This is a genomic window from Paenibacillus sp. FSL R7-0273 (assembly GCF_000758625.1).
Lineage (GTDB): Bacteria > Bacillota > Bacilli > Paenibacillales > Paenibacillaceae > Paenibacillus_AQ.
The window spans coordinates 1,795,953-2,257,325 of record NZ_CP009283.1 but is presented as its reverse complement, the minus strand read 5'-3'; the positions used below and the strand labels follow the sequence as shown (position 1 = coordinate 2,257,325).

Genomic DNA, 461,373 nt, shown 5'->3' with positions numbered 1-461,373 from the left:
ATGAAGAGTCATCCACCATCAGCGTTTATCACGTCGATGAGAAACAGGTATACACCTTTAAAATCTATGAAATTGATGAATTTATGTAAGGGCATTCTTTACAGAAAAACCAACCTGTACCTTTCCCGCTTCAATGCACGGGCAGGTACAGGTTGGTTTTTTGGTGTTACTGCTTGCGGAAGAAAGCTTCAACAGCCAGGCAAATCCAGCCTGCGATAAAGCAGACACCGCCAAGCGGGGTAATAGCCCCCAGCATGCTGATGCCGGAAATGCTGAGCACGTACAGGCTCCCGGAGAACAGAACTATGCCCGCAATGAGCAGCCAGCCTGCCCAGCGCAGTCTGGTGCTCTCTCCCCATTGCCCGATAAGCAATGCTATGACCAGCAGGCCAAGCGCATGCACCATGTGGTAATGAACCCCTGTTTCGTACACAGCCAAATGCTCGCTGCTGATTACATCCTCCAGCATATGAGCCCCGAAGGCGCCGATCATTACTGACAGCATCGCCAGCAAAGCTCCCCAGGCCATAAATTTTCGCTGCACTAAGGTCACAACTCCTCTTCATTAAGCTTTCCTTATCTTAACTTATCGGGGCCTCCGTTTTCCAGCTAGAGAGGACCGGCAGTATTTTTGCGTTATATCTTGCTTTTACAGCTGTCTTATGAAAAAGTGGAAGGTATAAGTCTTCATCCCCATTACGAGGAGTGCTGAATATGGATCAACATTACCCGCCCAAAACCGACCTCCCGGGCAGCCCGCCGGAGTCCCCCCTGTCAGGGGCAGGCATGCAGCCGGAAACAAGCCCGGGATACGGGTATGAGGAGAACAAACGCGATTACAAACATTCCGGCCCGGGGATTGCTTCTTTCGTGATTGCCCTGGTTACCGTAATCGGCTATGCCATTGCCTTTGTCTACGCAGGCATGCAGGCGACTACTATCCTTAGCAGCAGCAACGATGTAATCAATGATTCATCGCAAGCCATCATGATGCTGGGTCTGGCCGTCATCATTCTTGTAGCGGTTAATATAGCCGGTGCTGTTGTCGGGATTATCGGCCTTACCCTCCGCAGGCGCAAAAAAGTGTTCGCCATCATCGGTACCATCATTAACGCTATCATTCTGCTTCTGTTCATGCTGATGATTGCAACGGTACTGGTAAATGCCGGAGCCTGATTCTGGAGGCTCTATGGTTTAGACAGAAGCAGGGCCGCTCCGGTCTAATCCGGAGCGGCCCTGCTTCCGTTAAGCTCAGCGGCTGACGATGGAATCCAGCGAAGCATATACATGCGGCCCAAACCCTTCCGAGGCTTCCCGCTGCGGAATATTCATGCGGATGATGTAGCCTTGGCCGTCAATCTCTTTAACGATATACTGGCTCGTGACGCCGGAGCCCATCGCCGTCAGGTACAGCCTCACCCCTGACATACGCCGCTCCCGCTCCTCCTGGCTCAGCCTGGTAACCTCTCCCGTGTCCGATAGGGCTTCGCGCCCTTCTGCTTCCAGCGCATCGAGATTGAAATCGGAGGGCAGCCTGGTAATATCAGCATAATAGCCGGGGTCCACCTTCATGGCGAGTCTGCCGGCAGTTCTGTCAAAGGTGAATATATCAAATACATACAGCGAATAGCCATCTCCCTCGGCCAAATCCGCCGTTTTCTCCTCCTCCATGCCCTCAAGGGTCAGCTTAAAGGTCTTTGTAGGCGGCAGAGCTTCAGCTGAAGACGCCTCTCCGCCGGCTTCCGCCTTTTCCAGTCTGGACAGAATCCGCTGGACTACGGCAGGATCGCCCTCCACTGCTTTTTCCACATATTCAATAATTACAATATCATTCATCTCAAGCGCTGCAGGGGCATCCTCTGTGCCCGCTCCCAGCTCAAAAGCGGTCGGCCCCTCTTCCGTTTCGATCTCCACGGAGTGGTTGTCTATCTGGCCGATATAGGTTCCTGTACCCTGGATAACCTGGGCTGCTTCCTCTGTAGGCGCGGGCGAAGGTGAAGCCGGTGCAGCGTTCTCTGTCTGTGAAGGGGTAACGGTTGCCGAGGGTTCGCCGGGTGCTTCTGCCGGGCTCTGTCCCCCGCAAGCGGTAAGGGCCAGCATTAATACAGCAACAGCAGCTGCAGCCGGTAATGAACGTTGCGGTCTCACTGATCTCATGTTGACGGCCTCCTTGTGTGTGCAGAGTGTGGTAAGAGTCTACCCTTAATAACGTTTAACCCGTTGCCCGGGTTGCATAAACTTGCTCTGCAGCACATCAGGTATACAGTTCCCCCCAGCAGGCCTGTTTAATCTGCGCTGTACGCCACCGCACCGTTAACCACCGTCATCCGCACCTTAACGTTCAGCATCTCCTCAGCATCTGCCGTAATATCACGGTCTGTAACGGTAAAATCTGCGCGGAAGCCAGGTGCGATACGCCCCCGTTCCCGCTGCTCACCGGCCGCTGAGGCGCTGCCCTCTGTGAACAGACGAAGCGCTTCAGCCGGATTCAGCCTTTCCTCCGGCAGATAGCCCTCATGACGCTCCCCGGGCCTGCACCGTGTAACCGCGGCATGCATGCCCAGGAACGGGCTAAGCGGCTCGATCGGGGCGTCGCTGCCACCGGCGCAGGGAATGCCTGCGGCCAGCAGCTTCTTCCAGGCATAGAGATAGCCTGCCCGCTCCGGGCCGACCCGGTCCAGCACCCACGGAAAGTCGCTGGCCACAAACCGCGGCTGGATATCCGCGATCAGCCGCATGGAGGCCATCTGCTCCACCAGGCCGCGGTTCAGCACCTGGGCGTGGATGAACCGGTCCGGCAGCGCCGCATCCGGCCGGAGCGGCTGATGCTGCATCGCGGCCAGCGTCATCCGCGCCGCAGCATCGCCGATGGCATGCACCGCCACCGGATACCCGAGCCTGCGGGCGGCGCTGACGATATCATTCAGCCCCTCCTGGGTATGAATCGCTATCCCTGAGGTTTCTGGCGCATCGCTGTACGGCTGCTCCAGCAGGGCTGTCCGCCCGCCGATCGCCCCGTCGGCGAACAGCTTGACTGCACCAAGCCGCAGCCATTCATCCCCGCTGCCCGCTGCGAGCCCGAGCTGCTCCGCCTCCTGCAGATAGGCGTAGTAGAGCAGCTGATGGGTGCGGAAAAGCATGCCCTCCTCCCGCAGCTCACGGTGGATCCGCAGCATGGTCTCCACGCTGCCCAGGAGCCGCAGGTCCTCCGTGTGGACCGCGGTCAGCCCGAGGGAGAGCGCGTCTGCAATGCCGCGGCGCACCGCCTGTTTCAGCGCGGCGTAATCCGGCGCCGGCTGCACCTCATTGAACGGCTGGACGGCATCCTCGTAAATCCAGCCGTTCAGTCCTCCGCCGCTGTCGCGGCCGTAAGCGCCGGAGGCGAAGTCAGGCGTGGAAGCCGTGACGCCTGCCCGCCGGAACGCCTCGCTGTTGCCGAGGAATGCGTGGAAGCAGGTCCGGGTCAGGAATACCGGATGCTGCTGTGTCACTGCGTCAAGCTCTGAGAGGTGCGGAGCGGCGGCAGGCCTGAACTCATTCTCGTTCCAGTTGAGGCCGAGAATCCATTCTCCCGGAGGCGTAAGTGCCGCCCGCTCCCTGATCGCCTGCAGCATCTCCTCTTTGGAGGTCATGCCGGTGAAATCCAGCATGTCCAGCTTCATGCCGTGCATACCCAGATGCACATGGGCATCTGTAAGTCCGGGCAGGACGTGCCCGCCGTCCCAGTCAACGACAGCCGCCCGGCGTCCGGCCAGCTGCAGGGAGAGCTCGCTCCCATTTCCAATAGCCCTGATGAGGCCGTCCTCTACCAGCACAGCATCATCGCCGGGGTGTCCGGCTGCTGAAAGATTTCCATTTTTAAATAAGGTTAACGTCATTGTCAGGTGCTCCTTTAGTATTGAAGTCTCGAATTTATCTAAAAAAGCTGAGAATACTCCACCCTCGATAGGGTGGGGATGAATTCTGCGGTATTTGGACCTAAACCCGAACGTATGTGCTATAATGTAAATAATATTACCAAAAATGAGGTGTCGCACATGCTGATACATCAAGCCTATAAATACCGGATCTACCCCACACCGGAACAACAGCAACTCATAAGGCGTATGTTCGGCTGCTGCCGCTTTGTGTTCAATACCTTTTTGGACACTTGGAATCAAAGCTATGCGGAAACGGGAAAAGGCTTGTCCTATCACGCTTGTGCGACAAAACTCCCTGTACTAAAAGCGCAATACAACTGGCTGAAAGAAGTCGATAGCATCGCTTTGCAGTCGGCTGCCCGTCATGTGGCGGATAGCTTTGATCGCTTTTTCAAAAAGCAAAATCAAGCGCCACGCTTTAAGAGCCGGAAGCATCCGGTTCAAAGTTACACGACCAAATTCACGAACGGGAATATCGCCATTGAGGGGAGTCGCTTGAAGCTCCCAAAACTCGGCTGGATGCGTTTTGCAAACTCCCGGAAGCTGGAAGGCCGGATATTGTCTGCTACCGTGCGCCAAAACGCCAGCGGGAAATTTTTCGTTTCGCTTAGCTGCGAAGTTGAAAAGAACCCACTGCCGCAAGTGGACGCACATATCGGAATCGATCTGGGTTTGAAAGAGTATGCTGTAAGCTCAAATGGTGAACGGTATGCCAATCCCCGCTTTTACCGCCAATATGAGAAAAAGCTGGCGCTTTGGCAGCGGCGGATGGCTCGGCGTACTCCGGGCGGCTCCAATTGGAAGAAAGCGAAGCAGCATGTCGCTCGCATTCACGAACGTATTGCGAATAAACGAAATGATTTTCTCCACCAACTGACAACGAAACTGATCCGTGAAAACCAAACGATTAGTATCGAACATCTGCGTGTCGCGAATATGATTCAGAATCCCAAGCTTTCAAAATCCATCGCGGATGCGTCTTAGGGGGAGTGGGTACGGCAACTGACGTACAAAGCCCTTTGGTATGGACGAACCCTTCGGATCGCCGATACGTTCGAACCGACCAGTCAGCGGTGTCACGTGTGTGGCACAATCCACTCGGAAGTTAAGAATCTTGCGGTTCGGGAATGGACGTGCAACGCTTGCGGTACGCTTCATGACCGTGATGAAAACGCCGCTCATAATATTGCACAAGTAGCGGTTTAACCGCCACCTATCCAAATGATAGAACTGCGGGAACGCTGGAATCGCTTGCTAAATAAGAAGAGGTTACGCTTCTGTTCGCAAGAATCCGCCACTTCAAGCGTTAGCTAAGTGGGGGAGAATTCAATAATAGAAAGAAAAACGCAGCGGCACGGTTTCTTTCCCGGCCCATAGGCATCTACCGGAAGCAGGAGCCGCCGGTGCTAATACTATAGTGAAGAGCCTTATTTTATCCCCCGAAGGAGTGGTTTCCTTGAAAATCGATATCGGCTGCGGTTCCGCCAAAGAATCAGGTTATCTGGGAATCGACCGGACTGCATACCCCGGAGTGGATATAGTCTGTAACATTAATGAAGAAATACCGCTTCCGGACAACACCGCCGAGTTCGTCATGGCCAGCCGGGTGCTGCCTTACGTGGACAATCTGATGACTGTGCTGGCGGAAATATACCGGATCAGCTGCCATAAGGCCGTTGTCTGCATTCTGGCTCCATACGCGCACAGCTATCCGCACAGCTCCAATCCTTTTTTCAAGCAGAAGTTCGACGAATACACCCCCCGCTATTTAACAGGAAGCTTCTTTCAGCCGCCCTCCAGCCCGCTTTCACCGGCAGTCCCTGATTATCCGGTTCCCGTGCCTCCGTTTGACTACAGGCTGCTCCGGATGGAGCTGTTCTACCAGTATCCGTTTGACCAGTCGCTGTATGAGACGGAGGAGCTTGATATCCTGAAGACGCTTCAGGCCAATGTCGTCCACGAGATCATGTACCATTTCGTTGTGGTCAAAAAGGACATTTCCCATGCCGAGCTTGAAGCCATGAGCCGTAATCCCCAACCTGAGCCGCGCGTACTGCTGGAGCGCAGACGGCTAAGCCGGCTGAGAGAAGACCTTTTCTGAGCGCTGCTGCCGCATCGCTGGGACTTCCCTCTATTTTCTCAAAAAAGTTGCGGCTGGACAAACAAGTAACTCTTTCCTCCATCATAGGCTAAATATATCACAAGAAAGATGGCACATCGTCCTCAGCAGGAGACGGTTTGCTTTTTTTCGATGTAGAGCATACACAGCATTCCTATGAAGGAGGTGAAAATTATTCCTCTAGTCGTTCGGTCTACTATTAATGCAACCGGAGCAATTACATTTACTGGTAACACACTCGGCTTAAGCCGTTCCGATACTATAGGCGTGCCCGGCACACAGGACAGTATAGGCGCCTTCAGCACAGTCAATACAGCCTCTACCTTCGGGACCTATCCTGCCGGAACAACCAGTCTTTATCAGAATAACAGCTCTGCGGCCATTCTGACGATCCCCGCCGGAAGTACGGTGCTGTATGCCGAGCTGATCTGGGGCGGCTCTTATATTAACGGGGCCGTTAATCTTAGCGCGTTCATCAACAATCCCGTGTCAATTACGACACCGGCCGGTAATACAGTCAGTGTATCTCCAGACCCCGCTACTAATAACACGGTGGATCTGGGAGGCGGGGCTGCAGCGTATGTGCGTTCCAACAATGTAACGAGCATCATTCAGGCAGGCGGAGCGGGCACTTATATCGTCGGCGGGGTAGTCGGCACCATCGTAATCTCCGGTGATTCGACAGCCAACCACGCAGGCTGGACGCTCGGTGTCATCTATCAGAATCCGGCTCTCCCGTTCCGCAATATGTCCCTCCGTGCCGGGGCTGTGCTGGTCCAGTCCACCTCAGCCCCTGTCGTTACTACGATTACCGGCTTTGCCACCCCTGTTTCCGGGGCACTTGGCGGCCGCATCCTGTTCAGCGCGCAGGAAGGCGATGCCAACCGTTCCGGTGACCAGGCGCTGTTCGGCCCGACCTCTGCCACCCAGGTGGCGCTATCGGGACCCAACAACTTTGCCAACAATTTTTTTGCCTCACAGATCAATAATGATGCCGGAGCACTGAATACCACCGGTACCTTCGGCAACCGCAACCAGACCAACGGCAGTCCGGGCAGCAATATAGTCGGCGGACGCCAAGGCTGGGATATTACCAATGTCAGTGTATCGGCAAGACTGGTCAACAACCAGACCTCTGCCCTGCTCACACTAACTACTTCCGGCGATGCTTATGTCGTAAATGCTAATGCGCTGCAGATCGATATTAACGCGCCGACCATCAGCCTTACCAAGGGTGCCAATGTAACAGGGACACTAGTCGGGGACACGGTAAACTACACTGTAACCGTCAGCAATACCGGTACAGCAAGCGCCGCCAGCGTGGTGCTGTCGGATACTCTGCCGGCCGGGCTGACCTTTGTGGCCGGGAGTGTCGTTGTCGCTGGAGTATCCAGACCTACTTTCGATATTACTGCGGGTATTCCCTTGGGTTCGCTTGCTCTCGGCACCTCTGTGACCGTTACATACCAGGCAAGGGTCACATCACTGCCTAACCCGCAGTTCGTACCCAATACAGCCACTGCCGCATTTACATTTCAAAGTGTTGCCGGCGGTCCCATTGTCTCAGGGGTTATCCCGTCCAATACGAGTACAATTCCGGTATATTCACCGGTGCTCGGGCTTGTCAAAAGCGCCAATACCACCAACGCTACCGTCGGAGACCAGATTATCTATACGATTCAGGTGTCCAACACCGGCAACATCGGCGCCACCACCACACTAACCGACAACATTCCGGCAGGCAGTACTTATGTACCCGGCAGCTTTACCGTCAACGGTACACCAATAGCGGGCAACCCTGCCACCGGCATTCCGATCGGCACCATTGCCGCCGGGGGTAGCTCCACCGTGCAGTTCCGTGTTGTGGTCAACAGCCTGCCTTCTCCGCCCCAGCTTGTTGACCAGGCCACCGCCGCCTACACCTTCCTGGTGCCGGACGGCCGCACGGTTTCCGGCTCCGCTGCCTCAAACATCCTGACTATACCTGTCACACTGCCGAACGTAGCGGTTGCCAAAAGCGCCAGCCTGCCCGATGTTGCCGTAGGTGATACCCTGCTGTACACCTCCGTTATCAGCAACAACGGCATCGCTGCCGTTACAAATGTCGTCCTGTCCGATCCGATCCCTGCCGGCAGCACCTTTGTGCCGGGCAGTGTCGTTGTGGCCGGTACCTCACGGCCTACAGCTGATCCTGCCTCAGGGATTACGGTCGGAACCATTGCCCCCGGTGCGAGTGTCACGGTCACCTTCCAGGTGAGCATCACCTCTGTACCGGCAGGCGGCCAGCTCTCCAACCGCTCATCAGCGTCCTACAGCTCAGGAGCGTTCACTGCCATTACACAGTCCAATATTGTTCCTACACCTGTGTTCCAGCCGGTAATCGGGATCTCCAAAAGCGCCAGCCCGACCAGCGCCACCGTAGGCGGCAATGTCCTGTACACCCTGCAGGTGCAGAATTCTGGGAATATTGCGGCAACCGTTACCCTGACAGATAACATACCGGCCGGTTCAAGCTTTGTTTCAGGCAGTGTCATTGTAAACAATGTCGTCCGTCCCTCTGATTCTCCGCTAACCGGAATTCCGCTGGGGTCTGTAGCTCCCGGTGCTGCCTTCACGGTGACCTTCCTAACCTCAGTGACGTCACTGCCCTCACCGGCTGTATTAACAGATCAGGGCAGCGGCAGCTATACGTATCAGCTGCCCAGCGGCCGTTCGCTGGCCGGCTCCAGCGTATCCAATACAGTTAGCATTCCGGTATCAGCACCGAATATCACAATTCTGAAAAACGCCAGCCTCAATGCCATTGCCGTCGGGGAATATATCACCTACACCGTCTCTGTCTCCAATCCCAGCGGCGTCGCTGTCAGCAATGTCGTCCTATCCGATCCGATCCCGGCCGGAGGCGCATTTGTAGCCGGCAGTGTTACGATCAACGGTGCTTCCTCGCCGTCTGCAAATCCCGGGGCCGGCATTAATCTCGGTACTATCGCTTCAGGTGCGACCGTAGTTATCACTTTTCAGGTTAATGCCATCTCCGTGCCGCCTTCCGGGCAGCTGAGCAACCGGGCCAGCGCCTCCTTTACTGCCGGCACATTCAGCGGAACTGCGCTGTCAGGCACGGTTAACACGCCGGTCTTCATACCGGTAATCAGCCTGGCGAAAAGCGCCAATGCCGCCCAGGCTTCAGTAGGCAGCTCCTTGTCCTTTTCAATTCTTGCCCGGAACACCGGCAACATCGCCGCCACACTGAACCTGACCGACAGCCTGCCGCCTCAGGTCACCTTTGAGCCGAATAGCGTTATTGTCGGCGGAACCCCGCTGCCCGGCTATGATCTGGTGAGCGGGGTTCCGGTTGGGCCGCTTGCCCCCGGTGACAGTGTCACAGTAAGCTTTCTTGTCACCGTCACAGCCCTGCCGCCCAACCAGCAGCTGCTGAATTCCGCCGCTGCCTCGTACACCTTTACTCTGCCGGATGGACGGCAGCTTGGAGGCAATACCGTCTCCAATACGCTCGCTGTTCCTGTCTCTGCACCAAATATCAATGTCGTAAAAAGTGTAAATGCCATTGACGCCGTCACAGGCGACATCCTGACCTTTACCTCCGTGCTGACAAACACTGGTATTGCTGCTGTCAACAACATCATTCTCAGCGATCCGCTGCCTGAGAATGCGGCCTTCATTCCCGGAACCGTAATTGTGGGCGGCGTGTCCCAGCCGCTATCAGTTCCGTCCACCGGCATTCCAATCGGCAGTCTGGCCCCCGGGGCCTCAATTGCCGTAACATTCGAGGTGAGGATTACAATGCCGATTCCTTCACAGATTAACAACCAGTCAACCGTCAGCTTTACCTCCGGGGTTTTTTCGGGCTCATCGAGCTCCAATGTGACGACCACCCCGGTCATTCAGCCGCAGATTTCGCTGGTCAAAAGCGCAAACGACCTTAGCGCAACAGTCGGCGATACGATTATTTATACCATTGTCGTCAGCAACACCGGTAATCTGGCTGCCAATGTAACCCTGACCGACAATATCCCGGCAGGCACAACCTTTGATCCGAACAGCGTCATTGTCGGCGGCTTCCCGCAGCCGGGCTCCGCTCCGGATACCGGAATCGCTGTCGGTACCGTCGCACCCGGAGCCAGTATCACAGTCAGCTTCACGGTGTTCATCGTTTCCCTGCCGAGTCCGCAGCAACTCGTCAATCAGGCCAGCTCGACCTTTACCTTCACTCCGCCGGACGGCCGCCTGCTGACCGGAACAGCAGTATCAAATACAGTAACCATTGCTGTATCTGCCCCGAACCTGGCTGTAGTCAAAAGCACGACCTTCACCGCTGCCGCACTTGGAGATACAATTCCTTATACAGTAACTATTACCAACAACGGGATCGACCCCGTCAATAATGTGCTGCTTAATGATCCGACACCGGACGGCACCACCTTTGTCACCGGCAGCGTGGCTGTCAACGGCGTACCGTTCCCGAATGCCAATCCGGCCACTGGGGTGGCCATAGGCACACTGGCAGCCGGGTTTGTGGCGGTTGTCACCTATAATGTCCTGGTAACCTCCGTGCCGGCCGATGCCTCCATTGACAACCAGGCGACAGTAACCTACACCTCAGGGGTGTTCTCAGGCTCCACCTGGTCCAATCCGGTGGCCGTTCCTGTCTTTCAGCCAAATATTGCATTGGTCAAAGGTGCCAGCACCGTTAATGCCACTGTTGGCGATACGGTAACCTACTCTCTGACAGCAACCAATACCGGGAACTACCCGGCCACACTGACTGTGACCGATAATATCCCTGCAGGCACAACCTTTGTGCCTAACAGTGTATTGGTTAACAGCCTGCCGCTGCCGCAGGCGGATCCGTCAGCAGGCATTGCTGCCGGAACCATCCCGGCGGGCGGAACCGTGGTGGTACAGTTCTCGGTCGTTATTACCTCCCTTCCGTCACCGCAGCTTCTTGTCAATCAGGGAACGGCGTCTTACACCTTCACCCTGCCGGACGGCCGGACACTGAGCGGCTCAGCCTTATCGAACACCTTCACCATTCCGGTGTCGAATCCGAACCTGGGCGTAGTCAAGAGCACCACTACTACCGCTACAACTGTCGGAGATTCCATTACTTATACCGTCGTTCTGACCAATAACGGCATTGCCACCGTCAATAATGTCGTCTTTACTGACGCACTTCCTGCAGGCACCGCATTTGTAGCCGGCAGTATCCTTGTGGATGGCGTTCCCCGTCCGGGTGCTTCCCCTGCAACCGGAGTTACCATCGGCAGCATTGCTCCCGGGGCTTCCGTTACTGTTGCCTTTACTGTAACAGTAACCTCGCTTCCGGCCACCGGACTGCTCAATAACCAGTCCTCGGTCAGCTTTACTTCCGGAGCCATTGCCAATGTCGCCTTCTCCAATATCGTCACAACGCCTGTCTTCCAGCCGATTGTCGCAGCCGTCAAATCCTCCAACGTTACCAATGCAACTGTCGGCGATACGATAACCTATACGGTTACTGTCAATAATTCAGGGAATTATCCGGCTACAGCTACCCTGACTGATACGATACCGGCAGGCACCGTGCTTGTAGCCAACAGCGTGCTGGTCGGCGGCCAGCCGGTTCCGGGCAGTGATCCGGCCACCGGTGTTCCGCTCGGCACGATTGCTGCCGGAGCCGCACTCACCGTTACGTTCTCTGTGCTGATTGATACCCTGCCGCCAAGCCAGCAGCTCAGCAACCAGGCAATCATCTCCTTGGCCTATACGCTGCCTGACGGCCGTACCTTTAACCAGACAGCGCCTTCCAACATCAATTTGATTTCGGTATCCTCTCCTAATGTGGCCGTAGTCAAAAGCACTACTGTTATTGATGCCGTCATCGGGGACACCGTACCTTACACAATCGTCGTTACGAATAACGGGATTGCGCCGATTAACAATATTGTGCTCAGTGACCCGATACCGGCAGGCGCCTCCTTTGTCACCGGCAGCGTAGTTGTAGACGGCACTCCGGTGCCTGGAGCCAATCCGGCCAATGGCATTGCAGCCGGCACCATAGCACCGGGAGCCTCTGCCACCATCACATTCAATATCCTGGTCAACGCCCTGCCTGCCAGCACTGTACTGAACAATCAGGCTTCAGTCAGCTTTACCTCCGGCGCGTTCTCCGGTGCATCCTATTCCAACAACCTGATTACACCGGTGTACCAGCCGTTCATCAATGTCGTTAAGAGCGCGGATACCGCCAATGCTACGGTCGGCGATACCGTCACTTACTTCCTGAGTGTGAACAACACAGGCAACCTGCCGGCTAATGTCACCGTAACAGACGCTATTCCGCCGGGTGCCGTATTCGTGCCGAACAGCGTATTGATCAATGGTGTGCCGCAGCCGGGAGCAGATCCTACGGCAGGTGTTGCCATAGGTACGGTTGCGCCGGGAGCGACGGTTACCGTAACGGTTACTCTCCAGGTTACTGTAGCTTCACTGCCTTCACCTCAGCAGCTGGTCAATCAGGCCTCAGCCAGCTTTACCTTCAGTCCGCCGGACGGACGCCTGCTCTCCGGCAGCTCACTGTCCAATGTGCTCGTTATACCGGTATCCTCGCCTGACGTTACAGCAGTCAAGAGCACGCCTTCCATCGATGCGGTTGTCGGCGATCTCATAACGTATACAATCGTGGTTACTAACAACGGTATTGTCGCTGTCAACAACGTTGTACTGGTTGACCCGATCCCTGCAGGCAGCCAGTTCGTAATAGGCAGTGTAGCCGTTGATGGTGTACAGCGGCCAAATGCCAATCCGGCAGCCGGTATCGTAATCGGTACGATTGCTGCAGGAGCTTCAGTGACCGTCACCTTCCAGGTACAGGTAATTGAGGTATGACCCCCGGCCCGAATCTGCAGCCTGTCGTGACGAATCAATCCATGGTGCTGTTCAGCTCAGCGGCGGGTATTGACGGAATCACTTTTTCCAACACCGTCAACACCCAGGTTGTAGGTCCTGTTCTCTCCCTGTCCAAAAGCGCAGACAAAACCAGTGTTTCCCTCGGGGAAACACTGGTTTATACCATCACAGCAACCAACAGCGGAAATCTCCCGGCACTGGTTACAATCCTTGACGCGCTTCCCCAGGGTGTCTCTTTTATTGCCAACAGCGTTCTGAGGGACGGTGTGCCCCTGCCCGGAGCATCGCCTGCAGCCGGAATTCCGCTTGATGCTGTTGCACCACAGAGTCAGGTCACAGTAGCGTTCCAGGTTATCGTCGTTTCGCTGCCGCCGTCACTTGAGCTGCGGAATGCCGCAACCGGACAATATTCATTCTCTACAACAGGCGGAAGAAGGGTTGCGGGGGAAGTCAGTTCCAATACAGTAACCGTATCCCTGCTGGCTTACCAGCTCTCCATCCTGCTTACTGCAAGCACCCCGACCTCCTTTGTCGGGGATGTTATAACTTATACGCTGCTGCTGAGGAACGAGGGAACCAGGCCGCTTGGCAGCATCTCTGCAATCATCCCTGTGCCGGAGGGCTCCGTCTTTATTCCCGGAAGTGTAGTTGCAGGCGGAGTCTACTCTCCTGAGGCAGATCCCGCGGACGGAATCCCGCTGGGGACACTGGACATAGGTGCCGCTGCAGAAATTTCCTTCCGGGTACGGGTCACTGCGGTTCCGCCTGAGGCTGCACTTGTTACCCGCGCAACACTCTCCTACATTGCTAATGAGGATGCCGAGCAGGTGGAGAGCAACACAGTAACCGTTACAATTGTGCAGGCAGGCATCAATGTCAGCTTGAAGGTAGACCGGCATAGCGCAACTCCGGGCGACAATCTCCGCTATGAATTTACGGTCCGGAACAGCGGCAATCTGGCAGTGGAAGCTGTGCTTACTGACGTGATCCCCCCTGGCACACTGTTTATCTGGGACAGCATCCAGGTGAACGGAGTGCCCCGTCCGGGTGTGAGGCCGGGAGATGGCATCCCGCTCGGCACGGTAAGACCGGAAGCTGCCGTTCATGTAGCATTCCTTGTAGCTGTACCTGCTGCTACCGACGTCCGGGAGCTGCCAGCCATCCGGAATCAGGGAAATACCGCGTATACCTACACTCTTCCGGACGGGCGGAGCGTCAGGCAGAATGCCCGGTCCAATCTGGTCATCACACTGCTCTATGCTCCAATCATTTCGATTCAAATGAGCGGAGAGCCGCCGGTTGTCGAGCATGGAGGCATTGCCGAATTCAGAGTCCATGTTACGAACAGCGGCAATTACCCTGCAGATGTAACCGTAATCCGAATCGTTCCGCAAGGCACCGTCATCGACCCGGATATTGTAACGGTCAGCGCAGTTACAGTGCCCGGCACACCTTACAGCGGCACAGTGCCGCTAGGGATTCTCGAGCCCGGACAGACGGTTCATCTGGCCTACATGGTCAAAATCAATATCGATTATATGGGCAATACCCTTCAGGGCAATTCAACGGCACTGTATGTGTATACCATTGAAGACCGCCGTTATTCAGGCGAAGCCAGATCCAACAGCTACCGTCTCATTATTGAAGAGATCAGCGAGTAAAGACAGTTCACATATCCCCCATCCCCATGAATATACTTTAGTTACAACCCTTTCAGCGGACTAAGGCTTGTGCATCGACTGATTTATATTTCATGGGAGGTGGTCATCCTGCCGCAATCACCGGAGCCGTATGCGTTTGTTGTCTCGAAAGAAGACTGGTCCCTTCACCGTAAAGGCCATCAGGATCAGGAACGTCACCAGCAGAAGGTCAGGGAAGCCATTAAGGATAATCTGCCTGACCTGGTTACCGAAGAGAACATTATCATGTCCGACGGCAAGCAGATTGTAAAAGTACCGATCCGCAGTCTGGATGAATACCGGATTATCTATAACTTCCGTAAGCAAAAGCATGTCGGCCAGGGGGACGGAGACAGCCAGGTGGGCGATGTGCTCGGCCGTGACTCCCAGTCTGCCCAGCCGGGCAAAGGGGAAAAGGCCGGTGATCAGCCGGGTCAGGACACCATTGAAGCGGAGGTTAATCTGGAGGATCTGGAGGACATTCTGTTCCAGGACCTGGAGCTGCCTCATCTGGCCCCCAAGGATAAGGAAGAGATTGAGGTCAAGTCGATTGTCTTCAACGATATCCGCAAAAAGGGCATGATGTCGAATATCGACAAGAAGCGTACCCTGCTGGAGAACCTGCGTCGTAACGCCAGCAGCGGCCGGCCGGGTATCCACAGCATCAGCCCGGATGACCTTCGCTACAAAACCTGGGATGATATTACGATCCCCCACTCCAACGCCGTTATTATTGCAATGATGGATACGTCGGGCTCCATGGGTACCTTTGAGAAATACTGCGCCCGCAGCTTCTTCTTCTGGATGACCCGCTTCCTCCGCCGCCAGTATGAGAAGGTCGATATCGTCTTTCTGGCCCATCATACGGAGGCCAAGGAAGTCAGCGAGCATGATTTCTTCACCCGGGGCGAGAGCGGCGGCACCATTTGTTCATCAGCCTACCAAAAGGCGATTGAGATCATCGACAGCCGTTACCCGCCGGCCAAATATAACATCTACCCGTTCCACTTCTCAGACGGGGATAACCTGACCTCTGATAATGAGCGTTGCGTCAAGCTGATCGGCGAGCTGCTGAAGCGCAGCAACATGTTCGGCTACGGTGAGGTGAACCAGTATAACCGCAGCAGCACGCTGATGTCCGCCTACCGGCATCTCAAGCAGGAGCAGTTCATGCACTATGTCATCAAGGACAAAAAGGAAGTATATCAGGCACTTAAGACCTTTTTCGGCAAAAGAAGCCCGGTTAAGTAAGCTCAGGCTCACTAGAAACCTCCTCCCTCTGCGGATGAGGTTTTTTTGTGTGCTAATGCCTGTTGACATCTATATCGGCAGACGATATAGTTATTATATCGGTAACCGATATAGCGATGGACGGTATAGAAGAAAGGAGTGATCCGGAGTTGCCGGACAATAAGGATTACGGGGCTTTAACAGAAGGTGTGTATTACATTCTTTTATCCTTGCTCACCCCTATGCACGGCTACGGTATTATGCAGAACGTGAAGCTGCTGAGCAATGAGCGGGTCGAGCTGGGAGCCGGCACCTTATACGGTGCGCTGAGCACACTGGTCGAGCGGGGCTGGATCGAGCTGCTGCAGGGGGAGCAGGATTCACGCAAGAAGGAGTACCGGATCACGGAGGCCGGCCGGACAGCTGTCCGGACTGAAATGGCAAGACTTGACGAGCTGCTGGCAAACGGCAAAAAGCTTATGGGAGGCGAACCGGAATGAGTCTCGTAAAACACAGGTTTTTCAGTGATTTTGAGAAGGAGGAGGAATGGCTGAATGAGATGGCTGCCCAAGGATACGCGCTTAGCGAATACTCCTGGTCAAGGTACACCTTTGAGGAAAGCGGCAAAGGGGAGTATATCTACCGTATTGAGCTGCTGAAAGAGAATCCGCAAGGACCCGAGGCTGCCGAATATCTGCAGTTTATGAAAGAAACAGGGGCAGAGCTTGTGCCGACGGGCAAATGGTTATGGGGCATGCTTAAGTACAGCAACCTGCGCTGGGTGATCTTCAGAAGAAAGGCAGCCGAGGGTGCGTTCAGCATCTATTCCGACATCGATTCCAAGCTCAGGCATTATAAAAGAATTAACACGCTGTGGATGTCCCTGGCGTTGATGGAGCTGATCATTGGCCTGCTTAACATCTCCCTGACGTTTGTGAATAACCCCTCTGCCCTCAACAGGATTAATCTGGTCATGGGCCTGCTCCTTGTCGTTCTGAGCCTGTTCTTTGTTTCCATTAGCAGGCCTATCCGCAAAAAGATTGCGAAGCTGCAAAATGACCAGCTGATCCGGGAGTGAGACCTTCACATTGACATCACTCACCTTTATACAAAAGCAGGCCGGAAGCAGACAGTCGCTGCGCCGGCCCTTTTCTTTTTACTGCACCTTCTCCCGGTCCTTGCCCTTGTCGGATTCACCGGCATTTTTGTTGGCGGCATCGCGGTCCTGCTGCATCTCCTCCACTGTCTTCACTTTAAGGCGTGCAGCTCCCTCATTATCTGTACGGGTAGGAATCAGGTTCCCGGAAGCCAGACGCTCCTTCGCTGCGGCAATCGCCGTTTTATATTGCGGCAGCCACTCTTCCCCGGCCACTAGCATCTCATCAACCATCTGCCAGATTTCCTTCGGATTGCAGACTGCCCCGACCAGCGGGTCCATCATGAACGCCTGACGCAGCAGCTGGTCGTCCCCGTGCACCGCTGCCTCAACCGCCAGTCGCTGTACCGAGATGCTGACGTTGCAGACAGCAGCCGGACCGAGCGGCAGCTCGCCGACTAGCGGCATCGAGATCCCGTTGTGATCCGCATATCCCGGGGCTTCGATAACAGCATCAGCGGGCAGGTTGGCGATTACGCCATTGTTCACAACATTGAAGTGGCCCCGGTACACCCGGCCGGTCTCAAGCCCTTCAATAATATAGGAGCCGTGCTCCTCCCCGCGGTTCTCCGGTGTATACTCCAGTGCCGGGTCCTTCATCCAGTTGGGAAAATCAGTCTCGAACCAGTTGCGTCCCTCTGTGCACACCCGCAGGTAGCCTCCGGTTTCGCCGTTAATCCAGCTGCCCAGATCAATCCAGTCCATGATTTCACCGCTGCGTTTGCGGTACCATGGAACATATTCGCTAAGGTGGCCGTTGGATTCCGTGCTGTAGTAGCCGAACTGGCGCAGCATATCAATCCGCACCTTCTCTGTCCGGCTGAACTCCGGATGACGCTCGAACGCCTCCAGCAGGCCTGCTGTCAGATCCTTGCCCTTATGCTTCGCTGAGATATACCAGGTCTGGTGGTTGATGCCCGCACAGATGATATCCACTTCAGATTTCTCCAGCCCGTAGACCTCCGCGATCTGGTGATGTCCGTGCTGCACGCCGTGGCAGAGGCCGATCGTCCGGACACCGCCGTATTTATTGCAGGCCCAGGTCAGCATGGCCATCGGGTTAGAATAATTGAGCAGCAGCACATCAGGTGAGGCCACCTCACGGATATCACGGCAGATTTCCAGCATTTCTGCAATCCCCCGCTGTCCGTACATAATGCCTCCGGCACATAGCGTATCGCCCACACATTGATCCACCCCGTACTTCAGCGGGATATCCACATCGGTGGCAAAAGCCTCCAGCCCGCCCATGCGGATTGTACAAAATACGTACTTGGCGTCCTTAAGCGCTTCTCTGCGGTCAGTGGTGGGCTTGATCTGAATCGACAGTCCGTTCTCTGTAATATCCCGCTGGCACAGCTCGGTAACCATCTGCAGATTGTGGTCGTTAATATCCATAAATGAGACTTCAATATTGCGGAATTCCGCTACAGTCAAAAGGTCGCGCAGCAGTCCTCGGGTAAACCCGATGCTGCCTGCCCCGATAAAGGTTACTTTAAAAGACATGGTTATCATCCTCCGTTATAGGTTGTTCTACCTGTCCATTGTAGCAAGACGGCATACGGAAGCGTAACCAATATCATGACCAGTTTACTGTCAGTCTGTCAACAATCCTCACCTTTCATCGGAGAACAGGCTGTTATCGCTCCAGGAATAGCGTTCGATGGAGTTCCGGTACTCCACCGGAGTGACTCCGGCATACTTTTTGAACAGCAGGTGAAAATACTGCCTGCTGCTGATTCCGACATAATCGGCAATCTCCGCTACCGGGATCTCACTCTGTCCAAGCAGCATCTTGGCCTTCTCCATCCGCAGCAGGTTCAGATAATCCGTCAGGGTTCTGCCTGTCTGCGCCTTGAAAATACGGTGCAGGTACCCGGGATGCACACTCACGGCCGCCGCAATCTCACTGGCCTGAATGCTGCGGTCATAATTCTGATGCAGGAATTCGACAGCCCGCCGAACATAGAGCTGTGAAGGCTGCTGGCTGGCAATAAGCCGCTCCCTGTGCAGCCTGGAGAGCCTGAGCAGCAGCTCGGCAAAGAGCAGCTGCACGAGGCTGCCGCCTTCTTTGCCATATTGGTCCAGCTCCAGCACCAGCGCCTTCAGTACATGAAAGACCTCCTCCGGATCAGACAGCATTAGGCTGCTGAAGGGCTTTTGCAGGAAATCTGCCAGCTCCCCCTCCTCCCGGGCCAGCCTGCTGAGTGACGGCGCGACGCCTCTGTGCTCCGCAAAGCCGAACTCCACATTCAGCATGCGGCAGGCGCTGCCCTGCTCCACGATCAGCCGGTGCGGGACATTGGCATCAAGGATAATCAGTTCACTGCGCTTAAGCCTGAACCGTTCCTCGCGGCCCGCATCGCTGCGCACCTCAACTGTACAGCTCCCGGAGATAACATACATAATTTCCGTCGAGTTGTGCTGATGGTACGGCATCGTATAATGCTCCCACTGCTTATAATAGTAGGCAAAAAAACGGGGACTGTATTCTTTTTCAAGCAGAGACTGCTGAAACAGGCTTCCGCTCAGCTCACTCATGCTGTTCACTCCCTTTCCTCCTGCAGAAGATACTTTGTAGGTATGCCGCTAAGCTTAGCTGTACCCTGTACAATACAATATCCCTTGGTCAGCAAACAAGCCTCTGTTGCCGTAATTGTTACGGTAACAGAGGCTTGTTTTTAACTGGCAGATCCATCTGCAGCCGGTGCTGCGCTCCCGGCCATACTATATTCAGCCTTCAAAAGAAACCAGCGACTGCTTCAGATTCTCCGCCAGCTCCTCCAGCTTCGCTGAGAGCGCAACCAGCTCCTCGCTTACAATAAATTGCTGTGACGACATTGAGGCTACCTCCTGGGTGGAGGCGCTGGTCTGCTGGACCACGGAGGTGACGCTGGCCATCGATTCTCCAAGCTGGCGCTGGAACAGGTCAAGCTCGGTAACGGAGGCTGACGACTGGCTGATCAGCGCCAGGAAGGCTTCCATTTCAGCCCGCACACTCGCGAATATAATGGAAGATTCCCGCACCGAAGTTATCTGCTCCCGGAACAGCGGACCAGCCTCGCTCACAACCTTTACTGTATTTTCAATATGATTGCTGATCTCCTCTGTAATTCGGGACACAGACTGAATCGACTCGTTGGACTGGTTCGCCAGGCCTCTGATCTCATCAGCAATGACAATAAATCCTTTACCGGCAGCTCCTGCACGGACTGCTTCAATTGAGGCGTTCAGCGCCAGAATGTTAGTCTGCTTGTTAACGGCAATCATCGGGCTCAGAATGCTGCGGATCAGATGGTTGCTCTCCTGCAGTAATGCGGAATTCTCCTGGATCAGCTTCATCATCTGCACCGTTGACTCACTCTGCGTCACCAGCGTCCGCATCAGCTCCGCCCCCTGGTCGCTTACCGCCAATACCCGCTCCGCCGTGCTGTCCATGATGGCATTAATGCCGGCTACCTCCTGCATCTTGGTTGCCATCAGCTCCACATTCCGGTTGCTGGCTTCCGCTTCAGCCGCCAGGCTGGCTGCGCCCTGCGCAATCTCCCCGGTCGCTTCAGCCACCTCCCGTGCATGGGCCGAGGTAGCGCCGGAGGCCTTAACCAGCTGCTCCGAGGTCGCCAGCACCTCTGCCGCCGACCTGCTGCTCTGGCTGGCCAGAAGGGAAATCTGCTCCATCATTTTGTTGAAGCTATGACCCAGACGCCCGATTTCATCCTGGCCCTTGAAGTTTGTACGAACCTGCAGATTGCCCTGCTCGCCCTCTTCCATCAGCCGGGCCAGCTTGCCAAGCGGGCGGCCGATTAAGCGTATCAATACATAACCGATCAATAGCGCAATCAAGGCTGCTGCCAGCACTACTGCAAAGGTAATGTAGAGCAGCTTGTCCGCAGATTTGGTGAAATCACTGACCGGGGCATACCCGAGCAAAGTCCAGCCTCCCGTAGCCAGCGGCTGGTAGACCACCAGCTGGGCTTCGCCTTGTTCATCCTTGGCTGTAAAAGACTGTTCTTGCCCGGCCTGCTCCGCTCCGGCGGCTTGTATGTATGAGGCCTGTCCAAGCAGCGCATTGTCCGCTCCATATACAATGCTGGCCTGCGGGTCCAGAATACGAATCTCTCCGGACTGGCCGATATGGAGGTTGGACAGCACATCCGTCAAGGCGCTTCCCTTAATCTCAATGAGCATATAGTATTCAGCAGCCGGGTTCTGGATATTGCGCAGCAGCCGGCCCATCGTCATGGATGACTCACTGTACATCTCAAAGAACCCTTTATCCAGTACCGGGAACCAGACCGGCTGGCCTTTACCATCGTCGATCTTTTTAATTCTTGCCTGAATCCCCTCACCGTCCCGGACTGCACTGACTCCGGCCGACTTATAGGATTCCGCATCCACCAGGCTTCTGGATACAAGCCGTATGGCGATCAGGCGGTCGTCCGACCCTTTTACCGAATCGAGCTTCCGGCGGATGCGGTCCTCGGCTGCTACCTTGGCTACCGTTCCGGCCGCCGGATCATTTACGAGCTCCATGTCAGCTTTAAGTGTTGAATCCACTGCAAACTGTCTTGATAGCGCTTCATATTCTGCAAACAGGAAATCCAGCTTGTCCGCTGCCTGAACGATCGACTGCGAGGAGGCTGCTGCTACTTCATCCGTAATTATGCCTTTGGCTGCATAGTAAGAGGTGATTCCAAGCACGGTGGACAGCAGGACAATGGTACCGAAGAGAATAACAAACAATTTGACGCCTACCGATTTCAATTGCACATTTCGCGGCCGTTTCATCAGGCTCTCGCTCCTCATGACAGAAATAAACAGGGTACCCCCTTACTAAACTGCATAAAGGTGTACCCTGTTTTCATGGAAATTTGAAGCTGTGTTGTTTTACCCTTTGCTGGCACCTGCGGTCAGACCGTCAACCAGCAGACGCTGCAGGAATCCGAACAGAATCATAATTGGAACGGAGATCATAACCGCACCTGCAGCGAACAGTGTAAAGTTCGAGTTCTGCTGGCTGTTGACCATATCCCACATCCCGACTGCAACCGTCCAGTTCTCCTTGGTCCGCAGAACCAGCTTGGCGAAGATGAAGTCCACCCACGGGCCGACAAACTGGGTCAGCGCCATATAGGTAATCATCGGACGGGACAGCGGAAGGATAATCCGGGTAAAAATCCCGAAGTTGCTCGCGCCGTCAATCCGTGCCGCTTCATCCAGTGAACGCGGTATGGTATCGAGGAAGCCTTTGGCAATCAAGGTTCCTCCCAGAGGCGCTCCCGCTGCATACACAATGATCAGTGCCAGATGCGTATCAAGCAGGTCGAATTGCTTCAGCAGCAGGTAGATGGCAATCATACTCATGAAGCCCGGGAACATCCCGAGAATCAGCAGGGTTGACATCGTAGTCTTGCGGCTTTTGAACCGGAATCTTGACAGGGCGTAGCTTGTTAGAAGTGTTAACAAAACGCCGATCAGCATGGAAAATACGGCAATCTTCAGCGTGTTGGTGTACCAGGTGCCGAACATGTACACGTCTGAAGTAAACAGCTCTTTGTAATGGGAAAGAGTGAACTGCTCCGGAATAAGTGTCTTACTGTACAGGGATTTCCCCGGACGGAAAGAGGCCAGAAGAATCCACAGAGCCGGATACAGCGCTCCAACCGCCAAAACAATCAGAATAATATAGCTTGCAGCCAGGCGTACGAAATTCGCGAATTTGCGTCCGATCATTGGATCATATCCTCCTCTTTAAATGACTTGGTCCGGCGGTAATTGTACAGGGAGAATCCGGCCACAATGATAAAGATGATAATCCCGATTGCGGAAGCCATATTATTTTTGTTCTGGTCAGATGTCAATTTGTACAGCCAGGTGACCAGCAAGTCGGTTGAGCCGGCGTATTGATAGTTACCGTTAACCGGTGCACCGCCTGTCAGCAGGTAAATGGCGTTAAAGTTATTGATGTTGCCGGCAAACTGCATGATCAGTGTAGGTGCGGTTGAGAACAGAATCATCGGAAGTGTAATGATCCGGAATTTCTGATAGTTTGTAGCACCGTCTACTTCAGCAGCTTCATACATATCACGCGGGATAGTAGTCAGTACACCCATTACCAGCAGCATGGATACCGGTATCCCTACCCACATATTAACGAGGATAACCGTTACCTTTGCCCAGAACGGATCGGTCAGCCATGGCAGTCCGCCTAGCCCGAAATAGCCCAGATACTGGTTGATCGGACCGAATTGCCCGTTGAACAGGTTGCGCATGAGCAGCAGCGAGATCATCTGCGGAACGGCATACGGAACAATCAGAATAATTCTCCAGAAGCCTTTAAAGCGGATTCCCTTCTGGTTCACCAGCAGCGCCACAAGCACGCCGCCGAAGTATGTAGTAACCGTCGAGAGCACCGCCCAGATGATCGTCCACGTTAATACGCCATAGAAGGTTTCGCTCCATGTTTTCAGGAACAGCAAATTGCGGAAGGTTTCAAAGCCGACCCAGTCGACCAGCTTGGCAGGCGGAATATGATCCGGTGCAGCAAAGTTGGTGAAGGCAAGCATGATCATAAAGATAATCGGCATGATCGTAAAGAATAAAATGCCTATGCTGGGAAGAATCAGAAACGTCTGGGCAAATTTATAATCCAGAATATATCTGACCGTCTGCTTGAATGTATTGGACTCAAGACCGGCATCACGTGCCGCTCCGATCTTATAAGCATCTCTAATGTTTATATACCAGGCACCCAGTATAATGACAAAAAACAGGAGAGTAATCAGACTCTCAATCATAATGAAGATAGAGTGGTCACCTGCGACCATTTTGGCAATGCCGTTTACTTTTTCAAGACGGTTTGGAGTATCGCCCAGCGTTGTAATGCCCCAAATGGCTCTTCCAAGGTTGTTGATAAAATAAATAAGGCCTAACGCCTCTACTGCTAAGAAGATAATACCCTTGATGAATTGGCGGTTATATATTTGTCCCAATCCCATAAATACGGTCGACAGTATTGCGGCTCTCGTACGGTGTCGCTGCATTTCCCTTCCGTTCTCCTCTCCGCGCGGAATTCAGGAAACTGCCCGCCGGTGAAGCTTCGGCGGGCGATTCATTCCACAGTTTGCTATTGGTTGTTACTGCTAAGCGTTCAGGCTATTACTGGGCACCGTTGTTAAGATCCTTGATCTGCTGAACTGCTTTGTCCATTGCTGCTTTTGGATCAGCGTTGTTATCCCAGATTTCCGGAAGCGCCGCATTTACAGGAGCCCATACGTTACCCATTTCAGGGATGGAAGGCATTGGCTGCGAGCTCTTGGCCTGTTCAGCAAAGGCGGATACATAAGGGTCGCCAGTGATTTGAGCATCTGCAAGTGCTTCATTGTTAGTTGGAATGGAACCAACCAGCTTGTTCAGGGTCAGCTGTGAATCCTTGCTGGAAGCAAAGTGTGCATACAGCTTAGCTGCGTTCGGATATTGCGTATAAGCGTTAACCCCGAAAATTTTGATACCGGAGAAAGTAATCGCCTGTTTGCCGTTAATAGTCGGAACCGGAGCAACACCCAGGTTGTCGCCAAGTGCTTCTTTATAAGCTGCCAGCTCCCAAGGGCCTGTGATGTCCATCGCTACGTCGCCGCTGGTGAACAGGGCGCGCTTAATGTCGGCGCTGATGTCACCGCTCTTGATTGGCAGTGCTTCCTTAACTTTGGCGAATGCAGTCAGACCTTCGATAGCACCCTCGTTGTTCAGGCCGATATCGTCCTTGTCAGTGCCGTCTTTACCGAACAGGTAGCCGCCGGTAGTAGCAATGAAGGTATAGCCGTAGTACATGTTGCCGACTTCCCACATGATGCCGTATTTGTTCTGATCTTTGTTAGTGAAGGTTTTGCTGAAGGCCAGAACGTCATCAAAGGTTTTTGGTGCTTCAGGCAGCAGTGTCTTATTGTAGTAGAGTGCATAAGTTTCAGCCGCTCTAGGGTATCCGTACAGTTCGCCGTCATAGGAGGAACCTACGATCGAAGCTTCGGTATTCTCAGCCTTGGTCTGCTCTCCAAAAATATCATTTGGCAGCAGCAGGCTCGCGCTTGCAGCTTTACCAAGGTTATCATGCGGAATCAGAATAACGTCTGCTGCCAGTCCGGATGGTCCGTCCTGTGTCAGCTTGCCCACCTGGTCCGGCGGCGGAATTTCTTCAATCTTAACCGGGACGTTGTATTTCTCGGTAAATTGCTTAGCGATTTCTTCAGCAAATTTTCTCTCTTCTTTACTTTCCCAGACAACCAGCGATGCGCCTTCTTCAGGTAGAACCTCATCAGTTACAGCCTCACCGCTGTTTGTAGCAGGTGCGTTAGTGGCTGTAGTATCCGCAGGAGCATTAGTTGCCGCTGCATTTCCCCCGTTATTATTGTTGCCGGAGCCGCATGCTGTAATGGACGCTGCCATTGAGACTGTTGCGGTGATCACCATGAGTTTTTTCAACTTCATTCCTTTAACCCCTCCCGATTTGTATATCGCCTTTTGTGCTTGAGATGATGCTGCAGAACATGCGCAAACGATTTCAGAAGATTCAAAAAAAATGTGTGTGTCTGTCAACCATCCTTCTGAATACGCTTCAACAAGTTCTAGAAAGCGCTTCATTCATAAATTCATAATACAACAGTAATGTTAATTGTTAAAACGTTTGCACAGTGTATATTTGCCTATTTAGGGCGATTACAGTAAAAATAGGCCGATTTATCTCCCCCGTTCACACGATTTCTCTTATTTACTCTATAATACAGCATGCACAGCATGAAGTTAAGCCGAATTTCATATTTCCAACAGTAAAATGCAACGATAAGTGTGCCCTGCTCCTCATTTCCACTGCAAAAAAGCAGTCTCGCACGTGAAAAATAGTGCAATGGTTTGAACAAGAGTATTGTACGGCCAATTATTCCATGCTATAATCCAAACCATTATGAGCAGCCAGCCCTGCCAGCGGCAGTGGAAGCATGCGCCCTTGTTCTTACAACAACTAAAAGGCAATGTTACTTATCAGGGACAACCTCGGACAAGTTTAGGCTGGAGTTGTGCCTTTTTGCTATGGGCAATTTTCCTTATAATGTGTGCAACTCTGGCATTAGCATAGTGCCATACAGGCACAACACTATTGCCCGCATTCATTAAGCCTCTTTTATAACGAGAATCTCTGGAAGCGCAGCTCACAAAACTTTTAGGAGGAATTATCATGTTGCTTGAAGCTGTATATCACCGCCCGCGGTTAAACTGGTCCTACGCCTATGACTTTGAAACCATCCATCTGCGCCTGCGTGCCAAAAAAGGGGACCTTACAGAAGTATTTGCCTGGGCCGGGGATAAATATGCATGGGACACTACCAAAGAGCTGATCCCGATGAAACTGTTCACCAGCGATGCAATGTTCGATTACTGGGAGTGTGAATCCGTTCCCCTGTACCGCCGTTTGAAATACGGTTTCTTGCTGCAAAAGGGGCATGAGCGGATCTGGATGACCGAAAGCGATTTCCAGACAGAGCGCCCGGCAAATCCCAACCGGCTGTTTGAATTTCCTTACATAAACCGCGGTGATGTATTTACACCTCCGGCCTGGGTTAAGGATGCCGTGTTCTATCAGATCTTCCCGGAGCGTTTTGCCAACGGTGACCCTAGCCTGAACCCGGAGAATGTTCAGCCCTGGGGCGGGACACCTACTCCTGAAAACTTCTTCGGCGGTGACCTTCAGGGCGTAATCGACCATCTTGATCATTTGACTGAGCTGGGGATTACAGGCATTTATTTCACGCCGATCTTCGCCGGAACCACCAACCATAAATACGATACCGAAGACTATATGAAGGTTGATCCGCATTTCGGCGATGTTGAAACGCTCAAGAAGCTGGTTAATGCCTGCCATGAACGCGGAATCCGCATTCTGCTGGACGCCGTATTCAACCATTCAGGCAGAACCTTCGCTCCGTTTGTAGATGTACTGGAGCACGGTGAGAACTCCCGTTATAAGGACTGGTTCCATGTACGCGAATTCCCGCTTCAGGTCGTGGACAATGTCCCGAACTATGATGCCTTCTCATTTGAACCGCATATGCCTAAGCTCAATACAGAAAACCCTGAAGTAAAGGAATATCTGCTCAAGGTAGCAGAGTACTGGATTAAAGAGGTCGGCATCGACGGCTGGCGCCTGGATGTGGCCAACGAAGTGGATCACGGCTTCTGGCGTGAATTCCGCAAGGTGGTTAAAGCTGCGAATCCTGAGGCGTACATTCTCGGAGAAATCTGGCATGAATCTGCTCCATGGCTGGAGGGGGACAAGTTCGATGCGGTTATGAACTATCCGTTTACGGATGCCGTGCTCGATTTCTTCATTGGCGGATCACTTGATGCTGAAGCCTTTGCCAATGCGATCGGCAAACAGCTGTCCCGTTATCCGCTGCAGGCCAGCGAGGTTGCCTTCAATCTGCTGGACAGCCATGATACCGCACGCCTCCTTACGCTTGCCGGCGGCGACAAGAAAAAGTTCAAACTGGCAGCACTGTTCCAGTTCACCTTCATGGGTACGCCTTGCATCTACTACGGCGATGAATTCGGCATGGACGGCGACAATGATCCGGGCTGCCGGAAATGCATGGAATGGGATCCGGCCAAGCAGGACCGTGATCTGTTCAGCTTCTACCAGCAGCTGATTTCAATCCGCGGCAGTAATCCTGCCCTTCGCGGCGGCTCCTTCAGATTCCTGGAGGCCGGCCGGGGCGGAAGCAAAATCGCCTATGAACGCAGCCTGGGCGACGAAATCATCATCGTCCTGATGAACACTGAGGAAACCGCCCAGACCTTCCGGCTTAACGTTGAAGAGCGCAGCTGGGAAAACCTGTTCACCGGTGACTCCCTGCGCGCAGAGCGCGGCACCCTGTCCGTTAAGCTCCCTGCTTACGGGTACACGGCAATTAAGGCCGTTTTGTAGTCTGCGGATTGTTTCTGAGGGCAGGCCGTTAAACTAGCTGGACTTTCGCCAACGAATACCAGGCAAACAGCCCTTTTCCGCAATCGGAGAGGGCTGTTTGGTGCGTCGGTATAGGTACACTCAATTATATCAAACGATGGGGATAGACCGTATAATCGCATTTATCGGCAGCCCGGTATCCGGTATCCGGAATAAATCAAGCTTATCAAGCCGGAGCAACATAACACAAAGCAGCGGTCCCCATTAAATGAGGATCGCTGCTTTCGTGTGTTCATATAACCGGCTATAAATCTTATTTAGCCAGTAATTTGTAGATAACCTGGGCGCTTTCTGCACGGGTCATATTAGCTTTAGGCGCAAACTGGTTGCCTTCTCTGCCCTGCACCAGCCCAAGACCGGCGGCTGTATTCACGTATACAGCTGCCCATGTGCTGATGCTGTCTGCATCCGCAAAGCCTGCGGAGGAAGAGCCCGGAGTTACCTTCTGCCCCTGCAGCACTTCAAGCGCACGGATAACCATAGCTGCCATTTCTTCACGGCTGATTGCCGCATCCGGTGCGAATAGCTCAGAGCTGCGTCCTGAAACAATGCCCTGGCTGACAGCCGCAGCTACATAAGGAGCATACCAGACATCTGCCTGAACATCACTGAAGCGGGTCTGGCCGGCTGCTTCAATGCCCAGCGCGCGGATCAGCAGTGCGGCAAATTCAGCACGCGTAACATTAGCATTCGGATTGAACTTCGACTCCGACACGCCCGTTACAATCTGCTTGGCGCTAAGCGATTTAACAGCCTGTGAAGCCCAGTGCGAAGCGGATACGTCTGCAAACGATTTGTTCAGCTCAAGCAGCGCATATTTACTGAAATGCGTCACCTGTGCAGTAATCCGGTTACCGCTGAGCACACTGCGGACATACTCCGGACTGTTATTCTCACCTATGAAGAACACACCTGTCAGCTCTTTATCTGTGCTGCCGCTGATGGTAAAGGATAGCTCAACCGGTGCTGTGAAAGAAGATACCGGAATGCTTGTGCCGTCCTTTTTAACTACTGACAGTGAGAATTCATAGATTTTTGAAGCTGCACTTACGCTTGTAAAAGCATCGCTCAGCCCGTTCACCAGCTGGCCGGCTGCACTTTCCTGAAGCGGGCTGACGCTGAACTTAATCTGAGCCCCTTCCGCATCCGGCCCGCTGACTGATTTCTGCAGCTCAAGCAAAGCTGCGTTTGGCAGAGTCACACTTAGACCGCCCATCTGCAGTTCAAGAGCGTTTGTGCCCAGCAGAGCTGCAGCCTGGACAGGCAGCAGGACAGACGTTGCTGCTGCAGGAATTTCAAGGCTTACTTTGCCGTCCTTGGCATTTTTCAGACTGTCTGCACTGATTACCTGGACACCGGCATCCGGTGTAGGTGCAGGAGTTGCTCCCGGAATCGATCCGGGAAGGACCACTGGAGACGGTGTTGGTGATGTCTCTGGTGTTGGCGTCGGCGTTACTTCAGCCGCCGCTGCCAGAATAACCGTTCCCCCGTCAGCTCTGCCCGGCAGATCCAGTGTCACTTTCCGGTCAGCAGATACGGTATACGCTGTGCCGCTGTATTTATCCGTTACCTTTGCTCCTGCGGCAAACTGCACAGGGATGCTTACAGACATTGCCTCTGTCTTCGTATTGATTACTGTTACAACGTTTTCTTCGCCATACTGCTTGTTAAAGGCCAGGTATCCCAGCTCATCCGAGCCGGCAAGTGTTGTACGAATCCCCTTGGAGAACACCTTGGAGTATTCGGCACGGATATTCAGCAGCTTCTGGTAATGGCCGTGAAGCCCCTTCTCCGCGGTCAGCTGATCCCACGGCATATCGCTGCGGTTCTCGCTGAACTGCCCTTGCGACATATCACCGGCATTGCTGCCGGAACGGCCAAGCTCTTCACCATAATAGATTACCGGCTGGCCCTTTGCCGTAATCTGCAGTGCTGCTGCGATCATCAGCTTGCCTTTATCTCCGCCTACATAATCGGAGAGGAAGCCGTTCTCGTCATGGCTGCTCAAGAACTGGGCCATAGTCTTCGTATTGTCCAGCTTGGACTCACGGTCCTGCAGATAAGCATCCACCTCGGAAATTTTGCCGTCGGTGAAGCTTTTCGCTGCGCCCTTGAAGCCGAAGTCAAGCAGACTGTCCATCTGGCCGGACTGCAGATTTCCGCCGTCACTGTCGATGGTTCCGCCGAAGTATTCACCGACCAGCTTGAATTCAGGATCGATGGCAGTCAGAGCATTTTTGAATGCCTTCCACGTTGTAGTCTCTACGTGCTTAACAGTGTCCACACGGAAATAATCGATCGTATCCCCGCGCTCCGTACGCGCATTGTCAAGCCAGCCGGTCTGCCAGTCAATGATCTGCTGGCGCACCGCAGGATCTTCTGTCTTGAAGTCCGGCAGTCCGGCCAGTTCACCCTTGACCGGATCGGTATCCGAGGATACACCGTCTGTGCGGAGCATGCCCTCGAAGCGCGCCTTATCTTCAGCCGTTACGCCTTCTTCATTGTCGCTCTCCTTCAGGCCATAGCCTGCATGGTTAAGGACAACGTCGACCATAATCTTGATGCCTCTGTCATGCGCCTGTTCAATTAATGCCTTGAAGGTGTCCATATCACCGAGATGCTCATCGAGCTGGGTGAAATCCTTGGCCCAGTAGCCGTGGTAGCCGTACTGGGTACCGCCGAATCCGACACCTTTATTGAAATCGATGTTATCGACAATCGGCGTAATCCAGAGTGTATTGATGCCGAGCTCCTCTAGATAATCGAGGTGATCAATCATACCCTGGAAATCGCCGCCGTGGTAGGCCTCCAGATGGCTTTTGTCCACATTCACATTGTTGGAAGGGTCGCCGTCCGCGAAGCGGTCAGTCAGCGCAAAATAGATCCGCGCCTCATCCCAGTCAAAGTCAAGCTTATCCCCGCTGTAGGTTCTGGCCTTAACTTCAAGCGTGGCTGAGCCTTTATGCGTGTTGCCGTACTCGTCAACAAGTGTAACCGGAATGGTTTTAATACCCGCCGCCACTTGATCTTCTACTGCAACCGTCTGCTTCATCAGGCTGGTATCAATCTGAACCTTGGCCGGTCCGCCAAGCGCAGTCAGATCCATATACCCGTCTTTATAGGAGACTTCCTCAGCGGAAACGGCTGTAATGGTAACTACAGCATTTTCATTAGAGTTAACCGCCTGCGGTGCTGCTGTCGCTGTAACGGTAACCTCCGGCTTGTGATAGGTTACTGAGGATACGCCGCCGGCTGTATTCTTAGGATCAGTCAGCTCTTCGGTAACCCCGTCTTTTATGATCAGGAAGGTGTACTTGTAGGTTCCTGTCTCTACGCCTGTCAGCTGATAGCTGAACCACTCGTTGGCGGCGTCGTAAGTCATTGGATATTCAGCACCGTTTACCTTAACAGCAGCTGCCTCAATAGCCTGCTGATTGCCGCTGCGGAACAGCGCCTCATCACGGTACATGAAGGTAATGGTTCCGTCCTTGATCACCGGACCGCTGATAAACGGCTTGATATCCAGCCCCTTCACCATGCTGCTTACAATGACCTTGGTATAGCTCTCACCAGCCGTCAGCGGAATAACCCGGTCATCCGGATAATCCTGTTTACCTGTATTCCAGTCAGTGCCCTTGCGCAGAACAAAGCCTACGCTGGTAGCATTCTGGGCAACTTCAATCAATACACTGGCTTTACCATCCTTGAAGGTGGTGAAATCAATCTGGTCATTCTTCGCGCCAGTATTCCAGACCCAGATATTCCAGTCGGTATAATCCTCGTCTGCACGTACATAGGTAAATTCAACATAACGTTTGTTGTCCACTGTCTCAGTGACTACTTTAACGGTTACCACTGTCGACTTACCGCCGTAGGTAATCGTTATATTAGCCGTCCCGGCTTTGAGTCCGGTCACAATCCCCTGAGCTGAAACACTGGCTACTTCCGGTTTGTCAGAAGTATAGACCGCAGTTTTTGTAATATTGCGTTTGCTTCCGTCGTCATATTTGGCATATGCAGCGGTCTGATGGCTGGTGCCCGCCTGTAGTGAATACGCTGCACTGTCTGCCTCTACCGAAGTAAATACCGCTGCCGCTGCATCCATACGGATGATCACTGCAGTAAGCGGCTGCAGCTGAATCGATGCTCCGGTAAGCGCGAACCCGGTCTGCTCTTCAGCCGGAATTGCCGTCACTCCTGCCTGGTCATCATCAGCAAGCACTATACCTTTAGTGAGATCTTCTGACAACGTAAGCGTTCTTGCTTCATCATCAGCGTTAACGAACACATAGTAGATACCTGTTCCGTCTGTTGCTTTATTCTTGTAGCCGATTACGAGATCGGTTGCCTTCATCTCCGGTGACTGAATCAATGTAACATTGGAATCCACCAGGCTCTTATCACCCAGGCGGAAGGCATCGGAGGACTTTCTAAGCTGAATAAGACCTGCCGTGTAATCCTTGGTCGTATTCTGTACCGGATAATTCACTTCATCCGTTACTTTAGACCAGTCAAACATGTTGACTGCGTCCGAGGAATCATAAGAATCATGGATAAAATAGCCAAAGAACTGGCCGTCCGCATCCTTCATCTCGGTATACTTTTGTTCAGGTACGCCTGTACCGTGCCACTGCTTGGTACGCCCGTATTCCTGGCCGGCCTGCATAAAGGCCGTTCCCTGTGAAGTCAGCTCCAGTGTATTGCCAATACGGATCCGCTGCTGAATTTCCAGCTCATTAGCCGGAATTGCCGGGTCTTTCTTGATGGACTGGGCAATGACATCATGCAGGGTGAGATTGTCATGCGCCTCGATATAAGGCACCACATCACCCGGATCATCCGCCGGAATGTTGGACGGCTGGGCTTTGATATTATTCAGGATGGTCGCAATGGAGCGTGCTCCGCCTGTAATAAATCTCGGCTCACCTTCCGATCCGAAGCCTGATTTCAGCTCATTGCGGAACTCATCGGAGAAGACGCCGACGCTGTCGGTTTTGTCCATCCACTGCTGGTCGGCACCCTGGCCGGCAAGTGACGGATCAGAAGCCGCGCCGCCGAACGTTACCCAGCCTTCGCCGATAAACAGCGCCTGCGGATTGATTGCCTGCGCGGCATCATAGGCCGCCTGCACCGCATCCTGCGTAGCATCGCCCATCATATCCCAGCGCATGCCGTCGATTTTGTACTCGCTGAACCAATATTTAACGGAATCAATCATCAGCTTCTCGGCCATTTTGTGATTAGTGGCCAGGTTATTGCCGAAGCCGCCGATAAAGTTGCCATTTGCATCCTGGAACGCATAGTAATTTGGCACAATGTCGTCGAGGAAGTCTTTTTTGGCCATATGTGTATACACAACATCCAGAATGACACCCATTCCGGCTTCATGCACCGCATCGATCAGGCCCTTCAGCTCCTTGATCCGTTCTTCGGGATCAGCAGGATTTTCTGAATAGGCGCCATCCGGGGAGAAGTAGCTGTGCGGATCATAACCCCAGTTGTACTCGTTATTTTGTGCGGAATAGGCTGTTTCTCTTTCCCCCATCTTCGTTTCATCCCCGTAATACCAGGCCATTACTGGGAGCAGCTGAATGTGGGTTACACCCATTGACTTGATATAATCCAGCTTGGTAGCAAAAGCGTCATAAGAGCCCCAGCGTTCGCCGTTCAGACTGCTCTCAATCGAGACATCCGAGGTGAAATCGCGGATATGGACCTCGTAGATAACGGCATCCTCACGCTTTTCATAGCCCTCAATATTTGCCGGATGAACTTCTTCAGGATTCGTCTGGCTCAGATCAACGATGGCCGCTTTGCCGACTATATCCCCGTCGGGACCAGCTGCACCGCTGGAATCAACCGTGAATACAGCCATTGATTTGGCGTAAGGATCAAGCACCGGCTTCGTAACACCGTGGTTGGTCACTTCATACTGATAGTAGTAGCCGCGGACATCCTTTTCACCGCTGACTCCGGTGATATCGGCTGCTGTCAGGACTGTAGACCAGACGCCCTGCTCACCCCGGGTAAGGGCAGCATTGCCGACATGCTTGGTGGCATCCGTCTTGCTGTACACATTGACTGTAACCGAGCTGGCCACAGGTGCCCACAGCTTCAATGTTGCCGATTGGTCGGCGGCATGATAAGTCGCTCCCAGATCATCTCCGGTGTAATGGTACATCTCATCAAGCATTCTCCAGCCGCTGGATGCGGACACTGTTTTACCTGAATAGGTGACACTCAGCGGTGTCTTCTCCAGGTCAAAAGCCTCTGTGTCCACTTCGATTGAAGACGTTCCGGTAATCTTCACTGCAGCGATGCTGACGGGAGCACCGTCCTTGTCCTTTACAGTGATTGCACTCTTCAGCGCTGCAGCATCAAGTCCGTCGGTAAGTGTAAATCCGAGCAGCAGCCTGCTGGCGGACAGCACTTCAGCCGATACAAGCCCTATAGGCTGCTCGCCGAACGGAGAGACATAAACCGTATTGTCGCCCTCTTTGATCCACAGCTGATTGTAGCGGTCAAGCAGACTGAACGCTTTATCTCCGCCGTCTTTCGCTTCGTTTGAAGGATTGACTACAAGGAAGCCCAGTTTTTTTGCATTTTCTTTTAGCGGAATATCCACATATGCACCGAAACGGTCTGTATTCTCAGCCGGGAACATAACTGCATCCGTCGGCCATTTAGCCGGAGCCTGTGCTACGTCCTCCCAGGTCCACAAACCGAAATCACTTTGCTTGTGATCCGCTCTGATATAGTGAACCCGGACAGTATTTGCAGGCAGACTCACCGGTTCGTAAGGCGTTACTTGATCGCTGCCCTGCTTAATCCAGATTTCATTCGTTTGCGGAGTGTTGATCAGGAAGGTTTTATCCCCGCTGTCTTTAGCCTCATTGGTGCGGTTAACGACGAGGAAAGAGATTTTTTTGGCGCCTTCTTTTAACGGAATATCTACATAAGCACCGTAGGCATCCACCTGACCTTCAGGAAAAGCAGTTGCCCCGGATGGCCAGCCATCTGAGCCGGAAGCCACATCGTCCCACAGCCACAGGCCCTGATCGGCATAATCGCCAGCCGGACGGTTGTAGTGAATTCGCATGCTTCCTTCCGCAACAGGTGTTACAGTGCCCGGATTTACCGGAGCCGTAAATTTGGCGCCCGCCTCATGCGTCAGCGCATTGTAACGGAAGGTGACCGGAAGATCGGCCGGAAGATCAAGGCTCTGCTCAGCCGCAGGATAAAGCTTATCCTCGTCCGCAGACGCTCCCGGTACAAAAATCTGATACACATAACCGCCCTGAGGCAGATTCACCGTCTGCTCGTAAACGCTGTCAAAATTAGTATCCGTCAGCAAGGTGCGGGCATCTGCCGCCGAATGGTCATTTGCATCACCAAGCTCAGTCTGCAGAGAGCCTGTAAGCCTTGGCAGTTTGTTCTGATCAAGTCGTGTGTAATACGTAGAATCAGCTATTTTCTTAGTAACATCGTTGTAATAAAAGGTCACCGCAGCATCCGCAGCCAGCGTAAGAACAATATTGCCTTCTTTGTCTACGCCCTGAGGATTGGTATAGCTGCTGTAGCCATAGCTTTCATCCCACGTGCCGTTTAGCGCTACCTTATATTCATAAGTGCCCGCCGGCAGTGTTCCTGTAAACATATAAGTGCCGTTGTCCAAATAAGTCATTTCAGTAACCGTAGTATCCGGATTCCAGTCGCCAGTCTGGTTGGTCTCCGTAGACAGCTCGGATTGAAGCGAGCCTACCAGTACTGCCCTCGTTGCTGCCGCCTGTACCGTAGATGCCGGAAAACTAAAATAGGAGCACACCAGAACGACGATCATACTGATAGCGAACATCTTTTTGCTCCATGAAGCCAGTTTCATTCCAAAAAGCCCCCCTAAATGTAAGATTGATTCCGCTGAACGCGGGATAGCACCATGCCGTGAATGGGTTCACTTTTCCGTAGCGGCTGCTTAAACCGATGTAAGCCTGCATCCTCCTTTTTGAAATAGCAGCAGTATACATTCCTGTCATTGAAGATTAGCGCAAACGTTTGCAATAAAGCATAAAAGAAGCTGCAGCATCTAAATTGCCGGTTTTACAGCATATGCTGCAGAAAAAACGTTGTTGTAAGCGCTTTTAAGTTCTGTTTACCATATTAATCCTAGATTTAAAGCGTTGTCAACACGGTTATCTTATTTTTTATAAAAAATTTATGCTTCGGTATTTTAGATAATCTCATTGCCCTTTTGCACAAAATTGCACAAAATCATGTACCACACACCGAAAACAGGTACGTTTCTCAGCGAAAATCGTTTGCACATACCATTTCTGCTGATTTTATAATATAGCGGCCCGAGTTCTCTTATCTAACGGTTTTTTCCGCATATTTATCTGATCCTGTTGTAAAATCATACAAAAACAACACACAAATCCTTAGGATTATTCAAAAAACGCTGCAAAACAGCGTGTCCAAGGACTTTTTCTATTTACAATTATCAGCACTTCGATTAATATTACTGTGTAAAGCAAACGGTTCCATGAAGGAGGTTTCTATGACAGTTACCATCAAGGATGTGGCTAAGAAAGCGGGAGTTTCTCCCTCCACGGTATCCCGGGTGTTGTCAGGTCATCCCAGAATCAGCCTAGAAACTTCCCGTAAAGTGAAAACGATCATGGAGGAAATGGGCTATACTCCGAACATGATGGCAAAGAGCCTGGTTTCGAAAACGACCAACAGCATTTGCATCATCCTGCCAAAGCCGGCTGAGGAGCTTTTCTCCAATCTGTTCTTTATGGAATTGATCCGCGGGATAGTCACCCAGTCAAGCCGTTCAGGCTATGATGTGCTGATCAGCTCCGGCGCGAACGAGAAGGAAGAGCTTGAAGCTGTTTCCCGGCTGCTCAAGGGACGCCGTGTTGACGGCGTTATTCTGCTGTATTCACGTAAAGATGATGCGGTTATTGATTTTCTCGAATCCGGCGGTTATCCGTTTGTCCTGGTTGGACGAAGCGACCGCTATGAGGATATATTATCCGTGGATAACGACAATGTCATGGCAGCCTTTGACGCCGTGAATCATCTGATTTCCATGGGTCATGAGCGTATCGGCTTTGTCAGCGGACCGCCTAACCTGATCGTTTCCCGCGACCGTCTTGAAGGATACCGCAAGGCTATGCAGAGCAGCGGCCTGGAGATGCGGCCCGAATGGATTGTGGAAGGCGAGTTTCTGCAGGACAGCGGCTACCGGGCGATGTCATTCTTCATGAATCTCCCGAACCGCCCGACCGCGCTGGTCGCAGTCGATGATATGGTATCCTTCGGTGTGCTGCGCGGACTGAATGAGCTGAAATACAAGGTTCCCGAGGATCTGGCGATTGTCAGCTTTAACAATATTCCGCTCTCGGAATTGTCCAGCCCGCCAATCAGCAGTATAGACATCGGTATTTATCATCTGGGATATACGGCTTCACAGGTGCTGATTCAGACCATTCAGAAGCCGGATAATGATCCTGGATATACGAACCGTTTTGTCATTCCCCACCGTCTGATCGTGAGAGAGTCATCCATGTATGCTCCAGGGAAGAAATGATTCATGATTCAAGAGTAAATGAAGCAGTCCGTTGCTTCATTTATTTTTTCGAATATTGTACAAACGTTTGCGCTAAATTTCGGTGACAGCTATACAAAACCGGCACCATCTTACCGAAGCTAGTTCTATAGACAAAAACTGATGTAAGCAAGCGCTAACAATAGCTATGCTTCTAAAGCGGGTTTGTACGAAGGATTTCAAGAAGCACAGCTCACAAAACTTAGTCCATGCTTTCGAAGCGAGTTTTGTACGAAGGATTTCGGGAAGCAACGCTCACAAAACTTAGCCCATGCTTTCGAAGCGAGTTTTGTACGAAGGATTTCAGGAAGTAACGCTCACAAAACTTTTAGGAGGTTCAACATGTCAGAAATCAAAGCCTGCCTGTTCGATCTGGACGGCGTACTCGTAGACACCGCCAAATATCATTTTATCGCCTGGAGAGAATTGGCCGACGGGCTTGGCTTTATATTCACCGAGCAGGACAATGAGCGGCTCAAGGGTGTCAGCCGGGCAGCCTCGCTGGATATTCTGCTGGAGATCGGCGGACTAACGTTCAGTGAAGAAGACAAAGCGCGTTATGCCGAGCAGAAAAACAACCGTTATGTCGAATACATCTCCAAAATGGACAGCTCCGAAATTCTGCCCGGCGCCCTCTCCTTCCTGCAGGAATGCCGCGAGGCCGGAATCAAGGTTGCCCTGGGATCTGCCAGCAAAAATGCGATGGCTATCCTGAACAACACCGGCCTGACTCCCTACTTCGATGCAATCATCGACGGGACACACACCAGCGCCGCCAAGCCGGACCCTGAAGTATTCCTGCTGGGCGCACAGGCGGTTGGCATTGCCCCTGAGCATTGTGTCGTGTTCGAGGATGCCGAAGCCGGAATCCTTGCCGCAACCCGTGCCGGGATGCGCAGCATCGGCATCGGCTCACCGGAAACCCTGTCCGGTGCGAATGCTGTAGTCCCTTCCCTCGCCCAGGTCAGCGTATCCAAGCTGGGAGAATGGTTTGCAGCGGTTTGATGAATATTAACTGGTAATTGTGATACGAGTCCGTTTCTGCCCTACTCTTTTATAAAATGAATTAAAAATACGTTATTGGGATTATGGTGTCGGAGCTGCGGAGCAGAAGTTTGGAACTGTAGGAGCGCTAGCGTCCGCTATGTTTAAGATTTCAACCGCTGCAATTAAACTGGAAAATAACCAATAAAGGAAAAGGGGCGGAGGAGAAGTTTGGAACTGTAGGAGCGTTAGCGTCCGCCTGAAAGCTTTTCGCAGAAAAGCTCGCTACGGAAGCATACGCTTGTCTTCAGATTTCTACCGCTAAATAGCGGAATAGATCCTGAAATCTGAAGACAACAGCGGCCGGAAGTCCAAACATTCTCTGGAGTCACGACTAATCCAATATTGAAAATTAATAGTTTAATCTATAAATCGGTAGAAATCTGTCAAGACGGCCGGAAGTCCAAACATTCTGCGCAGTAGCGCGACTGTCACCGTAATGCTAATACAAATTCTTTGATTCATTCTTATATCTTCATCCCTCATTTAAAAGGAGCCAAAAAACAATGAAACAATATCTCAAAATTGATGAATGGTCCATCATTGAAGAATCCTTTGATCCGCATACCCAGGAAATTTCCGAAAGTATTTTCAGCATCGGTAACGGCTACATGGGCGGCAGAGCCAACTTTGAAGAGCAGTACAGCGGCCACAGCCTGCAGGGCAGCTACATGGCAGGCGTGTACTATCCGGATAAAACCCGGGTCGGCTGGTGGAAAAACGGCTATCCGGAGTATTTTGCCAAGGTACTGAACAGCACCAACTGGATCGGAATCAACATTGATATCGACGGGACAGCGCTTGATCTGGCAGCCAGCACCGTGACCCAGTTCCGCCGTGTACTTAATATGAAGGAAGGCACACTGTTCCGCAGCTTTACTGCTGAGCTGGAGGACGGCAAGCAGGTACAGGTGGAGAGCATCCGCATCGTCAGCATGGCCCGTCATGAGATCGGCGCAATCCGTTATGCGGTTACTCCGCTGAATTTCGCCGGAACGCTTACGGTTACTCCTTACCTCGACGGAGACATTAAGAACAAGGACTCCAACTATGACGAAAAATTCTGGAATGAAGTAGAGAAGAAAAGCGGTACGGAAGGCGGCTATCTGACGCTCAAAACGAAAAAGCTCGATTTCCATGTGACTTCGGCCTTCGCTTTTGACATTATGGTTAACGGTGAAAAGGTTACAGCGGGCGCTGAAGCGCTGGAGCAGGAGAAATATGTCGGAAGTAAAGTAGCGCTTTCTGTGCAGTCCGGCGACCAGGTGGTTATTTATAAGTATGCCGCCAATGTAACCTCCCGCAATTACGGCCTGGGTCAGCTTGTTGAAGCCGCCCACAGCGCCTTGTCGGGTGCGCGTGAAGCCGGTTTTGTTACCCTGCTCAATGAGCAGGCTGCTGTCTGGGGCGACAAATGGAAGGAAAGCGACATTATTATTGAAGGAGACGTGTCGGCGCAGCAGGCGATCCGCTTCAACATTTTCCAGCTGAATCAGACCTATACCGGTGAGGATGACCGTCTGAACATCGGGCCTAAGGGCTTTACGGGTGAAAAATACGGCGGCAGCACCTACTGGGATACCGAAGCTTATTGCGTGCCGTTCTATCTGAGTACTGCGGATTCCAGTATCTCGCGCAACCTGCTGATCTACCGCTACAAGCATCTGGAGAAGGCTAAAGAAAACGCGCGCAAGCTCGGCTTCAAAAAAGGTGCCCTCTACCCGATGGTGACCATGAACGGTGAGGAATGCCACAACGAGTGGGAAATTACCTTTGAAGAGATTCACCGCAACGGGGCGATTGCCCATGCCATCTACAACTATGTGAACTACACCGGCGACAAGGCTTACCTCGGCCAGTACGGGCTTGAAGTACTGGTGGAAATCTCCCGCTTCTGGGAGGAACGCGTGCATTATGTGCCGCGCAAGGACCAGTACGTAATGCTGGGCGTTACCGGCCCGAACGAATACGAGAACAACGTCAACAACAACTGGTACACGAACCGGATCGCAGCCTGGACGATGGAGTATACGCTCGAAGCGCTGAAGTACCTGCAGGAGAACGAAGCTGCGCGTTACGCAGAGCTGGTTGATAAGCTGGAGCTGCAGGACAGCGAGCCCTCCAAGTGGACTGAAATGATCAGCAAAATGTACTATCCGTCGGACGAGGAGCTCGGCATCTTCCTGCAGCAGGACGGCTTCCTTGATAAGGAAATCATTCCGGTGAAGGAAGTGGCTCCGGAGAATCTGCCGCTCAACCAGAAATGGTCCTGGGACCGCATCCTTCGCTCCTGCTACATCAAGCAGGCCGATGTCCTTCAGGGGCTCTACTTCCTGGGTGACCGTTATGATCTGGATACGAAAAAACGTAATTTCGACTTCTACGAGCCGATTACCGTCCACGAGTCCTCCCTGTCCCCTTGCATTCATGCCATTCTGGCCTGCGAGCTTGGCTACAAGGAAAAAGCCTATGAAATGTACCTGCGTACTTCCCGGCTGGATCTCGACAACTATAACAACGATACGGAAGACGGCTGCCACACCACCAGTATGGCGGGTACGTGGATGTCGGTAGTACACGGCTTCGGCGGATTGCGCGTTCTGGCAGACCGGCTGATCCTGAACCCGTCCAACCCGGGCCACTGGACCTCGTATTCGTTCAAAATCATGTTCCGCGGCTCACGGCTCAAGGTTAACGTTACCGATGCACAGATTACGGTAACCAATGAAACCGATGTACCGGCGGCACTTACGATTCATGGCAAAGAGTATACTGTGAACGGGCTCGGCAGCGTTACGGCTGAAGGTTCCTCGGTAACGGCATAATTTTTGGCGGCCCCGGGGCTTATGTCCGCGGGGCTTTTTATGTGGGTACACAAATTAGCATATAAAAGGAGTCGTTAAAATGAACAGAGCCTTTTGGAAAGAAGCAGTAGTCTACCAGATCTACCCGCGAAGCTACCAGGACAGCAATGGAGACGGCATCGGCGATCTGCGCGGGATCATCTCGCGGCTGGATTATCTGAAGAAGCTTGGCGTCGATGTAGTCTGGCTGTCTCCGGTTTATAAGTCGCCGAACGACGACAACGGTTATGACATCAGCGATTATGAGGATATTATGGATGAATTCGGCACACTGCAGGACTGGGAAGAGCTGCTGGCCGGGCTGCATGAACGCGGCATCAAGCTGATGATGGACCTTGTCATCAACCACTCCTCCGATGAGCATGCCTGGTTCGTGGAATCGCGTTCCTCTAAGGATAACCCGTACCGCGATTACTATATCTGGCGTCCGGGCGGCCCGGAGGGTGAGCTGCCGAACAACTGGAGCTCAATCTTCAGCGGCCCGGCGTGGGAGCTTGATGAAAAGACCGGCGAATACTATCTGCATCTGTTCTCGCGCAAGCAGCCGGATCTCAACTGGGAGAACCCCAAGCTGCGGGAGGCATTATACAAGATGATGACCTTCTGGCTGGACAAGGGTGTGGACGGCCTGCGGATGGATGTCATCAACATGATCTCCAAGGTGGACGGCCTGCCATCAGTCAAGGGCGACGGTGCGGAGCCGGCCAGGCTTGCCGGCGGCGGTGAATATTATATGAACGGCCCGCGGGTTCATGAATATCTGCAGGAGATGAACCGTGAGGTGCTCTCCAAATATGATGTGATGACTGTCGGGGAAACACCGGGTGCCAGTGTCGAGGATGCAATTCTGTATACGGCAGAGGACCGCAAGGAGCTGCAGATGGTGTTCCAGTTCGAGCATATGGACATCGATTCAGGTCCCGGCGGCAAATGGGAGGTTACACCGTGGAGCCTCAAGGGCCTGCGCGATATTTTGCATAAATGGCAGGTCGGCCTTGCTGAACAGGGCTGGAACAGCCTGTACCTGAACAACCACGACCAGCCCCGGATGGTATCGCGCTTTGGTCATGATGGTGAATACCGCGTGCAGTCAGCCAAAATGCTCGCTACCCTGCTGCATACACTGAAGGGCACCCCTTATATCTATCAGGGTGAAGAAATCGGTATGACCAATGTGAAGTTCCCCGTGCTGGAGGACTATAAGGATATCGAAATTCTTAATATGTACCGGGAAAAGGTTACAGAGGGCGGCGGGGATCATGATACGATTCTGAACGCCATCCATGCCAAGGGCCGTGACAATGCCCGTACACCGATGCAGTGGGATGACACGGCAAACGCCGGCTTCACGGAGGGCACGCCATGGCTGAAGGTGAATCCGAACTACAAGGATATCAATGTGGAGCAGGCTTTGGCGGATTCCGATTCCATCTTTTATTACTACCAGCAGCTGATTGCCCTGCGCAAAGAGAATCTCATTATGTCTTATGGTGAATATGAGCTGCTGCTGCCGGAGCATGAATATATTTATGCCTACACCCGGACGCTGGACGACGAAAAATGGCTGGTGCTGCTCAATTTCAGTGATGTGCCGCAGCTGGTAGAGCTGCCGCAGGAGCTTGCCTCTGTGACCGGAACGGTAATCAGCAATTACCCGGACGAGCCAGCAGCAAATGTGCGTGAAACGCTGCGTCCTTATGAAGCCAGAGTATACCGTCTCGGGAACTGACAGCGGTGCCCGTTATACGTTATACTTTGAAGAAACCTGTCATTAATGAGCAGAGAATAACAGGACTGGTTCCTCAGGCCATGATAGGATGAACTCAAAGGGAGATGGCGAACACTTGGAATGGCTGATCCGGATGAAGGAAGCTATGGATTATATGGAGAGTAAGATGACTGAACCACTGAGAATCGAGGATGTGGCAGGTATAGCACACGTATCTCCTTTTCATTTTCAGCGGATGTTCAGTATGCTGACCGGCTTTACGGTGGCAGACTATATCCGCAAGCGCAGGCTGACACTGGCCGCCCAGGAGCTGGCAAGCTCCAGAGTCAGGGTGCTGGATGTAGCGCTGAAATACGGCTATGACTCACCGGAATCCTTCGCCAAGGCGTTCCGCAAGGCCCACGGTCTCACACCTTCGGCTGCGCGTGAACCAGGGGTTCAGCTCAAAGCGTTCCCCCGCCTCTCTTTCCACCTATCCTTGAAGGGAGATCAGGAAATGGAATACAAAATCGTGGATAAGCCTGCTTTTAATGTAATCGGCAAATCAATTCAGGTTACCTGTAAGGACGGAGAGAACTTCCGCAGAATCCCCCAGTTTTGGGACGAATGCAACGAGGACGGCACCTCGGATGAGCTGATCGGGCTTGCTTCAGAGGAGGCCTGGCTCGGAATCTGTATGAGCATGGACATGGAAAAGGATCTGCTGTCGTACTGGGTCGGAGTTAAGGCGGATGAAGCTGCGGATTCGCATGGTTATGAGAAAGGTAGCGTTCCGGCTGCCAGCTGGGCGGTATTTACCTCCAAAGGGCCATTACCGGGTACGCTCCAGGCGGTCTGGCAGCGGATCTATCAGGAATGGTTCCCGGGAACAGGCTACCAGCATGCCGGCGGACCGGAAATTGAGCTGTACCCTCCAGGGGATACATCAGCGGAGGATTATGTCTGTGAGGTTTGGATTCCGGTTGTAAAAAAATAACCGGTATCTCTTTCATACTGCGTAAAGTATACAACAGCTAAGACTGTCTCTTGCGGACGGTCTTTTTTTCTATTAAATTGTGATTTTTATTTTGAGATTCGGCATGGGCTTGGTATAATAGACAGATTATATGGTATTTCTGCAACTTATAATTGTGATCCGAAGCTCAGATTCGGTGAAGGAGAATTTAATGTCTATTGTAAAAATCTTTTCAGACAGCACTTCCGATTTGCCGCAAGGCTGGAAGCAAACGTATGATATCGGCATTGTTCCGCTGTACGTAGTATTTCAGGAAGGTACATACAAGGATGGTGTAGACATTACACCCGAGGAGGTGTACCGCAGAGTAGCGGCTAACGGAGCTTTACCGAAGACTGCTGCCCCGTCACCGGCTGACTTCATCGCTGCCTTTGAGCCGGTTATCGCAAGCGGCGGAGATGTAGTCTATATCAGCCTGTCTTCTGCACTATCCTCTACATATCAGAATGCCCTGCTGGCTGCAGGCGAATTCCCGGAAGGACGTGTACGGGTCGTTGATTCCGAAACCCTGTGCGGCGGGATTGCCCTGCTCGTCATGAAGGCTGCCCGTGCAGCCGCCAAAGGACACAGCAGTGCGGAAATTGCCACCATGCTGGAGCAGTGCCGCAGCCGGGTGGAGACCGAATTTGTTGTTGATACCCTTGACTACTTATATATGGGCGGCCGCTGTTCGGGAATGCAGAACTTTATCGGCAGCCTGCTGAAGATCCGGCCGGTCCTCCGGTTAATCGACGGCGCAATCGTGCCTGTCAGTAAAGTCCGCGGCAAGAAGGAAAAGGCTGTGGAGCAAATGCTGCAGAACGCGCTCGCTAACGTCGACGAGATCGACCAGGAGCTGCTGATTATTGCGCATACTCTTGCTGAAGAAGATGCAGCGTTCCTGGAGCAGGCACTGCGCGGGCAGACCAAGGTTAAGGAAATTGCCGTAATCAACGCCGGCTGTGTTATCGGCAGCCACTGCGGACCGGCTACCGTCGGCCTGATGTATATGCGTTAAGAGTGGCGGGCCGCCCTTCTGATATTTGCCGGTTCAGGCTAAATTAAGGAGCAGGCTGGCAAAAACCGTTCAAATTAAGAGTGTCATCTTAATTTAGTTGGATTTTCGCCACCTAAATCCTTCTTATTTCACCTTTTACGATGATTAGTTGAAAAAACACCATTTATTATGTGTCCAATAGCCCACCAGCGACGAAATCCCTGAAATTAAGTAGCATTTTTCCAACTAATGTTCTAAAGCTGGTGTTCTGGCGAGAATTAGGTGGCGAATTTCTACTTAATCTAAGTAACCCGCTGCAGCTTGACTGCAATCAGCAAATAAGCCAGCCTGACCCCGGATCTATGGGGCGGGCTGGCTTTTGTATTAGTTATATTAGAACAACTTCTCTGAATTTGCCGATCGCCTTAGCCTCCTGTTACGCCTCCACCGTTTCCTTCACGAACGGAAGCATGAAACGGAAGATGGAGCCGCGGCCTTCCTCGCTCTCCACAAAAATCGTTCCGCCCATCAGCTCCACCAGCTGCTTGCAGATCGCAAGACCCAGGCCGGTGCCGCCATACTTGCGGTTAATGAACGGATGCAGCTGTGAGAAGGATTGGAACAGCAGGTTAAGCTTGCTGTCGGCAATACCGACGCCTGTGTCCCTCACAGAGAATTCCAGCAGATACTCCGGCGAGCCCGGCAGCGGAATATTCTTCACCGACAAGGTTACACTGCCGCGTTCAGTGAATTTGAGCGCATTGCCGACCAGATTGACGATAATCTGCCGCAGCCGGCTGGGATCAGTGGTGACCACGTCCGGAACACTGGTATCTGCCCACCAGCGTAAGGACAGCTGCCGTTCCTCCGCCTTCGGGGTGAACAGATCAATTACACTCTCAATCATCTCGCGCAGGTCAACGGTCTCGGACTGCAGCTGCATTTTGCCGGCTTCCATCTTGCTGAAATCAAGAATATCATTCAGGATCTGCAGCAGGCTGTAGCTGCTGCTGCGCAGAATCTCGGCATAGCTGCGCTGCTCTTCTTCAAGCTCTGTTTCCAGAAGCAGATCCGCCATGCCGATCATCCCGTTCATCGGCGTGCGGATTTCATGGCTCATCATCGCCAGGAAATCCGATTTGGCCTGGGCAGCCTGTTCAGCCGATTCCTTCGCCCGCCGGATTTCCCGTTCGTTAGTAATATCGGCAAAGGAGACTACCACTCCGCAGATGAACCCTTTATCAAGCAGCGGCGCAATCCGGTAGGTTACAAAAAAGCTGGTGCCATCCTTACGCCAGAAGATCTCATCCGAGCTGCTGCGGATAGCCCCGTCATCCAGCGTATGGCGGACCGGGCACTCCAGCGGAGCATAGGAGCTTGTGCTGCCATGGGTCTGGTTAATCAGGTCCATCAGATGGACCCCGGCCAGCTCAGACGGATGATAGCCCAGCATGTCCGCTCCTTCACGGTTAATAAATATCGCCCTGCCTTCAGTATCAAGGCCAAAAATCCCTGCGGATACCGAGTTCAGGATTAGGCTGAGCCGCTTATCCTCAGCCATCTCACGCATTAGCGCCGGCAGCTCTGTCTCCTGCCCGCCCGGCTCTGCCTCCGTCCCGGCTGCCGATAGCCGGCTGAACCATTCCATCAGCGGTGCAGGAAGCAGCGCATTCGCGTCATGACGAATAATCGCAAATACACCGGCGATCCCCTCGTTTGCCTTCACCGGCGCATAGGTTATAACCGGAGGGGTCGACGTCCCGGTGCTGTCATCATCCGCAAGCTCAAAGCTTGCGGTCAGTCCTTCCAGGGCTGCAGCAAAATGTGCTTCGCCCGGAATCTGTGTCACCTCCGTGCCTGCAGGTACTTGTGCCGGAGCACACGGAACGGCAGAGCCGAAAGCACGGTTGCTGTCCACGTATCTCCCCTGCCTGTCGAGCACAATGATCAAGTCCGGATGATAATCATATAACGATTTAAAAGCGCCCTCCTCGGAAAGCACCCTGCCCAGAATGGCAGCCCAGTTTTTAAGCATTGCCCACCTCCTCCGCTGCTCTAAACCTGCTATTATGATCCGCAATTGCGGAAATACTCTGTTTATGTAGAAAATCCTGAATTAAATTCTATTATAGCAAAAAAACCGCCTGCGGTCGCCAGAAAAACAGCGGCGTCAAGCGGTTTTATCACCTTTTTTTATGCACCCGCACTCTTAATCAGGCTACATCCTGAGTCTCTATATTACGAATGGAGAGATAGGCAACGGCTATGCCGATCAGGCTGAGAATTAAGGACACGCCAACCTGATTATCCAGCTTGAAGCCGCTGAAGTTGGATGACAGGACGCCTGCGATCAGTACACCGGAAACAATCGTGGCCGGAACAGATTTTTTTCGCATCCCGAAGAATAACGGTATCAGCCCAATCCCTGCCGAGTATACTGCATCCACAGCGGATATCGTAAGCTGTTCACCGATCTGCCCGGTCGTCAGTTCACCGGAGATCGCATGAACAAAGTAATGATTAAACCCGACCATGGCCGCACCCACCACCACATTGGATACAAAAATCGTAACCAGCATAAACAAGGAGACAATCAGCAGCTTGGCTGCCATCAGCTTTTTACGGGGAATCGGGTACATGAAGAGCAGGTCAATGGTGTTATTTTTATACTCATCAATGACCAGCTTGCTGATCAGGACGGACCCGAAGACCAGAAACACTACTTTTACGAAGATATGCACACCGTCAAAAACATCGGCATAGGTGGCAAAGTCACCCGGATCATCTATTTCTGTGAATACGACCAGCAGCATAAACAATATAATAGCCAAACCTGCTATTAGAGATCCCTTAAACAAACTGATTCTGTTCTTGCGTAATTCCAGTCTGATCAGCTTAAGCAACGACTTCACCCCCCATCATTTCTACAAAATAATCTTCCAGCGAATGCTGCTTCCGGTTCAGGCTTTCCAGCTCTACCTCTGCCGCGGCCAATGCTTTGCCCAGCTCAAGCTGTGAGACCTGTTCATAAATCCGGATTGTCCGTGCCCCGATCACCTTAAAGTTATTTATTCCAAGCGTATGTGTCAGCGTATAGACAGCTTTACTGCTGTTATCTGTTACCAGCTCGATATAGTCTGTATCCCGGCCGCGGATTTCCTCCATGGCGACCTCCTCCAGCAGCACGCCGTCCCGGATCACGCCGATCGTGTCAGCAATCTGCTCCACCTCACCAAGGATATGGCTGGAGATCAGCAGCGTCATCCCGTATTCACGGCTCAGCATGCGGAACACCTCGCGCAGCTCCTTGATGCCCAGCGGGTCCAGCCCGTTAATCGGCTCATCCAGGATCAGCAGCTCCGGCTTGGTCATTACGGCTCTGGCAATGCCAAGACGCTGCTTCATGCCCATCGAAAACTGCTTGACCGGTTTCTTGTCTGTCCCGGTGAGGTTCACCAGCTCCAGCGCCTCCTTCAGCGCTTTCGGATCATAGTAGCCCATATACTCCCCGTGCAGCTCCAGATTCTCTCTGGCGGTCAGCTTGTCATAAAACACCGGATACTCGATAATGCAGCCCATGCGCTTGAGCATTTCATAGGAGCGGGAGGTCATCTTTTCACCAAAAAATTCGATCTCGCCGGCAGTCGGCTTCACCAGGTTGGTGATCATTTTCATCACAGTCGTCTTGCCGGCCCCGTTAGGCCCCAGAAAACCGTAAATCTCACCCTGCTTAATATTCATGTTCACGTTATTCACGGCTTCTTTGCCCTGATAGACCTTGGTTAAGTTCCACGTCCGCAGTATGGTTGTCATTTCCGTTATCCCCTTTGGCTTCGTTGTCTTCCTTGATTTATATATTACAGGGGGGAATTTTCTTTTTTATTACCTGTTTCTTACGAAAATCTTAAGCTTCATATAGATTAAACCTAAGACTTAAATTATTTGGGCTTCGCCGTGGCTCCAGAGAATATTTGGGCTTCCGGCCGCTGTTAAGGTTGGTTTTCCTGATTAGGTCGCTGTGCAGCGGTCGAAATCCAACCTTAAAGGCGGACGCTCCGCTCCTCCAGCTCCAAAATTCTCCTCCGCCACTTTTCCCGTTAATTATTTTCCCTAAAATTCCAGCCTGCGGAAGGACAAAGTGAACGCCGTCTTAACGTAGGGCTTACTGGTCAAAGTGATGCTGCCGTTCATCTGCCCGGTCAGTCTTTTGGTGATAGTCAGGCCGAGGCCGCTGCCCTGGTAATCACGGTTACGCGAATCCTCCAGGGTGTATAGTCGCTCAAAAATTTTATCCTGGTGCCCTTCGGCTATGCCCTTGCCTTTGTCCCATACCTCAATACATACCTTGTCTTCCTTCAAAAACAGCCTGAGCCCTAGTACACCCCCGTCACCGCCATAGGTGATTGCATTGGACAAAAGGTTGCCCAGCACCCGGTCCAGCGCCTCCTCATTACCCATAATGTACAGCGGCTCATCCGGGATCTCGATCTGCACATCACTGCCCCCGGCGCTGAGAAGCTCATAGTAGGACAGAATATTGCGGCGGCACAGCTCCCCCAGCTCAACCCGCGTAAGCGGGATTTCTTTATCTCCCGACTCCAGCTTGGCGAGATCAAAGAACCGGTTCATCAGCACTATGACCTCCTGCGCTTTGACATGAATCATCCGCAGCATCGCTTCCCGCTCTCCGGCAGGCAGATCGTGATCCTGGAGCAGTGTCTCGATATAGCCGAGCACAACGGTCAGCGGTGTTTTCAGGTCATGGGAAATGTTGGCCAGCATATGACGCATCGACTTTTCCAGCTTGGCCCGTTCCACCGCCCCTCTGTGATTGATATTAAGCAGGTCATTAAGGGTGCCCAGCAGCTTCTGCAGCGCCGGGTCACTGTTGAACAGCAGCAGCCGTTCATGCGAGCCGCTCTCCATAATGCCCGTAAGCTTGGTCCGGATGTACTGCAGCTGGCGCCCGTGCTCCCGGAGCCTTAAGGCTTGCCACAGGATGATGAGCAGCAGGATCACAATCATACCGCCGAGAAAAGTAATCATGGCAGCACATCCCCCAGCTTGTAGCCGATGCCCCAAAGTGTTTTTATGTATTCTGGATGGGAGGGATCATCCTCAATCTTCTCGCGCAGCCGGCGCATATGTACATTAATGACATTCTCATCGCCGTAGTAATCATCTTCCCAGACCAGGCTGTAAATCTGCGCCTTGGTGTACACCCTGCCTGGGCTCGAGGCGAACAGCTTTAGAATCTGAAATTCCTTGGCCGTCAGCTTAACCTCTTCACCCTGCTTTTGGGCAGAAAAGGTGTCCAGATTCACTGTGAGCCCCCGCAGCCGGATAACCTTGACCTGCTGCGCTTCAGCAGAGTGAGGCTCCTCTCTGCCTGGAGCACCGGCAGCGGCATAGCCTGCCCGGCGGATCGCCGCCTTTACTCTGGCCGCCAGCTCAATCATCGAGAACGGCTTGGTGATGTAATCATCTGCGCCAAAGCCGAGTCCAAGCGCTTTATCCACATCACTGTCCTTAGCGGACATAATCAGCACCGGCACCAGGCTTGCCGAACGGATACTCTGCAGCACATCCATTCCGCTGCGCTTCGGCAGCATCAGGTCCAGCAGCACCAGATCATAAGAATGACCAGTGCCTACCTTTCCCTCAGCAGCTTCTCCGTCAAACACCTGCTCGACCTCGTAGCCTTCTTTTGTCAGATACGAGCTTACCATTCTGCTAATATCTTCATCATCTTCGATCAGCAGTACACGCTGTTGCATAAGTTGGACCTCCGTGAATTTCAATAGTTATTAATGCTTACATAAAAGATTTGCTGATTGGGATTAGCCGTGACTCCATGGAATGTTTGGACTTCCGGCCACTGTTGTCTTCAGATTTCCTGATTTCAACCGCTGTTCGCGGTAGAAATCTGAAGACAAAGGCGGACGCATTCGCTCCTACAGTTCCAAAATTCCCCTCCGACACTTTTCCCTTCCTTCTTTTACAAGTACAGTTCAAAAAAACGTGACCGGCCTTTATTCATAATACCCTTTCGTCTCCGGCAGCGCCTGATATAATTCGCTTTCCTGCACCTCGCTGATAATGCTCTGTGCCAGTGCAGTCATAACCTTACCATCCGCGCTTTGATCGCATTCACTCCAGTCAAAATTCCACTCACTTCCGTTCATCTTTACCAGCAGCCTGTAAGTCACAGCCGGCTTCATATTGCACGCCTCAGTCAAGGTCTTTTCCTGCATATAGCCGGCCAGCACCAGCTCACGGTAGATGCTCTGCAGCTTCGCGTGCGGCAGCCTGAAATCTGAGGCTTCGACGGTTCTGCCGTCCTGGAGATCCTTAACCAGCCTTTGTTCCAGTGTGTTAATCTCGTTTCTCCGGTTCACCCCGTATTGTAGCAGGAAGCCGAAGTCAGCCTGCTCTGACAGACCGTAATGGACCCGCAGCAGTTCAGCTTCCGGATATTCTCCTTCACAGCCTGTGAGAGTATATTTCAGCTCTGTGCTTCCCTCATTTCTCTCAAGCTCTGAACAGGTATACATGCTTATTTCTTTAGAGCCAAAAGCGTCTTCTGTGTTGTCATAAGTAATGCTCAGCTTATCCCCTTCATACTCCAGTTCCATGAAGAGCGGGTCACCCTCAATCGTATATTGGATAATCCGCTGGCTGCCCGCTTTCCGCTCCAGGAATTCATCCAGCTTGTTCAGGTTAAGCAGGCCTGTCCCGTTGTAATACACGACATCCTGCTGCTCATTAATCTTATGGCTAAGCTTACCCTTTACATTCTCCGTCAGGAAGCAGCCCGCCAGAAGCATCGCAGCCAACAGCCACGCTAGCATCACCATCCCATAGCGAAGCGCCCTTTCTTTTGCAGATTCCGGCATGTTCTGCCTCCTTATCCACTCTGGAAAAGTTTGTCTATCGTTTGAGTATACCAAGCCGCTGCTGCTCTTACTACCCAATTATCCCCATTCATCATTTCAGGTTCATTAAAGGTACGGTGCGTATGATCCAACTTAAGAACTTACACACCCGAGGTGATGCTGAAATGGCACAGATAGACAAAAAGAAAGCCCTGAGCTTCAAGCAAAAAATAGCAATCGTGATTCTGGTCGTAGTCCTGTTAATCGGCGGAGTGGTGTATAAGCTGGCTGACCGTTATTTGATCGAGCATGTTGAGGTCGTTGTGGCAGAGGAAGCTGCAGGAACGTCCGCCAGTAATGGCACTGGAACTACCGCAAGCGCTGAGACAGCTTCTTCTTCAGCAGAGGTTAATGCAACAGCCGACGACTGGAGCTACAGCAGTGATAATATTCAGATCCAGATTAACCAGGTGGAGACCGGGTCCGGTTCGGACAAGATCACGTATTATGTGGCTGACGTTGTGCTGAAGGATGCCGGCAGCCTAAAGTCCGCTTTTGCCGATAACAGCTTTGGTACGAATATTACTGAGGTGACTTCGGAGATTGCTTCGGGCAATGAGGCGATTTTTGCGGTTAACGGCGACTACTACGGCTTCCGCGATGACGGGGTGATTATCCGCAACGGTACGGTGTACCGCGATGACCCGGTCCGTGATGCCATGGCGCTGTTTGAGGATGGCACCATGCAGACCTACAACGAGGAAGAGGTTTCCTCTGACGAGCTGCTGGCACAAGGGGTTACTAATACCCTATCCTTCGGACCGATTCTGATTCAGGACGGGCAGATCACCAGTGATTTCAGCAGTGTCAAAATCGACTCCAATTTCGGCAACCGTTCGATCCAGAACGCCAATCCGCGTACGGCCATCGGCATGATTGCCCCGAACCATTATGTGTTCGTTGTCGTTGACGGGCGTAATGAAGGCTACAGCCGGGGCATGACACTGGCGGAGCTTGCGGACGTGATGCAGGAGCTCGGGGCGACAGAAGCCTATAATCTCGACGGCGGCGGCTCCTCGACCATGTATTTCATGGGCCGGGTGGTCAACAACCCGCAGGGTAAAAACCAGGAGCGCGGCGTCAGCGACATACTTTACATTAAGGAGTGAGCACGGATATGACTATACTAATTCCCGCCTATGAGCCTGACGACCGGCTGCTGGACCTGATCATCAAGCTGCAGGATTACGGGCTTGGCCCGATTCTGATTGTGGACGACGGCAGCGGCCCCGCTTACCGCGGACTGTTCCAGACGGCCGAGGCCTTCGGCTGCACTGTACTGACCCATCCCGTCAATTACGGGAAGGGCAGGGCGCTCAAGACCGGATTCCGCTACATTCAGGAACATGGGCTGCCAGGATACGTAGTCTGTGCAGACAGCGACGGGCAGCATCTGCCCCATGACATCAAGCGGGTTGTGGAGCTGCTGCACAGCCAGAGCAAGCCCGGAATCGTGCTGGGCAGCCGCCGTTTCAGCGGTAAGGTCCCGCTGCGCAGCCGCTTCGGCAACTATGTCACCCGGGGAGTATTCGCCCTTACTACAGGCAGCACAATCTACGATACCCAGACCGGGCTGCGCGGCTTCCCGCCGTCCATGCTGGACTGGCTGGGCCTTATTCCCGGTGACCGGTTCGAATATGAAATGAACATGCTGCTGTCCGCCCGCAAGGAGGGCTACGACATTACCGAGGCGTTCATTGACACTGTATATCTGGACCACAACAAATCATCGCACTTCCGCCCGCTTGCTGACTCCTTCCGGATCTACCTGCCGATCCTGATGTTCAGCACCTCATCGCTGCTGTCGTCGCTGATGGACTTCGTGCTGCTGTTCCTGTTCCAGCGCCTGACTCACAATCTGTTCCTGTCCGTCGTCGCCGCGAGACTGTGCAGCTCGATCTTTAATTATTCCGTGAACCGGAGATATGTCTTTACCGGCGGCAAGCGGTCGCGCCTCCAGTCACTGCCGAAATACTTCTCACTCGTTGTCCTGGTGCTGCTGTTCAATTACGGACTGCTCTACTTCTACAGCGAGCAGCTGATCCTCCCGCTGGCTGCGGCCAAGATTTTGACAGAGGTATCGGTCTTTGTGTTCAGTTACTGGGCTCAGCGGCGGTTTGTGTATTGAGCCGGAAACAGAAAGAGCAGCGGTTCCCCCATAACGGGAGAATCGCTGCTCTTTCTATTCATGCTGCTGTTCTTCTTTATCTGAGGTATCTCTTTTCGTAACCCTGACCACATGAAGAATGAAGTACAGCATTTCATCCGTCGTCAGCTTCATCTCATACAGATTTTCCAGATAGCTCTGAATTCTCAGGCAGCATTCAAAGGCATCCGGGTATTTGACAATGATCTGACTGAACAAAAAATCGTCTTCATCCGCAATCTGGCTCCTGCTCTTGATTCTTCTCAGGAAAAAGTTCAGATGAGTCACAAACCGGGAATAATTCAGTGAACTTTCATCGATTTCAATTTTAAAATGATATTTCACGATATTCAGCACATTTTTAATAATATTGGTATTATCAACAATGTGGCTGATCTTCTCCGTGTTTTGGGCATTTACAAAATGCATCGCAATAAAAGCGGCCTCATCCTCCTTCATCTGAATTCCCTCGTAATACTTGATCAGGCCCAGCGCTTTTTTGGCAACCTGATACTCCTTCTGATAGAACCGCTGGATCTCCCATAGCAAAACATTGTTAAGCGGCTCGTTCTCCTTGTACCTGTGAATTGCGTAATTAATATGATCAGCCAGCCCGATATAGATACTGTTGTTAAAGGAGGTATCCAGTTCCTCTTCGGCCATACGAATGATTTTGTTGGTCAGCTCGATATGATTGATCGGAATTTCGCTGAGAAGCTTAGTAAATACGAGTATGTTATCACCGGCATCAGGGATGAACCGCTTGTCCACGAGACTCTCATCTACAGGATCGCCTACTTTTTTGGCGTAAGCTACCCCTTTTCCCATTAGTATATATTCCACGTAGCTCTCATCTTCTGCTAGTACTATATTATTATTGTATATTTTCTTGATTTTCATTTCAGGCGGCCCCCAGTGTTCTATCTACAGTATGGCTAGCCTCATTGTACCGTAAATACCGCTTTGAACGAAGGCTGCTACTTCAGGCCCTCCCTGTTCAATGATTGGCCATTGCTTTCAATGACCTGCTTGTACCAGTAAAAGGATTGTTTACGGTAGCGCTCCAAGGTTCCATTTCCCTCTTCATCCCGGTCTACATAGATAAAGCCATAACGCTTTTTCATCTCTGCGGAGGCAGCACTGATCAGATCAATGCAGCCCCATGCGGTATATCCGAATACCTGTACCCCGTCCTCAATCGCCCGCTCCACTTCAACCAGATGATTATTGAAAAATTCAATTCGGTAGGGGTCCTCAATAACAAGATTGCCCTGGCTGTCTCTTTTCGGAGCATCAATAGCACCAAGGCCATTTTCAGCCACAAATAACGGCAGCTCAAATTTATCATAGTAATATTTCAGAATGTAACGGAGTCCAAGCGGATCGATCGGATAATTCCATTCCGAATAGGTCACATAAGGATTAACCAGACCTCTGGAGATATTCCCTGACGCCTGCTGGTAGCTGCTCTCATCCTTCGCCACTGTCCGGCTGTTGTAGTAGCTTAATGAGATAAAATCTACAGTATGCTTCAAAAGCTCCCGGTCCTCTTCCGTAATGTCCAGCTCCACCTTATATTTCTTAAAAATTCTTTCGGCGTAATAAGGATACTCGCCCTTCGTGTGAATATGGACAAAATAAGTAACCTCCTGCTGGTCCTCAAAGGCGTGCATCACATCTGCAGGATTACAGGTCATCGGATAACGCGGTGCCGAAGCCACCATACATCCGAACTGGAATTCCGGATTAATCTCCCTGGCGATCTTGGTCACCAGTGCGCTTGCCACCAGTTGATGGTGTGCCGCCTGATACAGATCCGATTTCGTCAGATCCTTCTTGGGTGTCAGCATCCCGCCGCCAAGCAGGCCTGAGTGGACCGTTGTATTAATCTCATTAAAGGTGATCCAATACTTCACTTTATCCTTGTAGCGCAATAACACTGTTTTACAATAGTCGGCAAAATACTGGATACAGGCCCGGCTGCGCCACCCGTCAACTTTTCTGGATAAATGTAAAGGTATTTCATAGTGGGACAGTGTTACTAACGGCTCTATTCCGTACTTGCGTAATTCATCAAAGACATCGTCATAAAAGCGCAGGCCTTCCTCATTGGGAGCAGCATCGTCTCCGTTAGGATAAATTCTCGACCAGGCGATCGACATCCGGAATACCTTAAAGCCCATCTCGGCAAAAAGCTTAATGTCTTCCTTGTAACGGTGGTAAAAGTCGATCCCGATCAGCTTCAGATTGTCTTCTGTGGGCTCGTCAGTGACGGGACCCAGAACCCCTTTTGGCATAACGTCCTGTATGGACAAGCCCTTGCCGCCGGTAAGATAAGCACCTTCACACTGGTTGGCAGCCACCGCACCGCCCCACAAAAAATCTTTTGGAAATGACATCGTACCCCTCCTTAATCATGCTGTAATAGTACTCCGCTATTTAATGATCGTAAGCAGTGTCTCCTGCTGTTTGATGTCCGGCTCTGCCGTTTCAATCACATCCAGGTAATCGTTGCTGTTCGTAACAATAATCGGGGTCGTTACATCATAGCCCGCCTGACGGATTGCATTGATATCAAAGGTAACGAGACGGTCTCCTGCTTTAATTGCATCGCCCTCTGTCACATGCGCCACAAAATGCTCACCCTTCAGCTTGACCGTATCCACACCGATATGAATCAGAAGCTCTGTCCCGTCTGCCGACTTCAGGCCAAGCGCGTGCTTGGTTCTGTACAAGACTGTTATATGCCCGTCAATGGGCGATACCAGCTCGCCTTTTACAGGATCAATAGCAATTCCCTGGCCCATTGCACCGGAAGAAAAAGCCTCATCATTCGTATCCTCAAGACGGATCACCTTTCCTTCGAGCGGGGAGCGGATAAATCTTTTCTCGTTCACAGACTTCTGTGCTGGCTCAGCCTCCTTCTGTGGTTCAGGGTTGTTCCCCGCAAGCCCTTCTGTAACAGGATCTTTATAGAAAATATAAGTGAAGGTAAAGCCCAGGACGATAGCAATGATAGCAGTAACGATAGCGTTATAGAATGATGCCATATCGTTAACGCCGATGTAGATCGGCAAGGAGAAGATGTTAGAGGTCCCAGCAGACCAGGCCTTAATTCCGGTGATACCGGCATACAGTCCGGCAATACCGCCCGCAGCCATCGTGGTGTAGAGCGGTGTTTTTAGCTTAAGGGTGACTCCATACAGAGCCGGCTCCGTTATGCCGCAGAATGCGCTGATTGATGTGGAGGTCGCCAGCGATTTCAGGTTTTTATCCTTCGTTTTGAGCGAAACCGCAAGGACGGCTGCCGCCTGTGACATATTGGAGGAGAGCATCCCCGGCGTGATGAACGTACCGTAGCCCACGGTTACACGCTGAATTGTCTGAGCCGAACCGAGCGCGTAGTGCATACCTGTCATAACCAGCAGCGGGGCAAGTCCGCCGACCAAGGCCGGAACCAGCCAGCTGGCATAGGTATTGATGAACTGGAACAGTGATCCGAGATAGTTACCCAGAATAACCCCGATAGGCCCGATTGCAATTAAGCCGATAGGCGCAACGATAAGGATCGTAATGAGCGGAACCAGGAAGATCTTCACTGCGTCAGGAGATACCTTTTTGGCAAATTTCTCGATATAGGACTGGAAGTAAACAATCATAATAATCGGAATCAGGCTTGATGAATAGGTAGCCAGAGTTACCGGCAGGCCCAGAAGGGAGACCGGATCTCCTGCTGTCCTAAGTCCGACGAACGTGGGATGGAGCAGCATACCTGCAAAAATAAGCGAGATATACGTATTGGCATTAAATTTTTTGGAAGCGGATACTGCAAAGAAAAAAGGCATGAAATAAAACACGACATCACTAAGCATGAACAGGAGCACATAGGTCTGCGACTCCGTGTCAATCCATTTTAACGCAACCAGTATGGCAAGCAGCGCTTTGATCATCCCGGCGCCGGCCAGGGCTCCAATGATAGGGGAAGATACGCTCGCAATGACGTCGAACAGTTTAACTATCGGGTTTTTCTTTTTTTCAGTTACCTGGCCTTCGGGTGCCTGCTGATCCGTGCTGATATCCGCTGTTTTCATAAGTGTATTGAACACCTGCTCTACGTGCGGACCGATAATCACTTGAAATTGGCCGCCTTTATTGACACAGCCTACTACGCCCGGAATCTTTTTGACGGCTTCTATGCTTGCCTTGCTGTCATCCTTGATCGTAAAGCGCAGCCGGGTCATGCAATGGGTAACGGAGTTTATATTTTGTGAGCCGCCGATCTGTTTAAGTATGTCATTTACCATTTCCTGGTGTTTCAATGCCAGCACTCCTCTATAATGGAAATAAAAAATACCTAAACTCAAATAGGCAGAATACTCCTGCACTAAATGAATTTAGGTATCGCCCGTTTGTGACGGTTACAATCCTAATGACATTTCAATTATGCTTTTTCATGAAAAAGACCGGTTATGTCTGACAGGCCATGAAGTCTGCCAGTAAGCTTATAGACATAATGTAATGTCTTAAGTGCCAATAGTCAACATTTTTTTACACAATCCGCGTGGATTGTGGGGGTGTATGGACCTTGGATTTACAGTTAAGGTGCTTTTGATCTTATGATATAATAACAAAAAGGCGGTGAATGAGATGTCCATATCCAAGGAACAACTGGAGCAAAGCTTTCGGGGTAAAGCTTATGTTGAACTTAAAGATCTGGTGCAATTGATCGAGGATAATTTCGGATTTAATGTTACGCTTCAGAGGAAAGATGAACCTGCATTTACTGACGAACAGAAGAAAAGAATGACAGCCGTTATTTTCAAAGATGAAGATGTTCTGGACCAGCTTCATCAGGCCAAGCATGACAGAGAGAACGGAATTTCAACTTATAGTGACAGTGAAGAGGATTTTGCACAATTACTGAAAGAGGTTCAGAATGAAATCTGACCGTTACAAGGTTCTCTGGACCACTTACGCTCGGGTAGCTCTTGCCCGAATGAAGAAGTATAAGGTAGACCCCATGAACGTATTCAGACGTTCTAATTCTGTATTAGCCGATGATCCGAAATACAAAGCTGATGGAGTCTCGGACTTCCCTGGCTTTGAGTTTAATGGCTACTACTGGGTGCTAATCGGAAATATAATCATTATATACAGGATTGACGAGGAGCTTCATGAAGTGCATGTGGATGCTTGTTACTTTGCTAATACTGGAATGTCTCACTATGTATTTTGGGGAATTGATCCAGATGAAGAATAGACCAACCCACGGATGTAATCTGCTCATGGGCTAGGCTATTCTTTTTTATAATATTACGATCTCTACAAGCCTCTCACGGACTCCGGTTCGTTAACTCCCCCCAAATCTTACCTTCGAGTTCATTACTGTAAAATTTTAGATTATACAACCTTCTTGGCTACTCTCGGTAGTAAGGTTTAATGTTTCTCCTTCGTATAAAGCGACATCTATATGCCCCCCATCATACTCTCCCCCTCCCGCCCATATACTTAAAAAGAACAGTAAGCCGGAGGGAGAGTAGGATCATGCCAAGTGAAGATGAAATCAAGGCGCTGGAGCGGTCGATTGCAGAGATTACGGAGATTGCTACCGGGTTCGGGCTGGATTTTTACCCGATGCGGTATGAGATATGTCCTGCCGATATTATTTATACCTTTGGTGCCTACGGGATGCCTACCCGGTTCGGACACTGGAGTTTTGGAAAAACGTTCCATAAAATGAAATCCCAGTATGACTTCGGACTCAGCAAAATCTACGAGCTCGTCATCAATTCCAACCCTTGCTACGCCTTTCTGCTGGACGGTAATTCCCTGATCCAGAACAAGCTGATCGTCGCCCACGTGCTTGCCCACTGCGATTTCTTCAAAAATAATATGCGCTTTTCCATGTCCAACCGCGATATGGTCGAGAGCATGTCTGCCACAGCCGACCGGATCGCCGGTTACTCGGTGACCTACGGCATTGACCGGGTAGAGCGGTTCATTGACTCGGTGCTGGCGATCCAGGAGCATATTGACCCCAGCCTGATCCAGCCGCGCAAGCTCGGCAAAACCGATCTGCTGGAAGCCAAGATGAGAGCTAACAAAGAAGGCCAGTCCGGCAAGCCCGCCGGAGAGAATGCTTACAGCGAGCTGTGGAAGCTCGATCAGGCTAAAGCCGGACCCCAAGAGCCGGATGGTGCCGCCAAGCGGGCCTTCCCGCCTGAGCCGGAAAAGGATATTGTCTGGTTCATCCAGCAATATTCGGCCACTCTTGAGGACTGGCAGCGCGATATTATGACCATGCTGCGCGACGAGATGCTCTATTTCTGGCCGCAGATGGAGACGAAGATCATGAACGAAGGCTGGGCCTCCTACTGGCATCAGCGGATCATGCGCGAGCTGGACCTGACCTCGGAGGAGACGATCGAGTACTCCAAGCTCAACTCGTCCGTTGTGCAGCCATCGCGTCAGAGCTTGAATCCTTATTACCTGGGCCTAAAAATCTTCGAGGACATCGAACGCCGCTGGGATCGTGACAAAATGTTTGAGGTACGCGAGCTCGACTCCGACATTTCCTTCATCCGCAGCTATCTATCGAAGCAGCTGGTGAGCGATCTTGACCTATACGTGTTCGAGAAAAAAGGCCCTGAGTGGAAAATCACCGACAAGGCCTGGGAAAATGTCCGCGACCAGCTCGTGCTTGCCCGGGTCAACGGCGGTTCTCCGTACCTCGTCATCCAGGATGCCGACTATGAGCGCAACGGCGAGCTGCTGATCACCCACCGCTACGAAAGCATCGAGCTTGACCTGAAATACCTGGAGCGCACCCTGCCGCACATTTACTCCCTCTGGGGCCGCACCGTTCATCTGCAGACTGTCGTGGAGGATAAGAAGGCCCTGTTCACCTATGACGGAAAAAAGGTGCAGCGGAAGTTTATGTAGGTCTTTTGAAGAATACTAGAATACTATCAAGAGAGCATATCCTTTTGGGGATGCTCTCTTTTTTGATCCTGTGCTGGATTACCTATTATAATGACTCCCCCTGTCAGCCCTCACCACCACATAATCCATACTCTCGCCTAGACGTGTTTATACTGCATTAGCATCGCGCTAATAAATCCCACAAAATCACATTTATTTATATTAATAACAGTTATAATAGAGCACAGAGGTGATTGAATTGAAATCAAGCAAACAACGTGTCCATCTGATTGACGGACTAAGGGGGTTTAGCTTATCGGGGATCATACTGGCTAATATGCTGATCTTCCAGTACGGTATGTATGGGGGGTCTGAGCCGCAGCTGTTCGGAATCGGGGGAACTGACCTGGTATTACGCTCTCTATTGTTTATTTTTATCGTCGGCAGCTTCATGCCTGTCTTCGCCTTTATGTTCGGGTTCGGCATGGTAAAACTGTCTGAAAGCCTGAAGGAGCGCGGCCTCCGCCCAAAATGCCACCTGGCCCGCAGATTTCTGCTGCTGCTGGTCTTGGGGCTGCTGCATTCATTTTTGCTGTGGGAAGGGGATATTCTGGCCTTTTACGGGCTAACCGGCTTTTTCCTGCTGCTGTTCCTGAACCGGAAGCCCAAGACGCTGCTGATCTGGTCAGTGCTGCTGCTGTCGGTAATGGGGGTTATGGGTATCATCCCGCAAGATCCGGAGGATCCCCTCGCCGGGGCGTCTCCGCATACGCAAAACTACATAAGAGAGAGTATTGATATTTATCGTTCAGGAAGCTATGGAGAGATTATGAATTTCCGCAACAACGTCGACTCGCTGTCGGAAGAGGAGAGTAACTTCATGGCAATTGCAGCTGTTTTTGCTCCATTGCTGACAGCTCCGCTGTTCCTTCTTGGTATGCGTGCCGCCCGCAACGGCATATTTGATAACCCGCAAGCCAATCGCAGCATCTATCTGCGGCGTACATTCATTTTTATTCCGGCAGGACTGCTCACCAAAGCCTACAGTGTGCTGGTTCAGCAGCTCGGAGGAGACTCTCTGCCCGGAGCGGGAATCGGCGATCTGGCTGGCGGGTCACTGCTCGCACTCGGTTATATTTACGCCTTCGCCCTTCTGTATACGAGACCTGCCAAGACTGGCTTGCTGTACAAATTCGAAGCAGTGGGCAGGCTTTCGCTGACGAATTATTTGATGCAGAGTGTGATCTGCACAGCTATCTTTTACGGCTACGGGCTGGGTCTGTTCGGCAGGGCGGGCATACTCGGGGGCATCGGGATCGTTCTGGCGGTCTATGCCGCGCAGTTATTGCTAAGCCCCTGTTATTTAAAATATTTCCGCAACGGTCCTGTCGAACAGCTCCTGCGCATCTGGACTTATCTGACATGGAGCGGCCGGCCAAAGCGGAGTCGTCACAGCAAATCTCTGCCGGAGGCAATAATGTGATCTGAAGAAGGCACTATCTGCCGGCACCCCGATAGGAGCGCCGCTGATAGTGCCTTCTCTTTTTGATCAGTTACTTTCTGCTATATGCTGCTATTCCCCAAGTAAAAACTGCATGGTCCGGTCCCCGCCGCCAGGCAGATATTCATGCCCGAAGTCCGGATAGACGACCAGCTGCTTGGGAGCGGTGATTTTGTTATAGGCTGCGAACTGGGTGGACGGCGGGCAGATGGTATCCATCAGACCGGTGAAGAACAGCACCTCACCCTGAATCCTGGAAGCCAGATGCTGCAGGTCAATATAACCCAGCTTCTCAAAAACCTCGTCCTCCCGTTCATGCAGCGGATCGAACTTGCGGAAATAGAGGTTCAGCTCATGGTAGGCATCCTTATCCAGGTCCATCTCCCAGACACGTTTGTAGTCACACAGGAACGGGTAGGTGGTGGCGGCTTTTTTTATCCGCGGCTCAAGTGCGGCACAGGCGATAGTAAGTGCTCCGCCCTGTGATCCGCCCATGGCATATACACGTTCAGGGTCTACTCCCGGCAGCTCAAGCGCAATTTGCGCTAACCGCACAGTGTCCAGATAAATATGACGGAACAGCAGATTGTCCGGATGATCATCCAGCCCGCGGATAATATGCCCGTTATGGGTGTTGCCTTTTACACCGCCTGTATCCTCAGATAAACCGCCCTGCCCGCGGCAGTCCAGTGCCAGCACCGAAAAGCCCAGCGAGACATAAGCAAGCTTATCCTGCCACTCGCCGGAGTCACCGGTATAGCCGTGGAACTGCAGAACCGCCGGCTGCGGCGTACTTACCGCTCTCGGACGGAGGTATTTGGCATGGATGCGCGCACCGCGCACTCCCGTAAAATACAGCTCAAAGCACTCGGCCTGCGGCGTCTGAAAAGCACTAGGAATCAGCTCAAGCTGCGTTTCCACCGACGCAAGCTCCTCCAGTGCACGTTCCCAGTAAGCGTCGAAGTCGGCCGGACGCGGGTTTCTTCCCTGGTATTGCTTTAACTGTTCTAGCGGCATATCTACTAATGGCATTTGTGGAACATCCCTTTCGGCAATAGGTATACATTCTAACCCATTATAGAGTCCGCCGGGAATGATTGGTATTAGATAATCTTACGAAAAAACGTTTGCAAGGATTGCACAGTGGCCGTGAAAACAGGGCCTTTAACAGGCAAATACTGGCTAGGCGTGCGAAACGGAGGGAATTTTGGAGCTGCAGGAGCGGTAGCGTCCGCCTTTAAGGTTGGATTTCGACCGCTGCACAGCGGCCATAATCAGGAAATCCAACCTTAACAGCGGCCGGAAGCCCAAACCTTCCCGCAGTGCAGCCCTTCAGCCGGACAGTATTTGCCCTGCAGCAGCACCACCACAGCACCCGCGCCATTACAATGTTAAAGCCCTATTTTCACGCCCGCACCCTAACAGGAATGTAAATCTCCATCACCGTATCCGCCCGCGAATGGCAGCGTTCATCATAGAACTCAAAGTCCAGCATATCCTCGTCGAATGCATAGCCGCTGGCCGGAAACCACTCCTCAAAAATGTATTTCCACGTGCTTCTGATTACCTGCACGAATACATCCGGGTCACCGTCCGCAGTCCCGTCCACTGGCGGTGTGGTAAACACCGCATACTCCGCAGCCGGCACCTCTACAGTCAGTATATCCGGGGTTACCCTGGAGAAGTCCTCAACAATTACACCCAGCAGGTACACCGCATTGCCGTCGCCGTTAGCAGGCACACACAGCCCCACTTCACCGTGTCTCGGAGGATTAAGGATGCTGTACATTTTGTCCTCCAGATTCTCGCCCTCATACTGGCTCCAGAACGAAGCAATATCCCTGGTATAGCCGCTGTCCGACACATTCGTCGCAATTCCGTATCCAGCCGCCTTAAAAGCGGGCTTAGTTACAAACACAGGATTCATTAAATACCCTCCAAGCTCAAATTCCGGACCATCCTGAAGATATCCGGCCATCCGTGCCGCATATTGAGAGGGAGTGTAGCCGTGAGCTTTGCGGAACGCTTTTGTGAAGCCGCCAGGGGTTTCGAACCCGTAATCCAGCGCAATCTCCGTCACACTCCGCCCGCTGAACAGCTCCACTGCCGCCAAAGACAGCTTACGGCTGCGCACGTATTCCATCACAGTCATCTCCCTGCACAGGCTGAACACCCGGCAAAAATGATACAGCGAATAGCCAGCCACAACGGCAATCTCCTCAGCAGTCAGGTTTTCTTTAATATTTACCTCAATATAATCAATGCAGCGCTCGATATCCTTACTGTAATTCACTGAGCAACCCAGCCTTTCCCGTACGGTATCCTCATTATAGCAACACGCTTAGCAGGAGACTGTTCCAGTTTTGCTTGAATGGAAGTTTAACGGTGTTCAATTAACTTGACGTACTGTAGTCAACTTCCATGAGGTATAGTTAAAGCAGAAATAATACCCAATACACCCTTTTTGCAGGAGGAACAATTCATGGCACCCAAAACAAATGCTCAGCGCGTATCCGAATTCGAGTCTTTTATCACCTACATTAAGTCCCTGGAATCTCTGGACAAGGCAGTCTGGGAAAGTCCGGTCGGAGACGGAAAATGGTCACTCAAAGAGCTGGTCTGCCACTTAATGCGCTGGGATCAGTATTTTTACGGGGAGGCATTCGCCAAAGTGAAGGAAGGGCAGCCGGTGACCGCGAAGCATCTGAATTTCAACGAATTTAACGCCCGGGCAATCCAGTACGCTCAGACGGTAACCGTGCAGGAGGCGATTCAGCAATTTGTGCATTACCGCAGCCTGATCGTTGCCGAGATGACGGGCATTAGTGAAGAGGATTTTTTGCGGACGCATAAGGACGGGGACGGCAAAACGTTCAGCTACCGCGGGCATCTGCGGGGCTTTCTCCCCCATGATAAGCACCATAAGAAACAAATTGAGCAGTACATACAGTCCCGCGCGGTCACGAAAAGCTAATTTTAGCCAGCCAGCCATACTTAACTGCACTCTGTACATCTAAAAAGCTCTCTTTCTTCCATAAACTCTGAATAGCTGTACTCCGTACACCTAAAAATGCAAAAAAGGCCCATTTAGCCTAATTCCGGCTGATATAGCTGCACAAACTGCACTTATATCGCTCAGGTACTGATTTTTGCCTCTTTTAGTTGCACAGAATGCAGTTATGTCAGCAAAAAAAGCCCGCCCCTCCCCTCCAAGGGGGATAGAGCAGGCTGGGTACCAACAACCATTCATCCGCTACAGCATCATATGATTCTCAACAGTTACCGGGTGGGTCAGCACCTGTACCTGATGCAAAGCCTTGGCAGCCCTGATAGATCACACTGCCTATTTCCCTTCACAATAGCTCTCCACCTCAAGCGATGCCAGCAAAAGCGGCCCCACTCCCATCGGGGTATCGGATACAACAGCCTCGGAAATGTAGTAATCGTAGGACCCGTTGCGGTCCTTGCTCAGCCCGGCTCCATTGCAGATTTTGTGCAAATGAAGTCCGTCCGCGTCCTCTGTGACCAGATGCTTCATAATACCTTCATAGCCACTGAGCATCCCTTCTTCAAAAGAACGCTCCAGATAGCCCAGCCGCAGACCCTTAGCCATGGCATACACGAACATAGCCGAGCCGGTAGCCTCCAGGTAATTCCCCTTGCGCCCCGCCTGATCCAGCACCTGATACCAGAGGCCGGTCTCCTTGTCCTGTACCTCCAGAAGCGCGCCGCATACCCGCTGGAAAATGCCGATGATCGTTCCGCGCTGCGGATGGGTCACCGGAAAGTGCTCCAGACAGTCCACACAAGCCATCACATACCAGCCCATCGCCCGGCTCCAGAAGTGGGAAGATAATCCGGTAGTAGAATCTGCCCACTCCTGCTCCTTCGATTCATCCCAGCCGTGATACAGCAGACCGGTGCGGGGATCGCGGGTCCGGCGCTCAATCAGCAGCAACTGGCGGGCTGCCTCGTCGATCAGCTCGGGACGCTGGAAGACTGCGCCGAACTGGGCCAGAAACGGCGAGGCCATATATAGGCCGTCCAGCCACATCTGGAACGGATAGACCTTTTTGTGCCAGAATCCGCCTTCCGAGGTGCGGGGATGGCTGATCAGCTGGGCCGCCAGCAGATGGGCGGCTTCGGCGTAGCGCTGCTCTCCGGTTTTCTGGTAGAGCAGGAACAGATTCTTGCCCTGGTTAATCTGGTCCAGATTATATTCCTCCAGCCTGTAGGTCCGGATAGAGCCGTCCTCGCCGATGAAGCTGTCCATATGCCGCTGCATATAATCGAAATAATCCGGCTTACCCAGCTGAAGCCCGGCCCGGGCCATCGCCAGCTGCAGCATCCCCGGAACATAAGCCCAGCGTTCCAGCAGGTAAGCATGCTCCCCCTGCTCATTGCACTCCCCGAGTAAAGCCTCCGCAATCCTGCGTGACCAGCTTATGGTATTCACTTCTGTTGCAGACATCATTCACTCCTCCTGTCATTTGTTTTGCATCTATTAGATATTGATTTTGTATTATTACTGTTCAACTTTTCATGATAAATCTGCAAGCTGCTGACGCAGCCAGGAAAACGCCGGCCCGCCGTGAATCTCATGCCCGCCCGGGAAAAAATCCGCCCTCACCTGCCCGGAATGCCCCGCCGCGCTATAAATCTCCTGCAGTCTGCTTAGCGCCAGCGAGGCTCCTTCCGGGCCGAACAACGGATCGGCGCTGCCCGACTCCAGGAACAGCCCGCGCGGGGCAATCAATCCGAGCAGATCCGGCATTTCTGCCTCCAGCAGAATCCCCGGAATGTAGTTATCCAGGCAGTGGTTCCGTGTAAGAATACTAGCCGCGAACGTGTTGGCATAGCCGCTGACAACAGCACAGGCAAGCCGCTCATCCAGCGCCGCTGTGAAGCCGGCGACCAGACCGCCGCCCGAAATCCCCATAATGCCAATCCGGTTGCTGTGCACCTCACTGCGGGTCAGCAGATAATCAAGCACCCGCATCGTCTCATAGATGCGGTAACCGGCCATCGTCTGTCCGGCCATTAACAGCGCCGAGGACAGGCGGAAGCAGGAGTTTTTCCCCGGCTCACCGCTCCCGCGGTCTTCGGCCAGCCGCCGGTCGCCGAAGCCGAGCACCTCCGGGGCAGCCACTACGAAGCCCTCTTTAACCAGGGATACGGCAAAATCCTTATGAAGCCCCGGATCACTCTCCCGCTCTGAACCGTCCGGGTGCAGGCCCGTTATTTCCCGGCTGCCGTAGCCGTGTCCGTGAACGGCAATAACGGCCGGCACCGGGGAAGCTGCAGCCTGCTCCGGAATCAGCAGGTACAGCGGCATCCGCAGTCCCTCGAAGGTTGTAATCTCTATCCGTTCCCGGGTGTATCCGGGACAGGCTACCCGTTCCAGGAGTACGGGTTCAAGACCGGCACGCTTCTCCGGGAATCCGCCCAGCTTCTCGGTGAAGGCCGCAGCAAGCCGGGAACGCCATTGCCCGAAAGGAATATTCTCCTGATAAGCTGAGCTGCGGGGTGCGGAATCTGTCAGCTTGTTCATGTATTGCTGCAATACATCCATCCGTTATTCGCCTCCTGATGCAAACTCAATATCCCTCGGGATGCCAGCCGCCGAGGACGTTCAGCACCCTGTACTCCGCAGCTTCCGCGGCATTCAGCTGCCGGGACCATGACACTCTTGCCCCGGGACTAACTCCCGGTCCGCTGCCGGCAAATTCCTCATAACGGCTGGTTGCCTCCCGGTCCGGCTGTCCCCAGTTATGCCAGCCTTCCGGCGTAACCGAAGCATCCATCTCGGTGCGGATAAAAGCAACATGGGCAAAGGGGCGCCAAGGGCGGCCCAGATAGACATCGCTGACTCCCTCTCCCCCTGTGATCCGGCAGTCCAGAAACACATAACCGAATCTGGTTCCCTCCGGAGTGGAGGCCGCTGTTATGTATCCTCTGGAGCGCTTATTGTGCAGCTCACAGCGGTCGAACAAAGCCGTCGCTGCCCCAAAAATATAATCCACATCGCCTTCGATATAGCAGTTATCGTAATATTGCCTGCCCTGGCCGGTATACAGCGTATCCTGATCCCCAAGCAGGCGTACTCTCCGGAAGACGGCCTGATCCGCATCGATAAAGGCAGCTACGGCCTGACCGGTGCCCGGACCGGAAGCGTTGCGGACGGTCAGATTCTCGGCAGTGAAGCCTGAGGCAAAGACATTCAATGTACCCGATCTGAATGTGCCGAGCGGCTCGCCGTCCGTGCCAAGCGTGTGGGCGTTATCCGACCAGGTAAGGATGGTCGATTCCGTATCCTCACCCAGCAGCAGAATGGGAGGCAAATGCTGCCCCACCGTTATTTTTTCCTCATAGACTCCCGGCTTGATGCGGATAGTGACCGCTGAACTGTGCTGGGAGGGAATAGAATCCAGCGCCTCCTGCAGGCTGCTGACTCCACCGGCGCTACCCTTTGAGACTGTAATTAGCATGTGCGGCTCCTTTTATATCTGCCTGAATTTATTCTATAATAGCCGTAACGGATTGAAGAGAAGAGGAGATTCATGACCAGCGTAACCAGCCCAAATCCCAAATATCATATCGCAGACAGCCGGTACAGCATCCAGCATATGAAGCGCAAGGGCATTACCGCCATGCCGCGTCCCCATAGACATGAATTAATAGAGCTGTATTATCTGCTGGAGGGGGAGCGCGTCTACTTTGTCGATGACAGGGTAATTACGGTTCATAAAGGCGAGCTGATCCTGATCCGCGGCAACGAGCTTCATGCCACAGCCAGCTCGGAAATCGCCGAATTTGAGCGGGTTCTGATTAATTATGATCCGGCTCTGCTGCCGGTGCAGCTGCGCAGCAGGGCGCAATGGTTCAGCAGCCGCGGCTACCGGCTGTTCAGGCTGACGCTGCGCGAACAGGATGAGGCGGAAAGCCTGCTGAACCGGATGCTGGAGGAGTGCCGGATGCAGAAGCCCTTCTATGAAACCTGCATCATTACGCTTTTGACCGAGCTGATGATTCTGCTGCAGCGCTCTGAAACCACCTCACAGGCAGGTGCTACGAAGCATCCGCTGCATCAGCTCGTGACTGAGGTAGCCACCTATATCCGCAGCCATCACCGTGAATCGCTTACCCTTGAGCAGACTGCCGGGCATTTTTTCATCAGCCCCTCTTATTTGAGCCGGGTGTTCCACCGTCTGACAGGCTTCCATTTCCGCGAATACATCGTTCACATCCGGGTCAGGGAAGCCGAACGGCTGCTGGCCGGATCTGCCGATAAAATCCAGGAGATCGCCTCAGCGGTCGGCTTCGAGCATCTCTCCCACTTTAATAAAACCTTCAAAAAATCAACGGGCCTGACTCCGCTTCAATACCGGAAGGAGGCCAAAGCCCAGCTGTCTTCAGGCTCCCGAATCACCGGAGAGGCCGTAGACAATGACATCATCCTAACTCCGGCTGATTGACAGCTGCTCTGAATTTGTAACAGAGACGTTACTGCATTTATGAATCTGCACCTCAGGCAATTCTGCAGTCTGCAGGCTGATGTTATCGAGTCTTAACCCGTCGCCGTTACGCAGGATGATGCCGCGCTTGCTGACGGCCTGTAGATTCTCGACCGTGAGCCCGGCAAGCGGCAGCTCAGGCAAGCCATTCACCAGCAGTGCGGTATCTGCCCCCTGGCAGGCGATATTACGGAGGGTGATATTCCGGAACTGCGGAGTTTCCTCGGTTACCGGCAGCAGCTCCTCATCATGTCCCTCCGAGCCTTCTACGCCTGCGTAGAACATATGGAAGGATACCGCTTCATGAATAATTCCGCTCATGTCGATATTCTCCATGACGATATCCTCGACTACCCCGCCCCTGCCTCTGTTGCTCTTGAAGCGCAGACCGATATCGGTCCCCATGAACAGGCAGTCGTACACTCTGACCGCATGCACACCGCCGGACATTTCACTGCCGATGACCACTCCGCCGTGGCCGTGATACACGGTACAATGACGGATGGTGATATAGCTGCATGGTATCCCCAATCTCCGGCCTTCTTCATCCTTGCCTGATTTCAGGCAGATCGCATCATCTCCAACATCGAAGCTGCAATGCTCGACAAGCGCATGACTGCAGGATTCCAGGTCGATTCCATCCCCGTTCTGCGAATACCAGGGATTACGCACCTGGACCTTCCGCACCGTAAGCTGCTCACAGGCCATCGGATGCAGGTTCCAGGCAGGCGAATTCTGAAAGGTCGGACCTTCCAGCAGCACCCTGCGGCAGTTCCGCAGGCTAAGCAGCACAGGCCGGAGATAAGCACGGGCGGGCAGGTAAGCCTCAGCACGGGTTTCCCCGCTCTCCTGCAGCTTGCGGACATACGCTTCCCCTTCCATTGCTTCGCGTGACGGCCACCACATCTCTCCGGCTTCATCAAGCACGCCGCCGGAGCCGGTCAGCTTCCTCCATTGCAGCTCCGTCATCTTGAACCGTTTTACCGGACGCCAGCCCTCTCCGCCGCCGTCAAAAATCCCTTCGCCTGTAATGGCCACATCGCTCAGACCCTCACCATCCAGCGGTGACTGGCAGCGCCAGCCGGATGTACCCTCGTAGTAGGAGGGCTGCAGCGGATATAAGGCGGGGTCCGGGACAAACTGCACCAGAGCTCCTCCCCGGGCATGCAGATTAATTCTGCTGTGCAGGGTAAGCGGGCCGGTACGCCAGATTCCCTGCGGAATAACAACCGTTCCGCCTCCGGCAGCAGAGCAGGCATCAAGCGCAGCCTGAATGGCGGAGGTGCACAGCGACAGAACTCCGGCTTCTGCACCATACTCCGTAATATTAAAGGTCCGGTCCGGAATCTGCGGAAGCTCCGGAAGCGGATAAGCTTCCGTTATTGGATTAACACTCATTGTTCATTTCCTCCCTCTCTATTCAAGCCCTTCATAGCTGAACCAGTCGAAATCCGCTGCATTGATACTTTCCGCCCCCTGAGAGCTGGCATACATTCCGATGTATGCCCCGGTAAAGCCTCCTGCCAAATCGGTACTAAGCACCGTTCCGTCCGCCTTCTCGTACAGTGCTGTCCATTTGTCCGATTCAGAGGTTCTGTAGTAGAAGCTGTATTCCTGTCCTTTTGCTTCTACCTTGAATTGCACTTTGCCCGGTGTGTATGCTCTGGAAGCCAGCAGCTGCTCACTGCCGCCGCGGCGCTCAATCAGGCGGAGCACCTGCTCGCCTGCATCCTGCCCTAATTCATAGCGGAAATGGTAGTTTTCATTCTGCAGCAGGACAAGTCCGGCTGCTTCACCCTCCTGCACCGGGCTGAACATCATTTCCGCCGCAGCGCGGAAGCTGAGGTGCTGCTGCCGTCTGCCGACAAAGGAAGGATTCGCCACTTCGGAGAGCCGTTCCGGCTTCAGGCGAAGCCGCAGATAACCCGGCTTATCGGTAAGACTCCAGAATTCGCCCCGCGGTGTCCGCAGGAAGTTCCAGATCAGGCTGAGCTTACTGTCCGCGAAATCATCACGCACCGGCAGCTCCGGCCATTTTGTCTCCGGCAGATCCGGTGCGGCTGACTCGAATTCCAGCACGCCTTTGCCGGGATTCACTACAGGCCACTCATTCTCCCAGGCTACCGGGGTGAGGAAGGTTTCGCGCCCCAGGTTGCGGTAATAGCCGCCGCAGGTCCGTGAAGCCAGACAGAACATCCACCAGTCCCCGTGCTGGGTTTCGACCAGCTCACCGTGCCCGACGTTGACAATCGGATACTGTCTGCCGAGATGGCGGTGGGTCAGAATCGGATTGGCCTTGTGCCCCTCATAAGGCCCTGTTACATGCTTACTTCTGGCGATGGTAATCGCATGGGTATGTCCGGTACCGCCTTCGGCAATCAGCACATAATACCAGTCGCCGATCCGGTAGATATGCGGACCTTCCTGTGCGTGAGCCACTTTAAGCGCACCCTGCCAGATGCTGATCTTCGGTCCGGTCAGCTTCCCTGCCTCAAGGTCAATCTCCTGCAGCCAGATGTCCATATGCTTCGGATAATCCTGGCCTTCAGGCGGAACGCGGTTGCCGGTGTAGTACACCTTCCCGTCGTCATCAAAGAATAAGGAGGAATCGATGCCCGGGGCATCCTCCAGCCAGACCGGATCAGACCAGTCTCCGGCAGGATCAGTGGCGGTAACATAGAAGTTGTGCTGGTTTTTGTCATTGTCGACATAGGTTGTAATCATATAAAAGATTCCCTGATGGTAGCGCAGCGTCGGCGCCCAGATGCCCATCGAAGGAATAGTATGGTCTAAATTAAGCTGTGAGGGGCGGTCAAGCACATGGCCAAGCTGCTGCCAGTTAACCAGGTCCTTGCTGTGGAAGATCGGAACGCCGGGGAAGAATTCAAAGCTGGAGGTAACCAGATAATAATCCTCACCGACACGGATGACCGAAGGGTCGGGGTAAAAGCCCGGCATAACCGGATTGCGGAATGTTCTCAATACAAGAAGCCTCCTTAGGGCGAAAAATATGTAAGCACCACCAATTATAGTTCGCCCAAGTTTAACTTTCTTGCAATTTCCATGCTCAATTTGTTCATTTTTATACTTTCATGCTCTATCATCTGACCGGCATTACAATCAAACGATAAAGTTCAGGCCCTGCTTAATCCTGTAATTCGTCGGCGACAGGCCGTTACGCTTCTTGAAGGCCTTACTGAACTGATAGACATCGGAATAACCGCAGGCTCTGGCGATATCCCCGATGGAATCCCCTGTGAACCGGAGCCGGCGGACGGCGTGCTCGTTGCGGAGCTGGACGAGATACTCTTTGGGGCTGCACCCGTAGCGGGCTGCAAAGGTCCTGCGTAAATAAACGGGAGAGAAGCCGGTCTGCTCGCACAGCTCGGTAATGCGCAGATCACTTGCAAAGCCGGTATCCAGCTGCTCCTTGAAGCAGCGGAGCGCGGCTGTCACATCCCCGGCCCCGCCCTTACTGCCTTCTTCTTCAGCCGCCTCATGCAGCTCAGGAATCAGCCGGTACCACAGCGATTTCACCCGGGCATCACGCACCAAATCCCCCGGCACCCATTCCGACTCCGCCTCCCGGAAAAGTCTGCCGATCCTTTTCATCCGGTCACCGGTCAATTGCATAAGAAAGGGCAGCCTCAGCCTGTCAATGGGTTCAGGCGTCCCCCAGCCCTCCTCGCTTACCCCAAGCAAAGCGCAATCGAACAGCAGCATCGTCATCCGTAAGGGATGAGAGCCGGAGGATTTCATGTGAAGCGGCAAGCCGGGCCAAAGGTATACCACCATTCCCGCTTCAACCTCCTGCTCCTCTCCCTCGCACCGGAATACACCCTTCCCGCTGTAAATGTAGTAGAGTGTGTGCCCGGACACGGTTTGCCGGATGTCCTCCCAGCCCGGCACCGCCGGCTTGGCCAGCACCCAATGTATATACGCCGCCAGATTTCCAAGTCCATATTCCATCCTGTTACCTCCAATACTTCATTGTATCGTTTATGATAAATGATTCAGATTGGTTTTACCATTGTCCCTTCGCCCTGACCAATGCTAAACTCCGATCATAAAGGACATTAATCTGTAATGTACCTTAAAAAATGAATTGGGGATGATGATTTTGATTCGTACGTTTCAACAGCACCGGCTCAGGGAGTGCCGTCTGCTCGACGGGCTATGGGATTTCGTTTTTGATAAAAAGAACATAGGATTGGCTGAAGGCTGGCATACGCAATTCCCGTCTGATCACGATCAGATGCCTGTGCCGGCATGCTGGAACAATGAGCTAGGCAAATATGAATATGAGGGAGTGGCCTGGTACCGGACACGGGTGACGCTGGAGGAAACCAGCCATTTACGCCTGCTGTTTCATGCCGTGCTGGGGCATGCCGATGTGTACTGGGACGGCCGCCATTTAGGCTACCATTATGGTGGTTATACTCCGTTTGACTTTACAGTGGCTGATGCCGCAGCAGGAGTCCATGAGCTTATCGTCCGCACGGACAGCCTGCTGGAACGCAATACGATTCCGTACCACATCGTAGACTGGTTTCATTACGGGGGCATTATCCGGCCGGTGGAGATCCAGCTTTTGCCGGATGTCTCAATCGGGAACCTGCGCATTACCTACAACATGACCGGAGATACAAGTGCCGACATCCGGGTAAAGCTTAACCTGCGCTCCCTGTCGGACACTCCGGCAGAAGTGCCCGTTTCCCTCTTTAAGAACGGCGAGCTATTCTATACCGGAAATGTAAAACTTGATCCCGGCGGAAGCACAGAGCTGAACATCGGGCAAGCCTGGACCGGGCTTCGCCGCTGGGAGCCGGATAATCCCGAGCTCTATATGATCCGGGCGGTAGCCGGCCGGGATGATCTGACCGACCGCATCGGCTTCCGTACCGTAGAGAAGCAGAACAAAAAAATCCTGCTGAACGGCAAGGAGCTGTATCTGCAGGGCGTTAACCGTCATGAGGAGCATCCGGAGTGGGGCTTCGCTTTTCCAAATAAATTAATGACCAAGGACCTCGATATTATGCTGCAGATGGGCTGCAATACAGTACGGGGGTCCCATTATCCCCAGAGTGAATACTGGATTGATCTGCTGGATGAGCGGGGCGTGCTGTTCTGGAGTGAGATTCCGATCTGGGGCGCCGCTTTTCCGGCACAGGATACCGGAGACCCTGTCTTTATTGAGCGTGCGCTGACGATGATGGACGAAATGATCGAGCGGGATCTTCACCATCCCTCCATCCTGTTCTGGTCTGTCCATAATGAGATTGACACACGCTCCAGTGAGGCCTATGACCTGTCCGTCAAGCTGACAGAGCTTGTCCGCAGCAAGGATCAGTCACGGCTTGTAGCCTACGCCACCATGCATCCGATGACAGACATCTGCCTGGGCCTGTTCGATGTTATCGGCATCAACTACTATGACGGATGGTATTTCGGACATGCTGGCTTTGCGGAGATGCTTACAACCTTCCATGAGCGCTGCAAGGCATATGGTGCAGAGGATACGCCAGTGCTCATGACCGAGTTCGGGGGAGCGGGTATTCACGGCGATTCCGGCTGGGAGCCGCGTTTATTCAGCGAGGATTACCAGGCTGAGCTTCTCAGCAGGGCGCTGAAGCTTTTCCGGAGTGATAACCGGATCAGCGGCACTTACGTTTGGCAGTTTGCAGATACAAGGGCACAGTTGGAGAGCTTCCGTCCCCACTTCAGGGACCGCGCACGTTCCTTCAATAATAAGGGGCTGGTAAATGAATACCGCAAGCCCAAGCTGGCTTACCGCATAGTTAAGGGGATTTACACGGGATGCTCCGATCCCTACACCTGGGGCTCAACTCTAAAATCATAAACCGGGCTTCAATTTCGTCATTCCATTGTATAGGGAGGGCATTATTAATGACAATGCACACAAGAAAGACGGGCCGGCGGGCAGCCTCGCTGGCAATGCTGGCGCTGCTGGTAACGGCGGTATCGGCATGCGGCGGCGGAGTAAACGAAGCGGCTAACGAGCCGGGGGCTGACAAACAGGCTACGGATACACCGGCGCAGTCATTAACCAAGCTGTCGTATTGGGTTGAGCTATTTCCGGATGCTGCCGCTATTATGAAAAGCTATGCAGAGGTTACCTCCTGGAAGGAGATTATGACCAAGACCGGCGTCGAGGTTGATTTTCAGCATCCGGCGCAAGGCCAGCTTGCGGAGCAGTTTAATCTGATGGTTGCTTCCAATAAGCTGCCGGATGTTGTGGACTACGGATGGAACCTGTACCCCGGCGGAGCCCAGAAAGCAATCCGCGACAAAAAGATCATTCCTTTAAATGACTATCTCGATCAGGCCCCCAATCTGAAAAAGCTGCTGGATGACAACCCGGAATGGAGAAAAATGAGCTCTACGGATGACGGCAACATTATCGGCTTTCCGTTTATCCGTGAGGATGTTACCCAGCAGGTATTCCTGGGCCCCGCCATTCGCCAGGACTGGCTGGATAAATTAAATTTATCCTCACCGACTACGATTGATGAATGGTACACCGTTTTGAAAGCGTTTAAAGAACAGGATCCGAACGGAAACGGCCAGGCCGATGAAATTCCGATTCTCATTCCGGCGGGAGAATTGGCCTTTGCAGGCGCATTCGGGACACCCAATGACTTCTTCCAGGAGAGCAACACCGTCAAATACGGCCCAATTGAGCCCGGATTCAGGGAGTACCTGGCCACAATGAACCAGTGGTACAACGAAGGGCTGCTGGATAAGGATTTTGCCAGCACAGACAACAAAATGAGAGATGCCAAAATAACCGGCAGCCAGGTCGGGTCGGCGGTACTCTTCCTTAATGGAGGAATCGGGAAATATATGGACCTGATGAAGGAGACCCAGCCTGGTTTTAAAATAACAGGAACGGCTTATCCGACATTAAAGACCGGGGAAAAACCGGCTTTCGGTTACCGCGACAATCCGGTTACGGGGATCTTTACGGCAATAACGGGCAGTAACAAGAACGCGGCTGAAACCGTGAAGTTTCTGGACACCCTCTACAGCGAAGAAGGAAAACGCATTATGAACTTCGGCAAGGAAGGAGAGACATATACGATGGACGGCGGCAACCCGGTATACACCGATCTTATTCTTAATAATCCGGACGGGTTGCCGGTTTCCCAGGCCTTCAGAAAACATATCATGGGTGCTACCTCAGGCCCTTTTGTGCAGGATATCCGCCATTCGCAGCAATACACGACCAAGCCGGAACAGAAGCAGGCGATGGAGCTATGGTCAGCCCCTACACACGAGAACAGAATGCCGCCGTCCACGATCGCTGTGGAAGACAGCAGCCGGTTCGCCTCCATCATGACTGACGTCAATACGTACAAGGATGAGATGATGCTGAAATTTATTATGGGCGCCGAGTCTCTGGACCAGTTCGGTAAGTATGTTGAGACGCTCAAGGGCTTGGGCATTGAGGAAGCCATCGGGATTCAGCAGGCCGCCCTGGAACGCTACAATAACAGATAAGTCTCAGGAACGCCCGGAATAGGAGCAGCCGGCAGGTGCTTCTATTCCGGAAACCTTTAATGGAGGGAGAATACCGTGCCCGACTTACAACACAATGTAATGCAGCCCGCAGCCGCCAAGCCTTCGAGAGGCAAATGGAATTTTATCAAACGGGATTTAATCCGCAACCGATACATTTATCTGATGCTTCTTCCTGTTATCGCCTATTACGGTCTGTTCCATTACGGGCCGATGTACGGTCTGCTCATAGCATTTAAGGATTACGGCATTGCCGATGGAGTCTGGGGAAGCCCTTGGGTCGGACTGGACCACTTTCAGAGCTTCTTCAACAACCATTATTTTTGGCGGCTGATCCGCAACACGCTGATGATCAACTTTTTTCAACTGCTCATTGCCTTTCCTGCACCGATCATCCTGGCTCTCCTGCTCAATGAGCTCCGCAGCGTGCTCTTTAAAAGGGTTGTACAGACCATCAGCTATCTCCCCCATTTTATTTCAATAGTAGTTGTTGTAGGGATGATCGTTGATTTTGTCGCACGCGACGGTCTGATTAACAATATTCTGGGCATGTTCGGCATAGAGCCGATTGCCTTCCTGCAGGAGCCCGGCTGGTTCCGCCCGCTATATATCTCTTCCGAGGTCTGGCAGGGCATCGGCTGGGGCTCCATCATCTATCTTGCCGCCATGTCCACCATTGATCCCGCCTTGTACGATGCAGCCCGGATTGACGGTGCCGGCCGGTTTAAGCAAACCTGGCATGTGACGATTCCAGGCATTATGCCGACCATTGTCATCTTGCTTATCCTTAATATAGGAGCCATGTTATCCCTGGGAAGCGAAAAAATCATTCTGCTCTACAACCCGCTGACCTATGAAACAGCCGATGTCATCTCAACCTATGTCTACCGGAAAGGGATTCTGGGGGCCGATTTCGGATACTCCGCTGCCGTAGGCTTGTTCAATTCAGTGATCAGCTTCATCTTGCTTACACTCGCCAATACCATCAGTAAGCGGTTAAGCGAGCACAGGCTGTGGTAAAGGGGAGAGAACAATGATATTTAAGCCCACTTTGGGTGAAACCGCATTCAAATGGTTCAATATAAGCTTTATGCTGCTGCTCTGCTTCGTCACGCTGTATCCGTTTATCTATATCCTGCTTGCATCTCTAAGTGATCCGGCGCAAATCGCCCAATTCCGCGGGATGTTATTCTATCCTCAGGGGTTCAGCCTGGATGCCTACACAGCAGTACTGGAGAATCCCATGATTATAACCGGCTACCGGAATACGCTGTTCTATGTCACTGCGGGTACAATCATCAATCTGATTATGACTACGCTCGGTGCCTATGCGCTCTCCCGCCGCAACGTTTATTTCAATAACACCATCATGCTCATCATCATTATCACCATGGTATTTCACGGAGGGCTGATCCCCTCCTTCCTGCTGATCAATAATTTGGGAATGCTGAACACGCCCTGGGCGCTCCTCCTTCCGGGAGCCATCAGCTCCTTCAATCTGATCATTATGCGTACCGCCTTCCAGGGCATTCCCGTCAGTCTGGAGGAATCCGCACGCATTGACGGGGCCAATGACTGGGTGATTATGCTGCGGATTATTTTACCCCTCTCCATGCCTGTAATCGCGGTAATGATACTGTGGTATGCGGTGGGTCACTGGAATTCCTATTTCAGCGCGTTAATCTATCTGCGTGACCGGGAGCTATTCCCGCTTCAGCTGGTGCTCAGGGAGATTCTGATCTCCAACAGCACCGACAATATGATGACCGGGGCAGCAACCAGTGACCGTGCAGATATCGGAGTGACGATTAAATACGCCACCATTATTGTATCTACCTTGCCGATTCTGGTGCTTTATCCGTTTCTGCAAAAATATTTTGTGCACGGTGTCCTGATTGGCGCATTGAAGGAGTAGCAGAATTGTTAATCGTTCGCTTATAAAAAACAAAAAGTGTGCCCCGGAGCCTTCATCGGCGGGCACACTTTTATTGATTTCCACTCAGTCTGTCTAATGCCTGCTAAGCATTCTGTTCCTGCTGATTATGCTATTTACCCAAATCTAAGCTAATTAAGAAAATCCAAGGGCCTATCCGTTTCATTTGTTAACAACTCACTGGAATTCAGATTGTGAAAAAACGGCAAACAAAAAAACCATGCCAGCGCCGAAGCACTGACATGGCTTTTTGGTTATTCCTAAGCTTACCGGTTCAGCAGGCTGCCCACATATTTCAGCAGCTCATTGGCGCAGATCGGGCAGTAGTTATGCTCCTCGATCAGGCGTCTGGACACCTCATTAATCCGCTTCAGCTGGCTCTCATCCGGCGTTTTGGACGAGGTGGTAATCTTTACGATATCCTTCAGATCGGCAAACAGCTTCTTCTCAATTGCTTCGCGCAGCCGGTCGTGATTGTTGTATTCAAACTTCTTGCCTTTGCGCGAGTAGGCCGAGATACGGATCAGGATTTCTTCGCGGAAGGCCTTCTTGGCATTTTCGGAGATGCCGATCTGCTCTTCAATCGAGCGCATCAGCCGCTCATCCGGCTCCATCTCTTCATCTGTAAGCGGGTCACGGATTTTGGTCCAGTTGCAATACGCCTCGATGTTGTCGAGATAGTTCTCGAACAGTGTTTTGGCCGACTCTTCAAAAGAATATACGAACGCCTTCTGCACTTCGCTTTTAGCGAGAATATCGTATTCCTTGCGCGCTATGGAAATGAAGTTCAGGTACCGCTCGCGCTCTTCCTTGGTGATTGAAGGGTGGGAGTCCAGTCCGTCCTTGATCGCCCGCAGCACATCCAGCGCATTCATGCACTGCAGATCACCCTTGATCAGAGCGCTGGAAATCCGGTTAATAACATACCGCGGATCGATGCCGGACATACCCTCATCCAGATATTCGGTCTGCATTTCCTTGAGATCGGCTTCCTTATAGCCCTCGACCTCTTCGCCGTCGTACATCCGCAGCTTCTTGATCAGGTCCATCCCCTGCTTCTTGCTCTCCTTGAGCCGGGTCAGGATGGAGAAAATCGCAGCTGCCCGCAGGGCATGCGGCGCAATATGCACATGCTTCATATCGCTCTGGCCGATCAGCTTGGCGTAGATTTTTTCCTCTTCCGATACTCTAAGATTATAAGGCACCGGCATGACGATCATGCGGGACTGCAGCGCCTCATTTTTTTTATTGGAGATAAAAGATTTATACTCTGTTTCGTTGGTGTGGGCTACGATAAGCTCATCCGCACTGATCAGCGCGAACCGGCCGGCCTTGAAATTCCCTTCCTGGGTCAGGGACAGCAGGTTCCACAGGAACTTCTCGTCGCACTTCAGCATTTCCTGGAACTCCATCAGGCCGCGGTTGGCCTTGTTCAGCTCCCCGTCAAACCGGTAGGCGCGCGGATCGGATTCCGAGCCGAATTCCGTAATGGTCGAGAAGTCGATGCTGCCGGTCAGGTCGGCAATATCCTGTGACTTTGGATCAGACGGGCTGAAGGTCCCGATGCCGATACGTTCCTCCTCCGACAAAATAACGCGGGTAACCTTAACCTGCTCGATGTCGCCGTGGTATTCATTTTTCAGCCGCATCTGGCAGGACGGGCATAGGTTGCCTTCAATCCGTACACCGAGCTCCCGCTCTATCTCCGGACGAAGCTCCAGCGGAATCAGGTGCAGCGGCTCCTCATGCATCGGGCAGCCTTCAATCGCATATACGGCACCGGCATCGGTACGTGAATACTGCTCCAGGCCGCGTTTTAAAAGTGTAACCAGGGTCGATTTACCGCCGCTGACCGGCCCCATTAACAGCAGAATCCGTTTGCGGACATCGAGCCTGCGTGCCGCCGAATGGAAGTACTCCTCCACCAGCTTTTCAACCGCACGGTCAAGCCCGAAGATTTCCTGCTCAAAAAACTTATACCGCTTGCGTCCGTTGATGTCCTCTACGCCATGTGATTTGATCATGTCGTATACACGGGAGTGAGCCGTCTTAGCGGGAGAGGGGTCTTTTCTCAGCAGTCCTATATAATCCTTAAAGGTGCCGCTCCACGCCAAACGGTCATTCTCAGCCCGATACGAAGCTATACGCTCAAAAATGTCCATTGCTCGCTGCCTCCTCTTGCGCTCCTACTTGCTCGATTGGCTTTAAAAGTGTATTACATACCTATGCGGGAGCCCGGGATAATTGACCTCTTTTTTGCTGTGCTATAATAGAGAATCATTGTGAACGATAGAACTTCACATATCACGTTAACTGTACGGGTTGAGCCCTAAACGTTATATAATGGGAAAAAGCGGTGTGCGAACAGGAAATCTTCAGGGAGTGACTATGATGGCAATCAAGCATGAAATAGCCAGGATGACAGTGGGGAGTGACTATGATGGCGATTAAGCATGAAACAGCCAGGTTAACTGCGGGGAGTGACTATGATGGCAATTAAGCATGAGACAGAATGGACAACTGCAGGGAGTGACTACGATGGCGATTAAGCATGCAACAACCAGGACAACTGCGGGGAGTGACTACGATGGCGATTAAGCATGCAACAACCAGGACAACTGCGGGGAGTGACTATGATGGCGATTAAGCATGCAACAACCAGGACAACTGCGGGGAGTGACTATGATGGCGATTAAGCATGAGACGGAGCTGTATGCTCCGCTTAAGGCTTACTTTGAACGGTATGGCTACTCGATCAAGGGGGAGGTGCGCACCTGTGACCTGGTCGGCCTGCGCGAGGGTGAAGACCAGCCGCTGATTGTGGAGATGAAAAAAACGTTCAATCTCGCCCTGCTGCTGCAGGGGGTTGAACGTCTGCGCCTCAGCCCCAACGTCTACCTTGCCGTGGAGCGCGTCCGCGACAAAAAAGGCGCGGTGAACCAGCGCTGGGGCGAGCTTACCGGGCTGTGCCGCCGGCTCGGTCTCGGGCTGATCACCGTCGTCTTCTACAAGACGAAGGCTCCGCTCGTCGAGGTGCTCGCGGAGCCGGGCGACGCGCCGCCTCAGGTCCGCAGCGGCGCACGGCGGCGCGAGAAGCTGCTCTATGAGTTCCGCGAGCGCAGCGGGGACTACAACACCGGCGGCAGCACGCGCGTCAAGCTCGTGACTGCCTACCGCGAGAAGGCGCTGCGCGTGGCACTCGCGCTGCAGGCCCTTGAGGCCGAGGCTGCGCTCGGCCTCGCTGCGGAGCGCGGCGGGCGGAGCGCCGCGCGCGGGGCAGGCGCCGATGCGCCTACCGGGGGTCCGGCCGCTGCACCCGGCCGGGAAGGGATCACGCCCGCCGAGCTGCGCAGGCGGAGCGGGGTGCCTGGCGCTGCGGCGATCCTGCAGCGCAACTACTACCGCTGGTTCACACGGGTGAACCGCGGACGGTACCAGCTGACGCCAGCCGGCACGGCCGCGCTGGTGGAATACGCCGCGATCGCCGAGATCAGCGCGGGCAAGGGGTAGCGCGCAGCGGGCTTCTGCGCGTAAAAGCAGCTGGCGCAGGATGCCCCGCCTGCTGCTCTTACGCGAGTGCCTCCCATGCGGCACCCAGTGTATACTCGTGTCTGCAGTGCAATAGTCGCGCCTTCATGCGTACTACCAACCTTGCGCGCATCTTTATTCACCATCCACCTAACACCAGCCCGAAAACACTTTTTACTCTTTACTCTTCACCTCCACCAACCACCAGCCCGCTCACACCCCTCCCCCCAGCCACCCAACGCAGCTTTAACTGCACTCCATACAACTAAAATGCCTGTTTTTCTTCGAAAAAGTAAAATAGATGCATTCCGTGCAGCTAAAATGTGCAAAAACGTCCGATTTAACCTTTTTAGCCTATTTTAACTGCACAAAGTACACTTATATGTTGTTAGCAGAATAATCTGCTGATTTTAAGTGTACAAACTGCAACTAAAACGACCTCCTGCTGAGCTCCAACGTCTGAGCAACTCCTGAAGCTCGGAGGAAAGACCAACACATCCGGTTTATCCTCAACTAGCTCTTAATTAGTACTGTACTAGTCCCAACTAGCTCTCCACTAGCTCTTAATTAGCACTCACTAACACTCTACCATCCCCCTATCAGCACCACCCAAACTTAACCGCACCCGACCCACATAGCCGCCTGCTCACAGCTCATACCCCCGCCCGTTCAGAAGCAGGGACGCGGCGCTGCCGGCCAGCAGCATGACCAGGACGTTGCTGCCCACCGTCACCCAGCTGATAGTCTCATTAATGTCTGTAGCCCGGACCCGGGAGACGGGAGTCACACTCAGCAGATTCGCGTATTGCTTAAAAGAATCCACCGATGACGTGCCGATGCTCCAGTGCCAGCTCCCCTGCACAGCCCCTGCAAACTGGACAGCCACCACACCGGCCAGTACTGCCACAATGCAGAGATGGCTGAGCTGGGGTTTGCGGAATCTTTTGCCGGCTGCCAGTGCAAGTCCGATCAGAGCCAGGCCTGCGGGCAGACTGAGCAGCTTGGACAGCACCAGGTAGAGAATGCCGAGTGCGGGACTCGAGGACTGCTCTATCCGCAGCTGATACAGGCCGGCCGGATTCAGGAAAACCTCCAAAAGCGTGGTTGACCATACCACCATGCTGCCAAGGATGAACACGGCTGATTTTACAGCGAACAAGGAGGACGTTCTGACCGGCAGCAGATGATTAACCGGCATAACACCGGTGAAGAATTCCTTGTACAAATCTGTGTAAATATATAGCGGAACGAGCAGTCCGATCACCATATTCGCGGTCAGCGCCAGAAAGGCCAAATCCTGCTGTGTGCTGAACAGAAAATACAGATTAATCAGCGTACTCAGACCGGCAAGTGAGCCAAACACCGCCAGGTGCTTTCTGCATTCGAGCTTAAACTGATGGACAAGAATCATATTTTCACTCCCTTTACTTCACAATTTGTTTAAAAACATCCTCTAAAGCCATCCCGTACTCCCGTTTGATGTCCGCCACACTCCCCTGCAGCTGCACCCTGCCCTCATCCACAATGGCAATATCGGTGAACAGCGGCTCCACTCCCTGAATCAGATGGGTGCTGACCAGAATGGTGCTGTCTCCGGTAAAATGGTCCAGGATAATCTTCATGATTTTATCCCGGGTCGACGGATCCACCGCAGCAAGCGGCTCATCGAGCACATACAGCTTGGCCTCTCTGGCAAAAGCCAGCGAAAGACTCAGCTGCTCCTTCATCCCTTTTGACAGCGACTTTACCTTGTCTTTGACATTCAGGCCGAGTGTGCCGATCATATCACTGGCTTTATCCGCCCGGAAATCAGCGAACGCATGCCCGAAAAAGGTGACACTCTCCTCCACCGTCATCCACGGATACAGAAACTCATGGTCCGGCAGGTAGGATACAATTTTCTTCGTCTCCACACCGGGTCTTCTCCCGTCTACCAGCAGGGTGCCTTCATAATGGCGGAGCAGTGAAACAATCAGCTTCATCAGGGTTGTTTTCCCCGCCCCGTTTCTTCCCAGCAGCCCGACAATCTTTCCCCGCCCGACTTTCAGCTCCAGTCCGTTCAGAGCACTTTTGCGGCCATAGCTTTTGCTAAGACCGCTGCATTCCAGTATGTTCTCCGCAGCCATGCTTTTCTGCCTTCCTTTCTGTTTGAACCTGCGCCAGCTTTACCAGCTTCTGAACGTTAGACCCGTGCCTCCCATACAATCCCTGCACCGTCACCAAATTTACACATTTCTCTCTCTCTGGCATCATCTGTATCTCCTCTCGTCAGCAACACAAATTCCTGCACTATTTCAGCCCTTACAATACTCCTATACTCATGCCCCCGCCCCGGCGGACGCAAAAAAGCAAGCCCCATTCCGGCTGGAGCTTGCTTAGCTGCTGTTAATTCACTTTTAATCCGTATCTGCCTGCCTCCTGCCTGCTGTTCCTTCAGCTCCGCGCCGTAAACTCATTTACAGCCTCGCTCATCAGGTTCATGCCCAGCAGCAGCTCATCGCGGCCGGGATGGCTGAAGTTCAGCCGGATACGGTCACCGCCTCCGCTGACGCTGCAGAGCTGGCCGGGCAGGAAGGCGACGCCTTTGGCCAGCGCCACCTTGAGCAGCGTCATCGCATCCAGCCCCTCCGGCAGCGAGACCCACAGGAACATGCCGCCTTCCGGCATGTCGTATTCGCTGTTTTTCCAGGCGGAGCGTTTCAGCAGCTCGGACATCAGCTTGAGCCGTGTGTGGTATTCGCGGTTCAGCACAGCGATGTGCTCCCGCAGATTAAAGGCCGTGACATCCAGCAGATGATGCAGCAGCCGCTGGTTCAGCGAGCTGGACTGCCAGTCCGCCATCTGCTTGGCTGCTGCCATCATCGAGATCAGCTCACGGCTGCCTGCCGCCCAGCCCGTCCGCAGCGCTGGCGCCACGGTCTTGCTGAACGAGCCTATGTAGAGTACGTGTCCGTTTTTGCTGATATTTTCCAGTGCATACAATGAAGGATATTGCGCAGCCGCCGTTCCGCCGCTGCCGGTGCGCCTGAAATGCAGATCCCCGTAGGAATCATCCTCAACGATCAGCAGATTACTCGCGATGCACAGCTCAAGCACCTGCCTGCGCCGTTCAAGGCTCCAGAGGATACCGCTGGGATTGGTATAGCTTGGCGTTGCAAACAGCATCTTCGGACGGTGCTGGTGAATCTGGGCCCTTAGATGATCAGGCTGCAGCCCGTCCCGGTCACCCTTTACTGGAATAATGACTGCACCCTGCATACGGAGCGCCTGCAAAATCCCCGGAGAGGTCGGATTCTCTACCAGCACCCGGTCACCCGGATCGATATAAACCCGGGACAGCAGGTCGATGGCTTGTTGACTCCCCGTTGTCAGAAGAACTCCGCCTTCTGCGGTGGTCACTCCTTTACCCTTCAGCCAGTCTCCGGTCAGCCATTCCCGCAGCGGGGCATACCCCTCAGGATCACCGTACTGCAGCGCACCTGCGTCAGCTGAGATAACAGTCGAGGCCGCCTCTGCAAGCAGCGACAACGGGAACAATTCTTCTGCCGGCAGTTCTTCCGCCAGAGAGATTAACGCGCCGCGCCGCGTTTGGGTACGGATGCTCAGCTGCGGTGAAGAAATCAACGTATGCGCACGGGCAGAAAACTCATACTTCATATGTTCCCCCCTTCCCTGGTACCAAGAATATTCCAGCATGGCCGGCTTTATGTCGCTTGAGCTTAGCCTATGCGTAGATTTGCTTGCTCTGCCTTGAGAAAAGCGCGAACTTCTCGATGGCCTGGGCCCTCGTTGTTACATCTAGTTTCACATAAATTTTACGGAGATAATTATCTATCGAGCGCCTGCTAACCTGAATTTCCAGCGCAATTTTATCGTAAGTGATTCCTTGCACAATCCTCTCCATGATAAACATCTCCGTCTGTGTCAGCTGCATGACGCTGTCCAGCCCGCGTGAGGAGGTTGCCGGCCGGTAGCCCTTCTGAATCCAGTTCAGCGGAACAGACAGAAATCCCTCCCGCAGGCCACCGATCATTAGCAGCAGCTGCCGGGCAGATGCACCCTTGGACAGCACTCCGCTCGCTCCCAGCTCAAGCAGCGGCTGGAACAGCTGGCTGTCTTCCTCATCCGTCATAACGATAATATGCGCATCCTCACAGCTGCTCTTCAGCTCAGGCAGCACATGCTCCACATTGCCTTCAGGCATCTGGTAATCCGCCAGCACCAGATCCGGCTGATGCTCCTGCACACTGGACAGGCCTTCGCTCCATGTGGAATACATCCCGAGGACGGCAAGCTCTCCTCCTTCCTCCAATATTAATTTTGTACCCAGCATACTAGTGGGATGACACCCCACAATGACCACCCGCCAAACCTTCATCATTACTCCCCCAGACCTCCTGCTGTCTATATAATTACTCTGAGAGGAAAGCGCTTTAAGCATTTTTGGCTATCACGCAAGCAAGGAGGGTTGTTTGTACATAACTGATTCTTCCTTCTTTTACCTTGAATACGCCTCTCAGATATTCCAATCTATAGAAATTGTATCGCAGTACTTTAATAGGATGCAATTACTTTTTCACCTGCGCAGCTCGCCCTTTCACTTTTGCGAAACTTGTAAAAGTCTGATAGAATGGGGACTTGAAAAAAATAGCTTGAGGTGATGTTGAAATGCAACCGCTAGCGGAATCGACCCCTGTACACTCGCGCCGTACTGCAGCGAGAAACGGTTCTTCCGTAAAATGGTTTTTACTGTTCTGGATTGTGATGATTGGACTAGGCGTATACGCTGTCTACAGCTATACCAATCATCTGAAGCAGCAGGTGCTGACCGAGCTCGGCAATCAGAGCCAGCAGCAGCTTACCGTTTTGAAGACCGATTATGAAGCCCGGATTGCCGTTCTCTCGGAGGAGGTTCAGGAGCTGCAGAACACGGTTCAGACCTTTAACGAGCTGCTGACGTTTACCAAAGACAACGCAAGCAACAAAACAGATAACAGCAATAAGCTGTATACCCAGCTGAGCGAGGTCAAAAAACAGCTCGATTCACTCAAGAAAGAGATGGATCTGTTAAAATGATGACCCCAGTAAAAAGAGTCAACCGTTTCTTCATGCTTCTGACGGCACCCTTTATCGGTTTAGTGATTGTCCTGCTGGGCTATCAGCCTAAGTTGACTCTCGACCTGAATATCAGCCAGTTTGCTGCTGAGGCCGGACCGGTGGAACAGACAGCCCTGCTCAAGAAGGAGCTGCTTCAGGCCCAAAGCTCAGCTTCCTATACAATTGATGCCATCGGGGCTACCGCACACCTGTACAACCAGACTACGAACGCAATGAATGCGCTGGTCAATACAGCTGCAGCTCAGGTGTCCCGTCCGGAAACAATTTATAACCGGCGGATAACTGCCAAGCTTGGCATTCCGGCTGATGTTATCACCAGCGACCGGATTACTATTGAATTATACCGGCTGAATCCCGGTAACTATAAGGCTTATGCGCTCAAAATCCGGCTGAAGGATGCAGGCGCCATGAAAATGAGCCTGGCCGGTGACGGCACCGGGCAAGCCGAGACTACGATGCAGGCGGTTAACCGCCATGGTGCAGTAGCCGGAATCAATGCCGGAGGCTTTGCAGATCAGAACGGCAAGCGGTATCCTTTGTCTACCACCATTGTAGACGGCAAATATCTGTACGGGTTTGAACCGACCTACAAGGATCTTAGCTTTGTCGGCCTCAGCACATCCGGCCGGCTGATCGGCGGGAAATTCAGCAGCAAGTCACAGCTTGATCAGCTTGAGCCTGCCTTTGGCGCTACCTTTGTGCCTGTGCTGATCCAGAACAGCATGCTGCAGCCTATTCCGTTCAAATGGCAGACGAGCCCTGCGCGTGCACCGCGCACCATCATCGGCAAATATAAGGATGACCAGATTCTGGTGCTGGTTGCTGACGGCTATAATGAGAGCGGCAACTCCGGAGCAACGCTGATGGAACTGCAGAACAAGCTGTGGGGCATGGGCGTAGTCGACGCCTATAATCTGGACGGCGGCGGCTCCGCTTCCCTTATCTTCAAAGGTAAAGTGATTAACAAGCCCTCCGACGGAAATTTGCGGCAGGTGCCGACGAATTTCCTGTTTTTTAAATAGCTAAAATTTTTAGCTTTTAATCCCGGCAGGCAGCAGGTTATAATCAGGATAACGATTACAATCCTTTATGGAGGTGTCCGGCATGTCGTTCTCCCTGACCTTTTGGATTGTCACTTTAGTTTTTCTGCTGTTTCTGACCGGAATTCTGACTTCATCCTACAACGACGACAAAACAAAAGGCTTATAGCCGCCGTCTACTTCAAAAAAACGCCGCACAATGTGCGGCGTTTTTTCAGTGTTGGCCTGCGGGGTACACCGCAGTACCGTACTATGTAAGAATGTTGCTTGCCGCCTTCCTGTAAGGAAGCGGGGATAACTTAAGCGTGTCTTGGCAGCTGTGTCATTTCTGAAAGACAAGCAGCACAAATATAACGGTCTTTATATTCGCTTACGCCTTCCATCGATCCGCAAAATACGCATTTAGGACGGTAGCGCTCCAGAATGATGTGGTCACCCTGCACAAGAATTTCCACCGGGTCTCCTTCATTCATCTGGTACCTTTTCCGCAGAGACTTAGGCAGAACAATTCTACCCAGCTGATCTACCTTACGAACTACGCCAGCAGGTTTCATATCTTACGTACACCTCTCCTGTTCAACTATTGAATTAGTAGCTACTACTTTTTTCGGCAGTATTCTTCTATTTCGTTATTAAATATGTCGAATCCTGCTGAAAAAAATAAAAAAAAGTGTCTACTTTAAAAAAGTTCCGGAAAATCCAGCTGACGCAGCGCTTCATAGACAATAATTGCTGCCGAATTGGACAAATTCAGCGATCTGACTGCCTGGCCCATCGGCATGCGCATCGCGGTTTCCCGGCCAGCCTCAAGTATCTCCGGCGGCAGTCCTTTGGTTTCTTTACCGAAAACAAAAAAATCACCGTCCCGGAAAGCAAAGTCCGTGTAACGCTTCTCGGCCTTGGTTGTAGCGTAGAAAAAACGCCCTTCCCTATATTTCTCCAGAACCTCCGCAAACGAATCATGATATTCAATGGTAACAGCATGCCAGTAATCAAGTCCGGCCCGTTTCAGTGTTGCATCATCGGTCCGGAAGCCCAGCGGGCGGACCAGATGGAGATGAGTGCCTGTAGCTGCGCAGGTGCGGGCGATATTGCCGGTGTTCGCCGGAATTTCAGGTTCAACCAGCACAATGTGTAATGCCATAATCAAATAACTTCCTCTCTGTAGGCTGCTTCAGCCCTGTGTTATTAGGTTGCATACTGCTCTGGGATGATGGGCGGACTGATCAACACAAAAGCAGAAAACCTTCCGCCTGAGTAGCGGAAGGTCCGGAAATGTCATCATTAGCCTTGTGTCTGCCGGAAATGCTTCATGAAATCAGAAAGTGCCTTAACGCTCTCATAAGGAACGGCGTTATAGATGGAAGCGCGCAAGCCCCCGACGCTGCGGTGTCCCTTGAGGCCGATGAAGCCTTCCTGCTCGGCAGCCTTAACGAACTGCTTCTCCAGCTCCTCGGACTGCATCCGGAAGGTGACGTTCATAATGGAGCGGCTGCCCGCTTCCGCTACACCGCGGTAGAAGCCGTCGCTGCCGTCGATATGATCATACAGCAGTCCGGATTTGTCGCGGTTTTTAGATTCGATGCCGGCAAGCCCGCCCTGCTCCTCAATCCATTTTAACACTTCATTGACCATATATACAGAAAAGGATGGCGGTGTATTGTACAGAGAGTTGTTCTTGTAGTGAGTATCGTAACGCAGGATCGTCGGGATATTCGCAGGTGATTTGGCAATCAGCTCTTCCTTGGCAATCACTACAGTAACCCCGGATGGTCCAAGGTTCTTCTGTGCGCCGGCATAGATCAGCCCGAATTTGCTGACATCAAAGGAACGGCTCAGAATGTCACTGGACATATCGGCAATCAGCGGAAGAGAGCCTGTATCGGGGTACTCCGCATATTGTGTACCTTCGATCGTTTCATTGGAGGTAATATGCAGGTAGGCTGCATTGTCAGCGGGCTTGATGCTGCCCAGCTCCGGAATAGCCAGAAACTTCTTGTCCTCGGAGGATGCTGCAACATGCGCTTCCCCTACCAGCTTCGCTTCCTTAAGGGCCTTGTCAGCCCAGCTTCCTGTCATGACATAGCTGCCGACTTGTCCGCTGGAGATAAGGTTCATCGGGATCATGGCGAACTGTGTGCTGGCCCCGCCCTGTACGAACAATACCTTGTAGCCTTCCGGATTGCCGAGCAGTGAAAGCAGACGCTCCTGCGCTTCATTATGCACGGATTCGTATATTGCCCCGCGGTGCGACATCTCCATAATGGACATTCCGCTCTCACGGAATTCGACAAACTCCGCCTGTGCGCGTTCCAGTACTTCAAGCGGCAGCGCCGCCGGTCCTGCATTAAAATTGTATGCTCTCTTGCTCAAAATTGCCCCCATCCTTTCTCTCCTACGAATATGGATATCGCTATGATAGCAGCATTCCAACACGCCAGCAAGTATAATTATTCACATGTAGCGTAACATCAGCAGGGTTCAGAACGTGAAAAACTGATAGCTGCGGCTCCAACCCTTGCTGTGACGCGGTAAAATACTGATGGCCGCAAAAACCTCCGGCGAAATAACATGCCGCTCGCCCCAGAGGGCCATCCGCTCCGGACGGAAGCTTCCGCTCTCACGTACTCCTGCCCCGCCCGGCCTGTGAACCAGTTCCCAGTACCAATCCGCAGCCTCCGGCTCCCAGCCGCTAAGCCGGCAATAGAACGGACGGTCCGGCTGTGCATTCCAGCGCACCCGGTCTCCGGATACCTGCAGCAGCCCTGAGGTATACGGCGATTCCGGTTCATGCACACCGGCTTGGCCCGGCAGCCTCAGCTCATAGCCTTCCCCCGCCGGCGCTCCGTTAATTCCTATGAAATTATGAATATATTCCTCTGTATGAAGCGGTTTTGAGCCTGTGTTCTCAAGCGTATAATCGATAATAAGCCGGTCTCCGTCCAGTGAAATCCTTTTTGTCAAAAGAAAGCTGTAACCCCGGCATTCCGCAGAATTAACCCTGTACATGATGTTATGGCCACTCCTGCCGGCAGTTATTTCAGACGGAATCAGCGGATATTCTGCTGTAAAATCATACGGGGTATTATCCAGCTTCTGCAGCAGACCCACCCCAGGCTTAGGAAACCACTCCCCTGCAGCTGCTTCCGCATAGCCGATTGCCCGGGAAATTCCGAATTCGTTGCACAGCCCGATCCCTCCGCTTCCTTGTCCTGGATGCAGGCTCTCCGGAACACAAAAGGTATGCTTCCCTTCCTCCAGAGTGACTTGGGTAATGAAGCCGGTCCAGTCAAACCGGGTGCCGCTGTAATCACCAGGGCTCGCAATATCTACAGTCAAAATACCATTTGAGAGCTGATGCGCCATTTCTAGTCCCTCCCTTTCTGTATAACCGGTTCTTATACCCTCACGCTTATCAAAAAGCGCCTGCGGCACCTTGTCAGGCAGCGCAGGCACTCCTCATTATTCAAAAGAAATCAGGCCAGACGGACCTCCAGCTGATGCAGCTTTCCTTCAGGCAATTTCTCCAGGACAGCACGCGGAATCAGCACGCCCTCTGAGACGCGCTGAAGCGTCACCACAGCGCCGTTCAGCGTAACCCCGTGTATTTGATACTCCCCGTATTCCAAGCTTCCTGCGGACGTGTAGACGACTTCTAGCTCACGGCCGGCAAACAGTGTCTTGATGGAGACCTTACCGGAATCGCCGAACTGCTCCTTAACGAGCTTCGGCTCCAGCAGCAGGTCACCAAGCCGGCCCTTGATGCCAAATACTTCGGTAACCATCGTCAGCAGCAGCCAGCTGGCCGAGCCGGTCAGATACGTATACATCCCTCTGCCTTTTTCATTGATATACTCCGGAATCCCCGGATACATCCGGCTCACCTCAAAATTTACACTCAGGCTGTAGAGCGAGTCAAGCACCTTATAGCCTTCACGGACAAATCCGCGTTTGTACAGCGCATTTCCGTACATTATGGTCATATGGCTGAACATCGCCCCGTTTTCTTTGTGGCCAAAAGCAAAGCCGAAGGCGCGGCCCAGATTCTGCTGGATCCCGCCAAAGTCTGAGTTCAGCCGGTAGCCGATTTTAGCGTCGAACAGGTTTCTTTCCACAGAGGCGATCATATGAGGGATCTGCTCCGCTGCTGCTGCGTGGCCGAGAAGCGGAAATACCTGTCCGGTAAGCGTCATACGCACTCCTTCTGCCGTCTCCCCTTCAACCCGTTCACCATCATTATTATAATAGCCGTTGAACCATCCGCCCCCGTGAGCACCTTCCACCCATTCATTGCTGCGCAAATGGCTGAAGATCCACTCTGCCTTTCGAGCCAGGTCATCCGCTACCTGCGCAAGCTCCAGCACTGTGCGTGAGCCGCTAACCGTGTTCGGGGCAGCTGCATAATAGCGGTTCAGCCGCTCCTGCTTGGCGGCTACCGATGCATAATCTACACTTTCGCCTAGGGAATCCAGCAGCAGCACTATTTCTTCTGCCAGCTCCAGCGTGCTGTTTCCGGTGTACTCCTTCAATGTGCGCAGCAGCTTAGAAAGCTCATAGAGATTATCCCCGTAAAAGGCGGTGAAGGTCACACTCTCTCCCCGCTGTGCCGCCATATCCAGCCCGTCATTCCAGTCTGCACCCTCCAGCAGAATGTTATTATGCTCGCCCACATTGAAGAACGGGACCAGATTCTGCAGCAGAATATGCTCCAGAATCGTACCCTTATACACCTCTCCGGCACTGGTCAGCAGGCTGCTTCCTGCAGCAGGCTCCCAGGAGCCGTCGCGTTCACGGCACCGGCTCATGAATGAATCACGGAAATACGTCTGCTCCTGCAGCAGGAAGTCCAGATCACCGCTCTGATTCAGATACAGCAGGGTGGTCATGAACGGCCAGGCCCCATGATCCATCCACACCCGCGGGATGTTATTGCGGTCAGCAATGAACTCCCCCGGCTGCTGCCCGATTATTGTTGCATTACTGCCATCTATTCTCACACCGGCATAATTATTCAGCAGCAGGCTGCGTACATCCTCCGGCTCCATGATCAGCAGGGCCAGGCAATCCTGCCACAGATCCCGCCAGCCGCGGCCGCCGCGGCCGTAATCATGATAGGGGAGGAACGAGTTCCCGTACAGCCTGCGCAGCACCGGCTGCAGGGTGACCCACTTCATCCACTGGTCTGCATTGTCATCCCCTGTATGAAAGGACACTGTGTTTACTTTGTCCGCCCAGAACTGCTTATTGGCTTCCAGGTGAGCGTCAAATGCTGCTGATGAGCCATATTTGGATATAAGCCCGGAAATATCCATCCGATCCTCCGCAATAGCCATAACCACAACATAGGAACAGCTCTGTCCGGGCTGCAGCTCTGCGGCAGCGAACCTTATTCCGCCCAGCGCTTCATAGCCCTCATTGTGCATAGCTCCATCCTGTCCGGCTTGCGGCCCGGCATTTAACACTACCGCCTCCGGCCAGTCCAGGCTGCCGCCCTCCCCTATAAATTCCTCCTGTACAGGGAAAAAGCCCGCAGGCGGAGCCCCATCCGCTTCCGCGCCAAATACACCATAGGACGTATGATTAACCCGGTGCCCCCGCTCGTCAAAGGACAGCGCCGGTTGAACTTCAACACCATAGGCTGAAATGTATATCCGGTTAAGCAATGAAGTGACATGCCGGTGATCCCGCAGATCGTCTGCCGACCGCGCGTAAAGCGGAATAGCCGCTGTCGGCGTAATCCGGATGGCTTCCGGCCCTGTATTTGTGAGCACAACCTTCATCAGCTCAGCCTTATCCGTTCCGCCCGGCACAAAGCTGGTTACCTCCGCCTTAATACCGAGCTGCTCATTCTCCCGGGTAACCTTGTGCCACAGCAGCCCGGCTTCCAGGACAGACTTATCCGCCTCCCCTGAATAGCACTGTGCATGCTGGCGGGCTGAGTTTCCGGCCGCTGACCAGGCCCCTTTTCCCTCTATGTAGACCCAGAAATTACGCGATGCCCGCGAATTGTGCAGATCCTCGGCAGACAGCGGCGGTGTAAGAAAGGTATTATGCCCGGAAGTCACCTGCCCGTGAAGCTGCGGTGTAACAGAAGACATCATTCCCCCTTCATTGACCAGCGGAAAATACAGAAAGCTGCTCCGGTCAGGCTGCTCAAGACGGAAATCCCCATTCCGGCCGGTGAACTGCCAGTTTGATCCCTGTGTATGTGCCAATGTGTTCATCCTCTCAATATCAATTAACGAAACCGTTTTCGGTATTATTATTGCACTGCCATCAAAGCTTGTAAAGTTTTTTCTGAGCCTTAGTCCATATTATATATATCACAAACTGAAAAACCTCAATAACTGGCGTTAAATCAAGGTTTCAGTGTTATTTTATTCACTCTTATTATGAGCATAAAGCTCCCCATTTTACGAAAATACGTTTCGAAAACATAAAGATTTATTAAAATGTGAAACGATTTCGCTTCTATGCTCCGGTTTTCTACAGAATAAGGAAGTAGCCCTTTAATTATAAATCGCATTCATTTCTATATATAAAAGAATTAGTATTCATGCCGGTATGTATTCACGAAAATTTTCGATAGATCTGATGCTTAACAGCATAATAGAAGAAAGAAGCCCCCGGGAAAGTTCCCGGGGGCTTCTGGATAAAACACTGATATTATTATTCAGCTGATCCTATACGTCGAAGTACAGGGCATATTCGTGCGGGTGAACGCGAATGGCAACCTCTTGTGCTTCACCACGCTTCAGAGCGATATAGTTATCGATGAAGTCCTTAGTGAATACGCCGCCTTCTGTAAGGAATTCGTAGTCAGCTTCCAGAGCGTCAAGCGCTTCGTTCAGGCTGCCTGGTACGCTGCGGATCTTCTCTTTGTCGGCATCGGACAATTCGTAGATGTTCTTGTCCAGCGGGCCGTAACCCATTTCCTCAGGGTTGATCTTCTTCTTGATTCCGTCCAGACCAGCCATCAGCATTGCGGAGAATGCCAGGTAAGGGTTGGCAGTGGAGTCAGGTGTACGGAACTCAATACGACAGCCCTTAGGTGTTACAGCAGCTACCGGGATGCGGACAGCGGCCGAACGGTTACCTTTGGAGTAAACCAGGTTAACCGGTGCTTCGTAACCAGGAACCAGACGCTTGAAAGAGTTGGTGCTCGGGTTAGTCAGTGCGATCAGTGCCGGAGCATGATACAGGATACCGCCGATGTAGTGCAGCGCCATTTCACTCAGGTTGGCATAAGCGCCTTTTTCGTAGAACAAAGGCTCGCTGCCGTTGAAGATCGACTGGTGAACGTGCATGCCGCTTCCGTTATCACCGAACAGCGGTTTTGGCATGAAGGTTGCAACCTTGCCATACTGGCGTGCAGTGTTTTGTACAATATATTTGTAAGTCAGGAGATTGTCAGCTGTTTTCTTCAGGGTGTCAAAACGGAAGTTGATTTCCGCTTGTCCCGCAGTCGCCACTTCGTGGTGGTGACGTTCGATTTCAAGGCCTGCTTCAGCAAGCAGACGACACATTTCACTGCGGATATCCTGCTGGGAATCTACTGGCGCTACCGGAACATATCCGCCTTTGACGCCAATCTTGAAGCCCAGGTTACCGCCTTCTTCCTTGCGGTTCGTGTTCCATGCTGCTTCTTCGGAATCTACGGAGAAGGAAGAGCTGTGCATTGTAGTCTCGTAACGGACATCATCAAAGATGAAGAACTCGGACTCAGGTGCGAAGAATGCTGCTGTACCGACACCGCTTGACTGCAGGAATTCTTCAGCCTTTACTGCGATACCACGCGGGTCGCGCTCATAACGTTCGCCATCAGGAGTGAAGATGTCACACATGATATTCAGCGTCGGGTGAGCTGTAAAAGGATCAATGTATACAGTACTTGGATCAGGCATCATAACCATGTCCGATTCTTCAATACCGCGGAACCCCTTGATGGAAGAACCATCAAACGCTACACCATTAACAAATGTTTCTTCCTCAACTGCGGATGCCGGCAATGAGATATGATGAGCACGCCCACCTAAATCTACAAAGCGAAAATCCACCCACTCGATATTGTTTTCCTTGATCGTCTGCAACACTTTTTCAACCGACATGAATAATTCCTCCCCAAGTTCCGAACATTAACCCGCTCTCAGTATCAAATGTTCTTGTTTTTATTTTTTTAACTGTCGTCATTATAAAACCGATACCTTACATCGTCAATGCTTATGTCAGGTATTTTTAATAACAATGTAAGATATTCTGACGCTTTGGTGAATATCTCTCAGCTTGTCTTAAACAGCAGCATAAGCTATCCCGCTGAATGCAAAACAGCCGTCCAGCCCGCCGGGAAAGCGGGAAAGACGGCCTTGCCGACAGCAGGTGCTGCCGGGTTAATCAGGCAATCGGAGCAGCTTCGAGCGATTCAGAGAACTTACGCCCCACAAGCGGAGCAAGCTTCTCCAAATCTCTCAGCAGCTTATCAAACTGATCCGGGAACAGGGATTGAACCCCGTCACCTGTCATGGAATTATCAGGATCTGTATGCATTTCGATAATCAGACCATTAGCGCCGGCAGCGACGGATGCCTTCGCCATCGGCTCTACCAGCTCGCGGCGGCCGGTTCCGTGGCTCGGGTCGGAAATAACAGGCAGATGGCTCAGGCTCTGAAGAACAGGGATTGCAGACAGGTCGAGCGTATTGCGGGTGTAGGTTTCAAAGGTCCGGATACCGCGCTCGCAGAGCATAACATCACGGTTACCGCCGGCAAGAATATATTCCGCTGCATTCAAAAGCTCATCATAGGTTGCACTGAAGCCGCGTTTAAGCAGCACAGGGCGGCCGCAGGTGCCCAGCTTGCGCAGCAGATCAAAGTTCTGCATGTTGCGCGTGCCCACCTGCAGAATGTCGGCATGCTCCGCACAAATGTCAACATACTCCGGCGTCATAACCTCGGTAATGGTCAGCAGGCCGTGCTTTTTGCCGGCCTCGGCCATCATAGTCAGTCCTTCAACGCCAACACCCTGGAAGCTGTAAGGACCCGTACGGGGCTTGAAGGCTCCGCCGCGCAGCACCTGGCCGCCGGACGCCTTAACAAGACGCGCAATTTCATCAATCTGCTCAGGTGACTCCACTGCACACGGGCCGCCCATAACAACGAGATTCTCGCCGCCGATCTTTACGCCGCGGATATCAATTATGGTATCCTCCGGATGGAAATCGCGGCTGGCCAGCTTGTAGGATTTGGTAATCTTAACAACATTCTGCACGCCCTTCATCTGGCGCAGATGCTCGGCAAGACTCGGCGTAACCCCGCCGATCAGCCCGATTACCGTATGGTCTGCTCCGCGTGACAGGTGAACCTGCAGCCCTTGCTTTTCGATAACGGCAATAATATCATTTACCTGCTCCTGCGGTGTCTGGTTAGAAGTAATAACGATCATATGATAGCTCCCCTTTTAGGATATTATAATTATGGATGTTCTCTTGATGTAAAAATACTATTTCGCTACGACGCGTGTGCGCTTTTAAGCACTAAAGTAATTTTAGCGCAAATTGCCGCTTACGTCAACTTTTTTCCAGCCCAAATCGTCGGCTGTTCCATTTATTACTATACTAGCGCTCTATGTATGGAGATTATTGTTAAATGCCCCGTCTAAATCCGTTCTGCACAAAAACACCCGTCTCCCAAATAAAGGAGGCCGGGTGCGGCTGTATACATGTGAAATAGAGAACGAATAAGTTCAAAGCCGGATATGGCTTGATCAGGTAGTACTTGTCGTTTTATTCTTGACCGGCGGCAGCAGCTTCGCCATGTTCACCGTACGCTTGATCTCCCAGGTCTCAGGCTTCTGCGGATCATACTGCTCCAGATAGTTAATAAGCTCCTTGGTAATCGGTGTAGGTGTTGAGGCTCCTGAGGTTACCCCTACCTTGTTAACTCCCCGCAGCCATTCGATATTCAGCTCGGACACATCTGCAATCCGGTGGGCAGGCGTACCTGCAATCTCTTCCGACACCTGTGCCAGACGGTTGGAGTTATTGCTGCGCGGATCCCCTACGACGATCACCAGGTCGCACTGCCCGGCCTGCTCAGCCACAGCCTCTTGGCGTACCTGTGTCGCCATACAGATCTCATTATGCACCTCAGCGCCGGGGTAGGTTTCCAGCAACTTTTTCATAATATGCTTGATATCCCACTGGCTCATTGTGGTCTGGTTCGTGATCACAATCCGCGAGGAAGTCACATTGAGGCCTGCAATCTCTTCTTCCTTCTCAATCAGATGGACATGCTCCGGTGCAATACCGACGGCGCCTTCCGGCTCCGGATGCCCCTTCTTGCCGATATAGATAATCTCGCAGCCTTCGTCTACCTTCTCCTTGATCAGGTCATGCGTCTTCGTCACATCCGGACAAGTCGCGTCGACTGTAGTCAGCCCTTTGGCGCGGGCAAGACGGCGCACTTCAGGCGAAACCCCGTGTGCAGTAAAGATCACTGTGCCGCTGTCCACCTTATCAAGAATATCCAGACGGTTATGACCGTCAAGCGTAATAATTCCATCGTCCTCAAAGGAATTCGTAACATGACTGTTATGTACAATCATGCCAAGTATATAAATCGGCCGGGGCAGATCGAGATTCTGGGCAGCCTGCCTTGCCATTACCATGGCATCTACGACACCATAGCAATAGCCCCGGGGAGAAATTTTGATGACTTCCATATATGTTCACCGGCTTTCTGCTGTCAATGACGGCTGTAATAGGACCAGTCTATTATACCCTATTCCAGCGGCGGAGCAAAGAGAAGCGGCAGCCAGATGATAAAGGTGGTCCCCTCACCCTGGCGGGTAACTACCTCGACGGAGCCTCCGTGCTCATCGATAATCCATTTGGCAATGGACAGGCCTAGCCCGATTCCTTCCGTCATTCCCCGTGATTCATCCGCCCGGTAGAAGCGGTCAAAGATATGCGGGACCTCATCCTTATCCATCCCGATACCGGTATCCTTGATCCGGATGCCCACCTGATTCTGGTAGAATACAGCATCCATCATAACCTCGCCGGAAGGCGTATACTTAAATGCATTGTCGATAAAAATGAACAGCATCTGCTGCAGGTAATCCTTATTGCCGACAATGTATTTGCCGTTCATCTGGCTCAGGTCACCGATGGACCAGTCAGACTGGCGCGGCAGGAACGAGGCCCGGCGTGCTACCTCCGTCATGAGCGGCTCCAGTGCAACCGGCTCCTTGTCAAAAGTACGCCCGGTATCCGCCCGTGCCAGCGAGAGCATATCGCCTACCAGCCGGCTCATCCGCTTCGACTCATCGGCAATATCCTTGACGGATTCAATGGACAGCTGGCGGATTTCCGCCTCGCTCATCCGGCTCTGATCCGGGTCCATCTCCCACACCTTCTGCAGCAGGTCGATATTGCCGCGGATCGTTGTAAGCGGTGTCCGCAATTCATGCGAAGCATCCGATACGAATCTGCGCTGGGTGGCATAGGAATCCTCAAGCTCCCTGTAAAAGCCCTCCATACGCCCAAGCATGCTGTTAACCGTCTCAATCAGCCGTCCGATTTCATCCGGAGGCCCGTTATATTCAATCCGGGAGCTGAGGTCGTTGCCGGTCTGAATCCCGTTGGCTGCCTCGATGACCATCCCGATCGGACTCATCGATTTGCGTGCCAGGAAGAGGCCGAAGGTAAACGCGGCAATCAGCGTGGCAAAGGAGCCCACAAGCAGAATATTCTGAAGCCGGTTCAGCATCGTGACCTGTTCCCCTGTATATACCGCCACCTGAAGCACACCAGGCATAGCCGCATTGTTAACGTTGATCTCGGCAGCAATCTGATAAATCAGAAACGGATCGCCGCCATACGATGCCTGCAGAAACCCCTGGTGGCTGCTTAGCTCTGCCTTAGAGGGGATTTTAAACTGCAGATCAATCTCTGTCATATTCGGGCTTGGGATCAATTTATCCACATCATAAATATATACCTGGGCGAACAGGCTCTGCCCTGCAGGGCCGCCCAGCACCAGATCAAGCGTTCCATTATTGTAATTCCAGACCGACTTGGGCTGAACCTTTGTCGCCTGCTCCCTCAGCCGGTCCTTCAAATCCCCATACGTGTTGAAATAGACAAAACCGTAAATTGCGGCTGACAAGGCCAGCAGCATAACGGCCAAAATTCCTGAATACCAGGCTGTCAGCCGCAATTTGATCGACATTAATTGTCACCTCTTAAAATATAACCGGCTCCCCGGATGGTCTGAATTAACCGTTTGCCGCCATGCTCCTCCGTCTTCTGGCGCAGCATCGCGATATATACCTCAAGCACATTAGATTCCCCGCTGTAATCATAGCCCCAGATCTTGTCCATAATCAGGTCCCGGGACAGCACGCGCTTCGGATTCTGCATGAACAGGTGCAGCAGCTCAAACTCCTTGGCCGTCAGCTCCAGACGTTTGCCGGCGCGGGTCACCTCACGTGAATCCACATCCAGCGTAATGTCCTCGTAGGCCACCGTCTGATCCGGCGTTCCATTCTGCTCACTCTTGCGGCGGAGCAGCGCACGCACACGGGCCAGGAGCTCTTCCAGTGCAAAGGGCTTTACCAGATAATCATCTGCTCCCAGGTCCAGTCCCTTGACACGGTGTTCGATTTCATCCTTCGCGGTCAGCATCAGCACAGGAACATTGCTGCCTCCCTCGCGCAGTCGCCGGCACACCTCGAAGCCGTCCACCTGCGGCATCATCACATCCAGAACAACCACATCCGGGTCACCGTTCAAAATTTCACGCAGCCCGTCCGCACCGTTGGATGCGGTTTTGACATCATAGCCTTCAAAGGCAAGGCCGCGCCGCAGCATGGAAGTAATCTTTTCATCGTCATCAATAATCAATATATTCGGTCGCATCAAACAGCCCCCATTGTCCAGTTCGTTATCTTTCTATTGTAGCATGAATCGTCCGGATTCACGTCCAGCAGCAGCACAAACGGAAGGGTTGCCCCTTCCGCCTGCATACCGTCCGGTGTGATTACTGCTCCTGAGTCTGGGTTTGGGTGGTATCAAAATCATTTTTGTTGCCGATAGTAACTGGAAGCTCCAGTGTTTTACCGTCACGGACAACATTAAGTGTAACCTGGTCCCCGACCTTCAGGGACTGGATATAGGTAATCAGCTCCTGGCTGGTCGCATACTTTGTGCCGTTCACGCCTGTAATGATATCGTAAGGGCGCAGGTCTGCAGTATAGGCAGGCGATTTGAATACAATCTCCGCTACTACCGATCCTTCAGTAATATCTGTACCCATCTGCTGTGCAACCTGATCCGTAATGGTCATCAATGATGCGCCGATGAACGGAACCGGCTCCTTAGGAATTTCCTGGTTAGCCTCCAGTTTGTCTACAACCTCTTTAATGGTGTTGACGGCAATCGCAAAACCGATACCCTGCGATTCTGTACTCACGGCCACGTTCATCCCGATTACTTCGCCGTTCAGGTTAAGCAGCGGTCCACCGGAGTTCCCCGGGTTGATCGATGCATCAGTCTGCAGCAGGTTTTTGTAATTGCGTGTACCGCTGCCGTCTTCCTCGTTAATATCGATGCTGCGTCCTTTCGCACTCAGCACACCTGCTGTAACCGTATGATCAAAGCCCTGCGGGTTACCGATCGCCACAACCTCGGAGCCGACCTTGAGGCTGTCAGAATCACCAAGCGCTACTGTAGGGAAATCTGCACCTTCAATTTTCAGAACTGCAAGATCCAGGTCTTTGCTGGAGCCGAGCAGCTTAGCCTCATAAGGCTTGGTGGTTCCGTCAACAGTAACCTGGATTACATCGGCACCGTCAATAACATGCTGGTTCGTAAGAATGTAGCCTGAAGATTCGTAGATAAAGCCTGTTCCGATACCGTAAGGAGTCAGCTGGGAATCCGAATTATTCTCAGACTGTGACTGCGAGTTGCGGTCCGTTCCGGAAGAACCGCCTCCAAACTGGTCACCGAAGAAAAATTGCGAGAACGGATCGCTCATGTTCGGATTAGAGGAGCTTCTGCTGGAGCTTTTCACTAGTGTATCAATTTTCACCACAGCCGGTCCTACTGCATCTACTACATTGGAAACATCTCTTGTTCCGGTAAGCAGCGAGGTTGTAGATGAGGATGGTGTCACACCTGCGCTGCCGACAGCTGATTTAGCTGTAGTGCTTGCTACCGTTGCTGTAGCTGCCTGATCACCCGTGAACCAGTTGCCCCGGTCTGCCATAAACATCGAGCCGGATAATACAACCATCCCGGCCAGGAAGGATACCAGCACTGCTTTTATCGGCTTCTTAGGCTTGCGGTTGTACTGCCAGCCGTTTCCGCCATCCGAACCGTTCCCGCCATTTCCCCGTCCGCCGTTACCGTCATATCCGTTCGTGCGGAGCGAGGTGCTGTAAGGAAGCTGCTTGACCGGCTGAGGCGCATTGACCTCTACGCGTTCAGGCTCACGGCGGTTGTAATGCTGTCCGTTATCCTGGTTAGCTTCTTCATTGTTAATCGATTTAAAAGGTCCGTACGAGTAATAGTAGGATGAGCCGGAGTCAGTTGGCTGAGACTGGCCGTGGTCGGCCGCATTATCATTATTAGTGCTGTTATTAGAAGTATTTGAATGATCCCATTCCCGGCTTGGCGTCGGTTCGTTATCACGATTAAAGTTATTGAAGCTGTTTTTGTTGTTGTCCATGTTTACTTTCCTCCCGTGCCTTGTCTGTCTGACAAGGAGTATTGTGTTTTCTTCTTGTTCTTATTTTGTACTTTAAACCTTAACTCTACATTAAAAACAATTTAATCAGAGATAAAAGATGACCGAATTTTATGCCTGAACGTAAAAAAGATACAAAAAAAGTCCCGGTGCGCAGCTGCACCGGGACTTTTTCGCGGATATCTTCTAAAAGTATATGCTTCTCTAACCCTGTGCCCATCCTTTACGGTGGGCATAAATCGCCAGCTGGGTGCGGTCATCCAGCTCGCATTTCATCAGCAGGTTGCTGACATGCGTCTTGACCGTCTTGATGCTGATGTGCAGCTCCTCACCAATGTCCTTGTTGGTCTTGCCTTCGGCAATAAGCAGCAGCACCTCCTTCTCACGTTCGGTCAGGCCGGATGAGTCCCCCTGAACCGTCCGCTGGCGGATGCCGCGGGTTAAAGCCTGCGACACATCGCCGGTCATAACCGGCATGCCGCGGTATGCGCCCTGCAGCGCGTAGATCAGCTCTTCAGCCGAAACTGTTTTAAGCACATAGCTGACAGCTCCGGCTTCAATAGCATCGACTACAAGATCATCCTCAAGGAAGCTGGTTAGAATAACGATTTTGAGGCCGGGAAATTCAGCCAGTACAGCCCGGGTGGTCTCGGCTCCGTTCATCACCGGCATCATCAGATCCATCAGCACCAGATCCGGCAGATTCTCCTGTCCCCAGCCGCGCAGCGTATTCAGGGCCTCTTGACCGTCTCCAGCTTCACCTATCACTTCAAACTTCGGGTCAAGCATCAGATAGGTTTTGAGCCCCATCCGCACCATGTCATGATCATCCACCAGCAGCACCTTTATGACACTCATATCTGCTCCTCCTGTTCCTGATTGCCCTGTACAAACTTTGGTATATGTACGCGGATCGTCGTCCCCGCTCCTTTGCGGCTGATGATCTCCGCTTGTCCGCCCAGCTTCTCTGCACGCTCGCGCATGGTGGTCAGTCCGTACGAGCCCTGCTTATGCTGCACATGCTCAAACCCCCGGCCGTCATCACTGATGCTCAGCACGACCTGCCTTGGCGTCTCACGCAGCGACAGGCTGACTACACGTGCTCCGGCATGCTTGACAATGTTAGCCATGGATTCCTGAATAATCAGAAACAGCTGGTGTTCAATCGCCTCCGACAGCTCGCCCTGCAGTTCAAGCTCCTTGACACCTTTAAGCCCGTTCTGGCGGCAATAGTCCGGGAACCATTTCTCCAGCGCCTCAAACAGATTGCGGCCCTCCAGCTCCACCGGACGCAGCTGGGCAATCAGCGCCCTCATCTGCTTTTGCGCCATCTGCGACATGGTGATCAGCTGGTCCATGACTATGATACCCTGCTGTTCATTGCGTTCAAGCACTTTAGGCAGCGAAGAGGCGGACATATGGATCGCGAACAGCTGCTGGCTCACCGTGTCATGCAAGTCACGGGCCATCCGCCGCCGTTCCTCCAGTACCGCACTCTCTGCCGCCTTTTCCTTCTCAATCACTTCCTGCTCGCCAAGCCGCTGCAGAATCTGCATTTTATTCTCAACCGTATCCATCATGATATTGAACTCGTGGTACACTCTGGCAAAGCTCTGGTCGTCACTCTCCGGCATCCGTACAGACAGATTGCCTTTGGCTACCTGAAGCATGTTCAGGTCGAGATGATCAATCCGCCGCTGGATCCGCTGTCCGGCCATGTAGCCGACAATAATATTAAACAGCACGATCCCGATAATAAGGTACAGCCACATCCGGTAATCCACGACCTCAATATAGCCCAGGCATGTCCCTGCATAGACCAGACCGGCAGCAACGCCGCCGCCGAGGAGGAAATAAAGCAGCAGCAGCCATTTGGTATTACTGAAGATAGTCCCCATCATCAGCCCACCGTCTTAACCTTGATGTCACCGATGAAAGCGCTGACGTTAATCCGGATCTTTTTACCCGCTTCCTTATAATATGGGGTCTTGCACTGCACACTGCTCATAAAACCGCTGCGCGTCTGCTCCAGCACCTGCATGTCACCGATGAAGGAGCTGCTGTTTACCGAAACACCCAGGTCCATATCATCGGGAATATACACCTTGATGTCGCCAACGATCGCTGAAATGTTGATTTTGGTCTCGCCATAAGGAATCTGTGCATTGGTGAGATCAAGCACTGTGTCTCCGATGAACTGTGAGATGTTCGTGTGCTTCAGTTGAAAATACTCCTTGCCCATATGCACGTCGCCGATAAACGCCGAACGGTTGGTTGTATCCTTATGGTTATGCTCTTCATGGAACTCCTCATGCCATTCACCGTGTCTGCGGGCATGACGCTCCTGGCGCCGCTGCTCATGGCGTTCCCGGTTCTCCTTCCAGCGGGCTTCCGGACCCGACTGGAAATACCCCTTCCGGCTCTCATCGCCGTCCGGCTCTTCCTGATCTTCCTTGGACAGATAACCCTTCCAATCACGTTCTCCGGCAGGCTTGCCGAATTTCTGCTCGAACTGCTCATCCAGTGTGGATTCCAGCGGCTTCGGAGGCGGGGCCTGCTCATGTGTCCCGGGTCCGGGCGGATAGAAATCCGGTGGCGAGGAAGGTGCCGGCGGTACAGGCGGTATATTGCGTCCGCGCGGTCTGAAAATTACATACAAGCCTCCTCCGATTAGCATCACCGGGAAGAGAAGCTTGAAGAAATCACCGGGAGAGACATTGAACCACTCCAGATTCCGTCCAAGGAAATACACCCCGAGCGCCAGGAAAAAGAATCCCCAAAATGCCGATGAGCCCTTTGAGCCGTTGTCATTCGTAGACAGGAAATTTTGCAGCCCCATCCAAATCAGAACCAGCGGCCAATAGTCGGAGATCAGAGAGCCTATGCTGAAATCGGTATAGCCCATCTGTCTCAGCAGAAACATCCCGCCGAGTCCGATCAGGATCAGTCCTCCAAGAATCTGGCTGGTAAATCTTCTTTTCATCCTGCATTTCCCCTTTATGCTGTCATATTCGCCTTCATGCGTAACTTATAATCCCAGTCTACAGTATTAAGAGGTTGGGGAACAGCGGCGTGAGAAGGAATACTGTCTCAGTCTCGGGACCGAGCCTTCTGGGATTTTAAGGAATATGTATTGAAAATGAAAAAGGACTGCTCCGCCGCCCATGATTGGAGCGGACCGGAACAGTCCAGTTTTAGCATATCGGTGTTTTCTAAGCGGTCACAGCATTACTGCTGCGGTTTTTGCACCGGCTTAGCAAATGTACCCTGCTTAGTTGCGCCGTCGTTTTCAACAGCAAACTCAGCATTGTATTTTTCATTCGGTGTTTGATAGTTCTCTGTTACCTTTGGTTTTTTAGCCACTGGAATTCACCCCCTGAGTGTTTTCGTCAAGGGCACTACCTGTGCCCCAGTCAGTATTATGGGGAGTCCAGGTACGTATTATGCATCTGCAAGTGAAATAAATTTCAATTGTGCAGCAACCTCACAGCTTCTAAATAATTTCTTCAAGCAGGTCCTGCGGGACTGTCTTATAAGTCTTGATTGCCTTGCCGAGATCCTTGATCATGCTCTCCGTGCATTTTCCGTTACCGCGTTTGATCAGCTGAACGACAACCGTCTTTTTACCCCATTCCTTATACACCTGCTTGGTGGTGGCAAAATACAGGTCAATCTTCCGCCCCTTGATCGCTGAACCGGTATCGGCAACAACCGCATAACCGTAATCCGGAATGTAGAGAATGCTGCCTAGCGGCAGAACCTTCGGATCGGCAGCAATGGTCGAAACCGCATTTTTGTCACGGCGCACCTTGACTCCGGAATAAGTAATACCGTATTGCGGATGCTTAGAGGTTTTGCCCGTAGACTCGTAGCCTGCCGTATATCCGGTAGCCGTAACCTTCAGCGAAGTAATAATCTGCTCTGGCGCCGGTGCGGCTACAGGAACTGAAGCCGGCTGCTGCTTGGCTGCGGTATCCGGCTGCTTGGCGGCTGGGGCCGCAGTTGGCTGCGGGGCTGCTGTCGGCTGCGGGGCTGCTGTCGGCTGCGGGGCTGCTGTTGCAGCCGGCTTCACCCGCGAAGTCCCTCCGAGCTGTGAAGCTCCTGTAAAGAAAGCCTCCTGTGAATGCTCAATGGCACGTCCGGTGGTCCGTTCCTCCTGCTGAGCCTTCCCGTTAATGCTTGTAAAGAAGGGCGAACCCTGTGTATTTTGAAAATCATCTGCTTTTATTGTGCCGTAGCTCAGCCGGTCTGTAATATCCGCGGTCCCTCTGGCCTCAGCGGGTTTCTGACCGTAATCCGGATAGATACCCGCAACAGCTGATATTAGCACTGCTGTAACCATTACACACCAAAGCCTCTGGCATAAGCCCATTTTGTTCATTTGATAAACCTCCCCCTATTAGCGAAGGTTTCCCGTTTCACAAAATTTTATACATAAAGCGCTGTAAGGCGGCTTTATGCGGCTTATGACAGAGGCTGTTCAATGTATAGCTATGAGCCAGCTAACAGGCCCTGTGTGATCTTAAATAACGCGTTCTGAAATATCCTTGCTCAGAGCTGCAATGACTTCATCCAGCGGCTTGGCGCCGATATCGCCTTCTCCGCGCTTGCGGATGGAGACTGTGCCGGCATTCATTTCGTTCTCACCGACAACGAACATATACGGAAGCTTCTCCAGCTGGGCTTCACGGATTTTGTAGCCAAGCTTCTCATTGCGCAGATCCACTTCAGCACGGATGCCGCTTCTCTGCAGCTTCGCTTCCACATCCTTGGCGTAATCGTCAAAAGCTGACGATACGGGGATAATCTTGACCTGCTGCGGCGACAGCCACAGCGGAAGGGAGCCGGCAAAGTTCTCCAGCAGGAAGGCTACAAAACGCTCCATTGTCCCCAGAATACCGCGGTGCAGGACAACAGGACGGTGCTTGTTGCCGTCGTCTCCCACATATTCCAGCTCAAAGCGTTCAGGCAGCAGGAAGTCGATTTGCACAGTGGACAGGGTCTCTTCCTTGCCCAGGGCAGTCCGGATCTGCACATCCAGCTTCGGTCCGTAGAAAGCAGCTTCGCCTTCCGCTTCAAAGAACGGCAGTCCGGCTTCTTCTGCTACCTCGCGCAGCATGCGCTGTGCAGTCTCCCACATTTCATCGTTCTGGAAGTACTTTTCAGTATCCTGCGGATCACGGTAGGACAGGCGGAAGCGGTAATCGTGAATACCGAAATCGCTGTATACCTGCTTGATCAGCTCAAGCACGCGTTTGAATTCGCTCTTGATCTGGTCCAGACGGCAGAAGATATGGGAGTCATTCAGCGTCATGGAGCGCACGCGGTGCAGACCGGTCAAAGCGCCGGACATTTCATAGCGGTGCATCGTGCCGAGCTCGGCAAGCCGGATCGGCAGATCACGGTAGCTGTGCATGGAGCTCTTATAGATCATCATGTGATGCGGACAGTTCATCGGACGGAGCACGAACTCCTCGGTATCGATAACCATCTTAGGGAACATATCCTCCTGATAGTGCTCCCAGTGACCCGAGGTTTTATAGAGCTCAACATTACCGAGAACAGGGGTGTATACATGCTGGTAACCGAGGCTTGCTTCCAAATCTACAATATAGCGCTCCAGAATGCTGCGCAGCTTGGCGCCCTTAGGCAGCCAGATTGGCAGACCCTGTCCGACCAGCTGATTGAAGGTGAAGATTTCAAGCTCTTTACCCAGCTTGCGGTGGTCACGCTTCTTGGCTTCCTCCAGCAGGTGCAAATACTCATCAAGCTGTGCCTTCTTGTTCCAGGCAGTACCGTATACGCGCTGCAGCATCTTGTTCTTGCTGTCTCCGCGCCAGTAAGCGCCGGCTACGTTCATCAGCTTGAATACTTTGATCTTGGAAGTGGACGGCACGTGCGGGCCACGGCACAGGTCAAAGAATTCACCCTGCTCATAGATCGAAATAACACTGTCTTCAGGCAGAGCCTCAATCAGCTCCAGCTTGTAGGGGTCACCCAGCTCACCGAAAATGTCAAGCGCTTCCTTGCGGCTGACTTCCTTGCGTACAATCGGCAGATTCTCGTTGACAATCCGTTCCATTTCCTTCTCGATCTTCAGCAGATCCTCCGGATTAAGCGGATGCTCCAGATCCATATCATAGTAGAAGCCGTCTTCAATAACCGGACCCACACCAAGCTTAACTTCCTTTGCACCGAACAGGCGTCTGGTTGCCTGAGCCATCAGGTGAGCTGTACTATGACGGACAACCTCCAGGCCTTCTGGTGAATCCAGTGTAACAATCTCTACAAGAGCGCCTTCCTCAAGCGGTGTCGACAGGTCAACGACTATTCCATTGAGCTTGCCTGCAGCCGCATTCTTACGCAGGCCGCTGCTGATCGAGGCGGCTACATCCTCGATACTGCTGCCGTTTTCATATTCCCGGACCGATCCGTCCGGCAGCTTGATACTAACTGACATTGTTGTTCCTCCTAATGGTTGGTTAACGAAAGCCCTCAGGGGCAGCTGAATACTGCGGCACGAAGCCATCCACGCATACAAAAAACACCCGTCCCGCGCAGGGACGAGTGATTGCACCCGTGGTTCCACCCAAATTCGATTCTGTACCAGAATCCTTCGTCAGCATGGGAATAACGGCCATGAACCGGCGGTTCTTACTATCCCGCAGCAGGCGCACCGGCCGGCCGGAAGTTCATAACCGCAGCTACAAAGGGGTAGACCGGAAGCCGGATACCGGAGGGACTTGCAGCCTTGGTGCCCTCTCTCTGTAGCGGTCCTGAATCAACGATCCATGTCTTTGTCGAAGCTATTAACGTGAATTATGCAGTAATTATAAAGCTGTCCGCAGCATCAGTCAAGCCTGTATCTGCCCGGGAACCGCCAGCCTTCAGCAGGAGCTGACAGAAACAGCCTTATATTGCGCCTGAGTTAGCGCAGCCATAGCATAATCCGCTTCTCCGCTTACTCCTCTTCCCGGCGTTTCTTCCCCGGCAAGCGGCCCGCGCGCTTCAAAGACTCACGCAGCAAATATTCAATATGCCCGTTTACGCTGCGAAATTCCTCTCCCGCCCAGCGCTCCAGTGCTTCATACAGCTCCGGATCAATCCGCAGCGGAAAGCTCTTCTTGGCCGCCATGATTTATCATCCCCTAGTACAACGAACCGGCATTAATGACCGGGCTCGCTCCGCGTTCCGACACAATGGCCACCATCAGGTTATTAATCATCGCAGCCTTGCGCTCTTCATCAAGCTCAACCACACCGCTCTCTCTAAGCTGACGGATTGCCATATCCACCATGCCGACAGCACCTTCAACAATAATCTGCCGCGCCGAGAGAATAGCCGAAGCCTGCTGACGCTGCAGCATCGTGCTGGCAATTTCCGTAGAGTACGCCAGATGCGTCAGCCGCGCTTCAATTACCTCTACCCCGGATAAGGACAGGCGCTCCTGTAATTCCACAGCAAGCTCCTTGGCAATCTCGTCTGCATTGGCCCGCAGTGACATTCCCGATTCAGTAAAGTTATCATACGGATATTTGCTCGCTACATGACGGAGCGCCGTCTCACTCTGAATTTCCACAAAAGCCATATATTTATCCACATCAAACAAAGCCTTTGCAGAATTGATAACCTTGAACACAATCACCGCCGCAATTTCAATCGGATTTCCTTCCACATCATTTACCTTCAGCTTGACGCTGTTGAAGTTACGCACCCGCAGCGAGACAGTCTTGCGGATACTGAACGGAATAACCGCCCACATCCCGCTCTTCACGATGGTTCCGACATACTGTCCGAAGAAGGTGACCACCACCGATTTATTCGGCTGTACGATTGTGATGCTTGTGCACAAGATTCCTGCAGCTATGAACAGAATGAGCGGTACCGCCACATATTCCTGAGACGCCCCGTATATCCCACCTGCCAGACAGACCACAATCAGTGCAATAACCCAGAACCCGCTTACCGGACGTAATACTTTCTCCTTCATAAACAGCACCTCCAAAAGATATGTATTTGATATAATTATGATATCACTTTTGGATGTAACTGTAAATCATTTTTCTATAAAATAATCGCCCAATTCGATAAAAATCACTGCGCTTCCTCCCTGCCTCTTCTATACTACAAATCTAAGAAGTCATTCTTCTATATAAAATATGAAATAAGGACGTGACCTTCATGAGCGTAAAAGAACAGGTACTGGACATTATCAAAGCAGCAGCAACCCCACTCAGTGCAGGTGAGGTAGAAAAGCTCTCCGGCCTGGAGCGCAAAGCCGTTGACAAGGCCTTTACTGAGCTTAAGAAGGACAATGCCATTGTGTCCCCCGTGCGCTGCAAGTGGGAAGCTGCTGTGAAATAAATAACCGGTATACAGGACAGGCCCATGCGTTATGCGCATGGGCCTGATCCATCCGGAGAATAAAACGTATCAATGAAAGAAGCCCCCTGTCATCCTCAAATGGCAGGGGGCTTCTTCTATTATATAACTGCTTTATTAAGACGCTTGGTTATTAAGCATACGGTAGATAATTACTGCAGCCTGGGCACGGTTCGCCATGTCCTTCGGTGCAAACTTACCGCCGTCTACCCCGTTAACGATTCCCAGCTGAGTCAGCTGTGCTACAGCTTCCTGAGCGTAAGGGGCAATCGAGGTCTTGTCGGCAAATCCCCCAAGAGCCGCTGAAGCATCCACCGGCTCCAATTGCTCCGCAAGGGCATTGACGATCATAATTGCCATTTCTTCACGGGTAATTCCGCGTCCCGGCTCGAACTTGCCGTTGCCGGTGCCCTTAACAATACCTGCGCTTACAGCAGCTGCGATAGAATCTGTGTACCATACTCCTTGCTTCACATCGTTAAACGCTATGCCTGATACAGGAGCATTCAGGTTCAATGCACGTACCAGCATCGTTACAAACTCAGCACGGGTTACTGTTTTGGCCGGTGCGAACTGTCCATTCTCCAGACCCTTTACAATACCCTTTGCAGCCAGGGAGCTGATCGCTTCCTGTGCCCATACTACCTTGCCCAGATCACTGAATGTGCCTGGTGCTGCAGATGGAGCCGGGGTTGCCGATGGTGCAGGCGTTGCCGATGGGACAGGGGTTGCAGCCGGTGCCGGAATACCGCCCGGAATTGCGGCCGGAGCCTTGTTGTTGGTAATACGGCCATCCACCTTAGCTGTAATCGCCCCGCCCTTGAATGTGTCTACAATGTAATCATAGAATACATCCAGATCGATCGGACCAGGTACTTGCTTACTGGCTTTGGTAAGTACAGTGTAGTTATCACCGCCTGCGGCCATAAAGTTATTTACCACCGCAGTATAGCTCGTGCTCATTTCAATCGGTGTACCGTCTGCTTTGGTCAGACTGGAAATACGGTCTTTTACCGGCAGATACATTTCAGCCGAGTATTTCAGGCCGGAAATCTGCAGTGTTTTAACATCAGCACTTCCGTCAGCCTTCACTGCCCATTGCTGCTGGAGCAGGGTTTTGATCTGCTCACCGGTAAGGGTCAGCTTCACCAGCGTATTGCCGAACGGCTGGATTTTGGCCAGATCACCAAAGGATACATTGCCCTTAGGAAGATCAGCACGGATACCGCCCGGATTCATGAACGCGAAATCCGCTGCTGCGCCGTCACCGAAATCAGCCGCACGCATAGCATCCGCAATCAGGTTGCCCAGCGGAGCTTCATTGTTGTAGACATCTGTACGGGTAATTGTACCGTCAGTTGTACCTACAGGCTGAGTCAATTCAGGGTGCTTAGCCAGATATTTATTTACCAGAGCTACTGTTTCAGGGTCTGGTGTTACGCCGTCCTGGAAGGTGGAGGTTACCGTTGCAGACATCGATTTCACATCACCTGTTGTGTGGTCGATAACGAGCTTGATATCCTCGAACGCTGTTCCGTAGGAGTAAGCCTGAACAACCAGCTTACCGTTTACGATATCATTAGCATAGCCGTGATTGTCTCCGGCCACGATAACGTCAACCGGCGAGTTCGCAGGCAGAGCTTTTGCCAGATCAGCAGCTTCACCCGTTGTTACAAAACCGCTTGCCGCATCTCCCTTTGTAGTTGCAGGGTCATGAGCCAGCACGATGATTGTTTCTACGCCTTTATCTTGAAGCTCTTTGGCATACTTCTCGATAGCCGCTACTTCTTCAGCAGCAGTCAGGAACTGCACACCGACAAGACCGGATGGAGCTACCTTGTCAGGCGTCGCTTTTGTTACCACACCGATAAATCCGATTTTTACGCCGCCTACTTCTTTAATTACATAAGGGTTGATGATCGGATTCTTGTACACACTGTCAACCACGTTGGCGTTGATGTAATCAAAATCAGCACCGGCATGATTTACACTGGTATTCTTAGGATCAACACCGCCGAAAATTTGTGTTTTGAGTGCCGCAACGCCCTGGTCAAATTCATGGTTGCCCAGTGTTCCGACATCGAATTTCATCAGGTTCATCCATTCATGGGTCGGCTCATCACGTTCGAGTGAGGATACCGGAGCGGATGCACCCACAGAGTCACCGTTATGGAAGAGCAGGGAATGTTCGTATTTGGCACGCGCCTGCTTCAGATACGTTGCGAGAACAGCAGCAGTACCTGCATTTTTGCCGCTTACTACAGAGGTAGTATCCAGCTGGCCGTGGAAGTCGTTGATTCCGATCAGGTGAACTTCAACATCCGCAGTAGGCTTTGGCGTTACTGCCTTCAGATCCATACTGTAAACAGAGAAGCCCTTGGAATCTTTAACTCCTGTATCCTTCATGTTGCCCGGCAATACCGCTGCCGCATTAGGAGAAGAAGTGAAGGTTACATTTACATTCCCCTTGATTGGAGCAATGGACCAGTTACCGTCTGCTGTAGGATCAACCGTTCCCGCTTCACTGATGTAATCCATCAGCACCTGACGGTTCTCCATCTGGGAATCGATAATCATTGTGGAGCCCTTAACGCCAGGGAAGTTACCGCCGCCGCTTGCACGGTAGTTGTTGGTAACAACGATAAATTCCTGCTCCGGCAGAATTTCCGTACCACCGTAAGTAATGCTGGTTACACGGCTGGACGCTGCATCATTAACAGTACCGTCTGGCTTATATTTAGCATTTTTGGTTACATCGATGGTGTACTGGACACCGTCAATGACGTCAAAGTTAAACACCTGGAACTGGGGATTTAGCAAAGGCTGGGCGGTTGAGATCCCCGGTTTAATCCGGTTGAACGCACCTGCGCTCATCTCAATCCAGTTCTTCACAGTCTCACCGTCAACAACAATTGCCTTCAGCGTGTTGTCGTACAGGTACAGGTCACTGGCGCTGGCAATTGTTAGATTCCCCGCTTTAATTTCAGTGTATTCTGACGGGCCGTTGCGTCCGGCCTTGAAAGGAGCACCAACACTAAGAATCGGGGTATTTCTGTACTTAGCTAAATTTGTATCAGAATGGATCAAATCAGACACATAACGCTGCTGCGCATAAGTTACGATCTGGACAGTAGGATCATCCTGCACCATGGCGAAGAAGCTGTTCATTGGAGCAGTTGTTTTTCCAAGCGGCTGATTTACGTAAACTTTAGTTGCTTCATGGTCTGCTGAAGTAACAGCGTCAATTGCCGGGTCTGCAGCAACACCAGCAATTGAACGCGTGGAGGATACAGAGCTCGCCTTATCAACTGCCCAGCCGTCAGCACTGTGTACAATTTTAAGATCAATTAGACCAAGGTATCCGCCGCCGTAACCAGCTTGTACAGCCGGAGTACCGTTAATCTGACCTTTGGTGTTGTCAATTTTAATGTCGGCTGTATTATACGGAAGTTTAGTGGTGGGATCCTTGAAGGAAGCATCCAGGTCACTTTCTTTTACAGTCGGGAAAACTTTATGTGTATGAGAGAATGTGATGGCGTCGATGCCTTGCACTTTACTCAGTTGGTTAATGTCGTTTTCTGCACCCGGATCAGATGATGCAGCCGAAGCATCAAACCCGGTGTGAGCCATAGCTACAATGACATCCGCACCTTCATCTTGCATCATAGGAACAAATTTTGCAGCAGTTTCGCTGATATCCTCAACCTTCACTTTTCCGTCGAGCTTAGCCTTATCCCACTCCATAATCTGTGGTGTAACGAGACCAATCAATCCGACCTTGACGATATGAGTTTCTCCGTCAGATCCTTCAACTTCTTTATCAATAATTACGTAAGGTTTGTATTTATTGGAGCCATCAATGTTATAAATATTTGCATTGACATACTTGAAATCTGCATCAGTATCTGTTTTGTGTGTGGCACTGCCGTTAATAGTGCGCTCGAGGTAGTCCAAACCGTAGTTAAACTCATGATTACCAAAGGTCGCCGCATCGTATCGCATCACATTCATAGCAGCAATGAGAGGATGAATCCGCTCGTCATTAATCTCAAGGTCACTTTCAATTGCCATGTACGTGCCAAGCGGGGTACCCTGAATCAAATCACCATTATCAAGCAAAAGATTGTTTCCATTCTGCTTTCTGGCTTCATTAACCAAGGTTGATGTTTTGTTGATGCCCACAGTCGATGATCCGGAATCCTTGTAATAATCCCAGCCATAGACGTTGGTGTGCACGTCGGTGGTGCTCATCAGACGCAGATCTACTGTCACTCCGGCTGCCGGAGCGGCCTCTGCCGTATCAGCTGCAATAACTGAACCTGCCAGCACACCCCCAAAAACCTGTGCAGTCAGAACTGTGGTTGCCAGAAATGATGCTACTGGCTTGTTCCATCGTCTTTCTCCCATAAGTGATTAATCCTCCCAGTTTCTCTCTTTTTGTGACCGAGGACGATTGTATCACAAGCTATTATATGAATCTAGCAAGTAACCACATATAGAGTTAATAGTTGTGCAAAATAACTTATATTCCAGTGTAAATTTGGTCAATGTTCCAAATTTTAAATCTAAAATATTAAAAACAATACATTAATTAACATAAATCCATGTCAGTTTTAGAAACACGATGACGTAACATATTAAAAAATCCGGTACTTTCCGTGTCCGCCTCTAATGTGCACTACGTTAAACTACATAATTCTATTTTTATTCAAAATAATTCATGAGTACTCATTCCATCACAGACGAAAAACAGGAAGAAATACTGACATGACCTTGGCTTCTCACCGCTCTCTTTGTAAAGCATTCATACAGAAAAGAATCCCCGCCAGACAGCGCTGCCGCTGCTTAACGGGGATTGGTTACATCCTGAATTTAATAATTAATGATTAGTTCTGCATTACAAAATCATTGTCAATCTTCGTATTCGCGTCCTCAAAGGTACGCAGAATGTCATAACGCGTGTTGCGCTGTGCCGGGATCTTGCCTGCTTCACGGATCAGCTGGGTAATCGACTCAATGTTAACCTTGTAAGTCGCACCGGCTGAAGAGACAACGTTCTCCTCAATCATCGTGCTGCCGAAGTCGTTACAGCCGTACTGCAGGGACAGCTTGCCTACCTCAGGACCCATTGTGACCCATGAGGACTGGAAGTTCTTGATGTTATCAAGCACCAGCCGGCTGATTGCTACCGTCTTCAGGTACTCCTCCGGAGTCTGCCGGTCCAGCTTAAGGTTCGTGTTGTCCGGCTGGAAGGTCCAGGAGATGAAGGCCAGGAAGCCTTCGGAATCGTATTTATTAGCAATACATTCATCCTGTGCTTCACGTACCCGCAGCAGATGCAGCGCACGCTCCTCCATACTCTCCCCGAGTCCGATAACCATGGTAGCTGTAGTGTTCATACCGATCCGGTGTGCGGTCTGCATGACATCCATCCACTCCCGCCATGAGCCCTTAAGCCGGCTGATCTTGCGTCGGGTGCGGTCATCCAGAATCTCTGCTCCCCCGCCGGGAAGGGAATCCAGGCCGGCCGCATGAATCTCGCGCATTACCTGCTCCAGCGGCAGGCCGGAAACTTCGACCATCTTCATAATCTCCGCCGGGGAGAAGGAGTGCATGGTGATATCCGGGAAACGCTGTTTGATTCCGCGGAGAATATCCGTATAGTAGCTGAACGGCAGATTCGGGTTGGTTCCGCCCTGCATCAGAATTTCCGTACCGTTTACAGCAATTGTCTCGGCGATCTTCTGATAGATGGTTTCATCCGGGAGCACGTACCCTTCCTCTGATCCCGGTCTGCGGTAGAATGCGCAAAAGCGGCAGTACACATCACATACGTTGGTATAGTTGATATTGCGTCCAATGACAAAGGTAGCCAGCGGATCGGGATGCCAGCGCTTCATAATCACATCTGCGGCCGCGCCCATTTTTTCAATTTCGTTGCTCTCGAACAGCCGGATTGTATCTTCCAGCCCGAGGCGTTCGCCTTTCAGCGTCTTATCCAGAATAAGATCTATCGCACTCACCGTTCGCAGCCTCCTTCAGGTTCCATATATTATGGTTGATTAAATTTTAAAAATAAACATATAAAAGCATTCGTCCTTCCATCCTAACATAATCCCGGCGGGTTGAGAAATATTTGATTTCGGCCATCCGGACGGCGGCAAAAAAAAGACAGCGGCGCATCAGCAGCGCCACCGTCTCTACTGTATATTTATTCAGCGGATACAGCCTGCTCCAGCTCCACGCGGGCTGCTTCCAGCGCCTGGCCCAGATCTGCAATCAGGTCGTCCGCATGCTCGATACCAACAGAGAAGCGCAGCAGCCGGTCATCTACCCCTACAGCATCACGGATTTCCACCGGAATATCGGCATGGGTCTGCACGGCAGGATAGGTCATCAGGGATTCAACACCACCCAGGCTTTCGGCAAAGGCGATCAGCCGGATATGACGGAGCAGCGGCTCGACGTAACGGGCATCTTTTACCTTAAAGGAGAAGATCCCGGTGTTGCCTGAGGACTGGCGGTTCTGAATTTCATAACCCGGATGATCCGGCAGCCCCGGATGGAATACTTCAGCAACAGCCGGATGCTCCAGCAGATAACGGGCAAGGGCCAGGGCGTTGCTCTCATGACGTTCCATGCGCAGTGCCAGCGTCTTCATGCCCTTCATCAGCTGATAGCTGTCATTAGGCGCAAGCACGGCGCCGAGGGAATTGTGCAGAACCGCCATTTCCGCAGACAGCTCCGCTCCCTTAGTTACAATCAGGCCTGCAAGCACATCATTGTGTCCCCCCAAATACTTGGTGGCACTGTGGACGATAACGTCTGCGCCAAGTTCAAGCGGGCGCTGAAAGAACGGGGTAAGCAGCGTATTATCAACGATGGTCAGCAGCCCGTTACCGCGGGCCCATGTACACACGGCCTCAATATCCGTAATCATCATCAGCGGATTGGTCGGCGTCTCGATAAAGACGGCCTTCGTCTCCGGACGGCGGGCCGCTTCCAGTCCGTCAAGGTCATTGGTATCCACATAGGAGGCTGTAATGCCGTACTTGGACAGAATCCGTTCCAGCAGACGGTAGGTTCCGCCATACAGGTCAAGAGAAACAACCAGGTGATCACCTTGTCCGAACAAAGCGAACACAGTGGTCAGGGCCGCCATGCCGGAGCTGCAGGCAAAGCCCGCATCGCCGGACTCCAGCTCAGCCGCAGCCGTCTCCAGCACAGAACGGGTCGGGTTTTTGGTGCGGATATAGTCAAAGCCGGTGCTTTGTCCAAGCTGCGGGTGGCGGAATGCCGTTGCATTATAAATCGGATAATTAACTGCCCCGGTTGCGGGATCTTCCTGTGAGCCTATTTGCGCAAGTCTGCTTTCAATCCTGAGTTTCTCGTCCATCGGTACGCCTCCTAATGTGGTGTTAATTGTAGAGTTGCTTCTATTTATTAAATAATAGGGCCAATGTCGTAGGGTGTCTCCTGGTATACATAGTAATTGAGCCAATTGGCGAACAATAAGTTAGCATGGGCGCGCCATACGGCCGGCGGTGTACGCTGCGGATCATCCTTAGGATAATAATGCTTCGGTAAAGCGACTTCCATACCCTTCGCGATGTCACGGTCATATTCCCATTTTAGCGAGAACGGGTCATATTCGGAATGCCCGGTTACAAAAATCTGTTTGCCGTCATGGGTTGCCACGAGATATACCCCGGCTTCCTCTGATTCAGCCAGAATCTGCAGCTCCGGATTAGCCTCAATATCCTCACGCGATACATCGGTATGGCGGGAATGCGGAACATGGAACACTTCATCAAAGCCGCGCAGTAGCTTAACATTATTATGGCTCACCGTGTGCGGGAACACTCCAAAGCATTTTTCGGCAAGGCTGACCTTCTGAACGCCGAAGTGGTGATACAGGCCGGCCTGGGCCGCCCAACAGATATGCATAGTCGATGTAACGTTGTGCTTGCTCCATTCAAAAATCTTCTGCAGCTCTTCCCAGTAGTTCACATCCTCGAACTCCAGCTGCTCAACCGGAGCTCCGGTCACAATCAGGCCGTCGAACCGGCGGTGGCTGATCTCATCAAAGGTTGTATAAAAGCTCTTCAGGTGCTCCGCAGAAGTATTCTTGGAGGTATGGGAGCTCGGGTGAAGCAGGACTACATCGACCTGCAGCGGAGAGTTTCCGATCAGACGCAGCAGCTGCGTTTCGGTTGTTTCCTTCGTCGGCATCAGATTCAGGATTGCGATCCTGAGCGGACGGATGTCCTGATGAAAGGCCTGGCTCTCATCCATTACAAAGATATTTTCTCCGGATAATATTTCTTTGGCCGGTAAACTGTCGGGAATTTTGATTGGCATTGCTGTGTCCACTCCTTAATCGAATTAGTACCGAGCTTGAACTGATTTCCATGCAAAAATGACCTTTCTCGCATGAGAAAGGTCATATAGGGTTCAGTCATATGCGCCTCTCTCATCTGCCAGAACCAACAACGGGTATGTATCCCCTGTTAGCTTCCGCAAGAATTAGCACCGTGCGTTTACACGCCGGTTGCCGGGTTTCATCGGGCCAGTCCCTCCACCTGCTCTTGATAAGATTTAGCTGTATTCAATTTTTTTCTTAAAATTCACTTTAAATCATGAACCTGCTTTTCGTCAAGTCCATACAATGCTGAAGAGCCCTTGAAATGAAAAGAATTTTGCTTGAAAGAGGCATACCCCGGCGTTATACTAGACAAGTGTTTCAAAAGGCACAATTGACGAGGAGCAGAGGTGAGAGAAGAATGGAAGGCGACCCGGGTACGCAGTTATGCGTGCAAAGTGAGCAACCACACAGGATTAACATCAGCTTGCCGGCGGCGGGAGCACCACTTCTTCATGCCCTCGAAACGTCATCCCGGCCTTAAGCACGGATTGTACTGCCGGCCAAGCTGATTTTTTCCGTGTGCTTTAATTAGCATACCCCTGGAGAAGACCGGGGACATAAGGAGTGAATCAGATGAAAATCCGGCTGGTGAACGCTGGGGTTTTTACCCCGATTGATGACATTGAAGCAACACTGACCCCGCCCGCAGAAGGGTTTTACTGGATCGATGCTGATGATGAGGACCTGGAGCTGCTCCAGCCCCTGTTCAATCTGCATGATCTTGCCGTGGAGGACTGCCTCAGCGAAGAGGAGCAGCGGCCGAAGATCGAAATTTATGAGAGCCATTATTTTATTGTAGTTAACAGCATCCGGTTTGATGATGAGGAAATTTTCCTCCGGGCGCTTAACGTATTCCTGGGCAGACATTACATTATAACTGTCACCAAACAGAAAATTCATGAGCTGCGTGTCCTTAAGCCCATCCTGTGGGAGCAGGAGGTCAGCGGGCCTGACCGCTTCCTTTACCATCTGATTGACATCGTTGTAGACAACTACTTCTCTGTCGGTGACCGGATTGAAGCGCGGATTGAGAAGCTTGAGGAAGATATTCTGATGCACACCAAGAAATCGCACCTGAGTGAGATCATCGGTCTGCGCAGTGAAATCTTGTGGCTGAAGAAGATGCTTGGACCGCAAAAGGAAGTTATCAACACCCTGAACAAAAAGGACCTGCGTCTGATCGATGACCAATTACAGAAGTATTTCAGCGATATTTATGAAAATGCGGTCAAGATCTCTGAAACCTTTGAAACCTACCGCGACCTCATGGGCAACTTGCGTGAAGCTTACCAGTCGAGTATCGCTAACCGCGCCAATGAAATTATGAGGGTGTTTACCGCCATTACAACGATATTCATGCCGCTGACCGTGATTACCGGTATTTACGGGATGAACTTTGACAATATACCAGAAACCCATTCGGAATACGGCTACTATGGCGTAATTGCCGTGATGGTTACGCTCGGCTGCGGAATGCTCGTGATTTTCCGCAAAAAGGATTGGCTATGAACGATAACGGACGAATACGCTAAGGCGAAGGCTACCGCTACTGCAAAGTATGGGGAACCTTCGCCTTTGCTATTTCTAATAGCTTGCGACTTCTCCTGCAGCCTGCAGCTGCTGGGCCCGCCGGTAACGGATGCGGATCAGCCGCAGACGCTCATAATAGAGGTCCAGCCCCTCTGCCGGAGAAAAGCTGTCCCCGTAGGCCTTATACAATGCAGGCTTCAGAAAGGAATCCCCCATCAGCTCATACGCTGTCCAGATGGCGGCTTGCTCTTCCGCTGTAACCTCCTTCAGTTCATGCTCAATCAGCTTCTCTACGGAGTAGCCCTCCTTCTCCAGCTCTTCGACCGCCTCCAGCACCTCACGCCGGCTGATTCCGCCGGCAGCCTGCAGCTGCTCCATGCCAAGCCCGTTCTCAATTCCCTGCAGCAGAATCCGCCGCAGCCGCAGCCGTTCAAGCTGCTTCTTGTATTTGAGCTCCTTCTGCTTGTAAAGCCAGGAAGAGAAGGCCTCCTCCTCTACAGCCTCATTCACCCAGTTCAGCGGATAGCTGTGCTCCCGCGGAATATCGGCGGTAATGCCCAGCCAGTCGCCGCCATACTGCGAAGCCTTGCCTTCTCCGACGCCCGGAATCTGCAGCAGCTCCTCTTCCGTGCGCGGCAGAAAGGTGCTGAGCATCCGCAGCAGGCGGTTGCTGGCGAGAATATACGGTGCCTTCCGTTCACTGGAGGCCTTGCCCCTGCGCCAGGCGCACAACGCTTCATAAACGGCTTCATTTCCGTGCCGCTCGCTGTAATACTGCAGCTTAAGCTGCTCCCGGCTGCGCTGGGCAAGCGTCTCTTCTTCATGAAACGCGCCGTCAATCAGCGGCCGGTAGCCGTCGCCCATCTTCACTGCCAGCTCATGCCTGTAGACGCAGAGCATTTCATTCCACGAGCCGCCTTCATACCAGATATGCTCATCGGTCTCACTGGTGCCGGAAAAGTCCCGCCAGCCGATCTGCCAGACGCCCTCCTCTTCACCGATCCAGAGCTGGGCATAGGCCTCCTGATCTGCTCCCGATATTCTGGACAGCCTGTTTAAAAATACAATCTGCATATGAATCCCTACTTTCGTCATCTTACAGCAGGCACACAAGTAGAACCGGCTGCGCCGTCCTAAACAGGACGGTATCCGGTTCTGCGAGAAAGATAAGGATAAAGGATTGATGAAACCTATCCTTTCTTATCTTTACGCAAAAAAAAGCACCTCTCCCACGAAAATCGTGAAAGAGGTGCTTCCTCATAAATGCTATGCTGTTAGAAACTACAATACCATATATTTCCGTACAGTCAATCCCTTTTTGAATCAGGCTCCGGCAAGCGCCAGTTTAGCCAGGCCGAGCGCTCCGGCCAGACCGGCATTGTCGCCCAGCTGCGGCGGCACGATGTAGCTGCCGATCTCCTGATTCAGTGCAGGATGCTGGACATATCCGCCAAGCAGCTCCTGCAGCTTAGCATGAATCAGCGGGAATAATTGGCTCTGCTTCATGACGCCGCCGCCCATCACGATCTTCTGCGGCGACAGCACCAGCACATAATTCATCAGTGCATGGGCCAGATAGTGGGCTTCCATCGCCCAGGCCGGATGATCGGCAGCCAGCTCGCCGGCAGGTCTGCCCCAGCGGCTGCCGATGGCTGGTCCGGCCGCCAGGCCTTCTAGGCAATCCCCATGGTACGGGCAGAAGCCGCTGTAGGTATCCTCAGGATGGCGGGGAACCAGAATATGTCCCATTTCCGGATGGGACAGGCCGTGAATCAGCTGTCCGCCGACAACAGCACCCGCACCGATACCAGTGCCTACAGTAATATACAGGCAGCTGTCCAGACCCTGCGCAGCCCCCCAGGTATACTCGCCTAGAGCAGCCCCGTTCACATCGGTATCGAAGCCGATAGGCACATTGAAATGCTCTGCCACCGCACCCACCAGATTATAGCCTCCCCAGTGAGGCTTAGGCGTAGTGGTAATATGGCCGTAGGTAGGGCTGCCGGGTATAGGGTCAATCGGTCCGAATGAGCCAATTCCGAGCGCTTCCACGTTCTTGCCTGAAAAATAATCCAGCACCAGTCCCATTGTCTCCTCAGGGGTTGTTGTCGGGAAGCTGACCCGGTCAGTGACCGTCCCATCCTCATGTCCGATTCCGCATACAAACTTTGTTCCCCCGGCTTCAATTGCTCCAAGCACTCTCACAGCAGCATTCTCCCCTCTAAAATAAAACGCTCTCTTAAGATGATTATACGTGCCTGCAGCCCATATGACAAGCGGTTGACATATAAGCGGAGCAGGGACATAATGCCCCTGCTGTTTGAGCGTTCTATAGGCTGAAGCCCTCTGCTTTCCGGCTCCGGAATGAGCGGCAGGCAGTAATGAACCGCTCTGCTGCCGCTGGATAAGATGCCAGATGAATATGGGCATACGCGGCCATAACATTTCCCTTGAGATAGCCCTCCGGCTGGCTGCCGCTGCGCCCCTTGCTCTCATAGGCATACGGCTGCTGTTCCAGTGCATCATAATGCATCACGGAATAATGAAACTCATGGCCGCGCAGCTGTTCACCCTGCTTCAGCAGCAGGCAGTCGTGAAGCGCCGTTACCTCACGATAGCCCAGCGCGGCCCGCCGCGGCTGCATAACGGCATGAGCCGGGATAATACCGGCCATCCGGTGCTCGGCTCCAGCCCGGTCGGTGATGGAGCGGGCCAGCACCATGTAGCCGCCGCATTCCGCATACAGCGGCATGCCCTGTGCCGCGGCTGCTCTCAAGCCGTCAAGGAATCCGGCATTCGCGGAGATGACCGCAGCGAACTCCTCGGGGAAGCCGCCGCCGAGATAGATACCGTCTGCCTCCGGCGGTACCGGCTCTCCGCACAGCGGGCTGAATTCAAGCAGCCGGGCCCCGGCACACGCCAGCAGCTCCAGATTGTCGGCATAATAGAAATTGAATGCTGCGTCTTTGGCAACCGCTATGACGGGAGAAGCTCCGTTAACCTGCCGGACTGTAACAGCCGGGACAGAAGGTGATCCTTCTGCCTCTATGTACTGCAGCGGAGGAGCAGCTTGCGCGATTTCCAGCAGCTGGTCCAGATTCACGCCTGCCTCCAGCATATCGGCGGCATGCCTGAACAACGGCTCCAGCTCGCCCCGTTCCAGCGCGGGCAGCAGACCCAGATGCCGCTCCGGGATGTCCAGTGCGGCATCACGCATCAGTCCGCCGATTACCGGGATGCCGCAGGCGGCTTCTATGGCCGCCTTAACGGTCCGGTAATGAGAGGGGCTGCCGCAGCGGTTCACGATGACCGCTGCAATCTGTACCCGCGGCTCCAGCTGCCGGAAGCCGAGCACGACTGCAGCCGCGCTGCGGCCCATGCTGCGAACATCCACCACCAGCAGCACGGGGCTGGCGGTGAGAAGCGCTATTTCGGCAGTAGAGCCTGTAAGCTCTGCCGCTTCTTTTCCGTCGTACAGCCCCATGACCCCTTCCGCTATGGATAGCTCTGCATCTGCGGAAGAACGCAGAAAATACTCCTGCAGATAGGAGCGGGGGGTCATCCACGAGTCGAGATTACGGGCAGGACGTCCGGTTACTGCAGCGTGGTAGGCCGGATCAATATAATCCGGGCCGCATTTGAAGCCTTGCACCTTCAGGCCCCGCCGGGCAAAGGCCCGCATCAGCCCAAGCGTCACCGTGGTCTTGCCCGATCCGCTGCCTGTTCCCGCGATAATCAGACGCGGGCGGCACTGCGGTTCACAGGGGCTTATCTCCTGAACGGTGAATTCACTGCGTTCTTTCATCTGCTTGCTCCTCCCTGCCGCCATAGGCCACTCTGGCAACGGCAATGGTTACATTGCCGCTCTTTTTCTTCGGCTGCAGCAGCTTCCCGCCGCCTGCAGACAGGATGGCAGCAGGCTCGCAGACGCCATAGGCCCCGGTTGCCTTGAACACAACCGCCGAAGGCTGCTCCAGCGGCACTGTATTCAGCTGCTCCACTGTATAGAGATCAAGCTCCCAGCCATATTTGCCGCACAGCTCCAGCAGACCGGCCTCATCGCCCTTGATCGTAATGGTAGCTGCACCCCGGACGCTTAAAGGCGACAGCTGCAGCTCCTCCAGCGTCTCCAGAACGGCCGCTTCAAGCTCGGCGGCCGCTGTCCCGCGGTTGCAGCCGAGGCCAAGCACCAGGCTGCGCGGCCGGTACACTGCGGCCGGCAGCCCGCTGAGCGCTGCTGCTTCAGCGGGCTGCAGCAGCCGGTCCGTAATGATGACCGCCGCGCGCAAAGGCAGCCGAAGAAGCTCTGCCATGTCGCCGCAGCGCCTGACATGCTCCGGCAGTGCGGCTCCCGGAGGCAGCCAGCCGGACTCTCCGGCTTCCTGCAGCACAGCAACCGGCTCGCCGTTGACCAGCGCGGCGCTTACGCCCTTTACCGGGGCGAAATCCTCCAGCCGCCAGCCGAATTCGCGGCCCAGCAGATCGGCCGCAAACACGCCCTGCACATCGGAGGCCGTCGTAATGACGGGATGGCTGTGCAGCAGCCCGGCAATCTCCAGCGTCAGCCGGTTCGCCCCGCCCAGATGGCCGGACAGCACGCTGATAACATGCTCCCCGCCCTCGTCAATCACAAGGACGGCAGGGTCGGTCCGCTTGCTCTCCAGGAGCGGAGCCATCAGCCGGACAGCAGCTCCGAGGGAGAAGAACAGAATAACCGCCTCGTACCGGCGGAACAGACCAGGCAGCAGCTCCTTCACCGGACCGTCAAATATCCGCCGCTCCCCCGGAATCTCCTCCAGCTCTCCGCTGTATTTGGCATAGCAATAGACCTCGGTATCCGCAAGCAGCCCGCCCAGCTTCAGCGCCAGCCCGATGCCGTTACGGGTAATAGCTACAGCCGCATACCGCTTAGCCATCCTGGCTGCTCCCCTGCCGGAAGCCGTGGGTAAAGGCGCGGTCATACAGCTTCGAGCGGTGGGCATCCCGGTTCACCAGCTCCGGGTCAAGCGCCCAGCCGGCCAGAATCATGGCATGCATGGTAATGCCGGCCTCCTGCAGGTCCCGCTCCAGATGCTGCACGGTCGTCCGCACGATCTGCTGATCCGGCCAGGTCGCCCGCTTGACGACGGCTACAGGGGTATCCGGGCTCCAGCCGGCAGCGAGAAATTCGCCGGCTGCATGCCCGGCCAGCGCCGCGCTGAGAAACAGCGCCACCGTGCAATGGTGAGCGGCCAGAGTACGGAGCTGCTCCCGCTCAGGCACAGGCGTACGTCCTCCGGCACGGGTCAGAATCACCGTCTGCGTCAGCTCCGGCACGGTCAGCTCGGCCCCGAGCGCCGCCGCTGATGCAAAGACGGAGCTGACGCCGGGAATAATCTCATAGCGGATGCCGCACAGCTTAAGCAGCGACATCTGCTCCAGAATGGCGCCGTACATAGCCGGATCACCGGTGTGCACGCGCGCCACGCTCCGGCCTTCCTTCACAGCCCCGGCCATCAGCTCCACCTGCTGCTCCAGATCAAGTCCGGAGCTCTGCACCACCTCCGCGCCGGGCTTCGCACTGCTCACCAGCACTTCGCTGACCAGAGAATCCGCATAGAGAACCAGATCCGCCGAGCGGAGAATCCGGCTGCCTTTGACAGTAATCAGCTCGGGGTCGCCCGGCCCGGCACCGACAATGTATACCTTAGGCTCCAGCTGAAGTCCGCTCATTTGCTCACCACCATTAAGCTCAGGTATTCCAGCTCCCGGCCGCGCAGCTCGCGGGCATCCCGCCATACCTTTTCATGCGGCGAGGTTACTTTGGTCACTACAGAGGCTTTTCCGCTGAGACCCAGCTCATCCAGCACATCAAGCACGGTATCCAGCACCTTGGCCACCTTCAGAAATACCACCGTATCATGCTGCAGCAGTGCCTCCTTAAGCGCCTCGCGGTCATCCGTCGCCGGAATAATGCCCACCCGCTGGTCGCCGTCGGCGAGCGGCTGTTCAAGGGCAGCGGCAGCACCAAGCACTGAGGAGATTCCGGGCACAGACACAATGCGCACTCCGGGATGCAGCTCCTGCATAAGCCGGGCCAGATGGATGAAGGTGCTGTAGAGATTAGGGTCGCCCTCCGTTACAAAAGCCACATCATTGCCGTGCCGCAGCTCATTCCAGCACAGCTCCACCGTCCAGCGCCATCCGTTCTCCAGCTGTACCGGGTCCCTGGTCATCGGAAAAACAAGGCCCAGCATCGTTTTCTCCTCCGCATTTACATACATGTCCACGATTTCGTGGGCGTAGGATTTCCCGCCCTTCCGTGCCGCAGGATAGGCGATAACCGGACATTCCTTAAGCAGGCGGCAGGCCTTGACTGTAATCAGCTCCGGGTCTCCCGGGCCCACACCAACCCCATAAAGTGTACCTACAGTAAGTAAGCCGGGTTCCTCCCCGGCCGGCAGCTCCTCCTCCAGGTCCAAAAACCAATCTTCAGCGCCAGCAGCCTGCTCCAGTCCCTCCACTTCGTTGTTGCCCATTCACACATCCTCCTTATATTAAAATACCGGTCTCACTGGCTCTTTCATTCAGGCTTTGACGCACTGACCACAAAGACAGGGTTCAATCCTTCAAACCGGGTCATGCCGAGAATCGGCCTGCCCCGCGACGCCTGCAGCTGTGTAACCTCCGCCCTGAGCCCCGCTGCTGCCAGCGCCGTCATACTCCCGTGCAGCGTCTCAATGGTGATCGCCGAAATAACGATAACTCCGCCCGGCCGCAGCCGCTCAGCCGCATGGGCAATAATATCTGCAAGCTCGCCGCCGCTGCCCCCGATAAATACCGCATCCGGGGCCGGGAGCTGCTCAAGCCCCTTCGGAGCCCTGCTGTGAACAATGGTATAGTCGGCACGGAATTTACGCCGGTTCGCCTCCATATTCGGCAGGTTAATGATGTCTTTTTCCACTGCATACACTTTCCCGAGACGGGCAATCCGCGCACATTCCGCGGCAACTGCCCCCGAACCGGAGCCGATATCCCACACCACCGCGTTCTCCGCCAGATTCAGCTCGGACAGCACCAGCGCGCGGACCTCACGCTTCGTGATCAGCCCTTTTTCCGGCTTGCGCTGGGCAAAGGCTTCATCGGGATAAGCAAAGCCGCGCCTGCTGCCGCCGCTCCCCGGCTGTCTGCGCAGAATAACCACATTAAGCGCTACAAACTTATGCCGGGACATGTCCTCCAGCTCCCAGAAGCTGCAGCGCTCATCCGGACCGCCCAGCCGCTCGCAGACGAAGGCCTCATATTCCTTCATGCCGAATTCCAGCAGATAAGCGGCAATCCGCGCCGGGGTGTTCACCTCATCCGTCAGCAGCGCCATCTTGGACCTGCCATCGATCCGCTGGGCCAGCCCCTTGATTGGACGCCCGTGCAGACTGATCAGCTCCGCATCCTGCCAGCTGTCACCCAGCCGGGCAAATGCAAGCTGTACGCTGCTGTAATGCGGGATAACCTCCACCTGCTGCGGCCCGAACCGGCGTACCAGATAGCCGGCAATGCCAAAAAACAGCGGATCGCCCGAAGCCAGCACTACCGTCGTACGCTTCCGGTATACTCCGTCCAGTCTTTCGACGAACCGCTCCAGCCCGCCCTGCAGAGTGATGGTTTCTCCTGTGAAGCGGGGGAAAAACGACAGCTGCCGCTCCCCGCCGCAGAGCACCCCGCATTCCTCAATGATGCGCAGACTCTGCGTTGTCAGTCCCCCGGCGCCGTCTTCCCCGATGCCTATGACGTAGATAACATTATCCACGGATTTCCGCCCTTCCCAGCCTCCGGCCCTTCATCGTAATCAGCACCATTTCCGCTGTCATGCCTCCCTCCACCTGCTTGAGGCACTGCAGACAGCCATAACGGCATAGCAGCTCAAAAAACATTTCATTTCCAGCCTCCGTCATCAAATCCACCACCTGTGAAGCGGTATTTGCACCGGCAATCTGCTGTACTGTCTCTTCATCTGCCCCCGCCTCCAGGGCAACGGCTGCAAGGAAGCCGAAATCCACCGGCGCATTTTTGGAATGAATCAGCATCGCCCCCTGCGCAACCTTGGAGTATTTGCCGGCCATGCCCACAAGCGTCACCTTCTGAAAGCCGTAGGCCTTGGCATGGCCAAGCGAGAAGCCCACATACTCCCCCATCTGGATAAAAGCTTCCTCCGGAAGCTCCGGGAACATCGCTATCGCATACTTTTCACTGCTGCCGCCTGTGGTCAGAACCAGCTGGCGGTTCCCGGCAGCCGCGGCGACCGAAATCGCCTGGACGATGCTGGCCTGATAAGCCTCGGTCGAGAACGGGGTTACCACACCCCGCGTGCCGAGGATGGATATGCCGCCGAGGATGCCGAGGCGCGGATTCAGCGTCTTCAGCGCAATGGCTTCGCCTTCCGGTACGCTGATGACCACCCGCAGCCCGCGCGCTGCGCCATGCTCCTCGAGCACCTCCGATACCGCTTCGCGGATCATCCGCCGGGGCACCGGATTAATTGCGGCTTCACCTACCGGGACAGGCAGCCCCGGCTTGGTTACCCGGCCGACGCCGTGCCCGCCGTCAATCTCTACACCCGGCTGGTCAAGCCAGCTGACCGCCGCTTCAATTCTGGCACGGTGCGTCGCGTCAGGATCGTCCCCGGCGTCCTTTATGGTGGCGCAGACTGCTGTGCCGTCCGCACCGCTGCGCTGCCAGCCGGTCAGCTCAAAGCTGTGGCTGAAGCCGGCCGGCAGCAGAAGCTCCACACTTGCCAGCTCCTCGCCTGTGATGAGCAGATGCGCTGCCCCCTTGGCTGCGGCTGCCGCGCAGGCGCCGGTGGTGTATCCCCGGCGCAGCGGCCTCTGGCTTCCGGCAGCTTCCCTGCTCCCGGTCATCGCTGCCCAAGGGAGGCTTCCGTCTCAGCAGCCCGGCGGACTGCCAGCAGACTTAGCGCATTGACCGCAGCAACCACGATCGTACTGCCGCCTTTACGCCCGATATTCGTAATGTAGGGAATATCCAGCTTGCGCAGCTCATCTTTAGATTCAGCAGCAGATACGAAGCCGACCGGCATACCGATTACCAGGCCCGGCTTGGCCTCACCAGCCTTGATCAAACGGATCAGCTCGAGCAGGGCAGTCGGTGCGTTGCCGATGACGTAAATTGCGCCCGGAGCTTCCGCACAGGCTTTGCGTGTCGCCATAATCGCCCGGGTAAGACCCTGGGCCCCGGCTGCCTCAACCACATCCGGATCGGAAATATGGACACGGACCTCACCGCCGTAACGCTGAAGCCGCTCCTTGGCAATTCCTGCCTCCACCATCCGCACATCGGCGATAACCGGCATTCCGTCCAGGATCGCCTTAATCCCGGCCTCAACTGCCTGCGGATGGAACACCAGGCTGCGTCCCAGCTCAAAATCAGCCGAAGCATGGATAATCCGCTGCACCACCGGATACTGCTCTGCAGTGAAATCGTGGCTGCCGAGCTCCTCTGTAATCATCTGAAAGCTAAGGCCTTCAATCTCCTGCGGCTGTACCGTCAGGGGCTTAAACTCTGTTCCGAAATCCACTGTTATCCCTCCCATTTCTTGACTGGCTGCCGCCGAATCCTCCATTAACCACTGCCAGAGCGGCCTCCACTGCCTCTGCAAGCCCTGCAAAGGAATGATAGACTCCCCCGTTACCGCTAAAATCAAGCTTAGGCCGCACAATGAGAATGACATACAGCCCCATATCCAGCGCAGCCCGCAGCTTTTCTTCGACAGAGCCCTCAGCCCCGCTCTCCTTGGTAATCATCACCTGTGTTCCGTATTGCCGGAACAAAGCCTCATTCATTTCCTGTGAAAAAGGCCCCTGCATAGCAATAATGTTGCGCTGCTCTATCCCCAGCCTGAGGCATTTCTCCATATTCTCCAGACAGGGCAGCAGCCTGACGGTCAGCCGGATATCAGGATCACCCAGCAGCTGCCCCGCAAATATCTCCAGCGTTTTGCCTCCGGTAGTCAGCATAACAGAGCCCTTAATCTCCTTCGCCGCACTTGCCGCCTCCTCATAGGAATGCACAATCACAAGCCGCGGATGAGAGGCAAATTCAAGTCCCGGACGCTCGTAGCGGAAGTACGGCAGGCCAAGCGCTGCCGCAGCCTGCATTGCATTGGCATGGGCTTCAAGCGCAAAGGGATGACTGGCATCCACTACGGCATGATAACCCTCCCCCTGCAAAAGCAAGCTCATTCCCTCCCGGTCCAGCCGCCCGGTTCTCGTGCTGATCCCGGCTTCCCTAAGCCGCTCCGCTGCGCTCTCCGTCACCACCGAAGCCGTCAGCGGAAGGCCGCGGCTCTTCAGCGACACCGCCAGCTCCCGCGCATCGCCCGTCCCGCACAGCATTAGAATCACCGCAGCTACAGCTCCTTCGGGCTGCCTGCCGCAGCTGTCTCTGCCGCTGCGGTTCCAGCGTGCTCCAGATTGTCCGTGATCTGTGCAGCGGACTCATGATCATGATGATGGCCGTGGTGATGACCGTGTGAATGCCCGTGATGGCTATGCCCGCCTTCTCCATGGTGATGGTGGTCATGCCCGGCTTCACCGTGACCGTGATGATGGTGATGATGATGGTGCTCAGCGGCTTCATCACGGTATCTGCAGTTATCACAATTGGCAAAGCTTTGGCCGTTCAGCACTTCATCCATCCGGTCTGTCAGCATGTCTTCCAGCAGCGGATGATTGCCGATATAGCTGCCCAGCTCCACCTCAATTCCCGGGTGAGCTGCGGCAAAGGCAGTGACCCGCTCGGTAAACTGCTGCATCAGTACGCCGGTGAACAGCAGGTACGGCTGCACAATGATTTTACGTGCCCCAAGCGCCAGACAACGCTCCAGTCCTTCATCCAGCGAAGGCTTAGTGATGGCGATGAAGCAGCTTTCCACACTTTTATATGCCGTCCGTTCCCACAGCAGCCTGGACAGCTTATAGAAATCACTGTTGGCGTCAGGATCACTTCCCCCGCGGCCCATCATTAGTACGACAGTATCCTCAGCCGGGACCGGAGCGCTCCGGAGCGTATTCTCCGGGCCTGCCGGGACTGCCTCATTAATCCGGTCCAGCACAATATCCGCCGCCCTCTCCTGTACCCCGACCGGACGGCCGTATGCAAACTGCACCTCAGGATATTTCATTTTGGCCCGGTCGATCGCCATCGGGATATCAAGCTTGGAATGTCCGGCAGCGAACAGAATAATCGGCACTACATAAATCTCCGCAGCTCCACCTGCTACACAGCGTTCAATCCCTTCAGCTATTGAAGGGGCCGACAGCTCAATAAAGCAGGTTTCGATATTCAGCCCGGGCCTGCGGGCCGCAAGACGGGCAGTAAAACCGCGTAATTCCTCATTACCGGCTTCAACCCGGCTGCCGTGGCCTACGAGCAGAATTGTTTTTTTACTGATGCTGCCGACCCCGCCGGTTCTGCGGCCTGCCGCGAGCGACCAGGGCTCAGCTGCCGGACGCAGCCGCTCATGCGGCTTCAGCGCCTGTGTCTGTGCGCCAAGATCGTACTTTCGTTCATAGCCGCGCGGCGTGACCATCAGTCCGTCATAGACCGTAGTGGCCGAGTTGCCGACAATAACCGTGGAGAGCATACCGATTTCCTCCATAGGCATTTCCTCCAGCGTTGTTACAATGATCTTCTGGCGGTCCCGGTAAGCGTTCTTGACGATGCCCACCGGTGTAGAGGGCTCACGGTAGCGCAGCAGAATGCTGCGTGCTTCCTCAATCTGCTGCGTCCGCCGGCCGCTGCGCGGATTGTAGAAGGCGATAACGAAATCCGCCGCTGCCGCTGCTTCCACCCGTGCCGCGATGCTGTCCCAGGGCGTCAGATGATCGCTCAGGCTGATGGTGCAGGAGTCGTGCATCACCGGCGCCCCCAGCAGTGAGGCACAGGACTGGATCGCCGAGATTCCGGGAATCACCTCAACTGCCACACCGCTTTCACGGTTCCAGCCGTGCTCCATCAATACCTCATAGACCAGACCGGCCATCCCGTACACACCGGCATCTCCGCTGGAGATCACAGCGATGGTCTGCCCCGCTTCGGCCCGGCGCACCGCCTCCTGGGCACGGCTGACCTCCTCGGTCATCCCGGTGCCGACAATCTCCTGATGCGTCAGCAGCGGCTTGATCAGCTCTACATAGGTGTTGTAGCCGATAACCGCCTCGCTCTCCTCAATTGCAGCCAGCGCACGCCCGGTAATCTGCTCCAGAGCACCAGGCCCAAAGCCGATAATCAGCAGCTTCCCTTGTTTCTCCATTCCTATCTCTCCGTTCTAAAATTATTCGTAATGCCGCTCCGTTCAGCTGCCAAGCAGCCGGGCCAGTGCAGCCTTGAAATCCCCGGCATTCCTTGGGGCCGGCTGTCTTGCTGTCAGCTGTCCGGGCAGGCTGTACCACAGCTCTGCCAGCAGCGGCAGCCCCAGGCCGGCGTCCCGCAGAACATCCCCGCCGGCAAAAATCTCCTCCGGCGTCCCTGCCGCCCGGCAGCTGCCCCGGTCCAGCACAATGACCCAGTCCGCCCAGCTGTATGCCAGGTTCATATCATGCGTCGCCATCACAACGGTTGCCCCGGCTGCATGTATCCTCTCCAGACCCGAGAGCAGCTGCGCTTCAGACTGCGGGTCCAGGTAGGATGTCGGCTCATCCAGCAGGATCAGCTCCGGCTCCATTGCCAGCACACCTGCAAGCGCCGTGCGCTTTTTCTGTCCCAGACTGAGCTGATGGACGGGCTTGTCTCTGATCTCCTCCAGATTCAGCAGTCCGAGCACCTCATTACAGCGCTGCCGGATCTCTGCCTCGCCCATTCCGGTGCCGCGCAGGCCGAAGGATATATCATCCTGCGGGGTGCTCAGAATCAGCTGCTGCTCCGGGTCCTGGAACACAAGGCCGGCCCTGCGGCGCAGCGCCGCCAGCTCCTTCCGGCTATAAGCCAGCCGTCCTCCCGCAACCGTAATGCTGCCCTCCTGCGGGCGCAGAACGCCGACCGCATGCAGCAGCAGCGTGGATTTGCCTGAGCCGTTACGGCCGAGCACTGCTGTCCGGCTGCCCTTCGGCACTGTACAGCTCAGCCCCCGTAGCGCCGGCTCAGCTGTATCCGGATAACAGAATAAGACACCGTCAAAAGCCAGATTGTATTCCATCGTTAATGTAATCTCCTTCATTCCGTGCCTTCTCCGGCCGGATATCCTCTAGTGGCTGACTATCCACCACTGCGCAAGCAGCAGCAGCGCTATCCCGGTATACGCCCGGATAGTGAATTTGCGCGGTACCGGCCGCGGCTGATAGGGCGGCAGCATAATCTCCCCCGTATATCCGCGGGTCATCAGCCCCTGCGCCAGCCCGTAATAACGGTGCATGGTACCGGCAAAGAGCGTTCCGGCCATGGCTGCCGTCTCACCCAGCTTATCCCTGAAGCTCCTTTTCCCGCCGCGCAGTCTCCGGGCCAGCAGCATACCATGGGCGGTATCGCTGAGAATAAACAGGAACCGGTACATAATCAGCATCAGCTCCAGTACAATCTGCGGCAGCCGCAGCCTGCGGAGCACCTGCAGCAGCTCAGTAAAAGGTATTGTAAAAATAATGAACAAAAAACAGCTCATACAAGCCGCAATTCTAACCAGCAAGTACCCTGCGCGCTGCAGGCCTTCAGCCGTAATATAAAGGGGCAGAGCCGGGAGCTGATACACCCCGGCCGCAGCTCCGGCTGCCGGATGACCGAGCTCCAGCAGGAGCGCCGGCATGCCCAGAATGTAGAACAGCAGCGCCGTACCGGCCAGCAGCCCGTAAGCACGCAGCGGAATCCGGGCATATACGGTGCACCATACAACCATCCAGGCGGCAATGATGCCCTGCAGCGCCGGATGCAGCGTATAGGACAGGATGAACATCACTGCAGCGAAGGAGCTTTTCCACATTGGAGAAAGTGCACGCAGCGCGTTACTTCCGGACAAGGCATCAATTCTTCTGATCATTCAGCTTCTGCTTATCCTGCCTGCCCCGCAGCAGCCCGATAGAATATCCGATCACTCCGGCTCCGATTGCTGCCTGCAGCGCAAACAGCATGCTTTCGGTTTCACCGGGCAGCTCGGTCAGCGGCTTGAACCAGGGCTCATAGCTGGGGTCAATCTCGCTGATCACACCCTCCGCAGCATCATCGGCCCCGCCGAACTCCCCGTTTACAAACAGCAGCGGCAGCACGACCAGCAGTACGACCGCGAGCAGCATCAGACCGTTTTTCCACATGGTTTTCATTACAGGCTTCCCCCCTTGGCTTGCCGCTTTAACAGCGACAGCTCATTCGGACTGTACGACTTCAGCCAGTTCCACAGCAGCACTGTCAGCAGCCCTTCACTTACCGCAAGCGGAATCTGGGTTACAGCAAAAATCCCGCCGAACTTCATCAGTGAACCCAGCACCCCGCCATCCGCCGACGGGAAAGCAACAGCCAGCTGAAATGAAGTCACTGCATAGGTCGTCAGATCCGCGACCGCTGCGGCACAGAATACAGCCAGCTTTTCACGGTTACCGGATTTCATGATCAGCCTATACACCGCATACCCGGCAAACGGTCCGGCCACCGCCATTGAAAAAGCGTTCGCCCCAAGCGTCGTTATCCCGCCGTGCGCCAGCAGCAGCGCCTGGAACAGCAGCACCACCGAGCCGACCACACTCATCGGCAGCGGTCCCAGCATAATGGCGCCGAGCCCGGTTCCGGTCGGATGGGAGCTGCTGCCGGTAACGGAAGGCATTTTGAGCGCTGACAGCACGAAGGTAAAGGCTCCGGACAAGCCGAGCAGCAGCTTCAGCTCCGGGTTGTCCTTGGTCATTTTTTTCAATTTGATAATGCCCAGAATAAAGAACGGGATAAACGCCGCCCACCAGAAAACAGCCCAGCCGACCGGCAAAAATCCCTCCATAATGTGCATCGCCGCAGCCGTCCCCGGTTCATTCAGCAAAAAATAGACGGTAAATACGGCAACCAGGACCGCAAAGCTCCAAGCTCCTCGTTTCTTCATTTCTTTTCCTCCCAAGTTTTCATGATTGGTACAGCTGCAAACCAAAAACTCCCGCCCCTCATGGGTCGGGAGTGATATGTACGTCATCAGGCATGCAAAAAAGAGGCCTCCCGCGCCAATAGCAGGACTTCAACCCAGCGGCAGCTGGTGCCTTCATTTCTACAGCCTATTCGTACACCGCTCCTATCCGCGTAGAGTCATGGTGTCCGCTCGCAAGGTAGGTCTCCTGGCTCGAAATACAAACGCCCTGCCCCGTCTTCCCCGGTCCTTACCCGAGTGACATGCTGGAGCCCGGCTCTTTCTTACAGTGGCGGGACCGCTCGGGAGTTGCACCCGATTCCCTGTTACCCCTTGCTGCAGCAAGGGCACCTTGTTCGCTGGCTATTTTGTCGTGTACATTATATTAAGCCTGAGCCGGACTTGTCTGTGATAAAAGTGAAGCCGGATTTAACTTGTATTAATTCCATTTAACTAATATAATTATTAATTAGTTAATATGTATCGGAGGTTTACCATGAAACTTGATCTTACCGAAGAGTCTCTGCCGGTCTATGAGGCGTTGTCCAGCTCTGTGCGGCTGCATATGCTCCGGCTGCTTGCCGTTCAGCCGATGAACGTTAAAGAGCTGGCCGGTGCCGTTAATCTGAGCAGCGCCATCATGACCATGCACGTCCGCAAGCTGGAGGCCGCCGGACTGATCCGCACCCATATGGCTCCCGGCAAAAGCGGGCTGCAGAAGATTTGCTCGCTGGCCGCCGAGCGGGCAGAAATCCTCTTTCCTGCACCGGACATTGAGCAGCGCAAAGCACACCGCAAGGAGATTCCCGTCGGGCATTATTCAGACTTCCAGATTGAACCGACCTGCGGGCTTGCAACCACTGCGCAGGTGATCGGCAGCTTCGACGATCCGCGGTATTTCTGGGATATGGAGCGGATGAATGCCGGTATTCTCTGGTTCGGCAAGGGCTTCGTCGAATACAAAATCCCCAATTTCCTCTTATCCAGCCAGCAGCCGGAGGAGCTCATCATTACGATGGAGATCGCCTCTGAGGCGCCGTCGATCAATAACAACTGGCCTTCAGACATCACCTTTACCCTGAACGGCACCGTACTCGGCTTCTGGACAAGTCCCGGTGATTACGGAGACAGCCGCGGCAAGTATACTCCCGCCTGGTGGCCGGCGCTGACCAACCAGTACGGGCTGCTCAAGCAGCTGCGTGTCACGCCGAAGGGAACCTTTATGGACGGCCTTAAGCTCTCCGATGTCACACTCGGCCAGGTCGGGATCCGTGACAAGCAATGGACCTTCCGGCTCTCCGTCGAGGAGAACGCCGAGCATATCGGCGGGCTTACCCTGTTCGGCAAAGGCTTCGGCAATTACAACGATGACCTGGTCATCGAGCTGTTCTATACAGACGGCAGCGCAGCTGCGGAGCCGGCGGAGTAACAATAAGACCCGTAACACAATCAGCAGCACAAAAAAGCGGCAGCCATGGAGGTTATTTCCCGTCCATGACTGCCGCTTTGCTGTATAATGCGGGCTGTCAGCCCGACTGTTTAAGTGAACCCTGACCTGTCCGGACACTTAACCCTCCGCAGGCATCGGCTGCCACAGCCCGCCTCCCGGCAGCGGACAACCGCGCGCTTTGAGCCGCGCGACGACCGGAATGATGCAGCCGCAGGCTGTGCAGGTCACACCGTCCTGCAGCTTGGGACATGCCGAACAGAGGGCATAACGGGCAGCATATACCTCCTCCGGAGCGGTGTTGTCCGGATTGAACATGGAGGAGGCCAGAATCCGGGCAATCTGCGCCTCCGTTACCTTGTATTCTTCCCGGCAGCCTTTGCAGGCGGAAGCTGTGCTCATCTCTGAATCCCCGCCTTAAGCCTTCTGCTTGATGGCCAGCACCGTAACCGACATTGGAGGAAGCTCCAGGCTAAGAATACCTTTATCCAGCTGGAAGGAAGTAAACGGCTGTGGAGCTACCGCTTCAGGCTCACTAAAGGTATTATGGGCATCCATTGCCGAAGCAGCCAGCGTTGTGCCTGTAACTTCAACGTCCTCACCAGCCAGTCCGCGCAGCTCCAGCGGCAGCTTGGCCGCTGCAGCGTGGTTCAGGTTACACAGGCTCACATGAATGACGCCCTCCGCATCCACGGAAGCAGAAGCCGATACCTCAGGAATCTCACGGCCCTCGAAGCTGTAGGCACCGCTCTCCACTGCCAGATCCAGCAGCTGCGCATCCTGATGCACCTTGTACATGTTGAACACATGATACGTAGGAGTCAGAAGCATTTTCTCGCCTTCGGTAAGAATGACAGCCTGCAGCACGTTGATCGTCTGGGCGATGTTCGCCATCCGTACCCGGTCGCTGTGCTTGTGGAAAATATTCAGCGTAAGTCCGGCCACCAGCGCATCGCGGACCGAGTTCTGCTGGTACAGGAAGCCAGGGTTCGTTCCCGGCTCTACATCATACCAGGTACCCCATTCGTCAACGATCAGGCCGACGCGCTTCTCCGGATCGTATTTATCCATAATGACACTGTGGCGGGTAACCAGCTCATCCATGCGGAGTGCCGCTTCCAGAGTAGAGAACCACTCCTTGGCCTCAAAGCCTGTAGCTGCACCCTTATTATTCCATACACCGGTCGGAATAGTGTAGTAATGCAGAGTCAGTGAATCCATAAACCGGGTTGCCTCACGCATGAGCACTTCCGTCCAGTTATAGTCGTCCACATTCGCGCCGCATGCAATCCGGTGAATCTTGTTGTCACCGTAGTTGCGCACATAAGTCTGGTAACGCCGGTACAGATCGGCATAATATTCCGGACGCATGTTGCCGCCGCAGCCCCAGTTCTCATTCCCCACGCCAAAATAGGATACGTTCCACGGCTCCTCGCGGCCGTTCTCTGTACGCAGCTCAGCCATCGGGGACACGCCGTTAAAGGTTAGATACTCCACCCACTCGGACATTTCCTGAACAGTGCCGCTGCCCACATTGCCGTTGATGTAAGGCTCACATTCCAGCATGGCGCACAGCTCCATAAATTCATGGGTGCCAAAATGGTTGTTCTCCACCGTGCCGCCCCAGTGCGTATTAATCATCCGTTTGCGGCCTTCGCGCGGACCGATGCCGTCCTTCCAGTGATACTCGTCGGCAAAACAGCCCCCCGGCCAGCGGAGCACCGGAATTTTGATTTCCTTAAGCGCTTCCACAACATCGTTGCGGATACCCTTTGTATTTGGAATCGGGGAATCCTCTCCCACCCAGATCCCTTCGTAAATACAGCGTCCCAGATGCTCGGAAAAATGACCGTAAATATTGCGGTTAATCGTGCCTTTGCGGATGTCTGCATTCAGTACTGCTCGCTGAGTCATAAAAAAATGCCACCTCTCATTAGTTAATATAAATATTAATTATTAAACTTATATATTAATATTATAAGCATTGCCAGTTCCTTCCGTCAATCTTTAAATCATGGCTCACATTGTTCCGGCTAATCTCGAAGTGCTATTATAGCAGTGACGGCTTACAGCCAAATAAAGCAGACATGGAGAAAAATTATGATCAGACCCATTTGTAAAGATATGATTATCCTGAGCCAGAAGTCCGTTCCGGCAACTAAGGAGGACCTCCAGGTGCTGGATGACCTGCTGGACACGCTGCGGGCAAATGCTGAGCGGTGTGTGGGCTTGGCAGCTAACATGATCGGTGTAAATAAACGCATCATTGCCTTCAGCATCGGACCGGTTCACGTAGGCATGATTAATCCGGTTATCACCAAACGTAGCGGCGCCTATGAAGCAGAGGAAGGCTGCCTCTCACTGGAAGGCGTTCGGCCCGCTACACGCTATAAGTCCATTGAGGTAGCATTTCTGGACCGCAATTTTAAGCAGCAGAAGCAGGTCTTCAGCGACTTCACAGCCCAGATTATCCAGCATGAGGTTGATCACTGCGAGGGCATTATTATTTGAGACGGGTATGATCACAAAAACGCCTCCGGACCGCAAACGGTCCAGAGGCGCTTTTTTATTAGAGCAATTTAACCCAGATCCCCAAGCTCAATCTGTACGATCCCGCGCTCATCACGGGCCTCGGCGATGCCCCCGATCAGATGCATCAGGCTGCCGAACTCCAGCTCCTGGAATTTGCGGGCTGCCGTGTCGCGCTGCAGCTCCCACAGGCACTCTGCCAAAGTGCAGACCACCGGCACATCACAGCGGATTTCCGCCAGCTCGCGGGACAGATGCAGCATGTCCAGATCGGCTTCGATTTTGGAGCGTACGCCCTTAGGCAGTGCCTCCAGATTCTCGATTACGCCCTCCACGCTGCCGTATTCGGTCAGCAGCTTCAAGGCTGTTTTTTCGCCGATGCCTTTGACTCCCGGATAATTGTCACTCGTATCCCCCATGAAGCCCTTGAGATCGATGACCTGCCTTGGCGTAAGGCCCTTTTCCTCCAACAGCTCCGCCGGATCATACACCTTATAGTTGGAGCGGCCTTTTTTCATAATAATAACCTTGACGTTGTCTGTAACCAGCTGCAGCATATCATGATCACCGGTGAGAATGTAGACCTCGGACTCCCCGCCGTAGCAGGCAGCCAGTGTGCCGATGCAGTCATCCGCCTCATAGCCGGCCAGCCCGATATTGGGAACGCCAAGCTCCGCTACCACTTCTTTTACCAGATCAAACTGCGGAATCAGCTCCAGCGGCGCTTCAATCCGGTTCGACTTGTAGCCGTCATACTTCTCCGTACGGAAGGTCCCCTTGCCCATATCCCAGCAGCAGACCACATGGGAAGGCTCAAACGTGCTTACCGCGTCGAAAAAATACTGCAAGAATCCGTACACCGCATTGGTCGGAAGCCCGGCCTTCGTTTTGCGGATATATCCTCCATAAGAGGTCGCATAAAAGGCCCGGAACAGCAGAGCCATTCCATCGACGATCATTACCCGGCCCGTTGTTTCTGAACTCATGTGTAACCTCTCCTTATTGTCTGTTTAATTAGTCTGGATTAATGCTGATTTTGCTCTAATGCTATTATTCGGTGCTGCTCCAGGCATCCGCATATTGCTCTTCTTTGTAGCCTACAGTGACCTTTTTACCGTCTGTGACCACAGGACGCTTGATCAGCATTCCATGACCTGTCAGCAGCTCAAGCTGCTCATCCTCACTGAGGCCGGCCAGCTTGTCCTTGAGGCCCAGCTCCTTGTACACTTCACCGCTCGTATTAAAAAACTTCTTCAGCGGCAGGCCGCTGTTCGCCACCAGCACACGAAGCTCTTCTACTGTAGGAGGCTGCTCGGCAATATGCTGCAGGTCAAGCTCATGCCCCTGCTCCTTCAGCCATTTCACCGCACTGCGGCAGGTACTGCATTTCGGGTATTGATAGACTTTTAAGTGACTCATGACTTACTCCTTAGGTAAATGTTATGTCCGGGACTGGATCGTTCATCTTACAACGAACCGTCCCTCTTTAACGAAATTTAGTTGAAAAATAGTCATCTATTTCTCCAAAAATCCACGCCAAAACGAAATTAGGTGGAAATTTGTTACTTAATTCCGGCGCTAGCTCTATAAATGGCCTAAACGGCGCAGTTAGGTTACCTTTTTCCACCTAATCAGCAATAGCAGCTGTAAAAACTCAAATTAGTGGTCGATAATCCAACTAATCCGGCCTCAGCTGAGTGAGGATGCACTCTTCGGCCATACACCATACGCGCCAGCCTCGAGGCTACTCGCCGCCGGCATCCTGGCGCAGCCTCTGCTCCAGCAAGGCCATATCCGGCGGCAGCGGTGCTTCAAACACCAGCCCGGCCAGCCCGACCGGATGCCGGAACGACAGCCGCACCGCATGCAGCGCCTGGCGCGGAATCGCCGCATCCAGCTCCGCTATGCCCGCGAGCTGCCCTGCTTCCTCTGCCGTCAGCTGCTGCGCGGCAGGCAGCTCCGGTTCAGCCGGCTCATGTGCTGCGGCCGGCAGCACAGCGTCTGCCTCACCGGCGGCGCCCTCCAGCCGCTCCCCGCCCGGGCCCCGCCCGTACAGCGGGTGCCGGTACATGCCGTCGCCGATCAGCGGGCAGCCGACCGAGCTCATATGCACCCGGATCTGGTGGGTGCGGCCGGTCTCCAGCTTCAGCTCGACCCGTGCCGCGCGGTCTCCATAGACCTCCTTGACCTCATAGCGGGTCAAGGAGGGATAGCCGTCCGGCGTCACAATCCGCCGGTGCGGCTCTGCCGGGTCCCGGTCGATGGGACCATCGATATCGCCGGCAGGCGAAGCAGGCACTCCGTGCACAAAAGCGGCATAACGCTTGTCCACCGTGCCGGCGATCATCTGCTCGGAGATATGCTGGTGGCTGTAAGGGTTCTTTGCAATTACCAGCACGCCGGAGGTCTCCTGATCCAGCCGGTGAACCGGCCGGAAGCGGTACTGTTCCCCTTTTGCCGCCCAGTAGTGAACTACTCCGTTAGCCAGTGTATCTGTGTAATGCCCGTGCGTCGGGTGTACAATAATCCCTGCGGCTTTGTTGACTACCAGCAGGTGCTCATCCTCATAGAGGATATCAAAGGGGATGTCCTGCGGCAGGATGTCGACGGACGTCTCCTGCTCCATCCGGATCTCCACCCGGTCACCGCCGGCAACCTTAACACTGATGTAGACACGTTCACCGTTCAGCATAATGCCCTGCTCGGTCATTTTGAGCCTGGACAGCAGCTTGCGGGAGACATCCATCCGCTTCTGCAGAATGGTTTTGAGCAGCCAGCCGTCCTCGGACTGCGGCACAATATAGGTTATCGGCGGGTAGTAGCTGCTCATTTTATTTACGGAACACCTTTTTGCTGCGCACATATTCCACATCAGCAATTCCCAGCCTTGTATTTGCCGCCCGCGCCAGCGCGAAGAAATAATCCGACAGCCGGTTCAGATAGATAACCGCCTCCGGATTAATGTCTGCGCTGCGCCCAAGCGTAACCGCGCGCCGCTCCGCCCGCCGGCAGACTGTGCGGCAGACATGCAGCACTGAGGACAGCTGGCTGCCTCCCGGCAGGATGAAGCGCTCCAGCACCGGATTCTCCGCCTGCAACTGGTCAATCCAGCCTTCCAGGCGGACAGCCATCTCGCTTTTCACCTTATACTTATTCTCGCTCAGCTTCACAAAGGCCAGATCCGAGCCGCAGTCGAACAGCTCGTGCTGAATCTCCAGCAGCTGCTCCCGCACATCACTGAATTTCTCATCCTCCATCAGGCTCCGGGCCTGCCCGACAAAGCAGTTCAGCTCATCTATCGTTCCATAGGCCTCAACACGGACATCATCCTTGCCGACCCGGCCGCCGATCACCGAAGTCTCTCCTTTATCCCCCGTACGCGTATAAATCGCCATAGTGTTCTTCCTCCCCCTCAGCACAATAAATCACATAATTATAGTGTAATCGCATCTGTACAGATTAGGCAAATAAAGCGCGGCATTTCTGCCATGTAAATAACTGCCTCAGCATTTTTGCTTGTACGCCCGTTCAGTATCCAATCCAGATTAGCAAGGAATTATTTGGTTAATATAGCGGTAAACAAGCTCCCAGGGAGGCTGATAGTGATGCGTGTACGAATAAATCCGAGGATTGAGCCTGCCGAAACGGGAAATCAGCCTTATCCGTTAGTTTTCCGTATGTCGCGCTATCATTATGTAATTGCCGCCTGTACCATTCTTATGTCATTATTTTTTATCGGGTACGGCTTATATCAGGCTGAAACCGGAGCATTATTACTGCTGGTCAGCCTCGGCGCCCTGTTTCTGCTGCTCAGCCTGGCTTATATTTTTCAGATCAGCAATTCCTTTGTGGAACTGGACAACAAGACAATGCGTTACAGGGAATACAAAAAAATCGTTACGCTTGATCTTGACCGAATCTATGTGGAGCTGAACGAAGGCGCATTTTTCGTATACAGCCCCCAGCATTCGCGAATTATCATAGGCAGCCAATACAGGAATGCAACGCTGCTGCACTCCCTTTTGTACAAGCACAGTGAAGAGAACACCTCGCGGGCGGACGCGGCCTTCATTGAGGATTATAACGGCTATAAGAGCTTTAGCGACAAAATATCCGGCGATAACCGGCGCAAACAGCGGAGGAATGACGTGCTTCTGGTGCTGCTATTTATCGCGGCCAATATTTTTAATTATTACAGCAACCCGGAACGGGAGCTGGTTGATTATTTTCTGTTCTTTATCCTGACGCTTGTGAGCTCCGGGGTGGCGATTTATACCGGAAGACGCAGGGCTGCACGCAGGAACGGACAATAAGCTTCAGGGCTTGAGCGGTTACAATAGGTCTCTTTTGAGAAAATCAATCATTTCCCGGTGCACGCGCTCCGGCTGCTCATGATTAACACCGTGACCTGAGCCCTGAATGACCTTGTAACGGAAATTGCCGGCGTCCAGTACGCTTGTGAAGTCCTTTTTCCGGTCCAGCTTGTAATCCCCGAGCACAAAATACAGCCTCTCCCGCACACCGGCTGCCTTGGCCTGGTCATATAACTGCAGCTTATGTACAAACATCGCCTGCTGGTTGTGATTCTTCATTAGAAGGACTATATGCTCAGCCACTTCTGGATGCTTTTCGGACAGGCGGGATTCCGGTGAACTGAGCTTGCCCACCACCCTAAGCAGATTTTTACGGGTCGGCACAAGGAGCTCCGGGAACATCATCGTAAGCGTCTGCAGCATGCTTTTTAACGGTGCAGTGACCATCCCGCCTTCCATACAGACAGCCTTCAGCACCCTATCTGGCTCGTTAACCGTGTAGTTAAAGGCCATATACGCCCCGTTTGACACGCCTGCCGCATAAAATTGCTCCAGTCCCAGTCCGTCAGCCACCCTGCTGATCCAGTCCACCTGATTAAAGGCCTGTTTAGTGAAGCTGGCATCCGGCATACTTTTGCCGGGACCGCCCAGTGTATCGACCGCAATACAGTAAAAATGCTGTGACAGCGCCTTCATATTCAGCAGCCACATCACCGCCGAATTATCACCTACACCGTGAAACAGCAGCAGCGGCGGCAAAGCGGCATCACCAGCCGTGATGATATGGGTTGTCCCGTATGGCGTAGCAATATCAAGCTCCTGAAAATCCACCCCCCACTGTCCTAAAAGCTCATCATAGGACTGCAGCACCTGTATTTTACCGGCCTCGCTTTTGAATACCTTGACCATGACCATTCCGCCCTTCGGTTAAGTTAGTCATAAAAAAAGAGCCCGAAGGCTCTCCCTATAAAGGGGATTTCCACATAAGCCAGGCTTAGTGGTAGGCTCCCCTCATATATTCATTAATTTTGCGGTCCAGCAGACAGCTGATCTCAATGACAAGCTCGGAGGTAAAGGATTTCTCCTGGACAAATATCTGCTCCATTCTGCTGCGGAGAACCAGAATTTCATCTTCCAGTGTCCGCTTGCGCGCAGCAGCATCAACAGCAGAATGCCCGCTCTGCGGATAGCTTCCCCCGCCGTAGGGAGACAGGTAACAATCGCCTATGAGCATCATTCGTTCCCCCTAATGAAATGGAATAGTAAAATAATACCATATACTAAGAAGAAGTGCCATTGATTGCTATCCTCCGGCTCACCGCAATAACAGCTGTCCTATTCCGTCCGCTCCCGTTCCAGCTGCTGGACAAAAGCACCGATCCGCTCGATGGCCTCATTCAGCTGTGCTACGGATGTCGCATAGGAGCAGCGGAGATAGCCTTCGCCGCCGAGACCGAACACACTGCCCGGTACTGCCGCAACTTTGTACTCCATCAGCAGGCGCTGGGCAAACTGGTCTGAAGTAAGGCCGGTCCGCTGGACGCTCGGGAATGCGTAGAAAGCGCCCTGCGGCTCATGGCAATCCAGGCCGGCCTCGCGCAGGCCCTTGACGATCAGGCGGCGGCGCTGGTTATAGGAATCCGTCATCCGGTCCTTCTCCTCCATCCCGTTAGTAAGCGCCTCGAGAGCAGCTACCTGGCCCATGGATGGGGCGCACATCACGGTGTACTGGTGGATCTTCAGCATCGCGGAGATCAGATCAGGATGCCCGCAGGCATAGCCCATCCGCCAGCCGGTCATGGCAAAGGCTTTGGAGAAGCCGCTGACCAGAATCGTCCGGTCCATCATGCCGGGCAGCGACGGGAAACTTACATGATTGCTGCCGTAGGTCAGCTCGGCGTAAATCTCATCGGAAATGACGATTAGATCATGCTTCTCGACTACCTTGGCAATCGGCTCCCAGTCCTCACGGGTCATGATGGCCCCGGTCGGATTGCTCGGATAACACAGGATCAGGATCTTCGAGCGCGGTGTAATCTTGGCTTCCAGATCTGCAGCCGTTAATTTGAAGTTATTCTCGCCAAAGGTTTCGATTCCGACCGGAATTCCTCCGCCGATGGCTGTAATCGGGGAATAGGAAATATAACACGGCTCAGGAATCAGAATTTCGTCTCCGGGCGAGATCAACGCGCGGAGCGCCAGGTCGATTGCTTCACTGCCGCCTACCGTTGCAATAATCTGGTCGGCAGGGTTATAGGTAACGGCAAACCGGGAATGCAGGTAATTGGCGATTCCTTCGCGCAGCTCCGGCATCCCCGCATTCGAGGTGTAGCCGGTAAAGCCTCTTTCCAGTGAATAAACGCAGGCTTCCCTGACATGCCAAGGCGTCTTGAAGTCGGGCTCGCCGACACCGAGTGAGATGATATCCTTGCTGCCTGCGGCCAGATCAAAGAATTTGCGGATACCTGACGGCTGGATCTGCTGCACCAGCGGCGCCAGATAGGAATTCATGGATTTGCCTGATTCTCCGGTCTGCTTCTGATTATTCGTGATCATATGATTACTTCCTTTACGGAGATATCAGCAGACGGTTGTCCTCTTCATGCTCTTCAAAGATGATACCGTCCTGTTTGTATTTTTTGAGCGTAAAGTTGGTTTTGGTGGATAGCACCGAATCAATCGGCGACAGCTTCTCGGATACGAAATTGGCGACCTCACGGAGATTGCGTCCTTCGACTTCGACCAGCAGGTCATAGGCGCCGGACATCAGATAGACCGATTTCACCTGCGGGTACAGATAGATGCGCTCCGCTATGCCTTCAAAGCCGCGTCCGCGCTCAGGTGTAATCTGCACTTCAATCAGCGCAGTAACCCGCTCATCGCTCACTTTATCCCAGTTGACGACAGTCGCATATTTTACGATAACATGATCCTTTTCCATCTGCTCAATCGCCGTCTTAACATCTTCTTCCTCCGCTCCAAGCAGGGTCGCCATCAGCGCCGCAGAGCTCCGGGCGTCCTCCTTAAGCAGTTCCAGCACTTTCCTCTTTAATTCGTCCATTTCCTTCATGCCTTCCCCCCGGATAGTTCGCCTGCCGCCTTACATCTTCAGCGCGGCACCAGCGAAAAGAGTTTAATACTAATATGACACGAAAATGTCGCTTCTGCAAACAAAATCACCTTGCGTGAGTCCCGCTGCTGACCGTACAGCTTATTCATACATGGGCTCCGCCACTATCCTCAGCAGCAGAAAAAGCCCGTTCTGCCGGGATTCCCGGTATGAACGGACTCTGTACAGCTCTTAAAAGCAGCAGTATTTACTATGCTTCACCGGCCGCCGGGCAGGTTTACATATAGTAAGGGTTGTGATTCTGAACATTCGGCTGATGCGCAGGTATTCCCGCCTGGTTGTATGCTCCCGCGCCGCCTGTTTTCTGCTGTACAAACTGCTGGCATTTCGCCTGCGTCTGATGGGCGGTCTGGATCTGCTTATCCACATCCTGGCGCAGCGCTTTACCCGGTGCAGTGTACATGTTCAGCTGAGACATCTGGGTATAGAGCTCTCCCTGCAGCCGCAGCGTGTCCATGGTCAAATCATTAAAGGTCCGGCGGACAGTCGGACAATTCGATTCGGTTGCAGCGGTTGTATATTCGCGCACTGTGCGCTTCAAATCCGCCAGCACAGTATTCAGCAAGTCCTCATCTGCCATAAATGCGGTTCCGTTTTGTGCGTACACTAGCATTACCTCCTGTTTTTTGGATATAGATTCCGTACTAAAAGAAATTCATGTCATTATTGCGGCTGTGCCGGCGCGTATTGCTGGTGCTGCTGCATCAGCTGAATCAGCGTATTCATGTGCTGGGAATGGCTCTGGATCTGCTGAACGCAAATCTGCTGCACCGTCTGGTTCTGGGTTGTACCTGCGGTGGCAGCCAGCTGCTTGATGAGCAAATCCTCATTGGAGATGGAGTCAGCGATGTATTCCAGTTCCTTGCCGCTTAACGCCTGCATTTGGTTTGAGTGCATTCTGTAATTCCCTCCTTCTTAATGTACAAGCAGTCCTTATTATGCCGCTGGTGCTTCAAGTTTATGTAGCAGCCGTACCTTACCCGTCATCAAAATAAAATGGTCCTGCCTCCTGTGCATCAGTACAAACAGGACTGCCAATACTACCCTATCGGAATCTCACTAAGGAGAGAGACATATGAGACTTAACAGCGGAAAGATGCCATGGGAAGCCACTTTAAGCGGCTGTCCGGTTTATCCTTCACTGGAGGAGGACCTATCCTGCGACTGCCTGATCGTCGGCGGAGGCATGGGCGGGGCCATGATGGCCTACCGCTTGTCGCTCAGCGGAGCTTCAACCGTCCTGATTGATAAAAGAGCGGTCGCCGGCGGAAGCTCCCACGCCAATACCGGCCTGCTGCAGATCGCCAATGATAAAACGCTGACTTCATGCATCAATACATTTGGTGAAGCTAGCGGTGTACTGTTCTATAAATTATGCCGGGAAGCTTTGGATAAAATTCTGGACCTGCCTGGCAAGCTTGATATCGATACCCAGATCATTCCGCGCAGCAGCCTGCTCTACGCCAGCACGCCGGAGGATGTTCCGCTGCTCCGGCAGGAGCACGAAACGCTGACCACCCACGGATTTCATTCGGAGTTCTGGGATGCAGACATGATCGGGGCCCATTACTCCTTCTCCAAACCTGCAGCCTTGTATTCCAAGGGTGATGCCGAAACGAACCCGTTCCGGATGGTCCACAGTCTGATTGACAAGGCACATTCCGGCGGTGTCCGTATTTATGAGCATACCCGTGCTGTTCGTTATGAATACCACGCTGACGGGGTTACCTGCTATACAGACCGGGGCAGAATTTTTGCCAAAAAAGTCGTATTCGCTATGGGCTATGAGACCCAGGAGATGAAAAAGGACCGCGGTGCAGAGCTGATCAACACGTATGCCATTAAGACCCGCCCGCTGGCCAAGCTGCCTAAATGGCATGAGCAGAGCCTGATCTGGGAAACGGCCCGGCCCTATCTTTATTTCCGGACCACACCTGACGGCTGTATTATTGCCGGCGGCAAGGATGAGCAGCTTACTGACCCCGAGCGGCGCGAGGTCCGGGTGCTCTCCCAGTGCCGGCAGCTGCTGGAGGAGGTTGCGGCGCTCTTTCCGGAGGCTAAGGGTGTTGAGACTGAGTATGCCTGGGGTGCTCTTTTTGGCACCACGCGGGACGGACTCCCGTTGATAGGCCCGCACCCGGATTATCCGCATTCCTATTTCATTGAAGGCTACGGCGGCAACGGAACGGTCTACAGCTTAATTGCAGCCGAGCTGCTGGCGGATACGCTGGCCGGCCGCCACCGGCCGGAGCTTGAGCTGTTCTCGCTGACCCGGAGCTCCAAGCCGGTGCCGGAGCCTGCCGTGGAGGCTTAGCAATAAGTTATTCTTACATCTGCTACCGTCTTAAAAAACATAAAAACAGCAGGAGCCACGCTCATATGAGCCGGAACTCCTGCTGTTTGTTTTTTGTGCTGTAAAGATACGGCAGCAGAAAGCCGGATCTCTTACTGGGCCTGTACAAACTCTGCAGATTTAATACCAGCCTGGCGGCCGAAGATAATAATCTCGGCAACAGAGTTACCGCCTATGCGGTTCTCGCCGTGCAGTCCGCCCGTTACTTCACCTGCAGCGAACAAACCGGCAATCGGCTGGCCGTCTTTATCCAGTACTTCAGTATTCGTGTTGATCTTCACACCGCCCATGGTATAGTGAATCCCCGGAGCGATTTTGATGGCATAGAACGGTCCTGCGGACAGATCATGATCCATCCCGGTCTTTCTGCCAAATTCGGTATCCTGTTTACCGGCAACTGCGGCGTTCCAGGTATCAAGTGTGGCCTGTAGCTTGTCAGCAGGCACCTGCATTGCTTCAGCCAAAGCCTGGACCGAATCGCCCTGGATGACAAAGCCCATCTTTTCATACTGCTCAATTGCCTTAACACGGGTTTTCACACCGGAATCAAAGACGAGATAAGCTGCTTTTTCAGGAAGGGCATTAATGGCTGCTGTTACTTTATCGCGTGTATCCAGCTCATTGGTGAACCGTGTGCCTTCATTTGAGACGAGCAGACCGCCTTCACCGCGGACAGCTTCGCCGATCAGATAGGATTTGTCCTGCTGTACTGTCGGGTGAACCTGGATCTGCTCCATATCAACGGTCGTTCCGCCCAGTGCCAGAATCATCTTGATGCCGTCGCCGGTGCTGCCAATCTGGTTAGTGGTCACATAACCCTCAAGATCCGGTCTTACTTCTGTAATCATATCCATATTGGAGCCGAAGCCGCCTGTAGTTACAACGACCGCTTTGCCTGTAATGATTTTTTCGTCCGCCTGGTTGAACAGAACCTTTACACCGTTAGCCTTGCCGTCCTGCTGAGTAATTTCCTGCACGTCAGCATTGACGAACAGCGGGATTCCCTGCTCCTGGACATTCTGCACCAGACCTTTAACCAGATACTGGCCAATGGCCGAGCCGTCTTCCGGACGGTGGGTGCGCTTCTCGTTCATGCCCCCGGTGATGGTAATATTGTTCAGCCGGATTCCGATGGAATCGAGCCAGTCAATTGCTGCAGCGGAATTGTCCACGAAGAAACGGAGCATTTCTGTATCATTGGTATCATGCCCGCCCTTCAGAGTCTGCTCATAGAACAGATCGTTTTTGTCCTCGATGCCCTGCTCCTTCTGGAACTTGGTCTCGGATGCGTTCATCCCGGAGGAGGATTTTGTTGTATTCCCGCCGGCAACCGGCATTTTCTCCAAAATAACCGGGCTCAGGCCCTTCGCCTTTGCTTCCAGCGCAGCGGTCATCCCTGCTCCGCCGGCACCGACAATGATAATGTCGTAGCTGTCTTGTAACTGATCCAGTGGTGTATAGCTGGCAACTGATGCCCCGGAAACGGCTTCTGCCCCGTTCGGTGCCTCCGTTGCGGCTGCCGCGCTGTTAGTGCTCTTATTCCCGCTTGCGTTATTTTCCGTATTAGTGCTGTTGCTGTTTCCGTTACCGCAGCCCGCGATAACCAGAATAACGGAGAGAATGAGAAGAAGAGCGGCTGCTGTTTTCTTTTTCATGTATAACCGTTGCCCCCTTGTGCATATTTTCACAATTATCATAGCCTGTGTACAGGGGCTTTGGAAGCTTACGTAATTAAAGAAAACGTTTTGTAACTAAAGTAACTGAACTTAGTTAATTTATCATACCGGCTGCAATGTGGATAACCTCATCCTTTGTCAGCTCAGCCTTCTCCTGACGAACCGACATATTATAGATGATTTGTTCTTCGGGATCAGACCAGACCATTCTATACTTATAGCCCAGATCAATCTTTTCATTGCCGGAGGGTTCGAGATAAATGAGCTGCTTGCCGCCGATATCAATATTCTCCACTTTTGTCGTTTCGGTCCACAGCAGGCTTTCTGCAAGGTCAGTATTTTCATCAACACGCGAGGCACTGATTCTCACCTGGTTCTTCCCCTTCTTGTATACCAGTGTAGAAGAATCATAAGCAATGTTTTCCGCCTTCTCCCGTTTCCAGGTCAGCCGGAAGCCGTCTCCCAGGTCAATCTCGCCTTCGCCTTCAAACTGCTTATCATCTTCAACCTTTATAAGTGAAGGCTTGATTACCGCCTCATCCAAGGTATACCCTTCCGGCATATCTCCCGGCTGCTTCACTTCCGGAGCATGGTACTTCTCTACACTGGCCATATAAGCAGAATAGTCCTTGACTATAATCGGAGGGCAGTACAAGCCAAGATGAGCTTGTTCATCCCTGTCTTCACGTTTGATAACATAAGTGGCGAACTCACCGGAATGCAGCAGCGTCTCTATGGCACTGTAGCCCTGTGAATATTTCATCTTATAAAGTTCATCTTCCTTGCTCGTCTGCGCCTGGGCCGGCCAGGGGATCAGAGGTTCATCCGGCTTCATTATCATACCGCCTGAGTTCGTTGCCGGAATAGGCTTATAGGGCAGCACCTTGTACTGAAATTGGCTTCCCTGCCGGAGTTCACCGGAATACCGGGTATAGCCGCCACCCAGCAGGACTATTATAAAAAGTGCCGCTGCCCAGCCCTGAATGGGAATCCGCAGGATTCGCTTCCGGCGCTGCATCGTTCCGGCTTCTGCCTCCAGCCTGCGCATAATGTTAGGAGTCTCTCCGGTTGGCGGAGAGATCTGCTCTTCTGCAGCGGGCAAGTCTGCGCCAAGACCGAGCGCTTTCATTACCGGTTCATGAACATCAACGGGGATCAAACCGGCAGACCGGTCCCCGTCCTTCAGAAACCGCTCCTCCGGGGTCAATTGAATCTTGTCCACAGTTGTATCTCCTTTCTCTCCAGCACCTTTTTCAGCTTGGTTCTGGTCCGTTCATATCTTTTGCGTGCAGTAGCCGTGCTGACGCCCAGAATTTCGCCGATTTCCGCAAACGATTTTTCTTCATAAATACGCAGTATCAGCAAATTCCGGTCTTCCGCACTCAGCTTCCCCAGAGAGGTTGAAACCGGTTCACTGAACAGACTGTTCTCGACTACTTGTTCTGCGCTGCTCACTTTAACCTCCTGCCGGAGAAGCTTGCGCAGCTGAAGCTGAAATTTCTGCCGCCTCAGCTGGTTCAGACAATGATGGTAAGCGATTGTGTAAAGCCATGATACGAAGCCCGCCTGCGGCTTGTATTGCCCAATATTCTGATAAGCCTTAATCAGGATATCCTGCACCGCATCCTCCGCCTCTACCCTGCTGTTCAACAGCCGGAAGCAGTAAAGATAGATCTGCTGCTGGTACAGCCTAATCACATCTGAGAACAGGCTGCCTTCCCCGGCCTGTATCCTCCTGATCTTCTCTTCTATGGAATCCACGCTGGTCTCCTTTCTTCTTTTTTTTCTGTTTCTTATAGATATAACACTTGGGCAGCTTGAGGCGTGACATTTATTTTAAAATACTAAATGAACTGTATATAAGTGTAGGAATGTACGCAGGATATTTAGGTTAAGTATATAGTATGGGATAACATCCGCCGGATTGTTGTTCCACATTATCGGGAGGTGCGTGTAATTTGATTGAGCTAGTCGTTGTTTTAGTGCTGATCCTTGTTAACGCTTTTTTTGCAGCTTCAGAAATGGCTTTAATCTCACTGAACGACAACAAGATTAGACTGATGGCCCAGGAAGGCAACGCGAAAGCCAAGCTGCTTCAGGGATTGCTCGAGGAGCCGAGCCGTTTTCTGGCGACGATCCAGATCGGGATTACCCTTGCCGGTTTTATGGCCAGCGCCTTTGCTGCCGAGAATTTTGCCGGTGACCTGTCTGCCCTGCTCGTTTCCCTTGGTGTTCCCATCGCGGATAACATTCTTGATACTATTTCCTTGATTTTCATCACCCTGATTCTGTCCTATGTGACACTTGTGCTAGGCGAGCTTGTCCCCAAACGAGTGGCTATGAAAAAAGCCGATACCATTGCCATGTTCGTTGCGTCACCGCTTAACCTGCTGTCAAAGATAGCGGCCCCTTTTGTAAAATTGTTAACCGCGTCCACTAATCTCCTCGTCCGGTTATTCGGTGTGGACCCTAATGAGAAGGATGAAGAGGTATCCGAGGAAGAAATCCGGATGATGCTCGACAGCGGAACCCAGCTGGGAACGATCCAGGCTGCCGAGAAGCTGATGATCAACAATATTTTTGACTTTGACAACAAGCAGGTGTCGGATATTATGACCCACCGGACCGACATTACTGCGCTGTCAGTGCATGATACACCTGAAGAGGTGGCCCGGAGGGCGGAGAAGGAAGGCTACAGCCGTTTTCCGCTGTATGAGAATCATATAGACAATATTGTGGGAATTCTGCACAGTAAGGATTTGATCCGGTTTGTTAACGGGGGCAGCGGCGGCTCATGGAACTTACGGGAATTGGCACGTCGCCCCTATTTTGTCTCTACATCCAAAAAGACGCATGAGCTGTTTGAGGAGCTGCAGCAGAACCGTGTGCATTTTGCCGTAGTGGTTGATGAGTATGGAGGCACAGCCGGGATTGTTACGCTGGAGGACCTGCTTGAAGAGATTGTCGGCAATATTTACGATGAATATGATGAGCACGAGGAAGAATATACGGTGCTTGATGACCAGTCATACCTGTTCAACGGTACGATGAATCTGCGTGAGGTGCAGCAGGTGCTTACCGCCAAATTGCCGGTGGAGGATTACGATACAATCAGCGGTTTTGTAATCGGGCAGATCGGCTGGATCCCCTCCTCGCAGGAAAAGCCTGAGTTCACCTATGGCCGATACACTTTTACCGTGCAGGAGGTAGGCCAGCGCCGCATCCGCAAAATTAAGGTTACGCTGAATAGTACGGCCGGGTGAGAGACTGGCTGTAGTCCGCGGGGCTTAGGCGTGCTGCCCGTCTAAAGGACCTTCATTGCAATGACAGAAAATATACAGCCTAAAAAGGACCCGCGGGGGTCCTTTTCGGTTTTTCATTTTTTGCTTTTACCGGCTGCTGATATATTTACTTATAATGTCATGCCCGTCAGCAGTCACAGTGTACATATACACCGGGCGGCCGACCGCGCCGTAGCTGATCTCCATCTCAAGCACACCTGCGTCTTTCAGAAAAGCCAGATATTTGCGCACGGAGATTCGCGATATCGGTGCTCCGGCAGTAATATCCTCTGTAGAGAATACGGGATGCTGCAGCTGAAGGATTGCATTCCAGATGCTGAGCAGCGTTCCCTCCGACAGCCCTTTGGGCAGCAGTGCTGCGGCCTTCTCGTCTTCTGGCCCCGCAGTATGCCGCAGAAGCTTATCCAGCTGCTCCTGACTGAGCGGCTCCTCCTGCTTCATCAAGGCGTAATAGTCCTCCCTGTAGGCAGTCAGTGCCGCCTGGAAGCGGGCAAATTCAAACGGCTTGATCAGATAATCGACGGCACCGAGCTGCAATGCCTTACGGATGCTGGCATTGTCGCTGGCGGCCGAGATAATGATAATGTCGGCTGTGCCGCCCTGCTCGCGCAAGGCCGACAGCAGCTCCAGGCCGCTCGTTCCCGGCATGTAGATATCCAGCAGCACCAGATCAATTTCCTGCCCGGCAAGCACCTTGGCGGCGTCGCCGCTCGAGGCTACCCAGCCTGCAAATTCAAAGCCCTCCACCTGCTCCAGATAATGGCGGTTAAATTTAGCGACCATCGGGTCATCCTCGACGATCAGCACTTTAATGTTCATATTATTTCCCCATCCTTTACTGCATAAGGTACTTCTGCGGTAAATTCGGCTCCCTTAGCCCTTCCGGAGATCATCTCCAGCCGTCCCCCCAGCTTTTCCACGCTTTTATGCACCAGATACAGGCCAAAGCCCCGGCCTTCCCCTTTGGTGGAGAAGCCCTGAGTGTAAATCTGCTCCTGCAGCTGCTCCGGAATACCGGGACCGTTATCCTGTACAACGCAGCGCAGAATTCCGCCGTCATAATGAAAAGCAAGCCTAATCTCCTTGGCCTCCTGCCCTTCCAGCGCATCCATCGCATTATCCAGCAGATTGCCGGCAATCGTAATAAGCTCGTGAATGGTCTGCGGATCTGCGGCCTCGGGGAGATAGCTGTCTCCGTCCAGCATAAGCTCCGTCCCTGTTTCCCGTGCTCTGCTGAGCTTCCCCAGCAGGAAGCCGGCCATGACCGGGTCCTTGATCTGCCTGGTGATGGAGCCAACCTCCTTCTGGTAATTACTGACCGTTCCTGAGATATACTGCTGCAGCTCCTCATAAAGCCCCATATGCGTCATGCCCATGATCACATGCAGCTTATTCATGAACTCATGTGCCCCGGCACGCAGGGCATCTGCATACACCGAGATACCGGACAGGCGTTCCGCCAGGACAACCAGCTCGGTTTTGTCGCGGAAGGTGGCGATTGCTCCGGCCATTTCACCGCCTACCCGGACCGGGACACAGCTTACAAGTATGGTGATCCCGTTCAGCTCAAGCTCCCGGTCCTGCCGGGCTTCACCGCTGGTCAGCACCTGCTCCAGCCTGAGCTCCGGCCAGAATTCACTGATGCTGCGCGTCATTCCGTTTCCGGCAATGCCGGCTCTGGCCAGAAGCCGCTCAGCCTCCACATTGACCATTGTAATAACGGCCTTATCATCCACAGCGATAATGCCTTCGCGTATGGACTGCAGCATCGCACTGCGCTCCTGCAGCAGCCTGGATATGTCTGCAGGCTCCATGCCGAACATCATCCGCTTTATTTTGAGGCCAAGAATAAAAGCACCGCCCGCCCCGAGCAGCGCACCCGACAGGAGGATGGCAATCAGTGTCCATTCATTTTGTCTGACCAGCTTCTGTACCCTCTCCATTGAAAGCCCTACAACAACAACGCCAACCTGATGTCCCTGGCCCGCATACACGGGGACAAAAGCCCGAAGCGAGCGCCCCAGCATGCCCTCCCCTTCCGAGATGCTCTCCTCACCGCGCAGTGCAGCCTGCTGGCCGCCGCCGGCAAACGTCTTGCCGATCAGCGCAGAGTCCGGATGCGAATAACGGATACTCTTCATATCAATAACAACAACAAACATAATATCATTGCGGCGGGCAATTCTGGAGGTATAGGCCTGGATTTCCTTACTGCTACCCGAATTCAAGCCGTCGGAGATTAGCGGAATCATAGCAATGGTACGGGCTATCGCATATGCTTTATCCTCAAGTGCATGACGGGTCTGGGGAATAATCTGATTTCTGAAAATAAAATAAAGCACCAGCAGCACCAGCAGTACAACAGCTGACACCATTATGGCAACCTTGGTCCGTAAACCGATTAAATGTTTTCTGGCCATTCCTTTAAAAGTCCTCTCCGGCTTATCCTGCTTCCATTATGGCATATTGCCGGCCTCCGCGCGACGAAGCCGGCGGCGGAGCATCAGCCAGCTGCCCAGCGGAGACGCTCCCAAGCAAAGCAGGAGTATAATAATGACCTTGGTGGAGCTGCTGACTGACAGCACGCCGATGAACACGAGCATACCAAGCAGCCGCCCGCTCATCAGGCTCAGCTCACGCAGCACCACATACTCCACCCGCTTGCTGGCACTCTCCGCCGACTCACCCATCAGGTCAAAGCTGGTTGAGGTCATCGGCAGCATATACAGCGGGATAACGAGCGAGGTGCCGATCCCCATCAGCAGCAGCGTGCCGTAGCTGAATTTCCAGAGCAGCGGAATCATCACAGCCACCAGCAGAATACCGCCCGCGAGCATGCCCGCAGAACGGTAACGCGGCTTGAACCATTTTCCCGCGGCGTAATAGCTAAGCAAAGATACAGCCGAAGTAATCAGGGCAAACTGTCCGAGCCTGCTCTCCTCCTGCGCTGCAATGTATACCAGCAGGCCGATGAGGAAGGAGAATACGCCCTCCCTTACGCCCTGAAACAGCAGTGCGCCAGCCACCGGCCGCCAGCCGCTGCCGTCCCGCCGCAGCTCCTTCCACGGCTCCAGCCAGAGATAGGCCCCTTCGCTTTTTCTTTTATTCAGCCAAAAGCTCAGTACAGCAGCTGCAGCGTAAATACTGAGCGAGACCATGAATACCACCCTGTACCCGCGCTGCCCTTCCAGCCTGGAAATCAGCCAGCCGGACATAAAGGGCCCGACTATGCCGGTCAGCGAACCGAGAAGCCCCATCCAGCCGTTGTAATGATCGCGGCTTCGCGCATCTGTGATTTCGAAATAGATAATATTGAAGGCCAGCCAGAACAAACCAATCGATACGCCGAGTGTCAGGCCAAGCGGCCAGATATAACGGGAGGCATGATCTCCGATCCACAGCACCAGCAAATAAAAAATGCCCGAAACGGCAATTCCCAGCCGCAGGGCATTCATTTTGTTATGCTCTTTAACCCATTTGCCGGCCAGCCAGAAGCTCAGCCCCACCGCCACCTGCTGGCTGAATGCAAACCAGCCGATCATGCTGTAATCCTGGCGCGCTTTCCACAAATAAACATTCAAAAAAGTACCTGCCAGCACACTCGCCAGCAGATACAATCCGTTCACCGCAAGCAGCAGAGCTGCCTGATTACCCGTTGATTTGTTCAAATCGTAACGCCCTCCTGCCATCTGGAACTGCCAAGCCTAGTTTAGCTTGTCCGGCAGAAGGGCGGATTATAAACATTTGCAGCTATTTCCCGGTGCTCAGGTTGCGTACAAACGAAATGCGGTCTTCCTGCGCCAGGCTCTGCTGTACATGGAAGCAGGACGGGCATACATACAGATTCAGCGAAAACGGAGCCTTCAGCATGGGCCGGTCCAGCGCCTCGGATGCTGCCGGCTCAAACTGTGCGACCGGCTGGCTGCCGGCGAGTACGAGCAGCTCATGGCACTGCGGACATTCCGGCGCTTCAAGCTGTGCGGCCAGAACTGCAGCCACGCTCTGCTCGTATTGCTGCAGATCATACTCTTCTCCAAATTGGCTCAGCGTATTATATATCGGGACTACGCCTTCCTTGTCGTCGTCATCCCACAGGCTGTCATTACTGATCTCTTCGTCATCCGCTTCCTCAGCAGCCTCCGGCTCCTCGTCTTCAAGATCATCCACACCTACAGTTATCGTCCGGTAGCCGCTAAGCTCATTGTTGCAATGCGGACAGGTTTCTTCAGGCCCGAACTCCTCGTCCCATACAATCTCAGTATGGCACCACGGGCATACAGTTGTTTCCATTATTTTGATCCCCTTCTTACTTCACATATACATAACAGTTTATTCCCTAGTTCATTACAAGATAAAGAATTCCTGCGGCTAAGAATGCTACAGCTGAGATAAACAGCACCCGGATCAGAATTTTCATCGGCTATACTCCTAATTCAGGATATCGCGGCTCCGATCACGTAGGACAGCGATACCGAGATCAGCAATGCTGTAAACCCGACAGCCCGGTTGTCCGCAGCAATTTCATCATCAATTGAAAAAACCGGAGTCATAAATTCAAACAGGAAATAAGCGAGCAGCAGCAGTAAAAATCCGACCAGTGACCATTTCATTGTCTCGTAAATGGAATCTCCCGATTGAATGCTGAAGCGCAAAATGTTGCAGATCCCGAATATTTTGCCGCCGGTTGCCATGGCCACCGATAAATTCCCCTTGCGGATTTCATCCCAGCAGTTATACTTGGTCACCATTTCAAAGAAGGACAGGAAGACTACCAGGCCCAGAATGGCTACAGCGAAATAACCGAGCAGCGCGCCCAGCGGATGATCCAGCAAAAGATCAATATTTCCTTGCATAATTCCCCTCTTTCCGCCGGCCTTCCCCGCTACTCAAGCTCAGCCACGGTAACACCCGCGCCGCCTTCGTTGTAATTTCCAAGCCGGTAGCTTTTGACATGCCTGTGCTTGCGCAGATATTCCTGAATACCGGTCCGCAGGACGCCGGTTCCTTTACCGTGGATAATGTAAATCTGGCCGAGATTGCCCAGGAACGCTTCATCAATAAAACGGTCCGTCTCCATGATCGCTTCCTCAAGGTTCGCTCCGCGCAGATCCAGCTCACTGCGGATGTTCTCATCACGGGTGCGCTTGACAGTCGTGGCCTTGCGCAGCGCAGGCGCCGGCTGATCCGGTGCGGAGGACAGGAACTCAAGATCGCTCACATTGACCTTCATCTTCATGATGCCGAACTGGACAACCGCCTCTTTTGTTCCGCTAAGCTCAACAATATATCCCTTCTGGTTGACGCTCGGCAGCTTCACCTCGTCACCCGGCTGCAGCTTGCGCGGTGCCTTTGTGGTGCGGGTTACCGCCTTCTTGCGCGGTGCCGGCTCCGCCTCATCCAGACGGCGGCGTGCTTCAATCAGCTTATGCTCCTTGACGGAAGCCCCTTCCTCCATGGCCAGGCGGCGCAGATCGCTGATGATCTCTTCAGCCTCCTTGCGTGCCTTGCCGAGAATTTCGCTGGCATCCTTCTCTGCCTTCTCCAGCCGCTTGTCGCGCTGGCTTTCGAGCTTCTCCAGCTCAAGCTGCTGCCGCTTGCGGAATTCCTCCGCCTCACGGCGGATAACCTCGGCCCGCTCACGCTCCTGCTCGGCGGTAAGCCGGTTCTCCTCCAGGGAAGCAATCATATGCTCCACGCGCAGATCCTCTTCCTTCACTTCTCCGCGGGCATGCTCCAGAATGGCACCCGGCAGTCCCAGCCGCTCGGCAATCGCGAAGGCGTTGCTTCGTCCAGGCACCCCGATCAGCAGACGGTAGGTCGGGCTTAGGGTCTGTACATCAAATTCCATACTGGCGTTGATAACGCCTTTGCGTTCATAGGCATATGCCTTCAGCTCACTGTAGTGCGTTGTAGCAATCATCCGGCATTCGGTACGGTGAATATGCTCCAGAATGGCGATTGCCAGCGCCGAGCCTTCAGCCGGGTCTGTTCCGGCACCCACCTCATCCAGAAGAATCAGGCTCTTAGGAGTCATCCGCTTGAGGATGGAGATAATATTGGTCATATGGCTCGAGAAGGTACTGAGGCTCTGCTCAATGCTCTGCTCATCCCCGATGTCTGCATAAATCGCATCAAACACACACATCTGGCTGCCTTCCTCTGCAGGAACGAATAAGCCGGACATCGACATCAGGCTGAGCAGCCCGACCGTCTTCAATGTGACGGTCTTACCGCCGGTATTCGGGCCGGTCACGATAATCGAGCTGTACTGGTTGCCCAGCTCCACATCGAGCGGAACCACCTGCTCTGCCGGAATCAGCGGATGACGGCCCTTGCGCAGCTTCAGATAACCGCGGTCATTCATCCGCGGCTGGGTTGCCTTCATCTCGCGGGCCAGACGGGCCTTGGCGAAGATAAAGTCCAGCTGGCCGAGAATATCAACATCGTAGGCCATCTCCTCGGCAATACCGCCCACCATATCGGTCAGCCGGTGCAGAATAATCTCAATCTCCCGCTCCTCGCGCAGCCGGGTCTCGCGCAGCTTGTTATTCATGGCCACTATCGATTCGGGCTCAATAAACAGCGTCGCCCCCGAACCGGACTGGTCATGCACAATTCCGCCAAAATGGGACCGGTATTCCGCCTTGACCGGAATGACAAAACGGTCACCACGGATCGTCACAAGCTGATCCTGCAGCATCTTGGCTACAGAGGAAGAGCGGACCATCGAATCCAGCTTCTCGCGGATCCGTGCTTCCCCCCCGCGCAGCTCCCGGCGGATACTGGCAAGCTCGGGACTGGCTGAGTCAAGCACATTCGCATCCTCGTCAATGCACGAACGGATGGCATCCTCTACATGCTTCTGCTCGGAGAGCAGATCACTTAAGGCATACAGCATGTGAATGTGCTCTTCCTCATGCATAGCAGCGAGGAAACGCTTGACCCGGCGCGCACCGCCGATCGTGTTGCCTACGGAGAGCAGCTCAGCCGTTCCGAGCATCCCTCCAATTGATGCACGCTTCAGTGCGGGCCGGATATCGCTTACCCCGCCGAAGGAAGGAATGCCCTTGAGACGGTCCACATTGACCGCCTCGTCCGTGGCCTGGAGCAGCAGCTTCACACCTTCAAAGTCCCCTGAAGGCTTCAGTGCCTCCGCGGCAAGCTTTCCCATCCCGGTCTGCGTATATTGCATCAATTTATTTAAAATCTTGCGATATTCAAGCGTATGCAAAATTTTGTCGTCCAATTACAGTCACAGCTCCCTTCATAGATGTTTACATTATACCTAATTCGGCCCATTTGCGCTATTTGGGGCATAGAAAAGCCGGACTCAGGCCACAATAACAACTGCACATATCCTTATGCGAAGGCCAAAGGAGGTTTATCCAGTGAGATTTTTAGGTCATGTAGTCCGTTTCGTCGTCGCAGCCCTCGTGCTGCTGGTTGTCGGCTGGATTGTACCGCAGTTCACGATCGGCGGATTCTGGAGCGCACTGATTCTGGCTCTGGTTATCGCACTGCTCGGCTGGGTGGTTGAAGGGATTTTCGGCAAAAAAGCAACCCCGTTCGGCCGCGGAATCGTCGGCTTTCTGGTCAGCGCCCTGGTCATCTGGATTGCACAGTTCGTAGTCAGCGGAGTAAGCGTTACTATCTTAGGAGCCCTGCTGGCGGCACTGGTCATCGGGATCATTGATCTGTTCCTGCCGGTATCCACCCCGTTCGAAGCCGGCAAATAGCTTCCTGCAGCAAGCAGACAACGAAACCCCCTGTTTCCGGATTCATTCAGAAACAGGGGGTTTATTGTGTTTGCTCAGGCATAGACCGTTCCCTCCTCGGGAGAAGGCGACGCGGTGACGACCATGTTTTTGCCGCCGTGCTTGGCCGCATACAGAGCATTGTCGGTTTTACGGAACAGCAGCTCCTTGCCGTTACCGAGCTGATAAGCACATAATCCGATACTGACCGTAATCGGCTTGCCGCCCGCATAAGGATGCTCCATCAGGCTGATCGCCGACCGCAGCTCCTCTACAGCCGCGTTGGCCTCCTGAAAGCTTTTATCCGTAAAAATCACCGCGAACTCCTCCCCGCCGTACCTGGCAGCAAAATCGTTCAGTCCGATCATTCCCCTAACCCGGGCCGCAACCTCCTTCAGCACCAGGTCGCCGACCCAGTGGCCGTAGGTATCATTTACACGCTTAAAGTTATCGATATCAAACAGGGCCAGCTGCAGGCGCAGACCGTTGCTCTCACACTGCTCCAGCAGCGAATCCAGATATTCGTGGAAGGTTTTATGATTATACAGTCCCGTTAACGCATCAATTTTGAGCAGCTTGTCAGAGATTGCCCGCTCCACCATCAGCTCCTGCTCCGATTTGGTCAGCTGCTCCAGATGGTCCCGGACCTCATGTGCACGGATGATAACCATGTGGGACATTACAACAAACACAATAAACACACACTCGACAAGGAAAAATTCCAGCAGCGGCTTCTCCAGCACTATGCGTTCCAGACCGAAATACACTGCGGCATAAAAAAGAATACTGAATCCCCCGAGATAATGCAGGAGCTTCCTGTCAAAATAAATCAGCGAGATCATAATCGGCATCATCAGCGTCATCTGTGCCCCGTCCACAAAAGGCTCCAGCACAAAATACATCAAATAGGAGACGATAAAGCCGCAGCAGACAACAGCCTGCTTATGATATTGGGCAGCCGTGCGCAGCCACATTTCCGCCAGGACCATCGCAATGACAATCATAATATTACAGGCAACAAATAAATGGCCTTTACCGGGCAAGAAAGCCGACTTCACCTCAGGCATATGGGTGGACATCACAAAGATAAACTGGGCCGTGAGCATCAGCAGCACGAGCACCCAATATCCGTTTAAAATTCTGCGGTGCCATACTTCCGCCTGCTGATTATCAATAGCACTATAAATCTAAATCCCCTACTTTTAAGCACTGGTATAGTAGCTTATATTATAATAAATTTTAATTATCTTTGCACCATTTTTTTGCATGTTTCGACAAACAACGACGTTTATCTACTAATCAGCTATTTTTTCAAAGTTTATGAAAGACTTCCAGTAAAAACTAAACTAAGCTATGCTATTGAATATACGCTAAGGGAGGATGCTTATGTTCAAAAAAACGGCTTTATTGCTGTCTGTCATCTGCCTTATACTCCTGGCTGCCTGCGGGAGCGGACAAGAAAATCCATCCGCTTCAGGGAGCTCGCCGGAACCCGCTGCAGAAGCAGAGATTACGATTACCGCAGCTAACTACAGCTTTGACCAGAAGGAATATCATTTGAAGAAGGGCGTGCCGGTAAAAATCATTTATAAAAACGAGAGCGGCAACCACGGCATTCTCGTGCCTGAGCTGGAGCTGAGACTGGACGCCAAAACCTCCTCGCAGGTCATTATCCCTGAGGAAGCGGGGACTTATGAAATGACCTGTGCCATCATGTGCGGCTCCGGGCATAGTACAATGAGCGCTATGGTCATTGTGGAATAGACATAGACATGCAGAAGCGGATGCCGCCCTTTAGGGGCAGCATCCGCTTTGCCGTGCATCCGCCATTCAACTGTCCTGTTCGATCAGTTGAATCCATTCATTATATTCATTCTGCAGCTTGGCATATTCCGCCTGCAGCTCGCGGTGTTCCTTGGCCAGCCTGTCCATTTCCCCCTCGCGGAGCTCGAACTGGGCCTGCAGCAGCCTGAGCTGGCTCTGCGCAAGCTCAAAATTCTCCCCAAGCTCGCCCAGCTGCTGCTGTGCTTCACTGCGGGTCTCGCTCAGCAGCTTGGCCTGCGCCTCGGCATCCCCGGCCTCCTGCTGCCAGATCTCAATCTCTTCACGCAGCGCGGCTTCTGTCCCGCTCCACTGCATTTCACGCTGCTGAAGCTCATCGTAACGCTGCTTCCAGGACGCTTCAACCTCGTGCGCTTCGCGGATTGCCTCCTGCTGCTCAGCAGCGGCAGCTGCTGCCTCACGGGCCGCCTCGGACAGCTCTTCAAGCCGCTGGCCGGACTCCTCAATCTCAGCCTCCAGCAGTTCATATCTTTCCTGCAGCTGCTCCTTATCCTGCAGCAGCTCATCATACTGTGCGATCAGGTCCTCATACCGGCTGCGCAGGGCTGCCAGCTGTCTGCGCACCTCAGCCGACTCTTCAAGCTGCGCTGCCGACTGAAGCTCGGCTTCCGCACGCAGGCTTGCTTCGCGCTCCAGCTTGTCCTGCATTTCTCCGGACTGGCTGCGCAGTGACTCCAGCTCCCGCTTCAGGGCATCGGATTGGTCCTGCGCTTCCAGCAGGCTCATCTCCAGCTCGCCTATGTCAGCCATATGCTTGTCGGCAAGCTCCTGCCAGTTCCGCGCATCAGCTTCTGCCCGCGTAAGCTCATCCTGCACTCCGCTTAGTGCAGCCTCCTTTTGTTCCAGCAGGCTGTACAGCTCTGCTGAATCTTTGGCTGCCTCCTCGCTGTGCTCATGCAGCACGGCCAGATCCTGCTGCGCCTGCGCATATTGTCCGCGCAGCTCTGCTGCTTCCCCGCTTGCCTGCTCATAGCGCCCGCGCAGCGCGGCTGACTCTTGCTGGGCCTGCGCATACTGTCCGCGCAGCTCCTCCAGCTCGTCATTCAGCAGCGCGCCCAGCTCTGCTGTAGACTCCAGCTCGCTGTGCGCCCGGCCCAGCTCTGCTTCCTTCTCCTGCAGACGGCTGCGCAGCTCTGCTGCTTCCCGGCCTGCCTGCTCCTTGTGTTCACGCAGCGCGGCTGATTCTTGCTGTGCCTGCGCGTAATGCCCGCGCAGCTCCTCCAGCTCGTCATTCAGCAGCGTGCCCAGCTCTGCTGCAGACTCCAGCTCGCTGTGCGCCCGGCCCAGCTCTGCTTCCTTCTCCTGCAGCCGGCTGCGCAGCTCTGCTGCTTCCCGGCCTGCCTGCTCCTTGTGTTCACGCAGCGCGGCTGACTCTTGCTGTGCCTGCGCGTATTGCCCGCGCAGTTCCTCCAGCTCAGCACTGAGCAGCTCCCCAAGCTCACCCGCTGACTGCAGCTCCTCACCAGTACGTCTAAGCTGCTCTTCGGCGGCCTGCAGTGCATCCCTGAGTCCGGCAGCATCATTCTGCGTCCCGTCGTAACGCTGATTCAGCTCCTCCAGCTGCCCGTTCAGGAGTGCAACCTGCTCGGATGCAGCCTGCTGTTCAGCAGCAAGCTGCGCTTCCCGGGCCAGTAACGCTTCATACTGCTCCTGGAGGCTCTGCCGGGCATCGCGTTCACTCTTCAGCCCTGCTTCGGCAGCACGCAGCCTGGACTGAAGCTGTCCGCTGCCGCCGCGCAGCTCATTAAGCTGCTTGTCCAGCTCCTGGAGCTGCTGCTTGTGCCTGTGCTCCTGCGTCCCCTGGGACTGGCGCAGCTCCTTGTTCTTAGCCTGCTCCTTCTGCAGTGCTTCCCGCTCTTCGCTCAGCTCTTTCTCAAGCGTTGCCTTAGTCTCTGCCAGCTCCTTGCTGAGTGCAGTCCGGATCTCCACAACCTCGCCGCCAAGCGATTCTCTCGTACTGGCAAGCTCTTGCTCCAGCTGGGACAGCGTCTCCATCTTCTCCGTAAGCAGGGTCTCCCGGAGCCGCTCCAGCTCCTGTGCATGCGCAGCCCGCAGCTCGTCGAGCTGCTGCAGCCGGCTCTCTTCAAGCGCTGTCAATTCCTGTCTGTGCGAGTCGCGGCTCAGCGCCTGCTCCTGTTCGTAGCTGCTTCGCAGCTCCTTCAGCTCCGTCTCACGGGCCTGCAGATCTCCGGTAAGCTGCTCACGGGCAGCAGCCGCTGCCAGCTCAGCCTGCTCCAGCTGTTCGGCATGAGCCTTACGCTCCTGCTCCAGGGCGTCCAGATGCCGTTTACGCTCTTCTTCAGCTTCCGCTACCAGCCGGGCAGCCTCCGCCTTGGCTGATTCGCTCAGCCGCTCATATTCCTCCTGCCGCTCACGCTGCACTTCAAGAAGCCGCGATACCTCTACCCGCAGCTCCGTGCGCTCACCGGTCAGCATATTCAATTCATTTTTGAAGTCCTGAACCTGGATCGCCTGCTCCGCCATGTGTACGGCCGCAAGCACCGCAATTCTCGGTGTATCCAGTCTGGAATGGGATTTTGAAATAGCATGCATATGCTCGTCCACATAACGGGCGACTTGCTTCATATATTCACTGCTGCTTCCGACTAATTTATAGGAAGTTCCATATATCTCCACGGCGACACGGGTCCGGTCCATAGCCACAGTTGTGCCCTCCTTTGTATGTGTGCGGATTCTAAGCTGATTGCCCTGCTCCTATTGTAGCGTTATTCCTGAACATTTGGCAAAACAGCGGCTTTTTGAAAACGTTCTGCCGGTACCCCGCACTAAATATTCTGCTTATTCAGAATAGGAAAAGCCGCGCGAATCCCGGTTTCTAATTGGATTCGCTGCGGCTCTGCACAATTCCTGCTACTTTCTTAATTCTGCACCAAAAGTTTGCTGAAGCGCAGCAACGACCCCTTCATGCACTTCTGTTACCTCTTCGTCCGTCAAGGTATGCTCGGTATGACGGTACAGCAGCGAAATCGCTACGCTCTTCTTGCCGCTCTCCATCTTGCCCCCTGTGTAAACGTCGAATACCTGTACACTCTGCAGCAGTGTGCCTCCATTGTTACGGATGACGTCCAGCAGATGACCTGCCGGGACCGCATCATCAACAACTACGGCAATATCCCGCTCCATACCCGGGAAGCGCTGCAGCTCACTGTACTGCAGATTAGTCCGGGCATTGTCATACAGCGGCTGCAGCAGCAGCTCAGCCACATAGGTATCCTCCAGATCAAGCTTATGCTGCAACTCCGGATGAAGCTGGCCTGCCGTGCCGACCAGAGTCCGCTGCTCCCCTTCCTGCAGATAAATGGAAGCAGAGCGGCCCGGATGATAATCCTGCGGCGCATTGCCTTCATACACAATCCGTCCGGTCAGACCCAGGTAAGCAAACACACTTTCCAGCGCGCCCTTAAGATCGAAGAAGTCAACAGGCTCAGCAGCCAGATTCCACTGCTTGGCCGTGCGGGTTCCGCTAAGCAGCAGCCCCAGCACCGGCAGCTCGCGCGGCTGGCGGGTAAGCTGCTCCTCATCAGTGAAGAATACATTGCCGATCTCGAACAGCGCCAGATCACTCTGCCGGCGGTTCGTATTATAGAGGGCAATATCCAGCAGCTGCGGCAGCAGGCTGGTACGCAGCACACTGCGCTCCTCGCTCATCGGCATTGCCAGCTTCACAGCCTGCTCGCCTGCAGAGAACGCAGGGAACAGCTTGCTCTGCTCCGGCTGGATGAAGGAGTAGCCCATCACTTCCTGATAGCCGCCCAGGGCAAGCATACGGCGCAGCTCACGGCGTACGGATTGCCGGGCCGTCAGTGCCCCCGGGGTCGTAACGCCTTCAATCAGGGTTGTCGGAATGTTATCGTAGCCGTACAGACGGGCCACTTCCTCAATCAGGTCCACATCGTAGCTGATGTCGCCGCGGCGGGTCGGCACACGGACTTCAATCAGCCCCTGGGCTGCATCGCCGCACTTGAAGCTTAGCCGTCCGAACAGTGTCTTCACTTCCAGCAGGGAAAGCTCTGTACCCAGGTAGTTGTTCAGCTTCTCCAGCGAGAGTGTCAGAATCTTCTCAGGCGCAGCATCGCTGCCTGCCTCCACAATGCCTTCATGCACTGCACCGCCTGCATAGCGGGCGATCAGCGTTGCGGCACGGTTCAGTGCCGGAATGACAGCCTTCGGATCAACCTGCTTCTCGAAGCGCAGGGAGGCCTCCGAGCGCAGACCGAGCTGGCGCGAGGTCTTGCGCACAGTACCGCCTTCGAATCTGGCCGATTCCAGCACGATATTTACGGTATCTCCTGTTACTTCGGTGTCCAGTCCGCCCATCACACCGGCCAGGGCTACTGCCTTGGCTCCATCGGCAATAACAAGCATTTGCGGCTCGAGCTTGCGCTCCTGTCCGTCCAGTGTAGTCAGCACTTCACCTTCACGGGCAAAACGCACACCCAGAACGCCGCCCTCCACTTTATCTCCGTCAAAGGCATGCAGCGGCTGTCCGTATTCCAGCATAACGTAGTTCGTAATATCCACGATGTTGTTGATCGGACGCACCCCTGCGGCCATCAGGCGGTTCTGAATCCATAGCGGCGAAGGGGCAGGCTTCACTCCGGAAATATAACGCACTGCATAGTGGCTGCAGAATTCCTCGTTCTCAATCTGCACGGAAATGGAGTCGGAAGCTTTGCCTCCGGCTTCAACCAGCTCAGCTGCCGGGTCAGGCAGTTTCAGGTCGCGGCCGAGGATTGCACTCACTTCATACGCTGCACCGATCATGCTGAGGCAGTCGGAACGGTTCGGAGTCAGGTCGAATTCTAGGATCTCGTCGTTCAGGCCGAGCACCTTGAGAATGTCCTGGCCAACTTCCGTGTTCTCCGGAAGAACCAGAATGCCTTCCTGCTGCTCTTTCGGCAGCAGCTTGTCGTTCAGGCCAAGCTCTTTGGCCGAGCAGATCATGCCTTGCGACAGCACGCCGCGCAGCTTGGCTTTCTTAATATCCAGGCCAGGCAGCTTAGCGCCAACGAGGGCAACGGGAACCTTCTGGCCGGCTGCCACGTTTTTTGCTCCGCAGACGATCTGCAGGTCCTCGCCCTGACCGGCGTCAACGATACACACGTTCAGCTTGTCGGCATCCGGGTGCTTTTCCTTGGATTTCACATATCCGGTTACGATGCCGGACAGTCCTTTGTTGCGGCGCTCGACGCCGTCGATCTCGATGCCTGCGGTCGTGATTTTGTCCGCCAGCTCTACAGCGGTTACTCCCTCTAACGATATATAATCGGTCAGCCATCCGGTTGATACTTTCATGTCCGCTCACTTCCTTTTGTTTCAGATGTATTTATCTACGTGCCGGGTCTGCTTGCTGAAGATGTTTAAAAATATAGCCCGAACCAGTGATATTCATTATCGGGATAGCCGTGACTCCAGAGAATGTTTGGACTTCCGGCCGCTGTTGTCTTCAGATTTCCTGATTAGAACCGCTATTCGCGGTCGAAATCCGAAGACAAAGGCGGACGCATCCGCTCCTCCAGTTCCAAAAATTCCCTTCCGCCACTTTCCCCTTAATTTTAATTTCAAGTTCAACCTATCTAATTAAACAATCTTCTTCTGCCGCAGCCCCGCCAAAAATCTAAATCCCCTTGAACTGCTTCACAAAGCCCATATCGTTAGTGTAGAAGTAGCGGATGTCGTCGATGCCGTATTTCAGCATTGCGATCCGCTCCACACCCATACCGAAAGCGAAGCCGCTGTATTTCTCAGGGTCATAGCCGCCCATTCTAAGCACGTTCGGATGCACCATACCCGCACCAAGGATCTCCAGCCAGCCGCTCTGCTTGCACAGACGGCAGCCGTTGCCGCCGCATTTGAAGCAGCTGACATCGACCTCAACGCTCGGCTCGGTGAACGGGAAGAAGCTTGGACGCAGGCGGATGCCTGTAGCCGGACCGAACATTTCCTTCACGAACTGGTTGAGCGTTCCCTTGAGGTCGCTCATGCGGATTTTGCTGCCGATGACGAGCCCCTCGATCTGATGGAACTGGAAGGAGTGGGTCGCGTCATCATCATCGCGGCGGTATACCTTGCCGGGACAGATGATTTTGACAGGCGTTTCGCCCTTCATGGCCTGCATGGTACGGACCTGAACAGGTGAAGTCTGGGTGCGCATGAGCAGATCCTCTGTTAAATAGAAGGAATCCTGCATGTCGCGCGCCGGGTGGTTCTTCGGCAGATTAAGCGCTTCGAAGTTGTAGTAGTCTGTCTCCACCTCAGGGCCTTCAGATACCTTGTAGCCCATACCGATGAAAATGTCCTCAATCTCCTGAACCACACGATTCAGCGGATGAATCCCGCCCTGTGGCAAAGTACGGCCCGGCAGGGTAACATCTACCTTTTCAGCCTGGAGCCGGTTAAGTGTCTCCTGCTGCTGGAAGGCCTCCTGCTTGGCTGTAATAATCTCTTCAATCGCGCTGCGCACCAGATTCGCCACCTGGCCGATCACCGGACGCTCCTCGGCGCTAAGTCCGCCCATACCGCGCAGAACCTCAGTCAGCTCACCCTTTTTGCCCAGATATTTGACGCGCAGATCATTCAGCGCCTGCGGATCAGTAACCTCCTGCAGCTTAGCCAAGGCCTCGACCTTCAATGCTTCCAGCTTTTCTTTCATGGCATGCACTGCCCCCTTTAATCTTCGTATTGTACATGTTGAACCGGATTCCGTTCTAAACAGGAGGAAACCCTTATAATTCAACAAAAAAAGGCCTCTTCTCCCGGTAAGGGACGAAAAGACCGTGGTACCACCCTTGTTAGACAAGCTGCACCTTTTCCCTGTACATAGAGGTATTCCCTCCTGCGGCAGGGTAAAGACCTGTCTCACTTTAACAGAAATAACGGTCTGCGGCCGGTATCCCCTACTTAACATTCAGGGAACTGCTCCGGAGTGAACTTCGGCAGCTCTGCTCTCCCAGAAACGCTCTCAATCTATGGCGTCTCCTCCCTGTTGGCCAGGCACTGCGTACTTGTCTCCATCACTGCATTTGTTCAGATTATACGTATTCATCTTCATAAAGATATGCCTCAATATTATAAGCAAAAATCAGCCGTTTGACAAGCAAACATAAATTTAGGCTAAATTTTATCTGTTTTTAATCTTCCTTTAAGTTTCAGACAGCTTTTTCGGAGGATTTTTCAGCTAACCTTCAGCGAATCTTGATATTTTTCCTAATTAGTAAGGCCTGGCTCCCTTGTTTTGAGATACACAGGAAGCCGGGTTTTTAAACAGGGAGGGAAATTCATGCATAAACGAAGTAAGGCTTATGTTCTGCTGCTACTCAGCACATTTGCCGTAAGCCAGCTCCCCGGATTAACGGGATCTGCAGTATACGCCGCCTCCGCCGGTACAGCAGCCGCCGCAACGGCGCCGGCCGCCGCGGAACTCACCAAGCTAAGCTCAATGAATCTGGGGGCCTCCTTCAGTGTAAAGCTCAGCGATGTCAGCGTATTCACCCAGGACAGCGGAAATATTTTAACGTATACCCTTACTTACACCAATAGCTCAAGCAGCAGTGTCAATCTGGTCAATTACTTCTCCAAGGTGGTTACCGCCGGGGGCAGTGTGATCAAGGGAACGGCCGTCTCCGCAGACAGCCCGGTCAAAAAAATCGCCGGAAAAGAAACAAAGAGTATTACATACTACGCCAATATCGGTAAAGCTGCCAGCGTTAAAGGACTCAAAATCAATATGTTCGGCTGGAATTTCAGCAGTGCCAACTATGAGCAGCGCATCGGCACGTTCACCGTTCCCTCCAATTACTCTCTTGCCGCCCTTAAGGGGGAGAGTAAAAAGACGGAGCTGGGCAGCATTCCCGTAACGACCCAGGCCAGCTCGCTGCAGCTCTACCATTATAACGGCAAGGTATATGCAAAAGTGGGCTATAGCATCACGAATCTCGGCACCAGAGTACTGAGCGATCCCGGGTACAGCATGTATCTGAAGTCCTCCGGCGGTTCGGTATTTACACTGGCTCTGGATGAGAGCAGCTCTGAATACAAGATTCAGCCCCAGCAAAAAAAGACGCTGTATTTCATGACCGAAGTCCCTGCATATATGAACACTTCCAAAATGGAGCTGCAGATTGCCGCGCTGGATGAAGGCCTTAAGCTGTATCTGCCGGTGGCCTCTTATGCTTTACCTGCTGCGGTTACAGCTGATTTTACTGTCGCTGCCGGTGCCATTAAGAAGGTATCCATTGACAATAATGTTGTCGATATGCAGCTGAAGTCATCCGCCGTCTATGCGGAGAATGAGAATGGAATCTGGACCTACCAGCTCCGCGTTAAAAATACAGGCAGCACAGCAGTGACACTTCCGGCGTACGAGCTTTCCGTTAAATCAGCCGAAGGCTACACCTTCCCTGTCACGACAACAGCCTTCAGCAGCCTCACACTGAAGCCGCTGGAAGAAAGGCTGATTGAGCTTACCGCCAGCATACCGCTTGAGCTTGCCCAGGATACCCTCCAGCTTCAGGTCATTCCGCCAGCCGCCGCGGACAATTCAGGCAAAATCGTGCTTCCGGCAGCCTATTTCAAAATTCCGTACAAGCTGGAGAGCAACACTCATGTCACCACAGAGGCCAGTGTTACCAACAATTACGGCACGTTCGGCGTTACTCTGCAGTCCCTGCAGCGTCTGCCGTGGGGTGACGAGGATCTGGTCCAGGCCAGGCTCAGCATCCGGAACAGCAGCTCCAAGACGATTACGCTGCCGAAGCTTACAGGGATATTGAAGGCGGACCTGAATGATCTGACCTCCTCAACGCAGGTGGTCGTCGATAATGACGTGTCGATCCTCGCGCCTGGTGAAAGTGCACAGGTCACTGTGCTGGCTCATATTCCGTACACGCTGGATTACAGCCAGACCAAAATCATTCTCCAGGAAACCTCAGGCCAGTTCCTCTCTCTCAGCACGAGCGACGGAGCGGTAACAAGCCTTGCCCCGCTCGCAGCAGGCTCGGCAATCCGAATCACCTCTACCGGCAAAAAGGCGGTTCTTCAGGAGCGTCAGACAACCGTCTATACCGGCAGCAGCTCCAAAACGGTATACAGTGAGGTGGAGATGAACAGCGAGGAATCCCGCCAGAGCAATCTGTCCAGGCTGTATGCCTCGTTCCGCAGCGCGGACGGACAATATTTTGAAGCTGACGTCAACCAGTCCGAGCTTCCGACCGGTGCTGCCGGCAAAACACTGGTCACCTTCTCGGCGAATCTTCCGTCCGCAGTGGATGCCTCTTCCCTCCAGCTGTACATTGGACAGGCTGTTGCGGGCGGCAAGCTGACCACAGCCGGAACTGAAGCGGCCGGATATGTAAATACAGCTGCGCTGGCTCTGAATGTCAAGACGATAACCCCGCAGACTAATCTGAGCAGCGGCATATCCATGTTCCCTTATACACTTGCAGTCAGCAATTCTTCAGCCAGCCTGACAGCCGGCGCCACGAATCTTACACTGTCCGTTAACTACAGCCTGACTCAGGATTCCACCTATCAGACCGGGGCATACGGCCATAAGCTGGTGCTGCAATTTATTGATCCTTTTGGCCAGCTCTTTGAAAAAACGCTGACGTTCGGCACCGACCTGATCCCCGGCACCAGCAGCCTGTATACCACGACGATCAGCAGCACCTTGTTCAAGAGCCTGAGCGGCGGAAATTACAGACTCAAGCTGTACGATGAGTTCCAGGGCCAGCGGATGGAGCTGGGCAGCCAGATCTACGATATTACCGTCACTCAGCCTGCAGTGTCCACAGACTCGGACAAGGACTCTGACAAAGACAAGGATACCGGAACAGCCAGCGATGCTTCGACAGGCAGCACTTCATAATTTTTAACCAGGCATACCCGTTTCTATATATTGAGCAAGATGGAGGACCTCGGATGAACAAGAAAAAGACAGTGATTATCACTTCAAGTATCGCAGTGGTGGCTGCCGCAGGTATTTTAACCTATGTGCTGTGGCCGGATTCCGGCAAGGAGGCCAGTGCAGCGCCGCTGAATACCGCCATTGTGGCAAAAGGAAGCATCCTTAACGGTGTGTCCGGCTCTGGCTCGGTGTCGCCGATCAATACCGACAGCATCCGGACCAAAGAGGCCGGTGAGGTCGATCAGGTTATGGTGGCTAAGGGTGATGCCGTCAAAAAAGGCGATGTGCTGATCACCTTTGTAGCCAGCGACCTGAGCGACAAAATCAAGGATGCCGAGAAGTCTCTGGCCAGCCTGAAGACGGAGCTTGCGGACAAGCAGGAAAATTACAAGACGCTGGCGATGAACAATGCTACGGAGGAAGAGCTGGCTTCAGCCAAAAAAGCGATCGAGAAGGCCGAAAGCGACATTGCCGAGCAGCAGGAATCCATTGCCGACATCCAGGAGGATATGCTTCCTCCCGATCCGTTAACCGCCCCGATGGACGGCACCATTACAGCAGTCAATATCACGGACGGCGAGCAGGCCCAAAACGGCTCGGAGCTGTTCACGATGACAGATTACGAAAATCTGAGCGTTACTGTTCAGGTGGATGAGCTGGACATTCCGAATATTAAGCAGGGCCAGACGGCAACCATTACCCTCGATGCCCTGGAGGATCAGGAATTTGACGGAAAGGTCATTGAGATTGCCAAAGAGGGCACCTCCTCCAATGGTGTCTCCCTCTTTGATGTTACGGTAGGCCTGAATGGATCTGAGGGTGTACTGGTAGGAATGTCTGCTGAGGTAGCCATTACCATTGAAGAGAAAAACGATGTGTTAACTGTGCCAATTGAAGCTGTATCCGAGGTGAACGGAAAATATTACGTCAACGTTCCGGCAACGGGAGAGGAAGGCAGCGCCCCGGCTGATACTGCCGACGATACGGCCGGTGCTGCCGCCGGCGGACAATGGCCTGGCGAGGCTCCTTCCGGTGCTGCTGCGGATGGCCAGGAGCCGGGCGGCGATGCCTCCGGCGGACAGGCTTCTTCCGGCGATGCAGCGGGTGGACAAGAGCGGTCAGGCGATGCCTCCGGCTGGCAGGGGCGCGGCACGGAAGGACGCGGAGGCTCCTTCCCGAGCGGTGCTCCAAGCGGCGGCTTCCCGGGCGGCGGCCAGATGGGCGGCAGAGGCAGCTCAAGTGCTGCTTCCGGACAGAAGCGGGTTGAGGTCACCGTCGGCATTCACGACGAGAGCAATATTGAAATTGTCAGCGGACTGTCCGAAGGCGATGAAGTCATCATCCCGACCGTTATCAGCACAGGCAGCTCCTCCAGTACTGAACAGACCCAGATGGGCGGTATGGGTGGCATGGGCGGTTTCAGTACCGGCGGCTTCGGCGGCAGCGGCGGCGGATTTAGCGGCGGTACGGGCGGTCCGCCTTCCGGCGGGGGCGGCGGCATGGGTGGTGGCCGTCAATGAGCACGCAGCCGCTGATTAAGGTCGAGAACATGATTCACCGGTATGTGATGGCCGGTGAATCCATGACAATTCTCAAAGGGCTCAGCTTTATAATTGAACACGGAGAGTTTGTTGCCATCATCGGCCCCTCCGGCTCAGGCAAATCTACACTGATGAACATGCTCGGCTGCCTGGACGTAGCCAATGAAGGAGATTATTTTCTGGACGGCCAGGAGGTCCGCAAATTATCAGACAACAGGCTTGCCCAGATCCGCAATGAAAAAATCGGCTTTATCTTTCAGAACTTCAATCTGCTGCCCAAGCTGTCGGCGGTTGAAAACGTGGAGCTCCCCCTGATCTACCGTGGGGTCTCCCACCGGGAACGCAGGGAAGTTGCCCGCAATGCCCTCATCCGGGTAGGCCTGGAAGAGCGGATTGACCACCGGCCCTCAGAGCTGTCCGGCGGTCAGCAGCAGCGCGTAGCTATCGCCCGGGCGCTTGCCGGCACGCCTCCGATCCTGCTGGCCGATGAGCCGACAGGCGCACTTGATTCCAGAACCGGCAAGGAGGTTCTGCAGATGATCAAGGAGCTCAATGAACAGGGGCACACCATTATCCTCATTACGCATGATCTGGAAATTGCCGAGCAGGCCAAACGGATCATCCGCATCCAGGACGGTAATCTCGTCGAAGATCGGAGGCTTACCGGATCATGATGCTGTATCAAAGCATGAAAATGGCCCTGAAGAGCATCCTCAGCAGCAAAGTCAGAGCCTTTCTGACCATGCTGGGGATTATTATCGGCGTTTCGTCTGTCATTGCGCTTGTCTCCGTAGGCCAGGGAACGACCTCGCAGATTACGGAATCGTTAAGCTCACTGGGAACGAATCAGCTCACAGTCAATATCACCGGACGCGGGGCAACCACCTCTCTGACCTATGAGGAGGCGCTTGCGCTTGGTGACATTGAAGGGGTTGATAATGTATCTCCCGTCATAAGCGGTAATGTCACCGCCAAGCACAGCACTGAGAATGTTTCGGTATCTGTAGAAGGTATTACGCCAGCCTACGAGGATGTTCAGAATTTTCATGTGCAGTCCGGACGCTTCCTGCTGAATATTGACACAGAGTACCGCCAGAAGGTCGCCCTGATCGGTTCGGACACTGCCGAGGATCTATTCGGCACTGACAGTCCCGTCGGAGAGAAGGTTCAGCTTAATGGGACCAGCTTCAAGATCGTCGGCTTGCTGGAGAGCAAAGGCAGCACCAGCGGCGGCTCCAGTGACGAAAAGATCCTGATCCCGATCTCGACGGCTGAACGGTTCCTGCAGAGCAAGGGTGTGCGCTCCATTACGATAACTACGACCTCAAATGATAATGTCGAGGAGGTCAAGGCCAGACTGGAGACTGCCCTGGATGCCAAGTTCAGCGCTGCTGAGAATGCATACTCCGTCTTCGATTCCCAGGAAATGCTGGACACGGTCAATGAGACAAGCGCCACTCTTTCGCTTGCCCTGGGCGGAATCGCCGGCATTTCCCTGTTTGTCGGCGGCATCGGCATTATGAACATCATGATTGTTTCTGTCAATGAACGGACCAGGGAAATCGGTATCCGCAAAGCCATCGGCGCCAAAAAAATAAACATTCTGATGCAGTTTATGATCGAGTCTGTCGTGCTCAGCGGCTTAGGCGGCCTGATCGGGGTCGGCCTGGGCCTCGGCGCCAGCTGGGCTGTAGGCAATTATACCTCGATGAACGTTGCAACCTCCTGGAACATGGTCATGATCTCCTTCTCGTTCTCCCTGATCATCGGCATCGTGTTCGGCATGATTCCGGCGAACAAGGCGGCCAGAATGCGCCCGATCTATGCGCTGCGCAACGACTAGCCCCGTATAGGCTGAATAGAACCCGCAAGGCTCCGGCATGGAGCCTTGCGGGTCTTTTTTAGAGCCGGGCATTTATAAGTTTCCGGGGTCCCCGTTAATCACCTGAGCCAGCATCCCTGTAAAGGCCCCGCTTTACGGGTTTATTTTATATGCCGTCAGGAGTATCGTTTACATAAAAGTTGGGTAATAGGATTCAAGGGCTGGAATAGAAATAGTCTGTAGGGTTCAATACATAATTTTAAAATTTGTAGTAAAATTTGTTTATACTCTTATCTTTACCTTTGGTGTACTGATTTCCGGGCCTCGGGAATCCGTGCATCTGTTAGCATGATACATACGCTGCCGTGAGCCGTCCCGCCTGTTTAGCAGCCCCAACGGGAAGTCCCTGACTGCTGAGAAGAACCGTTAATCGTACGGAAGCTGAGCTTCCCTGTAACTTTTTGACCCCTCCTCCAGTCCCTGTAAGGCTTAGCGCCGCAGGTGATCAGCACCGCATGTTTCTGCACACAGCAATTGAATTTTCTATAGTTTGATGCGGGGAGAGGATGACAGTGGCAGGCTTGTCCAAAACTAAAAACACACGCAGATTGATTATCGTATTTGCCGCTATCTCAGTGCTTCTGGTAGTAATCAGCACCGCTTCCCTGCTGTATCTGAATTCTACTATGAACAGGCTTTCAGACTCCCTGTACAACGATGTGTACCAGAACTCGGAGCTGATCCTTAACGCTGACCGCGACCTGTACCAGGGTGCCGTCGCCCTGCATGCAGCAATGAGCACAGACATTTCAGGCGAGCAGCGCGGCCTTTTGGCCCAGAGCTTTGAAGAGAACAACTCGCAGATCAAGCAGCGCCTGACCATGGCCAGCTATAATATTAACAACCTGGATAACCCATACAGCGGTATGAAGCAGAGTGAACTGCTGCTGAGTGACCTGAGGAATAAGCTGGCCACCTTTGAAGGCTCGTTCGAGTCCTGGAAGGAAGCGGGACGCGAGCTGATCTCCCGGAGGGTCCAAAGCGGCTGGGAGCAGAGCAGCTACTCCCCCTCCCTTATTAATACCCGGCTGATGGAGACGCGCAGCAGCCTGGATGAGGCAGAGAACCTGATCGACAATTATGCCAAACAGATAACCCTCGAATTCCGTGAGAAAAAGAGTGCAGTCTTTGGTGTATACTCCCTGTTCCTGTTCCTGCTGATTCTGGTCATTATCTATCTCTGCCGCAGGCTGATCTCGCTGCAGAATGAGATGATGGAGGAAAAGTCGCTGCATCAGCTCATTGGTGAAACGATGTCGGACTTCATTATTTTGACCGATCCGAACGGCCTGATCCTGTATGCCTCTCCCTCACACGCCAGCGTGCTGGGTTATGTTCCGGAGAAGGGCTCCCCGCTCACCAACTATATCCGTGAAGCGGAAATATCCTGGGCGAAGCTAAAAAGCGCTGTACAGGGCACCACCCGGATCTCCGAGCTGCGCATGCGCTCTGCGGAAGGACACTGGGTATGGCTCGAGACGAAAGTCTCACCAATCAGCAGCAGGCAGGACCTTCCGGTACAGTTCATGCTGGTCTCCCGGGAAATTACGCAGCGCAAGCAGTATGAGGAGCGGCTGCACAAGCTGGCCTTCTATGATCATCTGACTGCAATTCCAAACCGGGCCCATTTCAAAATGTATATGGAGAATCTGATCACCCAGCCGGAGGAGCGCAGACAGGAGATTGCATTGGCGCTGCTTGACTGCGACCGGTTTAAGCAGCTGAACGATACCCTCGGCCATCTGGCCGGTGATGAGTTCCTGCAGCTGCTGTCCCGTGAGCTTCAGCAGACCGTCAAGGGAACCGGGCAGGCCTTCCGTATCGGCGGCGATGAATTTGCCGTCGTGCTGCACCGGTTCACCAATCCCGAAATGCTGGATGAAATACTCCAGCGGCTGCTGCAATTGTTCAACAAGACCTGGTCCGTGAACAACGGGTCCAGCTTCCACACTTCAGCCAGCATCGGGGTAGCCCTGTATCCGCAGCACGGAAACAGCATCAATGAGCTGCTCCGCGCAGCTGATCTGGCGATGTACCGGTCCAAGAATCACGGCGGCAACAAAGCCAGCCTGTACAATGAGCTGATGGATGAGGAGCTTTCAGACCGCTCTACCAAATAGCATATACAATGTAAATAACCGCTCCTAAAACGTATAAACATTTTTTTACTATCACAAAAGGCGCTCCAAGCCGAAAACGGCTGGAGCGCCTTTTGTGATTAACTGTCAGCTCATTTCCGGGAGTCTCTCAGCTGGACCGCTGCAGCGGGTCTTCGGCATGGCCGGACCCGTTCCGCTTGCGTTCCTGCACCAGCACTTTAATCAGCTGTTCACCTGAGGAGCAGTCGATGAACCGGTCGCCGTCAGTTGCTTTCTCCTCCCAGTCATTCAGTCTCAGAATGTAGCCGACGGATTGCGTACCCGGCTCAACCTCAATCCTGGCTATAGCCTGCCCGTTCTCCATATACCGGAAATCGCTTTGCCCGTCCTGAATACCTGTGCCCCAGACCCACAGGTTCCAGCCGCGGTAATCGCCGTCCGGACGGTCATAATGAACCTCGATCATTTTTGAACGCGGGGCAGGGTCACCATAGCTGTCATACAGCACCATCATAGACAGGCCTTCGACCTCCACTTCACTCTCACCGGCAATCCGGAAGGCTTCCGTTCCGGCATAGCTGTGATCGACCACAATGTTCCAGCCGCCGGCATGATGCGGAAGGCTCTGTGTGACCTTTTCCGTATTGGCATTGAAGACAACAATGATATTACTCCAGACATCACCGCCAGCATGATCCTTAAGCATATAAGCCACTACACCGCCGTCACAGCGGAGGAATTCCAGGGAACGCTCAATTTCCTGACGCCCGTGCAGACGGAAGGCGGGATGCTTGCGGCGCAGCTCAATCAGGCCTTTATAAAACTGGAAGACCGGCATAAAGCTCTGCTTCTGGCCCCAGCGCAGCGCATTGATAGCATCCGGGCTCCGGTAGCTGTTATGATCCCCGTATTTACTGCGCAGCAGCTCATCGCCGGCATGAATAAACGGTATGCCCTGCGAGGTCAGAATCAGGCCGTTCGCCAGCAGCGAGCGGCGTACCGTCTCATTGCCCAGAATATTGTCCGGAGAAACCGCGAAATGCGGGTCCGCCGCCTGGACCGCCGCTTCCAGATCTCCGTCCGGCTTCAGCCTGCCGTTCTCCAGCTCAGGCAGATTAGCCGCCTGCCGCAGCCCCTGTGAGGCAAGGATTTTATCCCACAGATTAAGGTTATCATGTGCCGTTACATAGTTGACTGTCTCAACCGGTGAATCGGTAAAATCATGGATGGCCCCCTTGATGCCTGCAGCCACCGCCCCTTCCTTACCGTATTCGCCTGTGACGAACCCTCTTCCCCAGCCGTCACTGTCTCCCTTGATTGCAGAGCGGAAGTTATCATTAAATACGGCATACCCTTTGCCGCGCTGAACGCCCTTCAGGGTCTTTGAAGCCAGCGGTGAATCTCCCCCTGTCCACGGCTCTCCGTAAATCAGCAGCTCCGGATTGATATTGAGCCGCAGCTCCTCGGTAATCTCCCGGATCGTCACGCTGTCCATCAGTCCCATCAGATCGAAGCGGAAGCCGTCAATATGATATTCGGAAGCCCAGTAAGCGAGGGAATCCTTGATAAACTTGCGGACCATCGGCCGCTCTGTAGCCAGCTCATTGCCGACCCCCGAACCGTTAGATAACCGTCCGAGAGAGTCCCTGCGGTAGAAATAATCCGGCACCAGCGGCTCAAAAGGCCCCTTTTCAAAAGCGTACGTGTGGTTATAGACCACATCCATAATTACCGCTATCCCTTTGCTGTGCAGCGCCTGCACCATTTCCTTGAACTCGCGGATGCGCGTGCCCGGATCTCCCGGATTGGTGCTGTACGAGCCCTCCGGCACGTTGTAATGCTGGGGGTCATAGCCCCAGTTGTATTCCGTGTAATAGTCCGGCCGCGGCCCGGTCCCGGCACCGTTCAGCTCATCTACCGTCTGGTAATCAAACACCGGCAGCAGATGGACATGTGTGATGCCCAGCTCAGCCAGATGGTCAATGCCCAGCGCATTTCCGGCGGCATCCTTCAGACCGGTTTCGGTAAAAGCCTTGAATTTGCCCTTATACTCCATGCCTGAGCTCTCATGAGCCGAGAAATCGCGCACATGCAGCTCATAGATGACAGCATCGGCCGGATGCAGCAGCTGCAGCGGCTTATCCTCCTGCCAGCCTGCCGGATCGGTATCCCGCAGATCAACAACAGCCGACCGCACTCCGTTCGCCGAAACAGCGGTTGCATATGGATCGGCAGCTTCATTTATCGTTCCGTTGTCAAAAATCGTGCGGTACATATAGAATTTGCCCTTCAAATCCCCTGCTGCCTCTACCTGCCAGACGCCGCCTTCCCCGCGCTGCATCGGTACAATCCGCCCGCTGTCTCTGCCAAAAACCAGCGGAGACCCCGCTTCACTTCCTCCGGTCTCATATAGGACCAGCGATACGGTAAAAGCTGTCGGCGCCCATACCTTAAACAGGCTGCACGCTGCGGTATAGGTCAGGCCAAGATCATTGCCTGCATAGGTTTCGAGTACGGTCTCTGCATTCATATAGTTACTATTCATTCATTCTCACCATCCTACTGCTCACCATGGATTACACCAGTGAACGGATCAACTTGCTTCTTTTCAGCTATTAACACAACATTCAGGAATCATACTTGCACTGATTTGCAAGCGGGGTGTAGCGGAAGCCCTTACTCTGAGTTCAAGCTAATAACTTGGCTCAAAATAGTATATGTAACACTATGTTCACAGGTTTGGGTCCAGCAGCCTATTCTGCATCCTACATTACATATATCGACAATTTAAGTCATTCATTTAAGCTAAAAAATAAGAGAGCAGCCGCTTTACCGGAAGTATAGAGCGTAATCTGGCAGAACGCCACTGTCAAATGATGTAACCGCATGAGCCAGGGCAAAGCAGAAAAGCCCCGAACCCGGCAAAGCGGGATCTCGGAGCATTCTTATTACCTGTATAAGCAGCCTTTCTACCGTCTGCGCAGCAGTCTGCCGAATAAGCCGGCAACCGGGAGCAGGAGCAGAGCAGCTGCCAGCAGGGACGCCCGGATGGAAAACCGGCTGCCTATATATCCGACAGCCGGACCGCCGGCTGTCTGTCCAAGGGCATCAGCCTGACTGATCATGGAGAGCACCGTCGCCCGGGTGCTGCTTCCAAGATGCATATTGAGCCAGGTCTTATGGACCGGCCCGCTTACAGCATCCGCAACTGCCAGCAGCAGCACTGCGGCCAGGGCCGTATAGAAGCCGGGAGCCAGTGCAAGCAGAAGGACCGCTCCTATTCTGACCATTGTCAGCACCATCAGGACTGCGGTGAGCAGCTTCTCCTTTTGCATATCTATTCTGCGTTCAGCTATATGTACGGCTGGTATTGCCAGCAGCGTTGAAAGGGCGCTGATGATGCCGAACCATACCGCCATTGGTACAAAGCCGTCAGGAAAACCGATTCCTTCTATTAAATGAATCTGCCACAGCCGGTCATAGCCCTCAGAAGCTGCACCGCCGAACAGGCTGACCACAACAAGCATAAGCAGCAGCGGGCTCCCGGCAATAATGCTGGCCCCGCTGTGCCAGGTACGCGCCCACGCCTTAAGCGGTGAGCCGGCTGCCCGTTCCTGCCGCACAAATCCTGTCTCCTTCATCAGGAAGACCAGGCCGGCTCCCAGCAGGAGATACACCGCGCCACCGGCAAGGTAAGGCAGATTTGGAGCTGCAAGCGACAAGCCCACGCTTGTTCCGGCACCGAGCAGAGATGCGGCGAGGGAAGCTTTTTCCGCCTTCATGAAGATTGACCCGGCCTTCTCCTTCCCCAGCTCATCCATAATCCAGGCAGTATCAGCACCGCTGACAAAGGTCCAGCCGAGACCGAACAGCAGCTGGGCAGCCATAACCCATACCACTGCCGGTACAGCCGGTCCCTGTCCTGTAAACCAGATAATGCTCCCTTCCAGCAGAAAGCCGCAGCCCATGACCGTCATCCCTATAACGACCGACAGCCTGCGGCTGTACAGATCGGCAACAGCACCGGTAATTCCCTCAAAGACCAGCACAGTGATTTCCAGCACCGTTCCAATCAGCAGCAGCTCAAACGGCCGGAGTTCAAGCACAGTCACATAGTAAATACTGTAGGTGGTGAATATGGTGCTGCCCGCAAAAGCCGTCATGAACATCATTAAAAGATAGACCCCAGAAGCCTGTAATTTTCGCACACTATATCCGCCTTTTTTAGAATGTGCTTTAAGTATAAAAAAGGCGGCCGGCTTCTGCTGCTCCGGGCTTGCGCAAAAACAAAATACCGGCTCTCCGCTCCAAAGAGCAAGCGGGAGAGCCGGCAGCTGGTTGATCTGCCTCTATAACAGCAAGGTAGTCCCGTGTCCGGCTTAATTTAACAGCTCAACGCAGTCATAAACCCATCCGGCGCTCAGCCATGGGCCCAGATCGCTGGATCCGCTGATCGGTGTTATGGACAATGTGTTGGTGCCAGATACCAGATAGGAGGACGGTATGCTCCAGGAGAAGGTGGTATTGTTGCCTCTGTAAGTACCGATGGTGAAGCTTCGCGAATCCGGCTGCGATGACGCGGCAGGATTGCTTAAGGCATTTCCATTTATAGTTACACTGGGGCGTCCCTTATTGTAGGCTGCTGTAATGCCGATGTTGAGGATATGAGCAGATGCAGCCTGCGCGGAATTCAAGCTGAAGGTGATTTTAGTCGGCGAATTCTGCGCCCGGAACTGCACTGCCGGGAAATTATTTGTGGCGCTGCCTACCGCATACGTAACGGGTCCCCAGCTCGGATTGCGGCTGTCGGAAGGATGGCGGATCGGAATCGTCTGCCCGTTCAGCAGCTCCCAGGGAGTACCATCCCAGTTCCCTATCCGCCAAATGGCGGAGGCGGCGGAGGGATCACCCGTAATAGTCCTAGTATTCAGTGTTGTCGTTGCGCCTGCATTTACCGTCACATTCTCCGTATACACATCCAGCTCACCCTTGTATACCGTCATGGTGTAGGTTCCGGGAATCAGACCGGATTTGACAGCGGAGCCGGTAGAGGTTGTCGAGGTCCAGTATTGTGCAGTACTATTCGCAAAGCCGATCGTGTAGACACTGCCGGAGTCCATGCCGGACAGCCCGTTCAGCACCACATTGCCGCGGCTCGGCACCCAGCCCTGTAAATTGAGCCCGGACATCCAGCTGAAATCCGGCACGCCCGGCGTTCCTCCGGTCGTAAAGATAAGCGCATACGGACCATGAAGACCCATCCGCCAGCTTTCAGTCTGGGCATGTCCGGAGTTCATATAATTATAGACCTCCGTGTCACCGCCGCTTTGGAACTGGATATCGCGGAAGAAGGGACCGCCGGAGCTTTTCTCGCGGTTGCCGTAAGCCATAAATACACCGACGCCGCTGCCCGTAACCCCGCGGACTGTCAAGTTTTTTGCCTGATCATTGCCGTAATATTTCGAAGTGGTATGACCGTTGGAGTAACCGTACACATCCGAGCTCTCAATCGCCCCTGTGGAGCCCCGGTTGCTCGAATTGGCCGGAACACCGGTCAGTACATTGCCGTTCCCCCGGAAAATATACCGCAATTCCCCCACAGACGGCTCAGCGGTTACATAGGTCGCCATATAGATTGTATTGTCACCGCCGCGGGAGGAATAATAGTGCGTTAGCGTGTCGGTGGACACTGTTATAAGCAGCGTCGATCCCGACGGCGATGTGCTCCAGGTGACATTGGCTGCAGAGCCGAGGCCGGAGGCAATATGCGAGCCTTTGCCGCCCGAACTGCTCAGCTCTGTACCATTCAGCTTGCAGGAAGTAATATCGCCGTTGTCCTTATTGACTGTATAGACGAGCCCCGCCCCTGTGTTCACCACAAGCGAAGCACCGTTATCCGTTACGTAAATTGACGCCGCATACCCCTTGGGTGCAGGAATAAGAACCGCGGCGGCAAATAAGGCAACTGCCATAACAATACCGATTACTTTGCGGACTAAGCGTACTTTCACAGATAAGCCCTCCCAATAGTATGAATGCGCTTTCACTAAGCTCAACAAATAAATATCATTTAGTATTCCTTAAAATAAATATCCGGCTTGCTGGTAATGAAATTCAGTTCAGGGGCAGCGTTTCAGTGAGGTGGGCATATGAGGAATCCAAAGGAAATATTAATAATTTATCTTTACTAGCCTCCCTTCTAACGTTTTTAGTTCATTTTTGAAGGCAAGCATTTCCACTTGTAAGGTACCATATAATTACACTTTTAGGCAACATTATTCAGATATTAAATTTATAGTTATCTAAAAAAGTTCACACTTTCTCCTCTTTATCCCTACTTCTATAATAAAAAAACCGGCCCCTTCTCAGGAGACCGGCATAAAGTAGTTGGAAAAGTGAACTTGCCAAAACGGAACTTGCTTAAGCTTAAAAAGAATTACTTCACGCTGCTCTGCACAAGTGCAGCTACTTCCTCAGCAGTACCGAGCTGCAGCGCTTTAGCCGCCATTTCCTTCATTTCAGCAGCAGACAGCTTGGAAATCTGGCTGCGTGCCGGCAGGATAGAAGTGGCGCTCATGCTGAATTCATCAAGGCCCAGGCCGAGCAGCAGCGGAATCGCGGTGGAGTCACCGGCCATTTCACCGCACATCCCTGTCCATTTGCCTTCAGCGTGTGCCGCGTCGATCACGATTTTGACCAGACGCAGAATTGCCGGATTGTACGGCTGATACAGGTAGGACACCTGCTCATTCATACGGTCGGCAGCCATTGTATATTGAATAAGGTCATTTGTTCCGATGCTGAAGAAATCAACTTCCTTTGCGAACTGGTCAGCCAGCACCGCAGTAGAAGGAATCTCCACCATAATACCGAGCTGGATGTTATCGGACACTTCCTTGCCTTCTTCACGCAGCTTCGCTTTTTCCTCAAGCAGGAGGTCGCGGGCAGCACGGAATTCACCAAGGGTAGCGATCATCGGGAACATGATCCGCAGATCGCCGTGGGCGCTTGCTCTGAGCAGGGCACGCAGCTGTGTGCGGAAGATATCCTGACGGTCCAGACAGAGACGGATCGCCCGGAAGCCGAGGAACGGGTTCATTTCCTTAGGCAGATCCAGGTATGGAAGCTCCTTGTCGCCGCCGATATCAAGCGTCCGGACAACAACCGGCTTGCCTTTCATGTTCTCAAGCACGGTGCGGTATGCATTGTACTGTACTTCCTCAGAAGGCAGCTTGTCGCGGCCCATATAAAGGAATTCAGTACGGTACAGGCCTACGCCTTCGCCGCCGTTCTCAATAACGCCTGCCACATCGTTCGGCGTACCAATGTTGGCAGCCAGCTCGACATGCTTGCCGTCAGCAGATACGGTCGCTTCATCACGGAGCTTTTTCCACTCGGCGATTTGCAGATCGTACGCTTCCTGCTTTGTTTTGTACTCTGCCACTTCAGCTTCGCTAGGGTTGATCAGTACATCGCCGCTCAAACCGTCAATGATCACCAGATCGCCTGCTTTAACCAGGGACAGCACGTTTTTGGTGCCGACAACCGCCGGAATTTCCAGGGAACGGGCCATAATGGCCGAGTGCGAGGTACGTCCGCCGATATTTGTGGTAAAGCCTTTAACGAAGTTCCGGTTCAGCTGTGCAGTATCCGAAGGTGTCAGATCCTGTGCAATTACGATAACCTCTTCACTGATCTCAGCAGGGCTGATGTAGTGGATGCCCAGCAGGTGGTTCAGCACGCGCTTTGTTACATCGCGCATATCGGCAGCCCGTTCCTGCAGGTAGGCGCTCTTCATGTTCTCGAACATCGATACAAATTGGGACGCAACTTCATTTAGAGCATAGTCTGCATTAACCGCTTCTTCACGGATTTTATCCATTACCGGGCTGATAAGCTCAGGATCTTCTAGAATCAGCAGGTGGGATTCAAAAATCTCAGCTTTTTTCTCGCCCAGCTCAGCAAGCGTACGCTCCTTGATGGCCTGCAGCTCGCCTTTGGATTTATCCAGCGCGTCCTGCAATTTAGCCAGCTCAGCTTCCACATCGCTTACAGCAGTCTTGGTAATAGTATAATCCGGATGTTCCAGGATAAATGCACGGGCTACGGCAATACCTGCTGAAGCCGCGATTCCTGAAATTTTACTCATTAATTTCTCCCAGCCCTTCTTTGATCATTACATCCTGCAGTGCGCTCAGCGCTTCCGCTTCTTCGCCGCCTTCAGTGATCAGGGTCAGCGTGTCGCCTGCTTCAAGACCCAGGGACAATACGCCAAGGATGGACTTCAAGGTTACTTTTTTGCCTTTTGCTTCTGCAAAAGCTTCCGTACCCTTAAATTTTGTAGCTGTATTTACCAGTGCAGTTGCTGGACGTGCGTGAATTCCGTCTTCGTCAACAATTTTGAAAGTTTTTTGCATAATAATCCAACTCGCTTTCTGTTATTTGGTATGGTTGTATGTTGCTTATATATATGTGAGGGCAGCGCCTCCACTAGATTATAATGGATGCGCTGCGCCATTGCACATTTTACTGGATGGTGATGATGTCCTTGTCGCCAATGGCAACCTTGCCCGGCTTCTTCAGGGTTACTGTTGAGCCTTCAGGCAGGTTGGAGAAAATGACCGGTGAAATAACGGAAGGCGCATTAGCCTTGACGTACTCCAGATCCACTTCCATAATCGGCTGTCCGGCTGCTACCAGATCGCCTTCCTCAACAAGCACTGTAAAGCCCTGGCCCTTCAGCTTCACTGTATTTACCCCGATGTGCACAAGCACTTCCTTGCCGCCGTCAGACATGATGCCGATGGCATGCTTGCTCGGGAATACATTGAACACTTTACCGTAGACCGGTGAAGCAATCTTTCCGTCAGCAGACAGGAAGGCGAAGCCGTCGCCGGTCATCTTCTGCGAGAAGACGGCATCAGGCACCTGCGTGATATCAAGCAGCTCACCGTTGACCGGGGATACAATATCCTCGGCCACTATTGCCGTTCCTTCTTCTCCCGCCTGCTTCTCAAGCTCAGGCTGCGGAGCAGCCGGGGCAGCAACAGGGGTTCTGCCGTTCATGACATCCTGAATCTGCGATTTGATGGTGTCGGAACGTGTTCCGAAAATTGCCTGTACGTTGTTTCCGACCTCAAGCACCCCGGAGGCGCCAAGCTTCTTCAGGCGGTTCTTATCCACGCCTGCTTTATCTTTAACCTCAACCCGCAGACGCGTAATGCAGGCATCCAGGTGAGTGATGTTCTCTCTTCCGCCAAGCGCCGCCAGAATGTTACGCGGAAGATCGTCGCCGCTTGTGGAAACAGCTTCTGCACCTGTACCCTCCGCATCGTCGTCTGATGCATCCTCGCGGCCCGGAGTTTTCAGGTTAAACTTGCGGATTACAAACCGGAATCCGAAGTAATAGATTACTGCAATTGCAAGACCTACCGGAATGACCAGCCACCACGCTGTACGGTTAGGAATGATACCGAACAGAACGTAGTCGATAAAGCCGCCGGAGAAGGTCATCCCGATCTTAACATCCAGGATGTGCATAGTCATGAAGGACAGGCCGGCGAATACCGCGTGCACTGCGAACAGCAACGGGGCAACGAACAGGAAGGAGAACTCCAGCGGCTCGGTAATCCCTGTAAGGAAAGAGGTGAGCGCTGCGGAAATCATAAGGCTTCCGACAATCTTTCTGTTCTCTGGTCTGGCTTCATGATAAATCGCAAGTGCTGCTGCAGGCAATCCAAACATCATAAACGGATATTTACCGGTTGTAAATGTTCCGGCTGTAAATTCCACACCGTCACGCAGCTGCTGCATAAAGATCCGCTGATCCCCGCGGACCAGATCTCCAGCCTTGTCAATGTAGCTTCCGAATTCGTACCAGAACGGCGAGTAGAAAATATGGTGCAGGCCGAATGGTATCAGCGAGCGCTCAATCGTCCCGAAGATAAAGGCCGACAGCGTCAGATTCGTATTGATCATACTCTGTGATACATAGTTCAGTCCGTGCTGGATCGGCGGCCAGATGACCGTCAGTGCAAGACCGAGAATCAGCGAAGTGACAGCCGTCATAATCGGCACAAACCGCTTACCTGCAAAGAAGCCCAGGTATGACGGCAGCTCTATGCGGAAGAACCGCTGGTACATGGATGCCGCCAGTATCCCGACTAGTATACCGCCGAACACACCGGTCTGCAGGGTTGGAATCCCCAGTACGCTTGCATAGGCGAAGTCCTGCTTGCTGAGCACCCAATCGTTAATGCCAAGCACGGTTCCCATCGTCACATTCATGACCAGGAAGCCGATAATGGCTGCAAGTCCGGCTACCCCTTCACCGCCGGCCAGCCCGATGGCTACTCCGACCGCAAAGAGCAAGGCCAGGTTATTAAATACAATTTGTCCCGAATTCATCAATACATTGGCAATGGCTTGAACCACATCATTTTCAAGCGCAGGAACATATTGCAGGAAGTCAGGATTGACCAGCATGTTGCCGATTCCGAGCAGCAGACCTGCCGCAGGCAGAATCGCTACCGGAAGCATAAGCGCTTTACCTACCCGTTGTAAAACACCGAACAACTTTTTAAACATCAGGGGGCCACTTCCTTAATATAATTTTCCCCAAACAAAACGCCAAAAAAGGCATGAGCAATACAGCATACTGGTTGTCAATCCAACACTAAAGTTAGATTACCCCGAGCTAGGGGATTACAACCAAAAATACTGTAAATCACTCATGCCTGATCGTATCAGTTACACGTTGGTATTCTGTTGGTCTTTCATAACAGGGATCATTGTAGCACCGATAATCCAAGAAAGCAAGCCTCATTTTGGAGTGCCGGAATTTTATGCGTCATCAGACAATGATTCTGCCGGATTAGCGTTCCTGCTCCATGTCCGCCTCATCCTCTTTTTTCTGGGCAAGCCTTTGCAGATGAATAGTCAGATAGCTCACCTCGGCCGGATATACCGGAATGCGGACCCGCTGCTCAATAATCTTGGTCAGCTTCCAGGACAGCGAATACATCTCCGGATATTCCCGTTTCATGAGATCATCCAGCGAGGAGGTCTCCCGTACCGTTTCCCCGCGCCGCAGCCGCTCCAGAACGAACCGCAGATGTGTCACAAGCCGCGAATAATCCAGGGAATCCCGGGGAATCCGGTAATCCAGATTATCCTCAACAATCGCCACCAGATCCCCGATCAGCAGGGAATGCTCCCTGACCTCAGAGATGTGCCTGTTGCTGAGCGCACTGACAATATGCAGGGCTACGAAACCGATCTCATCGGGCGGCAGCGTCACAGCCATCGTCTCATTGATCCGTCTGACCGCATACTCAGCGAGCCTGTATTCCTCGGGATAGATCTCTTTTGTCTCATAGAGAAAAGGGTTATGAATAGCGATATTCTGGTCGCTCCGCCGGATGGCGAAGGAAATATGGTCGGTTAAAGCAATATGGATATGCTCGTTCAACGGCTGGTTGCTGCTCTGCATAATATGCAGAACAATTTCCTGGACAACCTCAATCAGCTTCTCATCCACCTGCGGGACGAGCTGCTTATATTGCTCCTGCTCCTCCTGGCTTCGGAGAATAAACATTTTCTCCACAGAGGACAGCGAAATTTGATCACGGCTTTTACGGTTATACCCGATCCCCTTGCCGATTACGACTACCTCGGCATATTGGGGATGCTGGGCAATAATGACATTATTATTAAGTACCTTGCCCACAGTTATGCTGCCCAATTCCGACACCTCTTTTAATCTGAATACCTGTTTCTTCAAAGCAGCCAGTTAATCATAGCAGCATGTGTTATTATACTTGAGCTACCATCATAACATCAACATGAGGTTATTAGAAGGGTGCCCGCAGCAGGGTTTATTTGACCCGGAAGGTTCTGTGGGAATAACGGTAGACCAGTATCAGGGCGATAAGCGTATAAGCTGCAGCTGCAAGAAGAACAAACAGGGCAAACTGCCCGGGAGCCCCCTTGAATTGCAGGGCGATCACCGCCACCCCCATAACAATGCTGTTAACTATAGTGAAAAACGGATTCCGCATATTCAGTTCGGTGCTGTACGGCTGAAAAATATAATACATGAATATATGGTGCACCGAGAAAAACAGGGACAATCCCAGCACGGCTCCGCTGAAAATAAGCGCATCGGCCGCACTCCAGCTCTCACCGGACAGGAAAATCAGCAGATTCACCGCCAGACAGATTGCCGCAGCCGGAATCAGATTAAGACCGCTGAGGCGAAGCAGACGGACACGGAAATTGCTGAGAATCGCCGACCTTTCGCGGTAGAATCCGTAACGCAGCAGACTGAGGTCACAGTTGAAGAACATAGCCTTGCAGACCAGCTCCCCGATGGATGTAAAATTCATAACAATGACAAATACCGGCAGGCCAACCATCAGGTACTGCACCAGCTGCGCAAACAGCTCAGGCGCCGTAAGCTGCAGCAGCAGTCCCGCAGCGGACAATCCGCCGATAATTGCAAGCCGCCGCTGAATGGGCTGAACCAGCAGCCGCCTGTGCCGGCTGAAGAAAATAGCGTTCAGGTAGGCATAGCCGCTCTTCCCGGCAAACCGCTCGGGCCGAAGCTGCTCTGCGGAGATGTCCTGCTCCTTGGTCTCCACCTGCTTTTGGTTGGCTTCCTTCATCATCCGGCTCATGTCAAGCAGCGGGTCATCGATTTTGGTTACGGCATCAACTGCATTGCGGTACCGCGGATACCTGGCTATATAAATAACCGCAATTACACCCGGCAGCAGCACAGCCAGAACCGCGGGCAGACTCATCAGTACAGCGTCCATGTCCAGCAGGGCGCCGCCTGTATAAAGCGGCAGGAATGCAAGCACATATCCGATTCCAATGACCGACCAGACCAGCGCATTTTGCTTGACTACCACGACTTCTTTACGGTCAAAAACAAGCAGATGCAGCGCTTCGGCGGCTGTACGCCAGAGTGTCAGCAGCAGCGCCAGCAGGATTCCGTGCCAGAGCGGAGCCTCGAATGCGGCGCCAAACACCAGCATGGCCGGCACAAAATAGATAAAGAAGCTCACTCCCCTGAGCGCGAGTGTGGCATGCATATACTTATCGGCCGGCATCCGCATCAGCTTGACGCAGATATATTTGTCGCGCTTCGGCTCCAGAATAACTGCATTTGATACTGCACTGACTATGAAGCTGAGCAGCACCAGAATGTGAAGGTAGATATCATATTGCTCCTTCAGGGAAAGATCACCTGCAGCTAATGATACAGGCAGATAAACGATAAGCCCAAGATAGGCAAACCGGGTTGCAAAAGCAAACAGAATTCTCAGTATAAGCGCAATGACCGTAAAGGTCTTTTTGAGTGCCCAGTTGGAATAGACACTGTCCTTCATGGTTTTGCCCAGCACAGGTATGCTCCGGAAATAATAGATCAGCCGGTTAGCCCCGGATACACCGCGGATTTCCATAATGGCCTTCAGTGTACTAAGCATGGTCTTTGCCGTCCTTCAGCAGCGCAATGACCTTCTCCTCAAATTCCGGGCTGTGCAGCAGGTCTGCAGGGATTTCCTGCAGCATTCCGTTGTTCAGGATAACGAGCTCATCGCACAGGTCGGCGGCAAGCTGCAGAATATGGGTGGAGAAAATAATGATATGATCCTGCTTCATCTCCCGCAGCAGCTTCTTGATCTCAAGCGCCACAACGACATCAAACGAGGTTAACGGCTCGTCCAGCAGAATAAGCGGCGGCCTGGTAATGATAAAGCAGAGCATCTGGATCTTGTTCTTCATGCCGTGGGAATAGCCCTTGATCAGCCGGTGGCGGTCCTCCTCCTCAAACGAAATGATATCAAAATAGTCCTCGATGGTCCGGCCAGGCTGGATTTTGTCCCGGTTGATATCCATATAGAATTTCACAAATTCATAGCCTGTCAGAAATTCCGGCAGAATCGGCAGGGAGAAAACATAACCGATCTCATGCCCGCCAAGCGGCAGACTGATCTCGTTGCGCCGCAGGAACGCTCCGCCGCTGTCCATCGGGGTCTCCCCGCTCAGGCAGTTGAACAGCGAGGTCTTACCGGCTCCGTTACGCCCCAGCAGGCCGTATATTTTGCCTTGCTCGAAGGTGAAATCAACGCCCTTCAGCACCTGTTTATCGTTGTAGCTTTTCCTGATGTTGTCCAGTATGAGCTCCATTCTCTTCTCCCCCAGTCAATATACTGTCAGAAGGTTCCCGGCCCGGGCAAAAAAAATCAGCACGTCTGCCTGGAATAGAAGACGTGCTAATTTGTGAGCGGTCAAGCCGGAAAATCTGTACAGTCTTTATAGCGGTTGCCTATACTTATTCCTGGTCCTTATGCTCTTTGCCTGCTGCCGGAATGTGCGGCACAGCCTGAACGGTGCTGACTGCAGATGCCGGTACAGACTTCTGGGTCAACCCCTTGATCAGCCCTTCGACATCAATGCCTGAGACGCTCTTCAGCATTTCTGGAGCGGTAGCCATCAGCTGGGTTACATAATTACTAACCCGTGCCGCGCCTTCGCCGTTGCCGGTATCCACAACCGTAAGCTTGTCGATAGCCGAGATCGGCTCTGCAATCTTGCCGGCCAGCTCTGGCAGCATCTTGACGATAATGTCGAGCACCGCCGCTTCTCCGAACTTCTGGAAGGCCTCAGCCAGCTTCTCCTTGGCCTCCGCTTCAGCAAGACCGCGTGCCCGGATAACTTCGGCTTCCGCTTTACCTTTGGCCAGCTCGGCATCGGCCATCGCCTGGCCCTCAAGCCGCTTCTGCTCCGAGGTCGCCTGCGCCTGCTTCTCAATACTGTACTGCAGGGCATCCGCCTCACGCATGCGTTTTGCCTTATCCGCCTCTGCCGCCTGCTCTACAGCATAACGGTCAGCTTCCGCCTTCTTCTTCACTTCTGCATCATACTGCTTTTCACGGACCTGAATCTCTTTGGCCTGGAGGTCGATTTCACGCTCCTTGCGGACGAGTTCAACCTTCATCTGCTCTTCAACCACAGTCTGCTTAGCACGGGCCTCCTGGATGTGATACGCCTGATCGGCTTCCGCCTTCGCTGTATCCTGGTCGCGCTTAAACGCGGCAACCTTCAGCTGATTGTCCTTGGACGCTTCGGCGATGTTCGTATCACGCAGCAGCTCGGCCTTCTGCCCCTGCTCCTCGGCGCTTGCTTTTTGAATCCGGGCATCCCGCACTGCTTCAGCTTCAGCAATCTCCGCATCCCGTTTAACTGCGGCAATCCGTGGTTTACCCAATGCTTCAAGGTACCCGTGCTTATCGCGTACATCCTTAATCGTGAAGGATACAATCTGCAGCCCCATCTTCTTCAAGTCCCGCGCCGCGACCCCCTGAACCTCCTGGGCAAAACGGTCACGGTTACGGTACACCTCTTCAACAGTCATCGAGCCGAGAATGGCCCGCAAATGGCCCTCCAGCACTTCCTGGGCTTCGCTCTTGAGCGCATCAATCGGCTTGCCCATGAACTGCTCGGCGGCCGTCGCCACATCCTCAGTCGAGCTGCCCACCTTGATAATTGCCACACCGTCTGCAATAACAGGAACCCCTTGCTCCGTGTACACTTCCGGTGTGGTTACATCGAGTTTATGGGAGAGCAGCGACATGAACTCGGCCTTCTGGAATACAGGAAGAATAAAGGCACCGCCGCCGCGGACGATTTTGATTTTACGGCCGGAGCCGTCATCGGAAATATGATTTTTGCCGAGGAACGACCCGGTAACGATCATGCCTTCATCAGGTCCGACAGTCTTGTACCGTGCCCAGAAGGCAATTGCCAGTACAAACAGCACAGCAACAACTACAATAGGAATCAACAAGAAATCATAATCAGCTAAATTAAACATTACACACCCGCTCCTTTTCTCTCTTCGAATTCAGTAACCATTGCTACGCCATCCTTCACATCGACCACAACCACCTTGCTGCCTGCCGGCAGCGGAAGCTGCTCGAAGCTGGCCGCCGTATGCAGGCTGTTGCCTGCACCGAACTTCACCATAACCTCGCCATAGCCCACCGCAGGAACAGGAACGGTAATTTCTCCGATTCTGCCGGGCAGATCCCGCATGGAGAAGCCGGTGGACACATCGCTTTTGTCCATAGGCTTAATCACTGCAAGGAACATAAGCACCGCCATAAAAGCCGCTATCAGCAGAGACAAGGCAAGAATTGCACCGTCTTCCAGCCCGCTGTAGCGTGTCAGCAGAACGCCTGCTCCTCCAAAAACAGTGATGCCTCCCGCCAGTACTGTAGGATTCAGAAAATCAAATGAAACAAGATCAAACACCCCGTCCAGGGCATTTCCGATCAGATCCCCGAACAGTACACTAACTGCCGCAAAAATTACGCCCAGCGCCAAACAGCCCAAGTATAGCGTTTGCATAATTTTCTCCTCCCGTCTTGTAATTACGGACTGTCATACTACTATAAACGCACAAACCATGTCCTTGGTTTCACAAAGCTGGGTTTTTATCTCATTAATGTCTCCAGCAAGCGTGCGTTCAATGCCGGACAGGTCTTTTTAAAACCGCACAGAAAAAGGGCACGCAGGCCATAATTATTCATAATGGCCTGCGTACCCTTTTCAACGTTTATTCAATTCCGCTCTGATTAGAGCGACATCTTGTAAATCTCTACAACATCCTCACGCTGCAGCTTGCGGAAGTTGCCGAACGGCCCGAAGCGGACCGCCTTGTCGGCCATGCTGCCGATTTCGCTGTCGTCGATGTCATAATCGGCAAGCGTCTTCGGAGCACCAATGGAATCCCAGAAGCTGCGCAACGCCTCAATGCCTTCAAGGCCGGCTTCCTCATCGGTTTTGCCGGCGGCGTCTACTCCGAATACATTCACGGCAAGCTGGCGGAAGCGGGCCGGACTTACGCTGAGGTTATATTTCATCCACTGCGGGAACAGAATCGCCAGACCGCCGCCATGCGGGATGTCATAAACTGCGGATACAGCATGCTCGATATTGTGCGTAGCCCAGTCACCCGCGAAGCCCATGCTGACCATGCCGTTCAGCGCCATCGTACCGCAGTACATGATCGTCTCCCGCAGCTCATAATTCTCCAGATCCTCGATCAGCTTAGGCGCCGCTTCGATGACTGTGCGCAGCAGCGCTTCACAGAAGCCGTCCTGCAGCGGCGTGTTGGTGTCAGTGTGGAAGTAATGCTCAAGGGTATGGGACATGATGTCCACCATCCCGTATACCGTCTGGTCGCGCGGCAGGGAGAAGGTGTTCACCGGATCAAGAATGGAGAATACCGGGTAAGCGTGAACACTGCCCCAGCCCATTTTTTCCTTGGTAACTTCGTTGGTGATTACCGAGCCGTTGTTCATCTCTGAGCCTGTTGCCGCCATAGTCAGCACTGTACCGAGCGGAAGGGCACCCTGCGGAGCCGCCTTGCGCTCTACGAAATCCCACATATCCCCGTCGTACTTTGCCCCTACAGCTACAGCTTTGGCACAGTCCAGCACACTTCCTCCGCCGACAGCCAGAATAAGCTCAATATTATGCTCACGGCACAGCTCCACGCCTTTATGTACCGTCGACAAGCGCGGATTAGGCTCTACCCCGGCCAGCTCGGTAACAACAGCTCCGGCTGCACTCAGCTCAGCGAGTACATTATCATAAAGACCGCTGCGCTTGATGCTGCCGCCCCCGTACATCAGCAGGACATTCTTGCCGTACTTTGGCACTTCCGTTTGCAGAGCCTGCAGCGTGCCCTGTCCAAAAATCAGTTTGGTCGGATTATAAAATTCAAACTTGCGCATATGTCTTAACCTCCATTAATTCAAAAATACGATGCGGATTATATTATAGACCTCCGGCGGGCCGCTTACAAATCGTCACTGGAAGCATTTCCCTTACCGTAAGAAAAAAAGAAATGTCCCGCGCCATTGAGGCGGGGACATTCCGGTAAGCTTGTATTTATTGTGCGCCAAAGCTCTGGACGAACCGGCGGAAGGCCGCCTGGCCTTCCGGCGTCCGTTTGTACACTCCGGCATGCTCCAGAATATGTGTGAACTTGATGCCCACCTCGTTCTGGACGGTCTTAACCGCCTCTTCACGGGTAAGCCCTGTGCCGAAGCGTTCCGTCAGCTCATCAATCCAGAAGGCGTGCAGCGCCAGTGCGTGCCCTTCCTCTGTCTTGACCGCCTCAAGCAATGCTTTATCTCCGGCCAGGATACCGGCTACCGCATCAAGCTCTTCCTTCAGGCGTCCCGGAAGAATGGCCAGACCCATAACCTCAATCAGGCCGATGTTCTCCTTCTTGATGTGATGCATCTCACGGTGCGGATGGAAGATCCCTTCCGGATACTCCTCACTGGTCCGGTTGTTGCGCAGCACCAGATCCATTTCGAAGCCGCCGTTCTCGGAACGGCGCACGATTGGCGTAACGGTGTTATGCGGTGTCTGCACGCCTTCAACGTCGCTGAATGCCAGGACATCAGCTTCAGGATCGCTGTAGCCCTTCCAGGCCTCGTACAGCGCATTTCCGCATTCCAGCAGCACGGCCGGGTCATTCCCGCTGAGGCGCAGCACGGACATCGGCCACTTCACGATGCTCAGGCTAACGCCTGGATAAGCAGGATGATTGTAGCTGTCCTCCTTAGGCGCTTTCTGGATCGGGAACGTATGGCGCCCGCCCTGGAAATGGTCGTGGGTCAGAATGGACCCGCCGACAATCGGCAGATCGGCATTAGAGCCGATGAAATAATGCGGGAACGATTCAACAAAAGAGAGCAGCCGCTTCAGCGTATCCTTCGTCAGCTTCATCGGCACATGATCGTGATGGAACACAATGCAGTGCTCGTTATAGTACACGTAAGGCGAGTACTGGAAGAACCACTTCTCTTTGTTCAGCTCAAGCGGAATAATGCGCAGGTTCTGGCGCGGCGGGTGGTTGACCCGGCCGGCATAGCCGACATTCTCACGGCAGAGCTGGCATTTCGGATAGACCGGCGGCGGCAGCAGCCGGGCCATCGCGATTTCCTTCGGACTTTTCTCCGGCTTGGACAGGTTGATCGTCATTTCAATATCGCCGTACGGCGAATCCTGCAGCCAGTAAACATTCTTGGCGACACGGTCCATCCGGATGTAGTTGGAATCAATGCTGAGCTTATAAAAGCGGTCTGTTGCAGCTGCAATCCCCTGCTTCTCTACAATACTGTTGAATTCGGCATTGACCTCTGACGGACGTGCCATCAGCAGGCCCATGATCTTGGCATCCAGCAGGTCACGGTAAGTATCGGTGTTCTCAGGGATGAGGCCGATAGTGAAGCCGTAATCAATCAATACATCAAGCGGAGACTGCGGGCTTTCAAGCGGAGCTTCGCTGAACTCCGCCGCATAGGGCTCACTGAAGCCAAATTGGTCCAGCAGTTCATTTCGGCTGTAATCCACATCCGCCGGCTGGATCAGCTGCTGATGCTGGGCAAACAGGACCAGCTGTTCGATGGCATACAGCGCCTGCTCTGCAGCGGGAGCGGCAGTAGTATCATTAGACATATTAACTCTCCATTCTCCTGGTTCCGGCAAAAGCCCGGTCTGTATTATTCTCCGTAGCCCTGCGGATTGGCCGAATGCCAGTTCCAGGCGCTCTGGATGATTTCTTCAATATCTGCCTTCTGCGGATTCCAGCCCAGCACCGAGCGCGCTTTGGCTGAGGAAGCTACCAGAACTGCCGGGTCACCGGCGCGGCGTTCCTGGACAACCACCGGAATATCCCGGCCGGTTACCTTGCGGGCCGATTCAATAACCTGCTTCACCGAGAAGCCCAGTCCGTTTCCGAGGTTGAACACATTGCTGGCACTGCCGCTGCGCAGGTAGGTTACTGCACGGATGTGGGCATCGGCCAGATCGCTGACATGGATATAGTCGCGTACGCAAGTTCCGTCCTCAGTCGGGTAGTCATCTCCGAAGACTGCGATGCTCTCGCGCTGTCCAAGCGCGGTCTGCAGCACCAGCGGAACGAGATGGCTCTCGGGACGGTGGTCTTCACCGATTTTACCGCTGGCATGTGCGCCTGCAGCATTGAAGTAGCGGAGGGCTACATACTTGATGCCCAGCACTTTGTCAAACCAGGCCATCATGCGCTCCATGGTCAGCTTCGTTTCACCGTAGACATTCGCCGGCTCAGTGCGGTCGCTTTCCTCAATCGGCACCTTCTCAGGTTCGCCGTAGGTGGCAGCTGTTGAGGAGAAGACGATTTTGTCCACACCTGCATGCTGCATGGCTTCCAGCAGGCACTGTGTACCATACACGTTATTGTCGTAGTATTTCACAGGGTCCTTCATGCTCTCGCCGACGAGGGAGCTGGCAGCAAAGTGGATAACCGCTTCAATCTTGTTCTCGGAGAAAAGCTTTGCCAGCAGCTCTTTGTCACGCAGATCGCCTTCATACAGCTTGCCGCCCAGCAGCGCCTCGCGGTGCCCTGTCAGCAGATTGTCAATGACTACAACTTCCTCGCCGCGTTCCAGCAGCTCTGCTACCGTGTGGGACCCGATATAACCTGCTCCGCCTGTTACCAGGATTGCCATATTAGTTCACTCCTTTGAGTTCTTCTACACCGTTGCCGATGCCGCATACATAGAATTCGCCGGTCAGGCCGGTTCTTGCAGTGTAAGCCTCGCCTACTTCACGGATGAAGCGTTCCACGTCATCTTCGTGAACCAGAGATACTGTGCATCCGCCAAAGCCTGCACCAGTCATCCGGGAGCCGAGTGTACCAGGAATGCGCTGCGCTTCCTCTACCATCACATCCAGCTCTTCGCAGCTTACTTCGTACAGGTCGCGCAGTGACACGTGGGAGTCGTTCATGAACAGTCCGAACTGCTTCAGATCGTTATTCTTCAGCACTTCTACAGAGTCAAGCACACGCTGGTTTTCTTCCACAACGTGGCGGGCCCGGCGGCGTACGGTTTCGTCTGCGATTTTGTCCTGGTGAAGCTCGAACTGCTCCGGCTTCATCTCTGCCAGATACGACAGGGAAGGCACTTCCTTCTTCAGGATAGCCAGCGCTTCATCACATTGGCTGCGGCGCTCGTTATATTTGGAGTCTACAAGACCTCTCTTTTTGTTCGTATTACTGATTACCAGCTTGTAGGCTCCGGTTGCAAAGGGAACCAGGCTGTATTCCAGCGTGTCACACATCAGGAGAATCGCATGATCCTGCTTGCCGTTAGCTACTGCGAACTGGTCCATAATCCCGGAGTTTACACCGACGTACTGGTTCTCGGCACGCTGGGACAGGAGGGCAATTTCAACCGTATCGGTATCTCCGCCCAGCAGGGACAGGAAGGCATAGCCTGTAACTACTTCAATGGAAGCGGAGGATGAAAGGCCGGAGCCGTTCGGGATTTCACCGTGGAACAGCAGGTCATAGCCGCCGGAGAGCGGAAGATCCTTTTTCGCCAGCTCAACCAGAACGCCGACAGGGTAGTCAACCCATTCGCCGGTTTTAGCTTTACCGATTTCACTGCTATCGATGGAAGCTTCATACGGGAAATTCGTGGAGGCGAACTGCACCTTGCTGTCGCTGCGCGGACGCACGATCAGGGTTGTTCCGAAATCCAGTGCTGCCGGGAATACATAACCGCCGTTATAGTCCAGATGCTCGCCGATCAGATTGACACGGCCCGGAGCGTAGAATACCCGCGCCTCCTCCGTGCTCTCCCCGTACTTCTCGATAAATTTGCTGTTAAGTTCCTGTATGCTCATAAATGCCACTCCATCCTTTCGTTGTATCACTGCGTCTTTGGAAGCTTGCTTGCGTTCTTTATGGTTACATTATAATAAAATCAGACTTGCCCTGATAATGCAATCATGTGTGTAATGTATGGATAAATGTGACTTTACGCGTTATACTTTGTTCAGGCAGGACCCCAGCTTCTGCACCCGCCTCCCTGCGTGCAGAGCATTGACAGCGTTAAGCCAAGGAAAGGATCTGTCAGCTTGGAACATACTTATTCCGTAGGATCAAATCCCGTATACTTCGAAAAGCAGAATCTGCATGTGCTGTTTGCCGGCGAAAGCCAGACCCTGCCGGTCCATCAGGCCGGCCCCAAAATCTACGATTACTACCTGCTTCACTTCATTGAATCCGGCTGCGGGCTCTTTACAACCGAGCACCGTAAATATGAGCTGGGGCCGGGCGACTGCTTCCTGATCCATCCGGGGCAGCTTGTCAGCTATGTCTCAGACCGACAGCAGCCCTGGCGTTACCGCTGGGCTGCCTTCACAGGAGCCGACACCGACAGCCTCGTGCTCCAGGCAGGCTTCGCGCCGCAGCAGCCGGTGCTGTCCACGGCAGAGGGGTCGGTAATCCCTGCCGCCCTGGAAGGGATGATGCAGGCTTTTTATGCCAACAAGGACAGCGCCCATCTTACCTCACTCGGCTACCTGTATCTTGTGATCGGTGAAGCAACAGAACGCCATCTTTCCGCTTCCCGCCTGCCGGGGGCAGAATCCCAGGTCAAGCGTACTGTGAAGCAGATGATTCATTATATGGCTTCCCAATATGCCCATCCGGTATCCATCGAGCAGATGTGCGCCAGCCTTGGCTACAACCGCGCTTATCTGTCACGGATTTTCAAGCAGGAGACAGGGCTCTCTCCGGTTACCTACCTGCTTAAGCTGCGCATCGAGAAATCACGCCAGCTGCTGCGCGAGCGCCCTGAGCTGTCTGTCGAGCAGGTGGCTGCTTCGGTTGGGCTGACTGATGCGCTGTACTTCTCGCGCCAGTTCAAGCGCTTCTGTGCCCAGTCCCCGACCGCCTACCGCCTGGCGACAGCCAGACCCGGGGAGAAATAGCCAGCCGTGCCCGTGTGCCGGACTCCTGCGCTTACCTGCTCCTGACAAGTTCCGGCTCTGCAGGTGGCACTATTTCTTATACTTGTCTGAGAGCCAGACCTTTATGTAAAACAATAGCCCGTTTCCATCATGCGGAACGGGCTGTTCAGGTTATGCTGCTATATCTAAACCACATATGGCGCTTTAGGGTCCTGTCCATGTTGTATTGCTTTGCCTGAAACAAATGGACGAGGAGATTAAGTTGAAAAAAGACAACTAATTCTTATAACACTCTTAGGTTTTAGAGTTTAGTTGGAAAAAAGCCACTTAATTATGCGTTTTACCCTTATAAGGTGTTAATAGGCCAAAATTAAGATGCTCTTTTACACCTAATTACCTGAAAAGCTCCAAAACATCGAAATTAAGTGTCTAAAATCCATCTAATGCCCCGGACACCCGCTTCTCACCAGAATCAAACGAGCATCAGGCAGCAGGCATGATACATCAGTATCAGGCATCAGGCATCAGACATCTGCCATCAGTCAAGCCTCAAACCTCAGACATCAGGCATCAGACATCAGACATCAGACATCAGCTCTCGCTCTCGGTCTTCAGGATCGTTTCGATCCGGTCCAGCTCCTCCTGCGAGAACTCCGGGTGGGACAGGCAGGCGATGTTCTCCTCAATCTGGCTGATCCGGCTGGCACCGATCAAGGCGGAGGTCACCTTGCCGTCCCGCAAAGTCCACTGCAGCGCCAGCTGCGCCAGACTTTGGCCGCGTGTGACAGCCAGCTGGTTGAGGGCACGGATTTTGCGCTGCACCTCAGGCGTTATCCCGTTCTCATCCAGCGCCGCAGACGGGCCGGCTGCCCGCGAATCCTCAGGGATGCCGTTGAGGTATTTACTGCTCAGCAAGCCCTGGGCCAGCGGTGTAAAGGCAATACTGCCGACCCCGTTCTCCTCAAGCACCTGCTGCAGCCCGCCTTCGATCCAGCGGTCCAGCATCGAATACCGCGGCTGATGAATCAGGAGCGGCGTGCCCAGCTTGTTCAGAATCCGGATCGCCTCCACCGTCTGCTCCGCCGTATAGTTGGACAATCCGACGTACAGCGCTTTGCCTGAGCGGACGGCATGGTCAAGCGCACCCATTGTCTCTTCGAGCGGCGTCTCCGGGTCCGGGCGGTGGGAATAGAAAATATCCACGTACTCAAGCCCGAGCCGCTTCAGGCTCTGATCCAGGCTCGACAGCATATATTTCCGCGAACCCCAGTCACCGTACGGCCCCGGCCACATATAATATCCCGCCTTGGTGGATATCACCATCTCATCGCGGTACGCGGAAAGCTCACGGCTCAGCACCTTGCCGAACAGCTCCTCAGCGGAGCCCGCAGGCGGGCCGTAGTTATTCGCCAGGTCAAAATGGGTAATACCGAGATCAAAGGAGCGCGTAATCATTTCCCGGCCGTTCTCGTAAGTGTTGATTCCGCCGAAGTTATGCCACAGTCCCAGCGAAATTGCCGGAAGCTTTAGGCCGGACCTGCCAGAGCGGTTATACTGCATCACTTCATACCGTTCATCACTAGCCACATATACCATTGCCGATCCCTGCCTCTCGCTAGCCTCAATTGCTTCACTACCCTAATTTAAACCTGGCGCTGCCGTTATAATCTTGCCGCTTAACAGAATTACGCTTTACAGCTGCTCAAGCACCCTGTTCATGACCTCTCCGATCCGGTCCGTAATAATCAGGTCAGCCCTGTGATCATAAGGAGTCGGCTCCCCGTTCAGCAGGACGGTATGGCGCCCGTTAAAATAGGTAACGAGGCTCGCGGCAGGCTGTACAGTCAGCGAGGTACCGCCGATAATCAGCAGATCGGCAGCGGCAATCGCCGCGACAGAGCCCACAAGCACATCATGATCAAGCTCTTCTTCATAAAGCACTACGTCCGGTTTGATGATGCTGCCGCAATCCCCGCAGCACGGAACACGGTCAGCAGCACCTGTAACGGCCTCCAGACTGTAAAAGCGGCCGCAGCCCATACAGTGATTGCGGTGAACCGAGCCGTGCAGCTCAAAGACGGCACGGCTGCCAGCCTGCTGGTGCAGCCCGTCAATATTCTGGGTGATTACCGCCTTCAGCTTTCCCTGGCCCTCAAGCTCGGCAAGCAGCAGATGCGCGCCGTTCGGAGCAGCTTCCGGATGCAGCATTTTGCTGCGGTAGAAATCAAAAAAAATGTCCGGAGAGGACATGAAAAAACGCCGGCTGAGCATGACCTCAGGCGGGTACGGGGAATTATGCTCGGTCTGATAGAGACCCGCTGCGGAACGAAAATCGGGAATCCCGCTTTCGGTCGAGGTTCCCGCTCCTCCAAAAAATACGATATTACCGCTGTTCTTAATCCAGGAAACCAGTGTCTGCACTTGATCCATAGCCTTCACACGCATCCTTTCCTTCAGCAGATTAATCCATTTGTAACGACAAGCTGATGGTAGCCGGTGATTACCGTATCGGCATCCAGCAGATGACCGGAGCTTCCTTCAGGTGAAATCCCGACGGACAGCCGCAGGCCTGCACCTTTGCCCAGCTGCATATCGGCGTTACTGTCACCGATTATTATGGTATTCTCCGGCAGCACCCCAAGCTCGCGGCAGGCCGTTTCAGCCATTTCCGGAGCAGGCTTGCCTAACCGCACACGGTCTCTTGTGACAACCGTCCCAAAATATCCGGTGATGCCCATCCATTCCAGCTGCTCACCGGTTGTCTTTGAGCCGTCAGAGGTCACAACGCCCAGCTTCAGCTTCAAGGCCGAACACTGCTGCAGGAACGGCAGCAGGCCCGGCAGAGGAATTGCGGCACGGCGCGCCCGCAGCTCCTCCATCGCCCCTTTGGCAATAGAATTAACGCGGGACACCGCTTCATTCCAGGGTACCCCTGCCCCATACAGATGCCAGGCCAATATGCCCGTTGTCTCTTCAGCAGTTGCCATAGCCAGCGGCCCGGCCGGGTCATAGCCGGTAAGCCGGCCGTCAGCACTGTGCCGGGTCCCCAGCACCCGGGACATGTCAGGCAGGCGTCTGTCACCGATGAGCGCCAGCTGATTATCAAGCCCTTCCAGCACCAGCTCTGCCCAGATGCCCCAGGTGGCGAGCAGGTCCAGCAAGGTGCCGTCCTTATCAAACAGTATGCTCTGGCACGGTACGGTCAGATTGTTAACATGCAGCAGCGGCATCATCCGACTCCTCTCAGCTTCTATAGAATCTATCGCAGGTTGCCAAGCCAATCCAGCATGGCTTTCGCAGTCTGGGTCTGCTGCTTCTCTTCGGTTATCGCCGGTTCGCCGTCACCCTTCTGCGGGCCGTAGCTGCCAAACTGGGCGTGGTTGCCGCCGTCGATGGAGAAATAGACGGTATTACCAGGCAGATAGCTGCGGCCTTCATTATAGCTGTCCCTGTTAACTACTGTATCGGCTGTGCCGAGTACGGATAAAACAGACAGCGTCGTGTTCTTTAAATTGCCCTTTTCATCAGGATAGGAGGCAAGAAAAAAGACACCCTCCAGCTGATCCTCATGCTCTGCCGCATAACGTGACGCCATAACTCCGCCGAGCGAGTGGCCTCCAAGTACAAAGGACCAGTCAGGGTGTGCACTGATAATATCTGCCGCCGCATTTCCTTTGATAACTGCCAGATTAAACGGCATTTTGGCTATGTAGAACGGATGTCCTGCAGTGGCCATTCTTTTGGCCAGAGGCGCATATGCCTCCGCCGCTACAAGCGCGCCGGGATAAAAAATAACGGCTGTGCCGCTTATGACTGAAGGCTCAAAGGAAATCCAGCCGTCAGTCTGCTCCACAGTGACTCCTCCGGCTGAGAGCAGTGCCGTTTCAGCATTGTGGGCCGGCGCATACGGTGTCAAATATCTCCACAGCAGCAGACCGGCAATAATCAGGAACACGGCAAGCGATAAGAGGATTCTGCGCCGGTTTATCGTTTTCTTCAATTAGGTTCACTCCCGAGTACTGCATACAAAAATTATAGAGGAATCACAGAAATCAAACAACCTTCAACATATCGCCACAAATAAACCCGCTGATAGCGCTTTCTATTGTGATTGAATTCACAATAAACCTGCTTAAAAACATGTATTTTAAAATTAAATTAAAAACTTATGCATGCAGAACGTAATTTAAACAGTACAACTTTGGGGGTTAGGCAATGGCAAGGGAGAACTTGCTGGAGACGCGCGGAGAGACCTTTTTTCTCAACCTGCGCTTCATGCTTATCGTCACTGTATTTGCCGGCAATGCGATCGAGCCTCTGATCAGCCGGATGGGCGGCGTGCACGGGCTTTATATGTGGATTTTCAGCTTCCATATGCCGCTGTTCGTGCTGGTAACAGGGTATTTCGCGAAGAAAAGCCTTACCGGCGGCGCAGGGCGCAAGGTACTCCTTCAGATCGGCATGCAATATCTGATCTTTCAGTCCCTGTATTCTGCACTTGATGCTTCCCTTTTCCATGTAGACGGCATTCATCATTCCGTATTCGCACCTTATCTGCTCCTGTGGTTTCTGGCGAGCCATGCCTGCTGGCGTCTTCTGATGCTGGGAATGGGTAAGTGGTCTGCACCCGCACAGATCGCCTTCGCTGTAACAGCCGGTGTGGCTGTAGGCTACCTGCAGGTTGACGGGGTCTGGTTCAGCATCAGCCGTACCTTTGTTTATCTGCCTTACTTCGTAATCGGCTATCATTTCTCTTTTGAAGCCTTTACCAGGCTGTACCGCAAATATATTAAAGCCGCCGCTGCTGCAGCCTCCCTGCTGTTCCTGGCCGTTCTGGCCCTGGCGATTCCCGAGCTTCACCTCGGCTGGCTGTACGGCAATATGACTTACATGCAGCTGGGCGCAGCTGCATGGTATGCAGGCGTATACCGGCTTGCGCTGTACGCAGTCCAGATTGCCGCTTCGCTCGCTTTTCTCGGACTCGTGCCTTATGGTGTCAGCCGGATGACCGACTGGGGCCGCCGCACGCTGTATGTGTTCCTGCTCCACGGCTTCGTGGTCCGGCTGGCCGCAGTCTCGGGAATCTACAGCTATATCGGCAATGCTGCGGGAGCTGCCCTGCTCGTGCTAGCAGCCGTGCTCTGCACTATATTGCTGGCCCTACCGGGCGTAAAACGCTGGCTTCACCCGCTGGTTGAACCGCCGGTGGACTGGATGATTACCCTGCAGCGCGCCGCACTCCGGCGAACACCCTAAGTTCACGGGCGGCATATCCCCTGCAACTACAAACGCCCGGCTCCATGAGCGGTTATCCGCTTATCAGGAGCCGGGCGTTTATGCGCGTCATTCTGCCGGCAGGGTATAGCTTATCTTCATTATAATATTCTGCGCATAATCACCGAACTCACGGCCGAACAGATTCAGCCCTCCCTGATTAACCGCCTCCGGATTGACACCGATCCGCAGCCGTACCTTGGGACTTTCCTTGACCTGCAGCATGCTGAGGCTGATATCGGATATCTTTTGCTGATTAAGGGTCGTCATTCCAGGCTCCACACGCCAGACTGTCAGCATTCCGTATTGTGTCGAGCCGTCAGGCCACCACTGCGGATTCAGTCTGCCGCGCCGGTCACCGAAATCACCGGGACAGCTCCACATGCCGATCTCCACACCGTTCACCCTTACAGAAATATCCGACGTCCAGCTCTGGTCATAATTCGGCGCTTCAGAACACAGCTCCATGGACAGCTCAAGCGCTTCAAGCTCTGCTCCCGCAGGAAGGTCTACCGGCAGCAGATACTCCACATACCCCCGGCTCAGCCAGATTATCTGGGCACTGATGCGTTTGGGATGATAGAAGCCCGCCGGTTCATCCTCCCTGATAATCAGCCCCTCGGCGCTGGCCATACCGCAGGTAGGCGCTGTCTCACAGTCACTGTAATGGCCGACCGGCATGTCTACCTCATAGACACAGGTCTGACCGCCGGAACCGGCCTTTGGCCCGCCAAGGCTAATCAGAATATTGCCGGAGGTGCTGGTGCACACCTTCATCGAGCCGCGGGAAGCGGGAGCTGAGGCAGTCCGGATCAGTCCGGCGGCCTCCAGCACTTTTACATTGCTGGCGACCGTTGATACCGGAAGCTCCAGTCTGCCGGCAATTTCAATAATATTAAGACTCCCCGCATTCAATAGCCGCAGAATATCGACTCTCGGCCGCGTGGACAGGGCATGGGCCACCGCGATCAGCCGGTCCGGGTCTTCAATGCTAAGCTCCTGCACTGGCGTATCCTCCTTCATACAAAATAGCTTTAAATCCGCGCCGCAACCCGGCATCCGGTGGATTAGGAGCCCGGCTATACCGGCTCATTCATCATTATTGAGCGGATCACCGTCAGCGGCACCTTAGGCTTTCTGTCATAAGTCAGCAGCCCGTTAATCTCCTGCTCGACATCGGTCAGCTGGGTGTAGCAGTAGCCCTGAATCACCGGTGATGTGAACATGGGTCCGACCACCGCTCTCAGCCGGCTCACAAAGTCCTCGCCGCTCTCCGCTCCGGAGTAGCCCCAGCCCTCCCACTCGCTTTTTTTGAAGGCAATGCCTCCAAACTCCGAAACAAGCAGCGGCTGCCCCTGGTACGAAGCCCCTCCTACAAAAATCCTGCGGTTCGCAGGCATGGCGTTAACGGCCGATTCAGCCGAGGCATATCTCTGCTCCAGCACCTCCCGGCGGCTCTCATAATCATGAATGGTAACCAGGTCTGTTGTCATATGCTCCCAGCCGTCATTATAAACCACAGGTCTCGTCCCATCGAGGGATTTCGTTAAATGATACATGGCGAGTCCATGCTGCTGCTGGCGTACATCAATCTGAACATTGGGAATCCCCCAGCTCTCATTAATCGGAACCCAGGCTACTATGCAGGGATGATTGTAATCACGCTCCATAATCTCCAGCCACTCCCGTGTAAAGCGGCGGATATAACGCTCTGAGAATTCATACGCATTAGCCGCCTCACTCCATACCAGCAGGCCGAGCTTGTCGCACCAGTAGAGGAAGCGCGGATCCTCTGTCTTCTGGTGCTTGCGGACACCGTTGAAGCCCATCTCCTTGGCCAGCTCGGCATCACGCCTCAAATCACCATCCGAGGGTGCTGTCAGGATTCCGTCTGGAAAATAACCCTGATCCAGCACGAGACGCTGATAATACGGGCGGTTGTTCAGGCAGAGCTTCCCGTTTTCCACTGATATTTTGCGCATTCCAAAATAAGCAGCGGCTTCATCAATCACCGTCTCCCCGCAGACAAGCTGAAACTGTACATCATACAGATTCGGGTGCTCCGGGCTCCATAGCCGGCCAAGCCCGTGATCGGTGAAATCGCCAAGGCCGATCGTCCGCTGCTGCTCCGCACCGCCAACCGCATACTCATCTTCGGCAATCCCTTCCTTATCAAAGCTGATTCTGACGCGGAGCTTCAACTGACCCGGCGTGTGTTCATAGCCATTCAGAAAAGTCTGTATCCCGACCTCATTGCGGTCAATATCCGGGGTAATCAGCGTTTTGGCCAAATAAACGTCCGACAGCGGCTCCAGCCACACACTCTGCCAAATTCCGGTGGTCCGGGTATAAAATATAGAAGCAGACTTCTCCAGCCAATACTGCTTGCCCCGGGGAAGAGTAACATCGCGGCTGAAATCCTCCGCCCTCACGACCACCGTATTACTACCATGAACCAGGGATGCCGTAATCTCTGCCTGAAAAGGGGTATGTCCACCTTCATGCACGGCGGCAAGCTGTCCGTTAATCCAGACCTTTGCCAGATAATCTACCGCCCCGAAGTGCAATACAATTCTCTTGCCGTTCCAGTCTGCGGGAAGCTCAAACGTTCTCCGGTACCATACTACATCATGAAAAGAAGGGTCAGCGATTCCGCTAAGCCTGCTCTGAAAAGCAAACGGCACCTGTATGGTCCGGTCAGAAAATGCTCCCGTCTCCCCCGTAAACCAGCGCTCTGCTTCACCGGTGCGCTCATCATCAAAGCTGAAATCCCACTCCCCGTTAAGGCTCTGCCAAGCCTTGCGCACAAACTGGGGTCTCGGGTACTCCGGACGGGGGACTGGGGTATGGCCTGCTTCATTCATCAAAATGAGCTTCACTCCTGTCATTTCATTTAATTATTACAGATTAATTAGAATAAATAATTAATTACAATACAGACTAAGAATAATATCCGTTAAAACAATTCAGATTATAATGCCGGCCTTTCTTGGTGTCAACGCTTACAATTTATCTTTTGGGCACTATGACTACGCCTCAGATCTGATGCTCAACCGTGTCCGCAATGTATTATTTATTACATGTTTATTGTAACAATACGAAGCACCCATTATTTTACTCCCATCATTCAAAAGCAGGCTGGTTACCCGCGGGAATCACCGGAGGGACGCAAGATAACCGCTTACGCCGCATCAGGTCCGCAGCCTGATCCCCATAAGCCGACAAACTTCACATTGTCCGGTAGAAAAAACAGGCCTTTTATGATAGACTCACTAATAACAATTGCTGGCTGCCTGCTTCGGGAGGCTTGTCAGACCTTGTTAAATACGGCATTGTTTTTTATAGAAACGGCTCCGCCCTCCTTCTGAATGAAGCTGGACCCCGTTCTTTCTATAATCCGCAGATACGCATCTTTCGGGATTGCAATGCGTTAATGCGACACTATATCCGTTCAACAAATTTCGGGAGGGAATGTTATTATGGCAGCCAAGAAAATGCGTTCAGACATGATTAAAAAAGGCTTCGACCGTGCACCGCACCGCAGTCTCCTGCGTGCCGCAGGCGTAAAGGAAGAGGATTTCGGCAAACCGTTCATTGCGGTCTGTAACTCTTACATCGACATCGTACCTGGACATGTACATCTTCAGGAGTTCGGCAAAATCGTCAAGGAAGCGATCCGCGAAGCCGGCGGCGTTCCTTTTGAATTCAATACAATCGGCGTAGATGACGGGATTGCCATGGGCCATATCGGCATGCGCTATTCACTGCCAAGCCGCGAGATCATCGCAGATGCACTGGAAACCGTTGTTTCCGCGCACTGGTTCGACGGCATGGTCTGCATTCCCAACTGTGATAAAATCACCCCGGGCATGATGATGGGCGCCCTGCGCGTCAACATCCCGACAATCTTTGTCAGCGGCGGACCCATGAAGGCCGGCGTTGACAGCAAAGGCAACAAGCTCTCCCTTACTTCCGTATTCGAAGGCGTAGGCGCGCATCAGGTCGGCAAAATCAACGATGCTGAGCTGCTGGAGCTTGAACAATTCGGCTGTCCTACCTGCGGCTCCTGCTCAGGTATGTTCACAGCGAACTCCATGAACTGTCTGGCTGAAGCCATGGGACTTGCCCTTCCGGGTAACGGAACAATCCTGGCAGTGGCTGAAGAGCGCAGAGATTTTGTCCGCAAATCAGCAACCCAGCTGATGGAGCTGATCAAGCTGGACCTGAAGCCGCGTGATATCGTAACCAAGGAGTCACTGGATAACGCCTTCGCACTGGATATGGCAATGGGCGGCTCTACGAATACAGTGCTTCACACATTGGCTTTGGCCCAGGAGGCTGAAATCGATTATCCGCTGGAACGCATCAACGAAGTGGCGAACCGCGTACCTTATCTGGCCAAGCTGGCACCAGCCTCCGACATCTTCATCGAGGACGTTGACCGGGCAGGCGGCGTAAGCGCCGTGCTGAACGAGCTGCTTAAGAAGCCGGGCGCCATCTTCGGCGACTGCATGACCGTCACCGGCAAAACCATTGCCGAGAATGTCCGCGGCCACGAAATCCTGGATACCAGCGTCATTCATAAGCTGGACAACCCGTACTCCGAAGTGGGCGGCCTCGCTGTACTGTACGGCAACCTCGCTCCAGAAGGCTCGATCATCAAGGTCGGTGCGGTTGATGCTTCCGTCGGCGGCTACCACAAAGGACCTGCGATCTGCTTCGACTCGCAGGAAACTGCGCTGGAAGGCATCGCTAACGGCAAGGTTAAGGAAGGCCATGTCGTAGTTATCCGTTACGAAGGTCCGAAGGGCGGACCGGGCATGCCGGAAATGCTTGCCCCTACCTCCCAGATCGTCGGTATGGGCCTTGGCGCCAAAGTCGGTCTGATCACTGACGGACGCTTCTCCGGCGCATCCCGCGGAATCAGCATCGGCCATATCTCGCCGGAAGCTGCTGAAGGCGGACCGATCGCGTTCGTTGAAGACGGAGACATCATCGAGCTGGATCTGATCAACCGCAAGATCGAGCTGCTGGTTGATGAAGAAACACTGGCTACCCGCCGCACAGGCTGGAAGGGCTTTGAGCCTAAGGTCAAAAAAGGCTATCTGGCCCGTTATTCCGCACTCGTTACCAACGCCAGCAAAGGCGGCGTGCTGAAGATTTAATAATCGTTGTGTGCAGGTCCCGGACGTTTAATGCGTCCGGGACTTTTTTTATGTGCGGACCTTTGCTGTATACGCGTCCGGGGCTCTTTTGGATGAAGTGAAAGACTAATGCCGGCGTTTACAGGTATAGCCTCTGCCAGACGAATAACTGCATTTTGTACAATTAAAAGGCCTGTTTTACCCGGGATTGCAAATATAGCTGTATTCTATGCAACTATCCGGCCGCATAAATTGCAGCTAAGCTATTCAGCCGGCGGATAATCCGCTAAACTAAATTCAGTATTAGACGAAAAATAAGAGGATGGCCAGCAGGCTGTATATCAGATAACAAAAAAGACAGGAGCTCAAAAGCCCCTGTCCTATCCTGTCCTGCTCAAGTTATAACAATAATAATTGCCTAGTCAAATTAACGATTCAGTCAGCTAATTATGTTAATGGACAGCCGTCGCGCCCGGAAGCTCAGCTTCCAGGGCCAGCTCCTCTTCCCTTGCCCGCTCACGCGTCTTAACCTGCTTCTGCGGCCGCTGCTGGTTCATCTTGTCAAGCAGCTCCGAGACCGGCATGAGCATCATCTTCGGCACCAGCACCTCACTGCGCTCCTTGAGCCGTGCCCCGCCTGCCGGATGAATGACACTGAGCAGGATGCTCAGATAAAATTTGGTCGAACGGGCAAACCAGCCGTCCGGAAGATCAAGCACCATGAAGCCGAATTTCTCGGGTCCGCGGTTAAGCATGCTTACCCCGTACAGCGCCTTGGCTTCGGCCAGATCCATGTCTGCGGCAATCCGTTCCGCCAGCACCGGCAGATCCTTTTCCATACGCCGGATCATCCGGATGGCCAGCTGTGCAGAGGACCGGGAATGCACGCCGAGCTCGAACAGCTGCCTGTTGTCAATATGCAGCTCAATAATCGGGTCGCCTTTGGCCAGGCGTTCACCGTTATCCATCAGCACAGGCTCGCCCTGATACTTGCGCAGCCGGTAATGCAGAAAGGGGTCAGCCGGGGCAATCGTCTTAATCCGGAACAGGAACTGGAAGCACTGCTCCCAGATCAGCCATAAGCCGACGACCAGGCGTTTGCCGAAGGAGAGCCGCGAGATCGGGGAGGTCTGTACCTGCCTGATCATCTCGTCAATCCGGATGCTCCGCAGCCCGCGGCGGTCCGCCTCCTGCAGCATGCGCTCCAGGGCGGTCAGCATATGCTCCGGTGCTTTGGGATCAGCGCCCAGTGTCGTACCGCAGTCATGCAGAAGCATTACCTCACCGGGGCCCAGCTTGTTAAGCAGCTTGCCGGTCAGGCGCTCCGCACCCAGCTTTTCCTTCCAGTCCCCAAACATCGCTGACCACAGAACAATCTGCACCTGACGGCGCTTGGAGAAGTCGAACAGGTTAACAATCCCCCACGGCGGACGGTAATACGTGCTGCGCACACCGGTAATACTGTAAATAATGTCATCTGTACGCTTAATCTGCTGCTTTACGGTTGCAGGCCGCATCAGCCAGTTGGTTTTGTGCACATAATTATGAATTCCGATGAGATGACCCTCATCATGGATACGCTTTATAATCTCCGGATTCTGCTCGGCGTGTGAGCCTACGACAAAGAAGGTCGCCTTGGCATCATACCGCTTTAGAAGATCCAGCAGCAGCGGTGTATAGTGCGGGTCCGGCCCGTCATCAAAGGTAAGGGCAAATTCACTGCGCCCGATTCCCTTGCGGAAGACGCGGTAGCCGAAAATTCTGCTGATCATTCCGGGAATGAAAGCATAGAAGGTAGAAATGTAAAATAACCAGAGCAGCAAAGTCTGCATGTATATTCCCCGCTTTTCCAGAGTTGACTTTGGCTCGTTTTACGGGTACGGCCAAGTAGGGTGACAGTTGTCGGAAAAATCCGCAAAAAGAACGTTACCCCCTATTTTAACACAGGTGCTAAAGAAAAAGACGCATTTTTATTAAAATCGTGTACAATGAATGCATGTTAAATTTGTCATTTACTCTAAAAAGAAACCATTTTTCCGGAGCAACGTAAATTCAGCTAAAACGGTCTTATGAAAAAGGAGTCGTGTTAATCTATGCTGCCGCTGTACAAAAAATATTGGCGAACGTTCTTTGACATCGGACTGGTCGTGCTGACGGTGTATCTTGTTATGCTCGCGTTCAGCAAGCTGTACCAGCTCGCCGCACCTGTATTCCTGTCTTTTTTTGTGTTCCTGCTGATTGAGCCGCTGGCCCGCTTCCTCAACCGCAAAGGCCTGGGCAAGCCCTTCGCCTCAGCCATCTCTGTCATTCTGTTCCTGGTCATTCTGCTCGGCATTCTGTTTGGCGCCGGTCTGCTGATCGCTACTCAAGCGCTGCAGTTCCAGGAAAGCCTGCCGAAATATACGGCGATTGTCCAGCAGCATTTTACGGAAGCCACTACATATCTCCAGCTGCAGATTGATGCGCTGCCGGCCGATCTGACCGACAAAATCAACGGCTATTTTACCGATGCCACCAACGTCCTGTCGGGCTGGCTGGTTGTTTTCTTTAAATATATGATCGGAGCGCTTGGCTCCTTCTCTTCCTTTATGGGAAATTTCGGAATTGCAATTATTCTCGCCTTCTTCCTCAGCATGGAGATCAAGGACTGGCGCAAAATTGCCCATGATAAAATGCCAAAGACGTTCAAGACGGCTTACGCTTTTGTACAGGGGAACGTGTTCAAGGCTATCGGCTCTTACCTCAAGGCACAGCTGATCCTGATCAGCATCACCTTTGTTATCGTCCTGGCCGGCCTGCTTATTCTTGGTACCGGCAATGTATTGACACTGGCGCTGGTCTGTGCCGTCTTTGATGTGCTGCCGCTGCTTGGCGTATCGACTATTCTGATCCCATGGATCATTTACCTGTTCATCATCGGCAATACTTCCCTGGCCATCGGCCTGATCGTCCTGCTCGCTGTGGTGCTGATTGTACGGCAGCTGCTCGAGCCCAAAATCACAGGTAACTCAATCGGAGTATCCTCCGCTTTCCTGATGCTCTCATTCGTCATCTTCTCGATGTCAGCCTTCGGTGTCGCCGGACTGATCCTGTCGCCGATTCTGCTCATTCTTATTAAGGAGCTGATCCAGCAGGGCTATCTGCAGCGCTGGATCTACCTCCCGCAGGAGGAGTTCATTGTATCACCGTTCGCAGCTTCTGGACCGTCAACTGCCGGCGGCACCGTGTCCGGCGAGCCTGCTGAAGAGCCTCAGGTCCCTTCGGATGAGGCCGACAGCAAGTCAAAAATCTGACCAAACAGCCGGGTAGCGGCATGCTCACTGTCCGGAGCCACATTCTCCACGGCTACGGACACGGCATACCGTGGATGGTCAGCCGGCCCGTAGCCGATAAACCACTGGTTGTTGCGGGGCATCCCCTTCACCAGCGTCTGGGCTGTTCCGGATTTGCCGGCAACCGGCCACTGCGTGCTGCGCAGCCGCTTTCCGGTTCCCTCGGTTACGACCAGCCGCATCCATGACAGCAGCGCCTGCGAGGTCTCACGGGAGACGGCGCCTGCAGCAGCCGGCGCCAGATGGGCGGGCAGCTCCTGCAGCGTCTGCCCGTTCCGGAAGGCGACGCGCTGCAGAATGCGCGGCGCCCGCACTTCCCCGCCATGCAGCAGCGTCACTACCAGATTCGCCGCCTGCAGCGGCGTCATGGTTACATCCCGCTGGCCAATGGCGGTCTGCACCCTGGCCCCGGCGTCGTCCGGTACCAGGGTGCTGAAGATCCGGCCCGGCTGCTCGCCAGCCAGCGGCCGGAGCACCGGCTGGCCGAGCGTGTCCGCGGCCTGCCAGCCGATGTCTCTGCCCAGGCCGAGCGCAAGCGCTGCGGCCTGGAGCTGAGCGCCGCTGAGCCGCTCGGCCAGCGAAGCGAATACGGTATTGCAGGACACGGCGAACCCTTGCGCCAGCGTGAGGGAGCCGTGTTTTTTGCCGTGAGGGCAGGACAGGTGATACCTGCCGAATTCGCCGGAGCAGAAGAAGCGTTCCTCCGGCGAGGTCAGGCCGGCCTCCAGCGCTGCGGCGGCCGTTACAATTTTAAATACAGAGCCTGGAACCGCGGCCTGCAGCGCCCGGTTATTCCACTCGCCCCCTTCGGGCGAAATATGGTTAGGATCATATAAAGGCAGTGACACCATCGCCTCAATGTCACCTGATCTGGAATCGAGAACAACCACGGCACCTTCCTTCACCCCGGCCTTCACAGCAAGCTTTTCTATCGCTTCCTGCAGCTCTTTGTCAATCGTAGTATAAACAGAGAGCGGATAATACGGATTCCCCGGTGCTCTGACTTTCAGCCGGCTGCCAGGGAGCCGGTTGCCGCGCGCATCGACCTGGGCATACACCTCAGTATGCCCAACGCCCTGCAGCAGCGGCTCCAGCGTCTTCTCAAGCCCGTCCGTTCCGGACAGCGGGACCCGCAGTCCGGTAGGGGACTGTCTGGCGGCTGCCGGTGACAGCTCCGACAAGTAGCCCAGCCACTGACGTCCCGTTGCCGCTTCGTCATACCTGCGGACATACGGCAGCGCACGCACGCCGCTAATCTCAAGCTTCTCCACCCGCTCCGCCTGGTCCGGGGTCAGTGCCAGCGGGTCCCGGCCGTCTGCCGCCGGCCAGAGCAGCGGCTCCTTCAGGCCGCGGATCCGGCTGTCCAGCTCTCCATACGTCACGCCAAGCACAGTTGCAAGCTGCTCCAGCTTCGGTTCATCTGCAGTTCCTGCCTTCTCCTCCTGCGGAAAAAAAGCCGCCGTCCATACCGTCTCGCCGGCAAGCGGCTTGCCGTCACGGTCATAGAGCCGCCCCCTCCCGCTGTCGAGCACTGTCTCCCTCTCGCTTTGAATTTCGGCCATTTGTGCCATTGTATATGAAGCGCCCGGCACGTTCCGGTTCTTCAGGACAACCTGCACCCAGGCCAGCCTAAATATCAGAACTCCAATAAGAGCCGACAGTATTAGCAGGCTCCAGACGATACGTTTATTCAAATGCCTATGCAATAGTACTCCTCCTGCTGATACCTGTACATTGAACGGTCAGGCCTTCTGGCTCCTATTATGCCCAACTTGCCGATTTATACCATAAATTCTACAGAAGCGTGTAAGCAGCATATTAAAAAAACCGTACTGTCCCAAAGGACAGCACGGCTGAAGTAAATCATACACTGAACCTGGACAACCGTTCCTTAAGCCTTAGCGAAGCACGCTCCAGCCTGCCGGACAGCTCAACCAGATAATCACTCACATTCTGCTGCTCACCGCTCAGTGAAGCAACCTCCTCGGAAGCTGCTGAGGATTCCTCAGCAAATGAACTGACGTTCCCGATCGTCTCGGATAATCCTCTTTGGGACTGGCTTAGCCCGGCAATGGATTCCGAGACGGAATCCAGTCTCGTTATGAACTGGTTCATCCGCTCCTGTACAGATACGAAAATTTCACTTGTATCCCGGACCGCCGCCATCTGCTCCGTGAAAAGCGGAGCCACTTGAGACAAGGTGCTCACAGTCTCATTTATATCTTTAATGATCGTATCGGTAGTTTCCGCGACCACGGCAATCGAGCGCTTGGACTGGTCGGCAAGCTGGCGGATCTCATCAGCCACCACCATGAAGCCGCTGCCCGCCTCACCTGCCCGGGCTGCCTCGATTGTAGCATTCAGCGACAGGATGTTGGTCTGCTGTGTAATGTTCTGCATCACATCCAGCACCTTAATGACTGAAGATGCCGTCTCCTGCAGCTCGTTTACCTTCTGCACGAGAGTACCGGTCATAGTGCCCGTGCTGCCGGTTCTGACCAGCAGCTCCTGCAGCTTCGCCACTCCCTCCTGGCTGGATTGCCCGACACTATGCGCCGTGCTGCTCATTTCCCGGGCAGCCCCTATAACTTGGGAGGTCTGTCCTGAGATTCTCTCCGTCATTTCATTGCCCCGGTCCGCCTCCAGCGCCAGGCTTCCGGCACCCCCGGCAATCTCCTCGGTTGCCGAAGCAATATCCCTCGCTGCCATTGCCGTCTTGCGTGAGGCACTCCCCAGCGCATCTGCTGTTTCAAGCACTTCCCGGGCGGTCTCATTTGTGTGGATTACAAGCTCGTTAATCCGCTCCATCATCATGTTGAAGGAACCGGAGAGCTGGCCGATCTCATCCTGTGACGTTACCTTGGTCCGTACCCGGAGATCACCCTCAGCCCCGTGAAACATCAGCATTTTCAGCCGGTTCAGCGGACCCGAAACCATCCGGACCATCCAGAAGCCGATCAGAACCGCGATAACAGCAGCGGCCGCTACAGCTATGTATGTAGTATTCAGGATACGGCCCGCATCCTTAATCAGATTCTCGGAAGGCACTACACCGAGCACCCTCCAGCCCGAGCTTGCCAGAGTGCCGTACACGGCCAGAATCGATTTGCCCTGTTCATCCTTGGTCGGCAGTGAGCCTGAAGCCTGGCTCAAGCCGTTAAAGAGCGTTCCGCCCAGGCGAAGATAGGAATCCGTCTCCTGCTGCTGTGAGGTAGCAATCAGCTCGTCCTTGCTTGTCAGCAGCTGGATATAGGAATCCATGCCCAGGCTGACCTTGCTCAGCTGGCTCTCGATTTCAGCGGTCTGGATATCACAGATAGCTATATAGCCTGTGCCCCCGGCGTTACCGCCAACCGACTTGGCAAAATGGAAAACCCCTGTATTCTCCCCCTCTTTTACAGCCTGGGTAATCCATAGGCTCTGAGGCTGCCCGCGCAGCTGGCTGAACCAGTCATTGCCCCGTATTCCTTCAATAAAAGCGCTGTCCGCCGTCCCTGAAGCCACAACCGGAAGGCGCTCATCCAGCGGGACAAGGTACACAGCCTGCATATTACCGGCAGCAGTCAGCCATTCATCCAGCTCAGCCTGAATCCGTGCAGCCGCTGCCCTGCCGGTATCACTGCCGCTTGAAGCAGACACCGCTGCGGACTGAGCGGCCTGCACTATCGTCTTGTTGTAAAATAGCTCGCCCAGCCGGTCCTCGAAACGCAGCAGAATAACATCCAGCTTCTCTGCTGTCTGCTGTACGGTCTGTTCGTTGGCTGCCAGAGCGTTCGTTTCAATCGTATGTTTGGCTACAGAATACGAGGTGTAGCCGAGTGACAGAACGATTCCCATGGTAGTGATAAAAAACACCAGGAATAACCTCGTCCCTAATGATCTGGATGGAAGCAGCCGGGATAAGCCTTTGCTGCCTGCTCTTGAATTGCCCACAATAATCACCGCCAAATTTCATGATCTTTTTGCACATAACCGCATTTAATCATAAACGATTAAGCTTACAGTTGCTGTGATTTTGTTCTATCAGGCGATTAGTGCCGAAGTTTCCCTTAAAAGATTGGAATCTCCACCCTACTTCATCCTTTTCCCCTCTTGAAATCGCCTACGAAAAGGGTTATAACTAAATTATATTATCAAATCATCATTTTGTTATTATATTTACACTAACATTTAATAACAAAATAAATAAAGTTATCATTGCCTGATTATAAAATTAGCAAAGCGGGTGTTGCAAAATGTCACGGCTAAATGAATACATCGGAGGCGTTACCTGGGGCTTCATGGGCAAACGCGGAACGTGGGCAACTGAGGCCGCCGGGACCTCAATGGAACTTATGAAATCGGTTACGGGAGCCAATTGGACGGCAATTGCCTTCAGCGCTTTTCAGGCTACTGCCCAGTCTACAGCCATTCCTTACCAGGAGCCGCCGACGGTTACAGATGATGAAGTGCTGTGGGCAATCCGCAAGGCCAAGTCACTGGGCTTAAGGGTCTGTCTGAAACCGATTGTGAACTGCGCTGACGGTACATGGCGGGCACATATCAATTTTTTTGACAAGGATGTTCCTTGTGAGCCCAAATGGTCTGACTGGTTCCGTTCTTATACCGCCTTTATTCTGCACTATGCCGCGATTGCCGAGGAGACCGGCTGTGAGATGTTCTGCATCGGCTGTGAAATGGTACAGACGGACCGGCGTGAAGCAGAATGGCGTACGCTGATCGCTGAAGTCCGCAAGGTCTACACTGGTGTACTGACCTACAATTGCGATAAGTACCAGGAAGACAATGTGACCTGGTGGGATGCGCTCGATGTAATCTCCTCCAGCGGTTATTATCCTGAAACAGACTGGGAAGAGCAGCTGGACAGAATTGAAGCGGTGGTGCAAGCGAACGGCAAGCCTTTCTTCTTTATGGAAGCCGGCTGCCCGAGCCGCAGCGGAAGCGCAGCGATTCCCAACGACTGGTCACTGCCGGGCGCACCGGATCAGGAGGAGCAGCTCCGGTTCTACCGGGCGATGTTCGGCGCAAGCGGGCGCCGCAGCTGGGTGCAGGGCTTTATGCTCTGGGACTGGCCGGCTGAGCTTTACCCGCTGGAGGAAGCGTCAGCCAATGATGATTACTGTATGTACGGCAAGGCGGCTGCACCGGTTATCAAGGAATATTTTACATCCAAAATAAATAGTAAGGAGTGAACGTTACATCATGACAATAACAACTGAAACATGGCTTGGCGCACTGGAAAATGAACTGCAGAGCAATATCCTCAGCTTCTGGACAAAGCACACGCTGGATGAGGAGCACGGCGGGTTCGTTGGCGAGATTGATAATCAGATGAAGGTTATTCCCGGAGCCGAGAAAAGCCTGGTGCTTAATGCGCGGATTCTCTGGACCTTTGCGACAGCTTACCGGACCTATGGCTCGGCCGAATACCTGGGTATGGCTGAACGGGCCTACAGTTACCTGCTTGAGCACTTTTTGGATAAGGAGTACGGCGGATTGTACTGGATGGTCGATGCGTCAGGGTCCCCTTCCCAGCTCAAGAAGCAGGTATATGGACAGGCTTTTGCCATCTATGCCCTGGCCGAATTCCATCATGCCACCGGCAACGCGGAAGCGCTGGATCTAGCGATTGAGGTATTCCGTGCTTTAGAGAAGTACAGCTATGATTCTGTTTATAAAGGATATATCGAAGCCCTGTCCCGCGAGTGGGAGGTTACGGATGAGCTGTCGCTCAGCGACAAGGATATGAATGAGAAAAAATCGATGAATACCCATCTGCATGTGCTTGAAGGCTACACCGGTCTCTACCGGGTATGGAAGTCCGAGGAGCTGCGGGTCAAGCTGGCCGAGCTGATTGATACGATGCTTGTCCATATTATCGATGATCAGGATCAGCATTTCCACTTATTCCTTGATGAAGAGTGGAATGTAAAATCAGATATCACCTCCTACGGCCACGATATTGAAGGCAGCTGGCTGCTGGTGGAAGCGGCAGAGGTACTTGGGGATGAGGAACTGCTGGAGCGTGTGCGCAAGGTTGCTGTTACTATGGCTGAAGCCGTGCTGGCCGAAGGCATCGACAAGGACGGCGGCATCTGGAACGAGGCTGACACGAACGGCCTGCTGAACGAAGAGAAGGACTGGTGGCCGCAGGCGGAAGCAATGGTAGGCTTCTATAATGCTTATCAGCTGACACAGGACACCCGTTTCCTGGATGCCTCTGCAGCCGTATGGACGTTCATCGACCGTTACATGGTTGACCATGAGCTTGGTGAATGGTACTGGGCGGTAGACGAGCATCTGCAGCCGCTCGTCCATGCACCCAAGGTCAGCGCCTGGAAATGCCCATATCATAACGGCAGAGCCTGCTTTGAGATGATCGGACGGCTGCAGGCTGCTGTAAAGGAGACTCATTAATGACAGCCTTATTCGAAGAACGCAAAGCACAGCTGACACAGCGTTATGAGGAACTGCTTGCTCGTACGAATGAGAAGCTACCTTTCGGCAACGGGATTTATGACCGCTATCGTTACCCGCTGCTGACCGCAGAGCATGCTCCGCTGATCTGGCGTTATGATTTCAACCCTGAGACTAATCCTTATTTTGCCGAGCGCATCGGTGTTAACGGCGTGTTCAATCCCGGAGCCATCGAGCTGGACGGCAGGTTCTACATTATTGCCCGGGTTGAAGGCAATGACCGCAAATCGTTTTTTGCTGTCGCCGAAAGTGACAGCGGTGTGGACGGCTTCCGCTTCTGGGATCATCCGGTTGTGCTGCCTGAGACAGAAGAGCCGGACGTCAATGTCTATGACATGCGGCTTACGAAGCATGAAGATGGCTGGATCTACGGCCTGTTCTGCACCGAGCGCAAGGACCCGGCTGCCCCGCACGGCGACCTGTCCAGTGCCGTGGCACAGTGCGGCATCGCCCGCACCCGGGACCTGAAGAGCTGGGAGCGCCTGGCTGATCTCAAAACCGGTTCGGCCCAGCAGCGTAACGTCGTGCTGCATCCCGAATTCGTAGACGGCATGTATGCCTTCTACACCCGTCCGCAGGACGGCTTCATCGACGCCGGCTCCGGCGGCGGCATCGGCTGGGGCCTGTCTGAATCCATCGAGAACGCGGTAATCGGGCGCGAGACGATTATTGACCAGCGCTATTATCATACGGTCAAGGAAGTGAAGAACGGCCAGGGCCCGGCTCCAATCAAAACCCCGCGCGGCTGGCTTCATATTGCCCACGGTGTACGCAATACCGCTGCCGGCCTGCGCTATGTGCTTTATGTCTTCCTGTCCGACCTGAATGAGCCGAACAAGGTCACCCATGCTCCAGGAGGTCACTTTATTGCACCCGAAGGCGAAGAGCGCGTCGGCGATGTGTCTAACGTAGTGTTCTGCAATGGTGTAATTGCCCGTGATAACGGGGAAATCTACATCTACTATGCCTCCTCCGACACCCGTGTGCATGTAGCAACCACTACAGTCGACCAGATGCTTGACTATGTGCTGAACACACCGGAAGATCCGCTGCGCTCCTATGCCTGCGTTCAGCAGCGCATAGCTTTGATTGACCGTAATTTGCAGCTGTAACTTATCAGCTCTAGATTTAAGAAGGCGGGTGCCTGCAGAACGTATTGCTTCTGCAGGCATCCGCCTTTTGTGTGAGTAACGCAGTGAAACGGCGGGCATAGCAGCTGCAGGACGATCCAGTCAGAATTTAGTTGGAATTTAGACATCTAATTCAGCCATAATACCCTTTATGCGTTCATTAGTTGGATTTTCGCCACCTATTTCGGTTCAAAAGTCTCTAAAGTCATAAATCCGGTGCGATTAAGTGACCTTCTTCCAACTAATCCATCATTTCCGCTATTAATTAGTAAAATAAGTGACAAAAATCCACCTAATTCCAAATCTCAGCCTGCTTTCAGCTGTAACTGTTAAGCAGCAGCTCCTTAATTGCCGCTATTACCAGCTCTGGTCTATGTATCTGAATGGAATGCGGGCTGTCTTCGGCAACGATCTGCCGTGTCCGCGCCGTCAGCCCGGCAAGCGACCTCTGCCCCTTGCTCCATTCCCCGCCACGCGTTCCTGAGCTCAAGACGATTACCGGTAAAGCTTCACTCAACATGGGGGCATTCTGAAGCTCCCTGGCACTCTGCTCCGACTGCAGCAGCTCCCTGTACAATGTTTTATAGGCCCCGCTGCGGTACCTGATCGCTCCAGCCTGCTTGTGGAGGGATTTAGGCAGTCTGCGGGCACCGAGCGGCCTCCGAAGCAAGCGGAGCAAGCCTGTCGGAGATAGCAGATAGCCCAGCCTGGCCTGCCGCCTGTTAGATTTACGCTGCTGTCTGCGTACAGGGCTCATGCCCTCCGGCAGATAAAAGCTGACAGGTGTTGCATCCACCAGTAACAAGCCCTCCACCTCCTCCGGATACAGAGCTGCAAATAAACTCATAATCATACCGCCGTACGAATGCCCGGCCAGCACATACGGAGGCCTTACATCCAGGCTTTTCAAAAGCAACCGCAGCTCCCGGACATAGCCGCCGCAGGTCGCCGGTCCGTCCGCTCTTCCGCTCCAGCCCATGCCTGCACGGTCATAGGATATTACCGTGGCCATTCTGGCGATTTCCGGCTGAACCAAGGCCCAGTCAAGCGAGGTACCGCCCATGCCGGCCTCTAAAATGACGGCCGGGCATCCACCTCCTGCGACCTGTACATGGAGGCTGCCTTGAGCTGTGGCCACCCTCTTGCCGGACGGCTTGCTGGCATGCTTATCCCAAAGTGTCAATAAAGCCTGGGTGCACGTAAAGGGAGCCGCAAACCCGGCAATCAGCACGCGCAGCGCCTTCTCAGCTACAGGTATTTCTGTCACACCTATCCCTCCTCTTAATTGTAATCAATGCCCAAAGTATAAGCCGGGCTCTCAAAACCAAAAAGAGAAAGAATACAGCGGTGTTTTCCTGTTTTCTAAACAGGGTACAATGAAAGCAGCACCTAATACAGTAATTACGAGGAGGGCAATTTATGAAACCGCGGATTACCGTTATCACCCTGGGAGTGGATGATCTGGAGCGGTCGGTGGCGTTCTACCGGGACGGGCTGGGGCTGCCGACAGAGGGGATTATCGGAACGGAGTTTGAACACGGGGCCGTAGCTTTTTTTGAGCTGCAGGGCGGCCTCAGGCTGGCCCTGTGGAAGCGCAGCGATCTGGCTCATGACAGCACGCTATCCCAAACACCGGCCAGTCCGACTGAGTTTTCATTGGCCCACAATGCAGGCAGCCGGGATGAAGTGGACCAGCTTATGGGCGAAGCGCAAAAAGCAGGCGCGGTCATTACCGTACCTGCCCGCGATACCTTTTATGGAGGGTATGCCGGTTATTTTCAGGACCCTGACGGGCATTTGTGGGAGATTGCCTGGAACCCTGCGTGGGAGCAGCCGGAGTAGCTATAGCTTAGACTAACAAACAGCATCCTTCCCGGCGGCATATCATACTTGGTCCACAGTATGATATGCCGCCGGAGTGTTATGCGGAATGAACACTCTATGCTCCGCCGATCAGTCTGCATCCGTACTACTTATATCCTCCCCGTCATCCCCCTGCACTTTGGCGCCTAGTCCGGCGGCAAGCTCAAGCATTTTTCCGATTACAAAATCATCTGCAGCCGACACCGTGATCCGCCCGGGTAATATGCACATCATAGCTCATCCGTCTATTCACCCCTATCCGAATTCACCTGCGGCTCAGCCACGGAATCCCGGTGGACAATATCTGCTGCGATCAGAATCTTCTCCAGCGGTGAAGCCGGGCTGTTGATCCGGCTGAGGAGCTTCTCGACAGCAGCCCGGCCCATGGCTTCTTTGGGTACATGGACCGTAGTGAGCGGCGGTATGCCTCTGACAGCATCATCAATGTTATCAAAGCCGGTCACGGAAATATCCTCCGGAACAGACAAGCCTTCCTCCTTCAGTGCATTGCATACCGTAAGTGCAATAAAATCATTACCGCACAGCAGCGCGGTCGGCACCGTTCCTGCCTGCTTCTGTTTCATCAGCCACTGCCGGAATTCCTCCTGCAGCACAATCGAATCCATGCCTTCCTGCAGCAGCAGCTCATCATCGCCGGCTTGAGGCTTCAGCCCGCCTTCTTCAAGCGCACTGCGGAAGCCGATCCAGCGGTCCCTGAAGCTGCGCGAATAACGGATCGGGCCGATAAAATGCTGTCTTGTATGGCCGATTCCCAGCAGGTGATTGCTCAGCCTCGCCATCGAGTCCATGTTGTTTGCAAATACAGTGTCGCTTGGAATCAGCGGGTCCTCATGATCAATCAGCACCATCGGCAGACCGATCCGGTGAACCTCCAGCAGCAGCGAAGTCGAAATCGTACCTACACCGACCAGGCCAAGCAGACCGCCAGGATTCAGAATATTGACGAAATTATCGGCCCGGTGCTCCGAGACGATAACCATCCCCAGCCCCTGTTCATCCAGAGCAAGGGCAATGCCGTCTACAATTTTGCCCCAGTACAGTGAGTCCTGTGTCTGCGAACGGATATTAGGCATCAGCACCAGCACCGACTGCTTGTTGCGGTCGCTGCCGGCTGTTTGGGCGGAGCGCTTCGTATTTTGCATATAGGCATTTTTTTGCGTGAAATAACCAAGCTGTGAGGCTGCCTGAATGACTCTTTCTCTTGTCGTTTCATTTACACCCTCTTTGCCGGACAGGGATTTGGAAACGACGAACTTGGATACTCCGAGATGGTCTGCTATGATCTGCATTGTAACTTTTTTGGCCATATGTATTCCTCCAGCTGTTGGTTCTGTTATCATAACTTTTACCTAACAAAAATAATTATACTTGCCGTTTCCCCGATACACAAGAAAAAGCCCCGAAATCAAAACAGGCCGGTTCTCCGCTAAGGAAGAACCGGCCTGACAGCATACCCACCAGAACAGATAAGGTTAGATTGTAAACAGCGACAGCTTGTCCTTCAGCTGGTTCGAAGCAACCTCCAGCTTGCCGGACAGGGACACGAGCTGATCGCTCACATTCTGCTGCTCGCTGCTGAGTGAAGCCACCTCTTCGGAAGTAGCTGACGATTGCTGTGCCACTGCGCTTACATTGCCCATCGCGTCGGACAGCACACCCTGTGAATGGCTGAGGCTGCCGATTGCGCTTGTAACGGACTCCAGGCTGGCTATGAAATCCTCCATTTGCGCCTGTACAGAGACAAAGATATCACTTGTGCTTTTGACAGAAGTCATTTGCTCCTTGAAGAGCGGCGCCACCTCGGACAGCTCCTCTACAGTTCCGTTCATCTCGGTAACAATATTATCAATAATACCGGCTACCAGAGCTATCGACTGCTTGGACTGATCTGCCAGCTGCCGGACTTCCCCTGCGACCACCATAAATCCGCGGCCTGCCTCGCCTGCTCTCGCAGCCTCAATAGTAGCATTCAAGGAGAGGATATTGGTCTGCTGTGTAATATTCTTCATGACATCCAGTACTTTAACGACAGAATATACGGTATCCTTCAGATTGTTGACCCGTGACACGAGTGCGCCTGTCTTCTCGCCGATAAGGCCGGTCTTCTCCAGCAGGGCCTCCAGCTGCTTCGCCCCGTGTCCGCTGGCTTCGCCAACCGTATGCGCCGCTTCATCCATTGCTGCATTGGCGGCGATCACACTCTGCATCTGCGTGCCGATCAGATCAGTCAGCTCATTGCCGCGCTCCGCCTCTAGTGCCAGGCTGCCCGCACCGCCGGCAATCTCTTCAGTGGCTGCAGCGATTTCCTTGGCGGAAATAGCGGTTTTGCGGGAAGCCCCGCCAAGCTCACCTGCAGTCTCCAGTACCTCGCGTGCTGTATCGTTGGTCTGTGCCACCAGATCGGTAATCCGTTCCATCATTAAATTGAACGAAGCCGACAGCTGGCCAATTTCATCCTTGGATGCAAATTCGGTGCGAACACTCAGGTCGCCCTTTGCCCCTTGAACCATCAGATTTTTCAGGCGGGCCAGCGGCTGGGCGATCATCCGCACCATCCAGAAGCCCAGCAATACGGCAAGCAGAGCTGCTACTAATGCAGCCATATAGGTAGTGAACAGAATCGGCTCAGCCGCCTTCACCAGTTCGCCTGTCGGAATAATGCCGGTAAGCTTCCAGTCCGCCTTGCCGAGTGTGCTGAATACCGCCAGTACTTCATTGCCTTCAGCATCCTTGGCTTCCCGGCTGTTATTCGCTGCTTTACTCTCCTTGATAAAGCTGAACGCAGAAGCCACACCGTCATCAGCAGAAACGGAGGAGGCGATAACGATGCCGTCCGGATCAACCAGCTGAATCCGCGAGCCCTCGCCGAGTGAGACACTTTTAAAGGCATCCTCAAGCAGTGAATTCTTCAGCTCCAGCATCAGGACAAAACCGGAGCCGGAGCCCATTGTTTTCAAGGATCTTACCATGGCAACATTTTTGCCGCTTGTTCCCTGCACAGCGGTTGAGAACCAGTAGTTCTGCTGGGGTTCAGCATCTTGCGTATAATATGAGGTGTATTCAGTAGTCCGTTCTACTACTGTTTTGAACCAATCCTGGTCTCTGATTCCATCCATTTTGAGACTGGAATTTCCGCTGGAAATTACAGTTTCCTCTGCATTGGTCGGAATTAGCGAGATCGCCACAATGTTGGAATCTGTAGTTGTCTGGCTGGACAGCTTCTTGCTGATTGCATCGGTAGCAACGAATTTGTCGTAGTTGGACTCTGCTGACATTAAAGCGGTCAAATCGCTTTGCATCTTAGTATCAAAATACAATTGAAGCGCCAGGTTTTCATACTGGTTAAGCATGATGTCCAGCTTGTCCGAGGTCTGGAGAATCGTCTGCCTGTTGGCCTCTGACACGTTATCTTTAATCGTAGTCTTAGCCTTGTTATAGGACAAGAGTCCCAAAAGAAGGACTACAACCACGATAGAGGAGAGGAAGATTAGGAACAGCTTGACCCCTACTGACCGGATCGGGTTCACTCTCTTTACCTGACGGACAGAGCCGTTTAGCAGCCCTTTAAAGCTTAAATCCGCCATTTTCAGCTTACTCTTGTCTTTCTCCGGCTGTTTTGACCCCTTTGTCGAATCCGGGCTGTTTTTCTGCTCTTTGGCTGCTTTTTTATTGTTCTCTCTCACTTTTACCCTTCTCCCCTTCTGATTTATCTCTCTGTTCTCCTGCTCGGGAATCCCCATGCAATCACCTGCCAGTTAGAATAGAAGATGTATGTAAGCGTTCCCCATATATATCGGCTGATTAGGACAAAATACTTAGGATTCTCAAGAAATTCCCTGAGCACTTTTTATAAGATTTTGAATTTATGTAAAAAAAGGACACCCTGCAAGCAGGGCGCCCTCCGTTCAAGCCAAAGCTGTTATTTTCTCTTACGCATCATATCAAAATAGGCAACCGGCTGATCCACCTTCATGCGCACCTTTTGCAGCGGGTGACGGGCGGCATCCAGCGGATTTCCTGCTTCATCCCACAGCTCGCCGACGATCTGCTTGAAGAATGTATTGTCAGGGCCGAAGAATTCAACTTCCTGTCCCGGCTTAAAGTGATTACGCTGCTGTACAAGCGCCATACCGCTCTGCGCATCATATTCCAGCACCAGTCCGGCGAAATCATACGGCGCCGCTTTTTCCTCCGGCTCATAAATATGATCTTCATGGTCCGGCGTATCGTAAAAGAACCCTGTGTTCAGCGGACGGTTCGCCGCCTTATGCAGCTCTTCCAGCCACTCCGGCTTCAGCACGTAATTCTCCGGATCCGCCATATAGGAATCAATCGCCTTGCGGTAAGCATTCACAACTGTGGCTACATAGTGGATTGACTTCATCCGGCCTTCAATCTTGAAGCTGTCGATGCCGACCTCGATCAGGTCAGGAATGCTCTCCAGCATGCACAGGTCCTTGGAGCCCATGGTGAACGGGTTATCCTCAGGCTGATGCAGCGGCAGCTGGGTTACTCCCGGTAAAAGATGCTGCGGCGGAGCAGCTTCAGCCTGATCCTCTTCCGACACCCAGGTTCCTTCCGGACGGCCGTCCTCGAACAGGTCATACTTCCAGCGGCAGGACTGGCAGCAGCCCCCGCGGTTTGAGTCACGGTCCGTAAAATGGTTGGACAGCACGCAGCGTCCGGAATACGAGGAGCACATCGCGCCGTGAATAAAGCTTTCGATTTCGATATCGACATGCTTTTTGATTTCGGCGATTTCCTCCAGGCTGGTCTCACGGCCCAGTACGACACGCGGCAGCCCTTCTTCCTTCCAGAAGGATACCGCCTGCCAGTTCAGCGTAGACTGCTGGGTGCTGAGATGCACTTCCAGCCCAGGCACCAGGCGGCGCGCGGTATCGACGATGGCCGGATCGGCTACGATAATAGCGGCAATTCCCGCCTCATACAGGTTACGCAGGTATTCTTCAATCCCGGCGATATCTTCGTTGTGGGCATAGATGTTGGTAGCGACAAATACCTTTGCCCCGTATTTTTTGGCAAATTCAACACCCTCGCGCATCTCTTCGAAGCTGAAGTTGTCAGCCCCGGAGCGCAGGCCGTATTTCTGTCCTCCGATATATACTGCATCCGCACCATAGTGCACGGCGAATTTCAATTTTTCCAGGTTACCCGCCGGAGCCAGGAGCTCCGGTTTGTCCAGACGGTAACGCTTGCCCTTGTATTGGGGCTTGGTCATGGTACCCATTGTGTTCTCCCCTCCATATCTTTGCTGTATTAAAATAAACCGGAAATCTAACCTTCGGGATATGACCGTAACTGCGAAAAGCGTTTGGACTTCCGGCCACTGTTATGTTTGGATTTCCTGATTAAAACCGCTACACGCGGTAAAAATCCAAACATAGCTTATGCTTACGTAGCCAGCTTTCCTTCGGAAAACTCTCAGGCGGACGCATTCGCTCCTACAGTTCCAAACCTTTCCTCCGTTACTATTATCCTTAAGGTAAGCTACAAGTTCATATAAAAGCAGCAAATCATTGCCTTATTTTATTGCCCTAAAAGATTGATTAATAGACCTGCTCTTTGTAGAAGAAGCCGAACGACAGGTCACGCTCAGGGTCCTGCAGCGCACGGATGTCCTCCATCCACGACTCATCAAATTCATAGCCCTGCGGGTCCTGTGCATACAGGTCCACCGCACGACGGAAAGTCTTAACAACAGCCACATTATAAGCAATTGGCTTCAGCAGGCCTTCAATCTTGAGGCTATGCACTCCGGCAGCAAGCAGGAGATGCAGATCCTCAAGAATACAGACATCGTCAGAGCTCATAATGTGCGTTCCGTTGATATCCTCGTAGATCGGGAATTTCTCTTCCTGGCGCTCCGCTTCAATCAGGAACAGGCCGCGGTCCTTGCCTAGATTACCGTCTGGGACCGGACGTCCCTGATGGGCCATGTAGCTGGCTACCAGCCCGCGCTTGGAATGATAAATATTGGTCATCCCGTGCACCTGCACCTGGGCTTCCACCTCAAGCAACGGTACCATTTCGGTAATCTCATCCATATTCAGCTCACGGGCCAGCACGACCCGCGAAGCCCCTTTGCGGCCCCAGTAGTTGGCCGTATAGTAATTCGTCGAGGTCATCTCGGCATTCCAGTGCAGCCGCAGCTCCGGCGCCTCGGACTTTACTGCAGCCAGCACAGCCGGGTCACCGAATTCAATTCCGTCAATGCCAAGCTGCCCGATTGCCTTCACGTAGGCGGGAAGCTCGTCCAGCAGCCGGTTGGACATCAGTCCCCCCAAGCTTGCATATACCTTACGCCCCATGCCATGGGCCAGTTCTATTACTGCAGCTGTCTCATCCAGCGTAAAATGGCCGGCCAGCCGCATTCCAAAGCGGTCGTCTCCGATCAACAGCGCATCCGCTCCCGCATTCAGTAATGCGCGCGCTTCTTCCAGGGATGCCGCTGTTACCAGCAGCTCCGGTTTGTTCATCATGTTGCATCCTCCTGCCTTGCGGAACATCAAACCGCAGTAATCTCTATTTTAATAGGTTACGGCGCAGTTTGTTCACTTTTTTTAATATTGGCTAAATGTTCCTCGTATGTTTTGCCGAACAGATGACCTTGTGTGCCGTCCTTTTTGGTCACATAGAAGTAATATTCCGATGCTTCCGGAGCAAGCGCAGCCTGGATCGAGGCTAAGCCCGGACTTGCGATGGGCCCCGGCGGCAGACCAGGATTCCTGTACGTATTGAACGGGCTGTCCACTTCAAGATCCTTGTACAGCAGCCGTTCCTTCTGTTTATCCAGCAGATATTGGACGGTAGCGTCGATCTCCAGGTTCTGGCCTTTATTCAGCCTGTTATAGATAACGCCGGCCACAAGCGGCCGCTCGTCGTCGACAACAACCTCGCGCTCCACCAGTGATGCCACGGTCAGCAGCTCATGCAATGTTATCTTACGCTCTGTCAGCTGCTGCTTCCAGTCTGGAATGCTGTCCAGCTTCTTCTCCAGCTGCTCCAGCAGCGCCTCAACAACCTCCTGCGGGGTACTGTCCTTGAGCAGTTCATATGTTTCAGGGAACAGGTAACCCTCCAGACGATGCCGCACTTCAGTACCGGAAGGAACCTCCAGCCTGTCCGCTGCAGCCAGCCCCGCGCCCGAATCTATAAGTTCAAGAAATACCTCCGGCTTCTGGCCCCAGGCCTCAGCCAGCTTATCCGCCACCTGCTTCGCGGTATATCCTTCCGGAATGGTGAAGATAACCGTCTCTTTCTTCACAACATCGCCTGCATTCAGCCGGGCAATCAGGTTGTCATACGTATCGCCTGGGCTTGCAGTATAGGTACCGGCCATGAAACCGGACCCTTCCTTAACCCATCTCAGATAACCCTTGAAAAATAAAGCGTTACGGATAATGCCGTTCTCCTGAAGCAGATCAGCAATTTCCGAGCTGCCCATCCCCTTCTCTACCGTGAACGTAACGGCTGGTCCTGCAGGCTCGACCGGCTGCATTCCATTCCAGATATACCAAGCGCCTCCTCCTGCTGCAAGGACCAGCACAAGGATTACGATCAATATGGCGCGGATTGCGGATTTCAAATGGAATTCCTCACTTTCCGACTATATAGTATAGAATTGTATTATCTCAAATTCAACATATATTTTTTTTAGAGACTGTCAGGCAGCATTTTTTTACGGCCCACCAAGCAAAAAGAGCGCGGAAAAATTCCGCCCTCTTCCTTGCCCAGCATGGATGTTGCATATCTTGAACAGCATTTATTCCGTGACATCAGCAGGAAAGGTCAGCTCGTCGTACAACTCGGAGATATCTTCCCACTCTTCATCGTCAACGATACTCTCCAGCTCCGGCACACCGTCAGGTGAAACCACGATCCGCAGAATCTCCTTCTCCGCGTTTTTACCGGAACCGGCCAATACCGCATATGCGCGGCCACCGACCTCAAATTCGGCGACAATATTGTAAACGGAAGACCGGCCCTGCTCATCTTCCAGTTCTACTGTTTCTCCATAGGCTTCCTTGAGCTTGGATGTCCATACCGCTTGTTCAGCGGAAAAATCAGTCATTCTCTGCTCCCCCGTCAAGCTCGTCTACAAGCGTATTGAAGGTCTCCTCTACAATAGCCCACTCTTCGTCATTCTCGATCATGAAGAGCTGAAGATCGTCGCCGTCTTCCTCATAGCGGAACGCATATACCTCGTCGCTATCCTCATCCTCGGAATCCAGCGGCACCACCATCATATACTTTGCATCCGAACCGTCGACTTCAAACTTCATGATGACCTCAAATTCCTCTTCATTACCTTCCTCATCGGGAATATAGATAATTTCCGGTTCTTCTTCTTGGCCAATCTGTTCGTTTGTCATAATAGCGCACCCCTCACCTTTTACTGTTAGCATCCAAAAAATTTTGCAAAATCAGGGCTGCGGCCATTTTGTCCACAATCCCTTTGCGTTTCTTCCGGCTGACGTCCCCTTCAATCAGCATCCGCTCAGCGGATACCGTCGTCAGACGCTCATCCCAAAGGTGTACGGGTATTTCGAGTTCCTCCCGCAGCTGACCGGCAAACTCTATACAGATTTCACCGCGGGGTCCAACTGAGCCGTTCATATTCTTCGGCAGGCCAACCACGATTTCACCAATCTCATGCTCCTTGACCAGCTCACGGATGCGCGCAAACTCATTGCCGTTACCGCGGCGTTCAATGGTCTCCAGAGCCTGGGCGGTCCACCCGAAAATATCACTTGTGGCGACACCGATTCTGCGGTCGCCGTAATCCAGTCCCAGCTTCTTCATCATCTCGGCTGATCCACCCGATGATTTGCCAGGTAGAAACGGACCAGTTCCTCAATCAGCTCATCACGTTCTTTTCTCCGGACCAAACTTCTCGCATTGTTGTGGCGCGGAATGTAAGCCGGATCTCCGGAAAGAAGATACCCTACGATCTGGTTGATCGGATGATATTCTTTCTCCACCAGCGCGTCGTATACGGCGAGCAGAATTTCCTGGGGAGAAGCTTCCTTTTCGTCGCCCTTCACATTGAATTTAACCGTTTTGTCCATGGAGTCCATCTGTGACACCTTCCTTCTGCAAAATCACCCTCAGAGGGCGGCTTCGCATAGTTGCTGCTGTACAGCTCACTTGCTGACCTCATCATAACATATTCATGCCCTGCCTTGGAAATCCTGCCTCTGAGATAGCGCTTTTTTTGGCATTTTGTCTACAAATATATAGATATTTTTGGTTTTTAAGCTATTGCATAACCGCTTTCAGGGCGAATATTCGCTAAAATACACGCCTCCCCGCTCAATAAAGCAGCGGTACTGATATGAGGCTCTCAGTACCGCTGGGCATATTTATATGAGAGGATAGCTGCCATGCTGGCAGCCGGGCTTCGATGCTTAACCCTGTGCAGCTACAAGCTCTTCGGCTTTGGCAAGTGCCTCAGACAGCTTGGAGGCATCCTTCCCTCCGGCCTGAGCCATATCCGGACGTCCGCCGCCGCCGCCGCCGCATACTGCAGCAACTTCCTTAACCAGCTTGCCGGCATGGAAGCCTTGCTTAACCAGTCCCTGCGGTACAGACACGACAAAGTTCACCTTGTCGTCCATCGCTGCGCCGAGCACTAGAATAGCATCCGGCAGCTTGGCTTTCAGCTCATCGGCAGTGGAGCGCAGCGCGTCCATGCTGCCTGCCTGAACAGCGACAGCAAGCAGCTGTGTGCCGTTGCCTACAGTCTTCACGCTTCCGGTCAGCTCGGCAGCAAAGGTTGCACTCAGCTTCGACTGCAGCGATTCGTTCTCGCGGGAAACCTCGCGCACCTGTGCATGCAGCGCTTCGATCCGCTTAGGAACATCATTCAGCGACGATTTCAGCAGGCCTGCAGCCTGCTTCAACAGATCCAGCTGGCCTTCAGTGAACTGGTAAGCGTAACGGCCGGTCACAGCTTCGATCCGGCGTACACCGGAGCCGATGCCGCTCTCGCTGACCAGCTTGAAGATTCCGATCTGCGAAGTGTTGCCGACGTGAATACCGCCGCACAGCTCAAGGCTGTAATCGCCAACCTGCACGACACGGACGATGTTGCCGTATTTTTCGCCGAAGAGTGCCATTGCGCCCATAGCTTTGGCTTCGTCAATCGGCTTGTTCTCAATGACCACATCCAGGCCGCGCCAGATCTGCGCATTCACCCGGTGTTCAATATCGCTCAGCTCTTCCGGTGTAATGGCACCGAAATGCGAGAAGTCAAAACGCAGGCGAGCGCCTTCCACCAGGGAACCAGCCTGATTCACATGGCCGCCCAGCACTTCCTTCAGCGCCTTATGCAGCAGGTGGGTTGCTGTATGGTTCTTCACAATGTCTTCACGCTCGGCGCGGTTCACTTCTGCGCGTACGCTCTCGCCGACCTTCAGCTCTCCTGCTTCAACCGTTACAAGGTGTACATGCTGTCCGTGAGGAGCCTTGAACAGGCCTGTTACTTTTGCTGTAACAGATCCGCCGGTCAGAAGACCGGTGTCACTCACCTGACCGCCGCTTTCGGCGTAGAACGGAGTCGCTTCCAGCACAACCTGGCAATCAGCACCTTCGCTGACGGAGTCAACAAGCTCACCGTCTACAACAATAGCAAGGATTTTGGACTCTGCTACCGTGTCATTATATCCAACAAATTCACTTTTAACCGTCAGCTCGGCAAGTGCACCGCCCTGGATTTTCATACTGGCATTGTCCTGGCGGGCTGCTCTTGCCCGGTCGCGCTGCTCCTGCATTGCTGCATCGAAGCCTTCGCGGTCAACAGCCAGCCCCTGCTCGGATGCAAAATCCTCAGTCAGGTCAAACGGGAAGCCGTAAGTATCATAGAGCTTGAACGCATCTACGCCGGCAATTACGCTCAGGCCGTCAGCTTTGGCTTTGGCCGAAATATCACCAAGGATAGCCAGGCCGTCAGACAAGGTTTCGTGGAAACGCTCCTCTTCCAGACGAATGATTTTGGCGATATATTCGCGGTTCTCCACAACGGACGGATAGTATACGCCCATCACTTCGCCGACCGTTTCAGTCAGCTCATGCAGGAACGGACGGTCAAGGCCGAGAGTTTTGCCGTAACGCACTGCGCGGCGGAGCAGACGGCGGATAATGTAACCGCGGCCTTCATTGGAAGGAAGCACACCGTCACCAACAGCAAACGTCACAGTACGAACATGGTCAGCAATGACCTTCAGGGCGATATCCTGCTCCAGGTTCTCTTTGTATTTCACTCCGGCCAGGCCGGCCGTCTTCTGGATTACAGGCTGGAACAGATCCGTATCGAAGTTGGAATCCACATCCTGCAGAATGGAAGTCAGACGCTCCAGACCTGCACCGGTATCAATGTTCTTGTTGGGAAGCGGCGTGTAGCTGCCGTCCTTGTTGTGGTTGAACTGGGAGAATACAAGGTTCCATACTTCCAGCCAGCGTTCATTTTCGCCGCCCGGATACATTTCCGGATCACTCATGTCACTGCCGTAAGCTTCACCGCGGTCATAGAAAATCTCCGAGCAAGGTCCGCAAGGGCCTTCGCCGATATCCCAGAAGTTCTCATCGCCCAGCTTGATGATGCGTTCAGCAGGCAGGCCTACTTTTTCATTCCACAGCTTGAATGCTTCTTCGTCCTCAGCGTATACGGTAACGGAAATGCGGTCGCCATCAAAGCCGATCCACTCTTTACCGGTCAGGAATTCCCAGGCCCAGGTAATGGCTTCTTCCTTGAAATAATCGCCGATCGAGAAGTTCCCCAGCATTTCGAAGAACGTGTGGTGACGGCGTGTTTTGCCGACGTTCTCAATATCATTGGTACGGATACATTTCTGCGAGTTGGTCAGGCGCGGATTCTCAGGAATCTCACGACCGTCAAAGTATGCCTTCAGCGGCGCCATACCGGCGTTAATCCACAAAAGGGACGGATCGTTGTGCGGAACGAGCGATGCGCTTGGTTCGATTTTGTGGCCCTTGCTCTCAAAAAACTGCAGCCATTTGGAACGGATTTCACTTGCTTTCATCATGTACAGCCCCCGTCTTAGTATTAATCTGCATCCGGCATTACGCCGGAATACACAAAAACGCCCCTGAATAAATTCAGGGACGATGATTATCGCGGTACCACCCTGGTTATCGCCTTGACCGTGATATACACGGACACCTGCAGACGATCGCCTTGTCGCGGCTGTTAACGGGCGCCCCCGGCGGGATTTCCCCGCACTCCGAAATCAGCTTTCCGCCGGTCTGTCTTCCGGGTTCTCACAGCCATTACGAGCGATTCGTAACGGAACCCGTTCTCTGGGGGAGCCATGCTCCGGCGTACTTCATTTCATCAATGTTTTATCCGATTTGCATTTAACATTTCAAGTATAGCCAGCGGCAGGGGTTGTGTCAATCATTGGCGGGATAGCTTACCATATTCCAACGAAAACTGCCAAAAAGCCACCAGCTTTGATCACTTCCAGACATTGCAATTTAAATAGTTTACCGCAACCCTGGTAACTGATGTAAGTCCCGCTTTATTCCACATAAAGGTAGAATTTGTAGAATTGACATTGTATAATTTTATTATTAGTGAGTCAATAAGACAGAAAACAGAATCCTTTTTAGAGAAGGGGTTATGGTATGGCTGATTCAAAGCCGAGTTTATTTATCGGATCATCTTCTGAAGCAAAACCCTATGCTATAGCTGTAATGCGCGAGTTACAACGTTACGCTGAAGTAACTCCTTGGTTTTCTAATGTTTTTAAAGTAAACAATGCAACTATGGATGATTTAGAAACTCAAGTAGACCATAATGATTTTGCTGTTTTTGTTTTCGCCCCTGATGATATTGTCGACTTTCGAGGTAAAACGGTATTAGCACCAAGAGACAATACCATCTTTGAGATGGGCTTATTCTGGGGGCGTTTAAGAAGGGAACGAGTATTCTACATTGTTCCACTTGAATCAAAGAGAACATATCAGGGTTCTGAGGTTAATGAATTCCACATCCCTTCTGATCTGCATGGCCTAACCTTCATTACATATGATGCAAGTTTGGGAAATAAAGATGCCGCAGTAGTAACTGCCTGTGACTCTATCCGGCAAAAAATAGACGAACACGGTACGTTTGTAAATCCGGCACATCTATCATTAATTAGTTTTCTGACACAGTTCAGTAAAGATCTCCTTTCAGAGCCGGTACGCAAATACGATTTTTTATATGAAGCGATCAGGACTGCTTACGATCCCAGCAGTCTTGCCAGTGCCAAAGTTTCCGGTGCCGCTGTTTGGGCAGTAGAAGGGACAGATGGAATTAAACAGGTTGCAGGAAACGTAGGGCGAGGGAAATTTTATAGTTTTAAAGACTATAGATCAAAGAGTGCTACAAAACCTTTAGTAATCGATGTATATTTAACCGGAACAGAGCAAGCTATGTTATATAACAAAACTGGCGTTGCGAGTGTATATTTACTATGCTATCCTGTTGGTAAGGAATTAGTCCTTACTATTCATCTCACGATTAACGGAGGAGTAGCGACTACACGCATTGCAAGCTTAATGGATGAGAATGAAGGGCTAATGAGTTCAATCCACTATATTTTTGGAGGTGAAGTAACATGAACAGAAAAAACATCCGAAAGGTCAGCCAGAAGGGTTCTGTTCAAGGAACAGGCATCTCAAGTAAGGTTGAGATTGAAAGGGTATTAGCACCTACTTTAGGTCCAGGAAAAGATACTGCAGGTATCGTTGTTTTAAAAAGGAAAGCTGAGTATAAACGTCCTGCAATGCTAGGTTAATTCTACCGACATTCTGTAATTTATATGATTTATAATAAATGAAAGAGTCAGGAACAATTCTGACTCTTTTTTTCTTATGATCTTGGAAGCTATAGAGCCAGGCCTAGTTAATTTTAATATTGAGACTATAAATCAAAAGGATCCGCACAGATGAGACTGTGTGGATCCTTTTGATCAATCACTGGTATATAAACATGCTAATAATTACGCAAATATTAACCGGAAAAATGGAGCGTATCGTTGTAAGTGCCTACAAGCCCCAAATCCGGTACACAATCACCGCCGCTTCCGCGCGGGTGAGCGTGTCACCGGGTGCAAGCAGGCCGTTCTTACCGGCGATGATACCGGCTTCAACCAGCAAGGATACGCTATCGGCGGCATATCCGGCGACTTGCGCGGCATCCGGATATGCATTCAGGCTGCCGCTGCTGCCTGCCGCAGATTTGCCCGCTGCTGCCAGCGCGCGCGCTGCGATCACCATCATTTCCTGACGGCTGATCGGATTGTCCGGACGGACGGTACCGTCCGCGTAGCCGTCAATGATACCAAGCTGCTGTGCTATAGCTAGCCCGTTGCTGTAGTATATACCGTCCGGGACATCACTGAATCCGGCAGCAGCCGGGCCGGTTCCCTTCAGCTCAAGCGCTCTGACGAGCATCGTGATAAAGTCAGCCCGCTTCACGGGTGCTGCCGGAGAGAAGCTGCCCGCTGCGGTTCCCTGAACGATGCCGCGCGCAGCCAGGGCTGTAATAGCCTCCTTGGCCCAGGACAGCTTCTCCAGCTCTGAGAAGCTCACTGGATTATAAGCAGCTGCAAAGGTGCCGGACCCGGCAATATGGAACACAAGCGATCCGCTAGCTGTATCATAACGGCTGCTCGGGATGGCAGCCAGGCTGCCCGTGCTGCCTAGCTGACCTGCTATGAGCGCTGCCGTATTACTAAGCTGCGCCGCAGCGGGAGTGTAAGGGATCGAAACCTTTACCGGAACGTCCGGGCTGCCCAAGGCAACCTCTTTGGCGCCTGCCGTCAGGCTCAGGGCAATAACCGGTCCTGCACCGATAAGCGTGCGGGCTTTGGCATCCAGGCCGTCCTTGGAGGCCTGTTTTATATGGAACACTACATACTCCGTGTCTGCCGCGGCACCGGATAGTAGTTCACCCGGAACTTCAATTACGGCTGCTGCCGTCTTCACTAGCAGCACAAAGCTCTTCTGCCCTTTCAGGCTTTGCGAAGGAAGCTGTACCTCATAGGCGGTCGGCTCTCCTTGCTTAGCCAGCTCGATAATGACCCGTTTACGCCCGTCAATCCCAGGCAGTGCCTGTTCAAGGGCCTTCGTCAGGTTATCGGCAGAAACGGCCGCTTTAACCTCGCCGCCGGTGCCGGTAACCTCCGCTTTGAGCGTCACCACACCATCCTTGCTCTCCAAAACAGCAGGCTTCGGCGTAGCAGTAGTGCTGCCCGTACCGCCTGGAATCGCAGCCGGCGGAGTAGCTGTCGGTGTTGGTGTTGGCGTCGGTGTTGGCGTCGGCGGCGTCGGTGTCGGAGTAGGCGTAACTGCCGGAGCGTCAGGCTTGCCCGTGAGCGTAAGCACGCCGTATACCGAGGTATCCTGATACCCGTTGCCGGTAGTATCATTCCATGCGGCTACACTTTGCCGCGCGCCATCCTTCGCATCATTGATCTGCACGTCGAAGCCGAGCTTCTTAGCGTTGGCCGGTGTAACGCTGGTAAGCGGTATTTTCACTTCAACCGTGTAATTGGTTCCTGATACTTGGGTTGCAGAGGCGAACCCTGCCGCAATCCTGTCGGGATTAAAGGTACTTTCGTTATCAAAATTAACCCGGAACTGGCCGTCATCGTCCTGGTAGAACGAGGTCTTCCCGTTATTCTGATCCACGAAAATCTCAACCGAATCCTGCTCCCAGACATTCGCGCTCACCTTATCCAGCTGCGCGTCGCTGACCTGAACCAGCACGTACAGATTCTGGTCATCCCATAGGACTTTGGCTATGCCGCTTGCCCCCTGCCACGCCAGCTGGTAGCGGTTAACCTGCATCTCGGGTACACCTGCCCAGAGCGCATCTACTGTACCGTCAATGACCGGTGTCCCATAGACCGCATTAGATACATTCGCGTCCGTCGTATCCGGCTGATGCTCGGCGATATATTTTACCGGATCGATAACCCCGTAATATGCCGGCTTGGCCTGCAGGCTCTTGTCGAACAGCAGCGGATTGGATGAGGCTCTCCAGCTCGTATTGTCATCCATGCCCCAGAAGGTGACCCGTGCAATATTCGCAGCATGTTCCTTGTAGAGGCTCATAAGCTGGGCGTACAGATAACCTTGGGCATCGGCCAGCTTTTCTGACAGCTCATAGTTGCTGCCTGCCTGAATATCAAGCTCGGTGACGCTCACCTCCACACCAAGAGAGATGAATTTTTCCAGCGACAGTCTGACATTCTCAGGATTGGTGTTTACGTTGTAGTGCGCCTGCATGCCGACACCGTCGATCAGCATTTTGCCGGGATGATTAAGCGCATACTTATCGTTGAGTGCTTTTACCATGTTATAAATGGCCTGGGCTTTATTCTGATTGTCCTCATTATAATCATTGTAATAGAGCTTAATGTCCCACTCCGGATGCTCATCCAGCACTTCCCTTGCCGCCAGAAAAGCCTGCTCGACGTAATCTGCTCCGATTGCGGTTTTCCATGGGGCCTGGCGCAGCGACGACTCCCAGTCGGCCGGATTCCCCGGATTGTCATTCATCGCCTCATTCACGACATCCCAGGAGATTACCTTATCCCCGAAATGCTCCATTACGGTACGGATATGGGTCCGCAGATTTACAAGGGCCTCTTCCCTGCTCAAAGGGACGGTATTGCCCTCCGCATCCTTGGACGTATTCATCCATACCGGCGACTGCTGGTGCCAGACCAGAACATGACCGTGCATCTGCATGCCTTCCGCCAGCACTTTGTCGACCATCGCATCCGCTGCGGTAAAGGTAAACTCACCCTTCACATTCTGCAGCCCATCCGGCTTCATCGCATTGCCCGCCGTAGCCACATTATGATGCATCTCCAGCAGCTCCAGCCGTACCCCTTCCAGATCCTCGGCCGTAATGGCATTTCCGATCAGAAAATCATCCAGATACGCATTCTTCAGCGGAACCAGATCCTTCTGGATAGCAACCGGTCCTGTGCCCGTAGGTTCAAAGCTGATATCGTCAATGTAAAAGGAGGCTGCAGCGTTATTCGAGCTCTCCACGTAGATTGTCAGATATTCGCCGCCGACGCTATTGTAACGGTAGCTGCCCTCAAATTTAACCCAGCCGTCAGCAGCGCTGATGGTTTTGGGAGAAAGCGCGACATAATTGGCGCTGCTGCCGTTGCCTACCTGAGTAGACAGCTGAAGCTGGGAGCTGGCCGGATCGATCAGCTTGACCCAGGCGGAGATCAGATATTCGCTGCCTTTGTCCACATATTTCTCCACATGCAGCGCCGGCCCGTGCCAGGTTGAGGTGCGTCCCCCCACCTTCAGGGCATAGGAGCCGTCTGCGGTATGGTTCGCTTCATCCGTGACCGTCAGCGTTTCATTGCCTGATCTGCCGGTAAAACCGCCTGCCGTCTGATCCTCAAAAGTAACCGTACTGAACGGCAGCGCAGGGTCTCTTACTGGCTCTTCCCCTCCGCCAGTGGCTGCTTTACCGGTAATCAGGACGTCCCCGATATAGAACGGGACCGTCTTGCCGGCCTCATTGGAATTAATGCGCAGCGCCTGATCCTTGGACGTGTCCGCAATGAATTCCCTGGTCAGTGTAGCCGACTTGCCGGCAACATAGGCTGCTTCGGCATAATTTCCGTAGCTGTTTACAGTCTGCAGTGCAGCCTTTGCCCCTTCGGGCAGAAAGACTGCAGCATCAACATAAACCACCGCAGTTACTGTATACGTCTCCCCGTTAACGAGCCCGAGGTCGCTGAATTTAAAATCTGCAGCATCCCAGTTGTTCGCTCTGTTGCTTACATACAGGGCTGCTCCATCAGCGTTGCCGTCAAATGGCATGCCGGTAACTGCCGCCAGGCTGGCCCCGCCGGATTGGCCGGCTTTGCCTGCCCCATCGGCAAAGGTTTCATGATAAACGGTTGTCAATTCCGGTTGGGCGGCCTCTGCAGACTGGGATGCCTGAGCTGCCGGAGCAATCCAGCCAAGCGGCAGCAGCAGACTGGCCGCTAATACTGTGGAGAAGATTCGCTTGAACATTCTACTCATGCATTGCACTCCTCTTTTTATGAATTTGTTCCTGCTCTTTAAGTTAAGCGCTTACAAATATCTTTTGAACAGCCCCCCTTCTCATGCAAAATCGTAGCACACCCGCAAAATCACTGTCTTTCTTCAAACTAAAGATGATACCGTACTTTTTATATAACATTTGAGTCAGCAGGTGGATCTGTGCTTATACGCGCTGCACGATATACGCACTGCACGATGTATGGATAACGGCCGCTAATCTAATTAAGTTGAAAAATGACCACTAATCCTTGCTGCGACTATAGTAAAGACCATCTAATTGGAAAAGGGTATGCTAATTTCCGGTTTTGGGCCTGAAGCAGGCGATGAAGCGGAATTAAGTGTCCATTATCCAACTAAACCGAAAAAATACTGAGAAAAAGCAGAATTAGGTGTCGAAAATCAAACTAAATGTTCAGCAGCAACTGTTCCAGCGGAAATGTATCACAAAACACTGCAAAAAGCCGTATAACCTAAGGTTATACAGCTTCCACTTAAAGCATCACTCTAGCTCCACAGAACCTGCCTATCTCCCGCCCGCCAGCTCTGACTCCGACTGCCCGGTTATAACGGAAACGATGCTCTCCCGCAGCACACCTGCACCCCGGGCCTGGAACGGATCGGCGTTCCAGATGACGGCATCGGCCAGATAGCCTTCGGCAATCCGGCCTAAATCATGGCCGCGCCCGAGGATTTCAGCCGCCCCGGAGGTAGCAGACTGCCATGCTTCCGCGCGGGTAAGGCCGTAATCCAGCAGCGTGTCCAGCTCCTGCAGGTTGTAGCCGTGCAGCGACGGAGTGGCGTAGTCTGTGCCGAAGCCGAAGCGCACACCTGCGCTTCGGGCATAGCCGATGGCCCGGGAATGGGCCTCGGCCGCCCGGGCAGCACGGTCGCAAATTACCGGCGGCAGCGCCAGCACGCCGGCAGGATCTGCGGCAATCCGGTAGATCGAGGCCGTAGACACGTAGGCTGTCCGGGATTCGGCCAGCCGTCCGGCCTGGTCTGCGGTCAGAAACATTCCGTGCTCGATCGATTCGACTCCTGCCGAAATCGACCAGTCAATGGTTACCCCGCCCCAGGTATGGACCAGCACCTTGATCTGATTGGCATGGGCGTGGCGGACAATGAAGTTGAACTCTTCTTCAGAGAACACGGGATCAAGCACCTTCTCCCCAGGTGCTCCAAGACCGCCGGTTGCCATAATCTTGACCCAACCCGCTCCGGTAGCATAAATCTCGGCCAGCCGGCCTTCCAGGAACTTCGTTCCCAGTGCATCAGCTGAACCCAGCATTTCGCTGCTGGTCTCAACCCTCAGCGGGTGCCCGTAGCTTCGGACGAGGTTACGGATGGTCTGGGGCGTAATGCCGCCGGCATCCCGCGCGGTCGTTACGCCTGTACGCAGGGTAGCTCCGAACGCCGCGCCTTGCATGGCCTCCACCTCGCCGCTGCTGCGCTTCAGCTGGTCTGCATGGTCAAAGTCCGTCCAGGCCAGATGGGTATGCAGGTCGATAATGCCCGGGCTAATCCAGAGATCGGCCTGAGGGGAAGCAGTCCCAGCCGGTCCAGGCTGCCCGGATTGCTCTCCGTGACCTTCCTGCCCCAACCGCTCCGCAGGTTCCCCCGGCACCGCTTCCTTCACGGAAGTAAACCTGCCGTCTCTGATGGAAATGTCATAACGCTTGCCTTCAATCCCCGCGATGCGGATTGCCTTGTAATCCAGCGCCTCCGGATGTTTGTTAAGCATGGGCGTTCCCCCATGCTGCCCGGACCGCCTGCAGCGCTGAAGCTGCGTCTTGTTCAAGCAGCTCAGCCAGCGTTGTAATGGCCTTTTCCACGCCAGGCAGGCTTGCATTCACGCCAAAATGATTGATCCGCAGCAGACGGCCGTTAAGCTCCCCGTCTCCCGGAGCAACAATGCCGACAGGCTGCGCAATTCTGAGGCGCTGATCTCCGCCAATGCGGACCGTGGTAGTCAGCGTGGAAAAATGCCCGCTGTCCTTCTGCCAAGGCTCAAGCCCAAGCACCTTGATGCCGGCATGAGCGGAGGCCGCCGCAGCCCTATGACGTGAGATGACCTGATCCAGCCCTTCCTGCTCAACCGCCGCCAGCGCTTCAATCAGCGCTCTGGCCTCCAGCGCCGGAATGTTAGGCGGAACACGTACCGGCTCTGTCCCGTCCGCCGGCTGCTTAAGATCCAGCAGAGACAGAATCGAATTGCGCGGCGCAACTTTATTGGTCTCCAGGAACTGCCAGCCGCGCGGCGAAATGCTGACCGCACTGACCCCGTTAGGTCCGCCCAGCGCTTTTTGCGCACCGACAGCGGCGAAGTCTACGCCCCACTCATCCACAAGCAGCTCTTCGCCGCCAACCGCCGAGACCGAGTCCGTGACCGTGATCAGGTTGTGGCTGCGCGCAATACGCAGGATTTCTTTTGCCGGATTTGACCCTCCGGTAACGACCTCTGCCTGCACAAAGGAAAGAGCATCGGGTTTAACCCGCTCTATAACTGCGGCAACCTGCTCTACAGCCACAACTTCATCGAACGGGACCTTCACTTCCACCACTCTTGCTCCGCCGCGCTCCAGCCACTGGCCGAACAAGCTACCGTAAGGTCCGGTAACTACATTAATAAACGTGCGGCCCGGTGCAGAAATACCTGCAGCCACTGCCTCAATCCCCAGAATCGCCTCAGCGGGGATAATAACCGGAGAATGCTCTGTAGACAGCAGCCGGGAGAGCTGGCTGGTCAACGTGCTGAATTCGGTACGTGTCAGCGGCACATATCCTTTAATTTCTTGGCTCATGTAGTCCTCCTGATGGTTTCATAGTTGGCATTTGGGGAACCGCGGACAGCAGCTCACGGCTGTAAGCCGCCTCCGGACGGGCAAAGAAGCTGTCACGCGGGCTAATCTCAACCAGTTGGCCCTGCCGCATGACGGCAACCTTATCACTTACAGCATGTATTACGCCCAAATCATGGGAAATAAACAGCATCGTCAGATTTAGCTCAGACTTGAGCGCGCCAAGCAGCTCCAGCACACTAAGCTGTACTGATACGTCCAGGGCACTCGTCGGCTCGTCGGCAATCAGCAGGCTGGGCTCTACGCTTAGCGCACGGGCAATGGCGATCCGCTGGCGCTGGCCGCCAGAGAATTCATGAGGGTATTTATCCAATGCTTTCCCCTCAAGCTGCACACGTTCCAGTAGCTGCCTGGATCTCTTCTCCACCTCCGCGCGGCTCACAATTTTGTGGAACAGCAGCGCTTCGGCCAGAATCTGCCGAATGGAATGCTTCGGATTCAGCGAGGCATCCGGATTCTGAAAGATCATCTGGATGCTTTTGCGCTGTTCACGGGTCCGTTTCCTTGAGAGCGGCTCTGTCCCCAGCAAAAGCTGCCCCTGATCCGGGATAATCAAACCGGCAATTACCCGCGCAAGGGTAGATTTGCCTGATCCCGATTCTCCTACAAGACCAAGGGTGGTGTGCTGCTCCACATCAAGCCTGATATTGTCCAGCGCCGTAAATCCGCCGTAACGTACGGTCACATTGTTAACCTGCAGGCTCAAGTCCATAAAGCACCGCTCCCTTCAGGTGCAAGCTCCGGCACAGGCAGCACCGAGTGAATCAGCATCTGTGTATATGGATTTTGCGGATTCTGCAGAACACTCAGTATATTACCGTGCTCCACGATTTCGCCTTTTTTCATCACGGCCAGCCTGGAGCACATCGCAGCAGCAACCGCCAGATTATGGGTTACAAAAATCATCGCAAAGCCCAGCTCCTGCTGCAGCCGGCCCACAGTCTCCATGATCTGCCTCTGCACCGTAACATCCAGCGCCGTGGTCGGCTCGTCACAGAGCAGAATGCCAGGCTTGCAGGCAAGAGCCATTGCAATGACAATCCGCTGGCACTGGCCGCCGGAGAGCTGGCCGGGATAACGGTCCGCCTCACCCAGCGAATCCGGCAGACCAAGCATATGCAGCAGTTCCAGCGCCGTAGCGCGCGAAGCTTTGCGGCTGAGGCGCTGTCTGTAATACACGACCTCCGCTACCTGCTTGACCACCGGACAGAGCGGGTCCAGCGCCCCTCTGGGGTCCTGGAACACCATGGCACTGTCAGCCCCACTCCGGATTACTCCGCCAGTCTGCTCGACGCCGCGCGGAAGCAGGCCAAGCACCGCCCGCAGCGTAAGCGATTTGCCGGAGCCCGATTCGCCGACCAGGCCCAGACTCTCGCCCTGCTGCAGTGAGAAGCTGACGTCCTTCACCAGCACCTCCTGCGATTTGGCAGTCAGCGTCAATGCCTCTATTTCCAAAACAGGTGTTGTAGCCATTATTTTTTCCTCCATAGATCTGCCAGCCCGTCGCCCACCAGCGACAAGGCAATTCCCGTGTATACCACGGCGAAGCCAGGCACCGCCGAGAGCCACCAGGCTGTCGAGATAAAGGACTGCCCGTCCGCAATCATCGTTCCCCAGTCGGGAGTCGGCGGGGCAATACCAATGCCCAGATAGCCTAGTGTAACAATCGCGACCAGCAGGCCGACCATATCCGTCATCAGCACGACCACTGCCTGGGGCAGCACATTCGGCAGCAGATGCCGCAGAATAATGCGGGGGCCGGACAACCCGAGCGTCTGGGCTGAAGCAATCCACTCCTGTTCTCGGAATGAGGCGCTAAGCCCGCGGACCACCCGGGCGAACACAATCCAGCCGACAAGGATAAAGGTGATGTAAATTCCGCGCTGGCCCGCCCCGCTGGCAAAGGCCACAATAATGACAATCAGATAAAAGGGAAAGGCAATAAACGTGTCCGTAATCAGAGTAATGACATTATCGGCCCATTTTCCATAATAGCCTGCCACCATTCCCAGAAAAATACCGGTACAAAACGGGATAATCTCCGCCAGCACCATAATGGTCAGGTCCGTCCGGGCAGCGTAGATCAGTCTGGTGAACAGGTCACGCCCCAGCTGGTCAGTTCCAAGCCAGTGCTCAGCGGACGGCGGCTGCAAAAACGCGCTTAAATTCTGCTCAGTCGGATCATAAGGGCTGATGTACGGAATGAAAACAGCCAGCAGGATCAGCACAGCGAACATAATGCCTCCTGCCAGCAGTGACGGAGTATTCAGAATCCGGCGGATCAGAGAAGTCCTGGCTCCGTCCGTCTGCAGTTCAGGGTAAAAGGTTGTCGTTTTCATCGTGTTCCTTTCGTCCGGGGATCCAGCCACTTGGCCAGAATCTCAACCACAAGGCTGATAATCACCACAGAAACCGCACAATATAGCGCAATTCCCTGAATGACCGGAAAATCCCGGTTTGAAATGGAAGTAAACAGCAGGCTGCCGATGCCCTTGATGCCGAACACCTGCTCAACAACCAGCGTACCGCCGATCAGATAGGAGATATTGACACCCAGCAGCATAAGCGTCGGCAATGCCGAATTACGCAGCACATGCTTAAAAAGAATAACCCGGCCGGGAATACGCGCAGCTCTCAAGGTAACCACGAAGTCGGATTCCAGCACCTCCAGCATCTGCGCCCTTAAAGAGCGGACAAGCGTTGGAATCTGGGAAAAAGCGACCGTAACCGCCGGAAGCGTCAGGCTGTACAGCATGCCGGACCAGCCTTCGCCCACACCGCCGACAGGGAACCAGCGGAGCCGGACACTAAGCAGCATAATGAAAAGGATGCCAACCCAGAAGATTGGCATACCCAGAGTAATCGCAGGAAAAATACGGATCAGATGATCCGCCAGCTTGTCCTTATTCGTAGCCGCGACCGTAGCAAGCAGGAGGGCAGCCACTACCGCGATGACACAGGCCATTGCAATCAGCAGCATAGTCACCGGAGCCCGTTCGGCAATCAGCACCCTGGTTGAGGTTCCCGAGATAATGGAATTGCCGGTATCCCCGGAGGTGAACAGCAGCTTCACGAACCGGATGAACTGCTCCCACAGCGGAAGATCAAGTCCGAGGGTATGATGCATGGCGGCGATCGCCTCCGGTGTGCTGTATTCACCCAGAATCATTTTTGCGGGATCACCGGGAACGATACGGATCAGAAAAAAGACAGCGGTCATCACACAGAGGATAACGACGGCGGCTCTAATTAGAGCCGCCGTCAGCCATCTGTAGGATCTACGGTTACCTGCCGCAGAGCTTTGCAGCTTACCCGGCATCATCATTGACCAATCCGCACATCTTCAAAGCGGACGCTGCCGTTAGGCAATACGGTAAGCCCTTCTACAGAAGAACGGGCGCCGATCAAAATGTCAGGGTAGTAAAGCGGAATGTAAGGCACTTCATCAGCCAGTGTCTGCAGGAGCTTAGTGTAAATCCCGGCCCGCGCATCACCGTCTGCCGTTTTTTGTCCTTCATACAGCAGCTTGGTTACTTCATCATTGGTATAATGCGTCCAGTACGATTTGCTGAAGCCTTCCGGATCGGTCTGGAAAGCCAGAATCGAGTTCGCTTCCGGAGAATCCGCCTGGCCGCTGTTCAGCATGGCGGAGAAATCATAAGCGAAGAACCGTTCACGGAAGGAAGCCAGCTCAATGGATTCGATCTCAATTTTGATGCCGATTGCCTGGCCTGCCGCTTGAATAATCTGCGCTTCCTGGGCTCTTGTGCTGTTGCCTGAGGCAATCAGCAGCTTGGTGCTGAACCCGTCAGGGAAAGCGGACTTCGCCAGCTCAGCTTTGGCAGCTTCAACATCATATCCCAGTGCTTTGATCGTATCATTCGCATTATAAGGAATAGTCGTCGGCAGCAGTGAGTTAGCAGCCTGGGCGTAACCGAAGGTCAGCGCCTTGGTCAGGCCTTCACGGTCCAGTGCCAGTGCAAGCGCGCGGCGGACATGCACATCCTTGAAATGCTCATCCAGCGTATTGAAGAACAGCTGCTCTGTTACCCAACTGCCGTTGGTTACTACAGCGGTATCTGCGCCATTCTTCAGCTCTTCAGCATTCTGCAGGGCAAGTGCCTCAACCGCGTTAACCTCTCCGGCCTTAAGCTGGTTGATTGCCTGGCTGTCGTCTTCGATCAGCTTATAGACGAGCTTATCGATGGCCGGCTTGCCTTCCTGCCAGTAGTTTGTGTTCTTGACGAACGTCACATCACCCGCAGGGTCCCAGGCTTCAATGGCAAACGGGCCGGTGCCGATTGGCTTTTTGAAGAATTCTTCCTCGGTTACCCCGCCGAAATTTGCCGGGATAACGCCGTTGGAGAAGTTAGACAGCTCGGAGATGAAAGGTGTATAAGGCTCCTGGAGCTTGATTACAAGCGTCTTGTCATCCTGTGCAGTTACACTTTCCACCTTGGCTGCAATCGCCAGCGGACCGCCGACCTTCAGGTGACGCTCCAGCGAGAATACAGCATCCTTGGCTGTAACTGCGTTGCCGTCAGAGAACTTCAGACCATCACGCAGCACAAAGGTATAGGTCAAGCCGTCTTCACTGATGGTATGGGAGGCAGCCAGCCAGTCCACAATTTCACCCTCACTGTTAAAAGCAACCAGGGATTCAAAAACCTTATCAATCGCAAACGCATTATTTGAGGTGATCTGATTATGCAAATCAAACGAGGTTACCGCAGCAGGCCGTCCATAGACAAAGGTTCCTCCCGCCGCCGGCTCACTGGTACTGTTGCCCGCATCTGCCGCCTGGCTCGCGCTTGGCTGGGCTGATTCACTGGCTGCAGGTGTATTATTCTGTCCGGAGCAGCCGGCAATCACCGCCATTAATAGAATTGCCAGTGTTCCTGACCCTAATGTTTTCTTGATAGAAGCTGTAAATCGCATGTCTCAATCTCCCCTTCCTATAAACCTTATATGTTTAGTATGGATTGTATTATGGTCCATACAATCCCCCCTGTCAAACAAAATTTACATTCTCTCGGAGCGGATAAAACTATTATATCCAATACAGGAAATGAATCCGTTTTAACATGTTAAATCAGCTTGTGTGCAAACCATTTCTTACCTTTAAATCGCCATAGAAATACCGCCCCGCGCACAGCCCACTCGCTGTTCATCGCGATCCAGACGCCAAGCACACCGAAGCCGAGCATAATTCCCAGAATGTAGCCGAAAACCACCCGGAACAGCCACATTGTCAGCATTGAAGTAATGGAGGTGAACCTTGAATCCCCTGCTGCCCGCAGTGCCGACGGCAAAATAAAGCTGACCGCCCACAGCGGAACCTGGGCAATGGCATTGACCAGCAGCACTATAAATAAATCATCGATAATTTCCGGAGGCGGCGAAAATATCGACACCAGCGGATGGAACAACGGCATTAGGATCAGCGCAATCAGGGCCAGAGAGCCGGAACCGATCCAGAGGAAGGATTTGATGAACTTTCTGGCATCAGCGATATTCCCTCTCCCGATGCTTTGGCCGACTACCGTCACAATGGTCAGCGACAGCGCACTGGCCGGAATCTGGAACACCATAGCTAATGAGCCGGCGATGGCATTGGTTGCGATAGCATACGTGCCCAGGCTGACAATGAAGATCTGGGTCAGCAGCTTCCCGCCGTTAAAGAACATCTGCTCCGCGGCAAACGGTACGCCGATGAACATAATTTTGCGCAGCATGCTAACCCGAATATGGAACAGGTCGCGAACACGTACACGCAGCACAGTGTCAACCTTGAACAGGTACACTAGAGCACAGATCATGCCGGTATACCGCGCGATGTTAACCGCCAGCGTCATGCCCAGCACACCCATATGCAGAAAATTAATGAAAACAATGTTCAGAATTACATACAAAAGGTTCATGATAAGCGACAGGATCAGGGAAGCCCGTGTCCGGCCGACACCGCGCAGCGCCCCGCAGACTGCCTGAACCACCGCAATCCCGAGATAGGAGATGCTGCTGCCGATCATATAGACCCGGGCATTGTCCAGCACCTCTGCAGAGGCTGACCCGAATAAAAGATTCAATATAGGTGAATGGAACGCCATGAGCAGAAGACCGATGCCCACGGCGATCAGCGACACCGAAGTGACTGAACCGGCTGTAGCCTGTGAGACCATCCGGTCATTTCCGCTGCCTTTATACTGTGCAACCACCACGGTTCCGCCCGTCGCAATGGCCACGAATACGTTGATCAGAAAAATATTCAGCGAATCGACCATATTCACTGCGCTGACAGCCGCCATCCCGGACGAGCTGATCATCGCCGTATTTACCAGATTAAGCCCGATAATAAAGGCCTGGTCAATCAATATCGGAAGAAACAAAGCGATAATTTGCCGGTAATCCATTCCTTCACCGGACAGGTATTTTTCCAGCCATTTTTTACTGCGGATTTGAGCCTGAAGCTGCATAACGATATCACATTCTTTTCTGTAGGATTGGAGTGCTCGAAATACATTCCTTCCAGTTTACTATAAAATTGCTCTTTCGTCTGTTAAAAGGGGCAAACTATACATTCCGGGATTAGCCGTGACTGCTTAAAAACCCGATAATAAAAATAACCCGCAGGCTAATGCCTTACGGGTAATTTGGGTTAAAGCAGCGTAAATCGTGCTGCGCATTCTATAAATGTTAATAGAGTACAGTTTTTATAGCGCAACTTCCCCGCCAGGATACAGTGTAGAGCTGTACAGCCGCTTAGGCTGCGGCAGCGGCCGGCCAGGCTGTGCCGGCTCCAGTGAGAGAGGCTCTCCGGCATAGACAGCCGCCAGCTCATCTGTATAAATGATGACCTGCTCCGTACCGCTTCCCAGCAGATCCCCGTGCACGGCGTAGCCCTGCTCATCAAACTGTGCAACCATGTTCATTTTACCGTCATAAAGGGCTGGCAGCACGCCTTCACCGCGCCGGTACGCCACAATGTAATCAGGCGCGTTTTTCCAGAAGCTGCTGACTGCATCCACAATCGTCAGCCAGCCGGCCGTTGTACGCTCCTCTTTCCAGAGCTCCCGGCCGTTCTGATCCAGCAGGAACATGGCGTCCTTTCCCTTGAGGCCCTTGCCGTCATCCTCGCGGACCATACGGTCAAGTCCGGCAATCTGCAGTCCCGGCAGCTCAGGACAGAAGCGTCCCAGCGCCAGATGCTGGGATTCGATAGAGCCCTCGTAACGCCATAGCTCCTTCCCGTCCCGGTCGTACATTACCGTAACACTGCCTCCGACCACAAGCTCCGGAAGCCCGTCGCCGTTCACATCACCGACCCACAGGCAATCCGCGTGATCATCCAGGTCTTTACAGCTCCACAGCAGCTTACCGTCTGCATCCAGCAGATCATAGCCGGCCATAACCTCATCACGCCCGTCACCGTCAAGATCGTATACCCACGGATAATGGCCTACGTTGCCTTCATGGGTCCACAGCAGCTGCAGGTTTTTGTCCAATGCCCACAGCCGGTGGTAACGGTCCTTGAGGATAATGTCAGAAGGGTGGTCATTACCGCTCAGGTTGGCAATAATAATGCAGTCATGCGCTTCAGCGGACGGAAGCTCATGCACTGCCTTAACTTTTCCCGTTGACCCTTCCAGAATCTGCAGCCTGTCATCCATGACACACAGCACCTCAAGGGCACCGTCACCGTCAATATCATAGATCTGGGCCGGATAATCCGAGCCCTGGCTGCCGGCGCCCTCATCCGGCTTCCCGGTCTGCCACAGCAGCCGGCCGTCCAGATCAAAAGCGGTCAGGCACTGCACCTGATGCGGAATATATCGTACATCCTGGCGGTTATCCGGCTGAACCAGCAGCAGCTCTGCCCTGCCGTCCCCGTCCAGATCCCCGATCAGCATTTTGCATCTTGGACCGGCGGCCGAAATATCGATCCCGGCCAGCCGGTGCAAGGCTTGTTTGTTAGTTTGGTTAGTGTTATCCACAGTAGCGCCTCCTTGTCTCCCATCCGTTTGCCCCGCCTGCGGCAGGTGCGAGCGGTCTCTTCCAGCCTGCTTCAATTAACCCAAGTCCACCGTCTGCCCGCCCGGCACTTCAACGATTTGACCGTCAACCTCCAGCCAGACTGCGGCAGCGTTCGGATTGTATACAAAATCCCGGCTGGCCGAAAAAATCAGACTCCGGCTGGCCTTCATATATTGGACAAACTCCAGATTAGTAGCGTACCAGATGTCATCCCGTCCGCCGGCCATGGCGCAGAATTGCTCCATCAGCTCCCAGTTATTGTCGTTGTCGAACTCATAGCTGTGGCCCCACACATACATCAGATACAGGTACTGCCGTTTGTGCAGGGCGATAAAATTCTCCCCGTGCTCAAGCAGATTCCTGTTGTGATGGCAGGTCGCCGGCCATTCCAGCCAATCCTCCGGCAGGCCGAAGCCGCCGGTGCTCTGCACGGTCCGGGCATACTCGATGCCAAGATGCGGCAGCAGCTTTTTGATCTCGGCCGTATACGATCCGTTCGGGTATGACATCCCGCGGACCGGCTGGCGGAGCAGCGCCTCCAGCACCTTGCGGTCCTCTATAATCTCTTCGACGATATATTCCTGCGGACAGCGGGCCATCGTCGGATGCCGCCGCGTATGGGCGCTGACTTCATGGCCCTTATACAGATGAGGCACCTCCTCTGCCGTAATCCGGTCGCCTTCACCCAGCAGACCGGAATTCAAGTGGAAGGTTCCTTTAATCCCATATTTGTTAAACAGGCCAACCAGCCGCTCATCCGCCCGTCTGCCGTCGTCATAGCTCATTGTCAGCGCCTTGTGCCGGCCTTGCGGATAGCAGTAATACACTCCAGGCATTGCTGTTTCGCCTCCTTGAATATAAATAGTTGTAACTCATGTAAAATAGCGCCCATTTGGCTGCATCTGCCGAATTCAGAGGCATTTATGCCTTTCATTTCGCGCTTTTGGCCGCTTCCGCCGAAATCAAAGGCATTTTTGCCTCTCATTTCACCAATTTAGCTACATCCGCCGAATTCAAAGGCACTTTTGCCTCTCATTTCGCCCATTTGGCCGCAACCGCCGAATTCAGAGGCATTTATGCCTTTCATTTCGCGCTTTTGGCCGCATCCGCCGAATTCAAAGGCACTTTTGCCTCTCATTTCGCAAATTTAGCCGCTTCCGCCGAAATCAAGGGCACTTCTGCCTTTCATTTCGCCCATTTGGCCGCTTCCGCCGAAATCAAAGGCACTTTTGCCTCTCATGGCGCGTACACAACCAGATCACTGTACTCTGCAATCAGCGGTGCCATCTGGCGGAAGCCGATCCGGCCGCCGGCCAGCAGCGGACCATAGGACGAGCCGTCATCGGTCCAATGCAGCAGCTGAAGCCCGTTAATTGCAAAGGTTACTGTAGACCCCCGCTTAACCACCAGCAGCTCATAGGCAGCAGTCATATCGGCCACATCCGGCAGCGGATCAGCCCCCTGCGCGACCAGATGGAAGCCGTAGCTCTTGCGCAGGTTGCAGGTGTGAAAGGAGCGCTCCTCCTCCCACATCCGCCGGAAATACGAGATGTGAAAAGCGTTCATCTCCCCATGATGATACTGGTCATATTCCCCTGTACGTGCGGGCAGCGACGGGTCGAACAGGTCTTTCCCCCCGGCACCGGCGGCAGCGAAGAACAGAATGGCCAGTCCAGGCTCGCGCAGCGGCCGGAATTTCCACGCCACTGCCACATCCGCCGGAAACACCTCCGGACACCAGAACACAACATTCGCCTTCTGCCCCTCCGAAGCATCCCGGGTGCTCTCCAGCCGCAGCCGGCCCATCGGAAAGGTTACGGCACCGTCCCCCTCCAGCCGGAAGCCGGCCGTCTGCTCCGGGCCCGCCAGCGTATTGCGGTATATCTCCCGCCACTGCTCCGGGATCAGCGCCGCGTTCTGCTGAGCTGTCATTCTTTTACCCCCTTCACGGAATCCCGCTCCGGCAGAGCCTCTGCAATCAGCTCCAGCGCAATAATCGTATTGAGCGACCATTGGGAGGCTTCGTTCGTATTCATCCAGCCGATTTCATTCAGCTCTTCCAGGTAAGTAACCAGCGTCTGCTCTTCCTGCAGATTGACGGCCCCGAAAGGATTCTCCAGCAGGATGCTCCAGCAGCGGTCAGCCGTTGCCCGGTCATCCTTGTACCATGCCCCGTAAGCAGCAATAGCGACACTCAGTACAGGGTGCTCAAACCGCAGCTTGCCTGTAATTGCCCCTCCCGCATAAGCATCCTTTTCCTCCTGTGGCAGGTTGTAGAAGACGCCGAATTCTGCCAGCATATCCTCCCACACCGGGTCCTCCAGCATCAGGGCGAGCTCGAACCATACCTGCGGCCCGCCCATGCAGATTGCCAGATGCCGTCCCCAGTTGTCATCGCCCATCGGGCTGAGGATGCCGGTTTTGGGATCATAGCCGTAGGTTGGACCGGAAATCAGCCGCAGATTAGCTGCCTTGATGCAGTCTATACCCGTCAGTATTTTGTCGCGGTAAGCCGTTTCTTCGTAACGTTCCCACCTTGTCATCCAGTTAGAGCTGAACGCCGCCCAATCCGGGCCAACCCTGGCATGTGTCGGAAATTCATCCTTGGGAAAATAAGCCCGCATCGGGTCCAGTGTTACAGTCGTATAGTCAGCATCCTTCACACTGTCCATGATGTCGCCGGTCCGCTCATCACCGGTAAGATAATAGTAATAACGGTGCAGTCCGGCCATTGCGATCCGCGCTTCCTTGCAGCCGCAGCCCCAGTGCACGACATTGTGCCGTGAGCCGAGGCCTACATACTCCCCGAAATGATAAACGTCCACCTCGCTGGTATGCCGGGTCATTGCCTCTGCCATCCGGAAAATATCTGCACGGCCGGTCCGCAAAAAGCTCACCCACAGCCACATATTCGGCACCAGCTCTGCATTCTGCCAGGCGCAGCCGCCCAAATCGTAGTTCCAGACATGACGCACCGGATCATAGCTGTGCATGAAATCGCCGTAATCCCAGAGGCCGTACCATTTCCGCTGTTCAACCTCTGTCTGGTAAAAGGAGATAATCCCGTCCAGCCGCTCCTCCAGATAAGCCTTGGCGGGTGTGCTCCGGTCAGGAAGACTCCATAGCCCGAATGCCCGGCTGCGGTGATAGTACTCCGGCTCACAGACGAGCAGCGGAGGATTCTCCGCCTCCTGCTGTATCCGCTGCAGACCGGCGGAATCCGGTGTCCCCGATGTACACCACAGGGTCAGCTCATTGGTGTTGGCAATGCCGTACGGGGTAGCCCGCAGCTCCTCTGCACCTTCATAGGAGGACTCCACATGGGTCTTGGTATCATAGTGGCGCAGATCCATTGCCGGTGCCTCCGGTGACCAGAACCAGACGGCAAGCACCGCTTCATCGCCGGAAGCACCGCTCAGCTCAAGCCCCGAAGGGTGCTTCTGCCAAAAATCCTTCAGTCCGACGGCCAGGCCGCCGCCCTCTGAGCCGACATAGCCCAGCCCTCCGGCACGCCGTCCCTCGGCTCCCTTGATCCAGACACAGTCTGGTCCGGTCCGTTTATGGACGGCAAAATGCTCCGAGGAATCCTGGACAAGCCGGAAGCTGTCCCATACTGCCGAATCCCGCAGCAGTCCGGTAAAATAAGCATCCTCCTCCGGGTCAAACTGCAGAGTGCGGCCTTCCAGCTGGGCAGCGAACAGCTCCGCATATTTGCCTTTGGTTCTGCGGGTATGGAGCGTCTTCGGTGATTCACTGAAGAGGCCTTCACTGCCGGCGAACCGGATATGCCGATTATACAGCGGCCCGCTCAGCGGCACCTTGAATTCGATACCCAGTCCCTTGATGAAATCCTCCTGCGGGTTACCGTCATAATGAAAGGTATGCACGAGCCGGATGGACTCAAGACCGGCGTAAAAATACAGCCGCAGCGTGTAGGGAAGCCATTCCCCGGCCCCGTTCCGGCTGCGGTGCCTGCCGTCCAGACGGATCACGGCGCGCAGCGGCCCTGATTCCTCCAGCACTGCCTGCTTAGTAACGCCGGTGAAACGTTCCTGACGCAGTGTCAGCTCACCGCTCAGCGTGTCACGCTGCTCACGGAGGCAGACCAGCCCGCTCCCGCTGCATACCAGCTGCCCGGCAAGGTACTCCTGCTCTTCTAAGCTGTAGGCCAGCGGCCTTGAACCCGCAGCTGTATCCTGAAGTCCTTCCGCTGCATTAACACCCTTCGAATCGCCGGAATATCCACGATTCACATGCTTACTTCCTGCCTGCTCCGGCATCCGGCGCATTATCTGCGAGATTGGCCCCGCACCCTGCTTGCCCACAGTGCACAAAATGATGCCGGTATCCACAATGTAAGCTTCCTCCGTCTCACGGACGGATACCTTTGCCGTATACTGGAGGGCTTCCGGCTCTGCATAACGTTCCAGTGTATACCCTTCTGCACTGCCTTCCGGACAGACCGCAGAATGAAATGACCACTTAATAGTACCGTCCGGCCAATAGGCGGCCGGACGGCTTTGCAGCGGCAGACGGGAATTACCGTCCGGGCTGCCAAGATATAGTGCAGAGAGCCCGTCGCGGTTCAGCTCTCCTTTGGTCCAGGGAACTCCCCACGTAACTCCCGCAGCCGCGGCGGGCTGGTTCAGCCAGTGTAAGCGGATCGGCAAGGCTGAAGACAAGGCTGTCATCTCCTTTTGGGACATCACCCAGGCAATCAAACCCTGCTGCCCACGTTAAAACCCCAGGCTTACCGGCTTCCGGTGCCCTTCTCCCCTTCATGCCGGCTAAGCTCACGGTAGCGTGTCGGTGTGATGTCCTCCTGTTTTTTGAATATCCGGTTAAAATAGCTCTGCTGATAGCCGACCTGCAGCGCAACATCGTTCATTTTCAGATCCGTGTCACGCAGCAGCTCTTTGGCTTTTTCAATCCGCAGCGCTGTTAAATAGTCGATAAAGTTCTGTCCTGTCACCCGTTTAAAAGATTTGCTGAGCAGGAACGGGCTGGTGCCCGTATAATCCGCACAGCTGTCCAGAGAAATATTGTCCATATAATGCTCCTGAATGTACAGCATGGCCTGATCAATCGTCCGCCGGATACCGGCATCTGAACGCTCTGACAGCTCCTTCAGGAAAGGAGAGACCACGTGATTGCGGAACCAGGGCAGGATCATCCCCGGCTCATGAATCTGCGACAGTCCGGCATAAAGATTACGGCCCTTGAACAGCTGGTTCGGGGCTATCCCCGCTTCCAGCACCGCATGCTGTACTGCACCGAGCAAATGCAGCATTCCCTGCTGCACATCGATAACCTTCGCTCCGTCAGCGGATAGCGTAGTGAGGAATTCCTCCAGCAGCCGGTCTGCCTCCTCCGCCTCGCCGGTGCGCAGCGCCTGAATCAGTCCGCGTTCCAGAGCGAACGAATATTGCGGCATATGTGCGCCCTCTCCTTCCCGCTCCAGTTGCTCCAGGCTGACTACCTGGTTTCCGCCCCCGTATCTGCGGTGGTTCGCTGCCTGCTTCACCGCTTCAAAGGAGCGCGGAATACTTGAGATATGATCAATAGGCGAGCTATATGCTACAGTAGCCTGCAGCTTAAGCATCCGGTTGATGGTTGCAGCCAGCACTTCTCCAAACGCCTGTACCCGGGCCGGCTCCGGGCCTTGGCCCGGTTCAATCAGCAGGATTCCCGCCGTCAGATTATGCAGGTTGACCGTCTCAGCATGCTCAAAATGCCCGGCAGCCAGCTCTTCGATAATGTTCACCGCCGCAAAGGACACCAGACTCTCATCCCCGCTGCGGAACTTACCCTCCAGACTGGATATCCCTGTCAGCTGAATGTACAGCACCACAAAGACGCAATTATCCACTTCCCATTTGTACTGCTTCATCCGGCCTAGCAGCTCCTGCTCGGAAAAGGCATAGAGATAGCCCTGAAACAGCTGGTGGAGGAAGCTGCGCTGCACATGCGGCAGCTGCTCCGAAAGGGTATATTGCAGGGCATTCTGCTGCCCGTGCAGATTCTGCCAGTGCCGCTCAATCAGCGTCACCTCATCCTCCCGGTCTTCAGAGACCTCGTGCTCAGGGAGCAGCGTCTTCAGAAGGCGGCGGAAAGGAGAATAGATCCGGCGGGAGGCAATCCAGGACAGGACAGCCGCGAGCAGCAGTGCGCTCAGGCTGACTGTAATAATGGTTCTGGAAAGCTCCACCACCGGGGAGGTTATACTTGATATCGGTGAAGCGGATACATAAACCCATTCCCTGGAAATCCGGGAGAAATCGCCATAGGTCACCGCATAGGTAGCTCCGTTCCAGTCATACAGGAAGGAGGTGCTGTCACCGCTGCCTCTTGCTTCTATAGCCCCCTGCAGCGCACCGACAAACGGTGTCGGGGCTTCGTCGATGCCGCTTCCGGAGATGAACAGGCCGCCTGATTTCTGCAGCATATACACTTCTCCGCTGTTATACGGAGTCATTGTCCGCAGCATGTCCGCAACCTTTTGTGTATCCATCCTCAGCAGCAATACCCCGAACGGCTGAAGGCTGCCGCCGGGAATATGGTGAACAAGAGTCATTTCCTTAGACTGGGGCTTCGCCGGGTCAAAGGCAGTCTCTGTCCAATAGGTGCTTTGCTCCGTTTTCATCAGCTCTTCATAAACTGCCGCCCCGGAGGACGTGACCGTGCCATACTCCGTACCGAATAGCACCGGCTGGTCGCCCGTAAGAAACAGCTCCACCTGACGCGCCATGGAATTGGAGCCCTGCATAACCAAAAGCGTCTTGGTAATATCCCAAGCCCGCTCATGATTCTTTGTAAAATCCATACCCTTAAGGCTATAGTCAAACTTGGGGTCAAAAGCCCAATGAGCCAGCATCAGCTCCAGATTGGACAGCTGGTCATCAATATTGGCGGCACGCTGCTCGATCTGCCGGTTATGCATTTCGAGCAGCTCATCCTCCAGGCTTCCGCCCGCCATCCAGTATACAAGCGATCCTATGATCAGGCCGGGAATGGATGAGACGATCAGCACAATAATCAGATTATTGCGGTAATAACGTCCCTTGCGCCCCTTCCATCCCCGTAATAAGCCCTTCCGCTTTTCTGTCATTCTATTCTCCATGTGTATCACCAGCCGAATTCATAGTTTAGCATTGCAGCCTTGCGGCATTAATGGGGCTATTCCGGCCGGTGCATGGAGCGGGGCCGGATGCTATTTACCCAATTTTGCGTACAATTCGTTCATTTCTGTTACCAGCTCGTCTCCGCCTGTCTTCCGCCATACATCAAAGGCTGATTTCAGTCCGGCTTCGTCAATTTGTCCGACAATAAACTTGATGCGCGCATCATTGATAACATTATCAAGCTGTGAGCCTTTTTGTGTATAAACAGTAGAGATCAGTGCTTCAGCCGGGTTAACCACGATGGTTGCTTCATTTTGTTTTTGCAGCTCTGTCTGCTTATTCCGCAGCTCCGTTTGCTTAACCTGCTTAGCAGCTTTTGCATTCTCATCCGGGATATAAGGAACCATCTGATTGAGGCCTTCTACTTCAGATTCCAGCAGAACAGTATCAGTTGAACGTTCTACAAAACCATCCACGAGGTTGTAGTGAACGCCCTCAATTCCGAATCCTGTCAGCGTTTGCAGCTCCGCATCATTCACCTTGTCCAGGAAAGCCAGCACCCGCTTCAGCTCATCCTCAGTTTTGACAGAGGATTTCGGGATAGCCAGCATACCGGCGAAGCCTGAAGTCGGGAGTGTATGCAGTTGTCCGTCGGCTCCCTTAACGCCGCCAATAACATCCATGTAGTGACGGTCTGGCTCATCCTTGCCGTCCTTCTGTAATGCAGCGTGAATCTTATCGTCAATACGTGCCGCAGTGTCGACAACATCGACAATAACGCCTGCCTGGTTGTTAACAACCGGATCAGTCCACTTAGAGCTGTCCATAACCGCGAAGTCGGAGTTGACCAGCTGCTCATCGTACAGCTTTTTCATAAATTTAAGCGCTTCCACGTACTCCGGATATTCATGCTCAGGTACAAGCTTGCCATCCTGGACGCCCCATCTGTTTGGAGATCCGAACCACAGCTTGATCGCATCAAAGCCGCTGGCCCAGCCGCCGGTCCACTTTACCATAACCATGCCGTAGGTGTCATCCTTGCCGTTACCGTCCGGATCCTGCTCTTTAAACGCTTTCAGCATATTGTAGAACTCATCCACCGTCTGCGGAGTCTCAAGGCCCAGCTTATCCAGCCAGTCTTTGCGGAATACTACACCGTTGCGGCCCAGTGCCCGGCCTCTGTAAATTCCGTAGTTTTTGCCGTCAATGGCCGAGTTGTTCAGAATGACCGGGTTAGCTTTGCTCAGGTTAGGATAATCCTTAAGGTAGGGTCCAACCTCCCAGAAAGCACCGGATCTTGCCGCATTGACAAAGCTCGAAGCCTTAACATCGCCTACATAAATAATATCGGGCAGCTTGCCTGAGGCAAGCGTAATGTTGAATTTATCGGTATACGAAGCATTCGGTACCCATTCGAAATGGATATTGGTATTCGTCAGCTCTTCCAGCTTGGCTGCAACCGGGCTGTCGTCCTTTGGATAGTTGGTTTTAAAAATCGGCAGCATCAGCGTCAGATCCAGCGGCTTCGCTGTTTCCGTTCCCGCAGTAGCCCCGGCAGCCCCTTCATTGCCTGCAGCCCCGTTTGTCCCTGCTGCATTATTTGCGTTATTGCCTCCGCAGCCTGACATCACACTTACAATCATAATAGTTGACAGTAGCGTAAACAACCGCTTTTTGAATTTAATGGATTTCTTTCCTGCTGAACTTAGAGTTTTCATGATTGGCCTCCCTTTATATGTTAGCATAACAGATTAACCTTTGACTGAACCGAGCATCACCCCTTTGGCGAAGTGCTTTTGCAGAAACGGGTAGACACACATAATCGGAAGTGTACCGACCACGATTACGGCCATTTTGATCGACTGCTCAGGCGGCTGGACAAAATTCGGATCCATCAGGCTGAGGTCGCCGGCTGCCGACTGGGACAGCATAACGATCTGGCGCAGCATGACCTGCAGCGGCCACTTGGACGGATCATTGATATAGAGCAGCGCCGAGAAGAAGTTATTCCAGTGTCCTACCGCGTAAAAGAGCGTAAAGGTCGCCAGCACCGGCTTTGAGAGCGGAAGCACGATTTTCCACAGCAGGCCAAGCTCGCTGCAGCCGTCAATCCGTGCCGCCTCCTCCATTTCCACCGGAAGCTCCTGGAAGAAGTTTTTAACGATAATCAAGTTGAACGCGCTGATTGCCCCCGGCAAAATCAGGGCATTTAAGGTATCCAGCAGCTGGAGATCACGGATGACCAGGTAAGTGGGGATCATGCCTCCCCCGAACAGCATGGTGAAAATAACCATATTGAGGATCAGATTGCGGCCCATCAGATAGCGTTTGGCCATCGGATATGCCATCGTCACGGTGAAGAACAAATTGACAATTGTCCCGATAACCGTTACATACAATGACACCCCGATGCTTCGTACAATTGTATCCGTTGAAAAGATAAATTTATAGGCATCAAACGAGATCGTTGTAGGAATCAGGAAGACCGCACGCTTTGTAATCTCCGCCTCCGTTGCGAACGAACCGGCGACTACGAACAGAAACGGCAGGATGGCGGCGATTCCGATAATGCCTAGGATAATATAATTGAAGATGTCAAAGGTGATCTCACCTGTGCTCCGATATTGCTTCTTAACCACGCAAACAGCCTCCCTCTTAGTAAAGTCCCGATTCGCCGAATTTCTTGGCGAGCCAGTTGGTGCCGAGCACCAGTACAACCCCGATTACCGATTTGAACAGTCCGACAGCCGTACTGTAGCTGAATGCCCCCTGGGTAATCCCCAGCGCATATACATATGTATCAAAGACTTCAGCAACCTCACGGTTGAGCGCATTCATCATCAGATAGATCTGCTCGAACCCGTTGTCCAGAATGGTTCCCATCCGCAGAATCAGCAGAATAACAATGGTGCTGCGGATCGCCGGCAGTGTAATATGCCAGATCTGCCGCCAGCGGCTTGCCCCGTCCATAACAGCAGCTTCATACTGCTCTACATCGACACCGGCCAGAGCTGCAAGGAAGATAATTGTTCCCCATCCGCATTCCTTCCAGATCGTCTGGAGGATGATCATCGGCCGGAACCAGTTAGGGTCGGCGAGGAAGTCGATTTTGCTGCCTGTATACGTATACAGGAATTCATTGACTGCTCCGCCCTGAGTGGTCAGAAACACATATGATATACTGGCGACGATTACCATTGATATGAAATGCGGCACATAAATCAGCGTTTGAATCGTCCGTTTATAGAAGGACAGCCGTATTTCATTTAATAGCAGTGCCAGTATAATCGGTGCCGGGAAAAAGAACACCAGATTCAGCAGTGACAATACAAGTGTGTTACGCAGCAGCATGAAAAAGTCCGGATTCTGGAAAAATGTGCGGAAATGCTCAAGTCCGACCCATTCGCTTTTCATGAAGCCCAGGAAAGGCTGGAAATCCTTGAATGCGAGGAGAATCCCCCACATCGGCACATATTTAAACAGCAGAAAATACAGGAGTCCCGGGGTTAGCAGGATGTAGAGCCATTTATCGCGCTTCAGACGTTTGAAGATCAGCTCCCGCTTACTGCGGTAGGCGCTGCCAGTATGAATCTCCGCTGTTCCCATCGCCGCTCCTTGTTTCATTACATTCACCTCCGATAGGATATGCAGCCTTGTCTATTCTCTTGGGCTGCGGTTCCCATTATGTCCCTGTTACATTTTTCCGGCAATCATACTTTTTGGATTGCACTGCATCCGGCTTGGTACAGCACGCTTCAATAAAGTGCAAAGCCGGCAAAACTTTACTATTGCCGGCCTGACAGGCGGCAACTATGATGCCGGAAGATTAAAAGCTTTCATTATAATCACCAGGAGGTACGCACAGTGAAGCAAAAACTGTATTACGGCGCAGCTTGGTATCCCGAGCTGTGGGGAGAAACGGAGCGGCAGCAGGATCTTCGGCTTATGAAGGAAACCGGGATCAACCTGGTCCGCATGGGCGAGTTCATCTGGTCGGAGCTGGAGCCTGAGGAGGATGTTATTGATATCCGCCCGTTTGCACAGCATGTCCGGCTGCTGCATGACCAAGGCATTGATACCATTATGTGTACACCGACCGCAACGCCGCCTATATGGCTGACGCACGGGCATCCCGAGCGGCTGTTCGTCAGGGCAGACGGGGCGGTAATGGGCCACGGGTCCAGACAGCATATCTGTACCAATAATCCGTATTTCCGGCAGCGGGCAGCCATTATCGCTGAACATTTAGCCAGGGAACTCGGTAAGCTGCCCGGCCTTATTGCCTGGCAGCTGGATAATGAGTTCAAAGCACATGTAGCCGAATGCATGTGCGGAACCTGCCGGGTGCTGTGGCAGGAGTGGCTCGAGCAGCGCTACGGCAGCATTGACAGGCTGAACGAGGCTTGGGGAACCGCTGTTTGGAGCCATACCTATCAGTCCTTTGGGCAGGTGACACAGCCCGTGGCCACTCCGTTCCTGCATAACTCCTCGCTCGTTACGATGTACCGGCTGTTCCAGATGGAAAAGATCGCTGAATTTGCCTCTGAACAGGCAAGTATTCTGCGCCGCTATTCAGATGCGCCCATCACCCACAACAGCAGCGTTGCCTTTCATGTGGATAATGAGCAGCTGTTCAAGGAGCTGAATTTCGCTTCCTATGACACCTATGCCTCCCAGGCCAACCGGCATGCCTATCTGCTGAACTGTGATCTATGGCGTAATTTCAAGCCGGGCCGTGATTTCTGGCTGCTTGAGACAAGCCCGGCCCACGCCGGCTCCCTGGCAAATTACGGACAGCCGCATCCGGACGGCTACCTTACAGCCGAAGCAGTGTCCGCGTATGCGCTTGGAGCCGGGGCTTTCTGCTACTGGCTGTGGCGGCAGCAGCGCTCGGGCAGCGAGCAGACACACAGCTCGATTCTTAGCGCATGGGGTGACCCCGCGCTCGGCTACGATAATGTACGGGCCGCTTCAGCAGCACGTATGGCAATCGAGCCGCATATGCTGGCTACCCGGCCGGTGCAGGCCGAGGTTGCCATCACCTATTCGGACCGGGCCAAGGCTTATCTGGCTACTGAGCCGCACCGGAAGCTGAATTACCGCTCGCTGTTCGGAGATTTCTATAAGCGGATTGTAGACATGGGCATCCACCGCGATCTGGTACCGGAAGGCGGCGAGCTCACCGGCTACAAGCTGCTGTTCACCCCCTTTGTGCATTATCTGTCACCTGAGTATTTGCGGAGAGCACTGGCATTCGCGGAGGCTGGCGGCATCTGGATCGCCGGCCCGCTGAGCGGCGGACGCACAGCAGAGCATACGCTTCATACGGATGCTGCGCTGGGTGAGCTTGAGCGGTATGCAGGCGTGCATACCAAATACGTCTACCCGATGGAGGGGACCGGCAGCATCGGGCAGGCCTTTGGCTTGTCCGCGCCGCTGTCCTTATGGAGCGCGGTGTTTGAGCCGCTGCCCGGCGGAGCTTCCGTGATCGGTGAGATCACGGAGGGCCGGACGCCGGGCCTTGCCTTTGTGACCGAGCAGCCGTATGGCCGGGGGGCCATCGTAATGCTCGGCTCGCTGCCGGCCGGCGGGGACGGCGATCAGCTGCTGCAGGCGCTGATCGGGCATTATGCCGGCCGGGCCGGCGTGACACTGCGCAGCGATGTCACTGCCGGCACTGTGGTGTGCCCGCGGCGCGGGGACGCGGGCGAGCTGTGGACCGTCGTGAACATGGACGGTCTCGGGGGCACTGTGATCCTGCCGCGCAGCGGGCAGGATGTGCTTGCCAGCCGGGCTGTGCCAGCCGGCCCGCTGGCACTTGAGCCGTATGAATACCGGCTCATTGCGCTGGAGGAATAAAGCGCGGCTTTGCACCGCGGACCTAACCAGGCAACAAAAAAGCAGTATGCCGCCGGAATTGATTCCGCTGCATACTGCTTTTTGACTATTTGAAGTTACTGGTTTTAGATAGCGGATTCCCACTTAACCTGGTTAGAAGCACCCTGTCGATCATTCCCGCCAACTAACTAATCTTCTTCTACATAGCTGCACTCCGTACAACTAAAACAGCGGTTTTTCCACGAAAAACACATATAAGTGTATTTCATACAATTAAAATGTCCGCTTAACCCCTCTTAGGCCAATATGGGCAAAAATAGCTGCACAGATTACACTTATATCGCGCGGCGGCAGCAATTTACCGTTTTTAATTGCACAAACTGCAACTAAACCTCACACTTAGCAGTGCTTGTCATAATAACAGGCTGTGCGTGGATAAGCAATAGCTCTTCATTAGCTCTTCATTAGCTCTTCATTAGCTCTTCATTAGCTCTTCATTAGCTCTTCATTAGCTCTTCATTACTCCACAATAACCCCGCAACAATTCTACCGCTGCAAAGCTCTGCCGCATCACATTGTCCAATCTTAATCCAAATCCGCACCATTCGAAGCAATCGCCTTCTGGTACCAGTAGAAGCTTTTCTTTTTGAACCGGTTCAGTGTACCATTGCCCTCATCGTCCTGATCCACGTAGATCACACCGTAACGCTTGGACATTTCGGAGGTTGAGGCACTGATGATATCAATCGCTCCCCAACTGGTGTAACCCATCACGTCAACGCCGTCCAGAACAGCTTCTTTTACTTGTGTAATGTGCTTGCGCAGATAGTCGATCCGGTAGTCATCGTTGATTGAACCGTCTTCCTCCACCTTATCTTTTGCCCCGAGACCATTCTCCACGACGAACAGCGGAAGCTGATAACGGTCGTACAGTTCTTTGAGCACGATACGCAGGCCGATCGGATCAAGCTGCCAGCCCCACTCGGTTACCTGCAGGTTCGGGTTTTTCACTGTGCTGAACAGATTGCCGCCAGTAACGCCGTATTTCTCCGGGGCTACTGTCGAGATAAGTGAAGTGTAGTAGCTGAAGGAGATGAAGTCTACTGTGTGCTCACGCAGCAGCTGCTCGTCTCCCGGCTCAACAACGAGATTGATGTTATTTTCGGCAAAATACCGCTTCACAAACGGAGGATAGCTGCCCCGCGCCTGCACATCGGTATGCAGCAGATTAAGCTGGTTGTCCACCTGCGCCTGATGTACATCCTCTGGGCTGCTGGTTGCCGGATAGTGAATCATGCGCGCCAGCATGCAGCCAATGCGGAATTCCGGATTGATCTCGCGGCCCTTTTTCGTTGCCATACTGCTGGCCACGAACTGGTGATGCAGCGCCTGGTAAGACGCTTCACGGATATTATCGACTGTATCTTCAACCACGCCGCCGCCGGTGAACGGTTCAATGACGGTAGTGTTGATCTCATTAAAAGTAAGCCAGTATTTAACCTTATTCTTGTACCGGGTCATCACTGTCTCTGCATACTTTTCATAAAACCCAATCACCTTGCGGTTTCTCCAGCCGCCATAGTTCAGCACCAGCGACATCGGCATTTCATAGTGGGACATGGTAACCAGCGGCTCAATCCCGTATTTATGCATCTCGTCGAACATATCGTCATAGAACTGCAGCCCTTTTTCGTTCGGCTCGGCATCATCCCCATTAGGGAAAATACGCGCCCAGTTAATCGACATCCGGAACACCTTAAAGCCCAGCTCGCCGAATAGAGCGATATCCTCCTTATAACGGTGGTAAAAATCAATCCCGTAGCGCTTCGGATACCCCTCAGCCGTAGTGTGCTGCATCCCCCGCTGAATAGATTCACTGGTGACATGCATCAGCTCTTTCAGATTGGTATAATCCTTTTTCTTAAAATAAGGCACCATATCTGCGGTGGACAGCCCTTTGCCGTCCGCATCAAATGCACCTTCCGCCTGATTGGCCGCGATTGCGCCGCCCCACAAAAAACCTTCCGGAAACCCTTGCTGTATGCTCAATGTGCCCATCTCCTTGGTTTTTATATAGATTGAACTGTAAAGTGTAAATTTTAGGATTGGCCGTGGCTCCAGAGTAATTTGGATTCCGGCCGCTGTTGTCTGCAGATGTTTGGATTTAACTGCTACTAAATAGATAGAACTGGTGAATTTTCCGTTTAGGAATTGGCCGTGACTCCAGGAATATTTGGACTTCCAGCCGCTGTTATGTTTGGATTTCCTGATTAAAACCGCTGAGCGCAGTAGAAATCCAAACACAAAGGCGGACGCTCCGCTCCTCCAGTTCCAAAATTCTCCTCCGCCACTTTTCCCTTAATTTAGGTTTTCAAGATCAATCTATATAATATTTTTTACAAAAACTGCTCTGTATCTGCTGCGCCTCTAATACATTCCTGGTTAGTACTACAAAATTGATCTAATTGCCCGGGAAATTCCCGAATTAGGTACGGATTCATGTCGTCTACTGTCCAGTCTTGAGACTTCACCCAGCATGGCTTAACGTCCAACCTACAGCTCCGCCCGCACCACCGGCTCACCAAACCCAACCGGACCCAGCTTAATCGGCAGAATCTGCTTGTAGTCTGCGGTGTTTGTAACAACCATCGCGGTAGTAATATCATAATTCTGGGCGATCTGCTCCAGATCGAAGGTCAGCAGCTTGTCGCCTGCCTGTACCTGGTCACCGGTCTGCACATGGGCTTCAAAGAACTGCCCGCGCAGCTTAACGGTGTTGATGCCGACGTGGATCAGCAGTTCCATGCCGTTCGCATCACGGATGACCATCGCATGTTTGGTTTTGAACACGTTCATTACCGTACCGCTAACTGGAGATACCAGCTCACCTACTGTCGGCACAAAGGCAATCCCCTTGCCCATCAGCTCATCACCAAAGGTAGGATCATTGACCTCTTTTAAAGGAATCGCTTTACCTGTCATAGGTGCATATGCTGTGCTGTCTGCAGATGCAGAAGCCGCTTCTACTTCAACCACTGCCGGTGAGGCAGCCTGCGGTGCTTCATTAGCAGGTTTAGCCGCAATATTGCCTGAAATCTGTTCAGCATCATCCGCCTCTTCCTGGAATCCAAGCAGCACTGTAACGACAGCGCCGACTACAAAGGCAATAACCATCCCGCCAAAAGCGTACCAGAACGTCTGGCCCACCAGTCCCGGAAGACCCGGAATACCACCGTTACCGGCAAGTGCGTATGCCTTGGCTCCAAAAGCCAGCGCGAAGCCGCCCCCTGCCGCGCTACCGATCATCGCCGCGATGAACGGCTTTTTGTATTTCATATTCACACCGTACATTGCCGGCTCAGTAACACCCATAAGCGCGGTGAAGCTGGTGGATAGCGCTACAGATTTCAGCTTTTTATCTTTTGCCCGGAAGAATACACCCAGTGTTGCGCCAGCCTGTCCCATATTGGAAATGTAGGTCAGCGGCAGGAATTTGTCGAAGCCAAGCGTAGCCAGATTGCTGATGATAACCGGAACCAGCGCGTAGTGCATACCCGTCATAATGATCAGGGCCATTGCGCCCCCGAGGACGATACCGGAGATCAGCCCGCCTTCATTGAGCAGCCAGTTGATGCCGCCGGACAGGCCGTCGCCGATAAAGGTTCCCAGCGGTCCGATTGCAATCAGCGTTACAGGAACCATAATAAGCAGCGAAATTAACGGAACTAGCAGTAATTTCAGCGATGGCGTGATGAAACGGTCCACTGTCTTTTCAACATAAGAGAGCAGCCATACAGCCAGCAGGATCGGAATAACCGATGAGGCATAGGATACAGCTGTAACCGGAATGTTTAGAAAAGCAACCGGATTACCACTCGACAATAACGCGCCCATATCCGGATACATCAATGCCGCACTTACTCCAACCGCAATAAACGGATTGCTGCCGAATTTCCGGGCTGCACTGAAGGCAATCAGAATCGGCAGGAAGTAGAACACACCGTCACCGATGGCGGAGAGAATCCGGTACGTATCCGTTCCGGTTGTCAGCCATTCCAGCGTTACAAACAGGGCCAGCAGCCCCTTGAGAATACCTGCAGCTGTAATAGCCGGCAGCATTGGCGCAAATACGCCTGCGATCGTTTCAAAAATCTTCAGGATGACGTTCTGCTTCTTTCCATCCTCTTTTTTGCTGCCCTCGCCGCTTTGCTTAAGCGCCGGGTAAGCTTTTACCATCTCATCGTAGACCTTAGGCACGTCATTACCGATAATAACCTGGAACTGCTCGCCTGAGATGTTGGTGCCCATGACCATATCCAGCTTTTTGAGCGCAGCCTGATCGGCCTTGCTGTTGTCTTTAAGCTCAAAACGCAGCCGGGTTACACAGTGGTACACCGAGTTGACATTGTCCACCCCGCCCACGGACTGGACGATTTGCTGTGCCGTTTCCTGATGCTTCATCTTACTTCCCCCTATTTTTGGCAACTAAAAAACCCGAACGAACACACCGACTCCGCGCCCCCGCGCGTGCCGTGCCTCATCCGGGTTTTGCCTGATTGAACAGTAACAAGCCCTTGTTATTTACTTTTCATCAGCCGCTCCAGATGCAGCGTCAGATAGAGCTGCTCGGAATGCGTCATGACATAATCATAGTTTTTGAGAATAAACGTTTCGATCTTGATGATACACTTGAACGTCTCCGGGTAATTCTTGCGGACAACCTCGTACAAATATTCCTCCGTGTCATCATGACTGGAATGCGTGATTACCCGCTGGCAGAAATATTTGAGATGCGTAATGAATCTGAAATAGTTGACGCTGTCCTCATCCAGATCCACACTGAAATGATATTTGATGATGTTCATAATCTCCTGCAGCAATTGCATCAGATGCGTCACATCGTTCATCGAATCATTGACTTCAGCATTTATGAAATGAAGCGCAATATTGCAAATCTCATCTTTCGGAAAATCTATCCCCAGCCGCTCCCTGAGAATCGTCAGCGCTTCCTTGGCCACATCATACTCAGCCTTATAGAAGTGCTGCACCTCCCACGACAACGGGTTACGGACAATCTGGTCCCGCGCCATCCGCTGTACAGCAAAGTTAATATGATCTGACAGGGATACATAAATCCCGTCACTGATCTGCTTATTCAACTGCATGCGCGCCAGACTGACAATATCATCTGTCACCTGCAAAATTTCGATCGGCACCTCGGTCACAATCGCTTTGAAGCGCTCGTAGATGGAGGCATCCTGCAGACGGAAGATTTTTTCAATCCGCCCTTCATCGATCGTGTCGCCTGCACGGAACTGGAAACCGATACCCCGGCCGAGGATAAGCAGCTCCTGGTTCTTGTCATCAAGCGTACTGACGATGTTGTTGTTAAAAATTTGTTTGATGATCACTGTAAACCCACCTGTGTTTGAGGAATCAAAAAAGGGCAAAACAACAATGGACATGACAGAATCATTTCCACTGTGGTTTTGCCCGCATTACCGGTAACAAGCCTCGGAAACAATTTAACACAAGCTGAAAACGGTGTCAACCACCCTTAAAAAAATCTGCAACCTAATTTTAACCAGACAAAGTCTGAACTATGCATCCGCACTGCATACTAAAAGTACAAATCCCACCCGATGATCAGCGCACTGAACAACACAGCCGACAGGCCGGACAGCACGTACATTACTTTTCTCATTCCTCTGCTGTTCGAGCGCCGCAGCTTCAGGAGAAGCATTACAATATACCCCGCAGCCAGTAAGACATAGATGATGTTTATTATGAGGTTCACCCTGACTTCGGCATAATTGGCATATGCGTAATTGCGGTTTAGCAGAACCAAATTATTTATGATAAACATGAGCCCTGCCGTACTGATTAAATAATGATATTTGTCCAAGCCGGATGCAGGACCGGACACTCTCCTGATCTTCCGTATACTGAGGCGTATTAAACCGTTAATGAGTGCATATAAGGTAATTGCTGCACCAAACCCAAAAACAATCTTCGAAATGGTGACACTATAAACTGCTAGTCCTTTAAGCGGCAGATAATCACTATACTGGGCAGAAATTTTGATAACCGCTCCTTGATCATTCCTTATAAAATGCTCTGAACCCGACTGGTATTGCGGAGTATAGGCGTAGGGAGCAAACTGGTTAGAGGATTGCTTACCATTCCACGTATACATCCGGCTGTTGACTGCTGTAATCTCAACCGGATCAAGATACCCGTAAATCTTAGCAAACCCTTCAAGCGCACGCCTCGCAGGCAGATAAGTGCCTTCTACCTCTGAGCTATCCGGAAGTTCTCCATTGTAGGATTCCGGACTGTAGGTGCCAAAGACCTGATCGACAAGCTCTGTACAGTACTGATATTCGTGCCGCTGGTTGACCATAACAATCATTCCAAATCCGGAAGAGGGATCCATTACAAAATTACCCGAAAAACCATACCGGTTTCCACCGTGCTCCAGCGTCGGTACAGCGTGCTCTATCACCCAGAAGCCGTGGGCAATCCTCGGAATATCCGTGCCCTCAACATTCAGGCTGGGTGTCAGCATTTCCTGAAGTGTAGCATTACTCTTGAACAGCGGGCTTACCTTCCCTTCGGGCGGCATAAGAGCAGCCATAAATTTGGCCAGATCCGCTGTTGTGCCGATTGTACCGCCTGTGGGATAAACCCCTTCATACCCGCGGCTGTTCTTGATCAGCTTCATTTCCTTTGTATAGCCCTGGATCTTGCCTCTCGCGGCATCTACAACCGGATTATCCTCATGCGTTGGATGAATGGAAGTAGCATCCATCCCCAGCACATCAAAGATATGCTCATTAACATACTCATAAAACGGCTGGCCGCTCTGCACTTCAACAATATAGCCCGCCAGGGTTGCGCCATAATTGGAATAGGCCACTACTTTTCCCGGCCTGTAGACCTGCCGGGGTTCATAGACCTGCAATTCCTCGGACAGCTCGGAAACCTCGTCTTTGGTCAAATATAAGCCGTCCGTAAACTGCTCCTGCCAGCCCCCGTTATGATGCATCAGGTTCAGCAGCGTAATCGGATCATCATATTTCAGCTTCTTGAAAAAGCCTTCCGGCAGATACTCACGGATATCCGTCTGCAAATCCAGCTCTCCCTGCTCCACCAGCTGCATAATACTGGTCCAGACCAGCAGCTTCGTTATGGAAGCCCATTCAAACACCGTGTCCGTATCCGCTGCAATCTGGTTCTCTACGTCAGCCAAGCCGTACGCTTTATTGAATATAGTCTGTCCGTCCTTAACGAAAGCGACAGACACGGCTGCTGTTGTCTCCATACGCGCAGGAGTCATATAAGAATTGATAACATTCTCAAGCGAAGACAGCTTGATTCCAGAGGGGGTGACATCTTCAGCCGGAGCAACCGCTCCTTCTGCCGCATAAGCGGGGAGACCTGCAGACAAAAGCAGAAGGACAACGGTAAGACAGATAAACAACGGCTTATAAAATACGCAGCGGGTATATTTTTTCATGTACAGCCTCCTTGTATGATGTCAAAAGCCTAAAAGTACAAATCCCAACCGATAATCAGCACACTGAACAATACAGCCGACAGGCCGGACAGCACGTACAATATCTTTCTCACCCTTCTGCCCTCGGTACGCCGCAGCTTCAGGAGAAGGAATACTATGTATCCGGCGGCCAGCAGACAATAGAGAATGTTTATTATAAGATGAACTCTAACCGTAGCGTAGGAAGTTAAGCCAATATTACGGTAGGTCATAATAACATTATTCAGAACCAGAAGCAGACTGGAAGTATTGATTATTAAATGGTACTTTTCCAAGCCGGGTAACGGTCCGGCCATTCTTTTGATTTTGCGTATACTGAAGTGTATCAATCCGTTAATAAGTGCAAATAGGGTATAGGTTATCCCAAGCGCAAGAACAACCAGCGTAATTCTTACACTATATACAGCAAGACCTGTTAGGGGAAAATAATCACTGCTTTGAATAGAAAGCTTATCAACCTCACCCTGATCATTTCTTACAAAGTATTCATTGGCCGACCAGTGTACCTTAGAGTAAGCATCAGGTGCAAATTGGCTGGAGGGCTGTTCATTCCAGTTATACGTGAGGTTATTTACAGCAACAATGTCCACCGTATTCAAGTAGGCATCTATCTTTCCGAAGCCGTGAACCACCCGCCGTGCCGGAAGGTATGTCCCCGCGACCTCAGAAGTGTCCGGCAGCTTACCGCTGTAAGACTCCGGTCTATAGGTGCCAAAAACGCTGTCAACCAGCCCCGTAGAATATTGCCATTCATTCTTTTGATTCGTCATCACGATCATCCCGAATTCAGAAACAGGGTCAAACACAAAATTGCTTGTAAAAGCCGTCGTATTGCCCCCATGCCCCAGCGTTCGGACTGCGTATTCGTTTACGAAAAATCCGTGGGCAATCCGTGGCATATCAGTGCCTTCATACATCAGGCTTGGAGTCAGCATTTCCTCAAGTGTTGTATTACTCTGAAACAACGGGCTCGTGCTGCCAGCCGGCGGGATAAGCGCGGCCATGAACTTTGCTGCATCTGCCGTTGTTCCGAGTGCACCTCCTGCCGGATAAGTACTGATATGCAATTGATTCTGCCGAATCAGCTCTCGTTCTAATGAATAGCCTTGAATCCTGTCTCTTGCAGAGCCGACAGCCGGATTATCCTGCTGTGTCGGATGAATGGAAGTATGCTCCATACCCAGCACATCAAAAATATGCTCATTAACATATGCATAAAACGGCTGACTGCTCTGCAGTTCAACAATGTAGCCTGCCAAGGCCGCACCGTAGTTGGAATAGGCTACTACTGTCCCTGGTTTATAAACCTGCCGTGGTTCAAAGATACGTAGCGCCTCAGCCAGATCGGGAACCTCTTCCTCCTGCAAATAATATAAACCTGTATACCGGTCCTGCCAGCCTGCATTGTGATGCATCAGATTGAGCAGCGTAATCGGCTCATCATATTTCAGCTTCTTGAAAAAGCCTTCCGGGAGATACTCGCGGATATCTGTCCGCAAATCCAGCTTCCCCTGCTCCACCAGCTGCATCACACTGGTCCAGACCAGCAGCTTCGTGACGGAGCCCCATTCAAATACCGTGTCTGTATCGGCGGCGGTATTATTTTCAACATCCGCTAAGCCGTAGGCTTTATTGAAGACCGTCTCACCGTTTTTAACTACCGCGACAGACACACCGGCACCGGTCGCTTGGCGGGCAGCAGTATTATAAGTATCAATAACATTTTCAAGTGAAGACAGCTTGATTCCGGAGGGGGTAACATCTTCAGCCGGAGCAACCGCTCCTTCTGCCGCATAAGCGGGGAGCCCTGCAGACAAAAGCAGAAGGACGACGGTTAGACAGATAAACAATGGCTTATAAAATGCGCAGCGGGTATATTTTTTCATGTACAGCCTCCTTGTATGATGTCAAAAGCCTAAAAGTACAAATCCCACCCGATGATCAGCACACTGAACAATACAGCCGACAGGCCGGACAGCATGTACATTACTTTTCTCATTCCTCTGCTGTTCGAGCGCCGCAGCTTCAGGAGAAGCATTACTATGTATCCGGCGGTCAGCAGACAATAGAGAATGTTAAATATAAGATGAACGCGCAGTAAAGCGTATGAAGTGTAATTCAGGCTGCGGTTTATCATCATTACATTGTTTAGAACAATGAGAAGACCGGCCAGGCTAACGCCTAAATGATATTTATCGATCCAGGATAAAGGCTTCTTCACTTTCTTAAAACGGCGTATGATCCAGCTTATTACATCAATAACAAGTGCAATTATGCTAAGTGCTGCCCCGAGTCCGAGAACAATCAGGGAGATTCCGGTACTATGAGCGGCGAAGCCTGTAAGCGGTAAATAATCACTGTAAGGGATTGAGAGCATGACAACCTTCCCCTGGTTATCTCTTACAAAGTACTCGGAACCTGAAGAGTATATCTTGGCATAGGCATCGGGTGCATATTGGTTAGAGGGCACTCCATTCCAGTTATACATGCGCTTGTTGACCGCTTTAAGCTCAGCCAGATTGAGATATTCGAACATTTTTCCAAATCCCTGAACTACCCGCCGTGCGCGTATGTAGGTCCCTTCTACCTCCGAGCTGTCCGGCATTTCGCCTGTGTAAGCCTCTGCTGTGTAAGTACCAAAGACTCTGTCAACAAGCCCGACACAATACTGGCCTTCATTGTGCTGGTTAACCATGACAATCATTCCGAACCCGGAAACAGGATCTATTACAAAGCTGCTTGAAAAACCTAATGTATTGCCGCCATGCTCCAGCGTCCGGACTGCATGCTGATTTACAAAAAATCCGTGGGCGATTCTTGGAACATTGGTGCCTTCATATGCCAGGCTTGGCATCAGCATTTGCTCAAGTGTTGCATTATTCTGAAACAATGGACTCCTGCTGCCTGCCGGCGGCATAAGCGCGGCCATGAACTTTGCGGCATCTGCTGAAGTGCCGAGTGCACCTCCTGCCGGATAAATACCCATATAGGCTCTATTCTTTTTGATCAGTTTCCGGTCAGCTGTATAGCCTTCAATCTTACCTCTTGCCGCGGCAACAGCCGGATTGTCCTGCATCGTCGGGTGAAAGGAAGTTGCGTTCATCCCCAGCACCCCAAAAATATGCTCTCTAACATATGTATAAAATGGCTGTCCGCTCTGCTGCTCCACAATGTAGCCTGCCAAAGCAGCGCCGTAATTGGAGTAGGCTACAATAGTGCCTGGTTTATAGACCTGCCGCGGTTCAAAGATACGCAGCGACTCAGCCAGATCGGGAACCGCTTCCTCCTGCGAATAATATAAACCTGTATACCGGTCCTGCCAGCCTGCATTGTGATGCATCAGATTGAGCAGCGTAATCGGCTCATCATATTTCAGCTTCTTGAAAAAACCTTCCGGGAGATACTCGCGGATATCTGTCCGCAAATCCAGCTTCCCCTGCTCCACCAGCTGCATCACACTCGTCCAGACCAGCAGCTTCGTGACGGAGCCCCATTCAAATACCGTGTCTGTATCGGCGGCGGTATTATTTTCAACATCCGCTAAGCCGTAGGCTTTGTTAAACACTGTCGTCCCATTGTTGACAACTGCAACGGATACGGCAGCAGTAGTTACCATACGGGCAGGGGTTATGTAAGAATCAATAACAGCTTCAAGTGCAGACAACCTAATTCCGGAAGGGCTTTCATCATTAGCCGGAATCGTCCCTTCTTCTGCCGCATACGCTGGGAATCCGGCGGACAGCAGTAATATAATAGCCGTCAGACAGATGACCGGCGGCTTAAATAAGGCAAACCATCTTTTCAGGTTCATGTACAGCCTCCTTTTGCAATGTTGGTATAATAGTTAATTAATCCCATAAGTGCGTATAACGGCTACTACGTTTCAATTGGACATACGGTTCAATATTTTTCCTTAATGGACAGATGCACCTATAGTGCTGCAAGCCAGCTCGCACCAAGCTCTAACGGACACCAGCGCTCTTATTTCTGCTGAAAATCCATTTTTGTCAGGCTAACGGACTCCAGTGCGCTTATTTGCCGACTTTTGCTCTAATCCTCACCAATACAGGAGCAATAAGAGCATTACGGTCCGTTAGATTATGAAAAGGCTTGTTAAAAAGCAAATAAAGGCTGTACGGTCCGTTAGCAGCATTCGGATTGAACAAAAAAGCCTGCCCCCAACAAGGGAGCAGGCCTTCAATCCAATACAAACCTTATTTCAAGCCCTTCCAAACCCAGCTTTCAACCTCCGGCAGGTCAATGCCTTCTTCGCGGATGAAAGCATTGTGCTTTTTAACCATGGCATCCATCTCAGCTGCGATAGCAGTATGCACTGGCGATTCAGGCAGGCTCAGTACAGCTTCCTTCGTCAGGTCGAAGCGGTCCATCTGGTTCAGCACGCGCATATCAAACGGAGTGGTGATGTCCCCATTCTCACGGTAGCCGTGCACATGCAGATTGTGATTATGACGGTCGAAGAACAGGTCCTTAATCAGGCCTTCATAGCCGTGGAAGGCGAAGATGACCGGCTTGTCTTTTGTGAAAAATTGATCAAACTCTTCGTCGGACAAGCCGCGCGGATCGAGCTTCCGGCTTCTCAGCTTCAGCAGGTCCACTACATTGATATAACGGATTTTGAGCTCAGGCAATTTCTCATTCAGGATGGAAATAGCCGCCAGGCTTTCAATGGTCGGCTCTGTACCTGCGGAAGCAAAAACCACATCCGGCTCGCCGCCCTGGTCAGTGCTTGCCCAGTCAATAATCTTAAGCCCTTTATCAACCAGTTCCTGCGCCTCTGCTACGCTGAACCATTGCGGACGCGGATGCTTGGAGGAGACGATCAGATTGATCTTCTGGCGGTCGTTCAGCACGGTATCGAATACAGCCAGCAGGGAGTTGGCATCCGCCGGCAGATATTCACGGATGAATTCCGGCTTCTTGTCAGCAAGGTGGCCTAACAGACCCGGGTCCTGATGAGTGTAGCCGTTGTGGTCCTGCTGGAATACAGTCGAGGTTGCCACGATATTCAGTGACGGGATATCGGCACGCCAGCCCTGATCGGTTGCCTTGCGCAGCCATTTGAAGTGCTGGGTAATCATCGAATCCACCACGCGCAGGAAGGCTTCATAGCTGTGGAAGAAGCCGTGGCGGCCGGTCAGAACATACCCTTCAAGCAAACCTTCTGCCTGATGCTCTGACAATTGGGAGTCGATAACACGGCCGTAGGAAGCCAGGAATTCATCATTTGGCTCAATAATCTGATCCAGCCATTGGCGTTTGGTCACTTCGAACACAGGCGCGAGACGGTTGGACATCGTTTCATCCGGTCCGAAGATCCGGAAGTTGCGGCCCTGCTCATTGCGCAGCACAACCTCCTTCAGATATTTACCGAGAACAGCCATATCCTGTGCTACCACTTGACCCGGAACAGCATTGTCCAGCGCATAGTCGGCAAAGTCAGGTAAGTTCAGGTCCTTGATCAGTTTACCTGCATTGGTAACAGGGTTCATGCCCATACGGCTGTCGCCGGCAGGCAAAATTTCCGCGATTTCGGCAAACAGGCGGCCGTTCTCATCGAACAGCTCCTCCGGTCTGTAGCTGTGCATCCAGTCCAGCAGCGCCGGGGCATGCTTCATATTCTTCTGATCCACCGGAATCGGTACCTGGTGGGCCCGGAACGAGCCGGTGTTCGGTACGCCATCCCACTGCGCCGGTCCGGTCCAGCCTTTAGGGGAACGGAAGACGAGCATCGGCCATAGCGGACGGGTAAGATCGTTGTTTTCACGCGCATTTTTCTGGATGGCTGCAATTCTTTCCACAATGGTATCCAGTACCTTGGCCATTTCAGGGTGCATCTGCTCCGGATCTTCACCTTCGACAAAGAACGGCTCCCAGCCCATGCCAGTGAAGTACGCGGTAATTTCTTCCCGTGACTGGCGGGACAGAATGGTCGGATTGCTGATCTTGAAGCCGTTAAGGTGCAGGATCGGCAGCACAGCTCCGTCCGTAACAGGGTTGATGAAGCGGTTGGCGAACCAGGAAGCGGCCAGCGGTCCGGTTTCAGCTTCGCCGTCTCCGATCACTACTGCCGAGATCAGGTCCGGATTGTCGAGGATAGCACCGGCGCCGTGAGACAGCGAATAGCCCAGTTCACCGCCCTCATGGATAGATCCCGGGGTTTCAGGTGCTGCATGGGAAGCAACGCCGCCAGGGAACGAGAATTGCTTGAACAGCTTTTTGAGACCGGGGATGTCCTGGGTGATTTCCGGATAAATTTCGGTATAGCTTCCGTCCAGGTAGGAGTTGGATACCATAACCTGGCCGCCGTGGCCCGGTCCTTCTATGTAGAACATATTCAGATCATATTTGGTAATAACACGGTTAAGATGCGCGTAAATGAAGTTCTGGCCCGGGATGGTGCCCCAGTGCCCGATTGGTTTGATTTTGACATCGGCATCCTTCAGCGGTTCTCTTAACAACGGATTGTCTTTTAAATACAGCTGCCCTACGGAAATATAATTTGTTGCCCGCCAGTAGGCGTCCAGCTTCTCCAGATACGTTTTTGATGAGTAATCAACACCCATGGTCGATAATCCCATTTTCTCCACTCCCTAAGTGATTGTATTTATAATTGCCAATCTTTTTTCTCTACAGGTACATCATACCTCCGAATAAAATAAATACAACCTTTTAGACAAGTGATACGGTCCAATTTTGTGAAATTTTGAACATAGTATGAAATGTGCAGGTAATTGCCTGGGAAAATGCTCGTCCACTATGCCTTTCGCCAGTTTTTTACATCCAAAACATCATAAAGGAAAAAGTGACGAAGATATTTTTTTCAATTATAGTAATAGATAAACTTGCAGCTATGAGGAGCCCGACTATGAGCAGACAGACAATAACGATAAATTCTTTAACAAGTGTTACAGACGGCGGACATATCATCTATTTGTTTGAGGATTACGATCGTTATATTGATAATGCTCTTTCTTATATCACAACGGCAATTGAGCTTGGCCATCACATTCTGCTTATTGAGCAGGCCGATGTTTATCAGGCTATCCTGGACAAGCTGGGCAGCAGCCTGGCCGGCAGGCTTCACTATCTTCATTATGCTGACAACATTGAATATTACGGTTCCCGGGGGGATTTCAATTTCCAGCACATCGTCTCTCATTTTGAGAAAATAACCGCAACAATTCAGCATAAAGACTATTCCCTCCGCACCTGGGCCAATGTGTTGACCTGGGGAGAGCACAATGAGCTCACCATCCGGGAAAATCTGATGGCCTATGAGCGGCAGACAGCCGATTTCGTGCGGGAATACGGGATGGTATCTGTATGCGCCTATAATGCACACGTGATTTCTGCTTCTCTGCAGACCGGGCTTATCAGAGAGCATGAGTATGTTATGACGGATACCGAGTTTTATAAATCGCCTCTTTATAAGCATCAGGCAGCAGAGGAAATCATTTTTCCGTCCCTGTCTATACAAAGACAGCTGCTGAATGAGCAGAAGCATCTGCTGATCGAAAAGGAAGCTATGCAAATGGCCAATCAGGCCAAAAATGAGTTCATCGCCATGATGAACCATGAGATTAGAACGCCGATGAACGGTGTGCTGGGCATGGCAGAGCTGCTGGCTGCAACCGGGCTGGAGGAAGAGCAGAAGGAGTATGTTGCCACCATCCAAAAAAGCGGAAAATCTCTGCTGCGGATCGTCAATGATATTCTCGATTACAGCAAGCTGGAGACCGGCTTCGGACAGCTGCTGGCCGAGGCGTTCAGTGTGCGGGAATCCATTGCCGAGACGCTAGAGCTGCTGACTGTGGCTATCCGTAACAAACAGCTGCAGCTTAATGTATCCATCGGCAATACTATTCCCGAGCTTGTTATCGGGGATGACGGACGGCTGCGCCAGGTGCTGCTGAATTTGCTGGGGAATGCGGTGAAATTTACGGAGGAGGGACATATTACTGTTGCCGTACAGCTTCTGTCAGCAACTACTGATAGAGTCCGGCTGCAATTTCATGTACAGGATACCGGCAGCGGCATCCCTGCGGAGCAGCAGGCCGGGCTGTTCCAGCCCTTTTACCGTGCCGATAACAGCATCACCCGGCAGACAGAAGGCACCGGACTGGGACTGGCGATCTGCCAGCGGATTGTGGCGCTGATGAACGGAGAGATCCGGATTGATTCCGCAGACTCTGGCAAAGGCGGCACGACGGTTATTTTTACAGCTGAATTTGATGCTTATAAGGCCTCCTTATAGTAAAAAAAAGAAGTCCGGGACATTTCCCGGACCTGCACCTAAGTAACGGATACAAAAGTATTAAATTTCAGATATTTGTAATGGAATCTCATATGGGAGAATTCAAGCGGAGTCCCGTTATCCAGAAAGAAAATCCCCTCCATGATGCTGACAGGCTCATTCGGCGCCAGGTTAAGCAACTCCTGGTCACTGGCCTCTGACGGCTCCGCAAACACAGACAGGAAGGACTTGGTTACCGCCAGATTGCGGGAATCCTCCAGATAATTGAAGATCGAGCCTTCGATAATGGTCTGGTTAAGGTCCTGGACAATTTTGATCGGGATATAGCCTGTTTCAATCATGAACGGTTCATCGTCAAACAAACGGAGCCGGACAATCCGGTATACGAAATCATGGGGCCCGAGGAATAAATCCCGCTGCAGCTCTTTGGTGGGAGGAATGACCTCGAAATTCAGCACTTTGACTTTGGGCTTCGTGCCATGCATCTGGAAATTGTCGGTGACTCCCAGATTGGAGCCTTCATAATTAAAGATCGATTCATTTTTTATGTACAAGGGATTGATAAAGGTACCTGAGCCCCGTTTTTTGAAAATAATGCCGACACTCTCCATTTTGGCAAGCGCCCGTTTGATCGAGCTGCGGCTGACCTGGTACGTCTCACTGAGCGTCCGTTCATCCGGCAGGCGCATATCCGGGTAGGCTCCGGCAAAAATCTTCATTTTGAGGTCATCAATAATCTGCTTGTAGACAAATTGTGTCATGAAGTACTCCCTTTCAGGTCTGCTGTCACTTCGTAAAGCTTACTGTTAACTATAGCATAATCGACGTCTCTATCATACCGCTTAACGGCGTGATTACAGCAAAAGCCCGCAGCCTGGACTCCTCCTGCTGCGGGCTTGCTGTATATCTTCTATTCAATGCGCTAGTGTATGCTCAATGCAGCTTCTGCACTTCTTCAAGCTCCTGCAGCTGCTCTATCTGATGCAGATGGTTGAGCAGCTGCTGATAGTGATCGGCCTTCTGCTGGACGGCCATTACGAGCTTCTGGAACTGGTCGGAATCCTGGCCTGATTTCTCCAGAATACGCAGCAGGTCGCCGTTGATCTGCTCAACATCCTCCATGCTGCTCTCCTGTGACACCTGAATTTTCTCCAGATGCTCAAATACCTCTTCCTCCGCCTCCACAATCTCGTTCATAAATACGGTTGACTGGCTGATCCGCTCAGCCGTTTCGGCCATCGCCTTGGTGCCGTCAGCGGATTTGCTGTGCAGCTGCCCCATAACATCGGTCATTCCTGTGAGCGAGCCCATAATTTCTTTTACATGGCTGCGTGTGCTGTCGGCAAGCTTGCGGATTTCACTTGAGACAACGCCAAAGCCGCGCCCATGTTCACCCGCACGTGCTGCTTCAATCGCCGCATTAAGCGACAGCAGGTTCGTCTGCTCGGCGATGTCCGTAATGAATCTGGCAAGCTGCTCGATGCTGGTGAAATGCCGGCGCAGCTCCTCGTTTAAGGTCACGAATTCTGTGAATACCGCAGAGGCCTTCTCCATTTCAGCAGAAATCTGGATATTGGCTTCCTTGGCAAATTCAATTTTGTTAGAGGAATAGGACAGGCTGCCGTACATATCGTTGATAAGATTTTCAGTCTGCTCACTGTTGGCCTTCAGATGCTCCAGCAGCCGCTGCGTTCCGCCGACCTGAGTGATCAATTCACCGCCTCCCGCACGCAGGGCTGCAAATTCCGCTACCATTCTGCCCTCCTGCTCAAGAATAGCCCCAGTTTCGCGGCGGACCTGCTCGGCCAAGGCATAGGCGTGAACACCGTAGGACACAGGCGCAGGTATAGCGGGTGCAAGTGCGGAGTCAGGTGCGGGGTCAGCTTCGGAAGCTGACCCTGCCGGTATAACGGCTTCCGGAATCATAATTTCAGTATCCGCCGGGGAGTTCCCCCATATTGAGCGAAGCTTGGTAATCCATTGCATATACGTTTCCCCCTATTCAACCAGCAGCAGAATCATGGTCTGGTTGGCATGCTTTTTATAATATTGCTCACCGTAGCTGATGAAGCCCGTAGTGTTGCCGCAGAAGCTGAGCATCCTGTCATCAAATGCCCCCCACAGCCGGTCACGGGTGAACAGCTGATCCCGCAGCGTACAGTTAATATTGAGCACAAAGGAGGGCTTATACGGACTTGCGCCAAGCGTTTCCTCCAGCACCGCCAGCGGATCGGCCAGACTTAAGACCTCTACATAAGTACTGGACATCACCTGACTGTAAAAAGTGACCGAACCATCCGGGTTGGCCTTCATCGGGGAGGCGATAATCAGATCATCCTCATATCTTTTGCCAAGCGGGCTGCTGAGAAAATGCTGCTCCAGCTCACCTTCCGGCACCCCCAGCACACGCGCATACTCCTCAGCAGCAGGCCGGCCGTTAAAGGAAAACACCGTTCTGCCAAACACATCCGCCTCCGTTACCAGCATTGTGCTGCCGGCCGGGACATAAATATTTTCTTTTATCAGCGTGGTGCGGGCAGCCATATCGAAGAATACACCAAGATTCTGAACACGGCGGCTGCCTATGTAGATATATGTCTCCCCGCTCTCATCATCTGCTGCACTTCCTCCAATCACCTTAAACTCAGGTGCAATAAAGAACAGCGAAGAAAGAATCGTCTCCTCCATTGCAGCAGTGCCGTCGCACAGCAGGAGCAGAAACGCATTGGCATTATCTTTTACCTTTTGGTAGGCTGCATTTAATCCGACACTGCTCAACACAGGCGGCTGCAATATTTCGGTAATCTCGGCAATGCGGGCATCATATTCAAACCCGGTGACAGTACCGCTGCGGTAGCCCTCAGGCGTATATTCCCCCTTGGTCGAGCATAGCACGGCACGCGGCGGAGCCAGCGGGGATAATTCCCTGACTGCAGCAGCTGAAGCAAACAGCACCAGGCCGCGGCTGACATCCAGTGCTTCAAGGTGACGTTTTGCTTCGTCCAATGTGTGAAACGATAAAGCTTTCATTATGTATAACAACCTTTCTGTGCGGGAAGCTCCCTTTTACACTTTTCTAAAAATATTAGCTTTAATTTTTGATTCTATCTTATGGTTAAACCAGAACGGTCTTGCTGTCTGTGAATTATGTCGCTTTTTGTTCTTCCGGGTCGGATTCATTTCTGTTGACAGGAGGCTTTTTCATGGGGGCACCGGTTGAGCACATCGCCGAAAGCTTGTATCATGAGCTTACGGCGGCGATAGCCGAAACGATGATCCTACTATGTAAAAAAGGAGTGTGAAGCATGACCTACTCTCAACGCTCAGCGCGCACCGGCGCTTCATCCGACTACACCTATCTGGAAGATCAGATCAGAATAGCTCAGGATGCATTGGCACAGGCTGAACAAGCTGGTGACGCGGAGCTTGCCGGCGCCATCCGGAAAAAGCTAGCCGGGCTGGAGGATGAGCTGGAGCTACTGGCAGACTAGGCTGGAACAGCTGGCAGTCTAAATTGGAACAACGGGAAGCCTAAGCTGGGGGCCCGCTAGGGAGAATAGGAAGTTACTCTGCGGTTTATCGGGTGTATATAGTAACAATAGACATTTTGAGAATGATTATCAATTGACAAATGAGACAAGAATTTGTCCGTGCTGCAGGTGCTCTGAGTGCGAGTTTTCCCTCTAGTAGCCTCTATTGAGCATGCCAGCGGCGCTATTAGTGGGATTTTTCCCTCTAACGACCTCTATCCAGCCTGCCGGCGGCGCTATTAGTGGGATTTTTCCCTCTAATGACCTCTGGTGAGCCTGCCGGCGGTGCTGTTAGCGGGATTTCCCCCTCTAACAGCACCGCCAACCGAGCAAACGAGCGGGCTTCCTTGCGACCAAAACAAAAAAGGCTACCCCCTGGTCATGCGAAATGACCGGGATAGCCTTTTTTGTGTGCTTTTGCCGCCTACCTTATCAGTTGCGGATTAAACCAGTTTTACCAGGCTGTAGTTTTTCTTGCCCTTACGGACGATGATGAACCTGCCGCCGATTGCGTGCTCAGCGGTAATATCAACCTCCAGCTCATTGACACGTTCGCCGTTGATCGAAATGGCTCCCTTAGTGATGTCCTCACGCGCCTGGCGCTTGGACGGCTCGATGCCAAGGTCAACCAGCCATTCCACGATATTCTTCGTTTCGTTAGTAGCGGTAAAGGTCGGCATTTCCTTGAAGCCTTCCTCAATCTCATCGGCAGTCAGGGAACGGATGTCCCCGCTGAACAGTGCGGCAGTAATACGCTTGGCCTGCTCCAGCAGCTCTTCACCGTGTACGAACCGGGTCATTTCTTCCGCCAGTGCCTTCTGTGCTTCGCGCTTGTGCGGCTCGGATTCAACCTTGGCAGCCAGTGCTTCGATCTCCTCTTTGCTGAGGAATGTGAAGTACTTGAGGTATTTGATTACATCCCGGTCATCTGTGTTCGCCCAGAACTGGTAGAACTCGTAAGGGGTTGTTTTCTTCGGATCAAGCCATACTGCGCCGCCGGCGGTTTTGCCGAACTTGGTTCCGTCAGCCTTAAGCATCAGCGGGATGGTGAGGCCGAATGCTTTAGCTTCGTTGCCTTCTTTTTTACGGATCAGGTCCAGGCCGCTTGTGATATTGCCCCATTGATCGGAGCCGCCGATCTGCAGCTGCACATCCTCATGCTTGTACAGGTGCAGGTAGTCGATCGACTGCAGAATCTGGTACGAGAACTCGGTGAACGAAATCCCGCTATCCAGACGGCTGGAGACAACATCTTTGGCGAGCATGGTGTTGATGCTGAAGTTTTTGCCGAAATCGCGCAGGAATTCAATAACATTAATGTTCTTGGTCCAGTCATAGTTGTTGACCAGGCGGACCTGATTGGCATCATCCTCGGAGATAAACAGCTTCTTCATCTGCGCAGTCAGCGCATCCACATTCTCCTGCACCTGCTCCAGTGTCTGCAGGGAGCGCTCGCTCTGGCGTCCGCTCGGATCGCCGATCGTTCCGGTAGCGCCGCCGATCAGGATCACCGGACGGTGTCCTGCCAGCTGAAAGCGTCTGAGCACCATGAACGGGATTAGATGCCCGATATGCATGCTGTCTCCGGTCGGGTCTACACCGCAGTACAGTGAAACCGCCTTAGTATTCGTTAATTCGCGCAGCCCTTCCGCATCCGTCTGCTGATTAATGGCATCGCGCCATTCCAGTTCATCAATAATATTCAACATGTACAGCCCCTTTGTTAGTGATCAGTATGGTTAGTGGGATACGTTGGAGGATGAGCATCACCCGTAGTACGGCATAGAACCAGCCAACCCGGTAAACGCAAAAAATCGCCCCTTGTCTATTCAGACACAGGGACGATTGAATTAACCGTGTTACCACCCAAATTGCACGGACAGCCTATAATCAGCCAATCCGTACCACTCATAAGCGAGTTATCGTTCGCTTGCTCCCGCTTGGCATTACCCAAGATACTCCAGAGTGTATTTCGCAGCCCTCGTGTGTACCGGGTTCCATCACCCCCCGGCTTTCTGTGACAGGGACTAAGCTGCTACTGCGCTCATTCAACGTATACAAACTATAAGATTACAGAAAGTATAGCCAATTCACAATTTGTTGTCAATCCGGCCGGTAACCGGATTAACATCAGGCATAACGCCAGCCGCCGCTGGCCGTTATATTTTCCGCTTCTGCCTCGGCATAGCCTTCACAGATGAACCCTATAACCTCACTTCCGTCCTCAAGCTCCACCTTCCCAAGCCCCAGCGGCGCGGGGATCAGGGCTGCAAATGCGCCGACCGATTGAACCGGCATCTTCCATAGCTCAAGCTGAATCGCTGCTCCCCCTTGAGCTTTCTTAATCAGCCCGGGTTTGGCAGGAACAGTCTGCAGTCTGATCATGTCATAGCAAGGCGCCGTTTTCGTCTCACGCCAGAAATAAGCGCCATAGCCGGTCATCTGCTTCTCGAGCGGATAGCCCTGCATGTGCAGGCCGCAGACGGCAATCGTAGTATAATGCTGCACGGCGGCCCCTGTTGATGTGTCCACGGTTTCAGCCGCTCCAGCTAGCTCCGTATCCTTCAGCCCGGAATCCCCCAGGTAAAGCCCTGCCATTCCTGCCAGCAGATGCTCGCTGTCCGCCAGTGCGAAGAAAGTGATCCCGAACGGTAAATCCTGCGCCGCATCTCCGGCAGGGACGGCCACTGCAGACAGATCAAGCAAATTGCAGTGATTGGTGTAGCGGCCCATATCCGAATTGGCGCCGACCGGATTAAGCTCCACCTGCTCTCTGGTCCAGGTTCCTCCACAAGTGGGCATGACCAGCACCGCATCCTGCAGCAGCTCGCGGGATTTAGCCTTGTACTCCTGAAGCCGGTGCATGGCCTGGAACAAGCTTGAGGCTGTATGCCGTTCCCCGTTCCCTGACGATAAAATCTGTTCTGTTACAGGAAGCACGGAGGCTCGGTTATTCTCAACAAATGCTCCCAGACCGGTCCAGCGCTCTGCCACCCAGGGTCCATCGTACAGGATGGATGCCGCTTCGAAGAACATCGTACAATCCACATGTTCTATTGGAATACCCAGCTTCTTCAGCGAGTCGCCTGCTGCCTGCCAGGCCAGCCGGTATTCCTCCTCATGAGGGCCATAGAAGCCAAGCGGCTCTGCCGGGAACAGCAGCCTGGCAGGACGACGGTCTGCCTGCCGGGGGATGCTGCGGGACCAGGGATCGGAGACATCCAGGCCACGGACCTGCCGGTCAACCAGCAGCGCCTCCTCCAGGCTGTTCGCGAACACCGTGACACAGTCCAGGCTTGCGCACGCCGGGACTACTCCCAAGGTGGGCCAGGCTCCCAGGCTGGGCTTATATCCTACCAGACCATTCAGTGCCGCAGGCACACGCCCCGAGCCGGCAGTATCCGTGCCCAGCGAGAAGACTGCCTGGCCGCGTGCAACAGCAACTGCCGAGCCGGAGCTTGAGCCGCCGCTGATATATTCCGGTCTGAGCGCGTTATGCACAGCCCCATGCGGGCTTCTTGTGCCGACCAGTCCGGTGGCAAATTGATCCAGGTTGCTTTTGCCTACAGGAATCGCCCCGGCACCGACTAAACGCTCCACCACAGAGGAATGTCTGTCCGGTATATAGCTGAATTGCGGGCAAGCAGCTGTGGTAGGGAAGCCCTGCACATCTATATTATCCTTGACCGCAAACGGAATTCCCCAGAGCGGATACTCCTCGATGTCCATATGGCTTATTGCCTCCAGATAAGGCTGTATCCGCCCGTAATCCGGCGGCTCAATCCAAATGTTCAGCTCCAGATCCTGCTGTGAACGCCGGATAATCTCGCGGATAAGCTCTTCCGGCGTGAGTGCTCCGCTTCTGTATTGGTCCCGCAGCCATCCCGCAGACAGCTTGAGCGGCAATTTGGCCATAGCCATATCGTTCATCTCCTATTCTGTGGGTTACGCTGCTTCTCATAAGGCCTCATCTCATGCAGCTTAAGGGCCAATTGAAGCTCAAGCATATCGTCCCCGTCATCTGAGTTTAGGTTCAGCAACTCACAGGCACGTTCAATCCTGTAGGTCACGGTATTATAATGCGTGAACAAAGCGGCTGAGGTTTTTTTCACATTGCGGCTGTTCTTGAAGTACTGGGTTAGCGTCTGCAGCAGGGATACGTTGTGCTTGCTGTCGTAATCCAGCAGGGGAATCAGATACTGGTCCCGGTAATCCCTAATTTCTTCAAGCTCCGGCAAATGGTATAGCAGCCTGAAGACGCCCAGCTTTCTATAATCTATGAACGGTTCACGGAAACCGCAAATCTCACGGATATGATAGATCTTCTTGGCTGACTCATAGCTGAAATGAACCAGATCAGGACGGCTAACCTTGTCTCCGATACAGAAGACAAATGTATCCTTGGCACAAACTGCACTAAGCTCCGTTAGCAGGCGCTGCAGCGTATCAGACAGTAGGCTGTCCCCCTGATCAGCAATCGTGACCGCAAGCTCGCCTTCAATGATCGTCATTTTCACATGCTGTAAATCCGGCCTTGTTCTGATTCTCTTCACGGCCTGCTGCAGCTGCTTCACCTCAGGCCTCATATCCAGCCAGCCAACCACTGCTGCAGTCATTGCCAGATCAGGCAGCGGGCAGCCGCAGGCCTCTGCTCTCAGCTTGAGATCCTCACCAGCCACAATTCTGCCGCTGATCCAGTCCTGCAGGAACTGGTCCACGTACTTCAGCTCAACTTCTCTGCGGGCATTCGCATTGATCATTTCCAGTCCGACCAGAACGCCTACCCGGTCTATAGTCAGCTGATCGACCATGGTCAGCTCCTGGTTCCATTCGAGCAGTATAAGCAGGCACTGGTTCATCTGCTTGTCATTGACTGCAGACACATAAGCCCTGATCCGCCGTTCCCCAAGGGTAATGAAGCAGATACCCAGACTCGCCTCATCCCTGAGCTGAAGCCAGACCGGTGACTGGCGGTGAAATCCGAGCTCCTCAGCCTGCGGAGAGCAGAACAGATGGTCCATATCATCCAGAAGCACAATCGGATTATGAAGCATCCCGTCCAGCGAGCGCAGAAAGTCCTCGATGCCGTCACCGTGCAGCAGCTGCTTCGACAGCTTCTGAAACCGGCTCTGGAGCTGGGAGAGCTCCCTGGCCTCCTGAACCAGCACCCGCTCCATGATATCCCTGACTACATCAGAGAATGATGTGGACGAGGGCAGCTCAAAAATCGGAAAATCCAGCTGGTCGGCAAGCTCTAGCGCCCTGGCCGGAACCTCATCAATAAAACGTTTGGTTTTGATCCCAAGGGCGGAGACACCCTTCTTGTTCAGCTGCGGAATCATGTCTGAGATCAAATCCGGCTGGTCACGGAAGGGGAAGCCGCTGGTAATCAGGAATTCCCCCGGCCGGACCCAATCTATGACATCAGGAACCTCCATTACATTTACGCGATTTATGTAACGGTGCAAGCCGCCCGCTCCGGCAAGCACTACTGCCTCCTTAAGATCGGGAATCAACAGGATGTCGCTGCAGGTCAGACCTGTGATTACATTGTTCGCCATGGGGCTCCGCCGCCTTTACTTTAGCTTTGAGGAATAGATATCTTCAATAATGGTCGTGCCGAAAAAGGAGTTTGGAGCTACCTGATCTTCTGCCGGCAGAAAAATACTGATCTGCTCGGAAGGTGAATCCCCGGCATTGGCTACCGAATGGACAACGCCTGCCGGCACATGAAAGGTATCTCCGGCCCGGTAGCTGGTCCACTCGCCGCCGCTCAGCAGCTTAACCTCGCCTACGGTAATATGAATAATCTCCACCACGTCGTGATAGTGGGGAACCACCTGCCCGCCAACACCGAGCTTTTCCCATAAAATAGAGCTCATCCGTATCCCCAGCTTATCCGCCTGCGCCGCAGAGACAATCTCCCGGTGATACAGCTCGATATGGTTAGGCATCAGCTCCCATGTCATTTCTTCTGCCGTCAGAACCTCGGTTTCCTGTGTAAGCATATGTCATTCCTCCATAAGATTAAATTATTGATTTCTGCGGAATACGGCCGCTACCGGCCCTCCGCCTGCCGGACCCTGATGCTCCCCGCCGCCGGATACATAGATCATCGGATCTCCGCATACATAAGCCAGAACACCGCCGACAACAGCACGGGCATGCCGGGTATGGTTGATATCTGAATCATCCAGCATCGTATGACGCCGTTCCCGCACATAGCCGGAAGGGTCAGCCTCCGCCTTGGCCAGCACCTGAATCAGCTCATCTCCGGCATGCCGGTCGATCATGCGCTGCAGCGCCGCTCCGTCAATGGAGTCCTTCATAACATCATGGTCAATATAATAAGGACCCTCCGCTGCGGAAGAATTACCGAATACAATGATCTCACAGCAGGAAAGCTCACTCCCGGCAGACGTCGAAGCAACCGCGCTGTACAGCTCCCAGTTCATGCAGATTTCCTCATCCCGGAGCCCCTCCCGGCTGATTTCTCCAAGCGCCACAGCAACGCCGAGGGCGGAAGCGCCTCTGGAATACCCCATCGACTTATAGGTATCCTCAGTCACAAGCTCAGCCTTTCTGCTATGGGCTTCATGCATTTGCTCTGCAGTCAGAAGCGGGCATTTAATCTGTACAAAATGCACATCCTCCGCAGACGCAATACCGGCATCGCGGAGCGCACGGGACACCGCTTCAGCCACTGCATCCACCTGGCTCAGGCGCCCCAGCTCCTCCGGCAGGAAATCCCTCGTTCTGGAGACACCAATCGCGAGTGATTTCAGCCCAAGCCCGGCCTCTGCCGTCTCCGGCGAACCGCTGCGGCTCATTACGGTGAAATGCGGACTCAGTATGCCTTCCGTGCCCCCTGACATGATATAGGACACAGCCGGCCGGCTGTCTGCGGAATAGGGAGCGAAAAACTGCTTCAGGGCCATCACCGCGTATCCCCGGGTAAAATCGTTGACACAGCCGTTGCCCTCGCTCTTGCCCAGCACGGCAACTACATGTGCAGGGTCAATAACCCCGGCCTCTATAGAGGCCTTAAGACCTGACGTATCATGCGGAGCACCGGCAGGCACTTTTATAACTGAGCATCTCATCACAGATCATCGCTCCTTGTCCAAAAGATGACTTTCTTCTCCAGCAGTCCGACACACCAGAACAGCAGCAGCCCGCAAGCCGCCGAAGCGATAATCGCCGAGAACATTACCGGAGTATCCATATGATAGGAAGAGACCAGAACAACGTATCCAAGCCCTTTATTCGCACCGACGAATTCGCCGACAATAGCTCCGACAATCGCCAGGGAGGTTGAGATTTTAAGCGCGGAGAAAATATACGGCAGACTTGTCGGCAGGCGCAGCTTCCAGAAAATTTCCCACTTCGTCCCTTTATAAGTAGAAAACAGCTCCCAGGCTTCATATTCAATCGCCTTAAGCCCTTTGACACTGTTCACCAGTATCGGGAAAAAGCAGATCAGCGTGGACGCCACTACCTTGGAGGAATATCCGGTACCCAGCCACACCACCAGCAGAGGGGCCAAAGCCACAAGCGGTGTCGTCTTAAGGGCAATTGCCAGCGGAAAAGCGCCCTTCTCAATCGGTTTGGAATGTACGAAAATAACGGCTGTAACAAATCCCAGAATGTTGGCCAGCATAAATCCGGCCAGGGATTCCATCAGGGTAACAAGCATATGTGAGCCTAATGAAGCTTCCACCGCTGATAAGACCGCTGTGGGAGCCGGCAGCAAATATACTGGAATGGAAAAGAGGCGGACGGCCAGTTCCCAGAGCACGAGAAACCCCAGGCCGAATCCGAGCGGATACAGGCTGTCTTTAAGCTTAGCTGTCATAAATGCTTCACCCTCTTTCTCAGTTCCTTGACCGTATAGTGGAACTCCGGCAGCTCTTCCATCCCGGCCTCCCGCGGCGAGGGCAGCGGAACCGGGATAATATCCGTAACTCCAGCGGGCCGGGGCGACATCATCACTACCCGGTCAGACAGCAGCACCGACTCCTGAATCGAGTGTGTAACCATAACGATGCTGCTAAGGCTGGTTTCGGGGCTCTCCCATAGACGGAGCAGCTCGAAGTTCAGCTTTTCGCGGGTTAATTCATCCAGGGCACCAAAGGGCTCATCCATTAAAAGCACCGCCGGATCAGCTGCCAGCGCCCTGGCGATCGCCGCCCGCTGCTGCATGCCGCCGCTCAGCTGATGCGGAAAATGATTCATGAAATCCTGCAGGCCTACCAGGCGCAGTGCGCCTTCCGCCTTCTCCCGCGCTTCCTGCTTCGTGAACTTTTTCTTGTTGCCGAGCTCGAGCGGAAGCGTGACATTCTGGAGTGCCGTAAGCCAAGGCATAAGCACCGGCTTCTGAAAGACCATGCCCAGCGACAAGTCAGAGGAAGCATAGGTGACCTGCCCTCCCTTGTCGGGACCCAGCAGCTGAAGCATCAGCCTCAGCATGGTCGATTTTCCGCAGCCGCTCGGCCCGAGTATGGAAATGAATTCATTCCGGTATACATCCAGATTCACCCGGTTAAGCACCTGCACCTCTCCAAAGGACAGGGAGCAGTCTGATAACGAGAGCATCACTTCACGCTCTTTGGATTTCTGTAAGGGACGATGTTCTGCCATGAAGCTCTTCTGTTCCTTAATTACCGCCGTCATAAGACCGCCTCCTATTCCAGGTATTCGTTCGTAAACAGTGACTTCAGATCCTGCTCTTTCTTCACAAAGCCAAGCTCAACCAGACTCTTCTGCAAGGTACCCCATGCCTCTTCCTCGGTCGATCCAAGCGGCAGCTTCTCCGGCTCCAGGAGCGGAATGCTGGCCTTCATCATCGCCACCTCATGCTCCAGATCCAGCTTATCTCCGTACTTCAAACCGAATTCCGCCGCTTCCTCCGGATTCTTCAGGGCATAATCCCAGCCTTTCATGGAAGCCTGCACGAAGCTCTTGACCAGCTCAGGGTCTTTTTCAATGACAGATTCAGTAGTAAATAGCGTATCCGCATAGAAATTGATGCCGTAGTCATTCGGATCAATAATGTTCACCTCTTTGCCCTGCTCCTGCACAGCCAGCACTTCATTGATCACGTACCCCGGCCATGCCTTCACCTGACCTGTCAGCAGCGGGCTGAGATCATATTTAATCGGCATTTCCTCAATTTGCGAGGTTTCGATGCCTGCGCTTTTCTCCATCGCCCGGAACGTCAGCTCCTCATTGCCGCCCAGCTTAATGCCCACCTTCTGGCCGACAAGATCCTCCATTGTGGAAATACCCGACTCTTTGAGCGCGAACATTACAAAGGGGGTTTTGCGGTAAATCGTCGATACGGCCTTGACCGGCACTCCCTTTTCACGGGCAATAATAATCTGGTCCGCTCCGGTTACCCCGAACTCTTCACTGCCGGAAGCGACCATCTGCACCGACGGAAAATCCGATCCGCCCGGCCGTATCTCCACATCCAGTCCGGCATCCTTGTAGTAACCCTTCTCCACAGCGGTGTAAAAGCCGGCAAACTGGGCCTGATGAATCCATTTCAGTCTCAGTACAACCTTCTTGAGCTCCCCGGAATCCCCTTGGCCGTCAGCCTTGATGGTCTCACCGGAGCCGGAGCCGCAGGCGGTAATCAGCAGCATAAGTGACGATAACAGGACGAGCATTGCTTTTCTGGACATTTTCCACATAGGATATTCCCCCGTTATGATGTAATTGTAATGGTGAGTAATACTGTTCGGCCGCGCGGCAGTCTAATACTGCTCCAGTGCTTTGAGGACCTCTGCAGAATGGCTGACACTCCCGAATACGCCTCCCTGCATTTTGACCATTTCCAGCGCAGCCTGATGATTGCGGGGATCGGTAGCTCCTGTGCAGTCCTCCAGGATCAGACATTCATACCCCCGGTCGTTCGCTTCCCGCATCGTGGTGTGGACACATACATCGGTTGTAATGCCCGTGAGAATCAGATGGGTGATGCCCCTGTTCCGCAAGATTAAGTCAAGATCCGTTGCATAAAAGCTTCCCTTGCCGGGCTTATCGATGATAAATTCCCCGGGTGCAGGAGCAAGCTCCTCAATAATCTGCCAGCCGCGTTCGCCCCGGACAAGAATCCGTCCCGCAGGACCAACAGACCCGATCTCCGCCCCGATCTGTCTGCTGCGCCACCGTTTGTTGGCAGGCAGATCGGATAAATCCGGCTTGTGCCCTTCCCTTGTATGAATGACGGTGAAGCCTTCAATACGGCGGATACGCTCAAGCAGCTGTTGAATAGGCTCAATCGCCCTGGCTGTCAGGGATAGGTCGTAGCCCATCTGCTCCACGTATCCTCCCTTACCGCAGAAGTCGGTTTGCATATCGATAATCAGGAGTGCTGTCTTCCGGGGATCTACGGCCCCGTCGTAAGGCCACACATAAGGTGATGCTGTGATCTGCATAATATCGTTTCCTCCCCTAAATAAGCACATTATTTATGTTAGTTTATATAACACTTGTGTTCATTTGTTTCTTATGAGTTAGATTATATTACAACAAAACTAATATGTCTTCGTTTTTATTACAAGATTATCATCTTTCGCTTCGTATTTTTCCATAAACATCACTCATTAAGGTATATATACTCACACAAACCACCCACCTTTGTACAGTTTTTGGATGAATAAGGAATATGAGGTATGGATGCGGCTGCCCCCGAACGCTGTAGCTGTTAATGAAACAGCAAAAAAAAGCCGTCCAGGACACCAGGTCCGGACAGCTTACTGAAATCTCTTCACTTCACGCTTCAAATCAATGTATTCACACCATCCATCCGCGCCAGCAGTTGCTCCCGCAGCCTGCTGTAGTCAGCGCTGCTGCGTATTCTTGCAAATGACAGATCTGCTGCACCCTCTGTAAGCGGATTGGCGAAATCCTCCACCACTCTGCCCGGGTCAGGGTGCATTACGATCAGACGGCTGGACAGGAGCAGCGCTTCATCCACATCGTGAGTGATGAAGAACATGCACTTGCCTGTCTTGTGCCAAATCTCCCGCAGATGCAGCTGCATATTCTCACGGGTCAGGGCATCGAGTGCGCTGAAGGGCTCATCCAGCAGGACAATTTCCGGGTCGTTGGCAAGCGTACGGGCAATTGCCGCACGCTGCTTCATCCCGCCGGACAGCTGGTGCGGCAGCAGCTTTGCGGATGCTTCCAGCCCCATCAGCTCCAGAAAATAGGCGACCCGTTCCCTACGCCGGGCTTTTGGAAGATTCTGCATCCGCATGCCGAACTCGATGTTACGTGCCAGGGACAGCCACGGAAACAGATTGGCCTGCTGGAAAACGACACCTACCTCCGGATCGGGCCGGGTATGCCGTTTGCCGTTGATGGTAAGCATCCCCCGGGTCGGCCGCAGATAACCTGCAAGGATGTTCAGGAGCGAGGTTTTGCCGCAGCCGGACGGGCCTAGGACAGCTACAAATTCTCCGGGCTCCAGCTTCAGGCTAACGTTCTGCAGCACCTGGCGCTCCGACGCCCCTTTGCCGTAAGTCAGGCCGATTCCGTCCAGCAGAATCCCCTGCTCCTGCTTTTCTTCATAGATCACTCTGGCTCCCCCTTTCCTGCTGCCGGTTATTTACTCTGCAGTATACAGATCATTACGCAGCGCCTTCTGATATACGGATAAATCCGGCGATTCGGTAATCGATTTCTGCTCCACCAGGAAATCAGCGGTATCCTTCAGCAGCTGGCCGAACGCGCCCGGCTGACCGGGAGTTCCCATATACTCTGGCGCTGTCTGCTGCGAAGCATCAAGCACAATAATTTCGTTCATCGCTTTAAGGGTGGCTTCCGGGGTCAGTCCCAGCTCTGCAGATAACGCCTCTGCCGATTCCTGCGGCTGGTCACGGTAGAGCTTAACCGCCTCATCCAGCACTGAGATATATCCTTTGACCACATGCGGATATTTGGCGATAAAGTCATTATGGACGACGCCGAATTCACCGGTGATTCCGCCTTTGGCTGCAACCTCGGCAGAGCTGATAATGACCTTGCCGCCGTCTTCTGTCAGCTTCGACTGGCTCGGCTGCCAGGTGTATGCGCCGTCAATATCGCCGCGCTGCCAGGCGGCTACAATGTCCGGAGCCTGCATATCAAGGATGGTAAGCGTAGCCGGATCGATGTTCTCCTGCTTCAGAGCCGACAGCAGGCTGAAGTGGGAGGTGGAGCCGAAGGTGGTGGCAATGGTGTGCCCCTTTAGCTCCGCAAGCGAGGCAATGCCCGAGTCACTCTTGACGACAAGCGCTTCGCTCTCACCGATTACATCATGGATATAATAGACCTGATCCGGCAGTCCCTGGGCAATACCCGATGCGCCGGGCGGCGTGCCGAGCAGGCCGAAATCAATGCCCCCGCTGGCAATCGCCACATTCACATCACGGCCGGAGTCGAACTTCAGCCAGGAGACAGTGAACTCCGGATATTTCTTCTCCAGCAGACCCAGCGCTTTGGCCAGCAGCTCCCCGTTCGGAGATACCTGGTAGCCGATGCGGATCTCCTTCGGCAGCTCCTCCGCCGCATTGTCCGGCTTGGCAGTAGCGGTATCCGCAGCAGCCGTACCGGCCGCCGCTTCCGTCGCTTGCCCCGCGTTTTTGCCGCTGGCCTGATTATTATTGCCGCAGGCGGAAATCACCAGCAGTACTGCCAGCACCGCCAGCAGCGGGGTGAACCTGAATAATATGAATGCGCGGATTTGTCTCAAAGCATTCCTCTCCCTTTTGAATATATAGTCTTATTGCTCCGTCCACGGCGAGACGCGCCGGATCAGGCTGCGGATTACAAGATCAATAGCTATGGCGATCAGCGCCATAATGATAATGCCCAGATACATGATGTCACTCCGTAAAAACTTGCTCGCATCCAGCACCAGCCAGCCGATGCCGGATACAGCGGCGACCATTTCAGCGGCTACCAGTGTGGCATAGCTTACACCGACAGCCGTGCGCAGCCCGGTCAGAAGCTCCGGGAGCACCGAGGGGAAGATAATGAACGCATACAGCTTCCAGCCCTTAGCGCCCAGCGAACGGGCACCGTTAATCCGGTCGGGACTGAGCCGCTGCACGCTGAATACCGCCGTGATAAACAGCGGGGCAAACGCGCCGAGAAACAGCAGCAGCACCTTGGACACATCCGTGATTCCGAACCACAGAATCAGCAGCGTGTAGTAGGCAAGCGGCGGCAGCGGGCGGTAAAATTCAATAAACGGGTCCACGATTGCCCGCAGCACGCGGAACCGGCCGCAGAGGATTCCCAGCGGAACCGCCGTGGCAAAAGCCGCCGCCAGCGCCAGAAACAGCCGCCGCATACTGGTACCGATATGGTTCAGCAGCGTCTGGCCTTTGTAGCCGTCGCGGATGACATCCATGAAGGCGGACCATACAGTCTGCGGCTTGGGCAGGAACAGCGGATTGACCCAGCCGAACGTTGCGGCACACCACCACAGCAGCAGTACCGCAAGCAGGGAAGCAGCGGAAATTCCGCGGTACAGCCATTCCTTTGATATTTTCCCGCCAGCCCCTCTCCTTGCAGCAGCCGGTGCAAGCCGGTCCTCCCCGTTCTTTAGCGGCACTGCGGCCTGTGCCTGTGTGTTGCTCTGCATATCAGCATCTCCTTTATGCTTCATTCAAAAAGGCCTGCCGCTCAGCAGGGGCATACTTCACCCGTATTGCTGAGACAGCAGGCCTCCGGTTGTCCGGTCAGCTCTACCCGATAAACTCAAACATTGCACAAAAGGATTTGATCGTCTCCATCATTTCTTTTTCTATCAGGGACAGGTGATGCCGTTTGGTCCAGGCCAGAACGATCGATACATCCAGCTCGGCACCGGTAATTTCAAGCGGAACAATACTGCCCTTATTCACAAAATAATCACTCATAAACTCCGGGGCAAAGGCTGCACAAAGGTTCTGCGAAATCACCTTTTCCAGCATCGGAAAGCTGTCCAGCCGGTAAGCCACATTACATTCGCCGTACCCTCCAAGCAGCTCGGAAACCCAGCAGTCGGTAGCAAATTCCGTATTATATAACACCAGGGGCTGAGCCATCGCCTCCTGCAGCGTAATGCTTCCGCCAGCGGCCAGCTCAGACTCCCTGCTGACCAGCAGCACCAGGCGGTCCCTGAACAGCTCCCTGAAGCAAAGATCGCGTTCTCCGCCCGGACTGCAGCTTTTCATCACCACGCCAAAATCCGCTTTTCCCGCCGCAATATCACGCAGGTTGTTATTGGACTCACCGACCTTCATCAGCACATTTACATTAGGGTGCCTGTATTTGAATGTTGTCAGGGCATTAACCATAATCGTATTGCTGATGAACGGCTCTACCGCCAGATGAATGCTTCCGGTCATACTGCGCGTGTTCTCCTCGGCAAGCGCTTTGATATCCTCAAGCAGATCAATGGCTTCCATAGCTTTAGCAATGACCGCCTGTCCGATTTCAGTAGGATGCACGCCCTGATTGGTCCGCTTGAACAGCGGAACCCCCAGCTCCACCTCCAGCTTGGATACCGAGGAGCTGAGTGCAGGCTGTGATATGTAGGCGCGTTCCGCTGCCGTCGAAATGGATCCTGTCTGGGCAATCGCCACAATATGATAGAGCTGCTCCAGGCGCATAAGCGTCTTCCTCTCTTCAACGTAATAGCCTCATTATATAATCATAAATCCAATGTGACTACTAGGAAAAAGATCGCAGACAAGGACACAGGCTTTATCTTATTGTCCGGGCTGCTGCCCGTTCTTTCCCGGCTCTCCTGCAGGCACCCACTCCTCCAGCTTGTCGGCCAGCGCCTGCTGCGGATGATAGCCGCCGATTCTCATCCTCACCTCACCGCCCAGAAACAGCACCAGATGGGGAATCCCCTTCAGCCGCAGCCTGTTGAACAGATGGCGGTATCTGTCGGCATTCACCCCGTATACCTGCAGCCGGCCGCTGAAATCATGGGCCACTGCCTCGGCTACCGGGAACAGCTCCCGGCAGATTTTGCAACGCCGGGAACCGAAGAACACCAGCACGGGCTCTTCACTGCCAAAGGTCAGCTCATCAAATTCACGGTCTGTAATATGGGGCACATGCTTGCGGGGCACCTCGGTCCGCATCCTGTGCTTAACTTCCTGCTCCTGCCGTGACAGGCTCTGCCGCCGGATCAGCAGTTCCGGACGACCCGTCCGCTCCGCCGGACAGAATCTGATACAGGATTCCGCCCTCCGCATCCTTAGGCACCGGTGCTCCGGCCAGATGGCAGATGGTTGGGACAATATCGACCACTTTAACCTTGCGGCCGATGACCTCTCCGCCCTTCACACCGGCCCCCAGGGCAATGAATAGAGCCTGCATGGAATAGCCCTGCAGTGTATGATTGCTAAGGCCGTTGCCGTGGCAGCGGGTGAAATCCGGCTCCAGAATGTAGAAGATGTCCCCGGAATTTTCACCTCCCAGCCCGACAAGCTCCATATCATTGCGGTTCAGGGCAAAGCTGATTACCCGTCTGCCGGTTTTCGGATCACGGTAGCTGTACAGGTCATCAATAATCTTCTGGACTGTCTTATCATAGTCGGCAGGATCAACGATGCCCTGCGGGTCGCGTCCTTTTAAATTGAGATAAATGAACGTGGCACGCTGGGCGACTGCAACCGTATTGCTCCAGTCAATCTCCGGACCTCCGCCGTTATCCTGCAGTCTGGTATACCCCAGCTCACCCATGATACCAACGTTGATGCCCCACATATCTCCGATCAGCGGGTGATCCGTTTCAGGATTTTTAGCTACTCCGGCGTGGTCGGAGACAATGAACACCGCTGTATCTCCATCCAGCCGGTCCAGCAGCGCGCCGATGAAGCGATCGCTGATTTCATAAATCTTGTAAATGATCTCTTCATAGCGCTGATAGTCTGGTGAAGCGGCAGGCAGCGTATGATCGAGATAGAAATGGTTGAACATGTCGATGCCGTGCATATGGGTATAAAATAAATCCCACTCGTTCCCGTCCAGCAGATAATTGATCGCATCCACATGCCAGCTGTACATTTCCCCGATGGATTCGAGCAGCACCTGATCGGCTTGCGGATTCAGACGGCTGTAGTTGGACGGCTGCAGCATCGGGCCTACCTTGCTGTACAGCTCCTCACCAATCTGCTGCGGATGAAAATATTTGCCTGTCTTCAGGTCCAGCACATAGGAGGAATAAAATTTGAAGCTGCCGCCCGCCGGGTCCAGCTCCAGCACACGGATCTTGTAGGCAACCGGTATACTGGCACCGCCGATAATGTAGCTGTCGTAAATCCAGCCGCTCCATTCACCGGATACCGCTTCGCCGAGCGGGACTTCCGCAGTTTTGGAAGCATAGATGGCGATCCTGTTGTAGGTTACCCCGTCATCGGCTGTAAGAAGACCCCAGCGTCTGGCCTGGCCGTTATTTACCGGCACCGGGAATTCTTTCGCGTCTGCCGGGGCAGTGCTCCAGCCCTCAGCCGCCTTGACCGGTGTGAGGATCTGATCCGCAGTAGGCGTATCGGCTGACAGCTCCCCGTCCTGTGTCGTAGTAACCAGCCCCGGCTGTGTATAGCCGTAGCCCTCATAAGTCTCTTTGCTCAGCTCTGCCTTCTGGGTCGTTTCCTCCCCTTCAAAACGGCAGTTCGCTCCCGTATTGTCCACTACATGCGGAATTTCAATTAACTCAAAGTCACCGGCTCTGCCCTCGTAGAGCTTTTCATAGTCAATATAGCCGCGGAGATTCGTGTAAATGCTGGTTCCGTCCACATAGATCGCATCCTGCACCTGCGGCGGCCATGAGGTTGGATAGTTGAAGATGATGCTCTTCTTGCCGGCTCTGGCATAAGCCTCCCAGATCGTCTCGGCCTTCAGGAGCCCGGAATCAAAGCCGTAGTCCAGCACATCCAGCTCGTTACCCAGCGTATGGTTCCAGAAGCAGGTGATCCCATGCGTAGCCGGATACGCTCCGGTGGCAATCGATGCCCAGTTCGGCGGGGTGATCGCCGGCAGTACACTCTGCATGCCCAAATCGCCTGCTGCCGCGCCTGCTTCAATAGCTCTCCGGAAATTGGGAAGCTTCCCTTCTGCCACATAACGCCGGATCACTGATGGGTCAGCCCCGTCAAGCCCCAGCAGCATTACCTTTTTCGCTGTACCCTTGCTGCCTGCCATATCTATTCACTCCGTCCATTAATATTGTGGATATTCCAATGAGACAACTTGGAATTAATCTCCTAGAAACATTATAGACAGAGAGTCCGGCAAAAGTTAAATAGACGCTGCTTATACTGGTATAAGCGGCGTCTATCCCTTTTATTTCCTATGAGGTTGTACCTGCCGCGTACCGCTGTCTCACTTCCTCCACTACACTACGCAGCCGGTCACAGGTGGTGAGCAGCTGATCAACCTCTTCCCGGCCTACCTTCTCGACTATTTCATTCAGGATACCGGAGTAACGGGCCATCCGTGCCCGGAATACCTCCTGTCCTTCACCGGTAAGGCTGATATAAACAGCCCTGCGGTCTGTCTCAGATACGGCGCGTTCAATATACCCCTTGTCCTCCAGCGTGCTGATAGTCTGTGAGGCGGTTGGTCTGCTGATCTGCAGCAGATCGCTTAGCCTGGAGACCATGATTCCGCGGCACTCCGGCCTATCCGGCCGGGCCCCTTCCTTCTTCATCATCACATCAATCATGAACATCATCAGAAATTCACCGTAGGGAAGAGGATCATTCCAGTTCGTACGGTTCGTTAAACTTCTGATATTCTCAAATACCTTCAGCAGCTGCTCTTCCTGATGATTCTGGGAATCCATAAGATACCTCCGTGTATTGTATAGTCAGCCTGGACATTACATGGCCCGAAAAACAGCATCGTTCAGCTTCCGCAGCAGCTGACCCAGCTGCCCGCGCTCTTCTTCACTGAAATCCTCCAGCAGCTGCGCGAATTTGTCGCGGCGGACATCCGTATCACTCTTCAGTGTTTCAGCCCCCAGCTCTGTTATCTGCAGCGTGTACGCTCTGCCGTCGAGCGGATCGGGAACCCGGTATACATAGCCCTTCTGCTCCAGGGCAGAGGCCTGACGGCTGATCGTGGAGATGTCAAGATGGAACTCATCGGCCAGTGCCTTAACCCCGGCGGAGCCGTGTGAGGCAATCTGATGAAGCAGCAGGTAGGCTGAATGATCGAGAATACCATACTTTTTATAAGTGCTGATAGAGGTCAGCCGGCGGCTGAGAATGGTCATTTCCAGTTCAATTGCTTCTAAAGGGCTTCGTTCCATAGTGTGCGGCAGCCTCTCTTTCCTCGCAGATTCCTTGTTCACAGCTTCCTTTAACAGACAGTAAGGGAGCAATATCATTGACTTCAGGCATTCAGCTTGTATAATACAAGTATATAGTTTCATTATACAAGTTATTTGAACAAAAGCTAGTCCATTCATAGTTGGGGGAACCTCATGAAAGCTCATGAAATTATGATCAGACAGGTATACAAGGTGAAGGAATACGATACCGTACGTACCTTTATTGAGAAATGTCTGGAGCACCGGATCAGCGGCATGCCGGTCGTTAATGACCGGAACGAAATTGTCGCATATATCAGTGACGGGGACATCATGCGTTATATCGGCAAGCACGATGATCTGATCGTTGACTCTTTTTTTCAGGTAAATGTAATCAAGGGCGATGAGGATGAATTCGAGGAACGGACCAGCCGGCTGCTCGGCCTGAACGTCATGTCAATCGCCAAAAGGAAGGTCACCACTGTCACCTGGGACGAGGATATAGAGCGGATCGCTGCTGTACTGGGTAAAAAACAGATTAAAAAGGTTCCGGTTGAACGTAACCGTGTGCTCGTCGGCATTATCAGCCGCGGGGATGTTATCCGCCATTCCTTCAAAACCCTGTTATAAAATCAGCAAAAAGCCTGTCTGAAGCCGTAAGCTACGGCATTCAGACAGGCTTTTGCTTTATTCTTTACAGCTTAATGCTTGCTTGACTGGCTATAATCCTAGTCGGCAAAAACCTCTTTACCGTTCTGGATCGTGTATTTGTGATTTACTGCGGCTTCCTCAATGTCTGCAAAAGCCCAGTGTGCTGCCGGGACATCAGAGAAGCTTGGACGGGTTACACCCGTAAGCGGTCCTCTTCCGAACAAACGGTTGATTACAGTTACCGCTTCTGCACGGCTTAATGTCTTCGCAGGAGCAAAGCTTCCGTCTGCAAAGCCGGTCATTAGACCTGCTGCCTTCACAGCATCAACAGCTCCTGCTGCCCAGTGCTTGTTCACATCTGGAATGGCGGAAACAGCAGATCCGCTCTCATCAAAGGACAATGCCTTCAGACGTGCACTCAGAACCGCCATCTCGGCACGGGTTACTGCACGGTCCGGCTTAAAGCTGCCGTCCGGATCACCCTTCATCAGGCCGGCTGCTGCAACTGTCGAGATATACTCCGCAGCCCAGTGCTGGGCTGTTACATCTGTAAAGCCTGCTGCAGCTGCAGCAGTTGTCCCCAGGTTGCGTGCAAGAAGGGCAGCAAGCTCAGCCCGCGTTACTGCACGGCCAGGCTTGAAGGTACCATCCTCATAACCCTGGATATAAGAGGAATGCGAATAGGTTGCTTCTGTTGCCGTAGTCTGGCTTTCCGAGATAACCCCTGGCACAGCCGGTCCCGCTGGTGCAGTTGCACTGCTGCCCGGAAGCGAGGAGCTTGTCTCAACTACATTGAAGGTACTGAATTTGTTAATTACAAAGGAAATGCCTGCCGGCTCTTTAAGCTCATTGTACACGACAGTTCCCGCCGAAAGCTCAATATCCCCGTCACTGTGCACGATATATACGGCCAGACGGTTAGGGTCCAGTACATCCTTGATCCCGTTTTTCGCAAAAGGAATCGTCAGCGTTGTCTCAAAGCCGCTGTAGTTTGTTTCGATCTCAAGCGGCTGGCCAAGCGCCTTCAGATTCTGTCCGCCAAAGGACGTAGGAACCGGAGGTGTTACTTCTGCCAGTGCTGAGTTGCTGTGAACCGGCACAATCCGGAAATACAGATCCAGATTATCTCCCATCATGGACTGCAGCTCAGCTGAATTCAGCGTTATGGTTGAATAGTCACTCTGGATATTCAGCCTGAAGCCGTTTGCTCCCAGAAGGGCGAGTGTACTTGCCGGAACTTCAATTGCAATTTCATCAGCGGCATTCCCGGCCAGCTCATCAATGTATACAGTAGTTGCATTATTGTAGCCCGGTACAGAAGCTGAAATGATCTCCTGAGCCTTGGCAGTATCGAATACTACCTTGTCAATTTTGGAGACTGTACCGTCTGCAGCCGTTACGTTAATCCGTTTTACCGGAACTTGGGCTGTTACATCCGACTGGTCCTTCACTTCCACATTGCGGATATTGCTGGTATCTTCAACCTTTGATGTTCCTTCTGCAGTTACAACCAGAAGGAAGGTGCGGATTTTCTCCTGTCCGTCCCGGCTGACTTTCGCACTGAGCACTACAGACTCATCCTTGGTACCGCGGTTCACAGCAGCCTTGATGATGCTGCCTGATGCTGCGGGAATTTCAATAACCTCCGGCTTGCTGGAGGTCCAGCTGATCTGTGTACCGTAGCTGCCGTTCGCAGCAAGGGTCAGGGCTGACAATACATTCTCCCAGCTTTCACCGGCTGAATAGCTGATTTCAAGCAGCTTGGAGGCTTCATTTACAGCGTCTGCTGCGTTGATAGTTATAATTACACTAAGCGGAGCACTCTCCGTTTTTTTGTTTTCTGTCAGTGTAACGGAAATGCTGTCGCCCTCGGTCAGGGCAAGGCCCGTGAATTTCAGCGGACCTGCTGTATCTGTGTTATTTACAGCGCTGATCAGCAGCTTGTTATTTTTGTTGTAGATAGAAGCTGCCGCACCTGCCGGCACCTGATTGACAATAACAGTGCTTTGAGTGGCACTGATATCAATATTTCCGGCCAGAGGCTGGACAGTCCGCTCATAAACGGCCTTAACCTCCACCTTCGCGCTTGCCGCTTTATTTACTTCAGTGTAGCTGACCTTTACAGTCTGTCCCAGTACAAGGCCGTTCACTGCAAAATTAAAGTCAGCCGCAGCACCGGTATCATTATAAGTAGCCCCCAGCACAGTTACAGCATCTTCTGCGTATACAGATACCGTAACACTTGCCGGAACGCCGCTTGCTGTAACTACGCCGGTCGTCGCATTGGCCGTCAGACTACCGGCTGCTGGCGCCACGGTCGGCTCATAGGCTGCGGGAACATCTGTCAGCGGGCTTTGATCCTTGCCCGGCTCCTGTGAGCCGATTCTCACGATCTGTCCGTCTGCAAGTCCGGATGCAATTACGATATTTACATCAGCCGGGCTTCCAGTCTCATTGGTAACTGTTCCGAGCACGGTAATACCATCTTCGCTATATACAGATACCACTGCGTTTGCAGGCACATTTTTTACAGTAACAGCAGCTGTAGTTGCATTGGCGGAAATATCAGCCGCAGCAGGTGATGCCGTCACTTCATTTAGGGCTGTGATATCTGTAAGCTCGCTCTCAGCCAAATCTGGCTCAGTCAGACTCACCTTCAGGGCTTCCCCTGCGCTTAATCCGGCTGTAACGACTACCGTAACATCGGCAGCTGCATCAGCAGTGTTCTTACCTGTTCCGAGTACAGTCGTGCCGTCTGCGGCATATACCGTAACTTCTGTACCGGCAGGAACATTTTTAACAGTCACTGTGTCCGTAGTCGCATTAGCGGTAACATCGGCTGCCAGCGGTGCAGAGCTGCCTGCCGCAGCATCACTGATACCGCTCAGCAGAACTACACGATCAGGCTCGCCGTCCACCTTAAGAGTCAGGTTGCCGTTGGAGGTACCCGGACCCTGCGGTAAATACTGCACTTCAATCACACCGCCCTCACCCGGGGCAAGCTCGGAAGCAACGGTATTGCTGACGATGGAAAAGTCGCCGCTGACCGATACTTGATTGATTTTAAGCGCGGCATCCGACGTATTGGTTACTGTGACGGAGCCTTTCTTTTGCGCCGGATAATTAAAGTACAGATTGGTGTTTGAGAGATACAGCTTGTAGCCGCTCAGCAGACCCTGGAACACCTTGAGGTAGATCTTGCCGCTCTTCTCATACAGATAGAGAACGTCACCATTCGTCGTATTGATTGCCGCATTAGCTACGTCAGTGGCTGCGACCTCAACCGCTGAGGAAAGGGTAGTGCCCAGATCCTGGCTGACGCTGAAAAATACGGAGGAGCCGTTACTGAAGCCGGTCACGACATTGCCATAGCTGTCTGCGCTAAGGGAACGTCCTTGTGCGGACAGGTTGTTTCCGCCCTGCAGATCCGTTACAGATTTGTCCTTGATATTCATTCGGACCATATTCGAACCCGATCCGGCTACAAACAGGTATTGGCCTTTGCTGCCTGCCGATAACGCACCGACAGAATAATATACCGAACGGTTAGGAATTACAGCCGTCTCAAAGGTCTGACCGTGGGTGCTGCTGACATAATACTTCAGGGAAGGATCATCCTTTTGTACAATCAGATTACCTGTCTGAGGGTCAACATGCAGATCGGTAAAGGCAAAATATTCATTAAAAGCGTACTTGTTAAAGGTCGCCCCTTCATCACCGCTGTAATAAAGGTCTGACCCTACTGTGTCAGTCACATAAACGTAGCTGCCGTCCACAGCCATATGTACCGCACTGCCCATAAAAGAGCCTATTGTAGCTGGCGTACCGAATGTTTTACCGCCATCAGTGCTTTTTACGAGTACACCTGAACCGTTATTCACTCCTACAACATACACCGTTCCGGAAGAGGAAACCGCAATTTCCGGCTCGTAGCTGCCGCTTGCTGCCAGCACGCTTGGCTGAAAGGTTTTCCCGTTATCTGAACTCTTGGCTACGCGGATTTCCCCGCCCCCGTTGTAAAGTGCATAAATGGAGCCGTCCGGCGAAACCGCTAAATTTCTTGAGGTATTACCCGGTGCTATAGTCCAACTGGTAGAATCGGTATCGCTGACCAGGACCTCACCATACGCGCTTGTATCCGCCGGGCCCGCATAGCCGATGCCTGCAAAAGAGCCTATACTCAAACTGACGGTAGTAACAATAGATAATACCTTTGATAAAAACCGTTTCTTCATGCTGCTTACCTCCCAAGTTAAAATGCTGCGGCTGACTAAGGTTCACTCCTGTAATCAACTACTTTGTACCTATATTTTTAATCCTGGAGTCATTGTAGCAGACCGCTCTGAACAAACTCTCAACAAATCTCGACATATTTCACATTTTTCAAGGTCTTTTTTAACAATTTCCCGCTAAAATATGATCATTCATCAACTTTTTCGACAAAAAAAGACCGCCTGCATAATCAGGACGGTCTCTGGAAGGCTTATTAGGTTGTGTTGTGAATCAGATTCGTTACAGCTTGAGCAGCTGGTCCACCTTCACCGGCAGGCCGGTGGCAATCGACTGGTTGGCGGCAATGCCGGTCAGTATGGACTGGGCACCGTCAATATGTGAGGCTGCCCGGTTAAAGCGGTCATCAGCCGGACGCTCGAAGATATCACGCAGCATCACCGGGTCACCGCCCCCGTGTCCTCCGACACCCTCCTCAATCTCCACCTCATACGGGGCAGCAAACTGCGGGAATATGGTGATCTGCTTGTTCTTTACCGCACCCTCCTGATCCTTGCCGCCTCCGGCATTAACGTAGGATTGCTCGACAACCTTGACCTCCATCCGGCCCTTGGTGCCGTTAAATACAATATTGAAGCCTTCCCACGGCAGATAGGCATTCAGGGAGTAGTTCATGATCGTCTTGTTCTTGTATTTGACCATAACGCCCATGGTGTCCTCAATGCTGATATTATCGCCAAAAACGCTCTGGTCGCGCAGGTACCCGTCCTCGTGCTCAGTGTCCAGATACATCTTTTTCAGCTGCTCATTGTCCTTGAGATGCAGGGCGAACGGGTCGTTCTCTGCCGCCTTGCTTCCGTGCACCCGCTGGTAGAACTCGGTAACCCCGCGCTTCTCGGCATTTTCCCGCCCGTAGAAACGCAGGTCGCCCATCGCAAATACCGTATCCGGCCGGGAGCCGAGCCAGAAATTCATCAGGTCAAAATGATGCGTCGATTTGTGGACCAGCAGCCCTCCGCTGTTGCGCTTGTCGCGGTGCCATCTGCGGAAATAGTCTGCCCCGTGCTGCGTGTTGAGCAGCCATTCAAAGTTGACGGACAGCACCTCACCGATCGCCCCGTCCATTATCAGCTCGCGAATTTTGGTGTTATGCGGCGCATAGCGGTAGTTGAAGGTTACTCGCAGCTTTTTGCCGGTGCGTTCGATTGCATCCAGAATCTCCTTGCATTTTTCCACATCCGTAGTCATCGGCTTCTCGGAAATGACATCACAGCCCAGCTCCATAGCCCGGACAATATAACGGTGGTGTGTACGGTCAACACTGGTAACAATTACGGTATCCGGCTTCGTCTCTTCGATCATCTTATCGAATTCATGCGCCTTGTACGCTGGAACAGCATGGTAATTATATTTGTCAGTCAGCAGTGTATTTACATAAGCCATTCTCGCCCCGTTGACATCACACAAGCCCACAATTTCCGCAGTCTCCCGGTAATTCGTTGTAATCTCCCCGTAAAAGAATTCGGCCCGGCCGCCCGTGCCCACAAAAGCATATTTCTTGCTTCCCACTGTTATCACTCCATCGCTATTGTTTTGAATGCGTTTACTACGTATATTGTATAGTATAAAATACATTCATTTCTAAACGGTTTTTGCTTAAAATGAGCTATTTTATGCATATATTATCCTTAACATAGGGGTGGGCAAGATGCAGGAGGAGAAGCAGGAATTTTTGTTTTGTGTGGAGCAGGTGAAAAGGGCCGGCGCCTTCAGCATGGACACCGACCATTTTCATGAAACCTATGAAATCTATTATCTGCTTGCCGGGGAGCGCAGCTACTATATTAACAATCTGGTCTATTCTCTGCGCAAGGGCGACCTGATCTTCATCAACCGCAATGAGCTGCACCGGACAATGGCCAAGGGCACGGTACGCCATGAGCGCATCCTGATCAATTTCCGCCGGGAATTTCTGCAGGAGATGCTTGGGGGCAAAGGGCTTACGCTGCCCTTCTTCAGTGAACAGTGCCTGCTGCTGCGGCCGGATGCGCATGAACAGGGCACCATTGAGAACCTGCTGTTTGCGATGCTGAAGGAGCAGCAGGAGCCGCGGGGCCACCAGAGCCTCTACCTGCAGACGCTGCTGATCCAGTTCCTGATTGAAATGAACCGTATCCGCGAAAGCGCTCAGGCCGCAATCGCCCCGGCCAATGACGAGAAGCAGCGCAAGGTATATGAGATTATCGAATATCTGCAAGCCCGCTACACTGGTGCCGTTACGCTTGAGGAGCTGTCGGAACGGTTCTACCTCAGTGTTCCGTACCTGTGCCGCCTGTTCAAGCAGACGACCGGCTTCACGATTATTGAGTATCTGAACACGATCCGTGTCCAGGAAGCCCAGCGGCGGCTGCGGGAGAGCAGCGACTCCGTTACAAGGATCGCCGAGGACACCGGCTTCGACAGCATCGCCCACTTCGGCCGCGTGTTCAAGGCAATTGCCAAGCGCTCGCCACTGCAGTACAGGAAGCAGAACCGGTGAGGGGATACAACGGCCGCCATAGCTAGCCGGCGGGATTATTCCAGTATAATCTGCGGAGAAGCCGACAGACCGAACCGGACAAATGCATACCGTGCCTGATAGACGTGTGTATCCGGCGGCAGCTCCTTGTCCGTCCAGCCCGGTTTGTCCTTGAAGCTGTCCGGCCCCACCTTAAATACTTCTCCCTTGATATGGTGATGGGGTCCGAGCAGATTGCGGCAGCTGCCGGTCAGAATCAGCTCGATGTCATTACAGCCAGGCCGGAGATACGGAGTGATATCTGTTTCGTACGGCTCCCACATAAAGGTCTGCACCTTCGTTCCGTTAATGAGCAGCTTGCTAACGATGGCATCCGGCACATTCAGGAAGCTCCACTTGGCAGACCGGATATTCTCCATGTCTATATCAAGTGTCTGGTTCAAATGAATGCTCCCGGCAAAGAACGGGAATCCCTGCCGGGTCAAGTCTCCGGCACTCACCTTCTCCGGAGCCTCTGTCAGGACGAATGGCCCCTCCGTCCATACCGCCCTGCGCTCAGTGTCCTCATATACCCCGGCAGACTCAACTCCGAAGGAGCCCAGCAGATAGATGCACTCCATTTCCTGCTCCAGCGTCAGCTTGTTGCCCTCTGCCTCGAACTGCTGTGCCCGCTCCAGCTTGGCCTGCAGAGCAGCCGAGTGGCGGAACTCCGTCTTCAGGATGACCGTATTCCGGCCGGATACAGCCATTCCCTGAATATCCAGCCTGCGCATGGAGATATCTCTCCACCAGCCGCAGTCTGCCGGGGACACAGGTGTACCGTTCAGAGATATTTCGAACGCCTCCGGCTGCTCCAGCACAAGATAGAGCTCACGGCTGCGCTTGACATCAAAGGCTGCATCAAATTCAAAGGCCAGCTCGACCAGAACAGAGCGTCCAAGGGCAAGCAGCTGCTCCTGGATAAAGATTACCGGCTGCGGCCCGGACCATGCTCCGCCATCAATGCGCACCCGGGCATTGTCCAGGGTTAAGCTGTTCAGATCAAGACGGGAGATTTGCCACACTGGCCCCAGTTCTTTAAGCTGCTGGTCTTCCGCAGAAGGGGCTGATAATGCGCTGTTGTTTCCCCCCGGGAGCTGGTCCGCCCTGTCGTCCCGGTCTTCCGCAGCAGCCGAAAACCCCTTCGGATCTTGCTTCAGCATCAGGGACTGCCCGGCCTGAAGCGACAGGCGCAGGCGGACGCCATCTGCGGACGCCTCCTGCGGCAGATGCCTGATCTCCCCGGTTTCGAGATCAATCTGCGATACCGGTCCTTGCCCGCTCAGCTCAGCCGTCAGTCCGGTAAAGGCCTCCGTACCGGAATTGACCAGATAATAGAGCAGCGATCCCTCAAGCTCCAAGGTCCGCAGATTAAGCTCATCTGCAGCAATTGTCCCGCCTGCCTCATCCATCAGCCGGATTGACGGTGCAGACACCGCGGAGACCGCCTCCGCCACCGCGCTGCAGCTCCAGCCGGTCATAACGGCAGCCCGCCTAAGCTCAGCAAGCCTGCTGTCCTCTTCCCCGCCGGTCAGCACCGGAAAAGCCTCAAAGGCGATCAGTCTTCCGCCCTCAGCGGTAAACCGCTCAAGAAGCTCAACCGTTGCCTGATCGAGTGTCAGACACGGCGGAATAATAACGACCCGGTACGCCGCCTCCCCGACAATGAACCGTCCTCCGTTCACCCGGCCGTGTCCGGCGATAATGCTCTCGCTGCCGTAGTCATGCTCGATCAGGCTGCGGCACAGCCAGCGGGTCAGCTCGGCGAAGGATTCATGGTAAGGCACTACGGCAGAGGAATCCCCGCCGCACTGCAGGGTCCAGGCTGTGCGTACCGGATGAAGCAGCAGCACCTCTGCCCTGCCTTTGCCCTCGGACATCAGCAGGGACAGCCGGGCAAAGTAGTCATTGAAGGCTTTATAATCCCCCCACCATGGCTGCTGATAGAACAGGGAGGGCGGATAATCGCGCTTGCGCAGCCCGCGCAGTGAATAGCTCTGCAGATGCTGGCAGAGCAGATTGATGCCGTGCACAAACTGCCATTCGCCGATCCGCTTCAGCTCAGCCAGGCTGACGTTCCAGCCGGAGCAGCCGAAGCTTTCGGTAATGGTCCGCTTCCGGCCAAGCTGGCGGGCCACGGAGCTGACCTGCTTGGGCACCAGCGGATCACTCCCGGTGAACCGGCCGAGCCAGTCACAGCCGGGAATCTGCTGATACTCGTAGAAGGCCATCGGGTCGCCGACAGAGGTTACCTGATGCATCAGCTCCTGCTCATCAACGACATGGCCGGTTGCAGACCAGCCCTTGCCGGCACACCACTCCCCGATCTGCCTGGCATAAGCCTGGGTGAACATATAGGTTACGGTCTCCCAGTAATCATATCTCGCTTTGCTGCAGCCGCCTGTTTCAAGAAACAGGGAAGGCAGGATATCCTTCACATCGTAGCCCCTGCGGGCTGCAAAAGCCTCCTCCAGGTCAAACGACCACGGCAGGCCGCCGCGGGCGAACTGCGGCTCATCCGTGAACACACCCTGCAGCTCCGTACCGTATTGCTCGCCGAAGGTATTCCAATAACGCACATATGCTGCATCGATAAACGCGGCGACCGCCTTCCGGCTCAGCGTATCCGTGTAATACGGATTGAGCTCGTAGCTGATCCTAAGACTGGCGGTGCCTTCCTCACCGGGAGCCAGCAGCCGGTAGCTCCGGCTCTGCTCCTCGAAGGCATACCAGCCGATGGTCTGCTCCTTCGACCCGTGAAACGGGGCCTGTTCACAGACCAGCCGCTTCTGCTGGTACTCCGGTCCTTTGGCCGGAATCTCCCCGTCCGCGAAGCCGCTGGGCCAGCCGTTCTCATCATACAGCCAGGCCTGCATCCCAAGCCGGCGGCTTGCCTCCAGGGACACGCGGACAGCTTCCATCCATTCCGGGCCCATATACGGCGTCTTTAGCCCGCTGCGGGCATGCATGAAGAAGCCTCCGGCACCCGCCCGGTGCATCTCCTCAATCTGCCGCTCCAGCTCCTCCTTCTCCAGCCTGTCATTCCAGGACCAGAACGGGACGGAGCGGTACTCCGCCGGCGGGTCACCCAGCATATCCCATAGCTTCATCATTCTGCTGAGTTCACCCTTTCAGACACAGGGAGAGCAGGTCATCCACATGTGCTGTTGCCAGACATTCCACCGTATCCGCAGCGCCATAATAGATTTTCACCTCGCCGCTGTCCTCCAGGATCATGCCGCCGGGAAAAATAACATTGTTGCGGAAGCCCCCGTCAATCTCGTAGCTTACCTCCGGGGCAAGCAGCGGCTCCTTGTACATTCCGATGATCTTGCGCGGATTCTCCAGGTCCAGCAGCATGATCCCTGCAGTATACCGCTTCTTCCAGGCCGGCTCCCAGCCGTGCTTGCCGCGGGAAGGATCAATATCCACCGCATGGAAGGTCGTCAGCCAGCCTTTGTCTGTCTTTACCGGAGGAGCGGCAGGACCTACCTTGTCATTGGCGAACGGCACGTGCTCCACGGCGAACAGCAGATCTGATCTGCCCCAGTACTTCAGGTCCGGCGACTCGGAGATCCAGGTGTCGAAGCGGTCCTGTCCGCCCCGGCTGTATACAGTGAACGGACGCTCCAGACGGACATAATTGCCGCCGATTTTCTCGGGAAACAGCACCATATTGCGCAGGTCCGGCGATGACAGGCTGAGAATCTCAAATGACTCGAAATCATCCGTCACCGCGATTCCGCCCCTGATCCCGTGTTTTGTATCTACGGCAAAGCACATATAGCAGCGCCCTCCGATGACGCTCAGGCGGGGATCATAGGCGCGGATGATCTCTTCGTCGTGCAGCTTGAAGCATTTTCGCGGGCTGACCTCCCAGCTGATGCCGTCGTCGCTGAAGGCAATGCCCAGGTCTGTCGTATGATGCGGCTCTATGGTCTGGCCGGCAAGTGAGCCGTAATCGTTGCGGAACACCATCACATATTTGCCGTTGAACCGGGTTACGCCTGCATTGAATACAAGCGCTGTAGGATAAGGAACCCGTGAAGCATCAAGTACCGGATTGCCCGGATAACGCCGGATGAGCGGGCTTGAGGTCAGAATAGCTGGAACCTGGACTGTCATTGTAATTACCTCCTGAATCTGAATGATCTCATGTCTTTTTATCGTTGTTATACGCATTAAATCCAATTTATCTAACACTAAATCTGCATTCGTTGCGGCTTATCCCTTCAGCGAACCGGCAGTCATCTGCATAAAGGATTTGTTGGCGAACACGTAGGCTACCAGAATCGGCAGAATTGACAGGCAGGCACCGGCCATCATGTAATGGGTCTGCGAGGCTGCGGAGATGCCGTATTTCAGATTCGCCAGGCCGACGGTCAGGGTCTGCAGCTCCGGCTTTGTCATGGTGAACACCAGCGGCAGCAGATATTCATTCCACGCCCCGCGGAAGGTGAACAAAGCACCTACGCCGAGGCCGGGACCGAGCAGCGGCAGAATGATCGTCCAGAAGGTGCGGGAGAGCGAGCTCCCGTCAATCCGTGCAGCCTCGTCCAGCTCCCGCGGAATGCCCTTCATAAAGCTCAGCAGGATAAAAAAGATCGAAGCGTGCGCCGAAATCAGAATCAGAATGACACCCCACAGCGAGCTGTGCAGATGCAGCTTGACCATCAGATCAAACTGCGGCCGCAGCACCACCGCCCCGACTGCGACGAACATCGTGAAGGCCTGGAGGCTGACATAGATTTTTTTGCCGGCAAAGTCCATCCGGTCCACTACATATGCGGCCATCGAGGATACCAGCAGGGTACCTGCAACCGTGGACAGGGAGACAATCAGGCTGTTCACCGTATAGGTCGAGAAATTAGCCTGCTGCCAGGCTTCCGCATAGTTGGAAAACTGCCAGCTGCCCGGCAGAAAGGTCGCGCCTGTCGTCAGCTCCATATTGGTTTTGAAGGAGCCCAGGATCGTTATCACCACAGGCACCAAAGTAATAAAGGCAAAGGCCAGCAAAAAAATCCATAATACCGTTCTGCCCGTTAGTTCTCTTGCTCTCATCTCACATCACTCCTCAATCCATCCGGTTCATCCGTCTGGAGGCATAGAAATAAACCACCGAGATCATCCCCACGATCAGCGCAGACACAAAGGCAACCGCACTGCCGTACCCGAATTCCTGCACCTGGGTTGCAGCCGAGCTGCCGCCGACAGGGAAGAACAGCTTGTAGAGGTAGAGGAACATCACTTCCGTTTTGCCGGCAGGGCCGCCCTCGGTCAGCACCATGATGCTCTCGTAGCCCTTCAGGGCGTTGATGATTGCCAGCATAATGACCATCTGCAGCACCGGTCCCAGCATCGGCAGGGTAATAAACCGGAACTGCTGTATTTTATTAGCCCCGTCAAGAGCTGAGCTCTCGTAAACATCCTCGGGAATATTCTGCAGCCCGGCCAGAAACAGCAGCATGTAGTTGCCGACCGCCCCCCACACCGCTACAAGAATGACAGTAAGCATCGCATATTTAGGGCCAAGCCAGTCGATCCCGGAGGAAGAAAGGTTAAATTTAATCAGGAACTGGTTCAAAATTCCGTTGTATGAATTGAAGATGGTGAAAAAGACCACTGCCATAACGGCAGTACTTATAATCGTCGGCATAAAAAAGACCGCCCGGAGCAGCTGTCTGCCCCTGATCTTACGGTTCAATACCGCCGCCAGCAGCAGCGACAGCGGGATGGAGAGAAGCAGCTTCCCTCCGGCATAGACGAAGGTATTCACTACAGAATCCCAGAACTGGGCATCCTGCAGAATCCGGCTGAAATTATCGAGTCCGATAAAACGGGCTGTACCGTAGCCCTTGTAGTTGTAAAACATATAGCGGAATGCCCAGGCTATCGGGTAGATCCCCAGCACGATGGTGAGTATTGCACTCGGCAGCAGATAGCTGTAGGCAAAGGCGGCATTCTTGGTTCTGTTCATGGTTCTTCACAGGCTCCTTCCTGTTGGCTGCCAATGAGTAAGGAGGGGTACAGCCTAAGTGCAGCCCCTCCTTACCCTCTCTTTATTTGGCGAATTTTCCGGCAAGCGAGGCAGGATCAAAGCCGGCATCCGGCTCAGCCTTCAGGCCGTCGTTCTTGATTGCATCATCCAGTGCCGCGTTATAGCGCTTGTTCAGATCGGCAATAACAGCATCCAGGTCGCCGCCGTTCAGCATATATTTGAAGAATGCATCATCTGATTTCATGCCTTCAGGGGCAACTGTTGGATAGACAGGCCATACCCCGTCATACTGGTTCGGCAGGAAGCCTTCAATGCCGTTGACTTCGGGGGTCTTGGCAACCGCACTGACCGAAGGCACCATCGAGATGCCGTATCCGTTCTCCTGGTAGGCGGTCAGGATCTGATCACTGTACATGTACTCCATGAACTTCCACGCTGCTTCCTTATGCTCCGACTTGGAGCTCAGGGCCAGCCATTGGCCGCCCAGGAAACCGGATGCTCCCTTGGCATTTCCGTCAATGGTCGGGGCTGGAGCCGCAGCCCAGTCAATTTTGGCCGGGAACTGATTGCTGTATACTCCCGGCTCAGAGGAGAAGCTCAAGTACATGCCGATCTTGCCTTCTGCGAATTGTGCGCGCAGCGGATCGATATCCAGCGATTCGACACCCGGCAGCATGCTGCCGTCATCCTTGATCTGCTTGAAGGCTTCAATGATCGGCTTAAACCCGCTGAAGTCAAAGCGTGCCGTCCGGAAATCATAACCGAAGCCGCCGAAGCCGCTCATCTCCGCGATAACCCGGGCCGAACGTCCGAGTGCGCTGGGCGGGCTCTTGAAATTCTGGGCGAAGCCGTAGGCGCCGTCGGCCTTCCCGGCTTCTGTCAGCTTTTTGGCGGTATCGACCAGCTCCTGCAGGGTGGTTGGCGGACTGGTGACCCCCGCCTTGGCGAACAGGTCCTTGTTGTACACCAGACGCATCGTCGTGCCATAGTTCGGCAGGCTGTAGCGCTTGCCGTCGAAGGTATTCAGATCCTTCATTTCCGGAAATTTTGTCTTCAGTTCTTCAGACAGGAATTCGTCGATTGGAGCCAGGTATTCTTTTTTGTAAAAGGTTCCGATGGTGTTCTCCTTCACCCGGATCACATCCGGCGAGTCGGCCGTCTGGAAGGACAGGTCGAGTGCGGTATCGAAATCATCGCCCTTAACGACCAGCTCCACCTCAATGCCGTCCGTATTCGTCGCATTAAATTCTGCGACCTTTTCTTTTACAAAGTCGGCATCATGCCGGTCACCTGTCCAATAGCTGATTTTGGTTTTTTCGCCTGCAGCCCCCGGTTTCTGATCTCCCCCGGCATTCTCTGTATTATCGGAGCCGCCGCAGCCTGCCAGCCCTAATGCCAGCACTGTACTCAGCGAAGCCAGAAGCAGTTGTTTCTTCATTCTGATAACCCCCTTATATGGTCCAACCTGTGGTTGCCTTACACCTAAATTATAGGGCAGTCCGCTTCTTCGCATAATGCGGGTAAACCCACATTAAGGGCAGGTTTCTGCTGAACAATAGCGAACGGGAATGAACTTCCTGCCCTGCAGCAGCTCGTTCATCCCCGTAGAATTGCAGGCGCTATCGCCGTAATCAGGCCTTGCCCTGATAATAGATTTTGAACTCCGAAGGAGTCATATCGGTGTATTTCTTGAACACCTCACTGAAATAACGCCGGTGCTCATACCCGAGCTCCATGGCGATCTCCTGCACCTGCAGGCCTTCAATCAGCATCGCCTTGGCCCGTTCCATCTTCTCGTGCATTACAAAATGCTGAAAGGAAATGCCCGTCACCTTCTTGAACAGGTTAGAGAAATAACCCTGGCTGAGATTGATCTGCCTGGCTACCTGCTCCAGCGTCAGGCTGGTATGCAGATTGGCACAGATGTACGCTTTGGCCTGGTAAATGATGCGGCTGGATTCGGTAGAGCGCTCCTCCTCGATCCAGCGGCAGCTCTGCGCACACAGCTCCTCAAGCAGCAGGCGGATCTCATGCAGCTGCGGATGCATGCGGCTCTTCAGCCTGTTTACCTGCTGCTCGAGCACCTGCACCTTTTCATGCGGGAACAGCTCCAGCATGACCCGGCAGATTTTGAACGCCAGCTCATAGCCGATGCTCTCCACATACTGCGGGGCAGGCAGCGGGCTCAGCTGCAGCAGCTCCCCAAAAATATTCTGCAAAATAAGCCGGCTCCTGTCTTCATTGCCGGAACGCAGCGCAAACAGGAAATCCTGCTCGGCGGCGGCGGAGTAGCTGTTCACCGCCTGCGGCTTATGGACGATGTTGGCATAGCTGTACACCGCATTCCCGTCCGTATAAAAGTGATAGGCCAGCGCGCTTAGCGCCTGGCTGTAGGAATCCGCCAGCCCATGGATCGTCGGGACACAGAGTCCCACCCCTACCGAAAGGGTGCTGCGGGAATACCGGCTGACATTGGCACAGCAGGCTTCTGCAATCTGCCCGGCAATCCCCGGGTCATCCGTATTGAGGATGCACACATAGCGGCTCGCCGCCTCCCGGAATACAACGCCCTTCGTCCACTCGGCAACGGTCTCCTCCAGGATATTCTGCAGACTGAACCGGATCAGCTCGATTTCCTGCACCGGCTGGCGGTAGTACTTCTCAGCAAAATCATCGATCTCTGCGATAAACACCGCGAAATCATGCTGCGCAAGCGGGATGCCGAGATACTCCCAGCGTGAATGGGAGCTGTGCTCTGCGGTCTGATGCTGCATCAGAAAGGTCAGATATTCCTGGCGCAGCACCGGCAGGCTCTCCTTGATCCGGAGCTCCATCGCCTGGATCCGCTCCTGCTCCACCCGCTCCTGCAGGCACTGCTCCTTGGCCTTGAGCACGACGTTCACGATCTCATCGATTGCAAAGGGCTTTTTGACAAAATCCATCGCCCCCAGCCGGATCGCCTGCTGTGCATAAGCAAATTCTGAATAGGCGCTTAGGATGATAATTTTGCAGGCCGGGGCAAACTGCAGGATCGCCCGGGTCATCTCCAGCCCGTCCATCCGCGGCATCCTGATGTCCGTAAGCACAATATCCGGCCGCCGGCTGCGGATCATCTCCAGCCCCTCCTCGCCGTCGAGTGCTGTCCCGGCCACCTCGATCCCGTGCTCCTCCCACTGCGGCTTGCGGGCGATCATTTCCACAACGCTTTTGATATCGTCGATAATGCATAATTTAACTGCTCTGGTCTGCCGGTAGTCCATAGCTGCCTCCCTCTTCTCTCAGCGGGCTGAGCGGTATCCACAGATCGGTGCGTGAGCCCTCACCCGCAACGCCTGAAAGCTCCATTCTGGCTGCATCACCGTAATAGAGCTGAAGCCGGTGCCTGATGTTTACCAGCGCATAGCCTTTTTTGGAATATTCCCTTCCGGCCATTCCCTGCTCCACCTTCACTGCGTCCATTCCTTTGCCGTTATCCTCAACCGCAATATGCAGCAGCGCCTGTTCCAGCTTAATGCTTACCGTAATCACCCCGCCGCTCCGGCGGTCGGCAAAGCCGTGCTGGATGCAGTTCTCGACAACCGGCTGCAGCAGAATTTTCGGGATGGGCACTTTCATTACTTCTTCATCCTCAATAAAGACACGGTAGTCGAACAGGTCCTCATAGCATTTCTGCTGAATCGCGCAGTACTGCTGTACATGCGACAGCTCATCCTCTAGCGGGATCAGATCCCTGCCGCCGCCGAGCCCCAGCTGGAACATCTGCGACAGGGACAGGATCATCTCGTTGACATCCTCATTTTCCTCCATGACCGATTTGCAGTAGATCGTATTAAGCGTGTTGTATAAAAAGTGAGGCTCCATCTGCGCAGTCAGCGCCCGGATCTCCGCATGCCGCTTGCCCTCTTCGTTCTTGCGCACATCCTGGATCAGCGCCTTGATTTCGGCCATCATCCGGTTAAACTGGAAGCCGACCTGGGCAATCTCATCCTGATACCTGCTCTCAAACGTTACGCCCAGCTGATTCTCCTCCACCCGGCGCATTAGTCTGCTCAATTTGAACAGCGGTCCCAGCAAAGCTGCCGTCAGCTTGTTGGAGAAGAACCACGCCGTCAGCAGAAAAATCAGAATGACCAGGACAATGGTCCGCTGAATGCCCTTGAGCTGGCCCAGCAGCTGGTCCTTGGACTGCAGTCCCGCCAGCGTCCAATCCGGTGCAGCGCTTGAACGCTTATAATTAATCAGATACTCCTCACCGCCGAAGGTATAAAAGAAATTCCCCTCACCGCCTGCCGGGCTGTCCGGCAGAAAGTTCCGGCTCGGCTGACGGCTCAGGCCGCTTAGGACCACCTCATCACCTTCCGTATTCAGCAGCATGTACTGCCGCTCGTTACCAGCGGTATTCTGACCCAGCAGCGAAGCAAGCCTGTTCTCCCTTATATTGACTACGATGAACACGTTGGTCACCGGAGTGTAGTCATAAATTCCCCGCACCACAAAGGAGACCACGCGCTGGCTGCCTGTAAACAGCCGGTCGTAATGGCCTTTTGCCCAATAGCCGCCGGGGCTTTTTCTGCTGTTGTCATACAGCTCGGAGCCGTAGAAGGAATGATCCTGCGTCCGCGCCTGGGTTGTAGAATAAAAATCACCGATCGGCGTGGCAATCAGGACATTCTCGATCATCGGCTCATTAAAGGTGACCTGGGACAGCACATACTGCAGCTCCGAGAGGCGCACATAGTAATTCGATACATCGTGTGCCTGTACATCCAGCATCATTTTCCTGTAGGCATCACTCAGCATCAGGGATTGTACCGACATCGCCACATCATTTAGCCGGTAATCCAGCAGCTGCAGCGTCTTGTCCACAGTCTCCCTGCTGTTATCAAAAGCGTTATTCTGAATTTCCTTCCCGGCAATCCGGTAGGTCAGTATCCCCATGGCCGTAATTGACAGCGTTATCAAGACTAGAAACGAGAGCAGTACCCGCTGCTTGATGGAGATCCTGTAAAATAAGCCGCTGAGCCTCCCCCAAATCAGACCTGCCCACGCCGAAACTCTTCGCATACGCGACGCCCCTTCCCGCACCCCCGTAGTCCATATGCCTGCCAAGCACAGACTATATTTTCTGTACCATACGACTTCTCCGGGGAAGGTGTCAACAAAATAAAAAAACCTGCTGAACGAATTCAACAGGTTTCAGAAGCTCCATAAGTATGATTGTGCAGCGGCAGCTTATTCCTTCACGCCACCCAGCGCTACACCGGCAATGATATACCTGGATAACAGGAAATACACCACAAACAGCGGCAGGGCTGTCAGCGCCAGGCCCATATAGATCGAGCCGAACTCCGTTTTGTAAATATCGCCGCGCAGCAGGCTCACCATGACCGGCATCGTATATTTTTCCTTCTGGGTCAGGAGGATGAGCGGCATGAACAGGTTGTTCCAGTTAGCCACAAAGGCAAAGATCGCCTGGGTCGCCACCGCCGGCATCATTAAGGGCAGGATGATCCGGTTAAAGGTTTTGAATTCGCCGGACCCGTCGACGCGTGCAGCCTCCACAATCTCCAGCGACAAGGTCGCGAGCAGGTACTGGCGCATGAAGAACACCACCGCCGGTGCGGCAATCGCAGGCAGGATCAGCGGAAGGAAGCTGTTGGTCCAGTGGATTTTATACATAAACTGATAGAACCCGATCGCACTTGCCTGGGAAGGAATCATCATCACGCACAGGATAAAGGTAAAGAACGGCTTGCGCAGCTTCCAGTCATAGGTGACAAGCCCGTACGCCGCAAGTGACGAGAAGTAGACGGTCAGAACCGTCGCCGAGCTGGAGATGATAAAGGAATTCAGAAAGCCCTGCACCGGATCAAAGCTCTTGTCCAGCAGCACCCGCAGATTGTTCATCATATGGGTGGACGGAATCAGGGACAGGCCGCTCTGAATTTCCGCTGTAGACCGGGTTGCGTTAACAAACATGATCCAGAACGGGAGGATGCTGAGCACCGCCAAAAAGATACAGACCACATAAATAATCGTCTTGTTGATCTTCCGGGTAACAGCTCCGCTTGAATGATTATGGTCCATATGCTATGCCTCCCTCGCAGCAGCTGCTTTGGCTGATTTCCGGTACATTTTTTCCGCTTTCTTCAGCTTCTGCGCATCGCGGTCACGCATCAGATAGAACACAAGCCCCGACAAAATGGCTGCAATTACAAACATGATCATGCTTGCCGCCGCAGCGCGGTTATACATATAGCTTCCCTTGAACGCCTGCCCGTAAATGAACATGGACGTAGTAAGCGTGGAGTCATCCGGTCCGCCTGCCAGGAACAGCTGCGGGATATCGAACATCGTCAGACCGCCGATCATTGAGGTAATGAGCGTGAACAGCAGAATGGTCCGCAGGCTCGGCAGTGTAATCCGGAAAAAGGTCTGCACACCGTTCGCACCGTCAATTGCCGCAGACTCGAAAAGAGCAGGATTGATACCCATCACGCCGGCGACCAGAATAATCATCGTGTTGCCGTACCACATCCAGAATTGGATGAACGCCACGATGCCGCGTGCTGTTGTCTTGTCCTGCAGGAAGAAGATTGGTGCATCAGACCAGCCCATCAGTTCAACCAGGCTGTTCATGGGACCCATCGGATAGGCAAACAAAGTGCTGAACAATACGGCAATTGTACCCGCGGTGATGATATTGGGCATGTACAGCAGCACTTTAAATGCTCCTTGTCCCTTTATGTTGAGGCGCTTGTTCGTGAACCATGCCGTGAGCAAAAGCGCAAGAGCAATCTGAGGGATAAAGTTGACGATCCAGAGCAGTCCGGTGTTGATCAGAGATTTTCTGAAGGAGACGTTATCGAACAGCAAATCCTTAAAGTTTTGAAAAGGGTTATCCAGTATATGAACCGGTTTGGGTATCAGCCCCTGCATATCTGTAAATCCGATGACTGCGGTGTAAAGAATGGGATATAACGAAAAAATCAGAAAGGCCAGGACAAACGGAAACGTGAAGATGTAGCCGAATTTTGCGTAATTCACACCTTTGCGGCGCATGATCTCACCCCTTGTTATATGAAGGGACGGGATATTCCCCGCCCCTTTACTGTCTTCTTCTTATTCGCTGTCAATGCCGAGCTGGTCCTTGACCTGCTGCTTGAACGTTTCGATCGCTTTATCGCGGTCTTTGTTGCCTGCAGTATATTCACGGACCTGGTCACGCCACAGCCGGTTAATCGTTTCGTCATACTGGGTCAGGTTCTTGCCTGAAGCATTGGCGTTGGCCGGAACAAATACGTCGAACATGTTCTGTCCGCCGAGCAGCGGCACTTCACCGTTAGAGCTCGCCATTACCACAGAGGAAGCCACGCTGTCCTTGGTACCCTGCTCGCCCTCTTTCATCGTTCCGTTAGCCCAGTAATACTGGAGGCCCGTTTCGGAGGTGTCGAGTGTTACCCATTTGATAAAGTCCGCAGCAGCCTGCTTCTTGGCCTCGTCCTTGGCAGCTTCCTGGCTGGCAAGGAGCCAGGTGCCTCCCCAGAAGAAGCCTGTCGGTGATTCAGTCACGGCCCAGTCGCCGTTCGTGTCCTTCACCTGGCCGTTCATTACATAGTTAATGAGCCATGCCGGGCCGAAGAATCCGAATACAGGCTGGGCGCCGGCGCCGGACATATCCGCATACCAGGCTTCCGTCCAGTCAGTCGTATCATTGTGGTACCCGTTATCCTTCAGCTTCTTGGAGAGATCGAGGAACTCCTCGCGCTTCGGATCGATATGCAGCTTGCCGTCAACAATCCAGCCCTTTTCCGAGCTGTTCTCGATGGCGTGCCAGATATCCCCGTCACCGGAAACGATGCCGTAGCCTTTGGCCTTCAGCTTCGCTGCGGCTTCATAGAATTTCTCCCAGCCGGGTCCGACTTCACCTTTGATAGTTGCCGGATCATCAGTTCCAAACACATCCTTGGCAATCGAGCGGCGGTAGATAAAAGCTCCCCCTGTCGCCTGGTAGCCGAGGCCCTTCAGCTGGCCGTCCTTGCTGCCGATATCAATCGAATATTGGGCAATGCCCGCATCCTTAACCATCTGGTCATCAAGCCCGAGGTCTGCATAGTTAGCTGCATAGGTGGAAGCGTCACCTTGCGTGTATTTGAGCACGAAGGCCGCTTCAGCCGCAAAAATATCCGGTGCATCCTTTCCGCCGGCCGCCAGGGCCTGGTCAAGTGCAGGCTGGTAAGCGCCGTCGGTCGTTGCAATCACCGTCGTTTTAAATTCCACATTGGCGTCCAGGTGGGTCTCCAGGTACTTCTTGGTCATGTTCGGAATCTCATCGGTGAAGCTCCAGAGATTGATCGTCACCTTTTCGCCGCCCCCTTTGGCCGGAGCCTCGGATGCAGCAACTGACGCTGCCGGACTTGCTTCAGAGCCGGATGAGTTTGAGCCTGAATTAGAGTTGCCGCCGCACGCCGCAAGAGCAGTAGACATCACCAGCAGTGCAGAAATCCCTGTAAACACACGTTTCAAACTTTTCATACTTTGCCTCCCCTTTTGTTTAAGCCTGCGGTTTTTATGTAACCGCATACATAATTATATAGCTGATTATGCTTCCCCATAAGGAACCTGGGATTGGGAAAACTTCCACTATTTTTGGGTACAGCTGCCCCGGGAGGCCAAAAAGACACCAGGGATCATCCCCGGCGTCTTCCTGTCCCGCTCTATTCCTTGTGCTACTTATCCGTCTTAAGGGCGGCATCCTGCTTCCTGATGAATTCCTCCGGCGTTACCGCTTTACCAAACAGGGCCTGGATCTGGTTAATGTGTATGCCGGAAGCGCCCGGCTTCATTTGCGTATCCAGATACAGCGTTACTTTACGGGCTTTATTGAGCTCGTCCAGCAGGTCAATAAACAGGCGCGGCAGCCTGATGGATGCCGTATCTACTCTGGTGGCCGGGATGACTCCCGCATCGACCACGGAATGCTCGCCCCACTTTTCAACGAAAAAGCTGACAAAGCGCTTAGCCTCCGCTGCATGAGCGGAATTCCGCGATACGAACAGGCCGGTCCCCGGACCGCCCACCCAGTCATCGACAGTTCCTTTCCCGCCAGCCACAGCCGGAAACTTGAAGTATCCAATGTTGTCCTTGAATTCCTGCGGGATGCCTGCAGTAGTCGTATAGTCCGGCAGCTCCCAGGTCCCTGTAGCGAACATGGCCGCTCCCCCGTTCAGAAACTGGACTTTGGCTTCATCATTGGACAAACCGTTATAGCCTTTGACAAAGGCGCCCAGATTAACCAGCTCCTGCACCGCTTTGGCGGCTTCAAGGAGAGACGGGTCCGTAAAGTCCTGATTTGCAACTGCCTTATCCAGCAGATCAGGCCCGCCGATCCGATCAGCCAGATACATATACCAGAAGGAGGACGGCCAGCCTTCCTTGCCGCCTAGGGTAACCGGAGTAACTCCGTTATAATCCAAAATACGGATAATCGTCTTCAGCTCATCCAGCGTCCGGGGAGTCCGCAAGCTGTATTGTGCAAAAATGGCTTTGTTATAATAGACCGGAACAATGTTCAGTTCCACCGGAAGAGCATACGTTTTCCCGTCAAAAGAATAGGCTTCCGTCGTGCCGGCTACAAACTTGCCGTTCAGCTCTGTCTTTAAAAGATCGTCCAGCGCCGCAAATTTGTTACCCTTAACATAAGGATCCATGGACCCGGCCGCCCAGGTGAACCCGATGTCCGGCAGATCATTGGACGCAGCCAGCACAGTAAGCTTACTCTTGTACTGCTCGGTCTCCAGCGCCTCCGTCTTAACGGTAATGTTCGGATTGGCTTTTTCAAACTCGCTGATAATATCCTTAACCATTTTGTTCTGCGCTGACTTGCTGCTGTCCGGCCAGGAATGCATCATTTTGAGGGTGATTTTTTCACCGCTGCCTTCGCCGCCGTCTCCGTTATCTCTGCCGCTCCCGCCGCAGGCCGTCACAGCCAGCAGCAGGGCCAGGAGAAGGCCAGCATATAATCCCGTTCTTTTCGTTGGAATCCCCTCCCGGCGATTTTTAAACTTAACGGACTTCCGCTTTCGTCTCATTCCTCATAGACCGGTATTGCCCCGGACTCATGCCTTCATGCTCTTTGAACAGCTTATTAAAATATTTTACAGCCTGATAGCCGGTACGGCCGGCAATTTCGGCTATAGGCAGATTGGTCCGCAGCAGCATTTCTTTGGCCTTCTGCATTTTCCTGCGGGTGACATATTCGCTGAAATTCATCTGGCACTGCTCTTTAAAAAGCGCACTGAAATAGCTGCTGTTCAGATGCACAAGCCCGGCAACCTCCTGCAGGCTGATTGCCTCCTCTATATGCATTTCCACGTATTGGATGGCCTGGCGGACCGGGTCGCTTAAGGCGGCCTCCTCATTCCTCACAGCCAGCAGCTGCGGATCGGCGGTCTTCCGCATGAAGAGCAGATGCTCCTGTTCCTCGCCTGCCTTAAGCGCTTTCTCCACCGATTCCACCAGCTTGTCCCGGCTGACAGGCTTAAGCAAATAGTCCACTACCGACAGATGAATCGCCTGCTGGGCGTACTCGAACTGGGCATGACCGGAAATAAGAATAACGGATGGCTGGGACCGGATTCCTTTTTCCCGCAACTGGCTGACCAGGGCAAGACCGGTGATTTCCGGCATGCGGATATCGGTTATCATCAGCTCGACCGGAATCTGCTCCAGGATCTGCAGCGCGTCCACTCCATTGCTGGCGGTGAGCACCTCAAACTGGCCGGCGGACCACACCCCCAGCATCTTTTTTAAGCCTTCTCTTGATTTCGGTTCATCATCAACGATAAGTATATTTCGGCTCCTCATGGCATTGTGCCTCCTCGGACAGGTATTTCGATGCTGATAGTGGTGCCTTGGCCCTTCCGGCTGTCGATACGCATGGCTGCTGCCTGCCCGCCTGTTCCCGGGAAAAACAGCTGCAGTCTTTTCTGCACGTTGGCAATTCCGACGCCGGAGGCTTTTGCAGAGGATACCTTTCCGCTCTCCAGCTCATTCATCAGGGAGGACAGCTTCTCCTCATCCATGCCGATCCCGTCGTCTTCCACTGTAATGATAATCCGCTCTCCCTCGCGGACAACCCTCAGCTTCACCCGGCCGGGCTCAATTCTGCTCTCCACTCCATGCAGCACCGCATTCTCCACCAGCGGCTGCAGCAGCAGCCGGGGCAGCTCAGCATCCTGTGCCTCGGGAGCAGCCTCGATTTCCCATTCCAGCCGGTCTTCAAACCGCACCTTCATGATGTACATATATCTGCCGATATGCTCCAGCTCATCGCGGAGCTTCACCCAGCCCTCCTCACTCTGCCCGGTAATGGTATAACGGAATAAATCTGACATCGCGACCACATAGCCTGCGAGCCCGTCTTCCTCCTTGTCCAGCAGTGACCAGTACAGCACATCCAGTGTATTGAACAAAAAATGCGGATTGATCTGCGCCTGAAGCGCTTTCAGCTCAGTGTGGCTCCGGGACAGCTCTTTCTCATAAACCAGCTGGATCAGCTCATTGATGTTATCTACCATTTTGTTATAGGAATAATTGAGCTCCTGGATTTCCATAGTGGACGATGCATATTCGGTTGGCCTCAGTATGCCGAGCCTCGTGCTTCTCATCGCTTTAATAAGCTTAAAGACAGGCCGGGTAATGAGCGTGGACAGGAAAAAAGAAAGCACAGTGAACAGTACAGTGCCGATTATAGCTGAAACAACAATCGTTGTCCGCAGGACTGAAATCCCCTGGGTGATGACGTTAACCGGTGTCAGGATAAGCAGCGTCCAGCCGGTTACGGCAGACCGCTGTTTGACAACAACAAAGGAACGGTTGCCGACCGCTGCGGTCTGATCCCCGGATTTCCCGGCAAGCAGGGCGGCTGTTTCCTGCGAGATGGTATCATCGTTTGAGGTGATCAGCCTGCCGTCGGCAGCGAGCAGCAGTATCGTCTCTTTTTCCCCCTCCGCAGATAAGGAGTCTTCCAGCGCAAACCTGCTGCGGTCAGCGCGGATGAGCAAATAGCCGCCCGTCGTGAAATAGCGGTCGATCAGACTGATCTGCCGGACCGCCAGCAGCGAGGTAGGATCAAGCGGATCAATGCCGTACCAGACAAGGCTCCCTTCCTTTCTGGTCGCAAGCTCAATCAGATCCTCAGGCGCCTTCCCTATCAGGCTGCTGCCGTCGAGCGGATACAGCCTGGCCCCTTTTTGACTGTACAGCTCAACGGAGCGGATGCCGTCCGTATATAGCTGGACCAGGTTAATAACGGGCGGCAGCGCCTGCCGCTCCGCAAAGGTCGGCGCCTGGCCCTCCACATCCCGCAGCAGCAGCTGCTGGATATACTCATTGGTCGAAACCAGTGTCGTCAGTGAGTTGATCTGCTCCAGAATGCCCTCCAGGCGGCCGTTAGCCTGAACAGCCGTCTGCTGGATATGCTTCTCCGCGTTGTTCTTCAGCAGCGTCGAGACCGAATGAAAGGTAAGGAAACCTACCAGTATAAGAATAAAAAGCATAACGGCGAGAAAGCCGAGCAGCATCTGATTTCTGAGTGTATTTAACTTTAACCTTGACTGCAGCCACCGCACACGGCCTCTTCCTCCTCTTGTCACAAGCCATACCCTGGCGGCCTGAAATAAAGTAAGGGCTTTCAGCCCTGACTGCATTATATTAGCACGCCTGCGGACGGCCGGGAACCCCTCATATTAGTGACATCAGCCCGGGAATAGCATCGTCCCTGCAGGCGGCATTATTACTATCTGCACAACTCTCATGCTGAGCAGCACAGATTCTTTCTCATTATAGCAACTCCATCTCCCGGTGCCCTATAAAATTGTGATACTATTAACTTGAATGTTTCGAAACTACTACATTAGCGGTGCAGAGAGGAATGGAACAGTATGAAATACAGACGACTTGGCAATACGGGACTGAAGGTAAGTGAGATCGGACTTGGCAGCTGGCTGACCTACGGGACTGCGGCAGAACAAAAGGCTGCTGATGAATGTGTAGCTGCAGCTTTTGAATGCGGTATCAATTTTTTTGACACGGCCAATGCCTATAACCGCGGTGAAGGGGAAAAAGCGATCGGAGCTGCTCTCCGCCAGTATAAACGCTCCGACTACGTGCTGAGCACCAAAGTCTTCTTCCCGATGGGCGAAGGCGTGAACGACCGCGGCCTGTCGCGGAAGCACATTATGGAGCAGTGCGAGGCCAGCCTGCGCCGTCTTGGCACCGATTACATCGACGTCTATTTCTGCCACCGTTTTGACCAGGATACACCGGTGGAAGAAACGCTGCGGGCGCTGGATGACCTTACTGCCCAGGGCAAAATCCTCTATGCCGCTGTCAGTGAATGGAGCGCAGCGCAGATTGCCACAGCCAGCGGCATCAGCCGCCGCCTGAACCTGCGCCCGCTGGCCTCCAACCAGCCGATCTACAACATGTTCGAGCGCTACATCGAACAGGAAGTGCTGGAGGCTTCCCGGGAAGCCGGTCTGGGACAGGTGGTCTTCTCCCCGCTGGCCCAGGGCATCCTGACCGGCAAATACAAGCCGGGCCAGCAGGCGCCGGCAGGCACGCGCGGCGCCGATGACTCGGTCAACGGCGTCATCCGCAGCTACCTGCGCAACGATGTGCTGGGCGTTGTCGCCCAGCTTGACGAAGTCGCCGCCGGACTCGGCGTGAAGCTGTCGCAGCTCGCGCTGGCCTGGGTGCTCCGCCAGCCGGGCGTCAGCTCCGCGCTGATCGGCGCAAGCAAGCCTGCGCAGGTCGAAGAAAATGCGCAGGCCGTGGACATTGTGCTCCAGCCGGACACGCTGGAGACCATCGACCGCCTCCTGAGCCAAGTGGCGGATTTCGCACCGGCGAGGTAGAGAGCCGGTGAGCGATACAACAAGCAGAGCAGCGGTTCCTTCGGGGACCGCTGCTCTGCTTGTTTGGCGTGACCCGGGGGCCGCGCCTCAGGCTGCGCGAGGCGCGGAGGCGACCGGAGGCACGCGCGGTGCTCACTGCGCACGCCGCACAGGCTGCGCAAAGTGCCGGAGGCATGCCGGGCGCACTGTAGCCTCCTCAAACCAGCAGCGAAGTCCCGCTTTCTCCAATCTGACTCACAATGTCTCTCCTGCTCCCGTTTCATGATTTAGAGACACTTTGTCCTTAGGGCACTCCCCGTGCAACTGTTACTCATTCTAACGGACACAGTTGACGCTATTTGCAGCTTTTGGCGCGTATTCACCGGCTAACGGACCAGGGTGACGTTATTTGTGCTAAATAGGCTCATTTGAGCACAAAAACACCCGAATAACGCCGCTGGAGTCCGTTAGAATCTGCAGTCCCCATTAACCCTGTATATAACGTCCGCTGCGTCCGTTAGCCCGGTAATGTCTCCTTCCTGCGTGGCAGGCATACGCGGGGAGAAGCTGATAGCTGAAAGGCTGTTGCAGGAGCCGTGCTGCGTGCCAATACTATTTGGAGTCAAGGCAGAGTCCCGGGGGCCGCAGCCTCCGCTAACACCCTTGAGCCTTGGTTAGTCCTAGACCAGCAAGCCGCTCATTCCGGCAGCCGGAGTCATCCCTGCGCCCCGCCATCAACAAATACTCCTGCTCACACCAGACAGCTATGTCCCATCAGTCCAGTTATCTCCCGCCGCGGCTCCCCCCGCCCGCTTCACAATTTATCCACAAAATATCTCTCATTAATCAGACACCTTACAGCTGTAATTTGAATATTCTAATATGCTGCGGACGGAATCTGCGGCCAACCGGCCCTTTCCCAAAAAATAGTTGCAACATTTTCAGTAAATCAACGTTTATAACGGTACATCCCGTTTGAACAACAGGGCGGCGGGTAAAGAATGAGTATGAGTGACTTTTCGGGTCACATTTTGCCAAGGGGGAAATGATATGATGTCTATTAACAAACCTAAAGTTGTGTTGCCTGTGCTGGTTCTGCTGTTCCTTTCCCTCATTACGACGGCAAGCACGCCAGGTACTAGAGTAGAAGCGCAGAGCGGAGCTCAGTCAGAGCACCTGACAGTATATATTAATGGAATCCAGAAAGCTGCGGACGGCAGCCTGAAGCTGACAGCCGATCCGGTTGAATGGTATGAAGGCGCTGAGGCGGACCGCATTTTTGCCGGACGTGAGCCGGAGGCTGCTGCCGAGATTGGCGGAGCACCGGATGGCTACTACATCGTAAATGACAGCGATACGCTCAGCACCTATCCGGTCGCAGATAACGCCGCAGTGACGATGCAGATTTTTGATCATACCGGCAATATTGAGGATCTTGACATTAACTGGAACGAGAGCATTACTCTCCAGCAGTTCACCGAGGAATTTGCACAGACGGACGTGTTTGACCTCAGCTGGACGCCTTATCATGTAACGATTGAGAATGGCGATATTACTTCAATCGTTCAGCAGTACATCCCATAATCACATACCTGCGCAAGCAGCGGACAGAGGTTATCCTGCAGTAGAATTCTCTACTTTCAGGGTAGCCTCTTTTTAATGACAGAACGTTTGCAGGGAGTACTTGAGCCAGATGAGACAACTATCTGCAAGCAGGTGTAAAAAGGTTGTCTTTTTCCGAGAACAAGCACTTTACTTTAAGGGTTCCATCCCCAATACTAGGAAGTAACAAAGTGTATTAACGTTAGATAAAGGAGATCTATGTATGCGTGCTTTTGAGCTGAACGTGGCTGGGCCGGTAAATTTGGAGATGACAGGAAAGTTCGTCGCCCCCTCCAGTGACTGGATTCATCTGAGCCGGATCTTGCAGGATTATGAGCTGATCATAATGACGGAGGGCGTGCTCTATCTGGCCGGTGACGATACCCGCTATACCCTCTCCAAAGGCGAGTATCTGCTGTTTCCTCCCTACACAAGGCAATATGGCTACAAAGCCTCCGGCTGCAGCTTTTACTGGCTTCATTTTAAGACGGCCGGCGGACCTGTCATTACAGATAGTACGGGCCATACAGCAGATCAAACAGACAACCGGCTGCTGCTACCTCAATACGGCACGGTAAAAAGCCTGGAGAAGATCATCGTCATGATGAAGCAGCTCCAGGATTCTGTAAGGTCATACAACCAGAAAACGCTCAACAATTATATGACCACGGTCATTTTGTGCGAGCTGTACAATCAGGTATTCCAAAATGAACATAGCCCTGTCAAAAAAACGAAGCAGGAGCAGCTCTACAACGATATTGTAGACTACATTAAATGGAGCCGCAGCGAGCATATCAAGGTATCGCAGATCGCCGCCTATTTTGGCTATAACGAAAAATACCTGTCCCATCTGTTCACCAAAATCTCCGGCATCCCGCTCAAGCAGTACATCCTGCAGCAAAAGATGGAGCTGGCCAAGTTTCTGCTCACCGACACCAACCAGAATATCAGTGAGGTCTCGCTCCAGCTCGGCTACAAGGACTGCCATAATTTCATGAAATCGTTCAAAAAGATCGCCGGCCTCACACCCACCGAATTCCGCAATGCATACGCCAAGCGGCTGTTGTTTTATGAGTAAGCGCTTTGGACAAGCGAAGGAGAGCCAACCCCCACTAAGCGGACAGGCTCTCCGGTTGGGCAGGCTAAGTTATACAATCAGGACAGCTGTGCAAAAGCCACCAGCGTGCCTTGATCACAGGAGGTGAAGCCGTTCTTTTCGTACAAGCCTCTTACATCTGGTGCATCGTCGGTTAAAAGCACTTTTTGGCGGACAGCTGCGTATTGCTTCAAAATATGCTGCATGAGCTGAGTTGCAATTCCCCGGTTCCGGTAAGTCTTCAGGACAAGAATATCTTGTATATAAATGATTGTTAGCCCATCCCCTACCACCCGGATTAAGCCAACTAATTCAGCTTCATCCCAGGCTGAGATGACCATCAGGGATTGTAATAAGGCCTGCTGTAACAGGGATGGATCACTTGTATATGCGGTCCACTCCGCGTCATTGTACAATTTGATTACTTTCTCGGTTTCTATTACTTTGCTTGTTTTGTAGGTTAATTCCACGTTTACACCCCTTCCACCCGTAAAATCGGGTTCTCTACAGTTCATTTCCGCCAGCAAGAAAAACCCTTCTCTTCCGAGAATAATTCTAGTAGATAATACACATCATTTACCAGGAAAGACAGCACAGCAGCGTTATCTTTTTATAATTAATTAAAATTGTTTGCATTACCGATAGTTATGTGCTTAAATATACTGACGAACGTTCGTAAGGGAGGATTGAGCTGATGACATCCAACAGGATCAGGGAAACCGCGCTGGCCCATTTTGCCAAAAACGGGTATGAAGGGGCCTCGCTGGCCGATATATCTGCCGAGGTGGGAATTAAGAAGCAGTCGATTTATAACTATTTTAAAGGCAAAGACGAGTTGTTCCTGACGGTATTCCGCGATGCGGCGGATAGGGAGATGCAGTTTACGGAGAGCTATTTGCAGAGAAGCAGCACAACCCCGCTGAAGGATATGCTGTATGGTTTTTTGCATAGCTACAGTAAACGTTACGAGCAGGAGGATGATACCCGGTTCTTTCTGCGGATGGCCTTTTTTCCGCCTGCCCATCTGCGCGAAGAGGTCGTGGAATATAGCAACAAGCATCTCGAAACGATAGGCAAGCTGCTCGAACAGCATTTTACATCCGCTGAACCTGCCGGAACTATCCATCCGGAAGTGACTGCTGCAACAGCTTCAGCCGCTTTTATTGCAGTCTTGGACGGAATGTTCGTTGAGCTGCTGTACGGGAATATGGAAAGTGCTGCCCAAAGGCTTGATGCATCATGGCTTGTCTATTGGCGCGGGATTAGAAACAACTAGAGGAGGATTTACAGATGAACCGCAGCTGGATATATATTTTTATCGGAGCATTATTTGAAGTCGTATGGGTCATCGGATTCAAGCATGCCGACGACATCGTTACCTGGGGAGCAACTGTGGTTGCGCTTGTCGTATCATTCTATCTCATTATTACCGCATCCATTAAGTTGCCAGTCGGCACGGTGTACGCGGTATTTACGGGACTCGGAACAGCGGGTACTGTACTCGCGGAAATGATCCTATTTGATGAGCCTGTTAAGCCGGCAAAGCTTTTGCTGATCGCCCTGCTGCTGGCAGGTGTACTCGGCTTGAAGCTGTACAGCGGCTCGGCTAAAACAAAGGAGGCGGCATAATAATGGCGTGGTTGACACTAATGTTCGCCGGTATGTTTGAAGTCGTGGGCGTGCTCGGCATGAACCGGATCAAGCGGGACCGTAATAAAAAAGCATATCTTATTTTTATCACCGGCATTGTGCTGAGCTTCGCCTGCCTGAGTCTGGCCATGAGACAGCTTCCTATGGGAACGGCTTATGCCATCTGGACGGGAATCGGTACAGTCGGCGGAGCGCTGGTCGGCATGTTCTTCTTCGGAGAATCCAGAGAATGGCGCCGCGTTCTGTTCATCGGGATGGTGCTGGCGGCTGCCGTGGGGCTGAAGCTGATTTCGTAAGGCGGAAGGGCCGGAGACGGATAAGTAAAAAACAGCGGCAGTTTATGGACAAACAATGTCCATAACTGCCGCTGTTGTGATTTAAGGGCATTGTTGCCCTTCATTCCGCCGATCTAGCCGTGTCGGCCGAATTCAAAGGCATTTATGCCCTTCATTCCACCGATCTGGCCGCGTCGGCCGAATTCAAGGGCATTTTTGCCCTTCATTCCGCCGATCTGGCCGCGTCGGCCGGATTCAAAGGCATTTATGCCCTTCATTCCGCCGATCTGGCCGCGTCGGCCGAATTCAAAGGCATTTTTGCCTTTCATTCCGCCAATCTGGCCGCGTAGGCCGGATTCAAGGGCATTTATGCCTTTCATTTCGCCCATTCGGCTGCGTCGGCCGAATTCAAAGGCATTTATGCCCTTCATTTCGCCAATTTGGCCGCGTCGGCCGGATTCAAAGGCATTTTTGCCTTTCATTCCGCCGATCTAGCCGTGTCGGCCGGATTCAAAGGCATTTATGCCTTTCATTCCGCCAATTTGGCCGCCTCGGCCGAATTCAAAGGCATTTTTGCCTTTCACCACCCGGGCTAAGGGCTGCTACTTGTTATCCGGCAGCGGTACGCCGAAGTCCGGTGTGCCGTCAGCCTTCCAGCCCAGCACCTTGGCACGGGTGTGGCGGTTCGGATCATACAGCGGATCGCCTGTGATGTCCTTGTAGCTGCGGGCGTGGTAGATCAGCACATCCTCCCCGTCAGCGCCTACGGTGAAGCTGTTATGGCCCGGGCCGAACTGGCCGTTCTCCTCGCTGGTCTGGAACACCGGCTCCGGATGCTTGCTCCACGAGGCTGCGTCCAGCAAATCGCTGTCCTCATCTGCAGTAAGCAGGCCCATGCAGTAGTTGAAATCGGTCGCGCTGGCCGAGAAACTCATGAAGATCTTTCCGCCCCGCTTAAGCACCGCTGCCCCTTCATTCACGCTGAAGCCGATTTTTTCCCAGGCGTATTCCGGCTGGGCAATCATGGTCTGCTTCCCGGTCAGGGTCCACGGATTGCTCATCTCTGAGATATACAGGTTGGAGTTCCCCGGGATATCCGGGTCCTTCTGGGCCCATACATAATAAAGAATGCCTTTGTGCTGGAAGGCTGTTGCATCGAGGGCAAAGGATTCCCAGGCCGTCTTGATCTGGCCTTTTTCCACCCAGCTGCCTTCCAGCGGATTAGGCGAATCATTCTCCAGTGCAAACATGCGGTGGTCGAACAGTCCGTCCTGTGTTTCAGTGGTACGCGCAGCGGCGAAATAGATATACCATTTACCCTGAAGATAATGGATTTCCGGTGCCCAGATGTTGGCGCTGAGCGGTCCGGTATCATATTTGCGCCAGGCTACCACAGGAACAGCCTCAGCGAGGTCTTCAATTGCTGCAGCTCTGCGCACCTCAATCCGGTCATATTCCGGTACGGAAGCGGTAAAGTAGTAATAACCGTCTGTATGCTTATACACCCAAGGATCAGCACGCTGCTCCACAAGCGGGTTGCTATACTCTTTGCCAGTGCTCATATCAGTTTCTCCTTTGGTCCATTTAAAGTGGATCTATTTAAGTGTTAGTACAGTAACCGATGCCGGCGGGAGCGTGCAGCTTAGGGTGCCGCCGGTAAGCAGAGCGCCTTCATAGGCTGAAGGTGCTATCGTTTCCGGAGCCTCAAACGTGTTATGCGCACCAAGCTCGGCATGAGTCAGTATCTCTCCTGATACTGTGTTGACCTGTTCACCTCTGATGTCCAGGCTCAGACTGGCGTCTGCTTCATGACTGAGATTGCAGACGGATACATAGATATGCCCTTCCCCGTCACGGGATGCAGAAATGCTAAGCTGTGGCACTGTTACACCGCCGTAAGTATAAAGCGGACTATCAAAAGCAACCTCCAGCAGCTCATTATCCTGATGCACCTTGTACATCCGGAATACATGATACGTCGGGGTAAGCAGCAGCTTATCGCCTTCGGTTAGAATCAGTGCCTGCAGCACATTGACCATCTGGGCGATATTCGCCATATGCACCCGGTCGCTGTGATGATGGAAAATATTCAGGTGGATGCCGGCTACCAGCGCATCTCTAAGGGTGTTCTGCTGGTAGAGGAACCCGGGATTGGTTCCCGGCTCGTTCAGGAACCAGGTGCCCCATTCATCTATGATTAATCCTACCCGCTTCTGCGGATCATATTTATCCATGATCGCGCTGTGGCGGGTAATGAGCTCGTCCATACGCAAGGATTTCTGCATGGTCTCGATCCATTCCGCTTCATCGAAGCCGAGTGCCGCACGTTTCTCCTCCCAGCTGCCGGGAATGGTATAGGAATGCAGGCTGAGGCCGTCCATCATGCCGCCTGCCTCCCGCATCACTACCTCTGTCCAGTTGTAGTCATCCACATTGGCTCCGCCGGCAATCTTGTACAGCCGGTTATCGCCGTAATTCCGGACATAGGTCTGATAACGCCGGTAGAGATCCGCATAATATTCAGGGCGCATATTCCCGCCGCAGCCCCAGTTCTCATTGCCGACGCCAAAATACTTCAGAACCCACGGCTTCTCCTGCCCGTTCTCCTGCCGCCAGGCGGCCATCGGCGATTCACCGTCAAAGGTCATATACTCGACCCACTCCGACATCTCCTGAACCGTGCCGCTGCCGACATTGCCGCAAATATAAGGCTCACATTCCAGCAGCTCGCACAAGCGGAAAAATTCATGCGTTCCAAAATGGTTATTCTCCACAACGCCGCCCCAATGGGTATTAACCATCCGTTTGCGGCCTTCCTTCGGGCCAATCCCGTCTTTCCAGTGATATTCATCGGCAAAGCAGCCTCCCGGCCAGCGCAGCACCGGAATGTCCAGCTGCTTCAGTGCAGCCACGACATCATTGCGAATGCCGTCCGTGTTCGGGACCGGCGAGTCCTCGCCTACCCATAAGCCCTCATAGATGCATCTGCCCAGATGCTCGGCAAAATGGCCGTAAATATGACGGCTGATCCTGCTTTTCGTAATATCTGCATTAAGCACAGCTTTGGTCATCGTTCGCTCCTCCATCCCTCTGTTCTCCTGTCTGTTTAGGCTTCAGGAGTTTTTTTGCCCCACACTGCGATGCCATTGTCATCCAGTCCTGTGAAGACCAGCACTTGCCTGTCTTCCTCCCAGTCCCAGGCCGGCAGCAGCTGCACCTTCTCCACCTGTCCTTTTCCCTCTGCAGGGTCATTCCAGCTCAGCGTCATTGTCTGCCGGCCGTCAAAGGACCAGACGCCTATTCCGTGCTCACCCATCATTTCCCCGCTCTCCTGCAGCTTAAGCAGCTGCGGACTTACCTGGCCGTGGGCAGAGGGATCATGCACCAGCCGCTCCCATTGACCCGGAATTAGCCCGGCGGGAATATCCTGCTCCACTTCTCCTGCGTAACGCTCCGGCGAAACAACCGGCCAGCCCTCTTCTGTCCAGAGGATTCTGCGGATGTGCAGATAAGGCCAATGCTTGTTCTCTCCGCCGCGGGCATGGTGCACCATATAATAGGTCCCGTTGTCATTTAACACCGAATTATGCCCAGGGGCGATCCAGCCGGCATCTTTACCGAAGCGGTATCCGCCGAGGATTTTGACACCTGTCTCATGCTGGGGCATGTACGTGCTGTCCTTCATATCCCGGCCGTGTACATCCGTATAAGGTCCGGTTATGGAATCGGCACGCGCCACCCGCACGTTGTAATCCTCAAAAAGCGAATCATACGAAACGAACAGATAATACTTACGGAACTGCTCATTATAGACAATGTAAGGACCTTCCACTGCACCGTCTTCTGTAGTCTTGTCGCGGACAGCCAGCAGTTGGCCGAAGCCTTCCTTAAGCGGTTTCCCTGACTCCTTATCCAGCTCTACAATATGTATTCCGCCAAAAAAGGAGCCATACACCATCCACATCCGGCCTTCCGCATCACATACCACATTGGCATCAATCGCATTCAGAGGGTCCTCATCACGTGTCTTGATCACAGCACCTTCGTCAGTCCACGGACCCTCAATGGAATCCGCCGTCTGCAGCCCGATCAGCGACTGGCGGCTGCCAAAGGAGGAGGCTGAATAATACATCCGGTATTTTTCGTTATGCCGGACAACGTCAGGCGCCCACAAATTTGTTGCCCGGGCCCACTCTTCCGCAATCTGCGGAATGCCCGGCAGCGCATAGTGCACCCACTCCCAGCGGATCAAATCCGCCGATTTGCGTACCATCACGCCGGGTACCGGCGCTCCGCCTACCCTTACATCTGTAGAAAAGATATAATAGCCGCCTGGCGTTTTGATAATCCCGGGATCATGGGCATTATGTGTCCCCCACGCAGATTCCGTATCCAGTATGGAGGTATCATAGAGCTTCTGCTCACCCGGGGAATCCGGAAAAAGAATTCCGCCGTCCGCACCTTTTTGCTGACCCGCCGTACTCATCAGCCTTTAACTCCCGAAATCGCTACAGACTCGATAATCTGCTTCTGGAATATCAGGAAGATAATCAGCATCGGCAGCAGCGCGATAATAGAGGCCGCCATAATCAGCGGATAATCCGTCTGGATGGCATAGGTCGCATTAAAGTTGGCAATAACCAGCTGCAGGGTCTGCTTCTCCGGTGAATTCAGATAAATGATCGGCGACAGGTAATCGTTCCAGATCCCCATGAACCACAGAATCAGCTGCGCGGCAACAGCCGGCTTAATCAGCGGGAAGGTGATGGAGCTGTACAGCCGGAAATAAGAGCTGCCGTCGATTTTGGCGGCTTCAATAATGGCATTAGGCACACTGCTAAGATATTGCCGCAGGAAGAAGATCATGACAATGTTGCCGAACAGGCCTGGTACAATCAGCGGCAGCAGGGTATCCACCCAGCCCAGCTTCGAGAACATGAAGAACTGCGGAATCATAACCGCCGGATACGGAATCATCAGGGATGAAAGCATCAGCAGGAAGATTTTGTTCTTGGCCGGGAATTTCAGCTTGGCAAAAGCAAAGGCTGCCAGCGACGAGGTAAATGTCCCTATTAGCGTTACTGAAACGGCAATAATGACACTGTTCTTAATCCCGCTAAGCAGCGGGCCGGCTTCCCAGATTTCCTTGTATTTCCCGAATTGAAACGGATTCGGAATCCATACAGGCGGCAGGGCAAAGACGTCCTGCTTGTCCTTCAGTGAGGTAGACAGCATCCAGAGCAACGGGCCGATCATGAAAACTGCACCGATTAACAGCAATATAAAAATTATGGTATTGGTAACTCTTCTTCTGCTCTTCAACTTTATTCGCCCCTTCCTCTCATATCAATCAACATCGAACGATTGCTTCTCGTTCATTCTGAATTGGATAAGAGTCACGACAAATATAAACGCGCCCAGAACAACCGCCATGGCGGAAGCATAACCCATCTGGAAGTTGCCGAAGGCCTTTTGCCAGATATAGAACACGACTGAAGCCGAAGCATACTCCGGTCCGCCGGTAGGGGTCATAATGTTCATCTCGGTAAAGATTTGCGATCCTCCGATAATATTCGTAACGATGATAAAGAAGGTAACCGGACGCACCATCGGCCAGGTAATATGCCAGAAGGCCTTGAAGCTGCCCGCTCCATCAAGCTCAGCGGCTTCATAATAGGATCTCGATACACTTTGCAGCGCTGCCAGATACAGCAGCATCGTATAGCCGACACCCTTCCAGACCGCCATAATGATCAGCGCCGGCTTGACCGTGTACTTGTTGGCCATCCAGTTAGGCCCTGATATGCCGAACAGGTCAAGGAACTGGTTAACCAGACCGTAGTCCCCGTTGTAAGCCCAGTTCCACATAATCGATACTGCAGCCAGTGACGAGATTACCGGAACATAATAAATGACACGGAAAGCAGTAGTGCCGGGTACACCGCGGTTAAGCCCGAGCGCCAGCAGCAGGGCCAGCACGATTCCGATTGGAATGCCGAGCATCATAAAGAGGGTGTTGAACAGCGCTTTATGGAACAGCTCATCCGTCCACAAATCCTTGAAATTGCTTAGACCGACCAGATTCATCTGGCCGAGGCCGTCCCAATCCGTAAACGAACCGTAGATGGAATAAATCATTGGATACAGGGTAAAAATCAGCAGCCCCAGCAGCGGAGGAAGAATAAACAGAAATCCGTAGATTTTCTCCTTCCGGTAGAGGTTCGACTTCTGGTTCATGGCAATCACCTCAAATTCGGATATCAGATAAAAAGGATGCCGGCCGGTGCAACTTTAGGGGCCGACATCACTTTTTTTCTGGAGTACAGCAGATTTACCGGGAATTATTTCTTGGACTTCTCTTCCTGCTCAATCGCTTTATCAAGCAGCTTCTGCATTTTAGGCTGTTCGGATTTTACGTATTCTGCAGCTGTAACCTTGCCGTCCAGCACAGGCTGGATATCAGTGAAGAACAGGTTGTACCATTCAGCGTTGTAAGTATAGTGGCCCGGAAGCACTCTTCCGTACTCTTCAACGATCTGCAGGAACTCTTCTTTGTTAGCCGGCTTGGTGGAGCTGTCAGCAGCCCATTCGCCTGCCATATCAATCAGGTTAGGAATCTGGACCTTAGCCTTAACCAGCGCGTCCATGCCTTCCTTCGAGGCCGTCAGGTAGTTAATTAGCTCGACTGCTTCTTCCGGATGCTTGGTTTTGGCAGATGCACCGATACCCAGGGAGCCTGTCCATGTAGCGGATTTGCCTGTGGAACCGGCAGGGTAAGGCAATAGATCATAGTCGAACGGCAGTGTTTCAAAAGTACTCATATCCCATGGACCTACAGGGAAGAAGGCCATTTCGCCCTTCATCCAGCGCTGGTAGGTATCAAGCGTCTGGGCTTGCTCAGTGGATGGCGTAATGCCGTATTTATTCTGCATGTCTGCAAAGAACTGAAGCGCTTCCGCAAATTTCGGATCATCGATGGTCACTTTGGTTTTGGTTGCATCAATCCAGTCTGCACCATTGCTCCATACAAACGCCTGCAAAGCCCAGTTTACGTTAAAGCCTGCGCCGAACTGGTCAAGCTTGCCGTCCCCGTCCTTGTCGATTGTCAGCTGCTGGGCAACCTTGATGAACTCATCCCAGGTGTATGGCTTGTCCTTGTCAGGCAGCGGAATGCCGGCTGCTTCGAACATGGTTTTGTTGTAGCCGAGTGCGAACGGACCAACGTCCTTCGGCATACCGTAAATGTTTCCCTGCCCGGCCATGGTGCCGTCGTAGCGGTACAGATCTACACCGTATTTCCAGATATTATTAAGATCAATGTTAGAATTGCCTTCGATATAGCTTGTTAGATCCAGCAGAACGCCGCTGTTAACATAAGCTTTAAGGTCACCGGATTCAAAATAGAATACATCCGGCAGGCTGTTGCCTGTAATGGAGGCCTTCAGCTTGGTTGCATATTGGTCGGCTGCGGTAACTACAATCTTCACCTTTACGTTCGGGTGGTCAGCTTCGAATTTCTTAACGACCCCTTCATAAGCCTTCTGCTCATCAGGTCCGCCTCTGAACATAAACGTCAGATTCTTGGTTTCCTGAGAATTGCCGCTTCCCCCGTTGCTTCCCGCATTACTGCTTGACGATGCATTGTTGTTCCCGCCGCACCCTGCCAATACAACTGATACCAGCAAAACTAACGACAGCAGTGTAAACCAGCCCTTTTTCTTTAACACTGAAACCCCTCCTAGAGTGTTGTGAACAATTGCGAAGCTATATAGAAAGAACTAAAGTAACCGCTCACGGTTGTATATAGTTCAAGCTATCCTATCCGTTTGTCCGGCGGACATCGTTCAGATTACCGTTTCCGGCGAATCAATTTCACATTTTTCTTAAACGGTTAAAAAACATTTGAATGTATTCGCTTACAGGTATAAAATAGCATATAGAAGGATCATTGTAAACATAAAAATATAAAACTATTTAAATATATTCAAAACAAAAGATAGTTATAAGCCTTTTCTGAAAAAAACAGCATGTTTTCAAGGATTGTTGTGAAATATAATTCAGAAAACATTAAAACAAACAGACTATTTACACATATTTTAGCTTAAATTTAATTGTATTGTACAAATAAAGGCAGAAAGCTTTCCTTTTGATCTCAATTAGTTTATAATTTTATAAAATAGTCAATAATGACGTCTGCGGAAGAAGGTTTGAGATGATATATATAAAAGATCTGATGAGTGGCATTGATATTTTCAAAGCGCTGAGCTCTGAAATCCGGATTCAAATTCTGGAGCTGCTCGCCGGTAACCAGGAGCTTAACCTGAATGAAATCGCCAAGAAGCTGAACCTCAGCAACGGTGCTATCACAATGCACATTAAGAAGCTGGAGGAAAGCGGGCTGATTGAGATTAACACCTCCGTCGGCAAGCACGGCATCCAGAAGGTCTGCTATTTGAACAAAGATAAGCTGATGGTGGATCTGCGCAGCAAGGATGTCGACAACCTGTATGAGGTGGAGATCCAGGTTGGCCACTACAGCAACTATCAGGCGGTTCCTACCTGCGGGCTTGCTACCAAAGACAGTATAATCGGTGACTTTGACGAGCCGCGTTATTTCGCCGACCCCCAGCGGATAGATTCCGAGATTATCTGGATGGCCGAAGGCTTCCTAGAGTACCGTATACCAAATTACCTGAAAGCAAACCAGACCTTCCGGGAGATTCAGTTCTCCATGGAGATCGGCTCGGAAGCACCGGGCTTCAGCGATAATTATCCGTCTGATCTGTACTTCTACCTTAACGGGATCGAGATCGGCTACTGGACCAGCCCCGGCGACTTCGGCGACCAGCGCGGAACGTTCAACCCGGACTGGTGGCCGCCGCATCTTAACCAATACGGAATGCTGAAGCTGATCCGGATCAACAATGAAGGAAGCTTCATCGACGGCTGCCGGATTTCCGACATTACGCTGGACGATATCAAGCTTGATTACAAAAGCGAGCTGACCTTCCGCATCGCCGTCACCGACAAGCCGGTCAATAAGCGCGGCCTGACCATTTACGGCAAGCATTTCGGCAACTACAGCCAGGATCTGCTGGCACGTGTGCTCTATAATGTGCATGAGGTGGAGGAAGTGAACTGCCGCCCGGCTGCTCCGGCTACTGCCGAATAAAAGAGCCTGCTCTGAGGAGCTCAAGAGTGGACAATCGGTTACAGACGGTCTGGATAACTTTATATCAGCTTTCATGCCCTTTCACATCCTATTGGATTGGAGGGGCATTTTTGTTTTTACTGCGCTGATGCTTCTCCCCTCCTGCCCTTATTGTTCCTGAATAATTGGGTTAATATGGATATTTTGAACTACCTGTGCAGATGAGTCTTTGTTCACTGGATATAACAACACCCATTATTTAGAATATAAACAACATTGTTCCATTCATTAGAGAGAAGGATGCATTATGCAAATGAGTAATCGTAGATTTCAGATTCTGTTCCCGGCTATATTCCTGACTGTGCTGGCCGGCTGCGGGAACAACAGCCCTAACCATGACGCCGCAGCCGCAAAAGAAGCCTCCGTCCCGGCCGCCGCCCATCACACACACTGGTCTTATGAGGGCGATACATCCCCTGAGCACTGGGCGGAGCTCGATCAGCTGTTCACAACCTGCAGTACCGGCTCGGCCCAGTCGCCCGTTAATATTCTTCATGATAAAGTGAAGGAAGATGAGCGTCTGTCACCTGTCAAAGTTGAGTATTCTCCTTCACCGGTATCTATCATCAACAACGGTCATACTATCCAGGTGAATATCAGCAGCAAGGATAATAAGCTTACTGTCGAAGGCAAAACCTACCTGCTGCAGCAATTCCATTTCCATTTGCCCAGCGAGCACGAGGTTGACGGCAAGCATGCGGAGATGGAGCTGCATCTGGTACATAAAAGTGAAGACGGCTCGCTCGCCGTCCTGGGTGTGCTGATCCATTCAGGCAGCGAAAACACCGTACTGAACAAGCTCTGGTCTGCGCTTCCGGCCGAAGAGAGCGCAGAGGCGATTGTGGTCGACGGATCGTTCGATCCGGCCGGGCTGCTGCCTGCCGATCTTCACTCCTTCCGCTACCAGGGCTCACTCACCACACCGCCATGTACCGAAGGCGTTCAGTGGATCGTCCTGGAGAACCCGGTAACCTGGTCCGCGGAGCAGATCGCCAAATTCGCAGCGATTTTCCCGCATGATAACCGCCCTGTTCAACCGCTGGGAAGCCGGGAGATCGGCAGTGATGAATAGGGATTGATGCAATGCCGAAAAGGCTATCCCCGTGGTTGGCGGGAATAGCCTTTGTTAGGGCAGATGCATAAGTGAAAGCCAGCAGGTCTACGGATGCACGCGGGCAGATGGCCGATTTCAAAGGCATTTTTGCCTTTGATTTGGCTCATTCAGCTCAGATAGCCCTTTTCAAAGGCATTTTTGCCTTTGATTTGGCTCATTCAGCTCAGACGGCCGATTTCAAAGGCATTTTTGCCTTTGATTTGGCTCATTCTGCTTAGACGCCCGATTTCAAAGGCATTTTTGCCCTTGATCCGGCGCGCCCGGAGCGGCCAGCAAAGAAAAAAGCAACTCATCCGCAGATGAGTCGCTTATAATGCAGTACCGCTATTTCCTTTGAAGCTGAAGCGCATCCGCAGCCAGGCCAAAACGTAGATAACGCACAGGAATATCCAGTAGCTGTTATCGAACAAGCCGCCCCCGGTTACCGCCGACAGAACCGCATGGTACACACAGGTAAATAGAAACAAAGACAAGAACAGAAGCGAAATCCCTTTGTACGATGCCGGCTTCTGGATTCCCGCTTTTGAAAAAACATATAACACGGCCAGTGCCAACAGTACAGTGAAAGGCACCCTGTAACTGAAATCAGGAAATACGTCGTGCATGGTAACTACTGCTGCTATGAGCACAAAACATAACGTAATGTTAAGCACAGTTTGCTTCATCATTTAGTCCTCCGCACCCAAGTAATTTTTTCCATATATTCAAATAATAAAATAAAACCATCCTGATAGCAAATGAAATTGCAGATAAAAAACAAGCCGCCCACCACTCAAGGTAAGCCGCCTGCTAAATTTATACCGGTCTATATAATATACTTGTCTTGCCTAGGGGCAGGCGAAGGGCAGGCCGGGTTAGACATATAGCCCTTTACCTGCCCACTCTTCACTAGCCTCACTCTTCACCAGCCTCACCCCTTCACCGCACCCGCCGTCATTCCGTCAATAAAATACTTTTGAAACCCGAGAAACAGCGCCAGTATCGGCAGAATGGAAAAAAACGAGCCCACGATCAACAGATCGTAGTTGTTACCGTAGGGAGTGAGCAGCGTCTTGAGGCCGATCGGCAGGGTATATTTATTTTCATCACTCAGCACCATAAACGGCCAGAGGAAGTTGTTCCAGCTGTTCATCCCGTTCAGGATCGCCATCGCCGCAAAGGACGGCTTCATCACCGGCAGAATCAGGCGCGCATAAATCGCATATTCATTCGCCCCGTCCACCCGCCCGGCCGCAATCATCTCCTTGGGAATGCCCCGCAGATACTGCCGGAAGAAAAAGATCGTCGCCGCACCCGCCACACCCGGCAGAATTATCGCCGAATAGCTGTTCATCAGCCCCATATTAAACGTCAAGGTGTACAGCGGCAGCAGCAGAATCTCAAACGGCACCATCATAATGAGCAGCACACAGACAAACAGCAGGTTTTTCCCTCTGAATTCATAGGCCGAAAAGCCGTAAGCAACCGTAGCGCTGACCAGCAGCGTCAATACAACCTGTACCACTGTCAGCAGCAGTGAATTGAAAAACCAGGTGAAATAGGCATGCTCCCCGGTGAACAGAAAGACGAAATTGTCCAGGCTCATCGCCGACAGGTCAAAACGCAGATTAAGGCCGTAGCGGATCAGATCCTCCCCGGGCTTGAACGAAGCAATCGTCACAGCATAAAAAGGCACGAGGATCAGCAGGCACAGCACACTGAAAAAGGCAAACAGGAGGATTTTACGGAGCGTCCCTGTATTCATTCTCTAATCCTCCTCCTTCTTGAACATCCCGCTGATCGCCAGTTGGGTCAGATTAATCACCATAGTGATGATGAGCAGCACGATACCGACCGCAGCCGCGTAGCCGAGATTATTTTTTTCGATCCCCTGCCGGTACAGGTAACCGACAATGGTCAGCCCGATGTTCTTGGGAGAGTTATTCCCGTTCCAGAGCATCATGCTCTCGATAAACATGGCCAGTCCGGCATAAATACTGATCGTAAGCACATAAATCGTCGTCGGCTTCAGCAGAGGTATGGTGATCCGGGTGAACCGCTGGAAGGCGGATGCCCCGTCAATTGAGGCGGCTTCGTAGTAGTCGTCAGGGATATTTTTCAGTCCGGATAGAAAATACAGCATGTTCACACCCATCCACCGCCAGCTCGCCAGCGCCACCAGAGCAACAAAACCGGTAGTCTGTCCCTTCAGAAATTTAACCGGCTCCACGCCGAACATACCCAGAAGGCTGTTGATCAGCGAGCCCTCCATCTCCCCGAACATCAGCCGGAAAATCGTTCCCGCCACCACCACCGAGGTCAACGCCGGGAAAAAGAACGAGGATTTAAAAAACTCACGGCCCCACATGGCTTTACTGTTGATCAGTACGGCGAACAGCATCGGGAACGGGATCAGGATCAGAAGAGTCAGAATCATATACACCGCACTGTTGCGTACCGCTTTGAAAAAGATGGTATCCCCCATCAGCTTGGTGTAGTTATCCGCTCCAATAAAGCTGGCCTCCTGGCCGAGCGTCACCTTTTGAAAGCTCATGCCGAACGAGCTCAGCAGCGGGTAGACCCAGAAGATGATGAATATGAGCACAAAAGGCAGCACGAAGACATAGGGAGCTACTTTTTGCGAATAAAGGAAGTTTTTGATCATGGCTAATGCTCCTTTAAAGTAGAGCTGCCCACCGGGTGGACAGCCCCAAAGAGTAACCGTACCTGCTACTTCAGCTCCTGTTCAATCTGCGTCTGGGCATCATCCAGCGCCTGCTGGACATCTTTTCCGTCCTCAAAAATCTCATTCAGCGTCACTGTACACAGCACATTATTGATCGTAGGCGAGGCGGAGGTCGATTTGATCAGATTGATCTCCTCTTTAATTTCGTTCAGCACATCAAACGGGTTGTTGACAAAATATTTGACGAACTGGTTTTCCGGATTGTGGGTTACCTCCTTCATATCCCAGACGCTCATGTTGATCGGGTCAAAGCCGAGCGTATTCCAGATTTCGATATTGGCATCGAGCGACAGCTTTGCATAGGCGATAAAATCCTTTGCCAGCTGAATGTCCTTAGCCGTCTTGGTCACGACTGTTCCGGTACCGCCGCCGCCGTAGGATCTGTGCATGCCTTTTTCAAGGACGGGCAACGGGGCGATGGCGATTTTACCGCTCAGGTCTTTCATATAGTTGGTGTAGCGGGACATCTGCCACAGCGGCATAAAGGCGGCTGCATAGTTGCCTGAGTTATACTCGCCGTAAGCCTCTTCCGTATCCGGCTGCCCGCCGGCAATAGTGGAAATGACGTGATTGTCCTGCAGATCCTTCAGCATCGTCATCGCTCTGACCATCTCAGGAGAATTCACCTGCGGCTTGCCGTCAGCATCCGTGAGGTCTGATTCCTGCTGGGCCAGGAGCAGCGAAGCCTGCCAGATTGCACTGGTGTCGGCGGTGCCCATGTATTTGCCGGTTTTTTCGTAGACCTGAATGCCCGCTTTTTTGAAATCATCCCAGGTTACGATGCTTTTGTAATCCACTCCGGCCTCATCAAGAATTTCGGTATTATAAAAAGCGACCGTCGCCCCTACGTGGGTGGATAAACCGTAGATGTTGCCCTCCTTGGCGTAGAGATCGAGCTGGGATTGCACAACCGTACCTTTAAACGGCTCTGCTACATCGTTAAGCGGCTCCAGCTGCGGGTCACCGGCCAGGAAATCCGGGAATTTACCGAGCTCAATATCGGCAATATCCGGCGCTCCCACACCCGTCTGCACAGCGATGGACAGCTTGTTGTGCATATCATCGTACGGCATGACGGTTACATTCAGCTTAATCTGCCGGTCAGGATTGGCGGCGTTCCACTTCTCCAGCATTTTCTCAAAATGCTGCCCGTGCAGCTCGACAAACGTCCAATAGGACAGCTCCGTGGCCGCATCACCGGCACCGCCGTTCAGGACGGAGGACTCTCCGCCGGAATTGCCTGAGTTAGACTTACCGCCGCAGCCGGCCAAGAACACCAGCATGGATACGACCAGTAAAGAAATCAGCCATTTGTTTTTCATGCATGACCCTCCTGTATAGAAAGTAGAATGTAAACGGATACAACTCAAATCTGATGGAAAATAACTTATTGCTTAGGCTGCGGTCCGGCAGCTGGCGCCGCTCCCTCCTTTACACATTTATTAAATGTTTTAGGCTGTTATAATGTATTCGGCTGAAAGAGGAAATAGAAACTTTTGAGGCATAAAAAACGTTTTATTTCTTCCCCGCTCTGTAAAGTTGTGTGTACTATCTGCCTTTTTGCGGAAAAAACTCAAATTTATTGCGAAAAAGATGCTTCTTTGCTCCTGATTCTTGTGAACAAAACCGGTAAAGCTTCTGAATAATAGTAAAATATTGGTTTATTGCTGCCGAAAAAGATAGTTTCTGCGCAGAACGGGCCTGTTTCCTTTATATCCATTTAAAACAACATGCTCCAGCATCAGCCATACATAATCAGGATGGGAAGAGCGGACAATAACTTTGTCTCCCATACCACCGAGAAGGAGTGTTTCGAATGCGCGAAGGTCTGATTCCCACTGTTCTTGGTACCGTAGTTTCCGCTTCCGGCGCAGCTTTTCTGGGAAGCAAGTATAAGCTGGCCGCGACAGGCGTACTCGGCTTTGGTCTGGCCCATATTGTCCTGGGTGCCATCGACTTGTTTGAGCACCGGTAAAAGGTTGGAAGATGCCGGTTCTGTACAGCAGTGCAGGACCGGTTCCCTTTAATGATTCTTTTAATGATGAACATATAAAAAAGCCCTCACCCGGCGGGTAAGGACCTCTATCTTACATACGTTTATTTCACAGCTACATAGAACAGGCGCTCCGCGCTGTCATCCGCCGGAAGCCATTCAAAGTCAGCATACAGCTGCACCTCGCTGAAGCCTGCCTTACGCAGCTCCTCCGTAAGCCACTGAGGATCATAGGCGCGCTGCACATGACTCTCTTCAAACCGGCGGTACAGGCCGCTTCCCTCTTCCCGTGCAAAGATGGACAGATGATGCTCAATCTCGCGGCGCGGCACATCCAGCTCACAGGTCCAGATGTAGGATACCGAAGGCTCGTCCAGCACAAAGGGCTGCTCTTCCTCGTAGCGCACCAGCGTATTCGGATGATGCACATCGAACAGGAATGTCCCTCCAGGCTTCAGTCCGGCATAGGTCCGGGCCAGAACTGCCTGAATATCCTTTTCCTCAAGCACATAGTTCAGGCAGTCGCAAAAGGAAATGACCGCATCGACCGGCTCCGGCAGCTCCCATTCTGTCATATCCTGTCTGATCCAGCGCACGCTGCCCTCACGCAGAAACCGGCGTCCTTGCGGATGCCGCTCCATCTTCTGCTGGGCCACAGACAGCATATCCGAAGAGAGATCAATTCCGGTCATATGATAGCCTGCTCCAGCCAGCGGGATCGTAATGCTGCCTGTACCGCAGCCAAGCTCAGCCACGGTCCGCGGCTTGCCGTATTTAGCCCATGCGGCTTCCGCGAAGGCCAGCCAGTCTGGATACGGCATGTCCGCCATCAGTTCGTCGTATACATAAGCAAATTTCCCGTAGGAAGACAATGCGCACACCGCTTTCTATTCCTGATTCTGTTCCGGAGCGCCTTCTTCCGGCTTGGCCAGGTAAGTCCAGTTCTCCTTCTGGGTAATCAGGCCTTCCTTCATCAGCTTGCCCATCGCCCGTTTGAACGCAGACTTGCTGATTCCGAAGCGCTGCTTGATAACCTCAGGAGGTGTAGCATCCGAGTAAGGCATTGCCCCGCCCGGACGTGTCTGCAGAAAGTCCAGCAGGGCTGCGGAATCCACATCCCGGCCGATTTCCTTGCGCTGGGTCATCGCCAGATTGACGCGGCCGTCCTCACGGATATGTGAGACCCGTGCTTCCACCTGCTCTCCAAGGCGCAGCAGCCTGCTGCGTTCGGAGGAATGAATCATGCCGATTACTCCAAAACCAAGTACACCGCCGTCTATGATTACGAATGTGCCCATCTGCAGGGGTCTGTACACTCTTGCTGTAACGTTCTGACCCTTCCAGGATTCCGGTGCTGAAAAGGCCAGCGGAGCAAACTCCTGCTCACCGGCCAGCTTCGCGCGCAGCCGTCCCTGCTTGTCGTGCTCCATCAGCACGAATACCTTGTCGCCAATCTGCGGACGCAGCTCAATCAGCTCAGGCAGCTCGCCGATCGGCAAAAGCAGCTGGCGACCAAGCCCCATCTCCAGGAAGCAGCCAAGCCGGGGATGAATATCCGCCACTTCAAGCAGCGCCATTTCGCCGAGCGTCAGAAGCGGCTTTTTCATGGTAGCGGCAAGCCGGTCCTCCGTGTCAAAGAAGATAAACACTTCCACCTTGGCACCGATCTTGGGCTTACTGCCGACAAGCTCTGTATAATGCAGCATGACATCCTGGTCACCCGCACCAAGGAAGTACCCGTAGGGGGAAACCTCACGAAGCACTTCCAGTGTAACAATAGTTCCTGCAATCAGACTCATACCGTCTCCACAACCTTGGCGTCAGACCAGAGACGCTCGATATTATAATACTCCCGTTCATCACGGTGGAAGACATGGACAACTACATCACCAAGATCCATCAGTACCCAGCGGGCGGCATCCATGCCTTCAATTCCGCGGATAATACCGCCGGCCTCATGCACCACTTTGCGCACTTCGGTGGCAATCGCCTGCACCTGGGTATCGGAGTTACCGTGACAGATGATGAAATAATCACTGATCGGGGATACACTGCGCAGATCCAAGGCGACAACGTTCATTGCTTTTTTATCTTCGACAGCCTTCAGAGTCAGTTCCAGCAGCTTGTTTGATTGTACACTCATATTTTTTCCTCCAGTATTCTTACTAAATCATTGCGTGCAAGCACGGTAAGCGGAAATACGATCCTGCGCTTCTGCAGCAGCAGGCTGATAGTGGAATCAAAGCCGGCAATCAGCCCTTCTTCAAGGCTGACCATAGATTTCTCACGGATCTCGTCCACTCCGGGAAAATCACGGCCCGGTTCGATATAATCCGCCAGGCAGACCACCTTCTCCAGCAGAGTCATTCCTTCGCGGCCTGAGGTATGGTAACGGATTGCTCCCAGAATACCGGGATCGGTAACCTCATACTCATGCTCGGCAACAAATGCGCCTACCTCGGCATGCCACAGCTGCTTGTCATGCTGAAGCAGCTCGGCGGAAAGGCCGTTCTGCACAATAATGTCCTTCATCCGCTCTACCGGCCAGTACTTGGCTACATCATGCAGGATAGCCGCTGTCTCGGCCCGCTCCGGATCGGCTCCGTAATGCCTGGCCAGCTTGACCGAAGTCTCCATGACACCCAGCGTATGCTGCCAGCGCTTGTCCGGCATCTGGGCGGAGACGGACTCAATCAGCGCTTCGCGGCTGTAAGCCATACAATCCACTCCTTTGCACGTATTCATACACCTGCTCAGGCACCATATAGCGGATTGAGCGGCCGCTTGCCGCCCTTGACCTGAGCGCCGTTGATGAAATATCCACCTGCGGCATGTCCGCCAGCAGCACCTTGCCTGAGATGAAATCCGGCAGGGCAGTGAGCTCAAGCGGAGTTCCGGGACGCCCCACACCGATGAAGGTCAGCAGCTCCACCAGCTCACGGATCCCGTGCCATTTAGGCAGGTATTCCACCATATCCGCTCCAACAATGAAATAGAACTCATGCTGCGGATATTCCTGCCTCAGGCTGCGTACGGTTTCAATAGTATAGGAGACACCGCCGCGGACAATTTCCCAGTCGAGAATGCCGAATGCTTCATTTCCCTCCACAGCACACTTTACCATGGCCAGACGGTCTGCACCGGAGGCGCCGGCCTCGTGCTTATGCGGCGGGATATGCGAGGGCATGAACCAGACCTCATCCAGCGAATACGAATCCCTGGCGGCTTCCGCCGCCAGCATATGGCCTATGTGAAGAGGATCAAAGGTTCCTCCCATGATTCCAACCTTCAAGAGGTGCACCTCCTCTTATCATCCGGATAAAAAGCTTTAGCGCGGCAGCTCAATCGTTTTGTTGTCGCGGGATTCCTTGTACAGCACGATCGTCTTGCCGATCACCTGCACCAGCTCTGAACCGGACTGCTCTGCGAGGGCTGCGCCGATTTCTTTCGGATCATCAGCATTGTTATTCAGCACGCTGATTTTCATCAGCTCGCGCTTTTCGATGGCTTCCTCAACATGACGGATCAGATGGTCGTTAACGCCGCCTTTACCAACCTGAAAGACAGCATCTAGATGATGGGCCAAAGAGCGGAGATAACGTTTTTGTTTACCAGTTAACATAAATGAACAAACCCCTTAATTAACAAATATTAATATCATTATTATTACCCTATTTAAGTCATTACATGTCGGCTTCGCTGACTCCGAAGGCCTCAAGCATCGCCTGCCGCATAGTCTCCACCGGAGCAGCCCTGCCTGTCCAGTATTCGAGCGCGTAGGCACCCTGGTAGATAAACATCCCCAGGCCGCCATGAATGCTGCAGCCTGCCTTGAGGCCCTCCTCCAGCAGCCGTGTACGCAGCGGATTATAGATCAGGTCACTGACAACAAGCCCTTTATGAAGCAGGCCCGGGTCAAGCGGCAGCTCATCCGGATATGGATACATCCCGACAGAGGTTGTATTGATTACAATATCAGAATCCGGGATAATCCCCGCAATCTCCTCCATAGACACTCCGGTTACTGAGCCTGCAGCCTGCCACGAGGCCGCAAGCTCATGCGCCTTGTCAGCCGTACGGTTGGCAATCACGACAGAAGCCGGATTCTCCTGCAGCAGAGCACTGATGACGCCTCTGGCCGCACCTCCGGCGCCAAGCACCAGAATGCGCGCACCTGCCAGCTCAGGGGCGGCCTCCGCCTTCAGCGAACGGACATAGCCGATTCCGTCGGTATTGTAGCCGGTCAGCACACCATTGTCATTGACAATGGTGTTGACCGCGCCTCCGGCAAGTGCGCTCTCATCCAGCCGGTCCAGATATTCCATTACCGCAATCTTGTGCGGTATGGTCACGTTGATTCCGCGGAACCCGAGCGTACGGATTGCCTGTACGGCTTCGCCGAGCTGCCCCGGAGCAATGTGAAGCGGTACATACGCTCCCGGTATGCCCAGGGCCTTCAGCGCTGCGGTATGCATCAGCGGGGATTTCGACTGGGCAATCGGATCGCCCATGACGCCCAGCAGCATATCAGTATTCGTGGTATTGCCGGTCATAGGCATAATCCCCCTGAATGTATAATATGGCCTGTTAAATCACCGAAGGACGGGTGAGCACCTTAACGCCGCGCGGAACATGCACCGCTACTACCGCACCTTCTGTTCCGTTCACCTTGATCCAGCCGAGCCCGGAGATGAACAGATCCGTCTGGCTGGCCCGGCCGATCCGGAATTCATGGCGCTGCCATTGCGGCAGCTTGTCCATATCCTCTGCCGAAGGCGGAGTCAGCAGCTCCCCGCGGTGATCCTGGTACAGCGAATCCGCCCGTTCCAGCTTCGTGCGGTGAATCTTCAGCGTAGTGCTGATATAGCAGGTGAAGGATTGCCGCGGGCCCTGGATGAAGTCGAACCGTCCCAGGCCGCCGAAGAACAGTGTCTGTCCCTCGTTCAGCTGATATACCGCCGGCTTAAGCTGATTTTCGGGCATTACTGCGCCCAGGTCACGCCGCTCCACGAGCTCGCTGTAACGCCAAGGATATACAATCCCGGGAGTATCGATAATAGAGTGGCCGTCATCGAGCGGAATTTTGACCATATCCAGCGTTGTGCCGGGATAACGCGAGGTCGTCAGCTCCTGCTCAAGGTCACTGTAGTCGGAGATCAGACGGTTAATCAGTGTGGACTTGCCTACATTTGTTGCCCCGACAACATAGATGTCGCGTTGTCCGCGCAGCTCGCTGACGGTCTCCAGCAGGCGCTCAAAGCCCTGGTTGCGCTTGGCGCTGACCAGAACGATCTCCGCTGTCCGCAGGCCATGCTCCTTACAGCGCTGCTGCATCCAGTTGCGTACCTTGTTCCAGTTCGTCACCTTCGGCAGCAGATCACATTTGTTAACGGCCAGAATAACCGGGTTGTTGCCGACAAAGCGCTGAAGCCCGGAGATCAGGCTGCCTTCAAAATCAAACAGATCCACAATGTGGATTACAAGCGCATTCTTCTCGCCGACTCCGCTCAGCAGATGAAGGAATTCATCCTGATCGACGGATACTGAAGAAGCCTCGTTGTAATTCTTAATCCGGAAACAGCGCTGGCAAATGACCGGCTCCCGTTCAAAGGCCACCTCCGGGATGTAGCCCGGAAGCTCTTTATTTCCGGTCTGCAGCTTAATACCGCAGCCGCTGCATTTCACCGGGCGCTCAGTTTCATTGGGTTGACTCATTAATGTTTATCCTCCTCTTGCCACAATCCTTGCTTACGCAGCCGTGTCAGTGCAATCTGTTCAACACGGCGGTTAATCCTTGTTCCAAAGCCTTCATCCTTAACGGAGATCGGCAGGACCAATACCGTATACAGACCCAGGCGGTTGCCGCCCAGCACGTCCGTAAGCATCTGGTCACCGACCACGATGGTCTGTTCCGGCTGAAGCTCCATCAGCTTCATTGCTTTCAGAAACGGGGTATTGATCGGTTTGCGCGCCTGATGGACAAACTGGATATCCAGCGGCGTGGCAAAACGGGACACACGGTCCATATTGTTATTGGAAACAATGACAAGCTTGAATCCAAGCTCCTTTACCTTTGCGAACCACAGCAGCAGCTCCGGGGTAGCCAGCGGCGCTTTGGCGCCTACGAGCGTGTTATCCAGATCTGTAATAATGCCGCGGTAGCCCTGCCGGTACAAATCTTCAAGGTTAATATCAAAAACGGTATTCACCCGCAGTTTCGGGACTAGCCTCTCAAACAATACGTTCACCTCGATTTTCATACAAGTAGCTCAAAAACTATATTGTACTCTTTGTTCTCCGCCCTTTAAGACTGCGCTGAAGCTGCAAAGCTTCAGTATACACGCTGTACCAGTCTTTGTCTTTAATAATATCAGGGCTGTACTTGGCCTGCTCGAAAAGGTACAGCAGTGATGAAAAGCTGCCCGCTGCTTCCGGGGTTTCACGGCTCCACCGGCCGACAGCCTCACGCAGCGTTTCATGCTCTTCCTTAAGCATACCCTTTCTGCGCACATACCTTACCCATCTCTCTGTTTCAGCGACCACTTTCTGGACCGGCGTAAGCGGACGGCCCATGCGCAGCCGCTGCAGCAGGAACCGTAGGCGCAGCCGGTGCTGCCACAGCAGATAACCGCTCCAGAGCAGCAATACGGCTGCAGCCGCAGCTACAATCCACGCACCGATGTTCCGGCTATTTCCGGAGTCTCCCTGGACCGGTTCAACCACCGGCTCCTCGGCTTCTTCCTCTTCCTGCACCGGCTCCTCTGGAGTCTGCTCCTCGCTCTGGGTCAGCAGCGGTACAGTGAAGCCGGGGGTCGCTTCGACCGGAACCCAGCCGTATTCCCCGAAATACACCTCTGCCCAGGAATGGGCATCCGCATTGGTAATGGTGTAATTGTTGTTCGCCGCACCCTGTGCCATCAGATTGTCCGGCAGCTGGGCCTGCTCACCCGGAGCATAGCCTTTTACCCAGCGGGCCGGGATATCAAGCGAACGGGCCATCGTTACAAGCGCAGTAGAATAATAATCACAGTAGCCCTCCATAATCTCAAACAGGAAGCTCTCCACCATATCCTTGCTTCTTTTACGGGTAAGATCCGGCTGGTTGGTATAAGGGAAGGTTACCTGCAGATATTGCTGCAGCAGCGCCACTTTTTCGTAAGGAGTCTGTGCGCTTGCGGTAATCTCCCCGGCAAGGTTGCTAACCCGCTGCGGGAAATTGTCCGGCAGCTGCAGGTACCGTTCATTGTCCTGGCCTGCATACAGCTGTTCAAAGGTCTGACGGCTCAGCTCCTGGACCGGGACAACCGGGACCTCAGAGGTCAGCTCATACGTCTGCGGATATGTCAGGACATCGTCAGAGCCCCAGATCATTTCATTATCCTGGCTCCGCCAGAACAAACCGTTACTGGCTTCCTCTCCGTCTATCGTATCCACTCTCGAGATGGAATAAGCGCCGAACAGCACAGGATAATCATTGCCGCCAAGCAGCCTGACTGTCTGCTGCAGCGTCTCTGTCTGCGCCTTCGGTGCAGCCTCACGCTCCAGCTCCTGGCCTACGGCAGCCCGCTGCAGCGGACCTCTGTTCCACCGGTCGTCATCGCTCCAGCCGCTGCCGGAGTAGACAGCCCGTGACTCTCCGCGCATATACGTACGCAGATTAGAGGTCACCGTCATCACCGGTGAATAGTCAAAGCTGAAGCCGCCGCCCAGGTTATCATCATCCAGGCTGTAGCCGGAGGAGGAGCTGCCGCTGCCGGTCCCCCCGCTGCCGGAGCTTGTATCCTGGCTTCCGGAGGTGCCTGTTCCTGACGGCCCGCTGCCTCCGTTCCAATCCTGCCAGGCTGAATACGGATCAGTCAGCGTCGGCCGGACCTCTGGCATATTGACCCCGGTCACAATGACCAGCGAGAAAATAACAGCAATGTTAACCAATACCTTGAACGGATAACGCAGCAGATAGGTCCAGCCGCGCGGATAATGCAGCTGGAAGCTGCGCAGATGCTGTGTAACAAGCCAGCCCATGCCTGCGGCCACGGTCCAGGCTACCTCCTGCCAGAGAACGGCCGAGGTAAAGGAATCGAGCGCCGCAAAAGCAACGATGTTAGCGGTAAGAAACATCAGAATCCGTGTTTTGGAGTTCACCCACCAGGACGACAGCAGGAGCAGCGCCCCTGCTGCCAGTGCGAACCAGATATACGGGACCATATGGACCGAGATATCATTAAGCCGGTCACTCAGTGTGGCTGCCCAGGGATCAGGAGTATAAATGCCCTTATTCAGAATCAGCCGGTACGTGACGTACAGCACCGCTGCTGCTTCAAGCAGGAGTCTTATTCCCCATTTGACTGGCAGGAGGATTTCGATGACCGCAACTGCGGCAAGCGTCACCAGCACAACCTCAGTTGTAGCCTGCAGCCAGAATGGCTCTGTAAAGGACACCCACTGCAGGCCGATTACTACCAGCCAGAGCAGGCTGAAGGAATGATGCCAGGATGATTTGATACTGTTCCACCAGCGGTTCATACTGCTGCATCACCTCCAAGCACTGCAGGCAGGTCCTGCAGTGAGTGTACGCTGTAGCCTGTGATCCCGCGGGACCTTAGCACATCGGCCCATTCTCTGCCGCCGGCTGCTGCCTGATTCTGCACCCGGATATGGGCCGGCGTCATCCCCCGGCTCTCCGCCCAGCGCAGGATATCCAGCACCGGCTGGCCGCTCTGCGGGCTGATTAGAACAAAATAAGCACCCTTGGGGAACATCCGGTGGCTCTGCTCCAGCTTCGGTACCAGCGGCCCGCGGCCTTCAGCATTAATATCAATCAGATATTGGACCATCTTATGGCGCTCGGCTGCGCTCTCGGCAGGAACAAAGACCTTGGTAGTCCGGTCCAGACAGCAGAGGCCGATGCCGATCCGGTCGCGGATGCCGTAGCCCAGCAGTGACGCGGCAACGGATACGGCCAGCTCAAACTGGCTGGAGCTGCTGTATGAATCTGCGCTGCCGTCGAGGACCAGAATGGTCTTCGGAACCGATTCATGCTCGAATTCCTTGGACTTCCATTGGCCTGTCTTGGCCGTAGCATTCCAGTGGATACGGCTCATCCGGTCGCCGTACACATAGTCACGGACTCCGTTGATCTGTGTAGTCTCACGCCGTGAATTCAGCAGCGAGGTCTGCAGTCCGGCAAGCCGTGATCTCCGCTCATACAGCTGCCAGCGCTGCACAAAGACGGCCCTGGGAAGAACACGGAACTGCCCTTCCGCCTTAAAGGTCCCTTTATGCTCTACCAGCCCGAAAATATCCTCGGCCAGAATATCTGTACGCTCAAAGCTGTAGCTGCCGCGCTCAAGCGCAGGTGTCTGGAACTGCAGCTCCCCGTGCCCTCTGAGGCTGGGGATCAGACTCTCCTCAAACACCCAGGATTCACCGTTATGCCGCTTCAGGATTTCTCTGACCACCACATAGGGCAGCGGCAGAAACCCCGGGATATTTACCTGCAGCTTCACGCGAAGATAGCCGCCGGCATACAGCAGCTCAGGCTTGTCCTGCTCCGAATGGAGGCTGCGCGTGCCCTTGGCCCGCCGTACGCCGCCAATGGCGCCGATGATTAAATAAAGAATGAGGACTGAGACCATAATAAACAGCATGAATGAGGTTTTGCCGCCCTGAAACAGCACATATAGGAGCGTAACGGTCCAAATCGCGAGTATGCCGGCGAATTTCCGCGGCTGGATGCCTGCTGCCACTCCGGACAAATAGCTCTTCATCGCTATTGCCTCATCGTAACGGGCACATGGATGCCCTGCAGCAGCTTGTGAAGCAGGGATTCCACGCTGACATTGTCCAGCCGCGATTCCGGACGCAGAATAATACGGTGCCCCAGGGCATAGGGCGTGAGGATCTTCACATCATCCGGCAGGACATAATCGCGGTCCTGCAGGAACGCATAGGCCTTGCAGGCCATCATGAAGGACAGCGAAGCCCGCGGGCTGGCCCCCAGCAGCACGAGCGGATGCTCACGCGTCTGGCGGACAATATCCAGCAGATAGCCCAGGACCGGTTCACTGATGTATACTTCACGGATCTCTTCCTGGATGGCTGCAATCTGCTCCATGCCTGTTACGGGAGCCAGCTTGTCCACCGGCTGGCCCGCCTGATGGCTAAGCAGCAGATTCTTCTCAGTCTCGCTGTCCGGATAGCCGAGGCTGATCCGCAGCATAAAGCGGTCAAGCTGGGCTTCCGGCAGCGTATAGGTGCCTTCAAAATCAATCGGGTTCTGGGTGGCACAGAGCATGAACGGATGTGGGAGCGGATACGTCTCGCCGTCCACTGTCACATTCCGTTCCTCCATTACCTCAAGCAGCGCTGACTGTGTCTTTGTCGTCGCCCGGTTGATCTCGTCGGCGAGCAGAATATTGGTCATTACCGGCCCGGGCCGGAAATAGAACATTTCATCGCGCGGATGATAGACGGAAACGCCGGTGATATCACTCGGCAGGATGTCAGGATTACACTGAATCCGCCGGTAATCACCGGACATGGACCGTGATAATGCCCGTATCAGCTGGGTTTTACCGGTTCCGGGCACATCCTCGATCAGGACATGTCCACCGGCCAGAAGTGCTGTGAGCAGCAGTTCTATTTCAAAGCTTTTTCCAAGTATACAGGATTCCAGATTAGTGCGGACAGCCTTAATAATTTGCGTAGATTCTTGACGTACGGGCATATATGATGAGACCTCCTATGTCAGAATAAGCAGTAATAATTATATTTTACATGATTATAGGACCCAAAGTACATTATTGAAGACTTTGAAAGTACAGGTCACTCCACATATAGCCCGATTTACAAAGGAAAGAGGCGATTCCGCTCTATTCTTGTAATAATTCACAAAATTTCAGAGCCGGTCCGTTAGCCCGCAAAAGCTGAACAGGCAGCGCCGCCCTCCTCCTAAAAGAAGAAGCGCAGCCCTGCCTGTTGACTGTTATCTGTTAATCCTTCTTGTGGTCACCGACCAGCTCGTTCAGACTGACAATCAGGCCTTCGAGCTGCTTGAAGCTGCCCACCATATTATCGGTCATCGTACGCTGCTCCTCGACACCGGCCAGAATTTCTTCTGTTGCCGCGCTGGACTGCTCCGTGACACTTGAGAATTCCGTGATTTCATTAACAATTTTTTCTGAGAACTGCTTCATGCCTTCCGAGCTCTGCTCAACCTCACCGGCCTGCTCCAGCACCTTATGGGCGTTTTGCAGAATGGAGCGGAATACAGCCTCAGTGCGCTGCACCGATTCACTGCCTGTCTGCAGAATGCCGACACTTTGCTCGAATTGCGCGCTTAGCGAATCCGTCTGCTGTCTTAGACTGCCGATAACAACGCTGATAGAGTCTGCTGTCTTCCCGGAGTCCTCTGCCAGCTTACGCACCTCTCCGGCAACCACCGCGAAGCCACGGCCATGTTCACCCGCACGCGCAGCTTCTATAGAAGCATTAAGCGCAAGCAGATTGGTCTGTCTGGAAATTTGCGTGATCCCGTCCAGCATCTCATGGATATCCTGACTGCGCCGGCTGAATTCCTGCATCTGGAAGGAGGTCTGCTCCATCATTTCCCTAAGCTCGGCGAACTGTCCCGCCAGCAGGGTGATGTTGCCGCTGCCTTCTTCACTGACCGCTGCCGTTTCTGCAGACAGCCGCTTCATATCCTGCGAATACCCGGCTACATCACGGATATGCCGGTCAGATACAGAGACGGCTTCCGTGATTTCCCCGATGCTGCTTGCCTGGTATTCGATCCCCTTGGATACCTCCTGGAATCCGATCGCCACTTCATTGGTAATGGCTCCGGCCATTTCCACCTCCACCTTGAAGGTGCCGGTAAATTCGTAAAGGCCGTCCACGGCTGTCTTAACCCGTCCGAGCAGATAATTGACCTGTTCCCCGGAGGCTTCGACCAGGCGGCGGTGCTCATCACTTTGACGCTGAAGCTTCTCGTTCAGGTACGAAACGACAAACAGCACCACGCTGAGGATCAGATACAGGCCAATTCCGGAAAAATAAGTAAACAGCCTGCTTTCCTCACCCGGCACATCAGATCCGGCAAGCAGCTGTATCAGAATCTGGACAGCGCTTATTCCGGAAGCGGCAGCATAGTATTTATAATGCGGATAGAGCAGCAGCAGCGAGCACAGGAGCACTACCACCAGGCTGTTCAATCTATCCAGTGTCAAATATAACGCCATTACAACCAGAATACCTGTAATAATCCAGGGGATCACCATTACACCCTTACGACGGCTGTTGAACAGGGTCAGCGCCACTGCAAGCGGCACAGCTACCGCACTGCTAATCCAAAGCTTGGGAGTCTGGAAGGCAAGAATCACACCGACCACCGTAACAGCCCAAAAAATAGCAATAATAATTTTGTTCCTACTCCAAAATAACTCAACCCTCTGCTGATTCTGCAACTTCCGCACGTCCCCTGTCATCTATCTTTATGTTTTAGCTCACTGTTATGTATCGTCAAGAATCGACATTTTTTTGATATTAATTACCTATTCCCCGGAAAAAAAGACCGCTAATTAGCGGTCCCGGTTCAAACTTTGTTCACCTTGACGAACAACTCAGCCCTTTGGCCTAACAACAAGCGCTGCCAGGAACGAAAATACGATGGCTGACGATATCCCCGCGCTGGTTACATCAAAAATGCCTGTTACCACGCCTACCCAGCCGTCGCGCTCCAGCTCGGTTAATGCTCCATGGACCAGGGAATTGCCGAAGCTCGTGATCGGCACACTGGCTCCGGCACCGGCAAACTTCACCAGCGGATCATACAGCCCGAATGCATCTGCGACCGCTCCAAGCACAACCAGCGTGCTCATAGTGTGCGCCGGGGTCAATGCAAGCACATCAAACATCAGCTGTCCGATGACGCAGATCGCCCCGCCCACGAGAAAAGCCCAAAGATAGATCACTGTTCTTCACCTCCGATCTCCAGGGCTACCGCATGCGCTACACACGGGATACTCTCACCCTGCTGATAGGACAGCGGAGACAGCAGCGCTCCTGTTGCCACAACAAGCACCCGCTTCAGCTCGCCTTTGCGCATCCGCTTGAGGATATGCCCGTAGGTGACAACAGCCGAGCAGCCGCAGCCGCTTCCTCCGGCAATTACATATTTCTGCTTGTCCAGATTAAAAATAAGCAGGCCGCAGTCGTCAAACGTCGTCTGCTCCATCGGGATACCTTCCTCGGCCAGCAGCTCCTTGGCAATCGGCAGCCCTACTGAAGCAAGGTCTCCGGTCACAATCAGGTCGTAATGTCCGGGTGTCAGGCCCGTATCACGGAAATGGGCTGTAATCGTATCGGCAGCGGCCGGCGCCATCGCGGTCCCCATATTGAACGGGTCTGTCAGGCCCAGATCCATGATCCGGCCGATCGTTGCTGAAACAACATGAACCTGCGTTCCCTGTAAGGTACCGTCGTTGCGGCCGACTATCGCGCAGCCTGAGCCGGTAATGGTATACTGGGCGGTCGGCGGCTTCTGCGAGCCGTATTCGGTCGGGTAGCGGAACTGCTTTTCCACTGTACAGTTATGGCTTGAGGTTCCGGCCAGCGCGTATTTGCCGCCTCCCGAATCAATAATCATCGAGGCAATCGCCAGGCTTTCCATAGAGGTTGAGCAGGCCCCAAAGACACCGAGATACGGAACACCAAGCTTCCGGGCGGCAAAGGAGCTACTGATAATCTGGTTCATCAGATCGCCGCCGACAAAGAACTCCAGCTGCTCCTGCTCGATTGCGGCATTCATCAGCGCCAGCTTGGAGGCTTTTTCAAACAGGGCGCGTTCTGCCTTTTCCCAGGTTTTCTGCCCCATTTCAAGTGAATCATAAATAAAATCGAAATCCGAGGCCAAGGGACCTTCCCCTTCCTCCGGACCTACAACTGCAGAGGAACCAAGAATGACAGGACGGGTGGTAAATTTCCAGGTCTGGCTGCCCAGCTGCTCCATCGTTAGTGAGCACCTCCCCAGCCCATAACGGCATATACTACGCCAACCACAAAGGCGGCTACTACACCAAAGACGATAACGGAGCCGGCCAGCTTGAACATATTGCCGCCTACGCCGAGCACAAGGCCCTCTGCTCTATGTTCAAGTGCTGCAGAGCACATGCTGTTGGCAAAGCCTGTAACAGGCACGGCTGTACCTGCACCGCACCACTGGGCCAGCTTGTCATACACGCCAAAGCTGGTCAGGATTACGGAGAGCAGTATCAGCACCGCTACCGTCGGGCTCGCGGCTTCCCGGGAGGTCATATCGAAGATGGCCATAAAGGCCTCCTGTATGGCCTGTCCCAGCACGCAAATCAGACCGCCGGACAGAAAGGCGCGGATACAGTTTTTGAAGACTGGCCGTGAGGGCACGAACGGCTTGGACAGCTTCTCGTAGTCCTGGGGAGTCATGGTGTCAAGCCGCAGCTTCACACCGCTTTTCTTTGTTTTTGCCGGCAAATTAGGACACCTCCTGGAATATGTGCGAAGGGAAGCTGCCTCTGCTTGCCTTGCTGCCTGCTTCCCCGCAATTGTTCTTCGCCTAGAAGTTTTCCTTATTGTTCACCGTATTCCGTCTTGTTATGTCCCTGCATACTCAGGAAAAAAACAGCAGCACCACTATAAGCAGTATGAACAGAACCAATACCAGCACTATTTCACTTTCCCGCCTGTTGCGGCGCCGGTATCTCCGCTGAATGCCGCGCGTCCGCACCCTGCGGGGGACACCTTTTGGGGTGAACGGTCCGGAAATGCTTCCTGCAACCCACATTCTATCCGCTTCCTTTCCCGGCTCCTGCCTGCAGACCCGTTACTGTATAATATTCAGGAGAGCAATACCGGGTGTATGCCCGGTCCCTGTAAAGATAGACAAGCGGCGAGGTGAAGTTCATACTATATAGGTTAAGTTTGTATACTTGAGATAAAAAAGGAGCGCTACCCGTATGAATCAGGAAACAATGGATTTATTTAAAACACTTACTGAATTCCCCGCAGCTCCGGGCTTTGAGCGTGAACTGCGCGCATACTTCAAAAATGAAATGTCAGCCTATACAGATGAGTTTGTACAGGACCGGCTGGGCAGCCTGTTCGGCGTGCTGCGCGGTGAGGAGAACGGCCCAAAAATTATGGTTGCCGGCCATTTTGACGAGGTTGGCTTTATGGTCACCGGGATTACCGCGAACGGGATGATCCGTTTCCAGCCGCTAGGCGGCTGGCTGGCTTCAGCTGTCGCTTCACAGCGGCTGCAGATCTTTACGCCTGACCGTGTGCTTGACGGGGTTGTCGGCAGTACACCGATTCACCTGCTTGGGCCCGAGGAACGCACCAAGACCGGTGAAATCAGCAAGATGTATCTTGATATCGGCGCGGACAGCAAGGAAGAAGCGGAAAGCTTCGGTGTAAGGCCCGGCCAGCAGATTCTGCCTGTCTGCCCGTTCACCCCGCTCGCCAATCCGAAGAAGATCATGGCCAAAGCCTGGGACAACCGTTATGGTGTCGGGCTGGCCCTTGAGCTGGTGAAGGCGCTGCACGGCAAAAAGCTCCCTAATACCGTTTATTCCGGCGCCACAGTTCAGGAGGAGGCCGGACTGCGCGGTGCGCGAACAGCGGCCAACCTGCTCAACCCGGATATTTTCTTCGGCCTGGATGCCAGCGCTGCCGCTGACATGACCGGCGACCGCCAGGCTTTTGGACAGCTCGGCCAGGGCGCGCTGCTGCGTATCTATGACCCGACGATGATTACCCACCGCGGGCTGATAGAATATGTACAGGATACGGCAGATACTCATAAGATAAAGTACCAGTACTTCGTCTCCCAGGGCGGAACGGATGCCGGAGCGGTTCATACCAGCGGCATCGGCGTACCGTCTGCGGTTATCGGCATCTGCTCCCGCTACATCCACACGGCCTCCTCCGTCATCCACAGCGATGATTACGAAGCGGCCAAAGAGCTGCTGATCAAGCTGGTGGAAGGGCTGGACCGCACAACGCTGCAGACCATTTTGGAAAATAGCTAATAGGCAGTAAAGGGGAGAGAAGACATGCATCCTACTGAAATAATGGAATATGGTCTAGCCACTATCCTGTTTTTCGTCATTTTGCTTGCCTCTCTCTTCTTCCGGCAGTCCAGGAGAAAGTGGATTTATTTTGCAGCGGGCCTATACGTTCTATTGTCCACCGGTTTCTTTATGTATCGTCCGGCCTATATCGATACCCAGATCGCCCGCAAATCGGTTGAGCTGAACCGGTATCTGGAACAGAAATACCCCGAGGAAACCTGGACGTTCTGGACGGTTCCGCACCGCGAGGACGGCTATGAACCGTACAATCCTTATGTTATTGAAGTAACGTTTGCCAACGAGCCGGATGTGCAATATCGCTTTATGGTAACAAGAGATTCCATCGAGCTGCGGGGCTATTCGTCCGAACGTGATTCGATCGGCGAGCTCAGACACTGGGAACCGATTCTTCAAAAGTAAGAAAGAGCAAGACCTCTCCGGCATCGGAAGGGTCTTGCTCTTTTTAATGCTGCTATAGTCTTATAACCTCTTATTTAAGTGCTGCGTATTCAGCCATCACGGACTGGTGTACGGCATGGTCAGCAGCCAGCCCGGTATATTTGGCTAAGGCAGCTTCTACGCCAAGCTCGGCAATAGCAGCCTGCAGCTCAACTGCTTCAGGATCATCAGCTGCCTGGAACAGCAGGGCTCCGGCCATGGAACGGGTCAGCGCCTTGTAGCTGAGACCGCGGTCAAAGGCCTGCAGGGCCGGCGAGACCAGACGGTCATTCGGAGACAGCTTGCGGATCGGCGAGCGGCCTACACGCGATACTTCATCGGTAAGCGCCGGATTGCGGAAGCGCTCCAGGATTTTATCGATATATTTGCTGTGCTCTGCGCTGTCAAAGCCGTGCTTCTGCTCCAGCACCGCACCGGTCTCCTCCAACACTTCACGTACGAGAGCAGTCAGTCCCTCATCCGCCATGGCCTGCTGTATCGTTTCGTAGCCGCGCAGGAAGCCGAGATAGGCTGCAGAGCAGTGTCCGGTGTTAACGGTGAACAGCTTGCGCTCGATGTAAGGCTCCAGATTCTCGACATAATGAACGCCTTCAACCGGTGTATACCCCGGAAGCATCTGGGAAGCATCCACCACCCACTCATAAAATGGCTCTACTACAACCTTGAGGATGTCCTCATGCTGCTGAAGCGGCACAATCCGGTCAACCGCTGCATTCGGGAAGGCTACAGCATCATCCGCTTTGGCACGGGCGGCTTCATCCAGAATGGCGTAGACCAGCTCTTTGAGCTGCGCACTGCCGCCGATGGCGTTCTCGCAGGCGATTACGTGCAGCGGGGCATCGGAGACGGCAACCCGTCTCTTGATCCCTTCAGCCACAACACCGGCAATATGCTTCAGAATAGATACACCGACAGCGGTGGTGACCAGATCAGCTTCTGCAATAGCAGCCGCTACTTCCTCAGCATGGGTAACGCTGCTTAGCGCAGTGACATTTTTTACGATAACAGTCTCCTGTCCTTCACTGGCCAGCGTCACCGGATATTCTCCGCGCTCCTTAAGCTGGGATACAAACGCTTCATTCACGTCTACGAAACAGACCTCGTAGCCAGCCTGCGAGAGCAAAAGTCCGATAAACCCTCTGCCGATATTGCCTGCGCCGAAATGAACAGCCTTCATTATTCAAGGCCTCCTTCAAAAATTGCCATGACATCAGCAGGTGTAGGAGCATTCATCACCCGTTCAATCGCATCCTCTTCGGTAAAGATCATCGCCACATTCGTCAGCACTTCCATGTGGCCGTCACCGGCAGCAGCAATCCCGATCACGACAAATGCAGGCTCATCCCCGCCGAAATCAACGCCGTCCGGAAAACGGATGATGGAAAGGCCGGTAGATTTGATAAATGGTCTTGCTTCCTTCGTACCGTGCGGAATGGCAAGCCCCTCACCCATGTAGGTCGACACAACTTCCTCGCGCTCCAGCATCTTCGGCACGTACTCCTCAGTTACATGTCCCGCATCAACCAGCAGCTTGCCGGCCATGGTGATCGCTTCGTATTTGTCTTTGGCGGCACCGTTCATAATAATCTTGTTTTCTGACAGTATACTCATATGGTTTCTCCCGCTTTCACATTTTATTTTCGAAGAAATGAAGCAGCTCTGACGACAGATAGCTGCGGATTTCAGACTCCGTCCTCTCCTCCAGCAGCTTCACCAGCTCCGAATTCAGCAGCATGGCGCTGATCTCGCTCAGGACCTCCAGGCTCTCTCTGGACAGCCTGCGCGGAGCAAGCATCAGCAGAATGACCCTTACCTCAGTGTTGCCTTCCAGCACAACCGGCTCGCGCAGCCGGTAGAGGGTCAGGGAAGACAGCATGATATGACTGCTGCGGGTATGAAACAGCGCCAGTCCGGTATCGGGGATGACCTGGCTGGACATCCTCTCCCGCTCCAGCAGCCGTTCCAGCAGAATATCCGCATCCCCGACTACCCCGGTACCTCTAAGAGAATCAAGCATTGCCGCAATCGTAGTCTGCAGGGGGATGCCTTCATTATCCAGCGGATAGAAGCGGAACCGCTCTAGCAGGCTGACCGTCTCATCCAGTATGCCCTTGTAGCTCTTTAAGCGGTCCAGCGCATTGTCATCCCGCAGCGGACGGTCACTTTCACTGCCGGGAATACTCTCCCGTTCACGCAGCGTCATATTCTGAATATAGCTCAAAAGCTTCTCCATTTCATCCCCGGTCAGCAGAGGGCTGATCTTAATATAACGCTCCTTGTCCAGCGGCAAATCAATCGTAGATATAATCAGATCATAATCTACCTCGGGAAGACGGGCTGCCTCATACCAGGAGATATTCCCGAGAATTTCAATCTGCGGCATCTCTTTGGCGAGCCGGGTAGCCAGCAGCCTCGAGGAGCTCAGCCCGCTGGCACAGACGAGAATAGCCCTGACATTACGCCTTAGCTGGTTCAGTCTCTCGACTGAAGCACCGAAATGCATGACCAGAAAGCCTACTTCCTCATCAGGAATATCAAGGTCCAGCTGCAGGTCCTCTACCGCAGCCCTTACGATCTGAAAGAGATATTCATAATCTTTACGGATCGGGCCCAGCAGCGGATTACGGATGCGCGTTCCCTCACGCAGCCGCTTGAAGGCCGGGTCCATATGCTCGAGCAGCCCCTCCCGCAGGGAGCGGTCGCTCTGGAACGGCAATCCTGTCCGCCTGACCACATGTTCGGTCAGCCGGTAGACCGTCTCCATCAGCTCCATATCCCCGTAGGCGATTCCGCCGGAGGGAAATGAATCCTGGGCCCGGTCAAACAGGCCGGCGATATACAGAATCTCTGCCCGCGGTATTTCTTCCTCAAGTGCAGGCCCAAGCCGCTGGACAAACTGCTCCGCCCCGGAGATGTTGCGGTGGTCGGACATCCTGGGATATCCGGCGTCACTGCCGTTTTCAATTCCCTGGCCAATCGAGATCCGCCGGGTGGTGACGGAAAGGCCCAGCAGCATCTCCATGTATACTATTTCCGGAAGCTCTGCCGTCCACTGCCATTCCATATCCCAGAGCGTGCTCTCCACTTCCAGCAAATTGTTCTTTCCGACGGTCATAAGCAGGCTTTTGTAAACCGGGCTGCTCGCCAGCTGGGGCGTATGCCCTACAAGATCGGACAAATCCAGATGCTCTGCCGCCAGACGGCCGATCGACCTGCGCTTATCCACCTCACTGCCGGTAATTTCAACCCCGTAGCCTCTCCTGCGGACCAGATGAAGATTGAATTTACGGACCCAAGGTTCCAGTTCATCCAGATCATAGCTCACGGTTGCAACGGTTACCTTCAGCCAATGCGCCAGAGTGAACAGCTTCACCGGCTCTTCCGCCTCAAGCAGCGTGCATAGCTCATAAATTTTGCGTTCTTCGCTGGAATATTCGGCAGGCTTCTCCTGGCGCAGGAATAGCCTGAGCTCAGCCAGTCCGTCGTCCGGTCCGCTCAGCTGTATGCCTTTTCCCGATTTACGGATCAGATCCAGCCCGAAATCCGCAAGCGTGTGTTCAATGTCTTCCATCTCGCGGTGAACGGTTCTTACGCTTACCCCGATCCCTTCGGCGATCTCGGCGGCTGTGATTTCCTCATTTACGCCCAGCAGCAGCCAGATAATCTGGCGCTGCCTGGCGGTAACCTTCCTCATAACCGTGTACCTCCGCCCTAAATGGAGACAAACGCTGGCTCCCGGGGGCCAGCGTCTCCTTATTTAGCGTTATACGTCATATCTAAACGGTATTCGCTTATTTTAAACGTTCAACCAGCTCATCGTACTTCGGACTCTTCAGGAAGTTGTCGATGGAGATGTGCTCTGCATTAGGATTGGTTGCAATAGCACGGTCGGTCAGCGTTTTCTGCGTAATCACGATGTCAGCATCAGCCGGAATTTCACTTACCGCCGAGTTAACTACCGTTAGATTAACGCCTGCGCTCTGCAGCTTCTTTCTCAGTACGGATGCGCCCATTGCGCTGGAGCCCATTCCGGCATCACAGGCGAAGACGATTTTGCGTACATCAGCTTTGTTACGGACATTAGCAGCAACGTTATTTGCAGCTGCTGTTGCAACTGTTGCGGAAGCTGCAGTACCGGCAGTCTTCATGTCTTTCATTTTTGCTGCTGCTTCTTCCAGATCCATATCTTCCTCATCCGTTTTCTTCACAGTCTTAAGCAGCAGTGCTGCAAGCACGAAGGAAACAACGGTTGCTACAACTACACCGGCAATCATCGGGAAGTATCCACCTTTAGGCGTCATAGCGAAGTAAGCGAAGATACTGCCTGGTGATGGAGAAGCTACCAGACCTGCACCCAGCATCTGGAATGTAAATGTACCGGACACACCGCCACCGATTACCGCCAGAATCAGACGCGGGTTCATCAGGATGTACGGGAAGTAAATTTCATGAATACCGCCAAGGAAGTGGATAACTACGGCACCAGGTGCGGAAGCTTTGGCAGAACCGCGTCCTACCAGCCAGTAAGCCAGCAGAATACCAAGTCCAGGTCCCGGGTTAGATTCAAGCATGAACAGAATGGATTTACCCAGTCTTTGTGATTCTTCAAGCGCGATCGGTCCCATAACCCCGTGGTTAATGGCGTTGTTCAGGAACAGCACCTTCGCAGGCTCAATGATGATGTTAACAATCGGAAGCAGGTTGTGATCAACCAGGAATTGCACACCATTGGACAAAATGTTGGTCAGACCTTCTACCAGTGGTCCAATCCCCTTCAGTGCAGCAATGGACAAGCCGCCGCCGATGATACCGAGTGAGAAGTTGTTAACAAGCATTTCGAAGCCGGCTTTGATTTTGCCGTCAACCGCTTTGTCAAACTGCTTCAGAATCCAGCCGGCCAGCGGTCCAACGAGCATGGCTCCGAGGAACATTGGAATGGAGGAGCCGACGATAACCCCCATTGTAACTACGGCGCCGATAACACCGCCGCGTTTGCCGTGTACCATTGTACCGCCGGTGTAACCGATCAGCAGCGGCAGCAGGTACTTGATCATTGGATCTACAAGTGCCGACAGACTTTCATTTGGAAACCAGCCTGTTGGAATGAACAATGCTGTAATCAAACCCCAGGCGATAAAAGCACCGATATTTGGCATAACCATACCGCTGAGCAAGCGGCCGAATTGTTGGACTTTCACCCTTGCTCCGCCGGATGAAGGTTGTGTTGCAGGCGTAGTTGCCGATGTGGCCATTTAAAATGCCCCCCTATTGAATTGAATGGGACTTCCTACACTTAAGCTTTGTTGTAAGTTCATCCCCTATGCACACATCGTAAATCAAAGCGCTTTCTTTGTCACCAAATTGAAAACACGGTTTCGGCATGAACGTTGTTGACAACATTTAAGAGCTGTTGCCACAGGCTTTTCCCGGGTCTTACGGCCTAACTCACAGAAAAAAACAGCGGGATCAAAGGCATTTGTGCCCTTCATTTTGCTCATTTCGCCTCATCGGGCGAAATCAAGGGCATTTGTGCTCTTTCATTTTGCTCATTTCGCCTCATTGGGCGAAATCAAGGGCATTTATGTTCTTCATTTTGCTCATTTCGCTGCATTGGGCGAAATCAAGGGCATTTGTGCCCTTCATTTTGCTCATTTCGCCGCATCGGGCGAAATCAAGGGCATTTGTGCCCTTCATTTTGCTCATTTCGCCGCATCGGGCGGAATCAAGGGCATTTGTGCCCTTCATTGTGCTCATTCGCCGCATCGGGCGAAATCAAAGGCAGTTGTGCCCTTCATTGTGCTCATTTCGCCGCACCGGGCGAAATCAAGGGCAGTTGTGCCCTTCATTTTGCTCATTTCGCCTCATCGGGCGAAATCAAAGGCAGTTGTGCCCTTCATTGTGTTCATTTCGCCGCGCCGGGCGAAATCAAGGGCAGTTGTACCCTTCATTTTGCTCATTTCGCCGCATCGGGCGGAATCAAGGGCAGTTGTGCCCTTCATTTTGCTCATTTCGCCTCATCGGGCGAAATCAAGGGCAGTTGTGCCCTTCATTTTGCTCATTTCGCTGTATCGGGCGGAATCAAGGGCAGTTGTGCCCTTCATTTTGTACATTTCGCCTCATCGGGCGAAATCAAGGGCATTTGTGCCCTTCATTGTGTTCATTTCGCTGCATCGGGCGGAATCAGAGGCATTTGTGCCCTTCATTGTGTTCATTTCGCCGCGCCGGGCGAAATCAAAGGCAGTTGTGCCCTTCATTGTGCTCATTTCGCCGCGCCGGGCGAAATCAAGGGCATTTGTGCCCTTCATTTTGCTCATTTCGCCGCATCGGGCGGAATCAAGGGCAGTTGTGCCCTTCATTTTGCACATTTCGCCGAATCGGGCGGAATTAAAGGCAGTTGTGCCCTTCATTTTGCTCACCCTGGTTACACGTCAGCTACGCAGCAGCTTATTTCATTATTAATCAGTAAAAAGTCAATAAAAAGCTGCCCGTGAAATCACGGACAGCCGGTCTATCAAATCATATCAAGCGGAACTCTCCAGGCCGGCTGCGGGAATGCCTCATCCAGCTGCCGCAGCTCCTCACCGCTCAGCCGGATACGGCCTGCCGCCGCATTCTCTTCCACATGCCTGCGGGAAGCCGCCTTGGGGATGGCAATGACATCGCCTTCACGGATGCTCCAGGCCAGCAGAATCTGCAGCGGGGTAACCCCGTGCTTATCGGCAATGTTCCGGACTGTTCCGTTCTCGGTCAGCCCCTTGCGCAGACTGCCTGCCTGGGCAAGCGGAGAATACGCCATGACCGGAATTCTGTGGCTCCGCTCCCAGGCAAGCAGCTCATGCTCAATACCCCTGGAGCCCAGATGGTAGAGCACTTGATTCACAGCACAGTTTTCGCCGCCGGGAATATCCAGAAGCTCTCTCATATCCTCGGTATCCAGATTGGATACGCCCCATTGTCTGATTTTGCCGGCAGCCACCAGCTCCTCCATCCCTTCAACGGTCTCCACCAAAGGAATATCGCCCCGCCAGTGCAGCAGATAAAGGTCCAGATGATCCGTGCCGAGCCGCTTCAGGCTGCTGTCACAGCTGCGGATGAGCCGTTCCTTACCCGCATTGTGCGGATATACCTTGGACACCAGAAACACATCATCCCGGATGCCCCGGATGGCTTCACCCACCAGCTCCTCTGAGCGCCCGTCCCCGTACATTTCAGCGGTATCGATCAGATTCATGCCCAGCTCGACACCCAGACGCAGGGAGGCAATCTCCTCGCTCCGGCTTGCTGCATCCTCTCCCATAAACCAGGTGCCCTGGCCGATTCTCGGCACAGTGGCGCCGCCCCGCAGCTTGATCCGGTTGTGAATGCTGTTGTTCATATGCGGATGTCTCCTTAACAGATGGATTGTATACTTACTATACTTACCATGTAGCTGCGTCCGAAACATCGTACAGGTGTCTAAATTTTTAACATTTTACCGAGTAAGTCAGCCCGCCAGCTTAAGCCCGACTGCAGCGCCAAGGATCAGCACAATACATAGAATACGCCGCATGTCCCGGGACTCCCCGTACAGCACCATGCCGAGAATTGCTCCGCCGGAAGCGCCGATGCCGGTCCATACCGCATAAGCTGTCCCCATGGGCAGGGTCTCCATCGCCAGGGATAACAGGATAAAGCTGGCACCGAAGCCTGCCATCAGCAGCGCCAGTGTCTGCCAGTTGCGGTGCGTCTGCAGCCTCGCCATCATTGCTACACCGAGCATTTCGCATAGCCCGGCACCGATCAGCATAATCCAGTCCATTTAAGACGCCTCCTTGATCTGCTTTTTCGCACTATCCTTAGTAGCGAGCTTTAATCCAATCACACCGGCAAGCAGCAATACAATCAATGCCACCTTCACCAGCTGAAACGGCTGTCCGAACCAGATCATATCCGCCAGCACAGTGCCTGCCGTTCCCAGTCCGACAAACACCGCATAGACCGTTCCTGCCGGCAGCCTGCTGCTCGCGGAGATCAGAACATAAAAGCTGATAATAATAGCCAGCACCGTTACTGTCCATTCCCAAGGGGCCGCTGCATGCTTCAGTCCGATCACCCACACTACCTCAAAACAGGCTGCGCCTACAATTTTCAGCCATGCCTTACTGCTCTTGTTCATCTTTCTTTCCTCCTGCTCTAGTTGAATTCTTAATCCAGACCTTCCTGCAGCAACACAAAAGCCCGGAAGGTCACCGTCATCACTGACGATACCTCCCGGGCTTTTATCCCTCCGTGTAGACACGGACTGGAATCCGTGCGTTTTCCCTCGGACCAGTCCGGCCGTTGCCGGCCGCGGAACCCTAGAAAACCAAATTGATTAAGTTACATCGTATGTTAGCAAATTAGGTGCAGGAAAGCAACCCCTGCTCGTTAGAAATCATTATTAGCTATAGCAGAGCAGTCAGTTAATCAGGTTTATAGAGTACAGAACAGCGAAAGTACAAAGCCCCTTTTTTACAGACTTGCACACTCATTTTTTACAGACTTATACAATTATTAAATATATTATTGTGATTATATTATTTATTTTAGAGAGAAGAGGTAAAGCAATGTTCCAATCACGGCACTTCAGCATTAACCTGCTGTCCGAAGGAATTTATGCACTGATCGCCAATGATCAGGGCGGTGCTATGAGTAACGCAGGCATCATTGACATGGGCGGCTTCACACTGGTCTTCGATACCTTTAACACACCTCAGGCCGGCCGCGATCTGCGGGAGGCCGCCCTGCAGCTGCTGAATCAGCCTATAGGTTATGTCGCCAACAGCCATTGGCATGGCGACCATGTCCGTGGTAACCAGTGCTTTTCCGGTGTGTCTATTGTTTCCTCCGCCCGGACCAGAGCACTCATGCAGGCCACCCAGCCGCAGTGGCTGGAGCGTATGACACCGCTGCTCCCGCAGCTGAACGCAGATATTGCAGCAGCGGCGGCAGCTGTCGAGGCTGCAACAGATGAGGTTACCCTTAAGCTGCCGGCCGCCCGCCACAGCTACCTGCTGGAAATCCGCGAATCGATTGAGACGCTGATTGTTACTTATCCTGATGTAACTTACGAGAGTCAGCTATGGATTCACGGATCTAAAAGAAGCGCCCGGCTGTTGTCGCTCGGCCGCGCCCACACAGAATGTGACTCCGTGCTGCACCTCGCTGACGACTCCATCGTCTTCGCCGGTGATGCCGTTGCAGTTAACAATCATCCGCTGCTTACCGATGGCGATCCGCATGACTGGCTGAGTGCCTTGGAGCTGCTTGGCAAGCTGGATGCACGCCGGGTTGTGCCCGGGCACGGCCCGGTCAGCGATGCAGCCAGCATCACGTATATGCAGCAGTACATAAACGACCTGCTGGACATCTGTGCACCATACAGCGGGGGTGAGTCCAAGCCTTTGGCTGCCGAAATCCCGGTTCCCGAGGCATACCGGACCTGGGACGCCGCCGCCGTATTCCAGCGTAACCTAGAATTCCTGCTGAGCAGGCAGCTCTAACACTCTTATGTCATAAGAGAGCAAGCAACGCAGAGCAGCCCCCACTCTGGAAAAGAGTGATGCTGCTCTGCAATGGGGCCGTCTTCGCCTTACTTAAAGGGAAAAATCCCCTTATTTGCAACCAAACAGGCCTCTTTCGTCTTACTTAAAGGGAAAAATCCCTTTATTTCGGTGAGACCCCCTTATCCCGGAGTCCTCAGTATAAAACCGGTACTTGTCGTAGCTATGCTCTTTATTTCGCTTTTTTCCTCGGCCAGAAGAAGGCGGACCGGTCTTCTAGGCCCATGACCCACTCTGAAAATTCAACCGGTGGCATGTTGCGAAGGCTGGTGTGCATTCTCCGGTTGTTGTAGAAATCCATGTACCGGTCCACGGCTTCATAGGCCTCGTCGAACGTTTCGAATGCCTCTTTACGGAACAAATCCCGATCAATATTACTGTGGAACGATTCAATAAAAGCATTTAAATCCGGTGTTCGAGGCGGAATGCGTTCATGAGTCATTTCCCAGCTTTCACACATGTCACCAAACAGGTGGCTGACGAACTGTGGGCCGTTGTCGGTGCGGATCACCGGGCGTGCACTGTCCTGGGCGCAGTGCTGCTCCATGGCGCGTCCCAGCGTCTGGCAGGCGTGCTTGGCCTCACACGACGATCCGCGGTGGTAGCCGACGATGACACGGGTAAACACATCGATAATGCTCAGGACGAAGAAATGCCGGTCCCGGCCCGCCACGTACCCGTACTTAATGTCCATCTGCCAGAGCTGACCCGCTCCGGTAATAACCCGGTTCTCCGGCAGCTTCCGGGGATGCTTAAAGCGCTTGTGACGCTGGGGCTGCAGGATCTCCAGCGCCTGACACAGCCGGTAGCTTTTCTTGTGATTGAGCTTAAGGCTGTGCTGGTTCCATAAGCACTTGGCCAGGAGCTTGTACCCGTACACGTGCTCTTCTCCAGCGACCAGTTCCAGAAGCATTTCCTGGATCTGCCCGTCGCTAATCTTCTCTCCAGACTCGGTCAGGGAATAGCCGGGTACGGGTCTTCCGCGCCCCTGAGGTACGGCCTGGGCATCCTGTGACTTGCGTTTCTTACGGTCGTAATACGTAGACTCTGCTAGCCCCACGAGACGTAGTACCAACGCTGCTTTATTCCCCTGCTTAATGAACATATCGGCTACCTCGATTTTTTCGGATAAGCAGGGGTTGGCTTTTTTAGCAGTTCACGCAAAATCTCAATCTCTAGCTCCTTTTCACCGAGGATCTTCACAGCCTTCTCGTATTTCTGCTCGACATCCAGCAGGCGTTTCAGTTCCTCCACCTGATCTTGGGGATACGGATGATCTTGTTCCCCATGGGCTTCCCGGTAATCTCTCACCCACTGATTCACCGTCGATGGGGTCACTCCATACTTTCGGGCAACCACCGCTGCCTTAATGCCAGACAACACCTCTTGCGCGGCCTTCTCTCTTGTTCCTGTTAAGTGTCCCATACCGTTCATCCTCCTCCTGTATCTAGTCTACATTTTTGTGGGGGAGGACTCCAACTTCTTTAGGGGGCTGTGGAGATTTGCAGCCAAACAGGCCTCTTTCGTCTTACTTAAAGGGAAAAATCCCTTTATTTGCAACCAAGCCGACCTCTTTCGTCTTACTTAAAGGGAAAAATCCCTTTATTTGCAACCAAGCCGGCCATTTTCGCCCTGCTTAAAGGGAAAAATCCCCTTATTTGCAACCAAGCTGGCTATTTTTGCCCTGCTTAAAGGGAAAAATCCCTTTATTTGCAACCAAGCCGACCATTTTCGCCCTGCTTAAAGGGAAAAATCCCCTTATTGACCACCAAGCCGGCCACTTCCGTCTTACTTAGAGGGAAAAGTCCCTTTACTTGCACTCAAGCCGCCACTTTCACCCTACTTAAGCTTCCACCCTAAAAAAGACCCCGCTCCACCCGGGGCAGGGTCCATATATTCCTCTTCAGCAACTTCAATACATCCAGGCGCTTATTCCTGTCCGGCCAGAGCGTTGAACTCGCGCAGATCAGCAGTGAGATTCTCCTCGGAATACTTGCCTTGGCCGAAATTGACCAGCGCACGGAGCGGCATATATCTCATCATCGCCAGGAACATTTCCGGATTATCGTCCATGGCACTCTCCATGCCGAAAATGCTGCCGTAATGCTTCGCCTTGTCCGCGGTCAGCGGATTGTCCAGCAGATCCCCTACTGTGGTGTTACGGTGAAACTTAGATACCATCTTCACACTGGAGATTACCTCCAGTGAAGCGGTCAGCCGGATGTCACGTGAAGACGCAGCCACAGCAATCGTGAATTCCCCGCTCTCCACATGCCAGTCACCCAGCTGCACATTATAATAGGCGAACGAGCGCTTATCCAGCGTGAACGTAACCTCACGTGCCTCACCAGGCTGAAGCCCGACTTTGGTGAAGCCCTTCAGCTCCTGCAGCGGACGGATCACACTGCTCTCCACATCGCTGACATAGAGCTGCACTGTTTCTTTTCCGGCTATAGTGCCGGTATTCTTCACGGTCACTGTAACCTCTACAGTCTCGGTATCCTGAATGCTGCGCTTGTTAAGCTGCAGATTGCTGTACTCGAAGCTGGTATAGCTGAGCCCGTAGCCGAACGGAAAGAGCGGCTCAATTTCTTTTTTATCATAATAACGGTAGCCGACGAACAGCCCTTCCTTATATTCCACCTTATCGCCTTCACCCGGGAAGTTCAGGAACGACGGATTGTCGCTCAGCTTCTGCGGGAACGTCTCAGCCAGCTTGCCACTCGGACTCGCCTCGCCAAAAAGAAGGTCGGCAACCGCGCCGCCAAAGGCCTGTCCGCCCAGATACCCCTCCAGCACCGCCTTCGTTCTGGACAGCCATGGCATCTCGACCGGCGAACCATTGCTCAGGACAACAATAACCTTACCCTGGACTTCAGCTACCGCATCGATCAGTGCTTTATGGCTGGCCGGAAGCGACAGGTGGGTGCGGTCATAGCCTTCTGACTCATACCGGTCAGGTAATCCCAGGAACAATACCGCAGCGTCCGCTCGCGCTGCAGCATCACGCGCTTCTGCCAGCAAACGTTCATTAATGTCATCGTTGTCCAGCTCATACCCCTGCGCATACAGAAAGCTGGCTGAAGCTCCGGCAACCGCCTGCATCTCGGCAAAAGCGTCATCCAGCCTCGTCGGATTCACGTGCGAGCTGCCGCCGCCCTGATAGCGGGGCTTTTTGGCGAATTCGCCGATAATCGCGATGGTTCCGCTCTTGGCCAGCGGCAGAGTATGCTCCTCATTCTTCAGCAGCACCATACTCTCCCGGGCCACCTGACGCGCAAGCGCATGATGACGCTCCTTATCAAAGGACGCATTCTCCTTGCGGCTCTCCGCGCTTTTGAACACAAAAGCCAGCATCCGTTCCACGGCCTTATCCAGTGTCTCCACTGGCAGCTCGCCGCTGTTCACAGCCGCAACAATCTTGGCATCTCCGATCCCGCCGCTTGCCGGCATTTCCAGCTCCAGCCCGGCCTGCAGCGCCTTCACCCGCTCATTTACCGCGCCCCAGTCGGATACCACAAAGCCCTCAAAGCCCCATTCGTCCCGCAAAATCTTAGTCAGGAGCGTCTCACTCTCCGATGCAAACTCACCGTTCACCCGGTTGTAGGAGCACATTACGCTCCAGGGCTGGCTCTGCTTCACGGTTCCCTCGAAGCTGGCCAGATAGATTTCCCGCAGTGTCCGTTCATCAATGACTGCATCGACCGACATTCTGCGGTGCTCCTGGTTGTTGGCGGCAAAATGCTTAAGCGATGTCCCGACGCCCTGGCTCTGCACTCCCTTTACATGGCTTGCAGCCAGCTCTGAGGCCAAAAACGGATCTTCGGAAAAATATTCAAAATTCCGCCCGTTCAGCGGCGAACGCTTGATATTGTTGCCCGGGCCGAGCAGCACAGCTACATTCTCCGCCTGGCACTCTGCGCCGAGCGCTTCACCAACCTGCGAGATCAAATCACGGTCCCAGGTAGAGGCCAATCCGGCCGCGGAAGGAAAACAGGTTGCCGGCACACTGTCGTGCAGGCCCACGTGATCCGCTTCTCCCTGCTGCTTCCGCAAGCCATGCGGCCCGTCCGTCACCATAACAGAGGGAATACCCAGCCGTTCAATGCCCTTTGTATTCCAGAAATCCAGACCCGAGCAGAGCCCGGCCTTTTCTTCCAGCGTCATTTGTGCGATCAGCTCGCGGATACCGGTTGTAGTCTTCGTCTTTGTCACTGAGTCAGCCTCCTAAGAATGCGTTTTCTTTTTTATCATTCTAACGAAGTTCAGCATGTTTTTATGGCACTTTCATTGGTTTTTTGGTATTTTAATTGGACAAAAGGAGTGAGTTTATGCTTGAAGCTGCCAACGCTACTGTACGTATCCCCTATATCTGCAAGCTAATCTATGAGGCCTACCGCGTTCCGGTATTCTGGCTGGATACCGGCGGCAGTGTCCGGCTAGGACTGCCTGCCTCCTTTGAATGCCGGGCACCGCTTCAGGGAAACGGCAGCCTGCTGGACGAGGTTACAGCCTACGCCTCCGGACGTCAGCAAGCAGACCGGGACGATGACGTCTCTGCTCTCCCGCTCCTGTACACGACCGGCTTTCTGGAGCAGTTCATTCTGCTCAGGCTGGCGGAAGGAGAGCCCGGCACAGACGGTACAGTTATTATCGGGCCGGTGCTATCTGCTCCAATTACTGCAGACAACGTAGCTGACCTGATGCGTGATTATAAGCTGCCTCCGAGCCTGCAGGAGAGCTGGCTTCAATACTACCGGAGCCTGCCTGTGCTGAGCCGGATGAGATGGTACCATGCGGCGCTTTTGCTGCACACGCTTGTTACAGGTGAGGAGCTGTCCGTTACAGACCTGCTGCTGGCCGCCCCTGTTCAGCAGCAGACAGAGCACCCCGGTGACGGGCCTGACCTTGACCTCTCCTACCGGCGTGAAAATGAATGGCTGCACCATGACCCGATGCTGGAGCGCGAAATGTTCCGTTACATTTCCAGCGGCGATAAGGAGGGTCTGCTGGGCAGCCAGGCAGCTTTTTCGGAGGAGAGCTTCGGTCAGCTGTCCAAAAAAAGCCGGCTGCGCAGCAAAAAAAACCTGGCCATCTCCTCCATCACCCTGGCAACCCGGGCAGCCATCGAGGGCGGGCTGTTCTGGGAGATCGCCTATACGCTCAGCGATTTTCATATTCAGCACATCGAGGAGCTTAACGGTATTCCGGCGGTGGAGCGGGCACAGACCGCCGCCCTGTGCGATTTTGCCGACTCTGTCCGCGATAACCGCAGATCGAAGCAGTCCCGCACCTCCGCGCTGTGCCAGAACTATATTTTTAACCATTTGTACGAAGAAATTACACTGGGCAGGCTCGCGGAAATTGCCGGAATGAACGCAAGCTATCTCTCCCACCTGTTCAAAAAAGAAACCGGACTCGCCGTAACCGACTACATTCAGCGTGAACGGATCGAGGAAGCCAAACGATTGATGGAGCTGCCCGGCATCACCCTGTCGGATATTGCCACCCGGCTGCATTTTAACGATCAGAGTTATTTCACCAAGGTGTTCAAGAAATATACGGGACTGACACCAAGGCAATACAGGAAGGATGCGGGGAAGCTTTATTAGCAGGAGACATGATCACACCCCTATTTTGCAAATTATGTTATGATCACCATAGAAGTCCTCTTTATCATTTCCTAAAAAAGGAGCGGGACCAGCTTGACTATAATAATCATATTTGCAGTTGTTTTTTTTGTTATCTTTTTTCTGGCTGCTGGACAGGGGAACAAAGCGGGGAGCAGGAGAGGCGGATCTTTCAAAAACAGCGATTCATCCGGCAATTATTTTTATACAGGAGCGGACCCCAATCTGATGACAAGTGATCTTCACCGCCAGGACGATGATCCGGACGGTACCAACAAGCATCAACACCACCACAATCAGCTCCATAACAGTCACACCCATCAAAATCACCACAACAAACATCTTAACCTTCACCACAATCATCATGACCATCACCATGGCGGAAGCAGCTGGGGCAGCAGTCATGACAGCAGCCACAGCAGCCACGGCGGCGGGGACAGCGGAGGCCATAGCGGCGGGGATTCTGGGGGTGGCGGAGATTCCGGCGGCGGTGGTGGCGGGGACTGATTGTTCAAGGTAATTTATCAGCGATGACGCATGACCTTTAAACCTGGTCCTGCGTTTTTTTGTGCTGCAGCAGTTATATACGGAGTGCATCTGTACCTTGTATAGATGCTGTGACCAGCACAAAAAGCCCCGCATAACGGGGGCTCCACGTGTTAAATCTGTAAGGCTTCACAACCTGCATAGGGATGCAAATTACTGTGCAAAGCTGAACCGGCTCAGCAGTACCTCACCTGTAAAGACCAGGAACACATCTGCTTTTCCGGCATCCACTACGGCATCAGCCGTCAGGCTGTGCCATTCCTGCTGTCCGCCTGCCGGGATCTGCAGCGTAGCTGCCAGCTTACCGGACGGGCTGCCGGTTCTGACCTCGATGCTGCCGCCGCTGCTTGAGGAGACCAGCGCTTCAAACGCTGCTGCTCCATCAGGAAACGCAGCATTATGGAAAGCAATCCATGCGCCGTCCTGAACCGGATGGATGGAAGCGCCGCCGGCCTTGCACTCGTCCAGGTAGACCGCTTCGTAATCGTCATAGTTCTCTGCCTTTACAGTAGCATACAGATTACGGGCAGGTACAGTGTCGCCATGCACTCTGATTCTTGCTGACAGCTGGATGTCACCGGAGGAACGGCCGACCAGAATATTGTATTCCCCGTCTTCCACACAGTATTGCTCACGGGTTACATCCCAGAACGCCAGCTCCGATACCGGCAGAGAGAATGTGACTGACTTAGATTCGCCTGCCGCGAGGCTGATCTTCGCAAAATCTCTTAACTGCTTGAGCGGACGCCTGATCCGGGTCGACAATGACTGCACGTACAGCTGAACGACCTCATCGCCGTCTACTGCGCCAGTGTTCTCCAGCTTCACGCTCAGATTAATTGTATCGTTCTGCTGCAGCTCTTCAGCGGCAAGCTCCAGCTGCTTATAAGCTACCTGTGCATAGCTCAGGCCATGGCCGAACGGGTACAGCGGCTCACCGTCAAAGTACATATAGGTTCTCTTGCCCTTGATAATATCGTAGTCCATCAGCGGAGGAAGCTGGTCTACAGACCGGAACCAGGTCATGTTCAGCTTGCCCGACGGGCTATAGCCGCCGAACAGTACCTCTGCCACCGCATTGCCCAGCTCTTGTCCGCTGTGTGAGGTGTACAGCACGGCTGGAATATGCTCGTCGATCCAGGTAGAAGTAATCGGGTAGCTGCCGACAATCACTACAACTGTATTCGGATTGGCGGCGTAGACCGCTTTTACCAAATTCTCCTGCTCTTCCGGGAGCACGATGTCCGGTCTGTCAATCTCCTCCTTACCGTTCAGCAGCGGATGATTACCGACAAACACCACCGCAACCTCGGCAGCCTTCGCTGCGGCAACAGCCGCTTCCACACCGTTAACGACAAGCTTTTTGCGGAATCTGTAGGCTTTGGCTTCAGCATCGGCAGCCTGTTCAACAGAACGGAGTGTTCCGTCAGCAGAGACTGTAACCGGCTTACCGTTCCAGGTACGCAGGCTTACTGTTCCGTCTTCCTCGGCGACCAAATCCAGCGATTCCTTCACATACCAGCCATAGATTTCATCTGCCGAAGCTGTCAGCGTTCCTGCATCATTCAGCGTGACATACTGGCCGCGGCTGGTCGCCTTAAGCGTATTGGCAGTCCAGCCCCAGGCTGTATGCCGGAACAGCTCTCCGCGCTCCGGAGCATCATGCAATGCGGCCAGTCTGCCGTCTTCACCGGTCATGCCTACCGCCTTGCCTCCGTCTGCTGAGGTCAGGATAATCCGGTCATCCCCGCTTTCAAAGGTCACCTGCTTGCCGGCCAGTTTTTTGGTCACACCCTGCAGCGGGGTAACCCCATAGGCCAGTGTACCGGAGTACCAGTCTCTGAAGGCTTCATCCGCCAGTGGTCCGATCAGTGCCACCTTAGACAGCTCCTGCGGGTTCAGCGGAAGGGCGGCATTCTCATTTTTCAACAGTACAACGGACTGCTTCGCCGCTTCCAGTGCCAGCTCGCTGTGCTCCTTGCTGAGAATGACAGAATCGTCTATAGCCGCATACGGATTGCCCTCTTCAGGATCGAATTCACCAAGACGGAAACGTACACGGAAGGTGTTGGACAGCGCGCGGTCCAGATCTTCTTCAGCCAGCAAGCCTTCGGCCAGCGCCTGATGAATCACCTTAATGGTCTCTTCAGTCTCTTCGGTTACACTGTCGATCCCGTTTTTGATCGATTCAGCCATCGACCGGGCAAACGACTCGTAATACTTATGATCTTTTACAATCCCGAACAAATCCCCCGCATCGCTTACAATGAACCCGTCCATTTCCCATTCACCCTTAACCACATCCATTACGGAAGGGTGCAAAATAACCGGTACGCCGTTAAGCGAATTGTATGCTGTCATCATCGACTGTGCGCCGCCTTCCTTGAAGGCAGGCTTGAACGCTTCCAGATAGTACTCGCGCAGATTGCGCGGGTCAATGCTCGAGGAATCCACTCCGCGGTTGATTTCATTGTTGTTGCCGATGAAATGCTTCAGCGTTGCTACCGCTTTCAAATACACCGGGTGATCGCCCTGAATCCCCTGTACAAGCGCGGTGCTCAGCTGACCGGTCAGCTCAGGATCTTCCCCGTAAGCCTCCTCCGTCCGCCCCCAGCGCGGATCGCGCTCCATATCCACAGTAGGTGCCCAGAGGGTCAGGCCGTTTACTGCAGGATTTTTTTTGTAAAAAGCTCTCGCCTCATCACCGATCGCCGAACCCACCTGCTTCAGCAGCTCGGGATTCCATGTGCAGGCCAGCCCGCCCGGCTGCGGAAAATAGGTTGCTTTTCCCAGCCAGGAAATGCCGTGTGCCCCTTCCGTACCATGCTTATAGGCGCCAACGCCCAAACGCTCGATTTCCGCCTGATATTGCGGCATCAAGCTTACTTTTTCATCCAAGGTCAATCTGGACAGCAGATCCTGCACACGTTCATTAAGCGGCAGTCCGGTCTGCTGAAAAGGATATTTCGCGGTTTCCATCCACAGTCACTCCTTCGGTCTATATGATAACGGTTACATCATATTTAATCATAAAATATAAACGCTTTCAGAAACACCAGCACAATTGACGGAAAAATCACTGTAAAATTAGACATTTCTTTCTGTATAAAAAACTCAATATAATAAATACAAATCAAACCGAATACTGCAATGAACGCAAAAGGAGACCTTCATCCCTATGTCAATCCGTATCCGCCAGCTTTTCAGCATTCCAGGCTACACCCCGTTTATGATCTGCATGATCCTGCAGGGAATGGGTATTTCCATCAGCTCCCCGTTTCTGGCTGTTTATTTCACTTCGGAGATAGGCGTATCGGCAGGTGTCTTCGGCATCTTCACGGCTGTCACACTGATTAGCGGCGTCTGGATCAGCTCACTGATTGCCAAGCGCTCCGATCACGGGATGAACCGCAAGACACTGATGGTCACGGCCATGTTTTTTAATGCCATAGCTTTCTCGGGATATTTATTCATCCATGAGTTTTATCTGCTGCTGATTTATATGACCGTATTTACAGCAATCGGCGCACCCGCCATGCCGCAGTTGTTCGCCAGCGCACGTGAGGCAGTGAATGCCAGCAGCAGCACGGATCACGCCTTTGCCAATTCAACGCTCCGCTCCATGTTCTCCCTGGGCTTCATTACCGGCCCGCTGATCGGAGCGGTTCTGCTGGAGCATTCCGGGTTTCAGGGGATTTTTACCGGCACCTCGCTGATTTTTGTGCTGAATGCCGTGCTTATGCTCTGCACCGCAAAACGCCCGGCTGTGAAAGCAGCCGCTCCGGTCAAACCGCAGCAGCCGCTGAAGCTGCATCAGGATGCCCGGGTTCTTATCCCTTTTCTCGTGATGACCCTGCTCTATTCAGGCCACTGGATGAACAATCTGAACATTTCGCTGTTTATCATCAATACGCTGGGCGGCAGCACGCAGAATGTGGCTTCCGTGTCCAGTGTGTGCGCATTGCTTGAGATTCCGTTCATGCTGGTGCTTGGCGTTCTGTCGGCCAAATATTCCAACCGCCTGCTGCTGCTGTGGGGAATCGTGCTGGGCGCGGCCTATTATGTGGTGGTCCTGTTCTCAGGCGCCCTGTGGCAGATTATCGCCGGACAGGTGCTGCTGGCTGTATTCGTCGCTGTGATTTCTGCAATCGGCATCAGCTACATCCAGGATCTGCTGCCGGATCTGCCCGGCTATGCATCCACACTGTATACCAATGCTACTACGCTAGGCCGGCTGTTCGGCAGTCTGGCTGGCGGAGCAGCCGCCCAGTGGCTCGGCTACCGTCATGCTTACTGGGGCTGCCTGCTGCTGCTCGTTGTTTCTTTTGTGCTGATGGTGGTTCCAAGCTCCGGACGGTCCAATTCCGATAAAAGCCCGGTTCAGACGGGGGGAGCGCTGTGATGAGGAGGCTGGCGGGCAAGGCTTACTCGCTGTAAAAAAAGTTACTGAGCCGAAACGAAGAAATTCCAGAGGACTGCTGCAGCTAAATAAAAAACGGACAGGCTCCAAATGAACGGTGCCTATCCGCAGTATAGTTAAAGGAAGCATGCTGTTCGGGAATGCTTAAATCTTCATGTCCTTCCCGGTATAGTCCACGAACATGAACCGGCCTTCCGGTGCTGTACGCTGCTCAATCAGATCAAGCACTCCCTTCGCACTTTGGCGCGGGTCCGTCGGTGCCTGCTCTCCGCCCATATCGGTATGCATCCAGCCCGGGTGGACGCTGAGCACATGGACTCCGCGTTCCTGCAGATACACATGCAGCTGCTGGGAGAACATCGTGAGCGCTGTCTTGGAAATGCTGTACGGGTAATCTCCGGGATATGCATTGGTGATGCTGCCCGCTTCCGACGAGATATTAATAATGGACGGCTCTGCTTCCGTAAGCAGCGGCAGGAAGTGCTTGACCACACGGATCGGACCATACAGGTTGATGTCCATAGTAGTCAGCATGTCCTGCAGGTCCAGCGCTTCAACCGGCGTGTTGCGCGCGGTCAGCACAGCTGCGTTGTTGATGATAGCACCAAGCGTGCGGCCCTGCTCTTTAAGCTCAGCAGCCAGTGCTGCGATTCCCGCTTCATCCGTTACATCCAGCTTCGCGATCGTCAGCTTATCCCCATGTGCTGCCGCAAGCTTGGACAATTCCTCAGCCTGCCCGTCCGGGTTGCGTACACCCGCAATCACTGAATATCCGCGCTCCAGCGCCTCTGCGGTCAGGTCGAGGCCCAGTCCGCGGCCGGCGCCGGTTATAAGAATATTCTTCATCAATAGTACCTCCTTATTAGTTAGTTTATTGAATAGTTTATTGGTTAACCATTATTAATTATCGTTCTCCAACAACTCTACGAGCACTTTCAATTCCTTAAAAGTATCCATATACGCATAACGCCCGCCGGTATACTCACCCTTCTGCTGCAGCGCAAACCCTTTGCCTTCAAGTAACATGATCTTGTCCTGCATCCCTTCAATCACAAATGCGATATGATGCGGACCTTCTCCGTGCTCATTCAGATAGTCGCGCCAGGTGCTCGGCTGGTGGTCAGGCTCAATCAGCTCCAGCTGTACAGACCCCATGTCAAAAAAGGCCAGCTTCGCCCGTGCCTCCGTCTTTTCCCCGTTATACCGGGTCTGTGCAACGTCCGCTGTATCCGTCACTATAATCTCCGGCTGCTCCAGCCCGAAAAATGCCGCATATGCCGCGCTCACCTTCTCCACATCATTCACCAGAATGCCTATCTGCGTAACAAAATGATTGCCTAGTAGTCCTGTCAACTGCCTCAGCCTCCCTTTTCATCTGACCAGTCTACCATAGCGGGACTATGAAAGGGCTGTCAAGTTTCGGGAAACGGGCGGGGGCTGAAACAACGGGACTTTTACCGTTGCTTCAGCTCTTTGGGCCGGCGGGGGCTGAAACAACGGGACTTTTACCGTTGCTTCGGCTCTTCAGGCCGGCGGGGGCTGAAACAACGGGACTTTTACCGTTGTTTCGGCTCTTCAGGCCGGCGGGGGCTGAAACAACGGGACTTTTACCGTTGTTTCGGCTCTTTGGGCCCCCTAACCGTGAGGTCCATCAGCTCGAACTCAAGTTACCACAGCTCGTTATCCAGCATCGAGTGAATATACTCATACCTATATATACGGCTATTGTGTCTAGTGAGCACGGGTTTAAACTTTCCTTTTGCGCATAATGAGGCCATATACTTTCTAATAGTTCTGAGGTCGACTCCTGTTTCCTCCACCAGATCAACCGGCCGGATGAAACCGTTGGAACGCGCTGCAATCCTCAAAATTTCTTTCTCTACTTTAGTATATTGATGGCCTTCTCCACCCGTGGTTTTCAGCAGGCTGGGGATCAGCAGGGATTTCAGCAGAGAGATGGTCAGCTCGGGCACCGATTCGAGATCGTCATAGGGAACGGAAACAACGCGATATCCGGCAATCTGCAGATAAGTTTCCCTGTTCAGCTCCTGGCGGTACCGGGTCCTGTCGGTATTTTGCACATGGGGCCCGTACCCTTTGATCTCGATGGCAAACTTAACCTGTCCCGGCCTCCAGACAAAATCAACAAAATAAGGCCGCCCGCGCCAATCCAAAACCTCATACTCCGGATGCAAATCATCCAGTTGTCCAAAAACCGGCCACCACACCCGCTCCAAAAACATCCGTTCGCCATGTCCATGCCCGCGTCCCAGCCTGTCCAGACGCTCACCGGTTCTCCGTTTCTTGTGGTACTGTATCCACTTCTGATGCTCCTCCATAAATCCCATATGTTAACCTCCCCCTGGACACAAAAAAAGTCCCGCACCCCAAATGATGGAGTACGGGACGTGCTTCGTCCGTTTGTTAAATTATAGTGCCGGGTCTTTGCTTTCGTCAATGAATGGTAGAAAGCTGCATTTCCTTGCATATCCTTATTAACCACTACTCCCCCTACTCATCCCCGCCCGTCACCTTCACCGGATACTCCCCCATCTCACTCCAGCGGCGGCGGAGCAAGTGCGCGGCAGCCTTGGGCTGCCTTTGCCGGGTGAATACGCCCTTCTTGTTGCCGCCCACCCGCGTGATTCCCTGCTTGGTGGCGAAATCGGCAAATGCCCATACATGCTCGCCGATTACAAAATCCAGCCGGTCAAACACATTATGATACCGGGTAAGCAGCTCCTGCTGGTACTCCTCGGTGAACATCACCGGCGGGTCCTGGTGGAACCCGGCGATGGCATCTGCCCCATACTCGCTCATGATGACCGGCTTGCCGAAGGTGTTAAACCAGCCCTTCAGCTCCCACTCCACCTGATGCTCCACCAGCTCCAGCGCCCCCGGGTCCTGATACCACGAATAGTAACGGTTCACACAGATGACGTCAAAAAACTGCGAGACCCTGCACTTGTCCGGCAGCGGCCACTGCACAATCGTTATCGGGCGGTGCGGGTCCAGCCTGCGTGCGGTGCCGGCCAACTGGCGGAAGTAAGGCACGGACTCCTCCTGAAAATTAGCCGCTTCATTGGCCAGGCTCCACATGACCACAGACGGATGGTTTTTGTCACGGGCAATAAGGTCTGTCAGCACTTCCAGATGATGAGCCAGTGTCTCATCATTGGCCTTGTCCGGGGCATACACCTTGTCATTATAGTTGAAAAAGGTGAACCCCACCGCCGGAGCCTCGCCGATAACGACAATCCCCTCCCGGTCGGCCAGATCGAGCAGCTCCTCGGCATACGGATAATGAGAGGTACGGAAGGAGTTAGCATTCATCCAGCGCAGCAGGTTCATATCCTTCACATTGACAGCCTGATCCAGTCCCTTGCCCCTGATGTCACTGTCCTCGTGCTTCCCGAAGCCTTTGAAATAAAAGGGCTCCCCGTTGATCAGGAATCGGGTCCCTTCCACTTTAACCGTCCGTATCCCGATCTGCAGCTGATAATGGTCTTCCCGTTCTCCGTCAGCACCCCATACTTCAGCGTGAAAAGAATACAGATACGCCTGCAGCGGCTTCCACAGCCGGGCGTTCTCTACGCGCAGGATGCCGGAGCTCCCTTTGCCGGAGGCTACTGTTACCCCGTCTTCATCCAGCAGCCGGACCGTGATCTCACCTTCAGGCCGTGAGGCTTCCACGGTATAATGAACAATCCCCGTCCCATCCTGTATATCTGCCGTTGTTGTTATATCCTTAATGTAGCTCTGTGAGGTCCGGTACAGCTTCACCGGCCGGTGCAGCCCGGCATAATTGAAGAAATCATGAAAATATTCCTGAACCCGGTAGCCCTCCGGGTGCTTCTCATCATCAAAGGTTTTAATCCGGCCCGGCGGCAGGGTCTGCCAGCTGAGCACATTATTTACCACGATCGTTACCCAATTCTCTTGACCATGTACAACCAGCTCCGTAATATCGGCCTCAAAAGGAAGAAAGCCCCCTTTATGCACCGCCGCTTCTACACCGTTGACCCATACAACCGCATGGTGGCAGGCGCTGCCCACCCACAGAACGATCCGGTCACCCGACCAGGAACGCGGAGCAATAAAGAACTGTTCGTACCAGACGTCTCCCATATGGTCCCGCAAGGCCGCATCCTGGGTGATGTCATTGTAGCTAGCGGGAACCGGCATAGGAATGGTGTCCTGAAGCGGCGCTTTGAACCATTCCTCCTCCCTGCCCTGATTGCCCGGTCCGGCTTGAAGCGCCAGATCCCCGACAGATCCTTGATCTCGCGCGTTAGCGTATCTTTTGGAAACAGCATGCTGCATTCACTCCAATCTTGTCTATTCCATATCTATTTATCCTTCAGGCACAAGCTGAACAGATATCTCATACTCTCTGCCGTCTTCATAAGGAAGCTCTGTACCGCTCCAGGCTTCACCATCCACAAGCACATTCGTTGTTCCCCTGCTGATCCGGTCAGGATTCTTTACTTCAATCCGGTATACCGCGTTACGGAACCTGCGCTCCACCCGGTAACCGGACCATTCCGCCGGAATACAGGGGTCTATGACCAGGCCGTCTGCCGTTGCTCTGATGCCAAGCGCATATTCCAGGGTAGTCCAGAGCATCCAGCCTACCGTACCTGTGGAGACATGATGGCTGGACTTGCCGTAGCTTGGCGAGTCAGCCAATCCGAAATAATAATTTGGTACAAAAATCGGCACCTGCCCGTTACGCTCCGGCGGATTGTCCCTGTTCGTCGGCAGCGTCCGGCAGATCGTCTCCCAGGCCGCCGTACCCCGCCCGGCGATGCAGTCAGCGAAAGCCTTGAACATGGAGGCATGGCAATAGACAGAGCCGTTCTCTGTCGTGCCCGCCAGCTTGAGGCTGATCCGGCCCCATTTCGGATTCCAGCCGCTGAACGGCGGCTCCAGCAGCCGCGGCCCGAACGGGGTATCCAGACTGTCGATCGCTGCAAAGCATTTCTCAAGCCGCTCCCCGTCCGCGATCCCGCTCATTACTGCCCAGGTCTGGGTGTTCAGGAACAGCTGCCCTTCCTCGTCCCGGGCTGTTCCCAGCGGCACGCCGTTATCATCGAACCCGGCAATGTACCATTCACCGTCCCAGCAGCTGGTATTCACCGCTTCCGCCAGCCTTACAGCCGCCGACCGGAGGCGCTCTGCACCTTCCGTATCACCAAGCCGTTCACAGAACGGCAGAAGTCCGCGGATGCCATAGACCAGTGCCATCGTGTTCCAGACCGACTCGCCGCGGCCCAGCCGGCCGGGGCCGTTGATCGGATCATTCCAGTCGCCGTCACCCATCAGGCAAATGCCGTGTTCCCCGGTCGCACCCACCATATAGTCCGCTGCGAGCACCAGATGCTCATAAATGGAAACGGTATCATTTGAATCCTTGAAAGCTACCTGCCGGTGCAGCAGCTCCGGGGCTCCACTCTGATTCACCAGCGCAACCATGCAGATGATCAGCCAGACCGGACCGTCTGTATGCTTTAGGAGGCACAGATTTTTGGGCGGTGACCCGTCCGTCATAATCCACTGCTGAATAAAGCCGTTTTTTTCCTGGCCCTTAAGCACAGAGATCATATACTCTGCCGCTCCTGCCGGGTCAATCAGCGCATAGCCTAGAGCATCCTGCAGCTGGTTGCGGACCGGGCAGTAATTGGACATGCGGTTCGTTCGGGTCTGCATGACGATCTGTTTTTTGAGCCAGATATTCATAAAAGAATTAACGTTCTCATCCGGAGTTTCTATCTGGAACGCGCCGTTGATCCGCTCCCAATACTCCAAAACCTCCTTATGCAGAACATCAAAGCCCTTAGCAGTCAGCCTAGCCTTATTTGCAGCTGCCTCTTCAAGCGAATGGGCACAGCCGATTACAAAACGGCTTACCGCAGCCTCTCCCGGCTGAAGCGTAATCCGCTGCTGCATCGCACCCGCCGGATGCTCCGCCTCCGCCCGCTGCCCCGAACAGCTTCCATTCCGCACAGCTGCCGGCAGCTCATAAATGTCGTCACCGCCAAAGAAGGTGCGCTGGCTGCAGTCATAGGAATCTGCCTGCCGGTCAGAATAGACATAGACAACGTTGGTATGATCGTCACAGCCGGCTTTTTGCTCATAGGTCACATGATAGGGAAAAGAATACGCAGAGAGAATCTGCGTCTCTTCATCAAAGTCGCATTTACTTCCCATGACGCCGCCGTTCTCCAAGGAAAACGCCGTGAACAGTGATAACTCTCTCGGCTCTGCCCCGGCATTCCTAAGCGTCACTGTCCAGACTTCCTGCTGGCCTTCACGCGGGACAAACACATGCACGGAGGTTTCAATCCCATGGGTACTGGTACGGATTTCGCTGTCCGCCAGGCCATGAATGCACTCATAAGCATCCGGTTCACTCTTCAGCGGCTGATACAGCGGTGCCCAAGCCTGCCCTGTCCCGTGATCCTTCACATAAAAAAAGCGGTAGCCCCGCGTAATAGCACGGTGCCGTGGCTCAAAAGCCACACTGTCCCCCTGCCCGGTCTGGGAAACCTCCATATAATAGGAATCATTAAATAAATAGTTGAACCACCTTGCCGGTGTCCGGGGTGTCGTGATGACATACTGGCTGCCATTATCCTTAAAAAACCCATAGGGTCCGCTTCTGCTCAATTGCAATGCACACCTTTCCTGTTCGCTGTAGACCCCGGCGACATTCCGCTGCTATTCCGTCAGATTATTCCGGTATTGGCCCGGTGTGATCCCCTCCATCTTGCGGAAATAGCGGATAAAATTCGCCGGGTTATTATATTTCAGCTTCATGGCAATTTCGGTAATCGTCAGGTCCGTTTCCTTCAGCCATCTTTTGGCTACGGTCAGCCGGTATTGCGCCAGGTAGTCGGTAAAGCTGATGCCGGTCTCCTGGCGGAATACCCGGCTTATATATTGCGGATGATAATTCAGCCTCGCAGAGCATTTTTCCAGCGTCAGATCGGTGTCAAAAGCCTCCGCAATCAGCTGCTTCACCTCTTCGGAAATGCTGGTGAACTGATTTCTCTGCCGCTCTTCAAGCAGCCCGACGGCAGGCCCGACAAGCGTGTCATTGAACCATTCCTCTATATCACGGGGACTGTGCATGCCGAGCAGCTCCTCGAACAGCGAATCCCCGTCAGCCTTAAGCTGATGATGCGAAATGCCGGAATCCTGCAGCAGCCGGATGAGATCCATCAGCAGCCGCACCAGCGACATCTGATACTCCTGATGATCATATTCCTCGCTTGCGAGCGCATTCATCATTAAGGATAAGGCTTCCGCCGCACGCTGCCGGTCCAGCGACTTGATCGCTCCGGTCAGCTCATCTTCAAGGGTTTTGGGATAGATGATTTCCTTGCGCCGGGCAGGCTGGACATCCTCAATAAACAGGATAACCTCCTCGCCCAATCTGGCCCGGTATTTCAGCGCATTCTCGCCTTCCTCATACCCGCGGCTCACCTCCGGCCATGCTGTACAGGAGCGGCTGATGCCGATGCTGGCCTGCAGCTGCAGATAGCTTTTTACGGAAGCCTGCACCTCAGCAGCTCTGGCGTATACAGCTTCCTTAAAAGCCTCCTCCGACTGCGTCTTAGTACCAATCAGCATGACAACAGACTCGCGGATTACAATCGGCGGCAGCCGGTCCCCTTCAGGAACCACTTCAAGCGCGATATTGCTGACCGCAAACAGCAGCAGATCCCTGTCCTGCTCTGTAAAACGGCTGCTGTCGAGCCGGTCAATCTGCACTAGCAGCACCCGCATAAGCGTCCAGCCACCGGTATAGCCGTATCCGTAATCCGCCAGCCGTTCCTGTATCCCCTGGGACCTTGCTTCGCCCAGCAGCATTTTGCGGACCAAAAACTCTGCCAGCTGCTGCTGCTGTCCGGCCAGCTCGAACCTCAGCTTGCTCTGATCGGACAAAAGGCCCTGAATGCGGTCGGAGATGGCGGTGAACTCATCTTTTTTGGGCCGCGGCTCTTTGTCCGGCAGCAAAGACCGGTATATCGACCTTACCGGGGTATACATCCGCCGTGACCCGATCAGCGCTGTAAGCACGGTAGCGGCAAGCACGCCGAGGCTGATGAGAATGGATGTCCTTCCGATAGCAGTTGCCTCACGCGTCACCGCCTGTGTAGGAACAACCGAAACATAAGTCCATCCGTTATACCCGGATTTACGGAAGGAGATAGAGGCCTTGCTCTCTCCGGCCATGCCGCTGAAAACTCCGTTAGCCTCCGTCTGCGCTCTGACCGCTTGAATGTAAGGCTCCTCTGACAGATCCTTACCCAGCAGCGAGGAATCCGGATGGGTAATGACCCGGCCGTCCTCATCCAGAATGAACACATCGCCCATGCCCGGATCGCTGTCAATCAGATCGCTGAGCTGCTGGGCGGACATTACTACCGCTATCAAGCCCCGCGGTCTGCTGGCGTTGATCGGCCATTTTTTCAGATTAATGACGGCATGGTTCAGCTCGACCATCCCCTCCGCCCCCTGGATGCTCGCTGAATTGCCGCTGACCCACATCGAGCCGTTAGGCATGCCGGAGAATGAACGGAGCTTCTCCTTCAGCCCCGGCTGATTGTAGGCGTCAAGGCCCGAGTTGGTAATTAGCCAATCCTGCTCCAGACTGTACAGATACACATCCTTGATGCCCAGCTCGAACGTCTGGATTGAAGAGAGATGCTTATACAGCTCGTGAATGATTTCCATGTCGTCTATATCAAGCTTTGTCGCAATCGCCTTGGTCACTATGGGCAGCCCGAGCAGCTGTGTCGTGGAAAAATCGATCATTTTGAGCGTCTGCTCCACCCGCAGCTGGCTCTGCCTGAGCACCTGGGAGTTACGTTCCTCGACCTGCTGCAGCACCGATTGGGAGGAGTAGTGATAGGAATACCAGCCTAAGATCAGCACCGGAAAAGCACCGATCAGTAAAGTAAGTATGATTAATTTCCGCAAGTAGCTCGATATCCGCATAACCCACTACCCCCGCAATCGTTTGTTGCCTTTATTTTAGCATATGGGGATTTTTATTAACGGCATGAACAGGCTATTTGTCAACACTATTGTCCGTTCGCCTGATTGTAAGCCGCCGTATATTCCTCAATGACCTTCGAGCCGCCGTCCTGCTCCCATTTGGCTACCGCCGCATTCCAGCCGTTCTCGTCAAGATCGCCCATGATGAAGCGCACCCGGGCATCGTCAATGATTTTGCTGAGCTCTGAGCCGCGTTCACTGTACGTGTCAGAAATGTATGGCTGGATCGGATTGACCACGGCGATTTCGGCATTCTTTTTCCACATCTCATCACGCAGATGCACCAGCGGTTTGCCGTAAGTCACCACCTTATCTCTTAACACAGCCAGCTGGGAGGAATCGCCCATCCCATATTCGGCCAGCATTTTCGGGTCCGTTGTCTTCACGTAGTTTCCGTTATCCAGCGTGAACTGGCGGCCTTCCAGCCCGTTGACCAGCATGTTCTGCATATCGTCGTCGGATACTTTGTCAAAAAAGTTCAGTACCGCCTTGAGGTCCGCCTCCGTCTTCACCGACGTCTTCGGAATCATGAAAGTCCCGTATGAGCCCGACCCGCCCGGACTGCGGAGCCCTGCCGGACCCTCGAGCGCGTTAACCATAGTAATTGCACCGGTTGGTGTCACCTTCTGGACGCTTTCTTCAATGCCGTTGGCATCGTTCAGGTTGGCAACCCATGCCCCGGCTTTACCGGCATTAATCATCTGCTTGCCGTCTTTGACCACCGCGAAATCCAGGTTGATCAGCTTCTCGTCATAGAGCTTCTTGTAGAACTTCATCGTCTCCAGAAAAGCGGGCGACAGATGCGCCGGGCTTGCCTTGCCGTCCTTGATCTCCCAGTCGGCCGGACCGCCCATCCAGGTCAGCACCGCCCGCCAGCCTGACGCAACCTGCTGCTCGGCGAGGCCGATCGTATCGGCTTTGCCGTTTTTGTCAGGGTCATTATTCACGAATGCCTTCAGCACCTCGTAGAACTCATCAATCGTCTTGGGCTCCTGCAGGCCCAGATTATCCAGCCAGTCCTTGCGCAGCATCAGGCCGTCCCGGGCCAGATCCCGTGCGCGGTAAATCCCGTATACCTTACCGTCAATGGAGATGGCATTCAGGGCCACATCGTCCATCCGGCTCAGGTTCGGGTAATCCTTCAGGTAAGGCCCAAGCTCCCAGAACATCCCGGAGCGCGCTGAATTCACGATGTAGGGAAGCTTCTGGTCCAGCACCAGCACAGCACTCGGCAGCTCGCCCGAGGCGACTGTTGCGCTCAGCTTATCGGAGTAGGTGGTCGACGGCACCCAGGTGATGCTGAGGTCCGTATTGGTCCGTTCCTCCAGCTGCTTATACAGCTCACCTTCCGGGTCCATCGGCTCCGGGTTATAGCTGGTCAGCATCATGGACATTTTGAACGGCCCCTCGGCGGCGGGTGTGCTGCTGTCTCCGCCCTGTGCGTTCCCGGCCGCATTGTTATTTCCGCTGCAGGCGGACAATGTTCCCAGCACGAGCAGCGCTGAAATGGCGGTCATTGCTTTTCTTTTTAAGCTTAGAGCCCCTTGGTTTGTTGTCATTGTTATGTTCCTTTCTTGACTGTGTTGTGTTTCGTTCTGCGGTCGAAATATTTAGTTGGATTTTCGGCACCTAATCTCTGTTGAATTGCCTGCATGATGAGATTAGTTGGAATTAATCCGCTTACATTTCAGGTTACGGGCATCCGGGCGGCTTAGCGGCCGAATTAGGTTACCTATTTACACTTAAACCGCTTTAAACGGGCGATTTTTTAAAATTAGATGATCTTTTTCCACCTAATTGAGAATCCGGGAGACAGGCGTCACGACACCAGTGCACCCTTATCCTAAGAAAGTCCGGCGTCGCAGCGTCCCGCCAAGTTCCGGCGGCAGGGCATTACGCTGGCATCCAGCCTCCCTCAACCCTTAACCGATCCCAGCAGCGCGCCCTTGGCAAAATGCTTTTGCAGGAACGGGTATACGATCAGAATCGGGACGGTGGAGATGACGATGACCGCCATTTTAACAGCCTGGTCCGGCGGAATAAAGTTACTCTCAAGTGATGAGGTATCCCCGAGGCTGCCGCCCTGGGACAGCATGACGATCTGCCGCAGCAGCACCTGAATCGGCCACTTGGTCGAGTCGTTAATATACAGGATGGAGCTGAAATACGTGTTCCAGTGGCCTACGGCATAGAACAGGGAAAAGGTAGCCAGCGCCGGCAGGGACAATGGAATGACGATCCGCAGCAGGATGCCGGGGTCGCTGGCACCGTCGATTTTGGCCGACTCCTCCAGATCCGGCGGAAGCTGCTGAAAGAAGCTGCGGATAATGATCAGGTTAAAGGCGCTAATCGCACCCGGCAGCAGCAGCGACCAGTACGTATCGAGCATGCCCAGCTCCTTGACGACCAGGAAGGTCGGGATCATCCCTCCGCTGAACAGCATCGTAAAGATGATCAGAAGCTGGATCGGCGAGCGGAAATCCATATCCCTGCGGGACAGCGGATACGCCATCAGGCAGGTCAGTGTAATATTGATCAGCGTACCGACAATGGTGATGAAGATAGTAACCCCTAGACTCCGCATCAATGTGCTGGTCGAAAAGATGTATTTGTACGCCTCCAGTGAAAACTCGGTCGGGAAGAGGATGAACCCTTTTTCCAGCAGCTCCCGCTGGGTGGCAAATGAGCCTGCAACAACATAGATGAACGGAATAATAGTGACCAGCGCGATTACTGCCAGAACGATGATATTGAAAATATCGAACAGCCGGCTGGCCCATGATGTTTCTTTTACCACAATTCTACCTCCTTTCGGATGATTTGCTTAGAGAATTCCTTCCTCGCCAAAACGTTTGGCTATAAAGTTAGAGCCGAATACCAGCACCAGTCCGACCACGGACTTAAACAACCCGACCGCCGTACTGTAGCTGTACTCCCCCTGCGATATCCCGGTGGTATACACATAGGTATCGAACACTTCACCGACCTCACGGTTGAGCGAGTTCAGCATCAGGAAGATTTGCTCAAACCCCGTATCGAGGAAATTCCCCAGCCGCAGGATCAGCAGAATAATAATGGTGGAGCGGATGGCCGGAAGCGTGATATGCCAGAGCTGGCGCATGCGTCCTGCCCCGTCGATTTTGGCAGCCTCATAGAGCTGTGTGTCTACTCCCGCCAGCGCCGCGAGGAAGATAATTGTGCCCCACCCGGTTTCCTTCCACATCACTTCACCCGTTATGAACGTCCGGAACCAGCCGGGACTAAGCAGGAACTGGACCTTTTCCCCGCCCATGGAGGCGATCGCCTCATTGACCAGACCGCCTTCGGTGGTGAAAAATAGGTAGGCAATTGAAACGATGACGACCCAGGACATAAAGTGAGGGATGTAGACCATCGTCTGAATCCATTTTTTGTAGGCCTGCGACCGCAGCTCGTTCAGCATCAGCGCCAGAATGATCGGCAGCGGAAAGAAGAACAGGATGTTGTAGGCGGCCAGAATGAACGTATTGCTGAGCAGCTTCCAGAACAGCGGGTCCCCGAAAAAGCGGTTAAAGTGCTTCAGCCCCACCCACTCACTGTCCACAAAGCCCAGAAAAGGCTGGTAATTCTTAAAGGCGAGCAGCAGGCCGTACATCGGCACATATTTGAAAATAATAAAATACAGCAGCCCGGGCAGAAGCATGATATACAGCCATTTGTTGCGGACCATCCGTCTCAGCCTCTGCCTGCGGTACACATTTGTTATTGTCGGCTTCGAAGCCGCGATAGGATTTCCCATGTTCCTTCCCCATTTCCAGCATTGCTAAGGATTAATTGCCGGGATACAGCACCTGATCCTTCAATGCGTTGAATTGCCCGGTCGAGCGGTTATAGATCTGATACCAGCCGTTGTCATCCCATACCGAGAAGGCAAATCCTCCCGAGACCGCTTTACTCGCAATCTGCCGGTAGGAATCAAGCAGCGTATCGGTGATAACACCCCGGTGCTCGTACCCGAATTCGCCCATATATACCGGAATGCCGTGCACGTCTGCGAACTCTCTTTTTACATCGTCTACCCGCTTCAGATGGTCTGCCAGATTCGGATAATACGAGTGGTAGGTGCCGATGACAAAACGGTCCTCTCCCTCACCCGGCAGGTCCAGCGGATTGCGGTACGTATCATACAGGCCCCAAGCGCTGTTGTAGTTGTATCCGCCAAAAATAAGATTCCGCTGAGCGTGCGGCTGCGTGCCGTTTACGGTAAAGCTGCGGATCGCCGCATACGCCCGTTTGTTGAGCTCGATGACGCTTGCCTTGGCCGCCGCCCCGGTGTTCATGCTCAGATGCGGCTCATTGAACAGCTCGAACAGCAGCGTCTCCGGCGCATCCTTGAACAGCCCGGCGATTCCCGTCCAGATCGTCTCCAGCCTTTGCATATTGCTCTCAAAAGCAGGCTCCCCCTGCAGCGCGCTCATCGCCCATTCTTCATGATGCGTGTTGATGATCAGGATGACCGGCTGTTTGTTCTGGCTTTTCCGCACGGTATTTACATCGTTCAAGACATAGTCTACCAGCTGTTTTACCGTTGCTACATTCGGGGCGCTGGCTGAGAAATGCCCCTGCTCATCTGCCGTCGAAGCGTATTTCGTTCCCCGTCCGCCCCAGTTCACCGGAATCCGGATGTTCGTGTAGCCCGCAGCGATAAAAGCGTCTACCGTGTTCTTCACATCCTGATAGCTCTGGCTGTTCCAGTTCCCTTCGAACGTGTTGCCAAGGTTGGTTCCCCTGCCCATCAGGGCCACCATCGGCTTCGCTTCTATAGACTGGAAAGCTACCGTTCCCGGCGTCCCTTCGGCACTTGCCGCGCCGCCGCTAATGAATAATGAAAGGAACAGGCTTGTGCACAGGAACCACGTCAGCGCAGGGTGTTTTTTTAGATTAGATGACATTCATACAGCCTCCTTGGATTGGGATTTCACCTCATCATGTACAGGAAAGCGTATTCATTTGAAAGCCGCACAGAGAAGTACATCTTTCTGTACAGCACCTTCGGGCAGCAGCTGCTTGCTCTGCCACCAATATAGTGTAGCTGCGGAATTGCCGTCTATAGTCATCTTAGTACCAGTCTAAAACCCTTGCTGCTGCTGGCTTTAGAGCACCCGGCTGTTCATTTCACACCCTCGGGTTGTCATTTCACCAGACAGTTAAGGGCACACCGTTCCCCTGGAAAAAGCTGAAAAGCCCCGCAACGTGATGCTCTCGCGGATGCTGACTCAGGTACTTTGCGGGCACCCTAGAAGTTCCTTTCTGCCCAAAAAGCCCCGCATCGCGGAGCTTGGGTTCGGTACATATAGGTCAGTACATATAGCCGGTCTGCATTATACAGTTACTCTGTAAGCATCTACCATGACAGTTGAGCCGTTAATTCTCAGTGTCCCGTTGTAATACCCCCGGTCGCCGCTTGGCTTACATTTATAATCGCCCGAGCAGCCGGTCACGAAGAATTTGGTCTTGCTGAAGCCCGGATAAATATTGGTCAGCTTGCGGAAGAACTTATGGCCGTGATGAGTAAAAACCGCCAGTACCTTATCCCTCACCTTATCGGGGATCGCCGCAAAAAACTTCGCCGTCTCCGCCGCGCTGAGCACATGGCTGGATTCCACTGTAATCCCGCTGATCTGGAGCGGCCAGTGGAAGTCGATTATATAATAGTAGCGGTCATCCAGGTTTTTGAGCAGATTGATACTGTCAGCCGAAAAGCTTCCCAGCGCACAATCCAGCCACACATACCGGACCAGCCCCTGGGTGCCGGGAAAATTCATCCGTCCGGTTACTGCTCCAAGATACTTGGTGAACAGCGCCCGGGTGCTGGCCTCCCAGTTTCCGATTGAAGCTTTGTAGGGGATGCTGCCGAGCGTGGCAGTGACGATATTTTTAAAATCCCTGTAATATGTGTCCGCGTCCTTCCCGTGATTCGCCCCGGCCTGCGTATTGTCCCCGCCGAAAATGAAAAAACGTTTATTCCCGCTCCCCGCCGCCTTAGGCAACAAATCTTTGAAAATAGCTGAGCTGTTCGCATAGCCCACATGGCTGTCGCCGATTACGGAAAAATCCACAGTGTAAGCCTTTGCCTTGCGCCTCAGGCCTGGCTGGGGCTGTTTGGACTGTGGAGAGGAGCCGCTTAGCTTCTTTTTTAAGCTGGGGCTTAGCTTGGAGAGTAACCGTGTTCTTGCAGATTGGGTACGCCGCTTCCCCGCTGACGACTTCCGTTTCATTTATACCACCTCTTCAATATGGAGATTGAATCTAGTAGCATGTTATTCGGCTCAGAGGGGAAGCTCTTGGACTGGACTGTATTATATAGAAGGAAAAGATTACGGGTTGGCCGGGGGCGGCCTGCCTTTGGCGGAATCAGAGGCACTTTTGCCTCTCATTTCGGCGTCCGGCCGACTTTTGGCGGAATCAGAGGCACTTTTGCCCTTCATTTCGGCGTTCGGCCGACTTTTGGCGGAATCAAGGGCATTTGTGCCTCTCATTTCGGCGCCCGGCCGACTTTTGGCGGAATCAGAGGCACTTTTGCCTCTCATTTCGGCGTCCGGCCGACTTTTGGCGGAATCAGAGGCACTTTTGCCCTTCATTTCGGCGTTCGGCCGACTTTTGGCGGAATCAAGGGCATTTGTGCCTCTCATTTCGGCGTCTGGCCGACTTTTGGCGGAATCAGAGGCAGTTTTGCCCTTCATTTCGGCGTCCGGCCGACTTTTGGCGGAATCAAGGGCATTTGTGCCTCTCATTTCGGCGCCCGACCGACTTTTGGCGGAATCAGAGGCATTTTTGCCCTTCATTTCGGCGTTCGGCCGACTTTTGGCGGAATCAGAGGCATTTTTGCCCTTCATTTCGGCTTCCGGCCGACTTTTGGCGGAATCAGAGGCATTTTTGCCCTTCATTTCGGCTTCCGGCCGACTTTTGGCGGAATCAAGGGCATTTTTGCCCTTCATTTCGGCGCCCGGCCGACTTTCGGCGGAATCAAGGGCATTTTTGCCCTTCATTTCGGCGTCCGGCCGACTTTCGGCAGAATCAAGGGCATTTTTGCCTCACATTCGGTAGCCGGCTCAATCTACCATAGTCCGTTATTCATTATGGAAGGAACATATTCATAGCGGCAGATCCTGCTGCTTCCGCTCGCCGGGACAGGCCTTAGTTTCCCCTTTTCACACAGCCGGGTTAAGGATTTACGTATAGTGCGCGGATGAACCCTCAGCCCGTTCGCTAAATCTACAGGACGGATCATCCCGTTCCATCGTACCACTGCACGCATAATGTCCCTCTCCAGTCTGGTGTAGTGATGCTCTAACTCATCAGTATTTATCAGCAAACTTGGAGCCAGTAAGGACTTGAACAACGAAATGGTCAGATCCGATGCCGATTCCAAATCATCATAGGGAACCGCAACTACCTGATAACCTGCTATTTGCAGATATGTTTCCCGGTTGAGCTCCTGCCTGTACCTGGTCCGATCGATTTGCTGTACATGCGGGCCATAGCCTTTTACCTCTATAGCTACCTTTATCTCCCCCCGTTTCCACACAAAATCAACAAAGTACGGCCTTCCCCGCCAGTCCGAGACCTCATACTCAGGATGCAAATCATCCATATGACCAAAAATCGGCCACCATACCCGCTCAACAAAAATCTTTTCGCCATGGCCGTGTCCACGCTCAAGACGGTCCAGCCGTTCACCGCTCCTCCGCTTCTTATGAAAAACAAGCCATTTCATATGCTCTTCAGCAAATCCCATTACTCTCTTCCCCCTTTTAACACAAAAAAGTCCCGCACCCCAATAAGCTTAGGAGTGCGGGACGTTCTTCGTCCGTTTGGTTTGATTATAGATTTGGCGCTTCACTCCGTCAAGGGTGATTATTTAGAGTAAAGACAATATCCCATATGGCCGGCTAACGGGTTGGTGCTGGTGTTGATGTTGGTGTTGGTGTTGGTGGTGGTGGTGGTGGTGTTGGTGTTAGTGTTAGTGTTGGTGTTAGTGTTGGTGTTGGTGTTAGTGTTGGTGTTGGTGTTAGCGTTAGTACTGGTGCTGGTGGTGTTGGTGTTGGTGTTGGCGGCGGGGTTGGCTTCGCTGTTGGCCTCGGTGTTGGCGTTAACGTCGGGGCGTTGAGGTTGCATCAAAAAAAAACCGGACCTTAAGATTTCCCAATCTTAAAATCCGGTTTACATCATATTAGTCCTGCTAATCCTGTCACTCCTGTTAGTCCTGCTGTTATACCTGCAAAATGTATTCTGCCGGAATAATCAGCCTTTTACCGCAGAGCCTACCGTCATCGCCCGCTCCACCTGCTCACTCAGCAGCAGATAAACAAGTACCATAGGAAGCGAAGCAATCGTCATTACTGCCCCCATCGCTCCCCAGTCTGTGCTGTAAGAGCCCTGGAAAAAGAGCAGGCCGAGCGGCAGTGTTTTCATATTTTCATCCGAAATCAGAATGTAGGCCAGAGTGAACTCGTTCCAGTTGTTCAGGAATTGGAAAATCGCGATCGTAGCAATCGCCGGAAGCGCCAATGGCAGAATAACCCGGCCAAACAGCCGGTAGATGCTGGCCCCATCAATGCAGGCTGCCTCCTCTATTTCCCGGGGAATGCTCACTAGGAATCCGTAGAACACCATCGTAGAGAACGGCAGACCGATAGCTATATAGGGAATGATTAGTGCTCCGTACGTATTGGTAAGGTGGAAATCACGCACAAGAAGGGCCAACGGAATCATAATTACCTGCAGCGGCATGAACATTCCGACAATCATATACGTTCTGACCGCCGAGCGGAATTTCCACTGCATCCGTGCTACGGCAAAAGCGAACATCAGGGCCAGCAGCAGAATAAACAGCGTGGATATAATAGAAACGATGAAGCTGTTCATAAAATAGCGCGGAATATTAAACTGTGTCCATGCGTTCACATAGTTTTCGAACCGGAAATGGGTCGGGAAGCCGAACGGGTTGGTGACGAAGATTTCGTCATTATTTTTCAGAGAATAGGAGATCATCCAGAACAGCGGGTAGACAGAGACAATAAAGTACAGCCACAGCGGAATTTGCAGCAGGAAGCTGCCAATGGACCGGAATGTAGTTTTTGAGTTCATGTTGTGCTCCTTTCCATTAAGCATGCTGCCCGCGGTCGAATACTTTGTTAATGACAACAGTAGCTACAAGCGAGATTAACACGAGCAAAACTGATACAGCACAGGCATAACCATAATTGCTCTCCAGGAAGGCATAACGGTAGATCATAAAGGTCAAGGTGTAGTTCGTTGTTCCCGGACCGCCGTTAGTCATAATCAGCATCTGTACAAACGCCCCGATCCCGGAGGTGATGGCGATGGTGAAGCAGAATTTGAACGTCTCGCGCATCAGCGGCAGGGTTACATGCCAGTGAGCCCGCCATTTTCCGCAGCCGTCAATCGTTGCAGCTTCGAAGTAATCCTCAGGCACAGCTTTAACTCCTGCATACAAGAGCGAGAACTGGTACCCCATAAACTGCCAGGCGTTGACAAAAGCAATCGCAATAATTGACTGCGTCGGTGAAACCAGCCAGTTCTGCTGATAAGGAATGCCCAGCACATCGAACAGCTTGTTCACCAGCCCGTTCGTCGGGTCGTACATAGCGATCCATAATTGGCAGACAACGGTAACCGACAGTACAACCGGGATAAAATAAGCTGTCTTCAGCAGCTTGCGCCCGCGTACCCGCGGATTGGCGCAGACCAGCGCCAGAATGGTGCCAAGCCCGATCTGGAAAACAACCAGCACCAGGGCAAACAAAGCCCCGTTCTTAAGCGAAGTGGCCAGCAGCGGATCACTGAACAGCTCACGGTAGTTGGACAGGCCCGCAAAGGTTGCCGTGCTCAGCCCGTCCCAGTCATAGAAGCTGCGTACTACCGACTGCAAGACAGGGTAGATGAGGATAACACTGTATAATATCAGGGCAGGGAGCAGAAACAGCGCCAGTGCCGGTTTATTTCCCAAGTATTTATTCATGCGGTTCTTTCCCTCCATATTCCTGTTACAGCCTGACCCCGGGGCATGGGCCACAGGGTCGGGACTGCATCAGAATTCCTAAATTACTGATTTTCTTTGCCGAGCGTACGATTCAGGTTGGTGACAAAATCCTCTGCACTAAATCCGTCGACCAGCATATTCTGCGTGTTGTCGTTGACCGCATTTTGAATCTGGGTGTTGCTCAGCAGCTTCGCATATTCCTTGGCATTCGGCAGCAGCTCATCAGCGATCCGCTGCATCATAGCCGGTACATCGGAGGCGATTGGCTTGTCGGTTTTAGGCGAAATGATCGGGCTGCCCAGCTGGGTATATTTATACTCCGCTGATTTGGCTGCCAGGAAGGCGGCTACCTTAACAGCAGTTTCTTTGTTATCGCTTGCCGGAGATACAGCATAGCCCTGCGGGGAGCCCGCTCCCGCAATGTTAAATTTGGACGCCTCGTACGTGGCTTCGTCCTTAGCCGGCCAGTACATCCAGTCTACCTGGTCACCGAGTTTTTCGGCCGAGCTGTAGATTTCCCATTGGCCGTTGACGAACATGCCTGCACGCCCCTGATAGAATTGGGAGGACGCCTGGTCATAGTTCGTATTGGTTGCGTTGGCGTCGAACAATCCGGCCTGCTGCAGCTTTTCGAGCTGCTGTGCTGCTGTTACGAATGACTGCGGCAGCTCTGTCAGCCCCTGCTGATCCAATGCGCCGAAGCCGGCAGCCTCCTCACGGGTTACGAGACCGTTGTAGAACGCGGAAGTGATCCATTTTTCTTTTGCAAAAATCGACATCGCCACATAGCCCGCTTCCTTCAATTTACCGGCTGCAGCCGCCAGCTCGTCGTAGGTCTTGATTGGGGTGGCAATGCTTAATTCTTCAAAGATGGTTTTGTTGTAATAGATCACCTGGAACTCAATGCCGGTGTCGGGATAGGCGTATACATGACCGTCCGGAGCAATCAGGCGCGATTCTACGCCCGGGTTCAGGCTGTTTTTGTAATCGGTGGTGGCCTCGTAATCATCCAGCACTTCTACATTTTTGGATTTGGCAAAAGTCTGCAGTGTCGCCCAGTCTGTGAAGTAAATATCAGGCATGTTTCCGGTTGCAGCATAGGTCTTCAGCTTCTGGTTGCCGTCCTGCACCGCCGGGTCCAGCTCGATCTCCACCTCCGGCATTTCCTTCTTCAGCTCTGCTACCGCGTAATCAAACGGCCCTTTGGTATCATCGTCAAAATGCTGGGCATACACCTTCAGTTTGACTGCACCGCCCTCTGCCGGCGTATTGGCAGCCGCGCTGTCGTCGGAAGCTGCATTATTGCCACCGCAGGCTGAGAGCACCAGTGTCATGGAAAGCGTTATCAATATTGCACTTAAACCTTTGCGCTGATTATTCATTGTTGTATCCCCCTCGTGCGAGTATATGTCTTTAGGCCAGGCTGTGCTTGCTACATTCACATTATAGCCTCAGGCCGCTGCTGATCTTAAGGCACTAAACGGGCATTACCCGTAAAAAACGGGACAAAAAGAAAAGTCACCCCTGTGGGGTGACGAGATCATTCCGCCAACTGGCCCGCTTTGGGCGGAATCAAAGGCATTTTTGCCTCTCATTTCGCCAACTGGCCCGCTTTGGACGGAATCAAAGGCATTTATGCCTCTCATTTCGCCCATTGGCCCGCTTTCGGCGGAATCAAAGGCATTTATGCCTCTCATTTCGCCAACTGGCCTGCTTTGGGCGGAATCAAAGGCATTTTCGGTGAGACCCCCTTATCCCGGAGTCCTCAGTATAAAACCGGTACTTGTCGTAGCTATGCTCTTTATTTCGCTTTTTTCCTCGGCCAGAAGAAGGCGGACCGGTCTTCTAGGCCCATGACCCACTCTGAAAATTCAACCGGTGGCATGTTGCGAAGGCTGGTGTGCATTCTCCGGTTGTTGTAGAAATCCATGTACCGGTCCACGGCTTCATAGGCCTCGTCGAACGTTTCGAATGCCTCTTTACGGAACAAATCCCGATCAATATTACTGTGGAACGATTCAATAAAAGCATTTAAATCCGGTGTTCGAGGCGGAATGCGTTCATGAGTCATTTCCCAGCTTTCACACATGTCACCAAACAGGTGGCTGACGAACTGTGGGCCGTTGTCGGTGCGGATCACCGGGCGTGCACTGTCCTGGGCGCAGTGCTGCTCCATGGCGCGTCCCAGCGTCTGGCAGGCGTGCTTGGCCTCACACGACGATCCGCGGTGGTAGCCGACGATGACACGGGTAAACACATCGATAATGCTCAGGACGAAGAAATGCCGGTCCCGGCCCGCCACGTACCCGTACTTAATGTCCATCTGCCAGAGCTGACCCGCTCCGGTAATAACCCGGTTCTCCGGCAGCTTCCGGGGATGCTTAAAGCGCTTGTGACGCTGGGGCTGCAGGATCTCCAGCGCCTGACACAGCCGGTAGCTTTTCTTGTGATTGAGCTTAAGGCTGTGCTGGTTCCATAAGCACTTGGCCAGGAGCTTGTACCCGTACACGTGCTCTTCTCCAGCGACCAGTTCCAGAAGCATTTCCTGGATCTGCCCGTCGCTAATCTTCTCTCCAGACTCGGTCAGGGAATAGCCGGGTACGGGTCTTCCGCGCCCCTGAGGTACGGCCTGGGCATCCTGTGACTTGCGTTTCTTACGGTCGTAATACGTAGACTCTGCTAGCCCCACGAGACGTAGTACCAACGCTGCTTTATTCCCCTGCTTAATGAACATATCGGCTACCTCGATTTTTTCGGATAAGCAGGGGTTGGCTTTTTTAGCAGTTCACGCAAAATCTCAATCTCTAGCTCCTTTTCACCGAGGATCTTCACAGCCTTCTCGTATTTCTGCTCGACATCCAGCAGGCGTTTCAGTTCCTCCACCTGATCTTGGGGATACGGATGATCTTGTTCCCCATGGGCTTCCCGGTAATCTCTCACCCACTGATTCACCGTCGATGGGGTCACTCCATACTTTCGGGCAACCACCGCTGCCTTAATGCCAGACAACACCTCTTGCGCGGCCTTCTCTCTTGTTCCTGTTAAGTGTCCCATACCGTTCATCCTCCTCCTGTATCTAGTCTACATTTTTGTGGGGGAGGACTCCAACTTCTTTAGGGGGCTGTGGAGTTTTTGCCTCTCATTCCGCCCATTTGGCCGTTTGCGGCGGAATCAAAGGCATTTATGCCTCTCATTTCGCCCATTGGCCCGCTTTCGGCGGAATCAAAGGCATTTTTGCCTTTCATTTCGCCAGCTGGCCCGCTTTGGGCGGAATCAAAGGCATTTATGCCTCTCATTTCGCCCATTGGCCCGCTTTCGGCGAAATCAAAGGCATTTGTGCCTCTCATTTCGCCAACTGGCCTGCTTTCGTCGGAATCAAAGGCATTTTTGCCTCTCATTCCGCCAACGGGCCCGCTTTCGGCGAAATCAAAGGCATTTTTGCCTTTCATTCCGCCCCTGGGGCACGGAAAACGGGAGCTAAGAGGGCTGCTGCATTCTGCCGGAGCTGTTGTGACTTGGCGTGAGAATAAGCCTGGTGCGCCGCCCCCTGCCTGGCAGGCTGGCGGCAGCCGCCAGCAGGTACAATCGCCGCCCGTGCCCGGCGCACCCGGGCTACTTCCGAACCAGCTGCTCATATTCGGTCGGGGTTACGCCGAAGCGTTTTTTGAAGCTTTTGCTGAAATAGCTCGGGTCCGCATAGCCGACGCTCTCGGAGATGTCGGCCAGTCTGCGGTTGCCGCCGAGCAGGAGCTCGCGGGCTTTTTTCATGCGGATGTGGGTGATGTGGTCGACAATCGAATGGCCTGATTCCTTGCGGAAGACGCGGCGCAGGTAGCTGGAGTCCACATATACACCGCCTGCCACCTGCTCAGCCGACAGCTCCGCATCTGCATAATGCTGCTCAATATAGCGGATCGCTGCGGTGAACAGGCTGGATGCCTTGGTCGGCTTCACATCCTCCGTCAGCTGGATGACCCTACGGTACAAGGCAGTCAGCCACTCCTCTGCCTCGTCCCAGGAGGTGCAGGCCTTCAGCCTGTCATAGGGTGCTTTGTCCTCACCGCTGTCCCAGACCCGGCTGTACGAAAACCCGCGCTCCCCGGCAAAGGTTAAAGCCAGTGAGAGCAGCCCCATCATCATCGCGTCCGCGTACTCGTCTCCCCAGGTGCTGCCGCGCAGCTGTCTGACCGCTTTGCGGACCTCGTCCAGCACATCGGCATCCTTCATGCGCAGGCCTAGCACGATGGCATCCCGCACCGAGCCAAGCTCGGGTGAATCCTGCCCGGAGGTACCCTCCTCCGCCTTGCCGGCATCCCGTGCCTGCTGCCCGGCTTCCCGTCCGCCGGACAAGCGCGGCAGCTTCGGCCGGATGCGCTCCAGCATCTCTGTCATCTCCGCTTCGTTAAACGGCTTAAGCAGATAATCCTGCACCCCGGTGCGGACAGCCTTCTGCACATACTCAAATTCATTATGCCCGGAAATAAATACAATGACGATCCGTTCGAAGCGGCCCTTTAGCTTGCCCGCCAGCTCAATCCCGTCCATGAAGGGCATATTAATATCGACCAGCGCCAAGTGCGGCTGGTGCTTATCCGCCTCCGCCAGCGCCTCCTGCCCGTTTCTGGCTTCACAGCATACCTCGAAGCCGAAGCGCTGCCAGTCCATTTTGAGCCGCAAAAAATCACGGAACAGCGGCTCATCATCAACAATCATCACCTTGTACATCGTGCACATCCCTCTTTTCATTTCCAAGCATCGGCAAGGTTAGCTCCACAACGGTTCCCTCACCGGCGGCACTCTTCACACTAAGGCCATACTCCTCACCGAAGTACAGGCTCAGCCGCTGCCGGACACTATAGGTACCGATGGACCGTGTCCCCTCCTCCGGGGAATCTCCGGACATGATTGCCTCAATCCGCTCCTCATCCATGCCTACCCCGTTATCTGATACCTGAACGACTACCTTACCTCCGGCAATGCCGGCCTGAATCCGGATAAACCCCTTGCTTCCCTTCTTTTTCAGCCCGTGATAAATCGCATTCTCCACAAGCGGCTGCAGGGACAGCTTCGGAACAGGCGTACCCGACAGCTCAGGCGGAATATCGATTTCGTAGCGGAACACGTCCGGATAACGGATCTGCATTATGGCGAGGTAATCGTCTGTGATCTGCGCTTCTTTTTCGAGAATAATCAGCTCCCGGCCCTTGTTTAGCACCATCCGGTAAAAGTCCGCCAGCGCCTTAGTCGTATCACGCGCTTCCTCATTGCGGTCCAGCTCATTCAGCACATAGATTGTATCCAGCGTATTGTATAAAAAATGCGGTTTTATCTGCGCGCTGATCAGAGCCAGCTCATACTCCCGTTTGCGGTTCTGCTCCTCGGTCACCTTGTCCAGCAGCTCACCAACCCGGCCGACCATGAAGTTGAATGCCTCGGCAATCGTGCCGATCTCATCCCCGGTTTTCGCTGCAGCCACCGGACGCAGGTCACCGCTCACCACCTGGCGCATTGCCCGGGTCAGCCGCTCCAGCGGACTTGCCACCTTCCGCGAGAGCAGATTGGCCCCGAACAGAGAAAAAATCAGACAGAGCGCTCCGACCAGTGCAGTCAGCCGGACATTCTGCTGCACATCAGCCGTCAGAAGCTTGAGTGACACGACGTTGATCAGCTCCCAGTTCATCCGGCCGTAATGGCTGACCGTGACCAGATTACCATCCTCCTGATAGGAGAGGCTGGCTTCACCCGCCAAACCGCCGGCGGCACCGATTTCCGCTGCCAGCGATTGCTCCACCGGCTGGAGCAGACTGCTTTTATCCGCTGCAGCTACAATGAGCCCCCGTTCATCCATGAAATAATAAGCCTTAGGCGCGGACGGATCACTTGACTGGAGAAATGCTGACAGCTGCTCCTCCCTAACCATCAGAAACAAAGTGCCGAGAGGATCGCCGGTGTCGATGTTTATCACTATTTTTCCAAGTGTCAGAACCGGTACGGACGGATCGGGTGTCAGATAGCTCCGCTGCTCCATCCCAAACCAATGAGAGACACCATAGCTGTCCGAGGCAAGAACCTGCTCCAGCATGCCGCTGGCAGCAATGCCGTCTTCAGTCATTCCAGAGCTGTAGGACGGATAAACCGTGCCGTCCTTGCCGACAAATACCGCCGCATCCACTTCCCGGAATATCGACAGGTCCGTGGACAGCCGGCTCTGCATCAGATTGGCAAAGCGCACCTGCTCCAGCGGAGCTGTCCGGGCGCCGGGATACGTTTCATACAGCCTGTTGATGTTCGTGACCATAATATTGGCTGCAGTCTCGGCACTGCGCAAAATATAATCGGTGCGCGACAGAATCAGCTGAGACTCATCTGCTACATTACGTGTCGTCTGCTTAATCAGCGAACGGCTGAATAAATGACTGGACAATACGCCCAAAATAAGCAGAGACAGGATCAGCAAAGGAAGAAAAATCGCGATAACCTTACTTTTAAAGCGGAGCCTTCCAAACCATCTCCCGATAAGTGCTGTAATGTTCAAGCCGGTTCTCCTCCGCCCTCAAATGAATATTCAACATGGTAACATAATCGTTCCGGCTTTAGAAGACGTTATCCGCCGCAGGCCGGATTCCGGCAGCTTCCGCAAAATGTCTGCTTGAATATTCGCCAGCCTGGTGGTAGGATAAAGGCGTGAATAATATTTAGTAAATTTATTAACTAAAAAAGGCGGGAGCAGCTTGGCAACGATTAAAGACATCGCCCGTGAGGCCGGAGTGTCTGCCGCCACCGTATCGCGGGTGTTAAATAACGATCAGTCCCTGTCTGTCAGCGAGGATACACGGACCCGGATTTTTGCTGTTGCAGAACAGCTTGATTACAAGCCCTCAAGGCTGAAGCAGCTGAAACGGGATACCGAGCTCAGCGGCAAGACGGTCTCGCTTCTGCTCTGGTGTTCCCCCGAGGAAGAGCGGGATGATCCCTATTACGGCTCGATCCGCCGCGGTGTGGAGCTGCGCTGTGAGGAGCTGGGCATCCGGCTCGGCCAGACACTGCGCGGACGGGCGCCGCAGCATATGCTCCGGCCGGGAGACGGCCTTATCGTTGTAGGCGGCTTCGATCCCAAAGACCTCGAAGGGCTGCACGATGACCCGGATACAATCGTGCTCGTAGACCAGTATCAGGAGCGTTCCGACTATGACTCGGTACGGACGCATTTCCGCCAGGCAGTGGATCAGGCGCTTGGCCATTTATTTGCCCTTGGCCACCGCGATATCGCTTTTATCGGCGGCGGGGACGGCGGAGAACGCCGGGCCCATCATTTCGCGCGGGTAATGCAGCAGCAGGGCTGTTATGACCCATCGCTGGTGCTCACCGGCAGCTGGAGCAGTGCCGACGGCTACCGGATGATGGACGAGCTGCTCTCCGGCGGTAAACGGCCGACGGCCTGCTTCGCGGCCAGCGACCCGCTCGCCGTCGGCGCTCTTCGGGCCCTGCATGAGCATGGCCTGCAGGTGCCGCAGGAGATGGCCATGGTCGGCTTCGACGATATCGAGATGGCGGCTTACGTCCAGCCGCCGCTGACCACTATCCGCGCATATCCGGAGCAGATGGGCAAGGCTGCTGTGCAGCTGCTTGCCGAGCGTTTTGAAGGCCGGGAGGCACCGTCGCATACCATTATCGGCACCAAGCTCATCATTAGAGGAACCTGCGGGGCAACGGAATAATTCCGCCGTATAGACATCACCACTTAAACAAGGAGAGTTAATAACATGAGCATGAACATTTATGTTGACGAATCGCTTGGCCTGTTCCATCTTCAATCCAAAGATACCAGCTATATTATCCAGCTCGTTGAAGGTTATCCATCCCATGTCTACTGGGGATCACGCCTGCGCCACGACAGCAGCCTGACTGATGCGCTTCAGCTCCGCGAGCGTTCATCGTTTTCACCGAATCCCGTGCCGGGTAAACCGTCCCTGTCCCTGGATGCCCTGCCGCAGGAGTATCCGCAGTATGGAACGAGTGACTTCCGCCGTCCAGCCTATCAGGCCCAGCTTGCCGACGGCAGCCGGATCACGGAGCTGAAATACACAGGCTACGCTATTTCTTCCGGTAAGCCGGTGCTTGAAGGCCTTCCGGCTGTATATGCGGAAAACGACAATGAAGCACAGACACTGGAGCTTACCCTGAAGGACGACTATGCGGGACTTACCGTTAAGCTGCTGTACACCGTCTTCGCCAATCACAGCGCAATTGCCCGCTCTGTACACTTTGAGCATAACGGCACAGAGCCGCTGCGGCTGGAGCAGGCGCTGAGCGCGTCGGTCGATTTTGCCGATTCTTCCTACGATACCCTGCACCTCAGCGGAGCCTGGGTGAGAGAGCGCCACATCCAGCGCCGTGCGCTTGTTCCCGGCGCTGCCGTATCGCTGGAGAGCCGCCGCGGCTCAAGCAGCCACCAGCTTAACCCTTTCCTGGCGCTGCTGCGTCCCGGTGCGGATGAGGATCACGGCGATGTATTCGGCTTCAGCCTTGTATACAGCGGCAGCTTTGCAGCTGTTGCCGAGGTGGAGCAGTTCGGTACAACCCGCGTAAATATCGGGATTAACCCGTTTGATTTCTCCTGGCTGCTGGAGCCGGGCCAAACCTTCCAGACCCCGGAGGCCATTCTCGTCTATTCCGGCGAAGGGCTGGGCGGCATGTCGCGCACCTACCACCGGCTGTACCGGACCCGTCTGTGCCGCGGCGTTCACCGTGACCAGGTCCGTCCGATTCTGGTCAACAACTGGGAAGCGACTTATTTTAACTTTGATGCCGACAAAATTACGGCCATTGCCAAGGAAGCCGGACCGCTTGGAATCGAGCTGTTCGTCCTTGACGACGGCTGGTTCGGCAAGCGTGACAACGATGACAGCTCGCTCGGCGACTGGTTCGAGCACAGCCGCAAGCTGCCCGGAGGCCTTGCTGAGCTTGCCGGCCGTGTAAACGACGAAGGCCTGCAATTCGGCCTGTGGGTCGAGCCGGAGATGGTCTCGCCGGACAGCGAGCTGTACCGCAAGCACCCGGACTGGTGCCTGCACGCTGAAGGGCGCCGCCGCACCGAGGCGCGCAACCAGCTGATTCTTGACCTTTCGCGTCCGGAGGTCTGCGATTACCTGTACGAAACCTTGAGCGCCGTCTTCGCCAGCGCACCGATTACGTATGTCAAGTGGGATATGAACCGCAACATGACCGAGATTGTCTCTGCTGCGGCAGCTCCTGAACGGCAGAAGGAAACCGCACACCGTTACATGCTCGGCCTGTACAATCTGATGGAGCGCCTGACCTCGCGCTTCCCTGACATCCTGTTCGAGAGCTGCTCCGGCGGCGGCGGCCGGTTTGATCCGGGCATGCTGTTCTACATGCCGCAGACCTGGACCAGCGACGACACTGATGCAATCGAGCGTCTCGCGATTCAATACGGCACCAGCATTGTGTACCCTGCCAGCAGCATGGGCGCGCACGTCTCTGCCGTGCCGAACCATCAGGTAGAGCGCACAACCTCGCTTGCGATCCGCGGCGATGTGGCCATGAGCGGCAACTTCGGCTATGAGCTTGATCTTACAGCATTCACTGAAGCCGAAAAGAGCCTCGCTGCACAGCAGATCGCCCAGTACAAGGAGATCCGCTCACTCGTTCAGCAAGGGGATATGTACCGCCTGCTAAGCCCGTTCGAGGGCAGCGGCGATACCGCCTGGATGTTCGTCAGCGAAGACAAAACAGAAGCCTTCGTGGCCTACTTCCGTGTGCTCGCCAAGCCAAACGCTCCGATAACGCGGCTCACGCTCAAGGGACTTGATCCTGAGCTGGACTATGTGCTTGAAACCGGAGCAGCCGGCAGCACGGACAGCCATGGCGCTGCGGATGCAGCTGCCGACAGCACAGCTCCGTTCCAGCCTGCCTTTGACGGCACACCTTACGGCGGCGACCGTCTGATGCGCATCGGGCTCGTGGTCTCCGATCTGCGCGGCGATTTCACCAGCTGCACCTACCGTCTGAGAGCAGTAAAACGCTAAGCTTGCTCCACCACTCAGCCAGCTGATTACAGCAATAGCAATGCAGCAAAAAAGGGTATTTTTCTCCGTCCCGGAGATGAATACCCTTTTCTCTATTTTACCAGTACAAAAGCCCCGGAATTCTCCCCTGTGTGCTCAACAAACAGCTGTATTCTGTCGATATATATTCAGTTAAAATAATTAACATTATAGAGAAACAAAGGGGACATCCTGTATGAGACTGTTAAAAAACCTGGGTATTGCAAAAAAGCTTATGATTCTCATCCTGGTGAGTGCAGCTTCTCTTCTTACCATCGGAACAATCGGGCAGGTCTACACGAATATAATGGCCGATAAATCTACAGTAATGTACGAGGAGAATCTTATCCCGCTCAAAACCGTCATGCAGATCCGGATCAACGCCAGAGCAAGTGATGCCTATACACTTGAGCTGCTGACGACCAAAAAGGCTGACCGTATAAAAGAATTAAATGAAGAAATTATTTCCGCATGGGCGGAAATTGACGACATGATTGGAGAGATTGAAGCGACACATCTCCGGGAAGAGGAGCGTCAGCTTATAGCCCAGTATCATGAGCAGGCCGAGGTGCTGGAAGCTTCGAGACTGCAGGTCATTGAATTAGCCTCTCAGAACAAAAATGAGCTGGCCTATATAGTCTATACAGAAGAAATTGAATCCCAGCGCAAGCTGGTTAATGATACTCTAAAGGCAATGCAGCAATCCAAGGTTGATGGAGCCGGGGAAATCAATTCGGATAATCAGAGCCGGGTCACCCGGATTACGATTATTGCCTCATCCGTCATGATTGCTACGCTTGTGCTGCTTGTCTTCCTCGGCCTGCTGATCTCGCGCATGATTGTCAGACCGGTCAAGGAGGTAAGAGGTCTGCTGCTGCAAGCCGAGCATGGTGACTTCACCGTAAAAAGCAGCTATGTCTCTAAAGACGAAATCGGCGGGCTATCCGCTTCCTTTAATGAAATGACTGGCAAGCTGCAGTCGATCTTCAGCACCGTCCAGGAATCCTCGCATTTCGTCGCCTCCACCTCTGAGGAGCTTAGCGCAAGCGCTGAGCAGAACAGCCATGCAAGCGGGCATATTGCCGAGACCGTACAGGAGCTTGCCACCGGGACGGAAAAGCAGGTTCAACTCGTCGAAGGCAGCTCAGCCTCTATCACGGAGATAAACGGTTACACGCAGACTATTGCCGGCAATACAGAGCAGATGAAGCAGGACGCGCTGCATGCTTCCCGGCTGTCTGCGGAAGGCAACCAGGCTATTACCGAAGTAACAGCCCAGATGAATTCGATCTCCTCCAATGTGCACAGCCTGTTTGAAGCAGTCTCCAGCCTGAATCACCGCTCCGCTGAGATTGGACAGATCATCAGTGTGATTTCCGGCATTTCTGCACAGACTAACCTCCTTGCACTGAATGCTTCTATTGAAGCAGCCAGAGCCGGGGAGCACGGGCGCGGATTTGCAGTTGTCGCCGGGGAGGTCAGAAAACTGGCCGAGCAGTCGGACCGGTCAGCAGAGCAGGTCACGCAGCTGATCCGGCTGATTCAGCAGGATACAGAAGTTACCCTGTCCACGATGGACAAAACCTCACAGGAGGTAGAGTCCGGCTTAAGCATTGTCAATCACGCCGGCCGTTCCTTCCATAACATTGAGGAAGCCGTGAGCCGTTTTGTGGACCAGATTGCAGACATTGCCGAAGCCATCCAGATGCTGGCCGAGGGAACTTCGGGCATCGATCATTCAATCGGCGAGGTCAGCGCTGTAGCCCGGGATTCCGCCTCCATCACCCAGAATATTTCTGCCGCAACTGAAGAGCAGCTGGCTTCCATGCAGGAGATCTCCTCCTCCGCCCAGGCGCTGGCCAGTCTTGCTGATGATCTTCAGAAGATTTTAAACCAGTTCAAAATTTAAAATACAGCTTACAGCCGTATGACAAAAAGGAGCTCCGCTTTTGCAGCGGGGCTCCTTATCCATTCAGGGTCCGTTCTATTCCAGCTCAACCGTCTGATTAAGATTGGAATCCTCCGTATCCTGATTGGTTATTCTTTTGAACATGTAGCTCGCCTTCTCGGCCAGATTGCCGCTCTTCCAGTACTCAGCAGATTCGGCATGGACCTGGATCAGGATGACCTCCGGATCATCATAGCTGGTCTTCAAAAAGGCTTCATAGCCCGGGTTCCAGTATTCCTTCTTCTTGGCCGCATCATTCACAATTCTCGCCACACCGCGGATCGAGACATAGGATTTATCGGCATATACCACATTCACCCGCGGGTCGTGCAGAATCTCGTCGAACTTGCTGGTATCCTTTTTGGTCAAAAACCAGAGGTCTCCGTCAAATTCAACCTCCTGCGTCTTCATCGGCCGGGACACCAGACCTTCAGGTGAAATCGTGGTGAACATCGCCGTATCAATGCCCTTGATCAGCTTGCGCACCGTCTCAACGGCCTCCTGGTGACTATTATTCAAAGTTGACATGCTTAATCGCCTCATTTCTTCCGTGTTAGGTAATAGGTTGTCCAAAGACATACCATTTATTAACCAAAACACGCGGGCGGCTATCTGTGAATTGTGCTACGGTCCGTTACAGCTGCTGCGCAGCAGCCCGGCAAGAATCAGCCCCTCCGGTAATAAGGCAGCCGGCTGAGCGGCACATCGATTTCCAGCCCGGCCGGGCCGGTAACGGTGCTGCCGTCATCCCCGGTCCAGATGCCCTCCGGGAATATTACACGGCGCTGTCTGCCGCCCTTTTGGATAACCGGGGCAACCAGGACAGAGCTGCCCAGCATGAACTGGTCCTTAACGGCCTCCAGGCCCCGGCCCGGGAACTCATAAGCCATATGGCGAATAATGGGTTCACCGGTGACTGAGGCGTGACGGGCCAGCTCCAGAATCTCCTGCCCGAACAAGGCATGTAATGCGGCTGCCTCTACGCAAAGAGCGAGATGCGCTTCATCCAGTACCCGCCACGGAGCTGCCGAGAACTGCATCATCGGAAACAGTGCCGAGCACTGGGCATACCGCACGAACAGCTCGGGATCAATCCTGGCCGAGGTCAGGCTGCCGAATTCTCCACCGCCGATCATATCCGGGCAGGTATAGGCATAACCAAGCAGTCCCTGGGCGAGCCCGTCAGGAATCAGGTCGCCCAGCCCGTTGTCCTGCCAGGCATGGCCCTTGTCCTTAAGCCGCTGCACCAGCGGCTGGCCGGCCAGCTTCCAGCAGGCACGGTACTCATTCAGCCTGTACTTCAGCCCGGCTCTCGCCCAGGCTTCACTATGCCCGCTGCGTGTGGTGGCCGGAATAAAAGCCTGGTCATCCGGCTCATAAAATTCGGCGTCGCCGGCATCCAGCTTGAACCCGTCAATCCCGTACTCCCGCTGCAGGGTATCCAGCTGCTCCTGCATCCACTTCACCGCATCAGGATTTGTACAATCCAGAACCGCGCTATAGCCGTTCCACCATTTCCGGAGGGCTGTCTTGCCTTCCCGGTTCTTCAGCAAAATTCCGGCAGGCTCCAGCTGGCGGAAGGTGCGGGAATCCGGGCTGATGAACGGGCAGACCCATAGCATTACCTTGAAGCCAAGGGCATGAAGCTCCCGGACCATCCGGCCCGGATCAGGGAACCTTCCGGAATGAAAGGTCCAGGTGCCGTAAGGCTCATGCCAATTGTCATCGATCATGATGACGCCCGGCGGCATTCCGTGCTCAAGCACCTTGCGGGCATACTGCAGCACCTTTTCCTGGGTCGGCTCGTACAGCAGCTCGATCCACAGATTATATTGCGGAGCGGTGAACAGCAGCTCCTCCGGGATGCCGGCGGCTGGCGGAAAATAGCTGCGGGATACATGCTCAAACGCTCCTTTTAAGCTGCCGCAGCCCTCTCCGGCTATCAGCTCCCCCTTCCCTGTTACCGTTACAGACCTGTCCTCAAAAAGAAATGCAAAGGGCTCTTCACTCCAGATATATCTCCCCAGGCTTGAGAGCAGCAGCGGACTGGCCTGATTGCCGTTATGATGCTGATCCAGATCTGCCCGGAACAGCTCCTGTCCGTAAGGCATGCTTTTGCCGTCTGCAGCACGTCCGCCCCACCAGTATTCACCCGGAAGCAGCCTGATAATCTGTTCATGCGTTGACATTGAAATCACTCCTTTTTCTAATCCGATCTTACCTGCGGGGCTCGCCTGAGACAATCTAAAAGTTGTGCGCTATAATATAACAAAATTGACTTTTAGGTTTAGGAGGATGAATGATGACTGAGCCGTCAGCATTTGCTTTTCATAATGACGATATCTCAATCTTGATGCTCAGCTCCATCGGGTGGCAGAGAATAAGAAATGCTGAATACAGCTTTGACGGCAATGAGCGTCCGGACTCGGGGCATGTCATTTTTCAGTATACGCTCAGCGGGCAGGGCTGGATCGAGGCGGACCAGCAGCTTATTCCCCTGACTAAAGGCTCAGGCTTTCTGGTCAAGGTTCCCGGAAATTACCGCTACTTTTACTCGCCGGACAGCCAGCCCTGGGAAATTCTCTGGCTGAATATAAGAGGAGCTGAAGCAGCCCGGATCTGGGATATGGTTATCGCCCAGGAGGGCCATGTCATCCGCAGAGAGGCGGATTCCCCGCTGATCACAGCGTTATGGGAGCTGCTGCGGGCCATCGGCGAGGAGAAGGTGACCGACAAATATCTGCTCTCCGCCCAGGTCTACAGCTGGCTGCTGACTCTGGTCCGGACGAGCGGTGAGATTTCCAAGGATATCAGCGCGGCTACCAGCTCGATTATTCTAAAGGCCAAAAAATACATGAGGGCGCACTACGCCGAGCCGTTGACTCTGGACCTGCTTGCAGAGCATTGCGGGGTCAACAAGCATCATCTGTGCCGGCTGTTCCAGAAATCGGAGCAGACCTCCCCGCTCGCCTATCTTAGGGAACGGCGGGTGGAGGCGGCCGTCTCCCTGCTGCGTACCACCGATCTTTCCATACAGGAAATCGGCCGTGAGTGCGGCTTTGACAGCCCAAGCTATTTCGGCAAGGTATTCCGCGAATATATGTCTATGACCCCGAAGGATTACCGGCTGAAAAAGCTGGAATTTCCGTACGATGCGATTTATTATGAGTGAGCCTTGCCTGCGCTCCGGCAGAACTGCCTCCAGAATGTCAATTGTAATCAGCCGGATGTGCCTGTACAATAAACCGTGTCAAAGAATGGAAGCACCGACAGGAGAATGCTGATGGGGACTACACAAAAAAAACGGTGGTGGGGCAGCCGGAGCGTGCTGCTAACCTGGACTTTATCTTATCTGGCCGTGCTGCTGCTGCCGGTCGCGCTGAGCTCAATCGTCTATTACCAGTCCAGCAGGATGCTGGCTGACGAGATCCATCTGGCCAACAATTCCTTGCTCAGGCAATTAAGAGAGCTGATGGACAAGCAGATTGAAGCGGTCAACCGGCTCGATTTCGAGCTGAACTGGAATACCAAATTCCGTGAGCTGGTCGATCAGCACAAGTACGCTATTTTTCCGGAAGAATATATGTATGACCTTTACGATGCCACCAAGGACATGTCCCTCTATCAGTCGGCTTACGGCGAGACCGACCTGTTCTATATCTACCTGGCGGCCAGGGATACCGTCCTGCTTCCCGGCGTATACCGGAGTGCGAGGTTTGCCTACAATGAGCATCATAATTCCAGTATGCTCAGCTATGAGGAATGGACGGATATTCTGCAGCGCCAAAAGTTCAAGGGCTTCGTGCCCGTTAAGCGCAACAATGAGAACGGGGTTTCCGTGGATGCGCTCGCCTATGTAAGCACCTATGATTACGAGGAGGGCAAGCCTTCAGGTGCCAATGTTATCCTGATCGACAAATCCAATATCCTTACCTCCCTGCTTAACATCGAGGCTTTCAGCAAGGGGCATGTACTGATTGCAGACGCCGATAACAATGTGCTGGTATCCAGCTCAAGTGAGGAGCTTCCCGCCAGGCTTCCCTTTGATACCCAGTCCGGCGGCATGTTCATCTGGGAGTCGGGAGGCCGGCAGTACGAGGTGTTTTCCATCCAGTCTGCGGTATCCAATCTTAAATATATTTCCCTCGTTCCCAGTGAGGTCTACTGGAAGAAGGCGGAGCTTGTCCGCAAGCTCACTTATATCAGCATTCTGGCCAGCCTGCTCGGCGGCGGATGCCTAACCTACATCTTTCTGCGTAAAAACTACAATCCGCTGCGGAAAATTGTACACGCTTTCAATAATAAAGCGGCTCTCCGGGAGAAAGCGGCGAACGAATTTCATTTTATCCAGCAGGCCGTGGACAGTACTTTAAGCGATCTGGACAACATGATGCTGGAGATGAAAAAGCAGCATTACAGCCTGCGCTCCGGCTACATGATGAAATGGTTCAAGGGCAAGCGGGACCATGAGCTTCCGCTGGCTGAAGCCTTGACTGCCTTTGATATCCGGCTGCTGTCCGCAGATTTCGGGATTCTGCTGTTCTACATGGAGGATGTGGATATTTTTCTGGAAAGGGTTCAGGGAAAGACGGCTGAGGAAAAGCTGCGGTTGCTGCATTTTATCGTGCGCAACGTTGTGGAGGAGCTGGTCAATGTCAGACACCGGGGTTATCTGGTGGAAAATGATGACGCCATGCCTTGCCTTGTCAGTCTGTCCGGGCTGTCTCCGGAAGAGCAGGCCGGGGATTTGCTCCAGGCAGCCCGGTCCGCCCAGGATTTTCTTGCCCGGACCTACAGCATTTATATTACGGTATCCATCAGCCGGGTTCACAGCGGCCTGGAGCATGTTCCGCAGGCCTATCAGGAAGCGCTGGAGGCTATGGAATATAAGCTGGTGATGGGCAAGCAGGAGATTCTCGCCTATGAGGACATTCAGCGGTACAGCATCCAGGCGGATACCGATTCCGGCTATTATTATCCGCTCCAGAGTGAGCAGCAGCTGATCAATTACGTCAAGGTCGGGGATTTCCCGGCGGCCAGGGCGGCCCTCGAGGATATTCTGCAGATGAACTTCTCGGCCCACCCGGTCAAGCTGCCGCTGGCCCGCTGTCTGATTCTCGATCTGGCCGGTACATTAATCAAAAGCATGGGCGAGCTTGGCGCGGGCCGGGACAATATCCTGATCCAGAACCCCAAGATCATTGACAGGCTCTCCTCCTCCGAGACGCTCTCGGAAATGCAGGAGCAGCTTGAGAGCATGCTCGGGGAGGTCTGTGATTACGCCGCAGCCAGACGCCTGCAGAATGTGCAGGAGAACCGCCAGCGCGCGTTGACGGAGCTGATCAGCGAGGTTTCCGCTTTTATCGATAACCATTATACGGATCCTGGCTTAAACGTCTCCCTCCTCGGCCAGCAGTTTGATATGAAGCCCACCTACCTGTCGCGGCTGTTCAAGGAGCAGTCCGGTGAAGGCCTGCTGGATAAGATCAACAAGAAACGGATTGACTGGTCTAAGCAGCTGATCGCGGATAAACGGCTGACCGTCCAGGAGGCGGCGGAGAAATCCGGCTTCAATGATGTCGGCACTTATATCCGTACGTTCAAGAAGCTTGAGGGCATCACCCCCGGCAAATATAAAGAGACCATCGATGGTTGACTCCTCTCTTCCCTGCCTGCCATCCTGTATGGCGGACGGGGATTTTTTATACTGTTTTAGGCAGAAAAAGGCCCCCGACCCCCATTCGCCTATCCATTTGTCTATTTTGCCGATGCTGAACCTACAGGTTTCAATCCCATTGGATATACTGCGCATGTACAGTTACGCCGGGCGGACTTTATAGTTAGGGCATGAGCCGCCGCTGCACGGCAGGTTCAGAAAGATAAGCTCAGAAAGCACATTCAGGGAGGTTAACAAGAATGAGAAGAGCAAGCAGAAGGATCATGTTTTCGCTCATGACATTCCTCTTAGCGGGAAGCACGCTTACAGGATGCTCGGGCAACAACGGGAACAAGGAGGCAGCCCCATCCACGGATTCGTCTACAGAAGCTGCGGCAGTGACGTATCCGATTGAGACAGATAAGACGCTTACGTATTGGGGAGCACTGCCGAATGCGCTGACCGGAGTAAGATCAGAGCATGCTGAGGTTCCCTTCTATCAGGAATGGCAAAAGCAGACGGGGATCAAAGTAGATTTCACTGCCCCTCCAACCAACCAGATCGATGAATCCTTTAACGTCATGCTGGCATCGGGTGAGCTGCCGGATATGCTGGAATATAACTTTTTCGGCTTCCCCGGCGGACCGGAGAAAGCAATCAAGGACGGCTACATTCTGGAGCTGAATGAGCTGATCGACAAATACGCTCCGAATTACAAAAAGTATCTGCAGGAGCATCCCGAGGTTGAGAAAATGGTCAAAACCGATAACGGAAGCTATTATGCCTTTCCTTTTATCCGCGGGGATGAATCCCTCCTGACCTTCCAGGGCCCGGTCATCCGCAAGGACTGGCTCGATGAGCTGGGTCTGCCTGTGCCTGAAACGATTGATGAATGGACAGCAACCTTGAAAGCGTTTAAGGAGAAAAAAGGGGCCGCCGCACCGATCTCCTTCGTCGGCAAGCCGCGTGTATTCAATGAACTGGGCAACGGCGCTTTTGTAGGTGCGTTCGGCGTTACCCGTGACTTCTATCTGGAGGACGGAAAAGTGAAGTTTGGCCCTGCCGAGCCGGGCTATAAGGATTTCCTGAGCCTGTTCCGCCAGTGGTATGCCGAAGGGCTGCTGGATAAAGACGTGGCTACAGTGGATTCCAAGGTGATGGACGCGAATATTACATCGGGTGCAACCGGGGCTACCTGGGGCAACTCCGGCGGCGGCATTGGCAAATGGACGCCGATCCTCAAAGAAAAGGACTCTAAGGCTTCAATTATAGCAGCGCCGTATCCGGTGCTCGAAAAAGGAACAACGCCTAAGTTTGGACAAAGAGACTACTTCATGTCCACCGGCGGTATGGTAGCGATCTCGGCCACCTCCAAGAATGCCGAGCTTGCAGTAAAGCTGCTGGATTACGGCTACAGCGAAGCTGGCAGTATGCTGTTTAACTTCGGAACCGAAGGCGTCAGCTATGCCCTAGAAAACGGTGAGCCGGTATTTACCGATCTGCTGATGAACAATCCTGAGAAGCTGGCTCCGGCTCAGGCGATGTCACTCTATATCCGCGGCAATACCATGGGGCCTTTTGTTTCTGACAAACGGGTCTCCGAGCAGTATCTGAACCTGCCTGAGCAGCAGGAAGCCGTAGCAACGTGGCAAAAAACGGATATGGCCAAATACCAGATTCCGCTCGTTACCCCAACCCCGGAGGAAAGTGCAGAATTCGCCAACATTATGGCGGATGTAAACACCCTTGTAGATGAAATGACCCTGAAGATCATTCTCGGGACTGAACCGCTGGAAGCTTATAGCGGGTATCTGGATAAGCTGAATTCCGTCAAGCTATCCCGGGCAATCGAAATTAAACAGGCGGCGCTGGAGCGGTATTTGCAGCGTTAGACCAAAGAAGGTATAAAACGGAGCAGGCGGGAGACATCCTCTCCCTGCTTCCTTTAAGGAGGAGAGCAGAAAACCATGTCTAAACTGGCACCGATGAGCGGATACAAAACCGCGTCTTCGCATAACAGCTTCAAACAGCGCTTCATTCGTGATTTCAAGCTTAACAAGCTGCTGTATTTTATGATGATACCTGTCTTGCTTTACTATGTTATTTTCCACTATGCACCGATGTACGGGGCAGTAATCGCCTTTAAGGATTTTTCACCGATGAAAGGAATTATGGGCAGTGAATGGGTCGGACTCCAGCATTTCCGCGACTTTTTCTCCAGCTATTATTTCTGGCGCATTCTGAAGAATACGGTGGTCATCAGCTTGTATTCCATCATTTTCATGTTTCCGGCTCCGATTATTCTTGCGCTGCTGATCAATGAAGTCAGAAACCAGGCCTTCAAACGGGTCGTTCAGACCGTTTCCTATATGCCTTATTTTATCTCCCTTGTTGTTATCTGCGGTATGATTACCGATTTCACCAACAGCAACGGAATCATCAACTCCCTTTTCTCCCTGTTCGGCTATGACGGAGCCGCCATGCTGCAGAAGCCGGGCCTGTTCCGTCCGGTCTATATCCTGTCCGAAATCTGGCAGAAGATCGGCTGGGAATCCATTATTTACATCGCCGCACTGGCGGGTATCGACCAGGAGCAATATGAGGCCGCCCGGATCGACGGGGCCAGCCGCCTGAAGCAGATGCTGTACATCACGCTGCCGGGGATTCTGCCTACGATCACCATCATGTTCATTCTGCGGATGGGCAACATGCTGAACGTCGGCTTTGAAAAAATCATCCTGCTCTACAGCCCGGTTACCTATGAAACCGCTGATGTTATCTCCTCCTTTGTCTACCGCAAAGGTCTGCTGGAATTCGGCTGGAGCTACAGCTCGGCAGTCGGCCTGTTCAACTCGCTTGTGAATCTGATTCTGCTCATCTCGGCCAACTATATCAGCCGTAAGGTCAACAAGAGCAGCTTATGGTAGGAGGAAAATATGATGCAAGCCGAAAACGGCCTGAAAAATAAAGCTTTTGACTGGATTATCAACACCGCACTCATTCTGCTGGTCATCGTTACCCTGTATCCGCTGCTGTACGTCACCTTCGCTTCCTTCAGTGAGTCCTCGCAGTTGGTTGCGAACAAGGGCTTTCTATTTAAGCCGCTGGGCTTCAGCCTTGAAGCTTATAAGAGTGTATTCAGTAATCCCGGCATCATCAAGGGGTATGGAAATACGCTGTTCATTCTCGTTGTCGGGGTTACGCTTAACCTGTTCCTGACTGCGGTCGCAGCCTACGTATTATCCAGACGGAACGTGATGTGGAACAATCTGTTCACCTTCCTGATTATCTTCACCATGTTCTTTCATGGCGGACTGATTCCACTCTACCTGATCGTCAAAAATGTCGGCCTGATCGACTCCCTGTGGGCCACTATTGTCCCATTCGCTGTGAGCACATTTAACCTGATCATCATGCGCACCTCCTTCTCGGCCATCCCCGAGAGCCTGGAGGAATCGGCAAAGATTGACGGGGCCAACCATCTGACGATCCTGTTCCGGATTATCCTGCCGCTGTCCAAGCCAGTAGTAGCCGTTATGATTCTCTATTATGCAGTAGAGAAATGGAACGCATGGTTCTACGCATCCATTTTCCTGAAGGACCGGGACCTGTTCCCGCTGCAGCTGGTGCTCCGCGAGATTCTGATCGCCAATTCCACCGACAATATGTCCACCGGAGCCAGCTCTGCCGACCAGTTCATGATCGGGGAGACCATTAAATACGCTACGATTATCGTAGCAACGGTGCCGATCCTGGTTGTATATCCTTTTGTGCAGAAGTATTTCGAGAAGGGTGTCATGATCGGTGCGGTGAAGGGGTAACCGGTTGCCGGATACTCCGTTAAAAGCAAAACATGCGGTACGCTATTATCGGCGCACCGCATGTTTATTGTGCTGCCGGAGCAGCCGGGCTTATCCTTTTAATCCGGTTGTACTGATTCCTTCAACAATATAGCGCTGGAATATGAAGAAGACCAGAATGGGCGGAATGAGCGACAAGGTAGCCATCGCGAACATCGCGGACCAGTCCGTACCGGAGCTCGGGTCGGCGAACAGCCGGAGGGCTACACTGAGCGTGTACAGCTGAGGTCTGCCCAGATAGATCAGCGCACCGAAGAAGTTATCCCAGGCCCAGTAAAATTCAAAGATGGCCGCGGTGACCAGCGCCGGCTTGATCAGCGGCAGAATAACCCGGTAGAAAATGCCGAACCGGCTGCAGCCGTCAATTTTGGCCGCTTCATCAAGCTCATAGGGAATGGTGCGGATAAACTGCAGCAGCAGGAAGATAAAGAACGCTGAGCCGAAAAAGGCCGGAACAATCAAAGGCAGGAACGTATTGACCCAGCCTATTTTATAAAAAATAATATATTGCGGAATCTGCACAATCTGCCCCGGCAGCAGCAGTGTCAGCATGACGGTTGCGAACCAGAAGCCTTTCAGCCTGAACGGTATTCTGGCGAAGCCGTAAGAAATCAGGGAGCAGGAGACAAGCGTCCCTGTCACAACTGAGCAGACAATAATAATGGTATTCTTGAAAAAGGTCCCGAAGGTAATCCCGGCAAACCCGCGCCAGCCGCTGATATAGCTGCCGAAATCCCAGCTGGTCGGAATCAGCGAATGCGCGCTTACAAACACCTGGGAGCTTTCTTTTAGGGAGCTGGCCACCATCCAGACAAGCGGATACAGCGAGACGATCCCGATCAGGAGGCATACCAGGTGTACCGTCAGCCTGCTGGCATTCTTTTTTGTATTTGGCATCATAGCGGCTATCCTTTCGACTCGTAATGTACCCATGCGGAGGATGACTTAAAGACAAGCGCGGTCAGTACGGCAACAATAAGCAGCAGGAAGCAGGATAAGGCCGCCGCATAGCCCATGTCCAGAAACTCAAAGCCCTGCCGGTATACATACAGCTGATAGAATAAGGTCCGGTCCAGCGGTCCGCCTGACGTAATAATAAGCCCCTGGGTAAAGGTCATGAAACCTCCGATAATCTGCATCACCAGATTGAACAGGATGACCGGGGTCAGCAGGGGAAGCGTGATTTTGACAAACCGGTGGAAGCCGTTCGCTCCGTCAACAACCGCTGCTTCGTAATAGGAATCGGGAATGTTTTTGAGCCCGGCCAGAAAAATGATCATCGGCGAGCCGAACTGCCAGACCGCCATCAGGATCAGGGTCCACAGCGCCGTATCAGGATTGGCAATCCATGAGGTATTGGGGCTGGTGCCGGTGAACAGGCCGATGATTCCGTTAACGGCCCCGTTCAGGCCAAACAGCTGGCCCCACATGACCGCCACCGCTACACTGCCTCCGATGATGGAGGGAATGTAAAAGGCCGTCCGGTATAAGCCGACAAACCTGATCTTCATGTTCAGCAGCATCGCAATGAATAAAGCAAAGATGAGGCGGAGCGGGATTGCAGTCAGCACATAGAAGAAGGTAACCTTCAGGCTGGTCAGGAACTTCTCATCCACCGTGAACATGCGGATAAAGTTATCCAGCCCGACCCAGCCGGGTGATGACAAGAGATCATAATCAGTAAAGGCGAAATAGAATAAAGCCACAAACGGTATGAGCGTAAATGCGGTAAAGCCTATAATCCACGGTAAAATAAATAGATAGCCGGTCCGGTTCTCATAACCTGCTTTAACGGCCTTTTGTGTCATTAGCTTCATCACACCTGTCTGCGGCCGGCTGCTTCACCGTAATCAGGAGCCGGCCGCTGTTGTATGTTATTCCTTGTTTCTGGCTACAATCGCCGCCGCTTCCTGCGTCAGCTTCGCATAGGCATCCTTAATGGAGGTCTGCTCGTACATAATCTGCTGCTCCAGATCCACCATAAGCTTATCAATTTCAGTCGCTCCTGCCGGAGCAGGCGGATCAAGCGGGCCGCTATGCTCTGCTACGACTTCCATATAATCCGCTACCGCCTTCATCTCAGGCTCGAATTGCTCCATCAGGGCAGCGCGCACTGCGCTTGAGACCGGCATGCCGCGGTTGGCGTTCAGGATTTTGTTCGCTTCCACATCGTTGACGAAATAGCTGATAAATTTGGCAGCCGCCTCTTTTTGGGTGGAATTGACCGAGATGGAGAAATGCATCCCCGGCCGCACATCCATCGCTTTATCCGAATCAGGACCAGGCATCAGAATCATCTGCAGCGGTCTGCCCGCAGCCTTGACAATACCCGGATACTGGTTTGTGTAGGCGACCATGACCGCAGACTGGCCTTTTACCAGGAAGGATTCCTCCGGGTTCTTGACTGACAGGGAGGCATCCATTTTGGGAATCAGCCCCTCCTTGGACCATCCCTGCCGGTAAGTAAAGAAATCCGTGTACAGCTTCTCGTCAAAGCCGATTCCCGTCTCCTCGGCTGCGATCGTCTGGCCAAACTGGCGTGCATAATAAGCAAGCGTAAAATTGATGTTGAACAGATCGTCTGCACCGTAAGCCCCGGTAACCTCCTTCAGCTTGCCCAGATCCTCATGCAGCGCTTCCCAGTTTGCATATCCTTTCTCGGGTATGGTCAGGCCGGCTTTTTCATACGCTGCCGGATCGACGATCATCACCCTGGCATTAACGCCAAGCGGTATCCCGTACAGCTTGCCGTCAGCGCCTCTTCCGCCGGACAATGTATTTTCCCCGATATCCGCAACATCGATGGTACCGTTTTCAACATATTGATCCATCGGCTCCAGCAGCCCTTTGTCCAGGAACTGGTTCGAATCGCTTGAGCCCACGTAAAAGTTAACGACATCAGGCATATTATTAGAGGCCGCGAGCAGCGTAAGCTTTTGGAAATACCCGTCAAAGCCCTGATATTCCGGTGTGAAGGTAGTTCCCGGGTTGGTCTTGGAGTAGAGATCGAGCACCTTGGACGTCAAATCATGCCGCTCCTGATTGCCCCACCAGATGATCCGGAGATTGCCGCCGCCCGCATCCGGTGTACTGCTGCTCGCCGTTTGACCGGCAGGCTGCGCGGTTCCGTCCGGCTCTGCCGTATTTGAGTTGCCTCCTGAACACCCGGTCAGCGCAAGAATACCGGCAACAGCCGCAATCATCATACTGGAAAAACGTCTCTTCATTGGTTAGCGCCCCTCTATTGTTGTTATTTGTTAACCTGAACGTATCTGTGTTGTCCGGGCCCGGATGCTGCAATACGTTTCTATATCTAAAATACACCGCTTCACGCTTCTCCAACATGGAAAAAACAGAGGTTCTTCCTGAAAGAAATCGAGTTCTTTCAGGAAGGCAGCTGCTTCTGCCCCTCACTGCCGCGCATATATTCCGTCGGCGTCATGCCGGTGTATTTCTTGAACAGCTTGGAGAAATATTGGGCGTCCTCCGGATACCCCAGCATGACCGCAATATCATAAATCCTCAGCTCCCGCTCCTGCTCCATCAGCCTTTTGGCCGATTCCATCCGCAGCTGCAGCAGGTAACCGGAGAATTTACTGCCTGTTTTTCTGGTGAACATTTTGCCCAGATAATCCACATTTACATAGAGCAGCTCGCTGCCGATCCACTTCAGCGATAAATCGGGATTGCCGAGATTATCCTGCACGATCCGCAGCACGGAGTCGATCAGATCATTCTGCCGTTTAGCTGTCCGGCCGGAATGGCGTGCAGCCAGCTCCAGCGCCGTTTCCTCCAGCAGCTGAAAGGCTTCGCGCAGGGAAGGCATATTATACAGCTGCGGAATTGCGGTGACATACTCATCCAGCCCTCCTTCACTCTGCCGGATCACCGCCAGAAACAGCTCCAGGCACAATTTCCGTGCAGCCGCTGCATCATGTACACCGTTTCCCAGCAGTCCCCCCGCTTCATTAAGCGTGTCCCTTATCTCCGCCGCATTACCGGCGCGGACAGCCAGCACCAGCCGTTCCGATACATTGGCTGCATCCACCGGAAGCTCCTTTTCGGCATCCGGCACATCCTGCGGAGTCACAATAAAGCCCTCCTGAAAAGGCAGTCCAAAGCTCAGGCAGCGTCTCACCGTATCGTACATGGAGCGGATCGCTGTGAAGCCCCCTTCTTTGCTGACAGCTACAGAGCATTCAAGCTTGTAATAAGCTTTATAAATCCGCTGAACCTGCTTGACCTTTGCCGCGAGCTGTCCGAAATCAACGGCCTTTACAAGCAGGAGCACCTGGTCCCGCACCACTGTCGTTAAATAGGCCCCCTCGTCCCTGAATACCTCCCCGGCAATATTCCTGAGCGCAAATTTATGAATATACTCCGTTTCCCCGTGGAAGCCAAACAGCACCAGCTTGAACAGCTGCTGCTCGATCATGAACAGATCCATGAAATAATCGCAGTCCTGCTTGTTGTACATGCCGGTGAGCACAATATCGCGCAGCAGCTGTTCTTTTACATGGGGCAGCACCTTTTTAAAATCATTCTGCAGACGCTCCACAAATTCCGCATGCTCTGACCGGCGTTTCAGCTCGGCGGCCACGGTGTGGAGAACCTCAAGAATTTTCATCTCGTTGCTCGGCTTCAGCAGATAATGCTTCACTCCCTGGGCCATCGCTTCGCTTGTATAGTCATATTCACCGTAACCTGACAACACAATATACTCCGTGTGCGGAGACTCTGCCCTGAGCTGCCGGATCAGGTCCAGTCCGTTCATCAGCGGCATCCGGATATCTGTAATGACGATGTCAGCCGGTTCCCGGCGGAACCGCTCCAGCGCCTCCGCTCCGTTATAGGCCGGCTCAAGCAGCCGGAACCCGTTCTTCTCCCAAGGAATCAGACTGGAAATCCCCTGCACCACCAGCTCCTCATCATCAACGAGCAGTACTTTATACATCACCGCTGCCTCCTTTAGGTATCGTAATCCGCACACAGGTTCCTTTGCCGGGCTCGCTCTCCATGCCAATGCCATATTCCCCGCCGAAAGCCAGCTGCAGCCGCTCATGGATGTTCCTCAAGCCGATTCCTGTCCCTTTAGCCTCATAGTCCAGACTCCGCAGACGCTCCAGATAATCCGCGCCGATGCCGGGCCCGTCGTCACTGACGGCAAAGACCAGATCACGGCCGTTATTAATGGTTTCGGAATGAATGGTAATATGGCATACCCCGGCTGTCTGGTCTACGGCATGGTACACCGCATTTTCAACGACCGGCTGCAGTGCAAATTTCGGAATCAGACTGTCCATTGCCCCGCTCTCCACCTCTGTGCTGAAATCAATCCGCTTGCCGTAACGCACCTTCTGGATATACATATAGCTGGTTATCAGCTCAAGCTCCTCGCGCACGGTCACCATGGTACGCTTGTTATCCATCGCCCCCCGGAGCAGCTGGCTGAGGGACTCCACCATGGTTGAGATCACCTCATCGCTTCGCATCCGGGCCATCCAATTGATCGAATTCAGCGTATTGTAGAGAAAATGCGGATTGATCTGCGCCTGCAGCGCCCGGTACTCCGTATCCTTGATCACTATCTGTTTCTTATAATTGTCATCGATTAGCTGCTCGATATTGCGGATCATGCTGTTGAACCTTTTGTGCAGATAACCGATCTCGTCCATTTGTGCGGCCGCACGGATGTCCAGCAGGGAAGCGCTGAAATCCCCCTTTTCGGCACTGCGCATCTGTCTGGCCAGCTGGTCAATCGGGCGGGTGAAGCCTTTGGCGAACAGGTAGCTGATGGTACAGGCAATGATAAGGAGGGCTCCGGCAATCAGCAGAATGGCGTTTCGCAGCACTTTTTTCTCCTGGAACACTTCGTCATAGGGAATTACGCTGATATAGGTCCAACCCGTCGCCGGGGATTGCTTATACGCAAGAAAATAAGGCTTACCGTTTATATGCTGCAAAAGGGAGCCTGTGCTGCCGGTCAGCGGGATTGCCGCAATTTCAAAGCGCTGAAGGCTCTCTGCCGCAGGACGGTACAGCATACGTGACCCGGATAAAACGAACAGCTCTGTTGCTGTGCCGGCTTCCGGCCGGAAGTGGCGCTCAACGAGTCTCTGGTAATCAATCTGAAAAATCAGCGTGCCCAGCGGCTCCAGAATCGGCTCAAAAATCGACCGGACCTCCCGGGCCAGCGTCAGCCCCTCCTCCGTCTGCTGCGGTTCAATCCATACGCCTGAACCCTGCCGTTCATGTGCGGTCCGGACAATTCCGTCCACATCCTCCTCCTGATTCATCACTCTGTTCTGCCCGACCAGAAAGTCGTAGCCGCTCGTATTCAGGAACCGTATGGAAGCGATGCTCTCTTCGGAGAACATGTATTGTGCAATTTTATTCTTGAAATCCGTTGTCCGGACCGTGCGCTCGTAGGCGGAGATCCCCCCCTGTATGCTGACCAGCTGCTCCTGGATTCTGGAATCCAGCGCCATGTTCATCGACAGCTCCTCGATATTGCTGATCTCGTTCTCAATGCCGGAGACAGACAGGTTCATAGCGCGGGAGGCCTGCTCGTATAGCATTTCATCATAGGTTTTAAAAGAAAGGGTCGTGACCGCCAGGAATCCGGCACATACCAGCAGGATCAGCAGCAGCATAAAAAACACCAGCCGGTGGAAAATCTTCATCCGTTTGATTAGTCCAAGCATAGGTTAGCTCCTTTGCATCTGGCGTATGGTTAGCGCTTACATAAAAGCAGGTCAGCCTGCCCTGAATTGATTATTAAGTATGTGAAGTACTATGTACTTTGTCAAGTATGTAATAAAATCTAACGAACAGGTACCTGGACTGTACAGCAAAAAGCCCCCGGGATATATCCCGGAGGCTTACAAACGTATACTCAGCTTAGAATTTGATGATCCCCGACGTATGCAGCAGCACCAGGAAGACAAGCACCGGAGCCACATAACGCAGGGTGAACAGCCAGATGCGGAACCAGCGGGCATTAAGTCCGGCTGCATCCGCCGCGCCTTTCCAGAAGTATCCGGCAAAGAGAGTGATCAGCAGGCCGCCAAGCGGCAGCATGATGTTGGAGGTAATGAAGTCCATCCAGTCAAACAATGCTTTGCCCCCGAAGGTAAGCTCAGGGAACATCCCCAGCGACATAGCGGACGGAACACCGACCAGGAAACAGACCAGCGACAGAATCCAGACCGCACGCGGACGGCTCCAGCGGAAGCGTTCCATAGCGTAGGATACCGGAACTTCAAGCAGGGATACCGCCGAGGTCAGAGCGGCAATCGCCAGCAGAATGAAGAACAGTCCGCCGAAGAAGGCGCCGAAAGGCATCGCAGAGAACGCTGCAGGCAGCGCGACAAAGATCAGCGAAGGCCCCTGGTCTGGAGCAATGCCGAACGAGAACGTTGTCGGGAAAATGATCAGGCCGGCAATGAACGCGTAGAGCAAATCACCTGCGCCGATGGCCAGTGTGGCGCTGCCGAGTGACTGGTTTTTGTCCACATATGAGCCGTAAGTCAGCAGAATCCCCATCCCGAGTGACAGCGAGAAGAAGGCATGTCCCAGCGCAACCAGTGCAGATTCTGCTGTCAGCACCGAGAAGTCCGGTTTAAGGAAGAATGACACGCCTGCAGATGAGCCCGGCAGTGTAACCGCACGGATCATCAGGACAATCAGCAGAACAACAAGGCCCGGAATCAGGACTTTGTTAAATTTCTCAATCCCGCCGGATACGCCGAGAATAACGACAGCCGCTGTGATCAGCATTGCAATACCCTGCCATACAATCGGCATATACCCGGAGACGAAGGAACCGAACTCCCCGGCATAATCAGTAGTACTAAACAGCTGTCCGTTGAAGGAAATGACCGCGTACTGCAGGGTCCAGCCAGCAACAATGACATAGAAGGAAAGGATCAGAAACGGTGCGATTACCTGCAATATTCCGGCTACCTTCCAGCCTTTACCGCCGCCGGCACGGATGAATGAGCTTGCGGCGCTTCCGCGTCCGCTGCGTCCGATAGCCAGCTCAGCCAGCAGCACCGGCAGACCGATTAATACCAGACAGACAATAAAGAGCAGGAAGAAGGCTGCGCCCCCGTTTTCCCCTGTAATATAAGGAAACTTCCACATATTCCCCAGACCCACCGAGCTGCCGATGGCTGCAAAAATGAAGCCGCTGTTCGAGAAACGTTCCTTTTTCTCCGTCAGCAGGCTTTGTTGACCTTTTTGTTGATTCATGTACTGACCCCATTTTTTTTGTTTTTTATGCCCCATTATAGCTTATATAACGCGTATGTGTCATATATTTTTTCAATTCATTGCCGCGTTAAAATATGTCAGTGTATATTTTGTGAATTCAAGGGCATTTTCAAATCAGGACCACTGGCTAAAGCCCCAAAAAAAGACAAGCCGGCGGCTTGTCCCTTAAAGAACTTTTCTATATAAAATATGTTTGTCTGCGAGTCCTCAGCATCTCACATGCCGGCGCTTGAACCCAAGCTTCTGCCCTTTATCCATCGCCTTCTCAATGTTCGCATAGGCATGAATGTGCTTGCTCTTCCCCTTATTGTCTGCGACTTCTACCGGTCCTACCTCTTTGGCTGTTACGGCAGCCTGCTCATGAAGCGGCACATAAGAGGTGCTCACTGTGTAGAGGAAGTTATTCATCGAATATCGGGTCCGTTCGGGCGCATCGTGAATGGTATTCTTCACCAGTTCCAGCATGCCGGAAAGCTTGTCCGCATCAAATTCTCCGTCCTTCCGGCTGCCTAGCAGCCAGCAGTAACAGCTCCAGCCCGCTGACATCCGCAGATCCTCGCCGCTGGCAATCCACTTATCAGCCACCTGCTGGGCAATATCCGCCTCCGCGAGGGTCACCGCCACCACAAAATCGGACAGCATATAAAAGTAGGCACCATCCATCCACCTGTCGTAATCGGCTTCGGTCATGCCATTGGGATCAGCGATAATTCCGGCAAAATACATCGCGTCATAGTTGCCGGTTGCATACAGCTGCTCGGCCAGCTCCTGATTAATCCCGGTCTGCTTGAAAATCGGCTTCATCGCCCCGGTCGCCACGCCGAACAGCGGCTCCTGCGCACCGTTTGAGCAGTACATTTTCTTCGTGCGTTCCTTGCCGAGGGCTTCGAGCTCCTGCATTACCGTTTCTGCATTCATCTATAACACGTCCTTAGCCTTAGATACTGAAAGTGTACTTCACAGCTGTCGTGGCTGCAAGTGAGGCTGTTAGTTAGTGAGCGGAACGGAGTGGACTGAAATTTGTTGACTAATGGCGGTGAATTCGTACGGGTAGCGCTCCCACTTGTCTATTGGCGGAAGAATTCATACGGGTGGCCCACCTACAATTAGTTGGATTTTCGCCGCCTAATTCCGTCATTCTTCAGGATTTTGGATATTTAGTTGGAAAAACCGCACTTAATTTCAACCAAAAGCCTCTTAAGAGCAAAAACGGCAAGATTAAGTGACCTTTTTCCACCTAATTAACTTTTCCTTGCTGATAGTCCAGAATTAGGTGACCTTTTTCTACTTAGGTTGGCTAATTCTAATTGTAGATGCTCCCCTTGCCGTCTCAGCCCTCCAGCTGCACCCGGATCACAATATCCTGATCGTGATTGCCGAACCCCGCCCCGTACAGCGTCAATCCGCCGATATGGGCGGCCTGCTCTTCGACCGCAAAACGCAGCGTCCAGAACGGCTCCTGGAGCCGGACATCCCGGACAGTCACCTCCGACATCCGTTCCCCGTCGATCCAGGTGCCTGAGGCGTCGATGCGGATGGTCTTGAGCAGCCCGTACTGGTTCACATTGCGGTGCCACCATGCCGGAGTGTATTTGCCGCGGGCGGCCCTGCCGAAGTCGGCGGGACTGGTCCAGGTGCCGAGCTGGATGCCGTTGAAGGTAAAGCTGATATCCGACGGCCAGTCATCCTTCAATCCCGGTGCCTCCGAGGCCAGCTCCATCGAAATTTCAAGCGCTTCGACATGCTGGCCGGGCAGCAGATAATTCGGCGTTTTATACTCCACATAACCTTTGCCGAACCACAGGATTGCCGCATTCACCCGCTCGGGGTCATAGAAGTAGCGCGGATCATCCCACACCCCGATCTCCATCTCACGGGTACCGAGCCCGCAGGTCGGATGCACCTCAAACGAGGTATAATGGCCGACAGAAATACTCTGCTCCCTGACCCTCTGATTGCGGTGCGCCGACGGCAGCTCGACCTCAATATGCTTTTCCTTGAGAAAACACAGCTTGTGCGTCCCCCCGTTCAGCCTTACTCTGCGGCTCCCCAGCAGTCCGGCCTGCTCCAGCTTACGGATATGCATAGTTACAATAGAAGGACTGAGCTCCAGCCGGGAGGCAATCTCCTTCATATTCATCTCCTGCCCGGCAAGCAGGCTCATAATCCGCCATCTCACCTCGCTTGCCAGTGCTTCATACAGCGGCAGATATTGCTTGTCCCCGTTTGCCCTGATCATAGATGTCATACACCCTCTGCAATTGAATTCATATATTTATTAATTTAAATGATTTAACATTCCTGAGCAACCCTAAGCCATTGCAAGTTTTCCAGTGATATTGTTTAATTTCATTAGCTGGCGATTATCCTAGATTCATATATATAAGAATTCAAAAACGAGGTGGATATTATGATATACAACAATCCGGTCATCAAGGGCTTTTACCCGGATCCGAGTGTCTGCAGGGCAGGAGATATCTATTATCTTGTCTGCAGCTCCTTTCAATTCTTCCCAGGCGTTCCGCTGTTTGAGAGCAAGGATTTGATCAACTGGACGCAAATCGGCCACTGTCTGACCCGGGAGAGCCAGGTACAGCTTGGAGAAGTGGGCAGCTCCGGCGGGGTGTTTGCCCCTACGATCCGCTACAACAACGGACGTTTCTATATGACAACAACCAATGATTCCTTGCGCCAGAACTTTTATGTATGGACTGACGATATTTACGGGGAATGGTCGGAGCCTATCTTTGTTGATCAGGGCGGAATCGATCCGGATCTGTATTTTGAGGACGGCCGTGCTTACTTTATGAGCAACGGCCAGGACGACAACGGTGTTGGCGGAGTCGTTCAATGTGAGATTGACATCGCTACCGGACAAAAGCTCTCCCCGAGCCGGACGATCTGGCAGGGTACAGGCGGACGTTATCTGGAAAGTCCCCATATGTACCTTATCAACGGACGTTATTATCTGATGGCGGCTGAAGGCGGAACCGAGTACGGCCATATGGTTATTTATGCCCGGAGTGAGCAGCTGTCCGGCCCGTTCGAGTCCTATTCGCACAACCCGGTACTGACCAACCGTAATCTGGGCGGCTATGAGCTGCAGGGTGTCGGACACGGCGACCTTATCCAGGACCCTCGCGGTAACTGGTGGATGCTGCATCTGGGCTTCCGCCAGACCGGCCGCTGGCTGACCTTCCACCATCTGGGACGCGAGGTATTCCTTACTCCGGTAACCTTTGATGAGGACGGCTGGTTCACCGCAGGGCATAACGGCACCACACTGAGCAGCTTCGAGACAGACCGTTTTCCGGAAAATACAGTCCAGGAGGACAAAAAGCACTATACCTTCGGCAATACCGACTGGAGCCTCGACTGGTGTTATCTGCGCCACCCGGCGACGGGGAATTACAAGCTGGAGCCTGAAAAAGCAACGTTAACGGGCACCGGGGTTACCTTGGATGTTCCGGCTTCCCCGAGCTTCATCGGCATCCGTCAGAGAGACTTCGATGCCGTTATTTCCTGCAAAGTGAAGCTTACGGGAAGCGGCGAGGCCGGTCTTACCTTGTACATGGATGAGCTGCATCACTATGATCTGGCGGTAGTCCAGGATGAGGACGGCTGCCGGGTGATTGAGCGGCTGAACATCGGGGATATCAAATCGGTCGAGCATACCGCTGCGCTCAATGGCCAGCTGGAAGCGACGCTGATTATTAAATCCGCATCTGAACGCTACAGCTTCTTCCTTCAGCAGCCAGACGGCGGAGAGCTGCCGCTCGGAACCGTGCATACGAAATACCTCTCCTCCGAGGTGGCCGGCGGCTTTACCGGCGTGCTGATCGGACTGTATGCCACAGGTGAAGGCTCGGCAGCTGAATTTACTGAGTTTGCGTGCGAGTATAAGTAGAACGATACAATGTGTGGCATGTAAAAGAGGCCCTGCCTTCAGCTTCAAGCTGACTGGCGGGGCTTTTTTTGTAAAACCGGAATTCCCAGTGACAGCGCACACTTGTCTCCCCAACGCTACTGCTCCTCTTGACTTGCCGGATAGGCTATTCCATCTATAACGGACAGAGATGACCTTATCTTCCTCATATATCGGCTCTGTTTTTTGTAACGGACTCCAGTGCTCTTATTTACCAAAATCAGCTCAGAAAACGCCCACACAGCCAACAATAAGCGCACCTCGGTCCGTTAGCCTGCCAAAATTGTGTTTTTAGAGAGAATAAGGGCTGTATGGTCCGTTAGACTAAGCAGAAAGTGATAGTGTAACGTAGTGAGGGCATCTGTTAAACTATCGGAATTCGTTATACGGCGGGCTTTTCCGGCTGTTAAAGCGGCATGCAAAAAAAGAACGCCGCCCGTTTAGGGGCAGCGCTCTTTCATAGGTCAAGCTATAGAACGGAATCCGGTTCATCCCCCGGAAGGAGGTCAATCCTGCAGGCTCCCAGCCTTTTTCAGTGCAGGCTTACTTGGAAGCCTGGTAGGCTGCCAGGAATTCTTTTACCTTGGCCGGATCAGCTGTAAGCACATTACCTGTGTCGATCAGCGGGCTGACGGTGGAAACGGCTTTGAGCTTTTTACCGTTGTAGAAGGCCAGGATTTCATCCTGATTGATGGAGTAGAGCACCGCTTTGCGCAGATCCACACTATTCGCCACTTCACGGTTTTGCGTATTGAACAGCAGGTAGCTCACAGCATTACTAGGAATGCTCTTAAGCTGCAGCTTGCTGTCGCCTTCAACAACGTCATACTTGGTTTCAGGCACGCCGTAGTACACATAGATTTCGCCGCTGCGCAGAGCGGACAGTGTGCTGTCAGCATCGGCAATAAAGCGTACATTTACCTGATCAATCAGCGCTTCATTGTCTGTGCCTTTTTGATAAGCAGGGTTCTTCAGGAAGATCCCTTCATAGTCGTTCTTGGAGGACAAAATGTAAGGGCCGCTGGCATACAGGGTGTTATTGTACTGGTCGCCCTCTGTTACTGTGTTCTGGTCACCGTAAGGAATGTCCTTGTTCACGTCGAAGGTAGCCACATCATAAGTGTTGATGCTCTCTACCTGCTTTTTGGAGACGATACCGGCCGATTGGTGCGCCAGGTAGTTCAGTACCTGCGGGAACGGCTCGGTAGTAGTCAGCTTGATAACCTGGTATTTACCCTTTGCGTTGTCAGCCTGTTTTTTGTCAGCTACCAGCTCGGAGATCGGTGCATCAAGCCCTTTTTCCAAAGCTTCTTTAACCGTACCGTTTCCGCCTGCCACCTTAATGGAGCCCAGAGCGTTCAGGTCAGTGAATACTTCAACCGTGTTAATGTGCTCGTGCAGGCTGTAAGTACGGTGATCCGGCACAGAGTCCTTGTTCTTGGCACGATCAAGTGAGAATACAACATCGTCGCCGCCTACGCGCTCACCGGTATCCACTGCTTTTTTATTCTCGATTTTGGCAAAATTGATATCATCACGCAGAATAAAGTAGTAGTCCTGGTTGCCGTCTGCAATGGTGTGGTTACGGGACAGCGAAGCGTCGGACGTAATTTTGTCATCGTCAGTCAGGTTGACCAGGCGTACATACATATTCGTATTCAGCTGGTTAATTGAACCGTCATTACCCTTGATCGGGTCCAAAGAGGTCAGCGTAGAGGCAGCCTGGGACAGAATCAGCGGCTCTGTAGTCCGTTTAGCAGTATCGGTAAAGTCAATGTCTTCCCATGCGAGAGCTCGGGATTTAGACAATCTTACGGAGTCCGCCTTGAGAATCTCCTTGTTAACCGCCTGGCTCTTCAGGGAAATATACAATGGAGCGATACGGGCCTCGTCAAATACGAGACGCTGCTCAAATTCCTTGTAGGTCTGTGTATACTCTTCCGGAGTCTGCGTAGCGGCTTCGTTAATCAGCGCGTCAAGCTCAGGATCGGATTGTCTGCTGTAGTCACCGCCGGTTATGAACAAGGAGCGTACCGCGTAATCCGGGTTACCTGTTACAGTAGTCCAGCCGGACAAGGAAACATCATAGTTGCCTGCATCCTCCTGGGCCTTGAAGCTTGCATAGTCAGGCTGAATGTTCAGCTTCACGTTGAAGCCGTTCTTAGTCAGCTGGTCGCGGACAATGTTCAGATCAGACTCATTGCTGCTCATGCCCAGCACATCAATATTAACCGGTGTTCCATCGCCGGCAGGCGCTGTCGCCGGTGCCTCAGAGGCAGCAGGCTCAGCCGTATTGCCGACTGTATTGGATTTGGTTGCTACAGAGCAGCCGCCAAGGACCATTACCGTAGTCAGTAGCAGCGCCAGTGCGGATTTCTTTTTCATTACAATTTCCTCCCCAGTATCTATTAATGTCTCTATGAAAAACGCCGGTTAAGACGAGTTTTCCGTAATCTGTTAAACCAAAACCGTTATTCCATTTTGGGATCAAGCGCATCCCGCAGCCCGTCACCGAAGAAGTTGAACGACAGCACGAGTGCAATGATAGCCAGCCCCGGGAAAATCGCCAGGTAAGAGTTCGTCTCGAGATAGGTACTGCCCAGCTTGAGAATATTGCCCCATTCCGGGATATGGGGTTCAATCCCCAGCCCCAGGAAGCTCAGGCTGCTCGTCGAGATAACTGCACCGCCAATGGTCAGTGTAGCCTTGACAATCATCGGAGCCAGTGAATTCGGAACGATGTGCTTGAAGATAATCGACCGGTTGCTGGAGCCGAAGGCCCGGGCGGCATCCACATACTCAAAGGTGGATACCTGCAGCACGTTGGCCCGCATCGTCCGTGCATAGGTCGGAATAGCCCCGACACTGAGCGCAAGGATCAGGTTCACTGTATTGGCGCCAAAGGCGGCAATGATCGCAATCGCCAGCAGAATGCCCGGAATTGCGTACAGCACATCAAGCGCACGCATGATGATGTTGTCGGTATAGCGGCCATAGTAGCCGGAAATGGCTCCGAGGGTACCACCTATGAACAGCGGCAGGACAGTGGACATGACCCCGACAATCAGGGAGATCCGCGCACCGAAAATAATGCGTGTAAACAGGCAGCGTCCGAAATTATCGGTACCCAGCGGATACGCCAGTGACGGAGGCTGCAAAATCAGCGAGTAGTTGTTATCCACCGCCATACCGTAGTCAAAGGTCACATAGCTGCACACCGATACGGAGAACAGAAAGGCAATAAACAGCAGGCCCAGCATCGCTGTTGTATTGCGGGTCAGCCGCTCCAGTACATCCTCCCAGCCGGCTACAGCAGGATTGCCGCTGTTCCGGATCCGGACAATCAGGATGATGCCCAGCGCAAGTGCAAAGAGATTGCCGGTCAGCGCGGTCAGCAGCAGCGGATAAGCTACCCAGAGCAGCCCCTTCGGAACCTGACGCCGCCGTACAAATCTGACGGTCAGAATCACTGTCAGCAGATGAAAAACAGCAACTGCCAGCAGGATAAACATTCCGGTCAGGAAGGTATCCGCCACGTAGGGCTTGTACAGATTGATTGCCGAAACGGCAATTACCCCAAGCTGGGTCAGCAGAGTGTATACTGCCAGCGTATACTCAGGTGATTTGCGCCTCTGGATCAGCTGGAAGGCTGCAGTGGCAACAAATACATTGCCTGTGACCAGGCTCAATAGCAGTACATAGCCCAAAGCACGGGTAATGCTGCGGATTTCACCATAGACTCTGAGATCTCTGCGGATGAGCAGAGTGACCAGCACCTGCAGGGCTGTAAAAACCCCGTAGACCAGACAGGCAAGCCCTATCCAGGGCTTGATGCTGTGCGCCTCCCAGTCATAGGAGGCGAGCAGCAGGACCAGTGTAATAATAAGGGACCCCGTCCAGGCAAAGCCGGCCTGACGGTATTCCTGGGAGGTTTTGAGCTTAAGCTGTAGTTCACGCCTTTCGGCGTTTGCGTTAACCATGTATGTTCACCTGCTATCAGTATTGTTTCATTTTGGACCGGATACGAGGGTCCACAAAGGCGTATAGAATATCGATCATTGCGTTTATCAGAGAGATGGTGATTGCTGTGTAGACTACACCGCCCATAATGGCCGGAATGTCGGGAATGAACTGCTTATCCACAATGTAGCTGCCCAGTCCGCTGATATTGAATACTTTCTCTGTAACCGCCGCTCCGCCCAGCATCGCTCCGAACTGCAGGCCGATTACGGTCACAATCGGGATGAGCGCATTGCGCACAGCATGCTTCAGCAGCACCTTCCGTCTGCTGAGTCCTTTGGCTGTAGCCGTTATGATATAATCCTCATGGATAACCTCAAGCGTAGACGCCCGGGTCATCCGGGCAATCGCTGCGGTTAATCCTGTTCCGAGCACCACCACCGGCATAATAAAGGTCAGCCAGTTGCCCGGATTAAAGGTCGCCGGCAGCCACTGCAGCTTGATCGAGAAGCCCAGGATAAAGATCAGGCCCTGCCAGAAGCTCGGGATCGACAGGCCGATCAGCGCAATGAGCATGAACGTATAATCGAACCAGGAGTTTGGTCTGGCGGCCGAGATGATTCCGATCGGAATCGCAATCACGACAGCCATCAGCAGCGAGAACAGCGTCAGCTCAAGCGTCACCGGAAATTTCCGGCCGATCGCTGATACAATCTCTTCGTTTCCGGCAAAGGCTTTGCCAAGATCGAACATCGCAATGCCTTTAATATTGTGCCAGAGCTGCACCAGGTAGGACTGATCCAGCCCGTACACCCGGTTGAATTCCATAATCTGCGCATCGGTAGCCGTCTGGCCGAGAATATTGACTGCCGGATCAAACGGTGATATATACAGTATGGTAAATACCAGAACGGCAACCCCGAAAATTACGAATACCGTCATGATCAATCTTTCAAATATGTATTTGAGATAAGGACTGCTGTACAAAAAGATTAACAGATACAACGGCAATCCCGGGATAAAAGACAACGGTAAAAATAGCGGGTGCTGCAGCAGCGCCTGAAAGGTACTGATGAACGTTGATCTGGACAGTCCCTTCTCCTGCAGCCTGTCATCTGCCCGTTCCGCAACTATAAGCTCAAACCGTTCTGCCGCCAGCTTCTTCGCCTCGCCTGCAAGCTCCGCTTCACTGGCCTGCTGTCCGAAGAATCTGGCCTTGCTGTGCAGCTGATCTGTGAACTCTGATTCAAGCTTCTCCTGAAGCCCTGAAGCCACCAGCTCCTCGCGCGTCTCCTTCAATACTGAGGTATGCGCATCACCCGTTTTACGGGCACGGTGGACAAGCAGCGTGAACAGATTGACGGGTGCGCCCAGTACAAGGGCGAAATACCGGTAGGAGTTGTTCTGCAGCAGCTTGCTGTAAGAATCCCCGATGGCCTTGGCGACATTTATGCCTCCGTGTTTTGCCGCCTCCATAATGACTTGCCCTCCTTGCATTCTATATTTTAAAATTGTACTATTCCGATAGATAAGGTATATTTTATTAATAGATTTGTTTATTGTCAAGAAAAGCCCTTAAAAATTTAGCGAAACTGGCAGGTGGAAACATGGAACCGATCTTGAAAGTCAACAACTTGCATATCTCCTTTCAGAGCCATGATGAAGAGCGTCCCGCCGTCCGCGGCGTAAGCTTTGAAGTATATAAAGGGGAAACACTGGGCATTGTCGGTGAATCCGGCAGCGGCAAAAGCGTCACCGCCCGCTCCATTATGAGACTGCTCCCTTCCCCGCCTGCACTATTAAAGGATGGGGAAATTGTTTTTCTGGGAGATAATCTGGCGGCCAAGTCAGAGAAGCAGATGGAACAGATCAGGGGCCGGGAGATCGGAATGATTTTTCAGGACCCGATGAGCTCCCTCAATCCGACGATCCGGATCGGGGAGCAGATCAGTGAAAGTCTGGTCAAGCACCGCAAGCTGTCCCGCAAGGCCGCCAAGCAGGAAGCGCTGGAGATCCTGAAGCAGGTCGGTATCCGGGACAGTGAGGTCCGCTATCGGCAGTATCCGCACGAATTCTCGGGCGGTATGCGGCAGCGCGTAATGATTGCGATCGCTCTGGTCTGCCAGCCGGCGCTGCTCATTGCGGATGAGCCGACCACGGCGCTGGATGTGACCATTCAGGCCCAGATCCTCAATCTGATGAAGCATATGCAGCAGCGGCTCGGCACCTCCATTATTCTTATTACCCACGATCTCGGAGTTGTCGCAGGGATGTGCGACCGGGTAGCCGTTATGAAGAACGGAGAGATTGTGGAGACAGGCACCACCGAGGAGATCTTCGCACGTCCGCAGCATCCTTATACACAGCGGCTGCTGGGCGCCCTGCCGCGTCTGGATGAGAAGAAGAAGCCCAAGCCGCCCGGACTGATTATTCCGGGAGAAGGCAAACGCCCGCTGCTTGAGGTCAGATCGCTGAAGCAGCATTTTGACCTCGGCAAAGGCCGGGTGCTGCGCGCTGTTAACGATATCAGCTTCCATATCCGTGAAGGGGAGACACTGGGCATGGTCGGTGAGTCCGGCAGCGGCAAGTCAACCACCGGCCGTTCGATTCTCCGGCTGCATGAGCCGACCGGCGGTGATGTGCTCTTCCACGGGATGGCCGTTAACCGGCTGAATGCACAGGAAATGAAGACCATGCGCCGCCATATGCAGATGATCTTTCAGGACCCGTACGCCTCGCTGAATCCGCGCTTTAAGGTGATGGATATTATAGGGGAAGCGCTGGATGTACATAATCTCGCCGGCAGCAAGAGCGAGCGGAAAAAGCGGGTCGAAGAGCTGCTGGACCTGGTCGGGCTTGATCCGGCCTTTGCCATCCGTTATCCGCATGAATTCTCGGGCGGACAGCGGCAGCGGATCGGCATTGCCCGCGCGCTTGCGGTCGAGCCGAAATTCATCGTCTGCGATGAGCCGCTCTCGGCACTGGATATGTCGATTCAGGCCCAGGTCGTCAAGCTGCTGGAGGAGCTGCAGCAGCGCCTCGGCCTGACCTATCTGTTCATTGCCCATGACCTGTCCATGGTCAAGCATATCAGCGACCGGGTAGCCGTAATGTACATGGGCCGGATCGTTGAACTCGCCGAAAGCGAAGAATTGTATACGAACCCGCAGCACGAATACACCAAATCACTGCTGGCAGCCATCCCGGTGCCTGATCCAAAGATCGAGGCGGCCAAGAAACGGACACTGCTGGAGGAACAGACCGGCGGTGACAAGTATAATCTGGATAAGTCCAGTCTGGTTGAGATTTCAGAAGGCCACTGGGTAGCCATGCCTACGGGCTGATAACCCGGCGGCAGCATAAACAAGGCAGTCAACCTCACGTTGACTGCCTTGTTCCTTTTAAAGCTTATTTGGCGTTATGGAATTGATACGGTTCATCCAGCCGGGACAGCACGGATACATTATTTATTGTCATTCCTTCTATATTATAGGCTTTCAGGCCGTACTTTCCGATAGCCGATATATTCTCCAGCACAATATTCTGCAGCGGCTGTTCGGGCAGCCCGGCCATAAATACGGCATTGCCGGCATGAGTGTCAAGCACGATGTTCCGGAACGTAATATCACGGATGATTCCAGTGCCCTCATTCACTTCCTCCGCGCGGTCCGGATCGTACTCCTTATGGCCGTAGAACTGGTCAATATTGATAGCTCCCCTGAACCACCGGCAATCCTCATGCTCCAGACTGTAATTACGCAGCGTGCAGTCCTCATACACGATGTTTTCAATGACTGCTCCCCGGCCTCTGGGCGCTTTGACCGTTCCGATGCTGTACACATCCTCGAACGTGCAGTCGCTGACCTTGACATTTCTGACACCGCCGGACATTTCGCTGCCGACGGCTACGCCGAACCCGCTTTTGAACCGGCAATTCGTGATCCGGATATTTTCGGAAGGAATGCCTACGCGCCTGCCCTCCTCATCCCGGCCGGATTTAATTGCTATGCAGTCATCCTGGCTGGCGATCAGCGAATTGAAAATATAGATGTTGCTGGAGGAGTCCGGATTCAGCCCGTCGCCGTTAAAAACATCGGCATATCTGCGGCCATGCTCATCATTCTTCGTATATAAGCTGACGTTGTTTGCAGTGACCTGATTGCAGTAGATGAGATGCACACACCAGGCGGGCGACTGGCGGACGGTAATGTCCTTCAGGTACACATAGTCCGTGCTCCGCAGGCAGACCGCCCGGCCCCGGAAGCCCTCCTTCTCAGCCATCTCCGCCTTGAACAAGGCTGCCCCGTTCGCGTCGATCGTGCCCCCGCCGGCAATGGTAATATGCTCAAGCCGCTCACCGCCGCTGCAATCCGGCGTATTCACAAGACTCGCATAGCAGAGCTGCTCCCGGCCCTCCCAGCGGTAGGTCATCAGCGGATAATACGCCGGCTGCGCACTGCCCAGCAGCACCCCGCCCTTCTCGATGAACAGGGTCATGCAGCTCTTCAGGAAGAGGGCGCCGCTTAGGAATGTGCCTGCAGGCACGTATACCGTCCCGCCGGGGGTACAGGCATCAATCGCCGCCTGGATAGCGGCTGTATTAAGAACTACTCCGCCCTCTACCGCACCGAACACGGTAATATCGAACAGCTCCCCTTCCGGCTTCGTGGACACGGTAACTGTATTACTGCCCGGAGACACTTCTCCGGCTGCAGTTACGGCGCAGACATACACCTTGTATTCCTGCGCAGGCTTAAGCCCTGTCACCGTATAGTCTGCTGCCGTGCATATGCCGTGAATGACATCATTCACATACACCCGGTAACAGGCGATGTCCCCGGAGAGCTCCGGCTTATCCCAGACCACCGCAATGCTTGCATCCGTCCGGGCCGACGGGGGTGACACCAGATTAAGCGGTGTAAGCAGGCTATTATCCTTTGTCTGCATCTTCGTTGCCTCCGTTTTTTTTCATTAGTTCCAGCAGTCTGGCGGTCTCCATATAATTAAGGCTCCATTGGGATATCCCATTGGTGTTGGCATACGGAACCTCACGGACCGGGCGGATATATTCAGCATCCGGTACCTCTGCATACACGGGATTGCCGTGCTCATCCGTCTGGCCGGGAGTATTGGAGCTGTGGTCCGCACCGGCCTGCAGCATATCCAGCGCCTGCTGCATCCGTTCAGGCCTGTTGAAGCGGTACCCTGTATAAGCCGGCATGCGGATACCAAACCTCAGCCCATCCCAGGCCTTGTCATTGCTCTCATTAAACAAGCCGCCTGACGAAATCCTCCGCTCTTCCGGTGTCATGGCGAAATAATCTCCGAACTGGGCCAGCATATCCTTCAGCTCTTCATCCCCGGTCAGCTCCGCCAGCTCGAACCAGATCTCAGGCCCGCCGAAGCAGATAACCATATGATACTGGTAATTCCCTTCGCTAAGATAACCCATCTCCCCGGTCTCCGGGTTATACCGGAAATGGGAGCCGGAGGCCAGCCGGTTCGGTGCCTGTTTAATATTCGCCAGGCCGATCATAATCTTATCGCGATACTTTGTATCCTGGAATCTTTCCCACCGGGTCATCCAGTTGGAGACATACGAGGACCAATCCGGACCGGTCCGGACCTGATAGCAGCCGTCTGCGTCCGCGCTCTGACCGATCCGCGGGGCATAATCGGCATCCTTTACAAAATCCATAAGATCGCCGGTCCGCTCATCGCCTGTAAGATAATAGAAGAAACGGTGGTGCCCGGCCATGGAGATCCGCGGCTCCTTCCATTTGCAGCCCCAGTGGCGCACATTGTGGCGGCTGCCCAGCATCGCATATTCGCCGAGATGATACATGTCCACCTCGCTTGTATGCCGTGTCATCGCCCGGGCGAACCGGAAGATATCATAGTCTCCGGTACGCAGGAACAGCAGCCAGTTCACATAGGTGTTGCACAGCTCCGTGTTCTGCCAGGCAAAGCCGCCGACATCATAACGCCAGTTGTGGCGTACAGGATCATAGGTATGCATCACATCACCATAGTCCCAGAAGCCGTACCATCTCCGCTGCTCTACCTCCTTAATGTAAAAATCCATAAAGCCGAGCAGCGCCCGCTCATGCGCAGCCGTACGGTACTGCTCCTGCTCCGGCGGCTGCCAGTAGGTGCCGAACACCCTGGTCTCCGCATACGCTTCCGGGGCGGCAACCAGCAGCGCATCACCCTGCACATCTGCGGCAAAGTCCAGCACGGCCTGTTTACCCGGCATCCGGTCAAACAGCTTGAGCGTAAGCTCGTTGGTGTTGGCAATCCCCTGCGGATGGTTATTCATATCGCCGTAGGAGAAGGTATGCGATTCCGTATCATACGCCCGGAAGTCATAGGCTTCGGCGTATCTGCTATAGAGCCATACGCTCAGGCAGGGGTTGTCTTCCCTGGCCCCGGTAATCTCCAGCGCCATCGGGCTTTTCTGCCAGAAATCCTTGACCGCCGCCGCCATGATTCCGCTCTCGCTGCCGAAAAAAACGGCTCCGCTGGAACGGTTGCCCTGCGCCGCCGGAATGTAGGCGCACCGGCGGGCAGTGCTTTTGACAATGCTGAAGTGGTCGCAAGAGTCCTGCTGCAGCCGGAAGCTGCTCCAGGCCGCATTATCGCGCACATTCTCCAGCAGCGCCGGTTCCGCGTCCGGGTCGATATGGACAAACTGGCCGGCGGTCTGCTGCCGCTCGTACAGCGGATGGATGCCGCTATAGGTATACAGCGGCTGCACCGCTTCGTAGAACATCCCCGTATCCCCGGCAAAGCCGGCATGGCGGTTCCACAGCTCTCCCGCAGCCTCCATCTGAAAATGCACAGCCAGCCCCTTCAAATAATCGCGGTTCTCATCCGCATCGTAGATGAAGCTGTGAACCATCCGGAGCTCATCGCTTCCGGCATAGAAATAGAGCCGGATCACAAACGGAAAACGACGCTCACTGCTGTTCATATACCGGTGGCTGCCTTCCAGCTTGACGACAGCCCGCAGCGGACCCGCCTCCTCCAGTGTAAGGGTGTCCGTATAACCGATCAGCTTGTGGATGGAAACGGTCTCAAGACCTTCGTCCTCCTTGCGGTTCTCAATCAGGGCGGTTAACTGTGCTGATACAGGCTTCTGGCCGCTCTGTCTGCGTAGCAGGGCCGAAATCAGCTGCCCGCCCGGACGGAGCGTACAGGAGAGCAGCCCGCTCCCGATCTGAACCGAGCCGTCTGCATCCTGGGCTGCTGTAATGCAGGCTTCCGGGGCAGCCTCTTCCCCCTTCTGCATAACATAAGAGGTCCGGGTATCCAGCACCCCGCTGTGCAGCAGCCACTTCACCGAGCCGTCCGGCCAGTAGGCGTTAATCTTGGTCTGAACAGGGACTCCGTTTCCGGCCTCGTCCTGTAACGATACAGGCTCTCCAGGCTGCAGCGCCCCCTGGCTCCACGGCGTACCAAAGCTAACCGGTGTACGCTCCGCCTGTTGTGCTGTCAGCCATTTTAAATGCAGCTTGGACATGCTGTTTTCCACCTCCGGGTAATGTTGTTCCATTTAACTGTGATGAACCAGTGCTTCACTGAAAAGCATCAGCGCAATTCCGGTATTGTACGGTCTGGGCGCGTAAGGCACCTGCAGATAGCCCGCCTTATCCTGACAGTCTGTACCGCCGGACGCATGCAGCACTGTTCCATCCTCCGCCAGATGGTCAGCCAGTATATTCCGCGTAATCTGCCGGCCCCAGTCCCTGAACCGCTCATCCAGCAGGCCGAGCCTGAAGCCTTTGAGTGCAGCATAGGCGAACAATGCGGAGGCACTGACCTCCATATAGGCCTCTTCCTCATCCAGCAGTGTCCGCAGCATCCCATCCTCCATACGGAGCTCATACGCTTGTTCCATATGCCGCTTGAACAGCTCCCCGAACCGTGTGGTATCATACGGCTGCCCCTGCAGCAGCGTCAGCAGCTCCACTACACTTACTGCAGCCCAGCCGTTGCCGCGTCCCCAGTGCTCCCCAAGCCGGGCGTTCTGCAGGCAGTGATAGCCGTGGGAGTACAGGCCGCACTCCGGGTCAAACTGGCAGCGGATATGAATATCGAACTGCTCCAGCGCCCCGCGGATACTGGCATCGTTATCCTCCGCAATACCAAACCGCAGCATGAACAGCCCTGCCATAAACAGCGTGTCGATCCACAGCTGGTTCTTGTAATCCTCCAGACCGCCTGCCCCCGGGCCCCATACATGGGCAAAGCCGCCGTTCGGCGTCCGCAGCGCCCTCTCCATACACCAGTCTGCTACCTCCCGGCAGCTTTCCAGATACCGCGCATTTCCCGTCTCCCTGTATACGCTAAGCAGCGCATTGGCAGGCGCAACCCAGTTCACCGAGCCGTGCCGCAGCTTTTCACCGTTGTCCTCACACCACTTTTGCAAAAAGCCGAAATAGCGCTCCTGCCCGGTCTCCTCATAAGCCTTGATGACCCCGTACAGTGCTACCCCCTGCACCCATTCCCACACATTCAGATCATCATGCTCCTCCCGGCCGTGCAGCTTGTTCCAGAGCTTATCCAGTCCGGCTAGCAGCTCCTCTTTCCTCATAATCCCATCAGTCCCCATATCGTCCTCCCGTATAGGCTTCTTGCGAGTCGTAACCAGACTAACACAATAAAAGTGGGATTACTCCGCAATAAAAGGCATAATACAGTTATATTCCATTTATTTTGCTATAATAATCATTATCCTTTAGTAAGAGAGGAGTTCCGTATGACTGCCCCGCTCTATCCTGATATCCTGCGCTTCGGTACCGATCTGGACCCCTTCAAGCTTGAATTCGACCGGCGCACCGGCCCTTATTCCATGAACAGCAACCATTACCATTTCCAGCATGAGATCTTCTATCTGTTCCAGGGTGAACGGAATTATTTTGTAAAAGACACCGCTTACCATATCCGGCCCGGAGACCTCGTATTGGTCGAATCCAATGCCCTGCACAAAACCTCAGAGTCCGGCAGGCCAAACCATGAACGGATTGTGGTGTATTATTCACCCGGCTTTTTTGAGGCGCTTCGGCCGGAAGAGAAGGAGCTGCTGCTCGCCCCGTTTATCCGGCATACTCCGGTAATCCGGCTGAATCTTCAGGAGCAGCTGCAGGTGGAGCAAATGCTGTATTCCATGCTGGAGGAGATGAACGGGCAGGCACCGGGCTATACACTCAAGCTGCAGAATGTGACGGCCGAGCTGCTGCTCTTCATTGCCAGGACCGTCCGGAAGCACGGCGCCCAGCCGGAGGATCTGACTTCACCCGCACAGCGCAAGGTGACAGAGATTGTCCGCCACATCAACCAGCATTACGGGGAAGCCCTGCAGCTCGACGATATCGCAGAAGCCTTTTATATCAGCAAAAGCCACCTGAGCCGCAGCTTCAAAAAAATCACCGGCTTCGGCTATACGGAATACGTAAATCTCATCCGGGTAAGAGAGGCGGAGCGGCTGCTAAGGGAGACCGGCTGGAGTGTAACGCTTGTATCCGAGCATTGCGGCTTCGACAGCCTCACGCATTTCGGCAAGGTATTCAAGCATATTGCGGGCGTACCGCCCCGTGAATACCGGAAGCTGCACCGTATCTGATCAGCGTGCTTATCCGCCGGCTCAGAATTCCGCACAAAAAGAGCAGCTTCTCCTGAGAAAAGCTGCTCTCTTTGGCTAATATAGCATGGTCCCGTCAGCCGATTACATCCCTGATATGCACCTCGCTGGTTTTGCTCAAATCAATGAATTCATTCTGCGTTAACGCAATGAGCGGTCTTGTCGGATAATTGACATTGGTCAGTACAATCCGGCCCATTCTTCCGTCTGTCAGCGACACCTCGCAGCCGACCTGGCTGGCCAGCAGCGAATCCAGAAACGTCATGCCTATGATAGAATCAAAGCGCTTATGTATAATGCCTTCATGAATACTGTTGATGACTTCAAAGAAAGAAACCGCAGGCCTGTGCGGCCGGTCTGAAATCATGGCCATATAGATATCTGCCAGCGTAACGATTTTGCTCAGCCGGTCGATCTGATCCCCTTTTATCCCATTGGGATAGCCGCTGCCGTCTTCTCTTTCATGATGCTGCAGGGCGACCAGTGCGACACGGGGATCTACTTCGGAATTCGCCAGCAGCTCGTATCCGAGAACGGTATGCTGCTTCATAATCTCAAACTCATGCTTGTCCAGCCTGCCCGGCTTCGTGACCAGTGTGGATGGCAGCCGGACCAAGCCGATATCATACAGACAGGCAGCGGTTGCCAGCAGCTCCATCTCCTCATCATCCAGGCCCAGCCGTCTGCCAAGTGAGGTGGCAATGACTGCAACACCCATGCTTTGCTTGTAACGGTAATCCTCCTGTTCCTTGAACTCCGAGAAAACCTGAAACAGATTGAACCGCTTCGCAGTGTCTTTTATGAAGGGCAGGACCTTCTCCTCTACATCGTCAATCGGAACAATCCCGTTAGCCCTCACCAGCCTGTCAATCTCCTGAAGATGCCTCTCGGCGGCTTTGGCCTTCTGCCGTGATTCTATGCTGGAGGGACGGGGGCCGGCCTGGGCTTCCGCGGCTTCCTCTTCCTCCCCGGTATCTTCAACAGCTTCCTCTACAACTCTAAGCTTGATCCGGAAATTCGCCAGCTTGTCGATATGGCTCTGCAGCAGAACCGTATCCTTCGAGATTAATAAAATCCCTTCCGTGCTGTAAATATTGCTGCTCAGCTTTTTTCCTATAAAAATATCATATGCCTCTAACGACATCTATGGGATCACCCCGCCTTCCTTCCCTTTATTGCGCAGTCCTGCCGGATCGAAATGGATGATCATACATCCGATAGATAGTATTCTAAGCCCTGCAAGAGAAGGTTCATAGCCTTAATCGCCGTTGTTTGCAGAAAATGAATCCTTAGTAATGAGCCCATGCAACCGGCGGACGCCGGATAAGCGTTAAGGACTATGTCACCGTTCCATTTCTTGGGACATTCGGTGGATTGCTTCAGCACGAAATAACAGATTGTTAACAATATAGTTTTTAAGCGTTATCATTTTGAAAATATAATCTTTTAACATAAATCTATAAAAAAAGCTTCCGATTTTAATTAAAATACTATATTATAGTTTTCTATATGTATATTAAATGTGTTTTATGTATATTAATTCGTCACACGCAATGTGAATATTACATATTCATGGGAGATTTGCCGTGCGAATCTACAGGAGGGATGCATAAATCTGCATACGCAGAAGCCGTCTGCCTTTCCGGCAGCAATCTATTACATAACAAGACACTGGGAGGTTTATGATGACTAAGAAATTTTTATCCTTATTAATCGCATTAACCCTGGCATTATCCGGAATTATTCCGTCAGCCTACGCCGGAGCAGCTGTTACCGAAATTCAGCCTCAGGCTCTGACAGCACCGGTATCCGCAGATTCCGGTAATTCAGCTACTGTATCAGAAACCGTCTATCAGCCAGCTACTGTATCGGAAGAGGTCTACCAGGCCTCGATGACCGAAGCCAGAACCATGCCGGTTACGCTGACCCTTCCTGAAGGCGTTACAGCAGACCAGCTTAGCTGGACCTTCGGCAGAACGGCGGAGGAAATGAAGCCGCTGGCCGAATGGAAGAAATGGAATAACGCTTCTAATGTTAGAGCTTATACGGGAGACCCTTTTGTAAAAGTATCCTATGAGCCTGCTGCCGCTTCTACTGTAACCGCGTTGGTATACTTCGATATGCCATACGGTGTGAACCTGGCCGTCAGCGGAGTACGGGCTGAATATGTGAAGCTTGCAGGGGTATACAACCTGACTGCAACAACACCTGCCGGCGATGTGCTGGTAGAGCAGCAGGTGGATCTGAACCCGTATGATACCTATCATACATATGATGAAATCAAGCCGGCCATTGATAGAATTACCGCCGACAGCAACAACAAATACGGCCGCTATGTGGAGTACCAGCAGATCGGAACGTCCACACAGGGACGGGCGATCCACTTCTCCATCGTCGCCAAGGACAAAGCATCCGTAGATCAATATCTGAACGAAACGCTGCCGCTGATGAACAACGACCCTGCCAAGCTGCAGGAAATGATCAAGAGCGGCCAGCTTCAGGATTATAAAGTGCCGATCTGGCTGAACAACATCCATGCGGATGAAGCCAATGGCGTAGACGTTATTATCAAGTTCCTGGAAACACTGATGACAGAAAAAATCGTGAACTATGATACAACAGATGAAGACAAAAATGTAATTCCGGTGGCCCTCGACATCGACAAGGCGCTGGACAATGTGATTTTCCTGCTGGACTATGTAGAGAATCCGGACGGCCGTGCGCTCAATACCCGTGCGACTTCCACCCTGCTCGACCCGAACCGCGACAACTCTTACCAGACACAACCTGAGACTCAGGCTGTTACAGCGCAGATCGCCAAATGGACTCCGCTGAGCTTCCTGGATATGCACGGCTTCGTGAGCGGCTTCCTGATCGAGCCTTGTACTCCGCCGCATGACCCGAACATTGAATATGATCTGGTTATCGACAACATGGTTGAACAGGCTAAAGCAATGGGTAATGCCGGTATCGCTAATACCAAATACGACGAGTACCACATTCCTTATCTGGAAGCAAAAGAATTAGCGAAAAATCCGAATTACTCCGATCCGTACGGCAACGCTACCGGCTGGGACGATGCTTCCCCGGCATACACTGCTGTATATGCGATGCACCAGGGTGCTCTTGGACACACCATCGAGGTTCCGGAGCTGAATGAAGATTCGCTGGATGCTTTCTACTATGCAACTCTGGCGGCTACCAATTATGTACAGGATAACAAACAAGAGCTGTTCCTGAACCAGCTCGAAATCTTCAAGCGCGGCCTTAACAATGAAGATAACAAAAACGTTGATGAATTTCTGGTAAACGCCCAGTACGAATCGATCGGCCGTGAGCGCGAAACTGAAACAACAAACTTCTTCCCTGAGTACTATGTGCTTCCTGTAGCCAAGGACCTGCAGAAGAATGCGCTGGAAACTTATAAAATGGTGCAGTACCTGCTCCGTAACGGTGTAAAGGTTGAACAGACTGCTATTTCTGTAACCGTAGACGGAATTATTTATCCTCCAGGAACGTATGTCGTGAATATGCACCAGGCTAAACGGGGCTTTGCCAACCTGGTATTGTATGACGGACTGGATGTATCCGACTTTGATGCCATGTATTCCGATACCGTCCAGAACTTTGCCGATATGCGCGGATTTGACCGTTATATCAGCCGCACTGAAGGTGCGTTTTCCGGTACAACTACACAGGTGAGCAGCGTTGTGATTCCGGCAACGAGCCTGGATCAATATCCCTTCTCGCAAAATTACGTAATCCGCAACAGCAACAACGATGCGGTCAAAGCAGTTAACGAGCTGCTCTTGAACAAAAAAGCGGTAACCCTGCTTGATAACGGCGGTGCCGGCTATGAAAAAGGCAGCTTCCTGGTTTCCAGATCCAATCTGCGGACTGTAGCCTCCAAATACCTGCTGGACATTGTACCGTTCTATGCAACAGGTGACAAAACAGGTAAATTGCTGAAGCCGGCAAATGTAGCGATTGCGGGAGCACCTTCCTTCATTCTGGCCGATCTGGGCTTCAAGGTAACCTCCAACACAGCTGCAGCGGACGTACTGGTTAACTCCGGTACTAACCTGAT

358 protein-coding genes, 1 pseudogene, 3 riboswitches and 2 other annotated features (2 of these 364 running past the window's edge) are annotated in these 461,373 nt (G+C 53.3%); of the genes and pseudogenes, 90 read left to right on the top strand and 269 right to left on the bottom strand.

Going from position 1 to position 461,373, the window contains the following annotated elements; all coding sequences use genetic code 11:
- Positions 1–89: the final stretch of a hypothetical protein gene (locus R70723_RS09525; protein ID WP_039871615.1), read on the top strand. It extends 451 nt beyond the left edge of the window; the window shows 89 of its 540 coding nt (coding positions 452–540); its start codon lies beyond the left edge, outside the window; its stop codon occupies positions 87–89.
- Positions 90–166: 77 nt separating this feature from the next.
- Here R70723_RS09525 and R70723_RS09520 read toward each other — a convergent pair whose 3' ends face one another.
- Positions 167–529: a DUF423 domain-containing protein gene (locus R70723_RS09520; RefSeq protein WP_372238279.1), complete on the bottom strand. Its 363-nt coding sequence runs from the start codon at positions 527–529 to the stop codon at positions 167–169.
- 185 nt (positions 530–714) lie between these two features.
- On the opposite strand from R70723_RS09520, the gene R70723_RS09515 reads away from it, so the two are divergent.
- Entirely contained in the window at positions 715–1,176 is a 462-nt protein-coding gene (locus tag R70723_RS09515) for a hypothetical protein (RefSeq protein ID WP_052421244.1), read from the top strand.
- A 75-nt stretch (positions 1,177–1,251) separates the two neighbouring features.
- Here R70723_RS09515 and R70723_RS09510 read toward each other — a convergent pair whose 3' ends face one another.
- On the bottom strand, positions 1,252–2,157 hold the full coding sequence (locus R70723_RS09510; protein ID WP_047171083.1) for a DUF8580 domain-containing lipoprotein: 906 nt from the start codon (positions 2,155–2,157) through the stop codon (positions 1,252–1,254).
- Between the two features lie 128 nt (positions 2,158–2,285).
- Positions 2,286–3,878, bottom strand: a complete 1,593-nt coding sequence (locus tag R70723_RS09505) for an amidohydrolase (RefSeq protein ID WP_039871611.1) — start codon at positions 3,876–3,878, stop codon at positions 2,286–2,288.
- A 159-nt stretch (positions 3,879–4,037) separates the two neighbouring features.
- On the opposite strand from R70723_RS09505, the pseudogene tnpB reads away from it, so the two are divergent.
- The 7 genes and pseudogenes from tnpB to R70723_RS09470 all read left to right on the top strand — a co-directional run bounded on the left by tnpB (position 4,038) and on the right by R70723_RS09470 (position 16,932).
- A pseudogene (gene tnpB, locus R70723_RS31475) lies at positions 4,038–5,126 on the top strand (IS200/IS605 family element RNA-guided endonuclease TnpB).
- Between the two features lie 250 nt (positions 5,127–5,376).
- The gene (locus R70723_RS09495) at positions 5,377–6,021 is read left to right on the top strand and encodes a methyltransferase domain-containing protein (protein ID WP_047171082.1); all 645 of its coding nucleotides are present in this window, start codon (positions 5,377–5,379) and stop codon (positions 6,019–6,021) included.
- A gap of 174 nt (positions 6,022–6,195) precedes the next feature.
- Positions 6,196–12,924: a DUF7507 domain-containing protein gene (locus tag R70723_RS09490; RefSeq protein WP_039871609.1), complete on the top strand. Its 6,729-nt coding sequence runs from the start codon at positions 6,196–6,198 to the stop codon at positions 12,922–12,924.
- The gene (locus R70723_RS09485) at positions 12,921–14,606 is read left to right on the top strand and encodes a COG1361 family protein (protein ID WP_039871605.1); all 1,686 of its coding nucleotides are present in this window, start codon (positions 12,921–12,923) and stop codon (positions 14,604–14,606) included. The genes R70723_RS09490 and R70723_RS09485 overlap by 4 nt, the downstream gene beginning before the upstream one ends.
- 78 nt (positions 14,607–14,684) lie before the next feature.
- Positions 14,685–15,875: a sporulation protein YhbH gene (gene yhbH / locus R70723_RS09480; protein WP_372238237.1), complete on the top strand. Its 1,191-nt coding sequence runs from the start codon at positions 14,685–14,687 to the stop codon at positions 15,873–15,875.
- A gap of 149 nt (positions 15,876–16,024) precedes the next feature.
- Positions 16,025–16,354: a PadR family transcriptional regulator gene (locus tag R70723_RS09475; RefSeq protein ID WP_039871603.1), complete on the top strand. Its 330-nt coding sequence runs from the start codon at positions 16,025–16,027 to the stop codon at positions 16,352–16,354.
- A complete protein-coding gene (locus R70723_RS09470; RefSeq protein ID WP_052421243.1) occupies positions 16,351–16,932 on the top strand; it encodes a DUF2812 domain-containing protein in 582 nt (193 codons plus the stop codon). The genes R70723_RS09475 and R70723_RS09470 overlap by 4 nt, the downstream gene beginning before the upstream one ends.
- 78 nt (positions 16,933–17,010) lie before the next feature.
- Here R70723_RS09470 and R70723_RS09465 read toward each other — a convergent pair whose 3' ends face one another.
- From R70723_RS09465 to R70723_RS09440, 6 genes are all read right to left on the bottom strand, one after another.
- Positions 17,011–18,516, bottom strand: coding sequence for an alpha-glucosidase/alpha-galactosidase (locus tag R70723_RS09465; RefSeq protein ID WP_039871601.1), 1,506 nt, complete (start codon positions 18,514–18,516; stop codon positions 17,011–17,013).
- A gap of 108 nt (positions 18,517–18,624) precedes the next feature.
- Positions 18,625–19,551, bottom strand: a complete 927-nt coding sequence (locus tag R70723_RS09460; protein ID WP_231574913.1) for an AraC family transcriptional regulator — start codon at positions 19,549–19,551, stop codon at positions 18,625–18,627.
- Between the two features lie 192 nt (positions 19,552–19,743).
- The gene (locus R70723_RS09455) at positions 19,744–21,798 is read right to left on the bottom strand and encodes a methyl-accepting chemotaxis protein (RefSeq protein ID WP_039871599.1); all 2,055 of its coding nucleotides are present in this window, start codon (positions 21,796–21,798) and stop codon (positions 19,744–19,746) included.
- Positions 21,799–21,897: 99 nt separating this feature from the next.
- Complete coding sequence (locus R70723_RS09450) at positions 21,898–22,743, bottom strand: sugar ABC transporter permease (protein WP_179088036.1); 846 nt, start codon at positions 22,741–22,743, stop codon at positions 21,898–21,900.
- Positions 22,740–24,053, bottom strand: coding sequence for a sugar ABC transporter permease (locus tag R70723_RS09445; protein WP_039871598.1), 1,314 nt, complete (start codon positions 24,051–24,053; stop codon positions 22,740–22,742). The genes R70723_RS09450 and R70723_RS09445 overlap by 4 nt, the downstream gene beginning before the upstream one ends.
- A gap of 115 nt (positions 24,054–24,168) precedes the next feature.
- A complete protein-coding gene (locus R70723_RS09440) occupies positions 24,169–25,494 on the bottom strand; it encodes a sugar ABC transporter substrate-binding protein (protein ID WP_039871596.1) in 1,326 nt (441 codons plus the stop codon).
- Positions 25,495–26,236: 742 nt separating this feature from the next.
- On the opposite strand from R70723_RS09440, the gene R70723_RS09435 reads away from it, so the two are divergent.
- On the top strand, positions 26,237–27,982 hold the full coding sequence (locus R70723_RS09435) for an alpha-glycosidase (RefSeq protein WP_039871594.1): 1,746 nt from the start codon (positions 26,237–26,239) through the stop codon (positions 27,980–27,982).
- A 292-nt stretch (positions 27,983–28,274) separates the two neighbouring features.
- Here the strand turns inward: R70723_RS09435 and R70723_RS09430 are convergent, their stop codons facing one another.
- A complete protein-coding gene (locus R70723_RS09430; RefSeq protein ID WP_039871593.1) occupies positions 28,275–35,903 on the bottom strand; it encodes a pullulanase in 7,629 nt (2,542 codons plus the stop codon).
- 672 nt (positions 35,904–36,575) lie between these two features.
- On the opposite strand from R70723_RS09430, the gene R70723_RS09425 reads away from it, so the two are divergent.
- From R70723_RS09425 to R70723_RS09400, 6 genes are all read left to right on the top strand, one after another.
- Positions 36,576–37,613 (top strand): LacI family DNA-binding transcriptional regulator, encoded by a 1,038-nt coding sequence (locus R70723_RS09425; RefSeq protein ID WP_039871591.1) that lies wholly within the window; start codon positions 36,576–36,578, stop codon positions 37,611–37,613.
- Positions 37,614–37,973: 360 nt separating this feature from the next.
- Positions 37,974–38,636, top strand: a complete 663-nt coding sequence (gene pgmB / locus R70723_RS09420) for a beta-phosphoglucomutase (protein ID WP_039871589.1) — start codon at positions 37,974–37,976, stop codon at positions 38,634–38,636.
- 545 nt (positions 38,637–39,181) lie between these two features.
- Entirely contained in the window at positions 39,182–41,500 is a 2,319-nt protein-coding gene (locus R70723_RS09415) for a glycoside hydrolase family 65 protein (RefSeq protein WP_039871588.1), read from the top strand.
- A 79-nt stretch (positions 41,501–41,579) separates the two neighbouring features.
- Positions 41,580–43,268 (top strand): glycoside hydrolase family 13 protein, encoded by a 1,689-nt coding sequence (locus R70723_RS09410; RefSeq protein WP_039871587.1) that lies wholly within the window; start codon positions 41,580–41,582, stop codon positions 43,266–43,268.
- Between the two features lie 115 nt (positions 43,269–43,383).
- Entirely contained in the window at positions 43,384–44,244 is an 861-nt protein-coding gene (locus R70723_RS09405) for an AraC family transcriptional regulator (RefSeq protein WP_179088037.1), read from the top strand.
- A 190-nt stretch (positions 44,245–44,434) separates the two neighbouring features.
- Positions 44,435–45,280, top strand: a complete 846-nt coding sequence (locus R70723_RS09400) for a DegV family protein (protein ID WP_039871585.1) — start codon at positions 44,435–44,437, stop codon at positions 45,278–45,280.
- A 415-nt stretch (positions 45,281–45,695) separates the two neighbouring features.
- Here the strand turns inward: R70723_RS09400 and R70723_RS09395 are convergent, their stop codons facing one another.
- The 6 genes from R70723_RS09395 to R70723_RS31980 all read right to left on the bottom strand — a co-directional run bounded on the left by R70723_RS09395 (position 45,696) and on the right by R70723_RS31980 (position 52,155).
- On the bottom strand, positions 45,696–47,294 hold the full coding sequence (locus R70723_RS09395; protein WP_052421242.1) for a PAS domain-containing sensor histidine kinase: 1,599 nt from the start codon (positions 47,292–47,294) through the stop codon (positions 45,696–45,698).
- Positions 47,295–47,472: 178 nt separating this feature from the next.
- Complete coding sequence (locus R70723_RS09390; protein WP_231574855.1) at positions 47,473–48,171, bottom strand: ABC transporter permease; 699 nt, start codon at positions 48,169–48,171, stop codon at positions 47,473–47,475.
- Complete coding sequence (locus tag R70723_RS09385; protein WP_039871582.1) at positions 48,155–49,072, bottom strand: ABC transporter ATP-binding protein; 918 nt, start codon at positions 49,070–49,072, stop codon at positions 48,155–48,157. Before R70723_RS09385 ends, R70723_RS09390 begins: the two co-directional genes overlap by 17 nt.
- Positions 49,073–49,369: 297 nt before the next feature.
- Complete coding sequence (locus R70723_RS09380; RefSeq protein ID WP_081957323.1) at positions 49,370–50,305, bottom strand: sensor histidine kinase; 936 nt, start codon at positions 50,303–50,305, stop codon at positions 49,370–49,372.
- Positions 50,302–51,036 (bottom strand): response regulator transcription factor, encoded by a 735-nt coding sequence (locus R70723_RS09375; protein WP_039871581.1) that lies wholly within the window; start codon positions 51,034–51,036, stop codon positions 50,302–50,304. Before R70723_RS09375 ends, R70723_RS09380 begins: the two co-directional genes overlap by 4 nt.
- Positions 51,037–51,291: 255 nt before the next feature.
- Positions 51,292–52,155 carry a DUF4362 domain-containing protein gene (locus tag R70723_RS31980; RefSeq protein ID WP_052421241.1) on the bottom strand — a complete coding sequence of 288 codons (864 nt, stop codon included), beginning with the start codon at positions 52,153–52,155 and terminating at the stop codon, positions 51,292–51,294.
- A gap of 164 nt (positions 52,156–52,319) precedes the next feature.
- Between R70723_RS31980 and R70723_RS09365 the strand changes: the two genes are divergently transcribed.
- Positions 52,320–53,303, top strand: a complete 984-nt coding sequence (locus R70723_RS09365) for a phosphodiester glycosidase family protein (protein WP_039871580.1) — start codon at positions 52,320–52,322, stop codon at positions 53,301–53,303.
- Between the two features lie 8 nt (positions 53,304–53,311).
- Positions 53,312–54,322 carry a bifunctional glycosyltransferase family 2/GtrA family protein gene (locus tag R70723_RS09360; protein ID WP_039871578.1) on the top strand — a complete coding sequence of 337 codons (1,011 nt, stop codon included), beginning with the start codon at positions 53,312–53,314 and terminating at the stop codon, positions 54,320–54,322.
- 54 nt (positions 54,323–54,376) lie between these two features.
- Here R70723_RS09360 and licT (R70723_RS09355) read toward each other — a convergent pair whose 3' ends face one another.
- The 3 genes from licT (R70723_RS09355) to R70723_RS09345 all read right to left on the bottom strand — a co-directional run bounded on the left by licT (R70723_RS09355) (position 54,377) and on the right by R70723_RS09345 (position 58,659).
- On the bottom strand, positions 54,377–55,240 hold the full coding sequence (gene licT / locus R70723_RS09355; protein ID WP_039871577.1) for a BglG family transcription antiterminator LicT: 864 nt from the start codon (positions 55,238–55,240) through the stop codon (positions 54,377–54,379).
- Positions 55,241–55,317: 77 nt separating this feature from the next.
- Positions 55,318–56,739: a glycoside hydrolase family 1 protein gene (locus R70723_RS09350; RefSeq protein ID WP_039871576.1), complete on the bottom strand. Its 1,422-nt coding sequence runs from the start codon at positions 56,737–56,739 to the stop codon at positions 55,318–55,320.
- 36 nt (positions 56,740–56,775) lie between these two features.
- The gene (locus R70723_RS09345) at positions 56,776–58,659 is read right to left on the bottom strand and encodes a beta-glucoside-specific PTS transporter subunit IIABC (protein ID WP_039871572.1); all 1,884 of its coding nucleotides are present in this window, start codon (positions 58,657–58,659) and stop codon (positions 56,776–56,778) included.
- Positions 58,660–58,987: 328 nt separating this feature from the next.
- On the opposite strand from R70723_RS09345, the gene R70723_RS09340 reads away from it, so the two are divergent.
- The 4 genes from R70723_RS09340 to R70723_RS09325 all read left to right on the top strand — a co-directional run bounded on the left by R70723_RS09340 (position 58,988) and on the right by R70723_RS09325 (position 62,744).
- Positions 58,988–59,287, top strand: coding sequence for a hypothetical protein (locus R70723_RS09340; protein ID WP_039871571.1), 300 nt, complete (start codon positions 58,988–58,990; stop codon positions 59,285–59,287).
- A complete protein-coding gene (locus R70723_RS09335) occupies positions 59,277–59,600 on the top strand; it encodes a hypothetical protein (RefSeq protein ID WP_039871570.1) in 324 nt (107 codons plus the stop codon). Before R70723_RS09340 ends, R70723_RS09335 begins: the two co-directional genes overlap by 11 nt.
- 284 nt (positions 59,601–59,884) lie before the next feature.
- Positions 59,885–61,282 (top strand): SpoVR family protein, encoded by a 1,398-nt coding sequence (locus tag R70723_RS09330; protein ID WP_039871568.1) that lies wholly within the window; start codon positions 59,885–59,887, stop codon positions 61,280–61,282.
- Positions 61,283–61,511: 229 nt separating this feature from the next.
- Positions 61,512–62,744 (top strand): DUF418 domain-containing protein, encoded by a 1,233-nt coding sequence (locus tag R70723_RS09325; RefSeq protein ID WP_305954256.1) that lies wholly within the window; start codon positions 61,512–61,514, stop codon positions 62,742–62,744.
- 90 nt (positions 62,745–62,834) lie between these two features.
- On the opposite strand, the gene R70723_RS09320 is transcribed toward R70723_RS09325, so the two are convergent.
- Entirely contained in the window at positions 62,835–63,794 is a 960-nt protein-coding gene (locus R70723_RS09320) for an alpha/beta fold hydrolase (RefSeq protein ID WP_039871566.1), read from the bottom strand.
- Positions 63,795–64,167: 373 nt separating this feature from the next.
- Entirely contained in the window at positions 64,168–65,055 is an 888-nt protein-coding gene (locus R70723_RS09315) for an AraC family transcriptional regulator (protein WP_039871565.1), read from the bottom strand.
- A 189-nt stretch (positions 65,056–65,244) separates the two neighbouring features.
- Between R70723_RS09315 and R70723_RS09310 the strand changes: the two genes are divergently transcribed.
- Positions 65,245–65,736: a DinB family protein gene (locus R70723_RS09310; RefSeq protein WP_039871564.1), complete on the top strand. Its 492-nt coding sequence runs from the start codon at positions 65,245–65,247 to the stop codon at positions 65,734–65,736.
- Positions 65,737–66,105: 369 nt separating this feature from the next.
- Here the strand turns inward: R70723_RS09310 and R70723_RS09305 are convergent, their stop codons facing one another.
- The 3 genes from R70723_RS09305 to R70723_RS09295 form a co-directional block, all read right to left on the bottom strand.
- Positions 66,106–67,236, bottom strand: a complete 1,131-nt coding sequence (locus R70723_RS09305; protein WP_047171081.1) for a glycoside hydrolase family 88/105 protein — start codon at positions 67,234–67,236, stop codon at positions 66,106–66,108.
- Between the two features lie 66 nt (positions 67,237–67,302).
- A complete protein-coding gene (locus R70723_RS09300) occupies positions 67,303–68,334 on the bottom strand; it encodes an alpha/beta hydrolase family protein (RefSeq protein ID WP_039871561.1) in 1,032 nt (343 codons plus the stop codon).
- Positions 68,335–68,359: 25 nt separating this feature from the next.
- Positions 68,360–69,250: a pectinesterase family protein gene (locus R70723_RS09295; protein WP_039871560.1), complete on the bottom strand. Its 891-nt coding sequence runs from the start codon at positions 69,248–69,250 to the stop codon at positions 68,360–68,362.
- 72 nt (positions 69,251–69,322) lie between these two features.
- On the opposite strand from R70723_RS09295, the gene R70723_RS09290 reads away from it, so the two are divergent.
- A complete protein-coding gene (locus R70723_RS09290) occupies positions 69,323–70,237 on the top strand; it encodes a helix-turn-helix transcriptional regulator (protein WP_081957321.1) in 915 nt (304 codons plus the stop codon).
- Here the strand turns inward: R70723_RS09290 and R70723_RS09285 are convergent.
- The 3 genes from R70723_RS09285 to R70723_RS32840 all read right to left on the bottom strand — a co-directional run bounded on the left by R70723_RS09285 (position 70,220) and on the right by R70723_RS32840 (position 74,245).
- Positions 70,220–71,674 (bottom strand): glycoside hydrolase family 28 protein, encoded by a 1,455-nt coding sequence (locus R70723_RS09285; RefSeq protein WP_039871558.1) that lies wholly within the window; start codon positions 71,672–71,674, stop codon positions 70,220–70,222. The two genes, R70723_RS09290 and R70723_RS09285, sit on opposite strands and share 18 nt — an antisense overlap.
- Before the next feature lie 18 nt (positions 71,675–71,692).
- Positions 71,693–73,258, bottom strand: coding sequence for a glycoside hydrolase family 43 protein (locus R70723_RS09280; protein WP_039871555.1), 1,566 nt, complete (start codon positions 73,256–73,258; stop codon positions 71,693–71,695).
- 138 nt (positions 73,259–73,396) lie between these two features.
- Entirely contained in the window at positions 73,397–74,245 is an 849-nt protein-coding gene (locus tag R70723_RS32840) for an AraC family transcriptional regulator (RefSeq protein WP_076418382.1), read from the bottom strand.
- Positions 74,246–74,396: 151 nt separating this feature from the next.
- On the opposite strand from R70723_RS32840, the gene R70723_RS09270 reads away from it, so the two are divergent.
- From R70723_RS09270 to R70723_RS09255, 4 genes are all read left to right on the top strand, one after another.
- Positions 74,397–76,136, top strand: coding sequence for a glycoside hydrolase family 2 protein (locus R70723_RS09270; RefSeq protein WP_039871553.1), 1,740 nt, complete (start codon positions 74,397–74,399; stop codon positions 76,134–76,136).
- Positions 76,137–76,189: 53 nt separating this feature from the next.
- Positions 76,190–77,797, top strand: coding sequence for an extracellular solute-binding protein (locus R70723_RS09265; RefSeq protein WP_052421546.1), 1,608 nt, complete (start codon positions 76,190–76,192; stop codon positions 77,795–77,797).
- A gap of 99 nt (positions 77,798–77,896) precedes the next feature.
- Entirely contained in the window at positions 77,897–78,835 is a 939-nt protein-coding gene (locus R70723_RS09260) for an ABC transporter permease (protein ID WP_039871552.1), read from the top strand.
- A 13-nt stretch (positions 78,836–78,848) separates the two neighbouring features.
- Positions 78,849–79,730: a carbohydrate ABC transporter permease gene (locus R70723_RS09255; protein ID WP_039871551.1), complete on the top strand. Its 882-nt coding sequence runs from the start codon at positions 78,849–78,851 to the stop codon at positions 79,728–79,730.
- A 284-nt stretch (positions 79,731–80,014) separates the two neighbouring features.
- Here the strand turns inward: R70723_RS09255 and R70723_RS09250 are convergent, their stop codons facing one another.
- Entirely contained in the window at positions 80,015–81,910 is a 1,896-nt protein-coding gene (locus tag R70723_RS09250) for a PrkA family serine protein kinase (RefSeq protein WP_039871550.1), read from the bottom strand.
- Between the two features lie 523 nt (positions 81,911–82,433).
- Here R70723_RS09250 and R70723_RS09245 point away from each other — a divergent pair.
- The gene (locus R70723_RS09245) at positions 82,434–83,258 is read left to right on the top strand and encodes a DUF2161 family putative PD-(D/E)XK-type phosphodiesterase (RefSeq protein WP_039871549.1); all 825 of its coding nucleotides are present in this window, start codon (positions 82,434–82,436) and stop codon (positions 83,256–83,258) included.
- 664 nt (positions 83,259–83,922) lie between these two features.
- Here R70723_RS09245 and R70723_RS09240 read toward each other — a convergent pair.
- The 4 genes from R70723_RS09240 to R70723_RS09225 form a co-directional block, all read right to left on the bottom strand.
- Positions 83,923–84,687, bottom strand: coding sequence for a hypothetical protein (locus R70723_RS09240; RefSeq protein ID WP_039871547.1), 765 nt, complete (start codon positions 84,685–84,687; stop codon positions 83,923–83,925).
- A gap of 13 nt (positions 84,688–84,700) precedes the next feature.
- Entirely contained in the window at positions 84,701–85,402 is a 702-nt protein-coding gene (locus R70723_RS09235) for an ABC transporter ATP-binding protein (RefSeq protein WP_039871544.1), read from the bottom strand.
- Between the two features lie 307 nt (positions 85,403–85,709).
- Positions 85,710–86,933 carry an aminotransferase-like domain-containing protein gene (locus tag R70723_RS09230; RefSeq protein WP_039871542.1) on the bottom strand — a complete coding sequence of 408 codons (1,224 nt, stop codon included), beginning with the start codon at positions 86,931–86,933 and terminating at the stop codon, positions 85,710–85,712.
- A 67-nt stretch (positions 86,934–87,000) separates the two neighbouring features.
- Positions 87,001–87,657, bottom strand: a complete 657-nt coding sequence (locus R70723_RS09225) for a response regulator transcription factor (RefSeq protein ID WP_039871540.1) — start codon at positions 87,655–87,657, stop codon at positions 87,001–87,003.
- Positions 87,658–87,944: 287 nt separating this feature from the next.
- Here R70723_RS09225 and R70723_RS09220 point away from each other — a divergent pair, with 287 nt between their 5' ends.
- Positions 87,945–88,352: a hypothetical protein gene (locus R70723_RS09220; protein WP_039871537.1), complete on the top strand. Its 408-nt coding sequence runs from the start codon at positions 87,945–87,947 to the stop codon at positions 88,350–88,352.
- Entirely contained in the window at positions 88,349–89,416 is a 1,068-nt protein-coding gene (locus tag R70723_RS09215; protein WP_039871535.1) for a phosphodiester glycosidase family protein, read from the top strand. The genes R70723_RS09220 and R70723_RS09215 overlap by 4 nt, the downstream gene beginning before the upstream one ends.
- Positions 89,417–89,733: 317 nt before the next feature.
- Here R70723_RS09215 and R70723_RS09210 read toward each other — a convergent pair whose 3' ends face one another.
- The 19 genes from R70723_RS09210 to R70723_RS09125 all read right to left on the bottom strand — a co-directional run bounded on the left by R70723_RS09210 (position 89,734) and on the right by R70723_RS09125 (position 112,169).
- Positions 89,734–89,988 carry an AbrB/MazE/SpoVT family DNA-binding domain-containing protein gene (locus tag R70723_RS09210; protein WP_039871533.1) on the bottom strand — a complete coding sequence of 85 codons (255 nt, stop codon included), beginning with the start codon at positions 89,986–89,988 and terminating at the stop codon, positions 89,734–89,736.
- Between the two features lie 125 nt (positions 89,989–90,113).
- Positions 90,114–90,578 carry a tRNA (uridine(34)/cytosine(34)/5-carboxymethylaminomethyluridine(34)-2'-O)-methyltransferase TrmL gene (trmL, locus tag R70723_RS09205; protein WP_039871531.1) on the bottom strand — a complete coding sequence of 155 codons (465 nt, stop codon included), beginning with the start codon at positions 90,576–90,578 and terminating at the stop codon, positions 90,114–90,116.
- 140 nt (positions 90,579–90,718) lie between these two features.
- The gene (gene serC, locus R70723_RS09200; RefSeq protein ID WP_179088038.1) at positions 90,719–91,819 is read right to left on the bottom strand and encodes a 3-phosphoserine/phosphohydroxythreonine transaminase; all 1,101 of its coding nucleotides are present in this window, start codon (positions 91,817–91,819) and stop codon (positions 90,719–90,721) included.
- Between the two features lie 96 nt (positions 91,820–91,915).
- Positions 91,916–92,800 carry a hypothetical protein gene (locus R70723_RS09195; protein ID WP_039878480.1) on the bottom strand — a complete coding sequence of 295 codons (885 nt, stop codon included), beginning with the start codon at positions 92,798–92,800 and terminating at the stop codon, positions 91,916–91,918.
- Positions 92,801–92,910: 110 nt separating this feature from the next.
- Positions 92,911–95,649: a GH36-type glycosyl hydrolase domain-containing protein gene (locus R70723_RS09190; protein WP_231574854.1), complete on the bottom strand. Its 2,739-nt coding sequence runs from the start codon at positions 95,647–95,649 to the stop codon at positions 92,911–92,913.
- Between the two features lie 468 nt (positions 95,650–96,117).
- Positions 96,118–97,542 (bottom strand): type I glutamate--ammonia ligase, encoded by a 1,425-nt coding sequence (gene glnA, locus R70723_RS09185; RefSeq protein ID WP_039871527.1) that lies wholly within the window; start codon positions 97,540–97,542, stop codon positions 96,118–96,120.
- A 283-nt stretch (positions 97,543–97,825) separates the two neighbouring features.
- Entirely contained in the window at positions 97,826–98,872 is a 1,047-nt protein-coding gene (aroF, locus tag R70723_RS09180) for a 3-deoxy-7-phosphoheptulonate synthase (RefSeq protein WP_039871525.1), read from the bottom strand.
- A gap of 321 nt (positions 98,873–99,193) precedes the next feature.
- Positions 99,194–100,150 carry a 4-hydroxy-3-methylbut-2-enyl diphosphate reductase gene (locus R70723_RS09175; RefSeq protein WP_039871523.1) on the bottom strand — a complete coding sequence of 319 codons (957 nt, stop codon included), beginning with the start codon at positions 100,148–100,150 and terminating at the stop codon, positions 99,194–99,196.
- A gap of 59 nt (positions 100,151–100,209) precedes the next feature.
- On the bottom strand, positions 100,210–101,661 hold the full coding sequence (locus tag R70723_RS09170; RefSeq protein ID WP_039871522.1) for a sensor histidine kinase: 1,452 nt from the start codon (positions 101,659–101,661) through the stop codon (positions 100,210–100,212).
- Complete coding sequence (locus tag R70723_RS09165) at positions 101,661–102,350, bottom strand: response regulator transcription factor (protein ID WP_039871521.1); 690 nt, start codon at positions 102,348–102,350, stop codon at positions 101,661–101,663. Before R70723_RS09165 ends, R70723_RS09170 begins: the two co-directional genes overlap by 1 nt.
- A 121-nt stretch (positions 102,351–102,471) precedes the next feature.
- Entirely contained in the window at positions 102,472–104,160 is a 1,689-nt protein-coding gene (locus R70723_RS09160) for a S1C family serine protease (protein ID WP_039871520.1), read from the bottom strand.
- 222 nt (positions 104,161–104,382) lie between these two features.
- A complete protein-coding gene (locus tag R70723_RS09155; protein WP_039871519.1) occupies positions 104,383–105,036 on the bottom strand; it encodes a response regulator in 654 nt (217 codons plus the stop codon).
- The gene (locus R70723_RS09150) at positions 105,033–106,079 is read right to left on the bottom strand and encodes a sensor histidine kinase (protein WP_039871518.1); all 1,047 of its coding nucleotides are present in this window, start codon (positions 106,077–106,079) and stop codon (positions 105,033–105,035) included. The genes R70723_RS09155 and R70723_RS09150 overlap by 4 nt, the downstream gene beginning before the upstream one ends.
- The gene (gene liaF / locus R70723_RS32545; RefSeq protein WP_039871517.1) at positions 106,079–107,161 is read right to left on the bottom strand and encodes a cell wall-active antibiotics response protein LiaF; all 1,083 of its coding nucleotides are present in this window, start codon (positions 107,159–107,161) and stop codon (positions 106,079–106,081) included. The genes R70723_RS09150 and liaF overlap by 1 nt, the downstream gene beginning before the upstream one ends.
- Before the next feature lie 245 nt (positions 107,162–107,406).
- Positions 107,407–107,541: a hypothetical protein gene (locus R70723_RS34230; RefSeq protein WP_256704618.1), complete on the bottom strand. Its 135-nt coding sequence runs from the start codon at positions 107,539–107,541 to the stop codon at positions 107,407–107,409.
- A gap of 130 nt (positions 107,542–107,671) precedes the next feature.
- The gene (locus R70723_RS32835) at positions 107,672–108,310 is read right to left on the bottom strand and encodes a 3D domain-containing protein (RefSeq protein WP_372238238.1); all 639 of its coding nucleotides are present in this window, start codon (positions 108,308–108,310) and stop codon (positions 107,672–107,674) included.
- 390 nt (positions 108,311–108,700) lie between these two features.
- The gene (gene thrS / locus R70723_RS09135) at positions 108,701–110,638 is read right to left on the bottom strand and encodes a threonine--tRNA ligase (RefSeq protein WP_039871516.1); all 1,938 of its coding nucleotides are present in this window, start codon (positions 110,636–110,638) and stop codon (positions 108,701–108,703) included.
- A gap of 501 nt (positions 110,639–111,139) precedes the next feature.
- Positions 111,140–111,313 (bottom strand): type II toxin-antitoxin system antitoxin, encoded by a 174-nt coding sequence (locus tag R70723_RS32830; RefSeq protein ID WP_039871515.1) that lies wholly within the window; start codon positions 111,311–111,313, stop codon positions 111,140–111,142.
- A 13-nt stretch (positions 111,314–111,326) separates the two neighbouring features.
- Positions 111,327–112,169, bottom strand: a complete 843-nt coding sequence (locus R70723_RS09125) for an SPFH domain-containing protein (protein WP_039871513.1) — start codon at positions 112,167–112,169, stop codon at positions 111,327–111,329.
- Between the two features lie 191 nt (positions 112,170–112,360).
- Here R70723_RS09125 and R70723_RS09120 point away from each other — a divergent pair, with 191 nt between their 5' ends.
- Positions 112,361–112,543: a hypothetical protein gene (locus R70723_RS09120; RefSeq protein ID WP_039871512.1), complete on the top strand. Its 183-nt coding sequence runs from the start codon at positions 112,361–112,363 to the stop codon at positions 112,541–112,543.
- A gap of 135 nt (positions 112,544–112,678) precedes the next feature.
- Here R70723_RS09120 and R70723_RS09115 read toward each other — a convergent pair whose 3' ends face one another.
- The 4 genes from R70723_RS09115 to metA form a co-directional block, all read right to left on the bottom strand.
- The gene (locus R70723_RS09115) at positions 112,679–116,968 is read right to left on the bottom strand and encodes a bifunctional 2',3'-cyclic-nucleotide 2'-phosphodiesterase/3'-nucleotidase (RefSeq protein ID WP_039871510.1); all 4,290 of its coding nucleotides are present in this window, start codon (positions 116,966–116,968) and stop codon (positions 112,679–112,681) included.
- 479 nt (positions 116,969–117,447) lie between these two features.
- Complete coding sequence (gene mqnC, locus R70723_RS09110) at positions 117,448–118,584, bottom strand: cyclic dehypoxanthinyl futalosine synthase (protein ID WP_039871509.1); 1,137 nt, start codon at positions 118,582–118,584, stop codon at positions 117,448–117,450.
- Positions 118,585–118,772: 188 nt separating this feature from the next.
- Positions 118,773–119,957, bottom strand: a complete 1,185-nt coding sequence (locus tag R70723_RS09105; protein WP_039871508.1) for an aminotransferase class I/II-fold pyridoxal phosphate-dependent enzyme — start codon at positions 119,955–119,957, stop codon at positions 118,773–118,775.
- A gap of 47 nt (positions 119,958–120,004) precedes the next feature.
- Positions 120,005–120,922: a homoserine O-acetyltransferase MetA gene (gene metA / locus R70723_RS09100; RefSeq protein ID WP_039871506.1), complete on the bottom strand. Its 918-nt coding sequence runs from the start codon at positions 120,920–120,922 to the stop codon at positions 120,005–120,007.
- A gap of 109 nt (positions 120,923–121,031) precedes the next feature.
- A riboswitch (SAM riboswitch) is annotated at positions 121,032–121,159 on the bottom strand.
- A gap of 400 nt (positions 121,160–121,559) precedes the next feature.
- Here metA and corA point away from each other — a divergent pair.
- Positions 121,560–122,495 (top strand): magnesium/cobalt transporter CorA, encoded by a 936-nt coding sequence (gene corA / locus R70723_RS09095; RefSeq protein WP_039871505.1) that lies wholly within the window; start codon positions 121,560–121,562, stop codon positions 122,493–122,495.
- A gap of 75 nt (positions 122,496–122,570) precedes the next feature.
- On the opposite strand, the gene R70723_RS09090 is transcribed toward corA, so the two are convergent.
- The 15 genes from R70723_RS09090 to R70723_RS09020 all read right to left on the bottom strand — a co-directional run bounded on the left by R70723_RS09090 (position 122,571) and on the right by R70723_RS09020 (position 137,580).
- Entirely contained in the window at positions 122,571–123,590 is a 1,020-nt protein-coding gene (locus R70723_RS09090; RefSeq protein ID WP_039871504.1) for an HRDC domain-containing protein, read from the bottom strand.
- A gap of 249 nt (positions 123,591–123,839) precedes the next feature.
- Positions 123,840–124,721: an ROK family protein gene (locus R70723_RS09085; protein ID WP_039871503.1), complete on the bottom strand. Its 882-nt coding sequence runs from the start codon at positions 124,719–124,721 to the stop codon at positions 123,840–123,842.
- A gap of 124 nt (positions 124,722–124,845) precedes the next feature.
- Positions 124,846–126,321 (bottom strand): cobyrinic acid a,c-diamide synthase CobB, encoded by a 1,476-nt coding sequence (locus R70723_RS09080; RefSeq protein ID WP_039871502.1) that lies wholly within the window; start codon positions 126,319–126,321, stop codon positions 124,846–124,848.
- Positions 126,305–127,432 (bottom strand): cobalt-precorrin 5A hydrolase, encoded by a 1,128-nt coding sequence (locus tag R70723_RS09075; protein WP_039871501.1) that lies wholly within the window; start codon positions 127,430–127,432, stop codon positions 126,305–126,307. The genes R70723_RS09080 and R70723_RS09075 overlap by 17 nt, the downstream gene beginning before the upstream one ends.
- Positions 127,425–128,228 (bottom strand): precorrin-4 C(11)-methyltransferase, encoded by an 804-nt coding sequence (gene cobM / locus R70723_RS09070; protein ID WP_039871500.1) that lies wholly within the window; start codon positions 128,226–128,228, stop codon positions 127,425–127,427. Before cobM ends, R70723_RS09075 begins: the two co-directional genes overlap by 8 nt.
- Positions 128,225–129,034 carry a precorrin-2 C(20)-methyltransferase gene (gene cobI, locus R70723_RS09065; RefSeq protein WP_081957319.1) on the bottom strand — a complete coding sequence of 270 codons (810 nt, stop codon included), beginning with the start codon at positions 129,032–129,034 and terminating at the stop codon, positions 128,225–128,227. The genes cobM and cobI overlap by 4 nt, the downstream gene beginning before the upstream one ends.
- A 44-nt stretch (positions 129,035–129,078) precedes the next feature.
- Entirely contained in the window at positions 129,079–130,302 is a 1,224-nt protein-coding gene (locus R70723_RS09060; protein WP_039871498.1) for a bifunctional cobalt-precorrin-7 (C(5))-methyltransferase/cobalt-precorrin-6B (C(15))-methyltransferase, read from the bottom strand.
- Positions 130,295–131,410, bottom strand: coding sequence for a cobalt-precorrin-5B (C(1))-methyltransferase (locus R70723_RS09055; protein WP_039871496.1), 1,116 nt, complete (start codon positions 131,408–131,410; stop codon positions 130,295–130,297). The genes R70723_RS09060 and R70723_RS09055 overlap by 8 nt, the downstream gene beginning before the upstream one ends.
- Positions 131,407–132,087, bottom strand: coding sequence for a precorrin-8X methylmutase (locus R70723_RS09050; RefSeq protein WP_039871495.1), 681 nt, complete (start codon positions 132,085–132,087; stop codon positions 131,407–131,409). The genes R70723_RS09055 and R70723_RS09050 overlap by 4 nt, the downstream gene beginning before the upstream one ends.
- Entirely contained in the window at positions 132,065–132,913 is an 849-nt protein-coding gene (gene cobK, locus R70723_RS09045) for a precorrin-6A reductase (protein ID WP_081957316.1), read from the bottom strand. Before cobK ends, R70723_RS09050 begins: the two co-directional genes overlap by 23 nt.
- A 5-nt stretch (positions 132,914–132,918) precedes the next feature.
- Positions 132,919–134,823 (bottom strand): precorrin-3B C(17)-methyltransferase, encoded by a 1,905-nt coding sequence (gene cobJ, locus R70723_RS32820; protein WP_081957314.1) that lies wholly within the window; start codon positions 134,821–134,823, stop codon positions 132,919–132,921.
- Between the two features lie 42 nt (positions 134,824–134,865).
- Positions 134,866–135,726, bottom strand: coding sequence for an energy-coupling factor ABC transporter ATP-binding protein (locus R70723_RS09035; RefSeq protein ID WP_231574852.1), 861 nt, complete (start codon positions 135,724–135,726; stop codon positions 134,866–134,868).
- Positions 135,727–135,753: 27 nt separating this feature from the next.
- Positions 135,754–136,536, bottom strand: a complete 783-nt coding sequence (gene cbiQ, locus R70723_RS09030; protein ID WP_039871494.1) for a cobalt ECF transporter T component CbiQ — start codon at positions 136,534–136,536, stop codon at positions 135,754–135,756.
- Entirely contained in the window at positions 136,520–136,816 is a 297-nt protein-coding gene (locus tag R70723_RS09025) for an energy-coupling factor ABC transporter substrate-binding protein (RefSeq protein ID WP_039871493.1), read from the bottom strand. The genes cbiQ and R70723_RS09025 overlap by 17 nt, the downstream gene beginning before the upstream one ends.
- Positions 136,816–137,580, bottom strand: coding sequence for an energy-coupling factor ABC transporter permease (locus tag R70723_RS09020; RefSeq protein ID WP_039871492.1), 765 nt, complete (start codon positions 137,578–137,580; stop codon positions 136,816–136,818). Before R70723_RS09020 ends, R70723_RS09025 begins: the two co-directional genes overlap by 1 nt.
- A gap of 199 nt (positions 137,581–137,779) precedes the next feature.
- Positions 137,780–137,968, bottom strand: a riboswitch (cobalamin riboswitch).
- Positions 137,969–138,094: 126 nt separating this feature from the next.
- On the opposite strand from R70723_RS09020, the gene R70723_RS09015 reads away from it, so the two are divergent.
- The gene (locus R70723_RS09015) at positions 138,095–139,027 is read left to right on the top strand and encodes an ArsR/SmtB family transcription factor (protein ID WP_039871491.1); all 933 of its coding nucleotides are present in this window, start codon (positions 138,095–138,097) and stop codon (positions 139,025–139,027) included.
- A 138-nt stretch (positions 139,028–139,165) separates the two neighbouring features.
- On the opposite strand, the gene R70723_RS09010 is transcribed toward R70723_RS09015, so the two are convergent.
- Both R70723_RS09010 and R70723_RS09005 read right to left on the bottom strand, forming a co-directional pair.
- Complete coding sequence (locus tag R70723_RS09010; protein WP_039871490.1) at positions 139,166–139,447, bottom strand: hypothetical protein; 282 nt, start codon at positions 139,445–139,447, stop codon at positions 139,166–139,168.
- A gap of 15 nt (positions 139,448–139,462) precedes the next feature.
- Positions 139,463–140,959, bottom strand: coding sequence for an alpha-N-arabinofuranosidase (locus R70723_RS09005; protein ID WP_039871488.1), 1,497 nt, complete (start codon positions 140,957–140,959; stop codon positions 139,463–139,465).
- 186 nt (positions 140,960–141,145) lie between these two features.
- On the opposite strand from R70723_RS09005, the gene R70723_RS09000 reads away from it, so the two are divergent.
- A complete protein-coding gene (locus R70723_RS09000; protein ID WP_039871487.1) occupies positions 141,146–141,556 on the top strand; it encodes a peptide deformylase in 411 nt (136 codons plus the stop codon).
- 68 nt (positions 141,557–141,624) lie between these two features.
- On the opposite strand, the gene R70723_RS08995 is transcribed toward R70723_RS09000, so the two are convergent.
- The 4 genes from R70723_RS08995 to R70723_RS08980 form a co-directional block, all read right to left on the bottom strand.
- A complete protein-coding gene (locus R70723_RS08995) occupies positions 141,625–142,560 on the bottom strand; it encodes a 5'-3' exonuclease (protein ID WP_047171079.1) in 936 nt (311 codons plus the stop codon).
- Positions 142,561–142,624: 64 nt separating this feature from the next.
- Entirely contained in the window at positions 142,625–142,993 is a 369-nt protein-coding gene (locus R70723_RS08990; RefSeq protein WP_039871486.1) for an arsenate reductase family protein, read from the bottom strand.
- 325 nt (positions 142,994–143,318) lie between these two features.
- On the bottom strand, positions 143,319–144,404 hold the full coding sequence (locus R70723_RS08985; RefSeq protein ID WP_039871485.1) for an RluA family pseudouridine synthase: 1,086 nt from the start codon (positions 144,402–144,404) through the stop codon (positions 143,319–143,321).
- Between the two features lies 1 nt (position 144,405).
- Positions 144,406–144,969 (bottom strand): cob(I)yrinic acid a,c-diamide adenosyltransferase, encoded by a 564-nt coding sequence (locus R70723_RS08980; protein WP_039871483.1) that lies wholly within the window; start codon positions 144,967–144,969, stop codon positions 144,406–144,408.
- A gap of 210 nt (positions 144,970–145,179) precedes the next feature.
- Here R70723_RS08980 and R70723_RS08975 point away from each other — a divergent pair, with 210 nt between their 5' ends.
- Complete coding sequence (locus R70723_RS08975) at positions 145,180–145,887, top strand: hypothetical protein (protein ID WP_039871482.1); 708 nt, start codon at positions 145,180–145,182, stop codon at positions 145,885–145,887.
- Between the two features lie 18 nt (positions 145,888–145,905).
- Here the strand turns inward: R70723_RS08975 and R70723_RS08970 are convergent, their stop codons facing one another.
- The 6 genes from R70723_RS08970 to R70723_RS08945 all read right to left on the bottom strand — a co-directional run bounded on the left by R70723_RS08970 (position 145,906) and on the right by R70723_RS08945 (position 149,914).
- On the bottom strand, positions 145,906–146,796 hold the full coding sequence (locus R70723_RS08970; RefSeq protein ID WP_039871481.1) for an alpha/beta fold hydrolase: 891 nt from the start codon (positions 146,794–146,796) through the stop codon (positions 145,906–145,908).
- 85 nt (positions 146,797–146,881) lie between these two features.
- Positions 146,882–147,124, bottom strand: coding sequence for an aspartyl-phosphate phosphatase Spo0E family protein (locus tag R70723_RS08965; RefSeq protein ID WP_081957312.1), 243 nt, complete (start codon positions 147,122–147,124; stop codon positions 146,882–146,884).
- 98 nt (positions 147,125–147,222) lie between these two features.
- Positions 147,223–148,443, bottom strand: coding sequence for an aminotransferase class I/II-fold pyridoxal phosphate-dependent enzyme (locus tag R70723_RS08960; RefSeq protein ID WP_039871480.1), 1,221 nt, complete (start codon positions 148,441–148,443; stop codon positions 147,223–147,225).
- Positions 148,444–148,456: 13 nt separating this feature from the next.
- Positions 148,457–148,957, bottom strand: a complete 501-nt coding sequence (locus R70723_RS08955; RefSeq protein ID WP_039871479.1) for an Lrp/AsnC family transcriptional regulator — start codon at positions 148,955–148,957, stop codon at positions 148,457–148,459.
- A 277-nt stretch (positions 148,958–149,234) separates the two neighbouring features.
- Positions 149,235–149,624 carry a spore coat protein gene (locus tag R70723_RS08950; RefSeq protein ID WP_039871477.1) on the bottom strand — a complete coding sequence of 130 codons (390 nt, stop codon included), beginning with the start codon at positions 149,622–149,624 and terminating at the stop codon, positions 149,235–149,237.
- Positions 149,625–149,680: 56 nt separating this feature from the next.
- A complete protein-coding gene (locus R70723_RS08945) occupies positions 149,681–149,914 on the bottom strand; it encodes a hypothetical protein (protein WP_039871475.1) in 234 nt (77 codons plus the stop codon).
- A 178-nt stretch (positions 149,915–150,092) separates the two neighbouring features.
- Here R70723_RS08945 and R70723_RS08940 point away from each other — a divergent pair, with 178 nt between their 5' ends.
- Positions 150,093–151,331: an NAD(P)/FAD-dependent oxidoreductase gene (locus R70723_RS08940; RefSeq protein ID WP_039871473.1), complete on the top strand. Its 1,239-nt coding sequence runs from the start codon at positions 150,093–150,095 to the stop codon at positions 151,329–151,331.
- A gap of 131 nt (positions 151,332–151,462) precedes the next feature.
- On the opposite strand, the gene R70723_RS08935 is transcribed toward R70723_RS08940, so the two are convergent.
- The 3 genes from R70723_RS08935 to R70723_RS08925 all read right to left on the bottom strand — a co-directional run bounded on the left by R70723_RS08935 (position 151,463) and on the right by R70723_RS08925 (position 154,807).
- Entirely contained in the window at positions 151,463–153,025 is a 1,563-nt protein-coding gene (locus tag R70723_RS08935) for a flavocytochrome c (protein ID WP_039871472.1), read from the bottom strand.
- 115 nt (positions 153,026–153,140) lie between these two features.
- Positions 153,141–154,268, bottom strand: a complete 1,128-nt coding sequence (locus tag R70723_RS08930; RefSeq protein ID WP_039871470.1) for a DUF4367 domain-containing protein — start codon at positions 154,266–154,268, stop codon at positions 153,141–153,143.
- Complete coding sequence (locus R70723_RS08925) at positions 154,250–154,807, bottom strand: RNA polymerase sigma factor (RefSeq protein WP_039871469.1); 558 nt, start codon at positions 154,805–154,807, stop codon at positions 154,250–154,252. Before R70723_RS08925 ends, R70723_RS08930 begins: the two co-directional genes overlap by 19 nt.
- 197 nt (positions 154,808–155,004) lie before the next feature.
- Between R70723_RS08925 and R70723_RS08920 the strand changes: the two genes are divergently transcribed.
- Positions 155,005–156,309 (top strand): hemolysin family protein, encoded by a 1,305-nt coding sequence (locus R70723_RS08920; protein WP_039871466.1) that lies wholly within the window; start codon positions 155,005–155,007, stop codon positions 156,307–156,309.
- Between the two features lie 126 nt (positions 156,310–156,435).
- Here the strand turns inward: R70723_RS08920 and R70723_RS08915 are convergent, their stop codons facing one another.
- The 6 genes from R70723_RS08915 to R70723_RS08890 form a co-directional block, all read right to left on the bottom strand.
- Positions 156,436–157,167, bottom strand: a complete 732-nt coding sequence (locus tag R70723_RS08915) for a response regulator (RefSeq protein WP_039871465.1) — start codon at positions 157,165–157,167, stop codon at positions 156,436–156,438.
- Positions 157,164–158,768: a DcuS/MalK family sensor histidine kinase gene (dcuS, locus tag R70723_RS08910; protein ID WP_047171077.1), complete on the bottom strand. Its 1,605-nt coding sequence runs from the start codon at positions 158,766–158,768 to the stop codon at positions 157,164–157,166. The genes R70723_RS08915 and dcuS overlap by 4 nt, the downstream gene beginning before the upstream one ends.
- A gap of 36 nt (positions 158,769–158,804) precedes the next feature.
- Positions 158,805–160,016 (bottom strand): MFS transporter, encoded by a 1,212-nt coding sequence (locus R70723_RS08905; protein ID WP_039871463.1) that lies wholly within the window; start codon positions 160,014–160,016, stop codon positions 158,805–158,807.
- An 82-nt stretch (positions 160,017–160,098) separates the two neighbouring features.
- A complete protein-coding gene (locus R70723_RS08900) occupies positions 160,099–160,638 on the bottom strand; it encodes a hypothetical protein (protein ID WP_231574851.1) in 540 nt (179 codons plus the stop codon).
- Positions 160,639–160,781: 143 nt separating this feature from the next.
- Positions 160,782–161,201: a DUF350 domain-containing protein gene (locus tag R70723_RS08895; protein ID WP_039871461.1), complete on the bottom strand. Its 420-nt coding sequence runs from the start codon at positions 161,199–161,201 to the stop codon at positions 160,782–160,784.
- 29 nt (positions 161,202–161,230) lie between these two features.
- Positions 161,231–163,594 (bottom strand): endonuclease MutS2, encoded by a 2,364-nt coding sequence (locus R70723_RS08890; protein ID WP_039871460.1) that lies wholly within the window; start codon positions 163,592–163,594, stop codon positions 161,231–161,233.
- Between the two features lie 142 nt (positions 163,595–163,736).
- Here R70723_RS08890 and R70723_RS08885 point away from each other — a divergent pair, with 142 nt between their 5' ends.
- The gene (locus R70723_RS08885; RefSeq protein WP_039871459.1) at positions 163,737–164,084 is read left to right on the top strand and encodes a phage holin family protein; all 348 of its coding nucleotides are present in this window, start codon (positions 163,737–163,739) and stop codon (positions 164,082–164,084) included.
- A gap of 74 nt (positions 164,085–164,158) precedes the next feature.
- On the opposite strand, the gene R70723_RS31970 is transcribed toward R70723_RS08885, so the two are convergent.
- The gene (locus R70723_RS31970; RefSeq protein WP_231574911.1) at positions 164,159–165,208 is read right to left on the bottom strand and encodes a GGDEF domain-containing protein; all 1,050 of its coding nucleotides are present in this window, start codon (positions 165,206–165,208) and stop codon (positions 164,159–164,161) included.
- Positions 165,209–165,488: 280 nt separating this feature from the next.
- On the opposite strand from R70723_RS31970, the gene R70723_RS08875 reads away from it, so the two are divergent.
- Positions 165,489–165,866 (top strand): cupredoxin domain-containing protein, encoded by a 378-nt coding sequence (locus R70723_RS08875; RefSeq protein ID WP_039871457.1) that lies wholly within the window; start codon positions 165,489–165,491, stop codon positions 165,864–165,866.
- A 66-nt stretch (positions 165,867–165,932) separates the two neighbouring features.
- On the opposite strand, the gene R70723_RS08870 is transcribed toward R70723_RS08875, so the two are convergent.
- The 3 genes from R70723_RS08870 to pheS all read right to left on the bottom strand — a co-directional run bounded on the left by R70723_RS08870 (position 165,933) and on the right by pheS (position 172,617).
- Entirely contained in the window at positions 165,933–168,608 is a 2,676-nt protein-coding gene (locus R70723_RS08870; RefSeq protein WP_039871456.1) for a cell division protein ZapA, read from the bottom strand.
- 207 nt (positions 168,609–168,815) lie between these two features.
- On the bottom strand, positions 168,816–171,260 hold the full coding sequence (gene pheT, locus R70723_RS08865; protein WP_039871455.1) for a phenylalanine--tRNA ligase subunit beta: 2,445 nt from the start codon (positions 171,258–171,260) through the stop codon (positions 168,816–168,818).
- Positions 171,261–171,582: 322 nt separating this feature from the next.
- The gene (pheS, locus tag R70723_RS08860; protein WP_039871453.1) at positions 171,583–172,617 is read right to left on the bottom strand and encodes a phenylalanine--tRNA ligase subunit alpha; all 1,035 of its coding nucleotides are present in this window, start codon (positions 172,615–172,617) and stop codon (positions 171,583–171,585) included.
- Positions 172,618–172,723: 106 nt separating this feature from the next.
- Positions 172,724–172,991: a binding site (T-box leader), on the bottom strand.
- A 253-nt stretch (positions 172,992–173,244) separates the two neighbouring features.
- Between pheS and R70723_RS08855 the strand changes: the two genes are divergently transcribed.
- From R70723_RS08855 to R70723_RS08835, 5 genes are all read left to right on the top strand, one after another.
- Positions 173,245–175,830 (top strand): hypothetical protein, encoded by a 2,586-nt coding sequence (locus tag R70723_RS08855; RefSeq protein ID WP_052421239.1) that lies wholly within the window; start codon positions 173,245–173,247, stop codon positions 175,828–175,830.
- A gap of 53 nt (positions 175,831–175,883) precedes the next feature.
- The gene (locus tag R70723_RS34225) at positions 175,884–177,389 is read left to right on the top strand and encodes an efflux RND transporter periplasmic adaptor subunit (protein WP_039871451.1); all 1,506 of its coding nucleotides are present in this window, start codon (positions 175,884–175,886) and stop codon (positions 177,387–177,389) included.
- Complete coding sequence (locus R70723_RS08845; RefSeq protein ID WP_039871449.1) at positions 177,386–178,084, top strand: ABC transporter ATP-binding protein; 699 nt, start codon at positions 177,386–177,388, stop codon at positions 178,082–178,084. Before R70723_RS34225 ends, R70723_RS08845 begins: the two co-directional genes overlap by 4 nt.
- On the top strand, positions 178,081–179,253 hold the full coding sequence (locus R70723_RS08840) for an ABC transporter permease (RefSeq protein WP_039871448.1): 1,173 nt from the start codon (positions 178,081–178,083) through the stop codon (positions 179,251–179,253). Before R70723_RS08845 ends, R70723_RS08840 begins: the two co-directional genes overlap by 4 nt.
- Positions 179,254–179,813: 560 nt before the next feature.
- The gene (locus tag R70723_RS08835; protein WP_179088039.1) at positions 179,814–181,412 is read left to right on the top strand and encodes a sensor domain-containing diguanylate cyclase; all 1,599 of its coding nucleotides are present in this window, start codon (positions 179,814–179,816) and stop codon (positions 181,410–181,412) included.
- A 127-nt stretch (positions 181,413–181,539) separates the two neighbouring features.
- On the opposite strand, the gene pulA is transcribed toward R70723_RS08835, so the two are convergent.
- The 15 genes from pulA to R70723_RS08760 form a co-directional block, all read right to left on the bottom strand.
- On the bottom strand, positions 181,540–183,936 hold the full coding sequence (gene pulA / locus R70723_RS08830; protein ID WP_039871445.1) for a type I pullulanase: 2,397 nt from the start codon (positions 183,934–183,936) through the stop codon (positions 181,540–181,542).
- A 424-nt stretch (positions 183,937–184,360) separates the two neighbouring features.
- Positions 184,361–185,599, bottom strand: a complete 1,239-nt coding sequence (locus tag R70723_RS08825) for an MFS transporter (protein WP_231574850.1) — start codon at positions 185,597–185,599, stop codon at positions 184,361–184,363.
- A gap of 171 nt (positions 185,600–185,770) precedes the next feature.
- Entirely contained in the window at positions 185,771–187,402 is a 1,632-nt protein-coding gene (locus R70723_RS08820; protein WP_039871442.1) for a rhamnogalacturonan lyase B N-terminal domain-containing protein, read from the bottom strand.
- Positions 187,403–187,827: 425 nt separating this feature from the next.
- Complete coding sequence (ptsP, locus tag R70723_RS08815; RefSeq protein ID WP_039871441.1) at positions 187,828–189,540, bottom strand: phosphoenolpyruvate--protein phosphotransferase; 1,713 nt, start codon at positions 189,538–189,540, stop codon at positions 187,828–187,830.
- Positions 189,533–189,808, bottom strand: a complete 276-nt coding sequence (locus R70723_RS08810) for an HPr family phosphocarrier protein (RefSeq protein WP_039871440.1) — start codon at positions 189,806–189,808, stop codon at positions 189,533–189,535. The genes ptsP and R70723_RS08810 overlap by 8 nt, the downstream gene beginning before the upstream one ends.
- Before the next feature lie 109 nt (positions 189,809–189,917).
- A complete protein-coding gene (gene ptsG / locus R70723_RS08805; RefSeq protein ID WP_039871439.1) occupies positions 189,918–191,978 on the bottom strand; it encodes a glucose-specific PTS transporter subunit IIBC in 2,061 nt (686 codons plus the stop codon).
- A 286-nt stretch (positions 191,979–192,264) separates the two neighbouring features.
- Complete coding sequence (glcT, locus tag R70723_RS08800; protein ID WP_039871438.1) at positions 192,265–193,134, bottom strand: glucose PTS transporter transcription antiterminator GlcT; 870 nt, start codon at positions 193,132–193,134, stop codon at positions 192,265–192,267.
- A gap of 133 nt (positions 193,135–193,267) precedes the next feature.
- Positions 193,268–194,884, bottom strand: a complete 1,617-nt coding sequence (locus R70723_RS08795; protein WP_039871436.1) for a hypothetical protein — start codon at positions 194,882–194,884, stop codon at positions 193,268–193,270.
- Positions 194,877–195,587: an ABC transporter ATP-binding protein gene (locus R70723_RS08790; RefSeq protein WP_039871433.1), complete on the bottom strand. Its 711-nt coding sequence runs from the start codon at positions 195,585–195,587 to the stop codon at positions 194,877–194,879. Before R70723_RS08790 ends, R70723_RS08795 begins: the two co-directional genes overlap by 8 nt.
- A 145-nt stretch (positions 195,588–195,732) precedes the next feature.
- Positions 195,733–197,274 carry a flotillin lipid rafts scaffold protein FloT gene (locus tag R70723_RS08785; RefSeq protein ID WP_039871431.1) on the bottom strand — a complete coding sequence of 514 codons (1,542 nt, stop codon included), beginning with the start codon at positions 197,272–197,274 and terminating at the stop codon, positions 195,733–195,735.
- Positions 197,274–197,810, bottom strand: a complete 537-nt coding sequence (locus R70723_RS08780) for an NfeD family membrane protein (RefSeq protein WP_039871428.1) — start codon at positions 197,808–197,810, stop codon at positions 197,274–197,276. Before R70723_RS08780 ends, R70723_RS08785 begins: the two co-directional genes overlap by 1 nt.
- A gap of 227 nt (positions 197,811–198,037) precedes the next feature.
- Entirely contained in the window at positions 198,038–199,201 is a 1,164-nt protein-coding gene (locus R70723_RS08775) for an iron-containing alcohol dehydrogenase (protein WP_039871426.1), read from the bottom strand.
- 157 nt (positions 199,202–199,358) lie between these two features.
- Positions 199,359–200,939 (bottom strand): UDP-glucose--hexose-1-phosphate uridylyltransferase, encoded by a 1,581-nt coding sequence (locus R70723_RS08770; RefSeq protein WP_047171075.1) that lies wholly within the window; start codon positions 200,937–200,939, stop codon positions 199,359–199,361.
- Between the two features lie 44 nt (positions 200,940–200,983).
- Entirely contained in the window at positions 200,984–201,970 is a 987-nt protein-coding gene (gene galE / locus R70723_RS08765; protein ID WP_039871421.1) for a UDP-glucose 4-epimerase GalE, read from the bottom strand.
- Between the two features lies 1 nt (position 201,971).
- Positions 201,972–203,150 (bottom strand): galactokinase, encoded by a 1,179-nt coding sequence (locus R70723_RS08760; RefSeq protein ID WP_039871420.1) that lies wholly within the window; start codon positions 203,148–203,150, stop codon positions 201,972–201,974.
- A gap of 234 nt (positions 203,151–203,384) precedes the next feature.
- Here R70723_RS08760 and R70723_RS08755 point away from each other — a divergent pair, with 234 nt between their 5' ends.
- Positions 203,385–204,242 (top strand): AraC family transcriptional regulator, encoded by an 858-nt coding sequence (locus R70723_RS08755; protein ID WP_039871418.1) that lies wholly within the window; start codon positions 203,385–203,387, stop codon positions 204,240–204,242.
- Positions 204,243–204,812: 570 nt separating this feature from the next.
- Here the strand turns inward: R70723_RS08755 and mgrA are convergent.
- The 4 genes from mgrA to R70723_RS08735 form a co-directional block, all read right to left on the bottom strand.
- Positions 204,813–205,817 carry an L-glyceraldehyde 3-phosphate reductase gene (gene mgrA / locus R70723_RS08750; protein WP_039871417.1) on the bottom strand — a complete coding sequence of 335 codons (1,005 nt, stop codon included), beginning with the start codon at positions 205,815–205,817 and terminating at the stop codon, positions 204,813–204,815.
- A 96-nt stretch (positions 205,818–205,913) separates the two neighbouring features.
- Entirely contained in the window at positions 205,914–206,651 is a 738-nt protein-coding gene (locus R70723_RS08745; protein ID WP_047171074.1) for an NAD-dependent protein deacylase, read from the bottom strand.
- Between the two features lie 23 nt (positions 206,652–206,674).
- Positions 206,675–207,451: an HAD family hydrolase gene (locus tag R70723_RS08740; RefSeq protein ID WP_039871415.1), complete on the bottom strand. Its 777-nt coding sequence runs from the start codon at positions 207,449–207,451 to the stop codon at positions 206,675–206,677.
- 29 nt (positions 207,452–207,480) lie between these two features.
- A complete protein-coding gene (locus R70723_RS08735) occupies positions 207,481–208,221 on the bottom strand; it encodes an alpha/beta hydrolase (protein WP_039871413.1) in 741 nt (246 codons plus the stop codon).
- 215 nt (positions 208,222–208,436) lie between these two features.
- Here R70723_RS08735 and R70723_RS08730 point away from each other — a divergent pair, with 215 nt between their 5' ends.
- On the top strand, positions 208,437–209,477 hold the full coding sequence (locus tag R70723_RS08730; RefSeq protein ID WP_039871411.1) for an acyltransferase family protein: 1,041 nt from the start codon (positions 208,437–208,439) through the stop codon (positions 209,475–209,477).
- Positions 209,478–209,564: 87 nt separating this feature from the next.
- Here the strand turns inward: R70723_RS08730 and R70723_RS08725 are convergent, their stop codons facing one another.
- Both R70723_RS08725 and R70723_RS08720 read right to left on the bottom strand, forming a co-directional pair.
- Positions 209,565–210,500, bottom strand: a complete 936-nt coding sequence (locus R70723_RS08725; protein ID WP_039871410.1) for an ArsR/SmtB family transcription factor — start codon at positions 210,498–210,500, stop codon at positions 209,565–209,567.
- Positions 210,501–210,574: 74 nt separating this feature from the next.
- Positions 210,575–212,359, bottom strand: a complete 1,785-nt coding sequence (locus R70723_RS08720; RefSeq protein ID WP_039871409.1) for a glycoside hydrolase family 2 protein — start codon at positions 212,357–212,359, stop codon at positions 210,575–210,577.
- 615 nt (positions 212,360–212,974) lie between these two features.
- Between R70723_RS08720 and ilvD the strand changes: the two genes are divergently transcribed.
- Complete coding sequence (ilvD, locus tag R70723_RS08715; RefSeq protein WP_039871407.1) at positions 212,975–214,660, top strand: dihydroxy-acid dehydratase; 1,686 nt, start codon at positions 212,975–212,977, stop codon at positions 214,658–214,660.
- Between the two features lie 431 nt (positions 214,661–215,091).
- On the opposite strand, the gene R70723_RS08710 is transcribed toward ilvD, so the two are convergent.
- Entirely contained in the window at positions 215,092–216,471 is a 1,380-nt protein-coding gene (locus tag R70723_RS08710) for a polysaccharide deacetylase family protein (RefSeq protein WP_039871406.1), read from the bottom strand.
- Between the two features lie 261 nt (positions 216,472–216,732).
- Here R70723_RS08710 and R70723_RS08705 point away from each other — a divergent pair, with 261 nt between their 5' ends.
- The gene (locus R70723_RS08705; RefSeq protein WP_039871405.1) at positions 216,733–217,932 is read left to right on the top strand and encodes an AI-2E family transporter; all 1,200 of its coding nucleotides are present in this window, start codon (positions 216,733–216,735) and stop codon (positions 217,930–217,932) included.
- Here the strand turns inward: R70723_RS08705 and R70723_RS08700 are convergent.
- Both R70723_RS08700 and R70723_RS08695 read right to left on the bottom strand, forming a co-directional pair.
- A complete protein-coding gene (locus R70723_RS08700) occupies positions 217,890–219,677 on the bottom strand; it encodes a peptidoglycan D,D-transpeptidase FtsI family protein (RefSeq protein WP_039871404.1) in 1,788 nt (595 codons plus the stop codon). The two genes, R70723_RS08705 and R70723_RS08700, sit on opposite strands and share 43 nt — an antisense overlap.
- Before the next feature lie 157 nt (positions 219,678–219,834).
- Complete coding sequence (locus R70723_RS08695; RefSeq protein WP_144027068.1) at positions 219,835–221,904, bottom strand: methyl-accepting chemotaxis protein; 2,070 nt, start codon at positions 221,902–221,904, stop codon at positions 219,835–219,837.
- 302 nt (positions 221,905–222,206) lie between these two features.
- Between R70723_RS08695 and R70723_RS08690 the strand changes: the two genes are divergently transcribed.
- From R70723_RS08690 to R70723_RS08680, 3 genes are read left to right on the top strand one after another with little or no spacing between them, the layout of a single operon-like run.
- The gene (locus R70723_RS08690) at positions 222,207–223,163 is read left to right on the top strand and encodes a glycoside hydrolase family 113 (protein WP_039871402.1); all 957 of its coding nucleotides are present in this window, start codon (positions 222,207–222,209) and stop codon (positions 223,161–223,163) included.
- A gap of 10 nt (positions 223,164–223,173) precedes the next feature.
- Positions 223,174–224,388, top strand: coding sequence for an AGE family epimerase/isomerase (locus tag R70723_RS08685; RefSeq protein WP_039871401.1), 1,215 nt, complete (start codon positions 223,174–223,176; stop codon positions 224,386–224,388).
- Positions 224,388–225,560, top strand: a complete 1,173-nt coding sequence (locus tag R70723_RS08680; RefSeq protein ID WP_039871400.1) for a glycoside hydrolase family 130 protein — start codon at positions 224,388–224,390, stop codon at positions 225,558–225,560. The genes R70723_RS08685 and R70723_RS08680 overlap by 1 nt, the downstream gene beginning before the upstream one ends.
- 334 nt (positions 225,561–225,894) lie before the next feature.
- Here the strand turns inward: R70723_RS08680 and R70723_RS08675 are convergent, their stop codons facing one another.
- Positions 225,895–226,845: an alpha/beta hydrolase gene (locus tag R70723_RS08675; RefSeq protein WP_052421237.1), complete on the bottom strand. Its 951-nt coding sequence runs from the start codon at positions 226,843–226,845 to the stop codon at positions 225,895–225,897.
- Between the two features lie 152 nt (positions 226,846–226,997).
- Between R70723_RS08675 and R70723_RS08670 the strand changes: the two genes are divergently transcribed.
- Positions 226,998–227,420, top strand: coding sequence for a VOC family protein (locus R70723_RS08670; RefSeq protein ID WP_039871399.1), 423 nt, complete (start codon positions 226,998–227,000; stop codon positions 227,418–227,420).
- A gap of 111 nt (positions 227,421–227,531) precedes the next feature.
- On the opposite strand, the gene R70723_RS33350 is transcribed toward R70723_RS08670, so the two are convergent.
- The 11 genes from R70723_RS33350 to alaS all read right to left on the bottom strand — a co-directional run bounded on the left by R70723_RS33350 (position 227,532) and on the right by alaS (position 239,524).
- Positions 227,532–227,675, bottom strand: a complete 144-nt coding sequence (locus R70723_RS33350; RefSeq protein WP_156123797.1) for a hypothetical protein — start codon at positions 227,673–227,675, stop codon at positions 227,532–227,534.
- An 11-nt stretch (positions 227,676–227,686) separates the two neighbouring features.
- Positions 227,687–228,769, bottom strand: a complete 1,083-nt coding sequence (locus R70723_RS08665) for a LacI family DNA-binding transcriptional regulator (RefSeq protein WP_039871398.1) — start codon at positions 228,767–228,769, stop codon at positions 227,687–227,689.
- A gap of 165 nt (positions 228,770–228,934) precedes the next feature.
- Positions 228,935–231,145, bottom strand: a complete 2,211-nt coding sequence (locus R70723_RS08660; RefSeq protein ID WP_231574849.1) for a methyl-accepting chemotaxis protein — start codon at positions 231,143–231,145, stop codon at positions 228,935–228,937.
- A 236-nt stretch (positions 231,146–231,381) separates the two neighbouring features.
- A complete protein-coding gene (locus R70723_RS08655; RefSeq protein ID WP_039871397.1) occupies positions 231,382–232,710 on the bottom strand; it encodes a peptidase U32 family protein in 1,329 nt (442 codons plus the stop codon).
- 319 nt (positions 232,711–233,029) lie between these two features.
- Entirely contained in the window at positions 233,030–233,962 is a 933-nt protein-coding gene (locus tag R70723_RS08650) for a peptidase U32 family protein (RefSeq protein ID WP_039871396.1), read from the bottom strand.
- A gap of 56 nt (positions 233,963–234,018) precedes the next feature.
- On the bottom strand, positions 234,019–235,068 hold the full coding sequence (gene mltG, locus R70723_RS08645; protein WP_231574848.1) for an endolytic transglycosylase MltG: 1,050 nt from the start codon (positions 235,066–235,068) through the stop codon (positions 234,019–234,021).
- A 177-nt stretch (positions 235,069–235,245) separates the two neighbouring features.
- Positions 235,246–235,554 (bottom strand): DUF1292 domain-containing protein, encoded by a 309-nt coding sequence (locus tag R70723_RS08640; protein WP_039871395.1) that lies wholly within the window; start codon positions 235,552–235,554, stop codon positions 235,246–235,248.
- Entirely contained in the window at positions 235,547–235,855 is a 309-nt protein-coding gene (locus R70723_RS08635) for a DUF1292 domain-containing protein (RefSeq protein WP_039871393.1), read from the bottom strand. The genes R70723_RS08640 and R70723_RS08635 overlap by 8 nt, the downstream gene beginning before the upstream one ends.
- A gap of 13 nt (positions 235,856–235,868) precedes the next feature.
- A complete protein-coding gene (gene ruvX / locus R70723_RS08630; RefSeq protein WP_179088043.1) occupies positions 235,869–236,285 on the bottom strand; it encodes a Holliday junction resolvase RuvX in 417 nt (138 codons plus the stop codon).
- On the bottom strand, positions 236,285–236,560 hold the full coding sequence (locus R70723_RS08625) for an IreB family regulatory phosphoprotein (protein WP_039871391.1): 276 nt from the start codon (positions 236,558–236,560) through the stop codon (positions 236,285–236,287). Before R70723_RS08625 ends, ruvX begins: the two co-directional genes overlap by 1 nt.
- A gap of 330 nt (positions 236,561–236,890) precedes the next feature.
- On the bottom strand, positions 236,891–239,524 hold the full coding sequence (alaS, locus tag R70723_RS08620; RefSeq protein ID WP_039878457.1) for an alanine--tRNA ligase: 2,634 nt from the start codon (positions 239,522–239,524) through the stop codon (positions 236,891–236,893).
- 604 nt (positions 239,525–240,128) lie between these two features.
- Here alaS and R70723_RS08615 point away from each other — a divergent pair.
- Positions 240,129–241,109, top strand: a complete 981-nt coding sequence (locus R70723_RS08615) for a nucleotide-binding protein (protein ID WP_039871390.1) — start codon at positions 240,129–240,131, stop codon at positions 241,107–241,109.
- Positions 241,106–241,285, top strand: a complete 180-nt coding sequence (locus tag R70723_RS08610; protein WP_039871389.1) for a hypothetical protein — start codon at positions 241,106–241,108, stop codon at positions 241,283–241,285. The genes R70723_RS08615 and R70723_RS08610 overlap by 4 nt, the downstream gene beginning before the upstream one ends.
- 250 nt (positions 241,286–241,535) lie before the next feature.
- On the opposite strand, the gene R70723_RS08605 is transcribed toward R70723_RS08610, so the two are convergent.
- The 17 genes from R70723_RS08605 to R70723_RS08525 form a co-directional block, all read right to left on the bottom strand.
- The gene (locus R70723_RS08605) at positions 241,536–245,558 is read right to left on the bottom strand and encodes a glycoside hydrolase family 10 protein (RefSeq protein WP_039871388.1); all 4,023 of its coding nucleotides are present in this window, start codon (positions 245,556–245,558) and stop codon (positions 241,536–241,538) included.
- 544 nt (positions 245,559–246,102) lie between these two features.
- Positions 246,103–247,320: an amidohydrolase family protein gene (locus R70723_RS08600; protein ID WP_039871387.1), complete on the bottom strand. Its 1,218-nt coding sequence runs from the start codon at positions 247,318–247,320 to the stop codon at positions 246,103–246,105.
- Positions 247,313–248,380 (bottom strand): aminotransferase class V-fold PLP-dependent enzyme, encoded by a 1,068-nt coding sequence (locus R70723_RS08595; RefSeq protein WP_039871385.1) that lies wholly within the window; start codon positions 248,378–248,380, stop codon positions 247,313–247,315. The genes R70723_RS08600 and R70723_RS08595 overlap by 8 nt, the downstream gene beginning before the upstream one ends.
- Positions 248,364–249,149 carry an ABC transporter ATP-binding protein gene (locus R70723_RS08590; RefSeq protein ID WP_039871383.1) on the bottom strand — a complete coding sequence of 262 codons (786 nt, stop codon included), beginning with the start codon at positions 249,147–249,149 and terminating at the stop codon, positions 248,364–248,366. Before R70723_RS08590 ends, R70723_RS08595 begins: the two co-directional genes overlap by 17 nt.
- Positions 249,140–249,910, bottom strand: coding sequence for an ABC transporter ATP-binding protein (locus R70723_RS08585; RefSeq protein WP_039871382.1), 771 nt, complete (start codon positions 249,908–249,910; stop codon positions 249,140–249,142). The genes R70723_RS08590 and R70723_RS08585 overlap by 10 nt, the downstream gene beginning before the upstream one ends.
- The gene (locus R70723_RS08580; RefSeq protein WP_076418387.1) at positions 249,910–250,776 is read right to left on the bottom strand and encodes an ABC transporter permease; all 867 of its coding nucleotides are present in this window, start codon (positions 250,774–250,776) and stop codon (positions 249,910–249,912) included. The genes R70723_RS08585 and R70723_RS08580 overlap by 1 nt, the downstream gene beginning before the upstream one ends.
- Positions 250,773–251,762 (bottom strand): ABC transporter permease, encoded by a 990-nt coding sequence (locus tag R70723_RS08575; protein WP_231574847.1) that lies wholly within the window; start codon positions 251,760–251,762, stop codon positions 250,773–250,775. The genes R70723_RS08580 and R70723_RS08575 overlap by 4 nt, the downstream gene beginning before the upstream one ends.
- The gene (locus tag R70723_RS08570; protein WP_039871381.1) at positions 251,759–253,375 is read right to left on the bottom strand and encodes an ABC transporter substrate-binding protein; all 1,617 of its coding nucleotides are present in this window, start codon (positions 253,373–253,375) and stop codon (positions 251,759–251,761) included. Before R70723_RS08570 ends, R70723_RS08575 begins: the two co-directional genes overlap by 4 nt.
- A 149-nt stretch (positions 253,376–253,524) precedes the next feature.
- Positions 253,525–254,910 carry an MATE family efflux transporter gene (locus R70723_RS08565; protein WP_039871379.1) on the bottom strand — a complete coding sequence of 462 codons (1,386 nt, stop codon included), beginning with the start codon at positions 254,908–254,910 and terminating at the stop codon, positions 253,525–253,527.
- Between the two features lie 237 nt (positions 254,911–255,147).
- Positions 255,148–256,344 (bottom strand): hypothetical protein, encoded by a 1,197-nt coding sequence (locus tag R70723_RS08560; protein WP_231574909.1) that lies wholly within the window; start codon positions 256,342–256,344, stop codon positions 255,148–255,150.
- Between the two features lie 159 nt (positions 256,345–256,503).
- The gene (locus tag R70723_RS08555) at positions 256,504–257,304 is read right to left on the bottom strand and encodes a polysaccharide deacetylase family protein (RefSeq protein WP_039871378.1); all 801 of its coding nucleotides are present in this window, start codon (positions 257,302–257,304) and stop codon (positions 256,504–256,506) included.
- A 400-nt stretch (positions 257,305–257,704) separates the two neighbouring features.
- Complete coding sequence (locus R70723_RS33345; RefSeq protein ID WP_039871377.1) at positions 257,705–258,400, bottom strand: DUF1961 family protein; 696 nt, start codon at positions 258,398–258,400, stop codon at positions 257,705–257,707.
- Positions 258,397–261,159 (bottom strand): exo-rhamnogalacturonan lyase family protein, encoded by a 2,763-nt coding sequence (locus R70723_RS08545; RefSeq protein WP_047171361.1) that lies wholly within the window; start codon positions 261,157–261,159, stop codon positions 258,397–258,399. Before R70723_RS08545 ends, R70723_RS33345 begins: the two co-directional genes overlap by 4 nt.
- Positions 261,160–261,218: 59 nt before the next feature.
- Complete coding sequence (locus R70723_RS08540) at positions 261,219–263,576, bottom strand: helix-turn-helix domain-containing protein (RefSeq protein WP_047171071.1); 2,358 nt, start codon at positions 263,574–263,576, stop codon at positions 261,219–261,221.
- A 102-nt stretch (positions 263,577–263,678) separates the two neighbouring features.
- Positions 263,679–265,307: an extracellular solute-binding protein gene (locus R70723_RS08535; RefSeq protein ID WP_039871374.1), complete on the bottom strand. Its 1,629-nt coding sequence runs from the start codon at positions 265,305–265,307 to the stop codon at positions 263,679–263,681.
- A 33-nt stretch (positions 265,308–265,340) separates the two neighbouring features.
- Entirely contained in the window at positions 265,341–266,228 is an 888-nt protein-coding gene (locus tag R70723_RS08530) for a carbohydrate ABC transporter permease (RefSeq protein WP_039871373.1), read from the bottom strand.
- A gap of 16 nt (positions 266,229–266,244) precedes the next feature.
- Positions 266,245–267,213, bottom strand: a complete 969-nt coding sequence (locus R70723_RS08525) for an ABC transporter permease (RefSeq protein WP_039871370.1) — start codon at positions 267,211–267,213, stop codon at positions 266,245–266,247.
- A gap of 240 nt (positions 267,214–267,453) precedes the next feature.
- On the opposite strand from R70723_RS08525, the gene R70723_RS08520 reads away from it, so the two are divergent.
- The gene (locus R70723_RS08520; protein WP_039871368.1) at positions 267,454–269,448 is read left to right on the top strand and encodes a beta-galactosidase; all 1,995 of its coding nucleotides are present in this window, start codon (positions 267,454–267,456) and stop codon (positions 269,446–269,448) included.
- Positions 269,449–270,012: 564 nt separating this feature from the next.
- On the opposite strand, the gene R70723_RS08515 is transcribed toward R70723_RS08520, so the two are convergent.
- The 7 genes from R70723_RS08515 to R70723_RS08485 all read right to left on the bottom strand — a co-directional run bounded on the left by R70723_RS08515 (position 270,013) and on the right by R70723_RS08485 (position 283,584).
- Positions 270,013–271,485, bottom strand: coding sequence for a glycoside hydrolase family 1 protein (locus tag R70723_RS08515; protein WP_039878447.1), 1,473 nt, complete (start codon positions 271,483–271,485; stop codon positions 270,013–270,015).
- A gap of 495 nt (positions 271,486–271,980) precedes the next feature.
- Positions 271,981–273,888, bottom strand: coding sequence for a beta-glucoside-specific PTS transporter subunit IIABC (locus tag R70723_RS08510; protein WP_039871366.1), 1,908 nt, complete (start codon positions 273,886–273,888; stop codon positions 271,981–271,983).
- Positions 273,889–274,004: 116 nt separating this feature from the next.
- Entirely contained in the window at positions 274,005–274,838 is an 834-nt protein-coding gene (gene licT / locus R70723_RS08505) for a BglG family transcription antiterminator LicT (RefSeq protein WP_039871363.1), read from the bottom strand.
- A gap of 209 nt (positions 274,839–275,047) precedes the next feature.
- Positions 275,048–276,946 carry a serine hydrolase gene (locus tag R70723_RS08500; protein WP_052421236.1) on the bottom strand — a complete coding sequence of 633 codons (1,899 nt, stop codon included), beginning with the start codon at positions 276,944–276,946 and terminating at the stop codon, positions 275,048–275,050.
- Positions 276,947–276,975: 29 nt separating this feature from the next.
- Positions 276,976–278,871 (bottom strand): serine hydrolase domain-containing protein, encoded by a 1,896-nt coding sequence (locus R70723_RS08495; protein ID WP_052421235.1) that lies wholly within the window; start codon positions 278,869–278,871, stop codon positions 276,976–276,978.
- A gap of 29 nt (positions 278,872–278,900) precedes the next feature.
- Positions 278,901–280,796: a serine hydrolase domain-containing protein gene (locus tag R70723_RS08490; protein WP_052421234.1), complete on the bottom strand. Its 1,896-nt coding sequence runs from the start codon at positions 280,794–280,796 to the stop codon at positions 278,901–278,903.
- A gap of 403 nt (positions 280,797–281,199) precedes the next feature.
- A complete protein-coding gene (locus tag R70723_RS08485) occupies positions 281,200–283,584 on the bottom strand; it encodes a phosphoketolase family protein (protein WP_179088088.1) in 2,385 nt (794 codons plus the stop codon).
- A 287-nt stretch (positions 283,585–283,871) separates the two neighbouring features.
- Here R70723_RS08485 and R70723_RS31965 point away from each other — a divergent pair, with 287 nt between their 5' ends.
- Positions 283,872–285,260, top strand: coding sequence for an MEDS domain-containing protein (locus R70723_RS31965; protein ID WP_052421233.1), 1,389 nt, complete (start codon positions 283,872–283,874; stop codon positions 285,258–285,260).
- A 38-nt stretch (positions 285,261–285,298) separates the two neighbouring features.
- Here the strand turns inward: R70723_RS31965 and R70723_RS08475 are convergent, their stop codons facing one another.
- The 3 genes from R70723_RS08475 to R70723_RS08465 all read right to left on the bottom strand — a co-directional run bounded on the left by R70723_RS08475 (position 285,299) and on the right by R70723_RS08465 (position 288,290).
- On the bottom strand, positions 285,299–286,021 hold the full coding sequence (locus R70723_RS08475) for a GntR family transcriptional regulator (protein ID WP_039871360.1): 723 nt from the start codon (positions 286,019–286,021) through the stop codon (positions 285,299–285,301).
- Positions 286,022–286,193: 172 nt separating this feature from the next.
- Positions 286,194–287,246, bottom strand: coding sequence for a methyl-accepting chemotaxis protein (locus R70723_RS34220; RefSeq protein ID WP_052421232.1), 1,053 nt, complete (start codon positions 287,244–287,246; stop codon positions 286,194–286,196).
- Positions 287,247–287,258: 12 nt separating this feature from the next.
- A complete protein-coding gene (locus tag R70723_RS08465) occupies positions 287,259–288,290 on the bottom strand; it encodes an FIST signal transduction protein (RefSeq protein ID WP_039871358.1) in 1,032 nt (343 codons plus the stop codon).
- A 275-nt stretch (positions 288,291–288,565) separates the two neighbouring features.
- Between R70723_RS08465 and R70723_RS08460 the strand changes: the two genes are divergently transcribed.
- The gene (locus R70723_RS08460) at positions 288,566–288,751 is read left to right on the top strand and encodes a hypothetical protein (protein ID WP_039871357.1); all 186 of its coding nucleotides are present in this window, start codon (positions 288,566–288,568) and stop codon (positions 288,749–288,751) included.
- A gap of 482 nt (positions 288,752–289,233) precedes the next feature.
- On the opposite strand, the gene tyrS is transcribed toward R70723_RS08460, so the two are convergent.
- From tyrS to R70723_RS08375, 17 genes are all read right to left on the bottom strand, one after another.
- Positions 289,234–290,496, bottom strand: a complete 1,263-nt coding sequence (gene tyrS / locus R70723_RS08455; protein ID WP_039878439.1) for a tyrosine--tRNA ligase — start codon at positions 290,494–290,496, stop codon at positions 289,234–289,236.
- A 128-nt stretch (positions 290,497–290,624) separates the two neighbouring features.
- Positions 290,625–290,851 (bottom strand) — a binding site (T-box leader).
- Between the two features lie 69 nt (positions 290,852–290,920).
- Positions 290,921–292,711: an allophanate hydrolase gene (gene atzF / locus R70723_RS08450; RefSeq protein WP_039871356.1), complete on the bottom strand. Its 1,791-nt coding sequence runs from the start codon at positions 292,709–292,711 to the stop codon at positions 290,921–290,923.
- A 5-nt stretch (positions 292,712–292,716) separates the two neighbouring features.
- Entirely contained in the window at positions 292,717–294,351 is a 1,635-nt protein-coding gene (locus R70723_RS08445; protein WP_039871353.1) for a PucR family transcriptional regulator, read from the bottom strand.
- Between the two features lie 15 nt (positions 294,352–294,366).
- Complete coding sequence (locus R70723_RS08440) at positions 294,367–294,798, bottom strand: cupin domain-containing protein (protein WP_039871350.1); 432 nt, start codon at positions 294,796–294,798, stop codon at positions 294,367–294,369.
- A gap of 24 nt (positions 294,799–294,822) precedes the next feature.
- The gene (locus R70723_RS08435) at positions 294,823–295,893 is read right to left on the bottom strand and encodes a cyanuric acid amidohydrolase (RefSeq protein WP_039871348.1); all 1,071 of its coding nucleotides are present in this window, start codon (positions 295,891–295,893) and stop codon (positions 294,823–294,825) included.
- Entirely contained in the window at positions 295,893–296,645 is a 753-nt protein-coding gene (locus R70723_RS08430; protein WP_039871344.1) for an ABC transporter permease, read from the bottom strand. Before R70723_RS08430 ends, R70723_RS08435 begins: the two co-directional genes overlap by 1 nt.
- Entirely contained in the window at positions 296,642–297,463 is an 822-nt protein-coding gene (locus R70723_RS08425; protein ID WP_052421231.1) for an ABC transporter ATP-binding protein, read from the bottom strand. Before R70723_RS08425 ends, R70723_RS08430 begins: the two co-directional genes overlap by 4 nt.
- Before the next feature lie 11 nt (positions 297,464–297,474).
- Positions 297,475–298,485, bottom strand: coding sequence for an ABC transporter substrate-binding protein (locus tag R70723_RS08420; RefSeq protein ID WP_039871342.1), 1,011 nt, complete (start codon positions 298,483–298,485; stop codon positions 297,475–297,477).
- A gap of 63 nt (positions 298,486–298,548) precedes the next feature.
- The gene (gene biuH, locus R70723_RS08415; RefSeq protein WP_039871340.1) at positions 298,549–299,232 is read right to left on the bottom strand and encodes a biuret amidohydrolase; all 684 of its coding nucleotides are present in this window, start codon (positions 299,230–299,232) and stop codon (positions 298,549–298,551) included.
- A gap of 344 nt (positions 299,233–299,576) precedes the next feature.
- Entirely contained in the window at positions 299,577–300,377 is an 801-nt protein-coding gene (locus tag R70723_RS08410) for an ABC transporter ATP-binding protein (protein ID WP_039871337.1), read from the bottom strand.
- A gap of 30 nt (positions 300,378–300,407) precedes the next feature.
- The gene (locus R70723_RS08405) at positions 300,408–301,532 is read right to left on the bottom strand and encodes a taurine ABC transporter substrate-binding protein (RefSeq protein ID WP_231574846.1); all 1,125 of its coding nucleotides are present in this window, start codon (positions 301,530–301,532) and stop codon (positions 300,408–300,410) included.
- Positions 301,533–301,562: 30 nt separating this feature from the next.
- Positions 301,563–302,429 carry an ABC transporter permease subunit gene (locus R70723_RS08400; protein ID WP_081957558.1) on the bottom strand — a complete coding sequence of 289 codons (867 nt, stop codon included), beginning with the start codon at positions 302,427–302,429 and terminating at the stop codon, positions 301,563–301,565.
- 103 nt (positions 302,430–302,532) lie between these two features.
- Positions 302,533–303,441, bottom strand: coding sequence for a LysR family transcriptional regulator (locus R70723_RS08395; RefSeq protein ID WP_039871335.1), 909 nt, complete (start codon positions 303,439–303,441; stop codon positions 302,533–302,535).
- Positions 303,442–303,540: 99 nt separating this feature from the next.
- Positions 303,541–303,924 carry a thioredoxin family protein gene (locus R70723_RS08390; RefSeq protein ID WP_052421229.1) on the bottom strand — a complete coding sequence of 128 codons (384 nt, stop codon included), beginning with the start codon at positions 303,922–303,924 and terminating at the stop codon, positions 303,541–303,543.
- Positions 303,925–303,931: 7 nt separating this feature from the next.
- Positions 303,932–305,989, bottom strand: coding sequence for an alkaline phosphatase family protein (locus R70723_RS08385; protein WP_063837757.1), 2,058 nt, complete (start codon positions 305,987–305,989; stop codon positions 303,932–303,934).
- Positions 305,990–306,137: 148 nt separating this feature from the next.
- The gene (locus R70723_RS31960) at positions 306,138–306,632 is read right to left on the bottom strand and encodes a MarR family winged helix-turn-helix transcriptional regulator (RefSeq protein WP_052421228.1); all 495 of its coding nucleotides are present in this window, start codon (positions 306,630–306,632) and stop codon (positions 306,138–306,140) included.
- Between the two features lie 36 nt (positions 306,633–306,668).
- Positions 306,669–307,100, bottom strand: coding sequence for a MarR family winged helix-turn-helix transcriptional regulator (locus tag R70723_RS08375; RefSeq protein WP_039871332.1), 432 nt, complete (start codon positions 307,098–307,100; stop codon positions 306,669–306,671).
- A 174-nt stretch (positions 307,101–307,274) separates the two neighbouring features.
- On the opposite strand from R70723_RS08375, the gene R70723_RS08370 reads away from it, so the two are divergent.
- Positions 307,275–307,730, top strand: coding sequence for a CBS domain-containing protein (locus tag R70723_RS08370; RefSeq protein ID WP_039871330.1), 456 nt, complete (start codon positions 307,275–307,277; stop codon positions 307,728–307,730).
- A gap of 98 nt (positions 307,731–307,828) precedes the next feature.
- Here R70723_RS08370 and R70723_RS08365 read toward each other — a convergent pair whose 3' ends face one another.
- The gene (locus R70723_RS08365) at positions 307,829–311,986 is read right to left on the bottom strand and encodes an S-layer homology domain-containing protein (RefSeq protein WP_039871326.1); all 4,158 of its coding nucleotides are present in this window, start codon (positions 311,984–311,986) and stop codon (positions 307,829–307,831) included.
- A 277-nt stretch (positions 311,987–312,263) separates the two neighbouring features.
- The gene (locus R70723_RS08360; RefSeq protein WP_039871324.1) at positions 312,264–313,550 is read right to left on the bottom strand and encodes a Gfo/Idh/MocA family protein; all 1,287 of its coding nucleotides are present in this window, start codon (positions 313,548–313,550) and stop codon (positions 312,264–312,266) included.
- 139 nt (positions 313,551–313,689) lie between these two features.
- Between R70723_RS08360 and R70723_RS08355 the strand changes: the two genes are divergently transcribed.
- The gene (locus tag R70723_RS08355; RefSeq protein ID WP_039871321.1) at positions 313,690–314,520 is read left to right on the top strand and encodes a helix-turn-helix domain-containing protein; all 831 of its coding nucleotides are present in this window, start codon (positions 313,690–313,692) and stop codon (positions 314,518–314,520) included.
- A gap of 35 nt (positions 314,521–314,555) precedes the next feature.
- On the opposite strand, the gene R70723_RS08350 is transcribed toward R70723_RS08355, so the two are convergent.
- From R70723_RS08350 to R70723_RS08290, 13 genes are all read right to left on the bottom strand, one after another.
- The gene (locus R70723_RS08350; RefSeq protein WP_039871318.1) at positions 314,556–317,651 is read right to left on the bottom strand and encodes a glycosyl hydrolase; all 3,096 of its coding nucleotides are present in this window, start codon (positions 317,649–317,651) and stop codon (positions 314,556–314,558) included.
- Between the two features lie 10 nt (positions 317,652–317,661).
- Positions 317,662–318,663 carry a glycoside hydrolase family 130 protein gene (locus tag R70723_RS08345; RefSeq protein ID WP_039871314.1) on the bottom strand — a complete coding sequence of 334 codons (1,002 nt, stop codon included), beginning with the start codon at positions 318,661–318,663 and terminating at the stop codon, positions 317,662–317,664.
- 99 nt (positions 318,664–318,762) lie between these two features.
- Entirely contained in the window at positions 318,763–319,599 is an 837-nt protein-coding gene (locus tag R70723_RS08340) for a carbohydrate ABC transporter permease (protein WP_039871310.1), read from the bottom strand.
- Between the two features lie 13 nt (positions 319,600–319,612).
- Entirely contained in the window at positions 319,613–320,515 is a 903-nt protein-coding gene (locus tag R70723_RS08335) for a carbohydrate ABC transporter permease (RefSeq protein ID WP_039871308.1), read from the bottom strand.
- 82 nt (positions 320,516–320,597) lie between these two features.
- Positions 320,598–321,974, bottom strand: a complete 1,377-nt coding sequence (locus R70723_RS08330; protein ID WP_039871305.1) for an ABC transporter substrate-binding protein — start codon at positions 321,972–321,974, stop codon at positions 320,598–320,600.
- A 193-nt stretch (positions 321,975–322,167) separates the two neighbouring features.
- Positions 322,168–323,796 (bottom strand): response regulator, encoded by a 1,629-nt coding sequence (locus R70723_RS08325; RefSeq protein WP_039871303.1) that lies wholly within the window; start codon positions 323,794–323,796, stop codon positions 322,168–322,170.
- Positions 323,768–325,600 carry a sensor histidine kinase gene (locus R70723_RS08320; protein ID WP_047171070.1) on the bottom strand — a complete coding sequence of 611 codons (1,833 nt, stop codon included), beginning with the start codon at positions 325,598–325,600 and terminating at the stop codon, positions 323,768–323,770. The genes R70723_RS08325 and R70723_RS08320 overlap by 29 nt, the downstream gene beginning before the upstream one ends.
- Before the next feature lie 168 nt (positions 325,601–325,768).
- Entirely contained in the window at positions 325,769–326,623 is an 855-nt protein-coding gene (locus R70723_RS08315) for a carbohydrate ABC transporter permease (protein WP_047171069.1), read from the bottom strand.
- 3 nt (positions 326,624–326,626) lie between these two features.
- Positions 326,627–327,598 carry a carbohydrate ABC transporter permease gene (locus R70723_RS08310; RefSeq protein ID WP_039871300.1) on the bottom strand — a complete coding sequence of 324 codons (972 nt, stop codon included), beginning with the start codon at positions 327,596–327,598 and terminating at the stop codon, positions 326,627–326,629.
- A gap of 60 nt (positions 327,599–327,658) precedes the next feature.
- Positions 327,659–329,071, bottom strand: coding sequence for an ABC transporter substrate-binding protein (locus R70723_RS08305; RefSeq protein ID WP_039871297.1), 1,413 nt, complete (start codon positions 329,069–329,071; stop codon positions 327,659–327,661).
- Between the two features lie 194 nt (positions 329,072–329,265).
- Entirely contained in the window at positions 329,266–330,627 is a 1,362-nt protein-coding gene (locus R70723_RS08300) for an extracellular solute-binding protein (RefSeq protein ID WP_039871296.1), read from the bottom strand.
- A complete protein-coding gene (locus R70723_RS08295; RefSeq protein ID WP_039871292.1) occupies positions 330,602–331,402 on the bottom strand; it encodes a response regulator transcription factor in 801 nt (266 codons plus the stop codon). The genes R70723_RS08300 and R70723_RS08295 overlap by 26 nt, the downstream gene beginning before the upstream one ends.
- Positions 331,399–333,168, bottom strand: coding sequence for a cache domain-containing sensor histidine kinase (locus R70723_RS08290; protein ID WP_231574845.1), 1,770 nt, complete (start codon positions 333,166–333,168; stop codon positions 331,399–331,401). Before R70723_RS08290 ends, R70723_RS08295 begins: the two co-directional genes overlap by 4 nt.
- Positions 333,169–333,480: 312 nt before the next feature.
- Here R70723_RS08290 and R70723_RS08285 point away from each other — a divergent pair, with 312 nt between their 5' ends.
- From R70723_RS08285 to R70723_RS08275, 3 genes are all read left to right on the top strand, one after another.
- Positions 333,481–334,455 carry an aldo/keto reductase family protein gene (locus R70723_RS08285; protein ID WP_039871290.1) on the top strand — a complete coding sequence of 325 codons (975 nt, stop codon included), beginning with the start codon at positions 333,481–333,483 and terminating at the stop codon, positions 334,453–334,455.
- Between the two features lie 1,029 nt (positions 334,456–335,484).
- Positions 335,485–336,018, top strand: coding sequence for a hypothetical protein (locus tag R70723_RS08280; RefSeq protein ID WP_039871287.1), 534 nt, complete (start codon positions 335,485–335,487; stop codon positions 336,016–336,018).
- Between the two features lie 241 nt (positions 336,019–336,259).
- Positions 336,260–337,114 (top strand): AraC family transcriptional regulator, encoded by an 855-nt coding sequence (locus R70723_RS08275; RefSeq protein ID WP_039871285.1) that lies wholly within the window; start codon positions 336,260–336,262, stop codon positions 337,112–337,114.
- A 77-nt stretch (positions 337,115–337,191) separates the two neighbouring features.
- On the opposite strand, the gene R70723_RS08270 is transcribed toward R70723_RS08275, so the two are convergent.
- Positions 337,192–337,659: a GNAT family N-acetyltransferase gene (locus R70723_RS08270; RefSeq protein ID WP_231574844.1), complete on the bottom strand. Its 468-nt coding sequence runs from the start codon at positions 337,657–337,659 to the stop codon at positions 337,192–337,194.
- Positions 337,660–337,826: 167 nt separating this feature from the next.
- Here R70723_RS08270 and R70723_RS08265 point away from each other — a divergent pair, with 167 nt between their 5' ends.
- From R70723_RS08265 to R70723_RS08255, 3 genes are read left to right on the top strand one after another with little or no spacing between them, the layout of a single operon-like run.
- Positions 337,827–338,408 (top strand): TetR/AcrR family transcriptional regulator, encoded by a 582-nt coding sequence (locus R70723_RS08265; protein WP_039871281.1) that lies wholly within the window; start codon positions 337,827–337,829, stop codon positions 338,406–338,408.
- Positions 338,409–338,422: 14 nt separating this feature from the next.
- A complete protein-coding gene (locus R70723_RS08260) occupies positions 338,423–338,761 on the top strand; it encodes a DMT family transporter (RefSeq protein ID WP_039871279.1) in 339 nt (112 codons plus the stop codon).
- A 2-nt stretch (positions 338,762–338,763) separates the two neighbouring features.
- Positions 338,764–339,078 carry a DMT family transporter gene (locus R70723_RS08255; RefSeq protein WP_039871278.1) on the top strand — a complete coding sequence of 105 codons (315 nt, stop codon included), beginning with the start codon at positions 338,764–338,766 and terminating at the stop codon, positions 339,076–339,078.
- Positions 339,079–339,191: 113 nt separating this feature from the next.
- Here the strand turns inward: R70723_RS08255 and R70723_RS08250 are convergent, their stop codons facing one another.
- The 7 genes from R70723_RS08250 to R70723_RS08220 all read right to left on the bottom strand — a co-directional run bounded on the left by R70723_RS08250 (position 339,192) and on the right by R70723_RS08220 (position 346,784).
- Positions 339,192–339,539, bottom strand: a complete 348-nt coding sequence (locus tag R70723_RS08250) for a hypothetical protein (protein WP_039871277.1) — start codon at positions 339,537–339,539, stop codon at positions 339,192–339,194.
- 120 nt (positions 339,540–339,659) lie between these two features.
- On the bottom strand, positions 339,660–340,619 hold the full coding sequence (locus R70723_RS08245; RefSeq protein ID WP_039871273.1) for a glycoside hydrolase family 43 protein: 960 nt from the start codon (positions 340,617–340,619) through the stop codon (positions 339,660–339,662).
- 33 nt (positions 340,620–340,652) lie between these two features.
- The gene (locus R70723_RS08240) at positions 340,653–342,143 is read right to left on the bottom strand and encodes an alpha-N-arabinofuranosidase (protein WP_372238267.1); all 1,491 of its coding nucleotides are present in this window, start codon (positions 342,141–342,143) and stop codon (positions 340,653–340,655) included.
- A 20-nt stretch (positions 342,144–342,163) separates the two neighbouring features.
- On the bottom strand, positions 342,164–343,543 hold the full coding sequence (locus R70723_RS08235) for an arabinan endo-1,5-alpha-L-arabinosidase (protein ID WP_047171068.1): 1,380 nt from the start codon (positions 343,541–343,543) through the stop codon (positions 342,164–342,166).
- Positions 343,543–344,379 (bottom strand): carbohydrate ABC transporter permease, encoded by an 837-nt coding sequence (locus R70723_RS08230; RefSeq protein WP_231574843.1) that lies wholly within the window; start codon positions 344,377–344,379, stop codon positions 343,543–343,545. The genes R70723_RS08235 and R70723_RS08230 overlap by 1 nt, the downstream gene beginning before the upstream one ends.
- 24 nt (positions 344,380–344,403) lie before the next feature.
- Entirely contained in the window at positions 344,404–345,294 is an 891-nt protein-coding gene (locus R70723_RS08225; RefSeq protein WP_039871266.1) for a carbohydrate ABC transporter permease, read from the bottom strand.
- Between the two features lie 104 nt (positions 345,295–345,398).
- The gene (locus tag R70723_RS08220) at positions 345,399–346,784 is read right to left on the bottom strand and encodes an ABC transporter substrate-binding protein (RefSeq protein ID WP_039871263.1); all 1,386 of its coding nucleotides are present in this window, start codon (positions 346,782–346,784) and stop codon (positions 345,399–345,401) included.
- A 485-nt stretch (positions 346,785–347,269) separates the two neighbouring features.
- Between R70723_RS08220 and R70723_RS08215 the strand changes: the two genes are divergently transcribed.
- From R70723_RS08215 to R70723_RS08205, 3 genes are all read left to right on the top strand, one after another.
- Positions 347,270–348,229 (top strand): ArsR/SmtB family transcription factor, encoded by a 960-nt coding sequence (locus tag R70723_RS08215; protein WP_047171067.1) that lies wholly within the window; start codon positions 347,270–347,272, stop codon positions 348,227–348,229.
- A gap of 292 nt (positions 348,230–348,521) precedes the next feature.
- Positions 348,522–349,340: a carbonic anhydrase gene (locus R70723_RS08210; RefSeq protein ID WP_231574842.1), complete on the top strand. Its 819-nt coding sequence runs from the start codon at positions 348,522–348,524 to the stop codon at positions 349,338–349,340.
- A 71-nt stretch (positions 349,341–349,411) separates the two neighbouring features.
- Positions 349,412–349,600 (top strand): hypothetical protein, encoded by a 189-nt coding sequence (locus tag R70723_RS08205; protein ID WP_039871261.1) that lies wholly within the window; start codon positions 349,412–349,414, stop codon positions 349,598–349,600.
- Positions 349,601–349,690: 90 nt separating this feature from the next.
- Here the strand turns inward: R70723_RS08205 and R70723_RS08200 are convergent, their stop codons facing one another.
- From R70723_RS08200 to R70723_RS08185, 4 genes are all read right to left on the bottom strand, one after another.
- Positions 349,691–350,050 carry a hypothetical protein gene (locus R70723_RS08200; RefSeq protein ID WP_156123796.1) on the bottom strand — a complete coding sequence of 120 codons (360 nt, stop codon included), beginning with the start codon at positions 350,048–350,050 and terminating at the stop codon, positions 349,691–349,693.
- Between the two features lie 242 nt (positions 350,051–350,292).
- Positions 350,293–351,126 (bottom strand): carbohydrate ABC transporter permease, encoded by an 834-nt coding sequence (locus R70723_RS08195; protein ID WP_039871258.1) that lies wholly within the window; start codon positions 351,124–351,126, stop codon positions 350,293–350,295.
- A 3-nt stretch (positions 351,127–351,129) separates the two neighbouring features.
- Entirely contained in the window at positions 351,130–352,026 is an 897-nt protein-coding gene (locus R70723_RS08190; protein ID WP_039871256.1) for a carbohydrate ABC transporter permease, read from the bottom strand.
- Between the two features lie 65 nt (positions 352,027–352,091).
- Entirely contained in the window at positions 352,092–353,429 is a 1,338-nt protein-coding gene (locus tag R70723_RS08185) for an ABC transporter substrate-binding protein (RefSeq protein WP_039871253.1), read from the bottom strand.
- Between the two features lie 494 nt (positions 353,430–353,923).
- Here R70723_RS08185 and R70723_RS08180 point away from each other — a divergent pair, with 494 nt between their 5' ends.
- Positions 353,924–354,082, top strand: coding sequence for a hypothetical protein (locus R70723_RS08180; RefSeq protein WP_039871250.1), 159 nt, complete (start codon positions 353,924–353,926; stop codon positions 354,080–354,082).
- 122 nt (positions 354,083–354,204) lie between these two features.
- On the opposite strand, the gene R70723_RS08175 is transcribed toward R70723_RS08180, so the two are convergent.
- The 16 genes from R70723_RS08175 to spoVAC form a co-directional block, all read right to left on the bottom strand.
- A complete protein-coding gene (locus R70723_RS08175; protein WP_039871247.1) occupies positions 354,205–354,972 on the bottom strand; it encodes a class I SAM-dependent DNA methyltransferase in 768 nt (255 codons plus the stop codon).
- Positions 354,973–354,987: 15 nt separating this feature from the next.
- Positions 354,988–355,899, bottom strand: coding sequence for a CvfB family protein (locus tag R70723_RS08170; protein WP_039871245.1), 912 nt, complete (start codon positions 355,897–355,899; stop codon positions 354,988–354,990).
- Positions 355,896–356,243: a ribosome silencing factor gene (gene rsfS, locus R70723_RS08165; protein WP_039871243.1), complete on the bottom strand. Its 348-nt coding sequence runs from the start codon at positions 356,241–356,243 to the stop codon at positions 355,896–355,898. Before rsfS ends, R70723_RS08170 begins: the two co-directional genes overlap by 4 nt.
- Positions 356,240–356,818, bottom strand: coding sequence for a bis(5'-nucleosyl)-tetraphosphatase (symmetrical) YqeK (yqeK, locus tag R70723_RS08160; protein ID WP_039871242.1), 579 nt, complete (start codon positions 356,816–356,818; stop codon positions 356,240–356,242). The genes rsfS and yqeK overlap by 4 nt, the downstream gene beginning before the upstream one ends.
- Complete coding sequence (locus tag R70723_RS08155; RefSeq protein WP_039871241.1) at positions 356,790–357,392, bottom strand: nicotinate-nucleotide adenylyltransferase; 603 nt, start codon at positions 357,390–357,392, stop codon at positions 356,790–356,792. Before R70723_RS08155 ends, yqeK begins: the two co-directional genes overlap by 29 nt.
- 36 nt (positions 357,393–357,428) lie before the next feature.
- Positions 357,429–357,722: a ribosome assembly RNA-binding protein YhbY gene (gene yhbY / locus R70723_RS08150; RefSeq protein WP_039871239.1), complete on the bottom strand. Its 294-nt coding sequence runs from the start codon at positions 357,720–357,722 to the stop codon at positions 357,429–357,431.
- Between the two features lie 61 nt (positions 357,723–357,783).
- The gene (gene aroE / locus R70723_RS08145; RefSeq protein ID WP_039871236.1) at positions 357,784–358,653 is read right to left on the bottom strand and encodes a shikimate dehydrogenase; all 870 of its coding nucleotides are present in this window, start codon (positions 358,651–358,653) and stop codon (positions 357,784–357,786) included.
- 34 nt (positions 358,654–358,687) lie between these two features.
- Entirely contained in the window at positions 358,688–359,815 is a 1,128-nt protein-coding gene (gene yqeH, locus R70723_RS08140) for a ribosome biogenesis GTPase YqeH (RefSeq protein WP_039871234.1), read from the bottom strand.
- Positions 359,815–360,339 carry a YqeG family HAD IIIA-type phosphatase gene (locus R70723_RS08135; RefSeq protein WP_039878418.1) on the bottom strand — a complete coding sequence of 175 codons (525 nt, stop codon included), beginning with the start codon at positions 360,337–360,339 and terminating at the stop codon, positions 359,815–359,817. Before R70723_RS08135 ends, yqeH begins: the two co-directional genes overlap by 1 nt.
- A 37-nt stretch (positions 360,340–360,376) precedes the next feature.
- Positions 360,377–362,623, bottom strand: a complete 2,247-nt coding sequence (locus tag R70723_RS08130) for a DUF4129 domain-containing transglutaminase family protein (RefSeq protein WP_039871233.1) — start codon at positions 362,621–362,623, stop codon at positions 360,377–360,379.
- On the bottom strand, positions 362,620–363,867 hold the full coding sequence (locus tag R70723_RS08125; protein ID WP_047171065.1) for a DUF58 domain-containing protein: 1,248 nt from the start codon (positions 363,865–363,867) through the stop codon (positions 362,620–362,622). Before R70723_RS08125 ends, R70723_RS08130 begins: the two co-directional genes overlap by 4 nt.
- A 2-nt stretch (positions 363,868–363,869) precedes the next feature.
- The gene (locus tag R70723_RS08120; RefSeq protein ID WP_039871230.1) at positions 363,870–364,826 is read right to left on the bottom strand and encodes an AAA family ATPase; all 957 of its coding nucleotides are present in this window, start codon (positions 364,824–364,826) and stop codon (positions 363,870–363,872) included.
- A gap of 265 nt (positions 364,827–365,091) precedes the next feature.
- Positions 365,092–366,564, bottom strand: coding sequence for a methyl-accepting chemotaxis protein (locus R70723_RS08115; RefSeq protein WP_039871228.1), 1,473 nt, complete (start codon positions 366,562–366,564; stop codon positions 365,092–365,094).
- 156 nt (positions 366,565–366,720) lie between these two features.
- A complete protein-coding gene (gene spoVAE / locus R70723_RS08110) occupies positions 366,721–367,071 on the bottom strand; it encodes a stage V sporulation protein AE (protein WP_039871226.1) in 351 nt (116 codons plus the stop codon).
- The gene (gene spoVAD / locus R70723_RS08105; RefSeq protein WP_039871225.1) at positions 367,068–368,108 is read right to left on the bottom strand and encodes a stage V sporulation protein AD; all 1,041 of its coding nucleotides are present in this window, start codon (positions 368,106–368,108) and stop codon (positions 367,068–367,070) included. Before spoVAD ends, spoVAE begins: the two co-directional genes overlap by 4 nt.
- A 2-nt stretch (positions 368,109–368,110) precedes the next feature.
- The gene (spoVAC, locus tag R70723_RS08100) at positions 368,111–368,608 is read right to left on the bottom strand and encodes a stage V sporulation protein AC (RefSeq protein ID WP_039871223.1); all 498 of its coding nucleotides are present in this window, start codon (positions 368,606–368,608) and stop codon (positions 368,111–368,113) included.
- Positions 368,609–369,090: 482 nt separating this feature from the next.
- Here spoVAC and R70723_RS08095 point away from each other — a divergent pair, with 482 nt between their 5' ends.
- On the top strand, positions 369,091–370,164 hold the full coding sequence (locus R70723_RS08095) for a M42 family metallopeptidase (RefSeq protein ID WP_039871220.1): 1,074 nt from the start codon (positions 369,091–369,093) through the stop codon (positions 370,162–370,164).
- A 24-nt stretch (positions 370,165–370,188) separates the two neighbouring features.
- Positions 370,189–370,626, top strand: a complete 438-nt coding sequence (locus tag R70723_RS08090; protein ID WP_039871219.1) for a hypothetical protein — start codon at positions 370,189–370,191, stop codon at positions 370,624–370,626.
- Positions 370,627–370,696: 70 nt separating this feature from the next.
- On the opposite strand, the gene R70723_RS08085 is transcribed toward R70723_RS08090, so the two are convergent.
- The 10 genes from R70723_RS08085 to R70723_RS08045 form a co-directional block, all read right to left on the bottom strand.
- Complete coding sequence (locus R70723_RS08085; RefSeq protein WP_039871216.1) at positions 370,697–371,842, bottom strand: mannitol-1-phosphate 5-dehydrogenase; 1,146 nt, start codon at positions 371,840–371,842, stop codon at positions 370,697–370,699.
- The gene (locus tag R70723_RS08080) at positions 371,842–372,276 is read right to left on the bottom strand and encodes a PTS mannitol transporter subunit IIA (RefSeq protein ID WP_039871215.1); all 435 of its coding nucleotides are present in this window, start codon (positions 372,274–372,276) and stop codon (positions 371,842–371,844) included. The genes R70723_RS08085 and R70723_RS08080 overlap by 1 nt, the downstream gene beginning before the upstream one ends.
- Positions 372,277–372,292: 16 nt before the next feature.
- A complete protein-coding gene (locus R70723_RS08075) occupies positions 372,293–374,359 on the bottom strand; it encodes a BglG family transcription antiterminator (protein ID WP_039871214.1) in 2,067 nt (688 codons plus the stop codon).
- Between the two features lie 97 nt (positions 374,360–374,456).
- Positions 374,457–375,917 (bottom strand): PTS mannitol transporter subunit IIBC, encoded by a 1,461-nt coding sequence (locus tag R70723_RS08070; protein WP_039871213.1) that lies wholly within the window; start codon positions 375,915–375,917, stop codon positions 374,457–374,459.
- 304 nt (positions 375,918–376,221) lie between these two features.
- Positions 376,222–376,410 (bottom strand): hypothetical protein, encoded by a 189-nt coding sequence (locus R70723_RS08065; protein WP_039871212.1) that lies wholly within the window; start codon positions 376,408–376,410, stop codon positions 376,222–376,224.
- Positions 376,411–376,526: 116 nt separating this feature from the next.
- The gene (locus R70723_RS33340; protein ID WP_156123795.1) at positions 376,527–376,673 is read right to left on the bottom strand and encodes a hypothetical protein; all 147 of its coding nucleotides are present in this window, start codon (positions 376,671–376,673) and stop codon (positions 376,527–376,529) included.
- A 108-nt stretch (positions 376,674–376,781) separates the two neighbouring features.
- A complete protein-coding gene (locus tag R70723_RS08060) occupies positions 376,782–377,072 on the bottom strand; it encodes a hypothetical protein (RefSeq protein ID WP_039871211.1) in 291 nt (96 codons plus the stop codon).
- Between the two features lie 104 nt (positions 377,073–377,176).
- On the bottom strand, positions 377,177–378,040 hold the full coding sequence (locus tag R70723_RS08055) for an aldo/keto reductase (protein WP_039871209.1): 864 nt from the start codon (positions 378,038–378,040) through the stop codon (positions 377,177–377,179).
- Positions 378,041–378,148: 108 nt separating this feature from the next.
- Complete coding sequence (locus R70723_RS08050) at positions 378,149–378,463, bottom strand: DMT family transporter (protein WP_039871208.1); 315 nt, start codon at positions 378,461–378,463, stop codon at positions 378,149–378,151.
- Complete coding sequence (locus R70723_RS08045) at positions 378,464–378,820, bottom strand: DMT family transporter (protein WP_039871207.1); 357 nt, start codon at positions 378,818–378,820, stop codon at positions 378,464–378,466. It lies immediately after the preceding gene.
- Positions 378,821–378,910: 90 nt separating this feature from the next.
- Positions 378,911–379,016, bottom strand: a riboswitch (guanidine-I (ykkC/yxkD leader).
- 234 nt (positions 379,017–379,250) lie between these two features.
- Between R70723_RS08045 and R70723_RS08040 the strand changes: the two genes are divergently transcribed.
- Positions 379,251–380,186 (top strand): MBL fold metallo-hydrolase, encoded by a 936-nt coding sequence (locus R70723_RS08040; protein ID WP_039871206.1) that lies wholly within the window; start codon positions 379,251–379,253, stop codon positions 380,184–380,186.
- Between the two features lie 232 nt (positions 380,187–380,418).
- On the opposite strand, the gene R70723_RS08035 is transcribed toward R70723_RS08040, so the two are convergent.
- The 3 genes from R70723_RS08035 to R70723_RS08025 form a co-directional block, all read right to left on the bottom strand.
- Positions 380,419–381,351: an IS3 family transposase gene (locus tag R70723_RS08035; RefSeq protein WP_052421140.1), complete on the bottom strand. Its 933-nt coding sequence runs from the start codon at positions 381,349–381,351 to the stop codon at positions 380,419–380,421.
- A 5-nt stretch (positions 381,352–381,356) separates the two neighbouring features.
- Positions 381,357–381,671: a helix-turn-helix domain-containing protein gene (locus tag R70723_RS08030; RefSeq protein WP_052421141.1), complete on the bottom strand. Its 315-nt coding sequence runs from the start codon at positions 381,669–381,671 to the stop codon at positions 381,357–381,359.
- A gap of 504 nt (positions 381,672–382,175) precedes the next feature.
- The gene (locus tag R70723_RS08025; RefSeq protein WP_039878415.1) at positions 382,176–384,413 is read right to left on the bottom strand and encodes a glycoside hydrolase family 3 C-terminal domain-containing protein; all 2,238 of its coding nucleotides are present in this window, start codon (positions 384,411–384,413) and stop codon (positions 382,176–382,178) included.
- Between the two features lie 164 nt (positions 384,414–384,577).
- On the opposite strand from R70723_RS08025, the gene R70723_RS08020 reads away from it, so the two are divergent.
- On the top strand, positions 384,578–385,858 hold the full coding sequence (locus R70723_RS08020; protein ID WP_039871205.1) for a helix-turn-helix domain-containing protein: 1,281 nt from the start codon (positions 384,578–384,580) through the stop codon (positions 385,856–385,858).
- Between the two features lie 93 nt (positions 385,859–385,951).
- Positions 385,952–386,383, top strand: a complete 432-nt coding sequence (locus R70723_RS32815) for a hypothetical protein (RefSeq protein ID WP_081957298.1) — start codon at positions 385,952–385,954, stop codon at positions 386,381–386,383.
- 192 nt (positions 386,384–386,575) lie between these two features.
- Here R70723_RS32815 and R70723_RS08010 read toward each other — a convergent pair whose 3' ends face one another.
- The gene (locus tag R70723_RS08010; protein ID WP_039871201.1) at positions 386,576–389,401 is read right to left on the bottom strand and encodes a glycoside hydrolase family 3 protein; all 2,826 of its coding nucleotides are present in this window, start codon (positions 389,399–389,401) and stop codon (positions 386,576–386,578) included.
- A 199-nt stretch (positions 389,402–389,600) separates the two neighbouring features.
- Here R70723_RS08010 and R70723_RS08005 point away from each other — a divergent pair, with 199 nt between their 5' ends.
- Entirely contained in the window at positions 389,601–390,824 is a 1,224-nt protein-coding gene (locus R70723_RS08005) for a sugar efflux transporter (RefSeq protein WP_039871200.1), read from the top strand.
- Positions 390,825–390,986: 162 nt separating this feature from the next.
- On the opposite strand, the gene R70723_RS08000 is transcribed toward R70723_RS08005, so the two are convergent.
- The 11 genes from R70723_RS08000 to R70723_RS07950 all read right to left on the bottom strand — a co-directional run bounded on the left by R70723_RS08000 (position 390,987) and on the right by R70723_RS07950 (position 406,165).
- The gene (locus tag R70723_RS08000; protein ID WP_039871198.1) at positions 390,987–391,688 is read right to left on the bottom strand and encodes an SDR family oxidoreductase; all 702 of its coding nucleotides are present in this window, start codon (positions 391,686–391,688) and stop codon (positions 390,987–390,989) included.
- Positions 391,689–391,742: 54 nt separating this feature from the next.
- Positions 391,743–392,195 (bottom strand): VOC family protein, encoded by a 453-nt coding sequence (locus R70723_RS07995; protein ID WP_039871197.1) that lies wholly within the window; start codon positions 392,193–392,195, stop codon positions 391,743–391,745.
- A gap of 314 nt (positions 392,196–392,509) precedes the next feature.
- Entirely contained in the window at positions 392,510–393,190 is a 681-nt protein-coding gene (locus tag R70723_RS07990; protein ID WP_039871196.1) for a hypothetical protein, read from the bottom strand.
- A 163-nt stretch (positions 393,191–393,353) separates the two neighbouring features.
- Positions 393,354–395,165: a beta-glucuronidase gene (gene uidA / locus R70723_RS31465; RefSeq protein ID WP_081957294.1), complete on the bottom strand. Its 1,812-nt coding sequence runs from the start codon at positions 395,163–395,165 to the stop codon at positions 393,354–393,356.
- A gap of 30 nt (positions 395,166–395,195) precedes the next feature.
- Positions 395,196–397,511 (bottom strand): 3-O-beta-D-glucopyranosyl-beta-D-glucuronide phosphorylase, encoded by a 2,316-nt coding sequence (locus tag R70723_RS07980; RefSeq protein WP_039871193.1) that lies wholly within the window; start codon positions 397,509–397,511, stop codon positions 395,196–395,198.
- A 51-nt stretch (positions 397,512–397,562) separates the two neighbouring features.
- Entirely contained in the window at positions 397,563–399,830 is a 2,268-nt protein-coding gene (locus R70723_RS07975; protein ID WP_179088119.1) for a helix-turn-helix domain-containing protein, read from the bottom strand.
- Positions 399,831–399,934: 104 nt separating this feature from the next.
- Positions 399,935–401,467, bottom strand: coding sequence for an extracellular solute-binding protein (locus R70723_RS07970; RefSeq protein WP_047171063.1), 1,533 nt, complete (start codon positions 401,465–401,467; stop codon positions 399,935–399,937).
- Positions 401,468–401,823: 356 nt separating this feature from the next.
- Entirely contained in the window at positions 401,824–402,705 is an 882-nt protein-coding gene (locus tag R70723_RS07965; RefSeq protein ID WP_039871187.1) for a carbohydrate ABC transporter permease, read from the bottom strand.
- Between the two features lie 27 nt (positions 402,706–402,732).
- Entirely contained in the window at positions 402,733–403,686 is a 954-nt protein-coding gene (locus tag R70723_RS07960) for an ABC transporter permease (RefSeq protein ID WP_039871186.1), read from the bottom strand.
- Between the two features lie 31 nt (positions 403,687–403,717).
- Positions 403,718–404,839 carry a glycoside hydrolase family 5 protein gene (locus R70723_RS07955; protein ID WP_039871185.1) on the bottom strand — a complete coding sequence of 374 codons (1,122 nt, stop codon included), beginning with the start codon at positions 404,837–404,839 and terminating at the stop codon, positions 403,718–403,720.
- Positions 404,840–405,268: 429 nt separating this feature from the next.
- Positions 405,269–406,165 carry a metallophosphoesterase gene (locus R70723_RS07950; RefSeq protein WP_144027217.1) on the bottom strand — a complete coding sequence of 299 codons (897 nt, stop codon included), beginning with the start codon at positions 406,163–406,165 and terminating at the stop codon, positions 405,269–405,271.
- Positions 406,166–406,231: 66 nt separating this feature from the next.
- On the opposite strand from R70723_RS07950, the gene R70723_RS07945 reads away from it, so the two are divergent.
- A complete protein-coding gene (locus tag R70723_RS07945; RefSeq protein WP_156123794.1) occupies positions 406,232–407,047 on the top strand; it encodes a hypothetical protein in 816 nt (271 codons plus the stop codon).
- On the opposite strand, the gene R70723_RS07940 is transcribed toward R70723_RS07945, so the two are convergent.
- Entirely contained in the window at positions 407,005–407,685 is a 681-nt protein-coding gene (locus R70723_RS07940) for a hypothetical protein (RefSeq protein WP_039871182.1), read from the bottom strand. The two genes, R70723_RS07945 and R70723_RS07940, sit on opposite strands and share 43 nt — an antisense overlap.
- 162 nt (positions 407,686–407,847) lie before the next feature.
- Here R70723_RS07940 and R70723_RS33335 point away from each other — a divergent pair, with 162 nt between their 5' ends.
- Entirely contained in the window at positions 407,848–408,057 is a 210-nt protein-coding gene (locus R70723_RS33335; RefSeq protein WP_156123793.1) for a membrane or secreted protein, read from the top strand.
- Positions 408,058–408,191: 134 nt separating this feature from the next.
- On the opposite strand, the gene R70723_RS07930 is transcribed toward R70723_RS33335, so the two are convergent.
- From R70723_RS07930 to R70723_RS07890, 8 genes are all read right to left on the bottom strand, one after another.
- On the bottom strand, positions 408,192–409,037 hold the full coding sequence (locus tag R70723_RS07930; RefSeq protein WP_039871171.1) for a carbohydrate ABC transporter permease: 846 nt from the start codon (positions 409,035–409,037) through the stop codon (positions 408,192–408,194).
- Positions 409,038–409,053: 16 nt separating this feature from the next.
- Positions 409,054–409,932, bottom strand: coding sequence for a carbohydrate ABC transporter permease (locus R70723_RS07925; protein WP_039871170.1), 879 nt, complete (start codon positions 409,930–409,932; stop codon positions 409,054–409,056).
- Positions 409,933–410,015: 83 nt separating this feature from the next.
- Positions 410,016–411,335, bottom strand: coding sequence for an ABC transporter substrate-binding protein (locus R70723_RS07920; protein ID WP_039871168.1), 1,320 nt, complete (start codon positions 411,333–411,335; stop codon positions 410,016–410,018).
- 419 nt (positions 411,336–411,754) lie between these two features.
- The gene (locus R70723_RS07910) at positions 411,755–412,687 is read right to left on the bottom strand and encodes an IS3 family transposase (protein WP_052421140.1); all 933 of its coding nucleotides are present in this window, start codon (positions 412,685–412,687) and stop codon (positions 411,755–411,757) included.
- A gap of 5 nt (positions 412,688–412,692) precedes the next feature.
- Entirely contained in the window at positions 412,693–413,007 is a 315-nt protein-coding gene (locus tag R70723_RS07905) for a helix-turn-helix domain-containing protein (RefSeq protein ID WP_052421141.1), read from the bottom strand.
- A gap of 59 nt (positions 413,008–413,066) precedes the next feature.
- Positions 413,067–413,402, bottom strand: a complete 336-nt coding sequence (locus R70723_RS07900) for a hypothetical protein (protein WP_039871162.1) — start codon at positions 413,400–413,402, stop codon at positions 413,067–413,069.
- A gap of 163 nt (positions 413,403–413,565) precedes the next feature.
- Positions 413,566–414,678 carry a response regulator transcription factor gene (locus tag R70723_RS07895; protein ID WP_039871160.1) on the bottom strand — a complete coding sequence of 371 codons (1,113 nt, stop codon included), beginning with the start codon at positions 414,676–414,678 and terminating at the stop codon, positions 413,566–413,568.
- Positions 414,656–416,488: a sensor histidine kinase gene (locus R70723_RS07890; RefSeq protein ID WP_039871158.1), complete on the bottom strand. Its 1,833-nt coding sequence runs from the start codon at positions 416,486–416,488 to the stop codon at positions 414,656–414,658. Before R70723_RS07890 ends, R70723_RS07895 begins: the two co-directional genes overlap by 23 nt.
- A 196-nt stretch (positions 416,489–416,684) precedes the next feature.
- Here R70723_RS07890 and R70723_RS07885 point away from each other — a divergent pair, with 196 nt between their 5' ends.
- The 3 genes from R70723_RS07885 to R70723_RS07875 all read left to right on the top strand — a co-directional run bounded on the left by R70723_RS07885 (position 416,685) and on the right by R70723_RS07875 (position 421,929).
- Positions 416,685–417,671 (top strand): LacI family DNA-binding transcriptional regulator, encoded by a 987-nt coding sequence (locus R70723_RS07885; protein ID WP_039871156.1) that lies wholly within the window; start codon positions 416,685–416,687, stop codon positions 417,669–417,671.
- 51 nt (positions 417,672–417,722) lie between these two features.
- Positions 417,723–420,002 carry an alpha-galactosidase gene (locus R70723_RS07880; RefSeq protein WP_039878411.1) on the top strand — a complete coding sequence of 760 codons (2,280 nt, stop codon included), beginning with the start codon at positions 417,723–417,725 and terminating at the stop codon, positions 420,000–420,002.
- 214 nt (positions 420,003–420,216) lie between these two features.
- Positions 420,217–421,929 carry a methyl-accepting chemotaxis protein gene (locus R70723_RS07875; protein ID WP_039871153.1) on the top strand — a complete coding sequence of 571 codons (1,713 nt, stop codon included), beginning with the start codon at positions 420,217–420,219 and terminating at the stop codon, positions 421,927–421,929.
- 75 nt (positions 421,930–422,004) lie between these two features.
- Here the strand turns inward: R70723_RS07875 and R70723_RS07870 are convergent, their stop codons facing one another.
- Complete coding sequence (locus tag R70723_RS07870; RefSeq protein ID WP_039871151.1) at positions 422,005–422,496, bottom strand: pyridoxamine 5'-phosphate oxidase family protein; 492 nt, start codon at positions 422,494–422,496, stop codon at positions 422,005–422,007.
- Positions 422,497–422,633: 137 nt separating this feature from the next.
- Positions 422,634–424,157, bottom strand: a complete 1,524-nt coding sequence (locus R70723_RS07865) for a glycoside hydrolase family 31 protein (protein WP_039871149.1) — start codon at positions 424,155–424,157, stop codon at positions 422,634–422,636.
- 110 nt (positions 424,158–424,267) lie between these two features.
- Between R70723_RS07865 and R70723_RS07860 the strand changes: the two genes are divergently transcribed.
- The 5 genes from R70723_RS07860 (at position 424,268) to R70723_RS07840 (ending at position 431,445) form a co-directional block, all read left to right on the top strand.
- Positions 424,268–425,140, top strand: a complete 873-nt coding sequence (locus R70723_RS07860; RefSeq protein WP_231574841.1) for an AraC family transcriptional regulator — start codon at positions 424,268–424,270, stop codon at positions 425,138–425,140.
- Positions 425,141–425,251: 111 nt separating this feature from the next.
- Positions 425,252–427,624 carry a helix-turn-helix domain-containing protein gene (locus tag R70723_RS07855; RefSeq protein ID WP_047171061.1) on the top strand — a complete coding sequence of 791 codons (2,373 nt, stop codon included), beginning with the start codon at positions 425,252–425,254 and terminating at the stop codon, positions 427,622–427,624.
- A gap of 260 nt (positions 427,625–427,884) precedes the next feature.
- A complete protein-coding gene (locus R70723_RS07850) occupies positions 427,885–429,516 on the top strand; it encodes an extracellular solute-binding protein (protein ID WP_047171060.1) in 1,632 nt (543 codons plus the stop codon).
- 93 nt (positions 429,517–429,609) lie between these two features.
- Positions 429,610–430,551: an ABC transporter permease gene (locus R70723_RS07845; RefSeq protein ID WP_047171355.1), complete on the top strand. Its 942-nt coding sequence runs from the start codon at positions 429,610–429,612 to the stop codon at positions 430,549–430,551.
- A gap of 12 nt (positions 430,552–430,563) precedes the next feature.
- The gene (locus R70723_RS07840) at positions 430,564–431,445 is read left to right on the top strand and encodes a carbohydrate ABC transporter permease (protein ID WP_039871145.1); all 882 of its coding nucleotides are present in this window, start codon (positions 430,564–430,566) and stop codon (positions 431,443–431,445) included.
- 90 nt (positions 431,446–431,535) lie between these two features.
- Here R70723_RS07840 and R70723_RS07835 read toward each other — a convergent pair whose 3' ends face one another.
- From R70723_RS07835 to R70723_RS07800, 8 genes are all read right to left on the bottom strand, one after another.
- Complete coding sequence (locus tag R70723_RS07835) at positions 431,536–432,384, bottom strand: carbohydrate ABC transporter permease (protein ID WP_047171059.1); 849 nt, start codon at positions 432,382–432,384, stop codon at positions 431,536–431,538.
- Between the two features lie 5 nt (positions 432,385–432,389).
- Positions 432,390–433,292 (bottom strand): carbohydrate ABC transporter permease, encoded by a 903-nt coding sequence (locus R70723_RS07830; RefSeq protein ID WP_039871141.1) that lies wholly within the window; start codon positions 433,290–433,292, stop codon positions 432,390–432,392.
- 66 nt (positions 433,293–433,358) lie between these two features.
- Positions 433,359–434,711 (bottom strand): ABC transporter substrate-binding protein, encoded by a 1,353-nt coding sequence (locus R70723_RS07825; RefSeq protein WP_052421227.1) that lies wholly within the window; start codon positions 434,709–434,711, stop codon positions 433,359–433,361.
- 158 nt (positions 434,712–434,869) lie between these two features.
- Positions 434,870–436,438 carry a response regulator gene (locus R70723_RS07820; protein WP_039871140.1) on the bottom strand — a complete coding sequence of 523 codons (1,569 nt, stop codon included), beginning with the start codon at positions 436,436–436,438 and terminating at the stop codon, positions 434,870–434,872.
- On the bottom strand, positions 436,431–438,188 hold the full coding sequence (locus tag R70723_RS07815) for a sensor histidine kinase (protein WP_039871139.1): 1,758 nt from the start codon (positions 438,186–438,188) through the stop codon (positions 436,431–436,433). The genes R70723_RS07820 and R70723_RS07815 overlap by 8 nt, the downstream gene beginning before the upstream one ends.
- Before the next feature lie 196 nt (positions 438,189–438,384).
- A complete protein-coding gene (locus R70723_RS07810; RefSeq protein ID WP_039871137.1) occupies positions 438,385–439,737 on the bottom strand; it encodes a sodium-dependent transporter in 1,353 nt (450 codons plus the stop codon).
- Positions 439,738–439,965: 228 nt separating this feature from the next.
- On the bottom strand, positions 439,966–440,676 hold the full coding sequence (locus R70723_RS07805; RefSeq protein WP_039871134.1) for a DNA alkylation repair protein: 711 nt from the start codon (positions 440,674–440,676) through the stop codon (positions 439,966–439,968).
- A 412-nt stretch (positions 440,677–441,088) separates the two neighbouring features.
- Positions 441,089–441,997: an ArsR/SmtB family transcription factor gene (locus R70723_RS07800; RefSeq protein WP_039871133.1), complete on the bottom strand. Its 909-nt coding sequence runs from the start codon at positions 441,995–441,997 to the stop codon at positions 441,089–441,091.
- A 171-nt stretch (positions 441,998–442,168) separates the two neighbouring features.
- On the opposite strand from R70723_RS07800, the gene R70723_RS07795 reads away from it, so the two are divergent.
- A complete protein-coding gene (locus R70723_RS07795; protein WP_039871132.1) occupies positions 442,169–443,665 on the top strand; it encodes a glycoside hydrolase family 43 protein in 1,497 nt (498 codons plus the stop codon).
- Between the two features lie 561 nt (positions 443,666–444,226).
- Here R70723_RS07795 and R70723_RS07790 read toward each other — a convergent pair.
- The 3 genes from R70723_RS07790 to R70723_RS07780 all read right to left on the bottom strand — a co-directional run bounded on the left by R70723_RS07790 (position 444,227) and on the right by R70723_RS07780 (position 449,119).
- Positions 444,227–446,068, bottom strand: coding sequence for an ABC transporter substrate-binding protein (locus R70723_RS07790; protein ID WP_039871131.1), 1,842 nt, complete (start codon positions 446,066–446,068; stop codon positions 444,227–444,229).
- A gap of 86 nt (positions 446,069–446,154) precedes the next feature.
- Positions 446,155–447,663: an ABC transporter permease gene (locus R70723_RS07785; RefSeq protein WP_039871129.1), complete on the bottom strand. Its 1,509-nt coding sequence runs from the start codon at positions 447,661–447,663 to the stop codon at positions 446,155–446,157.
- 16 nt (positions 447,664–447,679) lie between these two features.
- Positions 447,680–449,119, bottom strand: a complete 1,440-nt coding sequence (locus R70723_RS07780) for an ABC transporter permease (RefSeq protein ID WP_039871128.1) — start codon at positions 449,117–449,119, stop codon at positions 447,680–447,682.
- Positions 449,120–449,250: 131 nt separating this feature from the next.
- Between R70723_RS07780 and R70723_RS07775 the strand changes: the two genes are divergently transcribed.
- Positions 449,251–450,987: an ABC transporter ATP-binding protein gene (locus R70723_RS07775; RefSeq protein ID WP_039871126.1), complete on the top strand. Its 1,737-nt coding sequence runs from the start codon at positions 449,251–449,253 to the stop codon at positions 450,985–450,987.
- A 64-nt stretch (positions 450,988–451,051) separates the two neighbouring features.
- Here R70723_RS07775 and R70723_RS07770 read toward each other — a convergent pair whose 3' ends face one another.
- From R70723_RS07770 to R70723_RS07760, 3 genes are read right to left on the bottom strand one after another with little or no spacing between them, the layout of a single operon-like run.
- Positions 451,052–452,590, bottom strand: coding sequence for a glycosyl hydrolase family 28 protein (locus R70723_RS07770; RefSeq protein WP_039871123.1), 1,539 nt, complete (start codon positions 452,588–452,590; stop codon positions 451,052–451,054).
- Entirely contained in the window at positions 452,574–455,165 is a 2,592-nt protein-coding gene (locus R70723_RS07765) for an exo-rhamnogalacturonan lyase family protein (RefSeq protein WP_047171058.1), read from the bottom strand. Before R70723_RS07765 ends, R70723_RS07770 begins: the two co-directional genes overlap by 17 nt.
- A 33-nt stretch (positions 455,166–455,198) precedes the next feature.
- Complete coding sequence (locus tag R70723_RS07760) at positions 455,199–456,257, bottom strand: glycoside hydrolase family 88/105 protein (RefSeq protein WP_039871120.1); 1,059 nt, start codon at positions 456,255–456,257, stop codon at positions 455,199–455,201.
- A gap of 147 nt (positions 456,258–456,404) precedes the next feature.
- Between R70723_RS07760 and R70723_RS07755 the strand changes: the two genes are divergently transcribed.
- Positions 456,405–457,268 (top strand): helix-turn-helix transcriptional regulator, encoded by an 864-nt coding sequence (locus R70723_RS07755; RefSeq protein ID WP_039871118.1) that lies wholly within the window; start codon positions 456,405–456,407, stop codon positions 457,266–457,268.
- 94 nt (positions 457,269–457,362) lie between these two features.
- On the opposite strand, the gene R70723_RS07750 is transcribed toward R70723_RS07755, so the two are convergent.
- Entirely contained in the window at positions 457,363–458,430 is a 1,068-nt protein-coding gene (locus tag R70723_RS07750; protein WP_052421226.1) for an HD-GYP domain-containing protein, read from the bottom strand.
- Between the two features lie 538 nt (positions 458,431–458,968).
- On the opposite strand from R70723_RS07750, the gene R70723_RS07745 reads away from it, so the two are divergent.
- Positions 458,969–461,373, top strand: partial view of a M14 family metallopeptidase gene (locus R70723_RS07745; protein WP_047171057.1) — the 5' portion only. 1,147 nt of this gene lie beyond the right edge of the window; the window shows 2,405 of its 3,552 coding nt (coding positions 1–2,405); it begins with the start codon at positions 458,969–458,971; the stop codon falls past the right edge of the window.

Excerpts from the sequence above, each read along its gene's own strand:
- R70723_RS08430 (WP_039871344.1), bottom strand. The coding sequence starts at position 296,645 with ATGACAGCTAAGCTTAAAGACAGCCTGTATCCGCTCGGATTCGGCCTG.
- R70723_RS08070 (WP_039871213.1), bottom strand. The coding sequence starts at position 375,917 with ATGGCCACATCGGCAACTACGCCTGCAACACAACCTTCATCCGGCGGA.
- R70723_RS07900 (WP_039871162.1), bottom strand. The coding sequence starts at position 413,402 with ATGAAAGGCAAAAATGCCTTTGATTTCGCCGAAAGCGGGCCCGTTGGC.
- R70723_RS07800 (WP_039871133.1), bottom strand. The coding sequence starts at position 441,997 with ATGATCAGGGCAAACGGGGACAAGCAATATCTGCCGCTGTATGAAGCA.
- R70723_RS09015 (WP_039871491.1), top strand. The coding sequence starts at position 138,095 with ATGAAACTTGATCTTACCGAAGAGTCTCTGCCGGTCTATGAGGCGTTG.
- R70723_RS09340 (WP_039871571.1), top strand. The coding sequence starts at position 58,988 with ATGTCCATATCCAAGGAACAACTGGAGCAAAGCTTTCGGGGTAAAGCT.
- pulA (WP_039871445.1), bottom strand. The coding sequence starts at position 183,936 with ATGAATAGTAACTATATGAATGCAGAGACCGTACTCGAAACCTATGCA.
- R70723_RS09450 (WP_179088036.1), bottom strand. The coding sequence starts at position 22,743 with ATGATCGGACGCAAATTCGCGAATTTCGTACGCCTGGCTGCAAGCTAT.
- R70723_RS08235 (WP_047171068.1), bottom strand. The coding sequence starts at position 343,543 with ATGAGTACGGCGGGTCAGCAAAAAGGTGCGGACGGCGGAATTCTTTTT.
- R70723_RS07925 (WP_039871170.1), bottom strand. The coding sequence starts at position 409,932 with ATGAATAAATACTTGGGAAATAAACCGGCACTGGCGCTGTTTCTGCTC.
- R70723_RS09245 (WP_039871549.1), top strand. The coding sequence starts at position 82,434 with ATGGCGATTAAGCATGAGACGGAGCTGTATGCTCCGCTTAAGGCTTAC.
- R70723_RS08710 (WP_039871406.1), bottom strand. The coding sequence starts at position 216,471 with ATGCAGACTTTGCTGCTCTGGTTATTTTACATTTCTACCTTCTATGCT.
- mgrA (WP_039871417.1), bottom strand. The coding sequence starts at position 205,817 with ATGGTATATGTGGCTAGTGATGAACGGTATGAAGTGATGCAGTATAAC.
- R70723_RS09215 (WP_039871535.1), top strand. The coding sequence starts at position 88,349 with ATGATGACCCCAGTAAAAAGAGTCAACCGTTTCTTCATGCTTCTGACG.
- R70723_RS08090 (WP_039871219.1), top strand. The coding sequence starts at position 370,189 with ATGCATCCTACTGAAATAATGGAATATGGTCTAGCCACTATCCTGTTT.
- R70723_RS08085 (WP_039871216.1), bottom strand. The coding sequence starts at position 371,842 with ATGAAGGCTGTTCATTTCGGCGCAGGCAATATCGGCAGAGGGTTTATC.
- R70723_RS07755 (WP_039871118.1), top strand. The coding sequence starts at position 456,405 with ATGACTGCCCCGCTCTATCCTGATATCCTGCGCTTCGGTACCGATCTG.
- R70723_RS08720 (WP_039871409.1), bottom strand. The coding sequence starts at position 212,359 with ATGAATGAAGCAGGCCATACCCCAGTCCCCCGTCCGGAGTACCCGAGA.
- R70723_RS07960 (WP_039871186.1), bottom strand. The coding sequence starts at position 403,686 with ATGGGAAATCCTATCGCGGCTTCGAAGCCGACAATAACAAATGTGTAC.
- R70723_RS09435 (WP_039871594.1), top strand. The coding sequence starts at position 26,237 with ATGTTGCTTGAAGCTGTATATCACCGCCCGCGGTTAAACTGGTCCTAC.
- R70723_RS08965 (WP_081957312.1), bottom strand. The coding sequence starts at position 147,124 with ATGATGCTCATAGGCGATTGTTACCTGTCTCCCTACGGCGGGGGAAGC.
- R70723_RS08665 (WP_039871398.1), bottom strand. The coding sequence starts at position 228,769 with ATGGCCAAAAAAGTTACAATGCAGATCATAGCAGACCATCTCGGAGTA.
- R70723_RS08010 (WP_039871201.1), bottom strand. The coding sequence starts at position 389,401 with ATGGAAACCGCGAAATATCCTTTTCAGCAGACCGGACTGCCGCTTAAT.
- R70723_RS09510 (WP_047171083.1), bottom strand. The coding sequence starts at position 2,157 with ATGAGATCAGTGAGACCGCAACGTTCATTACCGGCTGCAGCTGCTGTT.
- R70723_RS31960 (WP_052421228.1), bottom strand. The coding sequence starts at position 306,632 with ATGGATTCCCAGAATCATCAGGAAGAGCAGCTGCTGAAGGTATTTGAG.
- R70723_RS07770 (WP_039871123.1), bottom strand. The coding sequence starts at position 452,590 with ATGCAGACAAAGGATAATAGCCTGCTTACACCGCTTAATCTGGTGTCA.
- R70723_RS08595 (WP_039871385.1), bottom strand. The coding sequence starts at position 248,380 with ATGAGCCAAGAAATTAAAGGATATGTGCCGCTGACACGTACCGAATTC.
- R70723_RS08305 (WP_039871297.1), bottom strand. The coding sequence starts at position 329,071 with ATGAAAAGTTTGAAACGTGTGTTTACAGGGATTTCTGCACTGCTGGTG.
- R70723_RS08810 (WP_039871440.1), bottom strand. The coding sequence starts at position 189,808 with ATGCAAAAAACTTTCAAAATTGTTGACGAAGACGGAATTCACGCACGT.
- R70723_RS08330 (WP_039871305.1), bottom strand. The coding sequence starts at position 321,974 with ATGAAGAAACAACTGCTTCTGGCTTCGCTGAGTACAGTGCTGGCATTA.
- R70723_RS09425 (WP_039871591.1), top strand. The coding sequence starts at position 36,576 with ATGACAGTTACCATCAAGGATGTGGCTAAGAAAGCGGGAGTTTCTCCC.
- R70723_RS09360 (WP_039871578.1), top strand. The coding sequence starts at position 53,312 with ATGACTATACTAATTCCCGCCTATGAGCCTGACGACCGGCTGCTGGAC.
- R70723_RS07870 (WP_039871151.1), bottom strand. The coding sequence starts at position 422,496 with ATGTCAACTTTGAATAATAGTCACCAGGAGGCCGTTGAGACGGTGCGC.
- R70723_RS08945 (WP_039871475.1), bottom strand. The coding sequence starts at position 149,914 with ATGCACTCAAACCAAATGCAGGCGTTAAGCGGCAAGGAACTGGAATAC.
- R70723_RS08770 (WP_047171075.1), bottom strand. The coding sequence starts at position 200,939 with ATGTCTAATGATACTACTGCCGCTCCCGCTGCAGAGCAGGCGCTGTAT.
- R70723_RS08540 (WP_047171071.1), bottom strand. The coding sequence starts at position 263,576 with ATGACAGAAAAGCGGAAGGGCTTATTACGGGGATGGAAGGGGCGCAAG.
- R70723_RS09455 (WP_039871599.1), bottom strand. The coding sequence starts at position 21,798 with ATGAAACGGCCGCGAAATGTGCAATTGAAATCGGTAGGCGTCAAATTG.
- R70723_RS09305 (WP_047171081.1), bottom strand. The coding sequence starts at position 67,236 with ATGATGTCTGCAACAGAAGTGAATACCATAAGCTGGTCACGCAGGATT.
- R70723_RS09210 (WP_039871533.1), bottom strand. The coding sequence starts at position 89,988 with ATGAAACCTGCTGGCGTAGTTCGTAAGGTAGATCAGCTGGGTAGAATT.
- R70723_RS08435 (WP_039871348.1), bottom strand. The coding sequence starts at position 295,893 with ATGAGATGCTCAGTTATAAAAGTGCCTGCCGGTGCTCCGCATGATACG.
- R70723_RS09265 (WP_052421546.1), top strand. The coding sequence starts at position 76,190 with ATGCACACAAGAAAGACGGGCCGGCGGGCAGCCTCGCTGGCAATGCTG.
- corA (WP_039871505.1), top strand. The coding sequence starts at position 121,560 with ATGAAAATCCGGCTGGTGAACGCTGGGGTTTTTACCCCGATTGATGAC.
- R70723_RS09365 (WP_039871580.1), top strand. The coding sequence starts at position 52,320 with ATGGCACAGATAGACAAAAAGAAAGCCCTGAGCTTCAAGCAAAAAATA.
- ptsG (WP_039871439.1), bottom strand. The coding sequence starts at position 191,978 with ATGTTTAAAAAGTTGTTCGGTGTTTTACAACGGGTAGGTAAAGCGCTT.
- R70723_RS09155 (WP_039871519.1), bottom strand. The coding sequence starts at position 105,036 with ATGAGTGTCATAAAGGTGCTGCTGGTGGATGATCATGACATGGTGCGG.
- R70723_RS09410 (WP_039871587.1), top strand. The coding sequence starts at position 41,580 with ATGAACAGAGCCTTTTGGAAAGAAGCAGTAGTCTACCAGATCTACCCG.
- R70723_RS08185 (WP_039871253.1), bottom strand. The coding sequence starts at position 353,429 with ATGAAAAACAAATGGCTGATTTCTTTACTGGTCGTATCCATGCTGGTG.
- R70723_RS08875 (WP_039871457.1), top strand. The coding sequence starts at position 165,489 with ATGTTCAAAAAAACGGCTTTATTGCTGTCTGTCATCTGCCTTATACTC.
- R70723_RS34220 (WP_052421232.1), bottom strand. The coding sequence starts at position 287,246 with ATGCAATGGATTACCAAGCTTCGCTCAATATGGGGGAACTCCCCGGCG.
- R70723_RS31965 (WP_052421233.1), top strand. The coding sequence starts at position 283,872 with ATGAGCAGACAGACAATAACGATAAATTCTTTAACAAGTGTTACAGAC.
- serC (WP_179088038.1), bottom strand. The coding sequence starts at position 91,819 with ATGGGGGCAATTTTGAGCAAGAGAGCATACAATTTTAATGCAGGACCG.
- R70723_RS08005 (WP_039871200.1), top strand. The coding sequence starts at position 389,601 with ATGTCAATCCGTATCCGCCAGCTTTTCAGCATTCCAGGCTACACCCCG.
- R70723_RS09005 (WP_039871488.1), bottom strand. The coding sequence starts at position 140,959 with ATGACTCAGCGAGCAGTACTGAATGCAGACATCCGCAAAGGCACGATT.
- biuH (WP_039871340.1), bottom strand. The coding sequence starts at position 299,232 with ATGCAGATCACAGCATCACCTTATGTGTGGCCTTACGACGGGGCCGTA.
- R70723_RS09505 (WP_039871611.1), bottom strand. The coding sequence starts at position 3,878 with ATGACGTTAACCTTATTTAAAAATGGAAATCTTTCAGCAGCCGGACAC.
- R70723_RS08030 (WP_052421141.1), bottom strand. The coding sequence starts at position 381,671 with ATGGGACACTTAACAGGAACAAGAGAGAAGGCCGCGCAAGAGGTGTTG.
- R70723_RS07880 (WP_039878411.1), top strand. The coding sequence starts at position 417,723 with ATGAACATTTATGTTGACGAATCGCTTGGCCTGTTCCATCTTCAATCC.
- R70723_RS09235 (WP_039871544.1), bottom strand. The coding sequence starts at position 85,402 with ATGGCTGCGGAGAACATACTGGAATGCAGCGGTCTTAGCAAAAGCTAT.
- R70723_RS08215 (WP_047171067.1), top strand. The coding sequence starts at position 347,270 with ATGATATATATAAAAGATCTGATGAGTGGCATTGATATTTTCAAAGCG.
- cobI (WP_081957319.1), bottom strand. The coding sequence starts at position 129,034 with ATGGGCAACAACGAAGTGGAGGGACTGGAGCAGGCTGCTGGCGCTGAA.
- R70723_RS09195 (WP_039878480.1), bottom strand. The coding sequence starts at position 92,800 with ATGGCGCATCAGCTCTCAAATGGTATTTTGACTGTAGATATTGCGAGC.
- R70723_RS08120 (WP_039871230.1), bottom strand. The coding sequence starts at position 364,826 with ATGCCCGTACGTCAAGAATCTACGCAAATTATTAAGGCTGTCCGCACT.
- R70723_RS08020 (WP_039871205.1), top strand. The coding sequence starts at position 384,578 with ATGCTTGAAGCTGCCAACGCTACTGTACGTATCCCCTATATCTGCAAG.
- R70723_RS09400 (WP_039871585.1), top strand. The coding sequence starts at position 44,435 with ATGTCTATTGTAAAAATCTTTTCAGACAGCACTTCCGATTTGCCGCAA.
- R70723_RS09520 (WP_372238279.1), bottom strand. The coding sequence starts at position 529 with ATGGCCTGGGGAGCTTTGCTGGCGATGCTGTCAGTAATGATCGGCGCC.
- R70723_RS08095 (WP_039871220.1), top strand. The coding sequence starts at position 369,091 with ATGAATCAGGAAACAATGGATTTATTTAAAACACTTACTGAATTCCCC.
- pheT (WP_039871455.1), bottom strand. The coding sequence starts at position 171,260 with ATGAAAGTATCAACCGGATGGCTGACCGATTATATATCGTTAGAGGGA.
- alaS (WP_039878457.1), bottom strand. The coding sequence starts at position 239,524 with ATGAAAGCAAGTGAAATCCGTTCCAAATGGCTGCAGTTTTTTGAGAGC.
- yqeK (WP_039871242.1), bottom strand. The coding sequence starts at position 356,818 with ATGGCTTACAGCCGCGAAGCGCTGATTGAGTCCGTCTCCGCCCAGATG.
- cobJ (WP_081957314.1), bottom strand. The coding sequence starts at position 134,823 with ATGGAGAAACAAGGGAAGCTGCTGATTATCGGCTTTGGGCCTGGTGCT.
- R70723_RS09470 (WP_052421243.1), top strand. The coding sequence starts at position 16,351 with ATGAGTCTCGTAAAACACAGGTTTTTCAGTGATTTTGAGAAGGAGGAG.
- R70723_RS07765 (WP_047171058.1), bottom strand. The coding sequence starts at position 455,165 with ATGTCCAAGCTGCATTTAAAATGGCTGACAGCACAACAGGCGGAGCGT.
- R70723_RS08650 (WP_039871396.1), bottom strand. The coding sequence starts at position 233,962 with ATGATGAACAAACCGGAGCTGCTGGTAACAGCGGCATCCCTGGAAGAA.
- R70723_RS08935 (WP_039871472.1), bottom strand. The coding sequence starts at position 153,025 with ATGAAAAAGAAAACAGCAGCCGCTCTTCTTCTCATTCTCTCCGTTATT.
- R70723_RS09385 (WP_039871582.1), bottom strand. The coding sequence starts at position 49,072 with ATGACAACCATACTGCGGACGTGGAACTTAACCAAGGTCTATCAGGGC.
- R70723_RS08555 (WP_039871378.1), bottom strand. The coding sequence starts at position 257,304 with ATGCCTGGAGTGTATTACTGCTATCCGCAAGGCCGGCACAAGGCGCTG.
- R70723_RS09465 (WP_039871601.1), bottom strand. The coding sequence starts at position 18,516 with ATGTCTTTTAAAGTAACCTTTATCGGGGCAGGCAGCATCGGGTTTACC.
- R70723_RS09380 (WP_081957323.1), bottom strand. The coding sequence starts at position 50,305 with ATGATTACTTTTCTCGGCGGTATGATTGTGATCCTGCTGCTCATCATC.
- R70723_RS09350 (WP_039871576.1), bottom strand. The coding sequence starts at position 56,739 with ATGTCATTTCCAAAAGATTTTTTGTGGGGCGGTGCGGTGGCTGCCAAC.
- R70723_RS08590 (WP_039871383.1), bottom strand. The coding sequence starts at position 249,149 with ATGGACTTGAGCCTGCAGGTTAACAATGTGACCGTACGTTACGGCGGA.
- R70723_RS31970 (WP_231574911.1), bottom strand. The coding sequence starts at position 165,208 with ATGCTCACGGCCCAGTTTATCTTTGTGATGTCCACCCATATGCCTGAG.
- R70723_RS32840 (WP_076418382.1), bottom strand. The coding sequence starts at position 74,245 with ATGGAATATGGACTTGGAAATCTGGCGGCGTATATACATTGGGTGCTG.
- R70723_RS09080 (WP_039871502.1), bottom strand. The coding sequence starts at position 126,321 with ATGAAAGAACGCAGTGAATTCACCGTTCAGGAGATAAGCCCCTGTGAA.
- uidA (WP_081957294.1), bottom strand. The coding sequence starts at position 395,165 with ATGCAGCATGCTGTTTCCAAAAGATACGCTAACGCGCGAGATCAAGGA.
- R70723_RS07860 (WP_231574841.1), top strand. The coding sequence starts at position 424,268 with ATGATGACTGAGCCGTCAGCATTTGCTTTTCATAATGACGATATCTCA.
- R70723_RS08655 (WP_039871397.1), bottom strand. The coding sequence starts at position 232,710 with ATGGGTACCATGACCAAGCCCCAATACAAGGGCAAGCGTTACCGTCTG.
- R70723_RS08460 (WP_039871357.1), top strand. The coding sequence starts at position 288,566 with ATGACCTACTCTCAACGCTCAGCGCGCACCGGCGCTTCATCCGACTAC.
- R70723_RS08275 (WP_039871285.1), top strand. The coding sequence starts at position 336,260 with ATGCGTGCTTTTGAGCTGAACGTGGCTGGGCCGGTAAATTTGGAGATG.
- R70723_RS07805 (WP_039871134.1), bottom strand. The coding sequence starts at position 440,676 with ATGAATGCAGAAACGGTAATGCAGGAGCTCGAAGCCCTCGGCAAGGAA.
- R70723_RS08180 (WP_039871250.1), top strand. The coding sequence starts at position 353,924 with ATGCGCGAAGGTCTGATTCCCACTGTTCTTGGTACCGTAGTTTCCGCT.
- R70723_RS08500 (WP_052421236.1), bottom strand. The coding sequence starts at position 276,946 with ATGAAAAAATATACCCGCTGCGTATTTTATAAGCCGTTGTTTATCTGT.
- R70723_RS07815 (WP_039871139.1), bottom strand. The coding sequence starts at position 438,188 with ATGCTTGGACTAATCAAACGGATGAAGATTTTCCACCGGCTGGTGTTT.
- liaF (WP_039871517.1), bottom strand. The coding sequence starts at position 107,161 with ATGAAAAGAAGATTTACCAGCCAGATTCTTGGAGGACTGATCCTGATC.
- R70723_RS08445 (WP_039871353.1), bottom strand. The coding sequence starts at position 294,351 with ATGGCGAACAATGTAATCACAGGTCTGACCTGCAGCGACATCCTGTTG.
- R70723_RS08730 (WP_039871411.1), top strand. The coding sequence starts at position 208,437 with ATGGCAAGGGAGAACTTGCTGGAGACGCGCGGAGAGACCTTTTTTCTC.
- R70723_RS07830 (WP_039871141.1), bottom strand. The coding sequence starts at position 433,292 with ATGACACAAAAGGCCGTTAAAGCAGGTTATGAGAACCGGACCGGCTAT.
- R70723_RS09125 (WP_039871513.1), bottom strand. The coding sequence starts at position 112,169 with ATGAAGGAGAAAGTATTACGTCCGGTAAGCGGGTTCTGGGTTATTGCA.
- R70723_RS08365 (WP_039871326.1), bottom strand. The coding sequence starts at position 311,986 with ATGAAGAAACGGTTTTTATCAAAGGTATTATCTATTGTTACTACCGTC.
- R70723_RS08955 (WP_039871479.1), bottom strand. The coding sequence starts at position 148,957 with ATGAAGGAAATGGACGAATTAAAGAGGAAAGTGCTGGAACTGCTTAAG.
- atzF (WP_039871356.1), bottom strand. The coding sequence starts at position 292,711 with ATGGCTATGGCCAAATTGCCGCTCAAGCTGTCTGCGGGATGGCTGCGG.
- R70723_RS08280 (WP_039871287.1), top strand. The coding sequence starts at position 335,485 with ATGATGTCTATTAACAAACCTAAAGTTGTGTTGCCTGTGCTGGTTCTG.
- R70723_RS08840 (WP_039871448.1), top strand. The coding sequence starts at position 178,081 with ATGATGCTGTATCAAAGCATGAAAATGGCCCTGAAGAGCATCCTCAGC.
- pheS (WP_039871453.1), bottom strand. The coding sequence starts at position 172,617 with ATGAAAGAAAAGCTGGAAGCATTGAAGGTCGAGGCCTTGGCTAAGCTG.
- R70723_RS09115 (WP_039871510.1), bottom strand. The coding sequence starts at position 116,968 with ATGGGAGAAAGACGATGGAACAAGCCAGTAGCATCATTTCTGGCAACC.
- R70723_RS08560 (WP_231574909.1), bottom strand. The coding sequence starts at position 256,344 with ATGCTGATCGGGGATCTGGACGGGGACGGCAGGGCAGAGCTGCTGCTG.
- glnA (WP_039871527.1), bottom strand. The coding sequence starts at position 97,542 with ATGTCGGTTGAAAAAGTGTTGCAGACGATCAAGGAAAACAATATCGAG.
- R70723_RS08065 (WP_039871212.1), bottom strand. The coding sequence starts at position 376,410 with ATGAAGGGCACAAATGCCCTTGATTCCGCCCGATGCGGCGAAATGAGC.
- R70723_RS09220 (WP_039871537.1), top strand. The coding sequence starts at position 87,945 with ATGCAACCGCTAGCGGAATCGACCCCTGTACACTCGCGCCGTACTGCA.
- R70723_RS08565 (WP_039871379.1), bottom strand. The coding sequence starts at position 254,910 with ATGCAGCTTCAGGCTCAAATCCGCAGTAAAAAATGGCTGGAAAAATAC.
- R70723_RS08350 (WP_039871318.1), bottom strand. The coding sequence starts at position 317,651 with ATGATGAAGCTATGGGATATGCTGGGTGACCCGCCGGCGGAGTACCGC.
- R70723_RS08895 (WP_039871461.1), bottom strand. The coding sequence starts at position 161,201 with ATGCAAGGAAATATTGATCTTTTGCTGGATCATCCGCTGGGCGCGCTG.
- R70723_RS08600 (WP_039871387.1), bottom strand. The coding sequence starts at position 247,320 with ATGCTTAACAAACATCCGGAGGCGCTGGATTACAAGGCAATCCGCATC.
- R70723_RS09440 (WP_039871596.1), bottom strand. The coding sequence starts at position 25,494 with ATGAAGTTGAAAAAACTCATGGTGATCACCGCAACAGTCTCAATGGCA.
- R70723_RS08535 (WP_039871374.1), bottom strand. The coding sequence starts at position 265,307 with ATGAAAACTCTAAGTTCAGCAGGAAAGAAATCCATTAAATTCAAAAAG.
- R70723_RS09020 (WP_039871492.1), bottom strand. The coding sequence starts at position 137,580 with ATGAAGAAACGAGGAGCTTGGAGCTTTGCGGTCCTGGTTGCCGTATTT.
- R70723_RS07760 (WP_039871120.1), bottom strand. The coding sequence starts at position 456,257 with ATGGGGACTGATGGGATTATGAGGAAAGAGGAGCTGCTAGCCGGACTG.
- R70723_RS08980 (WP_039871483.1), bottom strand. The coding sequence starts at position 144,969 with ATGGCGATTTATACGCGTACGGGGGATAAAGGAGAGACTTCGGTGATC.
- R70723_RS08900 (WP_231574851.1), bottom strand. The coding sequence starts at position 160,638 with ATGGAAACAACTGTATGCCCGTGGTGCCATACTGAGATTGTATGGGAC.
- R70723_RS32830 (WP_039871515.1), bottom strand. The coding sequence starts at position 111,313 with ATGGCGGCCAAGAAGAGCTTTCCGCTGCGGATTGATCCGGAGCTGTAT.
- R70723_RS08355 (WP_039871321.1), top strand. The coding sequence starts at position 313,690 with ATGCAGGAGGAGAAGCAGGAATTTTTGTTTTGTGTGGAGCAGGTGAAA.
- R70723_RS08570 (WP_039871381.1), bottom strand. The coding sequence starts at position 253,375 with ATGCGATTTACAGCTTCTATCAAGAAAACATTAGGGTCAGGAACACTG.
- R70723_RS08195 (WP_039871258.1), bottom strand. The coding sequence starts at position 351,126 with ATGAATACAGGGACGCTCCGTAAAATCCTCCTGTTTGCCTTTTTCAGT.
- R70723_RS08670 (WP_039871399.1), top strand. The coding sequence starts at position 226,998 with ATGAAACCGCGGATTACCGTTATCACCCTGGGAGTGGATGATCTGGAG.
- R70723_RS08495 (WP_052421235.1), bottom strand. The coding sequence starts at position 278,871 with ATGAAAAAATATACCCGCTGCGCATTTTATAAGCCATTGTTTATCTGT.
- R70723_RS09105 (WP_039871508.1), bottom strand. The coding sequence starts at position 119,957 with ATGGACGAGAAACTCAGGATTGAAAGCAGACTTGCGCAAATAGGCTCA.
- R70723_RS08745 (WP_047171074.1), bottom strand. The coding sequence starts at position 206,651 with ATGGATCAAGTGCAGACACTGGTTTCCTGGATTAAGAACAGCGGTAAT.
- R70723_RS08585 (WP_039871382.1), bottom strand. The coding sequence starts at position 249,910 with ATGGCTACAACACCTGTTTTGGAAATAGAGGCATTGACGCTGACTGCC.
- R70723_RS08990 (WP_039871486.1), bottom strand. The coding sequence starts at position 142,993 with ATGAGTCACTTAAAAGTCTATCAATACCCGAAATGCAGTACCTGCCGC.
- R70723_RS08780 (WP_039871428.1), bottom strand. The coding sequence starts at position 197,810 with ATGCAAACGCTATACTTGGGCTGTTTGGCGCTGGGCGTAATTTTTGCG.
- R70723_RS07940 (WP_039871182.1), bottom strand. The coding sequence starts at position 407,685 with ATGGGATTTGCTGAAGAGCATATGAAATGGCTTGTTTTTCATAAGAAG.
- R70723_RS07895 (WP_039871160.1), bottom strand. The coding sequence starts at position 414,678 with ATGTACAAGGTGATGATTGTTGATGATGAGCCGCTGTTCCGTGATTTT.
- R70723_RS08985 (WP_039871485.1), bottom strand. The coding sequence starts at position 144,404 with ATGAGCAGCTACTACCCGCCGATAACCTATATTGTGCCGCAGTCCGAG.
- R70723_RS07865 (WP_039871149.1), bottom strand. The coding sequence starts at position 424,157 with ATGTCAACGCATGAACAGATTATCAGGCTGCTTCCGGGTGAATACTGG.
- R70723_RS08295 (WP_039871292.1), bottom strand. The coding sequence starts at position 331,402 with ATGAGGAGCCGAAATATACTTATCGTTGATGATGAACCGAAATCAAGA.
- R70723_RS08395 (WP_039871335.1), bottom strand. The coding sequence starts at position 303,441 with ATGCGCCTGGAGCAGCTCTATCATATTGTGGCGATTGCCCAGACAGGA.
- R70723_RS07845 (WP_047171355.1), top strand. The coding sequence starts at position 429,610 with ATGAGCGGATACAAAACCGCGTCTTCGCATAACAGCTTCAAACAGCGC.
- R70723_RS07970 (WP_047171063.1), bottom strand. The coding sequence starts at position 401,467 with ATGACAACAAACCAAGGGGCTCTAAGCTTAAAAAGAAAAGCAATGACC.
- R70723_RS08240 (WP_372238267.1), bottom strand. The coding sequence starts at position 342,143 with ATGGAGGAGCGAACGATGACCAAAGCTGTGCTTAATGCAGATATTACG.
- R70723_RS08040 (WP_039871206.1), top strand. The coding sequence starts at position 379,251 with ATGTTCCAATCACGGCACTTCAGCATTAACCTGCTGTCCGAAGGAATT.
- R70723_RS08680 (WP_039871400.1), top strand. The coding sequence starts at position 224,388 with ATGACAGCCTTATTCGAAGAACGCAAAGCACAGCTGACACAGCGTTAT.
- R70723_RS09035 (WP_231574852.1), bottom strand. The coding sequence starts at position 135,726 with ATGAAGGAGATTACATTAACGATGGAATACAATCTGGCTTTTGACGGT.
- R70723_RS09075 (WP_039871501.1), bottom strand. The coding sequence starts at position 127,432 with ATGGCTAAGCGGTATGCGGCTGTAGCTATTACCCGTAACGGCATCGGG.
- R70723_RS08960 (WP_039871480.1), bottom strand. The coding sequence starts at position 148,443 with ATGATCACGAATAATCAGAAGCAGACCGGAGAATCAGGCAAATCCATG.
- R70723_RS08300 (WP_039871296.1), bottom strand. The coding sequence starts at position 330,627 with ATGAGACGAAAGCGGAAGTCCGTTAAGTTTAAAAATCGCCGGGAGGGG.
- R70723_RS07850 (WP_047171060.1), top strand. The coding sequence starts at position 427,885 with ATGAGAAGAGCAAGCAGAAGGATCATGTTTTCGCTCATGACATTCCTC.
- R70723_RS08375 (WP_039871332.1), bottom strand. The coding sequence starts at position 307,100 with ATGGAACGAAGCCCTTTAGAAGCAATTGAACTGGAAATGACCATTCTC.
- R70723_RS09255 (WP_039871551.1), top strand. The coding sequence starts at position 78,849 with ATGATATTTAAGCCCACTTTGGGTGAAACCGCATTCAAATGGTTCAAT.
- yhbY (WP_039871239.1), bottom strand. The coding sequence starts at position 357,722 with ATGTTAACTGGTAAACAAAAACGTTATCTCCGCTCTTTGGCCCATCAT.
- R70723_RS08190 (WP_039871256.1), bottom strand. The coding sequence starts at position 352,026 with ATGATCAAAAACTTCCTTTATTCGCAAAAAGTAGCTCCCTATGTCTTC.
- R70723_RS08795 (WP_039871436.1), bottom strand. The coding sequence starts at position 194,884 with ATGCTTAGTACACTGAAGGCCATTATGGAAATCCGCGGTGTATCCGGG.
- R70723_RS08170 (WP_039871245.1), bottom strand. The coding sequence starts at position 355,899 with ATGAGTCTGATTGCAGGAACTATTGTTACACTGGAAGTGCTTCGTGAG.
- R70723_RS08340 (WP_039871310.1), bottom strand. The coding sequence starts at position 319,599 with ATGAGAGCAAGAGAACTAACGGGCAGAACGGTATTATGGATTTTTTTG.
- R70723_RS07920 (WP_039871168.1), bottom strand. The coding sequence starts at position 411,335 with ATGAATAATCAGCGCAAAGGTTTAAGTGCAATATTGATAACGCTTTCC.
- R70723_RS09300 (WP_039871561.1), bottom strand. The coding sequence starts at position 68,334 with ATGGATGTATTGCAGCAATACATGAACAAGCTGACAGATTCCGCACCC.
- R70723_RS33345 (WP_039871377.1), bottom strand. The coding sequence starts at position 258,400 with ATGACAGCTCAGCAGAACGCGGCGCTGATCCCGGAGCAGTGGCGGGAG.
- R70723_RS07840 (WP_039871145.1), top strand. The coding sequence starts at position 430,564 with ATGCAAGCCGAAAACGGCCTGAAAAATAAAGCTTTTGACTGGATTATC.
- pgmB (WP_039871589.1), top strand. The coding sequence starts at position 37,974 with ATGTCAGAAATCAAAGCCTGCCTGTTCGATCTGGACGGCGTACTCGTA.
- R70723_RS09290 (WP_081957321.1), top strand. The coding sequence starts at position 69,323 with ATGACCAGCGTAACCAGCCCAAATCCCAAATATCATATCGCAGACAGC.
- R70723_RS09375 (WP_039871581.1), bottom strand. The coding sequence starts at position 51,036 with ATGCAACAGCGTGTACTGCTGATCGAAGATGATGAAGATATTAGCAGA.
- R70723_RS08785 (WP_039871431.1), bottom strand. The coding sequence starts at position 197,274 with ATGTTTAATTTAGCTGATTATGATTTCTTGTTGATTCCTATTGTAGTT.
- R70723_RS09285 (WP_039871558.1), bottom strand. The coding sequence starts at position 71,674 with ATGAGTGTTAATCCAATAACGGAAGCTTATCCGCTTCCGGAGCTTCCG.
- R70723_RS07795 (WP_039871132.1), top strand. The coding sequence starts at position 442,169 with ATGATATACAACAATCCGGTCATCAAGGGCTTTTACCCGGATCCGAGT.
- R70723_RS07875 (WP_039871153.1), top strand. The coding sequence starts at position 420,217 with ATGAGACTGTTAAAAAACCTGGGTATTGCAAAAAAGCTTATGATTCTC.
- R70723_RS09415 (WP_039871588.1), top strand. The coding sequence starts at position 39,182 with ATGAAACAATATCTCAAAATTGATGAATGGTCCATCATTGAAGAATCC.
- R70723_RS09335 (WP_039871570.1), top strand. The coding sequence starts at position 59,277 with ATGAAATCTGACCGTTACAAGGTTCTCTGGACCACTTACGCTCGGGTA.
- R70723_RS08975 (WP_039871482.1), top strand. The coding sequence starts at position 145,180 with ATGCGTGTACGAATAAATCCGAGGATTGAGCCTGCCGAAACGGGAAAT.
- R70723_RS08465 (WP_039871358.1), bottom strand. The coding sequence starts at position 288,290 with ATGAAAGCTTTATCGTTTCACACATTGGACGAAGCAAAACGTCACCTT.
- R70723_RS08970 (WP_039871481.1), bottom strand. The coding sequence starts at position 146,796 with ATGGTCAAGGTATTCAAAAGCGAGGCCGGTAAAATACAGGTGCTGCAG.
- R70723_RS08025 (WP_039878415.1), bottom strand. The coding sequence starts at position 384,413 with ATGACGCTGGAAGAAAAGGCCGGGCTCTGCTCGGGTCTGGATTTCTGG.
- R70723_RS09010 (WP_039871490.1), bottom strand. The coding sequence starts at position 139,447 with ATGAGCACAGCTTCCGCCTGCAAAGGCTGCCGGGAAGAATACAAGGTA.
- R70723_RS08000 (WP_039871198.1), bottom strand. The coding sequence starts at position 391,688 with ATGAAGAATATTCTTATAACCGGCGCCGGCCGCGGACTGGGCCTCGAC.
- R70723_RS09120 (WP_039871512.1), top strand. The coding sequence starts at position 112,361 with ATGAGCGTAAAAGAACAGGTACTGGACATTATCAAAGCAGCAGCAACC.
- R70723_RS08515 (WP_039878447.1), bottom strand. The coding sequence starts at position 271,485 with ATGGGCACATTGAGCATACAGCAAGGGTTTCCGGAAGGTTTTTTGTGG.
- R70723_RS07790 (WP_039871131.1), bottom strand. The coding sequence starts at position 446,068 with ATGAAAAAGAAATCCGCACTGGCGCTGCTACTGACTACGGTAATGGTC.
- R70723_RS09295 (WP_039871560.1), bottom strand. The coding sequence starts at position 69,250 with ATGCTAATTACAGTCTCAAAGGGTAGCGCCGGTGGAGTCAGCAGCCTG.
- R70723_RS08045 (WP_039871207.1), bottom strand. The coding sequence starts at position 378,820 with ATGAACAAGAGCAGTAAGGCATGGCTGAAAATTGTAGGCGCAGCCTGT.
- R70723_RS08640 (WP_039871395.1), bottom strand. The coding sequence starts at position 235,554 with ATGACTGATTTTTCCGCTGAACAAGCGGTATGGACATCCAAGCTCAAG.
- thrS (WP_039871516.1), bottom strand. The coding sequence starts at position 110,638 with ATGTCAGTTAGTATCAAGCTGCCGGACGGATCGGTCCGGGAATATGAA.
- R70723_RS09320 (WP_039871566.1), bottom strand. The coding sequence starts at position 63,794 with ATGCCATTAGTAGATATGCCGCTAGAACAGTTAAAGCAATACCAGGGA.
- R70723_RS08225 (WP_039871266.1), bottom strand. The coding sequence starts at position 345,294 with ATGAACCAGAAGTCGAACCTCTACCGGAAGGAGAAAATCTACGGATTT.
- R70723_RS07785 (WP_039871129.1), bottom strand. The coding sequence starts at position 447,663 with ATGGTTAACGCAAACGCCGAAAGGCGTGAACTACAGCTTAAGCTCAAA.
- R70723_RS09430 (WP_039871593.1), bottom strand. The coding sequence starts at position 35,903 with ATGAAACTGGCTTCATGGAGCAAAAAGATGTTCGCTATCAGTATGATC.
- rsfS (WP_039871243.1), bottom strand. The coding sequence starts at position 356,243 with ATGAGTGTACAATCAAACAAGCTGCTGGAACTGACTCTGAAGGCTGTC.
- R70723_RS07780 (WP_039871128.1), bottom strand. The coding sequence starts at position 449,119 with ATGGAGGCGGCAAAACACGGAGGCATAAATGTCGCCAAGGCCATCGGG.
- R70723_RS08475 (WP_039871360.1), bottom strand. The coding sequence starts at position 286,021 with ATGACACAATTTGTCTACAAGCAGATTATTGATGACCTCAAAATGAAG.
- R70723_RS08615 (WP_039871390.1), top strand. The coding sequence starts at position 240,129 with ATGGCTGATTCAAAGCCGAGTTTATTTATCGGATCATCTTCTGAAGCA.
- ptsP (WP_039871441.1), bottom strand. The coding sequence starts at position 189,540 with ATGAGTAAAATTTCAGGAATCGCGGCTTCAGCAGGTATTGCCGTAGCC.
- R70723_RS09515 (WP_052421244.1), top strand. The coding sequence starts at position 715 with ATGGATCAACATTACCCGCCCAAAACCGACCTCCCGGGCAGCCCGCCG.
- R70723_RS08740 (WP_039871415.1), bottom strand. The coding sequence starts at position 207,451 with ATGCCGCTGCTGCATGTTAACAATCTGACCGTACCGTGCCAGAGCATA.
- R70723_RS09240 (WP_039871547.1), bottom strand. The coding sequence starts at position 84,687 with ATGATTCTTGTCCATCAGTTTAAGCTCGAATGCAGAAAGCACCTGGCG.
- R70723_RS08575 (WP_231574847.1), bottom strand. The coding sequence starts at position 251,762 with ATGATGATGCCGGGTAAGCTGCAAAGCTCTGCGGCAGGTAACCGTAGA.
- R70723_RS09310 (WP_039871564.1), top strand. The coding sequence starts at position 65,245 with ATGGCACCCAAAACAAATGCTCAGCGCGTATCCGAATTCGAGTCTTTT.
- R70723_RS08050 (WP_039871208.1), bottom strand. The coding sequence starts at position 378,463 with ATGGACTGGATTATGCTGATCGGTGCCGGGCTATGCGAAATGCTCGGT.
- R70723_RS08440 (WP_039871350.1), bottom strand. The coding sequence starts at position 294,798 with ATGCTTACACAGGAAACCGAGGTTCTGACGGCAGAAGAAATGACATGG.
- yqeH (WP_039871234.1), bottom strand. The coding sequence starts at position 359,815 with ATGAGTCAACCCAATGAAACTGAGCGCCCGGTGAAATGCAGCGGCTGC.
- licT (WP_039871577.1), bottom strand. The coding sequence starts at position 55,240 with ATGAAAATCAAGAAAATATACAATAATAATATAGTACTAGCAGAAGAT.
- R70723_RS08940 (WP_039871473.1), top strand. The coding sequence starts at position 150,093 with ATGAGACTTAACAGCGGAAAGATGCCATGGGAAGCCACTTTAAGCGGC.
- R70723_RS09460 (WP_231574913.1), bottom strand. The coding sequence starts at position 19,551 with ATGAGTGAGCTGAGCGGAAGCCTGTTTCAGCAGTCTCTGCTTGAAAAA.
- R70723_RS08510 (WP_039871366.1), bottom strand. The coding sequence starts at position 273,888 with ATGAAGCATCAGGAAACGGCACAGCAAATCGTCCAGTCCGTGGGCGGG.
- R70723_RS08845 (WP_039871449.1), top strand. The coding sequence starts at position 177,386 with ATGAGCACGCAGCCGCTGATTAAGGTCGAGAACATGATTCACCGGTAT.
- R70723_RS08390 (WP_052421229.1), bottom strand. The coding sequence starts at position 303,924 with ATGCGGACCGAGGTGCCCCGCAAGCATGTGCCCCATATTACAGACCGT.
- galE (WP_039871421.1), bottom strand. The coding sequence starts at position 201,970 with ATGGCAATCCTGGTAACAGGCGGAGCAGGTTATATCGGGTCCCACACG.
- R70723_RS08855 (WP_052421239.1), top strand. The coding sequence starts at position 173,245 with ATGCATAAACGAAGTAAGGCTTATGTTCTGCTGCTACTCAGCACATTT.
- R70723_RS09090 (WP_039871504.1), bottom strand. The coding sequence starts at position 123,590 with ATGCAGATTGTATTTTTAAACAGGCTGTCCAGAATATCGGGAGCAGAT.
- R70723_RS33350 (WP_156123797.1), bottom strand. The coding sequence starts at position 227,675 with ATGATGTGCATATTACCCGGGCGGATCACGGTGTCGGCTGCAGATGAT.
- R70723_RS08250 (WP_039871277.1), bottom strand. The coding sequence starts at position 339,539 with ATGAAAGGCAAAAATGCCTTTGAATCCGGCCGACGCGGCCAAATTGGC.
- R70723_RS08580 (WP_076418387.1), bottom strand. The coding sequence starts at position 250,776 with ATGAAAACGACAACCTTTTACCCTGAACTGCAGACGGACGGAGCCAGG.
- R70723_RS09260 (WP_039871552.1), top strand. The coding sequence starts at position 77,897 with ATGCAGCCCGCAGCCGCCAAGCCTTCGAGAGGCAAATGGAATTTTATC.
- R70723_RS08315 (WP_047171069.1), bottom strand. The coding sequence starts at position 326,623 with ATGGACCATAATCATTCAAGCGGAGCTGTTACCCGGAAGATCAACAAG.
- R70723_RS07855 (WP_047171061.1), top strand. The coding sequence starts at position 425,252 with ATGGGGACTACACAAAAAAAACGGTGGTGGGGCAGCCGGAGCGTGCTG.
- R70723_RS33340 (WP_156123795.1), bottom strand. The coding sequence starts at position 376,673 with ATGAGCAAAATGAAGGGCACAACTGCCCTTGATTCCGCCCGATGCGGC.
- R70723_RS07810 (WP_039871137.1), bottom strand. The coding sequence starts at position 439,737 with ATGAATCAACAAAAAGGTCAACAAAGCCTGCTGACGGAGAAAAAGGAA.
- R70723_RS08420 (WP_039871342.1), bottom strand. The coding sequence starts at position 298,485 with ATGTGGAAAATGTCCAGAAAAGCAATGCTCGTCCTGTTATCGTCACTT.
- R70723_RS08320 (WP_047171070.1), bottom strand. The coding sequence starts at position 325,600 with ATGCGAAGAGTTTCGGCGTGGGCAGGTCTGATTTGGGGGAGGCTCAGC.
- R70723_RS08400 (WP_081957558.1), bottom strand. The coding sequence starts at position 302,429 with ATGCAGAGCAACACACAGGCACAGGCCGCAGTGCCGCTAAAGAACGGG.
- R70723_RS07820 (WP_039871140.1), bottom strand. The coding sequence starts at position 436,438 with ATGTATAAAGTACTGCTCGTTGATGATGAGGAGCTGGTGGTGCAGGGG.
- R70723_RS08370 (WP_039871330.1), top strand. The coding sequence starts at position 307,275 with ATGAAAGCTCATGAAATTATGATCAGACAGGTATACAAGGTGAAGGAA.
- trmL (WP_039871531.1), bottom strand. The coding sequence starts at position 90,578 with ATGGCATTACACATTGTGCTGGTTGAACCTGAAATTCCGGCGAACACC.
- R70723_RS08635 (WP_039871393.1), bottom strand. The coding sequence starts at position 235,855 with ATGACAAACGAACAGATTGGCCAAGAAGAAGAACCGGAAATTATCTAT.
- R70723_RS08345 (WP_039871314.1), bottom strand. The coding sequence starts at position 318,663 with ATGACAGTCCAGGTTCCAGCTATTCTGACCTCAAGCCCGCTCATCCGG.
- R70723_RS09170 (WP_039871522.1), bottom strand. The coding sequence starts at position 101,661 with ATGTCGATCAAATTGCGGCTGACAGCCTGGTATTCAGGAATTTTGGCC.
- R70723_RS09025 (WP_039871493.1), bottom strand. The coding sequence starts at position 136,816 with ATGAAAACCATGTGGAAAAACGGTCTGATGCTGCTCGCGGTCGTACTG.
- R70723_RS09175 (WP_039871523.1), bottom strand. The coding sequence starts at position 100,150 with ATGGAAGTCATCAAAATTTCTCCCCGGGGCTATTGCTATGGTGTCGTA.
- spoVAD (WP_039871225.1), bottom strand. The coding sequence starts at position 368,108 with ATGGAGCAGCTGGGCAGCCAGACCTGGAAATTTACCACCCGTCCTGTC.
- R70723_RS08525 (WP_039871370.1), bottom strand. The coding sequence starts at position 267,213 with ATGAAACAAGGAGCGGCGATGGGAACAGCGGAGATTCATACTGGCAGC.
- R70723_RS08260 (WP_039871279.1), top strand. The coding sequence starts at position 338,423 with ATGAACCGCAGCTGGATATATATTTTTATCGGAGCATTATTTGAAGTC.
- ruvX (WP_179088043.1), bottom strand. The coding sequence starts at position 236,285 with ATGAAGAAGCTGGGACTGGATTACGGCGACCGCAGAATCGGTGTCGCC.
- R70723_RS08425 (WP_052421231.1), bottom strand. The coding sequence starts at position 297,463 with ATGACGGCGGTAATTAAGGAACAGAAGAGCTTCATGGCAGAACATCGT.
- R70723_RS07950 (WP_144027217.1), bottom strand. The coding sequence starts at position 406,165 with ATGAAACGGAAGTCGTCAGCGGGGAAGCGGCGTACCCAATCTGCAAGA.
- R70723_RS09225 (WP_039871540.1), bottom strand. The coding sequence starts at position 87,657 with ATGATGAAGGTTTGGCGGGTGGTCATTGTGGGGTGTCATCCCACTAGT.
- R70723_RS08545 (WP_047171361.1), bottom strand. The coding sequence starts at position 261,159 with ATGACAGCCTTGTCTTCAGCCTTGCCGATCCGCTTACACTGGCTGAAC.
- R70723_RS07750 (WP_052421226.1), bottom strand. The coding sequence starts at position 458,430 with ATGTCGTTAGAGGCATATGATATTTTTATAGGAAAAAAGCTGAGCAGC.
- R70723_RS08335 (WP_039871308.1), bottom strand. The coding sequence starts at position 320,515 with ATGAACAGAACCAAGAATGCCGCCTTTGCCTACAGCTATCTGCTGCCG.
- R70723_RS07905 (WP_052421141.1), bottom strand. The coding sequence starts at position 413,007 with ATGGGACACTTAACAGGAACAAGAGAGAAGGCCGCGCAAGAGGTGTTG.
- R70723_RS07990 (WP_039871196.1), bottom strand. The coding sequence starts at position 393,190 with ATGGGATTTATGGAGGAGCATCAGAAGTGGATACAGTACCACAAGAAA.
- R70723_RS07910 (WP_052421140.1), bottom strand. The coding sequence starts at position 412,687 with ATGTTCATTAAGCAGGGGAATAAAGCAGCGTTGGTACTACGTCTCGTG.
- R70723_RS08690 (WP_039871402.1), top strand. The coding sequence starts at position 222,207 with ATGTCACGGCTAAATGAATACATCGGAGGCGTTACCTGGGGCTTCATG.
- R70723_RS09160 (WP_039871520.1), bottom strand. The coding sequence starts at position 104,160 with ATGGACAACAACAAAAACAGCTTCAATAACTTTAATCGTGATAACGAA.
- R70723_RS09445 (WP_039871598.1), bottom strand. The coding sequence starts at position 24,053 with ATGCAGCGACACCGTACGAGAGCCGCAATACTGTCGACCGTATTTATG.
- R70723_RS08625 (WP_039871391.1), bottom strand. The coding sequence starts at position 236,560 with ATGGACTCCATGGACAAAACGGTTAAATTCAATGTGAAGGGCGACGAA.
- R70723_RS08200 (WP_156123796.1), bottom strand. The coding sequence starts at position 350,050 with ATGATGAAGCAAACTGTGCTTAACATTACGTTATGTTTTGTGCTCATA.
- R70723_RS09490 (WP_039871609.1), top strand. The coding sequence starts at position 6,196 with ATGAAGGAGGTGAAAATTATTCCTCTAGTCGTTCGGTCTACTATTAAT.
- R70723_RS31980 (WP_052421241.1), bottom strand. The coding sequence starts at position 52,155 with ATGCCGGAATCTGCAAAAGAAAGGGCGCTTCGCTATGGGATGGTGATG.
- R70723_RS08210 (WP_231574842.1), top strand. The coding sequence starts at position 348,522 with ATGAGTAATCGTAGATTTCAGATTCTGTTCCCGGCTATATTCCTGACT.
- R70723_RS08760 (WP_039871420.1), bottom strand. The coding sequence starts at position 203,150 with ATGAGCATACAGGAACTTAACAGCAAATTTATCGAGAAGTACGGGGAG.
- R70723_RS08285 (WP_039871290.1), top strand. The coding sequence starts at position 333,481 with ATGAAATACAGACGACTTGGCAATACGGGACTGAAGGTAAGTGAGATC.
- R70723_RS08125 (WP_047171065.1), bottom strand. The coding sequence starts at position 363,867 with ATGAAGAGCTATTTGTCCGGAGTGGCAGCAGGCATCCAGCCGCGGAAA.
- R70723_RS08080 (WP_039871215.1), bottom strand. The coding sequence starts at position 372,276 with ATGAGTATACTGTCAGAAAACAAGATTATTATGAACGGTGCCGCCAAA.
- R70723_RS08060 (WP_039871211.1), bottom strand. The coding sequence starts at position 377,072 with ATGAAGGGCACAACTGCCTTTAATTCCGCCCGATTCGGCGAAATGTGC.
- R70723_RS09165 (WP_039871521.1), bottom strand. The coding sequence starts at position 102,350 with ATGCGACCGAATATATTGATTATTGATGACGATGAAAAGATTACTTCC.
- R70723_RS09485 (WP_039871605.1), top strand. The coding sequence starts at position 12,921 with ATGACCCCCGGCCCGAATCTGCAGCCTGTCGTGACGAATCAATCCATG.
- R70723_RS08705 (WP_039871405.1), top strand. The coding sequence starts at position 216,733 with ATGCTGCCGCTGTACAAAAAATATTGGCGAACGTTCTTTGACATCGGA.
- R70723_RS08610 (WP_039871389.1), top strand. The coding sequence starts at position 241,106 with ATGAACAGAAAAAACATCCGAAAGGTCAGCCAGAAGGGTTCTGTTCAA.
- aroE (WP_039871236.1), bottom strand. The coding sequence starts at position 358,653 with ATGACCGGCAATACCACGAATACTGATATGCTGCTGGGCGTCATGGGC.
- R70723_RS08035 (WP_052421140.1), bottom strand. The coding sequence starts at position 381,351 with ATGTTCATTAAGCAGGGGAATAAAGCAGCGTTGGTACTACGTCTCGTG.
- R70723_RS08685 (WP_039871401.1), top strand. The coding sequence starts at position 223,174 with ATGACAATAACAACTGAAACATGGCTTGGCGCACTGGAAAATGAACTG.
- R70723_RS08255 (WP_039871278.1), top strand. The coding sequence starts at position 338,764 with ATGGCGTGGTTGACACTAATGTTCGCCGGTATGTTTGAAGTCGTGGGC.
- R70723_RS08485 (WP_179088088.1), bottom strand. The coding sequence starts at position 283,584 with ATGGGATTATCGACCATGGGTGTTGATTACTCATCAAAAACGTATCTG.
- R70723_RS07835 (WP_047171059.1), bottom strand. The coding sequence starts at position 432,384 with ATGATGCCAAATACAAAAAAGAATGCCAGCAGGCTGACGGTACACCTG.
- R70723_RS09000 (WP_039871487.1), top strand. The coding sequence starts at position 141,146 with ATGATCAGACCCATTTGTAAAGATATGATTATCCTGAGCCAGAAGTCC.
- R70723_RS09250 (WP_039871550.1), bottom strand. The coding sequence starts at position 81,910 with ATGGACATTTTTGAGCGTATAGCTTCGTATCGGGCTGAGAATGACCGT.
- R70723_RS09055 (WP_039871496.1), bottom strand. The coding sequence starts at position 131,410 with ATGACCGGGAGCAGGGAAGCTGCCGGAAGCCAGAGGCCGCTGCGCCGG.
- R70723_RS07955 (WP_039871185.1), bottom strand. The coding sequence starts at position 404,839 with ATGTCATCTAATCTAAAAAAACACCCTGCGCTGACGTGGTTCCTGTGC.
- R70723_RS07930 (WP_039871171.1), bottom strand. The coding sequence starts at position 409,037 with ATGAACTCAAAAACTACATTCCGGTCCATTGGCAGCTTCCTGCTGCAA.
- R70723_RS08605 (WP_039871388.1), bottom strand. The coding sequence starts at position 245,558 with ATGAGTAGAATGTTCAAGCGAATCTTCTCCACAGTATTAGCGGCCAGT.
- cobM (WP_039871500.1), bottom strand. The coding sequence starts at position 128,228 with ATGAGCGGACTTCAGCTGGAGCCTAAGGTATACATTGTCGGTGCCGGG.
- aroF (WP_039871525.1), bottom strand. The coding sequence starts at position 98,872 with ATGATCGTTATTACTTCTAACCAGACACCGCAGGAGCAGGTAAATGAT.
- R70723_RS09150 (WP_039871518.1), bottom strand. The coding sequence starts at position 106,079 with ATGATGGGGACTATCTTCAGTAATACCAAATGGCTGCTGCTGCTTTAT.
- R70723_RS08490 (WP_052421234.1), bottom strand. The coding sequence starts at position 280,796 with ATGAACCTGAAAAGATGGTTTGCCTTATTTAAGCCGCCGGTCATCTGT.
- R70723_RS08325 (WP_039871303.1), bottom strand. The coding sequence starts at position 323,796 with ATGGACTACCGGCAGACCAGAGCAGTTAAATTATGCATTATCGACGAT.
- R70723_RS08915 (WP_039871465.1), bottom strand. The coding sequence starts at position 157,167 with ATGAACATTAAAGTGCTGATCGTCGAGGATGACCCGATGGTCGCTAAA.
- R70723_RS08775 (WP_039871426.1), bottom strand. The coding sequence starts at position 199,201 with ATGCGCAAGTTTGAATTTTATAATCCGACCAAACTGATTTTTGGACAG.
- R70723_RS08130 (WP_039871233.1), bottom strand. The coding sequence starts at position 362,623 with ATGAACCGCTGGTGGAACAGTATCAAATCATCCTGGCATCATTCCTTC.
- R70723_RS08995 (WP_047171079.1), bottom strand. The coding sequence starts at position 142,560 with ATGAGTTCAGAAACAACGGGCCGGGTAATGATCGTCGATGGAATGGCT.
- R70723_RS09330 (WP_039871568.1), top strand. The coding sequence starts at position 59,885 with ATGCCAAGTGAAGATGAAATCAAGGCGCTGGAGCGGTCGATTGCAGAG.
- R70723_RS09395 (WP_052421242.1), bottom strand. The coding sequence starts at position 47,294 with ATGCTTAAAAACTGGGCTGCCATTCTGGGCAGGGTGCTTTCCGAGGAG.
- R70723_RS08790 (WP_039871433.1), bottom strand. The coding sequence starts at position 195,587 with ATGGAGCTCATACTGGACAACATCAGGAAAAGCTACAACGATAAACAG.
- R70723_RS09230 (WP_039871542.1), bottom strand. The coding sequence starts at position 86,933 with ATGAAGTATGAGTTTTCTGCCCGTGCGCATACGTTGATTTCTTCACCG.
- R70723_RS07775 (WP_039871126.1), top strand. The coding sequence starts at position 449,251 with ATGGAACCGATCTTGAAAGTCAACAACTTGCATATCTCCTTTCAGAGC.
- R70723_RS07825 (WP_052421227.1), bottom strand. The coding sequence starts at position 434,711 with ATGAAGAGACGTTTTTCCAGTATGATGATTGCGGCTGTTGCCGGTATT.
- R70723_RS08265 (WP_039871281.1), top strand. The coding sequence starts at position 337,827 with ATGACATCCAACAGGATCAGGGAAACCGCGCTGGCCCATTTTGCCAAA.
- R70723_RS08385 (WP_063837757.1), bottom strand. The coding sequence starts at position 305,989 with ATGGCAGGCAGCAAGGGTACAGCGAAAAAGGTAATGCTGCTGGGGCTT.
- R70723_RS08055 (WP_039871209.1), bottom strand. The coding sequence starts at position 378,040 with ATGAACAACAGCATTCACAACCGGATCAAGCTGCGGGGCGGCGCCACT.
- R70723_RS08310 (WP_039871300.1), bottom strand. The coding sequence starts at position 327,598 with ATGCGCCGCAAAGGTGTGAATTACGCAAAATTCGGCTACATCTTCACG.
- ilvD (WP_039871407.1), top strand. The coding sequence starts at position 212,975 with ATGGCAGCCAAGAAAATGCGTTCAGACATGATTAAAAAAGGCTTCGAC.
- dcuS (WP_047171077.1), bottom strand. The coding sequence starts at position 158,768 with ATGGCCAGAAAACATTTAATCGGTTTACGGACCAAGGTTGCCATAATG.
- metA (WP_039871506.1), bottom strand. The coding sequence starts at position 120,922 with ATGCCAATCAAAATTCCCGACAGTTTACCGGCCAAAGAAATATTATCC.
- R70723_RS08075 (WP_039871214.1), bottom strand. The coding sequence starts at position 374,359 with ATGAGGAAGGTTACCGCCAGGCAGCGCCAGATTATCTGGCTGCTGCTG.
- cbiQ (WP_039871494.1), bottom strand. The coding sequence starts at position 136,536 with ATGATCAGAAGAATTGATGCCTTGTCCGGAAGTAACGCGCTGCGTGCA.
- R70723_RS34225 (WP_039871451.1), top strand. The coding sequence starts at position 175,884 with ATGAACAAGAAAAAGACAGTGATTATCACTTCAAGTATCGCAGTGGTG.
- R70723_RS08245 (WP_039871273.1), bottom strand. The coding sequence starts at position 340,619 with ATGAGCACTGGCAAAGAGTATAGCAACCCGCTTGTGGAGCAGCGTGCT.